Source organism: Bythopirellula goksoeyrii (assembly GCF_008065115.1).
Classification (GTDB): domain Bacteria; phylum Planctomycetota; class Planctomycetia; order Pirellulales; family Lacipirellulaceae; genus Bythopirellula; species Bythopirellula goksoeyrii.
In genome coordinates this window covers 5,188,677-5,650,049 of sequence record NZ_CP042913.1, presented here as the reverse complement: position 1 = coordinate 5,650,049, position 461,373 = coordinate 5,188,677, and the positions used below count along the sequence as shown (strand labels likewise).

362 protein-coding genes, 1 tRNA gene and 2 pseudogenes (1 of these 365 cut by a window edge) are annotated in these 461,373 nt (G+C 53.9%); 177 read left to right on the top strand and 188 right to left on the bottom strand.

Going from position 1 to position 461,373, the window contains the following annotated elements; genetic code table 11:
- Positions 1-114: 114 nt before the first annotated feature.
- Entirely contained in the window at positions 115-495 is a 381-nt protein-coding gene (locus Pr1d_RS22305) for a hypothetical protein (RefSeq protein ID WP_148075599.1), read from the bottom strand.
- Between the two features lie 55 nt (positions 496-550).
- On the bottom strand, positions 551-1,600 hold the full coding sequence (locus Pr1d_RS22300; RefSeq protein WP_148076490.1) for a DUF1559 domain-containing protein: 1,050 nt from the start codon (positions 1,598-1,600) through the stop codon (positions 551-553).
- 267 nt (positions 1,601-1,867) lie between these two features.
- Between Pr1d_RS22300 and Pr1d_RS22295 the strand changes: the two genes are divergently transcribed.
- Positions 1,868-2,158, top strand: a complete 291-nt coding sequence (locus Pr1d_RS22295; RefSeq protein WP_148075598.1) for a hypothetical protein — start codon at positions 1,868-1,870, stop codon at positions 2,156-2,158.
- Between the two features lie 12 nt (positions 2,159-2,170).
- Here the strand turns inward: Pr1d_RS22295 and Pr1d_RS22290 are convergent, their stop codons facing one another.
- The 5 genes from Pr1d_RS22290 to Pr1d_RS22270 all read right to left on the bottom strand — a co-directional run bounded on the left by Pr1d_RS22290 (position 2,171) and on the right by Pr1d_RS22270 (position 7,961).
- Positions 2,171-2,494 carry a hypothetical protein gene (locus tag Pr1d_RS22290; RefSeq protein ID WP_148075597.1) on the bottom strand — a complete coding sequence of 108 codons (324 nt, stop codon included), beginning with the start codon at positions 2,492-2,494 and terminating at the stop codon, positions 2,171-2,173.
- A 79-nt stretch (positions 2,495-2,573) separates the two neighbouring features.
- Entirely contained in the window at positions 2,574-2,789 is a 216-nt protein-coding gene (locus tag Pr1d_RS22285; protein ID WP_148075596.1) for a hypothetical protein, read from the bottom strand.
- Positions 2,790-2,986: 197 nt separating this feature from the next.
- A complete protein-coding gene (locus Pr1d_RS22280; protein WP_148075595.1) occupies positions 2,987-4,546 on the bottom strand; it encodes a hypothetical protein in 1,560 nt (519 codons plus the stop codon).
- A gap of 203 nt (positions 4,547-4,749) precedes the next feature.
- Positions 4,750-7,389 carry a serine/threonine protein kinase gene (locus Pr1d_RS22275; RefSeq protein WP_148075594.1) on the bottom strand — a complete coding sequence of 880 codons (2,640 nt, stop codon included), beginning with the start codon at positions 7,387-7,389 and terminating at the stop codon, positions 4,750-4,752.
- Positions 7,389-7,961, bottom strand: a complete 573-nt coding sequence (locus tag Pr1d_RS22270; RefSeq protein WP_148075593.1) for a sigma-70 family RNA polymerase sigma factor — start codon at positions 7,959-7,961, stop codon at positions 7,389-7,391. The genes Pr1d_RS22275 and Pr1d_RS22270 overlap by 1 nt, the downstream gene beginning before the upstream one ends.
- A 262-nt stretch (positions 7,962-8,223) precedes the next feature.
- Between Pr1d_RS22270 and Pr1d_RS22265 the strand changes: the two genes are divergently transcribed.
- Together Pr1d_RS22265 and Pr1d_RS22260 are read left to right on the top strand one after the other, a co-directional pair.
- Positions 8,224-8,982 carry a hypothetical protein gene (locus Pr1d_RS22265; protein WP_148075592.1) on the top strand — a complete coding sequence of 253 codons (759 nt, stop codon included), beginning with the start codon at positions 8,224-8,226 and terminating at the stop codon, positions 8,980-8,982.
- A 364-nt stretch (positions 8,983-9,346) separates the two neighbouring features.
- Positions 9,347-10,360 carry a formylglycine-generating enzyme family protein gene (locus Pr1d_RS22260; RefSeq protein ID WP_148075591.1) on the top strand — a complete coding sequence of 338 codons (1,014 nt, stop codon included), beginning with the start codon at positions 9,347-9,349 and terminating at the stop codon, positions 10,358-10,360.
- Here the strand turns inward: Pr1d_RS22260 and Pr1d_RS22255 are convergent.
- The 6 genes from Pr1d_RS22255 to Pr1d_RS22230 form a co-directional block, all read right to left on the bottom strand.
- Positions 10,357-13,905, bottom strand: a complete 3,549-nt coding sequence (locus tag Pr1d_RS22255; protein ID WP_148075590.1) for an efflux RND transporter permease subunit — start codon at positions 13,903-13,905, stop codon at positions 10,357-10,359. The two genes, Pr1d_RS22260 and Pr1d_RS22255, sit on opposite strands and share 4 nt — an antisense overlap.
- 164 nt (positions 13,906-14,069) lie before the next feature.
- Entirely contained in the window at positions 14,070-15,362 is a 1,293-nt protein-coding gene (locus tag Pr1d_RS22250; protein ID WP_148075589.1) for an efflux RND transporter periplasmic adaptor subunit, read from the bottom strand.
- Positions 15,359-15,814 (bottom strand): MarR family winged helix-turn-helix transcriptional regulator, encoded by a 456-nt coding sequence (locus tag Pr1d_RS22245; protein ID WP_148075588.1) that lies wholly within the window; start codon positions 15,812-15,814, stop codon positions 15,359-15,361. Before Pr1d_RS22245 ends, Pr1d_RS22250 begins: the two co-directional genes overlap by 4 nt.
- A gap of 169 nt (positions 15,815-15,983) precedes the next feature.
- Positions 15,984-16,919, bottom strand: coding sequence for a DNA integrity scanning protein DisA nucleotide-binding domain protein (locus Pr1d_RS22240; protein WP_148075587.1), 936 nt, complete (start codon positions 16,917-16,919; stop codon positions 15,984-15,986).
- Between the two features lie 278 nt (positions 16,920-17,197).
- On the bottom strand, positions 17,198-18,946 hold the full coding sequence (locus Pr1d_RS22235) for a hypothetical protein (protein WP_148075586.1): 1,749 nt from the start codon (positions 18,944-18,946) through the stop codon (positions 17,198-17,200).
- Between the two features lie 431 nt (positions 18,947-19,377).
- On the bottom strand, positions 19,378-20,073 hold the full coding sequence (locus tag Pr1d_RS22230; protein WP_148075585.1) for a HEAT repeat domain-containing protein: 696 nt from the start codon (positions 20,071-20,073) through the stop codon (positions 19,378-19,380).
- Positions 20,074-20,206: 133 nt separating this feature from the next.
- Between Pr1d_RS22230 and Pr1d_RS22225 the strand changes: the two genes are divergently transcribed.
- From Pr1d_RS22225 to Pr1d_RS22215, 3 genes are all read left to right on the top strand, one after another.
- Positions 20,207-21,877, top strand: coding sequence for an ABC transporter permease (locus Pr1d_RS22225; RefSeq protein WP_148075584.1), 1,671 nt, complete (start codon positions 20,207-20,209; stop codon positions 21,875-21,877).
- A gap of 251 nt (positions 21,878-22,128) precedes the next feature.
- Positions 22,129-24,552, top strand: coding sequence for a hypothetical protein (locus Pr1d_RS22220; protein WP_168205423.1), 2,424 nt, complete (start codon positions 22,129-22,131; stop codon positions 24,550-24,552).
- Positions 24,549-25,475, top strand: coding sequence for an ABC transporter ATP-binding protein (locus Pr1d_RS22215; protein WP_148075582.1), 927 nt, complete (start codon positions 24,549-24,551; stop codon positions 25,473-25,475). Before Pr1d_RS22220 ends, Pr1d_RS22215 begins: the two co-directional genes overlap by 4 nt.
- Positions 25,476-25,543: 68 nt before the next feature.
- Here the strand turns inward: Pr1d_RS22215 and Pr1d_RS22210 are convergent, their stop codons facing one another.
- From Pr1d_RS22210 to Pr1d_RS22195, 4 genes are all read right to left on the bottom strand, one after another.
- Positions 25,544-25,939, bottom strand: a complete 396-nt coding sequence (locus tag Pr1d_RS22210) for a helix-turn-helix domain-containing protein (RefSeq protein ID WP_148075581.1) — start codon at positions 25,937-25,939, stop codon at positions 25,544-25,546.
- Between the two features lie 5 nt (positions 25,940-25,944).
- Positions 25,945-26,250: a type II toxin-antitoxin system HigB family toxin gene (locus Pr1d_RS22205; RefSeq protein ID WP_148075580.1), complete on the bottom strand. Its 306-nt coding sequence runs from the start codon at positions 26,248-26,250 to the stop codon at positions 25,945-25,947.
- Positions 26,251-26,331: 81 nt separating this feature from the next.
- On the bottom strand, positions 26,332-27,990 hold the full coding sequence (locus Pr1d_RS22200) for a sulfatase family protein (RefSeq protein ID WP_148075579.1): 1,659 nt from the start codon (positions 27,988-27,990) through the stop codon (positions 26,332-26,334).
- 18 nt (positions 27,991-28,008) lie between these two features.
- The gene (locus tag Pr1d_RS22195; protein ID WP_148075578.1) at positions 28,009-29,694 is read right to left on the bottom strand and encodes a M14 family zinc carboxypeptidase; all 1,686 of its coding nucleotides are present in this window, start codon (positions 29,692-29,694) and stop codon (positions 28,009-28,011) included.
- Between the two features lie 417 nt (positions 29,695-30,111).
- Here Pr1d_RS22195 and Pr1d_RS22190 point away from each other — a divergent pair, with 417 nt between their 5' ends.
- Positions 30,112-31,155, top strand: a complete 1,044-nt coding sequence (locus tag Pr1d_RS22190) for a lipid-binding SYLF domain-containing protein (protein ID WP_148075577.1) — start codon at positions 30,112-30,114, stop codon at positions 31,153-31,155.
- Between the two features lie 102 nt (positions 31,156-31,257).
- Here the strand turns inward: Pr1d_RS22190 and Pr1d_RS22185 are convergent, their stop codons facing one another.
- Complete coding sequence (locus Pr1d_RS22185) at positions 31,258-32,031, bottom strand: 3-keto-disaccharide hydrolase (protein ID WP_148075576.1); 774 nt, start codon at positions 32,029-32,031, stop codon at positions 31,258-31,260.
- A gap of 338 nt (positions 32,032-32,369) precedes the next feature.
- On the opposite strand from Pr1d_RS22185, the gene Pr1d_RS22180 reads away from it, so the two are divergent.
- Positions 32,370-32,750 carry a BlaI/MecI/CopY family transcriptional regulator gene (locus tag Pr1d_RS22180; RefSeq protein ID WP_148075575.1) on the top strand — a complete coding sequence of 127 codons (381 nt, stop codon included), beginning with the start codon at positions 32,370-32,372 and terminating at the stop codon, positions 32,748-32,750.
- Positions 32,747-34,900 (top strand): M56 family metallopeptidase, encoded by a 2,154-nt coding sequence (locus Pr1d_RS22175; protein ID WP_148075574.1) that lies wholly within the window; start codon positions 32,747-32,749, stop codon positions 34,898-34,900. Before Pr1d_RS22180 ends, Pr1d_RS22175 begins: the two co-directional genes overlap by 4 nt.
- Positions 34,901-35,183: 283 nt before the next feature.
- Here the strand turns inward: Pr1d_RS22175 and Pr1d_RS22170 are convergent, their stop codons facing one another.
- Entirely contained in the window at positions 35,184-35,756 is a 573-nt protein-coding gene (locus Pr1d_RS22170) for a TetR/AcrR family transcriptional regulator (RefSeq protein ID WP_148075573.1), read from the bottom strand.
- 173 nt (positions 35,757-35,929) lie between these two features.
- On the opposite strand from Pr1d_RS22170, the gene mddA reads away from it, so the two are divergent.
- A complete protein-coding gene (gene mddA / locus Pr1d_RS22165) occupies positions 35,930-36,700 on the top strand; it encodes a methanethiol S-methyltransferase (protein ID WP_148075572.1) in 771 nt (256 codons plus the stop codon).
- A gap of 25 nt (positions 36,701-36,725) precedes the next feature.
- Complete coding sequence (locus Pr1d_RS22160; RefSeq protein ID WP_148075571.1) at positions 36,726-37,271, top strand: hypothetical protein; 546 nt, start codon at positions 36,726-36,728, stop codon at positions 37,269-37,271.
- Between the two features lie 425 nt (positions 37,272-37,696).
- Here Pr1d_RS22160 and Pr1d_RS22155 read toward each other — a convergent pair whose 3' ends face one another.
- The 7 genes from Pr1d_RS22155 to trpB form a co-directional block, all read right to left on the bottom strand.
- Positions 37,697-38,254: an REP-associated tyrosine transposase gene (locus Pr1d_RS22155; RefSeq protein ID WP_148075570.1), complete on the bottom strand. Its 558-nt coding sequence runs from the start codon at positions 38,252-38,254 to the stop codon at positions 37,697-37,699.
- A 518-nt stretch (positions 38,255-38,772) separates the two neighbouring features.
- Positions 38,773-38,940, bottom strand: coding sequence for a hypothetical protein (locus Pr1d_RS25905; RefSeq protein ID WP_168205422.1), 168 nt, complete (start codon positions 38,938-38,940; stop codon positions 38,773-38,775).
- Between the two features lie 613 nt (positions 38,941-39,553).
- Positions 39,554-39,967, bottom strand: coding sequence for a type II toxin-antitoxin system VapC family toxin (locus tag Pr1d_RS22150; RefSeq protein ID WP_168205421.1), 414 nt, complete (start codon positions 39,965-39,967; stop codon positions 39,554-39,556).
- The gene (locus Pr1d_RS22145; RefSeq protein WP_148075568.1) at positions 39,951-40,175 is read right to left on the bottom strand and encodes a CopG family transcriptional regulator; all 225 of its coding nucleotides are present in this window, start codon (positions 40,173-40,175) and stop codon (positions 39,951-39,953) included. The genes Pr1d_RS22150 and Pr1d_RS22145 overlap by 17 nt, the downstream gene beginning before the upstream one ends.
- Positions 40,176-40,255: 80 nt before the next feature.
- Complete coding sequence (locus Pr1d_RS22140; protein ID WP_148075567.1) at positions 40,256-40,798, bottom strand: hypothetical protein; 543 nt, start codon at positions 40,796-40,798, stop codon at positions 40,256-40,258.
- Between the two features lie 195 nt (positions 40,799-40,993).
- Complete coding sequence (trpA, locus tag Pr1d_RS22135; RefSeq protein ID WP_148075566.1) at positions 40,994-41,794, bottom strand: tryptophan synthase subunit alpha; 801 nt, start codon at positions 41,792-41,794, stop codon at positions 40,994-40,996.
- 33 nt (positions 41,795-41,827) lie between these two features.
- Complete coding sequence (gene trpB, locus Pr1d_RS22130; protein ID WP_148075565.1) at positions 41,828-43,048, bottom strand: tryptophan synthase subunit beta; 1,221 nt, start codon at positions 43,046-43,048, stop codon at positions 41,828-41,830.
- Between the two features lie 153 nt (positions 43,049-43,201).
- On the opposite strand from trpB, the gene mutM reads away from it, so the two are divergent.
- On the top strand, positions 43,202-44,035 hold the full coding sequence (mutM, locus tag Pr1d_RS22125) for a bifunctional DNA-formamidopyrimidine glycosylase/DNA-(apurinic or apyrimidinic site) lyase (RefSeq protein WP_148075564.1): 834 nt from the start codon (positions 43,202-43,204) through the stop codon (positions 44,033-44,035).
- Positions 44,036-44,055: 20 nt separating this feature from the next.
- Here the strand turns inward: mutM and Pr1d_RS22120 are convergent, their stop codons facing one another.
- The gene (locus Pr1d_RS22120; RefSeq protein WP_148075563.1) at positions 44,056-45,048 is read right to left on the bottom strand and encodes a serine/threonine protein kinase; all 993 of its coding nucleotides are present in this window, start codon (positions 45,046-45,048) and stop codon (positions 44,056-44,058) included.
- A 533-nt stretch (positions 45,049-45,581) separates the two neighbouring features.
- Complete coding sequence (locus Pr1d_RS22115; protein ID WP_168205420.1) at positions 45,582-46,577, bottom strand: HD-GYP domain-containing protein; 996 nt, start codon at positions 46,575-46,577, stop codon at positions 45,582-45,584.
- A gap of 367 nt (positions 46,578-46,944) precedes the next feature.
- Between Pr1d_RS22115 and Pr1d_RS22110 the strand changes: the two genes are divergently transcribed.
- Entirely contained in the window at positions 46,945-48,018 is a 1,074-nt protein-coding gene (locus Pr1d_RS22110) for a DUF3500 domain-containing protein (protein WP_148075561.1), read from the top strand.
- A gap of 487 nt (positions 48,019-48,505) precedes the next feature.
- On the opposite strand, the gene Pr1d_RS22105 is transcribed toward Pr1d_RS22110, so the two are convergent.
- On the bottom strand, positions 48,506-49,264 hold the full coding sequence (locus Pr1d_RS22105) for a hypothetical protein (protein ID WP_148075560.1): 759 nt from the start codon (positions 49,262-49,264) through the stop codon (positions 48,506-48,508).
- Between the two features lie 174 nt (positions 49,265-49,438).
- Positions 49,439-49,591, bottom strand: a complete 153-nt coding sequence (locus tag Pr1d_RS25900; protein ID WP_168205419.1) for a hypothetical protein — start codon at positions 49,589-49,591, stop codon at positions 49,439-49,441.
- Positions 49,592-49,743: 152 nt separating this feature from the next.
- On the opposite strand from Pr1d_RS25900, the gene Pr1d_RS22100 reads away from it, so the two are divergent.
- Complete coding sequence (locus tag Pr1d_RS22100; protein WP_148075559.1) at positions 49,744-50,154, top strand: contact-dependent growth inhibition system immunity protein; 411 nt, start codon at positions 49,744-49,746, stop codon at positions 50,152-50,154.
- A 45-nt stretch (positions 50,155-50,199) separates the two neighbouring features.
- Positions 50,200-51,153, top strand: a complete 954-nt coding sequence (locus Pr1d_RS26135; RefSeq protein ID WP_148075558.1) for an HNH endonuclease — start codon at positions 50,200-50,202, stop codon at positions 51,151-51,153.
- Positions 51,154-51,669: 516 nt separating this feature from the next.
- On the opposite strand, the gene Pr1d_RS22090 is transcribed toward Pr1d_RS26135, so the two are convergent.
- A complete protein-coding gene (locus tag Pr1d_RS22090) occupies positions 51,670-52,056 on the bottom strand; it encodes a hypothetical protein (RefSeq protein WP_148075557.1) in 387 nt (128 codons plus the stop codon).
- Positions 52,057-52,594: 538 nt separating this feature from the next.
- Between Pr1d_RS22090 and Pr1d_RS26530 the strand changes: the two genes are divergently transcribed.
- The gene (locus tag Pr1d_RS26530) at positions 52,595-52,726 is read left to right on the top strand and encodes a hypothetical protein (protein WP_261343801.1); all 132 of its coding nucleotides are present in this window, start codon (positions 52,595-52,597) and stop codon (positions 52,724-52,726) included.
- An 88-nt stretch (positions 52,727-52,814) separates the two neighbouring features.
- Positions 52,815-54,890, top strand: a complete 2,076-nt coding sequence (locus Pr1d_RS22085) for a hypothetical protein (RefSeq protein ID WP_168205418.1) — start codon at positions 52,815-52,817, stop codon at positions 54,888-54,890.
- 153 nt (positions 54,891-55,043) lie between these two features.
- Here the strand turns inward: Pr1d_RS22085 and Pr1d_RS22080 are convergent, their stop codons facing one another.
- The 5 genes from Pr1d_RS22080 to Pr1d_RS22060 form a co-directional block, all read right to left on the bottom strand.
- Positions 55,044-57,671, bottom strand: a complete 2,628-nt coding sequence (locus Pr1d_RS22080) for a [protein-PII] uridylyltransferase family protein (protein WP_148075555.1) — start codon at positions 57,669-57,671, stop codon at positions 55,044-55,046.
- A gap of 232 nt (positions 57,672-57,903) precedes the next feature.
- Positions 57,904-58,311 carry an IS200/IS605 family transposase gene (gene tnpA / locus Pr1d_RS22075; RefSeq protein ID WP_148075554.1) on the bottom strand — a complete coding sequence of 136 codons (408 nt, stop codon included), beginning with the start codon at positions 58,309-58,311 and terminating at the stop codon, positions 57,904-57,906.
- 225 nt (positions 58,312-58,536) lie between these two features.
- On the bottom strand, positions 58,537-58,875 hold the full coding sequence (locus Pr1d_RS22070; RefSeq protein ID WP_148075553.1) for a P-II family nitrogen regulator: 339 nt from the start codon (positions 58,873-58,875) through the stop codon (positions 58,537-58,539).
- A 91-nt stretch (positions 58,876-58,966) separates the two neighbouring features.
- On the bottom strand, positions 58,967-60,355 hold the full coding sequence (locus tag Pr1d_RS22065; protein ID WP_148075552.1) for an ammonium transporter: 1,389 nt from the start codon (positions 60,353-60,355) through the stop codon (positions 58,967-58,969).
- Between the two features lie 155 nt (positions 60,356-60,510).
- The gene (locus Pr1d_RS22060) at positions 60,511-61,056 is read right to left on the bottom strand and encodes a cob(I)yrinic acid a,c-diamide adenosyltransferase (protein ID WP_148075551.1); all 546 of its coding nucleotides are present in this window, start codon (positions 61,054-61,056) and stop codon (positions 60,511-60,513) included.
- 322 nt (positions 61,057-61,378) lie between these two features.
- Between Pr1d_RS22060 and Pr1d_RS22055 the strand changes: the two genes are divergently transcribed.
- The 5 genes from Pr1d_RS22055 to Pr1d_RS22035 all read left to right on the top strand — a co-directional run bounded on the left by Pr1d_RS22055 (position 61,379) and on the right by Pr1d_RS22035 (position 67,570).
- Positions 61,379-63,133, top strand: coding sequence for an efflux RND transporter periplasmic adaptor subunit (locus Pr1d_RS22055; RefSeq protein ID WP_148075550.1), 1,755 nt, complete (start codon positions 61,379-61,381; stop codon positions 63,131-63,133).
- Positions 63,134-63,201: 68 nt separating this feature from the next.
- Complete coding sequence (locus tag Pr1d_RS22050) at positions 63,202-64,545, top strand: prenyltransferase/squalene oxidase repeat-containing protein (protein WP_168205416.1); 1,344 nt, start codon at positions 63,202-63,204, stop codon at positions 64,543-64,545.
- Positions 64,546-64,948: 403 nt separating this feature from the next.
- On the top strand, positions 64,949-65,641 hold the full coding sequence (locus Pr1d_RS22045; protein ID WP_148075548.1) for a hypothetical protein: 693 nt from the start codon (positions 64,949-64,951) through the stop codon (positions 65,639-65,641).
- A 619-nt stretch (positions 65,642-66,260) separates the two neighbouring features.
- Positions 66,261-66,713, top strand: a complete 453-nt coding sequence (locus Pr1d_RS22040) for a hypothetical protein (RefSeq protein WP_148075547.1) — start codon at positions 66,261-66,263, stop codon at positions 66,711-66,713.
- An 80-nt stretch (positions 66,714-66,793) separates the two neighbouring features.
- Positions 66,794-67,570 (top strand): ion transporter, encoded by a 777-nt coding sequence (locus Pr1d_RS22035; RefSeq protein WP_238476566.1) that lies wholly within the window; start codon positions 66,794-66,796, stop codon positions 67,568-67,570.
- Between the two features lie 31 nt (positions 67,571-67,601).
- Here the strand turns inward: Pr1d_RS22035 and Pr1d_RS22030 are convergent, their stop codons facing one another.
- On the bottom strand, positions 67,602-67,808 hold the full coding sequence (locus tag Pr1d_RS22030; protein ID WP_148075546.1) for a hypothetical protein: 207 nt from the start codon (positions 67,806-67,808) through the stop codon (positions 67,602-67,604).
- Positions 67,809-68,212: 404 nt separating this feature from the next.
- Here Pr1d_RS22030 and Pr1d_RS22025 point away from each other — a divergent pair, with 404 nt between their 5' ends.
- On the top strand, positions 68,213-68,827 hold the full coding sequence (locus Pr1d_RS22025) for a hypothetical protein (RefSeq protein ID WP_168205415.1): 615 nt from the start codon (positions 68,213-68,215) through the stop codon (positions 68,825-68,827).
- On the opposite strand, the gene Pr1d_RS22020 is transcribed toward Pr1d_RS22025, so the two are convergent.
- Positions 68,805-69,629, bottom strand: coding sequence for a sensor histidine kinase (locus tag Pr1d_RS22020; protein WP_148075544.1), 825 nt, complete (start codon positions 69,627-69,629; stop codon positions 68,805-68,807). The two genes, Pr1d_RS22025 and Pr1d_RS22020, sit on opposite strands and share 23 nt — an antisense overlap.
- 277 nt (positions 69,630-69,906) lie before the next feature.
- On the opposite strand from Pr1d_RS22020, the gene Pr1d_RS22015 reads away from it, so the two are divergent.
- Entirely contained in the window at positions 69,907-70,173 is a 267-nt protein-coding gene (locus tag Pr1d_RS22015) for a hypothetical protein (protein ID WP_148075543.1), read from the top strand.
- Between the two features lie 31 nt (positions 70,174-70,204).
- On the opposite strand, the gene nadD is transcribed toward Pr1d_RS22015, so the two are convergent.
- Positions 70,205-70,816, bottom strand: a complete 612-nt coding sequence (gene nadD, locus Pr1d_RS22010; protein WP_148075542.1) for a nicotinate (nicotinamide) nucleotide adenylyltransferase — start codon at positions 70,814-70,816, stop codon at positions 70,205-70,207.
- 109 nt (positions 70,817-70,925) lie between these two features.
- Here nadD and priA point away from each other — a divergent pair, with 109 nt between their 5' ends.
- The 4 genes from priA (at position 70,926) to recG (ending at position 77,971) form a co-directional block, all read left to right on the top strand.
- Entirely contained in the window at positions 70,926-73,226 is a 2,301-nt protein-coding gene (gene priA / locus Pr1d_RS22005) for a replication restart helicase PriA (RefSeq protein WP_148075541.1), read from the top strand.
- 180 nt (positions 73,227-73,406) lie between these two features.
- On the top strand, positions 73,407-75,179 hold the full coding sequence (locus Pr1d_RS22000) for a sensor histidine kinase (RefSeq protein WP_148075540.1): 1,773 nt from the start codon (positions 73,407-73,409) through the stop codon (positions 75,177-75,179).
- 148 nt (positions 75,180-75,327) lie between these two features.
- Positions 75,328-75,789, top strand: a complete 462-nt coding sequence (gene rnhA / locus Pr1d_RS21995) for a ribonuclease HI (protein WP_148075539.1) — start codon at positions 75,328-75,330, stop codon at positions 75,787-75,789.
- A gap of 97 nt (positions 75,790-75,886) precedes the next feature.
- A complete protein-coding gene (gene recG / locus Pr1d_RS21990; RefSeq protein WP_148075538.1) occupies positions 75,887-77,971 on the top strand; it encodes an ATP-dependent DNA helicase RecG in 2,085 nt (694 codons plus the stop codon).
- Between the two features lie 91 nt (positions 77,972-78,062).
- On the opposite strand, the gene Pr1d_RS21985 is transcribed toward recG, so the two are convergent.
- The 3 genes from Pr1d_RS21985 to Pr1d_RS21975 all read right to left on the bottom strand — a co-directional run bounded on the left by Pr1d_RS21985 (position 78,063) and on the right by Pr1d_RS21975 (position 81,599).
- Complete coding sequence (locus Pr1d_RS21985; RefSeq protein ID WP_148075537.1) at positions 78,063-80,282, bottom strand: vWA domain-containing protein; 2,220 nt, start codon at positions 80,280-80,282, stop codon at positions 78,063-78,065.
- An 87-nt stretch (positions 80,283-80,369) separates the two neighbouring features.
- Positions 80,370-80,903, bottom strand: coding sequence for an RNA polymerase sigma factor (locus tag Pr1d_RS21980; protein WP_168205414.1), 534 nt, complete (start codon positions 80,901-80,903; stop codon positions 80,370-80,372).
- A gap of 129 nt (positions 80,904-81,032) precedes the next feature.
- Positions 81,033-81,599: a sigma-70 family RNA polymerase sigma factor gene (locus Pr1d_RS21975; RefSeq protein WP_168205413.1), complete on the bottom strand. Its 567-nt coding sequence runs from the start codon at positions 81,597-81,599 to the stop codon at positions 81,033-81,035.
- A 56-nt stretch (positions 81,600-81,655) separates the two neighbouring features.
- On the opposite strand from Pr1d_RS21975, the gene Pr1d_RS21970 reads away from it, so the two are divergent.
- The gene (locus Pr1d_RS21970) at positions 81,656-84,046 is read left to right on the top strand and encodes a serine/threonine-protein kinase (RefSeq protein ID WP_148075534.1); all 2,391 of its coding nucleotides are present in this window, start codon (positions 81,656-81,658) and stop codon (positions 84,044-84,046) included.
- A gap of 109 nt (positions 84,047-84,155) precedes the next feature.
- On the opposite strand, the gene Pr1d_RS21965 is transcribed toward Pr1d_RS21970, so the two are convergent.
- Positions 84,156-85,154: a TIGR03032 family protein gene (locus Pr1d_RS21965; protein WP_148075533.1), complete on the bottom strand. Its 999-nt coding sequence runs from the start codon at positions 85,152-85,154 to the stop codon at positions 84,156-84,158.
- Between the two features lie 188 nt (positions 85,155-85,342).
- Between Pr1d_RS21965 and galE the strand changes: the two genes are divergently transcribed.
- Positions 85,343-86,326 (top strand): UDP-glucose 4-epimerase GalE, encoded by a 984-nt coding sequence (gene galE, locus Pr1d_RS21960; protein WP_148075532.1) that lies wholly within the window; start codon positions 85,343-85,345, stop codon positions 86,324-86,326.
- A 171-nt stretch (positions 86,327-86,497) separates the two neighbouring features.
- The gene (locus tag Pr1d_RS21955) at positions 86,498-87,427 is read left to right on the top strand and encodes a GumC domain-containing protein (RefSeq protein ID WP_148075531.1); all 930 of its coding nucleotides are present in this window, start codon (positions 86,498-86,500) and stop codon (positions 87,425-87,427) included.
- Positions 87,428-87,459: 32 nt separating this feature from the next.
- Here the strand turns inward: Pr1d_RS21955 and Pr1d_RS21950 are convergent, their stop codons facing one another.
- The gene (locus tag Pr1d_RS21950) at positions 87,460-88,947 is read right to left on the bottom strand and encodes an MATE family efflux transporter (RefSeq protein WP_148075530.1); all 1,488 of its coding nucleotides are present in this window, start codon (positions 88,945-88,947) and stop codon (positions 87,460-87,462) included.
- 245 nt (positions 88,948-89,192) lie between these two features.
- Here Pr1d_RS21950 and Pr1d_RS21945 point away from each other — a divergent pair, with 245 nt between their 5' ends.
- From Pr1d_RS21945 to Pr1d_RS21930, 4 genes are all read left to right on the top strand, one after another.
- Positions 89,193-92,189, top strand: coding sequence for an FAD-binding and (Fe-S)-binding domain-containing protein (locus tag Pr1d_RS21945; protein ID WP_210417805.1), 2,997 nt, complete (start codon positions 89,193-89,195; stop codon positions 92,187-92,189).
- Between the two features lie 219 nt (positions 92,190-92,408).
- The gene (locus Pr1d_RS21940; protein ID WP_168205412.1) at positions 92,409-93,128 is read left to right on the top strand and encodes a PEP-CTERM sorting domain-containing protein; all 720 of its coding nucleotides are present in this window, start codon (positions 92,409-92,411) and stop codon (positions 93,126-93,128) included.
- 117 nt (positions 93,129-93,245) lie between these two features.
- Positions 93,246-94,148, top strand: a complete 903-nt coding sequence (locus tag Pr1d_RS21935; RefSeq protein ID WP_148075528.1) for a PEP-CTERM sorting domain-containing protein — start codon at positions 93,246-93,248, stop codon at positions 94,146-94,148.
- A gap of 21 nt (positions 94,149-94,169) precedes the next feature.
- Entirely contained in the window at positions 94,170-95,165 is a 996-nt protein-coding gene (locus Pr1d_RS21930) for an aldo/keto reductase (protein WP_148075527.1), read from the top strand.
- A 378-nt stretch (positions 95,166-95,543) separates the two neighbouring features.
- Here the strand turns inward: Pr1d_RS21930 and Pr1d_RS21925 are convergent, their stop codons facing one another.
- Positions 95,544-97,319 carry an OPT family oligopeptide transporter gene (locus Pr1d_RS21925; RefSeq protein WP_168205411.1) on the bottom strand — a complete coding sequence of 592 codons (1,776 nt, stop codon included), beginning with the start codon at positions 97,317-97,319 and terminating at the stop codon, positions 95,544-95,546.
- A 296-nt stretch (positions 97,320-97,615) separates the two neighbouring features.
- On the opposite strand from Pr1d_RS21925, the gene Pr1d_RS21920 reads away from it, so the two are divergent.
- The 4 genes from Pr1d_RS21920 to xdhC all read left to right on the top strand — a co-directional run bounded on the left by Pr1d_RS21920 (position 97,616) and on the right by xdhC (position 105,194).
- Positions 97,616-100,078, top strand: coding sequence for a glycosyltransferase (locus tag Pr1d_RS21920; protein ID WP_148075525.1), 2,463 nt, complete (start codon positions 97,616-97,618; stop codon positions 100,076-100,078).
- A gap of 205 nt (positions 100,079-100,283) precedes the next feature.
- Entirely contained in the window at positions 100,284-101,789 is a 1,506-nt protein-coding gene (locus Pr1d_RS21915) for a xanthine dehydrogenase small subunit (RefSeq protein WP_148075524.1), read from the top strand.
- Positions 101,790-101,913: 124 nt separating this feature from the next.
- Entirely contained in the window at positions 101,914-104,268 is a 2,355-nt protein-coding gene (xdhB, locus tag Pr1d_RS21910) for a xanthine dehydrogenase molybdopterin binding subunit (RefSeq protein WP_148075523.1), read from the top strand.
- A gap of 125 nt (positions 104,269-104,393) precedes the next feature.
- Entirely contained in the window at positions 104,394-105,194 is an 801-nt protein-coding gene (gene xdhC / locus Pr1d_RS21905; RefSeq protein WP_148075522.1) for a xanthine dehydrogenase accessory protein XdhC, read from the top strand.
- Between the two features lie 4 nt (positions 105,195-105,198).
- Here xdhC and Pr1d_RS21900 read toward each other — a convergent pair whose 3' ends face one another.
- From Pr1d_RS21900 to Pr1d_RS21890, 3 genes are all read right to left on the bottom strand, one after another.
- On the bottom strand, positions 105,199-105,591 hold the full coding sequence (locus Pr1d_RS21900; RefSeq protein WP_148075521.1) for a type II toxin-antitoxin system VapC family toxin: 393 nt from the start codon (positions 105,589-105,591) through the stop codon (positions 105,199-105,201).
- Complete coding sequence (locus Pr1d_RS21895; RefSeq protein ID WP_148075520.1) at positions 105,591-105,812, bottom strand: DUF2281 domain-containing protein; 222 nt, start codon at positions 105,810-105,812, stop codon at positions 105,591-105,593. The genes Pr1d_RS21900 and Pr1d_RS21895 overlap by 1 nt, the downstream gene beginning before the upstream one ends.
- Positions 105,813-105,895: 83 nt before the next feature.
- Positions 105,896-107,902: a 4Fe-4S dicluster domain-containing protein gene (locus tag Pr1d_RS21890; protein WP_148075519.1), complete on the bottom strand. Its 2,007-nt coding sequence runs from the start codon at positions 107,900-107,902 to the stop codon at positions 105,896-105,898.
- 150 nt (positions 107,903-108,052) lie between these two features.
- Here Pr1d_RS21890 and thrC (Pr1d_RS21885) point away from each other — a divergent pair, with 150 nt between their 5' ends.
- The 5 genes from thrC (Pr1d_RS21885) (at position 108,053) to Pr1d_RS21865 (ending at position 114,850) form a co-directional block, all read left to right on the top strand.
- Positions 108,053-109,303, top strand: a complete 1,251-nt coding sequence (gene thrC, locus Pr1d_RS21885) for a threonine synthase (RefSeq protein WP_148075518.1) — start codon at positions 108,053-108,055, stop codon at positions 109,301-109,303.
- Between the two features lie 155 nt (positions 109,304-109,458).
- Positions 109,459-110,910, top strand: a complete 1,452-nt coding sequence (locus Pr1d_RS21880; protein WP_148075517.1) for a pyridoxal-phosphate dependent enzyme — start codon at positions 109,459-109,461, stop codon at positions 110,908-110,910.
- Positions 110,910-112,217: an amidohydrolase family protein gene (locus Pr1d_RS21875; protein ID WP_148075516.1), complete on the top strand. Its 1,308-nt coding sequence runs from the start codon at positions 110,910-110,912 to the stop codon at positions 112,215-112,217. The genes Pr1d_RS21880 and Pr1d_RS21875 overlap by 1 nt, the downstream gene beginning before the upstream one ends.
- A gap of 373 nt (positions 112,218-112,590) precedes the next feature.
- Positions 112,591-113,160: a PEP-CTERM sorting domain-containing protein gene (locus Pr1d_RS21870; protein ID WP_148075515.1), complete on the top strand. Its 570-nt coding sequence runs from the start codon at positions 112,591-112,593 to the stop codon at positions 113,158-113,160.
- 1 nt (position 113,161) lies between these two features.
- Positions 113,162-114,850: a PEP-CTERM sorting domain-containing protein gene (locus Pr1d_RS21865; RefSeq protein ID WP_148075514.1), complete on the top strand. Its 1,689-nt coding sequence runs from the start codon at positions 113,162-113,164 to the stop codon at positions 114,848-114,850.
- 49 nt (positions 114,851-114,899) lie between these two features.
- On the opposite strand, the gene Pr1d_RS21860 is transcribed toward Pr1d_RS21865, so the two are convergent.
- The 4 genes from Pr1d_RS21860 to Pr1d_RS21845 all read right to left on the bottom strand — a co-directional run bounded on the left by Pr1d_RS21860 (position 114,900) and on the right by Pr1d_RS21845 (position 118,761).
- Positions 114,900-115,859: a carbamate kinase gene (locus tag Pr1d_RS21860; RefSeq protein ID WP_148075513.1), complete on the bottom strand. Its 960-nt coding sequence runs from the start codon at positions 115,857-115,859 to the stop codon at positions 114,900-114,902.
- Between the two features lie 97 nt (positions 115,860-115,956).
- On the bottom strand, positions 115,957-116,988 hold the full coding sequence (locus tag Pr1d_RS21855) for an ornithine carbamoyltransferase (RefSeq protein WP_148075512.1): 1,032 nt from the start codon (positions 116,986-116,988) through the stop codon (positions 115,957-115,959).
- Between the two features lie 80 nt (positions 116,989-117,068).
- Positions 117,069-117,455 carry a GxxExxY protein gene (locus tag Pr1d_RS21850; protein ID WP_238476565.1) on the bottom strand — a complete coding sequence of 129 codons (387 nt, stop codon included), beginning with the start codon at positions 117,453-117,455 and terminating at the stop codon, positions 117,069-117,071.
- Positions 117,456-117,495: 40 nt separating this feature from the next.
- Entirely contained in the window at positions 117,496-118,761 is a 1,266-nt protein-coding gene (locus Pr1d_RS21845) for a YgeY family selenium metabolism-linked hydrolase (RefSeq protein ID WP_148075511.1), read from the bottom strand.
- Between the two features lie 234 nt (positions 118,762-118,995).
- Between Pr1d_RS21845 and Pr1d_RS21840 the strand changes: the two genes are divergently transcribed.
- From Pr1d_RS21840 to Pr1d_RS21815, 6 genes are all read left to right on the top strand, one after another.
- A complete protein-coding gene (locus tag Pr1d_RS21840) occupies positions 118,996-121,734 on the top strand; it encodes a molybdopterin cofactor-binding domain-containing protein (RefSeq protein ID WP_148075510.1) in 2,739 nt (912 codons plus the stop codon).
- Positions 121,718-122,332, top strand: coding sequence for a nucleotidyltransferase family protein (locus Pr1d_RS21835; RefSeq protein WP_148075509.1), 615 nt, complete (start codon positions 121,718-121,720; stop codon positions 122,330-122,332). Before Pr1d_RS21840 ends, Pr1d_RS21835 begins: the two co-directional genes overlap by 17 nt.
- A gap of 170 nt (positions 122,333-122,502) precedes the next feature.
- On the top strand, positions 122,503-123,894 hold the full coding sequence (locus tag Pr1d_RS21830; RefSeq protein WP_148075508.1) for a hypothetical protein: 1,392 nt from the start codon (positions 122,503-122,505) through the stop codon (positions 123,892-123,894).
- Positions 123,895-123,911: 17 nt separating this feature from the next.
- Positions 123,912-124,745 (top strand): sterol desaturase family protein, encoded by an 834-nt coding sequence (locus tag Pr1d_RS21825; RefSeq protein ID WP_148075507.1) that lies wholly within the window; start codon positions 123,912-123,914, stop codon positions 124,743-124,745.
- Between the two features lies 1 nt (position 124,746).
- On the top strand, positions 124,747-125,502 hold the full coding sequence (locus tag Pr1d_RS21820; RefSeq protein ID WP_148075506.1) for a TVP38/TMEM64 family protein: 756 nt from the start codon (positions 124,747-124,749) through the stop codon (positions 125,500-125,502).
- Between the two features lie 147 nt (positions 125,503-125,649).
- Entirely contained in the window at positions 125,650-127,164 is a 1,515-nt protein-coding gene (locus Pr1d_RS21815) for a mercuric reductase (protein ID WP_148075505.1), read from the top strand.
- Positions 127,165-127,176: 12 nt separating this feature from the next.
- Here the strand turns inward: Pr1d_RS21815 and Pr1d_RS21810 are convergent, their stop codons facing one another.
- From Pr1d_RS21810 to Pr1d_RS21800, 3 genes are all read right to left on the bottom strand, one after another.
- Positions 127,177-131,385 (bottom strand): beta strand repeat-containing protein, encoded by a 4,209-nt coding sequence (locus Pr1d_RS21810; protein WP_148075504.1) that lies wholly within the window; start codon positions 131,383-131,385, stop codon positions 127,177-127,179.
- Between the two features lie 187 nt (positions 131,386-131,572).
- Positions 131,573-132,286 (bottom strand): TIGR04282 family arsenosugar biosynthesis glycosyltransferase, encoded by a 714-nt coding sequence (locus Pr1d_RS21805; RefSeq protein WP_148075503.1) that lies wholly within the window; start codon positions 132,284-132,286, stop codon positions 131,573-131,575.
- Complete coding sequence (locus Pr1d_RS21800; protein WP_148075502.1) at positions 132,283-133,059, bottom strand: glycosyl transferase family 2; 777 nt, start codon at positions 133,057-133,059, stop codon at positions 132,283-132,285. The genes Pr1d_RS21805 and Pr1d_RS21800 overlap by 4 nt, the downstream gene beginning before the upstream one ends.
- A gap of 132 nt (positions 133,060-133,191) precedes the next feature.
- On the opposite strand from Pr1d_RS21800, the gene arsS reads away from it, so the two are divergent.
- The gene (arsS, locus tag Pr1d_RS21795; RefSeq protein ID WP_238476564.1) at positions 133,192-134,256 is read left to right on the top strand and encodes an arsenosugar biosynthesis radical SAM (seleno)protein ArsS; all 1,065 of its coding nucleotides are present in this window, start codon (positions 133,192-133,194) and stop codon (positions 134,254-134,256) included.
- Between the two features lie 186 nt (positions 134,257-134,442).
- A complete protein-coding gene (locus tag Pr1d_RS21790; protein WP_148075501.1) occupies positions 134,443-136,155 on the top strand; it encodes a divalent metal cation transporter in 1,713 nt (570 codons plus the stop codon).
- A gap of 19 nt (positions 136,156-136,174) precedes the next feature.
- Here Pr1d_RS21790 and Pr1d_RS21785 read toward each other — a convergent pair whose 3' ends face one another.
- From Pr1d_RS21785 to Pr1d_RS21760, 6 genes are all read right to left on the bottom strand, one after another.
- Positions 136,175-139,051, bottom strand: a complete 2,877-nt coding sequence (locus tag Pr1d_RS21785) for a glycoside hydrolase family 2 TIM barrel-domain containing protein (RefSeq protein ID WP_168205410.1) — start codon at positions 139,049-139,051, stop codon at positions 136,175-136,177.
- 30 nt (positions 139,052-139,081) lie between these two features.
- Complete coding sequence (locus tag Pr1d_RS21780) at positions 139,082-141,076, bottom strand: glycoside hydrolase family 44 protein (protein ID WP_168205409.1); 1,995 nt, start codon at positions 141,074-141,076, stop codon at positions 139,082-139,084.
- Between the two features lie 24 nt (positions 141,077-141,100).
- Positions 141,101-142,462, bottom strand: a complete 1,362-nt coding sequence (locus Pr1d_RS21775; RefSeq protein ID WP_210417804.1) for a glycoside hydrolase family 5 protein — start codon at positions 142,460-142,462, stop codon at positions 141,101-141,103.
- A 324-nt stretch (positions 142,463-142,786) separates the two neighbouring features.
- Positions 142,787-143,878, bottom strand: coding sequence for a DUF1559 domain-containing protein (locus Pr1d_RS21770; protein WP_148076484.1), 1,092 nt, complete (start codon positions 143,876-143,878; stop codon positions 142,787-142,789).
- A gap of 53 nt (positions 143,879-143,931) precedes the next feature.
- The gene (locus Pr1d_RS21765; RefSeq protein ID WP_148075498.1) at positions 143,932-144,867 is read right to left on the bottom strand and encodes a PEP-CTERM sorting domain-containing protein; all 936 of its coding nucleotides are present in this window, start codon (positions 144,865-144,867) and stop codon (positions 143,932-143,934) included.
- A 97-nt stretch (positions 144,868-144,964) separates the two neighbouring features.
- Positions 144,965-145,681: a PEP-CTERM sorting domain-containing protein gene (locus Pr1d_RS21760; protein ID WP_148075497.1), complete on the bottom strand. Its 717-nt coding sequence runs from the start codon at positions 145,679-145,681 to the stop codon at positions 144,965-144,967.
- A gap of 389 nt (positions 145,682-146,070) precedes the next feature.
- Here Pr1d_RS21760 and Pr1d_RS21755 point away from each other — a divergent pair, with 389 nt between their 5' ends.
- The 4 genes from Pr1d_RS21755 (at position 146,071) to Pr1d_RS21740 (ending at position 151,705) form a co-directional block, all read left to right on the top strand.
- Entirely contained in the window at positions 146,071-146,568 is a 498-nt protein-coding gene (locus tag Pr1d_RS21755; RefSeq protein ID WP_210417803.1) for a sigma-70 family RNA polymerase sigma factor, read from the top strand.
- Complete coding sequence (locus Pr1d_RS21750) at positions 146,565-148,025, top strand: FecR domain-containing protein (protein WP_148075495.1); 1,461 nt, start codon at positions 146,565-146,567, stop codon at positions 148,023-148,025. Before Pr1d_RS21755 ends, Pr1d_RS21750 begins: the two co-directional genes overlap by 4 nt.
- Before the next feature lie 238 nt (positions 148,026-148,263).
- Entirely contained in the window at positions 148,264-149,892 is a 1,629-nt protein-coding gene (locus tag Pr1d_RS21745; protein WP_148075494.1) for a sulfatase family protein, read from the top strand.
- Between the two features lie 136 nt (positions 149,893-150,028).
- Entirely contained in the window at positions 150,029-151,705 is a 1,677-nt protein-coding gene (locus Pr1d_RS21740; protein WP_148075493.1) for an alkaline phosphatase, read from the top strand.
- A 93-nt stretch (positions 151,706-151,798) separates the two neighbouring features.
- Here Pr1d_RS21740 and nirB read toward each other — a convergent pair whose 3' ends face one another.
- The 3 genes from nirB to Pr1d_RS21725 all read right to left on the bottom strand — a co-directional run bounded on the left by nirB (position 151,799) and on the right by Pr1d_RS21725 (position 158,860).
- Positions 151,799-154,831 carry a nitrite reductase large subunit NirB gene (nirB, locus tag Pr1d_RS21735; RefSeq protein WP_148075492.1) on the bottom strand — a complete coding sequence of 1,011 codons (3,033 nt, stop codon included), beginning with the start codon at positions 154,829-154,831 and terminating at the stop codon, positions 151,799-151,801.
- 106 nt (positions 154,832-154,937) lie between these two features.
- Positions 154,938-157,160 carry a molybdopterin oxidoreductase family protein gene (locus tag Pr1d_RS21730; protein ID WP_148075491.1) on the bottom strand — a complete coding sequence of 741 codons (2,223 nt, stop codon included), beginning with the start codon at positions 157,158-157,160 and terminating at the stop codon, positions 154,938-154,940.
- On the bottom strand, positions 157,157-158,860 hold the full coding sequence (locus tag Pr1d_RS21725; protein ID WP_148075490.1) for a DmsC/YnfH family molybdoenzyme membrane anchor subunit: 1,704 nt from the start codon (positions 158,858-158,860) through the stop codon (positions 157,157-157,159). The genes Pr1d_RS21730 and Pr1d_RS21725 overlap by 4 nt, the downstream gene beginning before the upstream one ends.
- Positions 158,861-159,486: 626 nt before the next feature.
- On the opposite strand from Pr1d_RS21725, the gene Pr1d_RS21720 reads away from it, so the two are divergent.
- Positions 159,487-160,785: an MFS transporter gene (locus Pr1d_RS21720; protein ID WP_210417802.1), complete on the top strand. Its 1,299-nt coding sequence runs from the start codon at positions 159,487-159,489 to the stop codon at positions 160,783-160,785.
- Between the two features lie 138 nt (positions 160,786-160,923).
- Here Pr1d_RS21720 and Pr1d_RS21715 read toward each other — a convergent pair whose 3' ends face one another.
- A complete protein-coding gene (locus tag Pr1d_RS21715; RefSeq protein WP_148076483.1) occupies positions 160,924-161,982 on the bottom strand; it encodes a DUF1559 family PulG-like putative transporter in 1,059 nt (352 codons plus the stop codon).
- A 326-nt stretch (positions 161,983-162,308) separates the two neighbouring features.
- On the opposite strand from Pr1d_RS21715, the gene Pr1d_RS21710 reads away from it, so the two are divergent.
- Positions 162,309-163,139 (top strand): ABC transporter ATP-binding protein, encoded by an 831-nt coding sequence (locus Pr1d_RS21710; RefSeq protein ID WP_148075488.1) that lies wholly within the window; start codon positions 162,309-162,311, stop codon positions 163,137-163,139.
- 27 nt (positions 163,140-163,166) lie between these two features.
- Here Pr1d_RS21710 and Pr1d_RS21705 read toward each other — a convergent pair whose 3' ends face one another.
- The 5 genes and pseudogenes from Pr1d_RS21705 to Pr1d_RS21685 form a co-directional block, all read right to left on the bottom strand.
- Positions 163,167-163,886, bottom strand: coding sequence for a GNAT family N-acetyltransferase (locus Pr1d_RS21705; RefSeq protein ID WP_148075487.1), 720 nt, complete (start codon positions 163,884-163,886; stop codon positions 163,167-163,169).
- Positions 163,887-163,914: 28 nt separating this feature from the next.
- Complete coding sequence (locus Pr1d_RS21700; RefSeq protein WP_148075486.1) at positions 163,915-165,354, bottom strand: outer membrane protein assembly factor BamB family protein; 1,440 nt, start codon at positions 165,352-165,354, stop codon at positions 163,915-163,917.
- Positions 165,355-165,589: 235 nt separating this feature from the next.
- Positions 165,590-166,477 carry a hypothetical protein gene (locus tag Pr1d_RS21695; RefSeq protein WP_148075485.1) on the bottom strand — a complete coding sequence of 296 codons (888 nt, stop codon included), beginning with the start codon at positions 166,475-166,477 and terminating at the stop codon, positions 165,590-165,592.
- Between the two features lie 39 nt (positions 166,478-166,516).
- On the bottom strand, positions 166,517-170,032 hold the full coding sequence (locus Pr1d_RS21690; protein ID WP_148075484.1) for an efflux RND transporter permease subunit: 3,516 nt from the start codon (positions 170,030-170,032) through the stop codon (positions 166,517-166,519).
- 40 nt (positions 170,033-170,072) lie between these two features.
- A pseudogene (locus Pr1d_RS21685) lies at positions 170,073-171,677 on the bottom strand (efflux RND transporter periplasmic adaptor subunit); the annotation flags it as partial.
- Between the two features lie 749 nt (positions 171,678-172,426).
- Between Pr1d_RS21685 and Pr1d_RS21680 the strand changes: the two are divergent.
- Entirely contained in the window at positions 172,427-173,902 is a 1,476-nt protein-coding gene (locus Pr1d_RS21680) for a TolC family protein (protein WP_168205406.1), read from the top strand.
- Here Pr1d_RS21680 and Pr1d_RS21675 read toward each other — a convergent pair.
- Positions 173,879-174,205 carry a hypothetical protein gene (locus tag Pr1d_RS21675; RefSeq protein ID WP_148075481.1) on the bottom strand — a complete coding sequence of 109 codons (327 nt, stop codon included), beginning with the start codon at positions 174,203-174,205 and terminating at the stop codon, positions 173,879-173,881. The two genes, Pr1d_RS21680 and Pr1d_RS21675, sit on opposite strands and share 24 nt — an antisense overlap.
- Before the next feature lie 141 nt (positions 174,206-174,346).
- Here Pr1d_RS21675 and Pr1d_RS21670 point away from each other — a divergent pair, with 141 nt between their 5' ends.
- On the top strand, positions 174,347-175,099 hold the full coding sequence (locus Pr1d_RS21670) for a phosphatase PAP2 family protein (protein WP_148075480.1): 753 nt from the start codon (positions 174,347-174,349) through the stop codon (positions 175,097-175,099).
- A 40-nt stretch (positions 175,100-175,139) separates the two neighbouring features.
- Here Pr1d_RS21670 and Pr1d_RS21665 read toward each other — a convergent pair whose 3' ends face one another.
- The gene (locus tag Pr1d_RS21665; protein ID WP_148076482.1) at positions 175,140-176,081 is read right to left on the bottom strand and encodes a DUF1559 domain-containing protein; all 942 of its coding nucleotides are present in this window, start codon (positions 176,079-176,081) and stop codon (positions 175,140-175,142) included.
- Positions 176,082-176,212: 131 nt separating this feature from the next.
- Between Pr1d_RS21665 and Pr1d_RS21660 the strand changes: the two genes are divergently transcribed.
- The 5 genes from Pr1d_RS21660 to Pr1d_RS21640 all read left to right on the top strand — a co-directional run bounded on the left by Pr1d_RS21660 (position 176,213) and on the right by Pr1d_RS21640 (position 180,782).
- Positions 176,213-176,779 (top strand): RNA polymerase sigma factor, encoded by a 567-nt coding sequence (locus tag Pr1d_RS21660; RefSeq protein WP_168205405.1) that lies wholly within the window; start codon positions 176,213-176,215, stop codon positions 176,777-176,779.
- A gap of 30 nt (positions 176,780-176,809) precedes the next feature.
- Entirely contained in the window at positions 176,810-177,559 is a 750-nt protein-coding gene (locus tag Pr1d_RS21655; protein ID WP_148075478.1) for an anti-sigma factor family protein, read from the top strand.
- 152 nt (positions 177,560-177,711) lie between these two features.
- Positions 177,712-179,223 carry a PQQ-dependent sugar dehydrogenase gene (locus Pr1d_RS21650; protein WP_148076481.1) on the top strand — a complete coding sequence of 504 codons (1,512 nt, stop codon included), beginning with the start codon at positions 177,712-177,714 and terminating at the stop codon, positions 179,221-179,223.
- A gap of 38 nt (positions 179,224-179,261) precedes the next feature.
- The gene (locus Pr1d_RS21645; RefSeq protein WP_148075477.1) at positions 179,262-180,083 is read left to right on the top strand and encodes a hypothetical protein; all 822 of its coding nucleotides are present in this window, start codon (positions 179,262-179,264) and stop codon (positions 180,081-180,083) included.
- 114 nt (positions 180,084-180,197) lie between these two features.
- Entirely contained in the window at positions 180,198-180,782 is a 585-nt protein-coding gene (locus Pr1d_RS21640; protein WP_148075476.1) for a CHRD domain-containing protein, read from the top strand.
- A gap of 56 nt (positions 180,783-180,838) precedes the next feature.
- Here Pr1d_RS21640 and Pr1d_RS21635 read toward each other — a convergent pair whose 3' ends face one another.
- The 8 genes from Pr1d_RS21635 to Pr1d_RS21600 form a co-directional block, all read right to left on the bottom strand.
- The gene (locus Pr1d_RS21635; protein WP_148075475.1) at positions 180,839-182,263 is read right to left on the bottom strand and encodes a TolC family protein; all 1,425 of its coding nucleotides are present in this window, start codon (positions 182,261-182,263) and stop codon (positions 180,839-180,841) included.
- Between the two features lie 53 nt (positions 182,264-182,316).
- Positions 182,317-184,527, bottom strand: a complete 2,211-nt coding sequence (locus Pr1d_RS21630) for a heavy metal translocating P-type ATPase (RefSeq protein ID WP_168205404.1) — start codon at positions 184,525-184,527, stop codon at positions 182,317-182,319.
- Between the two features lie 146 nt (positions 184,528-184,673).
- Complete coding sequence (locus Pr1d_RS21625) at positions 184,674-185,816, bottom strand: ABC transporter permease (protein ID WP_148075474.1); 1,143 nt, start codon at positions 185,814-185,816, stop codon at positions 184,674-184,676.
- Between the two features lie 2 nt (positions 185,817-185,818).
- The gene (locus Pr1d_RS21620) at positions 185,819-186,529 is read right to left on the bottom strand and encodes an ABC transporter ATP-binding protein (protein WP_148075473.1); all 711 of its coding nucleotides are present in this window, start codon (positions 186,527-186,529) and stop codon (positions 185,819-185,821) included.
- Between the two features lie 72 nt (positions 186,530-186,601).
- On the bottom strand, positions 186,602-188,143 hold the full coding sequence (locus tag Pr1d_RS21615) for an efflux RND transporter periplasmic adaptor subunit (RefSeq protein ID WP_148075472.1): 1,542 nt from the start codon (positions 188,141-188,143) through the stop codon (positions 186,602-186,604).
- A 5-nt stretch (positions 188,144-188,148) separates the two neighbouring features.
- The gene (locus tag Pr1d_RS21610; protein WP_148075471.1) at positions 188,149-189,318 is read right to left on the bottom strand and encodes an ABC transporter permease; all 1,170 of its coding nucleotides are present in this window, start codon (positions 189,316-189,318) and stop codon (positions 188,149-188,151) included.
- 10 nt (positions 189,319-189,328) lie between these two features.
- Positions 189,329-189,856 (bottom strand): hypothetical protein, encoded by a 528-nt coding sequence (locus tag Pr1d_RS21605; protein ID WP_148075470.1) that lies wholly within the window; start codon positions 189,854-189,856, stop codon positions 189,329-189,331.
- 147 nt (positions 189,857-190,003) lie between these two features.
- Positions 190,004-190,462 (bottom strand): hypothetical protein, encoded by a 459-nt coding sequence (locus tag Pr1d_RS21600; protein WP_148075469.1) that lies wholly within the window; start codon positions 190,460-190,462, stop codon positions 190,004-190,006.
- A 256-nt stretch (positions 190,463-190,718) separates the two neighbouring features.
- Here Pr1d_RS21600 and Pr1d_RS21595 point away from each other — a divergent pair, with 256 nt between their 5' ends.
- Both Pr1d_RS21595 and Pr1d_RS21590 read left to right on the top strand, forming a co-directional pair.
- A complete protein-coding gene (locus tag Pr1d_RS21595) occupies positions 190,719-191,351 on the top strand; it encodes a DUF3124 domain-containing protein (protein ID WP_210417800.1) in 633 nt (210 codons plus the stop codon).
- 16 nt (positions 191,352-191,367) lie between these two features.
- Complete coding sequence (locus Pr1d_RS21590; RefSeq protein ID WP_148075468.1) at positions 191,368-192,672, top strand: NAD(P)/FAD-dependent oxidoreductase; 1,305 nt, start codon at positions 191,368-191,370, stop codon at positions 192,670-192,672.
- A gap of 339 nt (positions 192,673-193,011) precedes the next feature.
- Here the strand turns inward: Pr1d_RS21590 and Pr1d_RS21585 are convergent, their stop codons facing one another.
- The 11 genes from Pr1d_RS21585 to Pr1d_RS21535 all read right to left on the bottom strand — a co-directional run bounded on the left by Pr1d_RS21585 (position 193,012) and on the right by Pr1d_RS21535 (position 206,781).
- The gene (locus Pr1d_RS21585; RefSeq protein WP_148075467.1) at positions 193,012-194,703 is read right to left on the bottom strand and encodes an alpha-keto acid decarboxylase family protein; all 1,692 of its coding nucleotides are present in this window, start codon (positions 194,701-194,703) and stop codon (positions 193,012-193,014) included.
- A gap of 37 nt (positions 194,704-194,740) precedes the next feature.
- A complete protein-coding gene (locus Pr1d_RS21580) occupies positions 194,741-196,402 on the bottom strand; it encodes an NAD-dependent malic enzyme (protein WP_148075466.1) in 1,662 nt (553 codons plus the stop codon).
- 190 nt (positions 196,403-196,592) lie between these two features.
- The gene (locus tag Pr1d_RS21575) at positions 196,593-198,047 is read right to left on the bottom strand and encodes a cytochrome b N-terminal domain-containing protein (RefSeq protein ID WP_148075465.1); all 1,455 of its coding nucleotides are present in this window, start codon (positions 198,045-198,047) and stop codon (positions 196,593-196,595) included.
- 220 nt (positions 198,048-198,267) lie between these two features.
- Positions 198,268-198,807: a QcrA and Rieske domain-containing protein gene (locus Pr1d_RS21570; protein ID WP_148075464.1), complete on the bottom strand. Its 540-nt coding sequence runs from the start codon at positions 198,805-198,807 to the stop codon at positions 198,268-198,270.
- A complete protein-coding gene (locus tag Pr1d_RS21565; RefSeq protein ID WP_148075463.1) occupies positions 198,804-199,028 on the bottom strand; it encodes a hypothetical protein in 225 nt (74 codons plus the stop codon). The genes Pr1d_RS21570 and Pr1d_RS21565 overlap by 4 nt, the downstream gene beginning before the upstream one ends.
- Positions 199,025-199,843, bottom strand: coding sequence for a cytochrome c oxidase assembly protein (locus Pr1d_RS21560; protein WP_168205403.1), 819 nt, complete (start codon positions 199,841-199,843; stop codon positions 199,025-199,027). The genes Pr1d_RS21565 and Pr1d_RS21560 overlap by 4 nt, the downstream gene beginning before the upstream one ends.
- Positions 199,840-202,068 (bottom strand): cytochrome c oxidase subunit I, encoded by a 2,229-nt coding sequence (ctaD, locus tag Pr1d_RS21555; RefSeq protein ID WP_210417799.1) that lies wholly within the window; start codon positions 202,066-202,068, stop codon positions 199,840-199,842. The genes Pr1d_RS21560 and ctaD overlap by 4 nt, the downstream gene beginning before the upstream one ends.
- The gene (gene coxB / locus Pr1d_RS21550) at positions 202,065-203,012 is read right to left on the bottom strand and encodes a cytochrome c oxidase subunit II (protein ID WP_148075460.1); all 948 of its coding nucleotides are present in this window, start codon (positions 203,010-203,012) and stop codon (positions 202,065-202,067) included. The genes ctaD and coxB (Pr1d_RS21550) overlap by 4 nt, the downstream gene beginning before the upstream one ends.
- Before the next feature lie 63 nt (positions 203,013-203,075).
- Positions 203,076-203,303, bottom strand: a complete 228-nt coding sequence (locus tag Pr1d_RS21545) for a hypothetical protein (protein WP_148075459.1) — start codon at positions 203,301-203,303, stop codon at positions 203,076-203,078.
- A 126-nt stretch (positions 203,304-203,429) separates the two neighbouring features.
- Complete coding sequence (locus tag Pr1d_RS21540; protein ID WP_148075458.1) at positions 203,430-204,677, bottom strand: hypothetical protein; 1,248 nt, start codon at positions 204,675-204,677, stop codon at positions 203,430-203,432.
- A gap of 493 nt (positions 204,678-205,170) precedes the next feature.
- A complete protein-coding gene (locus tag Pr1d_RS21535; protein WP_148075457.1) occupies positions 205,171-206,781 on the bottom strand; it encodes an FMN-binding glutamate synthase family protein in 1,611 nt (536 codons plus the stop codon).
- A 1,188-nt stretch (positions 206,782-207,969) separates the two neighbouring features.
- Between Pr1d_RS21535 and Pr1d_RS21530 the strand changes: the two genes are divergently transcribed.
- From Pr1d_RS21530 to Pr1d_RS21520, 3 genes are all read left to right on the top strand, one after another.
- Positions 207,970-208,344 carry a GxxExxY protein gene (locus Pr1d_RS21530; protein ID WP_148075456.1) on the top strand — a complete coding sequence of 125 codons (375 nt, stop codon included), beginning with the start codon at positions 207,970-207,972 and terminating at the stop codon, positions 208,342-208,344.
- A gap of 95 nt (positions 208,345-208,439) precedes the next feature.
- The gene (locus tag Pr1d_RS21525; protein WP_148075455.1) at positions 208,440-209,993 is read left to right on the top strand and encodes a class I adenylate-forming enzyme family protein; all 1,554 of its coding nucleotides are present in this window, start codon (positions 208,440-208,442) and stop codon (positions 209,991-209,993) included.
- A 23-nt stretch (positions 209,994-210,016) separates the two neighbouring features.
- Positions 210,017-210,706, top strand: coding sequence for a TVP38/TMEM64 family protein (locus Pr1d_RS21520; protein WP_168205402.1), 690 nt, complete (start codon positions 210,017-210,019; stop codon positions 210,704-210,706).
- A gap of 26 nt (positions 210,707-210,732) precedes the next feature.
- Here Pr1d_RS21520 and Pr1d_RS21515 read toward each other — a convergent pair whose 3' ends face one another.
- From Pr1d_RS21515 to Pr1d_RS21475, 9 genes are all read right to left on the bottom strand, one after another.
- Positions 210,733-211,458 (bottom strand): hypothetical protein, encoded by a 726-nt coding sequence (locus Pr1d_RS21515; protein ID WP_148075453.1) that lies wholly within the window; start codon positions 211,456-211,458, stop codon positions 210,733-210,735.
- 178 nt (positions 211,459-211,636) lie between these two features.
- The gene (locus Pr1d_RS21510) at positions 211,637-214,471 is read right to left on the bottom strand and encodes a BatD family protein (RefSeq protein WP_148075452.1); all 2,835 of its coding nucleotides are present in this window, start codon (positions 214,469-214,471) and stop codon (positions 211,637-211,639) included.
- Between the two features lie 29 nt (positions 214,472-214,500).
- Positions 214,501-215,709, bottom strand: a complete 1,209-nt coding sequence (locus Pr1d_RS21505; protein WP_168205401.1) for a tetratricopeptide repeat protein — start codon at positions 215,707-215,709, stop codon at positions 214,501-214,503.
- A gap of 11 nt (positions 215,710-215,720) precedes the next feature.
- Entirely contained in the window at positions 215,721-216,827 is a 1,107-nt protein-coding gene (locus Pr1d_RS21500; protein WP_148075450.1) for a VWA domain-containing protein, read from the bottom strand.
- A gap of 23 nt (positions 216,828-216,850) precedes the next feature.
- Complete coding sequence (locus tag Pr1d_RS21495; RefSeq protein WP_148075449.1) at positions 216,851-217,942, bottom strand: VWA domain-containing protein; 1,092 nt, start codon at positions 217,940-217,942, stop codon at positions 216,851-216,853.
- Positions 217,942-218,934 (bottom strand): hypothetical protein, encoded by a 993-nt coding sequence (locus tag Pr1d_RS21490; RefSeq protein WP_148075448.1) that lies wholly within the window; start codon positions 218,932-218,934, stop codon positions 217,942-217,944. The genes Pr1d_RS21495 and Pr1d_RS21490 overlap by 1 nt, the downstream gene beginning before the upstream one ends.
- Complete coding sequence (locus Pr1d_RS21485; RefSeq protein ID WP_148075447.1) at positions 218,931-219,806, bottom strand: DUF58 domain-containing protein; 876 nt, start codon at positions 219,804-219,806, stop codon at positions 218,931-218,933. Before Pr1d_RS21485 ends, Pr1d_RS21490 begins: the two co-directional genes overlap by 4 nt.
- 55 nt (positions 219,807-219,861) lie before the next feature.
- Positions 219,862-220,866: an AAA family ATPase gene (locus Pr1d_RS21480; protein WP_390622044.1), complete on the bottom strand. Its 1,005-nt coding sequence runs from the start codon at positions 220,864-220,866 to the stop codon at positions 219,862-219,864.
- Between the two features lie 376 nt (positions 220,867-221,242).
- Positions 221,243-221,599: a DUF6717 family protein gene (locus Pr1d_RS21475; protein WP_148075445.1), complete on the bottom strand. Its 357-nt coding sequence runs from the start codon at positions 221,597-221,599 to the stop codon at positions 221,243-221,245.
- A gap of 573 nt (positions 221,600-222,172) precedes the next feature.
- Between Pr1d_RS21475 and Pr1d_RS21470 the strand changes: the two genes are divergently transcribed.
- Positions 222,173-222,898 carry a serine/threonine protein kinase gene (locus Pr1d_RS21470; RefSeq protein WP_238476563.1) on the top strand — a complete coding sequence of 242 codons (726 nt, stop codon included), beginning with the start codon at positions 222,173-222,175 and terminating at the stop codon, positions 222,896-222,898.
- A 942-nt stretch (positions 222,899-223,840) separates the two neighbouring features.
- Here Pr1d_RS21470 and Pr1d_RS21465 read toward each other — a convergent pair.
- Entirely contained in the window at positions 223,841-224,926 is a 1,086-nt protein-coding gene (locus Pr1d_RS21465) for an anhydro-N-acetylmuramic acid kinase (protein ID WP_148075443.1), read from the bottom strand.
- 255 nt (positions 224,927-225,181) lie between these two features.
- Between Pr1d_RS21465 and Pr1d_RS21460 the strand changes: the two genes are divergently transcribed.
- Positions 225,182-226,354: an AraC family transcriptional regulator gene (locus Pr1d_RS21460; RefSeq protein ID WP_148075442.1), complete on the top strand. Its 1,173-nt coding sequence runs from the start codon at positions 225,182-225,184 to the stop codon at positions 226,352-226,354.
- A gap of 26 nt (positions 226,355-226,380) precedes the next feature.
- Here Pr1d_RS21460 and Pr1d_RS26405 read toward each other — a convergent pair whose 3' ends face one another.
- Both Pr1d_RS26405 and Pr1d_RS21450 read right to left on the bottom strand, forming a co-directional pair.
- A complete protein-coding gene (locus Pr1d_RS26405) occupies positions 226,381-228,765 on the bottom strand; it encodes an exo-beta-N-acetylmuramidase NamZ domain-containing protein (RefSeq protein WP_168205400.1) in 2,385 nt (794 codons plus the stop codon).
- On the bottom strand, positions 228,762-230,258 hold the full coding sequence (locus tag Pr1d_RS21450; RefSeq protein WP_238476562.1) for a sodium:solute symporter: 1,497 nt from the start codon (positions 230,256-230,258) through the stop codon (positions 228,762-228,764). The genes Pr1d_RS26405 and Pr1d_RS21450 overlap by 4 nt, the downstream gene beginning before the upstream one ends.
- Before the next feature lie 206 nt (positions 230,259-230,464).
- On the opposite strand from Pr1d_RS21450, the gene murQ reads away from it, so the two are divergent.
- On the top strand, positions 230,465-231,364 hold the full coding sequence (gene murQ, locus Pr1d_RS21445; protein ID WP_148075441.1) for an N-acetylmuramic acid 6-phosphate etherase: 900 nt from the start codon (positions 230,465-230,467) through the stop codon (positions 231,362-231,364).
- Between the two features lie 24 nt (positions 231,365-231,388).
- Positions 231,389-232,345 carry an N-acetylglucosamine kinase gene (locus Pr1d_RS21440; protein ID WP_148075440.1) on the top strand — a complete coding sequence of 319 codons (957 nt, stop codon included), beginning with the start codon at positions 231,389-231,391 and terminating at the stop codon, positions 232,343-232,345.
- A 15-nt stretch (positions 232,346-232,360) separates the two neighbouring features.
- Here the strand turns inward: Pr1d_RS21440 and Pr1d_RS21435 are convergent, their stop codons facing one another.
- A complete protein-coding gene (locus Pr1d_RS21435; protein WP_148075439.1) occupies positions 232,361-233,434 on the bottom strand; it encodes an anhydro-N-acetylmuramic acid kinase in 1,074 nt (357 codons plus the stop codon).
- A gap of 735 nt (positions 233,435-234,169) precedes the next feature.
- Between Pr1d_RS21435 and Pr1d_RS21430 the strand changes: the two genes are divergently transcribed.
- The 4 genes from Pr1d_RS21430 (at position 234,170) to Pr1d_RS21415 (ending at position 237,257) form a co-directional block, all read left to right on the top strand.
- Positions 234,170-235,144 carry a phosphotransferase family protein gene (locus Pr1d_RS21430; RefSeq protein ID WP_168205399.1) on the top strand — a complete coding sequence of 325 codons (975 nt, stop codon included), beginning with the start codon at positions 234,170-234,172 and terminating at the stop codon, positions 235,142-235,144.
- A 593-nt stretch (positions 235,145-235,737) separates the two neighbouring features.
- Positions 235,738-236,070: a hypothetical protein gene (locus Pr1d_RS21425; protein WP_148075437.1), complete on the top strand. Its 333-nt coding sequence runs from the start codon at positions 235,738-235,740 to the stop codon at positions 236,068-236,070.
- A gap of 231 nt (positions 236,071-236,301) precedes the next feature.
- Positions 236,302-236,811 carry a hypothetical protein gene (locus Pr1d_RS21420; protein ID WP_148075436.1) on the top strand — a complete coding sequence of 170 codons (510 nt, stop codon included), beginning with the start codon at positions 236,302-236,304 and terminating at the stop codon, positions 236,809-236,811.
- Between the two features lie 194 nt (positions 236,812-237,005).
- Positions 237,006-237,257 (top strand): type II toxin-antitoxin system HigB family toxin, encoded by a 252-nt coding sequence (locus Pr1d_RS21415; RefSeq protein ID WP_168205398.1) that lies wholly within the window; start codon positions 237,006-237,008, stop codon positions 237,255-237,257.
- Between the two features lie 50 nt (positions 237,258-237,307).
- Here Pr1d_RS21415 and Pr1d_RS21410 read toward each other — a convergent pair whose 3' ends face one another.
- The 4 genes from Pr1d_RS21410 to Pr1d_RS21395 all read right to left on the bottom strand — a co-directional run bounded on the left by Pr1d_RS21410 (position 237,308) and on the right by Pr1d_RS21395 (position 241,232).
- Positions 237,308-237,511, bottom strand: coding sequence for a type II toxin-antitoxin system RelE family toxin (locus Pr1d_RS21410; RefSeq protein WP_210417797.1), 204 nt, complete (start codon positions 237,509-237,511; stop codon positions 237,308-237,310).
- Positions 237,508-237,717: a hypothetical protein gene (locus Pr1d_RS21405; protein WP_148075434.1), complete on the bottom strand. Its 210-nt coding sequence runs from the start codon at positions 237,715-237,717 to the stop codon at positions 237,508-237,510. Before Pr1d_RS21405 ends, Pr1d_RS21410 begins: the two co-directional genes overlap by 4 nt.
- Before the next feature lie 382 nt (positions 237,718-238,099).
- Positions 238,100-239,095: a glycoside hydrolase family 25 protein gene (locus Pr1d_RS21400; RefSeq protein WP_148075433.1), complete on the bottom strand. Its 996-nt coding sequence runs from the start codon at positions 239,093-239,095 to the stop codon at positions 238,100-238,102.
- A 256-nt stretch (positions 239,096-239,351) separates the two neighbouring features.
- The gene (locus Pr1d_RS21395; RefSeq protein WP_238476560.1) at positions 239,352-241,232 is read right to left on the bottom strand and encodes an arylsulfatase; all 1,881 of its coding nucleotides are present in this window, start codon (positions 241,230-241,232) and stop codon (positions 239,352-239,354) included.
- Between the two features lie 433 nt (positions 241,233-241,665).
- Between Pr1d_RS21395 and Pr1d_RS21390 the strand changes: the two genes are divergently transcribed.
- The 5 genes from Pr1d_RS21390 (at position 241,666) to Pr1d_RS21370 (ending at position 247,534) form a co-directional block, all read left to right on the top strand.
- The gene (locus Pr1d_RS21390) at positions 241,666-242,394 is read left to right on the top strand and encodes a class I SAM-dependent methyltransferase (RefSeq protein ID WP_148075432.1); all 729 of its coding nucleotides are present in this window, start codon (positions 241,666-241,668) and stop codon (positions 242,392-242,394) included.
- Entirely contained in the window at positions 242,391-243,698 is a 1,308-nt protein-coding gene (locus tag Pr1d_RS21385) for an APC family permease (RefSeq protein ID WP_148075431.1), read from the top strand. The genes Pr1d_RS21390 and Pr1d_RS21385 overlap by 4 nt, the downstream gene beginning before the upstream one ends.
- A 462-nt stretch (positions 243,699-244,160) precedes the next feature.
- Complete coding sequence (locus Pr1d_RS21380; protein ID WP_148075430.1) at positions 244,161-244,772, top strand: ECF-type sigma factor; 612 nt, start codon at positions 244,161-244,163, stop codon at positions 244,770-244,772.
- Positions 244,759-246,528, top strand: a complete 1,770-nt coding sequence (locus tag Pr1d_RS21375; protein ID WP_238476559.1) for a serine/threonine-protein kinase — start codon at positions 244,759-244,761, stop codon at positions 246,526-246,528. The genes Pr1d_RS21380 and Pr1d_RS21375 overlap by 14 nt, the downstream gene beginning before the upstream one ends.
- A gap of 286 nt (positions 246,529-246,814) precedes the next feature.
- Entirely contained in the window at positions 246,815-247,534 is a 720-nt protein-coding gene (locus tag Pr1d_RS21370) for a hypothetical protein (RefSeq protein WP_148075429.1), read from the top strand.
- A gap of 29 nt (positions 247,535-247,563) precedes the next feature.
- Here Pr1d_RS21370 and Pr1d_RS21365 read toward each other — a convergent pair.
- Positions 247,564-247,638, bottom strand: a tRNA-Pro gene (locus Pr1d_RS21365).
- Between the two features lie 190 nt (positions 247,639-247,828).
- On the opposite strand from Pr1d_RS21365, the gene Pr1d_RS21360 reads away from it, so the two are divergent.
- Genes Pr1d_RS21360 through Pr1d_RS21350 form a run of 3 tightly spaced genes read left to right on the top strand, consistent with a single transcriptional unit; the run spans position 247,829 to position 251,293 of the window.
- On the top strand, positions 247,829-249,673 hold the full coding sequence (locus Pr1d_RS21360) for a sigma 54-interacting transcriptional regulator (protein WP_148075428.1): 1,845 nt from the start codon (positions 247,829-247,831) through the stop codon (positions 249,671-249,673).
- A 25-nt stretch (positions 249,674-249,698) separates the two neighbouring features.
- A complete protein-coding gene (locus Pr1d_RS21355) occupies positions 249,699-250,976 on the top strand; it encodes a phenylacetate--CoA ligase family protein (RefSeq protein ID WP_148075427.1) in 1,278 nt (425 codons plus the stop codon).
- A complete protein-coding gene (locus Pr1d_RS21350) occupies positions 250,976-251,293 on the top strand; it encodes a DUF971 domain-containing protein (RefSeq protein ID WP_148075426.1) in 318 nt (105 codons plus the stop codon). Before Pr1d_RS21355 ends, Pr1d_RS21350 begins: the two co-directional genes overlap by 1 nt.
- Positions 251,294-251,297: 4 nt before the next feature.
- Here Pr1d_RS21350 and Pr1d_RS21345 read toward each other — a convergent pair whose 3' ends face one another.
- The 4 genes from Pr1d_RS21345 to Pr1d_RS21330 form a co-directional block, all read right to left on the bottom strand.
- Positions 251,298-253,088, bottom strand: a complete 1,791-nt coding sequence (locus tag Pr1d_RS21345; protein WP_148075425.1) for a DUF4340 domain-containing protein — start codon at positions 253,086-253,088, stop codon at positions 251,298-251,300.
- Between the two features lie 104 nt (positions 253,089-253,192).
- Entirely contained in the window at positions 253,193-255,976 is a 2,784-nt protein-coding gene (locus tag Pr1d_RS21340) for a Gldg family protein (RefSeq protein WP_148075424.1), read from the bottom strand.
- Positions 255,977-256,028: 52 nt separating this feature from the next.
- Positions 256,029-256,793 carry an ABC transporter ATP-binding protein gene (locus tag Pr1d_RS21335; RefSeq protein ID WP_238476558.1) on the bottom strand — a complete coding sequence of 255 codons (765 nt, stop codon included), beginning with the start codon at positions 256,791-256,793 and terminating at the stop codon, positions 256,029-256,031.
- Positions 256,794-257,108: 315 nt separating this feature from the next.
- Positions 257,109-258,356: a glycosyltransferase gene (locus Pr1d_RS21330; protein ID WP_148075423.1), complete on the bottom strand. Its 1,248-nt coding sequence runs from the start codon at positions 258,354-258,356 to the stop codon at positions 257,109-257,111.
- 362 nt (positions 258,357-258,718) lie between these two features.
- On the opposite strand from Pr1d_RS21330, the gene Pr1d_RS21325 reads away from it, so the two are divergent.
- From Pr1d_RS21325 to Pr1d_RS21305, 4 genes are all read left to right on the top strand, one after another.
- Positions 258,719-259,459, top strand: coding sequence for a hypothetical protein (locus Pr1d_RS21325; RefSeq protein ID WP_148075422.1), 741 nt, complete (start codon positions 258,719-258,721; stop codon positions 259,457-259,459).
- A gap of 129 nt (positions 259,460-259,588) precedes the next feature.
- Positions 259,589-259,774, top strand: a complete 186-nt coding sequence (locus Pr1d_RS21320; protein ID WP_148075421.1) for a hypothetical protein — start codon at positions 259,589-259,591, stop codon at positions 259,772-259,774.
- Positions 259,775-260,071: 297 nt separating this feature from the next.
- The gene (locus tag Pr1d_RS21310) at positions 260,072-260,482 is read left to right on the top strand and encodes a hypothetical protein (protein ID WP_148075419.1); all 411 of its coding nucleotides are present in this window, start codon (positions 260,072-260,074) and stop codon (positions 260,480-260,482) included.
- Between the two features lie 103 nt (positions 260,483-260,585).
- Entirely contained in the window at positions 260,586-261,839 is a 1,254-nt protein-coding gene (locus Pr1d_RS21305) for a serine hydrolase domain-containing protein (protein ID WP_148075418.1), read from the top strand.
- A 156-nt stretch (positions 261,840-261,995) separates the two neighbouring features.
- Here Pr1d_RS21305 and Pr1d_RS21300 read toward each other — a convergent pair whose 3' ends face one another.
- From Pr1d_RS21300 to Pr1d_RS21265, 8 genes are all read right to left on the bottom strand, one after another.
- A complete protein-coding gene (locus Pr1d_RS21300; RefSeq protein ID WP_168205397.1) occupies positions 261,996-263,762 on the bottom strand; it encodes a DUF885 domain-containing protein in 1,767 nt (588 codons plus the stop codon).
- A 166-nt stretch (positions 263,763-263,928) separates the two neighbouring features.
- Complete coding sequence (locus Pr1d_RS21295) at positions 263,929-264,360, bottom strand: TadE family protein (RefSeq protein ID WP_148075416.1); 432 nt, start codon at positions 264,358-264,360, stop codon at positions 263,929-263,931.
- 41 nt (positions 264,361-264,401) lie between these two features.
- Positions 264,402-265,556, bottom strand: a complete 1,155-nt coding sequence (locus Pr1d_RS21290) for a vWA domain-containing protein (protein WP_148075415.1) — start codon at positions 265,554-265,556, stop codon at positions 264,402-264,404.
- A 38-nt stretch (positions 265,557-265,594) separates the two neighbouring features.
- The gene (locus Pr1d_RS21285; RefSeq protein ID WP_148075414.1) at positions 265,595-266,017 is read right to left on the bottom strand and encodes a TadE/TadG family type IV pilus assembly protein; all 423 of its coding nucleotides are present in this window, start codon (positions 266,015-266,017) and stop codon (positions 265,595-265,597) included.
- Between the two features lie 478 nt (positions 266,018-266,495).
- Complete coding sequence (locus Pr1d_RS21280) at positions 266,496-266,804, bottom strand: helix-turn-helix domain-containing protein (protein WP_148075413.1); 309 nt, start codon at positions 266,802-266,804, stop codon at positions 266,496-266,498.
- Complete coding sequence (locus tag Pr1d_RS21275) at positions 266,792-267,007, bottom strand: hypothetical protein (RefSeq protein WP_148075412.1); 216 nt, start codon at positions 267,005-267,007, stop codon at positions 266,792-266,794. Before Pr1d_RS21275 ends, Pr1d_RS21280 begins: the two co-directional genes overlap by 13 nt.
- A 709-nt stretch (positions 267,008-267,716) precedes the next feature.
- A complete protein-coding gene (locus Pr1d_RS21270) occupies positions 267,717-268,721 on the bottom strand; it encodes a PEP-CTERM sorting domain-containing protein (protein ID WP_148075411.1) in 1,005 nt (334 codons plus the stop codon).
- Positions 268,722-269,251: 530 nt separating this feature from the next.
- Complete coding sequence (locus Pr1d_RS21265) at positions 269,252-269,893, bottom strand: hypothetical protein (protein WP_148075410.1); 642 nt, start codon at positions 269,891-269,893, stop codon at positions 269,252-269,254.
- Between the two features lie 28 nt (positions 269,894-269,921).
- On the opposite strand from Pr1d_RS21265, the gene Pr1d_RS21260 reads away from it, so the two are divergent.
- The 3 genes from Pr1d_RS21260 to Pr1d_RS21250 all read left to right on the top strand — a co-directional run bounded on the left by Pr1d_RS21260 (position 269,922) and on the right by Pr1d_RS21250 (position 271,617).
- Complete coding sequence (locus Pr1d_RS21260; protein WP_148075409.1) at positions 269,922-270,155, top strand: hypothetical protein; 234 nt, start codon at positions 269,922-269,924, stop codon at positions 270,153-270,155.
- 128 nt (positions 270,156-270,283) lie between these two features.
- The gene (locus tag Pr1d_RS21255) at positions 270,284-270,892 is read left to right on the top strand and encodes an FMN-binding negative transcriptional regulator (protein ID WP_148075408.1); all 609 of its coding nucleotides are present in this window, start codon (positions 270,284-270,286) and stop codon (positions 270,890-270,892) included.
- A gap of 272 nt (positions 270,893-271,164) precedes the next feature.
- Positions 271,165-271,617 (top strand): VOC family protein, encoded by a 453-nt coding sequence (locus tag Pr1d_RS21250; RefSeq protein ID WP_148075407.1) that lies wholly within the window; start codon positions 271,165-271,167, stop codon positions 271,615-271,617.
- Positions 271,618-271,813: 196 nt separating this feature from the next.
- On the opposite strand, the gene Pr1d_RS21245 is transcribed toward Pr1d_RS21250, so the two are convergent.
- Positions 271,814-272,326, bottom strand: a complete 513-nt coding sequence (locus Pr1d_RS21245; RefSeq protein WP_148075406.1) for a thioredoxin family protein — start codon at positions 272,324-272,326, stop codon at positions 271,814-271,816.
- Positions 272,327-272,698: 372 nt separating this feature from the next.
- Here Pr1d_RS21245 and Pr1d_RS21240 point away from each other — a divergent pair, with 372 nt between their 5' ends.
- The 5 genes from Pr1d_RS21240 (at position 272,699) to Pr1d_RS21220 (ending at position 276,650) form a co-directional block, all read left to right on the top strand.
- Positions 272,699-273,418, top strand: a complete 720-nt coding sequence (locus Pr1d_RS21240) for a leucine-rich repeat domain-containing protein (protein WP_148075405.1) — start codon at positions 272,699-272,701, stop codon at positions 273,416-273,418.
- Between the two features lie 97 nt (positions 273,419-273,515).
- The gene (locus Pr1d_RS21235; RefSeq protein ID WP_148075404.1) at positions 273,516-273,794 is read left to right on the top strand and encodes a hypothetical protein; all 279 of its coding nucleotides are present in this window, start codon (positions 273,516-273,518) and stop codon (positions 273,792-273,794) included.
- Positions 273,795-274,271: 477 nt separating this feature from the next.
- A complete protein-coding gene (locus tag Pr1d_RS21230; protein ID WP_168205396.1) occupies positions 274,272-275,714 on the top strand; it encodes a right-handed parallel beta-helix repeat-containing protein in 1,443 nt (480 codons plus the stop codon).
- 368 nt (positions 275,715-276,082) lie between these two features.
- Positions 276,083-276,343, top strand: coding sequence for a DUF1328 family protein (locus Pr1d_RS21225; protein ID WP_148075402.1), 261 nt, complete (start codon positions 276,083-276,085; stop codon positions 276,341-276,343).
- Positions 276,344-276,464: 121 nt separating this feature from the next.
- On the top strand, positions 276,465-276,650 hold the full coding sequence (locus tag Pr1d_RS21220; RefSeq protein ID WP_148075401.1) for a hypothetical protein: 186 nt from the start codon (positions 276,465-276,467) through the stop codon (positions 276,648-276,650).
- On the opposite strand, the gene Pr1d_RS21215 is transcribed toward Pr1d_RS21220, so the two are convergent.
- The 3 genes from Pr1d_RS21215 to metF form a co-directional block, all read right to left on the bottom strand.
- Positions 276,647-276,856 (bottom strand): transposase, encoded by a 210-nt coding sequence (locus Pr1d_RS21215; protein WP_148075400.1) that lies wholly within the window; start codon positions 276,854-276,856, stop codon positions 276,647-276,649. The two genes, Pr1d_RS21220 and Pr1d_RS21215, sit on opposite strands and share 4 nt — an antisense overlap.
- Before the next feature lie 1,232 nt (positions 276,857-278,088).
- Positions 278,089-279,591: a protein kinase domain-containing protein gene (locus Pr1d_RS21205; protein ID WP_148075398.1), complete on the bottom strand. Its 1,503-nt coding sequence runs from the start codon at positions 279,589-279,591 to the stop codon at positions 278,089-278,091.
- A gap of 4 nt (positions 279,592-279,595) precedes the next feature.
- Positions 279,596-280,471, bottom strand: coding sequence for a methylenetetrahydrofolate reductase [NAD(P)H] (gene metF, locus Pr1d_RS21200; RefSeq protein ID WP_238476557.1), 876 nt, complete (start codon positions 280,469-280,471; stop codon positions 279,596-279,598).
- Positions 280,472-280,770: 299 nt separating this feature from the next.
- Here metF and glgP point away from each other — a divergent pair, with 299 nt between their 5' ends.
- Positions 280,771-282,975: an alpha-glucan family phosphorylase gene (glgP, locus tag Pr1d_RS21195; RefSeq protein ID WP_148075396.1), complete on the top strand. Its 2,205-nt coding sequence runs from the start codon at positions 280,771-280,773 to the stop codon at positions 282,973-282,975.
- Positions 282,976-283,041: 66 nt separating this feature from the next.
- On the opposite strand, the gene Pr1d_RS21190 is transcribed toward glgP, so the two are convergent.
- Positions 283,042-284,058: a carboxypeptidase-like regulatory domain-containing protein gene (locus Pr1d_RS21190; protein ID WP_148075395.1), complete on the bottom strand. Its 1,017-nt coding sequence runs from the start codon at positions 284,056-284,058 to the stop codon at positions 283,042-283,044.
- A 182-nt stretch (positions 284,059-284,240) separates the two neighbouring features.
- On the opposite strand from Pr1d_RS21190, the gene Pr1d_RS21185 reads away from it, so the two are divergent.
- The 4 genes from Pr1d_RS21185 to Pr1d_RS21170 all read left to right on the top strand — a co-directional run bounded on the left by Pr1d_RS21185 (position 284,241) and on the right by Pr1d_RS21170 (position 290,404).
- Entirely contained in the window at positions 284,241-285,332 is a 1,092-nt protein-coding gene (locus Pr1d_RS21185) for an acyl-CoA dehydrogenase family protein (protein WP_148075394.1), read from the top strand.
- 36 nt (positions 285,333-285,368) lie between these two features.
- Positions 285,369-286,037 (top strand): adenylyl-sulfate kinase, encoded by a 669-nt coding sequence (gene cysC, locus Pr1d_RS21180; protein WP_148075393.1) that lies wholly within the window; start codon positions 285,369-285,371, stop codon positions 286,035-286,037.
- A gap of 268 nt (positions 286,038-286,305) precedes the next feature.
- Complete coding sequence (locus Pr1d_RS21175; protein ID WP_148075392.1) at positions 286,306-286,647, top strand: hypothetical protein; 342 nt, start codon at positions 286,306-286,308, stop codon at positions 286,645-286,647.
- 265 nt (positions 286,648-286,912) lie between these two features.
- Positions 286,913-290,404, top strand: coding sequence for a CotH kinase family protein (locus Pr1d_RS21170; RefSeq protein ID WP_168205395.1), 3,492 nt, complete (start codon positions 286,913-286,915; stop codon positions 290,402-290,404).
- Between the two features lie 90 nt (positions 290,405-290,494).
- On the opposite strand, the gene lpxK is transcribed toward Pr1d_RS21170, so the two are convergent.
- Positions 290,495-291,550, bottom strand: coding sequence for a tetraacyldisaccharide 4'-kinase (gene lpxK, locus Pr1d_RS21165; RefSeq protein ID WP_148075390.1), 1,056 nt, complete (start codon positions 291,548-291,550; stop codon positions 290,495-290,497).
- Positions 291,551-291,840: 290 nt separating this feature from the next.
- Between lpxK and Pr1d_RS21160 the strand changes: the two genes are divergently transcribed.
- Positions 291,841-293,391, top strand: coding sequence for a DUF7453 family protein (locus tag Pr1d_RS21160; protein ID WP_148075389.1), 1,551 nt, complete (start codon positions 291,841-291,843; stop codon positions 293,389-293,391).
- Positions 293,392-293,508: 117 nt separating this feature from the next.
- On the opposite strand, the gene Pr1d_RS21155 is transcribed toward Pr1d_RS21160, so the two are convergent.
- On the bottom strand, positions 293,509-293,991 hold the full coding sequence (locus tag Pr1d_RS21155; protein ID WP_148075388.1) for a transposase: 483 nt from the start codon (positions 293,989-293,991) through the stop codon (positions 293,509-293,511).
- A 285-nt stretch (positions 293,992-294,276) separates the two neighbouring features.
- On the opposite strand from Pr1d_RS21155, the gene Pr1d_RS21150 reads away from it, so the two are divergent.
- Complete coding sequence (locus tag Pr1d_RS21150; RefSeq protein WP_148075387.1) at positions 294,277-297,630, top strand: putative sodium/potassium/calcium exchanger; 3,354 nt, start codon at positions 294,277-294,279, stop codon at positions 297,628-297,630.
- 51 nt (positions 297,631-297,681) lie between these two features.
- Positions 297,682-299,298 carry an L-aspartate oxidase gene (gene nadB, locus Pr1d_RS21145; protein WP_148075386.1) on the top strand — a complete coding sequence of 539 codons (1,617 nt, stop codon included), beginning with the start codon at positions 297,682-297,684 and terminating at the stop codon, positions 299,296-299,298.
- A gap of 7 nt (positions 299,299-299,305) precedes the next feature.
- Here nadB and Pr1d_RS21140 read toward each other — a convergent pair whose 3' ends face one another.
- Positions 299,306-300,031: a tetratricopeptide repeat protein gene (locus tag Pr1d_RS21140; protein WP_148075385.1), complete on the bottom strand. Its 726-nt coding sequence runs from the start codon at positions 300,029-300,031 to the stop codon at positions 299,306-299,308.
- A 339-nt stretch (positions 300,032-300,370) separates the two neighbouring features.
- Here Pr1d_RS21140 and Pr1d_RS21135 point away from each other — a divergent pair, with 339 nt between their 5' ends.
- Entirely contained in the window at positions 300,371-300,853 is a 483-nt protein-coding gene (locus Pr1d_RS21135) for a hypothetical protein (RefSeq protein ID WP_238476556.1), read from the top strand.
- Positions 300,854-300,911: 58 nt separating this feature from the next.
- Here Pr1d_RS21135 and Pr1d_RS21130 read toward each other — a convergent pair whose 3' ends face one another.
- The 9 genes from Pr1d_RS21130 to Pr1d_RS21090 all read right to left on the bottom strand — a co-directional run bounded on the left by Pr1d_RS21130 (position 300,912) and on the right by Pr1d_RS21090 (position 311,925).
- Complete coding sequence (locus Pr1d_RS21130; RefSeq protein WP_148075384.1) at positions 300,912-301,163, bottom strand: hypothetical protein; 252 nt, start codon at positions 301,161-301,163, stop codon at positions 300,912-300,914.
- Between the two features lie 128 nt (positions 301,164-301,291).
- The gene (locus Pr1d_RS21125) at positions 301,292-302,137 is read right to left on the bottom strand and encodes an FHA domain-containing protein (protein WP_168205394.1); all 846 of its coding nucleotides are present in this window, start codon (positions 302,135-302,137) and stop codon (positions 301,292-301,294) included.
- Between the two features lie 283 nt (positions 302,138-302,420).
- Positions 302,421-303,209, bottom strand: coding sequence for a lipoate--protein ligase family protein (locus Pr1d_RS21120; RefSeq protein WP_148075382.1), 789 nt, complete (start codon positions 303,207-303,209; stop codon positions 302,421-302,423).
- Between the two features lie 8 nt (positions 303,210-303,217).
- A complete protein-coding gene (gcvPB, locus tag Pr1d_RS21115) occupies positions 303,218-304,765 on the bottom strand; it encodes an aminomethyl-transferring glycine dehydrogenase subunit GcvPB (protein ID WP_148075381.1) in 1,548 nt (515 codons plus the stop codon).
- Positions 304,766-304,775: 10 nt separating this feature from the next.
- The gene (gene gcvPA / locus Pr1d_RS21110; RefSeq protein WP_148075380.1) at positions 304,776-306,149 is read right to left on the bottom strand and encodes an aminomethyl-transferring glycine dehydrogenase subunit GcvPA; all 1,374 of its coding nucleotides are present in this window, start codon (positions 306,147-306,149) and stop codon (positions 304,776-304,778) included.
- A gap of 78 nt (positions 306,150-306,227) precedes the next feature.
- A complete protein-coding gene (gcvH, locus tag Pr1d_RS21105; protein ID WP_148075379.1) occupies positions 306,228-306,623 on the bottom strand; it encodes a glycine cleavage system protein GcvH in 396 nt (131 codons plus the stop codon).
- Positions 306,624-306,733: 110 nt separating this feature from the next.
- Positions 306,734-307,855 carry a glycine cleavage system aminomethyltransferase GcvT gene (gene gcvT, locus Pr1d_RS21100; protein ID WP_148075378.1) on the bottom strand — a complete coding sequence of 374 codons (1,122 nt, stop codon included), beginning with the start codon at positions 307,853-307,855 and terminating at the stop codon, positions 306,734-306,736.
- A gap of 90 nt (positions 307,856-307,945) precedes the next feature.
- Positions 307,946-310,207: a ribonuclease R gene (gene rnr, locus Pr1d_RS21095; protein WP_148075377.1), complete on the bottom strand. Its 2,262-nt coding sequence runs from the start codon at positions 310,205-310,207 to the stop codon at positions 307,946-307,948.
- Between the two features lie 737 nt (positions 310,208-310,944).
- On the bottom strand, positions 310,945-311,925 hold the full coding sequence (locus Pr1d_RS21090; protein ID WP_148075376.1) for a 3'-5' exoribonuclease YhaM family protein: 981 nt from the start codon (positions 311,923-311,925) through the stop codon (positions 310,945-310,947).
- Between the two features lie 242 nt (positions 311,926-312,167).
- Between Pr1d_RS21090 and proS the strand changes: the two genes are divergently transcribed.
- The 4 genes from proS to Pr1d_RS21070 all read left to right on the top strand — a co-directional run bounded on the left by proS (position 312,168) and on the right by Pr1d_RS21070 (position 317,226).
- Positions 312,168-313,673 carry a proline--tRNA ligase gene (proS, locus tag Pr1d_RS21085; protein WP_148075375.1) on the top strand — a complete coding sequence of 502 codons (1,506 nt, stop codon included), beginning with the start codon at positions 312,168-312,170 and terminating at the stop codon, positions 313,671-313,673.
- Between the two features lie 83 nt (positions 313,674-313,756).
- Positions 313,757-314,299: a DUF4416 family protein gene (locus Pr1d_RS21080; RefSeq protein ID WP_148075374.1), complete on the top strand. Its 543-nt coding sequence runs from the start codon at positions 313,757-313,759 to the stop codon at positions 314,297-314,299.
- A 68-nt stretch (positions 314,300-314,367) separates the two neighbouring features.
- The gene (locus Pr1d_RS21075) at positions 314,368-315,549 is read left to right on the top strand and encodes a DUF1573 domain-containing protein (RefSeq protein ID WP_148075373.1); all 1,182 of its coding nucleotides are present in this window, start codon (positions 314,368-314,370) and stop codon (positions 315,547-315,549) included.
- Between the two features lie 114 nt (positions 315,550-315,663).
- The gene (locus Pr1d_RS21070) at positions 315,664-317,226 is read left to right on the top strand and encodes a multiheme c-type cytochrome (protein WP_168205393.1); all 1,563 of its coding nucleotides are present in this window, start codon (positions 315,664-315,666) and stop codon (positions 317,224-317,226) included.
- A 40-nt stretch (positions 317,227-317,266) separates the two neighbouring features.
- Here Pr1d_RS21070 and Pr1d_RS21065 read toward each other — a convergent pair whose 3' ends face one another.
- From Pr1d_RS21065 to Pr1d_RS21020, 10 genes and pseudogenes are all read right to left on the bottom strand, one after another.
- A complete protein-coding gene (locus Pr1d_RS21065; protein ID WP_148075371.1) occupies positions 317,267-318,016 on the bottom strand; it encodes a YebC/PmpR family DNA-binding transcriptional regulator in 750 nt (249 codons plus the stop codon).
- 62 nt (positions 318,017-318,078) lie between these two features.
- Positions 318,079-318,990 carry a hypothetical protein gene (locus tag Pr1d_RS21060; protein WP_148075370.1) on the bottom strand — a complete coding sequence of 304 codons (912 nt, stop codon included), beginning with the start codon at positions 318,988-318,990 and terminating at the stop codon, positions 318,079-318,081.
- A gap of 58 nt (positions 318,991-319,048) precedes the next feature.
- On the bottom strand, positions 319,049-319,456 hold the full coding sequence (gene rbfA / locus Pr1d_RS21055) for a 30S ribosome-binding factor RbfA (protein WP_148075369.1): 408 nt from the start codon (positions 319,454-319,456) through the stop codon (positions 319,049-319,051).
- Positions 319,457-319,495: 39 nt separating this feature from the next.
- Complete coding sequence (gene infB, locus Pr1d_RS21050; protein ID WP_148075368.1) at positions 319,496-322,261, bottom strand: translation initiation factor IF-2; 2,766 nt, start codon at positions 322,259-322,261, stop codon at positions 319,496-319,498.
- Positions 322,262-322,434: 173 nt separating this feature from the next.
- The gene (gene nusA / locus Pr1d_RS21045; RefSeq protein WP_148075367.1) at positions 322,435-323,850 is read right to left on the bottom strand and encodes a transcription termination factor NusA; all 1,416 of its coding nucleotides are present in this window, start codon (positions 323,848-323,850) and stop codon (positions 322,435-322,437) included.
- Between the two features lie 320 nt (positions 323,851-324,170).
- Positions 324,171-325,484, bottom strand: coding sequence for a beta-ketoacyl-[acyl-carrier-protein] synthase family protein (locus tag Pr1d_RS21040; protein ID WP_148075366.1), 1,314 nt, complete (start codon positions 325,482-325,484; stop codon positions 324,171-324,173).
- A 193-nt stretch (positions 325,485-325,677) separates the two neighbouring features.
- Positions 325,678-326,244: a hypothetical protein gene (locus Pr1d_RS21035; protein WP_148075365.1), complete on the bottom strand. Its 567-nt coding sequence runs from the start codon at positions 326,242-326,244 to the stop codon at positions 325,678-325,680.
- Positions 326,245-326,641: 397 nt separating this feature from the next.
- Positions 326,642-326,875 (bottom strand): annotated as a pseudogene (locus Pr1d_RS21030) (type II secretion system protein); the annotation flags it as partial.
- A 359-nt stretch (positions 326,876-327,234) separates the two neighbouring features.
- A complete protein-coding gene (locus tag Pr1d_RS21025; protein ID WP_148075364.1) occupies positions 327,235-330,675 on the bottom strand; it encodes a CotH kinase family protein in 3,441 nt (1,146 codons plus the stop codon).
- Positions 330,676-331,006: 331 nt separating this feature from the next.
- Complete coding sequence (locus tag Pr1d_RS21020) at positions 331,007-332,254, bottom strand: hypothetical protein (RefSeq protein ID WP_148075363.1); 1,248 nt, start codon at positions 332,252-332,254, stop codon at positions 331,007-331,009.
- A gap of 244 nt (positions 332,255-332,498) precedes the next feature.
- Between Pr1d_RS21020 and Pr1d_RS21015 the strand changes: the two genes are divergently transcribed.
- The 5 genes from Pr1d_RS21015 (at position 332,499) to Pr1d_RS20995 (ending at position 342,867) form a co-directional block, all read left to right on the top strand.
- Positions 332,499-334,643, top strand: a complete 2,145-nt coding sequence (locus tag Pr1d_RS21015; protein WP_148075362.1) for a peptidase domain-containing ABC transporter — start codon at positions 332,499-332,501, stop codon at positions 334,641-334,643.
- Between the two features lie 42 nt (positions 334,644-334,685).
- Complete coding sequence (locus Pr1d_RS21010; RefSeq protein WP_148075361.1) at positions 334,686-336,152, top strand: HlyD family secretion protein; 1,467 nt, start codon at positions 334,686-334,688, stop codon at positions 336,150-336,152.
- A 132-nt stretch (positions 336,153-336,284) separates the two neighbouring features.
- Complete coding sequence (locus Pr1d_RS21005) at positions 336,285-338,006, top strand: TolC family protein (RefSeq protein ID WP_148075360.1); 1,722 nt, start codon at positions 336,285-336,287, stop codon at positions 338,004-338,006.
- 214 nt (positions 338,007-338,220) lie between these two features.
- A complete protein-coding gene (locus tag Pr1d_RS21000; protein WP_148075359.1) occupies positions 338,221-341,385 on the top strand; it encodes a DUF1553 domain-containing protein in 3,165 nt (1,054 codons plus the stop codon).
- 15 nt (positions 341,386-341,400) lie between these two features.
- The gene (locus Pr1d_RS20995) at positions 341,401-342,867 is read left to right on the top strand and encodes a DUF1501 domain-containing protein (protein ID WP_148075358.1); all 1,467 of its coding nucleotides are present in this window, start codon (positions 341,401-341,403) and stop codon (positions 342,865-342,867) included.
- Positions 342,868-342,926: 59 nt separating this feature from the next.
- On the opposite strand, the gene Pr1d_RS20990 is transcribed toward Pr1d_RS20995, so the two are convergent.
- Complete coding sequence (locus tag Pr1d_RS20990) at positions 342,927-344,024, bottom strand: sugar kinase (RefSeq protein ID WP_148075357.1); 1,098 nt, start codon at positions 344,022-344,024, stop codon at positions 342,927-342,929.
- 434 nt (positions 344,025-344,458) lie between these two features.
- The gene (locus Pr1d_RS20985) at positions 344,459-345,142 is read right to left on the bottom strand and encodes a hypothetical protein (RefSeq protein WP_148075356.1); all 684 of its coding nucleotides are present in this window, start codon (positions 345,140-345,142) and stop codon (positions 344,459-344,461) included.
- A gap of 579 nt (positions 345,143-345,721) precedes the next feature.
- Here Pr1d_RS20985 and Pr1d_RS20980 point away from each other — a divergent pair.
- The 10 genes from Pr1d_RS20980 to Pr1d_RS20940 all read left to right on the top strand — a co-directional run bounded on the left by Pr1d_RS20980 (position 345,722) and on the right by Pr1d_RS20940 (position 352,047).
- Complete coding sequence (locus Pr1d_RS20980) at positions 345,722-346,645, top strand: SUMF1/EgtB/PvdO family nonheme iron enzyme (RefSeq protein WP_148076473.1); 924 nt, start codon at positions 345,722-345,724, stop codon at positions 346,643-346,645.
- Positions 346,646-346,837: 192 nt separating this feature from the next.
- On the top strand, positions 346,838-347,140 hold the full coding sequence (locus tag Pr1d_RS20975) for a low molecular weight phosphatase family protein (RefSeq protein ID WP_168205392.1): 303 nt from the start codon (positions 346,838-346,840) through the stop codon (positions 347,138-347,140).
- Between the two features lie 80 nt (positions 347,141-347,220).
- The gene (locus Pr1d_RS20970) at positions 347,221-347,544 is read left to right on the top strand and encodes an ArsR/SmtB family transcription factor (protein ID WP_148075354.1); all 324 of its coding nucleotides are present in this window, start codon (positions 347,221-347,223) and stop codon (positions 347,542-347,544) included.
- Between the two features lie 74 nt (positions 347,545-347,618).
- Positions 347,619-349,019, top strand: coding sequence for a permease (locus tag Pr1d_RS20965; RefSeq protein WP_148075353.1), 1,401 nt, complete (start codon positions 347,619-347,621; stop codon positions 349,017-349,019).
- 12 nt (positions 349,020-349,031) lie between these two features.
- Positions 349,032-349,268 carry a thioredoxin family protein gene (locus Pr1d_RS20960; RefSeq protein WP_148075352.1) on the top strand — a complete coding sequence of 79 codons (237 nt, stop codon included), beginning with the start codon at positions 349,032-349,034 and terminating at the stop codon, positions 349,266-349,268.
- A gap of 56 nt (positions 349,269-349,324) precedes the next feature.
- Positions 349,325-349,789, top strand: coding sequence for a nitrophenyl compound nitroreductase subunit ArsF family protein (locus Pr1d_RS20955; protein ID WP_148075351.1), 465 nt, complete (start codon positions 349,325-349,327; stop codon positions 349,787-349,789).
- Positions 349,790-349,829: 40 nt separating this feature from the next.
- Positions 349,830-350,312 carry a nitrophenyl compound nitroreductase subunit ArsF family protein gene (locus Pr1d_RS20950; RefSeq protein ID WP_148075350.1) on the top strand — a complete coding sequence of 161 codons (483 nt, stop codon included), beginning with the start codon at positions 349,830-349,832 and terminating at the stop codon, positions 350,310-350,312.
- Entirely contained in the window at positions 350,309-350,986 is a 678-nt protein-coding gene (locus tag Pr1d_RS20945) for an aromatic aminobenezylarsenical efflux permease ArsG family transporter (protein WP_148075349.1), read from the top strand. Before Pr1d_RS20950 ends, Pr1d_RS20945 begins: the two co-directional genes overlap by 4 nt.
- 513 nt (positions 350,987-351,499) lie before the next feature.
- Positions 351,500-351,676, top strand: a complete 177-nt coding sequence (locus Pr1d_RS25880; protein ID WP_168205391.1) for a hypothetical protein — start codon at positions 351,500-351,502, stop codon at positions 351,674-351,676.
- A gap of 74 nt (positions 351,677-351,750) precedes the next feature.
- On the top strand, positions 351,751-352,047 hold the full coding sequence (locus Pr1d_RS20940; RefSeq protein WP_148075348.1) for a hypothetical protein: 297 nt from the start codon (positions 351,751-351,753) through the stop codon (positions 352,045-352,047).
- 501 nt (positions 352,048-352,548) lie between these two features.
- Here the strand turns inward: Pr1d_RS20940 and Pr1d_RS20935 are convergent.
- Positions 352,549-352,728, bottom strand: a complete 180-nt coding sequence (locus Pr1d_RS20935; RefSeq protein ID WP_148075347.1) for a DUF1328 family protein — start codon at positions 352,726-352,728, stop codon at positions 352,549-352,551.
- Between the two features lie 123 nt (positions 352,729-352,851).
- Positions 352,852-354,054: a hypothetical protein gene (locus Pr1d_RS20930; RefSeq protein ID WP_148075346.1), complete on the bottom strand. Its 1,203-nt coding sequence runs from the start codon at positions 354,052-354,054 to the stop codon at positions 352,852-352,854.
- 558 nt (positions 354,055-354,612) lie between these two features.
- Between Pr1d_RS20930 and Pr1d_RS20925 the strand changes: the two genes are divergently transcribed.
- Positions 354,613-355,857 (top strand): GNAT family protein, encoded by a 1,245-nt coding sequence (locus tag Pr1d_RS20925; RefSeq protein ID WP_148075345.1) that lies wholly within the window; start codon positions 354,613-354,615, stop codon positions 355,855-355,857.
- Positions 355,858-355,922: 65 nt separating this feature from the next.
- Here the strand turns inward: Pr1d_RS20925 and Pr1d_RS20920 are convergent, their stop codons facing one another.
- The 8 genes from Pr1d_RS20920 to rpmF form a co-directional block, all read right to left on the bottom strand.
- Positions 355,923-356,192, bottom strand: a complete 270-nt coding sequence (locus Pr1d_RS20920; RefSeq protein ID WP_148075344.1) for a DUF2442 domain-containing protein — start codon at positions 356,190-356,192, stop codon at positions 355,923-355,925.
- A complete protein-coding gene (locus tag Pr1d_RS26790; protein WP_148075343.1) occupies positions 356,173-356,412 on the bottom strand; it encodes a DUF4160 domain-containing protein in 240 nt (79 codons plus the stop codon). The genes Pr1d_RS20920 and Pr1d_RS26790 overlap by 20 nt, the downstream gene beginning before the upstream one ends.
- 57 nt (positions 356,413-356,469) lie before the next feature.
- Positions 356,470-356,913 carry a hypothetical protein gene (locus Pr1d_RS20910; protein ID WP_148075342.1) on the bottom strand — a complete coding sequence of 148 codons (444 nt, stop codon included), beginning with the start codon at positions 356,911-356,913 and terminating at the stop codon, positions 356,470-356,472.
- A 33-nt stretch (positions 356,914-356,946) separates the two neighbouring features.
- Positions 356,947-358,182 carry a beta-ketoacyl-ACP synthase II gene (gene fabF / locus Pr1d_RS20905; protein ID WP_148075341.1) on the bottom strand — a complete coding sequence of 412 codons (1,236 nt, stop codon included), beginning with the start codon at positions 358,180-358,182 and terminating at the stop codon, positions 356,947-356,949.
- Positions 358,183-358,334: 152 nt separating this feature from the next.
- Positions 358,335-358,568, bottom strand: coding sequence for an acyl carrier protein (locus tag Pr1d_RS20900; protein WP_148075340.1), 234 nt, complete (start codon positions 358,566-358,568; stop codon positions 358,335-358,337).
- 287 nt (positions 358,569-358,855) lie between these two features.
- Complete coding sequence (fabG, locus tag Pr1d_RS20895) at positions 358,856-359,647, bottom strand: 3-oxoacyl-[acyl-carrier-protein] reductase (protein ID WP_148075339.1); 792 nt, start codon at positions 359,645-359,647, stop codon at positions 358,856-358,858.
- A 176-nt stretch (positions 359,648-359,823) separates the two neighbouring features.
- Positions 359,824-360,735 (bottom strand): ACP S-malonyltransferase, encoded by a 912-nt coding sequence (gene fabD, locus Pr1d_RS20890; RefSeq protein WP_148075338.1) that lies wholly within the window; start codon positions 360,733-360,735, stop codon positions 359,824-359,826.
- Between the two features lie 66 nt (positions 360,736-360,801).
- Positions 360,802-360,981, bottom strand: coding sequence for a 50S ribosomal protein L32 (rpmF, locus tag Pr1d_RS20885; protein ID WP_148075337.1), 180 nt, complete (start codon positions 360,979-360,981; stop codon positions 360,802-360,804).
- A 333-nt stretch (positions 360,982-361,314) separates the two neighbouring features.
- Between rpmF and Pr1d_RS20880 the strand changes: the two genes are divergently transcribed.
- From Pr1d_RS20880 to Pr1d_RS20855, 6 genes are all read left to right on the top strand, one after another.
- Positions 361,315-361,563: a FitA-like ribbon-helix-helix domain-containing protein gene (locus Pr1d_RS20880; RefSeq protein WP_148075336.1), complete on the top strand. Its 249-nt coding sequence runs from the start codon at positions 361,315-361,317 to the stop codon at positions 361,561-361,563.
- Positions 361,560-361,988, top strand: coding sequence for a type II toxin-antitoxin system VapC family toxin (locus Pr1d_RS20875; RefSeq protein ID WP_148075335.1), 429 nt, complete (start codon positions 361,560-361,562; stop codon positions 361,986-361,988). The genes Pr1d_RS20880 and Pr1d_RS20875 overlap by 4 nt, the downstream gene beginning before the upstream one ends.
- 45 nt (positions 361,989-362,033) lie before the next feature.
- Positions 362,034-362,570 (top strand): GNAT family N-acetyltransferase, encoded by a 537-nt coding sequence (locus tag Pr1d_RS20870; RefSeq protein ID WP_148075334.1) that lies wholly within the window; start codon positions 362,034-362,036, stop codon positions 362,568-362,570.
- 163 nt (positions 362,571-362,733) lie between these two features.
- Entirely contained in the window at positions 362,734-363,618 is an 885-nt protein-coding gene (locus Pr1d_RS20865) for a restriction endonuclease (RefSeq protein WP_148075333.1), read from the top strand.
- Positions 363,619-363,657: 39 nt separating this feature from the next.
- A complete protein-coding gene (locus Pr1d_RS20860; protein WP_148075332.1) occupies positions 363,658-364,473 on the top strand; it encodes a sulfite exporter TauE/SafE family protein in 816 nt (271 codons plus the stop codon).
- A 532-nt stretch (positions 364,474-365,005) separates the two neighbouring features.
- Entirely contained in the window at positions 365,006-366,697 is a 1,692-nt protein-coding gene (locus Pr1d_RS20855; protein ID WP_148075331.1) for a peroxidase family protein, read from the top strand.
- A 170-nt stretch (positions 366,698-366,867) separates the two neighbouring features.
- Here Pr1d_RS20855 and ruvB read toward each other — a convergent pair whose 3' ends face one another.
- Positions 366,868-367,956, bottom strand: a complete 1,089-nt coding sequence (ruvB, locus tag Pr1d_RS20850) for a Holliday junction branch migration DNA helicase RuvB (protein WP_148075330.1) — start codon at positions 367,954-367,956, stop codon at positions 366,868-366,870.
- Positions 367,957-368,166: 210 nt separating this feature from the next.
- Here ruvB and Pr1d_RS20845 point away from each other — a divergent pair, with 210 nt between their 5' ends.
- Complete coding sequence (locus Pr1d_RS20845; RefSeq protein WP_168205388.1) at positions 368,167-369,270, top strand: PrsW family glutamic-type intramembrane protease; 1,104 nt, start codon at positions 368,167-368,169, stop codon at positions 369,268-369,270.
- Between the two features lie 125 nt (positions 369,271-369,395).
- Here the strand turns inward: Pr1d_RS20845 and Pr1d_RS20840 are convergent, their stop codons facing one another.
- Positions 369,396-370,274 (bottom strand): alpha/beta hydrolase, encoded by an 879-nt coding sequence (locus Pr1d_RS20840; RefSeq protein WP_148075328.1) that lies wholly within the window; start codon positions 370,272-370,274, stop codon positions 369,396-369,398.
- Between the two features lie 142 nt (positions 370,275-370,416).
- Entirely contained in the window at positions 370,417-371,190 is a 774-nt protein-coding gene (locus Pr1d_RS20835; RefSeq protein WP_168205386.1) for an alpha/beta hydrolase, read from the bottom strand.
- A 390-nt stretch (positions 371,191-371,580) separates the two neighbouring features.
- Between Pr1d_RS20835 and Pr1d_RS20830 the strand changes: the two genes are divergently transcribed.
- Complete coding sequence (locus Pr1d_RS20830) at positions 371,581-372,147, top strand: hypothetical protein (RefSeq protein WP_148075326.1); 567 nt, start codon at positions 371,581-371,583, stop codon at positions 372,145-372,147.
- 17 nt (positions 372,148-372,164) lie between these two features.
- On the opposite strand, the gene ruvA is transcribed toward Pr1d_RS20830, so the two are convergent.
- The 6 genes from ruvA to metK form a co-directional block, all read right to left on the bottom strand.
- The gene (ruvA, locus tag Pr1d_RS20825; RefSeq protein ID WP_148075325.1) at positions 372,165-372,788 is read right to left on the bottom strand and encodes a Holliday junction branch migration protein RuvA; all 624 of its coding nucleotides are present in this window, start codon (positions 372,786-372,788) and stop codon (positions 372,165-372,167) included.
- 58 nt (positions 372,789-372,846) lie between these two features.
- On the bottom strand, positions 372,847-373,353 hold the full coding sequence (gene ruvC / locus Pr1d_RS20820) for a crossover junction endodeoxyribonuclease RuvC (RefSeq protein ID WP_148075324.1): 507 nt from the start codon (positions 373,351-373,353) through the stop codon (positions 372,847-372,849).
- Positions 373,354-373,423: 70 nt separating this feature from the next.
- On the bottom strand, positions 373,424-375,190 hold the full coding sequence (gene cysS, locus Pr1d_RS20815) for a cysteine--tRNA ligase (RefSeq protein WP_168205385.1): 1,767 nt from the start codon (positions 375,188-375,190) through the stop codon (positions 373,424-373,426).
- 8 nt (positions 375,191-375,198) lie between these two features.
- Positions 375,199-375,702, bottom strand: a complete 504-nt coding sequence (gene ispF / locus Pr1d_RS20810) for a 2-C-methyl-D-erythritol 2,4-cyclodiphosphate synthase (RefSeq protein WP_148075323.1) — start codon at positions 375,700-375,702, stop codon at positions 375,199-375,201.
- Between the two features lie 220 nt (positions 375,703-375,922).
- Positions 375,923-376,762, bottom strand: coding sequence for a hypothetical protein (locus Pr1d_RS20805; protein WP_148075322.1), 840 nt, complete (start codon positions 376,760-376,762; stop codon positions 375,923-375,925).
- Positions 376,763-376,882: 120 nt separating this feature from the next.
- Positions 376,883-378,070 (bottom strand): methionine adenosyltransferase, encoded by a 1,188-nt coding sequence (gene metK, locus Pr1d_RS20800; RefSeq protein ID WP_148075321.1) that lies wholly within the window; start codon positions 378,068-378,070, stop codon positions 376,883-376,885.
- A 401-nt stretch (positions 378,071-378,471) separates the two neighbouring features.
- Between metK and Pr1d_RS20795 the strand changes: the two genes are divergently transcribed.
- The gene (locus Pr1d_RS20795) at positions 378,472-379,887 is read left to right on the top strand and encodes a UTP--glucose-1-phosphate uridylyltransferase (RefSeq protein WP_238476555.1); all 1,416 of its coding nucleotides are present in this window, start codon (positions 378,472-378,474) and stop codon (positions 379,885-379,887) included.
- A 1-nt stretch (position 379,888) separates the two neighbouring features.
- Positions 379,889-380,485, top strand: a complete 597-nt coding sequence (gene cyaB, locus Pr1d_RS20790) for a class IV adenylate cyclase (protein WP_168205384.1) — start codon at positions 379,889-379,891, stop codon at positions 380,483-380,485.
- Positions 380,486-380,524: 39 nt separating this feature from the next.
- On the opposite strand, the gene Pr1d_RS20785 is transcribed toward cyaB, so the two are convergent.
- Positions 380,525-381,082 (bottom strand): hypothetical protein, encoded by a 558-nt coding sequence (locus Pr1d_RS20785; protein WP_148075319.1) that lies wholly within the window; start codon positions 381,080-381,082, stop codon positions 380,525-380,527.
- Positions 381,083-381,463: 381 nt separating this feature from the next.
- Between Pr1d_RS20785 and lpxB the strand changes: the two genes are divergently transcribed.
- The 3 genes from lpxB to Pr1d_RS20765 all read left to right on the top strand — a co-directional run bounded on the left by lpxB (position 381,464) and on the right by Pr1d_RS20765 (position 385,040).
- Positions 381,464-382,687 (top strand): lipid-A-disaccharide synthase, encoded by a 1,224-nt coding sequence (gene lpxB, locus Pr1d_RS20780; protein ID WP_148075318.1) that lies wholly within the window; start codon positions 381,464-381,466, stop codon positions 382,685-382,687.
- Between the two features lie 54 nt (positions 382,688-382,741).
- Positions 382,742-383,518, top strand: coding sequence for a site-2 protease family protein (locus Pr1d_RS20775; protein ID WP_148075317.1), 777 nt, complete (start codon positions 382,742-382,744; stop codon positions 383,516-383,518).
- A gap of 1,267 nt (positions 383,519-384,785) precedes the next feature.
- Entirely contained in the window at positions 384,786-385,040 is a 255-nt protein-coding gene (locus Pr1d_RS20765) for a hypothetical protein (protein WP_148075315.1), read from the top strand.
- Positions 385,041-385,327: 287 nt separating this feature from the next.
- Here Pr1d_RS20765 and Pr1d_RS20760 read toward each other — a convergent pair whose 3' ends face one another.
- Complete coding sequence (locus Pr1d_RS20760) at positions 385,328-386,407, bottom strand: Mrp/NBP35 family ATP-binding protein (protein WP_148075314.1); 1,080 nt, start codon at positions 386,405-386,407, stop codon at positions 385,328-385,330.
- 555 nt (positions 386,408-386,962) lie between these two features.
- Here Pr1d_RS20760 and Pr1d_RS20755 point away from each other — a divergent pair.
- Entirely contained in the window at positions 386,963-388,180 is a 1,218-nt protein-coding gene (locus Pr1d_RS20755; RefSeq protein ID WP_148075313.1) for a M20 family metallopeptidase, read from the top strand.
- A gap of 144 nt (positions 388,181-388,324) precedes the next feature.
- Here Pr1d_RS20755 and Pr1d_RS26395 read toward each other — a convergent pair whose 3' ends face one another.
- The 6 genes from Pr1d_RS26395 to Pr1d_RS20725 all read right to left on the bottom strand — a co-directional run bounded on the left by Pr1d_RS26395 (position 388,325) and on the right by Pr1d_RS20725 (position 393,588).
- A complete protein-coding gene (locus Pr1d_RS26395; RefSeq protein ID WP_238476554.1) occupies positions 388,325-388,891 on the bottom strand; it encodes a hypothetical protein in 567 nt (188 codons plus the stop codon).
- Positions 388,852-389,634 carry an MBL fold metallo-hydrolase gene (locus Pr1d_RS20745; RefSeq protein ID WP_148075312.1) on the bottom strand — a complete coding sequence of 261 codons (783 nt, stop codon included), beginning with the start codon at positions 389,632-389,634 and terminating at the stop codon, positions 388,852-388,854. Before Pr1d_RS20745 ends, Pr1d_RS26395 begins: the two co-directional genes overlap by 40 nt.
- Before the next feature lie 206 nt (positions 389,635-389,840).
- Positions 389,841-390,716: an NAD-dependent epimerase/dehydratase family protein gene (locus Pr1d_RS20740; protein ID WP_148075311.1), complete on the bottom strand. Its 876-nt coding sequence runs from the start codon at positions 390,714-390,716 to the stop codon at positions 389,841-389,843.
- Positions 390,713-391,168 (bottom strand): Holliday junction resolvase RuvX, encoded by a 456-nt coding sequence (gene ruvX / locus Pr1d_RS20735; RefSeq protein WP_148075310.1) that lies wholly within the window; start codon positions 391,166-391,168, stop codon positions 390,713-390,715. Before ruvX ends, Pr1d_RS20740 begins: the two co-directional genes overlap by 4 nt.
- Positions 391,169-391,252: 84 nt before the next feature.
- A complete protein-coding gene (locus Pr1d_RS20730; RefSeq protein WP_148075309.1) occupies positions 391,253-392,335 on the bottom strand; it encodes a mannose-1-phosphate guanylyltransferase in 1,083 nt (360 codons plus the stop codon).
- A gap of 212 nt (positions 392,336-392,547) precedes the next feature.
- Positions 392,548-393,588, bottom strand: a complete 1,041-nt coding sequence (locus Pr1d_RS20725; protein ID WP_148075308.1) for a thiamine phosphate synthase — start codon at positions 393,586-393,588, stop codon at positions 392,548-392,550.
- A gap of 420 nt (positions 393,589-394,008) precedes the next feature.
- On the opposite strand from Pr1d_RS20725, the gene Pr1d_RS20720 reads away from it, so the two are divergent.
- The 7 genes from Pr1d_RS20720 (at position 394,009) to recA (ending at position 404,091) form a co-directional block, all read left to right on the top strand.
- Entirely contained in the window at positions 394,009-394,650 is a 642-nt protein-coding gene (locus Pr1d_RS20720; protein WP_210417796.1) for a hypothetical protein, read from the top strand.
- Between the two features lie 61 nt (positions 394,651-394,711).
- Complete coding sequence (locus Pr1d_RS20715; protein ID WP_148075306.1) at positions 394,712-397,267, top strand: ATP-dependent Clp protease ATP-binding subunit; 2,556 nt, start codon at positions 394,712-394,714, stop codon at positions 397,265-397,267.
- A 28-nt stretch (positions 397,268-397,295) separates the two neighbouring features.
- Positions 397,296-397,868, top strand: coding sequence for an RNA 2',3'-cyclic phosphodiesterase (gene thpR / locus Pr1d_RS20710; protein ID WP_148075305.1), 573 nt, complete (start codon positions 397,296-397,298; stop codon positions 397,866-397,868).
- A gap of 503 nt (positions 397,869-398,371) precedes the next feature.
- Positions 398,372-399,319, top strand: coding sequence for a hypothetical protein (locus tag Pr1d_RS20705; RefSeq protein WP_148075304.1), 948 nt, complete (start codon positions 398,372-398,374; stop codon positions 399,317-399,319).
- 22 nt (positions 399,320-399,341) lie between these two features.
- Positions 399,342-399,908 carry an ECF-type sigma factor gene (locus Pr1d_RS20700; protein ID WP_148075303.1) on the top strand — a complete coding sequence of 189 codons (567 nt, stop codon included), beginning with the start codon at positions 399,342-399,344 and terminating at the stop codon, positions 399,906-399,908.
- Positions 399,909-399,949: 41 nt separating this feature from the next.
- Positions 399,950-402,559, top strand: a complete 2,610-nt coding sequence (locus tag Pr1d_RS26390) for a serine/threonine-protein kinase (RefSeq protein WP_148075302.1) — start codon at positions 399,950-399,952, stop codon at positions 402,557-402,559.
- Positions 402,560-402,978: 419 nt separating this feature from the next.
- The gene (gene recA / locus Pr1d_RS20690) at positions 402,979-404,091 is read left to right on the top strand and encodes a recombinase RecA (RefSeq protein ID WP_148075301.1); all 1,113 of its coding nucleotides are present in this window, start codon (positions 402,979-402,981) and stop codon (positions 404,089-404,091) included.
- A 72-nt stretch (positions 404,092-404,163) separates the two neighbouring features.
- On the opposite strand, the gene Pr1d_RS20685 is transcribed toward recA, so the two are convergent.
- Entirely contained in the window at positions 404,164-404,871 is a 708-nt protein-coding gene (locus Pr1d_RS20685) for a metallophosphoesterase (protein WP_148075300.1), read from the bottom strand.
- 274 nt (positions 404,872-405,145) lie between these two features.
- Here Pr1d_RS20685 and thiC point away from each other — a divergent pair, with 274 nt between their 5' ends.
- Together thiC and Pr1d_RS20675 are read left to right on the top strand one after the other, a co-directional pair.
- The gene (gene thiC, locus Pr1d_RS20680) at positions 405,146-406,477 is read left to right on the top strand and encodes a phosphomethylpyrimidine synthase ThiC (protein ID WP_148076470.1); all 1,332 of its coding nucleotides are present in this window, start codon (positions 405,146-405,148) and stop codon (positions 406,475-406,477) included.
- A gap of 69 nt (positions 406,478-406,546) precedes the next feature.
- Positions 406,547-406,924, top strand: a complete 378-nt coding sequence (locus Pr1d_RS20675) for a heavy-metal-associated domain-containing protein (protein WP_148075299.1) — start codon at positions 406,547-406,549, stop codon at positions 406,922-406,924.
- 41 nt (positions 406,925-406,965) lie between these two features.
- Here Pr1d_RS20675 and Pr1d_RS20670 read toward each other — a convergent pair whose 3' ends face one another.
- Positions 406,966-408,348: an MFS transporter gene (locus tag Pr1d_RS20670; protein WP_148075298.1), complete on the bottom strand. Its 1,383-nt coding sequence runs from the start codon at positions 408,346-408,348 to the stop codon at positions 406,966-406,968.
- A 112-nt stretch (positions 408,349-408,460) separates the two neighbouring features.
- Here Pr1d_RS20670 and Pr1d_RS20665 point away from each other — a divergent pair, with 112 nt between their 5' ends.
- Positions 408,461-408,823, top strand: a complete 363-nt coding sequence (locus Pr1d_RS20665; RefSeq protein ID WP_148075297.1) for a SpoIIAA family protein — start codon at positions 408,461-408,463, stop codon at positions 408,821-408,823.
- A 48-nt stretch (positions 408,824-408,871) separates the two neighbouring features.
- Positions 408,872-409,780 (top strand): hypothetical protein, encoded by a 909-nt coding sequence (locus Pr1d_RS20660; protein ID WP_148075296.1) that lies wholly within the window; start codon positions 408,872-408,874, stop codon positions 409,778-409,780.
- 46 nt (positions 409,781-409,826) lie between these two features.
- Here the strand turns inward: Pr1d_RS20660 and Pr1d_RS20655 are convergent, their stop codons facing one another.
- From Pr1d_RS20655 to thrC (Pr1d_RS20645), 3 genes are all read right to left on the bottom strand, one after another.
- Positions 409,827-410,204, bottom strand: coding sequence for a hypothetical protein (locus Pr1d_RS20655; protein WP_148075295.1), 378 nt, complete (start codon positions 410,202-410,204; stop codon positions 409,827-409,829).
- A gap of 103 nt (positions 410,205-410,307) precedes the next feature.
- The gene (gene dapB, locus Pr1d_RS20650) at positions 410,308-411,096 is read right to left on the bottom strand and encodes a 4-hydroxy-tetrahydrodipicolinate reductase (RefSeq protein ID WP_238476552.1); all 789 of its coding nucleotides are present in this window, start codon (positions 411,094-411,096) and stop codon (positions 410,308-410,310) included.
- A 124-nt stretch (positions 411,097-411,220) separates the two neighbouring features.
- Complete coding sequence (thrC, locus tag Pr1d_RS20645; RefSeq protein ID WP_238476551.1) at positions 411,221-412,624, bottom strand: threonine synthase; 1,404 nt, start codon at positions 412,622-412,624, stop codon at positions 411,221-411,223.
- 420 nt (positions 412,625-413,044) lie between these two features.
- Here thrC (Pr1d_RS20645) and Pr1d_RS20640 point away from each other — a divergent pair, with 420 nt between their 5' ends.
- The 8 genes from Pr1d_RS20640 to Pr1d_RS20605 all read left to right on the top strand — a co-directional run bounded on the left by Pr1d_RS20640 (position 413,045) and on the right by Pr1d_RS20605 (position 424,944).
- The gene (locus Pr1d_RS20640) at positions 413,045-413,419 is read left to right on the top strand and encodes a TraR/DksA family transcriptional regulator (protein WP_148075292.1); all 375 of its coding nucleotides are present in this window, start codon (positions 413,045-413,047) and stop codon (positions 413,417-413,419) included.
- A 57-nt stretch (positions 413,420-413,476) separates the two neighbouring features.
- Complete coding sequence (locus Pr1d_RS20635) at positions 413,477-414,055, top strand: signal peptidase II (protein ID WP_148075291.1); 579 nt, start codon at positions 413,477-413,479, stop codon at positions 414,053-414,055.
- A 123-nt stretch (positions 414,056-414,178) separates the two neighbouring features.
- Positions 414,179-415,975 carry a translation elongation factor 4 gene (gene lepA / locus Pr1d_RS20630; protein ID WP_148075290.1) on the top strand — a complete coding sequence of 599 codons (1,797 nt, stop codon included), beginning with the start codon at positions 414,179-414,181 and terminating at the stop codon, positions 415,973-415,975.
- Between the two features lie 26 nt (positions 415,976-416,001).
- Positions 416,002-416,310, top strand: coding sequence for a hypothetical protein (locus tag Pr1d_RS20625; RefSeq protein ID WP_148075289.1), 309 nt, complete (start codon positions 416,002-416,004; stop codon positions 416,308-416,310).
- A gap of 126 nt (positions 416,311-416,436) precedes the next feature.
- The gene (locus Pr1d_RS20620; protein ID WP_148075288.1) at positions 416,437-416,994 is read left to right on the top strand and encodes a transposase; all 558 of its coding nucleotides are present in this window, start codon (positions 416,437-416,439) and stop codon (positions 416,992-416,994) included.
- 399 nt (positions 416,995-417,393) lie between these two features.
- Positions 417,394-418,191: a transglutaminase domain-containing protein gene (locus Pr1d_RS20615; protein WP_148075287.1), complete on the top strand. Its 798-nt coding sequence runs from the start codon at positions 417,394-417,396 to the stop codon at positions 418,189-418,191.
- Between the two features lie 281 nt (positions 418,192-418,472).
- Positions 418,473-422,294: a beta strand repeat-containing protein gene (locus tag Pr1d_RS20610; protein ID WP_148075286.1), complete on the top strand. Its 3,822-nt coding sequence runs from the start codon at positions 418,473-418,475 to the stop codon at positions 422,292-422,294.
- A gap of 100 nt (positions 422,295-422,394) precedes the next feature.
- Positions 422,395-424,944, top strand: a complete 2,550-nt coding sequence (locus Pr1d_RS20605; RefSeq protein WP_148075285.1) for a beta strand repeat-containing protein — start codon at positions 422,395-422,397, stop codon at positions 424,942-424,944.
- Positions 424,945-424,994: 50 nt separating this feature from the next.
- Here Pr1d_RS20605 and Pr1d_RS20600 read toward each other — a convergent pair whose 3' ends face one another.
- The 3 genes from Pr1d_RS20600 to Pr1d_RS20590 are packed head-to-tail and all read right to left on the bottom strand — an operon-like array spanning position 424,995 to position 429,549.
- On the bottom strand, positions 424,995-426,041 hold the full coding sequence (locus tag Pr1d_RS20600; RefSeq protein ID WP_148075284.1) for a coiled-coil domain-containing protein: 1,047 nt from the start codon (positions 426,039-426,041) through the stop codon (positions 424,995-424,997).
- The gene (locus Pr1d_RS20595) at positions 426,038-427,984 is read right to left on the bottom strand and encodes a hypothetical protein (RefSeq protein WP_148075283.1); all 1,947 of its coding nucleotides are present in this window, start codon (positions 427,982-427,984) and stop codon (positions 426,038-426,040) included. The genes Pr1d_RS20600 and Pr1d_RS20595 overlap by 4 nt, the downstream gene beginning before the upstream one ends.
- Positions 427,981-429,549, bottom strand: a complete 1,569-nt coding sequence (locus Pr1d_RS20590) for a MotA/TolQ/ExbB proton channel family protein (RefSeq protein ID WP_148075282.1) — start codon at positions 429,547-429,549, stop codon at positions 427,981-427,983. Before Pr1d_RS20590 ends, Pr1d_RS20595 begins: the two co-directional genes overlap by 4 nt.
- A gap of 623 nt (positions 429,550-430,172) precedes the next feature.
- Here Pr1d_RS20590 and Pr1d_RS20585 point away from each other — a divergent pair.
- Positions 430,173-432,230 (top strand): S46 family peptidase, encoded by a 2,058-nt coding sequence (locus tag Pr1d_RS20585; RefSeq protein ID WP_148075281.1) that lies wholly within the window; start codon positions 430,173-430,175, stop codon positions 432,228-432,230.
- 38 nt (positions 432,231-432,268) lie between these two features.
- Here Pr1d_RS20585 and Pr1d_RS20580 read toward each other — a convergent pair whose 3' ends face one another.
- Together Pr1d_RS20580 and Pr1d_RS20575 are read right to left on the bottom strand one after the other, a co-directional pair.
- Positions 432,269-433,366 carry a hypothetical protein gene (locus Pr1d_RS20580; protein WP_148075280.1) on the bottom strand — a complete coding sequence of 366 codons (1,098 nt, stop codon included), beginning with the start codon at positions 433,364-433,366 and terminating at the stop codon, positions 432,269-432,271.
- 206 nt (positions 433,367-433,572) lie between these two features.
- The gene (locus Pr1d_RS20575) at positions 433,573-437,031 is read right to left on the bottom strand and encodes an FtsX-like permease family protein (RefSeq protein ID WP_210417795.1); all 3,459 of its coding nucleotides are present in this window, start codon (positions 437,029-437,031) and stop codon (positions 433,573-433,575) included.
- A gap of 237 nt (positions 437,032-437,268) precedes the next feature.
- Here Pr1d_RS20575 and Pr1d_RS20570 point away from each other — a divergent pair, with 237 nt between their 5' ends.
- From Pr1d_RS20570 to Pr1d_RS20560, 3 genes are all read left to right on the top strand, one after another.
- Positions 437,269-438,186, top strand: a complete 918-nt coding sequence (locus tag Pr1d_RS20570) for a sulfotransferase domain-containing protein (RefSeq protein ID WP_148075278.1) — start codon at positions 437,269-437,271, stop codon at positions 438,184-438,186.
- 93 nt (positions 438,187-438,279) lie between these two features.
- Positions 438,280-441,360 (top strand): sulfatase-like hydrolase/transferase, encoded by a 3,081-nt coding sequence (locus Pr1d_RS20565; protein WP_148075277.1) that lies wholly within the window; start codon positions 438,280-438,282, stop codon positions 441,358-441,360.
- A gap of 817 nt (positions 441,361-442,177) precedes the next feature.
- Positions 442,178-442,405, top strand: coding sequence for a hypothetical protein (locus Pr1d_RS20560; RefSeq protein WP_148075276.1), 228 nt, complete (start codon positions 442,178-442,180; stop codon positions 442,403-442,405).
- Between the two features lie 17 nt (positions 442,406-442,422).
- Here Pr1d_RS20560 and purD read toward each other — a convergent pair whose 3' ends face one another.
- Entirely contained in the window at positions 442,423-443,712 is a 1,290-nt protein-coding gene (gene purD / locus Pr1d_RS20555; RefSeq protein WP_148075275.1) for a phosphoribosylamine--glycine ligase, read from the bottom strand.
- Between the two features lie 542 nt (positions 443,713-444,254).
- On the opposite strand from purD, the gene Pr1d_RS20550 reads away from it, so the two are divergent.
- From Pr1d_RS20550 to Pr1d_RS20490, 13 genes are all read left to right on the top strand, one after another.
- Positions 444,255-445,286 carry a QcrA and Rieske domain-containing protein gene (locus Pr1d_RS20550; protein ID WP_148075274.1) on the top strand — a complete coding sequence of 344 codons (1,032 nt, stop codon included), beginning with the start codon at positions 444,255-444,257 and terminating at the stop codon, positions 445,284-445,286.
- A gap of 114 nt (positions 445,287-445,400) precedes the next feature.
- Positions 445,401-446,177, top strand: a complete 777-nt coding sequence (locus Pr1d_RS20545) for a cytochrome b N-terminal domain-containing protein (protein WP_146452072.1) — start codon at positions 445,401-445,403, stop codon at positions 446,175-446,177.
- A 118-nt stretch (positions 446,178-446,295) separates the two neighbouring features.
- Positions 446,296-447,687 (top strand): cytochrome b family protein, encoded by a 1,392-nt coding sequence (locus tag Pr1d_RS20540; protein WP_238476550.1) that lies wholly within the window; start codon positions 446,296-446,298, stop codon positions 447,685-447,687.
- Between the two features lie 76 nt (positions 447,688-447,763).
- Positions 447,764-452,347, top strand: a complete 4,584-nt coding sequence (locus tag Pr1d_RS20535) for a PDZ domain-containing protein (protein WP_148075272.1) — start codon at positions 447,764-447,766, stop codon at positions 452,345-452,347.
- Between the two features lie 25 nt (positions 452,348-452,372).
- On the top strand, positions 452,373-453,158 hold the full coding sequence (locus Pr1d_RS20530; RefSeq protein ID WP_148075271.1) for a cupredoxin domain-containing protein: 786 nt from the start codon (positions 452,373-452,375) through the stop codon (positions 453,156-453,158).
- A 7-nt stretch (positions 453,159-453,165) separates the two neighbouring features.
- Positions 453,166-454,092: a cupredoxin domain-containing protein gene (locus Pr1d_RS20525; protein WP_148075270.1), complete on the top strand. Its 927-nt coding sequence runs from the start codon at positions 453,166-453,168 to the stop codon at positions 454,090-454,092.
- Positions 454,093-454,209: 117 nt separating this feature from the next.
- Positions 454,210-455,499 carry a c-type cytochrome gene (locus tag Pr1d_RS20520; RefSeq protein WP_148075269.1) on the top strand — a complete coding sequence of 430 codons (1,290 nt, stop codon included), beginning with the start codon at positions 454,210-454,212 and terminating at the stop codon, positions 455,497-455,499.
- Between the two features lie 40 nt (positions 455,500-455,539).
- A complete protein-coding gene (gene coxB, locus Pr1d_RS20515; protein ID WP_148075268.1) occupies positions 455,540-456,313 on the top strand; it encodes a cytochrome c oxidase subunit II in 774 nt (257 codons plus the stop codon).
- A 71-nt stretch (positions 456,314-456,384) separates the two neighbouring features.
- Positions 456,385-458,172, top strand: a complete 1,788-nt coding sequence (locus Pr1d_RS20510; protein WP_148075267.1) for a cytochrome c oxidase subunit I — start codon at positions 456,385-456,387, stop codon at positions 458,170-458,172.
- 117 nt (positions 458,173-458,289) lie between these two features.
- Positions 458,290-459,246, top strand: coding sequence for a COX15/CtaA family protein (locus tag Pr1d_RS20505; protein ID WP_168205382.1), 957 nt, complete (start codon positions 458,290-458,292; stop codon positions 459,244-459,246).
- Positions 459,243-460,148, top strand: coding sequence for a heme o synthase (gene cyoE, locus Pr1d_RS20500; RefSeq protein WP_148075265.1), 906 nt, complete (start codon positions 459,243-459,245; stop codon positions 460,146-460,148). Before Pr1d_RS20505 ends, cyoE begins: the two co-directional genes overlap by 4 nt.
- Before the next feature lie 39 nt (positions 460,149-460,187).
- Positions 460,188-461,183 (top strand): cytochrome c oxidase subunit 3, encoded by a 996-nt coding sequence (locus Pr1d_RS20495; RefSeq protein ID WP_148075264.1) that lies wholly within the window; start codon positions 460,188-460,190, stop codon positions 461,181-461,183.
- 51 nt (positions 461,184-461,234) lie between these two features.
- On the top strand, positions 461,235-461,373 hold the 5' portion of the coding sequence (locus Pr1d_RS20490) for a cytochrome C oxidase subunit IV family protein (protein ID WP_148075263.1). It continues 338 nt past the right edge of the window; 139 of the gene's 477 nt are visible here — the first part of the coding sequence; its start codon is at positions 461,235-461,237; its stop codon lies beyond the right edge, outside the window.

The following is a 461,373-nucleotide window of genomic DNA, read 5'->3' as shown; positions in this document are numbered from 1 at the left end:
GCCGAACCGAGTCAGTGCCCGTTCTGGCCTGAGCACCCTGGAGCTAAGCCACAAAATAGCAGGCGATTGTCGCAACTCGCTTCTACGAAAAGAGTTAAAGAGAATAGCGAGTTGTCAGCCTTGCCGATTCGCAAACACGAAGAGTGAGCCGCCGATGGTGAGGATAATTCCTAGCCATTTGACCGTACTGCCTGTCGAACCAGGACTATCGCGAGCATTCTCGAATTCCTCTTGCAGTAAGTCGAACTCTTTCTTGAGTTCGATGTGCGTCGACTTGAGTTCGGCAGGATTTGGTCCCGATTGCATATTGGGATTGTTTTCTGCTTGGACAATAGCAAATCGCAATCGCGTAATCTCGGAAGCCAATTCGCTTTTTCTCTCATTTTTCTCAGGGGTCCACACTCGAGAGGCGGGAAAGAGGCTGGACCAGGAGAAGCCAAGAACTACGAGCAGTAGGCCTACAATGACCGCGCTAGCGGGGAGAATTGTTTTCATGAAATCCTTTGCCGGATTCTTAGGGGTCTGAGTGTCGCGGTCATGCTTGGAAAGACTATTCCTGAAGAACCAATCCGTCATTAATACACACCAGACTGCCATAGATAACAGGGTCAATTTCGTCGACTACCCAGCGGACGCTCCCATCGATGTTCGCGCTATTGACCCCTCCGAAATGCAGGCTGCGCGAGGCAGCGATCGTTTCGCTGTTGCTAATACTCTTGCAAGGCATTCCTTCGAGAGCGGCTGCCGTTGACATAATGCTGTTGCATATATAAAGGTCATCGGCTTTAAGGCCTTGGGCGTTGGGCGTCATAACAAATTCCTCCCAGATCGGGTTCGGCACGTAATCAGGGGGATTCGACTGATTGCATATCCGCACATTGGAAGTGGTAGAATGCATGTCCGTGGCAAGCAGGCTGGATCCTGGCCAGGCGAGCGCCCACGCACCGCGCGAATCGAGCTGATCTTCACGGGTACGAACTTCGGAGAGCATCAAGGTATTGGAGGTGCCATCCCGTACGTTTGAGAGGGATTGTTCCTCGTTAATCAGGGCACCCTTGGCTAGAGCCATGCACTGGGAATGTTCGGGACTGACGAACGCAGCGTAATTGCCCTTGGCAAAAACCTTGTTGAATACTAGGACGTTCGACGTGAATGATCTTCCTTGCGCCTGATCCGTAGGGCATAGGAGCATCTGGATAAACTTTGTTTCAGGTGCCAAATTCGCATCTTGTTGGAAGGCGAGTTCATCCAAATCAAACTGATCGTACAGTCCTTGCTGTTCGATAAATGGCAAGATACGGACGATCCAACTGAGTCGCGAACCGGTGGCCTTCAGTTCGACTTTGTTATTGACCACGGGTAACTCAATCGAAGGTGGCAATGCCTTGTTTTGGCTTTCATAATTGAGCACAGCCAAGGCGAGGTTGTGCAAATTGTTCTGACATTGCATGCGTCGAGCCGCCTCACGGGCCGCCTGGATCGCAGGGAGTAACAGGGCTACCAAGACCCCGATAATTGCGATCACTACAAGAAGTTCCACAAGAGTGAAGCCCTTGCGTCGCTGGCGGAGACACTTGCGTGAGGTGAGTGTTAAAGACATCTCGGAATGATTCCTGTGGCTCTGGGGAAAACTGATCCAAACAAGATACCAATCATGTGCTTCCCGTTGCCTATTGTAAACGACCTGTTGCAATTGCAAAGCACAATCTCCGAAAAGCAAATTGAAACAATAGCAGATTGGTGCCCGATATCTAGAAGTCGCGCATGTGGATCGCACTAATGCGTAAGAGGTGTGACCTGGGTAGCTGGTCACAATGTTGTTTTCGTTTGCTGGGATACGGAATCTAATGCGACCGTCTAGGAAAACTTGCGTCCCTCTCTAAGGCTCACACACGACACGTCTTTAGAAGAACCGGTCGGCGAAAAACCGCAGTTCGCCGTCGAAGACGTGGTCGCCGGGCGTCAATGGGACGGCGTACGCGCCGGTGAACAGCGTCTTGCCGAACAGACTATGTCCACAAGGGTATTGGCGATTGAGAGCGCAGGAACGGCAATCGCCGATAGAACGTGGCTTGGATGCCAGTTACTGGAGATGACCGACGCAGAGCGACAAGGAATTCGAGATGCCCTTGATGGATTTAAAAACTTGGCTCTATGAACAATGAATGGTTCAGCAAGCAGCGGTAGGTAGCTGCAATTGGCTGAATCTAGAGCGGTAGCGAATCTTATCCCAAATACTTGCCGGGCGCAGTTTCGGATCACTCGCGTCGACAATATGGCTCTTGCCGCTCCGTGTCTTTAAGAGCAACTTCCCTTCCTTGAGAACCTCAGCAACGATCCAGCATTTTTCGACAACATAATAGTAGTCATCACCGTGGTGAGCAGCTTGAATATTTTGTGCCCGGCGGCTGGGCTGGGTGTTGCACTTCATGCGACGGAAGACTACACAGTCGCCTTTGTGAAATAGGGCTCGGTTTGACTTCTGGAGAATCATGGTTTCCTCTACCTTTCGTCTGACCATGGCACAGAGGAGCCTCAGCAGACTTGTATTATAGAGGACACGAATGCGCAAATCAATCTCTCATTAGATGATGGCGCTCAATCAGATACTGTTTGCCAGATTGCAAATCCATCAATCCACAAACATCGCGACCACCATTTTCGTACACTCGTTCCATTTTACGCCAACTTAATAAGAGACGGCGATACTCTTCTGGCTGTACATACGTCCGATCATAAGTATCGGATTGCTTGAGTCGCTGTTCAAAATGAGGTTCACGCAAAGTCATCGCAACGTCCTCACAAAACTTAAGTTTCACTGAGAATGAGAGCCGAGTGGTGTTGCGATTGTACCCGAGTCTGAGAAGCGATCCAAGTAGGCCTATTTTCGCAGATATTGTGCCAGCGCTCGACAATTCGAGTCTCAGCAACCGCTGAGAACATCCAGTTCCCGGCCAGAGCGAGTTAGCGAAGCGACGCTAGGGTTTTAGAAGAACCGGTTGGCAAAGAACCGCAGCTCGCCGTCGAATACCCGGTCGGCGGAAGTTAAAGGAACGGCATACCCGCCGGTGAAAAGGGTCTTGCCAATCAGCACGTGGCCACCGACTACCTCATTCACCAAATCGAGGTCTTGGCCAGGAGTACCGATCTGGAAGTTATCCACCACAATAGTGTCCGAGTCGTTGAGTGTTGTGGTGTAATGCGTTTCCATGGACCAGCCAATCCGCTTGAGCATGCTGCCGGGGGCATAGTTCTCGTAGCACCAGCTCCCGATGGCAAAGCTAAAAGTAAGCAGGTGCTGGTCTTGTAAGACACCTACTTTTTCCAGGCCAGTGCCATTCACATTGGCCAGGACGTCGTTGCCTGTACTGTCGAAATCCAGAGTCAGATAACTGAGCACGAAGGTGTTGCTCCGCTCTGGCGTGTACAAGGCAGCAATGTAAGGCAATAGATGAGTGGAGTCGTTTTCAACCTCGATGAGTTCCGTGCCGTTGGATAGGTTGACCTCCATGTCGTCTGCTGTGGGGACTGCCAAGCCCAAACCAGCGGCGAGGGCACATGTATCTGTGGATGTAAGCAGAAACTTGGAGATGAGTGCGAGGTTGCCGAACTCTGTGTTGGAGATATCAGTTACGCCGTCGGCCAGCATCGTGCTATCAAGTGTCTGCGCCATCGGAACCCGAACGTCGATCGAGGCCATCTTGTTGAGGAAGGTTTTCTCGAACCCAGGGGCGAAACGATTGACATCGACTCCCGTGGCATTGAGCGGAACATTGTGGAAATAGTTGTAGTCGAAGTAGACGCGATCTTTGGGCAACGGGCTGTTGTTGTCCTGGATGCGGACCCGACCCACAAAATCGGCAGCAGCCGGGTTGGGAAGCACGATCTCGTGCTCTTGAATGATGTTGTAGACCAGAGCATCAGAAATATCGGGTGTGACATCGAGCTCGTCATTGTAAACGTCTACGAAATCATCAAAGGTACTTTCCGCACGAAATATTCCAGGGATGTTGCTGCTCAACCCTTCGACCAGATCGGGAGCCGGCGGAGTGGGCCCAGGCACAAAAAAGGACCCTGGCGAGCTTCCTCCCGGTCCACCCACGTAGAGGACTTTCGGTCCGGTCTCATCAATGAGGTGAAAATCGTTCACTGAGGTAATGTGATGAACCGAACGACCAACAAAGAAGTCCATCTCGGCCATGTCATAGGATTGACCGACAAGATCGCCCATCATGTTCGGAGCACGGGCCAGACGAATCGCAAATGATTGCGGAGTACGCTGGCCACTGCCGCTGAGCGATGCTTGTCTGGCAGAGGTCCTTCCGGAACCAGTTGCCCGGGCACCTGATTGGAACTGGACAGGCATCGCCTGATTCAGATCGCTGCCGGTGGAGAAAAACGAGGCGTCGTAGACATCGGAGTAGTTTTGCTGTCTCTGTGGAGCAAAACTGCGTGCCGGCAATTGGCCAAGAGACGGTGTGGCTGTGAAACCACCTATCAAGAGTGCCAACAGCGAAAGCTGGACGTCAAACGATCGAACTAACATTAAGATTCCCCCCCGAGAACATAAGTGTGCGTCTTGAGTGGGTATCGGTTAGGGAAAGATTGAGGATTTAGAAAAACTTGCCGTCTGATGGGATTATGAAGGCTGCTAGCACAAGGGTTCGAAGCAATCCTAGCCGGAGGCACATCTGCCTCCGGGTTTTCCCCGGACCAAGGTGTTGGTCTGGCTAGGGAGAATCTGCTCGCCTACGTCGTTGACTCCAACCCTTGAAGCTCTTCGATCTTACGGTCGAGACGCTCGATGGTGTTCTCGATGATACTTCGGTCACCTCCTAGGATTTGTAGATCCACGAGCAAGTTTCTGGCGTGATTGAGTGCCTCGACAGCTTCTGGAACAAGCTCTGCTTGAGCGAGGGAATCTGCGATTGCAGTCGTATATTCGTAGAGCAGGTCTGCTGCTTTTTCATTCTCGGGATCGATTGCCAGCCCGTCGACCAACGAGTGGTGGAATTCGACCGTATAGTCGTAGCCTTCATTGTCTTGCAGCGCAAACAGGAGTTGCGACAACATGAACTGGGCTCTTGCCACTCCCTCGCGGTATTTGAAAACACTCGGATTGGTCATCAAGAGTTGCTGCATCACGTGCATGTTGCTCTTGTAAGCGGCTACCGCTTCATTGAACTCTCCCAACTGCACGTGGCTTTCGCCACAGAGCTGATAGCTTGTGGCCAACATCATCTGAGTCTCGGCGGATACCGATTCGACTGGAAGCGAGGCTATTGTTTCGGCTGCTTGGGAGCGGAGTTCCAGAGATTTGCGGAGTAGTGATTCGTAGGCTTCTGGATCTGAATTCGCCAGAGCCTCTGCTTCGGCATCGCGCAGGCGGGCCAACGCCGCCAACCCACGGGCAAGATCCTTTTGTACGAGTGGATCATTCTCCGCTTGCTCGTTTAGCTCGCGGAAGGTTTCGTTAGCTTCTTGCAGAAGTCGCTCGGCCTCGGCGAAGTCGGTGCCCTGCGGATTCTCGCGACCCTGGGCGACATGGCTCAAACCCAGATTCATCTTGGCGTTGGCCTCGAGTCTCTTCAGGTCGCGTCGGTTGGGGGACTCTGCCAGCGCCTGAGTACGGCAATCGAGACAATTCTGGGAATGCTCGCGCCATGAGTGCAGGCCAGCTTGGGCAACTTCATTCGCTTCGTCGAGCCGAACATTCCAGGCCTTTTCTCCTAGTTTGGCCAACTCATTATAAGTTGCGGCAAGTGCCATCCGGGAATCGATTGTGCTTGCTGGTTTATGCGCCAGGCCGGTTTGCGAAGAGATCGCTTTCTTGAAAGACTGTTCGGCTTCTTCGTCCATGCCGAGTGAGGACTGGACTCTGCCCAGCAGGTATGCCGCATTGGCTACATAGGCTGGTGAAATCTGGTCGGTGCTACTGAGCTCATCGTAATACTTCTCTGCGATGGTGAGCAGTCTGCGACGGACCTGTTGGGTGCCAGGTTCGTCAGAGAGATCGTTTTCACTGACTGAGATAAAAGCGTCGTCTAAAGCTCTTTCCAGCTGCCCGCGATTATATTCCGCCCTGCGGAGTGCTGACTTGGTTTGGATGGCAAAACTGATCGAGACGATCGTGGCGACAAGCATCGTGCCCATCACAGCGCCTATCAACGCAGCGACGAGCGTGTTTCGTTGACACCAACGATAGAATCGCATCCAAGGTCCGACAGCCCTGGCAGCGATGGGGAATCCTGAAAGATAACGCTCGAGATCATCCGCCATGGCACCTGCTGATTCGTAGCGATCCTCAGGCCGCTTGGCGAGGCTCTTCTCGCAGATCGTCCACAGGTCGAGTGGCACCGGAGAGCCGTGGAAGCTGAGTGGCTCGGGTGCGGCACTTTCTACTTTGCGAAGCGTCTCCATCAAGTTCTTGCCCACGAATGGTGGTGCACCGGAGAGCAGGGCATACAATGTCGCCCCCAAGGAGTAGACATCAGTGCGGTTCGAGATCTGGTCGACTTGCCCCTTCGCCTGCTCTGGGGCCATGTAGTTGGGTGTCCCCATCACTTGGCCCGTCATGGTGAGGCCTTCCTCTTCCTGCAGGACCTTGGCCAGTCCGAAATCCGTCAAGCGAGGCTGCCCTTCCTTGTCGACCATGATGTTGGCTGGTTTCAGGTCGCGATGAATCACGGCACGATCGTGGGCGTATTGCACTGCGCGACAAACTTTCTCAATCATCTGGGTGACACGCCGGGGATCGAGTCGCGGATTGTTGGCACCAACATACTTTGCCAGACTATCCCCCTCGACACATTCCATCGAGTAGTAGTGGGTTCCCTCGTGCTCTCCTACGTCGTAGACGGGTACGATGCCCGGATGGTTGAGTCGAGCGGCGGCCTCGGCTTCGATGTGGAAGCGGGCAATGTCCTCGGGAGCACACAGGCTTCCCGAACCGATCACTTTCAAGGCAACCGTGCGGCGGAGTTTTTTCTGATAAGCCTTATATACGACCCCCATTCCGCCGCGACCGAGTTGTTCGATGAGACTATAGTCGCCAAGTTCACCAATGTAGGAAGACTCCTCGATAGGTGCTGCTGTGGACATCGTGTTCATCGAGAGAGCATCTTCGCCCTCTCCGTTCTTATCCAGTGTAGGGAGGTTAGCCAGGCTGATGGTCTCTTCCAAGTCGGCTGAATTCTTGTGCTTGAGGCTCTTAAGAAAACTCCCTTTGTCGGCTGCTTCATGCGAGGTCAACAGGGCAACCACTTCTTGATGCAAGTGGGAGGATCTCTGGGCTAGTTCTTCAAGAAACACTTTGCGATCCTGTGGAGCAAGCGATACCACCTCGTTGAAAAGCTGTTTGACTTCATCCCAGCGCGTGTCTGGCATCATCAACCTCGTGTCAATTCGCGATAGAGCCAAGCCTTCGCCGAGGCAAAGTCTTGTTTCACTGTGCTGCTAGAGACTCCCAGCAGATCTGCAGTCTCTTCGACCGAATAACCTCCAAAATACCGCATTTCAACAATCTCTGCTTGCCGAGGATCGAGCAGGGCCAGCTTCTTGAGTGCTTCATGCAATGCAAGAACGTCGGTGTTGTCCCCCGAATCTGCGACGTGGTCGACTTCTACGGCAGAACGTTTCCAATCGTGACCACCCCGCTTGAGGGCTCGTCTGCTGCGTGCCCGATCGATCAACATTCGCCGCATCACCTTGGCGGCCACGATGTAGAAATGCTTACGGTCGTTTAGGTTATTCGCTTCGCCCGCCCGGACCAACTGGAGATAAGCATCGTGGACCAGAACGGTTGCCTGTAGGGTAATGCCCTCTTGCTCTTGGGCCAATTTCTTCTCGGCCATCTGATGCAGCTTTTGGTAGACAGCCTCCAATAGTTGCGGACCGGCGTCCGGATCCCCCTCCTGGGCGCGGCGGATCAGAACAGTTACTTCCGAAGGGGTATCGGACATTCGCCTAGGCTTCCAAAGGTCGCAATTTTGCCGGGTGCTGGTCCTGCCAGATGCTGAAGCGTCCGACTCGCCACTGGCACATGATAAATCGAAAAGATGAGCGAAAGAAGAGTTTGTTGCAATTTCCCTCGAGTTTTAAGCACTATTGCCGCGAGTGGAGAAAATTCTGAAAAAAGTTTGTCTCTCTCGAACGCCTTCTACGCTTAATAGGGTGAGACGCCAAGTATTGCTCCGTTCAACGCCAAAAAACAGGAGAACCGTCATGCGAAACACACTTTCCCTACTAGCCGCCACACTTACGTCTATTCTACTCACCAACTCCGGCGAGGCCCAAGAGAGTACTGAACACCTCTCGCCGAGTACCAATGCCTCGTTTCCCTACGCACCTCCCGAGGCATTTCACCGGCATTCCTCGACGTATGCCGAGGGAGTGCTACGGGGGAGTGCCGTCTTGGTTCAGGCTTTAGGTAACTATGAACTTGAGAGTGCCCAAGCCGCATCCATAGGCGAAGATGCCTATTCCAAGTATCTCGACAACAAAGTGAAGCATGTGAGAACGGCTTTTGCTGTCAAAGATACTCGTCGAGATCACTACCATTCTGACCGAATCGCACGCAAACTCCATACGCTTGAGTTGCGCCAGGTGAATAGAATGTTGGAACTGCAAGAAGCGCTTGAATACCAGTTGACCGACTTCGACCTGGATTGGGAAACGGGAACCGTCTACTGGCCTACTATGGCTGCCAGCCCCCGATTCGCCCGGCATCGCCAGGAAGTGGAACGCGTGATGGCTCGCATCGCTGCCTATGGTAGCTATGTACCTGAGATAGAACGAACCAAACTCTCTCAGGCGTGCGACCAGTTCCGCGATACTCTCTACAAAGAAATGCTCGCCCGCGGCGGAGACAAGGTCCCCACAGTTCGAGCCGAGTACGATGCCGTATCGCGGCTCTTAAAAGGTTTAGAGTATTCGCCAGTGCTACTGTCCCAGGCATCCGGCTCAGCGTTAAGTATGAACTAACAATACTCTCCGACATAAAGCCGCGACTGCCGATCGCGGTTTTTTTTAGAACCGATATTTAAGATAACCAGATTTCTCTGCTGCTTCAGCACGCGTGTGGATTGCTAAACAGAGTTCAATCGACTTGTTTTCGGTTGAGAGAGAGTTTATCATGTAGCTTGTCTCGGTTCGCTTCTGGGGGGAACGCTAATGTGTTTATCAACAATTCGAGCCACTTGAAGAGCCACTGATGGTCTGCGCGAAAAGTGCAGAGTAACAGTGGCTTTTTTCGATTGTGGGCTGAGGAATTGCCCGCTTGGTAAAGTAAATAGTTGTTGAGAAATCTCCTGCGTTGATTGACAACTCTCTTCGAAAGGTATGGCTGATGAGCATTACAGGACCCGTGCACTGGCTGGCTACTTACTGCTTACTGGTGATGACCGCATCTTCGCAAGCTGCGACCATTGATACGGCATTGGTTGGCAATGTGAATAATCCACCTGATGCGAATGGCCGCGGATCAGTTGCCAAGTATTTCCGCATTGCCACCAAGGAAGTTACCAATACCCAATATGTAGAATTTCTCAATGCCGTCGCTGCATCGGATCCCTACGGCCTTTACAGGACAGAGATGTCGACAGAATTGAAGGGAGGAATCTTACGCAGCGGCTCCTCCGGCAGTTATTCCTATTCCGTCAAGTCGCCCGGCCAATCTGGCGCGTATGATTATGCCAAGAAACCCGTCATGTATGTGTCGTGGTACGACTCCATTCGCTTCACGAACTGGCTACACAATGGTCAAGGTAGTGGTAACACAGAAACGGGTGCCTATACGCTACTAGGGGGCACACCAATTCCGTCCAACGGGGCCAGCATCACACGCAACGCTGGTGCCCGATGGTTTCTTCCCAGTGAGGACGAGTGGTACAAGTCAGCCTACCACAAGAATGATGGCGTGACCGGCAACTACTGGGACTACCCCACGCAGAGCGATACCCCGCCAAACAATCTGTTGCCGACTTCGGATATCGGCAATTCAGCCAATCACGTCAACAACAGTGGAGGATACACCCGTGGACCAACCTATCCGATGACTGATGTGGGAGAGTATCCGATTACGGTAGGCCCTTATGGTACAAAAGACCAGGCAGGCAATGTGTTTGAATGGACCGAGATGCTTTTTAACGTCTCAGATCGCGTCGCCCGCGGCGGATCGTGGAATCATTTTAATAGCGACATGCGGTTTTCCAGTTTCCGCGTTTTCGCTGCATCGCTCGAAAGCAGCACCGTCGGCTTTCGTGTCGCTACCATACCGGAACCCGGCACATTGCTGTTGGGAATGCTTGGCGGGTTGGTCTATTTGAGCCGATTGGGACACAACGGAAATGCAAGTTATTAATTTGCTCCAGCCCCGACTTCCAACTCGTCCTCCACTGCTGCGGACTGAGGCGGAAGCTCTTCGACCTCATCCGCCAAATCCTCGCCTTTCTCGCCGCGGGTGACCAACTGTTTTGCCGATAAGGTAACCGTAAAGAGTGTCGGCACGAGAATCAGTGTAAACAAGGTAGAAGAAATCAGTCCCCCCAGCACGACGCTACCCAGGCCACGATAGAGTTCGCTACCTGCCCCGGGGAAAACGACCAGGGGCAACAAGCCAAGTGTCGTGGTGGTTGTCGTCATGAAGATTGGGCGAATTCGCGTGCGGACACTTTCGAGCACAGCATCTCGCGGAGTCATGCCATCCAACCGGATATGGTTGAGCGCTTGGTGCACGATCAGGATTGGGTTGTTCACCACAGTGCCGATAAGGACCACAAAGCCAAGCATCGTCAGCACGTCAAGCGGTTGAAGCACGAAGTAGTTGAGAACATGCAGGGCAAGAATCCCGCCGACTGCCCCCAGGGGCACGCTCAGGATAATCACAAACGGATAGAGCCACGATTCAAACAGGGCCGCCATCAACAGGTAAGTAATCAGCAGGGCGATGATGATATTCTCGCGAAGTGCCAGCCACGTTTCTCGGAGCTTGTCGGCGGTTCCCTCCAGGGCGATGCGATAGCCCCCGTCGAGTTGATTCCCTTCACGCATCGGCTGCACGATCTGTGTCTGGATGATCGTCATCGCCTCTTCTAAAGGCATTTCTGGAGGGGGTGACGCAGAGATTGTGATCGCGCGCACCCGTTCGCGATGATTGAGTTGTTCGGGGCCACTGGCTAGCGTTACATCGGCTAGCGCATTGAGTGGAATCAATTGCCCCAACGGAGTTGCAATGGGGACCGCGCCGACCAACTGCGTGCGGTCGGCATACTTGTCCTCCCCCTTGAGAGTGAGGTCGATTTTCTTGCCTTCGAGGAAGTAGTCACTCACATACGCACCATCCACCAGCGCATCCACAGTGAAGCCGAGTTCGGAAGAGCTTACCTGCATCTCGGCGGCTTGCAATAAACGTGGTTTGATATGTACTTCGGGGCTAGAAAGATCGAGGCTGGGCTTCGGCTGGGCTTGTACGTTGGGGATCATTCCCATGACTTGGCCAAAGATTTGTCCACCGAGTTGCACAAGCTTTTCAACTTCTGGTCCCGTGATCTCGATATCGATCGTGCGCCCCGCGGCAAGACCTTGTTCAAAGAGACTCGATTGTTTGGCAACGGCGATCGCGCCGGGAAGCTTCTTGCCAACCTGAAAAATCAGCGGCACAAACTCGCCAGCTCGTAGCGGGTCTTTGGCGCGCAATCCCAGGAAAACGGAGCGACCACGTACGACGAAGAAGAAATCGGCAATTGTGGGAACTTCCGAATTGCTGTCATCGAAATCCTCGTCGACGTCCCAATACGGTTGCAACTCGGACTCTACGATCTCGCCAAGCGACATTAATTGATCGATGTTGTAACCAGGAGGAGGAAGGATAATGCCGAAGACAAGATTCCGGTTGCCGCTGGGGAGGTATTCAACTCGCGGCCAAAGCTGCCAACTGAGACCGAGGGCGAAGGAAATCAACAGAACGATTGTCACGATCTGGCGAAGGAGACTCCCCTGAATCCAACGGTTTAATCCGACGATGAATCCGTTGAACTTGGCACCAAGCGCATTAATCAAGCGTACAACGGCCACCTGTTTCTTAGGCGATATTGGCGTGTTATCAAGCGCGCCATTGTTTATTGGATCGCGCGGCGACTCCTCACGCCTTTTTTGAAACAAGCGCGAAGCAGCCGTTGGTATCACCGTCACGGACACCAACAGCGAGAGTGCCACTGCCGCACTGATTGCCAACGCAATGTCACGGAAAAGTTGCCCCGCTTCTTCCTGGATGAAAACCACGGGAAGAAAAACGGCGATCGTCGTGAGCGTCGAAGAAACGACGGCCCCCCAGACTTCCTCGGTTCCGTTCGCGGCAGCTTCCACAGGAGACTCGCCGAGCGAATAGCGGCGGTAGATGTTCTCGAGCACCACGATAGCATTATCGACCAACATTCCGACGGCGAACGCCAGGCCGGCGAGACTAATCACGTTGAGCGAGCGGCCCAACATGCCCAATACCAAGAACGTGCCGATGATACTGATGGGAATAGCCAAACCCACTACGAGCGCCCCTCGGGCAAACCAGAAGCCGCTGCCGATGATCAGTGCCAAGCACAACGCAAACCACCAGGGTGAGAGATACACAGCCGCCAACGAAGTCGCCAAAATGGCCGGGATCACGAGAAGGGTGCGATAGCCCAGGTGCAAAAACGACATCAGCACGATCATCGTCAACGCACCACCTAGGAAGATGTTTTCTTGCACCAAGTTAACCGACGAATTGATGTACTCGGTTTCGTCGTACACCTGGCCAAGCATCAAGCCCTTCGGGTTGAGAATGTCGCGATTCAATTCTTGAGTCACAACACGAAGGTCAGCCATGATGTCGAGAACATTGGCACCCGTTTCACGTATACAGTTCACGGCGATGCTCGAACCACCGTAACGTCGCACTACGCCGTCAGGCTTCTTGTATCCCAAATGGACAGTCGCCACGTCGCGGACGAAGACAGGAGCCCCATCGCGAACCGCGAGCAACTGGTTTTCAACCTGCTCTGGCGTGCGAAACTCGCCCAGCGAGCGCACTACCCAGCGGCGTTTCCCTTCGTAGAAATCGCCTGCCGAGGTGTCTTTATTTTGGCTCCGCAGTACATCTCGCATCTGGGTGAGCGTGATCTGTCGGGCTGCCAGTTTTTCTGGATCGACGACAATCTGCATCTCGTCTTCCAGCCCGCCAATCACGTTCGACTGGGAAACACCCGCCACGCGCTCGAAACGTGCTTCAATTTCATCCTCGGCAAAGCGCCTTAGCTTGGTAGGATCCAAATCTGGTGGCGGTAGCAACTCGCTTACCTCAGGATGCTCCAAAGCCAGCGAGCGTAGTCGGTGGAGTAGCAGTCCTGGATTGCTAGTCTGTGCACAACGCTCAAGTTCCTGTTTGATTGCCGGATGATCGGCGGCAAAAGCCCTTATTTCCTCTGCTGAAGGGGGTTTCAAGCCAAGAATGAACCACGCAATCGGCGAGTTCGATGAATTCGCGGTCGTGATGATTGGCTGGTCGGCATCCTCGGGATACTCACGGACTTGGTTCAGCCGGCTATTCACCTTCAACAGGGCCTGATCCATGTCGGTGCCCACGTTGAACTCCAGCGTTATCACTCCCTGCGAGTCGGAGCTTTCCGAGGAGAGTTTGCTGGAACCCTCGACCCCTTTGAGCTGTTCTTCCTGCTCGACAATGATTTCCTGTTCGACCTCTTTCGGGCTAGCCCCTGGCCAGCGGGTCGTGATCGTAATCGTCGGCGTATCGACCTCCGGAGTCAGTTGCAAGGGAAGCCGAGTGAGCGCAATCGTCCCAAAGAGGGCCGTCAACAGCACTCCCACGGAGATTTTTACAGGATTGCGAACAAAGGATTCAACCAGTTGCATGAATGGTCTCGTGCGATTCGACTTTTACGAACACAAGTGCTTGGAAAGAAATGGGACGCCGATGAACGCTGATTAAACGGATATACGCAGATTTGAAATTCGAAGCCTTAGTCATTAATACCAACAATCCACGTCAATCAGCCAAATCCGCGTTCATCCGCGGCCTATTTCTCCTCCCCCGCGATACCTCCAATTACCACCTTCTGTCCCGGGCGGAGTCGTTCGTTTCCTTGGACAACGACCATCTGGCCCGGTTTTACGTTTCCCGTCACTTGAATCAAGTTTCCTTGCGACGTTCCAAGTTGCACTGGCACCGTAACCGGTGTCCCCGTTTCACCCTTGGACGTTGCTCCTTCGATGACAGCGATGATAGGTTGGGGCCCACCTAATACGACGGCATCTTTGGGGACCAGAATGGCCTGGAGTGTCTTAGCGACGGGTAGGGCGGCGCGGGCATACATTCCAGCAAGGATCAACGGGCCGTCCTCGCTGATTTCATTCAGCACGCGAATTTTCACAGCGAAGGTGCGGGCACGGACATCGCCTTGAGGAATCGTGGCCACGACTTTGCCGAAAAATTCATGATCGGGGATCGCCGGGATCTCCACGCGCACTTCCTGTCCTGGACGAACGAAGGAAATATCGCCTTCGACTACCTGCACCACGACATCGACCTCATCGATGCCAACGACTTCGGCAACCGGATCTCCCTGATTGACCCACTGACCCGCTTCGGAGAGTTTCTGAGTCACATACCCGGGAAACCGAGATATGATCGTATGCTTTTGGAGCTGGTCGCTAAGTTTTTCAACGAGGGCTTCTTGGATCGCAACCTGGGCACGTGCCTGAGCGATGACTTCTTCACGAGGCCCTGCCACGGCCAGATCGTATGCCGCCAGCATCTCGGCATAAATCTGTTGGCCTTCGAGTGACTGGCTTTTGGCTTCTTCGACTTCTTCCTCTGTCACTGCACCACGGGTGTTGCGCAAGCTCTGCATCCGGGCGTAGCGGCCGTCAAGAAAATCTTGCCGAGCCGCCGCGGCAGCCATCCGCGCCTCGGCTTGGGCGATTTCTTCGGGGCGACTCCCATTCTCCAATTCCGCCAGCTGTTCTTTTCGTAAACGCAATTCGGCTTCGGCTCCCGCGACTTCAAGCGTGATCGTGTCAGTCAGCAGTTGAGCCAAAGGTTGTTTGGCTTCGATTCGGTCTCCCTCCTCGAAGGGGACTTCAACTACACGGCCGCTCACCGCACTACCAATCGTGGCAATGCGCCTCGGTGTTACCGTTCCTACAAACGTTTGCTCCGCTGCCACAGATTGCTCCACGACCGGCGCGGCAACAATGATTGACGGGGGTGGTTCTCCGCCAGGGGGCTGAGCAGTAGCAGGCTGACCAAGACCAACTAGGCAGAGTGCCAGGGCAATGCTCGACAACCAGGGATCAAAGTGTTGATTCATCTTGCACATTTCACTGGGGACTGGGTAGAAACATTCGCACGAACTTTGCCCAAGAGACGCTTGAGTATGGCAAGTTCGCGATCTGACAAACCGGCTGAAGCCTGCGCACGAATGCGTCTGCCGCTCGCTACAATTTGCTCCCATAGTTCGTCTGCCGCAGGGAGGGGGTGGACTAGTTTTTTCCGACCATCGTTCGGACAGGCTTGTCGTTCGATAAGCCCGCTCTCCTCCATCCGATCAAGAGTCCCCACCAGGCTGGGAGGTTCGATCAACATGCGACTGGCCAGGTCGGCTTGTGCCAGCGGGCCTTCCAGTGCAAGCCATGCGAGTACTTGGGCCTGTCGATACGTGATCCCCTGCGGCGCAAGTTCTTCGTTGAAAGCCCGCATATAGGCCTGATGGGCCATCACGAGCCAGTAACCGAGGCTCTCTTCAAAGTCGTATTCCAGCACGGGAAGGCCAATCGAGGGGGAAGGGGAAAATTCGTTAGCGCATTAACGATTATTGGCAGCAAGAGAGAAAAAAGCTAGAGGGAAGACGGAAACAGGGGTTTTTCTCGCGAAATCTCGGTTTGTTAGCCGCGACGCGCCTGCCGAGTCCTGCTCAACAGCGCCGTGCCGCTCAGTCCCCCGCGCTCGGCGGGTCGTATTCAAAATCTTTCCACTTCATCGCGCGGCGGAAGGGTTCGATGCGGAGCATCACTTCGCCGTTTTGGAAGAGGCGCACCGTGCCGTTGGATTCGCTCACGGCAATGGCCACTGCTCCGGTTGCGCGGCTGATGGCGGCGGCGGCCCAGTGACGGGAGCCCAGGCCCTTGCTCAGCGTAATCTCGGCAGCGGGGGCGGAGATGTATTGGCAGGCTGAGATGATCGTCCCATCCGAGGAGACCACAAATGCCCCATCGAGCTGTGCGATCTCCTTAATCGACTCGCGAACTTTCGTGTCTTCCATACGGCGATCGTCGATGTTGTAGCCCCGCACCGGGTCGAAGCCCAGCGGGTGACAGTGCTTGAGCACCTTGCGATGGTCGCCCACGACGAACAACGTACCGACCGGTTTCCCTTCGCGACCTTCACGGCCAATGTCCACGGCCAAGTCCACTGTGGTCTTGAGGGTGTCCAGCGGTACTCGCGTTTCCAGTTGCCGTAGGTCATGAACGGTCAGACGGCCCAGATGCTCGTCCAGACTTACCACACTCATCGAATCGATCACCCCGACTTCAAAGCCACTGTAGAGAGCGATGACCGTTGCCCCGGGGGTCAACAGATCGTCGGCAACGCTTTCGAGCAAGGCCTGTGTGAGCCGCTCGTAGACCGGGCTGTCGGGGATGTTGAGCTCGACCGTGTCGAAGTCAAAGTCTTCGGCTTTGGAGAGGTGCTGTTTGCGGTCGCTGGCCAGAATGACATGGTGTTTGCCTGTAGCGTCTCGGAGTTTCTGCCAGTCAATTGTCCCCTCGATCAAAAACAGGAGGGCATCGGCTTCTTCGTGTTTGGCCATCCGGCTGGCGATTTCGCAAAACACCTGGAGTTGCTCGGTGAATTTGATCGAAGGTGCCATCCACTCTCTCCGCGGCCACTTGGGGGTAGACCGCACCCTAATTTGGTCAAAACATGCGGTAGCGGAAGAGGCTCCACTACAAGAGTCTGCAATTTAGTGCAGTCTGGCCCGTCATTCAATGGAGAATTTTGCGAAGTTAGCATTGGAGTGAAGGATTCATCCCCAATCGAGTCATCCCCGCGCAGGCGGAGCACCAAAACTTCATTGCAACCGTTTTAAACTAGATTCCCGCCTGTGCGGGAATGACGAAGTGACCCAGTACCGGCTCCATTACCAGTCTACTTCGTCAGAGCCTCTCGGATTGCTACGGGTGCATTGCCTGGCTCATCGTACTTGGAGAACATGAGTCGGTCGTAAACCACTAGGGCATGGAGGGCATGGCCGAGCGGGCCAGCTTCCCAGTCCCGATAGCGATTGCTGTACATCAGGTTGGAGAGGAAGTAGACAGCTCTGGAGGTCCGCGAACTCTTCAATTCTCGGTCCGTCGCCGAATAAAGCAGCCATTCCAGGATATGGCCCGTCGTCTTCAGCTTGCGATCGGGGTCATCCTGGTCTTCTCGACCCTGAAACCAATTGGTGCTGAAGCTGCCATCGCGGTTTTGCATACGATACGCATAAAGCTGATGTTGGGTCACGAACCGTTTCGCCTGATAGTATTCCCCATCCACCTTTTCGCCACGTTGCTCGCGAGCTTTGTAGGCCAGTGTCAGTCCCGACAATCGGTGGGTGCCTCCGCAGGCAGCACCTCGAATGGGCTGCTTGAGCTCCTCCGCGACCAGTTTTCGCATATCCCACTGCATCCCCTGGTCGTTGACCCATTGGGTGTTAGAGTCAAGATAGTGCATCAATCCGATCAGCTTAAAAGTGAGTTCCGTGCGAGGATAGCAGGTTCTCATTTCCTCCTTGATCAGGTCTTTGACTTTCAATTCATGGCCATCCACTAGCATGGGATACTCGCTGCTCACCTTGCACTGGGCGAGGATCGCTAGCAACTGACCCCGATGGCCCTGGAGGGCCGGACCCACGCGGACGTGCAGGTCCCCTTCGTCATTGATATACATGAGACGCATTTTTCGGCACGACTGGTTAAAGCAGAGCCAACCCACTGCCGAAACAGGCTTGCCATCGGGCCCCCCTTGGAGCACGCGACTGTGAATTTCATAGGTGAGAGCTGCGTGGATCAGTTCCCAGGGGCTGCGATCACGCGTGTTCATTGGGTGGTCGTAGTAATATTTGAGTACGCGTCGGACATGGGAGCGGAGGGCCTTTTGACTACTGGTGAGAGGAGGAAGCTGTACTTCAACAACTTCCTCTTCTTCCGCTTCTGGTTCCTGGATCGGAGTTGGATATTCGCTTAGTGCTGTGGCGTCCTCTTCGACTTCTTCAACTTCATCGCTCTTGCTCGGCAGTGGCTCAACGGAATTAGGCTGGTCAATGTCGAACATCTCCCTCAGCCGTCGGCCTCCTCCACGTGAAGCGGGATTCGAGCGGCGGGCAATTTCAGGTTCGCTCGTGCGAGGTGTGATGAAGACTGGCCCGTCGGCCGTGCGGTCTGGCGTCGCTACGTCCTCCGTTTGATCAGAAGATTCGGAAGCTAGATCTGGAGTTGATTCATCGACTGATTGAGTTGATTCTTGGGGGGGAGCCGCTTTCGTTCTTGTCGGAGTTGTAGAGCGAGGAGAGATCCACTTATGAAACGGCGAGGGAGATGCTGGTGCTGCCGATGGTTTTTCTGGCTGCACCGCAGGTCTTGATAGATTGGTATTTACGGAAGTTCGCACGCGCTGGGCTTCAGCTGGCTTACTTCGAAATGCCGGGTCGGCCAGGTAGCCCTTGACCGTGGATTGCCAGAGGAGGTTCTGCTGCGGAACGCTCGAACCCATCGTCGGCGAATCTTCAAAGGGGTCAATAAGCGAAGAGCCGCTGTTTGCTTGGGCCGCCCCAGGATGGGCGACTACCAACAGACACAACAGAACCACTTTCTGGCACCATGAAATCTGTACGTACTCTGGCAACGGGCGTTGCATCGAGTCTCTCCCCCCTAATCTACAATTCGTGCTGCCTAGTCCTGTTCAACTTCCAGAAGGATGCGAAGTGTGTTTGCCCGCAGTGCTGCACGTGACGGTAGTTTGCCAGCAGTCCCAATCAAACTGGCTCGTGAAGCATTGGGATATCAAAAACACACAATCCCGTAGGAACTGATATCGGGTCTGGCGGGCTGGGAATTCACCCGGAAAAAAAGAGTCAAGCTGAGAGAATCTCAGCACGTGAGAAGGTAGGAGGTTTGAGAGAAACCTAAGGCTTCACGAGCCATCGGAAGAAAAGTGCTAGCATCGAATGTCTGCCCGCGATTGCACCTATGGTACTAGTCCGTAGTCAAGTTGGAACCAGTATTTCAACGCTGCCGGAGGATAGCGTCGATCCGCTCAATCTCAAAACAAAAAAACTTGACAGACCACTAGAATGGCGACATCTGCATTACGCTCTCAGCAACTGAGATTTCCGATTTCACGGTGATCTGACCCGCATCGGCGAACTTTTGCCAGGCGGCAACATCGTTGCCGAAATCCTGGTCGCTGAGTTGCTTCAAAGCTTCCACTCCAGCGTATTGCAGGGCGGGATCTCGGTCTTTGAGCGCGATAGATAGAGTCTTCACGCTCTCGGTTGAGCGGATATTCCCCAAGGCATCCGTGGCGGCCAATTTTACATCCAAGACTTCGCCACCTTCGAGTAGCTTGCGAAGGATTGGCACGTTTTCAGGTTCGCCCCGATCTCCCAACTTTCGACAGCAGATGAGTTTCACATCGAGGTCGTCATCATTGAGCCCGGCGATGAGCACATCGCGGGCCAGAGGAACTTGGATATCTCCCAGGGATTCTTGAATGGCAGCACGGACCAGCGGATCACTTTCAGTGCGGATCTGCATGGCCAATTCTTCCACAAGTCGCTGCTGTTCCGTGGAATCGCCGTTGGATGCTCGCGAGGCCGACTCCTGGATCGCTGAGATTCGCATCGCAGGGGTGATAATCGACGTGTATTCCTTGCGGTCCCACGGCATCGTTGTGCTGCAGCCCGGCAACAGGATCGTTGAAAGCCCAATGGCGCAGAGCCAGAATGCAGAAAATCGGCGGAGTTTTCTTGGTGCCCAGTTCATGCGCGAGACATTAGCAAACCACGCTGGGGGCTACCATGCCAACCTGAGGAATTGGTAGAGTAGCTTGCCGCTCCGCTGCAGAATTGCTAGCAGTGACGCGGTACTTGATGTGTTCCTGTTCTATGGAGAGACCATGCTGGCTGATTCTCAAGCGTCGCCAAGACCTTTGCGACTCGTCTTGCTAGCAGGCATGTGTGCGTGCGTGAGTCTTGGTTTCGCCAGCGCCCGGCTGCGCGGACTGCTGCTTAATTCTCTGTGGCTGTCGGTGGGTGCAGTAGCAATTGCCGTCCCCTTGGGAACTTTGCTGGCTTTGGCGATAACGAAGACAACGCTCCCAGGGCGCAAATCTCTACAGTGGATGTTGTTGGCGTGGTTGTTCGTCCCTCTTTTCGTCCAAGCTGCTGCCTGGCAAGCTGCGTTGGGGCAGGGGGGCTGGCTCATTCCACCTGGAAACCTTTACGACCAAGGAGTTCTACTTTCAGGTTGGACAGCGGCAGTGTGGGTGCATGGCTTGGCGGGTGTCCCCTGGGTAGCGCTGTTGGTTGCCGCTGCGTTGCTCACAATTCCCCGTGAGGCAGAGGAAGACGCTTTGCTTGATGCGCCCCCGTGGAAAGTTTTGTTAGCCGTGAGCGTGCCGCGCGCAAAAGCGGGTATTTTGACAGGTGCCTTGTGGGTTGCAGTGGTGTGCCTGGGAGAAATCACTGTGACCGATCTCTTTCAGGTGCGCACTTTTGCTGAGGAAGTGTATACCTCGGCGAGTGTTGGTTCGTTGAGTGGGCCCATCGTGCCGCTGGTTGACGATGCAGGACAAGTAGACTTTGCGACCAGCGACCTTGTGTGGGGAACAGTGATTGCTGTTTGTCTGGTGTTGATCTTGCTGGCGGCCATTGTGAATTGGTTGCCGAGTGCACACTTCTTCTCGCTCGACGAGAGTTGGCGGTGGCAACTAGACCGGGCAACTATTCCACTAGCCGTTGTCACTTGGCTCGCAATGACGAATCTGATAGGTGTTCCCTTGGTGAGTCTCGTCGGCAAAGCAGGCACTCAAGCCACACGAACGGAAGCTGGCGTCGTGCGCGAATGGTCGCCGACCAAAGCCGCGACACTCATCGCACGCAGTCCGTGGGAACATCGCCGCGAGATGAGTTGGTCGCTAGCGATCGGAGCGATAGCGGCGACACTCGCGACTGTTTTTGGAGTGTTGATCGCCTGGGCTCTGAGAACAGGTTGGTTGCCGCTCTCATTCACTGCCATCCTGTTAGCAACGATGTTTGCGCTCCCTGGGCCGTTAATTGGAGTGTGGTTGATTCGACTGCTAAATCACTCGGCGGACTCCCCCTGGGCGTGGCTCAACAGTTGGTACGACGATACGATTCTTGCCCCCATATTGGCCCAATGGATGCGCACTCTGCCGCTGGCGACCCTTTTGATTTGGTCACAGTTCGCCAGCATTTCACAGCAAGTGCTCGACAGTGCCACCAGCGAAGGGGCCAACTGGTGGCGACAACTTGTCCAGATCGCGATTCCTCTGCGAGCCAGCGTTATCCTAGCGGCATTTGGTTTGTCGTTGATCGTTGCCGTTGGCGAACTGGCGGCAACGATTTTGGTCCTCCCACCAGGAGTATCAACCCTTTCGGTACGCATATTCGGCCTCGTGCACTACGGTGCCGACGATCAAGTTTCCGCAATCTGTCTTGCTTTGGCTCTGATCACAGGAATCGGCACAATCGCAGTCGCCTGGCTCCTCGGCAGGCTGAATCCCGCAGGCCAGCCGTATGCCTCGCAGCACGATCGGTTAGAATAGGGACCGGAATTATATTTGGACTAGAGAGGCCCTGATCCTTGTTTATAACACGATACTGGCATTTTCGACTTCCTGGCGTCTTGCCAATTGACAGTGGAGAGGCCTCTCGCAGAGCCACCGAGACAGCAGAGAAAAGCTTAGGGTTTTCCCTGCGTCTTTGTGTCTCTGCGAGAGACTGTTTTATTACCGGTCGGAAGCTACGCTACCGTGTCACTTGTTGCCTGATGTTCTTCTTCGTCTTTCCGGCATTCATGACTCATGCTCAGACTGCCGATGAGAACCAGCTTCTTGATGGCCTTGTGGCAGACACGGAGCAAGCTGTCGAGCCGGAAACCAAGAAACCGGCAATCGATAAACAGAAAAAGCCACCTCTAGAAATTGGCCCCTTAGCTCCACGCCTGGGACAAGAAGTTGGCGAGTTAGCTGAGGAAGGGCCTGTGCTCATGATCAAGCCTGGGCACTGGGGGTCGACTTCTCAATCGATGAAGGCCAACTATACCGACTTCGTCGGCAATCTCTCTTTTGAGACGGTCGACGCTTCCCAACGCCCCGTTGCACTGGAACATACCCATTTCGGTTTGCAAACGACTCGAACCCTTGTGCTAGCCAAAGGGAGAGCCAAGCAGATTCAGGCAGATCTCTTCATTCCACAGCAAACAACGGGTGAGTTTCTCTCGGCTAAATTATTCGACGAAAGCTCAGCCGCCGAAGTGTACCGCGCTCAGCTTAAGCTCGTTCGCCTGCCTGCCTACCAATACACTATCGTGGTCCTTGCCAAGGATCCCGATCAATATGCCTATTTGAAAGTCACCAACACGGTGCGGGCACCCTGGGAAGAAGAGTACGAAGAGAATTCTGCTCCTCACTATCAGGTCGCCCTAGTGAATGCGACCAAGGAGATTCCGCTTTCGGATAACCCTCTCACTTGGACAAACATCGCCTATCTCTTCTGGGACGAAGTCGATCCCACTCGGCTTACATCCGAACAGCAGAAAGCATTGGTAGATTGGCTCCATTGGGGCGGCAGATTGATCATCAATGGTCCTGATTCGCTGGCTACTTTGCGAGGAAGCTTTCTCGAGGAGTATCTGCCAGCCGATGACGCAGGTCCTCGCCAGATCACCAACTCACATTTGATTCCCTGGTCTGCGTACTGGGGAGAGCGGGCTAAGGGAAAAGCCATTCCACCGCTCGCTCCAATCAAGCCGCTGGCGGCGATTGAACTCAAACCTCACGAAAAGTCCGCGGAGCTTGTCGGTGGCGCAGAGTTGTTTTATGAGCGAGTTGTCGGCAACGGCTCCGTTGTGGTTTCAGCGGTGCAACTGTCAGATCGGGATTTTATCAATTGGCCCGGCTTCGATGGTTTTTTGAACAGCGGGCTATTGCAACGACCGGGACGTCTTTTCTCCGAAGGCCCCTACGGTGGACCGAGAGTCAATTGGACTGAATATCCTGAAAGGCGGCTTGATGCCCACTTCACGACTCCACTACGTTTGTTCGCTCGCGATGCGCTAGCTGCGGCAAACACCAAGCTTGATACCACCACCTCCTCAGATCAATTCGGACAATTTCAACAGAACTCGCAACTGAAAGTCGATCGCTCCGGGGGTCTCGGAGCGTGGGACGAATTCTCGCCTGTGGCACAGATCGCGCGGGAGTTGCTCCTCTTGGCAGCGGGTGTACAAGTGCCAGGGGCCGGATTCGTTTTGACATGTCTAGGAGTTTATCTGCTGATACTTGTGCCGTTGAATTGGCTTGTGTTCCGCGTCATCGAGCGAGTGGAATGGGCTTGGTTTGCTGTCCCTCTCATTGCGCTGCTTGGTACTTGGGTTGTGGTCAAGCAGGCCCAGTTGGACATCGGATTTGTGAGGGCGCAGACCGAAGTTGCTCTCTTGGAACTGCACGGCAACTATCCACGTGGAATTCTCACTCGCTTCACCGCGTTCTATTCGTCGCTCTCGACCACCTACGACATTACCTTCCCCGAGGATTCCACCGCATTGGCACTCCCTTTTCCGGCCAACGACACGGACCAAACTGATTGGCAACACTCGGTCCGCTTTGAAAGGAATTCCGAAACTCAGCTCAGCGGTCTAGCCGTGTCCTCCGCTTCGACGAATCTGGTGCATAGCGAACAGATGCTCAAACTCGATGGACCTCTGCGGTTCGGTGAATCTTCTCGCGGCCAACGCCAAGTCGAGAATCGCACGCAATTCGAGTTGCGGGATGCCGTACTTGTGCGCCGCTTTTACGACAAGCAGAACCGAGTGCGCTATGATGGCGCGTGGCTAGGGGATTTGCGTGCCGGGGATTCGGCGTTGCTCACATTGCTTCCTATGGACCTCTCGAACGATCGGCTTCCTTTTGAATCAGATCGCGCGACGTCGGCGAAACTGCGAGGTGAACTACCATTGAGCGTTGACTCACTGGTCCAGCTTGCATTTCGCTTCCCAGCGGGGGATGATCCAGGGGCGACCCACCGCGAGGAGTATCGATTGGTAGGAATCGTCGACGGTGTACTACCAAGTATGGAGGTGGAGCCGGCGGCCTCGCAATTGCAAGGGGCCACGGTCGTTGTTGCCCACCTGGCCTACGGCGATTTTTCCCCACCGCTACCGGATGCCAACAGCATCACCGACGTTATCACCCAGCAAACCAGTGACGAAAAGTTATGATCGAAATCCGCAACTTTCGCAAAGAGTACGGCGACTTTGTCGCAGTGGCCAATCTGAGCTTGAAGATCCCGGCCGGTGAGATGTTTGGCTTCATTGGTCCCAACGGTGCAGGTAAGAGCACCACGATTCGCTTCCTGGCAACACTTCTCAAAGCAACCCACGGCGAGGCAACGGTCAATGGCCATAGCGTCACCAACGATCCCATCGCGGTCCGGCGCAGCATCGGCTACATGCCTGACACTTTTGGCGTATACGACGGCATGAAGGTCTGGGAATTTTTAGATTTTTTCGCCGTCGCCTACCAAGTCCCCATGGCTCGCCGCAAGCAAGTCTTGTCCGACGTTCTAGAACTGTTGGATCTCACACATAAACGCGACGACTATGTGAACAGCCTCTCGCGTGGCATGAAGCAGCGGCTCTGCCTAGCTAAAACTTTGGTTCACGATCCCCCCGTTTTGATCCTCGACGAACCCGCCAGTGGCCTCGATCCTCGTGCCCGACTTGAAGTAAAAGCCCTCCTAAAGGAACTTCGCAATATGGGCAAGACGATTCTAATCTCTAGTCACATTCTCACCGAGTTGGCCGATTGCTGCACCTCGATCGGCATCATCGAACGCGGGCAGCTCTTGCTACATGGCCCCATCGATAAGGTCTACCGCAAGATTACCAGCAACCGCCATATCGTCGTCCGGTTCACGGGCAATCCCGAGGAGGGCGTAAGCCTCATTCGTAGCGATCCCCATGTGCAAAACATCGAAGTCAACACTCGCAGTTGCGCAGTAGAAATGAACGGCTCCGACGCCGACGTCCAACGCCTCATCCGCCAACTCGTCGCCGCCAACTGCGGCTTGATCTCCTTCGCCGAAAAAGAACCAACGCTCGAAGACGTGTTTATGCTAGTCACCAAGGGGTTGGTAACCTAAGTCTAGCCGCAAGCCGCAGGGAAGCGCATTCTGTACTGCAATATAGTACGTGAAGTTTTTGCCATTTGTTATCTCTCCAAGAACAACATCGGCTGCACATGAAAATATTCTGCGAGGCGATAGGCATTTTCGACGCTAAGTTTTCGCTTGCCTCTGTTCACTTCGCTGATCGTTGATCTCGAAATCCCCGTCTCTCGGGCTACTTCTGCCTGTGACACTCCTCGGGCGTCAATCAAATGACTCAACATACGAGCTGGCGAGACCTTGGGCGTGGGATAGATATGTTCTTCATAGTCGTTGACAAGCTTCGCCAGCAAATCCAGTAACTTTTCCTCGGCCGTGCTAAGCCTCGGACGATTCATCAAGGCGTCAATAGTGGATAGCGCACGGCGATGTGACCTCTCGTCGTCAATAATCTGCGGCTTTGCTTTGGATAATAATTCGGAGTAACTAGCGGTACTCATGACAACTAACCCTTCTTCCAATTGCCTCGAACATAGTCGGAATGCGTCAGAAATTCTTTCACAAACAATGTCCCGCCACGATAGGGTGTCTCTCGGGAATAGCGGATCCCTACGATCAAACGCTTGGCCTCGGGAGCATCAAAAATCAAAAACTTGTTTACCTGATCAGCGGATGGATAGGTTCTTCTAACATCTTCTAAACTGGTCCACTGAGCAGATCTTGCATTCCTCCACCATTCTTCAAGCCACTTGCGACAACGCGGATGGCGACGCTGAGCCTCGAGAATCGCCGGCCTACTGATGATATTCATCTCAGTAATTATAGCATGTTCGCAATATGCGAACAACACAATCAGGGCTTACAGTTACGAAAAGGAACATTCAAGTCAGGACTACTCAGCTCCCCCACCCAGCTTCCGCTTCACCCGTACCGGTTTCCAACCAATCCGATGAGCAGTGACGTCCAGTCGCTTCGCATCCGTTTCGAATGGCCCCGTGTAAATCGTCCACGGACCCGAGTCCGACTCCCGATAGCCAATGCTGGCACCTTCTGTCGAACACTCGATCGTCACTTCCCACGTATCATTATCAGTTGGAGTGACGACAACTTCTGGTGTCGACGTAACAGGTTGTTCCCCTTTCGGTGGCCAGACCTGTGTTTCGAGCACCTCGCTTTCAGGAGTCGCCAAGGGATCACCGGTTTCTTGCACCCACTGCTCAAGCGCTTCGCGCATCTTCGCCATGTGCGCGAGATGGCGTGGGTCACTTGCTAGATTGTGAACCTCATCGGGATCCGATTCGGTGTCGTACAATTCCTCCAACGGCTTGGCTGGTACTGCCCATTGCCATTGGTCAGCATTCAGTTTGCCTTCTTTCTTGAGTCGATAAATTTCGTCCATGGTCGCCGCCCGATCGCGGTAGGAAATCAGCTGCAAGTAGGGCCGATCGGGTCGATAGTTGCGGACGTATTGAAATCGCTTGTCTCGCACAGCCCGGATCGTATCGTGGCTCGTATCATCCATGCGATCACGATGCATGAAAACATATTCCGGCGGCGGCGAGGCGTTCGATCCCGTAAAGCATACACCCGGCATGTAATCTGGCTTCTCTACTCCTGCGAGTGTGAGTGCCGTAGGGGCCAGATCAATAAAACTCATCATTCGGTCGTCAACAGTGCCAGCTTCGAATCCATCGGGAAATCGCACAATCATCGGGACATGGGTCCCGGAGTCGTAAACCCACCGCTTGTGTCTGGGCAGCCCGTCGCCATGATCGGAAAAGAAAAAGACAATCGTCGAATCTGCGAGACCCGCTGCTTCAAGTTCAGCCAGTTTCTCGCCGACCCAAGCATCGAGTTCAATGATGTTGTCGTAATAGCGGGCGATATCTTCTCTGACCACGGGCGTATCCGGAAGAAACTTTGGTACTGTGACACTGGCTGGATCGGTCTTGGCGGGAGAACGTCGTGCGCCATGGATGCCCGACTCATGGGTCACCGTATTATTGAACACCGCAAAAAATGGCTGCCCTTCGGCGCGGTTGCGGAAGTGAGCCTTATTCGATGATTCATCCCAGGCGGTGACTGGCGCAACGAATTGATAATCTTCCTTGCTATTGTTCGTACAGTAATAGCCCACCCCGCGAAGATATTCCGTAAAGCATCTCACTCCTGCCGGAGGAGTCGCTTCATACAGCCGCCGATTCATCGCTTCTTCTCGAAGTTCAGGATCCTCGATCTCATCCATAGCCGAACTTTTTGAAGTAGTTCGCATGTATTGCGCGCCACTTTGCATGGGATAGAGACCTGTGATTATCGTATGACGACAAGGTGCGCAGACGCCGGTGGCGGTAAAGGCGTTCGTATAGCGAATTCCCTCGCGAGCCAAGCGATCGATATTCGGCGTGGGAACGGTATTGTCCCCATAGCAGCCCATTCGGGAAGAGAGATCTTCGCAAGAGAGCCAGAGAATATTTGGTTGGGTTTGTTCTGCAGCTCTAACTTCGCCACTTTGAAATATCAGTACAATCAAACAAAATAGGATGCGAAGCATGGGGACCTATTCCTTTATTCATGAACGGGCAGAACCAGAAAACAGGAGCATTCCAGTTGCAGTGAGAAGTAGTATAGCCATCGAGCTCGGCTCCGGGACGACTTTGCCAGTCGAGAACGGATTCTGCCCTCCCGTGAATTGTCGTTGCCAGATAACGAAGTCTGCACTATCGGTGTCCCCATCGCCATCGGCGTCCCCGAGTAAGTGCGTGGCAGCGACGGACCCGTATCCGGCTTGCCAAGCGGCCAGATCGCCGGCATCCACGTCACCATCCTCGTCAAAGTCAGCGGCAAGTGGATTAGCGACTTGCACCCAAGATTCATACATGGCCAATCCAAAATTCTTGCCCAAATCGTGATAGTAGGAGATCGGCCGAGAGATCGCGAACTGATTTTCAAACGTAACGGACATGTCGGCGTTCAAACCATAATCATCATTGAGGGCATAGCCTGTCGAAGTCCGGCTAGTTGGCCCGGTTCCAGAGGTTACCTGAAGTAGGTTTGGCTGCAACGCGCGGAGAGCTTGCCACCAATCGTTGCCTTCAGACCCGCTAGTGATGTAGGCCCAGTCATCGCGGTATTGCCCTGACAATCCAGGCAGCGGGCTTTCCGAGCCTAGGCCATTGGGACCTACGATTTCATAGTCCGGCACCGACGAATGGAAGTCGACGAACAAGTCGAGCGAGTTGCCAGGGGTTGCTGCGGCATCGTCGTGCATCGCTTCGCCATTGATCTTTTGCTCGGTCCGCTCAGGACTGTCCCAGTCATTCCCACTCAACGGTCCAGGCCTCCAGTAGCTGTTCGAATCAGTGTCAGGATGCTGCAGCATGGACCGGGAGAGTCCGGCAGCCCGCCCCGACGCATTCAAAGTTGGATAGCCGAATACTTCGACTTGATCGCGGAGTGCTGCCGCGCGCGGGTCGTCCGAGATGAGCCAATCGATGAGTCCTTCGTATGTATAGATTCCTAGAGTTTCCGAAGCATGCTGGCCCGTGACGAACATCGCCTTTCTCTTGGGAGTCGCAGAGTCGGTCGCAGGATTCGTGATTCGATAGGCGTACAAGTCGCGCTCCGGTTGATTGATCCCGATATCATTGACTCCTTCCGGAGCCTGCCCGATTACCCCACTTAAATTGCCGGAAACCGTCGGCTGAGCCCATGGCGAGGCGAGCACCTGCTGGGTGTGTAGCACACTTCGGTTGTAGGTGTAAGGCAAAGCGTAGGCGACATAAACCTCGTCTTGGGTGAAAGGCGTCCCCAGACTGAAAGTGTAGAGATCGTTCGCCGGATTAGCGTTAGCGGTGCTCAGAGTATTATTCGCATGGGGAAAGTACTGCCAGTTCTCTCCATCATATGAGTAAACCATCTCGTGGTCGTAGAGTTCATGATCGGTTTCGATGCTCGTGTCATCGCAGCAAGAGCCGTCCCCACCAAACTCTCCATGCACCGCGAACGTTGGATTCTGATTCAGTACGCCGCTGGCTTTGAAGTGAAGCCAACGCCAATGGCCGTCGCCCAACCTGAATGCTCCCCCCGCGTAAGAGTCACGACCCGTGATATTAACGGTATTACCATTAATGGTATAACTCTCGAGCGAGCCGGAATCGAAATTCCCATCCAGCGTGATCACTGCCTGAGCAGGGAGATTGGAAATGAGTACGCCACAAACAATGGCAAACAGCCAATTGGGGAGAGAGCACAACATAAATGCAAGTGAACCTAAAGCAGCGAGGAAAGTTGAAAAATCATTGAGGCAAGATCCATAGTATTCGATTGTAGCTACAATTATTATTCAGAAGCAATTTGCATTGATTGGAGTAGTCCGCAAATCTCTAGTTTGGGCAAGACTACCGGAGCAGGCACCTTCCCGGTGTGTTGTTTGAGTTACAGATTAAGCTGCCAAAGGAAACTCGAGATAGTCGTATATTAGCTTGATTTCCCCGGATTCCGTCAGCTTCCCAGGCTGCAGAACTGGCTCATCTTGACCCCGACTCTCCAGATTCCTATTCTCCGCACTTGCCCCGATGGCGATCTCTGCTGAGATTTTCGTTGCGTCATTATAGCACGACTCTCCGAGTCGTAATTCGGAGATTCGTACAACTCTAATCAGGAAGAAAATCCCATGTCGCCGATCATTCGATTGTCCGCGTTGACAGCTGTCCTGCTCTCGCTCGTTCCTGCTATGTCACAAGCAGCCATGCAGGAGGACGAGATACTACGACAAGCCAGCACGGTATTTCAACAAGTGATGACGGCCCCCGGCAATGGGATTCCCCGACAACTTCTTACCGATGCTCAAGGGGTTGCGATCATTCCCCAAGTCAAAGGGGGAGCTTTCGTCGTAGGAATTCGCATGGGCAAAGGTGTTTTCATCGGTCGCGATGCCACCGGCCAGTGGCAGATGCCGCGATTTATCGATCTTACCGGCGGGAGTGTTGGTTGGCAGGCGGGCATCCAATCAACGGATGTGATTCTCGTTCTCCGCTCGCGCCAAAGTGTGGAAAATCTCATGCAGGGCAAACTTACCGTAGGTGCCGATGCGTCAGTGGCTGCTGGACCTGTGGGACGCCAGGTTTCCGCTGGCACCGACTTGCCAATGAATGCTGAGATCTATAGCTACTCGCGTAGTCGCGGTGCCTTCTTGGGTGTTTCGCTCGATGGCTCGGTTCTCAAACAAGACTTGCAAGCAGACGCCCAGTATTATCAACAAGCTGCTGCTACCGGACAGCAGCCAGTTCTTGCCAGCCAGTTGGTTTCCCAAATAACACAGTACGCCGGTGGCGGATCAGTACCAATGCAAGAGGGCATGCAGCCCCAACCGAATGCAGCTCCTTATGCGAATCAATTTGCCTCAGCGACACCCATGGGCGAATCATGGCAACGGTTGCAAGCGGTGCTGACTCCCGAGTGGCAACAGTACCTTGCCATTCCAAACGCCAGCCAATTCAACAATGCCGAGTCCTATCGTGAAGCATTGATCAACGCACAGTCGAGATACGAGGTCATTGCATCAAACCCTCAATATGCCCAGTTGGCAGCCCGGCCCGAGTATCAGGCGGTCTTCGGCCTCTTGCGTCATGCAGTGAATGCCCAGTTGACACCCCCTGCAGGACAACTAAGCCTCCCCGCTCCCCCCATCCAAGCGGACCCAAGCGAAATCCGCTAGAGTAACACGGCTCTCCGAGTCGTAATGACATTGTCATTCCCGCGCAGGCGGGAATCGAGAATTGCTTCTGAGTGAACCAATGGTTCCGACCTATCTGCAATTCTAATCCTCGCTAAACCGCTCAATCTGCGTCAGTGCAATCTCGCGAAACTCCACCTCGGATCCTTCGGCTTGAATTGCTATCTGCCCTTTGTTGGCCGTGCAGTCGGTGCCGTAGTTGACCAGGTCGCCGTTGACCCACACTTTGATCGCATCGCCCAGCGTTTCGATAACCAGGGTATTCCACTCACCCGGTGGGTTTTCTGAGCCATCAGTGAGGTTCTTGATGCGACGCGCCTTGTCGCCGTCAACTCCCCACGTATCTCGAGGGCCGCGCCGCGCGACCATGTCGGGCACGCTAATATCCTCCTGGATGCACCAGAAATCACCCGCCTCACCAGATTGCATTTGGACCTCAAGTGATTGAGGAAACATTTTGTAGAGTGCGCGTGGGAGCGATGCATGAACCAGCACGCCACAGTTGCCCGGCTTGGCTGCGAACCGGTATTGAACTTCGAGTCGGTAGTTCTGATAAATCGTGTTCGTGATGAGATGCCCTGGAGGGGTACCCAAACTGACCAACATACGATCGCGGACTATGAACGGGGACTTGGCATCTGGGTTCGCATCGAGTGCGGGAACGTCTACATGCCAACCATTGAGATTCTTGCCATTGAACAATGGCCGGGAAGTAGTTGACTCCTCTGCCGCCAAGAGAGACGCAGAGCAAATCGCCAAAAAGCAAGCGAGTGTAGTTACCAAACATGTCACCAAACAGCAGAGATTCCGAGATGCCGATCGTTTGCCGAGTAGTTGTTTCCAGTCGAGCCTTTTCATAGTGAGAGTCTTTCTGGCAAGAAGTGGTCAGGGTTGTTCGAAAGTATGTAATCTAACCAAAGTATCTCCTCCCATACCAGTGTCGGAGCAACCGGGTTGCCATGCCCACGGTCAACGTGGGCACGTGAATCGCCGTGCCTCTCTTTTCCCTCGTACCTACGCTCCGCGCAGGGACGAGCCGCGATTCGTGGCGCATGCATCTTGCCTGCGAAGATTTGGAGGAAGCAAGGGAAGATATAACCTGTACGAAAACGTGATCCCTATTTCCCTTCACAATCGATCTTGACTCCGTTTACAGATGTAATCTATTATCCGGCAGACCAAATGGAGAACTACTCATGGCTGAATCCGCTACGATTTCCGATGCCGAATGGCAAGTAATGAATACCGTGTGGCAGCACCAGCCAGTTGAATCGCAACAGGTGATTGATTTGCTAGCAGAACCGAACGAGTGGACTGCTGCGACGATCAAAACGATGCTCCATCGCCTGGTCAAGAAAAAAGCGTTGACCTTTGATCGCGATGGGAAACGGTATTTGTATCGCGCATTGATGCGTCGGGGCGATTGCGTCCGACGGGCCAGCCGCTCGTTTCTCGACCGCGTTTTCGGTGGTTCGGCGGCACCGGCACTTATGCACCTGGTCAAGAACTCCAAGCTCACCGACGACGAACTCGCTGAGCTACGTCGTCTACTCGACGAAAAGGAAAAAAAGTCATGAGCGAAACCTTCGATTCAGTATGCGAATTCATTGTGATCGGTCTGGAGCCCACATTCATGGCAGCGATAGCGGCCATACCTGTGGCAATGTTAGTATTGGCAACTGACCGAATTGTCGGGAGACGATTCTCGCCACGCATTCTTTGCTGGTTGTGGGTAGTCGTGGCGGTGCGACTGCTGATGCCAATCGCTCCCATCAGTCCCGTTAGTGTTCAGCGAGTCTGGCACTTGCTGAGTTGGGAGAGCAAACCAGCAACAGTCTCAAGTTGGGAAGAACTTTGGCAAGCACCGGCCAAGCCTCAAACTATCCGAGAATGGATGGCCAATCCCAGACCCGATCCTTTGCCAGAACCCATTGCGCCAACTCCAGGGGTGACAGACATTTCATGGGACTGGGAGTCAGTTTGTGTATGCACCCTGTGTCTGCTGTGGTTCGCTGGCGTCATCCTGGTAATGCTAAGGGCAATAGTTTCATCGTGGCGGTTCTCGCAACGAATAGGATTACTCTCATGCGTCGAGGACCAACCAACAATCGATTGCATTCAACAGGTTTGCGCTTCGCTCAACATATCGCGAACTCCTCAGATGAAGTACGTGCCTGACCTATCCGCACCGGCAATTTTCGGCGTTTTCCGACCAACGCTGTGCCTGCCTGAAGAAACACGCAATTTACTCAGCAGTTCCGAGTTGCGAATGATTGCCCTCCACGAATTGATGCACCTGCGTCGCCGCGATGGTTATCTTTCTTGGATGCTGATGCTAGTCCGTGCCTTTCACTGGTTCAATCCGATCGCTTGGATCACGATTCGCCATATCGAACATTACCGTGAACTGGCTTGCGACCATGCAGTGCGGAAATTCACCGAACCGCAAGAGCGAACCAGCTACGCCAACCTCTTGATGCGTTTTGCGGCTCAGCGTCCAGCTACTTGTTTGGGACTGCTGGGGCTCGGCTTTGCCAGTCCGGCGAAGAATTTGGCAGCACGAATCGAGGCGTTCACTTCCGCTGACAATCGCTACAAACTGCCAAAGCTTGTTTCTGTCACTCTGCTATTCACGTTAGCACTTATCGGGTTCACTGACGCGGCTACCGACCGGCCCACCTCCAAGATGAAAGATCTCGACACTTTCTCCATCAATGAATCTGACGCCTGGAAGTTGGTAAACAAATCATCTATCCCGTCTCCTTCCCTTCCCCCAAAAGGGGAACTGGAGACACGGCAATACGATCTGAGTGCGGCTCTGAAGAAAATCCGCGAGACGCGTCCCGAGGAATCGGATGGTTTTGGTTGGCTTTCCAAGTATCTCTTAGTTCCCGGCAGAGAAGAAGTTGTCGTGGAGACGCAACAAACGGGTGCCGATCAAATCATGCTAACGGCGCCAGAAACAGTTCATCAGTATTTCAATCAGCTGCTTAATGAAGTGGAGCGTTTCGGCAATACATGGCAAGTGGTTGTCTGTACTCGTGTGCTCGTAGTTGAGGATCCAGAAGAACTCCAAGGAATCGACTGGAAGGATGCCGTTCGCTACGCCGCTCCCCACCCGGCACGGGCAGAGAGCTGGTCTGAGAGCAACACGAACTTTGGTCCGGAGAGATTGTCGTTATCCATGGAATCGATATCCGTCGACTATGCACCTTACGTAGCGACTATTCTTTCTGCTGCTGAAATGGATCTAGTGGTAAAGAAGTCGAAGTTAGATCACTGGACCTCGGCTCCGAAGATTACCATTTTCAGCGGGCAAGTGGCGAAGATCAGTGACCTCTCACAACTTCCCTTTGTTGTAGGTGTTACGCATCTCAAAGGAGAATTTGCTACCGCCGCTCAACCTTGTATCGAAGTGTTGTCCCAAGGGATGGAGTTGGGGGTGAAGACGAGCATGACTGACCGCAATACGATTGAACTACAGTGTCAGCTAGAGCTGAACTTCATCGATGGAGTGAGCGAAGCCAAAATGCCTGGACAAGACTTGGTCATTCAAATTCCGAAAGCAACCCATCGCACAATTTCAGCCCGCTGTAACATGAAGCAGGGCGAAACCCTCCTCATTGCACCCACCATTACCGTGGCCAGAAAGAGCGAACCAGCCAAGTATTGCTACTACGCAATTACCACCGAATGGTTTCCTGATCCAATCGAGGGTGCTGACTGAATAGCCCAAGGCAGGTGGCGCTGCTAAGGAAGCATTGGTAGGAGAGTTTCCAGCAGTCACGGTGTTCAAAGCCAGTTCCTCGCCAACAACTTTGTCCTGCTCGCAGCTTCTAAGAGATTACCTCAGAAGCGTACTAAGGTTTGCATCGGACATACATGGAGATAAGGATGCCCCGCAGCATCATCTGCGTGAGGCTTCGTGGTCTTGTGGCCCCCCCCTGTTCAAACTCGCTGCTCCAACAAGATGAACCCTACATTGCCAAGAAATTTACAAAGCGGTCGGGTTACGATTCGGGAAAGTGCGACGCGATCAGTAGGCTCGCTATCCGCCGTGCAATGTCAATGGTTTGCTTGTTTCCTGTAACTTGCCTCGTGACATACGTTCCTTCCATGATCAGACACAACTCTTGAGCCAGCGCTCGAGGATCACCAGCTCCGGCTTCCGTAGCAAGCGCATGAAGAATGTCTTCGATCGCCTGCTTGTTTTCGGAAGCGGCGATGTGCGCTGGTTCGTGAGGCAGGGGAAATTCCATGGCCGCATTGACGAAGATACAGCCCTGAAAATCGTCTGACGCGATGATGTGATCGACGACGTCGAGAGTTGCCCGCAGTTGACCGATCGCCGTGGGGCCACCTCGCTCACGAATCATTGAGCGGAAGGTGTCCTGGAGCCAGCAGTTCTGCATTTCCAGCGCCGCCAGCATTAGGTCGTCTTTGCACTCAAAGTGCTTGTAGAACGCCGTCTTGCTGATCCCAACGTCCGCGAGCACTTGGTCAATGCCGACGCTGCGAAATCCATCGCGGTAAAAGCGACGGACCGCCGCTTCGACAAGGCGCTGACGGGTGGGTGTCTTCATAGGATTAGATGGAACATTGGATGAAGTGTACTCGGAGTCAACCTGAAAGTGTACCTGCAGTAAACTTTCGCGAGACTCGAAACAAGCGATACTTTACCAAGAGCACGCAAGGTCAGTCGAGCCGCACATCATTTCGTCATTCTAGAATGCCACTTTTTCGGGAGTATCCAGTCATGAAACGATTCCTTTACTTTGTCTACGGCGTAGCATGCCATTTGCTGTTTCTCGGAACTTTCATCTACATGGCCGGTTTTGTGGGAAATCTGCTGGTACCGAAGACGATCGACTCGGCTCCGGCAGGTCCGATCGGTGTGGCGGTCGTGGTGAATCTGTTACTGCTGGCACTGTTCGCTGCCCAGCACTCGATCATGGCCCGACCAACTTTCAAACAAGTCTGGACTCGGATCATCCCGGAACCGATCGAACGTAGCACGTATGTACTCGCCACGTGCCTGGTAACGATCGTGTTGTTCTGGCAGTGGCGTACGATCGACGTGATTGTGTGGGATGTGCAGACCCAGGCTCTACGAGTTGCGGCGTGGGCATTGTTCGCGATAGGTTGGTTGGTCGTGCCTGCCGTGACCCTGCTGCTCGACCATTTCGATCTCTTTGGAACGCGCCAAGTATGGCTTCACTTGACCAGGAAAGACTATACACCACTGCCATTTCGTGCTCCCCTGGTTTACAAGCATGTCCGGCACCCATTGTACATCGGCTGGGCAATCTTTTTCTGGGCTGCACCGACGATGACTTTGGGGCACTTGTTATTCGCAGTTGTGCTGACCGGATACATGGTGCTGGCGGTTTTCGCCGAAGAGCGCGATTTAGTGGATAACTTGGGACACGAATACGTTGAGTACCGTCGTCGAGTTCCGAAGTTTATTCCGCGATTCACGGGTGCCGCATTGGCTTCCCGAGCGGGGTGTGCATCTCAAATATCGTAACTGACCATCGAATCGGAGATATGTCATGTATAAAGCCCATCTGAACCAGCAAGTACTCACCGACATGAGTTGGTGGCATTGGTTGCTCACAATACCCCTCTTGGGGATCAATTTGGCAGGATATCGCTGGGGCATGGCCGGTGCGATGGGACTTTGCTCCGTGGCAGGTGGCTACTTCTGGTATCGACTGCGAGACATTAAGCCGTATCCAGTGCAAGTTAGGATCGCCTACGTCACTTGGTCAGCGGTCGGACTCTTGCCTGGGATGCAGTGGATGCTTTGGATTCAACTGTGCGGTACGACCGCAATGGTCACGGTCGGTTATTGCCCGTTGATTCGACTGCTCAGCCTGCTGCCGCTCAATCGTACTGAGCCGCTTACAACTTCGCTCGTGTGGCGCGCATTTGTACAAGAACCGTGCGCCGGCGGCTTGGTAGAGTGGACTACTGATGATTCGAGCCATGAAGGGAATTGTTGCTCCCTGCCAACCAACCAGATTTCCCTGGCATGTTCGTTGCCTGTATATTCCCAATCGATATCACAGGAGTTCCATCCTGCCGAAACTTATTGAATCCCCCAAGGTGGTGGCCGCGAGAGAAAAGCACTTAGCCAGAAATCGGTCGTGAGAGCCTACGGGCTGATCGTCGCTCGGGTGCCACTACTGTCTTGCCCCAGCAGTGTCTTAGGCAGCATCGGTACTGGCTAGAAACCCTCAGTGTGGCGTCACATCAGCAGTTCCTACGAAGAATTCACTCGGTAAAGAGGTGAAAAATTTAAGGGGTCGGGTTTTTTTTTGAAACAAAGACTCGTCAGAAGGCGACGCCTACCCATCCGTCATGCCGGAACTCGTGTTACTCGTTCCGGCCTACCCCAAGGTTCGGCCCGCAATCTCCCGTAGGCCGTGAACAAGCCGTGCGCAGTTCCGGCATGAAGAAAGAATACGCGTCGCCTTCCCATCCGCCATGCCGGAACTCGTGTTACTCGTTCCGGCCTACTTCAGGGTTCGCCCCAATCGTCTTTCCCAACGATTGTAATGGGTTTTGCGCCTCCCCAGTTCAGATCATATTGACCCAATTCGACAAAGCGGTGGAATGAGGACCAAGGATAATCTCGGACTCGTGAGACCAAATTGTGTTTACGCGGGTTCCAATGAATGTAGTCCACGCAACATTCCAGTTCGTCTTCGTCTTCGATCGTGTGCTCCCAGAATCGTGGCTGCCAGATCCCGCGCTCCCCTCTCTCAAGTTGCGCTGCTGTGACAGATGCTTCTGGCAATCCTGCCTCCAACCACTTGTGCGTGAATTCCTCTTTGATCCGCTTGATTCGAGTGGAATAGTCCGCATCGTCCGGTGGCAATTGCAATACCAAATGCCAATGGTCAGGCAACAAGACCGTTGCGAAAAGCTCGAATGGCTTGTCCTGTTTAATCTTTTGCACTGAAGTACGTAAAAATTCCCGACCCTCTTCAGTCGTCAGAATCGGTCGTCGACCGTACGTGACGACGGTGAAGAAGTACATTCCACCAGGCACAAAGTAGCGATGATAGTCAGACATGCAATCATAATATCACGCAGAAAAGGCGGAACAATCGCCCGTAGGCCGTGCGCAGTTCCCGCAATCTCCCGTAGGCCGCTAACAAGCCGTGCGCAGTTCCGGCAAGAACCATCAGAACGCGACGCCTACCCATCCGCTATGCCGGAACTCGTGTTACTCGTTCCGGCCTACACCAAGGTTCGGCTCGCAATCTCCCGTAGGCCGTGAACAAGCCGTGCGCAGTTCCGGCAAGAAGCACGGACTCGCGATGCCATACCAACCCAGCCGCTATGCCGCCAGGGTTGATTAAAAGAGTGCGCTACCGCTCGTTCCGGCCTACAATAGGGTTACACTCGCGGTCTCCCGTAGGCCGGAACAAGCGGTAGCGCAGTTCCGGCAGATCGAAGTTCAGAAAACGTTTGAACCGCGGAGGTCGCAGTGAGCGCGGAGGAATTTTAGTAATTCTTCTCTGCGCTCTCTACGACCTCTGCGGTAAAAAAAAACGAGATTCGATCAGTAGCCCGTTCTGCTAGTAGATATCAACATTGCGATTCACACTTGTAGACGGCGGGTGGCACCCTAGCAGTGCCACCCGCCGCACCATCGTTGTTCTCGGCCAGGTTGCCATCAGTATCCGCATCATAGAATCGCACGGCGATCGCATCCACATATTCCGGTTGACACAGAAGCTTCCATAGATGGCCCAAAAATCGTTGTAGATTTCCTCTCCGGCATCTAGATAATGGTACGTGCGATAAGTAATGGGGACGCACCAGCGCTCGCAAAGTGTTACGGGTTTGCTTGCGCTAGGTCTGCACGCTGATTGCGTTGGACGCTATCGACGAGCAAGTAGCGACCAGATTAGTGGAATTGTTTTTCAAAAACTCCATAAAACCCAGAAGGAGGCGTTTTCGCAAGTCGCTACTCCCCAACGATTTGTGGAAATTCGTGGCTGGCGAAATGAATTAATTCTTTTTTGGATTTTCGATTTCCAAGAAACGGAGCAAGACAACACTACCCCGACGGTGCGCAGGAATGAAAAAGATTCATCCAATTTCGAATGCCCAATGACCAATAGGTCAGAAGTCACGACTGGCCTCTAGCCTCTATTACCCGTTCTTTGAAAACCTAATACTAATTTTGTTGACGTCCGCGTACGCATGCGCCAGCGGACTTGACGCAACCTCCGCGCGGCCAACAACAGCCGGCACGCGCGGAGGGTATTGCGTTACAAAACTTTTGGGGGATCTCGCTGAAACCGCCAGAAAACAAGGTTTTGTCACCGAGTTTTGTTTTGAGATAAAGATTGGTTACAGATTTCTACGTGTCATGAATCACAAGCGATATACCGGTGAGCCCCAGATGGAAATCGGTGGACCAGCACGTTTTGATACGTTGAGTCCGCATTACATGGAGACCAGTCGCATCGGCAAGAGTTAGGTCTTGATCTGAGAACTTGCGTAGTAGAATCATTGCCCCTGCCTGTTCCTTAGGACCGATGGGAAGCACGGAGAGGGGACGCATCTCTTCTATCATCGCCAAGAATTGCAATCCGCGCTGTCGATCGTATCGCCTGAGAAACCAAGCATGTCCTTCTGCAATAACTAAAGGGGTCGTTATCAGCGCAGGAGGTCGAGAAAAAAGCTGACTGAAAAGAGGGTGGTAGGAATCCGAGCGATCTGTAAATGCGATCAATGCCGACGTATCGACATAGGCTCTAGGGTTTGTTCCCATAGATGATCTCGTCGATGCGCTGGCTGGAATTTGCATCCCCGGATTCGATCATGCCGGCATAACGCATCCAGGGGGCGGTTTCATCCACTGGAAGCAACGTCCGCAATGAACGACGGAGTAACTCGGCCAATGAGATGCCCAGCCGCTGGGCTTCCAATTTGGCAGCTGCGTATTCTTCCGACGAGAGACTTATTTGAGTGCGAATCATGTTATCATCATACGAAAAAATGTTATCAATTGCAATTCGATGGAATTTCGCTTTGCAAGAAGCTGTCCGATTGTTCCCTGTTACCCCAACAGAATCGGCGCGTCGTCGTCCCCTTCGCGCTCGGCCCATTGCTTACGCACTTCGCCTAGACCATAGACGCAGAGTTCAAACCGATCGCTGAGGCGCTCCAAAACGTCGTCAGGCGTAGAACTGTTGTCGGCAGGGAGTTGACTGGCCAGGAAATAATTCCGCTTGCCTTGGTCCTGATAGCTGATGAGGCTGTCCTTGGTTTGCTTACGACGGTTCTCGGCAGTTTCGGGGTAGACACCTAGCCAGAACAACGTGAAGTCGCCAATGTGGCGATGCACGCGGCGTCGTGCTGGACCCTGGCGAGCCTGGGCTTCGGCGAGCATGTCGGTTACTTCCAGCAACCGTTCGCCGGTTGGCGTGCGGAGTCCGTAGATGGCATCGGTCCGCACAAAGTGTGTCAGGAGCCCCGAGAGATAATCGATCAGCGGAGGATCAGCCACACCGAGTCTTGAGGTGAATGTATACTCGGTGATGCCGGCAAAGAACCGGTGCAATACTTCGCTTCGATTGGAATGTGGAGAACCAGCGGTCATGGGCGACCTCCATCAAGTGTTATGGAGTCGGTTCTATCGCACGCGATTGAACGTTCAGTGTCTCGCCTACGAGAACCCTTTTAATTATACCTTGCCCAATGAGGCAAGGTCAATTTTTTGGTACCAAGTTTGCCGCATTAACTTTCTTCGGTAGAAAGCGAGAGTCCGCCATAGAAAAAAGTACCTAACTGCGAATTAATTCAACGCTGCCAGCAGAGATGAGACATAGTCACCTACGGACTTGAGAGTTGCTTGTCGGCCATTCTCAGTAGTTTCGGCGATGCGACGCACCACGGCTGAGCCAACAATCAGACCGTCGGCCACCTGGGACAGCATTCGTACGTGCTCCGGTTGGCTGATGCCAAACCCGATACAGACTGGAAGAGGCGTTTGCTCGCGTAGCCAAGTTACTCGCTCAACTAACTCGGGAGGGAGTTGGGTGCGCTCGCCGGTGATCCCCGCCACCGACACGTAGTAGATGAACCCACTGGAAGTGGCAGCAATCCGCAAGGCCCGATCTTGCGGAGTCGTCGGGGTGATTAACTGCACGAGACTCAAATCGCGTTTCGCGCAGATCTCTGCCAACTGGGGAGATTCTTCGACGGGTAGGTCGGGCACGATCATTCCCGCGAGGCCCCGTTCGTTGAGTTCGTCGGCGTAGGCTTCCACGCCATGGCGATAGATAATCGCATAGCTCACCATGGTCACCAAAGGTGCAGAGACTTGCGGGGCCACTGCTCCGAGCATATTGAGAATCCCAGCGAGCTTGACTTTCTTGTCGAGCGCCCGCGTGTAGGATGCTTGAATGACCGGCCCGTCGGCGATTGGATCGCTATAGGGAATGCCGACTTCGCACATTGCCGCCCCACGAGCGACAAGTTCCTGAATCACCTCTGCCGTGAATTCCAAATCGGGGTCACCCGCTGTAACAAACGGCATCAGTGCCTTGCGGTTTTCGGCCCGGAGTTTCGTAAAAAGATCGTCAATAGCAGACATGTAGTTTTTTTTTCTCTCACGGGTAATTTCGTATCACCCAAACTTGACACCCTTCAGGCGAGCAAGTTCCGATGCATCTTTGTCGCCACGGCCGGAAAGGCACACCACAATCCGCTCACTCTTCTTCATCGTGCTTGCCAACCGCATTGCCTCGGCAAGCGCGTGGGCTGACTCTAACGCTGGTAAGATGCCTTCGTTCTCTGCCAGGGCATCGAACGCCTGCATGGCAGCACCATCCGTACAACTTGTGTACTGCACTCGACCGGAGTCCTTCCAGAAACTGTGCTCCGGGCCGACTCCTGGATAGTCCAGCCCCGCCGACATCGAATGCACATCGCAAGTCTGACCATCTTCATCTTGCATCACGTAGCTGAAACTGCCGTGGAGCACACCAGGGCTGCCGTAGGTCAACGGTGAAGCGTGATCGCCAGGTTTCATACTGCGACCACCCGCTTCCACGCCAACAAGTTTTACATCAGAGTGTTCGATAAACGGATAGAACATGCCTGCCGCATTGCTGCCCCCTCCGACACAAGCAACGACCAAGTCAGGCAAGTCGTCAAAGCGATTGCGGGATTGTTCGATGGTTTCACGACCAATCACCGCTTGAAAATCGCGGACGATTTGCGGGAAGGGATGCGGACCCACGACCGAGCCAAGAATATAGTGCGTCGTATCGACACTCGACATCCAGTCGCGCATCGCTTCGTTGATTGCATCGCGAAGGGTGCGCGAACCGCTACTCACGGGTCGCACTTCGGCCCCCAGCAGTTTCATGCTGAACACATTGGGAGCCTGGCGGCGAATGTCTTCCTCACCCATGTAGACCACGCAGTCCAGGCCAAAGTGGGCACAGGCGGTCGCAGTCGCTACGCCGTGCTGGCCCGCACCGGTCTCGGCAATCACTCGCTTCTTGCCCATCCGCAGGGTGAGCAGCGCTTGGCCGAGTGTGTTGTTTATTTTATGGGCACCGGTGTGATTGAGGTCTTCGCGTTTTAGCCAGATTTCCGCGCCGCCGCATTTTTCAGTGAGTCGCCGTGCGAGATACAGCGGCGAGGGACGGCCTACATAGTTGTGCAGTAAATCGTCCAAGTCCGCCTGAAACTGCTGGTCCGCTTTCGCGGCGGCGTACTCTTCGACGAGCTTATCAAGCGCATATACCAGTGTCTCTGGCACATAGCGCCCCCCGAACGCACCGAAACGTCCGGCGGCATCGGGAATCTGAGTAGCAGTTTGCTTCGTGTCTGGTAACATGCGGATCTCTGGGGAAAACTTGTGCTCCTGAGGAAACCTTCGATTGTCGATTGCCGCCTGCTTGAGGTCAAGAACCGGGTACTATGTTTGGAGTGAAATGTTAGATTGAGAGAACCTCTGAGTTTTTACCTATCACATAGATCTGTCCCATCAATGCCGGAACTTCCTGAAGTTGAAACGATGCGTCGTGGGATTCTCCCGGCGGTTGGTAGTCGAATCACTACGGTTTCTAGGCCTCGTTGTCAGAAACGACCGATTGCCTTTCAACCTTCGTTTGCCACCTTTCGCCGTCGGGTGGAGGGAACGCGTATCTCGAAACTCAGTCGCGCTGGTAAGCGGGTTGTCATCTGGCTCGACAGTGGTGAAGCCTTGGTCATCGAGCCACGTATGACTGGGCTGGTGTTGGTCAAGGACGCTCCTACTCGCGAACATTTGCGGCTTCGCCTGGAGCTAACCGACGGGCCGATATCGGAGATCTACTACTGGGACCGCCGCGGGCTGGGAAGTGTTCGCCTCTTTTCTCCGGATTCTTTTGTGGATCACTTTGGCGCCGAGAGCTTGGGTCCCGATGCGCTTACGATCACGGCTGAGCAGTATCAAACACGACTTGGCCAGTCTCAACGAGCAATCAAAGTCGCCCTCCTGGACCAACGGGCGGTTGCGGGAATTGGGAATCTCTACGCAGCTGAGATTCTGCACGTTGCGCGGATTCACCCTCAACGTCGTTCCGACGATCTCAATAGAAAGCATTGGCAGTCTCTGGCCGAGGCAACACGGGCGGTGCTCACTGTGGCGATCCAGTATGAGGGTTCCACGCTGAGTGACGGCACCTACCGCAATGCTCTCAACAAACAAGGAGGCTATCAAAATCAACATCGTGTTTACGCCCGTGCTGGACTACCATGCCCACGTTGCCGTGGTAGCCAGGTCGAACGGATCGTACAGTGCCAACGCGCGACATTTTTCTGTGCAAAGTGCCAGAAGTAGTCGATGTTACGCAACACGTGTTAGTCCTCCGTATGGGACTGAAACACGCGGCTGCGAAAGTCGCGCAGGGCGTAAATCAATTCTGCCATCGTTTGATAGCGATTTGCCGGGTCTTTCTCCAGAGCCTTCATGGTGATCGCCGAGAGCTGTTTGGGGACTTGGCGTTTCGGTGTACGCGTCTCAGGGGGGATCGTGTCTTCTTTGAGTATCATCTCGAAGGTTTCGTTGATGTTCTCACCCCGATGAGGTTCTTTCAAGGTGAGCATCTCATAGAGTACGACGCCAATTCCATAGATGTCGGTGCGTTCGTCGATTTCTTCGCCTCCTCCGCGAATCTGCTCGGGAGACATGTAGAGTGGCGTGCCGGGTCGTTGACCCACGTCCGTTAGTATCTCGTGTTCAATCTCCGGTAGATCGGGGTCATTGCTGGACCATACCTTAGCGACTCCCCAATCGAGTAGCATCACCTCGCCGAAAGAACCAATCTGAATGTTCTCCGGTTTCACATCGCGGTGTACGACTCCGTGGGCATGGGCGTAGGAGAGGGCATTACAGACTTGGATTAGTAGTCCCAACATGCGGTCGAGGTTGTAGGTGGCGATCGCTTGTTCGTCACCGGAGCATTGCCGTTCGAGAATCTCGCGGAGAGTCTCCCCTTCGACCTTCTTCATCGTAAAGTACAACCGACCCTCGATGTCGTGACCAATCTCGTAGACGGGCACGGTTGCAGGATGTTGCAGCTGTGCTGTAACGCGAGCTTCCCGCAGAAAACGTGCCCGCATGTACTCGTTCTGAGCCAAGTGCGGGTGCAGCGTCTTCATCACAATCGTTCGGCCAAGGTTGCCATCCAAGCAAGACCGCAAGAGGGCAGACCCCCCCTTGCCTAGTGGTTTGAAGTCGGAGTACCGCGAGAAGCTATTTGAGTAGTATTGCGACAGCTTGCGGTCGGTGTTCTTGGCGTCGAGCTGCGGATAGTTGTCGCTGGCGGGAGCTTCGAGTTGGTCTTCACTCATGTCAGGGCAGTCTTATCTAATAAGGGTCTTGATTCATCTGGAAAACTACTGATAAGTGTAGCGCCTGCACCTCGAAAAAGCGAGTGCTGGAAATCTGGTAATTGCCCTTCGCAGGAGACCTGAAAAACTATGGGTTTGCCGGTCTTCTACCGGACATTAGGTAGTGTCCGACTTTGGCATTTCAGTTGACAGCTGGAAAGTGCTCCCGCATTCGAAACAAGACTCTCCGCGTCGCCGGCATCGAGTGATAGCAAGCTGAAGAGTTTTGTTTCCTGGTAACCACAAGGTTACGAGTGTCTTCGGCAAGATGTTGATAGGAGAGTAGAAACCAACTCCCATCCGAGACAGGTCTTTGGCAAAGCAGGCATGAAGCTCGTCACCAATTTTCGCAATGGCAATCTTGTGCAAGGGTCTTCTGGCAAGAAATCGCTTCGAGTCGGGCCTGGTTTGCTTGATAGACGGATCTCTTAGTGTCTCCTCGATCGGGCGAGGAAGCACGGTTCGTGAAAGAAGCGACTGCCACACTTCTTCGCTCAGTTTTGTCTCATGGCTGATGTCCAGCATTGGACCATCTCCGGATCGAAGTGTGAGCCTGATTGAGATTCAAGGTAACTGAGGCCTTGGGACACTGTCATGGGCTTGCGATAGGGGCGGGCACTAGTGATCGCGTCGAATACATCGACGATCGCCAGAAGCCTGGCCCAGGGGTGAATCTCCTCCCTCACGAGCCCAACAGGATATCCCTCGCCGTCGCAGCGCTCGTGATGAGAATAGACCATGAGCAGTTGCTCCGTAGTCAAATCGGAACGATGGCAGAGGTCCTCGTAGCCGCGTTGAGGATGAGCTTTAATTAACTGCCATTCGTCTTCGGTAAGGGCCTCTGCCTTGCAAAGTATTTTCGCAGGTATGAAGCGCTTTCCAATGTCGTGAAGTAGTGCCCCTTTAGTGATCTGATCTCTTGTTTGTGGATCACCGATTCCCAGTAGATCGGCAAATAAGGTTGCGAAACCTGCGACATTGATCATGTGGGTGTAAGTATAGTAGTCATGTCGCACGACGGAGAAAAGCTGCTGCGGTATGAGGTTCTCACCATCAAGCAAATGGGTGATTTGATCCGCGATTCGCTGGGATAGCGTAACATAGCGATCGCACTTGATCATGTGAAAGGCCAGGTCCATCTCCATGGCCGCAGCAGTTTGTAAGATGGCAAACCGCTCCGCAGGCGCAATGGAAGAATCAGCGAGTATATCGTGCAACGATTCGTTCAGACTGCGATCGAGTTGAGCGTAGTCAGAACTTAATACATAGAGAGCACGGTGGCCTTTATCGCGGAGCTCTTCGATGTCTCTCAAAGTGATTGGAATTGCCGCACTTCGGTATAGCACCGGGGAAGCGATGCCCTCGAACTTACAGTAGAGATCGACATGGGCGAGGTGGTCCAATTGAAATACAGAGATGGGGATGGAGAGATACTCTTGCTGCGCGAGATTCGCAGTACCGAGTGCCTTTGGGTCCTGAATTGTAGCCATCCGCAGAGTTCCGATAGATATGGTTAGAGAACCCCAAACCATGTGTCTTTAGGAAAGAGTAGGATTATTAAATGTTTCAGATTCGTATATTTAGTTATTTAACATCATTGAGTTGAAGGGTGTTGTAAGGGTTATGCCAGCAATAGCGGTCGAGTTGCTCAAAAGCCCTATAAACTGAAAAAGGAAGAAACGAAAAAGTTTTGTTTACGAAGGCTGTTTGCAGAGAAGTTTGGACTCGCTTTCTTTAGAGGGAGTTGAGATCTACAGGAAGATCCATCCTGATTGCCAATTCGTGTGGCATGCGGTCTAATGCAGTCTAGTAGTGTGAATTTTCCCATCTACTTTCTCTTGGAAGAGGCAACTAGCTATGAATTCCTGGCTTTCGTGCTGTGACGATTACGATTCCCAATCTATTAATCGCAGGAGGTTTCTTCAGCGGACGGGCAAACTAGCTTTTTTGGGTGGTGCAGCGATTGCAGGCTCGCCGCTGATTCTGCCTTCGGGGATTTCCCGGGGCTCTGAGCCGATTGCTTCTTCCTCTGCTCCCACTTCGGAGTCGCTGGTCAAGCTGCTCTACGAAGCACTCTCGCCGGGACAGCGCGAGAAAGTTTGTTTCGCCTGGGATCATCAGGACTCTAAGCGTGGCCTTTTGCGGACACGAATCGCCAACAATTGGGATATCACCGATCAATACATTAACGACGACTTCTATTCGGACGATCAACGAGCACTGATTCGTGCCGTGTTCGAGAGTCTCTATCAACCAGAATGGCATGCGAAGATCGACCAGCAACTCGACGACGATGCGGGCGGCTTTGGCGAGCAGAACAGTATTGCGATATTTGGTGAACCAGGGAGTGAGCATTTCGAGTTTGTTCTCACAGGTCGCCACATGACGGTTCGCTGTGATGGCAATTCGACCGAGCACATGGCATTTGGCGGGCCGATTTTTTATGGCCACGCTGCCGACGGTTTCGACGAAGGTCCCACGCACCCGGGCAATGTGTTTTGGCCACAAGCTGTTGAAGCGAATAAGCTGTATCAGGCTCTTGACGGCAAGCAGCAACAATTGGCTTTGGTTAAACAAGGTCTGCCGCGCGAGCAGCGTGTTGGATTCCAAGGTGCCGAAGGGAAGTTTCAGGGGATTCCTCTTACTGAGTTTTCCAGCGACCAGAAGGAGCGGGTGCAGGAAGTGCTTCGCAAACTCGTCGAGCCCTATCGACAGAACGACCGCGATGAAGTGATTGCCTGTTTGAATCAGCAGGGGGGCCTCGATGCATGCCATCTGGCTTTCTTTCAAGAAGGTGACATTGGTAAGGATGGTGTGTGGGACAACTGGCGACTGGAAGGTCCGTCGTTCGTCTGGCATTTCCGTGGTTCGCCGCATGTGCATGTGTGGGTGAACGTGGCGAATGATGCGGGGGTGAAGTTGAACGCTTAGGGCCGATCCCCGATCCGATTCGACAAGTATCCCCTCCCTGGCCTCTCAGGGCCAGGGAGGGTATTGGGATAGGCACTTAACTCAATGTGAAAAGCAAGACTACGGTAACCACGGATAGCACGGATTTCTCGGATAGAGCACGTCCCACTAAAACGGGACGAAACTCATTCGATTGTTCAAAATCACACCCACCATCTGCTCAAACCTACTCGATGAATAAATGTACGGTTTCGTCTCAACTTATCCGTGAAATTCGTGCAATCCGTGGTTCTCCTTTTCAGTTTGAGTACTTAAGTTCGCTGTAGGACTCTTTTGCCGAAAAGTGCGCGAACAGAGTACTAAGTTCCCGCTCGGCAAGCAGGACCTAACTTACTGTGGGCGGGTCTTCTGAGCCCGCACATTCCTCGCCGAGCGCCTTCCGCATCCCGAAGCAACTCCAACTAGGGTTTTTGGAATATTGTCACAATTCGTTCTGACAAAACAAAACTCACTTTTTCATTGCCGGTCCGTCAGGCTCTAACTCACTAGTGGACCAAGACTTACGCAGATTCTGGTTCAGTTCGTCCAGCGGAGTTTTGTAAACACAATTCTTCTCCTGCACGGCCTGCTGCGCTTCGCGGCGACTATCGAAGGCCTCGATTCCATTGATGGCCGCCTCAACATCCTTGGCGTTGTTCTCTCTGATGCAATTGGTGAAATAACCATCGATTTCGCGTTGCAACTTGTCGTAGTAGCGCTGCTCTGCCGGCTTCGGTTCCGGATCGCCTTGCTGTGCTGAGCGGTATTGGCCGAAACGTGTTTTCTGCAACTCATCGAGCCGACCGCACATCCGCTGGAGCTGGTCGTCGTCGGTGCATTCGTCGGCCATGATCGTGGCGACTTCCGAGAGCATCGCGTGGACTTCGTTCGGTTGCAACGACTCCAGATTACGTCGCGCGAACCGCTCGGGGCAGGTCCGTTCGAGCAACCAGGCCGCGGCACGCCAGTCCGTATTGGCGGCCGATCGTAAAGCGCGCAGCGGCGACAATCCGGCGGCCGTTTCCGCAGCGGTCAATTGCTCGGCAAACCCGCCATCACGGCCCGCCTCACGGCGAATGGTCGCTACAGTGCAACCAACGTGCCGCGCCGCTTCGTCGTACCCCGCCCCGACTCCAATCAATGAACAGACTTGACTTCGCTTCACCGGATCAGTGAGCACCCGAGGGCGTCCGGGTGGGTTCGCCGGCGACTTTTCTCGTGATTTCATGGCAATAACTCCTGGGGTATTGTGGATATATGTACAAACGTACACTATAGCAGGTCGGGTGGCCAAAAACGAGATGAAATCTTTGGGGACTGGGATCTGGGGACGGGGGTTCCCCCACTCTCAGTCGACAACACTCCATTAATCGCATTCCGGAACCGTACCTAATTCCTGCCATCACGCGATGTACGCCAACCCCACGTCGGCTTGTTCGGGCCGGTACGAGTAGTGTTTGGCGCGCGGGACATCGCGGACTTGATCCAAGAGTTTGCGTGGTGGGCGCGATCCCATTGTTGCCCCGTGCGGTACGGGCGGGTAAACTTGGGGCATCGCATAAGTCTCCTTGGTTTCCGCCTGGGAAAGTGAAAATATGCATACACTCTAGGATCAGGCTGTTAAGGGACTTATTTGCACTTTTTGTGGATAAGCAGTCCCTGCAGCGTCTTATCCACATTTTTTGTGTCGAATAACAAGTTAGGCCTATGGGCATTCGTAATCTCGAAAGCAAGAGGCGTGGTCAGTCGCTCGACGAACTCGAAGCTGACGATTGGGGACCACCTCCATTTGATTCCTATCTCGTCACAACTTGCCATCGATTGCGGAAGAAGCCCATTGGTGAATTCAAGATCGAAGACCTGCGCATCATGATTGGACAGGAGATTGGTTTGTTGTTTCTCGTCCCACTCGCGCTGGAACGAATCGAAGCGGACCCCTTGGCCGAAGGAGACTATTATCCGGGCGATCTTCTCGTCAACGTGTTGCGAGTGTCACCGGAGTTCTGGAATGGACATGCGGGCTGGCATAGACGGCTCCGAGACTTACTCCGTCGCATGGAACTCATTCCCGGGGAGATTGCCGAGGAAGTCGAGCGTTTCCAGAATTCAGAGGCCTAACCACCGGCTGCAGTTGACCGTCGACGCCCGCGATGGAGAATAGTGTTGTCAGTTGGACGCCTGCTCCCGCGGGCGACCGGCAACCGAGCCTTTTACGTTAGGTGCGAATGGAACGTGTTTCTTCTTGACGACGCCAACACGCTTGTCGACTCCGAGTTCAGCTTGGGCGTCTTAGACGAATCGCCGTGTGTAATTGTCGAAAGTAGCGGTGGAGCGAATCCCGCCAGGGGAGTAACTCGACGCAACCCTGACTACAACAAGCTGCTTGGTCTACTTCTGCAACGGCTCGCAAATGCCGACGCTCGACTTACAGCTGTCTTGCTTGATTCAAATCGAGTCGCTGATATCTCAATCTCGGATCGCACAGCCAAGTTGGATCATCCGTACCCGATTGATCTTTCGGTTGAAGACATTGACGAAATCCGTCGAATGATGGGCCGTGCCGTAGCGATGATGCACCGCGCCCCCCATGCGAAAACCGGTGGCAATGCTCAAAAACGCATCCGTCTCTGCCTTGACCGCACAGTCTCGCCGCCACAATTACTGACGGCACGAGCAGGCACCGAGCTCTCTAACGAAATTACCGACGATCATGCACCAGGCCACACCGAAACTGAGCAGGCGTACATACGCAAGGCCCGAATTGGACAAGGTCAATTCCGCAGTCTACTGCTTGAGTCTTATAACACAACATGTCCGATTCTCGGTATATCTAATCCAGAGTTACTCGTTGCATCGCACATCAAGCCTTGGTCTGCGTGTACAAATCAGGAACGACTCGACCCAAAAAATGGCATCTTGCTCTCTTCTCTATTTGACAAGCTTTTTGACCGTGGGCTAATTACCTTCAACAATGACGGCACCATGATTATTTCGCCGTCTCTGTCGTCGGAAGATCGAGCAAAATGCAACCTTCACCAAGTTCCGCAACTCAGCCTCTCGAATGCGAGCGAACCGTATATGGAGTATCACAGGGTCTGCGTGTATAAACACACCTAACAAAAAAATGCACGGGAGTTGCCGGCCGGGGGAGTGGGGACAGCCATCTTTCGCTTGCTATTCTACCCGGTCAGGGTGAGTGTCCCTAATCCGGTTACCTCTTGATCTCTCTGGTTACGGTCCTGCTGAATAATCGATTTTCTCCTGCTCCTAGTGCCTTGCGTGAAGACGATCAGCCGTGGTTTGCATTTCACGTGCCATCCCTCGGGGATGCGATGCAGAGGGTCCACTGGAAACCCGGGTGGCAGCATGGTTCGTGGAACTCACCTAACTGCGACCCGGAGCTAATCGCTGCAATCCTTCCAGGATAGGGGGAAATACCAGAGGCACATTCTGTTTGGGGAATCCCCCACCAAATTCAATGAAGAAGCTTAGAGCCTATCTCGGAACAGAATCGACTTGTAGTCCCTCCCCGACCGCTACCGCGTCCGACCCTCCCGAAGGAGGGTAATATCAAAAACCCTCCTTCGGGAGGGTCGGCCTTTCAGGGCCGGGGAGGGGTACTGGGAAAGGCTCTTAATTCTCTTTCGAATTTGATTCTTGAATGATCCACTTCGGAAGGGGAATCGAGGGCATCCGCGCGACTAGCACGAGTATGCCTGTGATAATCACCAAGATGGGGACTTCAATATCGAAATGAAGACGACCTGTTTGGCGGAGTATGGATAAACAGCTTGCAAGTATTAAGAAGGGACCGATCACCACCGTGACTTTGTCGATCCCTCCCACCACGAATGTCAGTAAGCCGACGACCGCGAGCCCTAGTGTCCATACCCAATCAATACCTGGTGCGACCCCTAGCGTGGTGAGCAACCAACCGGTCCCAACAGTGATGAGGAGAATCGGAAAAAGCAGGGTCTTCTTGTCGGTCATCGTATTACCCAGAGAAAGAGTTTTAGCCACGGATTGCCCCAGATTGGACTCGGATAAGAGCATATACTTGTATCGAATCCGTGTCTATCAGTGTCAATCTGTGGTTGAGGTATTCATTGTCATCGCCGCGTGGCAGCTTAGATAAGTCGATGGAAAGAATTGAGCTAGAGAGTAGAGCGAACGTGAAGCATTATTTCAGTTGAAACAATGGTGCGACCTTTATTTCAGTTGCGGCCTATGAAAAAAAGCAGCGCAAACAACAATGCCAAGCCGAGTATAGTGCCAACAAAAATCCGGATAACCGATTCAGCGAGGTTCCCTAGTGTTTCGGGAGTAGGGTTATTTGATCCGCAGTGAGGGCAAACCTCCTTGCCTTCTACCAACCCAGGCTTTCCACAATAACTACATCGCATGGACGGCTGCCCTTAATGGTACGAAGTTCTTGATATCAGTTCGGTGCCTGACAACTCAATTCTCGTCGCCCTGAATAATGACGCGCTCTGCTGCGCCGGCGCTCCGCAATCGCGGCTTACGAGGGGAGTTGAGTTACTTCTCCTTGATCGCTTGCATGAGTTCTTGTTTTTGGGTGGGTGAGCGTTTCGTTGTTGGTGACATGAAAGACGTCGACCACTTGATCGATGAAGGTGCCGGTCTTGGTGTGGCGGATTACCTGTCTGAGGTCGAGGAATCTATAGGATAAGGTTAATATCGACTTGGATTAGTTGCTCCGTCTGCTTGCCATCATTACAATGGACTTTGCTACTGCTGTTCTCAATCGGAATGTTGACATGAAATGTCGAAGTTACGTGTTCTCTGCAATCGCTCCAAAAATGGGTGCAAACATTGGTCTATCACTTGTCTTCGCGATTTGCTGCTGCCTGACTCTTGTGTCAGAGTCGGTATTCGCTGACCTCACGATCGACCCGAACGGCACCGGTGCTACGGATGTTGTGCAGTATCAGAACGCCGTTCAAATACTCTTAACAAATCCGCTAGCGGATCCGCTGGATTTGGGTTCGGACTATATTGCTGTCGGAAACACTGCCAGTGGTGCGTTGGCGATTGAAAACGGTGGAAGTGTCGGCAGTGTAAGTTCCTTTATCGGCTATCAGGCTGGTTCTTCGGGAGTTGTGACGATAGATGGGGCAGGTTCCAGTTGGAGTAATACAACCGGAACCAACAACAGCAATTTCTCTGTTGGCCACTTGGGTAGTGGTTCCTTGACTATCACCAATGGCGGAACAATCAGTAATTATCACAACGGATTTATAGGTTCTGAAACCGGCTCCCTAGGAGAAGTCACAGTCAATGGAGCAGGATCGTCTTGGACTAGTAGTGGTGGCATGAACGTAGGTTTTTATGGTAGCGGCAACTTGGATATCTCTGGGGGCGGAGCCGTCAGTAACAACGGCCAAAGCGCCATTGGTCTCCTTGCCGGCGCAACGGGCATGGCTACTGTAGCAGGTACGGGTTCGACCTGGACCACAAATTCTGGCCTTGTAGTAGGTTCTTCCGGTAGTGGAATGCTAGAAATTACTGACAGTGGTCAAGTGACTGTAGGATTTACGACTCAGGTGGCGCGGAATTCCGGTTCAGATGGCACGATCTCTTTTGACAATGGAGTTTTGACAACCCGCAACCTTATCGCAGCAGCCGAAGATCTAACTGGTACAGGTACCATCAACTCTCAAGGTCTGTTGACTGACGTTGATCTTGTTTTTGACACTACTCACGGTTTGATCCAGACAGTTGATTTGACCAGCAATCCAAGTCAGAGCATCACCATCAACTTGAATGTTGACGGCACAGGTACTCTAGGTGCTGGCCATAGTAGTATTGGCTCTATGAGTGTTTCTGATACAGTCGTAGTATCCTCTGCCAATGGTTACATCGGATATCGATCAGGCTCATCCGGCGAAGTTATCGTCCAGGGGGGAGGTTCCACCTGGAATTCAGGATTTCTGGATGTTGGGAATGAAGGGAGCGGAACGCTGACTATTTCGGAAGGCGGCATGGTCAATTCTTCGTTGACCTATATTGCCCGCAGACCTGGTTCCAATGGAGTGGTCAAAATTGATGGGGCTGGATCAACTTGGATCGCAAACAGTCCATATATCGGAGAATCGGGCAATGGCAAGCTTCTCATCACCGCCGGCGGCAATATGAGCAATAGCGGCAATTCCAGGATAGGTCATCTGACGGGCTCAGCAGGTGAGGCCAGTGTGGATGGACTGGGTTCTGAATGGAACCTTGGTGGCGACCTATTCGTTGGAGGTAAAGGGAGTGGGGTACTGAATATTACGGGAGGTGGTCTTGTTCGAGTTGATGACACACTGTGGATCGCCTCCGGTAATGGCGGCAATGGATTCGTCAATGTGGCTACAGGAGGCCAGTTGGCACTATACGGCGAGGGTGATGATTCGTTAAGCCATTTCTTGAGTCTGACTATTGGCTCCGACGCGGCACGTTATTGGGACCATTCTCTATTGGATTGGGCACCTATCACTGCTGCGACCTATGGCGATGATTTCTCGCTCGCCTACCACGATACTGGCGACCTCGCTGGATATACCGTGCTAACGGTTGGCTTGGCCGGCGACTTCGATGGCAACAACAAGGTAAATGGACTTGATTTTCTCAAATGGCAACGTGGAGAGACACCCCAGCCCCTCAGTGCAGCGGAACTAGCTGACTGGGAAGCGAATTATGGGACCAACATCCCAATCTCTTCTACGGCGGTAGTACCTGAATCGAGTTCATTCATGCTTGCTGTTCTGGCATTAATCGTCTCGCTACATTGGCGTCACTCCAGTGGCGATTATGGAATCGGGTTGCCTTGTTGGGGCCGCTTCCCAACGCACTGAGGGTAAGTGTGCCCAAAGACTTTTAATTTTTGGGGACTCAGCGTTCTGAGGCCTGTGCTGACTTATGAAATGGGGTTGCTGACGCGCTCTGCTTTGCCGAGCAGGACTCGGCGGCGCATCGCGGCTAACAAAGTTGGGAATGGCGTGGGCCGGCTACTCCTCTTCGATGACCTGCATTAACTCGTGTTTGAGAATTGTCAGCGTTCCCTCGTCGGTGACTTTGGTCCCGTCGCGATTGGTCACGTAGAACACGTCGACCACTTGATCGATGAAGGTGCCGATCTTGGCGTGGCGGATTACCATGCCGAGGTCGTGGAGTTTGCGGGCCAAAGCGTACAACAGGCCAGGACGGTCGAAGGTGAAGATTTCGACGATCGTAAAATCTGCGGAGAGCGAAGTATCGATCCGTACTTCGCTGGTCATGTCGGTAAGTTTTCTTGAAGCCTCTTCCTGTTCTTGGCCCCAGACTCGACGGAATTGAGGGGCCTGGTCGCTTTCCAGCGAAGCGATCATTTGTTTGGCGAGGCTGTTCAAGCGGTCCGAAGTCGGGGGATTGGTCGGTTGGGCTTCGGCTGCTGTGTAGCGAACGATCAGCAGATCGTCGGCCAACACGTCGACATCGGCGGCTAGGATCTCCAAGCCTGAACTGCTGAGTGTGCCCGCCATGCTGGAAAAGACGCCGCGACCTAAGCCGCGGTTGACCCCGGCAAAGCACTCGACGACTTTAGTCTCTGGATTGAAATGGCACCAGGCATCGGCTGCACCTTCGGCGAGCGGCTTGAGGCGTGTGAGGGTTTGCACGATCGTCTGAGGATCTTGACTGACCAATTGGCTCGCTGGGAGTGATTCCAATTGTCGCACGTACCATGCATCGCCGCGTTGCTCGTGAGTCAGGGCTGTCAGCACCGCAGCCGTTTGGGCGGTGAGGATCGCACGGAAGTCGGTGGAATCTTCGTTTTGGAGAAACTTGAGAGTACGCGAATAGACATCCGTCAGCACATCACGTTTCCAGTCGGTCAGCACATCGGGGCCGACAGCGGCCAGATCGGCGCATGTCAACACGAACAGCATCCGCATGCGCTCCTCAGTTCCTATTTGCCGAGCAAAGCCTTCCAGTACTCGGATGTCGGAGGTGTCACGACGGAACGTCAGGTGCGACAACACTAGATGTTTGTGAACGAGAAACGCAATGTCTTCTGCTGATTTTTCGTCCAGCTGATACAACCTGGCAGTTTCTTCTGCGATGCGCCGGCCGACCTCGCTGTGATCTTCCTCAAAACCTTTGCCAAGGTCGTGCAGAAGCAACGCCATGTGCAAAACGTGCTTGTCTTGAATGTCTTGATAAACGTGGCCCAGTGTATCGTCCGAATCGTCGAATGCGGCGGCCTCGCGTACGGCGCGGAGTGAGTGCTCGTCCACCGTGTATTTGTGATATTGATTGAACTGGAGTAAGTGCCGCGCGTGCTGCATGGCGGGAACTAACTTTTCGAGGTAGCCCAATTCATGCAGCACCGCGAGCAGCCTGCCAACGGTGTGTGGGTCCCCCAGCATGTCATAGAATTCTTTGCGTACTTCCACTGAAACGTCGTCAGGAAAATCGGGTGCAGCCAACAGCAGTGCGGAGTAGGTTGGTTGGTCGAGCGGTTTTCCTTCGCGTGCGGAGAGTTGCACCAACCGCAACACTTCGCGGAGGTCGGATTTCACGCGCGCTAAGCCCACCGGAGTTGCGCTGACATGTTTCATCCCGACACGAAAGTCACCATCTACCGTTTTGGCGAACAGAGGATCGAGTACTCGTGAGGTTGTCGAAACAGAGAGCAAGCTTGCTTCGCGTCGACGAACCATTTGCCAAATATGATTCGTGTGGCGAAAGTAGTCTCGCATGAACTGCTCAACCGGCAGGAGTCCGCTGCGATGCTGGAAGCCCAGCCAATCGGCAATTCGCAGCTGTTCGGCTCGGTCTAGCATGTCGCTTGAAGCGCCCGCGTGAAAATGCATCTCGTTGCGAAGTCGTAGCAGGTATTCACTGGAGGAAAGTAAACGGTGATGATCAAATTTTGACATTGCCCCCAAGAGATGGAGCCGATCGGGGTCTGACTGTCCGAACTCAGCAAACCCCAACCAACGGAGCAGGTTCAAGTCGCGAATCCCTCCCCGCGATCGTTTGACATGCGGCTGGAGAAGATAGACACTTTCGCCATATTGATTGCGTTCGTCAGCTCGCGCTTCGAGGAAAGATTTGCACAGGGACTTGCTATTGCGCCGGGCCATTTTTTCGAAACTGGTGCGAAACTCTTCGAACAGGCTTCGATTGCCTTTGAGCAATCGGGCGTCGATAAGCGATGTGCAGATCACGGTATCGTCGCGGGCCAATTGCACGGCTTCGGCTGGCTTGCGGATGCTCGATCCCAAGTGCAAACCGATATCAAACACTCCCTGAGTCATGGGACGCAGAATTCCAGCAACTTCGGATCTCGACATTCCTTGATATAGGAACATCAAGTCGACATCAGAGAATGGAGAGCATTGCCGCCGACCGTGGCTGCCCAGACAGATTACCGCCATGTTGGAAGCAAAGGAAGCTGCTCGTGGCCCCGTCGCCTCAGTCAGGGTGGCATCCAGTAGTCGCATAAGGACTGTGTCGAGAAGTGATGCAAGCTTGGCCGAGACTTGAGTACCACTGAGTCCGCGCTGATGCACCTCGCGGATTTCATCGCGACGATCCACGAGATCCTGGCGAAGCTCGGTAAGCAAGTTGCCAAAGGGGGAACTTTCAAGCATAAATTGAGTGAGAAATAAAGGAATGGGGGAATGAAATCAAACGTGAACAGGTCAAGCATTCTTGACGGCATGTTCTATCATCCGGAGTTTTGGCCGAAGGCCTAATTCACCGTAGCCTAGGGCAACGCCCTAGGTGAAGGATTATTTCTTGTGGTTTGGCCAAGGGCCATATTCACCCCAATGTTGTTCAATCCCACACAAATTTCTCATCGTAAGCAATATCGTATAATTCCTAGAACGACCGGAATTCCTCTTGGAAGGTCTTCTTGTGGTGATGTTTCTCTTGGTTTCGCACGTATTCTTCGGCTTCACCGCGGTGCGCTGGTCCAACTGAGAACATGCCGTAGCCACGTTGCCAGTAAAAACTCTTATACTTTGGATCAAGTGTTTTTACAAATTTCGAAGATTCTCGCTTCACGTGCTCGACGAACTCTAACGGTGCGTGAAGCTTACCCATGTCGAAGAGAATATGAACATGATCGGCAACACCACCCACGACGACCCAGGGGGAATCGATATTGCGCACGACCGTCGCCAAGTATCCGTGAACTCGTGGCCGAATGGACTCGTCGATATAGGGTTGGCGATTCTTGGTACTAAAAATCAAATGGGCATAGAGCTTTGTCAGAGATTGGGGCATTTTCTAATCCCAATGCCTTACATCAGGGAAGAGGTGAATAAGGCCTTCGGCCAAACGGCTATAGTGTGTATCTAATCCTAGGGCGATGCCCTAGGCTACGGTGAAGGAAGGCCTACGGCCAAAAAAAATAGTGAAACTCCCTGTGTAACATTCAGGTATGTCATAACAATTGGGCGAAAGCCGTAGACGGATCACTCTTTCTCCCATTACCTATCCCCTCATTCCCTACAACGCTCCGTTGCCGGTCTCGCCGGTGCGGATGCGGATCGTCTCGGTAAGGTCGGAGACGAAGATTTTACCGTCGCCGATCTGACCAGTCTGTGCGGTACGGATGATCGTGTCGATCACTGTTTGGGCACGGTCCTCTGCTACGGCGATTTCCAGCTTGACCTTGGGAACAAAGTCGACCGCATACTCAGTGCCGCGATATGTTTCGGTATGGCCTTTTTGGCGACCGAAGCCTCGGACTTCTGTTATGGTCATCCCCGCGACACCGATTTCGCTTAAGGCATTCTTGACATCTTCGAGCTTAAAATGCCGAAGGACCGCTTCGATTTTTTTCATCGTGGGAACTCCCTTGATTCTGTGAACTGCCTAAATAGTCGCCTTTCGCTCTCAGCGAAAAGCGACCAGAGAGATTGTATACCTATCTATACTACACGAAGATGTAGCCTTCTTCGCCGTGCTCGGTAAGGTCCAGTCCGCGCACTTCACTATTCTCATCAACTCGCAGCCCGATGGCAACATCGACGATTTTGAGAATAATAAGCGTGGCGACGATACTAAATACCCACGTCACGACAATTGCGGTAAGTTGCCCGGGCATTACGTTCCCTCCTTCGAGCATGCCAAGAGGCTCTCCCTCGGCGATATTCCAGCAGGCACGGGTGGCAAATACACCCGTAAGTATCGCTCCAAGCGTTCCTCCGACGCCGTGGACACCAAATGCGTCGAGGGAATCGTCATAGCCAAAGGAATTCTTGAGCTTGCCGCAGGCCAGGGCACATACGACCCCAGCTGCCGCTCCCATGAGAATCGCAGGCATGGGATTCACAAAACCAGCAGCGGGGGTAATGCAGACCAGGCCGGCCACCGCCCCCGAAGCAGCACCCAACACGCTAGGTTTGCCATTGGTAATCCATTCGTAGAACGCCCAGCCCAATACGCCCGCCGCAGCAGAAAAATGGGTGACGGCGAAGGCACTTGAAGTGAGGCCGTCGGAGGCCAATTCACTACCGGCGTTGAAACCAAACCAACCTACCCAGAGCATCGCGGCTCCCAAGATCGTGTAAGTGAGATTATGAGGTCGCAGATCGGAGGTGCCGAAGCCTTTGCGTTTTCCCAGGAGCAATGCGCATATTAGTGCTGAGACCCCAGAACTGATATGCACCACAGTCCCGCCCGCGAAATCGAGTGCGCCTCCCTGGAGGCCATGGTCGGAGCCGAACGCTAGAATCCCTCCCCCCCATACCCAATGGCAGAGAGGGCAGTAGACCAACGTTCCCCAAAGAATACTGAAGACCACCATTGCACTGAATTTCATCCGTTCTGCGAAGGCTCCACAGATCAGTGCGGGCGTAATGATGAAGAACATTCCCTGGAAGAGCATGTGGGTATAGCGCGGAATCGCTCCTGCCATGGGTTCAATCGGAGCCTTGGTTGCTTCGTCCCAGGTGCGTTCGACATTTTTCATGAAGAGGTAGTCGGAGTTGCCGATGTAAGGGCCGTCGCCACCAAAGGAGAGACTATACCCATACAAGGCCCAGAGTATGGTCATCAGTCCCATCAGGAACAGGCACTGCATCATGATGCTCAGGACATTCTTACTGCGCACCAAGCCTCCATAAAACATGGCCAAACCGGGAGCCGTCATAAACAGTACCAGGGCACAGGAAGTAAGCATCCAAGCATTGTGGCCTGCGAGGGCTGCTTCATCAGCTTTCGCAGCAACTTCGGCCAACTCCTGGGCCTGAACAGGCACGCTCGCTGAAACAATTCCAGAAATTAGAAACGCACCAATAGCAACTTGATACCACTTGAACATGACTACCTCCGCCTGAGATCGATGATGAGCTGCTTGGTAATAAGTGAACGGCAAGTGCTTCACCGGCCAAGCCCAGCAGAGTAGTAGAATAAAAGCCTGAACGATTCCAGTAAAGTAGCGGAGGGGAGTATTTTTGTACTCAAAGCAGCTTTTTCTTAGCGAGATTTCTGCCAAGCTACATCAGGAACACCTACCTCGGCGTTGGCAGTTCGAGCGAGTACAAAGAGTAGGTCACCCAATCGGTTGATATAGAGTAAAATAGTATTGCGAAGTGAGGACCGCTGGTTGAGAGCAACCATCTCTCTTTCTGCCCGCCGACAAACCGAGCGAGCCAAATGGATTCCCGCTGCTGCTTTGCTCCCCCCCGGAAGAATAAATGTCTTTAGTTCTGGGAGCGCTGGATCGAATTGATCGATCCACGCTTCCAGTTGGGCGACGTCGGAATCTTGCAAGTAGTCAGTTCCTCTGCTTGAAGCATCGGGGGTTGCGAGTTCAGCACCCAGATCAAAGAGTTGATTCTGAATATGCCCGAGCACCTTATCGACGGAGGCCGATACGCCGCTGGCACGCACGACTCCCAATAGTGCATTTAGCTCGTCAACTGTGCCGCAGGCCTTGATTCGTTCATCACATTTGGAAACACGTCCTCCACCATAGAGCCCCGTCGTGCCATCATCGCCAGTCTTGGTGTAAATCTTCATGGCATTCGGTTGGGAGTATAGGTTCTGTTCGTGTAATAGCAGATAGTTTGATTGTGCGGATAATTCTCTGATTGTTCTAGTGAGCAGAATGATTCTAAACACCGGAAAGTATGAGGCTCCCGGCGGTGTGCGCCGAAGGGCTCTCCTTTGTCTCCCTCTCGAATCAAAAATCGCCTCTATTTATGGGGCGAATCTAGTTGTCCACCAGTCCAAGAGCTAGAATCTAGGGGCCGCAAAGTTTTCCTATCTTGCCGGCTCGCCGATTTTAGGCCATTTTGAACTGCTGTGGAATCTCACCAAGAGCCTTTGCGAGGAGCCCTCGATGTCTCGAATAAACCTATGCCCAACGAAGTTATTGGCAGTATTGGGCACTATTTCATTAGTCCTCATGGCAAGTCTTGTAGTTGCCGCGGAAAGCACCTCATCAAGTGCTGCTGAGGAGGCTGCCGCCGAAGATTCGACGGATTCTACCGCGGCGGATGAAAAGCAGGAAGAAAAGCCGGACAAGGCTGCCGAAGCGAAGGAAAAGGAAGAAACAGCCACCGAATCAAAGGAGGCAGCTGCGAAAGAAGTTAAGAGTGAGCCTGCTGCTGAAGAAAAAGATACCAAGGACAAAGGCTCAGATGAAAAAGAGTCTACTGACAAAGCAGAGAAAAAGAAGGAAGAAGAGAAAAATCCCAAACCTCATGTCGTCAAGAGTAAGCCTCTCAAGATCGAAGAGGAGTTGAGCGGAATCTTCGTTGCTTCGGACATGCAGGAAATTGCCGTACGACCAGATGCGTGGTCGCGTTTCGTCGTACTGGAAGCTGTGGCGCACGGTACAGAAGTGAAGAAAGGGGAGTTGTTGGTTCGTTTTGATGATGAGAGTATCGATGACCGATTGGCAGACGAATCAATTGAACTACGTTTGAACGAGCTATCGCTAATGCTCGCGGAGGAGGAGACCCCTCGAGAAGAAAAGATGCTTGATTTGGCCTTCAGAGAGGCCGAGCGGAACTACGAGCAATTGGTCGAGGATCATAAGTACTATCAGAACACGGACCGTCCATTTGCAGTGCGTATTGCAAAATATCGTTTTGATTCGGCCAAGGAAGACCTTGAATCGCAGAAAGAAGAACTCGCTCAGCTGAAGAAAATGTACGAAGCGGACGAATTGACCGAGGAGACAGAGGCCATTGTGCTGCGTCGTCAGGAGTTCGAGGTGAATACTGCCGAGCTGATGATGGAACTGCAAACGGCCAGCCGCGACTACACGATGGATGTGACTCTACCTCGAAATGATCTGACTTATATAACCGCCTTGGAAGCAGCGAGGATCTCCTTGGAGAAAGCTAGAACAGCACGTGAGCTGGGGATTTCTCGCGGAAAATACGAGCTTGAGCAAAAACGAGAAGCGCGCGCGAGAAGCGTTCGCAAGAATGCTGATCTTCTGAGCGATCGGGCTCTAATGGAACTTCGCTCACCGGTGGATGGCACCGTTTATTATGGTCGGTGTGTTGATGGGAAATGGGGAGAAATTAATACTCTCTCTTCCAAGTTGGTTCCTTACGGCACTATTCCTCCCAATACCGTGATCATGACCATTGTCGAACAACGGCCCTTGTATGTCATCAGTGAACTGAGCGAGAAGGATTTTTCAGAATTCAAAGTAGGCCTCGACACGGTGATTACTCCCACCGCTGATGAAGACATCGAGATCACTGGAACGGTAAAGAGCCTCTCAGGTATCCCAAGTGCTAGCAGAAAGTTCGAAATGCAATTCGAGCTGGATAAGAGCGAATTTCCTGAGTGGTTGGTGGCTGGAATGTCCTGTAAGGCAAAGGTGACCACCTACGAGAAAAAAGATGCCTTGCAAATCCCCAAAGACTTGGTGCAGACTGACAAAGAGGATGAGAAAACCAAGTACGTCATGGTGCTCGTTGAAGATGAAGAGGATCCTCAGCGACGCGAGATCAAGGTCGGACATACCAAGGGAGATATGGTCGAAATTCTTGAGGGATTGGTAGAAGGGGATAAAATTAGCAAGGAAAAGTTGAAGGAAGATGAAGATAAAGAAGACGAGGACGCTGAGCAGTGAAGTCTGATTCGTTGGCCGTGCCGCAATGCGGCACATGGCATAGCGAATTCACTATGGCAAGCCAGGGCATGAGAATGGTTATTTACCAACGAACAATCGCATACGGGATGGCAATCCTCGTGTGGAGTTTGCTGGCTTGCTCGGAATTCGTGCTGGCTGAATCAGCATCGACTGCCAAGGCAAGTTCTGCAGAAAAGACACCGTATCCCCTGTCGGTCGAAGGCCCCAAGCCAGCATCCATTACTCCACCCTCTGCTGCTGAGATAACGAAGGCTATCGAACGAGGCGTCGAATTTCTACTCGGCTCGCAGCTGAAGCAGGGTGCCTGGGGGCGTTCGCAAAACGGCAAATATTATCGCATCTGGTCTCCAGTTCCCGAGGCTCACAATGCGTACCGCACGGCGACCACTTCGTTGGCAATCATGGCTCTGGTGGAGTCGCGAGATCTGTTTGATGGTGAACTTCGAGAAAGAATTGAAGACTCGCTTGATCGGAGTCAGGCCTGGCTCTTGGAGAATGGCAGTAAACTCAAACGGAGTGCCCCGGATCAATACGACGACTACATGGGTTACGCACTCTACAATGTGTGGGGACATGCCTATGCCATTCATGCTGCGGTTAGCTTGCACCAGCGAGCAGAAGGGGATAGTGAACTTCAAGAGAAACTCAAGCAGTTGGTCGACCTACAGATCGAACGCCTCTCGGCAGGGGAGTTTCTCAATGGAGGTTGGGGGTATTACGACGATCCCTATTCGGACAAGTACGGCAATCCCGCGCATCCGAGGCGTGCAAAACTGGCGACACCCACTGGGAGTTCGATCAGCTTTACCACAGCTACAGTTCTAATCGCCCTCAAAGAGGCAGAGAAGGAATTTGGCATCGAAGTTCCCACTGAGGTGACCAAGCCGGCGATCGCCTCGATCGAACGCCAACGCTATCCCGACTTTGCGTATGCCTATGGTGAGTATCTCAAATATGTACCGCGGATGGACATCAATCGGCCAGGGGGAAGCCTGGGCCGCTCGCAGGTCTGCAATCTGGCTTTGCGACTCTATGGTGACAAGCTGGTTACGGATGAGGTGGTTGAGAACTGGCTCAATCGGCTTTTTGCTCGCAACGGCTGGCTCAGCATGAGTCGAAAACGGAATTATCCGGGACAATCGCCCCACTACGCTGATTTTAGTGTGGCGGGTTATTTCTATTATTACGGTCATTTCTACGCTTCGATGTGTATTGACCAGCTGCCAGAAGATGAGCGACCCTTCTTTCGAGGGCAGCTTGCGCACGTTTTGCTTCCTTTGCAGGAGAGCGACGGAAGCTGGTGGGACTATATCCTCTACGATTATCACCAGCAATACGGCACGGCGATGGCGATCTCGTCGTTGGTGCGTTGTCTGCCTTCTGACCGCTAAGCCGACAAGCGGCTGTTGCCTGAATGCACCTTCTGTAACTTGAGTGCGTTTCTGATTCTCAACGTGCTGGTACGGTTAGCGCGAAGATTTCGCAAGACACTATTGCGACTTTCTGTTTGGCCGAAAAAGTAGCTAGGCTTATGGCTTTTTTCTCGGGTTTGAAAAGGTGCTGAGCTACGTTTTGCTAAGCGCAGGACGAATGCCAACATGCAAGCGTCCAGCGATGGTTGGGACACAGGTTTTGTCGTTTTTTCCGGAACCGACCAGCCAGAGATAACCTAGATTTGAGTAGAAGTCGGACGAACCCGTTGAAAGAGAAGTCCACTCTGCCAATGACCCAGGCAACTCCCCAGTTTGCAAGATTATTTACACCAGTTTGCTCAACCCAGATACGAGTTCGCCGATGGGCTTCCTGAAAAAATTCTTCCGCAACGTGTTCCACGAGGAACTTGGTACCCAAAGCACCAGCAGCTTCGAGATGCTCAACGAGGCAGAACTCGAAGCCCATTTGGGTGTGAGTCGCTACGGCAGCTTTCAGTTGACCGATGCGGTGCGTCCTTCCTATGGACTCGACGTGGTCCCCTCGGCAGGTTTTCGTCATGACACTTATCACGATGAAAACGCCAAGCAAGACGTGCCGGTCGTTATGGCGGCGGTTTCGCGGGAGCGGGTATTCGAGACGTTCATGGAATTGTTGGATCCGTTAGGTCCGGTGGTTGATGTGGTGCTGGAAAGCAGCCATCAGTATCCCAAGAACGGCATGCAGGATCTGTATCGCGAACATATCGACATGCCGATCCTGCAGAGTATCCTCTGGGAGTTTGAAGACTTGCTGGTAAACGACGGCTGCACGGGCATTGCGGTGTTGAATCCTACGACTCCACAGGAAGTGCAATTCGACGAACACAAACTGCTGATCGTCTACGGCAAACAACTGACTCCCTACGAAGGTGCACTGATCGACGCGGGTCTTAACTGCCGCGAAGAGATGCGATTCATCACCGAAGCGGAACACGTGCATTCGACGAATGAAGAATACATTGAGCAATTTGAAACGCTCAAGATGCGACTAGGCATCGACGGTTCGGAGTACTAAAAAGAAAGCGACCAGCCGTCAGCCATCAGCTTTTAGCCCCAATACACTTGGCTGCGGCATTGCAACCCGCCAGGCCGGCAACTCGCAAGAGTTGCCGGCCTGTTTTTATGGGGAACGTCTAAAGTTGGCGATTCGGGAAAGTAAGTGAGCCATGGTCGTCAGAGGAGTTGCTCGAGAGCGTGTTTGGATAGGGAGCGGTAAGTAGTGGGTGGATAGAAATGAATTCACGCTGAGTTTTGCCGAGGGGACTCGCAACCCGTTCGAGCTTTTCCAGCTAGCTTGCTACATTATTAAGCACCGCTGCCAAAGGTTCGCTCTTTGGTTGTTGCAGGAGATAGCATTCTTTTGTGGCGAACTCCCTGAGATAATCGCTTTTCTAATTGCGGCATGCGATTTGCCTACTCGGAATAACACAAGATCTGAAAGTTGTTGCCGTATGTCGGCAGACAATTTGAAAGCATCTTCCCACCTGCGTGACTTGGGTTAGAAGTTTAGCTTCGCAAGTCGTGCTCGATTACCCACCTAAACCAACCTACCGTTCCAGAATCTTGTGCAGACGCTGCGCTTGGCTGATAGTTGCACGCTGTTACGGAATCGCATTTTAGGAGAGGAGATAGAAATGAAAACTCTATCCAATTTTAAGTATGGAAACGCTGTCCGACTCGGCGCCATCTATGGTTCGGCAATTGCCGCGCTGCTCTTTGGGACCGCTTTCGCCACAGACAGGCTGCTCCACAGTCATTACCCAGAGATTTTCTCTGGAAATGCCGATTATTTTGGCGTTCGCATGTTTTTGGGTTTGCTACTGGGCGTCTTTGCTAGCTACCTGCTCGCCGCGAGTAAGAGATTCGCTTTGACGGGTAGTCTGCTCGCGATCTGTGCCGTAGGAGGGTTGTTCGCCTGGTTCAATACGAATCTCGAAACATTTCCTAGTCCGTTTTTGGCCGTGTTGGCCATTCCGGCAGTTCTGCATATGGTGGCAGTTCGTTCAGAGCATCAGGCTATCGAAAAGGAAGTCGTTCCTCTGTCGAGCGAGGTCGTGCATGTTGCAGGCGTACCCGAGGCAGCTTGAAGCGAAACGAGTCCTGAGCTTTTGAGTGGGGTTGGAGTGACGCGCTCTGCTGTGCTGGGGATCAGTACGCGCGGCTAACCATGGCGCGTTGCGGATGGGCCGGGGGCGATGCTAAACTTCACGGCATGCAGCGACTCAAGGGGATTATTGAAAAGACCGATACCAAGGCCGGGATGGCGTTTGCTATTGTCGTTCAATGCCTCATATTGATCTCGGTGGTCACATTCTCCATTGAGACCCTTCCCCATCTGAGCCCGACTGCGGAGCAATGGCTCAACGGTATTGACTTCGCCATCTTTGTGTTCTTCACGATCGAGTATTTGTCTCGGATTGCTGTCGCAGACCATCCCTGGCATTACATACGTAGCTTCTATGGGATCGTGGACTTGGTGGCCATTCTTCCCTTCTTCTTGGGCAACGTCATCGATCTCCGTGCAGTGCGGGCATTTCGGTTCCTGAGGCTCTTTCGCCTTTTGAAGGTCGTGCGCTACAACAAGGCCATCCGCCGGTTGTTTCGGGCACTGAACATCGCCAGAGAAGAGATTGTCTTATTTACGTTGGTAACGGGGATCTTGATGTATTTGGCCGCGGTGGGGATTTATTATTGCGAGCACGACGCCCAGCCAGAGAAGTTTGCTTCGGTATTTCACGCGCTGTGGTGGGCCGTGGCTACTCTGACCACCGTGGGATATGGCGACGTCTATCCGATTACGGTGGGGGGGCGGTGTTTTACGTTCTTTATTCTGCTGATTGGTCTGGCTGTAGTTTCCGTGCCGGCGGGTCTGGTAGCTACGGCGCTGCACAAGGCGCGGGAGATGGAAGAAGAGGAAGCTGGGCACATTAGGAATAGAGAGTGAGAGGCTAGAGCGTGAGTGGGGTGGCAACTCTTTATACGCGGCTGATGGTGCTGATGATGCCGCCGGTGAAGATGGGGGTGATCACGAAGGTGGGGTAGCCCTGGGCTTCCTGATTCTTGCCGCTTACATTCTCTTTCTCTATGCAAGCAGTGACGTCGCCGGCCGGTGGTAGGCCTTCTTTGCGACGATGTGGTATGCGGCTTGGACTATCTGGCAAGCTGTGATCTTGAGAATTCATGGGACGGATCCTTGTGCTGGTGAGCCGTGGTGTTGGCTAGCACGTGGGTTTCTTGGTTCTGTCTGTTTAAGCGTGAGGTTGGGGGAAGTGTTACAGGAGGGGGTGGAGCGGAGTCGACGCGCTCTGCTACGCTGTCGCTCCGCAATCGCGGCTAACAATCGCGGCGTGTGGTATTTAACGAGGGTAGACACGTGCTAGCAGGGAGGGGTTCGGCCTTGCGGGAGGGGCATTGTTTGGGGAAGATTCGCGGCCGCAAATTAGGTGCTAGGAATACGTCGTTGGTAAATCAAGTTCAAAGCTGCTGGCGCAAACGCCCTGGGATTGCCATCCCTGGGCTTTGCTGCGCGCTAGGGTTTTTGTTGATTGGAGGGTGCCATCATTTTGATCCGGCGCCAGTGACACCGATGGCTCCAGTGTCGGCGACCGCCCAGCCGACGTTTGTTGCGCCGGGTGGGAACTCCTTGTTCCAGTCTCCTCAGGTGGTTCAGCAGCCGGGAGGTCCGCCTGTCACGCAGGGAGTGCTGGTGCCAGTCACCAATGAAGATTATGCCTGGGAGCAGATCGTTGACGTCGTGGATGATTACTTTCGCGTGGATCAAGAGAACCGCGTCCAGTTGGTGGGCAATGTGCTCACCGAGGGGCGAATCGATACGTTTCCGCAGGTCGGTTCGACGATCTTAGAACCGCAGCGATTTGATTCGGTGGGGCGATACAACTTATTCGAGAGCACGTTTCAGAGTATTCGCCGACGAGCAGAGATCCGCGTGATCCCTCAGCAAGGAGGGTGGTTCGTCGAAGCGATCGTGCAGAAAGAGATCGAAGATTTGCCTCGGCCAGAGAACTCGACAGCCGGTGCGGCGTCGTTTCGCACGGACATTCCTCTTCAAAGCAACCTCAGAGAGCAGACGAGTCGCACGCGGCTGAGTAACTACTGGATTCCGTTGGGGCGGGATTGTGAGGTAGAGTTGCAGATGCTCGAAGAGATTCAGGAAAGACTCACGAATCCGCCGACGCACTGAATTGCGTTGCGCCTGGGACGCCAAGTTTAGGGATGGGGAGCGAAGTGGCGGTCTGCTGCTTGAACACCGGAAGGCGGATGACGAAGGCGGTGCCGCGGCCCACGGTGCTTTGCACACGGATGCGGCCTTGGTGGGCGTCGATGATGTCTTTGCAGGTGGCCAGTCCCACGCCAGTGCCTCCTTTGCCGGTTTCGTCGGGTCCGGACTTGGTGGAGTAGTACCGATCGAATATTTTCGGGAGATGCTCGCGGGGGATACCGCTGCCAGAGTCACGGATAGTTAGATCGACCGAGTTGGCCGCTGGGTCGTGGGCGATTTGAATTACGAGTTCGCCGCCGGTGGGCATTGCTTGGCGGGCGTTAGTCATCAAGTTCAAGAGCACTTGTTGGATTTGGTTGCCGATGGCGCGTACGCAAGGGACTTCGGCAAATTCGCAGCGGACGTTGACGCGGTATTTGGTCATTTCGCGTTCGAGCAGGATAAGCGACTCTTGAATGAGCTGCGCCAACTGCGTGGGAGCGAATTCATCCTGGCGATTGCGCGCAAGGCCCAGGACGCTATTGGTAATTTTCTCGGCACGCTGGGCGGCGGCGAGGATCTTGCTCAGCGCTTTGTCACGGGTCGGTTCGTCTTTGTGGCGCAGGCCTAGCTTTGCGTAGTTGAGGATGGTCATCAACACGTTGTTGAATTCGTGCGTGGTGGTGCCAGCCAATTCGCCGAGCGCCGCCATCCGCTGGGTCTCGGCGAGTTGTTGCTTGAGAAGTTTGATTTCTTGATCGGGGGTAAGATGTCCGCCTGACATTCGTGCTCCATCCAGCTTAGCCGGAGGGCCACGCCCTCCGGATTGTTTCCGGAGGCAGGTGTGCCTCCGGCTAGGGTGTTTTCAGTTTTGAGCTATTAGTTAAACGCGACTCAGTTTGCCAAGCTTGACTCACTGGAATGCTTTAACTCTTTTCGTGGTTGAGACTTATGCTCATTACTTCCTATCGACGGATTCGCCTGGGCGACTCAAACAGAAGACGATACAATCCTGGCCCAGAAAAGGGGAAAACTCGAAAGTTGGAAAGGGGAAATTGACAATGCATATTGCGAAACTGCTATCAATTGCGATTGAGACGGCACGAAGTGCGGGTTACGAAGTTCGCGAAGAGGTGCTCGATGGTGCGGGTGGGGGACACTGTACGATTCGTGGTAGGAAGTGTCTGCTGCTGGATATGACACAATCGCACCGTGAACAGTTGAGCGATACGCTTGATGCGCTGCGCGAATTGCCGGAGTTGAATCTGGGTGATTTGCACCCGATATTGCTAGCGAGCTTGCAAGAGCCAGCTGCTGAGGCGGCTTAAAACCGGGGTCGGGGACTACCCGGCTCGCTGGCTATGCGTTGAGATAAAGCTTGTGTTCGACGATGTATTGGGCGACTGCGTCGGGAACTTGCGATTGCCATTCTTTGCCTTGGGCGATTGCTTCGCGGATGGTTGAACTGCTGATTGCCAGGGGAGGCATCTTGACTTCCAGGGACTCGATCTCGGCAAGTCGCTCGGGGGAGACGATTTCACTCAAGTGCCCAAAGTTGGGCGCGGGTTCGCCGGCACGATTCACCACCAGCGGCGTGGCGAGGCGGCAGATGTCTGCCGGGCGGCGCCAAAAGGGAAAATCAGCGAGTGAGTCGGCTCCCATCAGCAGGTACCAATCGGTGTCGGGATTCGACTCCGTGAGATGCGTGAGCGTGTCGATGGTGTAGCTCATGCCGCCGCGATCGATTTCATGGGTGCAGATCTCGGAATCGGCCTGGTCGGCTAACGCCAACTTGAGCATCGCCAGACGATCGGCGTTTGTCGCGAAAGGACCGCCCGGTTTGAACGGTTGATGTGCCGTGGGGAGAAACCAGACGCGATCGAGCTTCGCCTGCTCGCGGCAAGCCTCGGCGAATGCGAGATGTGCCCGATGGATGGGGTCGAAGCTGCCGCCGAGGAGACCGATTTTCATGGGGCTGGGAGTTGGGGGCTAGAGGAATAGGACGCGGTGTGAATCTTTCTCGACACACTGTAACATAAAGTGTTCTTTCTCCAGACCCCAGCCCCCAAATCCCAGCTCCATGTCAAAGCAGCAGAGTTTGTTTGATGACGCCCCGGCGGAGTGGGAGTTGGACGCCCAATCGCAGCGGTTGGTGGCGACGGTTGTATTAGGTGAAGGGGCCACGGGGGAGTACGACTATCTGGTGCCTGAAGCACTGAGCGATCGAGAGCGGGGCGAGTATTTTCTGGAAGTCGGACGGCGGGTGCGGGTGCCGTTTGGGCGATCCAATCGCAAGGTAGTCGGCTACTGCGTAGCTTTGGAGACGAAGCTGGTCGATGCGGCGCGGCTTAAGTCGGTGGCGGAAGTGATCGATGCGCACGCGCTGTTGTCGCCGGCCATGCTACGGCTCACTCGGTGGATGGCTGACTATTATCTCTGCAAGTGGGGCGAGGTGCTCGAAGCGGTGGTGCCGGCGGGGGTGCGGCTGCTAGCGGGGACACGCAAGGTTACGCTGCTGGCTGTGCCGGAAGATGTGCGGGAAACGATGGGGCAGTTGAAACTTGGCTCGCCACAGCAGCGCAAAGCACTGGACTATCTGGCCGGCTGCGGAAGAACTTTGACAACAGCGCAATTGGCCGATGCGGTGGGATGCACAGCTGGCCCGATCAAGCAACTCTTGAAAAAGGGTTTGATTGAATCTCACGAGAAACGCGTGCGGTCGGGTGAGTTTGACGAGATCACCGCCGAGCGCGAGTCACCATTGGTTCTCAACGAAGATCAACAGCGGGCGTTTGACGCCATCAATGCGGCACTCGAATCGGGCGAAGCACGGGGGATGGTACTTTTTGGTGTGACGGGGAGCGGCAAGACCGAAGTCTATTTGCAGGCAATTGAGCGGGTGGTGGGTTACGGTCGGCAGGCGATTGTATTGGTGCCAGAGATTAGCTTGACGCCGCAAACGGTGCGGCGATTTCGTGCGCGGTTTGATGGGGTGGCCGTGCTGCATAGCCATCAGTCACACGTAGAACGTCATCGCGAATGGCAGCGGATCGCGCGTGGCGAGGTGCAGGTGGTTGTCGGGGCGCGCAGCGCGGTATTTGCTCCGACGCCGAACTTGGGTTTGATCGTTGTTGATGAGGAACATGAATCGTCGTTCAAGCAGGATAGCTCGCCCCGGTATCATGCGCGCGATGTGGCCTGGCAGCGGGCACAGGCCGAGGAGATCCCGTTGGTGCTCGGCAGCGCGACACCGTCGCTGGAGTCGTGGTACAAGACCGAGCAGAGCGAGTTCGCGCGGCTTGATCTGCCAAGCAGAGTGTCGAATCGACCCTTGCCGGATGTTGTGACGGTCGATCTGCGGGATTCGGCGCACACGAAATTCAGCCGTGGTGCAATCAGCCGACCTTTGCACCAAGCGATGGTTGCGGCACTGCGGGACCAAGGGCAGGTGATCCTGCTGCTGAATCGCCGTGGTTTTTCAACCCATGTGCAATGCCCAGCGTGTGGGTATGTGGCGGAGTGTCCGGCTTGTGAGATGTCACTCACTTTTCATCGTCAGGAGTCGATCCTGCGGTGCCACTATTGCGACTACCATGAGCCGCCACCGGTGAATTGTCCCGACTGCAAGTCGCCGGCGATTCGCTATGGTGGGATGGGGACGCAAAAGCTCGAAGCCGAAGTGCTTGCTCGGTTTCCAGAACACACCTGCGAGCGGATGGATACCGATAGCATGCGTAAGGCAGGTAGCCACCAGCAGGTGCTCGACAGATTCAGCAAGGGCGAGATTGACATTCTGCTGGGGACGCAGATGATCGCCAAGGGTTTGGACTTCCCGAACGTGACCTTGGTTGGCGTAATCAATGCCGACACGGCGTTGCACTTGCCAGACTTCCGTGCGGGGGAGCGTACCTTTCAATTGGTGGCTCAGGTGGCAGGTCGCACGGGGCGGGGTGAAAAGGGGGGACGTGTCTTAGTGCAAACTTTGAGCCCCGAGCACATGGCAATCCGCGCGGCAGTGCGGCATGATTTTGAAATGTTCGCCGAGGAAGATCTCACCACGCGGCGGCAGCTTGGCTATCCGCCATTCGGGTCGATGATTCGCATACTTGTGCGCGGGCCAGCGGAAGAAACTGCGCGGGCGGTTGCCGAGGGACTCGCCGAGCGATTGAAGCGAGAAGTGACCGGTGAAGAAGGGATAAGAATCATGGGCCCCGCGGCCGCAGCGATACCCAAACTGCGGGATCACTATCGTTTCCAAATTCAACTGCAAGCACCAACGCTCGATCCTCTGCGGAGTGCTGTCCAGAGAGCGACGACGCGATGGAAGGTGCCCGACGGGGTTTTTCTGGCAGTGGATGTAGATCCCTGGGATATGATGTGAGAATAGTGGTTGGAGGCTGGAGGTAAGAGGCTAGAGAGGACGTAATGCGTTGCACTTGGACGCGGTTCTGTTGATACCCTAGAATAAGTGCACTTATTTAAGTAGCTTGCCAGCCAATCGGGGTCGAGGACGACCCGGCTCACCCTAACCTCTAGCCTCCAGCCTCTAACCTCCTATTTCATGAGTTACCGCGGGTTCAAACGTGCGATTGGCGAAAGCAGCTTAGAGCGTAAGTGCCGGCTGTTGTTCGGCACGTGCTTATTGCCGCTGATCGCGGGAAGCTTTTGGTGGTATGGCAATCGGATGAATCAGATTGTCGAGGAACGTACTCGCTTTACGGGCGACGCTCTGGCGAAGGCAGTTCTGGTTGAGGCGCATTTCAAAAAACAAGAGGAAGATCCCGTCATTCAACGTGTCGACGAACGTATTACCGATATGCTGCGAAGTCCGAATGTTGCCTGGCAAATCTTGTTGCCTAAGAACGAACAAGGCCTGGGAAGTCCAGAAGAACAATTCGAGTATGATCTCTTGGCTCGTTGGGAGAAAATCGGGAAGAGTTTAGAAACCGATGCAGATATTGCTGCACTTGAGCCGCAATGGTATCAGCAGCTCGTAAAAGCCAAGGAATATGGTGCGGTCGTCGTTGAGCAAGAAGGAACGCAACCGGATATAGTCAATCAAGAGCGGTGGATCTATCAATATTACGAACCCGTCTTTGCGCAAAAAGGTTGTATCGATTGCCACAGTAAGCCGATCATGGATGTTTTCTGGCCACACTTAGAAGTTGGCGACTTGATGGCTGTTGTTAGAATTGAAACCGACGCGGCAGAGATCAAACGAGCGCAGCAAAACAATATCGCCTGGTTGATTGTGGCGGCGATCACCACGGTCTTCTTGTCCATGATGGCCCTCTACGCCATTGTGCGATACATCATCGTCAAGCCGCTGCGGCATCTGCGTGATGTGAGTGATGCGGTGCGCGGGGGAGATATCGAACAACGCGCCGTGATTCATACGGGGGATGAGTTTGAGGATCTGGGGGCTGCGTTCAATCGGATGTTGCGGCAACTGCTGCGGCAGCAGGACGAACTGCGTGAAGTCAATACCGAGCTCGACGAGAAGATCGATGAAATGGCCGAGGCCAACATGCGGCTCTTTGAGATGAATCAGGTGAAGAGCGATTTTCTCGCCACCGTGAGTCACGAACTCCGCACGCCGCTCAACAGCATTATCGGATTTAGCGATTTGCTCGTGTCGCTGGAGAAGCTTGAAGAGAAGGAAAAGCGCTATGCCGGCAACATTCAGCGATCGGGTCGGCAACTGCTGGATATGATCAATGACATTCTCGATCTGGCAAAGATCGAGAGCGGCAAGATGGAGCTGCGCCCCAGCGAGTTCAACATTGGTTCGGTCGTGGCCAACCAGTGCGACATGGCGCGGCCGTTGAGCGAGAAGAAGCATATCGAGTTGGACTGCCAAGTCGAAGCCTCCTTGCCACCGATGCAGCAGGATTGCAGCAAGGTGGAGCAAATCATCAACAACCTCTTGTCGAACGCGATCAAGTTTACTCCCGATGGGGGGCGGATCACGGTGAATGTGAAACGCGACCGACGGGGGGAACTTCGCCTGAGCGTGGCCGACACGGGGGTCGGGATCAGCGACTCGGAGCAGACCGTGATCTTTGAGAAGTTTCGCCAAGGTTCGAATGTGCTCGCCGGTGGCACAGCGATGACGCGCGAGTACTCCGGCACAGGTTTGGGATTGTCGATTGTCCGCGAATTGTGCCGTCTGCTAGGGGGTGAGATCACGGTGGAAAGCGAACTGGGCAAAGGGAGCGAGTTCACGGTCGTATTGCCGTGGAGAGTCGACGAGGAGCCGCCAAGCATTTCCTCGATTAGCGAAGAGTTGAAAGAATTAGAAAGACCGCGACTTGAGAAAGCGGTGAATAAGTAAGAAATCAGCCGCGGATGAACGCGGATTGAGCGGATATTCGCGGATCAGAATATTGTCATCGTAACAATCCGCGCGAATCAGCAAGATCAGTGTAAATCCGCGTCCCATTTCTTTTTCTCACATTGAATCCATTCTTAGCAAAACAACCATGATGCAACTTCCTCAAGTTCATTTGTATACCGATGGCGGCTGTAGCGGGAATCCGGGGCCCGGTGGGTGGGCGTTTATTCTGCGCCATCCTTCGACGGGCAAAGAGATGGAGCGCTCCGGCGGCGAGCGCGAGACGACCAACAACCGCATGGAGCTCACCGGCGTGATCGAGGGTTTGTCGGCACTGAAGAAACCTACACACGTGGAGTTGTTCACCGACAGTGTGTACGTCGGCAAAGGGATGAGCGAGTGGATGCCCAAGTGGAAGGCGAACGGCTGGCGCCGCAAAGAGGGGAAACGGTTTGTGCCGGTCAAGAACGAAGATCTGTGGAAACTGCTCGACGCTCAGTTGGCCCGGCATGAGGTGAAGTACACCCGCGTGGCGGGGCACAGCGGTCACGCCGAGAACGATCGCGTGGATGAGCTGGCGGTGGCAGCGTATCAGAAGTTTCTGAAATAGCGTTGAGATCCAGCAATAGCCGCGACGCAACGCGTCGCAGGTATTCCGATCCCTCCGGCGACTCGTCGAGTCGCGGTTATTCTTTTACAATAGGGGCATGAACGATGCCATAAAGCAAACCCTGCTTTCTCCCGTCGAATCGCTTCGCCATGTTGGGCGGGAGCGGGCTCGGCTGTTGGAGCGGATGGGAATTCGCACGGCAAGCGATCTGCTCTTTGATTTTCCCCGCGACTATCAAGACCTCTCAGACGAGCGGCCGATCGGAGAGCTTGAAGAAGACGAGTTGCAGAGTGTGCGCGGGACCGTGACCGAGATCGCCATAGCGAACAAGGGGTTTGGCAAGAGTCGTGTCTCGATCCTGGTGCAGGATGAGAGTGGCTCGCTGCGGGCAACTTGGTTCAATCAGCCGTTCATGTTTGGCAAGTTTCACGAAGGACAACAACTTCTACTCACCGCCAAGCCGAAGATGCGGGGGATGATGTGGGAGATGTCTCACCCACAGATCACCTGGTTGGCCGACGAAGAAGACCCACTTGCCGGTCGGAAGTTGTTGCCTGTCTATGCGCTGACCGAGGGATTGTCGCAGTACTACATGCGTCGAATGGCGTGGTCGGCGGTGGAAGAACTTGCCGAGGTGCCGGAAGAAGTGTTTCCGGAGGAGTTGCTGCGACGCTATGGAATTGCACCACTTGCCGAGGCAATTCGTGGGATCCACCAACCGGCGGATCAGGAAACCCTGGAACGCGCGCGGCGACGATTTATCTTTCAGGAACTGTTTGTGTTGCAGCTGGCCGTTTCGACGCGGCGGGCTTTGCAACGTTCGCTGCCAGCGCCACCTCTACCGGCGACCACCAAGGTTGATGCGCGTATTCGGCGGCTTCTGCCGTTTGAACTGACCGAGAGTCAGAACCGCGCGATTGCCGAGGTGAGTGCCGACATGGCTCTCGATCGCCCCATGAATCGCTTGCTGCAAGGGGATGTGGGTAGTGGCAAGACACTTGTGGCGTTGTACGCGATGCTGGTGGCGGTGGCTCATGGTAAACAGGCGGTGTTGATGGCCCCGACGGAAATTCTCGCTCGGCAACATGCCGACACGCTGGCCGGGATGTTGGAGGCAAGCCGTGTGCGATTCGCGGTGCTTGCCGGTGGGACTGCCAAGGGCGAGCGGGAGCAGATACTCGCCGAGATCGCCTCGGGAGAGATCAACGTGGTACTTGGCACGCACGCTGTGATCCAAGACTCGGTAAAATTTAAAGACCTGGGGCTGGTTGTGATCGACGAACAGCACAAGTTCGGTGTGAAGCAGCGGGCCGCCCTTCGGCAAGGTGACATGTCACCGCACTACCTGGTGATGACCGCCACGCCAATTCCGCGCACCGTGACGATGACTCTGTTTGGCGATCTGGATATTTCCACGTTGACGGAACTCCCCGGCGGGCGGCAACCGATCAATACTTATCTCGTCGAACCGGATCACCAGGCGCGGTGGTGGCAATTTGTGCGCGATCGACTACGAGAAGGGCGGCAGGCGTATGTCGTGGCACCGTTGGTGGATGAGTCAGAAACCATCTCGGCCCCCAGTGTCGCAGAGGCGTTTGAGCAGCTTACCAATGGCGAACTCGAAGCATTTCGCATGGCGTTGTTACACGGGAGAATGACGGCCGCCGACAAGCAGGAGACGATGGACCTGTTTCGCGACGGCGAGACCCAGGTGTTGGTGAGCACGTCGGTGATTGAGGTGGGGGTCGATGTGCCGAATGCTTCGGTGATGACCGTGGCTGGCGCGGAACGGTTTGGCTTAGCGCAACTGCATCAACTCCGAGGCCGCGTGGGACGTGGCAACCATGCGGGATTCTGCGGGGTGTTGGTCAGCGAAGAATTGAGCGAACAAGGCCGCGAGCGGTTGACGGCTTTTTCTAAGTCCACGGATGGTTTTGCACTGGCGGAGTTAGACTTCTCGATGCGCGGCCCCGGCGACCTGTTTGGGACGCAGCAGCACGGTTTGCCCCCATTGCGGTTGGCCGACTTGCAGCGGGATCGCGAAATACTCGAAGAAGCCCGTCGCGAAGCGCAGCTCTTGGTGAGTGAAGACCCTGGGCTGAAACATGCGGAGCATGAACGATTGCGCGAGCAGATGCTCAAGCGGTATGGCGAGGCGCTGGATATTAGTGATGTGGGGTAGGGAGCTTGAGAGTTGAGCGTTAAGAGTCGAGAGCCGAAATAGCCTCGACGCAACGCGTCGCAGGGAAGTCCGGCGACTCGTAGAGTCGCGGCTATCGTTGTAATTGCTTGGCAATGCGCACCAGATCCATGAACTCAGCGCGGTAGCCGTGGGGGTCGCGACTGCTGGCGGTGGAGGCGGTTTCTAGAACGGTGTCGTAGGTGGCGTTGCCGCTGTACTGGGAACTTCGGAGCAACATCCCGAAGCTGGCCACTGTGGAGGCGAACTTAAAGTCGTCACTCGCGTCGGCGAAGGATTCGCCCTTGTCGGTGATGGGGAACTCGATCTTCGTGCTCGTATCGGCGTCGGGGAGTTTGTAACGGAGTTTCAAAGTCAGCAATTCACCACTCGAATCTGAATCACTCGCTTGCGTCTTCGCGGTCTCCGCTAAGTCGGCGAGCGGCGGTTGGTACTTGAGCTCGTCAACGGCCGGCGTATCGACACGCTTCCCCGCGGGGATGATTTCGTAGAGCGCGGTCACTGTGTGCCCCGCACCGATTTCACCAGCGTCTTTCTTGTCGTCGTTGAAATCCTCGGTGCGCAACATGCGGTTCTCGTAACCAATCAGACGGTATCCGGCGACTTGGGCCGGGTTAAACTCAACTTGAATCTTCACGTCTTTCGCGATCGTCACCAGTGTGCCGACCATCTCTTCCACGAGAACCTTGCGGGCCTCGGTGAGATTGTCGACGTAGTGATAGTTGCCGTTCCCTTTGCCGCTGATCGCTTCCATCATCGCGTCGTTGAGATTGCCGCGACCGAAGCCAAGGACTGTGAGGAACACGCCGGACTCCTTCGCCTTCTGTTCGGCCATCCGCTCAAGGTCGGCGGTGTTAGTGACCCCCACGTTGAAATCGCCATCGGTGCAAAGGATCACGCGGTTGACGCCCCCTTTGATGAAATTGTCCTGGGCGGTTTTATAAGCAAGTTCGATGCCCGCCCCGCCAGCAGTGGAACCACCTGATCGCAATTGATCGAGCGCCGCGAGGATCGTCTGCTGTTGATCACCGCGGGTGCTCTCCAGCGCTAGTCTTTCGCTGGAGGCGTAGACCACGATGGCGACCTTGTCGTTCTCGCCCAACTCGCGAGTGAGGAGTTTCATGCCTTCAATCAAGAGCGGCAGCTTATTCGGATCATTCATCGACCCGGAGACATCGATCAGAAATACAAGGTTCGATTGAGGTCGTGCCTGGCGATCGATCTCACGGCCCTTGATGCCAATCCGCGCCAGTCGATGCTCGGCGTTCCAGGGACAGGCGGCGATTTCCATGTGGGCAGCAAAAGGACTGTCTTCGGTAGGCCCGGCGTAGTCGTAGTCAAAATAGTTGACCAGTTCCTCGATCCGCACGGCATCAGGCGGCGGCAGGCGACGGGATTGCTCAAGGAATTGCCGCACATTGGCATAGCTGGCCGTATCAACGTCGATCGAAAACGTGCTGACCGCGTCGCCACCCACGGCTTTGATAAAGGGGTTTTCGTTGATGCGGGTGTACTGGTCGCCCGAGGTGTCGGGGCCGGTGCCTTGCTGGGGAGGCAATCCCCACTCATTTAATTGTCGACCGAAGCTAGGTTTGAAACCAGCATCGCTGCTGAATCGTTGGCCGGCGCTTCGAATGCTTTCTCTCGCTGGGACTTTATTACCACTACCAGAGGCGTAGTACTGTACGTCGTCAGACAAGTAATAAGGACTGGGCATGGTCGGAGAGGAGGGGGATTCATTAGAACGAGAAGACCTGCCTAACCGCCTAATGCGTAGTTCTTGATTGATGCTTTTGTCACTTTCGCTTCCAGAACTTTCCTGCTTGGTTTGAGGTTTGGCCCGAGCGAATCCCAAATTAAAAGCGAATTCTTCTCCTTCCTGCGATGATGGTTCAGCATTTGCCTGCCCAGTAACATCCAACTTCCCCTGAGGTAGATGTAGTGAATCTCCAACTTCTGTATTCGGATGCTGGATAGGATTTCGTTGCTCGACTTGCTGCATCTCGCTACGTCGTGCCGTTTCGCGAGCCTCTTTGACCTCCGGCAAGAGTAAACCTACGACGACGCCACCAAGCGATACAGCGACGGCGAGGGTGATCCAAACTTTGGTGGTTGAGTTTGCTGTATTCATCGTCTCGGTTCCTTCTGCAAGAGTTACCTTCTCTGCCTGGTTTGAGTCAGCCGCGGCGAGGATACGATCGGTCAGATCGGGGGGCGTTTCGCCGCCGACCAGTTCGGCCAGGCCGCGGTCGATGAGAGTGTCGTGCCAGTCGTGTTGGTTCTTGTCGTTCATGGTGGTGCCCTGCGATGCGTTGCATCGCGGCTAGGGGTTTCTTTGTCGAGTGAAAATAGTAGCCGCGATGCAACGCATCGCTGGTCTTCAACTTTCAGTTCGCTTCTCGATACAGTTGCGTAGGACTTCTCGCGTGCGCCTTAGCAGCGTCTTCACGCCGTCGGGTTTCATACGCATCTCGTGTGCGAGTTCCTCGCGGCTGCGCCGGTCTCGGTAAAAACCATCAATCACCGCAAGGGCGCGGCCTTCGAGTTTTTCCAGGCAGTCAGCCAAGGCTGCGAACAAGCCGGCGGTTCCGGTATCGGGGACCAGGGTGCTCCAGACTTGTTCTGCGGTGGCAAGTTCGACGGTGTTGATTTGGTGTTTTTCCCGGCGGCGGGCCATCAGTAGTTGGTTGCGAGCCGCGGTTCGCAGGTACGCTGCCGTCTGGGGTGGGCTTTGTTCGATGAAGTTTGCTCGGGCGACGGCCAAAAAGGTTTCTTGCGTGAGATCGTCGGCGTCGCTGGGCGTGGCACCGAGGTAGCGAAGGTAACGCCAAATGTCGGCTTGGTGCTCGCGGACCAGTTGGGCTAGCTCGGTCGGGGCCAATTTGGCGTCTTTGCTGATCGGGGATTGGCTCATGACGGCTGACATGCCCCTATAGTGCAGGCTGGCGATGAAAAGGGTTCAGAGAAATGCGGAATTCGGATTGCGGAGTGCAGAATAGGCGGGAATTCTTATTCATTCCGCAATCCGAATTCCGCATTCGAATCATTCTGCCAGCATTTCATGCAACCGACTCAACGCCCGGGAGATCATCACTCGGGTCGCCCCGTCGGTTTTGCCAATCTTCTTGGCGATTTCTTTAGACGAGAGACCGACCAGATAGCGCAGTCGCAATGCCTCGCGCTGGTCTTCGGGGAGGGTATCCAGGGCGGCGAGCATGGCAATTTGTTTCTGGTCGCGGGAGAAAGCGGCGCTGGGGGTGGTCATGCTAGCGGCCAAGAGATCGCCCAAGCCGGCCGCCTCGCTACCGTCGGGGATGGCAGCTTCGCGACTGGCATCGCGTTTTTGGCTGGCAAAGAACTTGCGGTGGGCATCGATAACTTTCCGCTCGCAGATCTGAAAAAGCCAATGCAGCGGGTCCCAAGTCGAGAGGTCGGTGGTCGGCAGGATGCGAATCGCCTCGATGCTGGCTTCTTGGAGGATGTCCTCGGGCTCGATTTTTTTCTGCAGCTGCGAACCAATGCGACTGCGAATAAACGCCAAGAGCGAAGCCTCGTTCGTTTTTAGGAACTCTACGAGCGCATTTTCATCGCCGGTTCGCAGAGAGGCCAAAATTTGGGTATCATGATCGTTCATGTGAGGGAGTGAGTAAGTGAGTAGGTGAGTAGGTGTTCCATCTGTACCTACTCACTTACTCACCCACTCACCAGTGCGAGTATTGTTACTTCAAGAATGTTGAGGCGGAAACTGCTTTCTATTCCATCGCTATGACCACGCACCATTCTAGCCTATCGAAGCCAGCCGCCCAGAGCGATGAGGATCGTTGGGATCGGGTTGCTCGTGCTATTGATGCGTTGTCGGAGGCATGGGAGGCCCATTTCTCGCAGGGGGCGGCTGAACCGCGGCTGGCGGAGTTTTTGCCTAGCGAGGATGAGCAGTTCGTGAAATTGGTGCTCCCCGAGTTGGTGAAGCTCGATCTCGAATATCGCTGGCAATATGGTCGATCGCCCCTGAGGGTGGAGGAGTATGCTGCCGAGTTTCCTGTTTTGGGCACATCGGTAGAACTGCCAGTGGACTTGATCCACGAAGAATTGCAGGTGCGGATGCAAGCTGGGGATCGGGTGACTGAGGAGGAGATCCGCGAACGATTTCCCGAGCAGGCAACTTCACTCTGTGCACTCGTGGGGGGGATGGCGGTCTCGGGTTCGCCAACGTGTACCTATTACGGCTCAACTGTCAGGAGCGATGCCCTGAAAGGAAAAGGTGAGGGACCGTCGCAGCTTGAAGAGATTCCGCTTCGTTTTGAGGCGGGACAAACCGTCGATGATTTTCAACTTCTCACTGAACTGGGAAGCGGGGCATTCGCCCAAGTGTTTCTTGCCAGGCAGATGTCCATGGAGCGACTGGTCGCATTAAAGATTTCTAAACACACCGGCAGCGAACCGCAGACGCTTGCGCAGCTAGACCATCAGTACGTCGTGCGCGTGTTTGACCAACGGGCAAGTACTTCGCCGCCGGCGCGGCTGTTGTACATGGAAGTCATCCCCGGCGGCACGGTGTTCGACGTGGTGAAGCGGGTGCGTAGCACACCCCAGAAACAACGCACGGGGCAATTGCTACTGGATGTGGTGGACGAACATCTTGGGTCGAGTGGTACGGCCCGGCCTGATGGGTCTTCGCATCGGCACTGGCTGGAGGAAACCAGCTGGCCGCTGGTGGTCGCTCGCTTGGGAGCCCAGTTGGCCGAAGGGTTGGGATACGCGCACTCGCGCGGCGTACTGCATCGCGATATCAAGCCTGCCAATGTACTGTTGTCTCCCGAGGGATTGCCGAAGCTGGCGGATTTTAATGTGAGTTACAACGGCGGACGGGCCGACGAGGATCCGGCCGAGGCGTTTGGTGGATCGTTGGCCTACATGTCGCCGGAGCAATTGCAGGCGTGTCACCCAGTGTTGGGTGGTTCCCCTCAATTGGTGCGCGGGCAGAGTGATGTCTATTCGCTGGGAGTGATGCTGTGGGAACTATTGGTCGGTACGCGTCCCTTTGATGATGGGCCTTCCGACGGTGGGTCGCTAGCACATATTCAGCGGATGATTGATCGGCGGCACTACGCGGATTTCAATGCGATGCGTCAGGCGCTGCCGAGCGATTGCCCCGAGTCGCTGCGCAAAGTACTGATGAAATGCCTCGCCTCGCGGAAGGAAGAACGCTATCAGACGGCCGACGAAGTCGCTCGGGAGTTGCGGCTTTGTTTGGAACCGCGTTGCTGGAAGTTGTTGCAAGAACCGCGGAGCGCGATCGTCAAACTAATGCTGGCGCTGCCGATTCCGACGGTCGTGATCGCGGGGTTGTTGCCCAATGCCTTGGCTGGCCGTTTCAACCTGCTCTACAATCGCAGTCGGATTACTCCGGATTTGTCGGAGTGGTTCGAGACAGTGCAACTTTGGATCAACGGGATCGTCTTCCCACTCGGAGTGTTGGTGGGAGTGTGGGTGGTGCGGAAGATTGCCCGCCAACTGGATCGCACGAAACCTCAATTGTCCGCAGAGGGGGGGAAACAAGTACTATTCTTCGGCTGGTTTGTTTCACTGCTGACGCTGGGGATGTGGAGTGTCTCCGGTTTGGTCTTTCCGCTCGTGATGAACATGGGCGGAGAGATCGAGGGGGTCGTCGGCTTCTATTCGCATTTCTTTATGTCGTTGGCGCTTTGTGGAATCTCGGCGGCGGTGTTCCCTTATTTTATTCTGACGGCGTTGGCAGTGAGAGTTTACTTTCCCGCTATCGTGCGCAACGGCCTTGTGGCTGGGCCACGATGGCGTGATCTGCAGAAGCTCAAGAAACTTAATTTGATCCATTTGGCGCTGTCAGCACTTGTGCCCATGCTGGGAATTTTACTCGTGACCGCGTCGGGTGGTGATGACTCCCGGCGGTGGGCGCTGATGGTGGTGAGCGGTGTGGGAATCATCGGCTTCGCGGCGATGTTTATTCTCGAGCGATACATCGATTCGAATATCGCGGCGCTGGAGAAGATCGCGATCGAGACCCCGCGAGGAGTTTAGGGAACGAGGAAAGCGGAGTTCGGATTGAATTATGAGCGAGCCGGCCCGTCCCCGGGCCCGGCTTTCCTTGAGCCCGAGGCTTAGCCGGGCCCGAGGACGGGCCGGCTCGCTAGGTTTCTTTTTCATGTTGCAGGCGAGGCTCTTTGACGTCGCGTAAGAAAGCAACTTCAAACACTTCGTTGCCCCCCTCAACGAATTCCAGCAGCCCCTCTTGTTTGCCGGTGGATAGATTCACGAGTGCAACGCCAGCCGTTAGCTCCCCGTGGCGCGCGCGGACCGGGGGGGCGTCGAGGATGTGCTTGGGGCGGATTTTGGAGAGGCCCACGAGCGCGTATTTGCCAGTGAAGCATAACCCCCGCGTGAACCCTGGCAGTGCGCAGACTTCCTGACATTCGCTGCTGCTGGGATCGAATCGCGAGAGCGAGCCATGGCCCGAGTTGCACAACCACCATGCTCGTCGATAACGACGGGGCGAGTGGGGCATGCAGAGATTGCGCGCGACGATCTCGTTGCGAGCCACATCGATGAGTACGCCAGAAGTGAAACGGTCTTCTTTGCGCCAATCATTTTTTTCATCGGTCTCGCAGAAAGCGGTGGCCATGGCTGGTGAGCCTGCCTGCATTCCAAGGCCGTTCAAGTGGCAACGGTCTTGGGCGAACATCGTGGAAATAAATGGAGGTAGCCAACACTGGACAAACTGTTTGCGGTCGGAGACGCGAGCCAAGCAATTGAATCGGGTATTGGCGAAGTAAATGCCGCGACGACCGAAGGCAAGGTCGTGGGCATTCACTTTGCCTGTGTCGTAGGTTCGCTCGGGGATGAACTTGCCATCATCTTGCAGACGGAAGGTAAGGATCTGCTCGCGGACCGCAATGGCGAGTCGGCTGCCATTGCGGGCCATGCCCATCGGGCGGGCGAATTTATGGGCGTTGATAGCAAGCTTGCTGTCGGTGCTGCCAACCAGAACCAGCTTGCCAGAGGTGTAAGTGGTGATTGCCAGACTCCCGCCCGAGCGGTGCAGCCATGCAGCGAAGTTGCCCTGCAAGCGGCACTTGAGCGGTCGCTGGGGTATTTTTTCGTCAGCAGAATCTTCGCTTTGCTCTGTCATATACAACTTGTCTCTTCGCGAGTGTTCCTTGGAGTAACTGTTATAGGTTTTTTCTAGCCTCGACCGGAAGGTCAGAGGTTGGTTGCGAAACGACAGGGGAAGTCTTAATCTGATATTTCTCAAGATTGATCACGCGAAGCCGCCCGCCACGGCGGATCTGAGACAAGAGGCAGGAATAGGGAAAGAAAATGAAAGTATTACTGTGTGGTGGAGCGGGTTACGTCGGTTCGCATGCTGCCAAAGTGCTGATGCACGAAGGGCATGAGGTGTGGGTCTACGACAATCTTTCCGAGGGACATCGAGCGGCAGTGCCCGAGGGGAGGTTGATCGAGGGAGACTTGCACGACCGGCTGGCTTTAGAGAGAGCCCTGCGCGAAAAGCAAATCGAGGCGGTGATGCACTTTGCTGCTTCTTGCTACGTGGGGGTATCGGTCACCAACCCAGCGGAGTATTACCACAATAACGTCGTGGGGACACTCTCACTGTTGGAAGCGATGCGCTATGTGGGGGTAAAGCGAATTGTGTTTTCCAGTACCTGCGCGACCTATGGTGTCCCAGACGTTGTGCCAATCACCGAGGCCGAAAAGCAATCGCCGATCAATCCCTATGGATTTACCAAGCTGGTGATCGAGCACGCGTTGGCCGATTATAGCCATGCGTACGGGTGGGGCTATGCGGCGCTGCGGTACTTCAATGCCTCGGGGGCTGCAGCGGATGGTACGATCGGCGAGGATCACGATCCCGAGACGCATCTCATCCCGCTGGTTTTGGAAGTGGCGTTGGGAAAACGCAAGAACGTGAAAATCTTTGGGGACGATTATCCAACTCCTGACGGCACTTGCGTTCGCGATTATATCCACGTCGACGATCTGGCGGCGGCGCACTTGGCTGCGCTGGAGCAGCTTGAGGATGGAACTCAGCTTAAATTGAATCTCGGCACCGGCAGTGGGGCGAGTGTGTTGGAGGTGATCGAGGCTTGCCGCCACGTGACGGGTCATGCCATCCCGGCTGTGGTGGCCCCGCGCCGTGAAGGGGATCCGCCGGCGCTGGTAGCCGATGCCCGCGAGGCGAACCGGGTGCTCAACTGGCAACCGCAGCATAAAGAGATCGGGTCGATTGTGGAAAGTGCCTGGGGTTGGCACCAGAAACACCCGGAAGGGTATGGGGATTGATCGTACCAAGTTCTCACTTGCATCAATCTTAATGATTGAATTACCCTCTCTTGGGGCACATTACTTATTTCTGTTTCCAAAGCCCCTGGTAGCTTTGCAGATTCAGACGAACTGCTATAGTAGCCCATGGTTCATCTCTCGTGATCGATTCTTATCGCAAGGGTTCTCGCCATGGTTTCCGATCGTTTCTTTCTGTTTCGTCCACCAGTATTTCTATTCTTGAGTCTTGTGCTGGCGATCCTTGTCAGTGCCTTTTTATTTTGGTGGTTACCTCAGCCCTTCTCTGTAACCGCCTATATGCAAGTCGATAGCAACACCTCAAGCATGAAGTTTCTTAATCCGGAGCAACGGTTTTCGGAGAAAGAATTTGAGATTTTTAAGGAAACCCAACTAACTTTGCTGAAAAGTCAGTTTGTCTTGATGGCTGCACTCAATCGAGGCGATATTCGCGAGCTCAATGTTGTGGTGAAGAATCGTCCGGATGAGCTTACGTGGCTCCAGGATGAACTGCAGGCGTCCTTCCCAGGTGAGAGTAAGATACTCATGATCAGCTATGAGGGTAATGAAGACCCCGACGAAATGAAAAAAATCATCGATGCAGTCGTTGAGGCATACATGAATGAAATAGTAGCTGCAGACAGGATCGAAGAGTTTGAAGAGATGGCGGGACTTGACACGGTATTGAGGCAATTGGAGGTCGAACTTCGCAGCAAGCTAGAAAAGTATTACATGCTTGAACAGGAGCTTGAGAGCAACGCGACTGCAAACGAGGGAAAGCAGGATGATGTGAATGAAATTAGCTCTCGTTCTTCTAAGCCGAAGGGATTACGCAATGGTGAACTGAGGATGCTTGAGCAAGAAATCGATGAGCTCGAAGAACTTCGACGCGAACTATCGCTTTACCTACGAAGACTGAAGATCATGGACATGGACAATTCGAGCGTGGAAAGAATTAAAGTCATGCAAAACGCATTCAACACGGAGGAAATCGATCCCGACATGAGATATGGCATTATAGCGCTGGGCGGAGTTGGCACATTCGTTTTGGTATGCGTAATCTTGGCCTTGATGGGGAAGTGTTTTGGTACGCGGAGTGTGTGAGGAATAATTCTGGGGCGCTGCCAGCTAACTCCTCACACTGGTGCTGCTTGGTCGATTGATTGCACCGCTTCGGGACACGCTTCGGGGACGGCCAGCTCGCAGTCTGCGGGTTGCGGATGATGGATCTGTTCGATCACGCGCATCGTGCGCCATTTGCCGCTGATGAAACGGAGCAGGTAGGTAACCGCCAGGATCGTAAGCCAAAAGACAATGATTATCCAGCAGGCATAGACGTCCAGATGCAGCATCTCGACGGCGAGGTAGGTCAGTGCTGCCAAGGCGGTGGCCATGACGAGGCTCACGAACATTATGAAGCGGGTGTCGCCGGAACCCTTCAGCGCCGAAACGAAGATAATCTGGGTGGTGTCGAATGCATTGTAAGCCGCGACAAAGTAGAGCAGGGAGAGCGCCATCTGGTAGAGGTCGCTTTGGGTTTCGGTGCCTATAAACGACGACAAGAAGAGATCCGGCAGTGCGACGTAAAGCACCGTTAGAAGTGCCATGTAGGCCATGCCGATTTGGTAGGTGGTCCAAGTGGCGCGGTTGGCGAGGTCGTCGCGGTTTTCGCCCAGTCGTTGGCCGACGAGGATGCCAGCGCTCATGCCAAGGCCCCAAACGGGCATGAACGAGACCGTATTGATGCTGAAGGCCATGCTTGAGGCCATCGCCGGCATGTCGCCAAGTCTGCCCACCAGGATGATGAAGATGGTGAATCCGCTGATGTCGAGCAGCATCTGCATTCCGCCTGGTCCGCCGTAATAAACCAGCCGGCGGAGGAGTGGAAGTTCGATGCGCCAATTATCGGTGTGATAGGTTGCCCGATTGGACCTCTGCCATATCAGTGCAAAGAAAATAAAGGGTTTTACCCAGATGCCAACAACGGTTGCCCATGCGGCGCCAGCGATGCCCATCTCTGGACAACCGGCGTAGCCAAAGATCAACAAGTAGTCGAGAACCAAGTTGACAGCGGTGCCGAACAGATCAATGAGCATGTTGACCCACGTCATTCCTCGGCCGCTGTAGAAACAGGAGAACGACGTGGCCAGCACCATCCCTGGACCGCCGAAGCAGAGGATTTTGAAGTACCGAATCTCTTGCTCGGTCACATCGGGGCGATGCTTGGCGAGGGAGAATATCCAGGGCGCGAGTGGAATGGCTGCCAGCGCCAACGGCACGGATAACATGGCCAACCAATTGCCTTGCCAAACGACGGGGCCGATACGCTCGGGTTGTTCATCGCCGTGGTACTGCGAGACGAACGTACTTACATAGCCGCAGATACCTAAGAAGACGCAGAAGAGCGCAAACCAGAGGATACCGGCAGAAAACGCTGCCGTCATGGCAATGGGGGAGTAGTGGGCAAGCATTGCCCGATCGACGTAGGTCATTACGGTCCACGACATCGTGGAGACGACCAAAGGCAAGGCGACCTGAAGAACCTGGCGACCGCCGCATTCCCGGAGCCACCAGCGTTTGGGCCATGAGAGCGAATCGAGTTGTGTGGGTGTCGGGGGTATCACTACCGTAGGTGCCTGATTCTGTTTGCTGGAATAGGGAACCGTGATTCTAGTCGAATCGGGAGGGAAAGATATGGTGGGAGATTAGTAACCGTCGGCGCCAGGCCGATAGTTTCTCCTGCGGAACCAACCATCGGCTCCCGCCGATGGCTATAAAAGAGGGAATGCTTGGGGCAGGGGTTCGCGCGAAATCGAAGAGCCAGTTGAGGACCCCTGTTTTGCAGATTATGATAGTGCCGAACTGATTCATGAACCTTTTCCACGAGAAACGTGCCAACATGTCTGTCGCCACTGCCGAGCCGAAGCCTGCACTGAAACCCCTTCCTGAAAAAGTGCAAGAGTATTTGGCGGAACTTGGCAAGCGCACCGGGGGCGATATTCGCTCTGATAGCTTTAGTCGAGTGCTGTACAGCACCGATGCCAGCATCTATCAGGTCATGCCGTTGGCGGTCGTGTTTCCTCGGGATGTTGAGGAACTGCAGGCCGGTGTTGAGTTAGCAGCCAAACATGGAGTGCCGATCTTGCCGCGCGCCGGTGGCAGCAGCCTCGCGGGCCAAGCCGTCAACGAAGCCGTCGTGTTCGATCTGACTCGGCACATGAATCGCATCTTGGAAGTGAACACCGATGAAAAATGGGTTCGTGTGGAACCGGGCAGAGTCCTCGACCCGCTGAATATCGAGCTCCGTACGCACGGCTTGCAGTTTGGTCCCGACCCAGCAAGCAGCAACCGCGCGGCAATGGGTGGCATCGTCGGGAATAACTGCACGGGGAGCCACTCGATCGTCTACGGCATGGCGGCAGATCATGTACTTGAGACGGGTGTGTTCTTGAGCGATGGAAGCCGTGCACATTTCGGCCCGCTGGAGAATGGATCGCTCACGGCCAAGACGCAGCTAAGTGGATTAGAAGGAAGAATCTATCGCGAACTGGCAGCATTGGTCGAATCGCCCAAGAATCGAGAGGTGATTCGCGAGAACACGCCCAACCACTGGCGTCGGTGCGGTGGATACAATCTCGATCGTCTCGTGCCGGGGGCGGCCAGCTACCGACGCCCACAGGATCCAAGATTCAATGTCGCCAAGTTGCTTTGCGGTAGTGAAGGATCGCTTGGTGTGATGCACGAGATCAAAGTGAATCTTGTGGACGTGCCGAAGATGGCCACAATTGCGGTGATCCATTTTGACGAACTCTATGCGGCACTCTCCGCTGTGCCCACGATTTTGGAAACCGATCCGACGGCGGTTGAGTTACTCGATCAGATGGCGATCAAGATGTGTCGGCAGGTTCGCGAATTTGCAGGTCCTCTTTGCAACTTTGTCGAGGGGACTCCGAATTGTGTGCTGATGACAGAGTTCACGGGCACGAGTGAAGCGGAACTGACTGACAAAGTTGCCCGGCTCCGCCAGCATTTGAAATCGCAGGGTGTTCCCGCTACGGCAGTCACCGAGGCGAAGACGCTTGCATTACAGGCCGACGTATGGACGGTGCGCAAGGCGGGCTTGGGCTTGTTGATGAGTATGAAGGGAGACTACAAGCCGTTGCCATTCATTGAAGATTCTGCCGTTCCGGTGGAACATCTCGCAGATTATGTGACGAAGATCGAGGAATTCTGCCAGGGGTTGGGGAGCCAGGTGGCTTACTATGCCCACGCCAGCGCGGGTTGTCTACACATTCGACCTTTGCTGAATGTGAAACAAGCAGCCGAGGTGGCGAAGTTGCCCACGATCAGCGATTTTTCGGTGAAATTGCTGAAGGGCTACGGCGGGGCACTATCGAGCGAGCATGGAGATGGACGCTCACGGAGTTGGCAGGCTGAGAAATTTTATGGCCCGGAGTTGTACGGACTCTACCGCCGTGTGAAGGAAATCTTCGATCCGAATAACTTGCTCAACCCAGGAAACATTGTCGAAGCACCACCCATGACCGAGCACCTGCGATATGGTGCGGACTATCACGTTCACGAAGAGCCAGAGCATGTGGATTTCTCCGAGGATCAAGGGTTCCATCGGGCGATCGAGATGTGCAACGGCGCCGGAATCTGCCGCAAAACAACTGGCGGAACGATGTGCCCCAGTTTTATGGTCACGCAGGACGAAGAGCACAGCACGCGCGGTCGGGCGAATTTGCTGCGGGCCGGGTTGTCGGGACTGCTACCGGCGGAGTCACTCACCAGTGAGCGAATGTACGAAGCGTTGGACCTTTGCATCGAGTGCAAGGCATGCAAGAGCGAATGTCCTTCGTCGGTTGATATGGCGAAGATCAAGTTCGAATTTCTCGCGCGCTACTACGAAAAGAATGGCGTACCGTTTCGGGCTCGGATGATGGCGGGAGTTCCGCGGGCGAGCCGACTTAGCGCGGGGCTGATGGCTCCGCTGGTCAATGGTTTGATTAGCAACGGGCTGGTGCGGAAACTCATGGATAAACTGTTTGGGATTAGCCAGCACAGAGTCCTGCCTCACTTTGCCAGCGTGCCGTTTACCACCTGGTTTCGAGAGCGTCCTTCCAAAAAGGCCACTGGAAAGAAGGTCGTCCTGTTTAATGACACCTGGAACACTTACAACCACCCTGAGGTGAGCATCGCTGCAACTGAAGTCCTGGAAGCTGCTGGATACGATGTTTTGCTTCCCGGGCATTTCTGTTGTGGAAGACCGATGATTTCCAAGGGAATGGTGAATCAGGCGCGAAGTGCCGCGCGGGATTGCGTGGAGAAACTTGCTCCGTTTGCCGAACAAGGGATACCGATTGTCGGCTTGGAGCCAAGCTGCTTACTCACGCTTCGTGATGAAGTGTTTGAGCTGCTGCCAGACGATCCTCGTACGGAGAAGATCGCCGAGCACTCGGTGTTATTCGAGGAGTTCATCGCCAAGCTTGTCAGTGAGGAGTCACTCGATCTCAATATCCAACAGTCCCTGGGCAAGGTGCTTCTCCATGGCCATTGCCATCAGAAAGCACTCGTGGGGACGGGGCCTTCGAAACAGACGCTTGCTTTTGCTGGCGGTGAAGTGGAGGAAGTCGATTCAGGTTGTTGTGGTATGGCCGGATCGTTTGGCTACGAAGCAGAACATTACGACGTTTCCCAGGCAATGGGTGAACGACGCTTGTTGCCGGCAGTTCGCGCGGCAGAAGACAGCACGACCATCGTGGCTGCGGGGATGAGTTGTCGCCATCAGATTATGCATGGCACGGGTCGGCGGGTATTACACCCAGCCGAGGCCGTGCATCGGGCTTTGTTTCCGGACCGCTAAGAAGTGCAGCGTAAAAAAACGGAAGTTTCCTAGTTTTTGCAGAAAACGCTTGCATTAAGGACACCGTCCTGCTTAGAATTAGAGCATCACTGAAAACGCTTGCAGTTTCATTCAGGCGTGTGTGATAAACTCCTCGTTAGGCTGTATTCCAGCATGTGCCTTGGCGTACTGGGCAATGCAACTACAGATGTTACTTCTTATGAAAGGTTGGTGTGTATAATGAAAAGACAAATGATCTCAGCCATCGTGTTGGGGATGGCATTCTCGACCGCCGCATCTGCGGCAACCCTGTTCTACGATTTCGGCGATAGCAGCCGCACGACGGCAGGCAACTACAACAACATAGTAATGAACGCTCCATCAGTGCTTAGCATTGCGGATTCGGTTGACTCTACTGGTGCGAACACGGGCATTTCGCTGGATGCCAGCGGCTTCTTTGCGGGTTCAAATCAATCAGGCCCAGGAGTTGCGAGTGGCGATGCTGCAGCGATTTTTGAAACTGATGCAACCGTCGACAACGCATTCGGACACGCTGGGGCCTTTGGCACAAACCCGTTAACTCCATTAGCCACAGTAACGATGGGAGGATTAGACGGGTCGGGAGCTACCAGTTACGACTTTACCTTCTTCGGCTCGCGAACCGGGGCAACTGACAACCGCGAGACTCAGTTTGCCTTAGCAGGTGCCAATAGCGGCGTTGGGTATTTGGATGTTACCGCTAATGTTAGTGAGGTGGTTAACGTAAGTGGAATTATTCCGACGGCAGGGGGCACGATTACTCTTGAAGTGTCGCCAGGACCGAATAACAACAATGGCAGTCTCTTTTACTACCTAGGCGCGATGCGAGTGGTCAGTAATACCATACCTGAACCAGCCACAATCGGTCTGTTGGCCTTCGCGGGTCTGGCATTTACCCTACAACGCCGCGGCAGATCTTAGTGTAAGCGGATATTTCTTCTGCCTAATCTTCGACACGCCCTACTCAAACGGGTAGGGCGTGTCAATCTTATGCTAGGCCTCGATTAAACTTGCCTCGGTTTGTGGAGATTGAACCTTATGTTACGAAATATAAATTGCAAGACGGTCATGACATTGGCATTGTTTGCAGCTGCTCAGTTTGGTGTGCGTGCGTCAGCGGAGGATCCCAAAGATATCCTTTGGTACGGCAATAGCTTCACGCTCGCCACATGCTGTGGCAGCAGTGTATCAGTTCCAAACACTTTCCGAGTAATTGCCGCGTCCGCTGGTCATCCTCTGCCTCGCATGTACGACGCTTCTATGAATGGGCAGTCCTTGCAGTGGCATCTCACGACTCCCGCGCAATTAGCAAACATCACAACAAGAATTACTGCAGGTGAGACATGGGATAACGTGGTTTTGCAAGATTTTTCGACGATGCCTACACATATCGGAAACTTGGCACAGCATATTTCCAGTACTCTGGGGATGTATCAGGCTGTCGCAGCGCACAGCCCTGATGTGGTGCCAGTGTTATATGAAACTTGGGCACGCGGATACGGAAATGCGTTTTACACGGGAGTCTCTCCGTCGTTTCCTGGTGGTCCAACTCAAATGCAACAGGAACTTCGAGACGGTTACCACCTTTCAACTAACAATATCAATTCAACGGTAGGCAATGAACTTGCCAAACTAGCACCGGCGGGAGATGCCTGGGAATTAGCGAACTTCCCAGCGAACTTTTATGGCGATGGTAGTTATCATGCTTCCAATCGGGGAACTCTGCTCAACGCGTTGGTGCTCTACGGCACGATTTACGACGATCCAACGACGAGCGACATCGATTTGACTACTGTGCTAAACGGTTTGCAACTCAGCGCCAGCGACGGCCAATACTTGACTTCTTTAGCAGATGCAGTGCTAGCGGTTCCGGAACCTTCGGCAGTAATACTGCTAAGCTTCGGACTGGTTGCTTTTGCGGGGCGGCGTCGTCGAGTTTGAGCAAGCTGTAACAGGTTCAGTATGCAGTATCGCACTCTAGGAAAGACCGATCTCCGGGTGTCGGAGATCGGCCTCGGTTGCTGGCAATTGGGTGGCGATTTCGGCACGATGGAAGATGAGCGGGCCGTCGCAATTCTCGACGAAGCCGCTAAGCAGGGGATCACTTTCTGGGATACTGCCGACGTCTATGGGGCGGGGCTTAGCGAATCTCGCATTGGACGCTGGTGTGAAGAAAACTGTGACCAAGCGGGACAACCTCGACCTACTATCGTCACCAAGGTCGGTCGAAGTGGCGAACTCTACCCAGACAAGTACACCAAGGAGCGGGTGCGGGCGAATTTGACGGCATCGCTGGAACGAATTGGAGGTGATTCGCTTGATTTGGTTCAGTTGCATTGCGTGCCAATCGATCTCATCAAGCAGGGAGACATTCTCGCCTGGCTGGAGGACTTCAAGAGCGAAGGCCTGATTCGCCATTATGGGGCGAGCGTCGAAACGATTGAAGAAGCACTCTATTGTGTCGCCCAGCCGGGGATCGCAACGCTGCAGATCATTTTCAGCTTGTTTCGGCAGGATGCCGTCGAAAAGTTGTTCGCCGCCGCTCAGCGGGCCAATGTTGGCATCATCGTGCGGTTGCCGCTAGCGAGCGGGCTCTTGGGTGGCAAGATGGCTGCTAGCCAGCAATTTGCTGCCGAAGATCACCGCCATTTCAATCGCGATGGGCAATGTTTTAACGTGGGAGAAACCTTCGCAGGATTGCCCTTCGAGAAGGGGGTAAGCCTGGTCGAAGAGCTCAAACAGCTAGCTCCGAACGACTTGCCTTTAGGACGGTTTGCCTTGCGCTGGATATTGGATCACCCGGCTGTGAGCACGATCATTGCGGGATCAAGCCGACCAGAACAGGTAGCCGAAAACGCCCAGGCCAGCGACATGGCACCCTTGGACGGCGCATTACACGAGGAACTCGCGGCATTCTATCTAGCCCGGGTCAGGCCTTTAGTGCGCGGTGCGGTTTGACGGGTTGAGATCGACCTTCAGCTGTATTAAAAATCTTTGAAAAGTCATCTTGCATCGGCTGGCAGGAGATCAGTACAATCCGCGCGAAGTCGTGACAATAGAGTGTCGGGATTTGTTTTTCTGGCAGTCACGCTCGGCCCCCGTTTCTTCAAAGGAGAAACTCAGATGGGTGATAAGAAAGTACAGAAGGGTAGCGCGAAAGCTACCGCCAAACCAGCCGCCTCCGCCAAGCCAGCTGCTAAGCTCGGCAAAAAGGGAAAGTAGTTGGCTGGTTGCAGAGCGATGCTCTGTGATTGTTTGAACGACAACGGCCTCGCCTGTGGTATAAACCCGGCGAGGCCGCTAGCATTTCTGGGGAGATCGCTATGCCTCAAGCGGCTATGTTAATGGTTTTACACCCAATATCGTGAGGGCGGCGTTGACGATGCCCATCAGGCCCTCGCCGGCAATGAGTCCTGCTGCGACGGCATAGCTTAGCTTCTCGAGGGCAGCAGGATTGATCCAACGCCAGATGTACCAGGCGACCAGTCCATAGAACATCACCAGCGAATAGTAGGGCGGGATGATAAAGGCGATTCCCAATGCCAAGCCGTTTGGGATATAAGGGCGAAGTGCAGCGGAACGTCTCAGCAGTGGCAGAATTGCCCCGACACAGGCGGCGATCAATAGTGCTTGAGGCGCCATCGGTGGAAGTGCACCCAAGCCATCAGCCAATAGCTCGGCCATGGCCTTCCAAGCTTGCGCAGCGGGCGCGGGAATGTCAGAGCCGCCAAGCTCATAGCCGCTGGTGATCAGCCAATAGGCTGGTACAGCAAAGAGAACTCCGGCACAGTTGCCAATAAGTTGGGCGACCAGTTGCTTTCGAGGCGAAGCACCCAATAGATGCCCTGTCTTAAGGTCTTGCATCATGTCTGCGGCTTGGCTGGCTCCACCGCCTGTGATTGCCGCCGCCATAAGGTTAATGTCCATCTGTCCGGGAGCAATTCCGCCAAATACCAACTGAGTCACTTTGCCAACCCCACCGACGGGATTAATATCCGTCTCGCCAAGTGATCGAACTGCCACCGAGGCAAGGACGGCGGAGAGCGGGATGGCCACGATCGTGAGATACCAAGGGATGTTGAATGTGTAGTCTGCCAAGATGATGGTGACGATGGATCCCGCCATCAGTCCTCCGATCCACCAACTATTCGGAATGGCTTCCGGGTCGGCTGCGGCCTCGCCAAGTGATGTCTTGGTGGTAAAGGTCCTCACAAAAGTTCGCCACGAAAGGGCCAAAGCCATGAGTGATTCGCAAACCATGATCGCGACCCCCGGCCAGAGAATCCAGCCTTTTGCGCCATCGGCATAACTCATATTCTCTCCCGGGGCCCAACCCTGAGATTGTGCTATCGGTCCAAGTATTGCCCACCCCAGCACTGCCCCAGCTAAAAGCGACCACACCACGCGAGGGCCAATCAGCAGGCCTGCTCCAAAGAGAGAAGGTCCTATGTAGAGTTTGAATCCCCAAGCGGCAGCTGTTGCAAGCATTCCCCAGCCCAACCATTCTTCAAGGGGAGGTTCCTCGAGTTGCGGAAAAAACTTGTACGCCAAGGTAAAAAGCCCGGCCCCCAGGGCCGACCACAAGAGTACACGCGCCTTGAGCACCGCGTCTCCCGCTTCGCTATACATAGCCAGAATGGTTTCAGCGGCAGCGGTGCCCGTGGGAAATCGAAGCTTCTCGACTTCCACGTATTGGCGTCTTAAGGGAACAGCGAAAAAGACACCGAGAAACGCGACTGCCACTGCCCACATGAACAACGAAGGGAACGAGACCTCGTATCCAAGCATGATCATCGCTGGAATGGGGGCTACTAATCCTGCTGCAGTGGACATGTAGCCTGCTGCCGAGCCGGCTGTTTGGGCAATGTTGGTTTCCATAACGGAGAGCTTGTTATTGAACCACGAAAAAATCGAGTAGCTCAAGACCGCGGTGATGATAGACGCGCCGAATGACCAACCAATCTTGAGGGCTATGTAGATATTGGTGCAGGAGACGACGCTTCCGACCAGACAACCCGCGATAAGAGCTCGAGCGGTGAGTTGGCGTTCGCCCGGTTGAGGGGTGTATTTGATGTCGGAGTCTACTGTAGGGACGGTTTCGTTTTCAGGCATGGTGCGGATTTTCATGTTGGGTAGGAATGTTTAGCCTCGACCCCGTAGGGGGAGCGCGCGTACGCCTGCGGCTGACGGCTAAACTTGCTTGCTAGCACAATTTAACCTGCCTGGAGAATGCATGCGAGACGAATCTGGAGGGATGCTGCACTTGACCCCCCTAGGGGCAGAGGTTATTTCTCTCACGCGACATGCGGTGCAAGCAGTTCGCTCATTGGATAACAAAGTACTGAGTCAACATGACGACTCTCACGATCCGTCTCCTCTTTAAGAAAATTTAGCAAGGCAGGTCAGGCATGAATGCCACTGCGACGGATCAAGATCCGACTACGGAGACGCTAGAACTGCGCGATCAATATCCGAGCATTTCGCTTGTGCTGCCGGCGTACAACGAAGCAGCCACGATTCAGCAAGCGGTTGATGAAGCAGTCGCGGCTCTGTCGGAGTTGACCCATGATTTTGAAGTGCTTGTGGTCGACGACGGCAGTACCGACGCCACAGCGGAGTTGGTAAATCAGGCTGCTGGCAAACTGCCGCAAGTCCGTCTGCTACGACAACCGCAGAATCTCGGTTATGGCGCGGCTCTGCGACGTGGGTTTAGTGAAGCTACGAAACAGCTTGTCGGTTTCACTGACGCCGACTGCCAATTCGATCTAACGGAACTCGATCGATTGGTGATGCTTGCACGAGATTACGATATCGTGACTGGCTATCGCATCGACCGTCAAGATCCTTGGCTACGGCGGATGTACTCGGCAGGGTACAACGTGCTCGTGCGAAACTTGTTGGGAACGCGGGTTCGGGACTGCGACTGTGCTTTGAAACTATTTCATCGCGAGGTGCTCGCCCAATTACCGATCACGACAGACGGGTTCCTAATAAATGCCGAGATGCTCTCCCAAGCGCGACAGCTTGATCTCTCGATTGTAGAAGTTGGCGTATCGCACCGGCCACGTGCTGGCGGAGTGAGCAAGGTTTCTGTGCTGGAGATTCCCGTGGTCTTTGCCACACTGGCGCGTTACTGGTGGAACAAGATGATGTTTCCTGCGACGTTTGCTGACGATCGCGCGGATCAGACGACATGGCCAACACGTAAGTTTGCCTTGATGACTCTTCTCTTGACAGTGATCGCGTCGACACTGTTGTTCACGAATCTAATGTATGCACTTATCGAACCCGATGAAACGCGTTATGCGCAAATTGCACTGGAAATGGTGCATTCAGGTGACTGGCTCGTTCCACGACTCCATGGCAAAGCCTATCTGGACAAGCCTCCCCTCTTGTATTGGCTCACAGCTAGTAGCTATTCGCTTTTTGGCGAAAACCAGATGAGTGCGCGTCTTCCGTGCGCCGTAGCCTCACTCTTGACGGTGTTAGCAACTTTCCTGCTGGGATGGAGACTTGTGGGAATGAGGTCGGCTTGGATAGGGGCCTTGATGCTAAGTCTGACTGGCGGGTTTGTCCTTGCTGGACGGTTCTTGTTGATGGATAGTCTGCTTTCTCTCTTCTCCACGGTGGGCTTGCTCTGCGCATTGCGAGCAATCTACGAACCTCGCCGTGCTCTCTTCTGGTGGTTGGTGACTGGGGTTGCTTGCGGGTTGGGAGTGATGACCAAAGGTCCCGTTGCCCCGGTGCTCTGTTTTCCCCCGATCGTGGCCTTGGCGTGGCTCACAAGAAACTACTCGATGTTTCGGTTGCGGAATCTACTCGCAGTGACGGTTCCCACGATGTTGATCTCCGCGCCATGGTTTTGGCAAGTCGCCGCGAGCCAGTCGGAGTTTATCGGCTACTTTTTCTGGAAACACAACATACATCGCTTCGTAACCGGACTGAATCATGCTCAGCCCTGGTGGTTTTATCTGCCGGTGTTAGCACTGGGGATGCTGCCGAGTACATTTTTTGTACCAGCCATGGTGGTCTTTCTCGGACGTAAGAATGCAGAGGCTTGTCAGGCCCGCACTCAAGAGTTGGGTGCACTGCTGCTCTCCAGCGCATGGATCGTGGGATTCTTTTCGCTTTCGAGATGCAAGCTCCCCACGTACATTCTCCCAGCGATGCCCTTGTTGTCGTTGTCTCTCGGGAAAATGTTGGGAGATTGTAGATGGTCTTCTATCCCTTCGCAGGCCAATGTCCTCATTGAAGAGTATTCGTCGCGTGCTGCCAGGCAGTTGGTACTCGGATGCACCGTGTTGGCTTTGGTGTTGTTGATCGCGCATGTGGTGGTTACGCCTAACGCAATATGGCTGGCACTTGTGATTGGCCTTGTGCCATTGGTTGGCTGTGTGCTGTTGTGGAAGAACCAACTCACGTCCGACCGGCGCTTGGTCGCTGCTACGGTGGGGATGAGTCTGCTGGTCACTATTATTGGCTACTGCCGAGTGGTACCCGAGTGTGCCAACCTCAGGTCTGTTCCGCAGTCGGCTGTTAGATTGCAAGCAGAGTTAAATGGATCGACGCCCATCGTGCTATTCGGCCAACCACCTGAAGTGACCTCTTTTTCGATCCAAACGGCAACCGTTGAATTCTCCCGTGACCAAAGCGCTCAATTCAAGAAGTTTATGGCAGAACACCTTGAGGCAGTGGTGGTGGCCGATCGAGCAGAGTTAAAAGAACTTGGCGAAATCTGCTCCGACGGAATCCAATTGTCGGCCCCCAAATCGAACGACCGAGTTTACGTGGCTACTTGGCGTGCTGGGTCGATAGTAGCGCGTCCCAGGCGAAGTGCCCAGCGAGATCCAATAGTTCCAATTTATAAGTAGCAGGAAGCTACTTCGTGCACGCAGTCATACTTTCTCGACCTTGGTAATGTGCAACGAAGAATCGCAAAATCTTTGTAGGTAGTTTGCGCATTTTTCATGGGTCAAAGCCTCATTCTGAGGGGGAAAGGGCTGGCCAGCTTCGTAGTGCAGAACTAAGTTGAATAGTAGGTAAAAGGTACCTTCGCTCAAGGCAATCGAACCAACTATGCGCGACTTCTTATTGCTCTACATCAATGGTGTCCGTCACCAAATTCACGCGCACCAGGCGCGGATGTCGCTCTCGGATTTTCTCCGTCGAGAGCTGGGCCAGATTGGTACAAAGATTGTATGCAGTGAGGGGGATTGCGGAGCGTGTTCGGTGTTAGTAGGTCGCGTCCATGAAGATGGGCTCCGCTATGAAGCAATCGATTCTTGTATCGCGTTTTTGTTTCAACTCGATTCGACGCACATTGTTACTGTGGAAGGACTTGCCAAGGCAGGCTCCATGAACGACGTGCAACAGGCACTGGTCGATTGCCACGGTTCGCAGTGTGGCTTCTGCACACCAGGATTTGCCATGGCGATGACGGCCATGCAAGAAAATGATTGTTCGAAAGATGCGGACTCGATGCGGACAGGTCTCACCGGGAACTTGTGCCGCTGCACAGGATATGTGTCGATTCTCGAAGCGGGGCTCACGGCGGAACTTGCCGAAGGCGATCGGATGGATGTGCTCTATCCCTCGGAGCCGATGCTGCAGGATTTCTATGCCCACTCGGCTGAAGATATCGCATTGATTGAAGACTCCACACCTCCGCTACTCAAGAAGCTCTCATCGCCGGCGAGCATTTCCACGAATGGCCAAGGAAAGGGGTTTGCCGCGTCACGGGTTCTTTGTCCAGTGACGTTGGCCAGCGCACTTGAGGTACTTCGCGAATGGCCGCAGTCTATGATCGTGGCGGGGGCCACGGACATTGGGGTGCGCGTGAACAAAGGGCAGGCGTTGCCGGAGACGATTCTGGATTTAAATCGCGTGAAGGAATTGGAGCAGCTGGGAGTTGTTGATGGAAAGCTTGTGATGGGAGCGCGGGCGTCCTGGACGGAAGTGGAATCGCTATGCCGCCAGCAGTTGGAGGAGTTTTATCAGATTGTGAAGGTGTTTGGGGCGCCGCAGATTCGCAACATGGGCACCGTGGGGGGCAACGTGATCAATGCTTCACCGATTGCCGACTCGTTGCCGTTTTACTTTGTGATGGATGCCGAGTTGGAGTTGCGTTCCGCTGAAGGCAGCCGCACGGTGAATATCAACGATTTTTACCAAGGCTACAAGAAGTTTGATCTACAGCCCGGCGAACTGCTTACACGGGTGACGGTGCCATTGCCAGACGAAGGAGAATTACTGCGTTTGTTCAAGGTGTCGCGTCGGCTAGATTTGGATATCTCGTCGTTCACGGCAGCGATTCGAATTCGACTCGATGGAAGCAGAATTGCTGAGGCAGCGTTGGCATTTGGAGCGGTCGGCCCGACGGTGCTGCGGGCTCGCAATACGGAAGATTTTCTCGTCGGCCGTGAATTCAGTGAAGCAACGATGCGAGAGGCGGGTGAACTGGCAGTGGCGGAGGTGACGCCAATTAGCGATGTGCGGGGGAGCGAAGACTATCGCTTGCAGCTAACCAGGAATGTATTCGTGAAGTTTTACTTGGAGCATCAACCGGATGCGGTGTTGTTATGAGAGTTCAGAGTCAAGAACCGTGCGACGCGTTGCGTCGCGGCTAGGTTGAATTTAGAAAATAGAAATAGCCGCGACGAGGGCGCGTCGCAGGGATTAGACTCCCGACTAATGAGGACCTTTCATCATGACCTCCATCGGAAAACCATTGCCACATGATTCGGCGCGCGGGCATGTTACCGGTAGCGCCTTGTTTATTGATGATATGCCGGCGCAGGTGGGAGAGTTGCATGTTGGATTTGTGGGCAGCCCGGTTGCTTGTGGTGAGATTGTGCGGATCGACGTGCAAGCCGCTCTGGAAACACCTGGCGTCGTGGCTTGCTACACGGCTGAGGACGTGGCGGGGCATAATGTCTTTGGCCTCATCGTCGCCGATGATCCTTTTCTGGCTCGTGAGGAGGTGATGTATGTCGGGCAACCGGTAGTGGTAGTAGCGGCGGAGACGCCTGCGGCCCTGGAACTTGGTCGGCGCGCCGTGGAGATTGAATGCCGAGAGAAAACACCGGTGCTGACCATTGAGCAGGCGATTCAAGAGAATCGCTTTCTGGGACCTGTGCGAAAAATCGCCCGCGGGCGTGTCGACGAGAACCTTACTTCCGCTCCACACCGTTTGCAGGGGACCTTCAAAAGTGGCGGGCAGGAGCAGTTTTACCTTGAATCGCAGGCCGCGCTTGCCTATCCGGGCGAGCAGGGGCAGATTGTCGTCCACTCGTCTACGCAGAATCCAACCGAGATTCAGGCGGTCATCGCTGAGGTGTTGGGACTCGGTCAACACGAAGTCGTCTGCATCTGCAAGCGAATGGGGGGAGCGTTCGGTGGCAAGGAGACCCAGGCGGCGATTCCCGCCATCATGGCGGCGCTGGTTGCCTCGAAGACTGGCCGTGCGGCTCGGGTGATATACAACAAAGACGACGACATGTGCGTCACCGGCAAGCGACACGAATATTTTACGCGTTGGGAGTGTGGATTCGACGATGCGGGGCATTTGTTGGCATTGCGGTGTGAGTACTTTTCAAACGGCGGGGCCACGACCGACCTTTCCCCCTCGGTGATGGAACGCACTCTACTCCACGGCGACAATGCTTATTACCTGCCGCATGTGGAGTTCACGGGCAAGGTGTGCTTTACAAACCTCCCACCCAATACGGCGTTTCGAGGTTTCGGTGGACCACAGGGGATGATTGTCATCGAGAATGTGCTGGAGTCGATAGCTGAGAAGTTGGGCCTTGATGCGCTGGAGATTCGCCGGGCGAATGTCTATGGCGTTGGCAGTCGCAATGTGACCCCCTATGGCCAAGTGGTCGACAAGAATCACTTGCCGGAGATTTTTGAAACCCTTGCCGAAGATTCGGATTACCAGCGACGTCGTATAGAGATTGCCGACTTCAATGCCAAGTCGCGCCTGCAGGTGCGCGGTCTAGCGCTCACGGGGATGAAGTTTGGCATCTCGTTCACGACCAAGTTTCTCAACCAAGGCAATTCGCTCGTAAATATTTACACCGACGGTACGATTCAGGTCTCGACCGGGGCCACGGAAATGGGGCAGGGGGTGAACGTAAAGATTAGGCAACTGGTGGCCGACGAATTTGCCATTGATCCGCGCCGGGTGTTGATGATGGCAACCAGCACAGAGAAGAACAACAATACTTCGCCTACGGCGGCGTCGGCTGGCACCGACCTGAATGGGGCCGCTGCAGTCGTGGCTTGCCAGGAAATCAAGTCCCGCCTGCGTACCTTCGCCGCCGAGCATCTGGCTGACAGTGAGTCGGGGCTGGTCGCCTCGCCGGAGCATATTTGCTTTGCCGAGGGGAGCGTGCATGACGACCGGCGACCTCAGGTGCGGATTCCGTTTGAACAGTTGTGCGAGGATGCCCGGCGGGACCGGGTTGATTTGGGTGCCCGCGGGTTCTTTGCTACACCGGGGATTGACTTCAATCGCGAGACGGGTCGCGGTACGCCCTTTTTCTATTTCACCCAGGGGGCGGCTGTAGCTGAGGTGGTCATCGATCGCTTTAATGGCGAGATGCGCGTCTTGCGGGCGGATCTCTTGATTGACATTGGCCGGTCGATCAACCCGGGGGTGGATCGGGGTCAGATCATCGGCGGATTTGTGCAGGGAATGGGCTGGGTCACGAACGAGTGTCTCACCTACAATGAGAAGGGTGAACTCCTGTCCCATTCGCCAACGACGTACAAGATCCCCGCTGTGACCGACATCCCCCCGGAGTTCAACGTCCGCATGTTCCCCAATCACGACAACACGCATAACATTGGCAGCAGCAAGGCCGTCGGCGAACCGCCGCTCATGTTGGCGCTCTCGGTGTGGGCTGCAGTGCGAAATGCGCTTTCCTACGTCAAGCCGGGCGCGGAGATTGATCTGAAGTCACCGGCCACGGGGGAGGAGATTTTGCGTGTGATGACAGCGCTGGAGAAAGATACAACGACAAATACTTTGGAAGTTCCCGCACGACTAGAATCGTGATCCATTCTTTCCTTGAGAGCCGTTGGCGGAAGCCAATGGTTGTCGCCTCGTAGAACCATGTGGCTTCCGCCAACGGCTATTTCATTTTATTCCGCAATCCGCACTCCCAATTCCGCATTCCATCTATGGCTCCACACGGCTTTGTTGAACGACTTGCGGAACTAGCTCGGGTTGGCGAACCGTTTGTCAGCGTGACCATGGTCGAAGCGGTCGGCAGCACTCCGCAGGACACCGGCAGCAAGATGCTGGTTACGACCGAGGGCTTATCGTCAGGCACCGTCGGCGGTGGCAAGGTAGAGCACAAGGCGATTCAACACGCCCAGGCGATGCTTGCCGATACTTCAGGACAGGCACCCGTGCATCAACTGGTCGAGTGGAACCTGCAGCGCGACGTGGGGATGACCTGCGGTGGTGTAGTTAAACTGTTCTTCGAGACCTACAACCACAGCGATTGGCAGGTCGTCATCTTCGGAGCCGGCCACGTTGCGTCGGCAGTGACAAGTTGCCTGGGGCAGATTAACTGTCACACCCGCTGCATCGATTCTCGCAGTGAGTGGCTAGACAAGATCGCCGACCGCGACCGGCTCACCAAGATCCGCACCGACGACCTCCCCGCCCAGGTCGCCGCTTTACCGAGCGATGCGTTTGTATTATGCATCACCATGGGCCACGGCACCGACCGCCCCGTGCTCGCGGAGATTTTCCGCCAAGGCCGCACTTTCCCTTACCTTGGTGTCATTGGCAGCCGCGCGAAGCGAGGCGTGCTGGTGCGGGAACTTGTCGCCGACGGCATCCCGCGCGAACAGGCCGAGGCATTTCACTGTCCGATCGGTTTGCCCCTGGGAACGAACGAACCGGGCGAGATTGCCATCAGCGTAGTGGCGGAGTTGATTCAGGAGCGGGATCGGTGGCGGGGAAAAAAGTGACAGATTACCACACTCGCCGTACTCCGTATTGATCGAACTCCGAGTCGATTGAGACTAATGTTAAATCGTACCGTAGACATTGCGCTGCGATAAGGCGGTCGAAGGGATCTTTGTGATCACCTTGCGACAGTAAAGCAACGTCAACAGCCTCAAGGGCCTGAACTTGAAGCAATTCGACCTCATTGTCTTTGATGATGCTCAAAAATTCATCGAGAGTGCCATGTTTCAAATCAAGCTTGCCAATCGCGATCTTGATCGCCATCTCCCAGATGCTCGCAACACTGAATAACCGTTGAGTAGTTCTATTGTCCGCCAGCGCCAACCCACGCTCCGAGAGGTTAGGATTGTCCTCAACGATCCAGATCATCGCCTGTGTGTCAATTAGCACCGAACTCATCAGCGGTACTCATCAAAACAGTCAAGCGGAGCATTGAAATCGTCCCCCATCCCAAACATGCCTTTGGCGATTCCACGTAACGAGCGACGTGGCTGGTCCGACTCCGCAGGGGCACGTTCGATAGTCACCCGGAGTTTCTCACCTGGGGCGAGTTTCAAGGGCTCGTCTGGCACGATCACGGTGCCATCGAAATGGGCATTTACAGTGGGTAGCGTGGCCATAGTAGATCTCTATCGGAACAGGTGAAAAGGAGCGTCCCTACTTTAATTATACCTCCATGAAGACTCAATGGCTATCGGCGGATTCACCTTCTCTCCGCCACCAGCGGCGTGTTCACCGCGTGGATTTTATTATCGGAGGTGATACCATTGAGCAAGGTCGCCAAGGCGTGGAAACGGCCCATGTTGATGGTGTGGGGTTTGGTTGGTGGGTTTGTGTCAGCGGCGAGGGTGAATTCTCCCCGCGAAGACGCCAGCGTGATGGTGGCATCGTTGTAGAGGTAGCAGTCATTGGTTTGTGTAAGCCTGTATTTGTCACCGTTGATGCGTGCCTGGAGAGATAGCTTTCCATTTTCATGTTCCAAGTAAAATCCATCATGCGGCGCACCAGCTTCAAACGCTTCTCGACTGCCGAAGAAACTGGGTTTCATCAGATAGGGGCCATCGTATTCGGGGCAGAAGGTGTCGCAGTTGCCGCAGTGGTTGCAGTAGTCGGCGAAGTTGGCAATTTGCTCTGCCTTTTCGACGCGGAACGGTTTTTCGTCGCCGATTTCGACCAGCGTACTGTCAGGGTGCACTTGTAGGTCACGGTAGGTGATGTCGACCGCCTCAACGGCATAAGTGAAATTCGCATCGTTGGGGCACACCGGGATGCACTTGTCGCAGGTGATGCAATCGAACGTCGTCAAGTGCGAGTCGATTTTCTTGGGGATGGTGCGATTTTGCTCGGCGTAGTAGCGAGGGTCGGCCTGCGTCTCAGCGACGATTGCTTCCATGTTTAGGAAACCGGCAAGTACTGGATCGCCTCCGGCGGCATCGCGGTTGCCTCTGCAGTCGAGCAGGTAGTCGTCGAGCGTCTTGGCGTTGCACTTGTCCATCTCCTTGCGAAGGTCCTGGAAATAAGCTGGCAAGCGGCCGTAGCCTCCAACCTTTAAGAGATCGGTGCAGGTGGTGATGGGGATGAATCCACAGGCGATTGCCTGGTGGGCATTCTTGCGATCGATGCCCGCCGAGAAAGAGATCGGCATCGCATGCCCTACGGTCTTGCGGAACTCATGGGCAAGGGTGAGTGTGATTACATGCAGTGGCAGGCCGGAGAGGTACATCACCTCTTCCTTCTCGGGAAAGAAATCGCGATGGTTGGTGACTTCCAACGTGTTAGAAAATTTTGCCCCGAGGCCGAGGTCGCGCTCTGCTGCAATCTTCGCCAAACGACTGCACATAGCGATGGACTCGTCATACAGCAAACCACTCGAGTAGGCATGTGGATGGACGGTGATTTCTGTGTAGCCCATCACGTCGTAGAGCAAATGTTCGAGCCGTTCTTTGCCCAGCATGGGGGGGTTCATCTTCACGATCACATCGGTGCCGATTTCAGTGAGAAGAAACTCGCAGATCTTTTCAATCTCATCGGCGGGGCAACCGTGGAATGTGGAGAGTGTGATACTGCGGCTTAAATTGGTGGGGTAGTCGAGGTCTCGCAGGGCGCGCAAACGATGGGGCAATTGATCGCGGAGGCGATTGACACTCTCGGTGGCATCCATCATGCCGCGAATGAAATTCACCACCTTTTCGGTTTGAATGCCAGCCAAATCGTAGCCGACGGACATGTCGAAAACGGTCTCACCAATCGCGCCCGCCATGTCGGTCGCCCCACACGGATTGCCAAACTCCTCAGGTGCATGGCGGAGCATGTGGATGAGCATCGCGCCTTGGACATATTGATCGAGCGACTCATGGACCTTGAGTTCCTGGGACCATTCGATGTTGTAGCCAACGTTGGTGGCATCGATGCAAGGCCTGGCAATCTCTAGTGCGTCATTGACCTGCACGGTCTTAAGTTCCATGATCCGCGAACCGGCGAGCCAGGAGAGAACCAGATTCTGGGCCATTTGGGTCTGTGGCCCCGATGCTGGGCCGAGGGGGTTACCAGCCAGCTGGCCATGGAAGCGCACCGAAAGATCCGTATCGTCATCGGCGGCAGGGACAAACCACTTTCGCCGTGGCAGGTCGAATATCGACGCGCGGTTTGCATACTCCAGTCGCATGCGGTCGACGAGTTCGACAAACGGTGTGCAATAGAGATCGACCATGGGGCTTAGCTGTAAACAGTAAGTAGAATCCGCAGGAGTACTCCCCTCGATTCTAACTCAGAGATTCACGTGGTACTAGCTTCTCGATTGGTGGTGAGTTAGAGTGCAAACTTGAAAGTTTGCGTGTGAGTCGGTGTGGGAAGGACTGCGATGATTGAAAAGTTGGTTTGCGTAAATTGCGGTGCTGAGTACTTTCCGCAGTCTGCGGATGCGCCAAATGTCTGGATGACATGCCCCACGTGTGGACCGGCAGAAGGAATCCTGGATTTTCGCTACGATCTAGAAGCGGTGCGCGACTCTTGGCTCGATAAGCCACTCTCGAAGCGTGAGCACAACCATTGGCGCTATGCGGAGTTGTTGCCGCTGAAAGAAACTTCATTGCGGACGGATTGGCAAGTTGGATGGACGCCGATTGTTGATGCCGAGCGACTGGCCACAGAACTTGATTTGGAACGTGTGCTCTTGAAGGACGAAGGGCGCAATCCGTCGGCATCGTTCAAGGATCGGGCAAGTTCGGTAGGCGTGGCCCATGCAATGGAAGTTGGTGCGAATGCGATCGCCTGTGCGTCAACAGGCAACGCCGCCACGAGCCTGGCTTGTCATGCGGCATTGGCCGGGATCGAGGCGAACATCTTTGTCCCTCATACAGCTCCCGAGCCGAAGCTCGCGCAGCTCTTGGTCTTCGGGGCGAGAGTGTTCTCTGTCGAGGGGTCCTACGATCAGGCGTACCAGCTTTGCTCCTCAGCTTGCGAGCAATTTGGTTGGTACAATCGCAACTGCGCGATTAACCCTGTGTTGGTGGAAGGGAAAAAGACAGCCGGGCTTGAGATCGCCGAGCAAGTGGCCGCGTATGGTGGCGTGCCGGATTGGGTGGCGGTGAGCATAGGTGATGGCTGCACGATTGCTGGCATTTGGAAAGGACTCTCCGAAATGCATGCACTGGGAATGATCGACCGTTTGCCTCGCTTGTTAGGTGTGCAAGCCAAAGAGGTTGCCCCGATTCCTTATGCTTTGGAGCATGGTGTTCTTCCCGAGCCTGGTGAAGGGACGACCATGGCTGACAGCATCGATGTGCAAGTGCCGCGGAACTGGCGTAAAGCGGTCAATGCACTCGACTCTGCGCACGGGCGCGTAGTTTGCGTAAGCGACGAACAGATTTTGGCGGCTATTCGGCTTGCAGGTCGGCACGGAGTGTTTGCCGAACCGGCGGCCGCGGCGGCATTGGCAGGAGTGGTCGAGGCGGTCGATGCTAAAATCATTGAACCCCATGAGTCAGTGCTAGTGATGATTACTGGGAGCGGACTGAAAGACATCCGCAGTTCGATTCGGGCTGGAGGAGAACCTCTGAGTATCAAACCCGACCTGACCTCGGTCGAAGCGGCGGTGGAAAATGCAATGTAGAAAGAAGTGATCTCTCGCAGAGACACAGAGACGCAGAGAGAATCAGGTATCCCTCTGTGAATCTGCGACTCTGCAAGAAGCCAACTTGATTTTTATAAGAGGACGCGCTACCACTATCAGCTCGTCCTAGGTGTTACTGGATCCAAGGTTATGAGATGCAAGTCAATAAAAAAGTATTAGAGCGGACGATCGAACGGTTTCGGGAGCGGCGGATTTTGTTGCCGACGTTTGCCCAGATGCGTGATCCGACGAAGATTCCTGAGAAGATCACCAGCCGACTCCGCGAAGTGGGTCTGTGGGACGTCGATCCTGCGAACTTGTTTCGAATTACTTGGAAGAACGAACCGGTCGACAAGGGAGGACTCTTCAATGAAGGGAACTGGGTCGAGTTTCCTTCGGCTTTGACTGGCGTCGACACGCGGATCATTGGGTTGGTGGGGAAGTATTTTCCTACCGGAGCGCACAAAGTGGGGGCGGCCTATGGGTGCTTAATTCCCCGCGTTGTCAGCGGAGAGTTTGATCCGACAAAGCAAAAGGCGGTCTGGCCCAGCACGGGGAATTATTGTCGCGGCGGGGCATTTGATTCGGCGTTGTTGGGCTGCACGGCCGTGGCGATTCTGCCCGAGGGGATGAGCCGCGAACGGTTTGAGTGGCTCAAGGAGATTGGGGCCGAGGTGATCGCCACGCCGGGTTGTGAATCGAACGTGAAGGAAATCTATGACAAGTGCTGGGAGATTCGCCGCACACGGCCCGACTGCGTGATCTTCAATCAGTTCGAGGAATTTGGCAACGCCTGTTGGCATTATCATGTGACAGCTGCGGCGATTCAGGAAGTGTTTGAGCGGGTTGCCAATGGGGGGCGTCTGGCGGGCTATGTGTCTGCCACAGGGAGCGCGGGTACAATTGCCGCCGGGGATATGCTTCGTACGCTTCATCCGGAGATGCGGGTGGTGGCGACCGAGGCCCAGCAATGTCCGACGCTCTACCAGTTTGGGTTCGGAGGACATCGCATCGAGGGAATCGGCGACAAGCACGTGCCGTGGATTCACAATGTTCGCAACACCGACATGATCGCCGCGATTGACGATCAGCAGTGCATGTCGCTCATGCGGTTGTTCAATGAAGATGCGGGCCAACAGGTCTTACAAAAAGACCTATCAGGGGACTTCATCGAGAAATTACCACAAGTCGGCATTTCGGGGATTTGTAATCTGGTGGCTGCGATCAAGACTGCCAAGCACTTTGACATGACAGGCAAAGACGTCATCTTTACGTGCTTGACTGACTCGGCAGGGCTGTACTCAAGTCGACTTGAGGAACTCACCGAAGAGTGTGGTGCCTACACGGCAGAGCGGGCTGCTTTGGATCGTGAGCGGTATCTTGAAGGGATAGCGACCGACTATGTTCGTGAATTGACTTATCAGGATCGCAAGGCATTGCACAACTTTAAGTATTTCACTTGGGTCGAGCAGCAGGGGCGTAGTGCCGAGGAACTCCGTGAGTTGTGGGATCCCGAGTTTTGGCAGAAGACTTTCGAGCAGGCGACGGAGTGGGATCGTCAGATCGAAGATTTCAATCGGCAAACGGGTGTGCTGGAGTTGCTCTAATGTCGACGCTTTTTCGCGACGCGATGCTGGTCGAGCTCGATCCACCGATGGTTCGACAGGGGGATCTGCGCGTATCCGATGGCCGGATTGCGTCCGTGGGGCGGAATCTCACATTGCAACAGGACGATGAGATTGTCGATTGCGGAGGTGCCGTGTTGATGCCGGGGCTTGTGAATGGGCACACACATCTCTATTCATCTCTTGCTGCTGGCATGCCAGCGCCCCCACGGCAGCCGACCAACTTTCTGGAGATACTAGAACTCATCTGGTGGCGGCTTGATCGGGCACATAACTTCAAGAGCGTCACCGCTAGCGGCACCGTGGGAGCACTGGCCGCTCTACGTTGCGGCACGACGACGCTCGTCGATCACCATGCTTCCCCCAACTGCATCGCGGGGAGTCTCTCCGCACTGGAGGCGGGAATTGCTTCAGTGGGTTGTCGGGGTGTGTTGTGCTATGAAGTGACCGACCGCAACCGAGACACCGAAGCCCGTGAAGGATTGGATGAGACGTCTCGGTATGCAAGGGAATTGAGCAGTAGGAAAAATCATCGATTCTCTGTTCTGGTGGGGGCACATGCCAGTTTTACTTTAGAAGAGGAATCATTCGTCGGTTGTGTTCGGCTGGCTCGCGAGTTGGATACCGGGGTGCATATCCACATCGCTGAAGATCCCTGTGATGAACGGATTACCCAGGAGAAATTTGGTTGCGGATTGATGGAGCGGTTCGAGCGGGTGGGGCTCCTTGAGATTCCTGGTACTATCTTTGGGCACGGTACGCATTTGTCGGCGGAGGAATTTACGAGATTGGGGGAGCATAAAGACTATTTGCATTTAGCTCACAATCCTAGTTCGAATATGAACAATGGAGTCGGATATACGCCAGTCGTTTCAGCGACAATGCCGGTAGTGTTGGGGACCGATGGCATCGGGGCGGATATGTGGCGAGAAGCACGCGTGGCGGAATTTAAGAGTCACGATGCTCAGTTGTCTTTGCCATTCGGTAAGTCGCTAGGCTTTCTGGCGGAATCGGCACGGTTGGCCTCTCGGGCCTTGGGAATCACCCTGGGAAGTTTAGGTGTGGGCGCCGCGGCCGATCTGGTACTCACTGGTTATCGCCCAGCTACTCCGCTGACGACCGACAATCTGGCAGGACATTTTCTCTATGCACTGGGGCCAGAATTCGTCCGCGATGTCATGATCGATGGGCGCTGGTGTTTGCGAGGGGGGGAGGTCGTTTCGTGCGACGAACGAGCTCTTCGTGCTGATGCAGCCGCTCAGGCAGGCGAATTATGGTCGCGAATGTGAAGTTTAGCGGATGATTGCAAAGCCACAAGTGTTTGACATGTCCTAGATCTCTCAGTATCATCGGTGAAGCGGAAATATTCTATATTTTGAGTTAGATATGCTGTGAAAAGGGTAAGAAGTCCCATTACCACTTCAGTATTATCTTGCTTGTTTTCACGTTTCCATTTTTTGTTGAATTCTGGTGCAAGTTCTTATGCCGTTTTGTGAGTCTGATTTTCATGCAGACTCCTCTTATTGTTTCTAGCTAGCGGCATTCCATCAGAATTGGTTTCTGCAATTGTGGTGATGCACTTTGATCGTGCCCCACACTATTGATGCACCTGAGATCTTCCCACCTATTGAATTGACTATGTCACGACCTACGGAGTATTAGATGTTTCGAAGTTTTTTAGTTCCATTGATTGCCTTTGCCACTCTAAACGTCTGTTTGAAATGCTATGGACAAACGATTTGGACCGGTCCCAATATCACGTTTTCCAAAGCATCAGGAGCGGACCCCATGTCGGCAGCCAATCAAGATCGCATTACAGACAATGTCTGGCTCACACGAGACAGCAGCCGGGGAATCTATAATATTGCGGCGGAAGATTTTTACACAAACAGTTTGAGTCCCGCTGATACAGAATGGGCATTCCCATTCAACAATCCACTTGCTCAACCCACTGATTTGACGGCAACTAACTGGGCGGCACTAGTTTTTGAGGATTGGGAAACAGCAAACGGTGGTGCTCCGAGCGGCCCGCCGGACACAGTAGACCAACCGGCAGTTCTGCATTTGATCAGCGACAATATCTACCTCAATATCATGTTTACTGAATGGGGTGGCGCGGGCGGCGGCCCATTTACTTACGAAAGATCGACAGCCATTCCTGAGCCCGCAAGTCTGGGCTTGATTGGAGTGGCAATTGTGGCAGTGCTAGGAATGAGAGCGAAGAGGACCTGAAGTGCTTAAGCGATTACTGGCATTGTGTGGGATGCTATGGGGATTACTCTGCGGATCAGCAGGCAGTTTGGCTCAACACCAAACGGCAGTTTTCTCTCCTGTGTTCGTGAATTCTGCTCTTCCCTATCGCTTGGAGCTACAGGAAACGACCTTTGGCACAGCAGCCATGCCGACTTTACATTCCTTTTCTGCCGCCATACATGATGGCAAGTGGTTTCTCATCGCCGGTCGCACGAATGGGCTGCACGATTTTACTAATTCACCATCAACGAATTTCCCCGAGCAGTATCAGAATCGTGATATATGGGTGATTGACCCGCTCACGCAGCAGTCGTGGAGCCGCTCGTTGGAGGATGTTTCTTCAGGTTTGGACGCCAACGAAATCGCTTCACTCACGCCCACCAACCAGCAGTTCACGCATATTGGCGACCGGCTCTACATCACCGGAGGCTATGGAGTACCCGGATCTGGAAATGGTTTCACTACCTTTGACACACTTTCGGCGATCGATCTGGATGGCATGATCGATTGGGTTGTCACTGGTACGGGGCAAGCGGCCGATCATATTCGTCAACTCAGCGATCCGATATTCAAGATCACGGGTGGGGCGATGTATGAGATTGATGGGCGCACCCATCTGGTCTTCGGTCAGGATTTTACGGGAGGCTACATCCCTGGAAAGACTGGTGCCTATTCGGAGCAGGTTCGATCGTTCGATATCGTAGATAATGGCACGACCCTGTCGGTGACCAATGCAACCACAACTCCACAAGTTGCCGCCTATCACCGAAGAGATCTGAATGTCTATCCCGTTGTAAAACCTGGGATTGGTGGAAGCGTAGAAGAGGGCCTCACTGTGTTATCAGGCGTTTTTACACCAGATACGGGAGTGTGGACCGTACCTGTGGAGATCGACCAGAGCGGTCTGCCGACGATGGCAGATCCATTGGCGGTGGGAACTTTCAAACAGGCGATGAATCAATATCACTCGGCAAAAGTGGGACTCTACTCGGCCGCGCAAGGAGCCATGCATGAGTTGCTCTTGGGCGGGATCACACTGAAGACCTATGACGAGGGATCGGGCACTTTCGTTCAAGACGACGATATGCCATTCACTAGCCAGGCGACATCCGTCGTGGTTGATAGTAGCGGGAACTATTCTCAACACCTCATTGGAGCATACCCTGAGTTGTTCGATACCGAGAGCAACCTGCTTAGGTTTGGGGCAAACGGAGAGTTTTTCTTGGCGCCGGGCATAGCCACATACGACAACGGTGTGATCGATCTCGACCTATTGCATGGTGAAACGGTTGTCGGCTACGTGTTTGGCGGGATCGTGTCGAATGCACCCCATGTGCGTGACGTGGAAGGAGCCATGTCGTCTGCCTCGAACCGTATCTTCGAGGTGGTAATCTCATTGCTCGACGGCGATTACGATCGCAATGGAATGGTTGATGGATTGGATTTGGCCCTCTGGCAGTCGAGCTATGGTACTTCCGTTGCACCGGGATCGTATGCCGACGGAAATGCCAATGGACTCATTGACGGTGAAGATTTTTTGATCTGGCAGCGGAATGTGGCTGCGACTTTTGCTAGTAATTTAGCTGTCCCAGAACCGGCGACGTGGTTGCTGCTGGTTGGATGTGCACTAATTTGCAGTTGTAGACGTCGCCGGCAGGCAAAGGTTTAGTACGGTGCAGACCTTTGCTTGCGCCAACGGCTACTAAGGACGTAACAGCCTAACGGGTAACGCGCGTGCCACTGGTTCCTGCCAGGAGTTCTGTGAACTTGTCGAGATGGCCAATGAAGGTAACGGGGTTGGGATGAGCGGAATTGGTGACGAAATCTATCGCGGCTTCGATTTTGGGGCCCATCGAACCCGAGCCAAAATGTCCTGCAGCAAGATAGGCTTGTGCCTCGGCGGTGGATACTTCTCTGAGTGGCATTTCATTTGGCTTACCGAAGTTGAGGCACACGTGTTCCACACCAGTGAGAATCACCAGGGTGCCTACGCCAAGTTCGCGGGCCAGTAGCGACGAAGTAAGATCTTTGTCGATTACCGCAGCAGCACCACTCAATTGACCTGTGGCGTTGCGACAGACGGGAATGCCTCCTCCACCACAGCAGATCACCAGTTCCTCGGCGTCGACCAATTGGCGAATAATAGGAAATTCTAGAATATCTCTAGGGCGGGGCGAGGAGACGATGCGACGAAAGCCACCATCTTCGAGTTCGCGCACTTTCCAGCCGTCATTGTCACGATGTGCTTCAGCGACAACGCGATCCATCCGTGGGCCGATAGGCTTGGTTGGATTGTCGAATGCAGGATCATTCTCATCGACTACTACTGAGGTCACGAGAGTGGTTACCTGGCGAGGTTGCCCACGTACGGCCAATTCATTCATCAGACATTGAGCGATCATGTAGCCCATGCCGGCTTGCGTGTCCGCGACACAGAGTTCTAAAGGAATTGTGTAGAGTTCATGTCGGGCAAGTTCCACACGTCGGAGGATGTTGCCGACTTGCGGACCGTTGCCGTGAGTGAGGATCGGGCGAAAGCCGGCAGCAATTGCGTCGGCGAGAATGCTTGCTGTCTGGCGAGTGTGGGCGAACTGTTCGTCGATATTGCCCTGTTCGCCGGGGACACTAATTGCGTTGCCCCCAAGTGCGATCACCAGTTGTTGTGGTGGGATGGACATCAAGAATCGAATTCCTTTGGCGAGCCAGAAGCGTGAGCGCCTGGAGATCTAGCGGCGCGAACAGATCCAGGCATTCACGCTTCTGGCTCACCGTGTATTAAAACGGCCGCTCGCGCATTGAGCAGGACATGATCGCCTTGGCGGTGTGGAGACGGTTTTCGGCTTCGGGGAAGACAATCGACTGGGGGCCGTCGATGACGGCATCGGTTACTTCCGAGCCACGATCAGCAGGAAGGCAGTGCATGTAGACGGCCGACTTCTTGGCGAGCTTCATGCGGCGTTCATCGCAAATCCAGTCTTTGTACTTCGCGTTCATAGCAAGGCATTCTTGTTGGTTCTCAGCAATTTCTTCTTTGGTATTTGCGTTCTGGCGGGCAAGCATGAGATCGTAGACGCCCCAACTCTTGGGGTAGACAATGTCAGCGTCCTCAAACGCGGCGTCCATGTCGTCAACGATCTCAAATGAGCCTCCCGACCCGGACGCGTTCGCTTTGGCAGCCTCCAATGTCCGACCCACAAGGTTGTATCCTGGCGGATGAGCGAGCGTTACGTTCATGCCATAACGGGTCATCAATGTGATTAGGCCTTGGGGAACACTCAAAGGTTTGGCATAGGATGGGGCGAACGCCCAACTTACGGCTATCTTTTTGCCGGCCAAATCGGTGCCAAAATGTTCGCGGAGAGTTTGCAGATCGGCCAGTGTTTGTGTGGGGTGATCGACGTCGCACTGCATATTAATGATCGGCACATCGGAGGCTTCCGCCATCTCACGCATATAGCGGTTGCCTTGGTTGAGAACCAGGTCGTGGCGGATGCAGATACCGTGTCCCATGGAGGAGAGGATCTTGCCGGTGTCGGCAGGAGTCTCGCCGTGGCTGATCTGGGTGACGTCGGCATCAAGAAAATGGGCATGCCCGCCAAGTTGCGTCATGCCGGCTTCAAAGGCATTACGGGTGCGGGTCGATTTGTCGAAGAACAGCAAGAATGCCGTTTGATGGGGGAGTAGCTGCGTTGGTTCACCCCGGTGGAATTTTTCTTTGAGTTCGGTCGTCGTATCCAACAGCAAGTCGAGCTCATCGCGGGTGAGGTCGTTGGTCTCGATATAGTCGCGGCCTTTAAGGTTTGCCATGAATCTCACTTTCTATTCTTATGCATTGTAGGAGTTGTTGATTAGAACCACTGAGGCCTCAGAGGTACTCAGAGGAAGAATCATTTTCTATCATGTACCATGCGAGTTATGCCATCACGAAGATGTTCAGTGTGAAAATTAAGAAGTAGTCCAACTCTTTGATTACTCAATTTAAGGTAAGAAAGTAACTGTGCCTTATGTATAGGCAAGATTCGTTCCACGGTCTTTAGTTCGACTATCACCTGTTCTTCAACTAGGAGATCAAGCCGATATCCCGCGTCCAAAGTCACTTCACCATAAGTGATCGGCAACTCAACTTGAGATCTTACGGTCATCCCCTGCTGAGACAATTCGAAAGCTAAGCACTTCTCATAGGCACTCTCTAGCAAGCCCGGGCCAAGTGCGGTATGCACCTTCATAGCTGCTCCGATGATTCGCTCAGTAATCTGATTGTTTTCAAGTGTCACAGCTAGTCTCTGTGAACCTCCGTGCCCTCTGTGGTTCTACTTATGATTTCTTCCGTTTGAATGTCATGTTGGTATCGTTGGGCCGACCCGCGGCGAGGTCGCAGTAGCTTTGGCCAAAGGCGGCATAGAATGCGGCGCAGTCGACCATGTGTTGAATCGGCACAGAATCGTTCACGGTGTGGGCGACATTCTCGGGGGCAGGACCAAATCCGACGCAAGGAATATCGTACATGCCGGCAATCGAGACGGCATTGGTGCTGAAGGTCCAACGATGCACAAGCGGCGCTTTCCCCAACACATCGCGATGAGTCTTGATCGCGGCTTGAACTTGGGGCGATTCTTCGTCAAAGCACCAAGTGGGAAAGTATTTTTCGGTTTCGTAGACGAGACCGGTGTAACTGGGTTGGGCGTAACGGAGCACTTCAACCTTCCCCTTAACTCCGGCCCGCTTGATCGCGTCTTTCACTTCGGCGACGGCGGACTTCTTGGTATCGCCAACCGTGAGGCGCCGATCGAGATGGATGTATGCCTGACCGGGGACCGCGCAGAGGCTAGGGGTCTTGCAGTCGATGTAGCTGACCGTGATTGTCCCTTTGCCGAGGAATTCATCGCGGTGCAATCGCTCGTTGAGGGCCTCGATCTCGCGGACCACCTTGGTGATTTTGTAGACGGCATTGTCACCTTTCTCAGGCATCGAACCATGGCACGACTTGCCGTCGCAGGTGACGCCGATTTCCATACGCCCACGCTGGCCACGCAAGATGGTGCAATTCGTGGAGTCGGTGATCACTACCACGTCGGGCCGGATTTTTTCTTCCTGGACGATATACTGCCAGCAGAGCCCGTCGCAATCTTCTTCCATCACCGTGCAGGTGAGCAGCAGATAATATTCGGAGAGATCGACTTTGAGGTCGCGCATGATCTTGGCGGCATAGACCATGGCGGGGATCGCCCCTTCCTGGTCGCCCGCGCCGCGGCCCCATACTTTGCCATCGGCGACCTTGCCCTTGTAGGGATCGTGTTGCCACTCGTCGCGGTTTCCCACACCGACCGTGTCGACATGGGCATCAATCGCGATGAGCTTCTTGCCTTTTCCCGGTTTGCCAACTTGGCCCAAGAGATTCCCGAGTTTGTCGGTCCAAATCTTATCAAAAGCCCCGGTGGCTTCCATTTCTTGCCGAATGCGTGCGATGACCTGACCCTCTTCGGCCGATTCGCTGGGGATGGCAATGAGGTCTCGCAGGAAGCGGACCATCTGTTTTTCGTACTTTTTAGCAGCGTCAAGGTAGGATTTTTTATTTTTCATAATCGGAGCAATCTACCAAAAAGCCTAGGTGTGTCTATGCGGAACAACCACATTCTGCTTGTCTAGCGACGGGTTCTATGGCAAACTAGAGCTAGTGGAAGGATAGTCCGGCAGCTGGCCGGGCAAGAGTTGGCCACTGCGATCCCAAACTTGGTTGGCTGAAGGCGGAAACTGCCAAGCGGTTTTCCACATTCACACGACCATCGTATTCACTCATTAGGGAGGCCAACACTCGTGGCTACTGTCACCGAAAACTCTCTCACGCTCGCTTGTCAGGTCAATGGGGCCGACGTCGAAGTTCAGCTTCCTGCGGATGATGAGCTGACCCTGTTGGATGTGCTGCGCGACTATCTGGGGATCACCTCTCCCAAGAATGGCTGCCAACCCCAGGCACAATGTGGTTGCTGCACGATTCTGATGGACGACAAGCCGGTGCTATCATGCGCCATCAAACCCGTTAAGGCTGCTGGCAAATCGATCACCACGCTCGAAGGACTCGACGAGCAACACCGCCAGCAGATAGCCGATTCCTTTGTGCAATGCGGCGGTGTGCAGTGTGGATTCTGTATTCCCGGTATGGCCATGCGGGGTGTGGGTTTATGCGACAAGAATCCCGAACCATCGCGAGAAGAAATCGCCACGGCTCTTAAGCCACACCTCTGTCGCTGTACGGGCTATACCCAGATCGTCGATAGCATCGAGCAATATGCCAAGCTTCGCCGTGGTGAAAAACTACCCGAGCCGACGGCGGCGGATTTATCGGGCAAGGTGGGGACCAACCTGCCGCGCTTTACGGGTCACGACGCCGTGTTAGGGGATCGCAAGTTTATCGACGACATGACTGTGCCAGACATGCTCTACGGAGCGGTGCGGCTGACCGATCATCCCCGTGCCAAGATCCTGTCCATTGATGCCAGTCGCGCGCTTGACCTTGCTGGCGTCCATCGCGTGGTAACTGCTGCCGATGTGCCGGGCGATCCCTTGGTAGGTCTCATTGCCAAAGATTGGCCCGTCTTTGTCGGCATAGGTGATGTGACTCGGTGCACGGGAGATGTGATTGCAGGAGTGGTTGCGGAGAATCAACGATTAGCGCGCCGTGCTGCGGAATTGATTGACATCGAATACGAAGTTCTCGAGCCGGTAACAAGTCCCCGCGCGGCACTTGAGCCAGATGCTCCACGAGTGCATCCTCATTTAGAGTCGAACTTGCTGAGTAAATCGTCGCTCAAGCGGGGAGATATCGAGGAGGGGTTCCGAAACTCGGCGTTTATTATTGAGGACTCTTACGTCACCCAGCGAATTGAACATTTATTCCTCGAGCCGGAAGCGTGTTTGGTGATCCCCACCGATGAGCGAGCCGGGCGGTCCCCCGCCCCGACTGGCTCCCCGAATGGCGCCCCGACCGGGGTCGAGGACGACCCGGCTCGCTCACTGTTTGTTTACACTCAGGGCCAAGGAGTGTTTGACGATCAGCGTCAGATTTCTTCTGTGCTGGGGATTGATCCGTCACGCGTACAAGTTGAACTCGTGAGCAACGGTGGCGCGTTTGGGGGCAAGGAAGACATGTCGATTCAAGCCCAGACGGCATTGATGGCATGGTTGGTAGGTCGCCCCGTGAAGTTGACACTTACGCGTCCTGAAAGTTTTCGGATTCATCCCAAGCGGCATCCGATTGAATTGGATTACAAGGTCGGTTGCGATTCCGAGGGGCACATCACTGCCGTGCAGGCGCGGATTATCGGCGACAAGGGGGCCTATGCGTCGGTCGGTGCCAAGGTTCTCGAACGGGCCGGTGGCCATTGTACCGGTCCCTACCGTGTGCCGGCAGTCGACATGGAGTCACTGGCCGTCTACACGAACAACCCTCCCTGTGGCGCGATGCGAGGGTTTGGTGCAAATCAGGCGGCGTTTGCGATCGAAGGATTGCTCGACCGGCTCGCCGAGAAGGTTGGCATCGATGCCTACGATATGCGAGATCGCAATATTCTCGAACCTGGTGAAGCATTTGCGACGGGCCAGATTCTCGACAAGCCATTTGGCCTGCGAAAAACGCTCGAAGCAGTGCGCGAGATCTACAAGAGTGCCCCCTACGCGGGGATCGCTTGCGGTATCAAGAATGTCGGCATCGGCAACGGCATGCCGGATATTGGTCGCGCGGCACTAACGGTCGAGGATGAAGGAACGATCCATATCCGCACGGGTTTCACTGAAATGGGGCAGGGGTTATTTACTCTGTGCATCCAATTCGCGGTGGAAGCAACGGGGCTCCCACCAGAGTATTTTACGGTTTCCACCGATACAACCTTGCAACTTGATTGCGGACAAACAACAGCCAGTCGCGCCACCGTGCTGGCTGGCAATTCAATTGCCGCGGCAGGTGAGATGCTCAAGAACGCGCTCGACGGCGGCAAGACGCTTTCGCAACTTGTTGGCCAGGTGTATCAGGGAGAGTGGGTTTGCGATTACACCAGCAAGCTCGGTTACCACGTCGACAAACCGGGCGGTCCGAAGACCCATCTTACCTATGGGTTTGCTACGCAAGTTGCGATTCTCGATGAGAACGGACGCTTGGCAAAAATGGTTGCTGCTCACGATGTGGGGCGGGTGCTGAACCCCGTGCAACTCGAAGGGCAGATGTACGGCTCGCTGCACATGGGAATCGGCTATGCGTTGACGGAGGATTTCCAGAGCGATGGGGGTGTTATCCAAGCCAAGAAAATGAACGACTGTGGTGTGCTGCGGAGCCACCAGATGCCAGAGATGGAGTTGATTTTCGTCGAAGAGCCCGATCCGGAGTGCCCGTTTGGTGCTCGCGGCGTGGGAGAGATTGGCCTCGTGCCGACAGCTCCGGCCATCGCGGGGGCGCTTTATAAATATGACGGCGTCGTACGGCGCAGCCTGCCGATGAGTGATTCCCCAGCGGCGCTGGCCATCACCAAGCCACAAGCGATGCGCAATGGTCGAGCAAAGTGACGTGGTGAGCAATCAACCGATTGGTGTGTTGCTCGCAGCGGGCCGCGGCAGGCGGATGGGCGGTCGCAAGCAATTGCATCTCGTAACCACTGCGTCAGGCGAAAAACCCCTCGTGGCGGCGGCGTTTGATTCAGTCGCTGCTGTATGTCGGAAGATGATCATTGTGGTGGGTCATCGGGCCGAGGAAGTAACCGCCGTGTTGGGTGACCGCGAGTTTCAACCCGTGCTTGCGGATGCCGACGCGCCCATGTTTCACTCACTCCAAGTGGGTCTACATGCAGCACAGAACATTGATGGAAAGGCCAGCGTACTTCTACAGCTGGGTGATCACCCCCATGTTTCACCAGCGACTCTCATGTTATTGCTGGCCATCGCGACCGAGCAACCCACCAAAGCTGTGATGCCAGAGTATCAAGGGCAGGGGGGGCATCCGGTATTGCTGCCCGCCCCGCTGATTCGCGAGTTGCTTGCCGCTGAATGTCCCGACGGATTGCGAGGATTCTGGAATCAATACCCCGAACGATGTCTCCGCGTGACCGTTGAGGATGCAGCGGTGGTACAAGATATCGATACGGTCAATCAGGCTATCGTGGAATGACAACCAGATAGCAGGCATTTCGTCTGCTTCATCTTTAACATTTACTTGATTTGTTGTAGGTTGCAGGTTGCCTGGATGCCACCTGAGAAGATTCGGAGAACTTCTTTCTCTGCATAGGTCGAGCGCTAAGATTCAGCCAGGCACTGAATGAGATATCGGAGCGCACTATTATGTTTACATTCAAGCGATTGTTTTTGGCCCTCGCGATTCTGGTAGTAGTGGTGATGATTGCGATCGTAGTTCGTACCTACTATCGCTACCAAGTGGCGGAGGTAATGGACGTGCCCGTCACGGAGTTTACCAATGCTGAGTATCCCGAGGATCCGGCTGGGCGTAGCGAATGGCTCACCGAGTATCAGGGAAGGCGCCTCAAACTGGTTCGCAAGGATGACACGCATTTCGACTTCGTCTTTGAGCCGCTACACGACCAGGTAGCGAAAGTCATCGTCAAAGACGTCGACGTAAGTCTAATGACTCCCAGCTTGCCTGAGTGGACCAAAGAGGACCCAGGTCTGGAGCGGATTGCGCTGACCGATCGAGAATGGAATCGCCAGCAGGTTTATTTCGGCGGGCCTGAAGACGGGCATGTGGAAGTGAGCGGCGGCAATGGCTGGGAAGTTGAGAATCTCTATTCGGTCGCATTGGCAAAGAACTGTCTTAATGCAGGGCTCTGGGAGTTGATTCTAACCGTCGAGCAAGATGGCCAGAAGAAAATGTATTATCAGGGATGGTTCACTTTTCCCCTGGGACTCTACAAAGAGATCTTCGAACACAACACGGGACTTGCGTATTCGAAGCACTGGTACTATCTGGAGCATTGGTTTGATCCTGCCGGGATGGCAATGCACTTGGATACACTCCGCGAGGTGGAGCAAGAATGGGTGCCATTGGCCAAGTTCGATCCTGATGAACCGCTAATGATTGCAGGAGAGCAGGTACGCAAACGTCGGACAACCGTGGCTGAGAACATTCGCACCTGGGGTGATTTCTACAAACCTCAAGAGGTTCGGTATGCCAGCTTCATTCCGCCGGGGCGTTACTCGGTCGACCATCCTTGGGAAAATGAATACCAAAGATTGGAAAAGTTCGAGAGAGCTGTGTTGCGCAAAGTCCGCACTCCGGCCTCGGATGAACTGCGCGACGAATTGGAACTAATGTTCTCCAGTAGTAAGCATCCTGGCAAGGTGCGTTTTCTGGTCGGTGGGATCGATATCGAGTCGATACCTCAGCTATCGACGGATGACTACCCCAAGGGTCTGTATATGCCAATGGGTATCGGCGTGCCGCCTTTCTATCAGGACTATACGGCTCTCACGGAAGATCCTCCCAGTAAGACGGGATATTTCAGCCTGCTGCTGGACGAACAGGATCGCTGGATCGACCACCATAGCTTTGCGATTGATGGGCCGGTGATTCATCGCGACGAGACCGATCCCAATCTGATACACTTGTACTTGCTCTCCTACGAACGACATTCGCTCATCGGGCACTGGGTCATCGATGTTTCTGGGCCTTCCGAAGCGGACGCGACGGAGAACGCAATATCTTCTGTCTCGAAGTAAATCTAGTTGCAACCAATATGACAACCCAGATTGAATCTGCGGCCGCCATTCGCTTGGGTTCATTTGTTGCCGTGTTTGCTGTGATGACACTATGGGAGCTATTGGCTCCGCGTCGCTCCTTAAGCACGTCGAAGACTCCCCGTTGGGGAAGCAATCTGGGGCTGGTAGTTCTCAATACTCTCTCGCTGAGATTTCTTGTACCGATGGGATTAGTCGGTGTCACCTATCTGGCTCAATCCAAGGATTGGGGGCTCTTTCATTGGCTTGAGACGCCCTACTGGCTTGCAGTGCTTGTCTCCGTCATCCTGCTAGATTTGGTCATCTATTGGCAACATGTCTTGTTTCACTTGGTGCCATTCTTGTGGAGGTTTCATTTAGTCCATCACGCCGATCTAGACATAGACGTTACCACCGGTCTGCGTTTTCACACGATAGAGATCTTTCTCTCCTTGGGAATCAAGGCTGTAGCGATTGTCCTGCTGGGTGCGCCGCCGGTAGCTGTTGTTGCATTCGAAGTACTCTTGAATGCGACCTCGATGTTCAATCATAGTAATGTTCAACTTGCGTTGGGTATCGATGCCGTGTTGCGCTGGCTAGTCGTTACCCCCGATATGCATCGAGTACATCATTCCTGGCGCGAGCGGGAGACGAATAGCAACTATGGTTTTAATCTTCCGTGGTGGGACCGGCTCTTTCGCACTTATCGTGCTCAACCGCAAGACGGACACTTGGGTATGACCATAGGCTTGAAGCAGATTCGCGATGAGCAACAGGCTGAAAGGTTGCACTGGATGTTGGCGTTGCCGTTTACTACGGATCCCTCCCCAACTTCTGAAGAACCACAAGAATAGCATGCCGGATACTAACGGACCGAAGTCACGACTCAAACTCGTTCTCTTCCTCACATTGGCAGGGGCGATCGGCGTTGGCTATTTTCTTTTGCGGGATGTGTTGACACTGGAGGCGATGGCCGAGCAGGAAGCCCGGCTCCGAGACTTTCAAGAACACAATCCTATTTTTTCGTATTTCGTTGCATTCGCCGTCTACGCGGGAGTTACCGGCTTGTCCTTGCCAGGAGCGACCGTGTTGACGCTCTTTGTTGGGTGGTTCTTCGGGTTTTGGCGAGGCGTAGTACTCGTGAGTTTTGCGTCGACCACGGGAGCGACGATCGCGTTCCTGTTGAGTCGATATCTATTTCGCGATGCGGTTCAAAGTCGTTTTGGTGAGCGACTTGAGAAGTTCAATAAGATGCTTGAGCGCGACGGGGCTTTTTATCTGTTTACCCTACGGTTAATCCCGGCAGTTCCATTTTTCGTCATCAATGCGGTGATGGGTCTGACGCCCCTCAAGACTTGGACCTATTGGTGGGTGAGCCAACTGGGGATGTTAGCGGGGACATGCGTCTATGTTTATGCCGGGTCGAGTGTCCCCTCCCTGCAAAAGCTCGCGGAAGAAGGTGTCGGTGCTGCTTTTTCAGGAACACAATTAACACGTTTGGGTACCGCGTTTGTACTCTTGGGTGTCTTTCCGTTGGTCGTACGGTGGATCCTGCGGTATTTTGGCAAAGTCCCATCGGTCGATACTGAGGGGAAAGAAATGAAACGCTGATGAACACGGATCAAGCGGATTTACGCGGAGGGGAATGTAGGGTTTCCTTCTAATCCGCGTCGATACGTTAGATCCGCGTTTCTCCGCGGCCTATTCCTTGCCTTTTTGATGGAATGCATCACAGAACCTTAACGCATAGAACTCCACATGACCTACGAATCCATTCTAAAACCTGATGGCCCTTTCAATGATGAATTGGAGTCGAACGTCCATCCTTCTCAGTGGCAGAATCCGACTCCAGCGGGTCGCTACAATCTCGTCGTGATCGGAGCGGGTACGGCGGGGCTTGTCACAGCGGCAGGGGCGGCGGGTTTGGGAGCCAAGGTTGCATTGATCGAGCGCGGCCTGATGGGAGGAGATTGCCTCAACGTGGGGTGTGTTCCCTCCAAGGCTATCATCGCTGCTGCGAGGGCAGCGGCAGCCGTATGTTCTGCCGGCGAGTTCGGAATAAGTGCCACGACGGACAAGATCGATTTTGCCGCCGTTATGGAGAGGATGCGGCGATTGCGAGCAAAAATAAGTCCAAACGATTCCGCGAGACGGTTTCAAGAACTTGGCGTGGATGTGTATTTTGGACAAGGTCGGTTCGTCGATTCCAGCACATTAGAAGTTGATGGCCAGAAACTTTTATTCAAACGGGCTGTCATTGCCACGGGTGCCCGGGCGGCGGCACCGCCGATTGCCGGGCTCGATTCGGTTGACTATCTCACAAACGAATCGCTGTTCTCACTCACCGAGTTGCCCAGGCGATTGGGCATTATCGGTGCCGGGCCGATCGGGTGTGAAATGGCTCAAGCCTTTGCCCGGCTTGGGTCGCAAGTGTTTCTCGTTGAAGCCGAGCATGGAATTCTTCCCCAGGAAGATCGCGATGCGGCAGAGATCGTCCAGCAGGCACTGGTCAATGACAAGGTGACACTCCTCTGCTGTGGTAAGAAGTTGGAGATAAAGGCTGAGCAGGGTAAGCCGCGCCTCACGGTTGATTCGCATGCTAAATCATACGACGAACGACTCGACCAACTGCTCGTGGCAGTGGGTCGCAAGCCGAATGTGGAAGATCTCAACCTGGATGCAGTAGGCGTGGACTACAACGAGAAAGGGGTCCAGGTCAACGACTATCTACAAACTTCCAATCCGCGGATTTATGCGGCAGGAGACATTTGCTCGAAATACAAGTTCACTCATGCGGCGGATTTCATGGCCCGGATCGTAATCCAGAATGCACTTTTTATGGGGCGAGCGAAACAATCGAAGCTCACGATTCCCTGGTGTACCTATACTTCGCCGGAAGTTGCCCATGTCGGCATGTCTGAAAAGGATGCGCGAGCCAAGGGCATCGAAGTGGATACGTTCGTGCAACCCTTGCAAGATGTGGATCGCGCAATTCTGGAAAGTGAGGAAGCGGGTTTTGCGAAAGTGCACGTCAAACGGGGCACAGATAAGATCGTTGGCGCGACGATTGTCGCTCAACATGCTGGCGAACTAATCGCAGAGATCACGCTAGCGATGACTGCCGACGTGGGGCTGAAGAAAATCGGCAGCACGATTCATCCGTATCCGACCCAAACCGAAGCGATTCGCAGGTTGGGAGATCAGTACAACAAAACGCGACTGACACCACTGGTGAAGTGGCTCATGGAAACATGGCTGGGATGGACGCGGTGAGCGCAGAACTACCTAGCCGGACCGCCACGCGGTCCGGGAGGAATCCCGGAGGCAGGCTTGCCTCCGGCTAGTTTGCTTGTTGAGTGACGGACACACGATCTTGCGGCGCAACTGCAGTGTCGAGGTGCCCATCAAAAGAACGATCCAAGTTGAGGGTTCAGGCACCGCAGTTGATGCCACAACTAGTGACGTGCCATAGCTTGCGTGCCACGCGGCGAGGTCACTTGGGCTGAGTGGATTCGGTGAATCGCCGCGCTGCCAGATGATAAAATCATAGCCATCGATGTCGCCATCAAAGTCGAAATCGCCGGGGAGTGCGGAGACTAACTCGACCACGACTTGATCTGCCAAATATTGCACATCATAGAAAAGGCCTCCGCCCGGATTGCCGTTGACCGAGTCGAAGGTGCCTGTCCGGGTGCCAGCTGTGAGAATCGTAAACGTGTTCCCGGCGGCAGGAGTGAATCCGAGGAGAGCAAGATTCAAAGTTCCTGACAGGGAGGCCATACCGGTCACGATGAGTTGGTCATGCTCGGATCCTGCAGCAAGACCATTCAACTCAATCGAAAGCGAACCGGTCGCATCAAAAGGGGCATCCCCTGTAATGGTTAGAGTACCAGCCGAATCTCCCGGAGCGATGTCTCCGCTGTTGAGAAATGTCGTCGCTACGACGTTCAACTCGCCATTGCCTTGAATCACACCGCCGGGTTCATTGGTGAACGAGTCGCCCACTATCATCGCCGTTGCCGACAAGTTGAATTCACCCGAATTAAGATGCGTCTGACCGGTGGCGCCGATTCTCGCATCGACGTCAACTTCAATCTCTCCACGGTTGTCGAGTCCGCCACGAAGCTCGCGGATTCCAGTACCTGTGCCCCCGAAGGTAAGTGTCCCGCCCGATTGATTCGTCAGAACACCTCCTGAGAGAGTGAGCAGCGAACTACCGCCACCAGTGGTCTCAATGGTGAGGGTGCTGTTGTTAGTGAAACCCGTAGCGGCCGTGACAGCCGTGCTGCTAGCGGTTCCTTGAATGGTGAGCAGCTGTCCCGGTTGTAGGTCACCACTAAAGTTGCTGGTGTTGCGAAGTAGAAAAGACCCACTGCCAGCGGTAGGTGCGATGTTCAGCGTTGAGTTGGTGAGCACCATCGAGTTCCCTGTGACGTCGCCACCATTGAAGTTGAAGGTGGCAGAACTGGGATTGAAGGTGCCCTGGATATCCAGCGTGCCAGCATCCTGATTGAATGTTTGATTTCCAATCTGCATCGAGAGCGTTGCGCCAGCGGCAACGTTGAAGGCGTTCATATTGGTAAAGGTATCCCCATTGCGATTGAAATCCGTATCGCCATTCACATTGACGGTCCCCAGGTTATCGAGATCGCCTTGGAACCGACGAACACTTGCAGAGCCATCGAAGTTGATGATGCCGGCAGCCTGATTGGTCAGAGTTCCGCTGGTGATCGCTAGCTGTGTTACCCCGCCACCGGTGGTTTCAATGGTGAGGGTGCTGTTGTTAGTGAAACCCGTAGCGGCCGTGACAGCCGTGCTGCTAGCGGTTCCTTGAATGGTGAGCAGCTGTCCCGGTTGTAGGTCACCACTAAAGTTGCTGGTGTTGCGAAGTAGAAAAGACCCACTGCCAGCGGTAGGTGCGATGTTCAGCGTTGAGTTGGTGAGCACCATCGAGTTCCCTGTGACGTCGCCACCATTGAAGTTGAAGGTGACAGAACTGGGATTGAAGGTGCCCTGGATATTCAGTGTGCCGGCATCCTGATTGAATGTTTGATTTCCAATCTGCATCGAGAGCGTTGCGTAGATGGCAACGTTGAAGGCGTTCATATTGGTAAAGGTGTCGCCATTACGATTGAAATCCGTATCGCCATTCACATTGACGGTCCCCAGGTTGTCGAGATCGCCCTGGAACCTGAGTATACTTGCAGAGCCATCAAAGTTGATGATGCCAGCAGCCTGATTGGTTAGAGTTCCACTGGTGATCGCCAACTGTGTCGACCCGCCACCGGTGGTCTCGATGGTGAGGGTACTATTGTTAGTGAAACCCGTGGCGGCCGTGACAGCCGTGCTGCTAGCAGTGCCTTGAATGGTGAGCAGCTGTCCCGGTTGTAGGTCACCACTGAAGTTGCTGGTGTTGCGAAGTACAAACGAACCACTGCCAGCGGTAGGTGCGATGTTCAGCGTTGAGTTGGTGAGCACCATCGAGTTCCCTGTGACGTCGCCACCATTGAAGTTGAAGGTGGCAGAGCTGGGATTGAATGTCCCTTGCACGTCGAGTGTACCTGCGTCTTGGTTAAAGATTTGGTTGCCGGTTGCCACGGTGAGCGTGGCGCCAGCGGCAACATTGAAAGCGTTCATGTTGGTGAAGGTGTCGCCATTGCGATTGAAATCCGTATCGCCATTCACATTGACGGTCCCACGGTTATCGAGATCGCCTTGGAACCTGCGTATACTTGCAGGGCCTTCGAAGTTGATGATGCCGGCTGTCTGATTGGTCAGAGTTCCGCTGGTAATCGCCAACTGTGTCGCCCCGCCACCGGTAGTCTCGATGGTGAGGGTACTATTGTTAGTGAACCCCGTGGCGGCCGTGACAGATGTGCTGCTAGCGGTTCCTTGAACACTCACTGTTTGCCCTGGTTGCAGATTCCCACTGAAGTTGCTGGTATTGCGAAGTACAAAAGACCCACTGCCGGCAGTAGGTGCGATGTTCAGCGTTGAATTGGTGAGCACCATCGAGTTCCCTGTGACGTCGCCACCATTGAAGTTGAAGGTGGCAGAACTGGGATTGAAGGTGCCCTGGATATCCAGCGTGCCGGCATCCTGATTGAATGTTTGATTTCCAATCTGCATCAGGAGCGTTGCGTCGGTGGCAACGTTGAAAGCGTTCATGTTGGTGAAGGTGTCGCCATTGCGATTGAAGTCTGTATCGCCATTCACATTGACGGTCCCCAGGTTATCGAGATCGCCTTGGAACCTGCGCATACTTGTAGAGCCATCGAAATTGATGATGCCGGCAGCCTGATTGGTTAGAGTTCCGCTGGTGATCGCTAGCTGTGTTACCCCGCCACCGGTGGTCTCAATGGTGAGGGTACTGTTGTTGGTGAAGCCCGTGGCGGCCGTCACAGACGTGCTGGCGGTGGTGCCTTGGATGGTAAGGAATTGGACTGCCTTCAAGTTTCCACTGTAGCTGCTGGTGTTATGAAGTATGAACTTTCCTGAGCCAGCACTGGGGCCAATCTTGAGTGAAGAATTAGTCAGAGTAATCGGGTTGGTATTGGCATTGTCAGCCACATTGCCGCCGTTGAAATTGAATGTAGCGGAACTGGGATTAAACGTGCCCTGGACCACAAGCTCTCCGGCATCTTGATTGAAGATCTGATTCCCAGCCGTCATCGTGAGCGTGGTATCGGGAGCCACAAAGAACGAGCCCGTGTTGGTGACGGTCGAACCATTTGTGCCGAAGACCGTGTCGGCCAGCACTTGGACGAATTGAGAGTTGTCCAGGCTGCCGTTGAACTGTCGCTGCCCAGTGCCAGCGCCACTGAATCGCAGTTCACCGCTCATGCCTCCAACAATGTCGTTGACCAAGGTTCCATTTGGAATACTCAGCGTAGAGCTGCTAGTGGAAACGGTGGAGATATCGATCAAGCCACGATTTGATAGCCCATGGGTAACGGTGAGCGCCGTGTTGGAATCGTCAGCCAGAACGTTAACTGTCCCCCGCAGATCGATATTAGCAGTGTCGATCAGCACTGTGCGAGTGACATTCATTGTCGCTGGCTTGCTTTGAGTCAGTGTTCCCGCGCCACTGTCCAATACCTGACTGTTGTCCCAATTGGCGATGCCTTTGTTGAAATTGCTCATGCCATCGACGCGAAACACCCTGCTCACGGCATCGAACGTGGCATCCTCGGAATCAAGTGCAAAAGTTCCAATGTGCGTGTCGAGGTCAAGCGTTACCACATAGTCAGGTACACCCGAGAGACCAATGATGGCAGAGTCGTTGGCCGTGCTAGGGATGAAAGTGCCATGGTCCCAATTCCCGACAGAAGACCAGTTGCCGTCGTAGAAAGGATTCGGATTGGGAGGCACGAAGAGGGCTTGCCAGTTGTAGTCGATCGCCGAGGCACACGGAAGCGAGGCGAGGGTAAAGCACCAGAGCATCGCGCTCGTCATGGATTGGAATAGAAAGTTGGTAGTGTGACGGGTAGTCATAATGGTTGCCTCTCTCGATTGGGAGAAGGAGTAGAGAGCAGCACGATTCGTTATGCTGACAACACGTTCAAAGCAGGTCCCTCAAGTTGTTTCGAGAAGTGGATGAAGAGAATAAGAGGATTAATTGCTCAGCCCACTTGTGATTATGAACATTCGCTGAGCCAGAATCAATCATTTCGGCAGGTAATTATTGCACGTCAGAATTGCCTTGCAGATCGCCAATTGTCTGCTCTAGCCACTCAAGCAGGCAAATCTGCTCAGGAACTTGTGCGGAGACCGTGAGCAATTCATTTCTCAGGATTGCCAAATCCTCCACCACGTCGACGTCGGTAAGTCGAGCAAGTTCTCTAATGTTACCCGAAGGGAGAAGGTTCGCAGCTAGAGATTCGGCAGTGTTTACCGTGCTGTAGGGAATCGTAGACCAGGCCTCCTGTTGAATCTGGGCATTTGAGCCAAATAGATAAAAACCCCCATCATGGGTGCGACCCAAAACATAATTGAAGTGGTCATGTGGATCGATCAGAAATTGAATCGCATGTTTCAGAATGGTCGGAGTCAGTTGCGGAGAATCGGCCCCAATGAGAACGACTGCGGTGTGCTGTAGAATCAACTCGTCAAAAACTTTGTGCAGCCGATCTCCCAAGTCCCCCTCGCCTTGAGAGACACAGGGGAATTGCTGCCAAAGTGGATCGTCGAGTCCTGCTTCCTCTGCCACTGCCCAGTAGGGAGTGGCGCCCGTAGACTTGGCGACCGCAGCGACAGTTGCCGCGATGCATGTCACTGACAAGTGGTAAAACTCTGCACTTCGTTCCAACCCGATGTCAGCGGCCAGTCGCGTCTTGATGGGTGAAAGCCTTGGAGTTTTGACAAACACAGCAACGGCGGCAGATTGTCTACTCATCGCATTCGACTCCGCAACAGAGCGATGAATTCGGGAAATGCCTGCGCCCAAGTTCGCCAAAGATGAATCGAAGTAGTCTTGAGCCAACCCTGCGATCGATACTTGCGGGCACTGGTCGAAAGAGTTGCGCTTACTGCCCGCAGGGTGATTCGATGCCGGTGGGCCTGCCAAACGAGCAGGTGGTCTTCTCCGTAGGACGCGTCTTCGGGGAATCGACCCAGTTGATCAAACGTATCACGGCTCATACACAGTCCCTGGTCTCCGAAGGGAAGTTTCAAGATGTGAGACCGCAGCCAGACTCCCCAGGCATTGAGGCGTGCCATCGAGGGTCCGTCGTGCTGAAATTGCAGATCGAAAAAGTGGACCGCCTCGGGAGATGTCGTAAGCGAAGTATTCAAGGCAGTCAGTACGACGTTGTCGAACTGGCTATCGGCATGGAGAAACCAGAGGAAATCCTTCTTGGATAGTTGCGCGCCGGTATTCATCTGATGGGCGCGACCCACCGAGGTACAGAACCATTCGATATTGCAACTGAAGCCGAGTTCACTAGTCAAAGAAGTAAAATCGGAGGGTTCGGCTTTGGTGCCAACGAGCCACACTTCCGCTTCACTAGGTAGTTGGGATAAGTAGCCTAGTAGAGTTCGCCAAGAGCTGTCTCCTGGTCCTACGGGAATAACTACCGATACGCGTCCAAGTTCGCTCAGTTTATCATGGGGAGCTTTCGCCGTTTGCGAGAGTGTGTCAGAATCAGATTCTGATAGGCTTCGATGCATAGTTGATGGCAAAAACTAACCAACTGGAAGTCGCTTCAAGAGTTGGAGCTAAGAATTGCATCTTACACTATCTCACGCGTCCGGAGCGGAGGAAAGATCCAGCAATCGCCAACCACTGGCAACAGGCAAGATTTGAGGAGTCCTACCATTATTCAACTTTCACTCTTACGACAACACAGCCCGCTGGCGGAGGCTTCGGAGCAGATCGCGATTTTGGAGTCGCAGGACGAACATGCATTGCCAACATTTGCTGCTACTCTGGCTGAGAATGAACTTGAGCCTCTCGAGGCGAATGGTATTGACGTACTGCAAGTCAACGTTGGCAAGCTCTGCAACCAGACCTGTCGACATTGTCATGTCGATGCGGGGCCCGATCGCCGCGAGAGCATGTCTCGGAAGACTGCCGAAGCCGTGATTCGAGTGTTGAGAGAAAGCGACATCGGTACGCTCGACATCACAGGTGGTGCGCCTGAGATGAACTCCAATTTCAATTGGATAGTCGAACAAGCTCGGCAGTTGGGTCGGCATGTGATTGATCGCTGCAATCTCACGATCCTGGTTGCTCCGGGCTATGAAAGTCTGCCGGAGTTCTTGGCGCACCATCAAGTTGAGGTCGTCGCCTCATTGCCATGCTATACCGAGGAGAATTGCGACAGCCAGCGTGGGGATGGTGTCTTTCAAAAATCGATTCAAGCCCTGCGGCGGCTGAACGAACTGGGCTATGGTCAGCCCAACAGCCCATTGTCCTTGATATTGGTTTACAATCCCGTCGGACCTTCACTGCCGCCGTCTCAGGCTCAACTTGAAGCAGACTATCGCCGTGAACTACGTAAGCAGTACGGCATAGAGTTCACCAAGCTCTACACAATAACCAATCTCCCCATCAGCCGGTTTCTTGACGATCTGTTGCAGTCGGGACAATACCAGAGCTACATGCAGAAGCTGGTCGAGTCGTTCAATCCCCGGGCGGTAGAGGGAGTGATGTGCCGCTCGATGCTGTCGGTTGATTGGCAGGGAAGACTGTACGACTGTGATTTCAACCAGATGCTGGAACTGCCGTTGGTCGCTAAAGCTGCGCAAAGCATTTTTGATCTCGATATTGCTGAACTTGCAAAACGGCAAATCGTTACGGGGAGGCACTGCTTCGGTTGCACGGCGGGTGCCGGCTCTGGGTGCCAGGGAAGCTTAGTACCGTAAGCTTGGAGCCGCGCTCCGCGGTGCCAACGTCCGCAGCACCCTCAACGGGTGAAAATCGGTAGTTCTATTTCTATTTTCGGAACTTACCTCGAATCGCCAAAATCGTTACCATAAATACCCAAGTTTATGGAATTTGCACCTTTTCTTGAGTGATCACTTGTCTCAACTAAGAAACCGGATTTTTATATGTCGGAAGACCTGCAGTTAGAAGCTGATCGGCAAGTAATTCTCGATGGGCAAGCCAAGGGGGGATTGGCGAAGTTTCTGGCCTACACCAAACTCTCGGGGCCAGGGTGGATGCAGAGTGCTATGACCCTTGGCGGCGGCTCCATGGGTAGCAGCTTATATCTGGGGATCTTGGCCGGTGTGAGCATGATTTGGGTGCAGCCCTTCGCCATGATCCTGGGCGTAATCATGCTGAGTGCGATTGGCTACGTTACCCTTTCGACTGGCGAACGACCCTTCCGTGCCATCAACTCGCATATCAACCCCGTGCTGGGTTGGTCGTGGCTGTTGGCCTCATTGATGGCCAATTTGGTTTGGTCGATGCCGCAATACTCTTTGTGCTTCGCCGTTTGTGAGCAGAATCTATTTCCTGGTATTTTCCTCGGAGACGGCATCTTGTCTGCCGGCACCGAATCCACCGAAGCAGGCAAGTGGTTGGTCTCCATCGCGATACTTGTGCTGTGTACTCTCGTTACCTGGAGTTACGGGAGCGGTAGCGTGGGTGTGAAGATCTATGAGACAGTGCTCAAGAGTGTGGTAGCTGGGATCGTGTTGTGCTTCTTTGGGGTGGTCATCAGGATGTCGATGGTAGGCGATGGGGTCGATTGGGGGGCAGTCTTTTCGGGGTTTATCCCAAAATTCAACCACCTCTTCCATCCTTCCAGTACCTTTGATTCACTGCTCAATGCAATTTCTGATCCTGCGGCGCGGGCTTACTGGAGCGATTCGATCGTAAGCCAGCAGCGCGATGTGATGCTAAGTGCAGGTGCGGCTGCGGTCGGGATCAATATGACGTTTCTGCTACCCTACACGTTGCTCGGACGTGGGTGGGATAAGGACTTCCGAGGACTCACAATCTTTGATTTGTCCACCGGCATGTTTATTCCTTTCGTACTGGTCACAGGCTGCGTCGTGATTGCGGCAGCAACTCAGTTTCACGCCAAGCTGCCAGCCGGATGTATTGTGAGCAACGGCGAAGTGCAGGTTCCGCCTCGTTTGCAAAAAGACTACCAGACGATTTTGGGAGAAAGGGAGGCTGCTGGGAAAGCGGGGCAATATGATTTTTCCGGCGAGCCATCACTCGCGGAGACCGAGTTAGCTGCCGTGCTAGTGAAACGCGATACGTACGATCTGGCCAATTCTCTCCAGCAACTGTTTGCCAATGACAAAGGAGAAGGAGGTCGATTCTTCTCGAATATCGTATTCGGCATCGGCGTGGTCGGAATGACGCTATCGTCAATTTCGTTGATGATGTTAATATCTGGTTTCGTCGTGTGCGAAGTGTTCAACATACCGCCGCGCGGCTGGATCTTCCGGCTCGGGTGTTTGCTATCTGCCAACGGTGCGTTCTGGCCTCTTATTTGGCAGGGAAACGCCAAGGCTTGGTTGACTGTGGTGGCTGGTGTCTTCGGAGCGATGCTGCTGCCTATTGCTTATGTCACGTTCTATCTAATGATGAATCAAGAAACACTATTGGGCAAAGAACGTCCCACTGGTGTGCGACGAGTAGTGTGGAATGTGTTGATGAGCATTGCCGCCTTGGCGGCGACCGGCGCGGGACTCTCGGCCATCATGAAGAAGGGGGGATACACGGGGCTGGGCTTCGCGGCTGCGTATATCGGCCTGGTACTTGTTGTCCAATTGATGCGGAGTAGCCGGAAAGCGGTTGCTTAAACACAGAGAGCGGTAAGCGTCATTCGTTCGACGAAATAGATATGCTCGTTGCTTCGAGATCATCTGCGTCGGCAGTTACAGTGATTTGTCCTGGATGCCCCTCGTTGGCTCGGACGATGAGCATCGCTTTGCCGTAGAATAGCCGCCGTGAATTGGTTTGGAACAGTTCTTGCGACATGGGATTGCCATTGCCGACTGCTGCGATATCTGCTGGTCCTTCGACTTGGAAGCGGATTTGATTTTCGGCCAAGGGGCAAAGCACTCCGTCTTTATCCAGTGCTTCTACCAGCACATAGCATAAATCGTCACCTGTCGCATCAAGTCTTGTGCGGTCGGGAGTGAGGCGGATCTTCGCCGGCTCGCCGGCAGTTTTAATTCGGGCCGTGCCGAGTTGCTTGCCGTCTTTGTATGCGACTACTTTAAGTTCGCCCGGTTCGTAAGTCACATCATTCCAGCGCAGACGATAATCATAAGTTGAATCGTAGTACATGGATTGCGCGGTGTCGGGATAGACCGCAAATTCGCTGATGCTCGCGTGATTGCCATCGCTCAAGCTATCAAACTCTATTCGAGCATAGCGAGCTTGGATGTCTGTCTTGTGGATTGAGGCTGTCGATCCGCCCCATTGAGGGAAATCGCTGACAGGTTTTCTCGCTACGGTTTCCCAGTGAATCATGTCGGGAGAAACCTGCAACTCATAGCCATACCACTTGGCTTCCTTTTCAAATTCAATCACGATACACTTAATAGACTCGCTCTTGCCAAGATCCACTTGGAGCCACTGTACTGGCGAGTCGTTCTCAGCGGACCACTTACTATCCATGTCGTCGTCGCCTGCCAGGTCGGCTTCGAAACTTGGTCGTGTGGAACTGGCCGAAAACTGCTTTCCGACTGCCAGATTGGCTTGACGGTCGGAACGTACCCCTTTTTCCTGTCGACCGAGCGATTGGCCATTAAGAAATAGTTCTGCCGAATCCCCATTAGTGTAGACAAATACCGGTACTTTTGCGCCGACGTGGTCAGGCCAATTCCAGTGAGGAGTGATATGAACCGTCAATTCCTCAGGGTTCCAATAACTGCGATACAACCAATAACGGTCTTTGGGGATGCCACACAAGTCTACTATTCCGAAGTACGAGCTCTTGGCTTCATGGCTATAAGGGGTCGGTTCACCGAGATAGTCAAAACCTGTCCAGACAAACTCACCTGCCACGAAGGGGTCCTTTTTCATTAGATCAAATTCGACCTCGGGAATGTCGGACCACGCCGCTGCATTCAGGTCATAGGAGCTAACTTGCAGTCCAGGGTTGTAGTCGGTCTTCGTGTAGGCCAATGGCAGAGCGTAGAATCCTCGGGAGCTCAGGGTCGAAGCAGACTCGCTATAGAGAATTGGTTTTTCGGTCAATAACTTGCGATGATTCGCATAGCGCCGAAGATAGTTCCAGCCTACCACGTCGAGACTATCGTAGACCCCTTGAGCCACTTGATGCGGGAAGCATGTGCCAATCGTCGTTGGTCGTGAGGTGTCGTATTTGCGCACGATCTCTGCCATCAGCTTGACTCGCTCTGGTGTTACCCCTTCTTCATTATCGGGGATTTCATTACCGATGGACCAAACAATGATTGACGGATGGTTGCGATCGCGCAAAACCATACTCCGCAAGTGGCGCTCGCCGTGTTCCTGAAGTGATGGCTTGCCGTGAATGCGGTCGGCAGTTCGATCCCATTTGTCAAAACATTCGTCCCAGACGAGGATGCCCATCGAATCGCATAGATCCAGCACCTCGGGCGCGGGTGGATTGTGGCTAGTGCGGAGCGCATTGACGCCCATGCTTTTCATGATTTGTAGCTGCCGCTCCGCAGCTCTGGTAGAGAAAGCGGCCCCGAGTGGCCCCAGGTCGTGGTGAAGGTTGACACCCTGCAATTGAACTCGCCGTCCGTTAAGATGAAAACCGTCGTCGGCCGTAAACTCGATTGTGCGAATACCCAAGGAAGTCGCTTGCGAGTCAGCTAGTTTGCCGTCAACGATCAATTCGCTTGTAAGTCTGTACAAGTGGGGATGGTCGACGTCCCACCGCTGGGGGTCGGCAATCGTGAGAGTCTGTTTGAACTCAGAGTCCCCCGGAGCGATTGTCCCATCCATGCTGGCAGAGGCGACGTCATTTCCTGATGCATCAATGAGTGTGAAAGTTACTTTGCTGGAAACTTCTGCTGGTTTATGGTTTTCAACCTGCACAGCGATATCGATCGTGGCAGAATCGTCGGTCACCTTCGGAGTGGTGATGCAGACACCCCACGGGGCAATGTGAATGGGCTCTCGTATTTCCAGCATCACCTTGCGGTAGATGCCCGCACCGGGATACCAGCGCGTGCCGTGATTGGTTGTGTCAGCACGCACAGCTATAACGTTCTTGCCCGAGAGATTCACATAGTCGGTGGCATCCACTCGGAAGGAGGTGTAGCCGTAGTCCCACTTCCCGGCGAGTTGACCGTTAATGTAAACCTGGGGGAAGGCCATCACGCCGTCGAAATCAAGATAGATGCGCGAGCCTGCAGGCCAGTCGAGGGTAAACTCCTTTCGATACCAACCGACCCCCTTCCAGGGTAATTTGCCGGCATAGCCGTCTTCGTCTGGGTTAAAGGGACCGGCGATCGCCCAGTCATGCGGCAGCCGAACTGTGTTCCACTTGGAGTCGTCGAAGTCAACCGTTTCGGCTGCGGCAGGGTCGCCTTTGGTGAATCGCCAATCTTTGGTGAAACGGATCGACTGTGTGCCTTCGTCAGCATTCGCCAAAAGGGTGCCAAGACACATCATCGCAACGGTCAATGCGAGCGTCATATTTCTGTCGCGCGCACAGCAGATTTGCCAGGAATGTTTTGCAAAAGCCGTAATCATGCCTTGTTTTCTACCCATTCGAATCATTTACTAACTTTCCCGATGCCGTCTAAAACTATGAATCAAAGTAAATCGCATTTGTTCGTTCGTTCGACCCATTCCAAACAATATCAGAAGCCCGGCAACCAACCCAGCAGTAGTTGGCTCGGGGACACTTACTGTGGCCGAAATCTGAGAGATGTCGCCGTATCCATTTTGCCAGTCGACTAGGTCGCCAACGCTGGGGTTTCTTTGCCAAGCTAAAAAATCGTGGCCATCAACATCACCGTCGTCATCGAAATCACCTTGGAGGTTAGTTGCGTGTAAGACAAGTGTGGTGACGCTGTAGGCTGGCATCGTGTATTGGAAGGCGTTGAGCAAGTCGATATCGATGTCGGCCACCCTTTGCGGGTTTGGGCTCGAGCCGGTGAGTTGGTACACTTCGGCGAGATCGAAAATCTGATCGTGGGCCACCGAGATACCTGTCGTTATCTCTTCACCCGTGCGGTTAATTGCGACAACGAGCAACCGGTTCGGATCGCTCTCATCAATGCTTGCATACACGGCCGACTCGGCGATGCTCGAAGTTTCGGCTTCGATCGAGGTACTACCGAAAGTGCCACCTGCTCCATCGTAATTAAGGTACATATCGAACGCGCCGTTGATGTAGGTCCCACCTCCCCAGACATTGGCCGCGAAGACGCCTTCGCGTCCAAAAATTCCCAGCGCGTCGGCTTGGGCGATCGCGCCGGAGATATGGTTGTTGCCGCCATAGTTGTATTCGGTGATGGCAATCTTGGTGCCGGGATTGAAATCGTCGATGTCACGCTGGACGCGCGGGAGCAGCTTAATTGGTCCATTATTTCCCGGATTGCCCTCCCAGGTGCCCCACTGACTGATCCAACTGTCTTCGACGTAAGTCGGGTCCCACAACGAGCGAGTCGCCTGGACACGAGCAGCCACGGCGGCTCGTGTCGTGACATCCCCCGTAATGCGCTGTCCGTCTGCATAAACTTCTGTGTACCAATGCAGATCCAGAACGTCCATTAGCTTTCGGCCTTGGGCGACTTCCGCATCGTGCACTTGCTGCAGCAGCCACTCGTGGTAGTGCATCTCGCCCGTCTCATCACCTGCGGGGTGCGAAGGATTAGTGACAGCATCCGGGGCGTCTGATAAGTTCGTGAAATCGGTCCAACCGTAGCCGACGCCACCGAACACGATCGCGTTGGGATTCACGTCCTTGATTGCGCCGGCGTGAGCGATCGTTTTGTCACGCAATTCAGCAAATGAAGGATTAAACGGATGAATCGTCGGATGGGTTCGACCACCAGAGGTGGGTGGGACCGCTGGCACCGGTGGGTTTTCCCAAGGTCTTGGCTCGGCGCCCGATTGCCATCCGGGAGGCAGCGTCTCTCCCCACAGGCCTATTTCATTGTCGAGACTGTAAAAGACGGGTTGATTGGGGGCTTTATAATCCTCGACCCAATTAGCCAGCTCATCGGTAAATACGTAGCCGTCAGACTTATTCGGGCTAGTTGAGAGCGAAGAGCCAGGGTAGATCGTCGACTTTTGTGGAACCACTTCCTTCCAACGCGGCGAAGGAGCGATCTCCGTTTCGTCGACGGTACCATTGCCGTCAGCTGCCACGTAGCCGGCCATGGGGACCGTGACGAGCACGGCCTCTCCATCTGTAGCGTTTTGGATCGCGCTGCGGAAGGCGTATCCCGGAGGATCATTGGGTCCAGTTGCCATGCCGAAGTCACTGTGATGATACCAGTCCCCCCCGGCGTTCGACGCATTGTTTTCCCAGTTATAACCGGTCAACCGATTTCCACCTATGCGGTTGGACATTGCGTTCGGGACCGTGCCGAAATTCGTTCCGTAGATCCAGGGCGAGATAGCCTTTACATTTTGTGAGGCGTTGATAGTGAACTGCACCTGGGCCGGGCCGGGATCATCGGGGATGATCGCCAGCGCCATCGAGGCGCCAACTAGCGAGCTCAGAATTGCGGCGATCGCCGAACCAAAACAACATAAATTCCACATTGCCATCTTTCTGGTCAAATGATGTTAATTTGCGGGCTCTCTCCGCGTCGAAGCTGACCGTTGGGCCGATGCGAGACTACCCACCAACATGGCGAGTGCAATCATCTCCCAAATCGACGGTTCGGGCACAGCCGTACTCGCCGCAAGGGAACTATCTCCATAAATCGCTTGCCAATCGGCTAGGTCGCCAACGCTGGGGTTTCTTTGCCAAGCTAAAAAATCGTGGCCATCGACATCGCCATCGGCGTCAAAGTCGCCGGGTTGGTTGGCGCCACCGGTCACTGCGGTCACTGTGTCCTGGTCGAAGACCGTAGTGGAATTGCGGTCGAAAATCCCAGACCCGTTGGCGCCAGTCCAACCATTGTCCCAGTAGAAGGGTGCGATTCCCAAGCTGTTGGCCGTATCGACAAACAGCTGATGATAATACTCTCTTGAGGCAAGATGCAGATCCAGGTTGTCGCCGGTCAGCTCTGGATTTCCCGTGCGATTCATGGCACCGAACTCACCCAGGATCACAGGTATTCCCTGGCTGACGAACTTGGTGTTCATTTTTTGTAGTTGTGCTGCCAGATGGGCTTCCCCACTGTGGGTCGCGTTGCGTGAAGGCAGCGTAGAAGATTCGTAATCGTCTCCCCAAAAGTAGAACATGTCGCCCCAATTTGCATCTTCCCCCAGTCCGGCAAACTGCCAGGGGTCGTAATAGTGAACTTCCACGGCCAAGCGGTCTTCGGTCGGGTCGTTCGGCAACGTGTTCATCAGCGAGTAGGTCAGGTTGATATCCGTGTTCGGTCCCTGGACCACCAACCAGCGAGACGTGTTGTTGCCGCCCGTGCCGCGAACCGCATTGACAAAGGTCTGGTAGTAAGCCGTCAACGTGGACATCTCAGCGGCAGTGTCGACATTCGGTTCATTCGCGGCAGCAAACAACAACCGATCATCGTAGCTGTCAAAGGTGTTGGCGATCTGAGTCCAGTAGGAATTCATCTTCGCGTTGATCGTTGGATTTACAGAGTTTCCAATGTTATTTTCCAGCCAACCACCATCCCAGTGAGTATTGACCACCACGGTCAGATCCGCGGCAAGAGACCAGTCCACCACCTGTTTGACTCGATTCAACCAGGAGGCGTTGATCGTGTATGGCGCCGATTGGTTGGCATGACTGTCCCACGCCACGGGAATGCGGATGGTGTTGAACCCGGCGTCGGCGACCGCGTTGATCATCGCCTGGGTTGCCGCTGGGGCCCAGCAACCTTCGCCGCAAGGCGGCTCCAATGTATTACCCAAATTCCACCCATACGTCGGCGAAGGTAGTTGCGCGAACGCGCCCGCAGGCAGCATCAGCAGGCAAGCGATGGCAATCACCAGAGCATTCAATTTCTTGGTCATCTCTGAACCTCTTCAAGTCTGTCGTCGACGAGTGAATGACTGATCGCGTTGTAGTGCGGCAAGGTGTGCTGCCCGAGCCCCATGGCCGACATGATCGAGCGCTCGTGTGCCGCATCGACGTTCACGATCGCCGAGATGTATGCGTACGAGGGAGTCAACGATCAAAATCGAGCAGGTAAAGACTAAAACTCTTCTGCGGACAGAAGTCGGCATGGCGTAGAGGCTTTCTGATCACAAAGGTAAGTACGACAATGCCGCAGTGCGAGTATTTGGATTCAAGTAGATTTGATTCAGCCGCCCGAAAATCAACGGAAGGACTTTTGGTCAGTTGAGCCCGGTGAGGTCGAGTACTTCGTATTGTCCCGCTTCACCACCTTTAGTACCCAAGCTGTTCAGCACATCGATGGGCACGTCATAGCTAATCGAGTGAACCGACCCGTCGGCAAACACGCAATTGAAGCCTGCCGGATGGGCTGAGCCAAACATGTACGTCTGGTTGAAGTAATCACTTTGGTCTGAAGGATTATCTGGTGCACAAAGCTTCCGCCATACCGCATCGCTTAGTGGCTGGGCCATCGTGCATCGCATCGTGTCCGGGTCCCAGCCGTCGAGCCATCCTCGATCATCGGACGGATCATTACCATGCCCGTCATAGTCTTTCTGGTAGACGTATTTCTCGCCGATCATCAGCGTATTAGAAGTGCCATCCGTTATCTGAGCAATTCTTGTGGGATTAGGTACACCATTTAGGAATGCCCCTGGGGCTGGGTTGGGTCCACAGGTGGCAGGGTCGACTCCATCACGTTTCCAGGGAGAGCGAACAATCACGCCGTCAAACACACCGAAATCTCTGCCCCAGGAGTACCCACCTCCGTTGGGGCTCCAAAAAGCTCTTTCCACCCGTCTGCAATTCTCGAAGTCCCGGGTGGCGATGTACATGGCTGGTGCGGTGCTCTGCCCGAGTGTTGCCGGTTGAGCACCAGCGTAATCCATCAAATAACTCGGTCCCCAAAAGCTATCGTGCAGTGTAGGTCCGCGACGTGATGGGCAATTATAGAGCGACACAGGAGTACTTTGAACGAGATCGGTATCGCCAATGTCGTGCAATGCCCCTTGCTCCAAATAAGGGAGAATCTGGTAAGCCCAACTTAAGCCTTGTTTCTTGCCCACCCAGGCCTTTCCATTCACAGCGTAGCATTCGATGCGATCTCCATAACTCGCGCCACCCGTAGGAAACTCTCGGTGAGAAGATTCGTAGTTCAGCATCGACAATCCGATGTTCTTTAGATTGTTTTTGCATTGAGAGCGGCGCGCTGCCTCACGCGCCGCCTGGATGGCGGGGAGCAATAGTGCGACCAATACTCCAATAATGGCAATCACCACCAAGAGCTCTACTAGGGTAAACGCTTTTCGCACTCTCTTTTCTCCATAGGTTTGTGATTGTGCAGGGCAACCATTGACGCAGATTACTAGGATCGCCTGCGGCGGAATCCTGCGAACAGCGCTGCGGAGAGAGCAAGCAAGAGACTCGCTGGCTCAGGTACAGACGCTATATTCACAGTCGACGCGGGAGCATTGTAGTTGTCTTGCCAGTCGCTCAGGCTACCGACGTTCTGATCACGCTGCCAGACCAGGAAGTCGTTACCGTCTACGTCGCCATCTTCGTCGAAGTCACCGGCAACGATGGTCGGAGGAATGAATTCCAGCTGGATGTTGTCGAAGTTGATAATATTCCCACTGTCGATGTCAAACCCGCCATTATTGAAGAAGAGTTGGAATGAAATGTTTGTTTCATCATCAAAGTACGGTGTAGGAACAGCAGCATCAGAAGTGGGAGGCGTCCCGCTATCGAGTTGCCAAACCACATGGTTCCAAATTCCGTTGGTGAGAGGAGTCACTGTGAATTCCGAACTCCAAGTATTGGCCCCATCATCTCCTTCGGGATCTTCATCATCGTTTAAATCTGGATCGTAGGTTGATACCGAGCCACCGACAGGTGTATCCGTAGTGTTTCCCTGGACCATGATGTCAAAAGAGAATTCGTAGTTGGCAGGATTACCAGCACCCGCTTGTCCTGCGGCAAAACCGAAGCCAGGACCATAGAAGCCAAAAAATCCGCCAAAACCTCCGTACCATCCCCAAGTGCCAGCATGTGGCGTTCCATCAATGTCAAGCTGGAAGCTTTGGATACCTGCGGCAGCAACCTGATCACTGATCTGAGTTTGCATGATTGGCATCGGAGTTGGATCTGCACCACCGCCGGAGAAACTCCACCCACCAGGATACTCCTGAGGTCCGGGCAAGGGTCCTTCAAAATCTTGCAAGACGACTTGAGCCTGCGCGGTTTGGCACTGCAACAGCGCTGCCAATGTGATCAAACTGAAGATAGTACCTGAGCACCTCATGAGAGACTCCTTAGAGAAGTATTTCCCGCTGTCGACGAGTACAAAAACGTTCAGCGACAGCGTATTGTTGGGATAAAATTTTGTTTCGTAAGTAGTGTTAGCAACGCTTCCGGCGCGAGCCGATCAGCAAAAGACTGCATGAACCGAGTAGGAGCAATGAAGTAGGTTCGGGAACTACACCAGTCCACTCGACGTTGTCGATGTAGTAGCGGGCATCGTAAGGAACCGCATTCGGGTTCGCAGAGTCCCACTCATAGGCATAGCCGGGATACAAGTTGATTGAGAGGTTCCAGTAAGTGGCGGTAGGATCAAAAGGCTGCATGCTTGCAAGAGGAATTGACACGTGCTGAATTGTGTCCTTTAGCGAAGTATCGATTGTGGGATTGGCATACTGATTCACTTCGCCGGCAGAACCGCCTCCGACTTGAAATTCTACTTCAACGTTTGTTGAAGCACTGGGAATCCACGAACTATTGACAATCACATCGAACTCAAGATTGGTATGCGAGTTCCAATCGGATACTGTAATATCGGGAGTCGCCCAACTCTGGCTTGTCATCTTCCCGTAGTACTGCTGAGGTTGAACCTCCATCCATAAAGTCGTACCACCGGTTGGAGTCGTAGTTGTAGGAGGATTGGGGCCTAAGGAACCACCGTAATTGAACCAACCCTCGGTACCACCAAAATAAGTCCCTCCCGGATCAAAGTCCGACTGAACTTCTGCCCGAAGATTTGACCCGCTTAGGAGTACAAAACTCAAAGCCATCAGGACTCCCCAGGAAACTCGTGTAATTTCAGTCAATTTCATCTTCATTAGAAGCAACTCCAGAAAAGTGTGAAAAAACCGATACGTGCCACCTCAAATGCAGCGGCACCACTCCAATTGATCAATTATTACCAGAGACTGCGGGACAGCTACGTTCTGATTTCCGCAAAACTGTCACGATTTGTGCTCTTCTGTAGATTGTCGGAATCGTTCCTCGCACTTCCATCTCCGTGAAGATTCAGCGGATGAAAGTAAAATATCGCAAACTTTTTCTTAATTTTTGCGATATTCTGTGATCATTGGCTGAATCCTAGTGCTGATGTGTACCATATCGTGGCAGATGTCGGTTGCTTCCTGGTCGAGATCCCATTTACCATGAGAAAACCGTGAATTCAGACGACACTCCCCCCTTAAGCCCTGAAAGAGCGTCCCGCTTTGTGGATCTGCTCACATCGCATCAGCGCAAGCTCCATGCATACATTTGTACGCTAATGCTTGGGGACGCAGCCGCAGCGGATGTCTTGCAGGACACGAATATTGACCTTTGGGCTAAGATTGGCGAATACGATTTTGGTCGCCCCTTTCTACCGTGGGCATTTTCTTTTGCACGCCAGCGAGTGATGGCGTTTCGCAAGAGTCAGTCGCGATCCAGGTTGCTTTTCAGCGAAGCTGCCATGGCACGCATCGAAGAAGAATGTTCACGGCTGGCTGAAGAGGCGGACACGCGAATGGCTGCTTTGCAGAATTGTTTGAAGAAGCTCAACGAGCGGCAGCGGTATCTGATTGACGAGCGCTATGACGCTAGAACCTCGGTCAAAATGCTTGCAGCCAGGCTGGGCGAGTCAGCCCACAACGTGGCCTCCCAGTTGCACCGAATTCGCGCAAGTCTCGCACGTTGCATCGATGTCACCCTGGCAGCGGAGGAAAGAGCATGACCGCGCCGGAAAAACGTATTCACGAATTGATTGATTTTGTTTTGGATGGTTCGTGTACCGACAAGCAGCGACAGGAATTTGCCGCGATCCTCGACGAGCATCCTGAATTAATTAAGGGGCTAGCTAGCGAGGTCTTCGTCCACAGCCTGCTGCTCTGGCAACGAGAAGACATCACTCGCGATTTATCATCCTTGGACAAGGCTCAGACTGTAGAGAAAGGAAGTTCGGCATTGACCGCCGAGAGCCGTTCCGAATCTGTGGATGGGTTGCGCCGTTTTACGACGTGGGCCATTGCGGCAGTACTCTTGATTGGAGGGGGATTCGTTTTCTGGCAGACGCGTCCGCAATCGAATTGGCAAGAACGTGCCGTTGCAGAGATTGTTGATAGTGATAGTGTTTCTTGGAAGGACGGATCAACGGCCCTCAAGCAGGGCGATCTCGTAGTACCGGGTCGATTGCGAACCGAAGGTGGAGATTTCACCATGCAGTTTCGCTCGGGGCCAATCGTACATGTGATCGGTGCCGTCTCAATGATGGTTGAGTCGGACATGTTGGTGCATCTTGATAGCGGCCAGGCAACGGCTCGTGTTCCCCATGAGTTGAAGGGCTTCACGATCAAGACCCCCGTGATCGACGTAATTGATCAGGGCACCGAGTTCGGTGTAGCAATTCGTGAGGATGGCTTTACGGACGTGGTCGTGTTCGACGGTAAGGTGGACTTAGCTGACCATATCAGCAACAAAATAGACCCTACTCGCTTAGTGCAAGGACAAGCTGCTCGCGTCAGTCGACAAGGCACAATGCAACGCATCATGCAAGTTGGCCGAGATCAAAAAGGAGGTTGGTGGACTTCTGACTACCCCAGCTCAGGCGTCAATGTCATTCAAGAGGTTCGGGACAATATCCCTCCAGCGGACGGATTAGATTATTTTTGTTACCAGATTTCCTATCACGGCCTGGACGAAGATGTTTTTGCTTATGTCGACGATCCCCACCAATGGAATGGTATCGACGAACGAGGACTGCCAAGTTTTCTGCGAGGAGCAGATTTCGTCAAGACGTTTAACGACTATCGTTATATGGAATATTTTCAGATGACTGTATCGCTTTCACAGCCTGCAAATCTATATGTTTTTTTTGATGATCGTGTACCTCCACCCAAGTGGCTCACTGACCAGTTTGAAGACACAGGAGAGAACATTGGCCTGGATGAAGGTCCCTGGCCTGCGCGTGATAAAGCCTTGCGGCCCGATCTGCCGGTGTATCAAAACGCCGTGGGTGCTGGTAATAGCATCGACAACATATTCTCGGTTTGGCAGCGACGGTGTGACGACACAACTCCAGTTGTGCTGGGTATCATGGGGGAAGAAAGGCAAGCACGTGCCATGTATGGAATCGCTGCAACGCCATTGGATGTCACGTCTGTTTCAGCGAAGGATCATTCGATTCTAAACTAGTGGGATTGAACGAGTCTTGAAAACGACGTCGGTGCAGTATTTTGGTGATTTCGTCATTTTCTCCGAAGTGTCTGGGAAAACGACTTTTGTCTGCGGAGGTGCTGACGGTCTCTCGCAGAGAAATATCATTATTTTCCTTTGCACTGGGAAGGTGTTGCGTTAGGATCTCGATGTTGAGTGATATTGGTATTAGTAGAAAATTCACTCGTATCAACTCGAATCCATCTCTAAGCAACCGATGTCCGCGCTGCTAAAGTCAACTTGGTTAAGTCTTGCATTGTTTCTGCCTCAAAGCTTGCTGGCAGCCAATCGCCCGAACGTTCTATTCCTCTTTGCCGATGATTGGGGGAGGCAAGCGAGTTTCTACGCGGAGTTGGAGAAGGAAAAGGGGATAAGCGATGCGGTGAGTACGCCCAATTTCGACCGCATTGCACGTGAGGGCGTACTGTTTCTCCAGGCTTTTGTGAATGCACCCTCTTGCACTCCGTGCCGAAGTTCTTTGCTATCGGGCCAACATTTTTGGCGGACCGGACGCGGTGCGATTCTGCGGGGAGCTGTGTGGGACCCAGAAATTCCCAGTTGGCCCCTGTTGCTAAGAGATAGCGGATACCACCTTGGAAAGAGTTGGAAGGTCTGGAGCCCCGGGACTCCTCGTGATGCCCCCTTCGGAGAACAAATGTATGCCTATGAGGAGACAGGTGGACGCATCAATCAGTTTTCTCAGAATGTTACCGAGCTTTCGGCCTCCGGAAAGTCGGTAGACGAAGCGAAACAAGCACTTCTGGATGAGGTCCGAGAAAACTTCCGGAGTTTTCTTGCTGATAACAAGGACGACCAGCCGTTCTGTTATTGGTTTGGTCCCACGAATGTCCATCGTAAGTGGGAGCGAGGCTCGGGAAAAGTGTTATGGGGGATCGACCCCGATTCTCTCAAAGGAAAACTACCTCCGTTTCTCCCCGACGTGCCTGAAGTCAGAGAGGATATAGCGGATTATCTGGGAGAGGTCCAAGCATTTGATGCCGAGATGGGAGTACTGTTAGACGAATTAAAACAGTCTGGCAAATATGAAAACACGCTCATCATTGCCAGCGGCGATCATGGGCCTCCTGGTTTCCCACATGGAAAATGCAATCTCTACGACTTTGGGACCCAAGTCGCACTAGCGATCGCCGGACCAAGGGTTCATGGCGGTCGGGTTGTAGACGACTTTGTTTGTCTGCCTGATCTGGCGCCGACGATTCTTGAAGCGGCGGAGGTGTCGGTTCCTGAAGTGATGACAGCTCGCAGCCTTTGGCCGGTACTCGCTTCTGAACGATCGGGCCAAGTGGACCCGGCCCGCGATGCGGTGTTTATGGGTCGTGAGCGACACGTCGCAAGTGCCCGCGCGGGCTATCTGCCATATCCGCAGCGCGCCATACGCACAGCCGACTACTTGTTCATTATCAATTTTCATCCGGAGCGGTATCCTCTCGGCGATCCTACCGGTCTGGAGGGAAGCAATCCTGCTACAGAGGAAGCAATTCGTGAGAATACGCATATCACGCTGGCCGATGAGGATGCGGGTCCAACCAAGGCCTGGCTCGTGGAGCATCGCAGCGATTCCCAATGGAAGCGATACTTCGATAATGCTTATGGAAAACGGCCACGAGAAGAGTTGTTCGACCTCAAGAAGGATCCAGACCAGATGCACAATGTAGCGGCCGACCCAGACTACGCATTAGTAGTGGATAATCTCCGGGAACGGCTATTGACCGAATTACGTGAGACAGGCGATCCACGCCTGATCGACGATGGCAAATATTTTGAAACACCGCCGCTAGCGGGGCCGCTGCCTGAGGAGAAGATCGAAGTCAAGAAGCGAGAATGAGCAGCGGTCTACGGAGTGAGATTGATTGAACAGATAAGTATGGGGGAGTACAATACATTGAGAACGATTCGGCAGGCGTACAGAACGTAGTAGAAATATGTAAGAGTTTCGTAGGATTGCTGGGAAAATTTGCAGAATGAAAAGTTGTGTACGCTGGTCTGTCCTTGTGGGCGTCTTGTTTGCTGGTTGTGACCATTGCAGTGCTGTGGAGTTTGAAGAGAGTGAGAAACCCAAGGATGTTATCCATGACCTGCAGTCAGGCGCGATTCTCTCGAAGCGATCTGTCGTTGCCCACTGGGGTGTTGATACAGAAAATTACAAGGGTTGGGCCACACATTCGAATCGCTTGATTCCCATCTACACCTTTGGAACTGCTGGTGCGGGACCCGGAATCGATCTCAATAGCTACCTGGGCAAGAATAGTGTTTATCGCGATTCGACTCGACTCAAGAAACTCTATGACGGTGAACCCATCGAGACGCTCAATCCCGCTGCCGAGTACTGCGATCAGACGGACATCGCTAGGTTGCAGCAAGCGGCTCTCGCTGCGGGGCGGAAGTATCTTTTTCTGATCATCTTTGATGGCATGGATTGGGAAACTACCCGTGCTGCCGCGATCTACAAGTCCTGCCGCATTGGCTATGATTCCGGCCGCGGGCGGGGGCTTCATTTTCAAGACGTCTCTGCCGACGGGACTAGCCAATTCGGCTACATGGTAACGAGTCCCCATAACACAGGCACGGAGGTCGACGTCGATCTACAAACAGTCAAGAACCCGAATGGCACATTGGGAGGAGGATACAATGTCGAACGCGGTGGTCCGAACCCTTGGACTCCAGGGAGTGATAGCAGCTATGCGATCACCGAAAACGACGAGGATATTGTCCGCCATGCCTACACCGATTCCGCAAGTTCCGCGACGAGTATGTGTACCGGTATCAAAACCTTCAATGGCTCGATCAACATCGACCCGACAGGGCACAAGCTGCCTACGGTCGCCTTTCAGGCGCAGCTTGATGGTTATTCTGTGGGTGCCGTCAGCAGTGTCCCGATCAGCCATGCTACTCCGGCTGCTGCTTATGCTCACAATGTTTCAAGGAATGACTATCAAGATCTAACACGGGACCTTCTCGGCCTTCCCTCGGTAGCGCATCCCGATCAGCCATTGCCGGGATTGGATGTCTTGATCGGCGGTGGCTACGGAGTGACTGCTAAGACAAATCGTCCACAAGGCTCTAATTTCGAGCCTGGCAGTATCTATCTGACCGACGCCGACCTGGAGGCGATTGATAGCCAGAATGAAGGAAAATATCTAATATCCGAGCGGACCGCAGGGGTCAATGGTAGCGACGCTCTCCAGGCGGCTGCTGAGCAGGCCGCTACCACAAACAAACGGCTGCTTGGATTCTACGGCGCCCACAAAGGGCATCTTCCCTTTGCCACTGCAAACGGCGACTATCAGTGTGCCCCTGGTATAGCCGAGGCCGAATGCTATTCGCCCGCCGACCTGGACGAGAATCCCACTCTTGCTGAAATGACGCAAGCGGCAATTACCGTGCTTTCAACAAACCCGAAGGGTTTCTGGTTGATGGTCGAAGCAGGCGACGTTGATTGGGCCAATCACGATGACAACCTCGACAATTCTATTGGGGCCGTCTTCAGTGGCGACGAGGCTGTGAGAACCGTCACCCATTGGGTCGAGCAAAACAGCAATTGGCAGGAGTCTGTCGTCATCGTCACGGCAGACCATGGGCACTATCTCTTTCTGGACCAGCCAGAGAGCTTGATTCCAACGGCAAGCGAGACGAAGTAGCCGAGCGGCGGGCGACGCTGTGGCGGACTAGCGGAATGGCGGACTGGCGGTGGAGCTGAAACTCGTTTCCCTTCGGGGTACGGCTAAACGGGGTCACACGCTTTGGGTGATTTCTTCCTCTTTGTGGCCAGTACATGCCGAGCAAGCATCCAGTTCTTCGCCGATGATGTGGAGGCGGGTCGCCAGCAGGGCATCGAGTTGCTGTTTGGGTGGCAATTCGACCAGGACCTTCCCTGCTTCGACTTTGATAGGGAACACCTTTACCGAGAAATCTTCGCCGGAGAGGCTCTCTCCGCTCTTGAGGGAGAATGGTTTCTTGTGCAAGGGGCAAGCGACTTTGGGTTCTTCACCCACACTACCGAGGATGCCTCTGGAAAGTACGAAGGCATTCTTGTGGGGGCACATGTTTTGGCAGGCGTACCACTCGCCGCGGCTGCTGAAGTTGAACACGGCGATTTGCACGTCGCCATATTTGATGGCGGCGCCGCCGTCGCGGGGAAAGTCGGCGACGTTGCCCACTTCGATCCACTCCGGCTTGGGTGCGGGAGGTCGCTTGGATGTGCCGTTGGCTTCGTGCTTTACTGGAGACGATTGAATCTGCACGAGATCGCCATCCTTGGGCCAATAGACGGGGCGTTGCTGACCTCGCTCGTCGACGAACTCGATGTCTCGCTCATGTTCCTCGGTATTGATGAACTGGCGATAGAGTTTGCGTTTTTCGGGGTCATCGACGACAGCTTTCCATTCACATTGATACGTATCAACCAGATGTTGCATCCGCTCTTCTAGTTCGTCACAAAGGCCAAGCTTGTCGTGAATCACGACATCCTTGACGTGGTCGAGACCGCCGTCGAGTTGCTCGACCCATGTAGCAGTACGCATAAGTTTGTCGGCAGTGTAGATGTAGTACATCAGAAAGCGGTCGATATATTTGAGGGCGGTCTGTTCATCAATGTCGGTGGCAAATAGATCAGCGTGACGTGGTTTTGCACCGCCGTTGCCGCAGACATAGAGGTTGTAGCCATTCTCAGTGGCAATGAGGCCGACGTCTTTGCACTGGGCCTCAGCACACTCGCGGACGCAGCCGGAAACGGCGAACTTGATTTTGTGAGGTGCTCGAATTCCGCGGTAGCGCTTTTCCACCTCAATCGCAAAGCGGACGCTGTCTTGAACTCCGTAGCGGCACCAGGAGGTACCAACGCAACTCTTGACGGTTCGCACGGCCTTACCGTAGGCGTGGCCGCTCTCGAACCCTGCATCGATCAGCTCTTCCCAGATGTCGGGGAGTTGGTGGAGCTGTGCACCGAAGAGATCTATGCGTTGTCCACCAGTGATTTTTGTGTAGAGGCCATACTTCTTAGCGACGTTGCCGATAACAATCAACTTGTCAGGCGTGATCTCGCCGCCGGGAACTCGAGGTACGACCGAATACAGCCCCCCGCGCTGCATGTTAGCCAGGAAGCGGTCGTTCGTGTCTTGGAGGGTTTGGTGATCGGCATTGATGATCGTGTCGTTCCAAAGGGAAGCAAGAATCGACCCAACGGCCGGTTTGCAAATCTCACAGCCGTTGCCGCTGCCGTAGGACGTGATTAGTTCTGCGAAGGTCTTGATTTCTTTGACTTTGACGATGCCAAAGAGTTCCTGTCGTGAATAAGCAAAGTGTTCACAGAGGTTGTTGTTTACCTCGACTCCGGACTTTTCTAGTTGCGCTTTGAAGACATCGGCAACCAGTGGCATACATCCTCCGCAACCGGTGCCGGCTTTGGTACAGGATTTCAGGTCTGTGAGTGAAGTGAGACCTCCTTCGGTGATGGCTGCGCAAATGGCACCTTTGGTAACATTATTGCAGGAGCAGATTTGGGCATCGTCGGACATGGCATCCGCTCCACCGAGCGCTGCCGCTGCACCACCGCCAGAACCTCCTAGCAGATCACCCGGCTGACAGGGGAGTGGATCACCACTCTTGGCGAGGATCGACAGAGTGCCATAATCGGAGGCATCGCCCACCAGGATGCCACCCAGCAGATTCTTACCTGCCGGATCAAACAGTAACTTCTTGTAGACACCGCCGATGGGGTCTTCGTACACCAAAGGGGTCGCCTGATCCGCGGGGAGTTCGTTTTGGCCGAAGCTGGCGACATCGACGCCCATGAGTTTTAGCTTGGTCGAGAGATCAGCACCTGTGAACCGAGCTTCACTCCCGGTGAGATTCATCGCCAGGATTTCGGCCATTTCGTAGCCAGGTGCGACCAAGCCATAGACCATGCCACTGTGTTGGGCGACTTCTCCAACGGCATAGATATCGGGATCGGAAGTCTGCAAAGCATCGTTCACCAGAACCCCTCCGCGTTCCCCCAATTCCAGTCCGCTTTCGCGAGCCAGGTCATCGCGAGGACGGACTCCGCAGGAGACGATAATCATGTCGACATCCAACTCCTCGTCGTTGTTGAATACCATTTTCTCAACTTGGCCGTTGCCGAGGACCACTTTGGTGCCCTTGTTCAGGTGGACACGGACTCCCATTTCTTCGATGCGTTTGACGAGAATCTGTGAGCCATGATCGTCGATCTGCCGTGGCATGAGTCGCGGGGCAAACTCGATTACGTGGGTTTCTAGTCCCAAGTCATAAGCGGCTTTGGCTGCTTCCAAGCCCAGTAGTCCGCCGCCGATGACGGCGCAACGCTTGGACTTCTTGCCGAATTCGATAATCCGCTCCAGATCTTCAATCGTGCGATACACGAACACGCCACGGAGTTTGAAGCCTTCAACAGGAGGCACGAAGGGATACGAGCCCGTCGCCATTACGATGTGGTCGTAGGTAATTTCTACGCCAGCCTCAGATCGCACGAGCTTTTTATCGCGATCGATTGTGCAGGCCCGATCGCCAATGTGCAATTCGACACCATTTTCTCGATACCAATCCAGTCGGGCGAGCATGAGTTGCTCGGCATCGCGGTGGGCAAAGAACGAAGTCAGACCGACGCGGTCGTAGGCAGCGCGTGGCTCTTCGCAGAATGTGACGATCTTGTATTGTTCGAGAGTATCAAACTCGACCAGTTTCTCGACAAACCGGTGACCGACCATACCATTGCCAATGACGACGACTGTTTGTGGGGAAGTGTTCATGGTTTTTGAGTGAGAGTTTTCTGTTAAGAGTGTCGTTTGTTTGTCATTTCGAGATACTCCGAGAAATCTGGCCAGATCCCTCGGAGTACCTCGGGATGACAGATAACTAGCCGATCACGGGTACATGAGCCGGGGATATTCTTACGGCGCAGTTCTTATAAGAAGGTTGCCGGGAATAGGGGTCAAAATGGGCGTGGGTAAGTTGGTTGGTTGTTTCGTAGTGCATGGGAATAAAGACCTGACCAGCTTGAATTGTGGGAGTTACGAAGGCTTTGGCTTGGATGCTTCCACGCTGCGAAGTGATTGTAACCAGGGAATCAGGGCGTATCTCTTCGTTGCGGGCATCTTGGGGATTGATCTCGACGTAGGGTGAAAGTGGATAGAGCCCTCGCAGAACACTGGACTTGGAAGTGCGTGTCTGAGTATGCCATTGCGATGCGCTTCCTCGGCCCGTTAGCAGCAGATAGGGATAGCGGGGATTGGGTGGTTCTGGCATTTCGCTGGGGTCTTCGAAGAGCATTTTGGCACGACCATCGGGATGGTAGAACTGGCCGTCAGCGAACAAGCGCCGCTCGCTTTGCTCGTCTTGACAGCCCTCGGGATAAGGCCATTGAATGCCACCACGGTCATCGAGCATGCGGTAATCTTCGATGCCGGTGATATCGCACGGTTGATCCCGAGAAAGCTCCTTCATGGTCTGGAAGACATCTTCGGGCTGCTGCCAGCGTGAGAACATTTCTTCGCAGCCCCAGTAGTGTGAGACGAGTCGAAAGATGGAAAAATCGGAGAGCGCCTGCCCTGGCGCTTTCGCTACCTTCTTGATAACTCCGATTCGACGTTCTGAGTTGATGAACGTCCCTTCCTTTTCACCCCAGCCAGCCGCTGGGATATACAGATCGGCTTCAAGAGCCGTTTCAGTCGAGTGATACATGTCCTGCACGACGAGATAATCGAGTCGTTCGAGAATCTCCCGACAGGTGTTCTGGTTGATCCATGAATGAACAGGGTTAGTGCAAATAACCCATAGACCCTTGATCTCATCACGCAGTATTCCTTCGATGATCCGGTCGTAGGCCCAACTGTTCTCCGTGGGTATGTGACTCTCGTCGATGTCGAGTACGCCAGCCACTTTCTGGCGATGGGCTGCATTCTGGTAGTCATGGCCTCCGAGCAAGTTGGTCGTATTGCTGAACAGCCGCGAACCCATGGCATTGCATTGGCCGGTGATCGAGTTGGCACCTGTGCCGGGGCGACCGATGTTGCCGGTGATTAGCGCCAGATTGATGATTGCCTGGGCTGTGCGGACCCCCTGGTAACTTTGGTTGACACCCATGGTCCACCAGAAGCTCACTCGCTTGCCTCTGTGAATTGTGCGGGCAGCGTAATGGAGGCGTTCCTTTGAGATGCCGCTGACTTGTTCGACATATTCAGGAGTGAAACTTTCTACATGACGGCGGAAATCGACATAGCCCTCGGTGTGCTGGCTAATGAATTTGTCATTTATCCAACCTTCAGCAATGAGAATGTGAGCCAGGCCATACAGTAGGGCAAGATCGGACTTCGGTTTGAGTGCCAGGTGCTGCGTGGCAGCAGCGGCGGTTTCAGTGGTACGAGGATCGAGGACAATGATCTCAGGCTCGTGCGGATTGCGGCAGACGCGCTGCCACATGATCGGATGGGCGATGCAGAGGTTCGACCCCACCAGGACGATAACATCTGACTCTTCGAAATCCTGATAGGTGTAAGGCGGTGCGTCGAATCCGAAGGCTTGCTTATAGGCGACAACCGAGGTGGCCATACACTGGCGCGTGTTTCCATCGCCATGGAGCATGCCCATGCCGAACTTGGCGAGGCTACCCAGGTAGGCCATTTCTTCAGTGGGTATCTGCCCCGTGCTGAGAAATGCGACGGAGTGTTTACCGTGGCGTTCTTGGATCTTCTTAAAAGAATCGCAAAATGCGCGCACCGCTATATCCCATTTCACCGGCACACGGCGACCTTGGTCGTCTCGCAGGAGTGGCATCGTGCCGCGGTCTGGGCAGTCGAGCACAGAGAGTGCCTCCCAACCCTTGGGGCAGGCCATCCCTGCATTGACGCTGTAGTCGACCGTTGGTGTGAGATTAACTGCCTCGCCATTTTTGAGATGGATGTTCAGGCCACAGCCCGTGGAACAATACCCACAAACCATCGTCGTGGTCGCATCGGGCTGCTTGGAGGAAGGGACCTGACCGAGGCCGAAGTTTCCTGGTGCGCGTAGTAGCTCTTCGGTCAAAGGGCCTTGCCACTGACGTAGTAAGGAGTTGCCAGCCGTGGGTGATGTGGTGATCATGGTGCCCCCGGCATTTTTGGTGCGACCGAAGCGGCGAAAAACAGGTAGCGTTCGAGCAGTTCGCCGATCAAAAGTAACCCTGCAATCAGGATAACTATGAACCCCATGAAGAGAGGTTGATAGGCACCCTCTCCCACGGTGGTCGCCTTGTGGGAGAGCAAGACCAGCGGCAGAAGCAACCCCCCCATGATGCCAAAGAAATACCGCAGCATATTGGTCATGCTCAGTTCACCCGTGAGCAGGAGGGCCGTGCGTTTGAGGGGAGTGAACTGGCGTTGTTTTAATCGAGCTAAGACTGCTGTCTCGAAAAGGAGCTTCATGGCAACCACTATCATGAGCGCCTTGCACAGGGACTGGCCATAGTTTTGCATGATCGAGTGGGCGGTAAGCTGCTGGTTCCAGACACAAGCGACCAACGAGACTAATAACGCGATTGGCAGCCCCAATACGAGGCAGGTCAGCAGGAATTTGCTGCCGGTACGCGAGCCAGTCCAGAATGGCCGCTGCGTTTTGACATAGATCATTACCGAGCACAGGACCCCAACCGCTCCGGTGATGGCGGTTGCCAGTCCTAAGCGATCGGCCCAGGGAACCAGACCGGGGTGATCTCCCGCAAACCAAACCGCGGCGGCGTATGCGAGCGCAGCAGCGGCGAACACACCGAAGGCAAGAATTTCGCGGCTTAGCCAAGAAGTACGTAAACCTAGCAAAGCGCGAAATGCATACAAGGGGCGGCCCAAGTGAAACACCGCGGCATTCATGCCTAGGAGACCGACGACTAGTCCCGCAATCGCATAAGCCGGGCGAATCGCCGTCAGCATGAGTTGATCTGCCCACGGGCCGGAAACGAGCACTTGTCCAACGATAAAGGCGCCCACCGAGAGTTGTGTCAGAACCAACATGAATACCAGCGCCAAATGACTATGTTGCCGATTGGCAGAATAGTAGTCGGCAGGAAGTAGGTTGCGGGGCAACGGTTTACTTGATTTGTAGGACGTTGTGGGGAGGGTAATCCCAGGTTCGGGCGCCGTTGGCAAGAATTGATTGGATTCGCTCTCAGCAATTACGGACTCGGTAGAAACTGTGCGAATCCGAATGGCTCCGTTGGGACACGACTGTACGCAGGCGGGCGCTTCGCCGACAGCCAGGCGGTCGTGACACATGTCACACTTGCGGACGATGCCTCGCCCGGGGTTGTAGTGCGGCACATCGTAGGGACACATGAAGATGCAATACTGGCAGCCAATGCATTGATCGTCCAAGTGGCGGACGATTCCCGTTTCCGGATCCTTGTCGTAGGCCATGACGGGGCAGCCGGAAAGACAGGCGGGATCGACACAATGGTGGCAAGCCGTGGTGATGTGCTGCAAAACGGGGAGTTGCTCGCTGCCGCCGTGCAACAATCCTACTTTGCGCCATTGTTCGGATTCGTCCAAGCCATTGAGGTTATGACAGGCAACCACACAGGCTTTGCAGCCTGAGCAGGCATCGAGGTCAACCTCGAAGGCGTATTGTTCCCCAGGTTTCGGCTTCGACAGGGGAATAAGATCTTGATAGTGCCCAGCAAGGAGCGGCTCGGTAGCGGTAGAGTGACGCTGAGAGAAACGCTCGACAACCGTCGTACGTTGCTGTTCGTCCAACAGAGCGTTGACCAAAAATCCATTGGTACGCGAGGTGGGAGATTCTGCGACAGCCGCCATTCAAAGTGCTTTTCATATTTAAGTTCAACTAAGTGCAAAATGGGGGCGCACCGCCCACTGATCTAGCTGTGAGCAAGTTGCGCGCCATTTGCACACTGCGTTGCGTTTCAGTCAGTATTTTCGCCGGGAGAATCGACTCTATGTGAAGCAAGTTACATTGGAAATGCCCGCCATCTGGGCAAAGTGTGCGCACTAATGTTGCTACTGTGAATTGACCTTTCGCAGAGGCGCAAAAGAGTAGAGCAGTAGTTGGATTTCTCCGTGCCTCTGCGCCTCTGCGAGAAATACCTTCTCATCTCGTGTTGAGATAGATTGTTCGGTCGACCAATGGGGGTCTCGGCATGGCATTTGCTTTTTAACGATTCATAGGCGGAATCCGATTTTTCAAACCCTCTAAGAGAGTTGTGTAACTAGCTACCAACGATACCCACCGAACCGCCGTCACAGACCTTGCTTAGCTAGGTCTGCCATCTTTGATCGTTCGTCAATCCTGAGCGCAATAGCGTTTGTGGTGAACCTGCGCGCGTCGAGAACAATTGAGTACCTGAATGGATATCAAGAACAAAACCACCTCATTGTGGAGCAATTTCTTTAATCTCAACATGCCGCAAATCAGGGCGTTTCATATGTCCTGGTTTGCGTTCTTCCTCTGCTTCTTCGCCTGGTTTGGGATCGCACCTCTCATGGCCGTGGTGCGTGAAGAGTTATCGCTCACCAAGGAGCAGGTGGGTTGGTCGATCATCGCTTCGGTGACGATTACGATCTTTGCACGGCTGGCCATCGGCTGGTTGTGTGATCGAATCGGACCACGTTTGGCTTACACGTGGCTTCTAGTTTTGGGTTCGTTACCAGTCATGGGGATTGGTCTGGCCCATGATTTTCAAACATTTCTGATTTTTCGGCTCTTGATTGGAGTCATCGGTGCGTCGTTCGTCATCACGCAATATCATACCTCGGTCATGTTTGCCCCGAATATCGTTGGCACGGCAAACGCAACGTCGGCCGGTTGGGGCAATCTGGGAGGAGGAGTTACCCAGTTCGTCATGCCGCTTCTGTTTGGGCTGTTTGTCACTACGATGGGTTTCAGCAGCGCCATGGGTTGGCGATTGTCGATGGTCGTGGCAGGAGTTGTCTGTTGCCTCACGGGAATTGCCTACTACTGCTTTACCCAGGACACTCCCGAAGGGAGCTTCAAAGAGTTACGAGCAGCTGGCAAACTTCCTTCGACGAAGAAAGCCAACGGCGAATTTTGGGCTGCTTGCCGTGACCACCGGGTCTGGGCCCTATTCGTAATCTACGGTGCCTGTTTTGGCATTGAGTTGACGCTCAACAACATCGCTGCTCTCTACTTTATCGATTACTTTGATCTCGGACTGGCAACAGCCGGCATGATGGCAGCTTCGTTTGGTCTGATGAATCTCTTTGCGCGGACCTTGGGTGGTGCGTCGGGCGATCTGTTCGGATCGAAATGGGGATTGCGAGGTCGTGTGACTTGGCTGTTCTTCGCGCTCTTTTGCGAAGGGATTGCCCTGATGTTTTTCTCTCAGATGACCGCACTTGCAGTTGCCTTGCCGGCACTGGTCGTGTTTAGCCTGTTTGTGCAGATGAGTGAAGGGGCCACCTTCTCGGTGGTTCCTTTCGTCAATAAGAAAGCACTTGGGGCAGTCGCAGGCATCGTCGGTGCCGGCGGCAACGCAGGTGCTGTCGCCGCAGGATTCCTGTTCAAGGGCTCGCTAGAATGGCCGACCGCACTGTTGATCTTGGGGGGATTAGTTACGACAGTCGCGTTCTTGGCATTCGCGGTACAATTTGATGAAGTCGCAGAGTCAGCCGCCAGAGAAGAATACAATGACGCTGTGAAGTGTCTTCCTCGCACCACCCGCCCCGAACCGGTTGGAGAGTTGGAACCGGTATTCAATGCCTGAGTCAAGAACGCCTAAGCGACTGATTTCTTGATTTGATAATTGCTCTGCGATGCGATTGCAGCGACGCCAATTTGGAAAACTTGATTCTCACGTTGACTGGCAAACTGCTGACAGTCGCTACGGAGAGGGCGTTGCACCTCAATACACTTGGCCATCCAACCGGTTGGCTTGAAAGCGATGCACGTCGCGGTCGATGTCGTAACTCACCGTGCGGACCGAGCCATCGCAGTAACTCATGTTGAGAGATTTTGGGTGGGCGCTGCCGAAGGCGAAAATGTTCGAGAAGTTGCTTCCCGTTCCATCTTGACTAGGCTGATAGCTCTTTTCTGGCCAAGCCGTGTTCGGGTTCCAAGCGACGCGATGGTTGTCCCACTCGTAGCCTGCCCAGGCCGATTGGTTGTCCCCCATGTGGTCGACACCGTTGGTAATGTTCACATCTACGTAGAGATTTGGCGCCAGGTATTTTTCACCGTAGAGATAGGTGCGGCTTAATCCATCCTCCACCTGGGCTAGGTAGACTTCGCTACGGTAGTAAGAAATGCCCGTCTGCCATAAGGGTGAGTTCGGGTCTTCGGTGTTGGACCACTGGGGTTCGCTGCCATTCAAAGCGGCGTAGCTGGAAGGGATCCACATCTCGGGTTCGTGAGAGAAAGATACCCCAGCGTGATACCTGGCATCGCCGCTGTTTGCCGCGTAGTCGATTTTGGTTACCCCTGGCAGTTGCAGGACACCCTGGGCCACATTCAAGCTCCACTCTCCGTTACCTGTGCGCTTTATGGGATAGGCTTGAGCCGATCGGCGACTGGGGCAGTAAAAAATGGACGGTGCGCTCTGATAGAGTCGCACCAGGCCTGGACCCAAAGGAGTATCCTCGAGTCGGTCCGTCGTCGAGCGGAGATTCACCTCTTCCATAAACTCCAGTAGACTAAACGGCCAGCCGCCGGGCTGCGACTTTCCATAGCCGCGGTGCGGGTCGGCAATATAACCTGCCGACCATCCCCCACTGGGGAAAAACTTGTGCGTATCCAGATGCAACTGAGTAGCAATCGCCAATTGACGAAGTTGATTGGCACACTGGTGTCGTCTCGCCGCTTCTCGCGAGGCTTGGACAGCTGGCATTAAGAGTTGCAGCAAGAGGGCAATAATTGCAATCACGACCAAGAGTTCAACGAGTGTAAAAGCGGTTGGACGGCGCATGACATACTCCTTATTGCAGGTCGATACGAGTGGAGTGAGGTCCAGCAGGGGAACTCGTTCCGGCCTTCAGGATTACCTTTCGGAATCACTCTCTGGCATACCCTGATTGTCCTCTTCTTTCGCAAGCAAACGCAAGTCCCTTTCTGGATCATCGGCGGGGGTGAGTTTCCTTTGAGGCTGGCAGCGCACCGGGAGTTGAGGGCCGTGCTTTGTTTCCGGCCTCCCTTGGGCTGCGATCCAGGACGAAGCCCCTCTTGCCAGCATGCTATCGTCGATAGAATGCATTCATCGAGGATTGTCCAGGCGACTAAGCAATTGAGAGACCTATGAGTCAAGATAAGGCGATCGAATTCAAGGACGTGTCGTTCCGCACGACGAAAGTAGAAATACTGCGCGATGTGAACTGGAGCATTAATCGCGGAGCGATGGCAGTGATTCTCGGGCCCAATGGCTGTGGAAAGACGACGCTGCTCAGGCTCATTACCGGATACCTGTGGCCCTCTGAAGGAAGTGTGGCCACGCTCGGCTGTGAACTCGGAAGCGTCGACGTTCATTCGCTAAGAAGACGGCTGGGAATTGTCGATCCGAGTGCCGTGGCGCTCTTAGATGCTAACATGACTGCCTTGGATGTTGTGCTGACAGGGTTTTTTGGAACCTTGACGATTTACTTTGATAGGCCTACTAGGACGCAAGTTGAGATCGCACGAAAAGCGATGCATGAGGTGGGGTTGTTTGAGAAAGACAACCAAAACTTCCAAACCCTCTCGACGGGCGAACAGCGACGAATCTTGCTCGCCCGGGCGATGGTTGGCCGCCCAGAGATGTTGATCCTGGACGAAGCGTGTGCTGGGTTGGATCTACTCTCGCGAGAAACCTTGCTCGCCACCGTGTGGAAAATGCACTCGGCGAGACCCGACATGACCTTGCTAGTGGTCACTCACCATATCGAGGAAGTGCTTCCTACTGCAACCGATGTGCTACTGATGCGCGAAGGCAAGATTGTCGGGAGTGGAAGTCCCAACGAGCTGCTCACCAATGAACCTGTGAGCAAGGCGTTTGGTTGTGCGGTCGAAGTTTCTCGAATTGGAGAGCGTTGGACCTGGTCGGTTACGCCGGAGATATGGGAAGGGCTACTATCGGGTGGAAAAGCTACGTGACAAAACGTAGGTCAGTTGCTGAAGTATTTAAACTCTCCGATCAAAGTCGCTGCGAAAGAGTAGAGGACGTGTCAACTGTGAGAGACTCATTCGTTGACGGCCAGCACTGTCGAAATTTGCAGGATCGAGCCATTCTTCAAATGCACACTTCAGCGCTGGCCAATCCCGATCCGTAGCAGCATACCAAGCGGTGTCGCGATTCCTTCCTTTGTAGACCGCTGCTTGGCGGAATACGCCTTCAAAAGATAACCCAAGGCGCTCGGCAGCAGCGCGAGAACCTAAGTTGAGCGCATCGCATTTCCATTCGTATCGCCGATAGCCGAGTTCGAATGCCTTCATCATCATCAAAACCATTGCCTCGGTGCCGGCAATTGTTTTCATTAATGAGTTCGAGTAATGAATGTGACCGACTTCGATCGATCCACTGCTGGGAAAGATTCGCAGATAGCTCGCCACTCCTGCAGCTTGTCCGGAAGCATGATGAACGATCGAGTAAAACTGAGGATCCGTTGACAGGCAACAGTCTGCGAGCCACGTTCGATAATCGGCCAATGAAGTAAAAGGACCATACGGCAAATAGGTCCAACTGTGCCCCTCCACATCGAGCGCATTAGCCGTGTGAAGTTCCTCGGCATGGCGATCAATATTGAGCGGTTCCAGTCGACAGAATCTGCCTTCGAGCACTTCATGTGACGGATGCGGAGGGGGCGTCCAATCAGCGATTGAGAATCCGACAGGTTGATCCATTTGGCTACCGATTCGCGGGAAGAAGCTTTTACTCGTCTTCCGCAAATGCATACAAGTGCTCCGCAGTTCGAATGTAGAGTGTGTCATCCGCGATCGCGGGGGTGGCCGAGACCTTCTCACCGAGGGCAGGATTTTCGACGACCACCTCTGGACTCTCAGTGCCAGCTTTCAGGACAGTTACGATCCCTTCGTCGAGAGAAGTAATATAGATGTTCCCATTAGCGGCAACCGGCGAAGCATAATAAGTCCCCGATGCGGCAGCACGTTTCATGTAAAGCTGGTCGCCAGACTCAGCATCATAGGCGGTGACGATTCCGCCATCTTTGATCATGACATACTGCTCACGGTAGACGATGGCCGATGGAATGTAAGGCAGGCCTTTGTTGGCTTCCCAAATCATTTCAGATTTCGTCACATCTCCAGTTCCCCCAGGCTTGAGTGCGAAGGCGATGTTCTTTCCCTCGGCCATGAACTTGAGCATCGCGTCCCACTCGTCTCGAGTGATCTTGTTGTCATTGTTTTCATCCTGCACGTCGAAGAAACTTGCCATCTCCGTGTTCTCAACCTCTTCTCGCGAAAGGGATCCGTTCTCGTCCTTATCCATATGCGCTAACAAGCCATCGAAGGGAGGCATCTGGAATTCCTTGTCGTCCGGTCCACCCGGCGACCAACCGGCAAAGAACAACTTTCCTTCGGCCGTCACCGGCGAAGGGCAGCATCCCGAGGGGAGGCCGACCACGAACCATTTTTCGGTGCCGGACTTCATGTCGTAGCCGACCATCCGCCCATGGCCAGCTGCCGCGACCTGTTTTCCCTGGGGAGTGTCCCAGACGACAGGCGAGCAGTACGAGGCAGCTGATTTCCTTGGTTTCTCCCAGAGGAGGTCTCCTGATTCGGCGTCGAGTGCGATGATCTTTGCATCGCTCATTTCATCACGAACGAGGATCACTTTGCCGTCAGAGAGAATGGGCGACACGCCGCTGCCAAAATTTCCAGCGACCGTCGCCGCCGGCATTTCATATCTCCAGAGTTCTTTACCCGCCAGATTATAGCAAAACAACCCACAGGAACCGAAGTAGGAGACGATCCGCTCGCCGTCGGTCGCGCAGGTGGAAGCGGCCGGGCTGCCTGCTTCCTTGTAATACGGTTCAATTTCTTTCGCTGGCGCTTCGGCACGCCAAGCTTCGCTGCCGTCCGCGCGACTGAAGGCGATTGTGTAGAGCTTGTCATCTTCAAAGGCAGTCAAAATGAGCTTGTCACCCGCGACTATGGGAGACGAAAGCCCGCTTGGCACGTCGACCTTCCACTTCACATTTTTCTCGGGCCCGATATCGATGGGCGGTTTTTGCTCGTCGGCGATGCCCGAACCATTCGGCCCACGAAATTGAGGCCATACAAGTGCTTGCTCGGCTGCCAAGCCGACATTCGTGAACAACAGAACAGCTGCCAGCGAGATTGAACCCTTCATGTCATAGTCCTTCTTCGTTGATGTTGTCGATAAACGGAACACTCCCAGGTAATTGAATTGGTCTCGTACGTTGAGCGAGACTTCATTGCACTTCCGAATATCACAGGAATTCGATCCACTGTAAAGCACATGCGGCATTCTTCGGATGAGGGAAAGCAGCTGTGATGCCGATCAGAAAGTCTATAGGCTGTCACATTGCCGAATCCTAGTGACAGGCTGCATACCTGCCTCACGATTAACGAGCGAGCGGGGGAATGACCCCTTGGTCTGCTAGCTTGCCAAGGTAGAGCGCGGCGTTGGCATGTAACTTCTTGGCACAACCGGGACAACAGAGATATACCACCCGTCCTTCGACCACGGTCTTATAGGGTACTCCCATTCCGCCAAGTGGCTCGTCCATAACGGGACAGAGCTCTTGGTCAGCAATTGCAGTTGTATCCTCATCGGTTATGGGAGAGATAGCAAAGGGTGGTTTGGGTGTCAGGTATTTTTCAGGATTCTCTTTCACTGCGTCAACACAGCCCACGCAGCAAACATAAACCGTTTGGTCGCCAATTGTGACCGCTATTGGACTACCCATCGAACCAAGCTGGCCTCCGCTCACGGGGCATACCCCTTGAGCCTCGATAGCTGCTGCAATCTGCCGTGCTTCGGTCATGGGAACGAGTACGTCAGATTTGAATGTCAGCGGACGACGCGATTGTTCCTGCAGGCCGTCTAATTGAATGGAAAGTTCAACTTGTTGGCCAGTATATTGAGTAAGATCTGCTGTTGCGGTTAGAGATGTTGCAGACTTGTCCTTAAGTATATCGGGAAACAAATCGTAGCGATACTTTTTTGAGCTGCCCTGTTTTTGCAATGTCGCAAGTCCTCTTGCCGTGGTTAGATCAATTGGTTTGCCTTGCTGGTCGTAGACAAATACCCTCAACTCACCTGCTTCGATAACTGTTTCTATTTGTCGTGTATCAACCTTTTGCAGCATGCCCCCGTGTGAGCCCTTTGTGGACGTAGCCGTTTGAGTAGACTTGTGCACCGCCTGAGCACCTTGATCGCTTTGAGCGATTGCTTTGGGCAGTGTGATCACCAAGACGGCTACTATCATAGCTAAATTTCGAAATATCATTTCAAACATCCTTTCTTAAAAAAGCAAAAAGCTCTCAAATCAAGTGGCTGGTAATAGATCTGAAGATGTTCCCGCGGATTCGATTCCTTCCCAGTGTCGGTCGGCTAGACCCATTCGCATTTTGAATTCTTTGTAGCCACAAAAGACAACAGGAACTACGAATAGCGTGATGAGCTCTGTCACCATCCCACCAAATACCGGAATGGCCATTGCGCGTGCTACGTCCGCTCCGCGGCCTGCTGACATGAGTATTGGTAATAGTGCCAGCACTGTCGTGGCTGTGGTCATCAGGCAAGGTCGAATCCGTCGCTTACCGGCTTCGATGGTGGCGTAGCGAATGTCCTCTACGCTTTTTAACTTCAATCGAGTGAAGACTTGATCCAAATACGTGGCGATCACCACCCCATCGTCGACCGCAATGCCAAATAGGGCGATGAAGCCGACCCAAACAGCGGTGTTCATCTCCGTGCCATAGATGGCAAGCAATATCATCCCACCGGCGAACGATACAGGAATTCCTGTGAACACCGCCAGAGTGATCGGCCAGTGGCGGAACTGCAAATAAATAATCAGCAGATTGATCAGTACCACTAGCGGTACGAGCCACAAGAGTCGACGATTCGCTTCGATTTGATTGGTAAAACTCCCCACAGCTTCGAGTGAGTAGCCAGCAGGAAGATCCAATTGCTGGGGATCATCTGCAGGCAATGCTTGTGACTCGCGGAGTGATTTCTCAATTGCTGAGACAGATTCCAGATCGCCAGTCACACCGCTAGAGGCGAAAGCCACATGGGCCACTAGTCGAGCGTTTTCGCTGTTGATTGCGCCAGGGCCCCATGTAGTCTCTAAGTTAGTCAGTTCTTCAAGCGGCACAACGGCTCCGCTGTGCGTTACGATGGGGAGTCGAGCTAGTTGATCGATCCGCTCTCGCAAGTCGCGCCTATAGCGAAGACGAACTGGATAGCGCTCGCGACCTTCGACCGTCTTAATCAGATTCATACCGCCGAGTGCAGTTTCGACCACCTCATTTACCATTTGCACAGTCATGCCATAGCGAGCGGCCGCTTCGCGGTTTACGGTGAACTCAACGTATGGTTTGCCCAGCACAATGTCAGGATTCACGGTCGCTGCATTGACATAGGGTGATTCCTTAAGATGTGCAGCGACCGAAAGAGCTGCATCGGCCAGTTCACTCAGTTTGTCGCCGTAAATACGTATTGCCATCGGGGCCTTGATGCCACTTTGCAGCATGACGACGCGACCTTCGATTGGTTGGAGGGGACTGGCGGGGGTTACTCCCGGTAGGGTGGCAACGGCATTGATTTCGTCCCACACATCGCGTTGGGTAACCCCTTCGCGCCACTCGTCGCGCGGCTTGAGCATCACATAGGTTTCGACCATTGCCGCTGGTGCGGGGTCGAGTGCCGATTCGACGCGGCCAATTTTACCAAGCACATCCTGCACCTCAGGTATCTGATGAATCAAAACATCCTGCGCCTGCAAGACCTGCATGGCTTGGCTAAAACTGGCTGCTGGATAGAGTGTTGGCATGTAGAACCAGCTTCCTTCGTCCAGTGCAATCCAGTCGTCCGTTTCTAGTCCCGTGAATGTGTGTTTCACGTGGACATAGCCGGGTAAGTCATTCGGTTTCATGCCAAGCATTTCGACAAATCGCTCGGCAGGTTTCAATACGGTTGACAACCCGAACCATCCACCGAGTCCAACGATGACAATGGAAAATGGCAACAACAGGAAAGCGACCTTGTGGCGCAAGAAGAGACTCAATGTGGGGACATAGGCTCGCACAATTGAGCGACTTATGAAGCTATCTTCGATAGGACGCACTCTCTCGCGGGAGAAAAGCCAACCAGCGACCGCGCCGAGTAATACTGATGTGAGAGTAGAAAGCAATGGAGATACACGGTAGATGGACTGAATCGAATCCGCCCAGAGAAAGAACGTGAGTATTCCGGCAAATACTCCACCGAGAATAGTAGAAAGCGCGCTCAACTTGCCAGGCCAATTCGCACTACGAAGCATCAAGCGACAAAGGGCGGGTACGAGCGTGATTGCTACGACCAGTGCAGAAGTGATAGCGAATGTCTTCGTCCACGCCAGTGGGCTGAAAAGTTTGAAATCTCGACCTGTGAGAAAGAACACTGGCAAGAAGCTGACGATGGTAGTCGAAACGGCTGTGACCACAGCGGGGGCAACTTCTGCAGCAGCTTCTGCAATTAGTGTGCTTCTCCGCTCATTGCCCCCTGGTGCTCCCTCTTTTTCCCAATCAGCCAAATGCTGATAAATGTTCTCAGAAACAATGATCCCCATATCTACCATTGTGCCAATCGCGATGGCGATCCCAGCGAGCGACATGATATTGGCGTCGACATCGAACGTCTTCATGGCAACAAACGATAAGAGTACTGCCATGGGGAGCGTGGCCGCCACGATAAAACTGCTACGGATATGCAGGAGAAATAGTAAGATCACGACCGCAGTGATGACGATTTCTTCTCTGAGTGCTGCCGTAAGTGTGCCGACGGTCTCATCGATCAGACCCGTACGGTCGTAAACCGCTTTGATTGTCACACCGTCGAGCGAGGGAGTGATTTCCTGGATGCGTTCTTTGATGCGGTCGATAACAGCGCGCGGGTTTTCTCCATACCGCATCACAACAACGCCGCCGACTGCCTCGGCACCATTGTAGTCAATGGCACCACGGCGGAAATCGGGGCCGAGTTGAACCCGGGCTATGTCTTTGATCCGCAGGGGTACGCCTTCGCTTTCGCTGATGACCGTCTCTTCGATGTCGCGAATTGCCTTGGTTGTGTCTCCACCGCTTCCCAGAAAACCCTTGCCGCGGACAATGAATTCCATGCCGGTGGATTCAATTGTCTTCGCTCCGACATCTACATTAGAACCCTTGACTGCCTTCATTACCTGGTCGAGTGGTAGGTTGTGGAACCGCAGTTTATCGGGGTCCACTTCAATCTGATATTGCCGAACGTAGCCGCCAATCGAGGCAACTTCGCTGACCCCCTCGACGGCTTGCAATTCATACTTAACGACGAAGTCTTGAATGGAACGCAATTCGGCCAAATTCTTGCCCTCATCCGGAGGGACTAGGACGTAGTAAAAAATCTGACCGAGTCCTGTAGCATCCGGGCCGAGTTGCGGTGTCACTCCCTCCGGCAACTGCTCTGACGCCGAGCCAAGTTGCTCAGAAACTCTGCTCCGAGCCCAATAGAAATCGACGTTATCCTTGAACGTGACCTGCACGAATGAGTAGCCAAACATGCTCTTACCACGTACGCTTTCAGCACCGGGAACGGCGAGTAGCGACACACTCAGTGGATAAGTGACCTGGTCCTCGATATCCTTAGGCGACCGACCTGGCCAGGGAGTTAAGACGATGACTTGGTTTTCGCCGATGTTGGGAATGGCGTCTATCGGTACGCTTTGAAAGCAATACCAACCGTAGATGCCAAGCCCTATCGCCAGCAGCACAACCAAAGCGGCTTCTTTCACACAAAACTGCACCAACTTAGTGAGCATGCTTTGACTCCGGCTTTGGCGACGAGGCATCCTTCTTGTTGCTTCTTCCCGGATCGAATAGCGATGGCTTGCCTCCTAATTGCATCTGCGAGTCGATGAGGAAGTTGCCATCGGTAGCCACAGTTTCGCCATTTTTGATTCCATCCAGAATTACGGCTTGTGTATCGGTTAGTGCACCGAGTGTCACCTCTCGAATTTCAAACACTCCTGGTTCGGTTTCAACGTAAACGACCGAATTGTCTCCTGCCATAAGAACAGCATTTCTGGGTACGCTGATAACTTCTTGATCGGGTAGAGGTTGGTCGACGTATCCCAATTCGCTGGTCGGGACCAGAGCCATATCACAAATAGGACATTGACCAGGCTCGCTACGGATAATCTGCGGATGCATCGGGCTGATCCATTTTCCTGCCAGAGCCGGGTCATAGACTTTATCGCGGGTAATGGCCGGCACACGGATTGTCGCAGTAGCGTAGTCTCCGGGTTTCAGGCGACCGTCGAAGTTCGTCATTTCGACACGCACGTTGACTGTGCGAGTTGTTGAGTCGACCATCGGGTCGATGAATGCGATGCGACCGGTGTATACTTCACCGGGAAGTGACTGGACCTCGGCTTCTACCTGCTGACCGAAGCGAAGTGCTGCGGCATCGTTGGGATAAAGTTCGAGCATCAACCAGACGGTCGTGAGGTCGGCTACCCGATAGATGGGTTCACCTGTCTTAACGTAGTCACCCTCAATCTTATGCTTCTCGATTACCGTCCCACCAATAGGCGAGGCTATCGGCAGTCGTTTCTGCGCTTTTCCAGTAGAGCGGAGCGCCTCAATCTGTGTCTGAGACATCCCGAATTCGGAGAGATTGTCTTCCGCCACTTCACTCAGTCGATCAGTATCACCCGTGAGTGAATTCAGAGCGGGCGTTTGGCGGCTGGTCAGATATTCCACTTGAGCAGAATAAAGCTGTGGACTGTAAAGCACGGCAAGATTGTCTCCCTTGGCGACCTGCACCCCAACGTACTCGGCAAACATTTCTTCGAGTCGGCCATCGACATAGGCAGCAATGGTGGCGACCCGCTCTTCGTCGTAAGCAATTTCACCGATGGTGCGGATCGTGCGAAAAACTTCACCCGAATGAGCCGTGGCCGTGCGGATACCAAGAATGCGACGTGCATAGGAGTCGATCGCCACCGACCTCTCGCCGCCACCTCCTCCAGTATTGGCTTTCACTAGCTCCATCGCACACACAGGGCATTTACCCGGCTGGCTATGGGGCGGTGTACACATCATGGGGCAGATGTACTGTGCATCGTCTGCATTCGTATCGGAGAGGGCTTCTGAATGACTTCGCTCAGCAGTTGATGAGGATGCCGTCACTAGCACAAGGGTCATTCCACAAATTGGGCATTTACCGGGTGAGTCCTGGCGGATCTCTGGATGCATCGGGCAAGTATACTCAGTCGCCGTAGCAGTAGACCCTCCGGGAGCGACTGAATCACTAGTGGCAGCTCCTATCCAGCCGACTCGCTGGGCAATGCCGATCAGCACGATGCCGACCAGCAGCGTTGCCAGCAATGCCAGCGATTGCAGCCCGACTCGCAAGAGCCACAGGCGATTAATAGCCGACGTTGTTTTGACGGGTTTTTCCATACAAGAGATTCGAACGAGTGTTAGACAGAAAGTGCGGAGCACAACGCAAGAGGCAGACCAGCCGCGCACTTTCACAAACTGCTAGCAGAAGTCAGGAGTGCGCGCACCGGGGGCGCAGGACATCAGATGCGCCAGACGCAGAGCAGCCGCTGAGAGTCCCGCGGCAGTAGAGACGTGGGAACACAATGCCGTTCCATCGTACAAGCATGCATAGCATCTGCTGCTGACGCAGAGAGGCTAGTTGACGCGAAGTGCCGCAGCTGGATGATTTGCTCGAAGATCGATCGAAATTGGGATGCAGGAAACGCAGGCTGTTTATCAGCCTTGCATAAACAGACGCCCTGACTGGAACCTGAGTCGGTTTTCTTGGCGGCCAATGAACGAGATGAACTCTGGCAGCCACTCTCTTGGTGGGATGTGTCCTTTTTCTTGCAGCAGCACCCGCACCGTTGGCCTGGAGAGCTCACCGAGCAATGGCCACAGCCTTTGCACTTAGCTTCACTGCTAGCATTCAATTCACATGGAGAAGTGAGCGAATTGCCAAAACTGTTGCCGGGTAGCAAGAGCGCAACGGTCACGCAGAGATTGACGGCGATTCGGATTGATCGGGATTTGATCACGAGGAAAGGTCGATGGGAAAAAGGAGATACCACCTAGGGGTATTATCGTTGGCACAGCCAACCATTACAAGATGGGTCTATTCCCAGCTCAGTACCCGGCACTGGGCGGTGAGGGGGATCGTGCGTCCAGTGAGATCAATTATTCAGGCAAAAGCGGCGAGCAAACTTCTCTTGGTGGTTGGACTGCTGGTCGGCTTTCTCGGTTGCCAGCTGGTGCCGGCCAAGTCGGACCCTGTCGCCAATGCTTCCCCTTCCAGCGAGAGCGCAATAACGCTCGCTCAGTATGAATCGACAAATTTAAGTGATGACGAATTAAAACCACTTCCAGTTCCTGAATCCATCGCTATTCCGATCCCAGATGAGCTCAATTCCGGTGAAGGTCAATCCGTCGAGTATTTTATAGGAATCGCTGTCTCCTCCCATCCGCGAGTTCGGGCTGCCCGGGCAAGAGTTGTTGCTGCCTCGAATCGCGTGCCGCAAGCCCAGTCGCTTGAAGATCCATTGCTCTCGAATAACTTCTATCCAATATCTGACCAGGCCTTGCAAACTGCCGCCGGCCGCGCCGGCAATACACTTTCTCTCGCCCAGAAATACCCTTGGCCCGAAAAGCGATGGACGAAAGGTGCCATTGCAGAGCGCGAAATGCGAATCGCTGCCGCTAAACTTGCGCAAACGGAGTTAGAAGTCGAAGAAATGGTGCGGCTCGCGTACTACGAGTTGTGGTTTTCCGACCGTGCCATCGAGATAACTAAAGACAATCTTCAAATCGCTGCGGAGTTGGTGAAGCTTGCCGAAGCTCGAAATGCTGCTGGTGGCAGTCAGCAAGATATTCTCCGTGCTCAATTACAAGTCGACAACCTGGACAATCGTATTATCGAGCTTCACCGTCAAAAGGCACTTGCTCAGGCCGATCTTGCGGCACTGGTGCAGCAGCCTGAAATGATGGGCATCGAGCCGACCGCAGAGATTGATATCACTCAAGTCCCCGAACGACTCGATGCGCTTTTTGCCGCAGCCCAGCAGTGTAGTCCACGACTACGAGAGCTTCGGTGGGCCGTCTCACGGAATCGGCAGAAGCAAGAACTGGCTTGTCTGGGAAAATATCCTGACTTGGTATTGGGCGCTGGTTGGCAGACGATGACCGAAACTGCTGCCCTCTCGCCGGTCGCCAATGGTCACGACAATGTTAACTTCGTGGTGGGAATCACGCTGCCAATCTGGCGAGATCGAATTGACGCCGCTATTCGCGAGGCCTCGGCTGAGGTGGCAGCTTCGAGTCGCGATTTTAATGACGCACGGGACGATGCCTTTCGCCAGATTCGCCGTTTGAGTGAGCAGGCCTTTGCGGCCGACGAACAAGTACGGCTTTATAATCAGAGAATTTTACCGCGTGCCAAGCGCGCCTTACAACTCGCCTCGGCTGAATATCGCGGTCGCCAGGTTGACTTTGGAGAAGTTGCCAGTGGATTCACTGAAGTATTGATGTTCGAGCTGCAAGTGGTGCGTGTCCAGGCAACTCTCGCTGGTACAATGGCTCAATTGCACCGTGCTGTGGGTTGCGAAGTGATCGTTGATGATTCTTCACGGACCCAGCCAAAACCATAATCCTATCGTGATCGATGCCAGCAGTGTGCCCAGGCCGAAAGCGGGCCAGAAACCGAGGTTCAATTTCTCGGCAAAGGCGAGCGGGATGAAGAACGGCAATCCTAGCGGGACCAGGATGAGTGTTTCTTTGGCCAGGCGCGAGACTGTCGGGAGGTCTTGATACTTGGTCCACGCCATCACGAAGGCGAGGATGCTGACCAAAGGGAGCGTCAGCAGCAGGGCACCTGCGCGGGGAAACTTGCGCGATAGCTCGGTGACGCCGATGACCACGACGCCTGCGATCACTCCTCGGATTAGGGTCATCCACATTGTTTTGTGCTCGCTAGATTTTGGCTAAGCCGCAAGCGGCTATATTAAAAGAGGCACGAACTTGGAGCAAGGGGAAGCAGTTGACTGTCTCCCGGGTAGAGCGCACCTTGAGATCATTCATTGTTGATGAGGGTTATGGTGATCATTAATTTTCGAAAGCCACTGCGGCATCTGGTGGGATGGATAGGGGGGCGTGAACCGGTCGTGCTTCTCCTGTTGCTTGCCCTCGCTGCTGGAACTTGGGCTTTTATCGAGATCGCTGGAGAAGTGCTCGAGGGAGACACGCAAGCATTCGACACTTGGATGGTGCGCGCCATGCGGAAAACTGACGATCCTGCTACGCAGATTGGTCCCCCCTGGGTGCAGGAGATGGGCCGTGATGCGACCGCGCTAGGTGGCGTGGGGGCTTTGACGATTTTTATTCTTATCGTGGCGGGATACCTTTGGCTGGACCGCAAGTTCCTCATGCTGGCATTTCTGCTGGCAGCTACCGGCAGTGGCGTGCTGATGAGTCTTGTTTTGAAGCATGTCATCAGTCGGCCACGCCCAGATATCGTGCCGCATCTCTCGCATGTCGCTACGAGCAGCTTTCCGAGTGGGCATTCCATGTTGTCTGCCGTGGTCTATTTGACACTTGGCTCACTATTGGCTGCGAGCGTACCACGCAATAGCCTAAAGATTTATGTGCTTGCGATAGCAGTGCTACTCTCGCTAATAGTAGGAATCAGTCTGGTTTATTTGGGTGTGCATTACCCTTCAGACGTGTTGGCGGGTTGGATTGCCGGTTTGGTCTGGGCACTTTTGTGCTGGCTGGTTGCCCGCTGGTTGCAACGGCGTCATCAGGTGGAAAGCGATCAGCAGACGAGCGAAGACATTGCCGGAAAATAGAGGGTGCTTCCAAGTAGCGGATGGGCCTGGATCGCTCCGATCACCTCTCTACAAGTTCACCGCCTGAAATCGTAGAGAGTGATCGATAAATCTCTTTTTCGATAGTCTCAGAAACAAACTCGACATGGCCGTCGCCGAACGTGAATAAGGCACCCTCAGGATGTTGGCTGCCAAAAGCCCCGTTTTGGCGATCGTAGACGTAGCCGTCTCCCGGCGTTGTGTTGAGTCGATTCGAAGTGGTTCTCAGGCAATCGGCATTAGAAAGTGCATAGGTCCAGGTGTTGGAAGATTCCCAGGTGTCGGCCAGAATGACTTCTCCAATAAAGATGGTTTGGGAAAGCCCATCGGTCACTTGGCTTGGCTTGCGCGCGGTGACATAGAGAAAGGGGCCATCGTTGTCGTACTTAACTTGTTCAGGTGGTTTTCCCGGTCCTAACGTGCCTTGGACGAAGGCATAGCTTCCCGTGGCGGCCAGTACTGGAGCGTAGACATCACTGAGTAGGGCAGAAGTGTCACTTGGGCAATGGTGAAAAGTAGGTTGTTCTTTGATGGCAAGACACTTCGATTGGTCGGCGTACCAATGGAGATCATCCACATTGCGGTTCCAAAGACCACCAACTTCGATGGCTAGCCGATCGTAGAGGGCCTGCATTTCGAGTTGAGGTAGCAGAACGACAAAACCACTGGCTGCCGTCTTTTGTTCCGCTGACAAGCCGGGTGGGCAGCCAGTTATGGCGATCTGGTCTCCCGTATCATCGCAGCCCACCCGACCAGGGGGAAATTTGCGGTGGTTCGATTCGTAGGTTTGGATTGCGAGGCCAAGCTGCTTGAGATTGTTGGTGCAACCTTCGCGGCGGGCTGCTTCACGTGCCGACTGGATAGCGGGTAGCAAGAGACCTACCAAGACCCCAATGATCGAGATCGCAACCAGCAACTCCACCAGAGTAAATCCGCGAGACAAGCTTGCACGGTTGTTAGACATTGCCAGTCCTAAGGGAATTGGTGCCTTGTCGCACCGATGTCTGGATCTAAGTATCGGTTCTGCAAGGAAAACGCGGTGTCATGACAATTCTATTATAATGGGCGGCAATGAAGAGTCCGCAAGATTCAAACATGAAATTTCCCGGGAATCTTTCTGCGCATCAGAAAGGGCCGATGCTTGCTGCGCTTTATCAGAGCACGTTTCCTCAGTTCACCGCTGTTGCAGCTGGAGTTTTAGGACGCCAAGACGGAGCAGAAGACGTTGTCCAGCTTGCCGCTAGTATCGCATTATCAAAGAATACCCAATTCGAATCAGAAGCAAGTTTTCTGGCATGGATGTACAGCGCAGTGCGTAAATGTGCACTCAACGAGCGGCGCAAGTTCACTCGCCGACGCACCTATGCAACGGACCCGGTCAATCTCCAATTGGTCGACAATGAACCAGATGTAAGCGGTGCAAAGTCGGTCGATCCGGGGTCAGGGGAACTCTCGGCAGACCAGACGTGTTTCGAGGACCACCTTCTCGCAGCCCTTCAAGAACTTTCGGGGGAAGCACGCTGTTGTTTGCTATTGCGCACAGTGCATGAACTGAGTTATGCGGAGATCGCAGAAATCATAGAGATTCCCCAGGGGACAGCGATGAGTCACGTCCATCGGAGTCGACAATTACTGCGAAAGCAACTAACAAGTAAGGACTAGGTTGATTAGATTTCAAGCTCTATTTCTAGAATGAATAACGAAAACAATCCAATTCGAGACGATCAGTTCGAGGCTTTCCTTGACGGTACGCTGCCGGAAGCAGAGCGTGAGGAGATTCTCGAACACCTCAACGACGATCGCCGTGCGGAAGTTGAGACACAGAGGAAAATCGACGCTGCACTTCGCAAGGTGTTTCCGGTAGTGACTGCGCCCGACGACTTGTCCCTGGTGTTTGAGAGCGATGAATCTGTTGCGGAAAGTCACGGTTCTCTTCCAAGACGCCCGCTTCTTGCTGGTGGATTAGCGGCAGCGGCGGTGCTGATCGGTATTGCACTGACCTTCTGGGCATTCAATGCGGGCAAACCCGCACCTTTTTTCAAGCCGATACCGCTTGCCCAGATCTATCGCGAGACGCTTCAGAATGGTTTTCACCCTTATTACGAGTGCCACGACGACCAGCGTTTTGCCGACATCTTTGCTGCCCGGCAGGGAATGGACATGCATCTCGAGCCGATGCCCGAGGGAACAAGAATGTTAGGCCTCTCCTATCCTGGTGGTTTGAGCCGGGATACCACGGCAATGCTTTGTATGGTCGATGAGTCGCCGGTAATGGTATTTGTGGATCGAGCCGCATCGGACAGCGAAATCGCAGCCAAGGTTGCCAGAGATTCTGAGATACAAGTATTCCGCTCAGAGCGCGAGGGACTGGTATTCTACGAAGTATCTGAGTTGGATGAACCGCGTGCGATGCAATACATGGCAATCGGTCCGCCACGATAACGTATGCCATTTTTTTTGGCTCTCTGCAATAGATGCGCTGTGCTTGCGACACTTTGTAAATAGTCCCGCCGTATTCGCTTCGATTGGCCCAAGTGGGTATCGGGCGATTCACAAGAAGCAGCTCTTCGACACGAAAGGGGATTATCGTGAATATGCGCTTGTTGCCAAATTGCCTCGGAAAGACTTTTCCGATACTTGTCGTCTTATCACTAAATGTGCCGTCTGTTGCGGATCATATCTTGCCACCCATTACTATGGGAGATATCGCTATTCGACTGCAGCCGATTGCAACCGGATTGGCTGCACCACTCTATGGCACCAGCCCTCCAGGAGATACGAGCCGATTGTTTGTGCTGGAGCAGAACGGGCTGGTCCGCATCGTCGAGAATGGCAGTTTGCTGCCAGGAGCAGCGCTTGACCTGCAAAGTACGGTCTCGCCACCGTTCAACCCGGCAAGTGCGAACGATGAACGAGGACTTCTCGGCATGGCGTTTCATCCTGACTACTCGGATTCTGCAAGCCCGGGTTTCGGCAAGCTCTATACCTATACCAGTCAGCCCATACCGGATGGAACAACACCGACCTATGTGACTCCCAATGCAGACCCGCTCAACCCTGCCGCTCAGAACTTCAAAATGGTGGTTTCAGAGTGGACTGTCACCCCAGGCGATGCCAACGTAATTGATCCCAGTTCAGAGAGAGAAGTTATTTCTCTCGGCCAAAACGCGGGTAACCACAACGGGGGGACCCTGGCCTTTGGGCCAGACGGCTATCTCTACCTCTCAACTGGCGACGGAGGAAACCGCGACGATGTTGGTGCTGGACATCTTGAGCCTGGAGGCAACGCACAAAGTCTGACTACGCCGCTGGGAAAGGTGTTGCGTTTTGACCCGCTAATACCCTCTTCGACTGCTGGCAGCGGTGATCCTGTCAGCACCAACGGTCAGTACCGTATTCCAACAACAAATCCCTTTAAAGGTCCGGGCGAAGTCCCAGAAATCTATGCCTATGGACTTCGCAACCCCTATCGATTTTCTTTCGATCGTACCGACTTGGGAGGTACTGGTGATCTCATCCTGGCGGACGTTGGCCAGAATAACATCGAAGAGATCAATCGCATTGTTCTGGGTGGTAACTATGGTTGGGCGATGAAGGAAGGTACTTTCATCTTCGATCGCACCAATGGTACGGTCGTAGGAGCCAATAGTCCCGGTATTCCAGCGGGACTCATTGATCCGATTTCAGGTCCACTGGGCACACTGCAATACGACCACGGCGACGGCATCTCGATCACCGGTGGCTTTGTTTACCGCGGTACGGCGATACCAGAGCTGGTTGGCAAATACATTTTCGGCGACCTGGCACTACGCAATGCACCACCTCGGGTCGATGGTCGACTATTCTACGCCGATCTGCAGATGGGCGAAATCAAAGAATTCATGCTTCCGCAGTTTGCCGCTGGAATATTGCCGGATGGGCTGACGGTTCATGGATTTGGTGAAGACGCAGATGGTGAAATCTATGCGATGGTCACCAACACCCCGGCCAATGGGACCGGTGGAATCGTTTACAAGTTTGTTGCCATTCCCGAGCCGGCATCGCTTGTCTTGGTAGGAATGGTGATCGGTATCATGCCGCTGCGTAGATTTCTCCGCTCAGTTTAGAATTGCCCCGTTTTTTCAGCAGATTTCAGGACCTAGCCGTGCAACGATTCTCTTTCGTGTGGGTAATCAGTTGGTTCTGTAGCGTTCCAACTCTGGGCCATGCTGCCACGCTCCATACCGATGATTTTCAGCTAGACCTGTCTGGATGGACTACCGGAGGAGCTTCCGTTTCCTACGAGACTACAGGAGGACCAGCAGGTGTAGATGATGCGTTTCTTCGTCTTGAATCGGGATTTCAGAATTATGCCACCTTCAATTCTAATCCGGCCTGGACAGGAGACTTCACTGCCGTCGACGCAGCTATGGTGACAGCGGACATGATGGCTGCGGTCGGCTCTGCAGCGCTTTCAATGCGGCTGGTGTTGTTTGGGCCTGGAGTGAGTCCCAGCACTTCGTCACGGTGGACCTCAACAGTAGCAGTCGACGTACCAGCTGATGGAATTTGGAGAAACTATTCGTTTCCGCTCATGGAGAGTGATCTCACGCGGGTGCTAGGAACGGATACCTACCAGAACCTTATGAGTGACGTATTGCGAGTCATGCTGCGACATGACTCCGGTACTCCCAGTGCAGGTGGAGAGCCAGTGGACGGAGATCTCGGCATCGACAACATCACATTGAGCAACTCCTCACTTGCAGGCGATTTCAACAATGATGGTCTGGTCGACGGGGCTGATTTTCTCGTCTGGCAGAGAGGAGATTCACGTGATTCGCTCGGTTCGGAGGACTTGGTCGACTGGCAAATAAACTACGGATTGCCTTTGGGGGGTGGGCCGGTCATTGCGGTGCCGGAACCGGCAACGATTTATTTCTTGGTTGCTGTGCCACTATTTTTCCGGCGACGGTTGGGACGGAGGTAGTTGCGATATTTTTCAAGTATTGATGCAATGAAAGCAATTCGATGTGACATAGTAGTAAGGCTAGAGTGACCCCGAGAGACTATTTTCCCGACTTTTCAACAAGGAGAAGACCTGATGAAGCCAGCAACACTGTCTTTAGTTTTGGCCCTGACATGCCTAGCTTGCACTTCAACTGCGCACGAGCAGATTTATACATTCGATCTCAGCGGGCCCGCCGAGTCGCCCCCCAATGCCTCCCCTGGTACTGGTTCTGCATTGGTAACCTTTGATCTAGATTTGGTGACAATGCGAGTCCAAGCCGATTTCACGGGATTGACCGGGATGACTACTGCAGCCCACATTCATTGTTGTACTGCAGATCCTGGCTTATTAAATGCTGGTGTTGCCACGATTACTCCTACCTTTACCGGCTTTCCCTCAGGGGTGACCGCAGGAGTGTATGATCACACCTATGATATGGCCGTGGCGGGTAGCTACAATGCGGCATTCATCACGGCCAATGGGGGTACGGTTTCGAGTGCCCTCAACACGCTCTTAGCCGGTTTGGATGCAGGCAAAGCCTACTTCAATATTCACACCTCAACATTTGGAGGCGGTGAAATACGCGGATTTGGTGTGGTAATTCCCGAGCCTGGGTCAATGTTGCTCACAGTCGTAGGTCTGGGTACATCGCTGCTCGGTTGCCGTCGGTGGATATAGGTTCCACGATCCTTGTCTACCCGACTTAGTTGCGATCGCCTGGAGGGGAGCAGGGATTATTCTGGGGTTTGCACAAGGCTTCCTTCAAGAAGCAACCCATCGATTTTCATGTAGCTTTGCCAGAGCGATCCGAGGGCGTCGAGGTAGGCGAGATTCGTCTGCATGAGAGTCTTCTGCGCAGTGAGCGAATCGAGGTAGCCGACTTCTCCTAGGGAGTAACCACGTTGTACGAGATCAAACGTCTGCTTAGCTCGCGGTAGTATCTCGTTGGCATAGGTTTCCGCTTGGGCTCTGGCGTTGGCGTATTCACGAAAAGTTGTTGCGAGGCGGTTTTTTAGGTCCAGTGCTACGCGGTCGATGTTTTGCGAGGCGACACTGATTTCCGCCTGGGCTTGTCGAATGCCACCTTGGTTCTTGTTCCAGATAGGCAAAGGAATTGTGGTTTGAATGCCGGCGATGGTGTAGTCGGTGCTATTGTCGTACTGGACCGTGAATTGCGTGTTGATATCAGGAACCGGTTCGACATAGGCACGCGTGAGCGCCCGTCGAGATCGTGAGAGTTCGGCGAAAGCGGCTGCCATTTCGGGGCTCAAAGTCGTGATGCGCGAGAGGGTTTCATCCCACTCAATTTCACTCGGCAAGACCTTGGGATCACCGGCGAGTTTTTGGGGGGGCAGATCCAGATCGCCAACGACGGCAGAAAGTTGTTGCCAGGCGGCAGTGAGTTCGTTCTCGGCAATGCGGTGTACGATCTGGGCATTTTGCTGCTCGACTTCCGTTTGCAGGAGCCCTGCAAGTGGGATCTCCTCAGCGTCTAAGAGGTTCTGCGATGCCTTGACAGCTTCGCCGGTAGCATGGAGCAGTGTATCAGCGGTCTCTATGCGTTGTTGGGCTACCAGTGCCCGGTAGTAACTACGCCGGACATCGGTAAGGACTCGACGTCGAGTAGCGCGCAATACAGACTCTGCTTTATCAATTTCTGCGGCCACGATGGCGCGGTTCTTGTCGAGCTTCCCGGCAGTAATGAACTCCTGACCTGCATAACCACCTTGTTGGCCGGCACGGCCATCTTGGCCGATTTCACTGGCTGAATACCCAACAGTGGGATTAGGAGGAAGCCCCGCCTGCACATACTTGCCTCGCAAGGCACGGACCTTGGCCGACGCTAGGCCGACCGCAGGATTGTTGGCGAGTGCTAGCTGTTCGATTGCTTCAACTGACAAGCCGTCTTGATTGAACTCTTCCCCAAGAGGAGTGGCTAGTAATTCGGGGGTCGTCTCTGACAGCAGCGCGGTGGGTTGCTGAACCTCGGGTTGGTCCTCGGTATAGTCAACCTGCTTGATAGGGCTCCCTTCAACAGCCAGCGTGGCTTCCGTCGGGAGCGTAGAAACAGCGGGTAGCACAATCGGTTCGCTGGGCGCAGACGCGCAGCCAGCCAGCAGTGCCAGCAACCATATCGAACTTCTGTTGATTCGAGCCATCCTTGACTCCCCCTCTTTCTAATCTTCGGCTGAGGTAGGGTGCTTTCTATGCATTAATCGTGATCTCTCAGCAAACGGAGTCCATTGGCTATCACCAAAAGTGAGGCACCCATGTCCGCAGCAATGGCGGCCCACAGGGAAGCGAATCCAACAAACGTGAGGATCATGAAGATCGCTTTGACCGCGAGTGAGCAACCGATGTTTTGGTGAATAATTCCAAGTGTCTTTTTTGAGTGCTTGATCAGCCACGGGAGTTTGGTGAGGTTGTCGGCCAAGAGGGCGATGTCGGCCGTCTCAATGGCGGCGTCGCTGCCGGCAGCGCCCATGGCGATGCCAAGCGACGCGCGGGCCAATGCCGGGGCGTCGTTCACGCCGTCACCAACCATCGCGACGTGGCCATATTTGTCGACTAACTTGCCGACGAGGTCTACTTTGTCCTCGGGCAAAAGCTCAGCATGGACTTCATCGATGCCGGCTTCCGAGGCAATTGCTTCGGCTGTGCCGTGGTTGTCGCCAGTGAGCATTACAACGTGCTCAATGCCGGTGGAGTGCAAGTCTTTTAGGGTTTGCTTTACTGAAGGTCGCAGTGTGTCTGCCAAAGTGATGAATCCGCAAACATGGTTGTCGTTGCCGATGACGACGACCGATCGCCCCGCTTGCTGCATTGCTTCGAGTTGTTCGTGAACTTCAGGCGTCTCTTGATCGCGTTCTTCCAAGTAGCGATGCGAACCAATCCAGTACTGCCTATGGTTCAAAATTCCTTGGGCACCTTTGCCCTGGATGATCTGAAAATCAGCAACAGGCATCAGTTGCACATTTCGTTCGTTAGCGGCCTCGACGATTGCCCTTGCCAGCGGGTGGTCACTCTGTGTTTCCAAGGAAGCCGCTCGAATGAGGAGTTCTTCCTCGTCGTGTTCGCCCAGTGGCACGATATCCACGACCGTGGGTTTTCCTTCGGTCAAGGTTCCCGTCTTGTCCATAGCGATGGCCTTGAGGTGCGCGGGGGCCTCCATGAAGACACCCCCTTTGACCAATACACCGTTGCGTGCAGCGGAGGTCAAAGCAGATACGATACTCACCGGCGTTGAGATGACCAACGCACAAGGGCAGGCAATGACCAAGAGGACTAGGGAGCGATAAAACCAATCGCTCCACTCACCGCCAAAAAATAGTGGCGGCACAATCATGACGAGCGCCGCCATTAGCATGACGATTGGCGTGTAGTAACGGGCGAATTTCTCAACCCATTGCTCGGAAGGGGCACGATTCGATTGAGCTTCCTCGACCAACTGAATGATGTGGGCCAGAGTGGTGTCGTTGGCTGGTTTGGTGCAGGCAACTTCCAGAGAGCCATCACCGTTGATCGTGCCGGCAAAGACTTGATCGTCTGGCCCTTTGGTCAGCGGTGCACTTTCGCCGGTGATCGGTGCCTGGTTGACCGCAGAAAAGCCGGCTTGGATAGTGCCGTCCAACGGGATCTTTTCGCCGGGACGTACATAGAACAGTTGTCCAATGGCGACTTCGTTGGGGGTGACTTCAATGTCGTTTCCTTGTTCATTACGTACGCGGGCCTGGACCGGAGCGAGATCCATCAAGGCGGCAATCGCTCGCCGTGCTCTGCCAACGCTCCATGATTCCAAGAGCAGCGAGAGCGAAAAGAGGAACGAGACGGTTACCGCTTCGAACCACTCCCCAATCAAGGCGGCCCCGCAGACGGCGATGAACATCAGCAGATTCATGTCCGGCATCATCCGCTTGGCCGAATGCAGGGCGCGCGGGGCGACATACCAAACCCCCGCTATGATTCCAGCCACGTAAAGTGCAATAGCTGGCAGCGGAACACTCGTGTTAAGTCCCATCCCTTCAGAGCCGAGGGCGTTGGTAAACCCACCCTCCAGCCAGGCGTGTGTTAACAGACCGCCTAAGCCGAATACTCCCGAAAAAACCGTAAGAATAGTGCGCGACCGGCTGGCGTGATCGTGGCCATCACCAGCTCCCGTCGGTTCATCATTCCACGTCTCGGCGTTCATGCCAGTCTTGGTGACAGCCGCGATCATTGCATCTGGCGAAACCGTGGGGGTTCCTTGACGAATCGTCAGCTTGCGATTGAAGATGTCGAACTGGAGTCGATCCGTGTCACCAACCAAAGGCCCCAACTCGCGTTTAAGAAGCGTTACCTCTTCGGCGCAATCCATGCCGGTGATCCGCAGACGAATGTCTGCGGAGGAGTCGGTAGTTGGTGTGTTGTTTGATGAATTAAGCATTGAAAAATGAAAGAACCGGAGTGAAGCAAGGGTCCGCGGAAGAATGCGGATTTAGCCGATCACCGCAGATTTAATAGATCCGCGTAATTCAGTTAAATCGGCGTTCATCTGCGTTCTATTCTTAAATTGATTCGGTGCGATTGTGATTAAGCGTGCCTCAGAGCTGGTACAATTTCTGTTCTTGAAGCTTGCCAGCCAGGGGTGATGCCTGCGAGGATACCGACCACAACGGCTACTACGATACCTTGAATGGCGAGGGCAAGCGATGGTTCAAATGCGATCGTTACCCCTTCAGCAGCGACTGACATGCCGGAAGACGACAATAGCAAGGCACTACCGGCAACTCCAAGGATGCCTCCTATCGTACTCAAGAGTAGACTCTCGGTGAGGATCAAGCTGAACACGCGCAGCGGACGCAAGCCCAATGTCTGGAGGACCGCGTGTTCCTTGATGCGGTCTTGGACGGCCATCACTGTGGTGGTGGCCACGAGCGACAGAACCAGTCCCACACAGGCGTAGCCGAGCCAGTGGACAAAGCCGATCAGTTCTGCCAGATCGGCGAGCGTGTCAGCTTGAAACATCCCCTTTGTACGAGTGGTGGTCGCCACGGGGCCGGATTTGAATTCTTGATCGATTTGTTTAGCAAGTGTCTCAGGATCGGCCGAGTCGTTGAGATGTACTTCCAGTTGGGTGACCGTGCCGACTTCGTTGGCACCCCGGGCACGCTGGAGAAATTCGAGTTGCGTGAAGATGAGATTGTTCTCAGCGGCTACGGGTGATTGATACACGCCACGGATGACGACCGACACATCGCCGATCGTGAACTTGTCTCCTACGTTCAGGTCGCGCCGGGTGGCCACGTCTGCTCCGACCAGAGCCGCATCATCTTGAGCTGCGAACGAGGAAAAGTCACCGGACTGCAAGTCGAAGTCGCGCCACGCCTTAATCTTCTCGGGCTGAATTCCCTGAAAGACGATCGAGTCGAGGCTCGCACGGCAGTTGTTGGTGAATACCTTGATCGGCACCACGTCTTGGACGCCCGCCATTTTTGAGATCGTACGTTCATAGTCTTGGGGCAGTCGGCTACTCTGCGGACAGAATCGGTTTTCCTGGAACACGATGAGCGTGCGACCTGCGTCTTCTCCAGCAGTGAGTGCGAGCAAACCTTGCTGCACCGCTCCGATGAAGCAGAACACCAGCAGAGCGACTGCCGTGCCGCTCACGGTGAGCAGCGTGCGTGCGCGATGTCGCCAGAGGCTTTTCAGGACATAGGGGATAAATTTGAACACAGTTATGCCGTCCTTAGATGAGTGGCCTTGGTTTCCTTACCGTTTTCCAGCAGACGGCCATGTTCGAGTCGGATCCGTCGTTTGGCACGTGCTCCTACATCGGCTTCGTGAGTAACAAGGAGCAGCGTCATCCCGAGTTCGTTATTGACCCGCTCCAAGAGTTGCAATATCTGTTCGGTAGTTTCATCGTCGAGACTACCGGTCGGTTCGTCAGCGACGACGACGGTAGGATTGGCAACGATTGCCCGTGCGATGCCAACTCGCTGTTCTTGTCCACCTGACATTTGGCGGGGATAGTGGGTCGCTCGGGAGGTGAGGTCGACCGCTTCGAGAGCAATTTCAACTCGCTTGCGGCGTTCTGCGCCCGACATAGGGAGCAGCAACAGCGGTAGTTCCACGTTTTCATAGGCCGTAAGAACGGGAATCAGGTTGTGCGTCTGAAAGATGTAGCCGATATGACGGGCGCGCCAGTCGGCTAGTTTGCCGCGGGAGAGTTTGGTGATGTCGGTGCCCGCCACGACGATTTCGCCAGAGGTGACTTGGTCGATTCCTGCGATGAGATTCAAGAGAGTACTCTTGCCCGACCCGCTGGCCCCCATCAACGAGACGAAGTCGCCTTCGTCGACCGACAGGCTTACCCCGTCGAGGGGACGGATCGTTTCCTCGCCGTTGGCGTATTCTTTGGTGACGTTGGTGACGTTGACTAGTGACATGATGGGTTTCCTGTTGGACGAACTTTCTCGCTGCCCTTGTCGAGCAGGACTCGACAGCGGGTCGCTACTAAACTATTTGATGCGGATGCGTGCTCCTTCGGTGACCGACTCGCGGCCGGCGACGATTAATTTGTCGGTCGGTTGCAGGCCGTCGAGGATTTCGACCAAGCCCCCTTCGGTTGTGCCGTGGCCGAGTGTCACAGTTTTTTGTCGAGCTGTTTTTCCTGTAAGGTCCGCTATCCAGACACTCGCTGCTCCTTCGCTCTCCGTGATCAGATCCTGCGGAACAAACAGTCTCAGCGGTGATTCTCCCGTCGTTTCCTCAGAAATGGGCGAGGGTGGAGCGAGGAACGTTACTTTGCCGAGCATTTCTGGTTTAATGACTGCCGGAGGATCGTTCACGGCGACTTTGACTTGCAAAGTGTTTTTCTGGATGTCGGCCAACGTGGTGACCGAAATGACTTGGCCGTCGATGGGGGACGGAAGCACTGCCGTTTCGATTAACGCAGGCTGTCCTATGATTACTTGTGGCACATCCTCGAGTCGCACATCGACGCGGACTTGCAAGTTTTTCGGATCGTAGAGGCCGACAACGGCGCTTGAGCCCTGGCTTTTCGAAGAGCCGACTCCCGAGAGCCATTGTCCAGGTCTTGCTTCGAGACTCAGTACGCAACCGGCGATCGGCGAGCGGACAATCATACGATCTAATTGTAGCTTGGCCGTCTCGACCCGCAGGCGGGTTTGCTCGGCTCGCGCCGAGGCAACGGCCAGATTCGCTTCCGCTTCTGCCAGGGCACGAGTTTCTTCCGTCAAGAGTTCAAGATTCTCGGCAAGAGCGTCGCGTTTCTGAGTCAACGATTTCAGTTGCGCGCGAAGCAGCGGCTCCCGGGCCACGAGTTCGCTGACAGCGTTTTTGGCAGTCGCCAATTCGGCTTTTGCTTCGCGCAGAATGCGCCCCGGAATCGCCTCTCCTGCGTTTTCCTTACGACGAACATTGACGGTAGCGAGTTCTTGGCGGGTTTGGGCTGCCTCCAGTGCGTAGGGGAGATTGCTCAGTTCGAGCTCGGTTTTGGACAGCAACGTCTCAGCATCGGCAAGCGCGGCCTGCAAACTCAGCGGTTTGGCAAAATTAGTTTTTGCGGCAGCGAGGGCTGCCTCTGCCCGCCTGACTTCCGCTTGTTGCAACGTGTGTTGGGCTTCGGCTTGGCCAAGTGTCAGTTTGGCATCGGTATCAATTAACGTGGCGACTGGTTCGCCCTTCTTGACGTGTTGCCCCTCGATGACCAGCATCTCTTGGATCACTCCCGCGGCGAGAGACGAAGCCACGACCGGCGTTGGTCGAGGTTCGATCCATCCGGCTGCTTGAAACAACGGTGTTCCTTCTTGTTTAATCTCCGCACGGCTGACCACCACCGGAGTGACTGTGATCGACTGAGCCGGCAGAAAGCTGTCGCGCGTCGCCCAGGCGAACAGGCAGACAAAGCCAAGCAGGATTCCCCCAGGCAGCACGTAACGCGTCAACCATGATCGCTTGATTCGTAGCGACGAGCCCGTGGGCTTGTCGCGGTTGACTGCCAGTTGGCTCAGATCAAGTTGAGAGGTATTGTTTGGCATGATACTTAGATTGATTTGATTGCCTCTACCACAGGCAGTCGCATTGCCTTGACAGCGGGAGGGAGCGCACCGACGACACCCAGCAAGGCCGCCACGCCACAGGCGACGGCAATTCCCACGCTGTCGACCTTGAGCATGAAGGCGCCCATGGTGAAGCGGACTGCAGCGCCGTCAACCAGTGAAAGCCCCACGATGCAGGCGATGAGCGCTCCCGCACAGGCGAGCAGTGTTGCCTCCTGGACTAGCGTCAGGAGAATTGCGCGGCGTCGAAAACCCAATGCTTGAAGCGTGGCCAGTTCTCGGATGCGACCCACGACAGCGCCGTACATGGTGTTGAGCCCCGCAAAAATCCCTGAGCCGGCAATCAATGCGACCACTACCCAGCCTAACATCCGCACGGGTTTGTAATGCTTTTGCAGGCTCGCGTAGTAGACACTCTCTGAAACCGCTTTGAGTTCCAAGTCGATCCGCTCGCGGCAGAATATATCGACATCAGCCACATTGTCAGGCGAATCCATTCGGACCGCTACCAAGCTGAGGTCTTGTCGCTTGAGTGTCGTTTGCAATTCGGCCAGTGGTGCCCACACTTCTGATTCGAAGGCAGAACCCGCAGCGGTGAAGTGGCCGCTGATCGTCCAAGTGCGCCCGTCGAACGTCACCTGCTGGCCAATCGCGAGGTCTTTCTTGTTGGCACCCAGTTTGGAGTGAACCAGTCGTCCGACCATCACTTCGCCTGCATGTGGCCAGGCGCCTTCAACTAATTGGACTTGGTCGCGTACCAGCGGTGCAGCGGTTGTCACCCCACGAACCAGACCCATTCCCGGTTCAGACATGTTGGCCGTGCTGATGCGTGTTCCGAGATACAACTCGGGTGATACATATTCAACTCCTTGTTGGCGGCTGACCCCGTCGACGCTTGCCGCGAGCAGGGCAGGGGTCCGCCCGGGGATCGACGAGTTTTCGATATCGGCTGCGGACGACAGCGAGTAAACCAGCACCACGTTGGGATTGCCCGTAGCCGAAAGAGATTTTTCCAGCCCACGAATGAATCCCACGACGACCAGCACCAACAAGACAACGATCGTGAGCCCACCAAGTGTGAGCGCACTTCGCGTCGGTCGGCGGAACAAGTTCCGCACACCGTAGTCCCAGGGGAGTAGTCGTTGTCCAAGCATGGAGAGTCCTCTAGCGACGAATGTAAACACCGTTGGCGAGCATGACGAAGTTGCCGCTGTCGTCTTTTTTGGCATTGCCAGCGACGACGACCATGTCGGACTCTTTCAAGCCCAACAATTCGCGAGAATCGACTGTCACCAACTGTCCGTTTGCATCCAACACTTTGACCAGCGTCGTGCAGTTGGCTCGATCTGTCGCACAACAATCGCCGGTACAGATTTCGCCTTCTTCACACTCTTCGCCTTCGTCAATTACCGAGATCGAAGCATCGAGCAACATGAACGCCGCACGACCTTCAATCCACGGATTGGTTGAACCACCAATGCGACCCACCAGGACTAGCGGCTCGCCATCTTCGGCCTCTTCCCGAGCTTCGATGACTCCTATGGCATCGTCAGGTTCCTCAGCTAAGAGGAACTTGCTGCCGTCAAAGCTCACGGCTTTCGCGTGGCCCGCAGTGGCAGGGGATTCGCCTGCCGAACCACAGCCGACCGCGAGGGGGAGAGTTAGTAAGGCTAACAAAAAAAACGATTTCATATCGAGATTCCTTAATGAGAACGATCATTTCCTAGCCGGAGTCACACTTGACTCCGGGACTTCCTGGACCAAGGTGTTGGTCCGGCTAGGGCGCAATCCTGAAGCGCAAAGATACCCTGCGTGTCATGCAGTACGAAAAACGCCGTCTCAGATCAGAAAGCGGCAAAGATGAGCGCAACGCTCAGCTGAGGTTTCAACGGCATCCTCAATGGCACCGGCTGCAGATTGCGATGACAGAAAATCGCAGTTCGCCATGACGATCGTTGAAGCAGGATTGCAGACAAAACCCTGGAGCAACAACTCAGTTGGCTCCGGCGCCGTGCGCGGAAGTTCCAATGGCTGCGGTGCTTGATGGCACCAACATTCCGGAGGGCAGGGGCAATCGTGACTCGGATCACTCTCCGCCGGGGTAGCCACCTTGCTTGCGTGGCAGTCGTGTGAGTGACAGCAAGCATGCGTCTCTGCGGCAGTATGAGTCTCAAGTGCGGCGATCTCACAGCCACCAAGTGCACAGACCCAATGGACGCTCTGGAAACCGGACGACAATGCCAGCACCACCCCCAACAGGGCAATGACTCGCTTCGAGATGTCGCAACGATTAAACATCACTGTTAAAATCCAGAGTGATAAGAATAAAGTGGCTAATTTACCTAATCGACACGATCCAAACTCCCAGTTTAGTTGATTTGGCGAACTCCTGCAAAGCCAGTGCTTCGCTCAACAGACTAGATCGCGTTTTTCACTTCTATTCAGGATATTTCCGGGTTCGTGTCGACTCTTGATTGCAGGATGCAGGCAACTCAGTTATGGTCTGCTATCATCTCAGTGAGGTCAGTTTCCGACACGCAGCACGAGGATTGCCATGGCGAAGATTGAAGACTCGGATGTCGACGCGTTCATGCGTCGATTTTGGTTGATACTCTTGGTCTGTTTTCTGGTGCTTGTCGTGCCGATTTTCTTGGCCGCATGGTACATGGAACGCCGACTCGATACGGTGGCCGATGCCCTGCGATTTCAAGCTCCACAGGCTATGGATGAGTCGCTCCTAGATGAGAAACTAGAACTACTGACAGCGCATCCGGTGCAGGGGCAAACAGTTTACGTCCCCGCTTATTCGCATGTCTATCACGAAGATGGCAAGCCGCATCTGCTGACAATTACGTTGAGCGTTCGAAATACGAGTCTCGACCGGCCGATCATTGTGAGCTCGGTGCGATACTATAATACCAAGGGTAACGAAGTAAAATCCTATCTCGACAAACCACTGCCGTTAGGTCCACTCGCGACGACAGAATTTCTCATCGAGCGCGATGACACCTCCGGGGGAAGTGGCGCGAATTTTCTGGTGGAGTGGGTTTCCAACGAGCCGGTCACCGAACCAATCATCGAGGCTGTGATGATCGACACCAGATCGCAACAGGGAATTTCCTTTGCGCGAAGCGGAAAGGTGATCAAGGAGAAGTCGCCAGAAAACGAAAACCCAATGACCAATTAACAAAGTCCAATGACCAATGACTAACGACCAACGATCTACAACTGACGACTCTTCAACTCCCCATGTCGTGATCTTGGGTGCTGGATTTGGTGGCGTAGGCGCCGTGCTAGAGTTGCGGGATGCGCCGGTGCGGATTACCATTCTCGACAAGCACGACTATCACACCTTTCAGCCGCTTTTGTATCAAGTGGCTACCCAGGAGCTCGACCCGACTGAAGTCGGATACCCAGTTCGTGATTTGCTGCATCGCCACAACAATGTGGTATTTCACAAGTGCGAAGTAAACAGCGTCGATCTGGCCAAGAAGCAAGTCGTAGTGGACGGTATGTCACCTCTGGATTACGACTATCTGGTGCTGGCCCTCGGGGCAATTGTCAATTATCACGGCACGCCAGGCGCCGCCGAACACGCGCTGCCGCTCTATACGATGAACGATGCGATTCGATTGCATGACCACATTCTCAAGACGCTAGAGGCCGTCGACAAAGAACCGAAATTGATCGATGACGGGGCGCTCAGTTTCTGTATCATCGGCGGTGGCCCCACCGGAACTGAGCTGGCAGGGGCAATGGCCGACCTGTTGCACACGGAACTCAAAGCAGATTACCCCAATCTGCCGATCGATGAGGCGCGGGTGATTGTCTACGAACATTCGCCCCATCTCCTTGCTCCCTTCAAACCGAAACTGCGCGACTATGCCCGTAAGGCTTTGGAGGAGCGCGGCGTAGAGGTGCAGACAGAATCTGGTGTGGCAGAAGTCGGAGCGAAGGAAATCACACTAGCCAGTGGTGAGAAAGTGAAGACACACACTCTTGTCTGGGCAGCGGGCTTGCAGGCGAATCCTATTGCTGCGTCACTGGGAATTGAACTCGCCCCGGGTGGGCATGTGCCTGTTGGCCCCGATTTACAGATCAAGGATCACCCCGGCGCCTTTGCCATTGGTGACATCGCGTCGACTACTGAAGCTGAGTCAGGCAAACCACTGCCGGGACTCGCCGCAGTCGCATTGCAAGCGGGGCACTATGTCGGCAAGGCGATCACACACATAATTGCAGGGAAAGAAGTAAAGCCATTCAAGTACCATGACAAGGGAACCATGGCCCAAGTCGGTCGCGGAGCGGCAGTTGTCGAATTGCCGAAGGGGGGGACATTGACTGGCCGTGTCGCCTGGCTCGCCTGGTTGGGCATCCACCTGCATCTCCTGAGCAGCGCCGAAGAAAAAACGAGCGTGTTTGTTGACTGGGGCTGGAACCTGCTAACCCACAAACGCGGCAAACGAATCATTCTCAGCGATGAAGACCATGAAGAGAGTAACAGTTGAAGCGAGGCACTGAAAAGACTAAACGCAGAGCACACAGAGGCGCAGAGATTCGCAAGCTCTTCTCTCCCTTCCTCTGCGCCTCAGCGTACTCTGCGTTTAAAAATCTTCTTAACCCATAGAGCGGACTTTGAAGCAATAAAATCACAAGGAAATCAAGATGAGCCAAAATGTTTGTGAAAATCTACTCGATATTCTCGCCGGGGTCGGAGCCTGACATATGCTTGGTGTTCCGCTGGTTCGGAGTGCGGCACGAAGACAACACCGCGCATGCAGCTTATGCTAAAGCGGAATAGACCGGAGGTATCGGTGCCTGTACCGGCACGGTGGGACCGGGCGACACTACAGATGCCGAGGCGGCCGACCGTTGTTTTTGGCTACGTGGCCGCCCCATTCCAGCAAGTTTTCGCTGCAATCGTCGCGGTCAACATGGACTTCGATCAGCGAGAGGCCGTCGTGGGTGAGTGCTTTGCTGAGGGCCGCGGCGAGTTCTGCCTCGGTCTTAACTTGGCAGCCCCAGCCTTTTCCTCCCTCGCCATTGAAGACGTCGATAAGTTGGGAGTATTTCCAATTGTTGATGTTGTTGTACGGTCCATCGTGGATTTCGACCTCGATGGTGTAGCCGCCGTTGTTGATCAAGAAAATGATCGGCTTCGCGTTGTAGCGGAGCATTGTTGAGACTTCCTGAGCGGTGAGCTGGAAGGAACCGTCACCGATGCAGGCGATCACATTTCGTTCGGGACAACCGAGGCAATAGCCGAGTGTGGCCCCTACGGACCAGCCAATTGATCCATACTGCATTTGAATCTCGAAGCGGCTCCCCTGCGGCAAGGCGAGATTGATACCGTTGAACCACGAGTCACCTGTTTCGGCGATAAACGAAGATTCGGGGAGCAACATTTGCTGAATGTGGGTGAAAAGTTGCCGCGTGCTCAATGGCTCTTCGGAGGAACCGCTCTTATTTGGTGGACGGTCTTCTTTGATTCGCTGAAAAGCTTTGAGTGATGTGTTGTTGCGATGGAGCTTGCTCGTGAGCCCTTGAAGAAAATCGCTCATCGCCAAGTCGCTGTAGGTCTGGTCGGCAATCTGCACGCAGTCGGTGTGGACCTGGATCGAGTTACCCAGATTGATCTGCGTCGTGTGCCCTGTTGTGGTGTAGTCGGTGAAGACAGTGCCAACCAACAGGCAACAGTCTGCCGTCTCGACGATGGAACAGCAGCCAGGTGTACTGACGGGCCCCCAATAAACACCCATATAGCCAGGGTGCTGTTCGCTGAAGAAACTCTTGGCGTTGGGCTGGATAGCAACGGCATATTCCGTGGCGTCGGCGAGCGCACTGAACTCTGCTTCTGCCTTGCCGGCTCGCAGTTTGGCACCTGCCAAGAGGACAGGCTTTTTCGACGCATTGAGTAGCGTCGCGGCGTGTTCAATTGCACTATCGAGAGACCGCTGGTCGCTGGGGAGCCGAGTGGTAAAGTCTCGCGGGTTGGGTGCTGATACGGAAGCCGCGGCAATGTTGCTAGCGACTTCAAGATAGACTGGCTTGCGAGTTCGCAATGCCGATTCGAGAGCCCGATCGATTTGCGCAGGTGCTTCTGCCGGATGTTGAATCGTGACTGCATCAGCAGTTACACGAGAGAATATCTCACGAACATAATCGTACTCGACTTCTCCCAGAGTGTGGTGCAACACTTCATACTCAGAGGTAGAGTTTGTATTGGGTGCTCCGGAAATGGCGATGAGCGGTAGGTCTTCGGCATAGGCGCCGGCAACGGCATTGAGCAAGCTGAGTCCTCCCACGCTGTAAGTGACTATTGCAACAGCCAATCCGCCAGTTGCGCGAGCATAACCGTCTGCAGCGTAGCCGGCGTTGAGTTCATTGCAGCAGGAGACCATCTTTAGTTGGTCAATCTTGAGAAACTCATCCAGGAGGATTAGGTTGTAGTCACCGGGAACGGTAAAGTAATGGAGGACATCCAATTCAGCGAGTCGAGCGGCGAGGTATTTGCCTACGGTCCAGTTATTTTCTGACATGTCAGCCTCTTATCTTGTGGGAACGGTGGGGAATCAATCAGTATTGTGGCGTCCACATCGTTTGATCGATTCGCTTCTCCAACTCTTCGGCGACGGTTGTTTGCGCAACGCCGTCTTGTTGAGCTTGCCGGGCCACTGCAATACCGATGTGCCGGGCGCAATCGCGAATCTTACTTAGCGGCGGCAAGAGTGGAGCAGTAGGATCGGCAAGGGCCGGGGAGCATTCTTTGAGTGCTTCGGCGGCGGCCGTGAACATGCCGTCGGTGACACGGTTGGCTTTCGCCGCCAGGATACCGAGTCCCATGGCGGGGAAGATGTAGCTGTTGTTGCACTGCGAGATGACGTGCGTCTTGCCGTTGTACTCAACTGGGTCGAACGGGCTGCCGGTGGCGATTCGCGCCTTGCCATCAGTCCATTTCAAAAGATCTGCCGGGATGGCTTCGGCATGGGAGGTGGGATTCGAGAGGGGGAAAATGACGGGCCTCTCCGTGTGACTCGCCATCTCGCGGATGATGGCTTCAGTGAAAGCCCCTTGCTGGCCGGTGGCACCGACGAGGACCGTCGGCTTGGCATTACGCACCACATCGGCAAAACTGATCGAGCCTTTGGTGTCGCAGTCCCAACCTGCCAGGTTGGCTTGCTTTTGTGCAAGCGGCATTAGCACCTCATCGAGATCTGTGCGGCCATCGTGCAACAAGCCGTTGCGGTCGATGACGTAGAACATATCTCGCGCTTCCGCTTCGCTCTTGCCGCTGGCAACAATCGAACCGACTAATTGGCCCGTGATACCGACCCCTGCCGAGCCAGCACCGAGCATGACGAAACGTTGGTCGGCGAGCTTCCCACCAGCCGACTGAATGGCAGCCAGGATCGTGCCGGAGGTGACGGCGGCGGTGCCTTGAATGTCATCGTTGAACGTGCAGAGGCGGTCGCGATATTTCTTGAGTATTCGCTCGGCGTCGACCGAGGCAAAGTCTTCCCATTGCAGCAGCACATTGGGGAACCGCTTCATGACGGCTTCGACAAATTGCTCGATGAAGTTGTCGTATTCTGCGCCCTTGATCCGTTCGTGCCGCCAGCCAATGTAACGGGGATCGTCAATGCGCTCGGCGTTGTTTGTGCCTAGATCGAGCAGCATCGGCAAAGTCCGTGCGGGATGGATTCCTCCGCAGAGAGAATAGAGCGAAAGTTTTCCAATAGGTATCCCCATCCCCCCAGCACCCTGGTCGCCGAGCCCGAGAATCCGTTCGCCATCGGTGACGACAATCACATCTATTTCTCGATCGACGTGCGAGAGGATGTCATCCATCAGTTCGCGATCGGGATACGAGACGAACACACCCCGTGCGCGACGGTAGATGTGGCTGAACTCCTCGCAGGCCTTGCCGACGATGGGGGTGTAGACGATCGGCATCATTTCTGCGACGTGTTCGAGCAGAAGTCGGTAAAATAGGGTTTCGTTCTCATCCTGCAATTCACGCAGAAAAATATGCTTGTCAAGATCCGTTTCTTCAGCACTGAAGGCATCGTAGGCCCGCACGACCTGTTCTTCCAAAGAGTCAATATGCGGCGGCAACAGCCCGAGCAGCCGATACTTCTGTCGTTCTTCGGGAGTGAACGCCGTGCCCTTGTTAAGCAACGGGTCCTCAATACGGTCGATGCCAGTCTTTTCGGGATCGCTGAGTACAGGGGAAGTCATTGTTTTGGTCTCATTTAGATGGAGTATTTTTCAAGATCTCTTGAGGATTGGAGGAATTTGCCCGCGAATCAAAATGGTAGTCGGATACGCAACAATTCGAAGATCTCCTTATCATTTTTTCGTCTGAATTCTTGCGAATCCAGCTACAGTTGGGGTTTCTCGCCATTCGGCTCTATTGTTACCACTCTTCTTATCCGCGATCATCCGCGTGATCCTTTGCATTGTCTGAGGTACTCGATTCAGTCCTGTCTTCGACTCTCGTCATCAAGAAGTCGACAATCTTGGTGAGTTCCTGGGAATTCAAGCTGCTGGCGAACGACGGCATGTTGTAGCCGCCGTTGTTGATGCGGATGATGAGATCGTCGCGGGTGAGTTGCTCTCCAATGTTCGAAAGGTCGGGTCCACGATGACCGCCGTAGCCGTTGATGTCGTGGCAATACATACAGCCTTTGGAATGGACAAGTTTTCCTCCTTCGAAGACGGGGCCTTGTTCGGCACCTATCACACTCGTCGGTAATTCCTCCACTCCGAAATCTGGCGACCAGGGTTCACGGTATCCATAAACCGTAAGCACGACGAAGCTGGCAAAAGCTGCAATCACGATGCCAACTGCCCAGGGCCGCTTGCTCGGGGCGCGGTGGCCCTTGTTGGAAAAAAGAGGCAGGAAGAAGAGCACCAGGAAACCAAGGACCGGCACACCAAGGATGAACCAGAGTTCATAGGAAGGGGGTAGCAGCGACAACACAGCGAAGTACCACCAGAAGTACCAGTCAGGCATCGGGTCAGCATGGATGTTTGCCGGGTCAGGGGATGCATCCAGGGCAGGGGGACCAAGAATGGCCGCGCATGCGACGATGACTCCTACGACCAAGGTCGAGAAGACCACGTCGCGCCACATGGCATTGGGCCAGAACGGAACTCCCGTTTTCTTGAGTCTCGCTTCGTATTCTTCTTTGTAGGTCGCCGGATCGACGGGCTGATCGACGTTGGGCATCTCCGACACGCCGTGGCGAAACAACAGGAACAAGTGCAAACCGACCCCGGCGAAGATCATCCCCGGCATGATGAATACGTGGTAGGCGAAGAACCTCGTGAGCGTGGACCCCCCCACGGTCTCGCCACCTAGCAAGAAGTGGGAGATCATCGGACCAATGTAGGGTGTGCGGGACGCCATTTCAGTCGCGACGAAAACCGACCACACGCCGTTGGCGTCCCAGCGCAATAGCTGCCCCGTAAAGGCCATCCCCAATACGACAAAGAACAGCACGACGCCCGTCATCCAGTTCAGCTCGCGCGGATACTTGTAGGTCGCGTGCAAATAGACTTGCACCAAATGAATCACCACCAGGGTGACCATCGCCGAGGCACCATAGGCGTGCATGCCGCGGACCAAGGAGCCGAATTGGGCCTCGTCGGTGATGTATTTCAGACTCTCATAGGCCTCATCCCCCCCTGGCACATACGCCATCGCCAGACAAATGCCGGTGGCAACTTGAACGATAAAAGCCGTTAATGTGGCGCTGCCGAAAACATACCACCAGCGCGCGTCGCGGGGGACCGTATGCGCAATGTAAGGCATCATGCATTCGGTAAAACCGATGCGGTTGTCGATCCAGTCCCATGTGGCTTGTAGTTGTTGTTTCATGGATGAATTGGTTCAGTGACTTGGCAACTATTTCGAAAAATCAGATAATCTAGGGAAGAAATAGACCGCGGATGAACACGGATTCAGCGGATTGATGCAGATTTGATTTTTTCTGATCGGCGAAAATCAGCCCAATCAGCGTTCATCTGTGTTCTATTTCTTCCTTTTCTTGTTCTTGTGGTAACAGGTTTTATTTTTCAGGTTAGGGCAAATGCTTGAGTCAAGACTTATCAAATGTCAATGTAGTAGTCAGGGGGACTGCAGCCGTGTGGATTTCTACATTGCCATCGCGGACGCGGACCTGGTAGCGGTCGAGGGGTTCTGGTGGTGGCCCACCCGCGACCGTGCCATCTTTGTAGTAAACACCACCATGGCAGGGACACATAAACAATTCTGGTCCTTCCTCCCAGCGGACGGGGCAGCCCAAATGGCGGCAGTTGATCGAGAACGCAATGAACTTGGCATCGTCCACCCGTCGCAGCCAGGCGGCAGTCTTCGCGGTAACACCCGCCCATTTCTCGGGCGATGGGTCTTCAAAGTTAACCAGCACCGTGGCCCCTTCTTTGAAAGCATCCACTTTGCCTAGGGTGCGCCACTTTTGTTCAGTCTTCTTGAAAATTGGGGCCAGCACAAAGCCGATTCCCGGCAGAACGATCAAGGCGCCAATGACTCCCGACAGGATCATCGAGAGCCGAGCATAGAACGAGCGGCGGTCGTCCAGATCTTGGCAGCAGGTTTGGTCGTTTGACTCTTTATTCATCGGTTTGCTTCCCATTGCTGGACGATTTCTCCAATCCAACTCTTGATGGCCCAAGTCGAAAGCCCTGCTCCAGCAATCGACATGTACCACATGGCGTGGATGTTGAGGCTTGGTGCCATGAGTCCCCAGACAGTCATCGCGGTACCCATCGCCATGGCGATAGGTGCGTAGGTGGGACGCGGAACCTGATCGGTTTTGATGGTTGATTCCGATTCATTCATAGCGTTACCCCACTTGGTTTGGCTCGGCCGGGTACAAATGGTGATTCTGGCTCGACGTCTGAATACCAACGGCTAAGCAGGCTGATGATCGCTCCCACATAAAGTACACAAGGTGGCACCCACATCATCAACCCTCCGATGTGTTGATCGATCCCCGGCGTGATGCCTGCATCGTAAAGGGAGTTCAGAATCCCAATACGATCGACGGGGCTGGCGAAAACCGGGCAGACCGAGAGTGGAGCGAAGGTGATATAAATGCCTAGCAGCGTGCAGCCGAGGCAGGCGGAGAACAAATAGGCGATGCCGCGCAAGGGGTCGAGTCGGTAGCGAGCGCAAGGTGCATAGATCGGCCACCAGAACGCCAGACCTGCCAGGACGAGCGAAAGGTCACGCAGGAGTCCGACCGCTGGCCGCTGGGCGGCGGTGCTGCACAGGGTGGGGACATGCCAGAACCACATTGCGCCCACACCACAAATCCAGCCGATCGATGCAATCGCCAGCAGTCTGCCGAAGCGGTCGAACTTTGGGCGGTTGAACCATTGTGACATTTGCTGCTTGGGTAAACTCAGCAAAATGCACAGCGGAACCACCAAGAGCAGCACGAGATGCTGCACCATGTGGGCACTGAAGAGATAACCGTCGGACAACACGCCCACAGGTGATACGAATGCCAAGGTTAAGGCAATGAGCCCCAGCAGAAAGATTGCCAGTTGAGTACGGCTACGACCGCGCGCAAGAATTAAATAGCCAACTAGCAGCATGACTACCACGAGCCACACCGGCGAAGTCCAGTACCATAATTTTTCGCTCATCATGACTGGAATACTCCTAGATAAATGATCGAGAAAACCACGATCCATACGACGTCGACGAAATGCCAATAGACGCCAATCGCCTCATAGGGTTTGGCGTGTTCTTGGGTGAGATGGTTCTGTCGGCCCAGGGTGTACATGATCGCCAGAGCAATGACGCCGGCGGTAACGTGTAGCCCATGAAAACCCGTGACGGTGAAAAACGTCGAGGCAAACAGATTGCGGTCGATCGTGATGTCGTTAGCAATAAGACCGTAGTATTCCCAGCCCTGGCCAATGAGAAAGGTGATGCCTAGCAGGATAGTTGTCCCCAGCCAGAACAAGAATGGCCCGCGACGTCCGACTCGCAAGCACCGTTCCGAGATCCAGAACGTCAGGCTGCTGGCGATCAAGATCAAGCTGAAAACACCCGTGCGATTCACATCGAGCGAGTTCTCTGCCGTGGGCCCATCACCGGTGGCTTGTGAGTTAAACACGACATAGGTCACCAACAACAGCACAAAGAACACCGCTTCGGAAATCACGAAAGCCCAGGCGCAGACTTTCGCCCGATCGGGGCGACGGCCACGGTCTTCGGGGGTCTTGGCAAACTTCCAGTCGGCAAGATCGGGATGCTGCTGGTCCCAAACGGGGCGACGGCTTTTTATTTCGGGGAGTGTGTCAAAGTTGGTTTCTGGCGGAGGGGAAGTCGTCGCCCATTCCAGAGTGAAGGCGTCCCAAGGATTGTTGCCTGCCCTTTCGCCATGGAGCAGGCTCTTGGCAATATTCCAGATGAGCACAAGCGTCCCCGCCACCATGAAGATCACCGAAAACGAAGAAATGCCGTTGAGCAGGGCCCAGCCAGGATTGTCGGCATAGGTGTAGACGCGACGAGGCATTCCCATGGCACCCAAGAAATGTTGGACCATGAACGTGCCATTAAAGCCGACCAGCCAGAGCCAGAACTGCCATTTGCCCAGCCGCTCGTCGAGCATGCGGCCGGTCATCTTGGGGAACCAATAGTAAGTTGCCGCGAAGATGGCAAACACCACCCCGCCGATCAGTACATAGTGGAAGTGCGCAACAACGAAATAGGTGTCGGTCATTTGCCAATCGATCGGCACGGCAGCAAACATGACGCCCGTCAGGCCACCGATCACGAACTGGATCAGGAACGCGATGGCGAACAGCATCGACGTGGTGAGCCGAATCGAGCCGCCCCACATGGTGGCGGTCCAGTTGAAGATCTTCACGCCGGTCGGTAGGGCAATGAGCATCGTCATCGCGGAGAAGAAGATATTAGCACTCGTTCCCAGCCCCACAGCAAACATGTGGTGGGCCCACACACTGTAGCTCAGCAGGAGAATGACCGTCGAAGACCCCGCCACGAAGGCATAGCCGTAAATGGGTTTACGGGAAAAGACGGGAATCACTTCTGAGACCATGGCAAACGCCGGCAAAGCGAAGACGTAGACCTCCGGGTGTCCAAAAATCCAGAAGAAATGTTGCCACAACAGGGCCGAACCACCTCGCACCGGCTCGAAGAATGCCGCTTCCAACCAGCGATCGACGCACAGCAGTGCCATCGCGGAGTTGAGCGGCGGAATGGTCACCACGATCAACATCGCTTGCATCAGCATGATCCACACAAACAACGGCACGCGTTGCAAACTCATTCCGGGGGCGCGCATGCACAATACGGTTGCCACGATGTTAATCGCGCCCGCGATCGATCCCACACCCATCACAATGAGGCCGACAAGCCAGTAGTCGATTCCCGGTCCCAAGCTGTAAGGCTTGGTGGAGAGAGGTGCATAGGAAAACCAGCCCGCATTCGGTGCTGCGCCCGTGAGGAAGCTGAAGTACAAGAGGAACGCCCCAAAGGGCAACATCCAGAAACTCATCGCATTGAGTCGGGGGAAGGCAACGTCCTTAGCACCGATCATCAGGGGAACCAGATAGTTGGAAAATCCGGTGAAAAACGGCATGCCCACCAGGAACACCATGGTCGTGCCATGCATGGTGAACAGTTGGTTGAACACCTCGGGCGACAGGAACGTGTTGTTGGGTATCGCCAACTGGGTACGAATTAAGACCGCTTCGATGCCACCCACCAATAGAAAGAAGACGGCCAGCAGAATGTAGAGGATGCCCACCCGTTTGTGGTCCACCGTGGAGACCCAGGAGAGCAATCCCGTGGTGGAGTCCACTTCAACGGGTTCGTAGGGTGTGGCGACGTCGGTGCTCAATCTAAAGACTCCAGATATGCGGCGATTTGGCTCGCCTCGTCTTCGGTGAGTTTGAAGTCTGGCATTTTGCATCCCGGTTTGATTGCCTGGGGATTCTTCAACCACAGAGTGAGGTTCTCAGTCGAGTTCTTGAGCACGCCAGCGCCGATCTCCTTGCGGGATGCGATTCGTGTGAGATTGGGGCCAATAGTCGCTTGGGCGACGGTCCCCTCGACGGTATGACAATTCGAGCAGGTGTGGGCGAAGAAAAGTTTTTCACCCTTCACCGCATCCGACTCGGTTGATGTGCCGGGGGCAACCTTTTCACCCGCTTCCCACTTGGTGAATTCTTCAGGTTCGAGGGCATAGACCTTGAAACCCATCCAGGCGTGTTGATTGCCACAATATTCGGCGCAGCGACCTTGGTAGGTGCCTGGTTTTGTAGCTTCGAGCCAAATATAGTTTTCGCGCCCCGGGATGACGTCCATCTTGCGGGCAAGTTGCGGAACCCAGAAGCAATGGATCACGTCAGCCGACTGCAGTTTGACCCGTAGCTTCTTCCCCGTGGGAATATAGATCTCGTTGGCTTCGATGATGCCGCTGTCGTTGTGTTCGACCTCCCACCACCATTGGTGACCCGTAACGGTCAAGTCAGCCTCGACCTCAGAGGAGTCAAGTCCCTGAGGGTGAAACTTGGGGAAAGCGTTCACCGTGAGAATGAGCTTGGCACTGATGGCTGTGATCCAGAACACGACCAGGATGGGCCCAACCATCCAGTAGATTTCCCTTTTCTCGCTCCCAAAATCTTGTTTGGGCATTGTTGCTCGGGAGCGGCCCCGCCAAATCGCGACGGCGATCAACCCCGCCACAATGATGAAGATGACGGCGCTAATGGCGAGCACTAACAGAAAGAGATCGTATATCGCTTGCGCTTCCGGAGATTCTGGCTGAAATACAGGAAACATAGCGTCTGTCTTTCAGTTCTAAACCCTTGCAAGTACGACCAGTGAAATAAACACCCTATTCGGTTACGTATTCGATTGCAAGAGCCGCATAACAAATGAGAGCCCCAACGTAAGGAGCAAACTCCCGATGATCGAGATGTGGAGATGAAAAAAGAAATTCAGCCCAATGAGCACCAGGACAAACACAGCGAGTTGAGTGAAAAGGCTTTTGTTCATGATATCGATCTCTCGGCTTGCAAAAACAATAAGCCACGGATTGACACGGATGAAACACGGATGTGGTTCAGACATTCTTCTTCTCCGTGTTTCATCCGTGTCAATCCGTGGCTAAAAAATGATGATGATCGTGCTCCAAGGATTCCTGCTCAAATCTTTTCCGTTCTCTCTGTTTTCTCCTGCTCCAAAACTCATCCGCCACTAATCAAACACATGGCCGTGCGTGTAACGTTCATCTTTGCCAGCGGCTTCTGTAAGCGAAGCCACGTTTTGTTTTGTGAAAAAGCCTTTGAATTTGTGGCACCGCTCGACGTATTCGGTGATAAGAATCGAATACTTGGAATGCTTCGAGAAGATCTGCTTCAAATCAGGCGAGTCTTTGCATTCACCAACAACGTGGGCCAGAAACGGGACGCCGAGTGTTCCCAGTTTTCCCACGACGTAGTCAACGTTCTTAACGCCGCTCGGATGATCTCCGTCCACGACCTCGTAGGCAATGTGGTGCATCCGGCGACCGAAGTTTCTCACAAAGTCCTCAGTCGGCATGGGGAGATTCTCAAACGAATTGATAAACGAAGGGGTGTTGTTGGCGGTGAACACCTTGGCCGGCGATTCTTTGTCGTCCTCGACGTGGGAATTGCGATTCACATTGGTCGAAGAATTCATCTCGTGGATGTTGTAGGCGCCCCAGAAATAGTAGTTCGACATCGTGAGAAACTCGAGGATGGCATCTTCGCGCTCACCCGCCAGAATCCGCGTCGCCATATGGTCGATCCCTCGGAGCAACTCATGAATGCCAGCTTCTTTGCCCAATTCGGCTTGTTTCTCAAGTTCCGCCAGTTGATCTTGCGTCAACTCGAAGCGAGTGCCCAAATTGAGTTCGTCGTAGTCTTCCAGGTCCGCTTCGGTGTAGCCGACTCGGTTGAAAGTGAAGTCCGATGGCTCGGTGAATGCGAACGGCTTGTTCGTATAGAGGCGGTTCTCTTCGTCCCCATCATAGACAAATCGCACATTGTGCGACTCGAGCACTTTGCAGGTCTCGCGTACGCTCGTCGTGTGGAAGATTTCACCTATGTAGCGTGCGTTCGGCTTGGCCCTCGCCAGCGGGTAAATCATGTTGAGCCGCTTGACGTCGTCTTCGAAGTTCTTGTCCAGAGGCTCGATGACAAAGATCCGCGGAAACCGCGTTTCGGACACCATCACATAGATATTATGCGTGTCGCTGCGGTAAGCAGCCGCCAACCGATAGGGCGACATCAAATAGAGTTCTTCCAGATAGGAGATCGCATCGCCGGTCTCTACTTGAATCACGACGCCGCGCATTTTTCCCAGCAGTTGATCGAGCCCGCTCTGTAGGCGTCGTTCATAAATCTTGACGCGGTACTCTTCAAAGAAATCTGAGTTTTTCTTGTCGCCTACATGTTGGTAAGTGAGAAGATCGAAACTCATCGAAATATCCTATTTATCAAGAGTAGTCGAATGTGGGCAAACGCCTGCTGATGCTTTCTGAGGATAAACCGGAGGTCCTCTGAGGTCAACTAGACAAATTGAGATCGAACTATTAGCACGGACGAAACCCAGCGCGGCCACTAGCCACAACCAATAATTGGAACAGGAGGAAACCAAGAAAACAGAGAAGAAGGGACATTGTTGAGTGGAGTGCGATTTTCACGCCCTCCGTTTCCGCTGCGTTCTTCTGTTCAAAACAAACCATTGAAACGCAGAGGACGCCAAGACGCAGAGATTCGCAGAGAATTCCCATTGTTTTCTTCCTCTGCGCCTCCGCGTACTCTGCGTTTTCAAAATATTTGTTTGCAAGCTGCGAAAACGTCAATCGTTAGTAGCACAGACAGGACAGTATCAAGAATTTCATCCGTGCTTATCAGTGCGCATCCGTGGTGAGAATAATGGATTCGAGTGGCAGCCAGAAGCAGCCCATAGATTAGCTCATCAGATCCACCTGCGCGGCAAAGGTATCCGCTGAAGCTGCCTCCCACCAGAGTTTGTAGTGCGGATGGTCGGTTCCTTGGAGAAGTTCGTCTTTCTCCAGAAAATCGTAGGCATGCTCAAAGGTGCGGAGCTTCGTTGGCCCCATTCGTTTGCAGAAGTGAGCCGGCTTGAATTCTTGGGGATGGTCGAGTCCGGCGGCCGCTACGATGTCGGACAAGGATTCCATCATGTTGTGATGAAAATGGAATGCCCGTTGACTCTTGTCGCCGACATCCAGCGCTCGCTGGAGTTTGGCGTCTTGGGTGGCGACGCCCACAGGGCAGCGATTGGTGTCACACGACTGAGCCTGGATGCAGCCGACGGCCATCATGAACCCGCGGGCGATGTTGCACCAGTCGGCTCCCAATCCCATATTGCGGGCAACGTGAAACGCTGAGGCGACCTTGCCGGAACTCGCGATATGAATTTTGTCGCGCAGGCCACTGCCAACGAGACAGTTTTGTACCAAAATCAATCCTTCGCGCAAGGGAGTCCCCAGGCTGTCAGAAAACTCGGGTGGTGCAGCGCCCGTTCCTCCCTCGGCCCCATCGACCGTAATGAAGTCGGCCAGGATCCCCGTCGAACGCATCGCCTTGCAGATGGCCATGAATTCATGGGGTCGGCCGATACAGAGCTTAAACCCTACGGGCTTGCCACCGGAGAGCTCGCGCAGCTGTTGAATGTAGTGACACATTTCAACGGGAGTGTGAAAGGCACTGTGGCCGGGTGGCGAGATGCAATCCTGTCCCATGGGGACTCGGCGGACGTTCGAGATTTCTTGCGTAACTTTCGCGGCAGGAAGCACACCACCATGCCCCGGCTTGGCCCCTTGTGAGACTTTGATCTCGATCATTTTCACGGAGTCAATCACAGCCTGCTCGGCGAACATGTCGGAGTTGAAGGTGCCGTCGTCGTTGCGGCAGCCAAAGTAACCCGTGCCAATTTGCCAGACGAGATCACCGCCGTTCTCTTTGTGATAAGAGCTCAAGCCCCCTTCGCCGGTCGTGTGATAGAAGCCCCCCAGCTTGGCCCCTTTATTGAGTGCCCGAATCGCATTGGGGCTGATCGCACCGTAGCTCATCGCCGAGATGTTGATCAGCGAACAGGAATAAGGCTTCTTGCAGTCAGGGCCGCCGACGTTCGTGCGAAAGTGTTCCTCGCTTTTCTCATGAGGAGCAATCGAATGGGTAAGCCATTCGTATTCGTCACCGTAAACATCGAGTTCCGTACCGAACGGCTGCAAACCATCGATGTTCTTGGCACGCTTATAAATAAGCGTCCGCTGGACCCGACTATAGGGGCGACCATCGGTATCGCTCTCAATGAAATACTGATGCCATTCGGGGCGAATCGCCTCTTGCAGAAATCGCAAACGACCCAACAGCGGATAGTTGCGACAAATGCTGTGCTTCTTCTGCACCATATCCCAAACCGCCAGCAAGGAGAGAGGGGCAAACACCACCAACCCCCAATAAAAATACGGCGAGACCCACACTCCCAACGCAACACACAAGAGCGCCAAGAGAAAAACAATAAAACAAACGACACGAGCCGCAGCATACATGATAAGGGGACCGCTTTCTTGCTGAGCTTACGTTGGCCTGAGTACGTAGTTGAAAAACAGTTCGAGTGTATCCAGGAGTTCCAATGCATCAAATACAGAAGCGATACAAACTGTCATCCCGAGGTACTCCGAGGGATCTGGCCAGATTTCTCATTAGCACCGAGAATTGACAGCAAGCGAATACCCAGTCACTCGCAACAATTGAGACGAGGCCCTAGTATAGTCAAAATACTCGATGGCGGCTATCGTGTTACAAGCGATTCAAACTCAGTCAGCGTGCTCAATTATAGTAGCCACAGAGTTTGACAGAAAGAACACGGAAAAAATGAGAGTTGCACCATGCCAAAATCATCATCGGTGCTCCCAATTATCTAAACGCAGAGGACGCCGAGTCGCGGAGGTACGCAGAGAATTCTTATGATTCCTCCTCTGCGCCTCGGCGATCTCTGCGTTTAACTGATATTCGGTCGCCGCCACCGATCGCGCTGGGTGTTTCCATGACAATCCGTGGCTCAAAAATCCTTACTGAATCTGGCCACCTACTCTGGTAAACTGGGCGAGCGTGTAGCTATCCTGCAACTAATCCAGGAGTCCTCCATTGAATCCACTGATCCACACCAGCGTACAGGCTGATCCACACAACAGGAATTCCCCCAAAGTTGGTACAGAATTCCAGGCAGTTCTCTGCGTCTCTGTGCCTCCACGAGAGAATTCTTTAGTGGTGGTCTCAAGCAGTATCAGCTCGGCCGGGCGGCAAAGCGGAGAGTTTTGTTCTACAAAACTCCGCCAGCGAGACCATGTCGGCTGCGTCGCAACTCAAGTCCCGCCAACAAGTTGAAGCGATTCAGCCCGGCGACGAAAGAGGGAATTATTTAATAAAAAAACGCGTTTGCAAAAACTAGCAGAATCAGCATCTTCTTCCCACGCTCAACCTGCGCCCAAACAAACCGCTTCACTCACCACTAAGCGGCGGCCGGGAAATAACCTCCCGGTTTGGTGACCACGGATAACACAGATAGCACGGATATCACAGATAAGACCCTACGAGTGGTTGCTGGAAGCGTCGACAGTAAAATGGGTAGACTGTCAGCGTAAGCTCCAGGGAATCGCTCAAGTAGATTCTCGGCCCGCGCTATCTTATCCGTGCCCATCCGTGTCATCCGTGGTAAACAAGAGGAGAACTTCTCTATGAAGACAGAACTGATCCACCGAGAGCTGAGCGAATCGATCCTCGGTGCTTCGATGAAAGTGCTCAACACGTTGAAACCAGGGCTCGACGAGAAGCTCTACGAACGGGCCATGGCGATCGAGCTGAAGAAAAGGGGGCATCGCGTCGAGCAGCAAAAGGAATTTCCCGTACACTACGATGAGGAGCTCATCGGCACGCTCATACCGGATTTGATTGTCGATGATTTGGTCATCGTGGATCCGAAAGTGGTATCGGCGTTCCATGATACCCACATGGCCCAGATGCTCGGCTACCTGGCAATTACGAACCTACGACTGGCGATCCTGCTGAATTTCAAACATGCAGAGTTGAAGTGGAAGCGAGTAGTCGTCTGATACTCGCGCGCTGACCTGGCAACTAACGAATCGAATATAGGGAAGTAGTTTTTCGGCCTTCCCTCACCACTCACCACCCCCAAGGATTCCAATCGATGCCAATGACCGGGCCGACGCTTGAGAAACCTGTTTCCCTATCCCAGCTCTTGCAAAAAGGATTACAAGCCCATCCCGACGAGGTGGCACTGGCCTCCGCTGAATTCGGCTGGACGTGGCGCGAACTCGATTTAGTCAGTACTCGTGTCGCCGTGAATCTACGTGGATTGGGTTTGCAACCAGGAGACCGGGTCGCCACGCTCATGCCCAATCGCACGGCACTCGTGATTTTCTATCTGGCATGTATCAAGGCAGGTTTGGTTGCCACGCCGCTCAACTACCGCTACCAAGCTCCCGAGATCGATCACGCCCTGGAAGTAAGTCAAGCTGCGATTCTGCTCGCACACGTCGAACGTGACAGCGATCTCGAAAAAAGCGATCTGGCCGGCAAACTTCCGCTGGGACGCATTGCCTATGGAGCAGACGACAATCGGAGCCCCAGTTTCGACGACTTGATGCAAAAGGTACCCGTGTCACTCGACTTGCCTACACCGGCACTCGACGCACCCCTGTTCATCTTTTTTACCTCCGGCAGCACCGGCAAACCCAAGGGGGTCACACACACGCATGAAACTTTTGGTTGGATGCTGGCGAGTACGATCGCCAGCTTCGAACTTCAACCCGACGACACTTTCCTTCCCGGGTCGTCAATTTCGCATATTGGTGGCACACTGTTTTCCTTGGCAGGATTGGCTGCTGGAATTCGGATCGATGTGGCCCGCAGGTTCGACGGTGATGAACTCTTGCCGCTCCTAGAGCAAACGCGGCCAACGATGTTGTGCATGCTGCCATCGGCTTTGTTCAATGTGGTTCGTGATCATAACGCCACTCGCGAACATTTTCGCTCGCTGCGAGCGTGTTATTGTGGAGGAGATAAAGTCTCGGCTGAGTTGGAACGCGAGTTTGTGGACTTGGTTGGCCTTGAGATCGATGAATCTTATGGCATGTCGGAAATCGGTCTGACCACGGTCAATCCTCCGTCAGGGTTGAATAAGCTAGGCTCCATAGGCCGACTGGCAGCTGGCTATCAAGCTTCGATTTGCGATGACAAGGGGCAAGAAGTGGCAATCGGCTCGGAGGGGCGGATGTGGATTAAGTCACCCGCCAATATGGTCGGCTATTGGAACAGGCCCGATGCGACGGCCGAGACGATGGTCGACGGCTGGCTCGACACGGGCGACCTCGTCCGTTCCGACGGAGATGGCTATCTCTGGTTTGCAGGCCGCAAGAAACAGATAATCGTGCACGATGGTTCGAATATCTGCCCTCAGGAGGTCGAAGAGTCGCTCGGAGAGCATCCGGCCGTTGACGAAGTGGGTGTTGTCGGGATCCACGATCTGGTTCATGGTGAAAACGTGCGTGCTTACATCACACTAAAACCAGCAGCAGACCGTCCGAGTGTTGCGGAACTGATCAAATTCTCTCGCGAGCGAGTGGGGTACAAGGCTCCAGAAGAAATTGTGATCCTCGATGAAATGCCGCTCAACGCAACGGGAAAAATCGACCGTGTGACGCTCAAGCAAATGGCCGAATCGTATTGCCCTGATCAATGAATGTGTGCGCCGAAGAGAACAGTATGATTTGGAGAAATCTCTCTGCTGGCATTCTGCTTCTCGTGGTGATAATTGCGCTGGGCGTCTACGACAGCGCCCAATTGCATAGCTACCTCGTCGGGATTGAGAATTGGATCGCGGGATTGGGATTCTGGGGGCCCGTGGCGTTTCTGGGGCTGTTCATCATTTTGACCTTCGTCTTCTTCCCAGATTCCGTACTCGGTGCGACTGCCGGGGCATTGTTTGGACTGTGGCTTGGATTCGCTGTTGTGCTATTCGGGGCAATCGTAGTGCAGTGTCTGGTCTTTGGTATCTCGCGCCATTATTTTCAGCAGAGAGTACAGCAAGCGATTGACAAGCGTCCGAAACTGGTTGCCATCCAACGGGCGGCAAATCGGAAGGGATTCCGGCTCCAGTTCTTGTTGCGACTTATGCCGCTGAATCCAGTCATGGTTAGCCACGTTCTTGCCACCACAGGAACCCGCTTCGGTGTTTTCTTGGTGGCTTGTCTCGGTTTGATCCCGGGGTTGTTTGTCCAGGTTTACACGGGTTACGCTGCTAAGCACATGATCAAAGCAGCCGGGGCACCTGGGGAGCATGCAACCATTCACACCATGCTAGTGGCAGGGGGACTAGTCGTGTGCCTGCTGCTGATGGTGGTGGTGACGCGCGTGGCGCAAGCAGCGATCGTTGAAGCGGAAACGGAACCCTGACTAACCCCGTCACACTTTTCATTCCATCAGTTTCTTGAATCTCGGGCAGCCTGCGCTCGCTTGCCGCGTGCCGACACATGCCCCGCCACGCGCGAGGTCAGCCCGCTCCGCGAAATTCGCGCCTTCTTTGCTGCCGTGGTGGCTTTGCGGCTCTTCTTCTTATTGACAGTAAGTCCCGGATTGCTTGTCGGATTACTTGCGGGGGAAATCTTCTTCGTCGATTTCTTGGAGACCTTTTTCTTCGAGGAAGCCGATTTCTTCTTAGCGGTTTTTTCGAGCTCCTTCGTAGTAGACTCCTTGGCCGCCTTCTTCTTAGCTTTCTTCTTCACAGAAGCTTTGGAGGATTCTTTTTCCGAATCCACCTCGGCACGGAGCTTAGCACGGACTTCGGCGCGTGCAGCGCGATGGCCTGCGCTGCGTGCTTTCTTAGTCTTCGCTTTCTTTTTCGGAGTGGACTGAGGATCAATTTTTGCCAGCTCGGCCTCAAAGCTCTTGAGGGCATCACCAAAGATTTCCACCTTGAGCTTCGTGTTGGCTTGGGAGTCACCAAACCCAGTCTTCTTGCTTTTGGCCCGCGATTGCTCTCGGCTTAGGGCCAGCCATTTTTCGTAGAGCTTGCGTGCCCGCGCAGCATGCTGCTTCACTTGAGACGGGGTCAACTTGCCAAGCTCCGGTCTGCGGCTGGAGCGGACCAGTTTAGCTTCCTGGGTCGAACAAACTTCTTTGACTTTGGCAGCGGGGACGGGCATCATGCAAGCTCCTGACGGGTCGGTATGAAATGAGAAGAATCAGTATAACGGGTTACTGTGCTTCGTCGATGGGCCGAAAGCCCTTGTCAACATGCCATGCTACTCCGCTGGTTGGGTTTGATAGTAGACGCAGGTTGGCTGAGATTCGCGCAATCGAAAGATCAGATCTTCAAATTGCCGACTAGATCACTTCGGCATTTTCAGCGGGCACCCATCCAATTTGCCCCGACTCGGAACGAACTTTGAGCCAAGCGCCTCGATGTTTCACCAGTTCCACCTCTTGCCCTTCGCGTAATGGTTGGTCGGTGGCGGGAAAGTTTTGGCCATCGCCCTCTCGCAGCGTGACTGAGGGCGAAGTGATGATGGCGAATGTTTGGCCAGATGTCGCATGGTTATTCGCGTAGAGAACTGCTGAAACGATGGCCACGATGGCTGCCAGTACTGCCGCTGACTTCCATGGGAAGCTGAAGCCGGATACTTTCAGGCCGATGACCAGCCAAAGAACCAACCAGGCGGCGAGTGCCGTCACACCCAAGAAATACGAACCGAGCGATCGAGCCAACCATCCGCTACCAGCCGACACCAAGGCGGTGAAATCACTGTCGACTTCACCCGCCCTGTTGTCAGCCTGGGAGATGACTTCTGTTGCGCGTTCCAGATTGGTGCGGGCCATGCTGTTTGCTGGATCGATCGCCAGGGCACGCTTGTAGTTCGCAATCGCTTGGCCTTGTTGGCCGCTTTGCAGATAGGCGTTTGCCAAGTTTACATACAAGCGACTGTTGGCAATGCCTGAATCGACAAGCATTTGATACTTCTCTGCAGCATTGGCAAACGCTTGCTTTGCGTCGGCCGAGTCTTCGCTGGACCTATCCATCGCGCTTTCGTACAAGTGGCTGGCCTCTGCCAAGACCGCTTGTTGCTGTTCGACCGTCAGTGTCGATGCTGCGTTGACGGATTGGGAGTGATACTCCTCCAAACCCGTTGAATTGGGCGTGGTCTGCAAGGTGGCGGCAGTTGCCGCTTGACTGGTAAACGCAATCGTGGCAGTGAGGACCAGCAGGCTTGCAATTTGGGAGCCTTTGCCCAGCGTGCGCTTGAAATCTTCTGGCGAGTGTTTCCATCGCGTTGGCTTAGCGTGTTTTTGTTCGTGTTGTGTTCGCAGTTCCGAAATCAGTTCGAGAGCTTCGTGTTTCATTTCTTCCAGTGATAGGGGACGACCAACTCCGCTGACTTGCGACTGATGGGCTGCAAGGAATACTCTCTCACAGCGGACTGCCAACTTGTGGTGTCCGGCGGCGCGCAAGGAACCGAGCGTGGCTGCCGTATCATGGGGATCGGTCTTAAGTCCCAACCGGTGGACCAAGTAGGCTTGCAGGGCGCGACTCACACTATCAGCAGAATCCGCTTCGAGGATTTGAGTCTGCGCGCGGCTGCTTCCCCAACCGAGGCGGCTGAGAAGCAGTGAAAGACTATTGCGGTTGCGTGCGATTCCAATTCCGCACACGACCAACGGGGGTAGTGCAAACAAGAACAGGAGTGCAGCCGGGCTGAGATGTCGCGGCGCCTCGCTGTTCAAGAGGCTGGAGTCCGTGTCGTTTTGAAACGACGAAGACAACCCGCTCGATGCTGCGTCGTCTTGATTTGTGCGATGGCCGACCGCGGCGCGGCTGCCGACGATGGCGTCGAGTGCCAAGGTGTCGGCTGGGTCGACGTGGATTGAGATCGGTTTGCTATGTACAGTGACGAACTTCTCCTGCTGCGGATCGAAGAAGGTGAAGGGAATGGCAGGGATCTCGGTGATGCCCTCCTTGCGGGGGCGGATTGTAGTGGAGAAAACTTTGCGATCGTCCTGCACGAAACCGGCCAGCGGTTCGCTGGGGACTTTGAAGTCGGCCGTCAGTTTCGGGAGTTCTGCCAGCGGTGGGGCTTGCACTAGTTCCATGGGGCCGGTCCCCACGATGCCGATGAGTAGTTCGATCGGATCGCCAGCTTTCACGGAAAGAGTTTGAGCTTCGGTGACGATGTGGTAGTCGCCTACAGCTCCGCGATAGTCGGCCGGTCGGTCGGCGGTGAGAATCGAGCGCACATCGATCGACTCGACTGTGGCATCAGCCACGATGGGCCGCACGGATTGGACCGTAAGCTGCCGTCCGAAAGGGGAGGGGAATTCGTCCATGCCAAACCCACTGGGGAATGGCATGTCGCCGAACATGGAGGCAAACGGATCGCGCGCCCTGCCGAGGGCGGTCGGATATTCGACGATCAGGCGTAGGTCGTCGGCGTCGATCTTACCGGAGTGTTTGGGGTAAATCGTGGCATCGATTTCATAAAGATAGTAGCTGTGCTCGGCACCTTCGCGGTCTTTTCGAAGCACTTCTTGCGCCTTGGGTCGTTGGCGATTTGCAGCCATTTGCTCGATCCGATCGGCAAACACGCCCCAGTTCGACCTTGGTGAGATCATCTGCCACATGTTGCCGTCCGAAAGAACAATGTTGTTCTCAACATCGCGGAAGGGACGGAGCCAGATCTTGAGGGTCAGGTCGAGTGCCTGGCCGACATAGATCTCCTGCTGCTTGCCGGCCACTTCCACGAACATCAAGTCGCCGGTTTCGCTCTCGGATGCGACCAATTCAAATGGAGGGGTCTGCTGCTCTTTGCCGTCCACCTCGATCGAGATGGGTGGGATGCGAAAGCTGCCCGTGCGTTGGGGAACGACGTCGTAGAGATAGGTTAGCGACATATTCCTAGTGGTTCTGCCGTTGACGGTCATTATCTGCGTACTTTGCGAGGGCGTACCGCGAGATTGGATTTCTAGTCCCTCCACTTTAGGAAGCACGGGCGGCTCGACGCTCGTTGCGTTGTTGACCTGAACCTGCAAAACGACCGGCAGGCCGACGTAGGTTTCTTTGGACGAGATTCCTATTCGCACGTCCCCAGCCGAAGCTTGGATCGCTGAGCCCACAAGGGCTGCTATCAGCAAGAGGGCTCGCCATAAGTTTTGGATGAAGTGTTGCATGGTTGTTGGTTGGGTATGGTGCTGTGCGGTTACCAATCGCGGTCGACGGGAATGTGTTGATTGCGTTCTGCGGCCTGACGGCGGAGGCGACGGATCATGTCGCGATCACGAATCGCTTGCAACATTTTCTCGGCTTCCTGTTCGGTCATCTCGCCTTCTTCCAGGGCTTTCACGGGAGTTGCCTGACGATCGGCCGCGTCTTTCTGGTCGGTTGACTCGGCCGCCGAGAGTTCGCCCTTGGGGGGCTGTTTGCCTTGCTCGCCCTGAGCATTGTCCGCCTCTGGCAAAGGAGACTCTGTCTGGGTATCCGCGGCGGACTGCTGCTGGCTTTGATTCTGTTTAGATTGAGGCTGCGTCGCCGACTCCTGCTGCTGTTCGCCTTGAGAATCCTGCTGCTGTGGCTCAGACTCGGAGTTTTCCTGGGCCGACTGCTCGCTATCAGATTGCTCCTCTTGAGATTGTTGGTCCTGCGCTTGTTCGCCTTGTTGTTGTGATTCTGTGGATTGCTCAGAGTTCTCTTGCTCTTGGCCCTCTTTGTTAGAATCAGACTGATCCTGTTGCTGCTGCGACTGCTCGTCTTGCTGTTGCTCTTGGTCCTGTTGCCCCGATTGCTGTTGGTCCTGCTTCTCGCCAGATTCCTGCTGTTGGTCTTGCTGGTCCTGTTGTTGCTGTTCTTGATCCTGCTGAGACTGATTCTCTTGGTTCTGTTGCTGATCTTGTTGTTGCTGTTGCTGTTGTTCTTGCTCCTCTTCTTCACGTAGCTTGTCGATCATTTGAGCTGCCAATTCGATATTGGCACGCGCTTCCGCGTCGTCAGCATCGACGGCCAGGGAGCTACGATAGTTCTTGATTGCCGATTCCAACCTTTCGATGGCTGCTGGGCGATCCTTTTCTGCTTGTTGCAGGGCGGCAACGTAGTCGCAGTTGCCCAGATTGAAGCGCGCCTTGGCGGCGATGGCATCGTCGTCCGAAGCTGCGACCGATTCGAAATGTTGTGCGGCGGCAGCAACATCGCCCTTGCGGTACTGCGCCACTGCACGATTGTAGGTGAGGTCGGCCGACGGAGGGCCCAGTTGCTCCGCCTCCTGATAAGCGGCAAGTGCCCCGTCCAAGTCGCCCTCACGGAGCAGGCCATTCGCCGTGTTGATCTGTACGGCCAAATCGCGGTCCGCTTCCGCGGCGCAGAGCGGGCCAGCGCTGGCGAGGCTCAGCAACACGAGACTGGAACATATTGTCATCTGCAAGTTCGTCATGCTGCAGTCGAATGTTCAGGGGTGAGGGTGGATGGTTTAGGTTGGGGTACGTGACTCTGCTTCTCTAATGTCGTTGCCGACCGAACACGGGCGACTCGCCGCTCGGGCCAAGTTGAGACCGCTATCTCGCACAAGAGGAGTAGCAGCGCTGGCGCCAAAAACCACTGGAAGCGGGCTTCGTATTGGTTGATCTTCGCGGTTTCGAATTCCATCTGTTCGACGTCGGCGATGTAGCCATGATAGACGTCTGCCATGTTGACCTGCTTGGTGCCGGCAGGAATATAGGCCCCGTCGGTCTCTACTGCCACTTGGCGGAGAATTTCACCATGCAATTTCGACCAGACTTGCTCGCCGTCGTGCTGCAGGTATTCATTGCTTCTATCTGAAGCCAACGGAATGCGCGCTCCTTTGTCCATGTCACCAAGGCCGACCGTAAAGATGCGTACGCCGCTGTCCTGGTGTACTTGTTTGGCGATTTCAACGGGATCGCTTTCCTGGTCTTCACCGTCGGTAAAAACGACGATCGCTTTGTGAGCATTCAACTTTGTCAAGAAAGATGTGGAAGCCACTTCCAGCGCATCTCCAAGACGTGATCCACCTCTTCGTACGTTATGAGGGCCAACTTCATCGAGCGCTTGTTTGAAATCGTCGTAGTGCGTCGTCAGAGGAATCTGCTGCCGGGCATCGCCAGCGAACACGACCAGACCAATACGATCGCCTGCCATCTCGTCGACCACGTCTTTGATTTGCTGCTTCGCTCGTTCGAGTCGATTTGGTGACGCGTCTTCGGCCAGCATGGATCGCGACACATCCAGGACAAACATCACTTCGATTCCCTTCTGGGGAACCTCTCGAGATACTTTGCCCCAACGCACGTCGACTAGCGCCAGCACCATCAACGACATCGCCGCGATCACCAGGGTCGCACACAGTGCGGTGCGGAACTTGCCCGACGTGGGCAACACGCGGTGGATCAGGTTAGCCGTAGCAAACCGCATTCTCGCCTGACGACGCGCACCGGCGGCAAACACCACCGCCGCAAGCGCCAGCCCAGCGAGCCAGAGCCAGTTTAACTGAGTCACATTGCCAAATTGAATATCCATAGTGAATTCGTGGTGTTAACTTTCTAGGCAAGTTCACGAAGCAGAGTGTTTCCCAGGACTACTCGGGCACACAACAGTCCTAGTGCCACGAGCACGAGTGGCGGAAAACTCACGGTGCCCAAGGGTATCGATTGAATCGCCAGTTCGCGATAGTCGACAAAATGTTGTTCTTCGATCTTGGTCTTTTCGAGTTGGTCAATTTCGCGGTAGATGGCGGTAAGAGATTCGGTGTCGGTTGCGCGGAAATACTTTCCTCCGGTCGTGGCGGCGATCTCTCGCAGTGTATCCTCGTCGATGTTTACTTCGGCCCACTCGATTTCCTCGCGACCAGTAAAGGGATTCATAACCGGCACGGGTGCCCGCCCACGAGTCCCCACGCCTATGGTGTAGATTTTGATATCCATCTGCTTTGCCAGTTCGGCAGCCTGCTGCGGATCGACTTCGCCGGCGTTGTTCTCACCGTCGGTGAGCAATACGAGTACTTTGCTCTTTACCTTTTTCTCTTGTCGGTCATCGAGCGAATTGAGCTTCTCCACCGCCAGGCTGATGGCATCGCCAATGGCCGTGCCGTCCTCGGATCGCTTGACCACGATGTCTTGGTGATTGAGTTGCGCCATTAAGAACGCATGATCCAGTGTCGGGGGTGTCACTGCGTCGGCATATCCGGCAAACGTAACCAGCCCCACCAGATCGCTCACGCGGCCCTGCAGGCCGTCTTGTTCTTTCGCAGATTCGTCATCACCTTCGATAAATCGGTCGGCGACATTCTTGATGGCAGTCAACCGATCGACGTGTTTCCCATCGATCTGGAAATCGAGTGCCCGCATACTTCCCGAGCGATCGACGACCATTTCGATGGCGATCCCGTCGGCATCGATCACGGTTTGCTCGCGACCCTCGCGAGGTCTAGCGAGTGCGACAATAGCTACTGCGACGGCAGCCAGGGTGAGTGCGGCGGGCAGCCAGCTCAATCGCTGCCGCCAAGTGGGACGCAGTTCAGCGATCGGCTCGACGGAACTAAACGGGACCGCAGTCTTGTGAGCCCCCGTCCACAATCGCCAGGCGATCACGGGAAGCAGCAACAGCAGCAAGAGTACCCAGGGACTATGGAACATCACGCACTCTCCCTTTCCAAGGCTTCACGGTGTTGTTCACATTCGAGCACGAAGTCCCTGGCGTCATCAAACGCTTGCTCCATCTGCTGCTTGTCGACTCCGTAACAGGCGAACTTGATCTCGTCGGCCACTGACATGAGCGAAGAAAGCCGCTGGCGAGGAGCCTCGCCCAGCCGTACTCGCTCTGCCGCCTCGGCGAGTACTTCAGGGCTCGTTCGCGTAAGTGTCGGCACGTTGCATTGGAGTTCAAAGAATTCGCGCACCACATCTACCAACTCGTTGTAGGTCAACTCGACATCGGCAGAATCGTCGGACAGCAGTTGTCGCAAATCGTTGATCTCGTCAAGCGCCCAGGCAGCGGGCGTCGGGCCCCGTTTGCGGCTGGCCAATAACACGGTTGCCAACGCAATGACCGCTGCTGCGCCTGTCCCGCCTAAGGTCCACGCGACCCAGGCTCTGGAACTTTCCTCGGGCACGGCAACGTCGACCGCGTCTTTGATGTCGCGGAACTTAGTCGGATCAGCCCGATCTTCTAGTACACTAGTGATTTGAATCTGGAGAGGCTCACTACGAACGGTCTCGAACGTTGTTGAATTCTCGTCTACCGCAAAGTGCACATCGAGCGAGGGAATATCGAGGCTACCCGTCTTGATCGTTTCCAGAGTGGCTCTCAATATCCACTGGCGCTGATCAGGATTCTCGGCCGACGGAATATCTCGGAGCATCTCGGTATCACTGATATCGAAATCGCCCAGTTTTTCAGGAAGCTTGGGCAACTCGACACGCGTTTTCCGAGGGGCCAACACTTCGAGGACGTACTGCACGGGATCGGCCACTTGTGCCACCTGTTTGTTGACGCTTGCACGAAGAGTTACCGGACCTTCCTTGACCACCGAAGAGTCCAAGCCTGGATCGGTGCTCGCTACAAGTGTCGTTGCCGACACCAACACGGCCATCAAGGCGAATGGCGCAATGAGTCTTTTGGTGATCATCGGTGCTTCTCCCGTCGGTGGAAGAATTTCTGGAGAGATTCGACGAAGTCCTCCCCTGTGTAGACGTGAATCGGATCGAGGCTCAATCTGCGGAACAGGGCGTCGCGTTGCTCCATCTTTTGCCGGGCATGTTCTTCGTAGGCTCGACGATTGGCGCGGCTGAAGGTGTCGAAGGTAACCATCCGACCCGTTTCGGCATCGCGCAGTCGCACCAAACCCACGTTGGGCATTTTCACTTCTCGCTCGTCGGCGACTACGACAGGAATGATGTCGTGCTTGCGACGAGCAACTTTCAGCGCTTTTTCATAGCCGGAGTCTTGAAAATCACTAATCAAGAACACAATCGATCGCCGCCGCGCTGTACGGTTCAAATGATCCAGTGCCTTGGTCAGGTTCGTGCCCCGTCCCACAGGTTCGCAGTAGAGCAATTCACGGATGATGCGCAGCACGTGGCGCGTCCCTTTGCGGGGCGGGACAAACTTCTCGATGCCGTCGGTGAAGAGCGTTAGCCCCACGCGATCGTTGCCTTTGATGGCAGAGAACGCCAGCGTGGCGCCGAGTTCGGTAACCTGCTCACGCTTGGTCTGCCAGTGGGAACCCATACCCTGCGAAGCGCTTTGATCCACCAGCAGCATCACCGCCACTTCGCGTTCTTCTTTGAACAGTTTAATGTAGGGCCGACCAGAACGTGCTGTCACATTCCAGTCGATCGCGCGGACGTCGTCGCCGTACTGATAAGGACGTACCTCTTCGAACTCGATGCCGCTCCCGCGAAACGCCGAGTCCCATTGGCCAGCCAACAGCTCATCGACAATTCGCGTCGTATGAATCTGGATCCGGCGGATCTTCTTAATGATTTCGCGAGGAAGCATGGTATCTGAGTCAAAAGTATGGGAGGGGAATGAAACGTCGGTCAATTCGCGTAGCCTACGGTATTGGAACCGCATCCATGATCGTGCGAACGATATCGTCGGATGTTTTCTCCTCCGCTTCGGCTTCGTAAGTGAGAATCACGCGATGCCGGAGAACATCGAGAGCGATTTCCTTGACGTCGGTCGGAAGCACGTGGCCGCGGCCTTGCAAGAAGGCGTTCGCCCTGGCAGCCAAAGTCAGATTGATGGTTGCACGCGGCGAGGCACCATAGTGAATAAACTCATCGATCGCCAATCCATAGGCCTTGGGATTACGAGTAGCAATCACCAGATCGACAATATACTCCTGGACCTTTCGGTCGACATAGATTCGGTCGACGAGCGAGCGGGCTGCTAAGATTTCATCGGGACTGGTAACGGCCTCGGTTGCAATCTGAGGTTTGGTCGAGGACATCCGCTGGAGGATCTCCAGCTCTTGATCGCGATTCGGATAATCGACCACCACTTTGAGCATAAACCGATCCATCTGTGCTTCTGGCAGGGGATAGGTCCCTTCCTGCTCCACCGGATTCTGGGTAGCCATCACAAGGAACGGTTCGTCGAGCGGGTACGTGTGGCTGCCTATCGTGACCTGTCGTTCTTGCATCGCTTCTAAAAGTGCGCTTTGTACCTTCGCAGGAGCCCGGTTGATTTCATCGGCAAGAATGATATTCGAGAAAATCGGCCCCTTCTGAACGACAAACTCTTGGTCTTGCGGACGGTAGATCAACGTGCCGATCAAGTCGGCAGGCAGCAAGTCGGGAGTAAACTGCAGTCGCTGGAAACCAGTCTGGATACCTTTCGCCAGACAAGAAACTGCCGTCGTCTTCGCCAGGCCGGGAACACCTTCAATCAGCAAATGGCCGTTGGCAAGCAGGCCAACGAGCATACGATGAATCAGTTCTTCCTGGCCAACGATCGTATTGCCGACCTCGGCAATCAGTTGGCGGAATGGTTTGCTAGAGTCCTTGATTTCCTCAGAAAGGGCTTCAATCTGTTCGTGCGTCATGGAGGTTGTCATAGTCATGTTTCTGATATTCCTCGGTAAGGCGAATCCCTAAATTCGGGAGAATCGGAAGTTTGGTGTTTCGTCGGTTGCATGCCCAGCAGGAAGGACAATTTGGAGCTGGTGCAGAATGGCTTTATTTTACAGGCTACATCTTGGTTCAATATCACTTCTTGAACCCTCTAATTGCTTACGAGACAGAGCCCGCAAGGGTTCTGTAATCCGCCCAAACTTTTTTCTAAGGCGTCGCAATACCAGAGATTCTGTGTGACGTAAGTAGCAGACCACAACAGGGGAGAATGCCCCCTTTTTTCCGCTGTTAGCCGCGCTGCGGAGCCCCAGCGCAGCAAAGCGCGCAACTTCCAAAACAGCCAACTGCTACTCCGCAACTCTAACCAGCGTTCTTTAGCTGCACATAGAGTTCCGCAGGCGGGCTCTCAAAATACTTGAGCAGAGCAGGGCATAGCCAACCTTCCATCCCTTCGTCGGCCCACTTGTAGACATTGCCACTTGCTTCCTCCCGAACCCATTCCAGTCGCAAGTCCGCACTCGGAAAAGCAGAAGCAGAGAATAGCAGCAGGAATCCCTGCTCCGCATTGGCAATCTCTTTACGCTCCACAGCAACATCGATCAGCGTATCGGCACCCGCCACGAAAGGTTCCTTCACCAGATCGACACGTTCGTCATCGAAGACCCATTGGCCTTCCCACTTGTAGGGTTTGATAATCGTAATCGAATTTTGCGCCATGCCAATGCTCCCTGCGAAGAATGACTTGTTAGAACTAATTGAAGGTGTCCGGGAATTCACTTTGCTGTCATTTCGAGGTACTCCGAGAAATCTGACCAGATCCCTAGGAGTACCTCGGGATGACAGATCGCTGGTTTTCACGAGTTCTATTCCCGGACACTCCGGATCTAATTTCTTTCCGTTATCATCCTATCCCGAAGGGATTACAGCCAATAGCCCCGGGTAAGAAAAGCTGAGCGACAGCGAGAGTTCTCGCCACCCGGGGTCACGATACCAAATCGAACGTCGTCCGAGGAGTTGACTTCGTGTACCGCGATAATATTGCCGAGGACGAAATGAACTCGTCTCCCACGCCCTTGGAATGGTCCTCACCCCGCAGCTGAATTCGCAAGAAGTCAGCCGCTGGGATCTGCTGAAACACGAGGACATTCTACTTGAATTGAAAAACCAGAATGTCTCTCTTTTCTCTTCCAGCGCCGGATGTCTAGCCATCCCTTGTAGCCGCGGTTACCCGATAGCCGAGCGGCTATTTTACTAGGATTCGGAACGAGAGTACAATCCGAATAGTCTTGCTTGTCTAATCAACCAGATGGCTCTGAGATGGACGAACGTTGTAAAACTGCACACGCGAAATTGCATGCTGGCACTTGTCCTTGGTGTGGTTGCTTCATCATAGAAGGCAAAGTAGAGCGGCTGCCAGCTGACGATGATCTCAGTGCACACCCCATTGATTCTGGCGATAGACAACTTGCGCATACTCTCGAAGATCATGTACGAACTGACGGTGTACTTTCAATTGAAGAAGCCGTCGGACTGTTGGAGGCGATTGCTCATGAACTTGCGAGGCTACACAAGACAACTACGATGTATGGCTGGCTATCTCCTAGTAACATTGGACTTCAGGACGGAAAAATAATACTTCGCGGTCCATCCATTGCTTCTGAATCTGACGACCTCCCAGAAACTACCTCAGGTGTGACTGGAATTGCTGACTATCTGGCACCAGAACAAGCATTGAGTGCGTCACGTACTGACCATCGAGCAGATGTTTACAGTTTAGGATGCGTGCTTTACTTCATGCTTGACGGCAGGGCACCATTCGCAACTGGCTCTATATCTGAGAGGCTGCTTAAGCACCAGATCGAAGAACCGACACCTTTAGGATCTATTCGGGAAGGGGTTCCAGCTGGTCTGGCGGCCATCTGCGATAGGATGTTAGCAAAGAAAGCGGAGAATCGGTATCAATCCGCTGAAGACGTGATTTTGGCAATAAAGTCTTGGAAGGCGGAAGGTCCGTAGTAAACTAAGGGGACATTCTACCTTAATCGAGTATCCAGAAAGTCCCCCTTTTCTATCCGTCTCTGTCCGGTCACTCATGTTCGCGGCTGTTCTTCGATTGGCCCAAAAAAAGTTGTGGAACTTCACCCCAGCATCTTGATAATGGAGCATGCGGTATGTCATAGGAACACACCACCGCCCGTAAGGTCTTACGGGTTTGCTCGCGCTAGGTTTGCGCGCTGAAAGAGTTTGACGGTTTAGACAAGCAAGTAGCCGCCAGTTTGGTGGAGTTCTGTTTTCAAAACCCCACCGCGCGGCAAGCAACGAGATTCTTGTAAGTCCTGATCGGCCAACGAGTTGAAGCCCAACAGAATGACGCAATGAGAGGGGATTTTGTTTTGTAGAGAGAGTTTTCGCCAAAAATGTGCCGGGACAAAACTCCCGCTTGGTGCGTAGGAGTGAAAAAGATTCGTGAACTTTACACCATCCACACAACAAAGGAATGACCAATTTCCAATGCCCAATGACCAATCACTAACCTCTAACTTCTAACCTCTGACCTCTGACCTCTACTTACGTTCTTTGACAACTCAACCATTGATTGGAACTTCCTCCCCGCATGGCGCGTCGGGGGACGTAAGTCCCCTGCATGCGCTCAGGTTGGAGCACGGTAGCCACAAAGGAAGAAATTAGACGCGGATGATCGCTGATCGGACGGATCGACGCAGATTACAAAAGAATTCATCTCACGAATGATCCGCGGTAATCCGCTAAATCCGCGTTTGTCCGCGTCTAATTTCCCCTCTTTGATTCCTGCTGAGAAGATGTGAATCGTAAGAATCACGGAGCAGTGAAGCGATCTGTCATCCCGAGGTATTCCGAGGGATCTGGACAGATTTCTTTCCAGTACCTCGAAATGACAGCAAAGAGAATTCCCAGACATCCTCAGTTGTCCAATTACCATTACTGGGGCGAAGTCATGAAACCGGCGCAATCCGCACTGGGGCAACCTGTAGTTTCTGGGGTGGTAATGGACAGCCCTTTGATGTGGCGGACTGCTAACCAAGCGAAACACTCGGCAGCCATGGTGAGTGGATTGAGCCCACGTTCGCTTACGTTTTTCACGGACTTGAAATGTTTGGCGAGCATTTGATTGATTACGGGGTGTTCGCTCCCACGGCCAGTGACCCAGAGTTCTTCGGGCAGTTCAGGAAGTTGTTTGACCGCTCGTACAAAGGACTCGACTGTGATCTGACAAAGAGTGGCTGCCCCATCAGGGACACTCAGCCCGGCTACATCGATGTGGTCGAATTCATAGCGAGAGGCGGACTTCGGCAATTTGCGTGAGAAAAACGGTGACTTTAAAGCTTCTTGAACGAGTTTCGTATCGACAGTCCCTTCGCTTGCTATCCGACCTTCACGATCGTAGGGCAACTCGGCCATTTCTTGCACCCACTCATTCAGCAAGGCCACACCGGGGCCGGTGTCACCTGCAATGACTTCATCATCTTTGCTCAGCCATGTCACCGTTGCTACTGATCCTAAGCTAAGCATCATGGCTGGACGTGGCTCGCGAGCCATTAGAGCCCAGTGAAACATGGCCCCCAACGGACCACCTTGGCCACCAATTGCCATGTCGTGCCGGCGGAAGTCACTCACCACGGGGAGTCCGGTCCCTTCAGCAAGTTGCCAGGCGTTGCCGATCTGCAGGCTCAGACCTTCACTTGGAATATGTCGAAGCGTATGACCTTGATATCCCAAAATGGTTGCCTGAGCCACTTCTTTCGGGTAGGTGTCTTTTAATAACTCGAAGGCGCTGAGATGGTGCTGAGTTAGTTTCTTCTCGAGACGTAAGATCTCTGTCGTCGGCAAATCGTTTTGGGTCGCCTCCAGGATTCGCCAGCGAAGTTGGCTATCGTAGGGCAAAGAAATTCCACCGAGCGGCTGGATTTCGTCCCGCCCGTCGGTCTCAATAATGGCAGCTTCCACCCCGTCGCCCGAAGACGAGCTCGTCAAACCGACGGACCGTGTAAATGAGGAGCGAGGCACTTACCACCTTTGGTGGGGAGAATCGACAGAACCCTAATCTGTAAGTCTACCATTAGTGGCTATGCGATGCCCGATAAACAGCGCATAAATTTCGACATTTTGCGCATGTTGTGGTATAATAGCGTAGATTTAAGTTCCCGGGGATTCTGATCCCTAGGAGATGTTACTGGAAAGTGTCGTGCCAATAGAACAGCGACTGTACTTAATAGTTGTCTCCAACGATAGTTGCGACATCACCAAACCGAAATACTACCCATGCCCAAATCAACCAAGATACGCGTGCTCGAAGTCGCCGTCCTCGTCGAAACGGATTACAGCTGGGGACGAAGCGTAGTCCAAGGCATCGCCGACTATAGCAGCAAATTCGGTCCTTGGAATTTGCTCACCGACCCACGTGATTACAGTCGACGTTGGTCGTTACCGGACCGCTGGCGTGGCGACGGTATCATCGCTCGCATCAGTACGCCACTGCAACTTGAGGAGATCTCTGAAACGGGCCTGCCGACAGTCAATGTTGATGATGTTTACCCAGAACTTCCGGGGATGGGTCAAATTCGCACCAATGAAGCGGAAAGGGCCAAGATGGCGCTAAGCCACTTTCAAGGACGCGGCCTGAAACACTTTGCCTATTACGCACCACCGAGCAATGAGTATTCCAAGGAATGTGAGAAAGCATTTGTCGCGGAATTGAATGAGCAGAATCTCACCTGCCATGTGTACAAGCCCGGCTATCGAGTGACTCGCCGCATCGGGCGCGATGAACAGCATACTCGCGTGCATCGGTGGCTCAGTCACCTCCCGCGCCCGGTGGCGATTTTTACTGTCGATGCCCGTCGTGGCCGAGAGCTCACGGAGATATGCAGCATGGAAGGGATCTCTGTTCCTGATGAGGTCGCAATCTTAGCCGCCGAGACGGATGAGCTTATTTGCGGGCTCAGTACTCCGCCGCTGTCGAGCGTCTTGGTAGCAAGCCAGCGAATTGGCTACGAAGCTGCCGCTATGCTAGACGCCATGCTGAAAGGCGAATCCCCACCTGCCCAGCCGCGACTGATCTCCCCCACCTGTGTGATCGGCAAACAATCAACCGATGCCTTAGCGATTGACGATGTGATGATCACCAAGGCGATGCGTTTTATTCAGGCCCATGCCTACAAGGGAATCGTCGTCGAGGATGTCCTGCGCGAGGTGCCCGTCTCGAGGCGTTTTCTGGAATTGCAGTTCAAGAAGTATTTCGGTCGTTTGCCAGCCGAGGAAATTCGCCGTCTGCGGCTCGAACGAGGCAAAGAGTTGCTTTCGCAATCGGATCTCTCGGTCGAGGCGATTGCGGACGCTTGTGGCTATGCAGGGACGACCCAGTTCGGCGTCGCCTTTCGCAAGCGTTTCGGTCAAACGCCACTTGCGTTTCGCAAGCAAATGCATGGGCGATAGAAAGACAAGACGCAGCGGAAACCGTGCTAGCGATAGATCAAGAACTCTCGTCGGCGCGATTTGAAATCCTCCAGGGCGGGGGCAATGAGTTCATTGAGTTGCTCAATCGTCGTACCCTCGGAAATCGCCGAGTAGACCTGATCATTTGCCAAAAGTCGATTGTAGCGGGCCATATCCCAGTCTTGTGGGAAGAGTTCTCTCAATGCCAACGCAATGACCAACCCAGTACGTACCGGCTCAAACGCTTGGCGATCTACGACGATGACATTGATCCCCTCGCAAGCTTCCTTCGCGAACTTGCTTTCACGAGGAGTAAAGCGAATCGGCACAAAGGTTACGCCTGGCATGTTTTGCTGATTGAGAAACTGAGCTAGCTTCGTTGCGTCGATCCACGGCGCACCGATGACTTCGAACGGCGTATCGGTTCCTCGCCCCACAGAGAGATTGGTGGTTTCCAGCAGTCCGATTCCAGGATACAGCAGAGCCTGAGTAAGACTTCGCATATTCGGAGACGGATTCGTCCAAACCAAACCTGTCTGATCCCAATGCTGATCGCGAGACCAATGTTCCATGTTCACAACTTGGAGATCGACATCGAGTTTGTCTTCCGCTTGGAACATTTGCGCCAGTTCACCCATGGTCATGCCATGACGCACTGAAATTTCGTGAAAGCCAACGAACGATTTATTGTCCAAGTCGAGAACAGGGCCTTCGACGAGCACACCGCCGAGTGGATTGGGACGATCCAACACCACAAACTTTAAGTCATGTTCCCCTGCGGCTTCGAGGGCTAAGCCCATCGTTGAAATATAGGTGTAGAAGCGGGTTCCAATATCCTGGATGTCGAACACGAGGGTATCAATACCTTCTAATTGCTTGGCATCTGGTTTCCGAGATTCTCCATAGAGGCTGTGAACAGGAAGCCCCGTCGCTTCGTCGCGGGTATCAGATATATTGGGCTCGTCGAGCTTTCCCTGCAATCCATGCTCGGGACTGAAAATGGAGATCAATTCTACATTCGGTGCTGCATGCAACAAATCAATCGTGCGTTCTCCTGCGCTGTTGAGTCCCGTATGGTTGGTGATCAGACCCACTCTGCGACCTTTGAGCAGAGCGAACTGATCTCTCTCCAATACATCGATTCCCAGCAGCGTATTCTTGGTGTCGTCCGCCGGGGAGGATGAAGAGGAAACAACAGTGTCATTCGCTTCCGACTCCTTTGCATCAATTGAAGCGGCGGCAATCGTGCCGATTCGTCCTGCAAGCGGATTAACACTTCCTTCGCCATCGGGATGTAATCGGCTGGACAAGAAAACCACGAAGAGATCAAGCTCGGGATCGATCCAGAGGGCAGTCCCAGTGAAGCCGCCGTGTCCAATGGCTTTGTCGCTGAACAATTCTCCCCGATTGCTGGAGTATTTGCTCAAACTATCCCAACCCAGGGCACGCTCGTTTCCGTCAACATTTCTCCGCCGACCCATCTCGGCAATCGTCAGCGGGCTGAACAATTGCGAACCGTTGACCTTGCCGGCGTCCAAGATCATTTGTGCATACTTGGCAATGTCGCCAGCCGTGGAGAACAGGCCTGCATGCCCTGCGACTCCTCCGAGTAGTGCGGCGCGAGGATCATGCACTTCGCCGCGCAGCCACTCGTCATCTCGTTTTTCGGTGGTGGCTGCGCGAGCTCGCAGTTCCTCCTCCGGTAGATACCCTGTCTCGGACATGCCAAGCGGCTCAAAGATATTCTCACGCGCAAAGGTAGCAACGTCCTTGCCTGTCACGCGCTCGATCACTTGACCAAGAACCAGGAATCCTACGTCAGTGTAGGCAAACTTCGTCCCGACGGGATTCCTGGGAGCCAACTCCCAGATGTTTTTCCATGCTTCTTCGGACCCATGTTCATAATCCGCCAACGGGTTATCGGGAATGAGCCCTCCTTGATGGGTAAGGAGGTGTTCGATGGTGATCGAGTTCTTACCGTTTTGGGCGAACTCAGGGATGTAAGTCGCCACGGGTTCCCGCAGTCTCACCTGTCCACGTTCCACTAGTTTCATGATACTTGTTGCCGTGGCCAGGGGCTTGGTAAGCGAAGCAAGGTCAAACACCGTGTCGAGCGTCATCTCTTCGCTCGTAGGCTCGAGTTGGCGATGGCCGTAGGCCCGCGCAAATCCGATCCCTCCGCGGCGTCCTATCATCACGACACAACCGGGTAAGTTTCCCTTCTCGATTTCAGCTGCCACCAGTTCATCGATCCGGTCGAGCTGATCGGCCTGGAGACCGAGTTCCGCAGGTGACTTTCTCGGTAACTCAGCGGTTTCGGCGAAGGCAAGGCTTCTTGGCAAGGCATCGGTAAGGAGTGCACAGCTTGCCAGCAGACTAAAGGTAAGGAATCGAAAGCATACGATGTTCATTGTGAATTCTCCGAATAGGCATCACTGAGAGGTGTCTCGGCGATGCAGAAGCTTGCAAGATATCCAGACGATAGAGTAATCAAGGCACCTACACCTGCGTACCATGCCCAGTAGAGGTTTGTGGTAAATGCGATGGCTGAAATCGAGATCACGCCGACACAAAACCCAGTCAGAGCGGCACGTTGGTGGACGCGATTCGTAAACACAGCCAACAAATACAACCCGAGGAGCGGTCCCAGGGCAAAACTAGCAATGCTGAGAACGCTGCTGACGGTACTCTCAGTGGCACCGATTTGATAGGAAGCAATAGCGATGCCGATCTGGAGAATCCCGAATCCCGCGGTTGCTATTCGACTGATCCACAACTGCTGTGTCGGTGCAAGTTCCGTCTTGGTGAGCGGCAGAAAGATATCTTGAACCAGCACAGTCGCCGACGAGTTGAGGGAGCTAGAAAGTGTGGACATCGCCGCGGCAAACACGGCTGAGAGGGTGAGTCCAACCAGGCCGGTCCCCAAGTAGTTCACGATAAAATGGGCAAATACTTTATCTCCGTCACCAGCCCCGAACTGCACTTCTGGAGGGTGCTCTCGATAAAAACACGCGAGAGCGACACCGATAAAGAGAAACAAGGCAAACTGAAGACAAACAATGAAACCGCTCAGACCCAAAGCCCAACTTGCCGACCGCTGACTACGAGAGCTCAAATAGCGTTGCACCATGAGTTGGTCCGTGCCATGAGTCGCTGCCGTGAGGAAGATACCACCGATCAGTCCCGACCAAAACGTCATCGTAGGTTTGGTCAGGCTCAAATCAAAATCGAAGATGCGAAGTCTGTCAGTGGCCTCGCCAAATTGAGTGAGTTGCTCCCATCCGCCGGGCAGGCGTGTGATCATCAGCCAGAGAGCGACCAGCGCGCCGACAATATAAATGAAAAACTGGAGGCAGTCGTTCCATACGACCGATTTGACTCCACCCAAGAAGGTGTAGACGATCGTCACGACTCCCAGCAAGACAATACAGTGAGTTAGCTCAAGTCCCACGACTTGTTGCAACGCCAAGGCCGTCAAATACAACCGCAATGCATCGCTCAAGTTGCGCGTGACCAGGAAGAGTGCTGACGTCACGCGGCGGGAAACGATCCCGAATCTTTGCTGGAGGACCTCGTAAGCCGTGAAGATCTGACCTTCAAAATATCGAGGAAGCAGTATCCAGATAACGAGAAATCTTCCAACAATATAGCCGAAGGTGATCTGCAAAAAGCGCATGTCTCCATCTTGGGCAAATGTAAAGCCGGGGATGCTGAGAAAAGTGACCGTGCTAGTTTCCGTGGCGACTATCGATAGCAAGACTGTCCAAGTTGGAAGGGACCGATTGCCCAGGAAGTAATCTAAGGTGCTTTTCTGGCCCCGGCCCACCCATAGTCCTAGCATGATGGAGAAGGCGAGATAGCCTACGACGATCGCCGCATCGAGAGGAGGAATCAGGAGTTGCACAGGGGTATTTCGGCGATTGTAGGAGTTAGTGAAGTCTGGGTAGAACTACCACCCCAGTTCGCTGGCTGCTGCCGCTGATAAGTCTATAGTACCAAGGTGGATTATGAAACAAAGCGTGATGCTACCAACATCACAATGCGCAACTCTTTCTCGTTTTAGCGCACGATAGCTACTTATCTTTACAGTCGTAGATTACAATGAGAATTATGTTGGAACATCTTACTACCGAGCTAAGCAATCCTGCTTCCGAAGCCCTAGATAGCCTGAGCCCTCGCGAGATCGTTGCGCTCATTAATTCTGAGGACGCAGGGATCGCCGATGCCGTCGCTCAGCAGTCAGAGCAGATTGCTAAAGCTATCGAGGTCATCGCGCATCGCCTCCGTCACGGTGGAAGACTCATCTACATTGGTGCGGGTACTTCGGGTCGGCTGGGTATTTTGGATGCTGCAGAGTGTCCTCCCACTTTCAATTCTGACCCTTCTCAAGTCGTCGGGATTATCGCGGGCGGCCCAACTGCGGTCCTGCGAGCTGTCGAAGGGGCTGAAGACTCACCAGAACTTGCCAAACAAGACTTGAAAAACATTGAACTCTGTAGCAACGACGTTGTTGTTGGGATCGCTACGAGTGGCCGTACTCCCTACGTCGCTGGTGCGTTGGAGTATGCACGCAGTCAGGGTGCGTACGCAATTGGGCTCAGTTGCAATCATAATGCGACGATCAACACCCGATCCGATCTTACGATTTCTCCAGTCGTGGGACCTGAGATCCTGAGCGGTTCGACAAGGATGAAAGCAGGCACGGCTACCAAGATGGTGCTCAACATGCTTTCTACCGGTGCCATGGTGAGGCTCGGAAAAACCTATGGGAATCTCATGGTTGACTTGCAGGCCACGAATACCAAACTCACCGAACGAAGTAGACGCATTCTTGCTAAACTGGCAATGATCTCTCCAGAAGATGCGGCGATCCAGCTTCATCAGTGTGGTGGAGAACTCAAAGTCGCGATCGTTTCTCAACGATTGAACCTCTCGCCGGACGAGGCCCGCCAGCGGTTGCAAGCCAATGGAGGCCACTTGCGCCAAGCCTTGGAAAACGATCCCGATTGAGATAACAATTGGGAGCAAGGGGTCATGTCTGAAAATCACAATCTAATCCTTGGAATAGATGGTGGGGGGACCAAGACCGTTGCCTGCCTGGCGCAAGTCGTTCCTGATGGTTCTTTTCATGTCGTCGGGCGAGGACAGTCGGGTAGTTCCAATCTAAAAGCCGTTGGGCCTGAAAAGGCCCTGGAGAATCTTGCTGAGGCTCTCGATCAAGCGTGGTCCGATGCCCAGGTGGCACCGGAATCTGTGTCGCTCGCCGTCTTGGGGCTCTCCGGTGCTGGCCGACCAGAAGCGCAATCCCTTCTACAACAATGGAACACTGAGAACCGCATCGCACACAAGCTCTCGATTGTGCATGACGCTCTGCCGGTACTGGCAGCGGGCACTCCTGATGGAAGCGGCGTGGCGTTGATCGCAGGGACGGGGTCTGTAGCGTTTGCCGCGGATTCCAATCGCAAGACGGCTGTTGTGGGTGGCTGGGGGTATTGGTTCGGCGATGAAGGGAGCGCTTTCTGGCTGGGGCAAGCTGCCTTGAGAGCTGCATCACTGGCGAGTGATGGTCGCTCGCCTGCGACTCAGCTATTGGAGGCAATCCTCGATCGGCTATCGATATCCGATCCGCGAGAGATGCTGACCTCACTTGCACGATGTGGCGACGTACGGTCGGCAATTGCGGGACTGGCCGACCTGGTAAGCATCGCTGCAGACCAACAAGATACCGCTGCGCTTGAGATCGTCTCCCAGGCTGCAGGTCATCTAGCCGCGCTCGTCGTCGCTGCAGCGAAACAGCTCGAGCTCGGAATGCGATTTCCTCTGGCGCTCGCCGGGGGGGTGCTGAGTGGGAGCCAATTGATTCGAGAAGCGTTGCTCGGTGAGTTGGCTGCACGCGGGGTGTCTCCTGATTCAGTGCAATTGGTTACTGATCCTGTCAATGGTTGCCTCAAAGTAGCGATGTGCGAAATCACTAGTCAGTCGAGCGCCTGACCGAGTAGTTGAACTTCACTTGGCATGCACGGTCACACCGCCGACGAGCGGTCTCGCGCAGCCCGTTGTTTCGGGAATCGTCAGCGGTAGCTTTTTCATGTGCCGGACGGCTAGCCAGGCAAAGCATTGCGCTTCGAGCGAGTCGGGATCGACTCCTCGTTCGCTTACACTTCGGACTTCTCCGAATCGCTCTTGCAGAAACCGCATGATCAGCGGGTGATGGACTCCTCCGCCTGTGACCAAAAGCTGCTTGGGCATGCTCGGTAGTTTCTGCGCTGCACGATAAACAGCTTCAGCGGTAATCGCACAGAGGGTTGCCGCACCATTTGCTACGCTCAATCCCGAGACATCGACGTGATCAAAGTCATAGCGGTCGGCTGATTTGGGGAGCGAGCGAGAAAAGAAGTCCGCAGCAAGTGCAGCCTCGAGTACTTCGTTGTTCACCGTACCAGACAAGGCGAGTTTGCCATCGCGGTCAAAGGGAAGTTGGACCATCTTCTGAACCCAGGCATCAATGAGCCCGCAACCAGGACCCGTGTCACCAGCAATAATTTGTCCACAATCACCCAGCCAGGTGACGTTCGCTACGCCACCTAGATTCAACACCATCGTCGGCAATTCTTCGTTGGCAAACAGTGCTTGATGATAGAGGGGAACCAAGGGAGCTCCCTCTCCACCCGCCGCCAAGTCACAACGCCGAAAATCGGCAACCACAGCAATGCCAAGCTCCTCGGCCAATATCCATGGATTACCGATCTGCAAGGTAAGCGCTTCTTCAGGAATATGTCGCACGGTATGTCCGTGAAATCCCAGAATCTCAACCTCGGAGCGTAGCGAAGGATCGGCATCCGCGAGAAGTTGGAAGGCTCGAACATGATGCAACGAAATATCCCGCTCCAAGCGGAGCAGGTCTGCCAAGGGTATTTCTTGCTGTGAAGCTTGCAACAGTCGAGCGCGAAGTGCCGCGTCGTAGGGGTGGGTCAACCCAGCGCGCACTGCGACCTTGTTCATGCCGTCCGTATCAAGCACGGCAACATCCACGCCATCGCAGGAAGTTCCACTCATAAATCCGGCTGCAATCGTGCTCATCCTGTTTCCTAGGCTCCTATTTCCTCGGCGCAATGGCGACCTTGGGGTAGTTCAGATGACACCCGCGGAACGCTGCTTTTTGTGAAAAACCAATTCTACAAAAAAAAATTAACCCTCATTTCGGCACCCGGCCACGCTCCAACACGTTGGCAAGCAAAGGCTTAGGAGGATTTGTCTGCCTCGGCATTTTTGGAGTTTTTACAAAAAAACTCCCCGTCTGAGTAGCCTCATCGTACTCTGTGCTGAGCCCTCTCGGCGAGCAGATTGCTCTTCGCTTGCGTGCGTTGGCAACCAGTTGTGGGCGCATTGCTAATGTCATATGAGGGGATCTGGGTACTCGATACTTGTCATTTCGAGGTACCCCGAGAAATCTGGTCAGATCCCTCGGAGTACCTCGGGATGACAGTTCACTTTGCCGCTGAATGCAGTAAGTGAAAATTCCGGATACCCTCAATATCACGGCAATGACTCCTGTTAGTGGTGGTTGGCGATCAGTCATCAGCAAGCGGTACTCCAGTAATGGAGGCCGAAAGCCGCTTTTTGACTGCCTGCGAATAGTATGTGTACGCAGGTTCAGTATAGCAGATCGGGTGGCCAAAAACGAGGAGAAACTCTAACTCGTGCCTTATGCCGCGACCCGCCGAAGCAGGTTAAACTAGAGCCATTCAATAAAAACGACACATTTCGATTGGTCTCCGATCGAACCCTTGATAGAAAGATCCAATGGGCCGGACTGTGGAAATACATCAAATAGCACGGGATGGGGCAGCCTTTCAACAGCCTGTCAATCAGCAGGAACTCTTGTTGCAGCTCAACGATGTGCTAGCGCACGAAAAGATTACTAAGGTGACGGAACTGAACGCTGGCCTGTTCAATAATACTTACCGCGTTGACACATCACAAAATGCCTACATCTTAAAGGTGGCACCTACAGGGAGTGCCGATGTCTTTTATTGTGAACGTTCTTTGATGCAGCGGGAGCAATCGATCTGCCTGCAATTGCAATCGCTCAGTCCGTTGATTCCTGAGTATCTGTCGTTTTTCAAAATAGACGGCCGGGATGCCTTTTTGCAGCGTTGGATTCAGGGCAGGCTCTGGCATGAGGTGATCTCCTCACTCTCTGAAGCAGAGAACGCCGAGCTGTGGAAGCAACTGGGGGCGTTTGCCAGAGTATTGCACAATTGCTGCGGAGAGCAGTTTGGTTATCCTGCCCCTTTGCAAGGTTTTAGTCGCTGGTCTCAGTTTATTGCTGACAATGTGGAAGGCATGATCGAAGATTGCCGGCGAGTCGGTGTCTTCTGTGAAGAGGTCGAGGTTTATCGCAGCTACTTGCCGTATTTTTTTCAGACATTGGACCAGGTCAAAACGGCAAAACTGCTCCACGGCGATCTCTGGCCAAGAAATGTCATTATTGACGGAGCAGGTGCGGATATTCACATCAAGGCAGTCTTCGATGCGGAGCGGGCTTTTTGGGGCGACCCGGCTAGTGATTGGGTCTTGATTCTTTACGGTGTGCCAGAGACTTTTTGGCAAGGCTACGGCGAGAACTTAGTGAAAACTAGTGACCCTGCTCGCATCGCAATTTATAAAGGCATGTATTTCATTCTGAATATTCTGGAGGCCGTTCGTTTTCAAGAATCCGCTGAAGCACCCAGAAAAAGATTATCAGTGATCAATGAAGAACTGGGAAAACTTTTGCGATCACAGTAGCAGAGAAAAGAGTGCGAGAGTGTTGTTAAAAAAGACTCCCGATCCCTTTGAATTCCCTGAGGAAAAGAAGCTGGGGGAGAGGCTGACGGATTATTTGCCATCAAGCACAAAAGAATAGCTGAGTCTATTAGAAGAACTTTGCAAAATGATTTGCTTCTTGAATTCCGTGGGGAAGTACGATTCGATACTTTTTTCTCGAATCATCTATCCTGACCAACAAGACGGCCTCCCCAGGTGGTACAGGCTCATCAAGATTTCTCACAAGAAGCCCGCTATTACCGATTTGGGCAACAGGAATTCGGCGAGTCCCCACCTTTATGGCGATTCCTACTTTCGCAGAATGTCCTCGGGTTTGTATTGCCATGTTAAGTAATGAAGATGAAATATTTAGGAATGCTGAAATCTACGCTAAGCTTAGACACCGAACGATTTTACGTCAAGATAGTCCAGGGCATGGAATGGAGGGTCACGTTTGGAAAACCTCAGGTCACTCGGTAATTAAAGCCTTTTATCGGCAAGAAAACTTTGACACTGAACTCAAATGCTATCAGAGACTAAAGGATCATGGAGTAAACCGTATACATGGGCTAGAAGTGCCTGTTCTTGAGGGCCACGATGTTTATCTGCGTGTAATCGAAATGACGTTTGTCAGGCCGCCATATTTACTCGACTTTGGAAAAGCCACCCTAGATCATCCTCCAAGCTATCTCTGTGACGAGCAAGACAAGCGCCGCTTTGAATCGCTAGGACGCTCAGAATTTGGCGATCAGTGGCCACAAGTGAACGCTGTCTTATTCACGCTTAAGAGTTCCTACGGAATCTATTACCTTGACCCACGCCCTCAGAATATCTGCCTCGGTTTACCGGACTCAGAAAATGACGATTGGATGAAAGAACCTCCAATAGACTATACGGAATACGAATAAAATACTTGTATTCAAAGTGAACCACTACCGATAGGGTAAAAACTTGACAGCCCGCTCAAATTGGAGATACTTAACTGTAGTTGCTGTGAGGTTCTGTGAAGGACCAAGCGGCTTTTGATATTCGTCCAGCACTTTGTTGTGCTGCAAGTCGGCTTGGGTGACCATGTCGGTTTGACGTATCTGAAAATGTAATTGCCTTTGTGGCAGACCGTAAGGTCAGAAGGAGATACCATGGCCAAAAAGAGGCTGGAAAGTAAAGATGCGCCCATATCTAGGAAGGTGGAGTTGCTAGAGCGGCTCAACGCGAAAGCACAATCCTATTCTACCAAAGCGACTTTGCTCTCAAATGCTTTAGTCGAAGCAGAAGAGTTCTTACAGCATTTGTCCGGCAAAATCGAAGTTTCGGTCCCTATGGATAGTGAAAACACTAGTTTGAGCTTTGGCCGGTTTGGTAGTAATTGGTGCTTACTCATGGATTGGCAGGATGATGAAGGGAATGAAAGATCGGATCCAATCACGCAACTAAGCCTAGACATGAAAGCGCTGGCAGCAGAGCATCTTGGCAAATTATATGCTGAATTGCAGAAACATTTTGATGAACTGGAGACTCGCCTAGATGATAGCTTGGCAAGCCTACGTGAATTACCTTTCCTAGACCTTGATGAGCTTGCCGAGAACTGCGATCAAGACATTGATTTTGATGAGGAAGGCGGGCAAGCTCACGATGAGATCACTTTCTAGATCAAAAAATGCTCGGCATGTTGAATCAATCAAATGGGTCGGGAGTCATTGTTTGAAAAAGACACCCGACCCTTTTGAATTTCCCTTTTGAATTTCCCGACCGCTATGAACCTCGGCTACACAAGCGGAGACCGAAGCATTACGGCTATCTAAGGAAACCAAGGATAAAGAAAAAGGGTCGGGTTTCTTTGATTTTGAATGACTCCCGCCCCTCCATTGAAAATGCCAAGCAACGTTACCCAAAAGCGGCTAGCTGGCTCGAGGACTGGTGGGCAGCCGCACGCAAGGCCCGTTGGTCTCGATTAGTGGACGTGCGGGTACTGTATCCGGACGCCGACGAAGTGGGGCAATGCCTTGTGTTTAATGCCTGTGGCAACGATTACCGCCATGTGAGCAATGGGGACACCCAACCATGCACATGCTCTATTCAGGGAAAGAAACGGTAGATTTCGCGTCGGTGAAGACAACGCACAAACACTGCCATCTCGCCTTCCAATTAAAGACCAATCCGGTAGTCGCCAATACGAATGCGATAGTAGTCCCCACTGCCGCCGCTGAGCTTCTTCATACTCGTGATTTCTCCCAACTCAACTGCTCCCTCTACTTCTTCGATTGCCTCGCGGACACGAGCAAGCATCTGACGATTTCTCTGCAGCTTCTTCAGGTCGCGCTCAAAGCTTCTGCGGAATGCCGTTTTCACGACCCACCGTCCAGCAGGTCAAAGACCTGATCGCGATTAATCATGTCTGTTTCCCGGCCTTCTTCAATCGCTGCAACCAGGGAGATCTCTTCGAGGACATCGGCGAACACTTCGCGCAGAAGATCACGTTGCTCGCTGAACGTCTCGACGAGTGCTTCTTTCATCGCCTGCTTGAGCATTTCGGGTGGTATGCTTGCCTGAGCCATAATTCTGCTCTTTCAAATAAAGAACTTCGCAGTTTGATACTTCGACATTGCCAAACGCCGGCGGAAGTAGATGCCTACCGGATAGCTCAATTATCCGCCATGGTCATCGCCGGTCAACTGTCAGCGGCAAAAGGAGATGCCATTTTATGTTCGGAGCCAAGCACCAAGTGAGAATTGAACCTGCTATCTTGTAATCATTTGCGACGAGAACAGGTCGGAGATTGACGCAGTCTCGAATCGTGCCTGTTCATTTCTCGGGTCTTAGGCATTTATGGGTCGATGTATAGTCATTCCGCTTTCGTGAGAGCATAGGGATCGGGTTTCTTTGATTGAAAATGAATCCCGCCGCTTTGGAATTTCCAAGCTGTGAGTACTCCCGCACCTACGCTCGATTTCGTTTATAGCCATAAAGCACCCAGGCAATTGATACCAACAAGATCGATGGTGCTTCGGGTACGCTCTTAGTGGCAATCAGCGGTGAAGAGCCTCCATACTGTTCTTGCCATAAAGCCAACTCCCCCGCGCTTCCACTTTCGGTTGTTTCACCTCGTTGCCATTCAAGAAAGTCGTGGCCGTCCACGTCCCCGTCTCCGTCGAAATCAGCCGAAGCAGGAACGGCCAGAAACTGCATCAAATCTGCCATAGATCCCTCAAAGACGTCGCCGTCCACAGGCCCGGCGATTCCCGGCACACTCCAACTGTCCGTCCATTGCCAAAAGTCCCAGTCGTTCCAAACGCCCGATAAAGAGGAAGGTGGAGTCGACGGCGGGGTGTAATTCCAATTCGCCAACCAGAAATCATATTGGGCAATGTCCGACTCAAAATAATTGATCGCGTAATTGCTGTTTGAATAAATCATCGCCGTGAACCCTAGGCGAGTCTCAACCACCGCATTAAAATTGCGTATCCACTGGGAGAGGAATGACTTTTGCGTCGTTCCAATCGGAATCTGATGGGCATCAGGCAGCCGCTCAACATCCAGCACGGGGCGTAAGAAAAGCCCGGGGCTTTGATAGTATGCTTGGATCGCATCCACAAAGTCATTCGCCTCGTTGGCAGCATCAAGCGGATCGTTCTCAAAACTATCTGGGCGGGCAAAATGGTAGGGACCGATCATGACGCCTGCCGCACTAGCTCCGGCCATGTTTTGAGAATATCGAACGTCAATGAAGTCCACGCCTTCGGTGGCCTTGGTAAATGCAAACTCAACTCCAGCATTCTTTACCGACGCCCAATTGATATTCCCCTGCCAATGGGAGACATCGATCCCTTGGATGAACTGCGCTGCTAGAGGTGTCTGCGTGACAAGAGCCACTCCCAGCATGAAAATCATGCGACGATGAAACAGCGCTGCAAGTTTGGAATAGAAATGGCTCATGAATTGAAACTTCAGCAAGTTTAGCGCCGCCCAAAAAACCGCTAGTCACACCCTGATTTTAGCATAACGTAGAGCTCTTGAAAGTGAGCAGAGAAAACAGTGTAAGAAAGGTCAAAATGGCAGAGAAAGCAGGTCGTGTGTCTTTGATTTAGAATGACCACCGACCCCCTGGTAGGTCCCTTTTAGCTTCCTTCAGCTGTGCACCGGTCCCGAGAAGAGACTGCTGGCAAGCCAGCAATGGTACCCGGCGCCGTGCCTAATGCCGCGAGAGCATAAGCAGGCGAAACTCCATGACCTGTGAGCCGGGTATGTCGAGAGCTCGGAGCATCAACGTGCCTTTGCCTTTCTTCACGTGCAGCGTGCCGAGCTTCATAGGGCGGAATTCCTTGTAGTACGATTCGTCCCGTTGGCAGCGGTCTTGTTCTGCACCGAGAGCTGGCGGATCATGCGCTTCGGTGATTTTTCCGGTCAGTCGGGAGTCTCCGCAGCTGAGTTCGATCGTCGAGCCGACATCAGCTTCTGGGCACGTGTAGTAGATTTCGACGTCAAAGACTCCATCGTCAGGCGCCTCGACCTCCCAGGAGATCGCGTCGGTCGTGCTTGTCCAGTTGGTGAAGTACGAGCAGTTGGGATGCTTGGAGGATCGTTTGATCTTTCCATGGGCAACGCCGTCACGAGCGGGAATCTGCGTGAAGCGATAGTCCGGGTGCCCCATGATGAGTGGGCGTTGATCGTCTCGCAGGCCAGTCAATAATTCCTTCCGCCATGATCGAACGGCTTTCCTCAGGCGACGAGTGATGTCGGGATGCTGTTCGGAGACGTCGTGGCGTTGTCCAGGATCCTTGTCGAGCTCGTGCAGCAGTCCTTCATTGTCGAGCAGGAATCTCTCGGTTCGCGCGGCGACCTTGTCTTGCCAGTGAGAGAAGATCATGCGGTCTTCCCACATGTAATCGTCGCTAGTCAGTAGGGACTTCAGACTGACTCCGTCGAGCGGCTGTTTGCTGACGACTTCTACGCCGGCCAGATCAGCAAGTGTGGGCAAGAGATCAATCGCCGCGCCGTTCTCCGCGATTTGTCTCCCGGCAGGAATCCTGCCAGGCCAGCGGATCAGCAGAGGCGATCGGACTCCACCTTCGTCGGTCGAACTCTTGCGCCCCTTCATGTCGCCATTCCAGCGATGGCCATTAGGGCCGTTGTCGCTAAAGTAGACGACGATTGTGTTTTCAGCGACCTTCAGGTCATCGAGCTTCTTGAGTAGTCGTCCGACATTCCAGTCGATATTCTCGCACATCGCCAGAGCCGCTCGCGTGTGCTGCAGGTTTTCCATTTCGGTATCGCGAGCGCGCAGCTCCAGATCTGCGCCGTCGAACTTTTTCCAGAAGCGATCGGGAACCTGCATCGGAGAATGGGGCGTGTTGTACGGCAGGTAGGCAAAGAATGGCTTGTTCTGCTTGACGCTCTCTTCGATAAATGCCAGCGCTTGATTGGTGAAGTCGTCAATGCAGAAGCCGTTTCCGCGGACCAGCTTTCCGTTTCGCTCCAGCATCGGTGCGAAGTAGTGACCCCAGTGGCCGGAGCAGAATCCGTAGAACTCATCAAAGCCGCGTCCGTTCGGATGATAGGGGTACTGCATTCCGTTGTGCCATTTGCCGAACGCTCCGGTCGCATAGCCGCCTGCGCGAAACGTGTCGGCGATGGTGTTCTCGTCGAGATTGAGTCGTTCGGCGCCCATCGATACGCCATGAACGCCACCCCGGGGGTGGTAGCGACCGGTCAAGAACTCGGCTCGAGTTGGCGAACAGACGGGGCAGACATAAAAGCGGTCGAAGCTGGCGCCGTCATGAGCCAGGGAGTCAACATTCGATGTGCTGAGATTGACGTTGCCGTTGAGGCTGAGATCTCCCCAGCCCTGATCGTCTGACAGAATCACAACGACGTTGGGCCTTTGATCAGCAGCCCAGGTAACCGTCGCGACAAGTAGAAAGCAAAGTGCAAATAAGATGCGAGCGCTGCACGCTTGTGTGATAACAAGACTTGCCAAGCGGGAGCCAGCCAGAGAGCTCTCTCTCCTGAGCTTTTTGAAATTGGTTCGAGTCATTTCGACGAGATGATTCTGCGACGGGACAATGTTGAGCATGCCGTTACTCTGGACGAGGTAGCAAATGAGAACAAGCACCAATATACATAGAATATCACGATTTCGAGACGCTGATTCAAAGTGCTCGGGAGCCATTGGTGTAACTGGTCTTTCGGCCACTTGACCCTTTGTCTGCTCCCAATCCAAAGTCGAACTGGACATCAGCTATCGTGCGGAGAAGTGCATAACCGCGGCAGAGAAACGGGGTCGGGTTTCTTTGGTTTTGAATGACCCCCGACCCCCTGGTATGCCCCTATTGGTTTCCTTCAGCCGAGCAACCATGCCGAGAAGAGACAGCTGAGCAAGGCAGCAGTGGCACTCGGCGACATCATTCTATCCCAATTGCGAGCCGATTGAGAGTTGTTGCCAGACAGATCCAAGGGTATTCTTCAGTGGTTCGAACATCGGATCACGATTAAGGAGATTGACAGCGATGATTGCCCACCGATTGGCTCTGCGATTCGCTTTTGCGTTGACTTTGCTCACCATTTGTGCAAGCAAAGGCTCGTGCCAAGCGGTCGCACCACCCGCGGAGTCTTCCAGCGTAAAACCCGGAATTAACGACGCTTTCTTGGATCCAGAATTGGACGTCGACGAGTGGGTAGCTCGCTTTGAAGTGGAGAGTCGCGAAATCTTCCGGGCTCGCGATAAAATCGTCACCCTGCTGAATCTGACTGCTGGCGATCGTATCGCAGACATCGGCGCTGGCACGGGCCTGTTCGTCGAACCTTTTGCCAAGGCAGTGGGCCCGACGGGGCAAGTTCTAGCCATTGATATCGCCCCGGCGTTTATTGAGCGAATCAATCAGATTGCCGAGGCGAACGGACTGTTGAATGTTACGCCAGTGTTGGGCGGGCAGGACAACGTGCGGTTGCCTCCCGAGAGCATCGATAAGGCCCTCATTTGTGACACGTATCATCACTTCGAACATCCGCGCGACTCGTTGGCATCGATCCAGCGCGCGCTCAAGCACGGAGGGGAGTTGGTGGTGATTGATTTCGAACGCATTCCGGGAGTTTCACGCGAGTGGACTCTCGATCACGTGAGGGACGGGAAGGGTGTCTTTCGCCGAGAGATCGAGCAAGCTGGCTTTGAGTTTGTCGAGGAAATACCGATCGAGCAGTTTGAAGAGAACTACTTCCTGCGCTTTCGCAAACCATGAGTCGCGAAGAAGTAAAGAGGCCCCTGGGCATTCTGTCGCTGACTGCCCTGGTGGTGGCCAGTATGATTGGGGCTGGGGTTTTTACGACCAGTGGATTCTCGGTCGCGACTCTCCGCTCGCCGTGGCTAGTCATGGTGGCCTGGGCAGTGGGAGGCGCGATCGCCCTGTGTGGTGCGCTAAGCTATGGCAAACTCGCCCACCGTTTGGCCGAGAGTGGCGGGGAATATGTATTTCTCTCTCGCTTTCTTCATCCAGCTGCCGGATTCCTGGGGGGCTGGGTTTCCCTTCTGGCAGGTTTTACCGGAGCTGCTGCGTTCGCAGCCGTTACCTTCGATCTTTATGCCTGGCCTGCTGACAGTCGTCCGGCGTGGCTTCCTGCAAAGTCCCTGGCAATGCTACTTGTACTGGTGGTTACAGTATTCCACGCCTTCCACACCAAATCAGGAGCAATTGGTCAGAACTTATTGGTGGGATTCAAGTTGGTGCTTTTGGTCGCCTTCCTGTTGGTTGCATACTCCCTGTTTGGAAATTGGCAGGGAGGAGCAGCGCTCAGCCGACCGTTGGATTCACCGCCTCCCAATGTCCTCTTAGACTTCGCTAGCTCGGTAATGTGGATCTCATTGAGCTATAGCGGTTTCAATGCTGCCGTGTATGTTACAGAGGAAGCGCGGGGTGGTTCTGCAACGATTGCTCGAGCAATGATTTACGGGACTGTCGTAGTCACGTTTTTTTACTTGCTGCTGAATGCGGCGTTTCTGTTTGCGCCGGGAGTGCAGGCCATCGCAGGTAAAAGCGATGTTGCTGCCATCACTGCGCAGGCGTTGGCCGGGGAATGGTTCGCTTGGCTCACGCGGGCAATGATCTGCCTGGGATTAGCCAGCAGCGTGTCATCGGCATTGGTAGCAGGCCCGCGGGTCTATGCCAAAATGGCCGCCGATCGCTTGCTTCCCAGCCAGTTGGCGACCAAAGATTCGCCCCCGACGAATGCGGTACTTCTGCAAGGGACTGGAGTTTTGCTCGTGATTTACTTTTCTGGGCTCCAATCCCTGCTTTCCTATTTAGGGCTCACCCTCTCGCTGTTTGCGGCTCTTACCGTTTCGACATTATTCATTCTATCGAACGAATCCCATGGCGATGTGCCAAAAACTGAAGGTCTTCTTGCGCCAGGTATCTTTGTAAGTTCAACCTTGATACTGGCTGCGTTGGCTGCCTATCATCGTCCGTATGAAGCAATCGCGACTGCAGTCACTTTGCTGTCGGGGATAGTGGTGTACCTAGCGGTCAAACGTTTCTCTTCGAACTGAGCATGACTTCTATCAAGTGCAGTTAAAGTCGGCGGTGGTTCTAAACCTTACGTCGATAGCCGAGAGTGTCCGGGAATTGCACCCGCTATATTCAAGGACAAAGCGAATTGTCATCCCGAGGTACTCCGAGGGATCTAGCCAGGTTTCTCACCAGTACCTCGAAATGACAGAAAACAAATTCCCGGACACCCTCAGATAGCCAATTACCGATCATGCAGGAGGTTTCTCCACTGACGCAATTCTGTGGAGGCGTTCTATCACCCGACGGAGGCAACCTCATCCACCAATATCGTTCCCGATTGGAGGGCAGGAGACCTCGAATCAAAGGTAGTTCTTGGGCGGATCGTTTAGCAACTCCATCTGGCAAGGCGACATTCGCGTTCGATGTCGACGAACGATGTGGTACTATTGAAGGTTCGTACCGCTATTCCCCGTCCATTCTGCCTCTGTCGATCTTTGCGTATGTCCAAAAGCACGAATGTCAGCCACTGGATTGAACTCGTGAAGGCCGGTGATTCGGCCGCCGCGAATCGCATCTGGCAGCACTACTTTGATCGTCTTGTGCGCAGCGTACGAGCCCGGTTGCAAGGGCAGAATCTCGCCATCTCGGATGAGGACGATATCGTGGTGAGCGTGTTCGACAGCTTTTACAACGCGGCTGAAAACGGGCGTTTTCCCAACTTGACCGATCGAGACGATCTGTGGCGGCTGTTACTTCGAATGGCAGCCAGGAAAGTAGTCGACAAACGAAGACATGATCGGCGGCAGAGACGTGGCGGTAACGTACAGCTCCATTCTTTGGACCACGCTGGTGAGGATAAGCAAGTCATCGAAGCCATCGGCGACGAGCCGTCTCCGGAAATGGTGCTCATGATGCAGGAATCTGTGGAACAACTTTTTTCTCATTTAGGTGTCGGGCAGATTCGGGATTTAGCGGTTGCTAAGTTAGAGGGGTATACCAACGCGGAAATCGCACAGCGTTTGGGATGCTCTGAACGGACGATAGAACGTCGTCTGAACCTGATTCGAGAAAAATGTCAGCAGGAATTGGTCGACCCTCATGAGCATCCGTAAGAAAAAACTACCGATTGCAGCCCTGGAACGCATTGATGATCTCTGCGCGGATTTTGAACGAAAGTTGCAGTCCAACGAGCAACCGACGATCGAATCCATGCTTGTTGAGGATATCTCACCCGTCGAGCAAGAGGTCTTGCTGGCTGAACTCATCGTTCTGGACATCGACTACCGGCGACGTCGTGGTGAAACTCCGACAAAGCAGGAATACCTTGAACGTTTTCCGGAAAGTTCGAAAGTCGTCCGTGACGTTCTCAACGAAGGTGATCGACGGATAGGTGAGTTTGAACCGCCGTCTGTACCCCGTCTAGCCGAGCTTTTCCCGTCGCTGGAAATCATTGAGCTGATTGGTGCGGGAGGCATGGGCGCCGTTTACAAGGCTCGCCAATCAGGGCTCGACCGTATTGTCGCATTGAAGATTCTGCCGGAGGAATTTGGTCACGATGTTAAGTTTGCCCTGCGATTCACGCGGGAAGCTCGGACGCTGGCAAAGCTGAGTCATCCCAACATCGTCTCCGTTTATGAATTTGGAAGTGTGGAAGACACCTACTACTTTCTTATGGAATTCGTGGATGGTTCAACGCTCCGAGATATTGTTAAAGCGGGGCAACTCGCACCCGAGCACGCGCTCGCCATCGTGCCGCACCTCTGCGACGCACTGCAGTACGCACACGACAAGGGAATCGTCCACCGCGACATCAAGCCCGAGAACATCCTGATTGCCGTTGACGGCGTCGTGAAGATCGCCGATTTCGGTCTCTCGCGGATACTCGGCAATGAGAGCCAACAGGAGATGCTCACAGGAACGCACCAAGTCATGGGCACACCTCGTTACATGGCGCCCGAACAGTTGGAAGGCTCTCACAACGTCGATCACCGCGCGGACATCTATTCGCTGGGTGTGGTCTTTTACGAAATGCTGACCGGCGAACTCCCGATTGGACGTTTTGCAGCACCGTCGAAGAAAGTCGAAATCGACGTCCGGCTTGATGAAGTCGTACTCCGTACGCTTGAGAAAGAGCCGCAGCGCCGCTATCAGCATGCCAGCCAGATTAAATCTGACGTGCAATCGATTACTTCGACAAGCAATTCAGCGCTTGCTCCTACCGTCGTCTACGAGGCAAAACCTCAGGACGACCAAGCAACCCCAACTGCAAGTTTGGCACAGCAGGAACTCGCCGGGCGGATGTTGTTGACACGTCGCCAGCTTATGGAACGTGTCGAAAACTCACTGCGTCCACTCTTCCGCGGACAAATGCTCCAGGTGCTGATTGGCATTGCCCTGGTGGTGCTTGGAGCGCAGTGCTGGGCTCGCAATACACAGATTTCGCATCGCGTTATCAGCGGAGTGATATTGCATGTGTACGGCGTGATCGTGATAGCTCAAGGGCTGCTCATCTGCACGAGAATCCGAAAAATCGACTACTCGAAATCTGTTCTCGAAATCCGCAGCAAACTCGACAGCCTGCAATCTGGTTACCTGCGTGCCGGCGTCATCATCGGGTTTGTGTGGTGGCTGATGTGGATTCCCGTGGCCGTTGCCCTGGGCTTCGACGCCGTGGTGCTCTACCGAAATGCGCTTGTTTCGTCGTTAGTAATCGGAATCGTGGGATTCGTAGCCTCGGTTTGGTTGTACTGGCGCGCACTGAGAGCAGATAACCCGTCTGCTGAGTCTTGGAGAAGGAAACTCTCTGGAGAGAGCATCGCGGCCGCGTATCTCGCGCTCGACGAAATAGAAAAAGCTCAAATCCGCTGACGCAACGGCGTCGGGGCCAGACGTTGCTTAAGGTAGCAGTCCCCCCCCCGTCGCACTGATCAATTCGACTAGCTTAGCAGCTATTGGTTTGTTGGCTTTTGCGATATCGAGGCACGACAATCGTGGCCCCTCTGTAGGGCCGGCAGTGCTGGGCCAGTCCGCATAATCGTTGTAGGTGTGCCGGCAAGTGTGAGTCGAGAGTCGATGAAGGTCAAGTTCGCCTTGAGCAGGCACCGACGTACTTATAGGGGGCACTTCACGCTGACAACGATCATCGGAGTTCTCTATGAAGCGAATGCTCTCCCATTCTTGCGTTTCTCTCCTGGCACTGTTGACATTTTTTCTTGCTGCCGCGAATGTTGCTGAGGCTCAATTGGTTCAAGTTGGGCCCGGTTATGTGAAGGCGCCGTTTGTGCGTGTCTATCGGACTCCCTATGGCACGAGTGTGCGGGCTCCGTTTACGAGAGTTGATGGCGGCACACCGACTTTCGGCCGTCAATACTATCAACCCCCTTCTGCAGAAACACATGCGAATGTGCAGAGCAGAAGCGGCAACCATGTTGAGGACGTTGCCGAACTTTCGCTGTTGGAGCGTCAACGTCGCCTCGTTGCCAAGTCTGCCTGGCGACTCGATCGCGATCTGGCCGGGTTCCGCTCGGGAAGTCATTGGCAATCGGTATTGCAATTGCCGTCTGAATTTAGGCAGGGAAATCTCCCTGCCGAAAGTGGTGAACAGGTTCAGCCCGATCCGGAGGCGGTACAATCGGCGCTCGACAATTTCGATCAGGTTGCCAGCGAAAGACAATCGCGGAAGATCGCGCAACTGAACTCATTCCGCTCAACACACCGCTTATTGCGGGAGTATGTCTCGCTGCTGAGTTTGCCAACCGAAGCTCCTGATCCTCTTGAACCCGAGGCGATGGATCAGCCGCCAGTCGAGATTCCAGCTCCAGGCGAACAGCCCGCTGAAGAACTACCTCTGCCGCTGCTAAAATTTCCCCAGTAGTGATTCTGCACGCCGAGGTTTACGTAAAGTCGGGCTGACAAGATTTGAACTTGCGACCTCTGCGTCCCGAACGCAGCGCTCTAGCCAAGCTGAGCTACAGCCCGAGGGCGGTTGTGGATGCCGCCAGGGAAGCTAGTAAGTGTACCAGAGCGATGTTTTGGTCACAAGAAGTGCGTTGCAGCGAAGTGGTTTCTTGCCTGGAAGTGCAGGGGGGTGCTCTTCCAGATTGCGGATGGTTCGTTAGGATGAAGCATTGTAGTTTCCATACTTAGCACCACTCGTCGGTTCGAATCTTTGTACGCATACCTCACTATCCAAACGGGCAAGCAGGCGGGTACCAATTATACTTTGGACCCCAGCATCAAAATGCTCTTGGGGCGAGGGAGTGATTGCCATATCAGTGTTCCAGATCCGATGTGTTCGCGGGTCCACGCGGTCATTAACTTTGAGGATGACTGTTGGGTTGTACGAGATCATGGCAGTCGCAATGGGACACTCGTCAATGGACAAAAGGTGGAAGAAGCCACCCTGGGAGATGGGCACAAATTGCAAATTGGCTCCTATGCCTTTGAGTTTCATCTCTCAGACCAACCTGCCACGGCCGATACGAATGATCTGAGCCAAACTCAGACAATTGTTCAGGACAAACCGATTGCTGTGCAGCAGACGAATCAGGAGGTGCTGTCTGCCCTGCCGACTCCAGAGCAAGTGCAAGAGTTGATGTTGCTCTACCAACTGAGCATTCATTTGCTGGGTTGCGAAGAACCGGATGAAGTGATCCGCATCTCTTTGGAGTTATTGCGAGAGAGGACGAAGGCGGCCGTGGTCGGCTTCTTGTGGGTGGATGATGAGGACCAGCTCAAGCCAAAGGTCGTCATTCCCAAAGAACGGGCGGAATGTGTTCGACTGAGCCAGTCGCTTACGGAATTGGTGATGCGCCAGGGGCACGCGGTGTGGGTAGCGAATCAGTCTGCCGGTGAGACTCCCAAGAGCAGCGTCACTTTTGCCGATGCTGTATGCGCACCGTTGGTCCAGAAAAAGGCCAATGGCGATCGGCGAACCTTGGGCGCAATTCACGTTTATCTACGCGACGGGAGGTTTCGGCAATCAGACTTTGATTTTGTTATTGCGGTTGCAAATCTAGCTGCTATTTCGTTGGTGCGAGCGCGGTCGCAGGCGAGCATGCGGACCGATTTTCAGCATTTGGTCAATGCTTCGCCCGGCTACGACGAGCTTGTCGGTGAAAGCCGGGCCATGCAGGAACTGCAGACGAAGATCCAACGTGTCGGAGCGGCACCTGGGTGTGTGCTGATCCGTGGAGAAAGTGGCTCGGGCAAAGAACTAGTTGCCCGGGCGATTCACCGCGCGAGCCACCGATCTGATCGACCGATGATGTCGGTCAACTGTGCGGCGATTCCTGAGGAATTAATGGAGAGTCAACTCTTCGGACATCAGGCCGGTGCCTTTACGGGAGCTGACCGCGATCATATCGGATTCTTCGAGCAATGTGACTTGGGGACTTTGTTTCTCGATGAAATCGGCGAAATGCCGCTGGAGGGCCAGGCCAAGTTGCTGCGGATTCTCGAAGGGCATCCTTTTTTGCCTGTCGGTTCGACCCAGGAAGTGCAGGTCGATGTGCGCGTGATTGCTGCCACGAATCAGGATCTGAAGAGTTATGTCCGCGAGAAGAGATTTCGCGAGGATCTCTATTACCGCTTGAGTGTTTTTGAATTGCACTTGCCGCCGTTGCGAGACCGGGACGGCGACGTGAGCCTCTTGATCGATTTCTTCCTCGACCACTATCGCAAGCAACGAGGCCGACCGCAGCTAGAGATGAGCGATGAAGCTCGTGCGAAGTTACTAGAGTATCGTTGGCCCGGCAATGTGCGGCAACTTCGTAACGTGATCGATAGTGCGGTCGTGCTGGCGGATGACGAAGGGATCCGTCCGCGTGATCTGGGCCTGCACGACGTGGGAGACCAGGAGCTCGACACGTTGGAGATTGATCGTTGGGAGCGAAAGCTGATCATCGAAGCACTCAAGCGAACTGACAACAATGTCCCCGAGGCAGCCAAACTGCTAAACATCGGTCGGGCGACGTTGTATCGAAAGATCGAGCTTTACAATATTGACCGCTAGCAGCACGTTGCAATCGAAAGTACTCATGTCACATCTTTCCATCGAGCAGCGTCGCCAGTTTGAGAGCTTGGACCGTGAACTCCTTGAAGAGCATCAGTTGGCGCGGGTCAACAACTTGCTTTCAACGATACGTCCGCAAAACAAGTTCTATGCCACCAAGTTAGTCGATTGCCCGCAGCAATTGGAGTCACTAGAGCAGCTCACCGAGTTGCCGATGACAACCAAGGAGGAACTGGTTGGAGAAAATGGCAACCCGACGAATGTCACTTGGCCACTGGATCGCTACGTGCGCTACCACCAAACCTCCGGAACGCGCGGTCGACCTCTGACTGTGCTCGACACGAGCGAAGATTGGCAGTGGTGGGTCGATTGTTGGCAGTATGTGCTTGATGCCGCGCAGGTGACCGAGAGCGATCGAGCGATGTTGGCGTTTTCATTTGGCCCGTTCATTGGATTCTGGAGTGCCCATGATGCGCTCGTCGATCGCGGGACGCTGGCAATTCCTGGGGGAGGGATGAGCACCCTGGGGCGACTGGAGATGATGCAGCGCACTGGTGCGACAGTGCTATTCTGTACGCCGACGTATGCTTTGCATCTGGGTGAAGTAGCCAAACAAAACGGATTCGACCTCGCGGCCGATTTGCAAATTCGCAAGATTGTCGTCGCGGGTGAGCCAGGGGGATCGATCCCTGCAACTTGTGCTAGGATTGAGGCGGCTTGGGGGGCTCAAGTTACGGATCATAGTGGTGCAAGTGAAGTTGGCCCTTGGGGTTTCGGCGACACTCGTGGCACGGGCTTGCATGTGCTGGAAAGCGAATTCGTGGCCGAGTTTATTTCGGTTGAAACTGGTAAGAGCGCAGCCGAAGGGGAGTTAGCACAATTGGTTTTGACCCCGCTGGGTCGATCCGGCATGCCGGTGATCCGCTATCAAACAGGAGACCTCGTGCGACCTTATTGGCCGACTGAGGGGGAGAATCGATTCGTGCTGCTTTCCGGTGGAGTGCTGGGGCGCACCGATGATATGTTTGTTGTGCGGGGTGTGAATATCTTTCCAAGCTCTATCGAAGAAATTCTGCATAGTTTTCCCGAGGTAGCCGAATATCGGTTTACCATTGGAAAACGGGGTGAGCTGGATGAAATGCTACTTGAAGTGGAAGACCTACTTCAGCAGCCAAGTCGAATTGCGGAAGCATTGAATTTACGTTTAGGTCTTCGAGTTGAAGTCCAACAGGCAGAACCCCAGTCTTTGCCTCGATACGAAGGCAAAGGACGTCGATTTATTGACGAGCGAAAGAGTGATTGATGATTCCGCAACCGATTGAGTTGACGCTGTTAGACCCCGATACGTTGCAGATTTCCTGGAGCGATGAGATCGTTATTCGCTATACGATTCGGGAACTCAGGGAGAATTGTCCCTGTGCGACTTGCATTGAAAAACGTAGCAAGCCTGCACCGACCGAGCTGATGCCCATTCTCAAGCCTGAGGAGACGCAGCCGCTGGCGATCACCAGAATGGAGCCGCAAGGCCGCTACGCTTATGCCATCGATTTCAGCGATGGTCACAACACGGGGCTTTTTACATTGGACTTGCTGCGTGAGTTGGGTGAGGTGCAGGCCTAGCGAATCACTGGGGTGCTGGAGCTCCGCCGAGTGGGAGATTCGGTAGGCCTGGGACTCCTTCATCGGCTGCTGAAGCAGCCTCGCCGGTCTCGCCCTCGGCTTCTTTTTTCTTGACGAGTTTATCGAGACCGAGGTGAATCTTCTGGTAGACGTCGTTCGAGATCACGTAGTACCAATCACCGAAACGCTCATTCAGCTCGGCAACGCGCTCCTTGCCTTCTTTGATTTTCGCTTGGTATTCATCGAGCCGACGCTGGTTTTCTTCCTCAATGGATTTACGCTTTTCGATGATATCAGCGAGTTCTTCGTCTTTGGATGTTTCTTCGGAATCAGTCTCGTCGGATTCAGCATCGGCATTCTCGTCAGCATCTTCAGAATCTTCGGCGTTGGATTCGTCTTCAGGGGTGGCCTCGTCCGTAGGCGGAGTCTCTGTGTCAGTAGATGCTTCGTCAGACTCTTCTGCTTCGGAATCGTCGGATGCTGATTCGTCGGAGGCGGGCTCCTCGGCTGCTGAAGCATCCTCGCCGGATTCGGTATCGGCATCTTCCTTGGAGTCTTCTGGGAGGGCGGGGAGTTCTTCGAGCTCTGGTTTCTCGATCATGTTTTCATTGAACCGTGCCATGACAAAGAGATACCGGTGGATATTGTCACCCGAGGGTGCTGCACCCTCCTCGGTCTCCACCGGTTTGGTCTCTCCGGTCTCGGTATCCATTTGCAAGTTGCCGAAACGGAGGACATACTCCACGCCATCCTGCAAAGAAGCGGTCACTTCTCCCTCGCTGGAGAGAATGTCCGATTGCTTGTTCGGGCCAATGGCGACAGGCGCGAAGCCTCGGGCCATCAAGCTGGTGGCGGCGGCGTTATCTTTCATGAAATCGTCGCCCGCTTTCAAGTCGGCACTCAGTCCGGCGGGTTTGCGTTCAACGTCGACAAGCAGCAGATCGTCCAGTCCATCGGCGAGATCCTTCAGTGCTTCTTGATTCAACTCTTCGTCGTCGGCAATTGTAAAGTCGATATATTTTTTACCGTCTTTGTCGAACTCTTGAAGAGACTCAGCCTGCCACTCCGAGGTGTCGGCGTCATAGGTGAGTGTCATCTCCGCTCGGCGGTCCCAATCCATTTGGATACCTGCCAAGGTAATCATCATCTCGGCCGAATAATCCTTGATCGCGACCTTGCGGATATCGAACGAGTTGATCTTCAACAGATCATCCTCGATCCAATCCTGAAAGTTGGTCGAGAGTTTCTCTGGATCGAGTGTTACGACGTAGACCACGTCTTGATTGGTGCGACGGACATAGTATTGCCCCTCGGCATCTTTGACCGGTTTGCCGACGATCATGTCTGTGAGGTTGTCGTTGTTGTTGTCCGACATGGTCACCCGAATACCGACTCCCTCATCTTGAGAATCAAGGTTTGAAGAAGTGGGATCGACCACTCCAAGGTCGGCATGTTGGCTTGCACTTGAAGCGGCAACACGGAGTACCTCGCGATCAATTAAGCACGTGGCGGCTTCGGCCATCTGCTTCGCCGCATCCGCCGGATAGCCTTGCTTGGAAGGAATGGTCCAGAGACCATTCTCTTCGGCGACCTCAAATTCATTCGTCGACGCTGTTTCGGGATTAAACTTGACGATCTTGAGGCGTTTGGGCGCATCGATATCGAATTCATTAAGCCGTTGGCCGACAAGTGATTCGACGTCGAATGTATTCTCGCGAGGAGCTACCACAAAAGCAGCCATCAATGCCAGCGCGGCAGCGGCAACAAATGCCAGCGTCTTTGCCATTTCACTCATGGTTTTTCTGTCCGTCTAATTTCTTTGGTAGCCGCTAGCGGGAGCCTGCGACTGTGATTTTCAGAACCATGGGCCTGGCGCCCATGGCTATAAGGAATTGTGTTTTAGCGTAATCTTGTTTTGGCAATGCCTTCTTGTTCAGCACCGCGGCGGCGGAAGAAAACATAGAGTGCCACCAAGAGCGGGGGAATCGGCGGGATGAGGATCGCATAGAGTTTATAGCGATCCTGCACACCGCGTACTTCCTGTTCGGTGGCGTAGCTGATCTGCTTCAGCTTACGGCTCCGCCGAGTCTCAATGGACTTCATCTGGTTCTCAAGGCGTTCTTGTTCGCGTATGCGGACGGCTTCCTTGCGTTGATCGCGAGCGGTGGGACTCAGGCCCTCGATCTTGTCTACCGCGGCAAGATTTTCCTCAAAACGCTTCTGAGCCTCTTCGATTTCTTTTTGAATCTCGTTGACGAAATCTTCTTGCTGCTTGAGCGATTCGTCGCGATATTTTTGAGTTGATTCATCGACCTTTGCCAAAGTGCGATGCTCGCGGGTTTTCTTGCGAATCTCAATAAACCGGTCGTCGCCAGCCAGGGCATCGATGATGTTCAAGATGAAAGTCACATTTTGCGTCGCCGGAAGAATCTCGCCGTCGCCGCTCTGGCGGATGAAGAAGAAGTCAGGGATCATCCAATCGATGTCAGCAACGACCACGGCATTGATTTCTCGTTCTTTCACTTCCGTGGTATCGATGTCGTCGTCGGTGTATTCTTCATCCTTGGATTTGTCATCTTCTTCGCCGGACGCTGAAGCGACCCCGCCGTCGTCAAGCTTGGGAGCTGTGACGCCGGCTAGTTCCAGATCGTCGTCAGTGAGCTTGCCGTAGACGTGGGCGGCCATGATGTATGAGTTTTTGGTGAGTTGACGGCTGAAGACTTGGGAGTTCTGGGCCTGTCGTCGGACTGCCAGGGCGTCCACAGTGCCGGCATTCCCACTGCCTGTGACGGCGAGTTGCTCGAAGTTGAGTTTCGATCCTTCTGCCTTGGTGATCGAACCAGGATAGATCAACAGCAATTGATTGAGGCCAGAGGAAATAATACTTTCCAGATTGAAGGGCTCCTGGGCCCCGTTGCCCGAATCGATGAAGATCCATTGGGGGTCAGCATAGGCTCTCACGGTTTGGTCCGGAGCGTAGTCTTGCCAGACAACTTCCATCGGTTCGACGTTGACGCCCAGAACGCGCCAGAGTTGTTCGATATCCCCCTTAGGCATCGGCTGACCGCCTCCAAACATCCCCATGCCAGGGGATTGTTTCGGCTCGGCTGTGCCGGCGATATCCTGGGGAAAGAAATGCGGATGCGGGTCTTCGAGAATCGCGGCGGGGGTTCCGCTACGCACGGCGTCGACCAGGTGGTCCATCTCTTCGGGGCCGAGCATCGAAGGTTGAATCACCAGCAGCACATCGTAATTGCCTTTGAGAGGTTGCGCGAGATCGACGGCTCGGTCGTCCACGTCGTATTGCTTACGGAGTTCGGTAATCAGCGGCCATTCTCGGGCGCGATCCGCACCAGGATTCAGAAACGGAATCCCCGTGTCGACAATTCCCACTTTGAGCATTTCTTCCTGGGTCACGGTGGCGATGGATCGCACGAGTTCATATTCCACCGGGATGCCCTTGTCCATGAAGGGGATCACCACTTTGCCGAGGCCGGAGGTCACCGCTGCACCGAGGAAGAAAGATTCTTGCGTCCGTTCGCGGCCTTTGGTAATGACAACCTCGCGGGGAGTGATGCCATAAGTTTGCTCGGCCAAGACGGCTTCGGGGCCGTAGTTTTCGATCTCGTGAATTTTGACCTGCACCTTGTCGCCGCTGAGAGCTTCGAGTTCTGATAAAGTGGTAAGAAGGTTGAGCTTCGTCGACGTGTATTCCGCCGGAACTTGAGGGCTCACATAGGCATCGATTTGGATCGTATTTGCCTCAGGATCGTCTTTGATCTCCTTTATGTGTTCAACCGTGTCTGGGGAGAGCGAACTAAGCTGGGCACTACTCACATCCGCACGCAGGAAATTACGGTTGTTGGCCAATTGGGTCAGCCCAATCGCGACTGCCAGCAGTGCCAGCGCCCGTATCGCATAGTGTCCGACCAGTGAGTTCCCATCTTCCTGAGAACTCCAGTGACGTCGACCGATCAGCACCATGCAAATGTAGAGCATGACCACAGCGAGCATGATGAAGTAGGTGGCTCCACCCAGGCTAATCACGCCCCGTTCGAAGTCTTTAAATCTTTCCAAGGCACCCCACTGGCGAACCGTTTGTGCAATCGCGGGATTCTTGATGAACCAGTCCGACACGCCAAAGAGTGCCAGCGGCATATTGAACAGGGTACCGAGGATGAAACCCACGGTGAGATTTTGGGTCAAGAACGAGGCAACCATACCGATCGCGATCATAGCCAAGCCAATGAACCAGTAACCGATGTAGGTGCTGACAAAGAGTCCCCCGTCGGGGTCTCCGAGGCCCCATTTGAAGACCAGAAAAATTGAAAATGCGGAGAACAATAGCGATACGGTAAAGATTGCCACACCGGCAAGGTACTTGCCAAGCACGACGTCGAAATCGCTCGCTGGGGAGGTTAGCAACAATTCATCGGTCCCTTGGCGGCGTTCTTCGGCCCAGATGCTCATGGTGATCGCCGGGATGAAGACCAACATAATGAATGGCAGCCAGCGACTGAGTTGGTCGAGATTTGCCAGATTGCTCGAGAAAAACTCGGGGGGCCAGAAGGTAGCCAAAGAACTCAACACCACGAAAACGCAAATAAATGCGTAGCCCGTGGGGTTGGAAAAGTAGCTCACAAAATCGCGTTTGAAAATCGACTTCAGAACGTTCCAATTCATATCGGTATAGATCCTGTCGGTCTCTGAGTAACTCTATAATCCAAGTGGTAAGCTAGCTTGCAACGGTTAATGCGTGGAAGCGGTCATCGAGGTTGTTATGTTCAAAAGCCAGTTCTTGCGGTGTGCCGTCAAACACGAGTCGGCCTTCATTGATAAACACAACTCGATTACACATCGCTTCCACTTCTTGCAGGATGTGTGTTGAGAGCAGGATTGTCTTCGTTTCGCCTAGCTCACGAATCATCTTGCGTACTTCGCGAATCTGATTGGGATCGAGTCCTGCCGTGGGTTCGTCGAGAATCAGTACGTCGGGATTGTGCAGCAGGGCTTGGGCCATGCCGACGCGCTGACGATAGCCTTTGGAGAGCTTGCCGATCGGCTTGCCGATCACGGATGCGAGATTACATGTCTTCACAACGGCTTCGATTCGCTTGTCGAGTTCTGTTGGGCCCATGCCGCGCAAGTTCCCAAAGAAAGTCAATAGACTACGGGGTGTCATATCGGGATAGAGCGGGCCATTTTCGGGAAGATACCCCAAGCGATCGGCACCTTTGAGCCGGTCGGTAGCCATGTTGTAGCCGGCCACTTTGGCGTAGCCTTCCGAGGGGGCCAAGTAACCAGTCAAGAGTTTCATCGTGGTACTCTTGCCAGCACCATTAGGACCCAGGAATGCGGCGACTTCTCCTTTGTTGATGGCGAAGGATACATCTCGCGCCGCCGCAAAGCTGCCATAGAACTTCGAGAGGCCGATAGCCTCGATCATCGGTTCACCGGCGGTTGAAATCGTGGTGGCTTGGTTTGGCTCTGTTTGGCTCATCAAGTTCTCACAGTCGGAGAGAGGATCAAAATATATGTAAAAACTCGAACTACAACGTGACGGGGACCCCATCCGCCGAGCAGGAATTCAGGCGTAGGAGGTAGCTGAGGCGGGATTCAACCACGCTTGGCAGGAGGTGCCCGCCAACGAGACCACTCCCGGCAGGCAATCCGACCGCAAGTGATGGGCTAGAGATTAACCCCATTCCAGGGGATTTGTCTAGTCCGCTACCCACCTAAGCAGCGCTACGCCGTAAGGTTCCTGGAAGTTCGCCGGTGGCCAGAAAAAATCCGAAAAAACCGGAGTTCGTGGTTTCTAAGCTGCCGAGAGACTCTCCAGGGCTTCACAGGTAGCAGACATAGTCGCGGGGACATCAATCTCTTGGACCCAATGGCTGCACCGGCTCTGGACGTCTGGATCATGGAGCAATCGGCTCAATGCACTTCCCAGATTTTCCCCCGTAAACCGTTTGGGACGCAGAATGTCGGCCACTCCCAGGTTTTTCAGCCTCATGGCATTATCGAGTTGATCGTAGGCCATGGGCATGACGATATGTGGTAACCCTGCCGCCAGGCCTTGAGCACAAGTGCCAATCCCGCCGTGATGCACCAGGGCTGCGCACTGCGGCAGAAGACTGCTCATCGGCACAAAGTGGCAATGTTTGATTGTCGGGGGGAGCTCCGTGGGGAGTTGTTCAGGGTACTTGGTCAGAAGGATTCCTCGGCGATCCAGTCGTTGGCAGGCCTCGATGGCTGCGGCAAAGAACTTTTCACCAGCCGTCATCGCCGACCCGGGGGCAAATACAATCGGCGGACTGCCACTCTGCAAAAAGTCTTGTACCTCTGGCTGAAGTTCTTCTTGTCCTGACTGGTCCCATAAGGGGAACCCCGTGAGTTGTGTTTGCGGAGGCCAGTCGGGTTGCGGCGGGGCAAACCATTTTGGGAACAATCCCAGTACCAATTTTGGAGAAAAATACCACTCGTGCATGACCCTTCGCACCGGAGGAAGTCCCAATTCTCCTCGGAGGCCATTCAACTCACTGCCGACGAGGTAGTCGACCATTTTGTCTGCCAGCCAAAACTGAAACCTCCGCAACGATCGAGGGACCCAATTCTGCATAAGCATGCCAAACATCTGCGGGGACTGGTGAAAGCTGCGCAGTGCAATCGGCGCGAAATGCACACTTGCCAGTGGCGTGCCAAACTTGTCGTGATGAATTCGGCTCGCCAAGTCCAAACAGTGAGCAACCAGAATAGTTTCGCCCGCTTTGGTGTTTGCCGCGATGATGTCATAGAGTTCTCGCAGGGACTTCGAGAAGCTCTTGCCCACGACCAAGATGGGGCCCTTCATGGGATGCCAGAGATCCGGATGGCGGGTCAACTCGTCATACTCTTCGGTCGTACCCACGGGCAGAAACTCAAGGCCGACCGACTCCACGATTGCCTGGAAATGGGGATTGGTGACGAGCGTCACCTGATGGCCGCGGCTACGGAGCGCCGAGCCAAGTCCGACCATTGGAAAAACATCGCCGTAGCTGCCCAGGGCGGAAATCAAGAATCGCATCTACGGCCTGTTAGAGAGTGAATCGAAGAAATTCCCATTTCGAGTACAAGCATCGTTGCAGTGCGAAACCCATGTGGCAAGGGGAGCGGAGTTGCGATGATAGCCTCGACAAATCACAATGAAGACTGTGATACACTCCCAATTGTAGACTTCGGCCGCAACCAACGAATTGAAGAAATGGACCGCGGATGAACGCTGATTTAGCGGATACTCGCAGATGGATTGGAGAACAATCAAGGATCCGCGCATATCCGCCCAATCCGCGAATATCCGCGGCTAATTTCTTCCTTTACTATCTCATGCAATGCAACGTGTACTGAACTTCGACGTCAGAATCTAGACAAGCCTGGAACAGATCTCTTATGGCCGACCCAACGCTACCCGACGACAGCGACGACGAATTCGAACTCGAAGCGGTCGATCCTGAAATACTCGAGCATAGCCGCCGCCGAACCGAGCGGCAGATTCGCGATACCGAAACTCGTGCCGCGCGGTTGGAAATCTATGAACAGCCAGAACAGAGCGATCCCTTCACGCTGGATGATTTCAAAGCAATTCGCTTCTCGACGCGGCATCTGTTGATCGCCACGGCACTGTTGGCGATTGCGATGGCGTTTTATGTGCGAATGGGTGGTGGCGTGATCTTGATCGTGTGGCTGGCAGCTCTCGGCGCTGGTTGGTGGTGGGTAACACGCAAAGAACGCGCAGTAGAAGAAGCGAGGCGTCGCCGTCTGCAAGAGGCTGCAGATCGACTGGCCGCCCAGAAGAACGACGATGGCGAACTCATTGCCGCTAAGGTAGAGCCCACGTTTGTTGAGCCAGATGAAGTGCTCCCGAGAAAGCCGGCACTAAGTTTTTCGTTTTCAATCAAACAAATCCTCGGCACGATGGCAGTTGCCGCGGTGCTGCTGACTCTGGCTAACTACTTCGGTGCCGAAGGGGCCGCCCTCTTGTTGGGCGCGATCGCGGTCGTTGGCCTCGTGATTCAGATCCTAGGAGTCGAGTTGCCCGGAATCGTGGTCTTCGGCTGGTGGATCCTATTGGTGCTCTACTTGGTGATGAGCGTCTGGGCGATTTTCTTTGCGGGGGGGAGTGGGGGGTAGGGTGGCCGATCAATATATCGCGAATGCAACCACGCGGTCTCAGATCGAACGGATCTGCCGCAATTCGGGCTACGAGCCAACCATTATCTGTACGCCTGCCGAACTCATGGAACCGGAATGATGAAAACGATGACAAATGATCCAATTGTTGCCGAAGTCCGGGCGGTGAGAGAAAAACATGCAGCCCAGTTCAGTTATGACCTCAAAGAGATATTCAAAAACATCCAGCATCACCAGAAATCATCCGGTCGCAACTACGTTCGCTATCCTGCTCGACCTGCTGTTGCAATGGATTCCACAAAGTCGACCGAATAGCATCATTGCAAGATGACGGAGGAATCTTAATCATGAAGTGCTCGGAAAGTGAAGATAGTGGAGTGGTCTAGGCAAGATGCTTGCTACGTTGGCAGTCCACCGGGTTTGCTATTTGGAGAATGCCATGGAACTGATGAGCGAGAGGTATTTGAGCATCTCGGTCAGATCGTGGATGAGACGATTGAGTTGTATCGACAAGATGGTAAACCTCTCCCGTTGCCAACCTCAGGACGCAACTAGGCGAACAAGATGCAAGGGGTAGCCTGACGGCTCTTTCAAACTCAAGTAGGCTTAAGTATGAAAATGAACAAAGACCTTCGTACCCCTCTCACTGATACTTTAAGATTTGATCTACTCACCGTATTCAGTGTCCTCACAATGTGGGGGATACTTCTTACTGCGATGAGGCTTATTGGTATCCCACCATTCGGCTTTGCCTTCGTCTCGCTATTATTAGTTTCAGTAGGTGCTGCGAGGTTTGTTTTCCTCGGACTCAACCATCCTCGGCTCATATCGATGGGGACAGGACTTTTCATCACACTGATTGTCGAGATGACGCTTCGAAGGGTGCAAGGGTTACCTGGCGGGTTGGGCGTCGCACTCATTCCCTTGGGAATTGCTTACGGTGCGTCTGCGGATTTATTCATTTCTAGCACACTCCGGCTCGCTCAATGGATGCGGTCGAGCTTCACGAATCGAAGCAGTTAACCGTCCGGAAAGGCATTCGATTTAGCATTTCATTTTCATTGAGGCTATTCAACGTGCAAATCTGCCAACTAGTTCCGAAGGGGTAGCGTTGAGAAAAATCACTATGTGCATACAATCAATCGCCGCTTTCGTACTGTCGGCAGCGCTGCTGGCAACAACAGCGCTTGGTCAAGTCACCACCCTTGAGCAACCAGCACCGGCAGCAGCTCTTATCTCTTATCCTCATGCCACCGAACCGATCGGCTCGGTACGGGAGATTTACGATGGCGTGCTCTCGCCGGAAATGGCCGTCAATACTTTTCGGAACATCGATCGGCTGTTTCACACGCGGACGGTTCCACGATCAGTCGAGCCAATGCCGTTGCCACCGGCGGAGATTCCGCTCGTGAATGTCAGCTTCCATGACGGGGACAAACGCTACGACCTTATTGATTACCTCTACGTGAACAAGATCTCCGCGCTATTGGTGCTGAAGGAGGGGCGGGTGAAGCTGGAATTGTATCGCTTCGGCAATTCGCCACAGACCCGCTGGATGTCGATGTCGGTAGCGAAGTCGATTACCTCCACACTCATCGGTGCTGCTCTCAAAGAGGGTTTTATCGAGAGTCTCTCCGACGATGTGACCGAGTACGTGCCGGCACTTGCCGGGAGCGCGTACGACGGGGTCAGCATCCGAGACGTGTTGATGATGGCGTCGGGAGTCGGCTGGAGCGAGGAGTATACGGACTCTGCGTCCGATCGCCGGCGGCTGCTCGAGGCGCAGATCTCGCAAGAGCCTGGCGGGGCCCTGGCCGTGATGAAGAGCCTCTCCAGGGTGGCAGAGCCTGGCACGCTGAACAACTACAACACGGGCGAAACGCAAGTGGTGGGTGAAGTTTTGCGCGGAGCAATTGATCGACCACTGGCGACGTATCTTTCGGAGCGAATCTGGAGCAAGTTCGGGATGGAGTCCGACGCGAACTGGTGGCTTGAATCTGAGGACGGGATCGAGATTGGAGGGAGCGGATTCAGTGCAACCTTGCGCGACTATGGTCGCTTTGGCCTGTTCCTCCTCAACGGAGGAATTGCCGATGGCGAAACCATTCTGCCCGCAGGCTGGATACACGAGGCAACCACACCGAAGGTCCTCAAGGGGGGAACCCCCTTGGAGTACGGATACCTGTGGTGGACGGGCACGACCCCGTCTTCACGCGAGGACGGTGCCTACATGGCCATGGGTATCCACGGGCAAACGCTTTATGTGAACCCCGTCGCGAAGGTGGTGGTCGTGGCCTGGGGTGCGCGGCCTGAGCCAATGGCAGAGGACATCATTGACGACTGGTTGTTCTGTGATGCTGTGGCGGAATCGCTAGAGTAACTCCTCGGTTGGGATCGCAGAAGTTTTATGGCTTCAGAGTTTGTACGTATCGATCGCACAATCCTTAGCCGGAGGCACACATGCCTCCGGGATTTCCGGACCGCGTGGCGGGTCCGGCTAGGAAATGTACTCAAAGCGTATCGAGTCGACGAAATGCTACTTGGCGGTGCTTTGAGTCTCCAGCCACCCCTTCACGTTCGCTTCGAGAACATCCAGCGGTACGCCTCCCGCGCTCAGTACCACGTTGTGGAACTCTCGAACATCAAAGTTCTCTCCCAATTGCTCTTCGGCCAGGGCACGAAGCTCGCGGATTTTTAGTTCGCCGACTTTGTACGCCAGTGCCTGCCCCGGCCAACTGATGTAGCGATCGACTTCGGCTTGGATGTCGTGTTTGGCCAGGGCGGAGTTCTCGGTGAGAAACTCAATCGCCTGAGCGCGGGTCCAGCCGAAGTAGTGCATCCCGGTGTCAACAACTAGCCGGCAGGCGCGCCACATTTCCATCGTGAGCCGACCGAAGTTACTGTAGGGGTCTTGATAGAATCCAGCCTCCAATCCCAGCCGTTCGGAGTAGAGTCCCCAGCCTTCGACGAAGGCCGTGAAATCAGTGAACCGTCGAAACGTAGGCATGCCCTCCATCTCCTGTTGCAACGCCAACTGCAAATGATGCCCTGGAACGGCTTCGTGCAATGAGAGAGCTTCGATGTTGAACAAGGGCCGACTCTTCAGGTCGTAGGTATTCACATAATAGAATCCTGCCTTGGTGCCGTCACCGGTAGGAGTTTGGTAGTAAGCAGCCGTCGTGCGGGGAGCAATGTATTCGGGAACGGGGCGAATTCCATAGGGCGTCCGCGGCAATTTTGCAAACAACTGGGGCAGCTTGCCGTCCATAGTTTTTAGAACCAAGGCCACCTCTTTCATCAATTGCTCTTCGCTCGTCGCATAGAACTGGGGATCGGAGCGCAGGAACTCGACAAACTCGGCGAAGTCTCCATCAAATTCAAGCTGATCAATGATGGCTTGCATCTCACCGCGGATTCGCTCTACTTCGGCAAGCCCCAATTGGTGGACTTCGTCGGGGGTCATGTCGGTTGTAGTGAAGCTCCGTACGCGATGGCGATAGAACTCACGGCCGTCGGGCAATGCCGAGGCGGCGATTGTGTCGCGCGCTCGGGGCACGTATTCCTCGGCCATGAACGATCTTAGTTTTTCATAGCTAGGAACAACGGCGGTGGAAATCGCATCGCGGGCAGAAGCTCGTAAACGGTCGTGTTCAGATTCTGCAACGGTAGTGGGAAACTTCTTGAACGGTTCGAAGAGTGTGCTGTGTTCTGGATCGGCAACGATCTGGGCATCGATGGCGGTTTCCCAGCCTTCCAGCACGACGGCGGGAAGGACCTTTCCTGAGGCGACCCCGGCGCGCATCAATTCGAGATGCCCGTCCGTGTATTGGGGAAAGGCCCGCAGCCTGGCAAGGTAGTTTTCGTAATCGACGAGCGATTCCAAAGGAACGTCGCGGTAGAGTTGGGGAAACGAAATGTGGAATCCGTTGCGCTGCGTGATCGGCATCAGATGGGTGCCAAACCGGTATTCGGCCAGGTCGTCGTTGAGCAAGCGAACCAGAATGGCATGGTTGATCTGATCGTCAGTTGAAAGCTTCTGAGCATCGACTGCCTTCAGTTGGTTCAGAAACTCCTGCTCCGCCTTGTTGCGTCGCTCGGCGTCGGCCAGCGAAACTTCCCCCAATTGATCATTGAATCGTCGGTCGCCGGTGGCCGTGGCGAAGAGTGGTGATTCACGTAGGCGGTACTGCCAGTAGTCTTCGACTAGAATATCGAAGGTCACCTGATCAGTTTGCTCAGCACGTGAGAAAGGTAAGACGGCCAACCAGCCGAGACAAACGAGGGGAATTAGGGTGCGATTCATGGAGAGAATCATAGCCCATCTTGGTCCATGAGACCATGCTTGAGCAGCTACCTTGGCAATTCACTGCTACACCTACTCACTAGCCGGACCACCACGTGGTCCGGGAATAGTGAGAGAGCGTTCAAGCCGGTCCCGGAGGACATAGTCCTCCGGCTTGGGTTGACCGTTAGTCGATGTTGCTACTGAGCCCGCGTTCGCGTCGCATGGTCAGGTTGCTGGCGATTTGCGTGTCGGTAAAGAAGAACGGCGCCACCCAGGAATTTGCATTGGTAGGAACCATGACCGCGACACTAACGTTCGTAGTGTCTTCGGTGATTACGCTCGGAGTTACGGTAACCTGGGCACCTGAAATCAATGTTGCATCGAGCACGAATCGCGCGGCGGCTTCAACGTTTGCCGCTGTGGCACCGGGAACGATGCCTCGCCGACAACCTTCGTACACCGAGTTTTCCACAGTTTGCCGAATCATGTTCACCCGCGAGAATTCTAGCGCGGCGAAGGTAAACAAGAAAAGCACGGGACAGCAGATCGCAAACTCTACTACTGTAGCGCCAAGGCGGCTACTGCCTCTTTCAAATTGTCTACTGCTTATACGCATGGTTTCCCCTGGAGTATTCTTTAGATCGCACGGAGCTTTGCTCAATCGGTAAACATCACAGGCAGAGTCAACGCGATCTCTTCAAAGATATCCTGTAAGGCCGCGGCGTTGGGGGCGATGTAGTGGTTGCCACCCGTGGCATCGGCAATTGCCTGCATTTCAGTCGGATTGGCTTCGCCGAATGAAATGGTATGGATGACGATATCCTCGGCAGCCGCCTGGGGTGCTACCGTACTAGGCTGCACACCTTGTGTGTAAGCCCCGTCACTCATTAGCACCATCGTCTTCGCGGCATAGGGTCTTGCCTGGGCCGAAGTCAATACCTCGATTCCCCTGAGAATGCCGGCCGAAATATCAGTCATGCCGTTGAACTTGGTGTTCGAAAGAGTTTGCATTGCGTTTGTTGCATCTGTGTAGTTTTCGCTTAGCACCTGGTTGGTTGTTGCGGCATAGTTGGTGTGACCACAAGCGGAGTAGTTGCTTCCATAAGACACTAGTGCCAGATGCTCAGTTTGTGGTGTTGTGAGTAAGGCATCCTTGAAACGGGTCACCGCCACGGACAAAGCGCCCCACCGGCTCAACGACATGTTCGGTGTCTGGCAGAATCGCGAATCGCCCGTTGACATTACAGGTGCCGTATCGGTGAGGTAGAGTTTCATCGAACTTGAGCGGTCCACGACAAGGCAAATATCTCGGTCCAAGCGGACCACGGTGGCAAGCTGTGTTGGCTCGAAGTCAAACACACTAAAGACCCTACCGAACAACGTAGGAATGCTACCTGAGGGGGCCGTTTGCGTGCGTCGGCCGTTGACTCGGACCGCATTGATTGGTTCCTCACCCGCCACAAAGTCCCAGGCGCCACCTGCCTGCTGTTCGGAATTGCCAAAGACAATGTCGCTGTCATCTAACACCAACGGAGTGCCCGCAACCAGGTTGGCTTGGGCAAGCGTTTTGGCTGCTTCACGCGAAGCGTCCAGATCTTGCTGTCGAGAGAGCGATTCACCAGCTGCTCGCGCAGCGGCATCCGTTGCCGAGCGAAGTCTCGTGCGGCACAACTGCATGTAGGCTACGTCGACCGAAAGGACGACACTTGCCAAGAAAACGATAATCAAGAAACTTGCCAGGACAGAGATGGTTCCCTTCCGACAGTTCTCGGATTTGATCAAGCGATGAGTTGTTTGGTAGTTGGATAACATGGCAGGAACCTCAAGGTTAGAAAAGCAGAGAGTAAAGGTTATTCTTTGACCATCGTTGTCGTGACCGATAACGTTTTTCCTCCGAAAAACCAAGGCGGCAATAGAGCGTTCTGGTCGCAAGGAGCAGTGGCAGTTAATGAGATTTGTGTTCCACGAGGCGTCGTGGCGACATTCGCTGGCGAAATCGCCAGAGCAGCACCTGCGACGTCCCGCGCATCGATAAGCGTATCAAACCTATCTATCACGTCACTATTGGTTGAGTCGAAATTTATTGCTACACGAACTGCTTCATAGCTGGCGATCGAAAGACTGTGATTCAGAAAAACCATTGTGCACGCCTCGATCGAGGCCAGTACCAGCATGACAAACAGGGGCAGAACAAGTGCCAACTCCGTGGCGGCGACACCGCGGTGCGATTGTTGGCATCCTGCCTGGCTTGCTCGTCGACGATGTATCAACATGCCTGAACTTTCAGCAGAGAATTAATAGGGTTGGTTGGAACAAGTTATCGCTCGACAGTGTGTGACTGCTGGCAATAAGTAGGTTGGATGAAAACGTTGATAGAGTGAAAAAGTAGGAGTGAGGAGAAGGCTCCACTGTAAACCTATGTCAAACGATAGCCTCGGGAGGAAAAGCAAAGAAAAATTTGGCTAGCGGGGCCTCCAGACGCGCTGCCATATTCCGTCTGTGACGAATACAACGAGAAGCTGGCCTGTTGGGAAGAGTCGAAGCGAGAAGAAATAGATCGCGGAAGAACACGGATTCAGCGGATCGTCGCGGATGAAGAAAGTAACTATTCTGATTTGATCTGCGCAAATCCGCGCAATCCGCGACCATCCGTGTTCTATTTCTTACTTTGACAACTGATTTGAGACCTTTCCACGAGAGGCGGTCGAGACTTGCTCTTCTGATTTCGATGCAATGCCGGTTGTCAATCGGCTAGGCGACTCGCGACTTGGGGGACCCCAGTGGTTGTTCTTCTCTTCTCAGCCGATACTGGCGAGCCCGGCACAATAAGCAGGGCATGTAGACCATGGCCCCGCAGCCTCGGCAGCGGTGGGCGACTACCTCAGGTGCGTCCCTGGAATAACTCACACACGATTCGCGCCCATGCAGACCACGGCGACCGTTGGCGATGGAATTCACGACGCCCCGACTGACTCCCAGCTTCAGCGCAATCCTGCGCTGCGAGAGTTGCCCCGCATCCAACAGGCGGCGGATTTCCAGGACCTGCTCTAATGCCAACATGACTGGGGCTCCCTTCGGCGTTGCTGGGAAGGTGCCAGTTCGACCTCGTCTCCGTCGTCATCGGTCCAAAAATCCCCAACCTCCGGGAGCGGATCTCGCTGGTCTTCGTCGGGAACAAACACCTCCCAGGGGTCATCATTCCAGGGCGGTTCGCCGTTCTCAAAAGGAGGCGGATCGGTGCGAGATGAGAATAGCCTTTCCACAGAACGGGCCCTCCAGAATGCGGTTTCTGCTCTAAAACGGGCTCCCGAGGGAGCGTTGCCTGACAAGCAAAAACCTAGCAGAACAGGTGGCCAAAAACTATACGTATGTACAGTATTTTTCTGTAGGGTTTCTGTGGGCGGTTTTTCCGAGAAATAGGCCAAGCGCAGGTCTCAATATGCTCCCTAGACAAAGCGCGGCTAGTTATAGCCGCAACCCGCAGGGGAGCGATTGAGTCGAGCAACGAGGAAAGCCATCTTTTATTTCGATGTATCAAGAGTCATCGTAAGGGCTTGCGCCAACTGTATCTGATGAATGAATAGGTGTCCCATTCCAGAGGCTGCGATCGAGTACCCACATTTCAGCCTAGTGCGACGAAGACTCTGCAAAGAGTCCGTGGATTGACATTGGTCGAGTGCCCAATGGTATGCAAGTGACGGCGAGGAAATAGTTTCCGGGATACCTAAGCTCACAGCGCTGCCGAGTGAGTTTTTCGTGGGAGATGCTGATGTAACATCGCACTGAGGATTGTCCAACCGCCCTTGATTCGAGGAAACCAAAACTGGACCAGATTGTGCTCACCGCTGCAACGATAGGGGAGTTTGACAATCAGCAGTTTGTCATCCCGTCCGTGAATTCCACTGCGCTATCGGAAATCCATTTCGACTCTCTGACAGCGCGTTTCGGCATGGTGCCGAAAGCAAGAACTGCTCACACTCTTCGTCGGCCCAACAGCGCCAGCCCGCTGAGGGCTAGGAGCGAGAGCGAGGTCGGTTCAGGGATGGGAGTTGTGTCGACCTGGATGTCGGCGATGGAGTAGAGCGAACTGCCGTTGACGGAGACGGACGTGCGAGCGGTGCCATCGAGGTTTGCCTTGTAAAGGGTGCCGCCGACGCTGAAGTACATGAGACCATCGGTCGTATCGATGCCGATGGCGCGCGGGCTGCCGAGGCCGGAGGCGAGGGTGGTGATGCTCCCGCCGCCAAGTGTGGAGGAGCGGACTTCTTGGGTATCGCTGCCGACGGTGTAGTAGACAGTGCTCGTGTCGAAGTCGATGTCCATCTTATTAATGGCGTCGGCGCGGCCGCTGGCGGTGAATTGGCGGGTGACGCCTCCTCCGGCAAGTGTGGAGGAGTTCAGGGCGATCCTACCCGCGTTGGCGCCGTTGTCGCTGGTCCAGTAGAGGCGCCCGGCGTCGGTGTCGAGGGAGATATTAGCGACGTCGTTGATCGTGTAGGTCAGTCCGCCGCCGTTGTTGGGGGCGAGACTAGTGTTCGTGTGGACCGTGGCCAAGCCCGTGCCGTCGGTCTGGACGCGGCTGATGGAGCGATCGGCATTGGTGCCTGAGTCGACGGAGAAGTAGAGCGTGTCGGTCGTAGTGTCGAGCTCGATGTCGCCCGAACCGCCCAAGAGGCCGGAAATGACAGTTTCCTGAGAGGAGCCATCGAGGTTGGCCCGACCGATACTGGTGCCAAAGGTGTAGTAGATCTTACCCGCGTCGACGTCGAGCGCGACGGCCCGCGGGTCGAGTCCAGGAAGGCTCACGATGTCCTCATTTGTGCTGGCGGCGAGGGTAGTGGGGATGAGTTGGCGTTCGATGGCATCGCCGAAGCCGACTTCGGCGTAGTAAACCGTGTTGGCGTGGGCCGAGGCGGCGAGGAACGAGAGGCCGACGGCGGCGACGATGGCGGAGGATGTGGAATTCAAGAGGTTCATAAGACAGTTCTCTCTGTGTGAGTAAAAATTGAGAAAAGAGTAGGAGTTGGGTGCGTATTAAGTCTCACTTCAGGTGTCGCCGCAGTCCCACCACTAGGCCACCAAACGCCAGCAGCACTAATGACGCGGGATCGGAGGTGATAAGCACAAAAAAAACCACTGACGGTTTGCGCAACTTTGTACGCAGACCGTCAGTGGGCTTCTGAGTGGGTGAGGTTGTAGGCTCGCATTAGCATGACCTGTAGGGGTAAAAGTCCCTGGGCCCCCCACGATAACAGCGATGCGCCGTCGGATCAAGCAATTTGTGGCAATATCTGATTATTTAGTTTTGATGCCTTTGGACCCAATACACCAGCAGATCAAACAGAGGCATTACTCTCAGCTGCCGCTGGTCGCTCCTGTTCAAGAATTTCTAAGGCCAAGAAATAGAACGCGGACGATCGCGGATTGAATTGATCTGCGCGGAGTTGGATTGTGCGTTGCTCCAGAAATTGCCGATCTGGAGAGAATACTGGCGTGAAGAATCCGTGCTAATTGTCCTCAAGGGCAAGCTCAATGTCTTTGCGATGTCCTTGCCGATGTTTACGTTTCCCATCTTTGTCATGCATAAATCTTGAGCTGGTGTTGGAGCCGAATATCTTCACCGAGTCGGCCATTCCGCGTGGCACAACCAATGCAAAGCAGTAATAGGCCATGTCCAACGTGGCAATTCCAGGGCGTTCTTTTCCAATGCGAATGACGAGCGTGCGGTTGAGGAGTACTGGTGTCTGAAGCCAGACTTTGATTGATCCGGAACCCTCTGTGTCTCGAACAAGCAGCAAGGATTCTGTACTAAAGTCGAGATCGAACTTATTTATTGCCTCGATGAACTCTGGCTTTTTGTTCCAATGAGGCTCCTCGGCTACAGACTCAAGAAATGTTTGCAACTCCGCCGCAGAATTGATTAAGCATGTGTCGAAATGCTGATAACCATGTTCTCGGGCAGGGATATCAATCTGCTGAAGCTCAACAGTATTGCTCGATCCAGTTGCTTCGGGTTCGTCCACCTCTGGCGGTGGTTTCACCTTTGCACCAAAATTCACATCCTCTTGAGCTTCACAACCGAGATTAGAAAGCAAGCACAGGAAAACAAGAATGGGAACGCGGCAAGAGATTTGTGAATGAAGCTGCATTCTTCCAATATCGCAAGATTCCTAGATTTTGCCAGACTCGCTGATCGTGACCTGCCGCAACCGTCAGATAGTCAGTACTAGTGCCGCTGCCCGAGCCGGCAACCTTGTGCCTGTGTGGCATGGACTTATTGGCGGCAAGTGGCACCCTCGCGGAATTATCGACCCCCCGCTGCTTACGGCAGCCGCGGCTAAGTTCCTGGGTTTGGCAGGCCGCCGCGTCCTGGCAACGCCAGTTTCACCGCCATCTTGCACGGCGAACTAGGATCGGAATGCTACACTAAAAAGTTGTTACCTGCGTAGGTGGGAGTGAACCTTGGGCACTGAATTATCATCCTAATTGATTCGATAAGATACTGACTCCCAAAGAACATCCCAACCTAAGATTAGCAAATGTACACACCCTCAAGTTTTCGAGTGACCGATCCCTCTCTGACCAATGCTTTCATCCGAGAGCAGAGTTTTGGCCTTTTGTTAACTACGGAAGGAGGCAGGATACATGACACTCATACACCTTTTCTTCTGACGGATGATGAACGCTATCTTTGCGGCCATATCGCCAAGGCAAACCCTCAGTGGAAAAGTTGGGACCTACATACAACAGCGACGGTTATTTTCACAGGCCCTCACTCTTATATCTCCCCATCTTATTATGCTTCAGACTTTAATGTTCCAACCTGGAACTACACTGCCGTTACTGTGAGAGGCCCACTTTCCATCCTCAGCGAAGAAGAGCTAGTAGTGAATTTTATTGACTCTTTGGTATCTCACTATGAAGATGAGAAGAGCGCCCCCTGGTCACTTAACCATTCTGACGAAAGATATATGCAACTGCTTTCAAGTATCGTTGCGTTCCAAGTTGAAGTTGCAGAGGTGGAGACAAGCTTCAAGCTCAATCAGAATAAAAGCTTAGAAGACCAGAAGAGTGTGATGCATCAATTGAGGCAATCCAGTTCTCCAATGGACCGTCAGGTCGCTTCTTTGATGGAGAAAAATATCTAAATTCAAGAGCTTGTCACAAGTTCCGAGGTTTGGCTCACCGCCGCTGGATATGGCTAGCTCTGCAACCTGCCTCGGAGTTTCACGCCGAAGCTCGATATGAAGACTAGCCTTGAAGCAAATCTATGGCCCAGATTCGGTGGATAAATGGAATGAACTAACCCCCAGCTGTGTCGAACCCACAGGTATTGCCCTTGTATTCTGGCTCGTGAAAACAGAAGCTTGTGGTGGAAAAAAGACAAGTTCAATCGATTCATGATAAAAGTGAGATTGCCATGACAACCCGAGAATTCGTGCCCTATCTGAGCGTCACCGACGCCAATGAAGCGGTTGCGTTTTACTCACGTGTATTCGAGTCAGAGCCCTCGCTGCTGTTGAAAATGCCCGATGGTAAAGTCATGCATTGCGAATTTTGTTTTGATGGAGCGAGATTCTTCTTGAGCGAAGAACTACCCGAACACGGTGGTACGCCGAGCCCCGCGTCATTAGGTGCAACAACGGTGGCCATTCATCTCTACGTGGATGATTGCGACGCAATGGTGGCCCAAATGAAGAAACACGGTGCGGAGGTTGTCATGGAGCCAACAGATGTGTTTTGGGGAGAACGATTCGCACGAGTGCGAGACCCCTTTGGACACGAATGGGGTGTAACTATGCGTTTACACGACATGACCCAGGCGGAAATCATGGCCGCAGCTGAGAATCTCTTCGAGAGTGCGGCTGACTAGTAGAGGCACTTCCACTTCACCGTTCGACGCTAGTTCCTAACTGCACTCGGCGTTTCACGCCGGTGCAGCGATCGACCAGCGTAACCGAGCGGCGGCGATATACGTCGATTCTAGATGTCGCCGGATTTCGCCGCTCCAGCTCACGCAATTGTTCGTCGATGTTTTCGTGGTGGGATGGCGACCTTGCCGTTTGGAATCACAAGTCCTTTGTGGCCGATGGATTCGGCGCGTTTAGCAATTCGAGGAATTCAGATTTACCGATTCCCCCTGCTCGCCAACGCAAAGCATTTCCCTGTGGATCGGTAATGATCGTGACTGGCGCGCCGCCGACGTTGTAACGGGATAACACCGCAGCAGTGTCTGGGTTATCCACGTCAATTGCCACTGGGATGAATTGTGCATTGACCGATGTCTTCACCTCTTCATCAGCCCACACTTGACGTTTCATTACTCGGCAGGGAACACACCACTCTCCCGTAAAGTAGAGGATAATCGGTTTGCCAGAGTCGGCGGCATGTTGCTGAGCCGAAGTGTAATTGTCAGCCCAAGCGATGTTATTGGTGGGGACGTAGAAGCAGTACCAGGCGTAAGCAAGTGAGACAACGAGGAATGTAAGCCAGAAGCATCGCCAGAAATGGAAGATTCTCTTTCGGGCCGGCGGCGGTTCGGAGTTGCCGGACGATGGCAATTGGGATGACGATTTATTCATTGATGCGTGGGTGCTCATACCCCTTGGCGAGGAACAAGAATTCTACGGCGCAGCGCCGTATATCTCTCGAACAGACGGGATTATACAGCGCCTCGCCTTGTACCGCCTAGCTTCCAGCGGGCGGGGCGGAAACAATGAGCCTGTAGCAGGAGAACGCCCAAAAACTGCACCGGATTCATCGTCTTCCGCTGTCAAACATAGCCACGGCTAAGTTCCGGGGTTTGGCACGCTGCCGCTAGGTATAGGTTTATCTACTATACAGACTTTGACAGCTTGGACCAGAATCGCTACATTTATTCTGCTGTTTCTAAAATACTTTACTCGGCTAATCGAGCAATTCACTTATTGCTTTCGGGTATCTAAAAAAATGTCATGTTGAATTCAAGCGTAGACCGTGTGAAATGGCATCCGAGAATAAGATTCAGTCTTCGTGCACTGCTATTGCTGGTCACGTTTTCTAGTGTCTGGCTTGCAGTGCAAGTGCATCAGGCCAAACGTCAAGTAGCATTGGTAAACACAATTCAAGAACTAGGTGGTGAAATACGATACGATTATCAACCACATGTTATGGAAGATGCTTGGCTCACGTATCAAGCAGAAACTTCTTGGCTACCGCCTCCAAAGTATGAGCCTAGTGGACCCGTATGGTTGCGTCGCTTGATAGGTAATGAGTACTTTCAAACAGTGGTCGGGATTCGATTCAAAAAACGCGGGGAAATAAGCGAATCTGCCATTGAGCAGATTGCTTCCCAAGCCAATTTGGAAGAGTTGTACTTGATGCGTACCGGTATTTCTGATTCGGACCTACAAGTTATTGGTCAGCTCAAGAAGCTCGAACTGTTAGTGATTCGAGACAATCAAGTAACTGACGAGGGACTCGCATATTTGCATTCCCTGGAAAGTCTCAAGCAGTTAAATGTAATCAACACTTCAGTTACGGCAGTTGGAGTTGCTAAGCTGAAACAATACTTGCCGGATTGCATTGTGCATCTTGAGGAACCGACATTAGCCGAAGATTCGAAAGAACTGAGTAAGAAGTTCCAACTTAAAAATTCGCGTTCACTGAAGCTGCCGCAACTGCCCGGATTCTAGGAGAGAACTTGTAGTGATATGTGGGCTTATCCTGAGGCGATTCGCGAGGGCATCTGCTATGGCAACGAATACTTTCGTGTAAAGTGAGTAGCTGAAAATGAATGTCATTCAGAAAATTATTGGTGTCACAACGCTGGTCTGTGTTGCCGCGTTTATGCATTTCTTCTTCTGCGATTGGGTGAGCAGTCCTGAAGCACTGGATTCAACAGTGAATGGCGGGGGTGCACTCACTATCGTGCCTTTTGGCTCAAACTCCGGCATTCTTGGGCGTTCAGTGGAATCTGTTTCACTCGATGCAATCTGTGGCATTGCGGTTCCACTATTATTAGTTGGAAGTGCATTGTATTTGGCGGCTGGTACTCGCCAAGGGGATTAACTAGCGGGCTCGCATAACCTGCACAGGATTCATCGTCTTGGGAAGTTTCGCTCCGCCCACCCAAGTACAGAGGCTTTATCGACCGCCGCTACTAACGGCTAAGTTCCGGGGTTTGGCACGCCGCCACGGTCTGGCATTTGCCGTATCTAGCGGCGGCCATTTTCACCGACGCAGATTCGGGGAAATCGCTTCTGGGAGAGGTCAGATACACAGCCAGCAGTTAGCACTACGCCAAATTCAAGTGCTCGAGATCCCCGATGCCGGTAATCTTCCTGGCATTGTTCGTAGTCTTAGTTGATAATGGGGAGTGCTTGCATATTCAACATTCCGTCTCGATACTCCTTAAGACACACTCGCACGAATAGGCCTCCTATGTTCAGAAGCTGGTTCTCCGCCCACCGATCCACTACTCGGTCATCTTCATTACGACCTCGCAATCCTTGGCGTCCTACCTTTGAACGGCTGGAAGAACGCACGATGTTGACCACGCTCACAGTCGACATTGCAGACCCCGCGGCAAACGACCCGGGTGACAATCTATATGCCCAAATCCAAGAAGCCGTCGATGCCGCCTCAGAAGGCGATTTAATCAAAGTCCACGCGGGCATCTACAACCCCATCGTGATCAACACCAACAACTTGACCATCCGCGAGGCACGCCGCAGTTCAAATCCAGTCATTGATGGTGACCTCAACCCTGGCCATGAAAACGGTGTCGAGGTAAATGCCAATGGTGTGACTGTCCAAGGCCTGACGGTACAAGATACTAGTGTCGGGTTTACGTCCAGAACCGGCAACGGTTTCTTCGTTACAGGTGACAACAATACATTTATCGACAACACGTCCAGTGATAGTGCAGTCTTCGGGTTTTACCTCTTAGGTACAGAGAATAACACGCTTGTCGCCAATACTGCCATTGGCAACTCCGTAGGTTTCTCTCTCTCTAACAGCAGTAATAACACGCTTAAGGGCAATACTGCCGGCGATAATTCGAGCGAGGGGTTCCGCCTTGTCGATAGTCACAGCAACACACTCAAGGGCAACACAGCCAGTGACAACTACAGCGGGTTCAGTCTGATTAGAAGCGTCAACAACTCCCTGAATGGCAATGTCGCCAATAAAAATGCCTTCGACGGGTTCCTTCTCGGTCTTGGAAGCGATGGCGGGGCACTCACTAGAAATACGGCTCAGGGCAACGGAAGTGCCGGATTCCATCTCGATCAGAGCAGCAACCATACACTCAAGGGCAACTCTGCCTACGACAGTGGAGGTGACGGGTTTCTCTTCGGACTCAGCGATGCCAATTTGCTAAAGAGTAATACGGCCAGCAACAACCGACGCGGATTCGGATTCGGTACTAGCGATAGCAACACACTTGTCAGTAATTCTGCCATCAACAATTCGGCCACCGGATTCTCCTTTAATGGTGGCCACGGCAATACGCTCAAGCGTAATACGGCCAGCAACAACCGCTACGGATTCATCATCGCTAATAGTGAAGGCAATACGCTCGTCGGAAATTCTTCCAGCAACAATATACTCAACGGATTCAGGTTCAGTGGGTCCGATGACAATACGATTAATCGCAATGCGGCCAGTGGCAACGGCTCTAGTGGATTCCAGTTTACTCTGAGCGACGGCAACATGATCAGGGGAAATTGGGCTATCAGCAATGGTGAGGATGGATTTCAATTTAATGATAGTGGTGACAACACTCTGCTTCGCAACTGGGCACTATTCAACCAGGGCAATGGATTTTCCCTTGACGATGGCAGCGATCACAACGCACTGCTTAAGAACACGGCTATTCTTAATGCTGGTTATGCCGTTCTAGTCGACGCCGTTATGGATAACCTATTCGACGACAATTTTTGCCTCTTCAACGGTCTGGGCGGATCGAATCAACCGGATGTTTGCTAAAGGAGCAACCGGTGGCCAAGTCAGTCTAGTTATGTAACTCGGTTCTTATGGCGGTGTGCACCTGCGACCGCAGAAACTTCACCCTCGCATTCGCAGCGGTTGCACAAATTTCAGCAGATTTGGGCGTCAGCTAACTGACGGAGGTGGTCAAGACCTCAGGCGATAACTGCATCGAGCTATGTTCCTCGGCTTTATCGACCGCCGCTAGATACTGTTTATACTTTTTCCATGAAAAAGGCTGCTGTTTGGCTCCGCTTTCTGGAAGGCTTTTGTGGCATTAAAGAGAATTTAGCCTACATAACCACCGGCGACGCGAATAGTATAGAAGATAGTCTATTGCACCAACTTCAATGAAGGAGATGTATCCGATGAACTTGGCTTACGAAATAAACAGCAATGGCCCGAAAGCTGAAAACGCTTTGGTCCGCACACTCGCCTGGACTGCTGCTTTAACGATTGCCCTTGCGGTTGTATTTCTACTGATCGCACTGGCGTGTGCCTTGCTTGGATTCTCTGGCCCCGTCTCTGGTTCAATGTCAGCGGTTTATATACTCACGCCGGTAGCTTTGGTGTCGCTTACAGCCTACTGGATTACTCGAATAATCCTACGGATTTGTGGCCCGTCGTAGCTAGGCAAGTACCGGGATTGAAATCTCTGACCATGTGTCGGGTTCATTGTCCTACGCTGTTTCGCTCCACCCGATCAGTACCGCGGCTTTATCGACCCACCGCCACTTCGGAATTCAGACGATGCATACCGGAAATTGCCGGAACTGCGCACGGCTTGTTGCGGCCTACGGCTATGACAGCAAGAGCCTCGAAGTGGGCGGAGCTAAGTCAGCCCAGGGCAAACGCAAGCGAGCCACAGCGAGTTTGCGTGCCGCCCTGGGTAGCAATGAAACAAACAACCAGAAAGCCCCAACGGGGCGACACTAATCCCATACATAGCATTCGTCTATTTCGATGCCATGGCGTTTGCACAACAGTCGAAACTCGGCTTGAAACGACATCTGCGAATGATGTTGCTCCTGAGAGGCAATGTATTCTCTGACTTGGGGGGCGTTTGACTCGCTCGCGGAAAAGATGCCACAACCTGCTTGCCAATGAAAATCCGCAAAGGCTGGTCCTTGTTTTTTAGCCACTTGGAAGTTTCTGTTTTGGCCTCTTGGATTACTCAAACTGAAGAGCAAGACTAGGTAACCACGGATAGCACGGATTTCTCGGATAGAGCAAGTCCGACGAAAACGAGACGAAACTCATTCGATGGTTCAAAATCACACCCACCATCTGCTCAAACCTACTCGATGAATAAATGTACGGTTTCGTCTCAACGTATCCGTGCTACTAACGATTCAAATCTTCGCAGCTTTCACAAATTATTCTTAAAACGCAGAGTTCGCCGAGACGCAGAGGAAAGCTACTCATTTTCTTTCTCTGCGAATCTCAGCGTCTCGGCGACCTCTGCGTTTAATCATTAACCTGGAATTCTCTTGATTCGGCCATTCTTTAGGTGTCGGCGGCTGAATTCAGCCTTGTTTGGTTGCGGCACAAGGCCGCGCTCGGAAATTCGTGCAATCCGTTGTTCTCCTTTTCAGTTTGAGTTGGATCACATCTTTGATCGCGAACTTCCGCGAGAGCAAGCACAGGGCGTGGATGCGGTCGTCCACGCCACCAATCAGGATTGCCGGCCTTTTTCCCAGGGCGATGCCCTGGGCTGAATTTGGGCTGCACCGTTGGTGCGGAGGATTGGAACGCGGATTTTGCCTCATGGCGGATGAGTTGGCATCGCGTTCTGAATAGTCCTGCCGGAACTGCGCACGGCTTGTTCCGGCCTACGGGAAATGTATGCGTGGGAAATGGTCCAACAGGCGAAGCAGTTTGTCTCCGCTGACAATTCCCCAAACTTTGCGCAAGATTTTGGCCACCTGTTTCGTTAGAATCGGCATTGCATACGTTTATGCTCCGCCGGTCTTTGATAATTGAAATAAAGCTGAGAGCAAGTGTCGAGTGGCAGAATCTTGGCGATCTGAGAGTGCAGTTGCTGCGCCGGCGCTAGGGGTCCGTCGACATTCTTCAGGTCCGTCGATTGCTCGAAGCAGTTCATAGTTTTGCACGCCCGCAGGTGAGTTTTGTTCTAAAAACTACCCGGAAATTGTTGGAAAACATCGAGAAAACAAGGGTCAGCCCGCAGGGTTTTGTTTTGTGTTTCTTCGATTCGAGAAAATGGCCACGCCAAAACTCCCCGCCACCGTGCGCAGGTTCGAGTAAAGACCGTGGGCTTTGCGCAGCTGTCCGGTGGATATGTCGTTTGAAAGTTTAGCGCACCGCTCGCGGCTTGCGAATCGCGACGACCGTTGCGGATAAAACAAGTTTTCTATTCCCCGAGTCGGCTCAGAGAACCTTGCATCGATTCGTAGAGTTGGTTCTCAAAGCGATTGAGTTGGTCCTTCATCGCGGGGGTGAGCTGGGAATAGACTTCACGCGCTTCGCGCTCTCGGCCGAGTTGCTCTAGGCTTACGAATTGAGCGGCCAGGGCGAAGGCGCGGAGCGACTCGTCGGTTTGTCCTTCATCGGCAAGCTTCTGTGCCCACGCGAGAGACTGGACGTACTGAGGTGAGTCGAACAAGAAGTGTCGCACGAGACCCTGCTGAGCGAGTTGCTCGAAGTAGGGATCCGCTTCGGGGAAATACTTCCAAACGGCTTGCCAAGCGGATTCGCTTTCGGTCATCTTGGCGTGGAACAATTGGGCCGCAGGGGAATCGCGTTTGGGGATGGCGGCTGGGGGAGTTCCTTCGAGGACAAACCGTGGTCGGATGGCCCAGGCAATCACTGCCCCGGCTACCAGGGCAATTGCCAACATTCCTAATATCCCCTGCCAATTCCAGCGATTCGATTCTAATCGCGCCTGCTCGCGCATGAGTTGTCCTAGCTGTGTGCTGGCAGCGGAGCGATTGCCGTCGGCGGAGATCCATTCCAAGAGGGACCATTCATTGGAATCCGCCGCCCAACCCTCCTTGGCAGCCGACGAGGCGAGAGTCTTGAGGTCATTCAATAGCTCACTGGGACTTTGGCAGCGATCCGCAGGTTGCTTGGCCATCATGCGATGCACGATGGCGACAAAATCTTCGGGCAAACCAACTTGCATTGTGCCGAGTGGAGTCGGTTCTCGATTGATATGGCCGACGGCAATCGCGAGGGCGGTCTCTCCGGAGTGAGGTGGCTCACCCGAGAGGAGGTGATAGCAGGTGACTCCCAGGGAATAGATGTCGCTGCGGGCATCCACCGGTCGCCCCTCGATTTGCTCGGGGCTCATGTAGAGGGGAGTTCCCAGTGCGACGCCCACCTCGGTGAGCGTCTTAGTATCGACACTCAGTATGCGTGCCAGTCCGAAGTCGGCGACTTTGACAACGCCGGTTGGGGTGAGCAGGATATTGGCGGGCTTGATGTCGCGATGCACGATCCCCGCCTCAGCGGCTTGGCACAAGGCGGACACCACCTGGCGGAGGATGTCTAGCACCGTGCCGGGGGGCAAGGCCCCTTGTCGCTTGAGGATTTGGTCAAGGTTCTTACCGGCGACAAATTCTTGTGCGATGAAATGATGCCCGTCGGCCTCGCCGACTTCGTAAATCTGCACGATGTTGGGATGCACGAGCGAAGCCGCGGCACGGGCCTCGTTGTGGAATCGCTCGACGTAGCTAGGGTTGTCGGCCAGCTGGGAGTGAAGCACCTTGAGGGCAACCTGGCGCTCGAGCGATTGCTGAAGCGCCAGATAGACGTCGGCCATGCCCCCGGAGCCGATCTTCCGAAGTACGGCATAGCCACCGAGCGTTCGACCACTTAGGTCAGAACTGGGAGGCAGCGGTGACGGATCGTTCATCGCATCACCTGGGGAGTTGGACGTCGCGGAGTACGCGCTCGGTGGCCTCAGACTTGTTCAATACATAGAAGTGAATCCCCGGCACACCGGCGGCAACCAACTCGGCGGCTTGCTTGGTGGCGAATTCGACACCTACCTCGAACTGACCCTCTGATCCGTCCTCGTGTTCGCTGAGCGCGGCGAGAAAATCGGGAGGAAGTTTCGCCCCGCAGAGGGACGAGATCCGCTGGATCTGTGCTCCGTTGGTTACGGGCAACAGACCTGGTACGAGTGGCACGTCGAGCCCTGCTGCCTGATACTTGTCGCGGAAAGCGAAAAAGTCGGCGTTATCGTAGAACAATTGCGTGATGACAATGTCTGCCCCGGCGTCGACCTTGCGTTTAAGGTTGGTGAGGTCGGCCTCGGCGCTGACGGCCTCCTGATGGGTCTCGGGGTAGCCAGCGACGGCAATGCCCATGTGATGGAATTCGTCGCGGATGAATTTGACTAACTCATTAGCGTGAGAAAATCCCCCCTCGACGCTACGGAAGGATGTTTCTCCTTTGGGAGGATCGCCACGGAGAGCGACTACGTTGTCAATTTCCAAGTCAAGGGCGCGATGGAGGTAGGCCCGCAACTGATCGGCGGTGTTTCCGACGCAAGTAAGATGGGTAGCGACGGGTAATTCGAATTTGCTACGCACGTGGGCTACCACTTCCAGGGTGCGATCTTGTGTGGAACCTCCCGCCCCGTAGGTGCAGGTGATGTAGCTGGGCTTGTATTGCACCAACCGATCAACATGGAACCACAGATTCTCGACGCCAGCGTCGGTCTTTGGAGGAAAAAGCTCGAAGGAGAGGCCGAATCGATCGCGGCCATAGGCCTGGGCAAGGGTCGTCAACAGAGGGGTTCTCCAAAGGAAGGTTTCGAGTTGGGGGTATCTGCTACCAACTCGCGATAATATAGGCTAAATGGAACGGAAATGCGACGAAGGTGCAGTTGCGTATCATTTTAGCCATGCGGTGAACCACAAGCCAAGAGCGAAGCCACTTTCATTTAATTATGGAGAATTGCTCAGACATAATATTAAACATGTTTTGGCCGCGAGCATTTTCTTTATCCACTTGGGAGATCAATTCGCTATAATCTGCGTTCGGTAGGCGATGGTGCCCAGTTTTCCACGATCCCGTGAGCTTAGTTATGAGTCAGACTGAAATACCCCGTAGTACATCGAAACCTGCCCGTGACATTTGGACCGAGGTAACTCCCCAAGCAATGTATGACAAGTTGGTTGCCGTTTCCAGGAATTTATGGTGGAGTTGGCATCCCGAAGTTGTCAGCTTGTTCCGTGATTTGGACCCCGTGCGTTGGCGACAGTTGGACCACAATCCGGTGGCCCTGCTGGCGGAAATGACTCCCGATCAAGTCGCCCAGCGCGCCTCGGAGATGGTGCTGTTTACTCGCATCAATCAGGCCCACCGTCGGCTGCGAGACTATCTAAAGAATACCCAGAGTACCTGGGGAGCCCGTGAGGGAGGGGTATTGGGCTCGATGCCCGTCGCCTATTTTTCCGCGGAATTTGGCATCCACGAATCAGTGCCGATCTATTCGGGCGGTTTGGGAGTGCTTTCTGGTGACCATATCAAGAGTGCCAGTGGATTGGGAGTGCCGTTGGTGGCCATTGGTCTGTTTTATGACCAGGGCTATTTCAAGCAGCAGCTCGACCGCGAAGGTTGGCAGAACGAAGAGTATCAGGATACGAAGGTCGAAAACCTGGCGATGGAGCCGGCCAACGACAAAAACGGCAAACCGATCATGGTGACCATCGATACTCTCGATGGCAAACTCATGGCCAAAGTGTGGTTGATGCGTGTCGGGCGCGTGCCGCTCTATCTGCTGGACTGCGACGTGGAAGGAAATCGTCCCGAGGATCGCGAGCTGACCAGCCGACTTTATGGCGGTGATTTGCGAACTCGCATTCGCCAAGAGTTAGTTCTTGGAGTCGGCGGTGTGAAGGCCCTTCGGGCTCTTGGAATTCATCCGGGTGTTTATCACCTCAATGAAGGGCATAGTGGTTTTGCACCTTTGGAAGTGATTCGCGAACGCATGAGCGACGATGGGTTATCGTTTGATGATGCCCTGCGCGATGTGGCTCAGCACACGGTCTTCACGACACATACGCCCGTTCCCGCCGGGCACGATCGGTTTGAAGGAAAGCTCATCGAGGAACATCTGGGGCCCCTGCGGCAACACCTTGGTATCTCCTATGATCAACTCATGGGCCTCGGCCGAGTTGAACCGCAGAACGAACAAGAAACCTTTTGCATGACGGTAATCGGCCTGAAGCTCTCCCGCAGGGCCAATGCTGTTAGCTCCCTGCATGGTCAGGTCTCCCGGCGGATGTGGTCAAACCTGTGGCCGTGGCGGGTCGAGGAAGAGATTCCTATCGGACATATCACTAATGGCGTCCACGTGCCAAGTTGGCTGGCCCACCCGATGCAATTGCTCTACGATCGCTACCTTGGCCCAGATTGGCTGGGCAATGTAGGTGACTCAGAGACATGGCAAAAGGTTTATGAAATAGATCCGGGCGAATTGTGGGAAACACACAATGCCCTCAAGAGCCGGTTGCTGGAGTTTGTGCGACGCCGTGTGAGTCGGCAATGTCGCCGGCGCAACGAAGATGAAGCTGCCGTCGAGACCGCTCGCACGGTGCTTGACCCAAGTGCCCTGACGATTGGCTTCGCTAGGCGATTTGCCACCTATAAACGGGCCGACCTGTTCATGAAGAACCTCGATCAATTCGCGGAACTGATCGACGATGTGAATCATCCCGTGCAATTCATTTTTTCTGGGAAGGCGCATCCAGCAGACGAGCCCGGCAAGAAGCTCATCCAAGCGATAGCCAACCTGCGTCACGATCCCCGGCTGGCGAACAAGATCGTGTTTGTCGAGGACTACGACATCAACGTAGGTCGACACTTGACGCAGGGTGTTGATGTTTGGCTCAACAATCCCCGCCGCCCTCTGGAAGCCTCCGGCACGAGCGGCCAGAAGGTGGTCCTCAACGGCGGACTGAATTGCTCAGTGCTAGACGGTTGGTGGGCAGAAGCCTACAACGGCAAGAACGGTTTTGCCATCGGTTTGGGCAAGCAACATGTGGACACAGCCCTTGGAGATCAACGCGATGCAGACGAGCTGATGCGTGTGCTGCGTGATGAAGTGATCCCCCTGTTTTACGACCGCGACGCCGACGGCCTGCCAAAGCAATGGATCGGCCACATGAGCAATTCGATTGCATCGTTGGCAGCCCGCTTCAGTGCCCACCGCATGGTGATGGATTACGTGAAAAGCGCCTATCTGGTTGCCGCGGGAGGCCTGAGTTCGGATATGAACATGCGATAATTGCGTTGAGTAGCTATTAATCCTAGCCGGACCGCCACGCGGTCCGGGAAGCAGTTCGACGCGTAATTACCTTCTGCCGTTTAGCCATCGATACCACTCCACCGCCAGGATATCACCCACAAGAGCAGATCTACCTTCAGGAAGCTCAATCTTTTTGGAGAGTTGGCTCATGAGTTCCTTCATGCGCTTATCGTACGCTTCTGACGTGGCATTGCTTAGTTTAGGGATATCGAGCAATTGACGTGGGGAGAGCGCATGCCCATCCAGGAATTCCCCAAGCTCAACCAGATTGGGTGGCGGAGTCTTGCGACCATCTGACCACCCGGCAACAAAAGGTTCGGGTGGGACACGCACCAGTCCAGTCTTAGCAGTCGGAACCTCGACTGTCGCATACCCAGGAATGTTGTCAGGTGCGAAGAAGAACGCGTACACAGGTTGATCGGGAGCACCGACTACGATCGTCTTGCCCAGCGGCATGCGGTTGACGCCGATGAGCCTCTGGAGAAACGCTGGTCCCATCGCCTGGAGGCCCAAGATAGGATCGAACTCAGGGGGAGAGGTACTGAGAAACATGAATGTTTCGTTGTTACCAACGTCTTGATCGAATTGAATGATGCCGCTCCCAGGAGGCCTTAATACTATCTGTGCCTGATAGTTATCGGCGGGACGGGGCACGACGACATTTTCCGCAACCCCCAGCAACTGAATGATGGTGCCATGCACCTTGAATAAGCCTTTGTATGGCCCCGTCCACTTTTGGGCGATCAGCCGATAAGTTCCTAAGGGAACTTCTTCGAATCGGAATTTGCCTTTATCGTCAGATAGAATAATCGCCATCTCGGTCGTCGTCGAATCCACATCGAACTTGGCCCAATCAATCGGCTCGTAGTTTTTCTTCGACAGCGGCATACCCGTCGCTGCATCACACAAACAGATGGTCACATTCGGTGTACCCGAGCTAAGTTCCATCACAATTCCTGAGATCGTGTGGGTTGTGTCTCCCGCAGATTCAGCACTGTGGAGGGACTCAGTGATAAGGCAACAGGTAATCAGCCAAAGAAAGTAGAATTTGAGTTGAGTCATGGTAGATCCATTATAAGATGAATTGTGTCCCCAGCCGATCCGTTCTTCGGAGCGGGAGCGATATTTGTTGGTTCCCGGAGGCAGGTGTGCCTCCGACTGGGGGCGTTGGCGACATGGATGCTTTGGGGGTACAATGGCAGCGATTAGACTGCTGTCCTTTGTGACTCAAGGCTCGATTGTCCATGCCTACAACCATCACCACCCCTGACGACCCCGCGCTGGAATCGCTGTGCGAACAGCTTCACCAGCTTGCTCGGGAAACCGATATCACGGGCCAGTGGCCGGCGGAGCAGTTGCGGTTGTGTGGAGAGTATGGTGTGTTCGAGTGGTTTATCGAACCGGAGTGGGGCGGGCAGTCCTGGGATCAAGAAGCGATAGTGCGGGGATACTTGGCCCTGAGCAAGGCGTGTCTCACCACAACGTTCATCATCACTCAGCGATCGGGGTCTTGCCGGCGGATTGCCAGTGGGGAGAATGACGAACTCAAATCACTGCTGCTTCCCGGTCTGGCTAGTGGGGATCGATTTGCCACGGTAGGGATCTCACATCTCACCACAAGTCGTCGGCATCTGGCGACGCCCGTGATGCGCGCCGAGCGCATCGACGGCGGATTTCTACTCGATGGGTTTAGCCCCTGGGTGACAGGGGCAGCTCATGCGGAGCATGTCGTTACCGGTGCAACGCTCATGAAAAATGGCAAGGCAACGGATGAGCAGCTACTTGTGGCGCTGCCTATGGATTTGCCTGGCGTCGCGGCTGGCGAACCGGCCCAGTTGGTTGGTCTGTCGGCAAGTCATACGGGTCAGGTGCTCTGCGAAAACGTATTTGTCGAAGAGCGGTGGTTGCTTGCTGGTCCCGTAGAAAACGTGATGTCGCTTGGCGCTGGTGCCGGCACAGGCGGTGCTCAGACATCGACGTTGGCCGTCGGACTGGCGCGGGCTGCAATCGATTTCATTGAGGCGGAAGCCGCCAAACGCGCGGAACTTGGTGTGCCGCTTGATGCCCTCCTTCGCGATTACGACGAAGTCTATGAAGCATTGTTTGCCGTGGTGCGGGGAGAGCCGACGTGTTCGACTGAGTTGTTGCGGCAGCGGGCCAACAGTTTAGTCTTGCGGGCGACTCAAGCGGCGTTGGTCACCGCCAAAGGGGCTGGCTATGTGCTGGGACATCCAGTGGGACGTTGGTGCCGCGAAGCGTTGTTCTTTCTTGTGTGGAGTTGTCCACAGCCAGTGGTGAACGCTAATCTGTGTGAACTGGCTGGCATCGCGGAATAACTTACTCACTTACTCACTTACTCACTTACTCACACCATGGCCGATTCTGAAAAACCGATAGTTGTTTGGCACGAACATAGTGTCTCGCGCGCCGATCGTGAGACGCTCAATAATCATCGCGGCTGTGTGGTGTGGTTCACCGGTCTGAGTGGTTGCGGCAAGAGTACGATAGCCAATGTCGTGGACCAAATGCTTTACGAGCGTGGCGTCCACAGTTACTTGCTCGACGGCGACAACGTGCGTCATGGACTCAACGCCACGCCGGAGATCCTCGGAGCCCGCTTTGGCGAGGAATTTGGCAAGCGATTTGGCCTCGGTTTTTCGCAACAGGACCGCGAGGAGAACATCCGTCGCGTAGGAGCCGTGGCGGGACTAATGAGTGATGCCGGTTTGGTGACGCTCACGGCCTTCGTAAGCCCATACCGAGCCGATCGTGATGCCGTGCGCGCCGGGCTGCCGGAGGGCGATTTCGTTGAAGTGTTTGTCGATGCTTCCCTAGAGACCTGCGAGTCGCGAGATCCGAAGGGATTGTATAAGAAAGCTCGCGCGGGCGAGATCGGAAATTTCACGGGGATCAGCTCCCCGTATGAAGCTCCTGAGAATGCAGAACTCGTACTCGACTCAAACCGCCTCACCCCCGCAGAACTTGCTGAGCAAGTGATCGAATTTCTTGAAAAAGCTGGAAAACTCAAAGAAATGAAATAGCACGACTGAATGGCAATGAGTGTCAAGAATCGTGGAATCTTGGTTTCTTTTTTGTGGATAGTTCCCGTTTGAGCACATATTACAAGTAGATCTGAATTCAATTCTTGGCTCCTCTTGCTGTTTCAGGTGGCTTCGCAAGAGAATTGTGCAAACTGATAGCGGATATCTTCGATATATGCAATCAACATTGACCGCAGGCCGTTGAGAGGACTAGATTGCATAGAAGTGTGGAGTCTCGGCTTTTCATCCACCACACGGAGGATCAACCATGGGTACCATTTTCCAGCAATCTCCCACGAGCGAAGAGAATCAGACCTCGCGAGAATACGAAGCAAGCTTTGTATCAGGGGTCGCAACCATGGAGAATCCTCAGGGACAACTCCGCACGGGTTTAGTAGGGGAGGAAGTCGCCCACTTGGTCCGAGAGCAATTGGAGTCCCAGCTTCCTGGGCGTATCCGCCAACTCAAGGTGAGCTCAGCTGAAAATTCTATTGTCCTTACCGGGGCGTGCAGTTCGTATTACACCAAGCAATTGGCACAGCATGTGGCGATGGAAGTCCTCAGTTGCGAACGGCTGGTCAATGAGTTGGCGGTTCTCAAGGCGAAATAATTGGCTTCTTCGAGCTGAAACTTCACTTCTGCATACGCCTCTAAGGGCGAACTCTGATTGATTCCGCGATTTCGACCAAGATCGCTGATTTCCTATTTGCTTGTATGCCAGTTTGTTTCTACCCGTTCCTTCTTAGTTTTTCTGTACCGGAAAGTTCAATTCAGTGCCATTCTTGGTACAATGGGGCGATTGGCGTAATGGGGAGAACTCTTCCGGGTCTCGCTGCCTGTTTCACATATCTTTGATGCAGCAACTAGAGAATTTAATGTCAACCAGTAACACCCTTCGCAAGACAACTTACCAAAGACGATCCCTTGGATTTGAGACTTTGGAATCACGGATCGCGCTCGATGCGTCGATGCTGCAAATTACCGAGTTCATGGCCTCGAATGATGACACCCTCGACGACTACGATGGCGACTCCTCCGACTGGGTGGAAATCTACAATGCGGGAACGGACGAAGTTGATCTCTCGGGAATATATCTAACGGACAAAGGCGACAATCTCACAAAGTGGGCATTTCCCTCTGGGTCCACTATCGCGGGAGGAGAATACAAAGTTGTATTTGCTTCGAACAAGGATACGGTAAAGCCCAATGGTGAAGTGCATACTAGTTTTGCCTTGGGTGCAGGCGGCGAGTATCTCGGCCTGATTGACGTGGATGGGTCTACCATCATCGACCAGTTTTCTCCAGAGTACCCGGTGCAGTTCACGGATGTCTCCTATGGCGTTGCCGAAATTGCCACGACGGCAACTATGCTTATTGATAGTTCGACGGAGGTACAAACCTTTGTACCGACCGATGATTCGTTAGGCACCTCCTGGACGGAGATCGGCTTTGTGCCTGACGGAAGCTGGACCAGTGGTTCGACCATGGGAGTAGGGTATGACAATAATCCTACCTATCTCTCATTGATCGACACAGACGTCGGCGCTCAGATGTTCTCCGAGAATAGCTCCGTCTATATTCGAGTCCCTTTCAATCACACGTCAGCAAACTCTGAGAATCTGACTCTACGGATCAAGTACGACGATGGCTTTGCTGCCTATCTGAACGGCCAGCCGATCTTAAGTCGCAATGCTCCTGCGAATCCAACCTGGAATTCTTCTGCCCCGTTAGATCGAATCGATTCGACTGCGATCGAGGATGAAGTGATTGACCTCTCGGCTTACGCCGAATTACTGGTGGATGGTTCCAATGTGTTGGCAATTCATGGCTTGAATGTCGTCAGCACCAGTAGCGATTTTTTGATCGATGCCAGTCTCGAAGTATCTCAAACCACCCTTGGCAGTGATCGCTACTTTGTTGATCCGAGCCCTGGGGCATCAAATTTCGCAGCTTCGCTCAACACGGCCCCATTTCTTTCCGAGCTATCTCACGGGGGCGGGATGGTGGCAAACAACCAGGATATCGTGGTCACGACCATGGCTGTTCCTCAGGGAGCCGCGATCAATGAGGTGAGGTTGCACTATCGTATCATGTTCGGCTCCGAAGCCTCCACTGTCATGTTCGACGACGGGCTGCATGGGGACGAGGATGCAGGCGATGGAATATATGGAGCGAGCATTTCGCACACCTTATCCGATCCTGGCGAAATGGTCCGCTACTATGTCACTGCCATGGATGCGAACGGGGGGAGTTCTCGATTTCCTTTTTTTCAGAATACCGAAGCCACCGAATATGCTGGGACGGTCATTGCGGATCCAGGAGTCAGTTCACAATTGCCCATCTATCATTGGTTTGTTGAGGACCCTACTTGGTTCCAGAATGGTAACGGCACCAATAATTACGATGAGCAGTCCGCGTCAGTATTTCTGAACGGTGAGCTGTATGACAACGTGATCGTGAATACCAAAGGACGCACGAGTGGGCAAGACGTTACACCCAAGATTGAATTCACCGCTGCCTCCGACAAGGAATTCGTCTATGCGGATGAGCAGGAATCCGTCAAGAAATTTGATCTGGGATCAATTTATCAGGATCCTTCTGCGTCGCGCGTAACACTGGGATTCGAATTCTTTCGGGAAGCCGGCTCTAATGCGCCGCTAGCATTTCCAGTTCATACACGTGTCAACGGTCAATTCTATCGGCTTTCCATCTTTGTGGAACGAATCAACAAGCCCTTCTTGGAGCGCACGGGGTTGGATCGGGAGGGGGCTGTCTACAAGGCCGACGGAGTCTATGCCGCCAACAATACCTCACTGTTGCCGGGGGCTGATATCGGGACCACAGCGGGGATGGAGAAAACCAACCGCGATGATCTCGATCCTTCCTTCAGTGATTTGGAAGACCTGATCACGGGCGTGTCGCCGGCGAATCCTAATCGACAACAGTATTTGTTGGATAATGTCGATCTGCCGGAATTCTTCAATACGTTGGCGATGTACACCATCACGAAGCACTATGATAGCGCCACGCACAACTATTACGTCTATCGGGATAGCGATGGAGATGGTTTGTGGAGGTTGATACCGTGGGATGTGGACCTTATTTGGGATCGATTGTACGAACCAGTATTTGGACTCTACTTTAGTGGGCACCCATTCATTGGGAGTTCCAGTGTGCCAAGTTGGAGCAGCAATCACTGGAACAAGCTGATCGACGCGGTGGTCGATTCCCCGCTGACGCGGGAACTCTATCTGCGCCGCCTGCGAACCTTGATGGATCAGATCCTGCAGGCTCCGGGAACGCCCCTGGCCAACCGTGTGCTAGAGAATCGGGTCGACGAACTGGTTTCCACACTCGCTGCCGAAGCCAACGCAACGATCGCGGCCTGGGGGACGCGGACCGACGCCTTTAGCTGGGGGAACCTCACCTCCCTGACTCAGGGAGTTAGTCACCTGAAGAACCGGTTTGACGATCGTCGTGACTATCTCTATTCACTAGGAATCATACCATCTGCGCAAGCCGTGGTGACCAACCTAACTATCGGTGACTTCGACGCGGACCCTGTTTCGGGAAATCAGGGCGAGGAATACATCGAAATTGTGAACCCCAACAACTTCGCAGTTGATATCTCGGGTTGGTCACTTGCCAATGCAGTCGAACATACTTTCGTCCCAGGCAGCGTAATTCCTGCCCAGGGTAGTTTGTATGTGGTTCGCGATTTGATTGATTTCCGCGCACGGACAACCGGCCCCAGCACAGGGCAGGGGCTGGTAATTCAAGGCAACTACAAAGGGGGACTTTCCACGACCGGCGAAACGCTTGAGCTTCGCAACGAGTCCCATGTGATCGTCGATACCGAAGATATTCCCGCTTATTCGGGAGACTACGACGGGGATGGAGACGTCGATGGACGCGATTTCCTGGTTTGGCAGCGATCATACGGTACATCGATCACTCCAATCGGGAGTGGGGCCGACGGAGATCACAGTGGTATGGTGGACGGGGAGGATTTGCAACTGTGGAGCGACACCTACGGAACCGAAACGAGTCTGCCGGTTGGCGAACCCTTGGGTACCTTCTTGGCGTCGAGTGAGCAGGAGTCTGACACAAGTTTGTTCTCTTCTGGAAACTTGTGGCTTGCTCCTGACTTGCTGGCCCTCAATGCGGAGTCGGACGTCGAGGGTTGGGAACTCCAGGAAACAGTGTTCGATTCTTGGGAGGCTGCCCCAAAATTGGCTGAGACCAATCCGCCGACTGAGAGCTTCCGCGCGAGCAGTCAGTCAGGAACTTCGCATCGAGAAGATGAGAAGCAGGGTGAGGAATTCTCGCTCGAATTTGACGCAGTTTTTTCCGAATTCGGCGTGTAGCAGTCACGTTAGCCGCAATGCGCAGCGCCAGCGCAGCAGAGCGCGGTCCGGGCAAGACGCGCTCTGCTGCCCTGGCGCTCCGCATCGCGGCTAACATGCGCTCCGCATCGCGGCTAACAAGAGTTGTTCCTCCAATGCCGCTTGGCCGGTGAGAAAATCGATCTCGATTTCTACGGCCCAGAGCGGGATGCCACCGAGGGTAGGCACGCTTACTTTGACCAGGTCTTTTCGGGTGGTGAGCAGTATGTCGGAGCCTTGGCACCATGCACTGAGTTCCGCGATGTCCTCGCGGGAGTAGTTGTGGTGATCGGGGAACTCGCGCAGGCGGATGTTCTTGCAGTCAAGCGCGTCGAGTGTATGTCGAAAGCCTGCCGGGTTGCCAATGCCGCAGAAGGCGGCAGCTCGTTTTCCCGAGAGAATGTTCGAGTCGACTTGATGGCCATCGCTGTTAGTGAGCCGAGAGAGGTGGTGGCGCACTTCGCACCAGATTGCCTGTGGTGCCAATTGGGTGACCCGCGCGCGGATTGTTTGACGCATCGTATCGCTCAGTAGATCGGCTCGACTGAGAATCACTACGTCTGCACGAGCAAGTCCTCTCACCGGTTCACGCAGAGTACCACGAGGAAACACGTGATCGAAACCAAAGGGCTCGGTGGCATCCAGCAGTACGATATCGAGATCGCGCTTCAAGCGTCGATGTTGGAAACCGTCGTCGAGTAGGACAACTTGTGCGGCATGCTCGGCGATGGCGGTTTTGGCCGCCGCCAATCGGTCGGGGTTCTGAATATGCGGCACGTTAGGTATCGCCAATGCCAGTTCCAAGGCTTCATCGTTTGGTTTGCCTTCTTCACTTCCGTAGCCTCGGCTCACAATGGCGACTCGTTTTTCTGACTCAGCCAACTTGAGGGCCAACCATTCGACCAAAGGAGTTTTGCCCGTCCCACCGAGGGTCAGATTCCCGACACTTATCACAGGCACGCTGACTGCATGGGACTCCGCAGTGCCGGAGTCGTAGCGATGGTTGCGGTAGCGCATGGCCAACGTGTAAGGAGTCTCTGCAAGACGCAATACTCCCCGCAGTATGGCGGCGCGTGGGCCAGTCTGTTGGCCGCTAACCAATGCACGAAATTCAGAGGGGAATAGCATATGGGTATAATCTTAGCCGGAGGACCACGTCCTCCGGGGTCAATGTACGAGCGACAGTAATTCCCGGACCGCGTGGCGGTCCGGCTAGGAGAGTAGGCCTATTTAGGCTTCTCGGAGTGGATCACCTGTGAGCGATTCTCTGGGAAAAATGGGTTCACCACTACCCCAGGTTCTAACTTAGATTTTCTGGACAAGTCGTCGCGAAATGGTCATAATTGCTGTCGGGAACGAGAGAAGAGAATTTCTAAGGCGAATTCTCTCGCTGGCTGTTCGGAACTGGAGGTGAGATTATGAATCGATCTTCGTGGAACTTAGTCCATCTGTTGACCTCCTCAGCGATGCTGATTGGACTAGTCATTTCGCCCGCACTTGCAGGTGTCAAGGTAATCGTCGTCACTGGAGACCCGGCCCCCGATGGGAATGGTGTTTTTAGTGTTGGCCGTGCTGGTGGTTTTTCTTCTGTTGTCCTTAACAATGCCGAGCAGGTGGCTTTCACTGCACTTCTTGCCGGTACCAGTGGCGGGGGGGCAGACGATACTGGTATTTATTACGGCAATGGCACAACGCTGACAAAAATTGTACGTGAAGGCCAAACCGTTCCCGGGGGGAGTAACACGTTGTCATCCTTCGCCAACCCCTTGTTCAGTGCGTTTTCTTTCAACGACGCCGGGCAAGTGGCTTTCAATAGTTCAGTAGCAGTGCATACTCCGGATCCAGGAACCCATCGTGCCGTCTTCATGGGGGATGGTACCGCGCTGACCCAGATCGTTCGGACCGGTCAGACGACACCTGATGGCAACAACGTCTACCAGAATTTAGGAGATCCTGCACTTAACGATTCGGGGCAGGTAGCATTTCTTTCCGATCTCGATGGTCTAGGCAGCGGAATCTATGGCCATATGGGCTCGATGCTGAGCCAGGTCGTGCGCGACGGCGAGATGGTACCCGACGGCAACGGAACTTTTTCCCGTATCGCCGGCAATGCTTCGCCCAGTGACACAACTCTCAACAACGCGGGTCAGTCAGCTTTTGTCGGATTGCTCACAGGCACGAGCGGTGGTGACAGTGACGATAGTGGTATCTTTCGAAGTGATAGCCAGTCACTCACAGAAATTGCGCGCAAGGGGCAGAACGCCCCCGATGGCAATGGAACTTTTTTGTTGTTCAGTTCCAGTATCGCACCTCCCGCAATCAATGACGCCGGGCAAGTGGCTTTTCTCAGTTTCCTCGATAGCACCAGTGGAGGGACAATAGACGACCGCGGAATTTTTTTGGGCGATGGATCGACGATTGTCCAGATGGTTCGTGAGGGAGAATCGGCTCCCAACGGAAACGGTATCTTTTCCGATTTCCAGTTCCCCTCTCTCAACAACATGGGGCAGGTGGCATTTCATTCCGATCTCAACGACACCACAGGAGGTCTCTCCGACGATAGTGGCATCTTCCGCAGCGATGGTGCTTCGCTGGTTCAAATAGCACGCGAAGGGCAGCCCGTACCAAAGGGTACGGGCAACTTCTTGTCGTTCACCGATCCTGCCATCAATGAAGCGGGGCAAATGGTTTTTTATGCCTCTTACAGTTCTTTCGGTAGAGGCATCTTTTTTTATGACGATTCGCTGGGCCTCATTCCCCTTGCCCAGGTGGATGATGAATTTCTTGGAAGTACTATCAGGCAAGTCGGCTTTGCACAAAAGGGATTTAACAATCACGGCCAAGTTGCTTACACCTTTAATCTTGCCGACGGCCGTAGTGGCATCGCGTTGTGGTCGATCCCCGAACCGAGTTCGGTAGTGTTGCTGTTGCTCGGTGGGACCTTGCTGTTGCATTGCCGGAGGCCCTAGCCGAGATGTCTCGCACTCCTGGGTTGGTCCCGGACCGCGTGGCGGTCCGGCTAGGGAAGAGATTAGAAACCATAGCCGGAGGGCCACTGCCCACCGGGAATTAGCAGCAAGCGTTGCTCAACGATAAAATCCTCTTTCGCGATCCCACTTCCACCCTCGATGCATCGGCAAGTAAATCACTTTGAGGTGATCGAAATGCCCTCGATGCTTTACTTGCTTACAACTCCCTTTTTCGGCAAGCCAGGTGCGACGTTCCGACTTCTTGTTGAGATAGCGAGACAGGGAACCTTTCACTAGACCGCGTAACTTTGTCCCCTTTCGTTGGTCACACCAACTCAACAAGGCGTGAACATGAGTTCTATCGGTCGCAACCGCGTAGAGCTCGAATTTCTGTTTCGGTGCGGACTCGAGCAGGCTTTCAATCAAAGCGATTTGCATATTGCTGTCGAACAACACAAAGGTTTCTACTATGGACTCGGTATAGAGTCGATTCATGTGTAGATCAGTTGGCAAGATGCCCTTGCCCCGTTTGACATAACCTTGCTCGCGATCGGGCATCCAAGAGCCATGTGCGTGGCAAGTGAAAAGGAAGCACGGCATGGCTTTGGGTTTCCTGAGGTAAATGGGGAGAGATACTCAATAAGCCAGTACTGTACCCATGTGCATATTGTAGTGCAAGTGTTTTTTGGCGAAATGCCGTTTTTCCCGGACCGCGTGGCGGGTCCGGCTAGGGGGGAAGCGATGCTCCCCCAAGCCGGAGGACCACGTCCTCCGGGCTTCGTATCTTCAAAATCTCAGGACAGCGGCCTTATTTCTGGAGCGGGGACCCTATAATGAAATAAGTCCCCGCTTGCTTTCCAAGGAACTTGAGAATCACCAACTGCCATGGCCAGTGTTACCGAATCTACGCCGTCCTCTGCGAGTCGGGCTGAAGAACGGTTAGTAGATGAGCAGATTCGACGTACTCTCCGCTCGCTCAAACTGCTCGACCTGATGGCGGGTATTATCACGCTGGTCATCGGCGTGTTGGCCTTTTTGTTGACCGCCGCGGTGCTCGATCAGTGGGTGATCCCCGGGGGGTGGAGTGGCACCGCACGCCTAGTGTTGCTCGGCCTGCTTTTGGTGGGCGTGGGGTGGTACAGTTGGCGAGCTTTTTGGCCGCTGATGTCGCGGTCGATCAACCCTGCTTATGCGGCGCAGCTCATCGAGAGAAATACTCCCTCGCTGAAAAACAGTTTGCTCAATTTCCTGTTGCTCCGCACGCACCGGCGACAACTCTCACAAAAAGTCTATCAAGCCATTGAACACCAGGCGGCTCAGCGATTGTCGGAGGTGTCGATGGATACAGTTGTCGACCGTTCGGTCCTGTTGCGACTTGGTTACGTGCTGGTAGCGGTGGTGGCACTGTGTGCTTTGTATCGTGTGCTTTCGCCGAAGAATCTGACGACCTCAATATCGCGAGTACTGATGCCATGGTCGGAAATCGCGGTGCCCAGCCGTGTGGAGATTTTGGACGTTACTCCTGGAGAGACTTCGCTCGCTCGGGGGGAACCGTTGCCGATCTCTGCAGAGGTGCTGGGACTCAACGAAGACGAACCGGTCGAAGTGCATTACTCGACTCTCGATGGTCAGGCGGAGGACCGGGTGATTGCGATGTCTCCAGCCGCCGGTGGTTTGCGCTACGAAGGGAAAATACCAGACCGTTTCTCCAGCGGCGATGGTGGGGGAGTGCAGCAAGATTTGGATTACTGGATCACGGCAGGTGATGCGCGGTCGTCCAAGTATCGGGCGACGGTTTTTGCACGTCCAACGATTGTGGTTGAACGGATTCGTTATGAGTTTCCTGCCTACACGGGACTTGCGTCGCGCGAAGTTGAGGGAACAGGTGACATCCACGCACTGGAAGGAACGAAGGTCATTCTTCATGCCCAGGCAAATCAGGAGATCGCCAGTGCCCACGTCGATTTCGCAGCTGATGGGCGACATGACCTGACGATGAAGTCCCAAGGCGAGAAAGCCAGTGCCGATTTCACTTTGGAACTCAAGGAAGATCGCCGGACGCCAAAATACGAGAGCTATGTGCTCCGCTACAAGACCGAGAGTGGCCGCACGAACAACCTGCCGCCGAAGTACGAAATCGACGTCACACCTGACTACGCTCCCGAGATTCAAATCCTTGCACCGCGTGACGAGGAGGGCCAATTAGTCGAACAGCTCGACGTGCCAGTGAATCAGCAGTTCACTGTCGAGATCGAGGCACGTGATCCAGATTTCCTTCTAAGCAAGGTGTCACTCCTGGGCCAATTAGAGGGAAAAAAGATGCTCGATCATGGGTTGCTCCAAGCAGACCATGAAGGACGCTTTGTCGGCAGCTTCACGGCAACACCTGAAGAGTTGGAACTCAAGCCGGGCGACATTATGGAATACTGGGCTACAGCATCGGACAATCGTCGCCCGCAGGCGAATGTTGCCGAGACAGAGCGGCTAAAAATCCGGGTCGTCGGTCCACCGCAGTTCGATCAACAGAACCAAAACGGTGAGGGCCAAGAACAAGGTCAAGGAGGTGGAGAGGGTGAACAGGGCGAAGGAGGTGAGAGTGGCGACGAACAGGGTGAGGCAAGCGGTGCTGGAGGTGAATCTGGTGAAGAAGGCGAGCAAGGTGAGGGTGGAGAAGGCGCAGAGGGTGAAGGAGGCGAAGGCCAAGGTGAACAGCAATTAGGTGGTGAAGGAGGAGGCGGAGAAAATCAAGAGTCAGAAGGGGGGTCTGGAGATCAGCAGGAAAACCAGGAGGGTGGCGGCGGCGAGAATTCAGAGCAGAGCGAACAGCAACAGCCGGGAGATGTCTCTGCCGAGGGAGATGACGACGGCGAGGCCTTTGATAGGATTTCTGATCACTTTGCCGAGGAGGACGCGAACTCTCAGGATCAACAAGGGGGACAGCCGCAGGAAGGTGAGTCCCAGGAGGGGCAGGAAGGAGAGGCCGAAACTCAGCCTGGCGGAGAAGGTAGCGAAGGGACGCCTGACTCTGATCAAACTGGTGATGCTTCGGACTCCGCGGATGCGGAGGAATCTGATTCCCAGCAAGGGGAGTCTGGATCTGAGGGCGCGGAGCAAGATCGCGAGTCGCAGGGCGCAGGGGCGGACGGGGATCCCGCTGGCGAGGAACAAAGCGAGCAGCCAATGGAGACCCAGCAGTCCGACAAAGAACAAGAGGCTCCGACCGGAGAAATGTCTGGCGAGCAAGGCGATCCTGGGGCGGGTGAAAACCCCGGCGAGGAACAAGGTTCCCCAGATGCAATTGAAAAGAAACCAAACGACAAACCTGGCGAAGACTCTCAGGATCCGCAAGAAAACGATCAAGAAGCCCCCGGCCAAGGACGTGGCAACAAAGAATCCGATTCCCAAGGAGGGCAGGGGGGAGATCGCTCAGGTGGCGGTCAAGAAGGCGCTGGTCAGCAGGCAGACTCTGAAGGAACCGGCGCGGCAGGCGAGAATACGGCTGCCGACGATGGTGCTGGACAGGCAGCTGAGCCAGGTGCTGGCGAGGATTCCGCCCGACCCGGAACCGACGGTGCTTCCGACAAACCCACCGGCGAGTCTGCTGAAGACCAATCGGGTGAGGGCAGCAAAGAGTCAGCCGAGGCTAGCGGCAGCGAGCCGGGTGGCGAAGAGGGACAAACTGCCGCCGGTGAAGAGTCTCAAGATCCCGGCAACGAGGCTTCGGGCAGCGAAGGCAAACCGGAAATGTCAGACCAAGCCAACCCGTCGAATACGGCAGGCCAACAGCCACCCGGTGGGGGAACGGGGGGATCGAGTTCGCCTCCACCTGCTGGTGAACTTCAACCCGGGGACGAAGCAAATTTGGAGTTCGCTCGCCAGCAAAGTGACTTGGTACTCGACCGATTGGAAGATCAACTCGGCAAAGACAATGTCGATCAGGAATTGCTAGACAAACTTGGCTGGAGTAAAGAGGACTTGAAGAAATTTGTCGATCGGTGGAAGGGACTCATAAATGCCGCTGAACAGGAAGGCCCCGAAGGGGATGAGGCCCAGCAGAAGCTTAACGATGCCCTCCTCAGCCTCGGCTTACGCCCCGGACATCGAGGATACCAGTCGCAAGCCATTCAGGACAAGCTTCGTGAGTTGAAGGATTCCTATCGTGGGCAAACGCCAATTGAATATGCCGACCAAGTACGGGCATACATCAAAGGAACGGCGACATCTGGGGAGAAGGATTGAGTGTTGTAGCGGTGGCTGGTAATTGTTCCCGATTTGCCCCACAATGCTTGCATGAACTCGTCCATCCCCCGTTACCTCGTCTCATTCGATCCCAAACGGATTCCGCATCACTTTGTTGATGTACTCGTCATTGGCGGGGGGATCGCTGGCCTGCGGGCGACGATGGCGATCGATCCTCGGTTGTCGGCGTTGGTGGTAACAAAGGATCGTTGGAATGAATCCAACTCGGCGTATGCCCAGGGTGGAATAGCTGGGGTGCTCGCTCCGGAGGATCGGTTTGAAGACCACATAACCGATACACTGATTGCGGGTGCCGACCTCTGTAATCGAGAGGTTGTGGAGATGGTTATCCGTGAGGCTCCTGCACACATTCGACAGTTAATCGAGTGGGGTACCGTGTTCGATCAAGAATCGGATGGCGAGCTTTTGCTTGGCCGTGAGGGAGGGCACAGCCATCATCGCATCGTACATGCCTTGGGGGATGCGACAGGCAAAGAAATCATGCGGGCCATGATTCAGCGGGCCCGCGAAGAGCTTGGTGCCCAGATGTGGCAGGACACGTTTACGATCGACTTGTTGACCCATGAGGGACAGTGTCGCGGGGCATTGGTGTGGCATCAAAACCATGGCCGCACTTTTGTGTGGGCGAAACAAACGATTCTCTGCACAGGAGGCGTCGGTCAAATCTATCGTGAGACGACCAACCCGCCCGTAGCCACAGGGGATGGCCATGCGATTGCCTTTCGTGCCGGGGCGGAGCTCCGCGATATGGAGTTTATGCAATTTCATCCCACGGTGCTCTACATTGCAGGGAGCAGTCGCACGCTAATCACTGAAGCAGTGCGAGGCGAGGGCGCCATACTGGTCGATGCCAATGGCGAGCGGTTTATGCCGAGCTACGATGAGAGAGGAGAATTGGCCCCGCGCGATGTGGTAAGTCAAGCCATCGTGGACCGCATGCATAAGACGCACCATCCGTGTGCTTATCTCGATCTCACAGTACTTGATTCTGCACATGTGCGGAGTCGGTTTCCAGGGATCACCAGAAGTTGCGCCGAATTTGGGATCGATGTCACTCAGGACCGTATTCCCGTGCGGCCCGGAGCTCACTACATGATTGGTGGCTTGTCGGTCGATCAGCAAGGGGCAACTACTTTGCCAGGACTGTGGGCTGCTGGGGAAGTCACTAGCAGTGGCCTGCATGGTGCCAACCGTTTGGCTTCGAATAGCTTACTCGAAGGTTTGGTCTACGGAGCCCACGCCGGCGAGTCTGCTTCTGCAGCCGCGCTGGAGGTCCCCGACAACTTCCAAGCGATTCCGCTGGGCAACCCCGAGAGTGAGCCAAGTGGCGAACCACTGGACCTCGCTGATATCCGCAACTCGCTTAAGAGCCTGATGTGGCGATCCGCAGGAGTCCTTCGCGATGGAGGAGATCTGCAAAACGCCGGGAAGACCATCGACGGCTGGTGCCAGTATGCTTTAAGCCGTCAGTTCTCCGACCCGACAGGTTGGGAACTACAGAACATGCTCTTGGTCTCTCGGGTTATGATTCAGTTGGCACTCGAACGTGAAGAATCCCGAGGGGTACATCTGCGGAGCGATTTCCCCGAGAATGGGGGCGAGACTTGGCAGCGGCATTTAAGTGTAACGCGGCCCGTTCGCACTTAGTAATCGGCTAGTACCGTGTGTTCGGCGGTGGCTGCTGTACGGTACGTGTGCCATTGGGAGGCGTTACGACCGGTGCTCCCCCAGCCTGAGTAGCTTGCAACGAAGCGACACGGGCTTCGATGGCAGGTTGATAATGGTTGAGAGACAATGAGCGTTGGTAGTTTGCCAAAGCCTGTTGAGTGTCTCCCGAGGATTCACGTAAGCGCCCCAAGGCAGTGAGTGCCCGGCTATTGTAGGGATCGACGGTGATTGCTTCTTCCAGCTTCGCTGATGCTTGCGGTAGGTTGTTGTTTTCTTCGTACATGCGAGCCAGTTCAATGCGAGGGTCAGCCAGGTGCGGATTCCGCTCCGCCCAGCCTTCCAGGAGTCGATAAGACGCGTCTTGCCGACCCGTTTCCGCGAGCAGCACGGCTAGCCCACGATAACACTCCGTATAGTTCGGATCGTAGTCGAGGCATTGATTGTACAATTGCTCAGCTTGTTTTAAGTCTTGAGGATTGTTCTGGAGTTTCCCTGTCTTATGCAGCGCTGATGCGAGGTTGTAGTACCCACTGGCCGACTGCGGATTGGTAGCGATCGCTCGCTGAAACTGGCTGGCGGCTTGTTGGTAGTTGCCATTCTGGTAGAGGCGCACTCCCTCGGAATTGAGCGCTTGCGAATTCATGTTGTTACAGCCGGCCAACAGCGTGAGCGGAACGATGAGCAAGCAGCAGGTAGGGAGTGTTTGGTGCATGATAGGTGCCGCACTGTCGCGCGTTCCTCTCGAGCATGAGATGGACTGTCTGGTCAGGAGACTCTTTCAACGGGGCGGAAAAATAGCAGTCTCTGCAGGTCTACGCAACCCAAAAGACAAATCCTGACAGTTGTGACGGAAAGATTCCCACATGGTGCTGTCATGGCCGGAAGGTTTCCCCAAGCCGGAATATCCGTACTAAGCGTCATCTTTACGGAAATCGGTTATTTTCCGTGGTTGTTCTATTTTGCCCAGTCGGCATTCCGATGATTGCTAGCGTCCCCTTCCCCTTAGTGACCTGCCCTGCCACAGGGCTACCTAACAAGGAGCACCTCCCCCATGCCGACAAAAACAAGCCAAACCTCGAAGAAGTCATCGAGTTCCAAGCAAGCGAAGACCTCCCCCAAGAGCCGCACTGCTAAGTCCAAGTCACCCAAGGCAATCGATGCCGAGAGAGAAGCCGGTGATCAGGAAGTAACGATCGATCGTCGCAAGGCAGATAACTGCGAAGATGCTAGCACGGCACCACAGCTGGAGCGTCGGACCAAAGTACAACGACGTCGCCAGATCGACCCGACCACATGCGAGCGAGACTACTCAGATGAAGAAGTCACCTTCATGAGTGCCTTAGACGAATACAAGCGCAAGAATGGCCGGATGTTTCCGACTTGCAGCGAAGTACTCGAAGTAATTCGAAGCCTGGGCTATGTGAAGCTTTCTCCAGCCGAGTTGGCCGTAGTGCGTCCTGAGACTGAGGAAGATGCTGAAGTCTCCGCCGATGAAGCTGCTGCTGAAGAAGAATTCGAGATGGAGACAGTCTGATTCAAAACGTGGATTCGCTCGTCACCAGTCTGCGCTGGTGGCGAGCGAGCCGCAATTTCTATTTGTGGATCTCGCTGACAATATCGCGCAATTCGTGGACCGAAATGTCCGCCATTTCTTTTCCTTGGCGAGTCAAATGCTCGTTAATCTTGATGGCCGTTTCTTGCATCCGGCCATGCGTGTCTTGTGAACCCCCTGCCAGAAAGAAGTTGGGTCCACGGGTGATTCGCTTCTGATCATCTTCGGCATCGAAGGCCAGGCCAAGGAGCGAAGCTTTTGACTTAGGAGCTTGGGGGAGGCGAGATTTCATAGCAGGTGGAAAATTGAAGGGATTTTGGAAGGCACGGTATCTTTTAAATATCCGTCGGCGGAAGCCCACGGTTCTTGGATTTCAACCATTGGGTTCCGCCAAAGGCTAGGATGGAAAGACGAAACCACTTAGCGACGACGGCTCCAGGAGCGGAGGGCATCGGCCGCCGCCTCAACGCTATTCTTGGAACCAGCTTTCTTATCGATTGGGGGAAGCTTGCCGGGTTTTTGTTTCTTTTTTGAGCCTTTGTCGTCACCTTTGGATGATTCTGAGGCGGGGTCTTCTGGCTCTGGAGCAGGATCAATCACATCACCAGATTCCGCACGCATCTCTTTGATAGCATCTCGCAATTCGCTCGCCTTCGTGTCGTCGAGTCGAATTGTTTGAGTTTCGGTTGCCTCTTCGCTGAGGACTCCATCATTGGCATCGGAGGACTCTAACAGCCACTTCGAAATATCGTCGTCCCCGATATCACTTCCACTTGCCTTGGTAGCAGTTCGTTGGGCCGCTTCTGCAACAGATTTTACTTGAGGTTTCTTTTCGTTGTTAATGCCAGAGGTAAGCGTTACCAAGAATTCAAGATTGCCAATGTTAAGTGTATCACCGGAGGACAGTTCTACTTCTTCAGTGATTTTTGTACCGTTGACTAGCGTCCCATTGCGGCTGCCCATGTCTTTGATTGTAACTTTGGTACCACTGCGCCGGATCGCGCAGTGTTTGCGGCTAATCGAAGTGCTCCCCGAGCAGAGATTGCACTCGGGGCTACGACCGATCAAGAATTCATCCTTCTTGACGGCAATCTTAGCGCCGGCCTTAGCGCCTTTCATAACTTTGAGAATAACGTCCATTGCCCCACCTGTCCGTGGCCACCTAAAGTGGCAAAGCCCGAAGTAAAAAGTCTGTCGCTCAAGTGAAGAGAAAGCCGTGGCAATCTCTACCTCAGAGCAAACCATCGAGGGCTGGAACGAAGACACCTTGATCCTCCGCATTTCGCATACCAAAGCAGCAAAACGCGCGAATAAGGTAACTCCCCCCCAGGACCCCTTAATAAACGCAGGATATCACGAGCAAGTCATGAGACCAATATGAAATATTCTATGAATAATGATCTGATGACTCAGGGAATTTTAATCCATGCCAACTCTTGGATAACCCCTCGCAAGAGGGGTGAGGCTACTTAAGCTTCTCATTGGAAAAGAAGTATGCTTCTTACCAAGAGTCGACAAAAACATCATCGGCATAGTGGGCAACGCGCGCTTAACGTCTTGTCGTCCACTGTGCCCTTCCGTATTTCTCATTATACCATCGCTCCGCCAAGGTGTGTACTTTTCGGTTAATTTCGACGTGCAAACAACTTAGAGCCAAGGCTGGAGGCAATATATCCCGCAATTCTTCCGTAAGCCCGATTGCCGAGAGAGTGGATCCGCAGAGATCGTTGACGCCAGGAAGCTCGGGACTGTGCGGCGAATTATCGAGCAAGATGCTGCCATGCTGCAGGACAGCTCCCCGGTTGCGGCGCTGCGCAGAGCCGACGATTTTGTGCGTTGCCACCTGTTGGGAAGTCGCTAGTGAAGTGTCGAGAACGATATCTCCCAATGCGCGGCGTTGGAAACAAAGAAAGGGCTCGTCCTCGCCGAGAGTTATTGCCTTCTCCCATAGGCGAATTTGACTCGCGTTTGATAGATGCCTCTTCAAAATGGATACCAATATCGTATGAACGGAGTCGTACAGAGATTGAGCGTTCTTGGCGAAGGGATGCGTCGCAGGAAGTGAAATGCTGTAGGTCAATTCCTGGTCATGCAGAATTGCTCCCCCGCCACTTTGCCTGCGCACCACGGTTGCTGAGAGACTTGCAGGATGCTGGTGGCGGTCGGAGAACTGTTGAAAGTAACCCAGCGAGAGCGTTGGTTCTTGCCACTGGTAGAATCGTAAAGTGGCAATTCCCTCCTCAGCGGCGAGGTGCAGTAGCGCCTCATCCACGGCCATGTTCCAGGCACCGTCGCCGGGGGGGTCCAAGATCAACTGACCAGGATGTGCATCACTCACAAGATGACTCAGTTGGCCTCAACCAGTGCCGCCCAGGTCAGCACCGGTTGGCGGGCTGCACGGACCTCATCGGGTCGACTCACAGAAGTGGTGTGCGGTGCGTCATGCAGCAAATCAGCATCTTCCTCCGTGATCCGGAACAGTACCTCGGCGAAAGCATCGAGGGATTCTTTGCTTTCTGACTCAGTTGGTTCGCACATCATCGCCTCGGGAACAGTTAACGGAAAGTACACTGTCGGAGCATGGAAGCCGTAGTCCAAGAGTCGTTTGGCGATGTCCATCGCCGTGATCCCTTTTTCTTTTTTCAGCGTGTTGGCAGAAGCGACAAATTCGTGCATGCAGCGATTCCCCTGGGGAACCGGCAAGATGTGTTTTACACGACTGAGTAAATAATTGGCGTTGAGGACCGCATTCTCAGAAACTGCGCGCAAGCCATCCGGACCATGTGTGCGAATATAGGCGTAGGCCCGCACCAAGACTCCGACATTGCCAAAGAAGGAGCGTACGCGACCAATAGTTTTTGGCATGTCGAAATCGAGAGAGTAGTGCGAGTTGAGTGTTGAGTGTTGAGCGTTGAGTGAAGGATTGAGTTTACCGGTTCCCTTCCGGTTCTCAACACTCGACCCTCCACTCCCACCTTTCCTGACTATCGGCGTCGGCAAGTACGGCGCAAGCTTGTCAGTGACGCAGATCGGGCCGGCGCCGGGGCCGCCGCCACCGTGGGGGCCACTGAATGTTTTGTGGGGGTTGTAGTGCTGCATGTCGGCACCCCAATCTCCTGGGCGCGTGATTCCCAGGATGGCGTTCATGTTGGCACCGTCGAGATAGATCAGGCCTCCGCGTGCGTGGACCTGATCGGCGATCTCGCGCATGTGGGGCTCGAACAGCCCAAGTGTACTGGGGTTGGTGATCATCATGACGGCTACTTCATCGTCTAGCTTAGCAGCCAGATCGGCCATATCGACGAAACCGTCCGAGGTGGTTTTTACTGTGATCGATTTGTATCCCGCCATCGCGGCGCTTGCGGGGTTGGTCCCATGGGCATTGTCGGGGACGAGCACTTTGGTGCGTTTTTCGCCGTTGTCTCGAAAATAAGCTGCAGCCACCAAGAGGGCAGTCAATTCACCATGGGCACCGGCCGCAGGTTGTAAACTACAAGCATCGAGCCCCGAAATCTCTTTGAAGTATTCTTGCATCTCATAGAGCAAGGCGAGCATTCCTTGGATGGACTGCTCCGGTTGGCAGGGATGCAAGTCGGCAAACCCCGGCATCGCCGCCGCTCGTTCATTTCGCTTGGGATTGTACTTCATCGTGCAACTTCCCAGCGGATAGAAATGCGTATCGACCGACATATTCATCGTCGAGAGGTTCACAAAATGCCGCACGATTTGCGGCTCGGTAACCTCCGGCAGGGCAGGGGGCTTCGGTGCAATTGATTCAGCGGGCAGCAAATCAGCGATCTCGCGCTCCGGCACATCACAGGCAGGCAGTCTCGCGGCCCGGCGACCTGGTTTGGAGAGTTCGCACAAGAGTTGAGTATCGCGGTTATTTCGCATGTGTCTTTTTCTATGCGGTGGCTGGTATCGAAGTGAGCGTAGATGCATTTGCGAGCGTTGTAACTAATCCATCGATTTCCGCCTTCGTTCGTTTCTCTGTTACCGCGACGAGGAAGCAGTCCGCAAGTTCTGGGTACCATCTTCCCAGCGGCAGGCCAGCCAAGTATCCCTTGTCGAGTCCAAAATTCAATAACTCTTCCACACGATTCTCCGTATCGCGAATAACGAATTCTTTGAAAGTCGGTTCGTCAAACGCCAAAGAAAATCGTTCGAGCAGACAAAGTTGCTCTGCAGCATAGCGGGACTTCTGCAAGCAGAGGCTTGCTGTTTCGCGCAGGCCTTGCGGTCCTAGCTGGGCAAGATAGACAGTTGCCCGCAGAGCGAACAGCCCCTGATTCGTGCAAACGTTGCTCGTGGCTTTCTCGCGGCGGATGTGCTGCTCGCGTGTCTGCATGGTGAGTACATAGCAAGTGTTGCCGCGGCGGTCGACCGTTTGTCCGGCAATGCGACCCGGCATGCGACGAACCAGGCTTTTTTCACAGGCCATGATCCCCAAGTAAGGACCGCCGTATGCCATCGGCGAGCCAAGCGTGTGGCCCTCTGCAACGGCGATGTTTGCGCCATAGTCCCCCGGACGTTTGAGGACGCCGAGACTCAACGGATCGAAAGCAGCGATTAGGAGTGCCCCCGCACCCTTGGCAATCTTGCTCACGGCATCCGGATCTTCGACACAGCCAAAGAAGTTGGGTTGTTGGAGGACGACTGCAGCGGTGGCTTCATCGATGGCCTCGGCCAGAGTTTCCGGATCGACGACGCCTCCTGGAGTGGGAATCGTGACCAGGTCGGTTTCGAGATTTTCTAAGTAGGTTGCAATGGTGGCGCGGTATTCGGGGTGCAGAGACTCAGGCACGATAACTTTGCCATGCCGACCGGTCGCGCTGATGGCCATCAGCACTGCTTCAGCCGCGGCGCTCGCACCGTCGTAGAGGCTGGCATTGGAGACGTCGAGACCAGTCAATTCGGAAATGAGCGATTGATATTCGAACATCACCTGCAAGTTGCCCTGGCTCGCTTCGGCCTGATAGGGGGTGTAGGAAGTGTAGAACTCGCTTCGTGAGCCGATCGTGTCAACCACTGCAGGGATAAAATGGTCGTAGCTCCCCGCACCAAGGAAGCAGACCGCTTCGCCAGCCGGTGTGTTGTGCGAAGCCAATTCACGCATGTGCTGATCAAGTTCCATCTCCGACAAAGCAGGAGGCAGATCCAGAGGGCGGTCGAGCTTTAGCTCGGAGGGAATCGCATCAAACAGTACGTCCACGGACTCGGCACCAATTGCCGCGAGCATGGCCTGCTTGTCTTCAGGAGTGTTGTAGTGGTAGGGCATAATTGGGGGAAGAACCAATTTGCAATGACCAATGACCAAGGAATTCCCATTGAGCATTGGTCATTGAACATTGTTCACTTAATTCTCCTCTTCGCATTGTTTCTGATACGCGGCGTAGTCGAGTAGGTTAGCCAAGCCTGCATCGTTAGTAATTTTGATCTTGGCGATCCAACCTGCGCCATAGGGATCGCTGCTTAGCGTTTCTAGCGCATCGGGCAGGGCTGTGTTCACTGCGACCACTTCGCCATCGACGGGGGCATAGATATCGCTAACGGCCTTGACGGATTCCACCTCACAAAAGGGTTGTTCGGCTTCTACCTGTTTGCCGACGGCAGGCAGTTCGATGAACACCAAGTCGGTGAGTGCTTCGACGGCAAACGCTGAGATTCCGACCGTGGCGATTTGAGCGCCCCCTTCTTCGGCAACGGCAACCCATTCGTGGGTCTTCGCGTAGTGCAATTCTTCTTGCTTCACAATACTGTCTCCCCAGACGCTAATAAATACTGATGTTGTAGTTGGTTCGCAGACGCACTGAAGTGCGTGCCGCCGTCATCTTTTTTTTACTCTCAACTCTCAATCTTCACCTACTTCCCTCGCTCATAGAAGGGTAGGGGAACAACCTGTGCGGGATGCTCTTGACCACGTATATCGACAGCCAACGGCGTTCCTGGTGCGGCTGCCGAGGTGCATACATACGCCATCGCGATGGGATGATTAAAGGTTGGAGAGAACGTCCCGCTGGTGACATTCCCTGCTTGTTGGTCCCCGAGCAGTACAGTCGCCCCCTCGCGGGCGACTCGCTTGCCCTCCATTTGGATTCCAACGCGAACCGATTGTTTGTGGTCACGCTGGAATCCAACAATCGCTTCGCGGCCAATGAATTCTCGGTCGCGTAGGTTAACCGCAAAATCGAGTCCCGCCTGAATCGGGTTGGTTGACTCGTCGAGCTCATGTCCATAAAGGGGCATCCCCGCTTCGAGACGCAACGTGTCGCGCGCCCCCAATCCGACAGCACGGCCCCCCACGGCAGAGGCTGAGGTGATCAGTTGTTCCCACACCGCCGGAAGCTGCTCCGAAGGGCAAACGATCTCGCAACCGTCTTCACCCGTGTAGCCCGTGCGGCTCACAAAACATTCGACGCCGCAGACTTGGGCCACTTGCCCTGTGTAATAACGCATGGAGGTCAGTTCACAGGAAGTGTGTGGATCAAAAATCTCGATCGCCCGCGGACCTTGCATGGCAAACATGCCGTAGGCTGTAGTAATGTCTTCGAGTTTGACATCGAAGTCGGCTTGTTGGTTTTCCATCCAGGCGAGTATTTTCTGGCGGTTGCCTGCATTCACGACAAGGCCATAGCCCGAATGCTCGCCATTCTCTAGCGTCACCCGATAGCAAAGCACATCATCGAGAATTCCTCCCGCTTCATTGCAAACGAGCGAGTAGCGAATCTGGTGGGGCTTCATATCCACGACCGACCGCGTTAACAAGTGGTCGAGATATTTCGCGGCATCAGGCCCATTGACCAGCACGCGGCCCATATGCGAAATGTCGAATAGGCCGACGGCAGTACGGGTTGCCTGGTGTTCCTCCACGATGCTGGTGTATTGCACGGGCATTGACCAGCCCGAGAACTCGACCATGCGCCCACCATGCGCACTGTGCCAATCAAAGAGGGGAGTGTGAGCCAGTTGATTGTTCGTAGACATGACAAAATCCGTTCAAGAGTCCGGTGGGAAGCCGTATTCTACCGGTTTATCACGGACCTGCCAGGGGGCGAGGCAGGGAAGTACTCGTGGCTACTTTCGCTTTCGCTTTGCTTTCCCCTTGCCCTTGCGGGGCTTTTGCTGGCGAGTTTTCTTATCGGGCTTGTGCTTCGCGGCGCTGCCAGCGGCGCTGCCCCCCGTTTTCTCCAAGAGTCGCATGTCGAGTTCTCGCCGCTCGACGTCTACCGCTGCGACTGCCACCTTCACTGGGTCGCCAAGTCGATAGGTGTTGCCTGAGCGGAATCCGCGGAGGACGTGTCCGGCGCGATCGAATTTGTAATAGTCATCGGCTAGGGACGTGATATGGACGAAGCCTTCGGCGGGGAGATGCGTTCCCATAATGAAAAGCCCAAAGTTTTCCACTCCGGTGACAATTCCGTCCATCTTCATTCCCACTTTATCTTGCAGATAGAGCAGAAGTTTTACCTTTTTAAGCTCACGTTCGGCCTCGGTTGCCCGTTGTTCACGGTCGCTACAATGATCACCAAGTGTGAGTAACTCGCCAAGATGTTGTTCAGGACTCTTCCCGCGGCTCACGGCTTCGACGAGACGATGGATCGTCAAGTCAGGGTAGCGACGGATCGGTGAGGTGAAGTGGCAATAGCATTTGCTTGCCAAGGCAAAATGGCCCTCTTCGTCGGGACTGTACACTGCCCGCTGCATCGACCGCAGGACGGCATAGTTGACGGCATGCTCGCGGGAATCTCCCTTCACAGCGTTGAGCAAATCTTGCAGCGCAAACCGACTTTCTAGACTTTCCGTCTTGAGGCCTAGTTCACCCACGAAATCGGTGAGCGACTTAAGTTTGCGTGGCTCCGGGGCTCCGTGCACACGGCGAAGGAAATGTAAACCCTTGTCGGCCAACATCTCTGCTACCGCTTCATTGGCCGCCAGCATGAACTCTTCGATAATCTGGTGGCTCTCCGTATTTTCTGCTACATGAGCACCCGCCACGGTACCATCTTTGTCGAGATCGATTTCCAATTCAGGCATGTTCAGTTCGAGAGAACCTCGCTTCATCCGTCTCTCTCTCTGCATCATGGCCAACTCGTGCATGCGGCTGAGGAGGCCATGAACTTCCGGAGTGAGCTTAGTTTTCCATAGGGTACGATCCGCAAGGAAGCTGTCGACCTCTTCATAAGTAAATCGTCGACAGCTCTTGATCGCACTCTTGAACACTTCGGTGCCAACACGCACTCCTTCGGGACTGAACTCGATTCGTGCCGTAAGTGCAAACCGGACCTTGTCGGGCTGCAAGCTGGCGAGGTTATTCGAGATGATCTCTGGTAGCATGGGGATCACCTGGTCCGGCAGATAGACGCTGGTGGCTCGTTCCCGCGCCTCCTGATCCAGGGGCGATTTCGGCCGTACAAAATGCGACACGTCGGCAATGTGAACCCCTAAAAGCCAGTGCCCGTTGTCCAATCGCGTGAGCGAAATTGCGTCATCGAAATCGCGAGCCGTAGCAGGATCAATGGTGATGACCGTCTCGGCAGTAATGTCCTGGCGGTGCTTGTGATTGTTTTCGTCAAACAACTCCGCTTGTTCCCTGGCATCTTCCAAGGCAGCTTCAGAGAACTCCCCGGGCAGGTTGTACTCACGAACAATCGAAAGCGTATCGACCCCGGGTTGACCTCTCTGACCAAGGATTTCGATTATCACCCCTTCGCCATCCCGAACATGCGAGGGGAAGCGGACCATTTCCACTACGACTTTGTCCTCGGGTTGGGCACCCTTCGCACCGGGGTCGCCTACGAAGACGGGTTTTGAAAACACTTTCCCGTCGATCTGCACCAGACCCATGCCTCCTTCGACGAGATAGGTCCCTACGAATCGATTGGTCGCCCGTTCGACAACATCGATCACTCGGCCTTCGCTTTTGCCTTGGCGACCTACTTTGCCGCTTAGCCGCAATCGGACGATGTCGCCGTTGGCAGCGTCGCCCGCTCCATTGGCGGGGACAAAGATGTCGGCATCACGACCGGTGCCGGCGGGGGTACCTTCGGGCCGGACAAAGCCAAATCCCCCTTCAGCTCGCCGAAACGTACCGACGAGGTTTTTCTCGGATTTCTTATTCTTGTCCGGCAGTTGCAGATCTCCATTCTCGGCGGCGAAGACCAAGTGGCTCGGGCCATAAGCAAGCTTGCCCTGCTTTACGAGTTGCTTAACGATTTTTTTGGTACGCGCAACATCATCTCCTTCCAGACCCAGTCGCTTGGCAATGGTCGCCGGCTTGATGGGACGATACTTGGGGTCGGTCACATAACGGAGTATGGCGTCTTGGATGTCAGGCATAAAGGGGAGGGGGGTGAGTATCTGGTGGAAGGTCAAGTTAGAATACGAGTTAGCCGCGACTCAACGAGTCGCTGGAAGGTCATCTGCTTAATTTGCCATTTTGATCAGGCTTCCTTATTAAATACATAGATAAAATAACCCAGATTAAATGAATCACAGCGATGGCCATCGTTCCTAGCCAAGGCATGAAGTAGTTCAAACTGATACCCAATGCAATTGCCACTATAGAGCAAATAAGGACAATTAGGATCAGTGAAGGTCCGTCGGAAAATGATTTGCCTTTTCTAAGATTGTCGAGTTTGCAGAACAGCCACAGACCCGTCCAAAAAAGGAAGACGAACAATAATAATATTCTGTTCGGCATCTATTGATTACTTCACATCATGTGGATCGATAACGTGTAGTTTCGGAAATCGCTCAGGAAGTGCTCGTACTCCATGGGCAGTCAATAACCCGAATCACCCTCAGCATTTTTGCCTCACACAATTCGTTTCCGTAAACAGCTCTTCTAAGACACTCCAAGGCGGCCAAACGTTCCGTCGGAGTCTTGGTGGCCCAGAAGGCGCGGTCGTCTCCCTCTTCTTCCAGAGGTACTAGTCGAATAGCAGTCTTGTCGAGACGATGTTTGTCCATGAGTTCAAGAAACTATGATTGAAAGTATGATCTAACGCCTCTCTATTTTACCTCATATTCAAGCTAGGTCTATTCTGACTTATCTAGCTACGAGCATTCTGCCCTCAATCCTCCTTTTCCGGCTTGAACAGCTTCCGGCCGATCTGTGAGAAGTATTGCGTCCAGTTACTTTCGCTGTTGGGGCAGTCGGCCATCAGTTGACTGAAACTTGCCACCTTCGCATCGAGGTTGTCCAAGAGGTGAAGCACGATCGCCTCAAGGGTCATAGGTAGTTTTGGACTGCCGTATTCGTATTCCCCATGGTGGCTGATAATTAGGTGCTTGAGTTCGATGAGCAGTCGCTCGGGAAATGGCTGGCCGTCCTGCTGAACGATTTGCCGCACTTTTTCGTCGAGCATCGAAACGCCGATCACCATGTGGCCTAGCAGTTGTCCGGCATCGGTGTAGCCAATATCGCGATCGTAGAAAAGCTCGTCCGTCTTGGCGGCGTCATGGAGAAACGCGCCCATTAGAAGTTTGTCTTGCGAGAGCTGGGGATACTTGGGTGCGACCGCCAGTACCAGTTCCATCAAACTCAACACATGTTCTAACAGACCACCTTGGTAAGCATGGTGGTTTTTCATGCCGGCTGGCGCGCGGCAGAACTTGTCCATAAAGGCATCGTCTTTGAGAAAACCCTTGGCGAGCCTCGTTAGTGGCGTCGATTGAATCTGTTCCAGGATCTCGGTGAGACGCGTGCGCATCTTCTCTATATCGGCCGATTGAAGGGTGATGAAATCTCCTTCATCGAGTTCATCTGGCCGGGCCTTGCGGATGCGCGTGGCGATGAGCTGCATGTTGCCCTGAAACAACTGCGTTGCACCCTCCACGTGAACGTAATCGCCATTGTCGAATGCCTTGTAGTCGTTGTCTGTGGCATTCCACATGCGGGTGTTGACTGAACCGCTACGGTCGGAGAGATCCACTTGTAGATAGAGGTTGCCATTGCGGTTAGGTCGAAGTTGCTTGTCGGAAGCCAGAAATACCTGACTGACTGGCTCGTTGTGAGCAAGCTGGCTGACAAAGCGTCGAGAATCTGAGGACATAGGTGAGTGGTTGCTTGTGGCAAGTGGTTCGTGAATAGCCGATGATGCAACGCATCGCCTGGCCAAACGCAACATCTTAGCACATTTTCGCCCGACTCGCTGGTGCCATCAGATCCGCAATATTTCTGCTGCGATTCTCTCCCAGTGGGGATTCGACTAGAATGTGACCCTGATTTGTTGATGTTTTCCCTGCGACTCGTTGAGTCGCGGCTATTTCTTAGACACAAGTTCTACTTAACACTATGCCCAAAGCACCGAAAACTGCGATTACACCCACCCGCGCTGAGAATTACCCCGAGTGGTATCAGCAAGTCGTCAAGGCGGCCGATCTTGCCGAGAACTCCGACGTTCGTGGCTGCATGGTCATCAAGCCTTGGGGTTATGCCATATGGGAAAACATCCAACGGCAGCTCGATGCGATGTTCAAGGCCACCGGCCATGAGAATGCCTATTTCCCCTTGTTTATCCCGATGAGTTTTTTGGAGAAAGAAGCTGAGCACGTCGAGGGCTTTGCCAAAGAATGCGCGGTCGTGACGCACCACCGTCTGGAGCCCGACGGCCAGGGTGGGCTTCAACCGGCACCAAGCGCCAAGCTAGAAGAGCCGTTGATCGTCCGGCCAACAAGTGAGACGATCATCGGTGCCACTTTTGCCCGTTGGGTGCAGTCGTATCGCGACTTGCCGATTCTTATCAATCAATGGGCCAATGTCGTCCGCTGGGAATTGCGCACTCGGATGTTCCTCCGCACCACCGAGTTTCTCTGGCAGGAGGGGCATACGGTGCATGCAAGCGAGGATGAGGCTCTCGCCGAAACTCGGCAGATGCTTGAGGTGTACGCGGAATTTGCCGAAGGGGTGATGGCGATGCCGGTGATTAAAGGTGAGAAAACTGCCGGTGAACGGTTCCCCGGTGCGGTGGCCACCTACAGCATTGAGGCCCTGATGCAAGACCGAAAAGCCCTGCAGGCGGGGACGTCGCATTTCTTAGGACAGAATTTTGCGAAGGCTCAGGAGATCAAATTTCAGAACGTGGACGGCGAGTTGCAGTTCGCTTGGACAACTTCATGGGGTGTGTCGACCCGGCTTGTGGGTGGGTTGATTATGACCCACTCCGACGATGATGGGTTAGTGTTGCCGCCAAAACTGGCCCCCGCCCAGGTAGTGATTCTGCCAGTGTATCGTAACGACGAGGAGCGTGCCAATGTCATGCCGTATTGCGAGACTCTGAAAGAGGAGTTGGCTTCCCAGCAATATGCTTTTGAGACGGTTCGAGTGCGGATTGACGATCGTGACCTGCGTGGTGGTGACAAGCGGTGGCAGTGGATTAAACGGGGTGTACCACTGATTATGGAGATTGGCCCCCGAGATATTGCTGACGATAAGGTATTCGTCAAACGCCGCGATATCGAAGGCAAGGGTGAGGCTATCCCGCGTGACGAGGTTGTGGGCACCGTGGCCAACCGTCTTGCCGAAATCCAGCAGGCACTCTTCGATCGTGCAGTAGCTTTGAGGAATGAGGCGACCGTTGAGATTGATTCACTCGAAGAATTTGAGGAGTACTTCGCTGAGAGAGCTCCAGGTGGATTGGCGCATTGCCATTTTGTCGATAGCCCCACGATGGAAGCGAAACTGAAAGAACTCAAATGCACGGTACGGTGCGTGCCACTTGATGCGCAAACGGAATCGGGGAAGTGTATCTTCACTGGAGAGGCGAGTGAGCGTCGGGGGGTATTTGCTAGAGCATATTGAATTTCGGAGGGCAGTGGCCCTCCGGCTGAGGCTTATTCCTATCCCCTTAGCCGAACCGTTACGCGATTCGAGAAAATTATTACATGGGCAACATCTCCTCCCCCAAGCCGGTTCTGTTACTCATAGCGATCAGCAGTCGCTACGATGCGGCCCTTGAATGGGCTCGCGAGAAAATCACGACCGCGTTCGGTCCTGCCGGTGCGACGAGCCCTGCATTCGATTTCACAGAGACGGATTACTATACTTCCACGATGGGGACCGAACTGAAAAAGCAGTTTATCGTATCCGCCGCGCCCATCGATCCTGGCGATTTGTCGGCGATCAAGAGACTCACGAACGAATGGGAAGCTGAATATACCGCATCGGCTGGACATCCTGAGCCGAGGCCTCTCAATCTCGATCCTGGTTATCTCACCCTCGCCAAACTGGTGCTTGCCTCGACCAAAGACCACGCCCATCGCATCTATCTTGCCGATGGGATCTATGCTGAAGTGACACTGAGTTTTCGTGCGAAGTCCTGGCATGCATTCGACTGGACCTACCCCGACTATCAACGCGATGACTTTCAGGAGTTCTTTACAGAGAGTCGCAATTTGTTGCGAGAGAATCCGTTGACTGGAAATTGACGACGTCCTTTGTTCCGCCCTACAATGGAGTCAAGTTGAATAGGGATGCCAAATTGTAGGGGCCGAATATGAAAAGCGTTTTTGGCGTAGTCTTGTTTGCCGTTGTAAGCGGAATCGGGTTAGGAGCTGCGCTTGGATATCTCGAGGGTCGGCTTCCTGAGGGTCCTTCCAAGAACCCGTCCACTGTTGGTGCCGAGCAACCTGAGTCGCCATCCTCTTTGAAGGGGCCAGTCGCCGAAGTTCCCGAAACTACTTTTAATTTCAATCGCATGGAACGTGCCTCTTCGATGAGTCATGCGTTCAAGATTAAGAATACTGGGGACAAGCCACTTCATGTGGAGGTTGCCAGCACGACCTGCAAGTGTACCGTCGGCGATCTGTCTGAGAACGACATACCACCGGGAGAGGAAACCGATATCGTCCTGGAGTGGACCGCTAAAACGCCCCCGGGACCATTTCGCCATGGTGCGACACTTGAAACGAATGATCCACGTCACTCTCGAATAGAACTTGTTGTCGAAGGAGAAGTTGTTGAGTCGACCGCACTTCAGCCTCCTGAATTGCTGTTCGGTACAATCCAGGCAGGCGAATCGAAGGAGGTATTCTGCTACTTGGTATCCAGCATTGAGGAGGATGCCCAGGTGCTTCAGCACGAGTTGAGCAATCCTGAGATAGCCAAACACGTTAGCATTAGCGTCTCCCCCGTTGACGAAGCAGAATTGAAGGCGCTCTCGGCGCTGAGTGCTGTGGAAATAACTGCTGCTTTCCGAGCGGGAAAGACTCAAGGGCCATTTTTTGATTGGCTCACATTGGAGACAAATCTTCCGCGAGCGGAGAAACTTACTGTCCCCCTCACAGGCAACGTCGTGGGCGATATCTCGGTTTTCGGACCTGGTTGGATCGCTACTCAGAACCTCCTGCAGTTCGGCTCGGTTGATGGCAAGACAGGAAAGAAGATCCGACTGCTCGTGGCAGTTCGTGGTGACCATGCTCGTGATACGCAGCTTTCTGTTGCTAGCGTCGATCCCGAGGAGCTAAAGGTGACGCTTGGTGATGCTAAGCAAATGGGTGAGAAACTGGTCCATTTTCCGCTGTTCGTCGAAATCCCACGTGGCACGCGTCCCATGGTACGGATGAGTAAAGTCGGCGAAGACGAGGAGTCGGGCCACGGCGATGGGCTCATCGTGCTCGATTCCACCCACCCCGCCACCTCCGAAGTACGACTAAAAGTACGGTTTTCGGTCGAGTAATTCGTTCGTGGCGCGTAACTGTTCTGGCCTTTGGAGTGTTTAGAGGCTACGATTTTCTACGACCTTTGGTTTTTGGACAATTTACCGAGCAGGCAGTGAGTGATCATGGAGTTCATGGCGGAACATTTTCGGAAGAGGCACCCATTTCTCGGTCTCTCTGTTCTCGTTTTAGCGGTGGTAATAGGGATTGCTTTTTCCAGCGGAATCCGGTCTGCAGAACACGGGAAATTCCCAGATCGGGCGGCAGAGATTGCCGATGCCATTAAAAAGAACGATCGGATATTTGTCGATTGGCCTAAGCCAGAATTCACGCTGGTATTCTCGGGTGATACGGACGGTTATCTGGAACCCTGTGGTTGTGCAGGACTCGACAATCAGAAAGGTGGCATGAAGCGCAGGCACACGTTTCTCAAGCAGCTTGCCGCCGATGGTTGGAATCCGGTGGCCCTGGACATGGGGGGGGAAGTTCGCCGCACGGGCTCCCAAGCGGAGATGAAGTACCGCTATGCACTTCGCTCGCTGATTGATATGGGCTATGCCGTTGTAACATTCGGCCTCAAAGACTTGCAGCTGTCGAGCGAAGCGATACTCTTTGTGCTCGCCAATTTGGATCCAGATAACAATCCACTGGTCTCGGCCAACGTCGATTTATTCGGGATGGCGCAGCCATTCAAGATAGTGGATGCAGGAGGGAAAAAAATTGGAGTAACAGCCGTCTTGGGAGCCAAAGCCCGAACACTTCTCGAGGGGAATGAAGAAATTGCCATACTTGACCCCGTTGAATCGCTTCGGGATGTGATCCCCCAACTGGAAGCTCAAAACTGTGATTTGAATGTTCTCTTGGTGCATGGCGAACCAGACGAGGCGACTGAATTGGCCCGCCAGTTTCCGGTGTTCGATCTGGTCGGCACCACTGGGGGAGCTGAAACTCCTCCTCCCCGTTCACGTCCGATAGAAGGAGCGAATTCTTACTTGATTGAAACTGGCCAGAAAGGGCAATATGTGATCGCTCTGGGAGTCTACGACGATCCTGAGTACCCGCTACGATACCAGCGCGTACCCCTCGATCACCGCTTTGAAGACTCGCCCGCCATGCAAGAATTACTCGTGGAGTATCAAAAAGAATTGGAAACGACCACGCTTGCTGGTTTGGGGCTCACCGGCATCCGCCACCCGGAAGATTCTTTTGCTGGGAGTGCGGCCTGTGCAGATTGTCATACGGAAGCGACGGAGGTGTTTCTCAATACACCTCATGCTCATGCGACCGAGACACTGGTGAATCTGGATCCTCCCCGGCAATTTGATCCGGAGTGTCTGAGTTGTCACGTTACTGGCTGGAATCCGCAGGAGTATTTCCCTTACGAATCGGGTTTTGTGGGACTCAAACAAACGCCGTTGATGACAGGCAATGGCTGTGAGAACTGCCACGGCCCCGCTGCAGCACATGTAGCGGCGGAGTCGGGCGAGGAGACACTCAGTGACGAAGAGATTGAAAGCTTACGAGCCGCACTGAGGATGAAGATTGTCGAAAATGAAGGGAATATCAGCGGTCAGACACCACCGCAAGTTGTTGGTGCGGTTGTCAATAAGTGCCTCGAATGTCATGACCTGGACAATAGCCCTGACTTTGACTTCCAAGAATACTGGCCTCAGGTCGAGCACTACGGAAAAGAATGAACTCCCCCGATGGACTAGTCGTTTCAGCGACCAGTGGGACCTACTCCTCCAACTGCGCCATCGCTTCGTCAGGGATGTTAAAATTCGCGGAAACGTTTTGCACGTCATCGTGATCGTCGAGCGCTTCCATCATTTTCAATACCGAGCGGGCTGTCTCCACATCTAGATCGACTGTGTCTTGAGGGATGCGTGTAATCTCGCGGGATTGCGTGGCAATGTCTGCCGTGTCGATGGCTTCGCACACCGCACCGAAAGCATCGGGATCGGAGATCACTTCGTAGCTGTCGTCAAAGATTTTCACATCTTCGGCTCCTGCCTCGATGGCAAGCTCCAGGAGTGATTCTTCGTCGGTTTGATCTCTTTCAATTACCAGCAGTCCTTTACGATCGAACATCCAGGCCACGCAACCGGTTGCACCCAACTTGCCACCGGCTACCTCAAAAATCTTTCGTACTTCGGGGGCGGTGCGATTGCGGTTGTCGGTGAGGATCTCGCAAAGGACAGCTACCCCGCCGGGACCGTAACCCTCGTACAACACCGAGTCGAGGCTGCCCCCTTCCAGCTCGCCGGTGCCTTTCTTGATGGCCCGTTCGATATTGTCCTTGGGCATGCTAATGGCTTTGGCATCATTGATCGCATAACGCAAACGCAGATTCATCCCTGGGTCTCCGCCCCCGTCACGGGCTGCGACAATGATTGCCTTGGAGAGCTTGCTCCAAACTTTGCCACGCTTGGCGTCGATGACCGATTTTTTGTGGGCGATATTCGCCCAATGAGAATGGCCAGCCATAGTCAGTCAGGTTTCGAGGTGGGACTTGCAGCCGTGATGCAACGCATCAGACGGAATATCTTCTACCGAGGTTTCTTCTTCGTGAGCTTTTTGTTCGAGGTTTTCTTGGCAACCCTGCCCGCGGTCTTCTTTTTCTTCTTTGGAGCAGCCTTCTTGGCAATGCTCGCTTTCTTGCTAGACTTCTTTTTCTTAACTGGTTCGGCAGCCGGTTCTTTGGAGGAAGACTTCTTTTTTCTCTCATCCTTTGAATTGCCAGCGGACTTTTTCTCGTTCGCTGCTTCAGCCTTTTTCGTCTGGCGTTTGGGAAGTCGGTCTTTGCAACTCGGGTCGATTTCTAAGAGAATCTTGCGAATCGTGGGGCCATAAGGACTGCGGTGGAGTTCCACCCCCAACTGATGTAGCAGCGTCCCGACCTCCGTTCCCTTTGTCTTGGGGATCGCTCGTTCCAAACCGGGAACGGATCTCTTGGCTGCTTCCGCATCGGAAATGACTTCCACGACATGCATGGCTTCAAGCAAACCTTGATTGATGGGAATCGAATGACCCCCCAGCCCGTTTTGTGTCACATAGGAGACTGTGAAGGGAGTCGTCCCATGGAAGTTCTCTAATTGCTTGATGGATTGCCCGATGTTTTGCTTTTTAAGAGGTTCCAAGTCATAGGAATAGAGCGTTTCGAATACACTCTGCAAGACCCGCTTCAGGCGAGTAGCAGCTTCTTCGGCATCGTTGAGTGGTTTGACGAGTTCGCTCAATTCTCGCACGGAAGAAACACGCACCTCGTTCCAGTCGAAGTAATCGTTCTTGAGCGCTGCAAATACTTTTTCTGCGTCTTCGTGCAGCGAGTTTTCCAAGCAGCACGCGAATACGAGATGCTCCAATACCGTTCGATCAGCGACGGGCTCGACGGGTTTATAGGTCTTCTTGACGACCTTCAAGACTTTATTGATTTGTGCTGCGCGATTATTGCTTGCCATTGATTGCGTTTCTTAGCCAAAAAAGGAAAGGATGTTAGTTAGAATTGCCAAAAAATGTTTAAATGTCTTCGTGAAGTGAATCGTCATCTTGACCAGCTGTGTCATCTGATTCAGGAGCATCATCCTTGGGGAGCACATCGCCAAGCATCTTGGCAAGGGCAATCGATTTCTTTACTCCCATATCTAGCTCAAAGCGAATGACAGGTGTGTACCGAGTATCGATTCTTTTCGATACTTTCTGCTGCAAATATCCTGCTGAACTTTGCAGACCTTTGAGGCAGAGATTCTGGGCCGCTTCATCACCCATCACCGATACATGGACCTTGGCAACCCGCATATCTGGAGATACCTCGACAAACGTCACCGTCACACCTTGGATCCGAGGATCGTGCAGATCGGTCAGGATCGCCATACTGACCACCTCTCGGACAGCCTCCGCCGCTTTCAATACTCGTCTGGAAGTCATGCAAGTTTCTTTCGTATCAGTTTCTTTCGCACTCGCTGACTACGATTCTAACGACTCCTCGAAGGTACGGCCCACTTCTTCGACCTTATAGACTTCGAAGAGATCGCCTTCCTTGACGTCGTTGAAACCTGACAACTTAATGCCACATTCCAAGCCCTCACGCACTTCTTTCGCATCGGACTTCTCACGTTTGAGCGTATCGATGGGGTAGTCGCCGATGATGGTATTGTCGCGGATGATTCGCGCTCGCCCATTGCGGGCAATTGAGCCTGACAAAACACGGCAACCTGCAATCGTGCCGACGCGGCTGATCTTGTAGGTCTGCTGAACTAAAGCCCGGCCCAGGTCAACTTCCCGTTCTTCCGGTTTGAGAAGACCCTCAAGGGCTGCCTTGATATCTTCGGTGATTTTATAAATGATTTCGTACCGTCGAACCTGAACACCACGTTGTTCGGCCAAAGCCCGAGCGTTTTCGTCCGCGATCACATTGAAACCGATAATAATCGCATCGGAGGCATCGGCCAGAGTGACGTCGGCTTCAGTGACCCCTCCCACGGAGGCTTGAAGCAATTTGATTTTTACTTCCGGATGATCCAGTTTGCCGAGTTCTTTCTGAATCGCTTCGATCGACCCGCGGACGTCTGCCCGCAGTATGATATTGAGCGTTTGGACTTCGTTAGCTCCTTCGAGGCGATCAAACAGGGTTTCGAGGGTGACGTGTTGAACCCCTCCGCTCAAGGCGGTCTTACGATGCGAATCGGAACGTGATTCGGCGATGGTACGCGCATCGGCAATATCGTCGAGAACATAAAAATGCTCGCCGGCACCAGGAGCCGTGTCGAATCCAGTGACGTTCACCGGCGTGCTGGGCCCCGCCTCTTCATAGCGTTGATTGGGTAGCAAGGTATCGTACATGGCTTTGACGCGACCGTAGGATTGCCCACAGACGATGACATCGCCCACCCTAAGAGTGCCATTCTGAACAATAATTTTTGCGACGACACCCCGACCAGGTTCCTGTTGGGCTTCAAGGCATGTGCCCATCGCTTGGCGATTTGGATTGGCTTTGTATTCGTGCAGTTCGGCAACCGTGAGTACCGTGTCTAGGAGTTCGTCGAGTCCATCTCCAGTAATCGCGCTAGTCTTAACTACTTCCACATCTCCGCCCCATTCACTGGGGAGCAAGCCATTCGTAGAAAGGCCCTGCATGGCGCGGTTGAGGTCCACCCCAGGAAGATCCGTCTTGTTTAGGGCGACGACAATCGGCACCTCAGCTGCTTGGGCGTGGCTGATAGCCTCCTCTGTCTGAGGCATCACACCATCGTCCGCTGCAACGACTAATACGGCGATATCGGTCACATTGGCTCCACGAGCACGCATTTCCGTAAATGCTTCATGGCCTGGAGTATCGACGAACGAAATTCGTCGGCCGTCTTTTTCGATTGTGTAGGCCCGAATGTGTTGCGTGATGCCACCACTTTCTCCGCTGACCACATCAATATCGATAATGCGGTCCAGCAGTGAGGTCTTGCCGTGGTCGACGTGGCCCAGGAAGGTAATGACCGGTGGGCGCGAAACCAGATCGGCTTCGTCGTCTTGTCGGTCGCGAATACTGGCCAGCAATTCGTCTTCGACGCTGACCGCTTCTTTCAATTCGAGATTGACTCCGAGTTCGGCGGCGATCAACTCCGTCAAATCGTCGTCGATCAAGGCGTTCATCGTAGCCATGACTCCTTCTTCCATGAGGATTCGCAAAACTTGACTGGCGGGAACACCGGCTGCTTCTGAGAATTCACGCACGGTGCAAGGTAGTTGCAAGGAGACTTTGTCCTTACGAGGGGCCGCGGTACTCACGCCGGTGCGGCGTGGCCGGCGCAAAGAGCGGCGGGGTCGATACTCGTCGCTTCCTTCGCGATCCCTCAAAGTATGACGTTGCCGACTGAGTTGACGTTGCTCACGTCCTCCGAGCATGGGAGCATCATCTTTGTCTGCACCACCCTTGGCCTTGCCTCGACGACCCTTGCCGGAAGCAGGTATTTCTTCACCAGGAATGAGCATTTCCTTGTCTTTGCCGCGTTTCTTGGCATCCAAGGTATCTTCATGCCGCTTCAAGTGAGCCGATAGGGGCTTTCCACTTGTTTTTCCAGGCCGCAGGGCTTCGGCCGGCAGCCGAAGGTCTGGCTTCTGAATCGCCTCATCCTTCTTGGTCGCACTACTGGGAGGCTTCTCAGTGATTGGTATTGGAGCAAGTTTGATGGCAGGTCGGCCGCGTTGGGGAGTGGATCCCGTTTGCTTCGAATCACGGCTCCGTTCTTTGTCTTTTCCGCCAGGAGCAATCGTGGGAAGCTTCCCTCCGACATTCCCGGGACCAATGTAGTCGTCTCGCCGCATCACGTTGGCCAGTGGCCCATGGCCTTCTTCGGACATCTCCATCGGCGCTGCGGCAGGTTCAGCGTGAGGTTCGTTGGAGGTGGCGGAGGGCTCTTCCACCGAGGCCGCTGCCTCTTCACGTTTTTTGCGCAAGCCCGCCAAAGGGGATGCTGGTCGGGGAGTATTGAGAACAGGCATTTTGCCTTCACGCACCGGTTCCTTGGGCCGTTCAGGTGCGGGTGCTGTTGGAGTCCCTTGCGGTGCAGACGGGGTGCCAGAGCCTTGGAAGTGCTCCTTAAGTTTGGAGACTTCCTCGTCTGACAGGCTAGCCAGCGCGGAGCCTTTTCCTCGGATGCCTAGTCGTGCGCAAACATCGACGAGCTCCTTGCTGTCTAATTTCAATTCCTTCGCTAATGAATAAATGCGGACCGCCAAAATCAATTTCTCCGTGCGAGCTCAGTGGGTTGCAGTTTCTGTGATTGCATTTTTTCAACGCTCGCGGTTAATGTAAAAAAACTTAGGAAACCATGAGTATTTTCCTCCTCATACCGTGACTTCCATCAGGCCGCTGACTATGGGTAGTCATTCAGACCATCAGGGAAATAAAACTACTCCGGACCTTTTGCGGGTTCGGGAGATTCGTCGTTTGAGGCATTCTCGACGGGAGCTGCCTCCTCAATGTCGGCGTCACTTTCTTCCCCGGCAGGTTCTATCGAGCCAGACTCTACCGAGACGGGCTCCGACTCCTCCGTGGCCTCAGTTTCAGCCTTGGCTTCCTCTTCTTTGCGAGCTGCTTCGGCTTCTTCTTCCATAGCGGTTGCTGCTGCGATGCGGTCTTCTTCACGTTTTTGCCGTCTCGCTGCCGCTGCCGCTGCTTCGGCTTCTTCAGCCCGTGCTTCGGCTTGTTCGACAATCACGTCGACTTGTTCTTCGGTCATTCCCCCCATTTCCATCAAGGCATCGGGTTCGATGATCGAAAGGTCGTCGTAGCTCAAGAAGCCCTCTTCCACCAAACGTTCGGCCAACTCTTGTGTGACCCCCTCGATGGAACTGTATCCCTGGACGGCACGGTCAATGGACTCAGCCAGCTCATCTTGAGTCATGATTTCAATGTCCCAGCCCGAGAGCTTGCTTGCCAAGCGTACATTCTGACCTCGGCGACCAATCGCCAGCGACAATTGGTCTTCACGGACCAAGACAATCGCCCGGCCTAACATGCGGCAGAGAATCACCTGCTCGACTTCCGCTGGCTGAAGGGCGTTGGGGATCAGCACTTCGAGGTTGTCGTCCCAGCGGACGATGTCGATGCGTTCTCCACCCAGTTCATCGACAATGTTCTTGATGCGGTTGCCTCGCACGCCGACACAGGCTCCGACGCAATCGACCCGCTGGTCGCTGCTCGACACGGCAACTTTTGAACGATAGCCCGGTTCACGTGAGATCGCACGAATCTCAATCACACTGTCGATAATCTCGGGAATTTCTTGTTCGAACAACCGTTGCACCAAATGGGGCCGAGCGCGACTGAGAATCACTTTGATGCGGCTGCCACTCTTGCGAACCTCAAAGACGGTGGCCCGCACACGTTCGTTCACATGGTGGGTTTCGCCGGGAATCTGTTCGCTACGGGGGAGGATCGCCTCGACGTTCGTGAGCGTGACGGTTGCGGCACCCCCTTCATAACGCTGCACAACTCCGCTGACCATCTCGCCAATCAGATCGCTGTACTCATCGAAGAGGGCATCCCGTTCGGCTTCGCGGATCTTCTGGATCATCACCTGCTTGGCAGTTTGGGCCCCAATTCGGCCAACAGTTTCCTCAGAATCGAGGGGTTCGCCATCGCAAGTCGCAGAGATCGCACCGCTTTCGCGGTCGATTTGCACTATGACATCCGCTTCTTCTCCGTAATATTTTTTCGCTGCCGATACGAGTGCGGCCTCGATCCCCTCGAAGACAATATTTTTCTCAATGTTTTTGTCTCGATGGATCGCATCGACAATTCTCAGTACTTCGCCAGCATTCATGTTTGTTCATTCTCCGCGGCGTATTTCGCCCACCGCCAGGCAACCAGGTTGTTCGGATTGTTTTCGATTTATTGGGCAAGTCTAGCTTGGGAATAACCCAGCCCAGACTGGCCGCACTTCAAGCGGCGCCGCCTGTCGGTGAGCAGTCGGCTTGACCAAAACCCTTTTACCAAAGGGACTTAGCGCAGTTTGTAATCCCGTAATGATAACCTACCCAAATGCAGTGTCAACCGGCTGAAACGGGTCAACTGGGAACCGCAGGAGTCTTTTACCGCGACGAGTATTACCTGCGGCAGCCATTCTAGCTGTCTCTTCAGGAACTACACCCGCGCTATTAGCACTGCCGCGGCTTGTGCCTGCGGGGTAACGCTGAGCTTTAAGAAACTGCTCCCCGCGGGGCGATCACCGTCTGCCGATAAATTTAGCGGGCAGGCCGGATCGGGGTTGGTATAGTTGAGTGTGGCAAACAGTCTGCCGCTCGTGAGGGCAAGTGTGCTGGCGATCAGTTCCACCATGCCACTGCCAGCCCCCAGATTGCCGAAGTAGCTCTTGGCTGCTACGACAGGGACAGATTCTGCTGCCTTGCCGAAAACCTCGCCGATGGCGGTAGCTTCTTCGGCATCAGCTGCGGTGGTCGCTAAGCCATGGGCGTTGATGTGCCCACATTGGTCGGCCGTGAGATTGGCCGATTCGAACGCCGAGCGCATGGCGTTGGCGAGAGCTTGGGAGCGGTTGCCTTTCAAGTGGGTGTCCGTCACGATACTGCTGCCCGTCCCGAGGACCTCGCCGTAAATCGTGGCACCACGCTGTCGAGCGGACTCGAGTTCTTCCAACACAATCGACCCAGCACCTTCGCCGACCACCATCCCGCTCCGCTTCGCATCGAAGGGGCGAGAGGCCTCGGCTGGTGGACACTCGCTGTTTGCCAGTTGCTCAGTCTGGATGGCGTGGATCGTTTTGAAAGAGTGAACTCGTGTACCCGTTGCCCCAGCAAGCATGAGATCGGCGTGGCCGCGCTGGATCGTATGCACCGCTTCGCGCACGGCCATCAGGCTCGAAGTCTCGCGCATCGTGAGGGAGTTGTTTGGCCCACGCAGATCATTGATGATTGCAATGTGGCTTCCCGGCATATTCGGCAGAAACTTAAGCATCCAGAGCGGGCTCATTTGCTCCAACCCCATGCTGCCCCAATCGGAATAGCGGAATTCTCCTTCTCGGGCACCGCACTTGACCATGCCATCGACAAAATCATCCGGCGGGCTCAGCATGTAGTCGCTACCAAACAAGACGCCGCTCCGCTCAGGTTCGACATCAGAAACCTTTGCATCGGCCAGCGCCTGCTGTGCCGAGGCGATGGCCATCATCGTTTCACGGCACATGACTTTGAGGGCCTTGCGGATCGCTTTCTTGACATCCTTTTCCAGCGGACCAAAGTTGTCGATGTCCCCAGTAAATTCGCGGCATTCGCCCGCAAATGTGACAAGGTCCTCGATGGGGGGCAAGAGCGTGAGTGGTTCGACGCCACTGCGACCGCTTGCAAGGGATCCCTGCATCTGGTCGACGGTATTTCCCAGTGGCGAGATCAGTCCCAGACCGGTGATAACAACGCGACGTGGTGAGTCAGAGGAATTCATTCAAGCGAAAGAAAGCGGGTGAGAAAGCAGAAACAACGATCCTCCAGGATAGCCGTCTCACGTCGTCAGGGCTACCCGGCCCCGGCACGCGTTCTGCGGGATAGTATGGGTGTCGCGGCGTCTTGTTCCCTCCCGGACCGCGTGGCGGGTCCGGCTAGGGAGGGTGTGGTAGGCAGCGTCGGGCAAAGCGATTCTAGAAAAATCGGCCGCCGCCCTGTTTGGGGTCGATACCGCGTTCTTTCATCCGATTCTGGTACATTTGCATCGTCGTTTGGAACTTGGCTCGTTGTTCGGGAGTCGTCTTATCGAGCATTCCCTTGCGGAATTGGTCAATTTGTTGAGGCGTGGGTGGACTATTACCATCGCCTACACCTGGAGGACCACTGCGACCTTGGCCTCCTCCGCTCTTCTGGCGAGCCAGCATCTCATCGATTCTCTTGTCCAGTTCGGCTTTTTGCTCTTCCGGAGTCTTTGCCAGGAATTGGTCGAGTCGCGCTTCCATCATCTTCATGAAGATCGGGGCGCTGCTCTCGAAAAAGGAGCGACGTTGTTCTTCTGACAGACCTTTCATCTTTTCGCCAAACACCTGGCGGTTGGCTTCCTGTTGTTCCTCTGTGAGTTCGCGCCGCATAGCAAACTGTTCATCCCGGAGTTGTTCTAACTCAACAAGAGCAGGATCTTTGGCACTATAGAATCCCCATCCAATCGCAGCTAACACCAAGAATATCGCTGCACCAATCAACGCGTGTTTCTTGTTCATCGCAATGCTCCCTGTCATTTCTTGAGGACAACTATTCTTCGGGCACGACAACCGCGTCTACATGACCATCCAAATAGGCATAGTTCCGTGCGCCGTCCTCGCCTGGCGAACCATGAAACGCACCAAAATCATAAACGACCCAAACCGTGCTACTTCCCCCATAAGCTAGCTTGCTATCGAGCACTTCAGGACGTGTCTTGCCGGCTAAGCCAAAGGAAGGATATTCGTAGCTCAAACCTTCGCGGTCGAAGTAGGTATTATACTGCGAGAGCAGGGCGTCGTCGTCGGTGTCGGAAGATTCGGGATCGTGCTGGAAATAATCGCTGGGGCAGTGGAAAATCTCTCGGTTCTGCTCGCAAAAATCGGCCAACACGTCGTAGAGTGAGGGGAGACCAGTTGGGTTCAGCGTACGAGGCAACTTGGCCACCTCAGGAAACTTGCCCCGTTCCCCTTTGCGGTCCAAGTATTGGGTGAGTGCCAAGCCAATCTGGCGGAGGTTGTTTTTGCAATGCGTATTGCGCGCCGCGCCCCGCGCTGCTTGCACTGCCGGAAGAAGCAAACCTACCAACACACTGATGATGGCTATCACCACCAAAAGTTCAACGAGCGTAAAGCCGAATCTGTGTTTCATACCTTGCAAAGTCTCTCCGTCCAATGACCCTCTACGACATCTATTACGCGATCGGGGGCTCTGGCATTACAACCCGGCATGCGGGGAAAAGTTTTGCCCCGCCAGCACGGAAATTTTGCGTATGCTTGCATTTTATTCAACAGGGTGACCTGGGTGCAACGGTAGATGCGTTATTCGGCCAAAGTGTCCAATAATCGAGCATTTACTTCTGCTGGCATAGACACTGCAGGATCAGGGCGAGTGGCAACGACTCTCGACTAAGAACAATAATAGGGTTCCCGGCAGTGGGACAGCTTTTGCCTCCGCCAATATTCCGCTAGGAATGTTTCACATGTAGTTGAATATTGAGAAGCGTGGGACTAGCCAAATAGATCATCCCAGGCGGATTCCACCAATTCTGCGGAGAGAGAGGAATCTTCACTGCTATTAGAAGATTGTGCTTCGTGGGTAGGTGCGGATGTGCTACTCGTTGACAGAAAAAGTTGATTTGCAGGAATTGGTTCTCGCCTGATTGCTAGTGATTCCAACGCTACCTCGATGGCAATGGGATCTGTCATGTTATTGTCCATCTGAGATACATTCCAGGCGGCTAGGGAAGCAAGTTCGCTAGCCGAAAGATCAACGCTTTCAGAAATGCCGCTATAAGTTTGGACCGTGGCTAAGAGAGGCGTTGTGCCGTAGTTCGTTGCCCAGAGATCTAAGTCGAGGTTGTCGACTTTGCCGTCTTCGTCGGCATCGCCGTCCGCTGGTGTGGCTCCGCTTTGGATTCCATAGCCGCGTTGCCAAGCGAGGAAGTCACGTCCATCAATGTCGCCGTCTCCATCAAAGTCACCGTTGTTGGTCGTGCCAATGTAGCTGGCTGAGTCGATTTGAGCCCCCGCCGAATTAGCAAGTACCAAAGCACCGCCACCGTTGGCCAATCTTCCCGTGTAATTGCCCTGGGTAAAGAGCTGTTGACCACCCCTTGGTCCCGTACTGCGGGCCTGGAAGCCTTGCACGTCTGCCACTAGATACAAAGATTCGCCGGCAGGAATCACCGTGCCAGGTTTGAAAGTATGTTCGATCGCACCTGTGATCGTCCAGTCAGAAAGGTCTGTGGCATAGGTTTGGTTGTTGTTGGTAAGGACGATGTACTCTTCGTCCTGGTTCCCTGAACCGGGGGCATACTCGATCGCTCCAATCGAAATGTCCTGCACGTTACTTTGCGACCCGACAGAACTATTGATAAGATTTCGGCGAGAAACGATAAAGTCGTTCTGGATTTGATCGACGGCTTGGGCTGGTGTGTGGGTGTAGTTTGGATGGATGCCCCACTCGTTCATGTCATTGATCGCTTCATCGGCAGTGAGAGTGTCCCAATGTTCAAGCTGTTGGTAGGCCCAACTCGACGCAGCCGAAGTGCCTGTCGATCCTAATAACTGATCAGAGACACTGAGAACCCGACGCAAATACATCTCGGTGAGTCGAGGATCGAGATCGTTGTTGACAAAGTTCCGGACAATGTTGGCTTGCTCGGAAAAATTGAAATCCAGTGCTATATTGGTGAATAGGGTGTTATTGAAATATGGTGGATTGGCATTTCCCCATCGGTGTCCAAAGCTGAGATCGACGTCCCAAGGTAAGATTTGCCAGAGCTCTGTATTGTTCGAATCTCGATACCAATACATGTTCTTGTGGCCATAATCGCTGTTCGCCATCACATTTTGGACAGCAAGATAGTTGACGATGTCGGCAATATCTAAATTGTCATAGTACCATGTTCGAGCTTGCGTACCGGAAAGTGAGTTGGCGTCTAATACGTCCTGAAAGTCGCTGCGGTTTTCATAGTTGCGAGTAATCTTGTCGACTTCATTCAAGGCACTTGTAAGCCCGTTATTCACTTTGTAGAGTGCTCCGTGGGGATCGAGACCTAATCTCTCTAGGTATTCGGAGTCACCTTCTTCAACGAGGTCGTACAAGGCGTAAAACTGCCCATTGCGATGAACTGATACTGGTTGGGCTAGATGGGTGGCTCCACCAGCTTCAGCAAAGGAAGCATAAGCCAGTGTGTTACGAAGCTTCGACTGGTCGGCATAGTTGGTGAGCAAGTTGAAATCACTATGCCTTCCGGTGTCATCACCAATGTCGAATTTCTCGCCTGAGTTGGCGTCGAAATCAAAAGAGTGCTTCAGGAACTCGGGAGCAGCTGTCGACTGCCCATGCAAGTCAACTTGTATATTGTCGTAGAACTCTCCACCAAAGAACAAGGACGCGCGAGTCCCGGCACGTGTTTCCGCTGCTGCTTCGTCTTCTAAAAACCAGTACAGTACCGGTATGTCTGTCGAGGCCGTAGGATCGAGGATCACGGTTCCAAAAAATTCGGCCGAATCGAGGGGGTCATTAAAGCGAGGTGCGCGGGTTTCTGTTCCATGGGTATCACTGGCGGTGATATACCAGCGGACCATGTCGCCTTCGGAAAATGATGAAGCAGGAATCTGACTTGTATAAACCCCGTCACCCGCCTGCAAGTCACTTCCTTGGCCATCGTCCGTGAACGCTGCCTGCACTTCGGTGCCAAACCCAATCCGGTAATAGAACTTGGGGGAAGCGAGATTTACCGGATGGACCGACTGGGATATGGAAGCAGTGACGATGATATTGTCGTTTCCTGTGCCACTTGTGGGAGTGAATTCAACATCATCGATAATTGGTCCCAAATCGATCGTTTGAGAATTCGATGAGCCCGGTGTAGGAGTCAGGTAGCCTATGGAGCCCTCTGCGACACTACTTTCCTTAGCCGTGAGTTCGGCGGTGATAAGCATGTCGCTGCTGTTGGAATTGTTCAACGCGTGAATAGCAAGCACGTTCGTGCCATTTTGCAACAGGTCGAGGTAATTGTTCAGTGAAAAAGCGACTGGTTCAATAACTTCGCTGTCGGCTCGACTTCCTACTGCAATCGAATCATAGGCTAACGGAGTCGCCGGTTCATTCTCTCCGAACAAGTAGGTGCCGTTCAGGTAGACCGCAAAACCATCGTCATAACGAAGTGAAAGTACCAATTCTTCGATATCGGTTGCCGAATTAACGTTGAATTCATTGCGGATATATACGGTCGTGGGTTTAGGGTCTGAATCGGAATTGATCAGATGTGTGTTGAGGTAAGGATCGTAATCATTGCTCGCGGCGAGTTCATAGCCAACGCCATTGATTCCATTGGAAAACCCGTTCGAAGTTGCATTGAATCCGACCATCGTCCAACTGGTGCCTAGAGTATTACTCGTGGGAACCAAATAGGTCAGACCATAGTTTCCTGCGAGCAACGATTGGGAAACCGGCCCTGCCAATCCATAGGAGATATCGGTTACTTGAGGAGGGTATTCTCCACCTGAAAGACTTATTCCGAGGTCGCTGATGATGGTGCCGTTGGGGTCGGCCAGCCCAAGGTATTCTCCTCCCGCACTGAGCTTGAAGTTGGTGTGCCAATAACCTGCAGGATCGACCGTATCCAGGTCGGATGCAAACACAACGAGATACTCCCTCGAGCCAAGAATAGTTTCAGCAGTGAATTCCCACTTGGTAGAGTTGTCTGCATTATCTGTGAGGTAATAACCCTGGAGATCGACGGCTGCATCGCCAGCGTTGTAGATCTCGATCCAATCATTGTCTTGGCCGTATCCATCGTTCAGCGACGAATCATTACTTGCCAGAAACTCGGACAAGATCGGTTGGGCTGCGAGCATGTTACGCGATTCAAGAGTCTCAAAGCGCGCGGATCGACTCTTCAGACGTGAGGTCAGCTTACGACGCGATCTATTTGCCATCTACTCTGTCTCGGGAAAATGCTTGTGGGTACCGCTACACCCTATCCCCGCGAAATGCCGAAACGGTAAAAGGATGAACAAGGAAAAATGCGATCAGAATGCCTCTATCTAAACAGGCTATCACGCGATGTTCGCAAGATCAATGAATTTGAGACGAGTTGAGAAGTTAAATTCTTGAGACTGCGAAGAAACCCTAGTATCGAGTTGGTTCGAGTGCGTGAGAACGTCCGGCATGAAAATTTGTTTTAGCTCGACGCATCAACAGACCAACTGTTAAGCGAGCTGCGCCAGGTAGCCGCAGACGGACGCATCGTGCGTCGAAGCTCCTGCCTTAGTATCGCCCATGAAAAGTCGAGCTTGCTCGACTGGCCGTCTGAGGGGGGGGAGTCGATCCGTCGGTTGGCACCGAAGTATTCGGGCCGCGGCTTTCCACGACAAGCAGCGCGTCGGCTCGCGGGGCTGATTTTAAGATGGGGATGTTGTCGGTGATGAAATTTGGTTTCGAAGGACCGGGCTTGGCGACCACACCGATGCTCAAGACCAGCACCTGATCGGTTGGCCAGCGGAATCGCTCATGCAATTGCACCATGGTCAACTGGGGCACCTGGCACTCAGTGCGTTGGTTTTGAGCTACCTGAGTAGGGACATCGAGCGGAACTGGCAACATCTTCTCTACCTGGGTGAGTTTCAGTTTGATTACCGCATCCACGGTGCGGGTATCCAGGGCCAACAGTGGGCTAAATTCCAAACTGAACCCCTCGTCAAACTGCCCCATCTCGGGTTGATAGCCAGGCCAGGTTTGATCTGTACGAATAATTCCTTTGGTGTAGTTCACGGGGCGCATCGTAGAGATCACCAACGATGATCCGTTCTGCACCATCTGATGGGGGGCTGTGTGTTCGTGATAGTCGCTACGACGTTTCAGATCTGAAAGAAGCAAAGCGGCGTCTTCTTTCGCCAGGATCCAACCCTGTACCCCTGGCGATTGGACTGGAATCGATTTCATCAGCGGCAATGCTCTCGCCCGCCAGTTAGGACTATCGATCGTGAGGATGCGTAAGCCAAACCCATGCTGTTCCGCGATGCTATTGACGAATCGATCAACGATGTCTGCGACAATCGCTTGCATTTGAGGCGTATGGTAGACACGTAGGGTCTTCTGGTCGGCGCTCAGCAGGCCAACGGGTTTGGAATGCCACGCTTCATAGCCCGTTTCGCGCAGGATCCAATCGACAATTGCCTGTTCGGGAGCGGTCGTGTTTTGAACTCGCAACGTGTAGGGGCTGATATCGTACTCTCGCCAAACTTGACCATCATCATTAGGCAACGTCCCGCTCCCCTTGGAAACCTGGGCATGGCTAACTTGAGCCGCACCACCGAGAGGAACACTACTGCCTGGTGTGACGGGACTTTCCTCGACGCCGGCGGGCATGACCGAATTGAGCGGCGTCGCTTGCGCTTCAGAGTTGGAAGCTTGCCAGCCTGTTGCGCCGAGTCGCTCGGAATCATAGGTTTGTGCGGTTCCCAGTTGAGAACCATGGATAGCGATGAGTGCGACAAACGCGATGCGAATGAGCATCGGTGACCTCCTAAGCAAAACGGGCGACTAGAAGCGGGCGGGGAGTATAGAAACGTGCGCCAGCGGTCACAAGTCCACGTCCCTGCCAAGGCCGCTAGCAAACCAAGTAAAGGTGCCAGTTTCCAGTTCCCACCCTCCCACCGTATTGCAGTGACAGCAAGATGCCGCGATTGTCACTCTTGTTGGATTATTCTAGACTTGAGGCAAATGCTAGCGCGATATTCCGTTCAGATAGGTAAGTTCAATGGCAACCTCGATTGGACTTGAATCCCCCCGAGAACCAGGGGCGGACTCCGTTCAAGTTCAGAAATTTGAATCGGTGCTCTCCGCTGCGCTGACTCGCATGGCCCTGGCTGCAGGGCAGACGGTCGATGAACTGCTCGTGCGGCAGTGGATTCGGGAGGCGCGTGCTAGCTTTCCTGGCGATGTTGAATCCCAGTGGTGGCATTGGTTGAGGATCGCTGCTGCAAGCACGGGATTGAACGTTCGCGTCGTGGAGTTGCCCCGGCAACAGGTCTTCGGTCTGGTGGACAATGGAATAGGACTCGTCACCGTTGTGAAGCAAAAGGGAGAATTGGCGGCAGTTCAACTTGTTAACAAGAAAAAGAAGCTGACAGCAAGCTACTCCACAATTACTGGCAACAAGCTCCTCGACGAAGCGGCAGTTGATGGCCTGTTGCGTGAAGCAGAGCAAGACGGCAAAAATCGCTGGCTAGTCTCCAATGCCGTTGACTATCGAACCAATCTGTTGCCCAAGGGAAAACCTTGGAAGCGCTTGCTGGCCGTATTCAGCGCCGAAGCCAGCGACATTTGGATCGTCATCTTATTTGCCTTCTTGGTAGGCTTATTGAGCCTTGCCACACCAATCGCGGTCGAGTCCTTGGTCAACACGGTCTCCTTTGGCCGACTCTTGCAGCCTGTGATCGTGCTTTCCCTCTTGCTCTTTGGTTTCTTGACCTTCAGAGGAGCGATGCAAGGTCTGCAGACCTATGCCGTGGAAATCATTCAAAGGCGGATGTTCGCGCGGATGACTTCGGCTCTCAGCTATCGCCTGCCGAGAGTCGATCACGAGGCACTCGACTCCACGGATGGTCCCGAGCTGGTCAATCGATTTCTGGATATTGTCACCGTCCAAAAAGTCATGGCTAATCTGTTGCTTGATGGAGTCGCGATAGTGATGGGAACCCTCATCGGCATGGCGGTGCTCGCGTTTTACCATCCATTGTTGATGGTATTTAGCATCATGCTGCTGTTTATGGTCATCTCGGGTATCATCCTTCTCGGCCGCGGAGTAGTCCGCTCGGCAGTTGAAGAATCGAAATACAAATACCATGTTGTCTCTTGGTTCGAGGACATCATTCATTCCCAGTTGGCACTCAAACTCGGTGGCGCTTCCGATTTTGCCTCAGAACGATCCAACCACTGGACCAATGCCTATTTAGGGGCTCGCCAGAAGCATTTTCGAATTCTCCTGCGTCAGATTTTGTTCGTGCTTTTTCTGCAGGCAATCGCTGCGACTGTTCTGTTGGGACTTGGTGGGTGGCTGGTAATTCAAGGTCAGTTGTCTCTGGGTCAGCTCGTCGCTGCGGAGATTATCGTCTCGGCGATTCTTAGCTCGCTGACAAAACTGGGTAAACATCTAGAGGGGTTCTACGATGCCCTCGCGGCCGTGGACAAGCTGGGATACCTTTTTGATTTACCACTCGAATCAAACTCTGGCCTGATTCAAACCTGGGCGCCGGGTGCGATGCCAGTCGATGTGTCGGACATGAACTACGAGATGCGAGAGAAGAGAGTATTCTCAGCGCCGGTCAACTTCAAATTTCGTCCTGGCGGGATCACGGCCATCACCGGTGTCTCTGGTAGCGGCAAGAGTATCTTGCTTGATTTGCTTTACGGTCTTCGTAAACCGTCTGCAGGACACATCGACCTGGCCGGTTTCGAGCCTCGGGAAGTTCGCCCCGAAACGTTGCGCGAAAAAGTCGCTCTCGTACGATCTGACAATTTCTTGACTGGTTCTGTCGCAGAGAATGTCCATCTGCATCGGCCCGAAGTTGGTACAAGCCAAGTACGTGAGGCGCTGTCGGATGTTGGGATGGTAGAAGAAATGAGACTCCTTCCCGAGGGGTACAACACGCACATTACCCAGCAAGGAGTCCCGCTCACGACATCTCAGCAACAGCAGATCTTGCTCGCCAGGGCCCTGGCTGGAGAACCTAGCTTACTTCTCATCGATGGCTCCCTAGATCTCTTGCCAGCAGAAAAGGTTGTCCAGATCATGGGTATGTTGAAAGATAAAGACATGACCGTGCTTGTGGCCACAAACCGACCGGATGTGATCACGCTTTGTGAAGACAGGTTGAAGTTGCAGCCGGCGCTCAGTTTTTGAGTCGCCGAGTCGTCCCGACATCCCCCCCGAAGAGACAGGTTAATGAGTACTGTTCCCAGAAACTTGATCGGAACCAATGTAGACGACGAACCCTTCGACATTGCCGAGGACATGTTCCCCACGTTGCAACTGGTGCGGCTCTCTAGGGGTGTCCGAGTATTGTCCAAGGTGTTATTTCTTCTCCTTTGCCTGGGAATAGCTGCGATGTTTTTCGCTCCCTGGCAACAAACGGTCACCGGTAGTGGAGATGTAACGGCATACAATCCGATGGATCGTAGGCAAACTGTGGAAGCCCCGGTCAAAGGAAGAGTCATCCGCATCGGTGAGGGAATTCAAGAAAATACCTTTGTCAAAGAAGGAGAGATGATTCTCGAACTGCAGGACATTGATCCCAATCTCACGGCTCGACTGGAGTCCCAATTGCAGCAAAGCGAACGGAATGTCCAGGCAGCAGAGGATCATATCAATGCCTCCAAGAGACAATTGGAAGCTACTGGCACGATTGTGGAATCCTATGAATCAAAAGTGAAAGCATTTGAGTCGGTCAGGACCGAAACAGTAGGTGCTGCTGAGGAGTATATTAGCATGGCCGAAAGCAAGGTTGCTGCGGAACGCAACAACCTGACTGCTGCCGAAGCTGCCTATAGGCAAGCTGAGGCCGATTTTTTGAGACAAAAGGAACTCCACGAAGAAGGCTTGGCCTCCCAGCTCAAAATGCAATTGGCAGAGCGCAAATACCGTGAAGCCGAAGCGAAAGTGGAACAAGCAAGGTCCTACGTCGAGGCGGCGATGAGCGACGTCTCCGCTAAGCGCCGTGAGCGCGATGCAAAAGAACGTGAGGCCCAAGCGAAGATCGATTCGGCGAATGCCGAACTGCGAAAAGCTCGTGGAGATATAGCAAAGGGAGAGAGCGATGTAGCCAAGGCCAATTCAGAATTATCAAAGGCACAAAAGGAACTCTCCGAGGCCCAGATCAAACTTTCGCGTCAACGCAGCCAGATTGTGCGTGCTCCCCGCGACGGCTACATAGTCCGTTTGGTCGCCAATGAAGGGAGCGGTGTGATCAAGGAAGGACAAGCTCTCTTCGAAATCGTTCCCAGAGCCGAAAAGCTGGCAGCACAAATTTGGGTTGATGGCAATGATGTTCCCCTTTTGTCCGAAGGCCGACTCGTCCGCCTGCAGTTTGAAGGTTGGCCTGCGGTGCAGTTTTCTGGTTGGCCGTCAGTTGCCGTGGGTACATTCGGAGGGAAGATAGCCTTGATCGACTCGACGGATACGATGGACGGAAAATTTCGGGTCGTAGTACTACCTGACGAAAATGAACCTCCCTGGCCCGAGTATCCCTATCTCCGACAAGGCGTTCGTACCAATGCCTGGATTTTGCTCGATCAAGTCAGATTAGGGTACGAAATCTGGCGGCGAATGAACGGATTTCCTCCTTCGCTTAAAAGCAAGCAGAGCCAGCAGGAGGGGAAGAGTGATAGCAAGGCACCGAAAATCAAGATTTGATGCCAGCGGTAAACTCTTTGTAGTGCAGTCGTCTCTTTCGGCTTGCCGATCTAGTCTGATGTGAAGCGGTATCGACTTGCAATAGTGCGATTTGCCGCACTTTTCTTGCAGCCTCTCTTTTGGGATTCGGACTTGTCATTGCGTCTCTTACTATTGATGTCGCTGACAGCACTCTTGCTGTCTGCTCCTGGATGCGCTACCTCCCGCTCCAAGGACAAGGATGGGGCTGCGCTCCAAGAGACATTTCCCAATGCCTCAATCGATCCCACTGAATCTGAGAGCCTTGCACAAAATGCTGACCTGCGTGTCCTCGGATCAGAAGAGATTGTTCCTCCCGAACCTCCTTCGCAAGAGCAATCTGCGCCAGAGGTTTCCACAATCACGCTTACCTCCGCCGTCGAGGACTTACCTCCACTACCCGAGTTCGATGAGGAAATCGAGTTATCTGACGAGGTATTGAAGCAAGTCGATTTGGAAATGGTAATTCAAGCGGTCTATCTGCATTTTCCGCTGATCCGCGCCGCTCAAGCGGCAAGGGGAATTGCTGCAGGAGAAACTCAAGCTGCGAGAGGCGCCTTCGACCACAAACTAGACAGCGGCTCAGAGAACCAGGCCTTGGGATTCTACGAGAACTATCGCCAGGAACTCTACGTCAAGCGGCAGACTTATTGGGGGGGAGAAGTTTTCGGCGGCTACCGAATCGGCCGAGGAGATTTCGAGCCTTGGTACTTAGAGCGCCAAACCAATGCAGGGGGAGAGTTCAAGTCCGGAGTGGTTGTGCCTCTGGCACAGAACCGCTGGATCGATGAGAATCGGGCTCAACTTTGGCGCGCTCAGCTGGAACGCCGACGTGTGGAGCCAGCCATTCAAGCAGAAATAATCGCGAGTATTCTCGACGCCAAAGTTGCCTACTGGCATTGGATTGCAGCAGCAGAGAATCGTACCGTTGTACAGAACCTGCTAGACTTCGCGCTCACGAGAAACTCGGCCCTTAAACGTCAGGTCCAGGCAGGTGACCGCGCCGAGATCGAACTTGTGGACAATCAGCGACTGATTGTCTCGCGAGAATCCAAACTCATAGAAGCCGACCGAAAGCTGCAACAAGCGGGTATTAAACTTTCGCTCTTCTTGCGTTCTGCTGATGGTGCGCCATTGATTCCTGATGATTCCTGGATGCCTGGCGGGTTTCCTGACTCGATCAATAAGATTGAACAGCCGATTGTTGAAGATATCGCGGTGGCTCAGCAGAACAGACCGGAAACTCGTGAGCTCGATATTATCCGCAGGCAGCTTATCGTCGATCTCGACCAAGCCGAAAACCTTTATCTTCCTGAGGTTAACGGTGCAGTGATAGCCTCTCAGGATGTTGGTGCTCCGACCAGCTTCAAACGAGATAAGTCCCCTTTCGAACTCACCGCGGCAATGTTTGTGGATGTTCCCTTGCAGCGCAACAAGGCGCTTGGCAAGATTCGTGCTACGCGTTCCAAAATCGCCCAAGTGACTGCCAAACGTCAGTTCACTTCTGATAAAATTTCTAACGAGATTCGGTACACCCGTGCTGCCCTGCAAGCGGCTTATGAGCGCGTCGGCAAGATTCAGGAAAGCGCTGATTTGGCGGTTCGCATGGAGCTAGCCGAGCAAAAAGCGTTCGAGCTTGGGTCAAGTACGTTGTTGAATGTCAATCTCCGCGAACAACAAGCAGCCGACGCCGCAGCAGAATTGGTGACCGCCAAACTAGACTACTTTGTCGCTTTGGCTGAATATCAGGCCTCTCTCGGTTTTTCTGATACTTTGGCGTCTGAAACCATGGAAGCCGAGGAAATCGCGTTGCCGGCCCAGCCAATTGAAGAGTAATGTCTCTCTCTATTTCCAGACTAATAATCGTCTGAATTTGAGTATTCAGCAGGGCTAGAGGGCGTTTTCGAACTCCGCATAGGGAAGCTCTCATTGGACGAAACGGCCTTTGCTTGCTATCCTCAGGGAAGAGAGTTCGCTGCTCCTGCCTGCAACTTCTTCGCTTATAGGCTCTCTTTCTACAGTTAATGTTTTGCTAGTAGCCATGACCAGCATGCTCATTTCACAAAGAAACAGATTTTGTGCCGGTTGCTGCATTGCACTCTTGGTGGCCTTTTCACGGAGCCATGCCAATGAGCCTCTGCAATACAACCGCGACATCCGCCCAATTCTTTTCGACAGTTGTATTTCTTGCCACGGTCCCGATAGTGCGTCTCGTGAAGCTGATTTGCGACTTGATGTCCGTGATGCAGCGATCGATGCAGGCGCAATAGTGCCCGGTGATCCCGAGTCGAGCGAGCTTATTCGCAGGATTCATGCTGAGGATGACGAGCGGATGCCTCCGGTGGAGACGAAGAAGACGCTTACCGAGGAGCAGTTGGATACGCTCTCTCGTTGGATAAATGAGGGGGCAGAATACGAGCCTCACTGGTCCTTCATCCCACCAGCAAATCCTCCGCTACCCGAGGTCAAGAATTCCTGGTGGGTGCGAAATGAGATTGATCGATTTGTCGCCGGCAAACTAGAAGACGCGGATCTCGCGCCGGCTCCTGAGGCAGATCGCCGGACGCTTGCCCGCCGGTTGAGTCTTGATCTGACTGGACTACCGCCCGCGACTGAGGTAGTCCAAGACTTCGTCGACGATACTTCTGCCAACGCCTACGAGAAACTAGTAGATCGGTTGCTGGAGTCACCGCATTGGGGAGAGCACCGTGGTCGCTACTGGCTTGATGTCGCCCGTTATGCAGACACGCATGGGATCCATTTCGACAACTTCCGCGAAATCTGGTCTTACCGCGAATGGGTGATCGATGCATTCAACCAGAACATGCCCTTCGACGAATTTACAATCGAGAATCTCGCTGGGGATTTGCTCCCCAATGCCACACTCGAACAGAAGATCGGCTCGGGTTTCAATCGGTGCAACATAACGACCAACGAAGGAGGAGCAATTGCTGAAGAATACAATGTGCTCTATGCCCGCGATCGTACTGAGACGACGTCCGTTACCTGGCTGGGACTGACTGCCGGTTGTGCCGTCTGTCACGATCACAAATTTGACCCTCTGACACAAAAGGAGTTCTACGAACTCTCGGCATTTTTTAATAACACGACACAAGCTGCCATGGATGGCAATATCAAAGACACGCCCCCTGTGGTCGTTGTGCCGCAGGACGAAGATCTCGATCGCTGGGATGTGGTACACGAGTCACTCGCCGATATTCGCAAGAAATTAGAATCTCGTCGTCAGGCAGCACGACCAGAATTTGACGCTTGGGTTGCCTCGGGGCAGAAGATTGAGGCAGAGGGCGAAATGCCTCGAAAAGGGCTCCAGTTTCACGCCCCTCTTGACGAGGGGAGTGAGAAGTTCGACTATTTCGTGAACGGAACGAAGCGCGAGGCTGTGACCCCCCCCAACCTCATTTGGCGCGAAGGCCCCGCGGGTAATCAGGCTGCCTACCTCGAAGGAGGGCAAATCCTGGAGGTCGACGACGTCGGAAGATTCAATAACGAGCAGCCTTTTAGTGTCTCGGTTTGGGTCAAACTTCCCGCTAATGATAGTTCTGCGGCATTGCTCGCCCGCATGAAGGACACGGATAAACATCAGGGCTGGGATTTATGGGTCCAAGGGCGTCGCTTGGGATCGCATTTCATCCAGAAATGGCCGCAAAATGCCATCAAGGTTTTGACCAAGGAACAACTCCCTGCCGACGTCTGGACCCATGTTGCTCTAACTTATGATGGCAGCATGAAAGCAGCTGGTTTCAAGATCTACCTCAATGGACTTGCTCAGGAAATGCGAGTTGAGGCCGATACACTCGTTGACGATGAGAAGGCCAAGACGGGCGTATCTTTCAAGATTGGCCAACGAGAGAATGGCTCACCGATTTCTGGAGTAACCCTCACAGACGTGCGTGTCTATGAACAAGAGTTGTCCTCTCAGGATGTGACGAGCTTAGCCAGTCGCGTAATTTTCGCGGTGTTGGATAAGCCCGCGAGTGAACGGACAGCTGCGGAACTCGATGCCCTCTATGCTTGGTGGTTGGGGAATCGCGACAAACAGTACCCACAACTTGCAGAACAGAATGATGCACTCCAGCATGAGGAGCAGGAGATCGTTGCCCGTGGCACGGTCGCCCATGTTATGCACGAGCGCGACGAGCCGGCTACAGCCTATATTCTCAACCGAGGCGAATACGACCAGCGCGGCGAAGAGGTTCAACCTGGCACACCAGCCATGCTCCCTCCATTCGACGAGGATTTACCGCGCAATCGTTTGGGATTGGCCAAGTGGTTGCTTGAGCCAGAGAATCCTCTTACTGCAAGGGTCACCGTCAATCGATTCTGGCAAGAGGTTTTTGGAACGGGACTGGTCGAAACCTCTGGAGACTTTGGCGTTTCGGGCGCGCTTCCGTCGCATCCGGAATTGCTCGATTGGCTAGCGGTAGATTTCCGAGATTCCGGTTGGGATGTGAAACGATTCTTCAAACAATTGGTGATGAGCGCCACCTATCGACAGAGCGCAGCTAATACACCTGAAAAGCTCGAACGTGATCCCGACAATCGCCTACTATCCCGCGGGCCACGGTTCCGCATGGATGGCGAGATGGTCCGAGATTATGCCTTGGAAGTGAGTGGTTTGTTGGTTGATACAATTGGCGGGCCGAGCGTGCGACCTTATCAGCCTCAAGGCGTCTGGGAGGCCGTGGCAATGATAGGCAGCAATACGCGGGATTACGAGCAAGATGAGGGAGACTCACTCTATCGGCGGAGTATGTACACATTTTGGAAGCGTTCCGCTCCCCCGGCTTCGATGGATATATTCAATGCTCCCTCGCGCGAGCAATGCACCACATTGCGCGAGCGGACGAACACGCCGCTGCAAGCGTTGGTGACTTTGAACGACCCGCAATTTGTTGAAGCGGCGCGCAACTTGGCCAGCAACGCCCTTGAGCAGGCTGGTCAAGAGTTTACCGATCGAGTGCAGTGGATCGGTGAGCAACTTGTCAGTCGTACTTTCCGTGAGGATGAATTAGCTGTCATCCGTGAATCCTACGACCAATTGTCAGCACACTATCAGTCTCACGCCGATGAGGCCGAGGAATTGTTAGCCGTCGGTGAGTCTCCAGTCGATGAATCATTGCCCACTGAGGAATTAGCCGCGTGGACAATGACGGTCAACCAGTTGATGAACCTTGATGAAGTGCTCAACAAATAAGAGTATCAGACTGCTATGGAAACCTTCGAAGAATATCGAACGCAGGTCACCCGTCGCCATTTCTTGTCGCAGGGGGCAAACCTCTTGGGTACCGCTGCTATGGCATCCCTGGGCGGAAGCCTCCTGGGCGGCAGCGCTTCTGCAGCCAGTACGTCGGCGAGTTCCCTGGCTGGTAAGCTTCATTTGCCACCTCGCGCTAAACAGGTGATCTATCTACACATGGTTGGCGGCCCTCCGCAGATGGACATGTTCGACTACAAGCCCGTAATGAACGGCTGGTACGACAAGGATCTACCTGAATCGGTCCGCATGGGACAGCGGCTAACGACAATGACCTCCGGCCAGGCGCGGTTTCCTATTGCACCTTCCAAATACCAGTTCGAGCGAGTCGGACAAGCTGGCATGTGGATGGGGGAATTGCTCCCCTGGCTTAAGCAGTCGGTCGACGACATGACATTCGTCCGCAGCATGCATACCGAGGCGATCAACCACGAACCCGCCATCACGCTCATGCAGACGGGCAATCAGGTCACCGGCCGCCCTTGCTTGGGGGCCTGGAGTTCCTACGGACTGGGTTCACTCAATGAGAACCTACCAACTTTCGTGGTAATGGTTGCACGGCCCACCAACACCGAACAGGTGCAAGCCATCTCGGCTCGCTTGTGGTCCTCCGGTTTCTTGCCGGGACAGCATGCTGGGGTGAGCCTGCGTTCGGCGGGGGACCCGATACTCTACATTAATAATCCACCCGGGGTCTCGCGCGAGGTACGGCGGACAACGCTTGACGGGATCGAAGCCCTCAACGAGATGAATTATCAGCAGCTTGGCGATCCGCAAACCGAGACACGGATCCAGCAATACGAAATGGCTTTTCGCATGCAGGCGAGTGTGCCGGAGCTGACCGATATCGCTACTGAATCGGAGTCCACCTTCGATCTCTACGGCGAGGCTGCTCGTGAGCCAGGCACGTTTGCCTACACGGCGTTGATGGCCCGGCGCATGGTTGAGCGCGGTGTGCGATTCGTGCAAATCTATCACAACAATTGGGATACGCATGGGAACGTCGCTGGTCGGCTACCCGACCAATGCCGCGACGTCGATCAACCGTGCCACGCCTTGATTCAGGATCTAAAACAGCGCGGCATGCTGGAGGACACGATCGTGATTTGGGGGGGCGAATTCGGTCGCACGATCTATTCCCAAGGGGGCCTCACTCACGACAACTACGGCCGCGACCACCATCCTCGTTGTTTCACGATGTGGATGGCTGGCGGGGGTTTCAAGCCCGGCACGGTTTACGGCGAAACGTGTGACTTTTCGTACAACATTGTCAAAGATCCGGTTCACATCCGCGACTTCCATGCCACAGTGCTGCATCAACTCGGGTTCGACAACGAGCGTTTCACGTTCAAGAGCCAAGGTCTCGACCAAAAACTAACCGGCGTCCTCCCAGCGAGAGTCGTGCGAGAGTTGCTCGCGTAGCGTTTTTTTGTGTAAGCCGCGATGCGGAGCCCCAGCGCAGCAGAGCGCGACCTCTCCATTCACCGCACCACCCGCGCTCCACCGCCGCCCATCAACTTCTCGACTTCTTTCACCGTCGCCATTGAGGTATCCCCCGGCGTGGTCATCGCCAGCGCCCCATGCGCGGCCCCATAGTCCACGGCCTTCTGGCCATCTCCCGTAGTAAGCAGGCCATAGATCAATCCACTGGCAAAACTGTCTCCGCCGCCAACTCGATCCATGATTTCTAGTTTCGGGTAGGACCGTGATTCATAGAACTTGCCGTCGTACCAGACGATGGCACTCCAATCGTTGACGGTCGCGGTGTGAACCTCCCGTAAGGTGGTCGCTGTGGCCACAAAGTTGGGGAACTCGGCTACGGCTTTCTCGATCATCCGTTTGAAGTTCTCCACATCGATGTTGCCTAGGTTCTCATCGACCCCTTCAACTTCCAGCCCAAGACATGCAGTGAAATCTTCTTCGTTGCCGATCATCACATCAACCGACTTGGCGATGGCTCGATTTACTTCCTGTGCCTTGTTCTTCCCGCCGATGCCTTCCCACAGAGAAGGGCGATAGTTGAGATCGTAACTCACAATCGTGCCGTGCTTTTTGGCACACTCCACCGCCGCAACAACTGTCTCTGGTGTCGTCGCGCTGAGCGAGGCAAAGATCCCTCCCGTGTGCAACCATCGCACTCCGAGTTTGCCGAACAGATGCTCCCAGTCAATGTCCTCTGGCTTGAGTTGGCTAGCTGCCGTCAGGCCCCGGTCGCTGCAACCAACCGCGCCACGAAGTCCGAATCCACGTTCGGTGAAGTTGAGACCGTTACGGACCGTGCGACCGATGCCATCGTACTTCACCCAGCGGATGAGTGAGGTATCAACGCCCCCTTGGAGGATGAAGTCCTCGACCAACCGCCCGACGTCGTTGTCGGCAAATGCCGTGACCACCCCGGTTCGCATCCCAAAGCATTTGCGCAGCCCCCGCGCGACGTTGTACTCGCCGCCCCCTTCCCAGGCGCGAAACTGCCGTGTGGTGCGAATACGGCCTTCCCCCGGATCGAGTCGAAGCATCACTTCGCCGAGCGAGACGAGATCGTAGTGGCAATCCTCAGCTGGTCTAACTTTAAGTTGCATGCTTTTTCTCCGTGGTTGTTCGGGGCAAGTCTTCTTGTAGGCCGAAACGAGCGGTAGTGCTGTTCTGGCATGGTGTCGCGAACCAACGCACCCATGCCGGAACTGCGCACGGCTTGTTTCGGCTGACGTGGCTGTATTGACCTGCTGAACGATTGTTCGCTCGGCAATGGGCCCTAAATTGTAGCGGTCTTATTGGGTGGTCTCAATTGCTCCCAGAAGGAGACCGTTCTTATTCGGGGTAGGCCGGAACCAGCGGTAGCACTGTTCCGACATGGTGTCGCGAACTAACGCACCCATACCGGAACTGCGCACGGTTTGTTCGCGGCCTACGTGGCTCGATTCTCTTTGAAAACACAGAAACAAAATACAAAACTAAATCCTTTTCGACTGGTCTAAATTGTTTCAACTCGTTAACGAGCCTAGACTTACGGGGATCACGCCGCTTCGGGCGGAGAGGGGTTTTGTAAAGCAATATTCTCCCGCCTGGCCTCGGCCGCGCGGCGATCGTAGGCTTCCATCCCGGCGATGGCCGTCCGGACATCCTTGGCGCTGACGTCCATATCAACTGCACCTAAGGCCTCTTCGATTTCGCGCTGCAGCTTGTCGTAATAGCGCTCGTCGGCCGACTTCGGTGCGGGGTCTCCTTGGAGTGTTGCGCGGTACTGGCCAAAGCGTGCTTTCTGCAAATCGTCGAGCCGAGAGCACATCCGCTCAAGTTGGGCGTCGTCGGTACATTCGTCGGCCATGATATTGGCAACCTCGTCAAGTAGTGTGCGGACGTCGCTCGGTGAGAGAGATTCGGGTTTGCGGAGGGCGAAGCGCTGAGGGCAGGTCCGTTCGAGCAGCCAGGCAGCAGCCCGCCAGTTGTTATTGACGGCCGAGCGCAGGGCTCGCAGCGGGGACAATCCCGAGGCCGTTTCTGCGGAGGCCAACTGCTCGGCAAACGCCGGATCGCGGTCCGCCTCCCGACGCAGGGTGGCTACGGAGCAACCGACGTGCCGCGCCGCTTCGTCGTAGCCTGCGCCGATTCCAATCAACGAGCAGACTTCGCGTCGTTTGTACGGATCGGCAAGGGAGCGCGGGCGACCTACTGATCGCGGTGGGTTTGGTGAGTTCATGGCAATAACTCCTGGGGTTGTTTGGGGGACAATCCAAATACCCTCCCCGGCTCTAAGAGGCCGACCCTCCCGCAAGCGGGAGGGTATCTCAATTACATCCTCCCTTGGGAGGGTCGCGAGCTATCGAGCGGGGAGGGCTTTGAGTGGGAATTGAAAATATATACACATGTTCACCATAGCAGAATGGGTGGCCAAAAACGAGAAGAAAAGTCGAGAAGATCTGGAGACACCCACTTGCAGAGGTTCACCTTGTTTGATGCAAGTTACTACGCTGGCTTGAGTTACCTCGCTTCAATAGATGGTGTCTCTTTCGCTCGGAATTGGCGTGGCTGTTTCTGCAGGTGGGAGCTTGTTTGGGGGGAGTTGAGTCTGTAGCTTCAATGCAGTGGATTCCTGACCACGAGTGGTTGGGATCGATAATTTAGGGTTTAACCGCACGCGTCAGGCTCGTGAGGGTGATCCTGTGATCTTTTGTTTTGAAGGTACAATCTTAAAAGTTTGGGGTATTCTGTTACAATCGGTAGGTAGTTTCTACCTTGGCTCTCATCCGGAGATTATTCCCCTCGAAAGAACCGCCTAATGAAGACCACCGGAACCTTGATCCTCTTCACTTTGGGACTCCTCTCTACCGCCGGCGCTCAGGCCGACATCTTCGGCAGCGGTGCGAACCAGTTTGCGATCGAGTTCGTTACGATCGGCGATCCTGATAACCCAGGCGACACGTCGGGCGAGCCCTACCGGGCAGGAAAGGTTGAATACGCCTATCGTATAGGCACCTACGAAGTCTCCGAGGACATGATTAACAAGGCCAACGCCTTGGCTGGCCTGGATATCTCGCATGACGGCCGAGGCGCGAACAAGCCGGCCACTTCCATCAGCTGGTTTGAAGCAGCCAGATTTGTCAACTGGCTTAATACTAGTACAGGCAACGTTACTGCATACAAGTTCGATCTGAATGGCGATTTTCAACTTTGGGATCCCGGCGACGACGGCTATGACGCAGCGAATCGTTATCGCAATAGCTTGGCAAGGTACGTTCTACCCAGTTCGGACGAATGGTTTAAGGCAGCTTACTACGATCCGAATGAGAACCTCTACTTCGATTTTCCTACAGGCAGCGATAGCCCTCCTGTGCCAGTTGCAAGTGGTACCTCCAGTGGCACTGCCGTTTATGGCGGACAGATGGAGCCGGCAGACGTAACTCTTGCGGGGGGACTGAGCGTCTATGGAACCATGGGACAGGGGGGCAACGTTTGGGAGTGGGAAGAAACCAACTGCTATCTAATTAACGATGAAAATGCTGGCGCGCCTTGCCGCGGTTTGCGGGGGGCAAATTGGGATGTCACCGTTGCTCAACCGATGAATTCGCTAAGTCGTAGTTATATTGCACCAGATTTCGAGCATGGTGCTAATGGTTTCCGCGTCGCAAGTATCCCTGAGCCCAACACGCTGCTGCTGGGAGCTTTGGCTACCGTAGGGCTGTTGGTTCGGAGAAGACGGTAAGCGAACCCTTAATTCTTTTTCCCTTTTCGGCAAGTAGGATGGGGACATGCATCTCTGCCGGTTTGGTAACTCTTGGAATTGCAACGACTTGAGTTCATCGAATCGGAATAGGAAGATGGGTGGGGCGTCGTTGAAAGAGTCCTCCGTAATGGGCTCAAACCCGACCGCGTCCATCCGATGGTACCGGTCGTCATGGATGAGATTGACATCGATATCTCGGACCAGTATTCAAAGAATGTGAGCGAGTACCTGGGGCGATTGTCGGCCCACTACCTAATCGTTGTCTGCGAAAACGCCGAAGAGAACTGCCCGCGGTTGTTTCCTGGTATGGGGCAGCGGCTCTTCTGGCCCTTCGACGACCCGGCCGCGGTTGAAGCCAGCGAAGAGGAACAGTTGTCCGCCTTCCGCCGAATTCGTGACGAACTCGACGAAAGGTTGGCGGCCTGGCTGACCTCGTTTGCCCGGCCTCAGTCAAACGCTAGCACAATGCCTTGAGCAAGGCATCTTGACCGTGGGTGTTCCGCATCGTATATTTGTATAAACTTGCAAATAAGCAACAGTCGATAGGATAAGCAATGAATCGAGCCGAGAAAGCCAAGTACGAAACTCGCACCAATGTGCTCAAAGCACTGGCCCATCCGGCTCGGCTGAAACTGGTGGATGTGCTCTCTGAGCACACCGAGGTGTGCGTTTGTGACCTGACCGAGGAGATCGGGATGGATATGTCGACCGTTTCTCGACACCTGACGCAGCTCAAGAACGCCGGCATCGTCGAAAGCGACAAACGTGGCCAGATGGTGTTTTACAGCCTGCGGGTGAAGTGCCTGAAGAACTTGTTCGGCTGCATCGAATCAGTGGTCAAGTGTAACGTGGACCAACAATTGAAGGTGCTTTCGTAGCTGCAGCCTGATGCAGCTTTTTATTTGGCCTGATATTTGCACATTATACCAAATACGCAAGAAAGTGTGGCAAGATGAACCGAGAATGGAAAATATTTGCAGCGTTTCTAGGCGTGTTCTTGTTCGCCTACTTCGTGCCGCTAGCGACACCGCAGTACGATGCGCATGCTGACCCTCTCGCAGCAAAGACTACCAGGGCCATCGTCGAGGCGTTCCTACTCCTTCAGTGGTACGCCCGCAACCACACGCTTGCCTGCGTTGTTCCCGCTCTCTTCATTGCCGGAGCCATCACGACCTTCCTGTCCAAAGAGTCAGTACTCAAACATTTAGGGCCAAAGGCCAACAAGGTTGAAGCCTATTCGGTGGCTTCGATCTCGGGCACCGTGCTGGCGGTTTGTTCCTGTAGCGTGCTGCCGATGTTCGCAGGCATCTACCGCATCGGGGCGGGGTTGGGGCCAGCCTCTTGCTTTCTCTACGCCGGTCCGGCAATTAACGTGCTTGCGATCTTTCTCACGGCACGTGTCCTGGGATTCGAGTTAGGTGTCGCCCGCGTGGTTGGCGCCATGGTTTTTGGCGTGATCATTGGCCTCATCATGGCAATGCTGTTCAGTCGCAGCGAAGACGAGCGGAGCGAAGTCACGATGGCTCAGCCCGACCCACCTGCTGCCAGCCGACCGCTTTGGCAAAACGCTTCGATGCTGGCCGCCATGCTGGCATTTCTGGTGTTCAGCGACTGGTTCAATCCTGGCGACAAGATAGTGCAAATGGCTGATGGCCGGCAGTTTGAAGCAACACTGCAATATGAAACCGAAAACAGTTACGACCTGCGACTCAAACAGGCATTGCTTGGGCATGAAGCGACTGAGGTTGTACGGCTGGCCAAAACCGATATTACGAGCATCGAGGACGTCGATACCTGGGTGACCCGTATCCATCACTACCGCTGGTACTTGGCGGGAGTGATGGCCGTGCTGGTCGCCGTGATGAGCCTGGCGTGGCTCAATCGTCAAGACTTCGGCGAGTGGATGGGCAATACCTGGGAGTTTTCCAAGCTGCTCGTGCCGCTCCTCTTTGGTGGTGTCTTCGTCGTCGGATTCCTAGGAGCCCTTATTCCAGAGAAGCAGGTGGCGGCGTTCGTGGGTGACAACAGCATCCTGTCAAACCTGATTGCCTCTTTGGTTGGCTGCCTGTTCTACTTCGCCACACTCACCGAGGTCCCGATTCTGGAGGCGCTGATGCGCAACGGCATGCACAACGGACCGGCGCTAGCGCTGCTCTTGGCGGGACCCGCCCTGTCGCTGCCCAGCATCCTGGTGATTCGCAGTGTCGTCGGCAACACAAAGACTGCGGCTTTTGTCGCTCTTGTGGTTGTCATGGCGACCATCGCTGGGATCGGATTCGGCGAATTTTACCCATCCGCAACCAATTCACCTAATCAACCCGCGACCGCTGCCGTCGCAGCAATCAATCCATAGGAGATTCGCAAGATGACCACCATTCAAGTTCTCGGCACCGGCTGCAAGAAGTGTGTCTCGCTGAAAGAGAATGTCGAAGCAGCCCTGAAAGATTTGGGCGTCGAAGCCGACGTCCAGAAGATCGAAGATATCAATGAAATCGTTCAATTCGGCGTCATGTCTACGCCAGCCTTGGTTGTCGATGGCGAAGTAAAAATCGTCGGTAAAGTCGCGACGCCAGAAGAGATTAGAGCAGTCCTATCAAAGTAACAAGCGACAGGACTAACGGGAAGTTCTAGCCCCTGATAAAGGAAGGAAGTACACGGATGAATGCCAAAAACCTAATCGCCGCCGCCTTGCTACTGTTTGTCGCGGCTTCCGTGGCGATCCTCCTCGGACGCGAGATGCGGGAGTCAACGACGGTCAACTCAGACTCTGCTGAAGAGCAACTCCCGGAAAACGCCCTGGTCGTCTACTACTTCCACGGCGACACGCGGTGCCCGACCTGTCGGAGCATCGAGAGCTACTCACACGAGGCTGTTAAGTCGGCATTCGCTGCAGAATTGGCCGACGAACGGGTTCAGTGGAAGGTCGTTAACTACGAACAGCCCGAGCACATCCACTACGCTACCGAGTACGAGATCGTCTCGCCCACTGTCGTGTTGGTCAGTATGGCGAATGGAGAAGTGGCCGACTGGCGTAATTTGATGCGAGTCTGGGAGTTGATTGGCGACCGTGACGCGTTCACCGCGTACATCCAAAAAGAGATTCTTTCCATGCTCGGATCATGATCAGGCGGTAACAAGTACATCTCAACAAGGAGAATAGACGATGGCGACATCAATGATATTCGCAGCCGTGCTGGCCGTTTGCAGCGTTGTGACACCTGATACAACTACCAGTGACAAAGAACAAGGGAAGTCCCCGGAACATCAAGTGGTTGCGATCTACTTCCATCGAACCCAGCGCTGCCCGACCTGCAAGCGAATCGGCGCAATGGCCGAGGAAGCAGTGACGAAAGGCTTTGAAAAGGAAGTCGAGAATCGCACCGTCGAGTTTCATTACATCGACTTTCAGGACGAGAAGAATGCAGAACTTGCCAAAAAGTACGGCATTGAAACGCCCACCCTCGTGATGATCAATGTCTTCGAAGGTGAAACCGTGTGCTTGACGAGCATGCCGAAAGTCTGGCAGTTGGTCGGCAAGCCGGACGACTTTCGGGCCTATGTTCAGGACGGCGTCGCCCGCTACTTGAGACAATCCAAGGAAGACGCCGAGCAGGAACGCGACGAATCGAAGGAGTCCAAGGAATGACTGAGTTTCTGCTGGCCGCCGGTTCGGCCTTGTGGCTAGGGTTGTTGACTTCGATCAGCCCCTGTCCCTTGGCGACCAATATCGCCGCAATCAGTTACATCGGCCGCCGAGTCGATAACACGCGGTACGTCCTGCTGGCTGGGCTGCTGTACACGGTGGGCCGAGTCGTAGCATACGTTGGGTTGGCGTTCTTGCTGGTCAGCACGGCCCTCTCGGTCCCCGGCGTATCGCAGTTTTTGCAGAAGTACATGCACCTGCTGCTTGGGCCGACGCTCATCGTGGTGGGCATGTTCTTGGTCGGCCTGATCGAAATCAACATCGGGGGCGGTGGCGTTTCCGAGTCGGTCAAAAAGAGGGTCGACCGCTTGGGTATTTGGGGTGCACTGGCTCTGGGAGTCCTATTCGCACTGGCGTTCTGCCCTACGTCGGCAGCGTTGTTCTTCGGCAATGTGATGGCGTCGCTTTCCGCCGGTTCGACGATTCTGCTCCCACTGCTCTATGGCATCGGAACCGCCTTGCCCGTTATCGGCTTCGCAGTGCTGATCGCCCTTGGCTCCAAAAAACTCGGGGAAGCGTTCAATGCCGTTAGCAAAACGGAGCGGTGGGCTCGCCTCGGAACTGGCGGCGTGGTTTTAGTGGTTGGGTGCTTCTTGACAATCCAGTCTCTGCTATGACCAAGGACACTGAGGAGAGGCGTTGTAACTGCGAACAACTTGAACTCAACGCGTTTGGGCGGTAACCAGGCCTACGCTGCTGCAGCGGTCGCCTTTACCGGCCGCATCTATTAACAATAATCGCAGTCAAGCTGAGGATGCCCAGCGGCCTATGAAGGTTTGCGTTCGTAATCAATGTCTAACTGTCCTGAGGCGTCGATGGGGGAAAAGGACGTGCCTTCATCATTCCGAGCAAAATACCAAGCGAGCTTAGAACCTGTATTCTCGTAAGCATTTACGACAAGAATCAGTGGAGCTTGATGGATAGTTCGAAATGTGCGTGTCCTTTTCCCGCCCCTTTTTCTGGGCCTACGGTTGGGGCGGTTTGGAAGGGAGTTATCAGTTCTCGGCCATACTTTCAATATCTCTTCATGCGTTGGCTACTGCAAAAACGGGGAGTACTTAGGTAGATTGAAGATAGAAGGATGAATTCCTTGGCACGGTCCGTTCTAATCTCGCATAGCAAAGAACCTCATGGCTGACTTACCCGAACTTGGTCCGATCAGAAGCTATATTCCCGTTCCAGAGGTCTTTCATTCTTTTATGGATAAGAAACCTTTTTCCAAGTGTCTGGTTTGCACAAAACTCTTCTTGGACGATGGCACGGAGTTTCGAGCATCACCAGACATGCCTCCCGTGGTGTTCCTATAAGAATGAACAATCTCAGGTAACGGGAGTCATTGGTTGAGAAAGACTTCCGATCCAGTTGAATCATGGAACTACGTATGCGACTTGAAATTGGCAAAAGTTATCTCTGGCTGTTTCTTACATTCATGGGAGTATTCGTTGTTTTGGCATTCGCACCGTTTGGGCAACCACTTTCTGCCTCAGTCTGCTTGCTTCCCCTATTCATGGGCTTCCTACTCTATTCACAAGTACGCTCGAAAGTCGCGTTAGACAGTTGGTGGCACGCAACGCATCCTGCAGGGTCACGCATTTACACCGCTCTAATTGTCTGGAACACCTTGGGAGTTGTAGGCATGTCGGGTATGGCACTCTTTTTCGTCATGAACGGGTTTTGACCTCATCGACAAGCACCAGCAGATGTGCAAACAAGAGAAGCGGGGATCATTGTTTGAAGCCTTGACTATGGCCTTCAGCCAAAAAAAGTTGTGACTGAAACCACGACCTATGGCGTTTCAATAAGTTACGGTGAGTGTAGACCCTCAGCCAAGAATTGTGGCGAGACTATACACAGTCGAAATCGTGTTCGGTGGCGGAAGTTTGTTCGAGGTAATTCTCTCCGCTGCGACGAAGATAATTCAAACTGAAAAGGAGAACCACGGATTGCACGAATTTCACGGATAAGTTGAGACGGAACCGTACATTTATTCATCGAGTAGGTTTGAGCAGATGGTGGGTGTGATTTTGAACAATCGAATGAATTTCGTCCCGTTTTCGTGGGACTTGCTCTATCCGAGAAATCCGTGCTATCCGTGGTTTCCGTAGTCTTGCATTTCACTTTGAGAAGATAAGTTCTCGGGGTCAGTTTAGATCAAAGTCTCTCGACCACATTGAGTTTACTAGGCTGCGGCACCGATTCCTAACGCAACCAGTACGAAAAGCACAATCGCGATCAGAAGGAATAAGCCAAAGAGGACTCTTGCGATCGTAGCTGCGCCCGCTGCGATCCCTGTGAATCCCAAGGCTCCTGCGATGAATGCAACGATTGCGGCGATTATTGCCCACCAAAGTAAGTTCATGATATTTGCTCCGAAAAAAGTTCTGTCAAGTTACTAAAGAGAAGGACTTTCCCCACGGGAGCTCTTTATTGTCACTCGCGCGGAGAAAGTCACTTCGTGATTGTCAGATAGGTCAGGTTACGACTACGAACTGGACTTCGATTTCTTGTTCATTGCAACCCGATCAATCTTCGTCTGCTCTCCGTCCTTTGTGACGGATTTGGCGAGAATGAGAGAGCGATCCTTCACCTTGACAGGAATACCGCTGACTTGGATCTGATCACCTTCGGCAATCTCGGTGTCAAGCTCATCCTTCGGCCCCAGGTCTACCAATGCCTTTTTGCCGGAATCCGTTTTCAGGATTGCCAACTGGCATTCATGACCCCGTATCTTTGTCGTCTTGACTTTGGAGACTTCTCCTTTGAGCTTTAAGGACGAACGGTCAATTTCATTCTCGTTCTGATTACCGATCTTAGCGGTTTGAGCGACCAGCACATGCTTGTCTCCGACCTTCATCATCGGACCGCTGGATGAGATCTGATCTCCTTCTTTCACTTGCAGCTTCGTTTCGCCAGAATCCTGGCTCTGCTGGTCGTTACTCTGGCCCTGTTGGTGAAACTGGTCAGCTCGACCTAGATCGACAACATAGGTCTTTCCCTGGTCTGCAGAAACTTGGGCAATCAATCGTTCGGGACCCTTGCGAACTTGCAATTTCTTGGTCTTTTGGACCTGACCTTTAATCTGATGCTTCTTCATATCTGAATCGCTTTTTTGATTGCGAGCTTGCTTATTTGAGCGATCATCGGATTGGGAATCCCTAGCGTTCGAGTAATTCTTTGCGTTCTGACTGTTCGAATCTGAACCCGCGGGAGTTACGGTGAATAAATACAGTACATAACCGTCCGACAGACCCTGCTCTCTGTTAGAGTATTGAGACGATGTAGCATCGTAGTAACCATCTTTGTCATAGTCGTAGTATTGATTGGAGTGACTATAGCGACCACTTTCGTCAGCCGTGCCGTAATCGGCATGGGAATTGTCGTCGGAATAGTCATAAAACCAGTCGTCGGAACTATTGGCGTTGTCGTATCCATATTGGTCGTTGTTTGCATCGCTATCGCTCGTGTCCCAGTTGTAGGTCTCATCATCCCACTCTCCTATGGTCTCATCGGTGGGATTATAGTCGTTCCCGTCAAGCCATTCGCTGACGTCATACCAGGCGTCGTCCTCGTAATAAGGGGTTTGTTGTTCCCACTCCTCTGCGACCGTAGCGGGTTGCAGGAAGCAAAGTGCAGCCACTGGGGCTACTGCTAAGAGGGAATTCAAGAAAGGGATGTGTTTTAACATGATTAGATCCTAATTGCTGGTTGTGAAACTTCCGAGTCACAATTTCCAAGCCATCGACTTCTGTACGCTCTCCAAAAGCGCCAGTAGATGGCAAAAAATGAACAAGTAGCAGGCATGTCATCTGGATTGACTGCTATAAAATGGCCACAGAAATGTGTGGCACTGAAGAGCGGCAGTACACTACCGAAAACCAACTCCACAAGAGCGTCCGGAAGATACGCGTCACTCCAACAGGCAAGTTTTGCAAACGGCATGCCGGTTGGCTCAATGCTTCAACGCGCATCCGCTAAAAGAGACCTGTAACGTATCGCACGCGCTTGAAGCAATCATTGAAGCTTCAACTTTATTATTGAGCAGGTCAGTAATCAGCCAGCTTGGGTAGATTTTAACCGCATCCCATTTTTGTCTTCCAAAGCGTCAAAGTGTCGTACTATCACCAGACGTACGGGCTTTAACCTCAGGTAAGGAAAGCTTGAAAGGAATCTGTAACACTCCAGCGATTTCTCCGCTTCATCGGGTAGAAACTTACTAACACGCCCCATTTCAGGAGAAATCCCGATGAATCTTTCTGCCGTACTCAGTTCGCCGTTTTTGCCAACTACTAGCCCGCGTTTCACCTGGTCGCAGTTGACCGTTGCTCCTTCGGCGGCGAGTATTCATGCCGTCACCACGCGGCGCGATGTGGCCGAGTTTATCGATCTTCCGAAGCGGATTTACCAAGACGATGCCAACTGGGTTGCGCCACTCGACATGCAGGTCCGTGAGTTTCTTGACCCGCGTCGCCATCCTTTTTTTCGCCACGGCCGAGCACAAGCTTTCCTCGCCCAACGCGAGGGAAAAACAGTAGGTCGCATCGTTGTGAGCGACGATCCTGCCTACAATCGGGCACATGGTACGAACGTCGGTTGCTTCGGTATGTTTGAGTCGATCGACGACTTCCGCACCAGTCGGGCACTATTGGACAGGGCCAGTGCCTGGCTGCGATCGCGGGGACGAAATCAACTGATGGGTCCGATCGATTTTTCCACCAACTATCCCTGTGGGCTGCTTGTCGACGGCTTCGACACTCCACCCGCCGTGATGATGAACCATCAGCCGCACTACTACGAACGACTGTTCGCTCGGTATGGACTCGCAAAGGCCAAGGACCTGTACGCCTGGTGGTTCGATCGCCAGAACAATATGGATGCCCGTTGGAATGGTCGGGTACGGCGACTATCAGAACGCTATGGCGTGGCCGTGCGTCCAATGAACTTTGCAGATTTCGACGCCGAGATTGCTCGTTGCAAGACGATCTATCACGAATCGCTCGAACAGAACTGGGGTTTTGTACGAATGAGTGACGCGGAGTTTGATCACCTGGCACGCGACCTGAAGCGGCTGGCAGTCCCCGAGTTGGTGCAACTCGCCGAAGTTGATGGTCGGCCTGTCGGGGTGTCAATCATGCTGCCGAACCTCAACGAAGCGATTCAGCCGTTGGGTGGTCGTCTCACCACCGCAGGTGTGCCGATTGGCCTCATGCGATTGGCCAGACGACTACGCAAGATTCGCACAGGTCGGCTCGCAGTCCTGGGCGTGATTCCCGGCTATCGCAAACGGGGTGTCGCCGAATCGCTGATTCAGCAGACTTTCCTCAGCAGCTTCAAGAAGCTCGACTACCACGGGGCGGAGCTAAGCTGGACTTTGGAAGACAACACGTTGGTGAACCGCATGATTGAGCGCGTCGGCGGTCGGCGGTATAAGACGTACCGGATTTTTCAGAAGGATTTGTTTTCGGAGGGGAGGGTGGGGATGCGGCGGTAGAGGAATTTCATCTTGGCAGTCAGGATCGGAGTCCATCCCTGCAATCGAAGATACGCCAGATGCCATTAGGAGGCTTGCTTTTTCGGAGGAACTGCAGGCATGCCATGAAGCATTCCATGCACACTGATATCCTCATCGACGTCAGGCCAGTGAGCCCCTACGCCATTACCGATGAGCTCAAAGTTGTTGCGTTGCTGAGGGGTTGCCTCTGAGAGTCGCCATGACCAAGCGAGTGGCACGCTAATAATACGTCCATCCTCAAGCTCAGCGACGATTAGATCTTCCGTGACTTTGACCGTCATCATTCGCGATTCGCTATTCACCACAGTGCTCATTCCAAGCCTCCACAATCCTATCCAAGTTATCGAAAATCAAGTTTCGAATGCGGTTGAGTTCGTTTGCTTTGAATCCCTTATTGTAGCCGAGAGTAACTGGTTCAATCCAGAATTTGCAAGTCATCGACTCACGACGGACATGGACATGTTTTGGCTCATTGCAATCGAAACTGTAAAAGAACAATCGATGAGGTCCAGGGATATCCGGGATAGTCGGCATTCTAAAGCAATCCAAATAGGTAAAGCGTCGGATACGAACTACCTGATAGATTCTACACTACGAAAGGTTTTCCGACCAATCATTTCGATTGGTTGTGGGACGAATCTCCTTGCTGCGAGCGAGAATCCAACCATTCATTCCGCAGGAAGAAGACAGGATGTAGCCGCAAACCGAGTTCTTTGCGAAATAGTCTGCTGCGTCCTGGCTTGATTTGGCCCACTCACCAGGCCAACCGTATCGAATACCGGCTTGGAATTGATCCACCTGTTGCTCGTAGATATCAGAAGCTGGAACGTCGGTAATCTCGAAGATGATAGTGCCGATTTCTGAGTCGTACCTAAAGTCGTAGGCGACTACACCGGTAAACATAATGTCGGTGAATTCGTATGGCTCGCCTCGGTCTCGGAATTCGGTGTGCAAGCGAATCTCGCGTCGATTACAGAGTACCTCGTAAGATACGAGAGTGTTGTCGTGAATCGAGATTTCTTTACTTGCATTCACTTGCGTTGGAGTACAACCTTATATTGTTCTCTCCTACAGCTTCCCCACCAAAATCGAAGCATTATGCCCACCAAACCCGAAGCTGTTGTTCATCGCGCGGCGGATGGGGCGTTCTTGGGGGGTGTTGGGGGTGTAGTTGAGATCGCAGGCTGGGTCGGGCGTGTCGAGATTGATTGTTGGCGGGGCGATCTGGTCGCGCAGCGCCAACAGGCATGCCACCATCTCCACGCCGCCGCTGGCTCCGAGGGTGTGGCCCAATTGGCTCTTGGTGCTGGAGACGTTTAGTTTGTAAGCGTGATCCTCGAAGACCCGCTTGATGGCGATTGTTTCGGCCTTGTCGCCCAACGGCGTGCTGGTGCCGTGGGCACTGATGTAGTCGACTTCCGTGGGGTCGATGCCTGCAAACTCCAGGGCATTGCTCATGGCCCGGGCGGCGCCAGTTCCTTCAGCATCAGGCTGGGTGATGTGTCCCGCATCGGCGCTGGCACCGAAACCGAGGACCTCGCCATAGATATTGGCTCCGCGCGCCTTGGCAAATTCCAGCTCTTCGAAGACCAGGATTCCGGCTCCCTCGGCGAGGACAAAGCCATCGCGGTCGGCGTCGAAAGGGCGGCTGGCTGCTTGGGGGTCGTCGTTCCGCATGGAGAGGGCCTTCATGTTGGAAAACCCGGCGAGCCCCATTGGTGAGACCGCAGCTTCGGCACCGCCGGTGACCATCACCTCGGCTTCGCCGTAGCGGATCGCTTTGAACGCATCTCCCATGGCATTGGTGGCGCTGGCACAAGCCGTAGCAACGGCATGGTTTGGGCCGCGCAGTCCAAAGCGGATCGAGATATGCCCGCTGGCGGCGTTGAGCATGAGTTTGGGGATCGTGAAAACGGAGACCTTGTCCGGCCCCTTCTTGATCAGGCGGGCTTCCTGTTCTTCGATTTCGTTGAGTCCACCGATTCCTGAACCGACGATTGCCCCTAAACGGAACGGGTCGTACTTAGCGAAGTCGATGCCTGCGTCTTTCACCGCATCGACGGCAGCCACCATGGCGAACTGGGTAAATCGGTCGAGCCGTTTTTCCTCTTTGGAATCGATGTAGCCGTCGACCGACCAATCCGAGATATCACCACCAAACTTGACCTTGTAGTCGGTCACATCGAAGTGAGTAAGAGCGTGGATGCCACTCTGGCTATCGAGAATCTTGCTCCAGAAATCGTCAACCTTGCAAGAGAGCGACGTAACGACGCCCATCCCTGTTACGACTACACGTCGATTCATGTCTCTTGTCCGGCCGCTGAGATGTCGAGAAAAATGGATTCAAAGAAGACCAATCGAACTGCCACCACTGAAAAACTCAGCGCAGGAAAAAACGAGTTGCTATTTCCATCCGAGCAATTCCGCTAAAAGAAGCCGCCCAAAAGGCTCCCTATCTATTTATTCTGCTCAATAAACTCAACCGCCTGTCCGACGGTTTGAATCTTTTCGGCAGCGTCGTCAGGAATGTTGACGTCGAACTCTTCTTCCAACTCCATGACCAATTCAACCGTGTCGAGCGAATCGGCACCTAAGTCGTTCACAAAAGAGGTTTCGGGAGTGATCTTGTCTTTATCAACTCCGAGTTGCTCCGCCACGATGTCTGTCACACGTTCCAGTACTGAGGCCACTTGAATGGTCCTCCATTGTCTCTGTAAAAAATATGCCCATGTGTCGCAAGAACCGTGGTGAAGCATTTGCTCACGTTCTGTTCATGCGACAACAACTATGTAGTTTTGCCTAGAGTAGCACAAATCTCCGAGTCGCCATTCAAGAAACATACGACTCGGAGAGTCGTGCTACTATCGTCGCAGGTTCACAATAGACCGTCCCTGCGAAGTTGGTCAAGATATACCGTTTCTCCAGGTGGTTGTCTAGGTCGCTCTGGACGATTCCAGCGGCGGCAACCTCTGACAGGCTAAGCAGTTAGGCCTCCATCGACCACCAGGGTCTGGCCCGTTATGTAGGCGGCTGACGAACTAGCAAGGAAGAGCACCGCGTCGGCAACTTCCTCGGCTTCCCCCTGTCGCTGCAGAGGTACAGCCGCCTTGATTCGCTCCATGACCGCCTCTTCTCCCGCAGCTTCCATCAGGGCAGCTGTCATATCGGTAGCGATAAAGCCGGGGCAAATCGCATTCACGGTGATTTTCCGACGCTTGCTGGCAAGTTCGCGGGCCACGGTCTGCGTGAAGCCGATCACGCCCGCTTTCGACGCGGAGTAGTTGCTTTGTGCAGGGTTGCCCATAATACCTGAGGTGCTGGAGATATTGATGATCCGGCCAGACTTGGATCGCATCATTGCGCCTGCTGCCCCACGTGTGAACAGGAATACGCTCCGCAGATTCGTGGCAATCACGTCGTCCCATTCCTCGTCGCTCATCCGCGGGATCAAGGTGTCGCGGGTGATACCGGCGTTGTTGACCATAATGTCGAGCTGGCCCCACTCGGCGACGACTGCGTCGACCACTTTCTGTACAGCTGCCGAGTCGGCCACATCGCAGGCATAGACGGCGGCAGTTCCCCCCGCGTCGGTAATCGCTTTAGCCGTCTCGGCAAGTTTGTCTTCACTGCGAGCTACGCAAGCAACCTTCGCACCGGCGGCACCCAGCGTGATGGCAATCGCTTTGCCAATACCGCGTGAGGCACCTGTGACGATGGCCGACTGGCCAGAGAGATCGACTTGAATTCTACGATCGTTTGATTCACTCATAATTTGTTACTCGTTTCTTTCTTGTCATCCCGAAGGAGTCGCGTATCTGTCATTCCGAATGAGCCTAGGCGACTGAGGAATCTAGTTCGCCCCTTCGCTCACCTACCATACGTGTTAGTGCTGTATGCCAGATCCCTCTGGTCGCGGAGTTCCCATCGGGATGACATGACTTCTTCTTACGCTTCAATATTCTCACACGGCAACTTGCGTGAGATTCGTTTTAGCAATCCTCGCAACACGCGCCCGGGGCCGATTTCGTAGCAGCTCTCGATGCCGAACTCGCCGATGAGCCATTGCATGGTATCTTCCCACAGCACAGGTTCAACCACCTGTCTCTCGAGCAAGCTGCGGATTTCTGCCGGGTCGTCGTGAGGGCGGGCATCAACATTGGAAACCACAGGGATTCGGGGAGCGACGATCTCCACATCCGCCAGAGCCGCCTTCAATCGTTCCACCGCTGGCTGCATAAGTGGAGTGTGAAACGCACCAGCTACCGTGAGAGGTATCACTTTCATTGCCCCAGCGGTCTCGGCGAGGGGTGCTATCCGCTCACAGGCCGCCTTGCCGCCAGAAACGACAATGTTGCCCGGGCAGAGGAAGTTTGCCAACTGCAAGACGTCTTCCTCTCTCGCTTGTATCACTAGTTCTTCGACTTTTCCGCGCTCGAGCCCCAGCACACTGACCATACCGCTCTGGACAGCATCCGCGGCATCTTGCATCGCCTGACCTCGCACTTGCACAACGCGCAAGGCCGCATCAAACTTCATCGCCCCCGCAAAGACCAATGCTGTGTATTCACCCAAGCTCAAGCCAGCCGTTGCCGCACAACTTTCGACGACATCTGGCGAGTCTTGTTTCAATTTTTCCAAAGCTGCCAGGCTGCAGACGAACAGTGCAGGCTGACTATGAACCGTGGAATTGAGTTTCTCAGCAGGACCCGAGGTGCAAAGGTCCAAGAGGTCGTAGCCCAGGATATCCGCAGCGCGATCGAAGAGTTCCCGAGCCTTGGACAGTGAATCGGCCAGCGCTGCACCCATGCCAACCGACTGGGCGCCTTGGCCAGGAAATAGAAACGCAGATTTTGTCACGACGGCACTCTCTGAGTGTTTTCGCGCAACAGGGAGAGTCGCACGAGTCGAAGGGAAACGCGAGGGCTATTCCTCGGTTTCGACCATCACCCGGCCCATGTACTGCCCACAGTTGGCACAGACGGTGTGCGTGGGACCTGGCGTGCCGCACTTGGGACAGGACTGCAACTGCCGGGCTGTCAGCCGATCGTGTGAACGACGCTTGCCACTTCGAGAATTGGAATGTTTACGCTTGGGAACGGCCATGACTCACGGCTCCAACGAACCTGTTATTACTGACGGGGATCACTATTTGGGAAGCCCCCCAGAATACAGGCTTGCGGGGCGTTATGCAATGGTCGGCTGGGGGCAGTCGGGAGAACGGCAATGTCGAGATACACGGAATAACAAATGCCCAATTTCCAAGGACCAATGACCAAAGCAGTTGAGATCCCTGCCAAAAATTGGTCATTAGTCCATCAATGCCGACGTACTTTGCAGTTCTCTTGAGGGGGGAAGTTTAGCTCCCCAGTTGGCCCAGAAAGTCTGCTAGACTTTAAAGGCTAATGGTGATATCATGATATCGAAAGTGAGGTTATTGTGGCACAATTTATCGTTCGCAATTTGGAAGATGATGTCCGAGACAAACTGCGAGAATTGGCTCGTAGCCATGGTCAAAGCATGGAAGAAACGGTCCGCGAGATTCTGCGGAGGGCTGTCATGAAACAACATGCTTCTCAGCCCCATCTCGGATCGCGGATTGCCAAGCGTTTTGAGGGGGTTGGGCTGGAACAGGACATTGAAGAACTGCGTGGTCAGCCAATCCAGCCAGAGAACTTTGATCGATGATTGTTCTGGATACCAATGTAATCTCGGCATTGATGCGATCCACACCGGATGAGCGAGTTGTCAACTGGCTCAATGCACAACCTTCCGAATCCATATGGACTTCAAGCATTTGTGTATTCGAGATCATGTTTGGCCTCCAAACTATGGCAAAGGGCAAGCGGCGTCGAGCATTGGAGGATGCATTTGAGAAGGTATTGGAGCAGGACCTGGAGGGTCGTGTCTTAGACTTCGATGCGACTGCGGCTTTTGAGGCGGCAATTATTTCGGCCAAGCTGCGTTCTATTGGACGCTCTGTTGAAATACGAGATGTTCAGATCGCGGGGATAGTTGAAGCGAGACATGGCACTCTCTCCACACGTAACACCCAGCATTTCGTCGATACAGGCATTCCACTAGTCAATCCATGGGACGACTTGCCCGCGTGAGTCGTCTTCCTGACACTCGTCAATTAACTCACTAGTGAATCTTCTATGAGCAAAGTCGTTTCCCTACGCCACTATCAGCCCTCCGACATCGATGCGATTTGGGAGGCCGTCGAGGAATCAAAAAGAGAACTTGCTCGCTGGTTGGCATGGTGTCACGACGAGTACTCTTGCGAAGATGTTAGGGCATGGGTGGAAGGGCGCCCAGCTGCTTGGGACAACAATGAAGAGTGGGGCTTTGTGGTCGAAGACGAAAACGAGCGCTTGTTGGGGGTCTGTGGGATCCACCGCATTGCAATGAAACATCGAGTCGGCGAACTTGGGTACTGGGTTCGGACTTCCGCCACGGGCCAAGGAACTGCCACGCAGGCTGCGAGACAAATCTGCGAATGGGCATTTCGTGAGCAATCACTCCATCGTATCGAGATTTTCGTCGACGTCGAAAACCTACCCAGCCAACGCGTGGCCACAAGAATTGGCGGCGTCTGCGAGGGCACCTTACGAGAACGTTTGTTTGTTCAAGACCAGCCGCATGACTGCAAGTTGTTCGCGGTTTTGCGAGATACGCATGTCGAGTCGGATTGATCGCCAGACCGTGGGGCAGCCATTTTGGCTGTCATGATTTATTAGCCACGAAGAACACAAAAAGTCGCGAAAAAGATAAGTAACAAGCACTTTTCGGTATCCAACGCTTCTTGTGCATTATTGTGCTTTTTGTGGCGACCACCTTCCCGTCAGATCGATTTTCATGAACATCCTCGCTCAAATCGAAGCTTTGAAACAAGAAGTGGTTCAGCTTTCGTCGCAGCTCGCTGAGGCTGAACAGCATTCTCGCGTCGCGCGGAAATTGCTGCGAAAGGCGAAGCTGCGGGCTCTCTATCTCCGTTTCGCTCAAGCCCTGCGTGCTCCTGCGAAGGAGTACTCGCTCTGGTTTCCAGGGGTTCTAATCGTAGGGTCGTTCCTCGGTGCCGCCATTGCGTTTGTCTTGTTGTTTCTCTTAGGCCTCTCCGCGACCAGTCTTGCGATTGGCACAAGCCTCGCCGCCGTTGCCATGCTCGGCTTCTTGACCAGAGCAATTATCTCTCCAGCTACGTCTACTCTAGCGAAGCTCATCGCCGAGCAGCAAACAATTAAGGCACAACTACGACAAGACCTTATTCAGTGGGAAGGCGAGTCTGAGGATCGTCGGCGGCGAATCGAAACCACCAAAAGCACAATCAACGAACTGGCCGACTCAAACCGCATCGAACGAGAGCAACTTCTCAAAGAAAACTGGAAGACGATGCAGGGTACCGAATGGCAAGAATTCCTCGTAAAGGTATTTGAAGCCCTTGGGGCAAGTGCCCAAATGGCACGTACCACAGGTGACGAAGGAGTCGATCTCCTCGTTCGCTTCGGCGAAATGATGATCGCCGTTCAAGCAAAAGGGTTTGTCGGCAGCGTCGATAAAGAAGCCATTCAACAAGTCGTTGCCGGCAAAGCACACTATGGTTGCGATCGTGCCGCGGTAATAACGAATAGCCGCTTCTCTGCGCCTGCCCGATCGATCGCATTGGGCCATTCGTGTTTTCTCATCGGCGAGCAAGAATTCCCTGCATTCGTGATGGGGAGTAACCTAGAGATGTTTCAGTGAAGTAGGCAAGCGTAACTCAATGTAGTCAGTGAGGCTGTCGTGACAGAACAAATGATTGTGCACCTCCTAGTCTTGGTAGTAGCCGGGTTGGTGGCAGGGTTTGCTGGGGGACTTTTTGGGATCGGCGGGGGAGCCATCCTCGTTCCTACCTTTCTTTCACTGTTTCCACTTATGGGTGTGGGGCAAGAAGTGGTGATGCACTCGGCAGTGGGGACTTGCCTGGCGCTCGTCGTCCCTGCGGCGATCATGGCCACGAAGACGCAACATAAACTTGGCAATCTCGAAGCTCACATGCTTAAGACCTGGATCCCTTGGATTCTGCTCGGAACAGTGGCCGGGACGCTTACGATTCAACTGCTTCGCACGCACGATCTCAAGGTCCTCTTCACACTCTACTTGTTCACGAGTGCCATCTATGTGGCTCTCAAAGGTGCCTCCGAAACGGGTGACGAGGGAGAGCCGCCAACTGTTGCCAAGGCTGGTGGTGGCTTCGTGATCGGCATGTTGTCCGTTTGGCTCGGCCTTGGGGGGGGCACGTTTGCGGTTCCCTACCTTCGGGCATTTCACTACCCAATCAAGAAATCCATCGCCATCGCCTCCGCAACAGGGCTCGTCATTGGTTTGGGCGGCGCAATTGGAGCAGCAGTTCACGGATGGGGCGAACCCGGGCTGGCGAAATTTTCACTCGGCTACATCAACCTGTTAGCGTTCGTCATGATTGCTCCGCTTGTGATGACCTTCGCCCCGCTCGGTTCAAGAGTGGCGTCCAAAGCACCGGATCGCGTACTCAAATGGATCTACGTTGCACTGCTCGTCGTGATTAGCAGTTACATGGCATATCGCACGTTTTTCTAGGCTTCTCAACGAAACTCGCAAGAATTCCGATAAATAGTTTGCGAATGTTTTGCAAAGTCTTTACAATCCAATCGAGATCATCTGACCTCATGGTTGGTGGTCCATGAGGTGCTTGCCGTGCACTCCTATTTGCGGCTGAGTCAATATTCACTCTAGTTGGTTTCTTGCAATACCACAGGCTTGAGTGGTTTGTGGCCCAGAGTTGCGACTAATGATCAATTCACCCGTTCTCTTTGGTGCATGTCGCAGATGAGACTTTCTGCTGCTTGAGTTGCGCAGTAGTTGGCCACAAAAACAAAGTTTTCAGTTTGGCTCTAATTTCCCAGCTGGACTAGTAATTTGTCGCCAGTCAGATCTTTATTTATTACGTTCATTTATTCCGTTCATCTCTTTTTTGATCTGGCAGTGAATAGTCCACGCGTGTGCCAACGCAAGGAATCGTAGCCGTAGGCTGTTGGCGATAGTCTCGCCAGTTCTAACGGCTGCAAATCGTAATCAATTTTTTCTATCATTCCTGTTCGGAGATTTTATCATGGGCCTATTTTATCGCTATGTATTAGTTATTATCCTCATTCCCAGCTGTTTGGGATTTAACGTCGCTTCTTGGGCGACTACGCTCCGCTCTTTCGACGGAACAAACAACAACTTGGCTCACCCCGAATGGGGATCAGTCGGATCAAATTTCGTGAGAGTTGCTCCGGTTGCTTATGTGGACCAAACTTCGGTTCCTGATATCGCTGGTCGACCGAATCCCCGCAGTGTGAGTGTGGCCCTTTTTCAGCAGACAGAGCCCCATCCAAACGCGCGGCGGCTCTCAGGCTATGTTTATGCCTTTGGTCAATTTCTGAGCCACGACATGCAATTGACGCAGACTGGGCAAGACGAATTCATTTCGTTTCGTATTCCCTCCAATGACGACATATTTTTCCCCAATCAGACGGTAGCTTTGACCAGATCAGTCTTCGATCCCTTAACGGGCACCGGACCAGACAATCCTCAGCAGCAGGTGAATTTCTCAACTTCGTTCATTGATGCTTCCGTAGTTTATGGAGCCGACGAGGCAAGTGCGTCGGTTCTTCGAGGCGGACCAGTGAATCCCGGGGCCAGACTGAGGACCAGTAATGACATCAACGGAGATGGCCAGAATCTCTTGCCCCGCGATGCCTTCGGCCCGCGGCCCGACGCAGATTTCGTAGCAGGTGATAGTCGTGTTAATGACAACGTCGTGCTCTCCAGTCTACACACACTATTCATGCGTGAGCACAATCGATTAGTGGACGGCTTGGCCATTGAGCATCCCGACTGGTCCGAGGAGGATTTGTATCAGCGTGCTCGGAGGATGGTGGGTGCCCAGCTACAGGCAATCACTTACAACGAATTCCTACCCGCTTTACTTGGGCCTCTTGCGCCAAGCCCTCACGGGATCTACGACCCTAATATTGACCCTTCGATTATTAACGAATTCCCTGCCGTTTTTCTCCGCATTGGCCATTCAATGCTTACGGATTCATTTTTGCGGATTGAGAATGACGGGCAACCCGCCTCCGAGGGGCCAATTCCACTAGAAGATGCCTTCTTCAATCCCTCTGCTTTGGCTACTTCTCGTGAACTGGAGTTGTTTCTCAAAGGATTAACTTTCGAGATCCAGGAAGAAACTGATCTGGAGATGGTGTTTGGGATTCGGGCAGCACTATTAGGAGCAATCGATATCCAGCGGGCACGTGACCACGGCCTGCCGGACTACAACACATTTCGCGAGGCTTATCAACTTCCGCGTGTTACGTCGTTTACAGACATAACTCCCGATGTGGCTATTCAGCAAACATTAGAAGCCATCTATGGTAACGTCGATTCGATCGACCCGATCGTCGGGGCTCTTGCAGAAGCTCACCTATCAGATGCGAGTGTGGGACCACTCGTGGCAGCCGTCTATGCGGAACAATTTAGACGTCTAAGAGACGGAGACCGATTCTGGTATCAGAACGATCCGGATTTCACGCCCGAAGAATTGGACGTCTTGCAGCGGACCACATTGGCCGACATCATTCGCCGTAACACGGGCGTGCTGGAAATTCCCGACAACGTATTCTTCTCAGTAATCCCGGAGCCGACAACATTCCTCATATTGGCGGGAGTAGCTAGTGTCTTGCTATTCAAGGCTCGCACCGGCTTCACTGTCAGAAATCACCAACAGGTCAAGCAGGCTTTTTCAAAGACCGACTAGAATAGTTGATGGACTCCGCAAGGATTGGCTATAGGGGTGTCAAATCGTCAAACCGATGTGCTGCGGCCCCGTTTTAGTGCTTAGTAAGTTTTTCGAGGTACTTAATCAATTGGACGCTGATGCTTCGTCCATTTTACGCTAAGCGGAAAGCCGCAATACCTGGGCAGCAATCACTCGAACAATCGATCTTGCTCCGCATCGAGCGGCTCGGCATAGCTGCTGCGGAAGTCGGCTGGCGGGGTGACGCCCAGATGATGATAGCCGGCGGTGGTTAGTTTGCGGCCGCGGGGGGAACGGACTACCAATTCAGCTCGCAGGAGAAACGGCTCGACCTCGTCGGTGAGGGTGTCGGTGGCCGTGTTGAGGGTGTGGGCAACGGCTTCCACTCCGACCGGTCCACCGTGGAATACCCGCAAGATTGTTTCCAGATATTTGCGGTCTTGCACATCGAGACCCATCTGGTCGATGCCGAGCATCTTCAGGGCGGTCTTGGCAACGTCGAGGGTGATCTTGCCGTCGGCCCGGCTCGTGGCATAGTCGCGGACCCAGCGGAGTCGATTGTTGGCCACCCGGGGAGTGCCTCGACTGCATGAAGCAATCTTTTCAGCGGCCGCATCGTCGATCTCGATGCGAAGCTTGGCGGCGTTGCGACGGACGATCTCGGTCAATTCCTCGTCGCTGTAAAACTCTAAATGCTCCCGGACTTGGAAACGATCCCGCAAAGGTGCCGAGAGCAGGCCGCTACGTGTGGTTGCGCCGATGATCGTGAACGGCCGTAGTGACATATTCACCGTGCGTGCCGAGACTCCTTCCCCCAGCGTGATATCGACACGGAAATCTTCCATGGCTGGATACATGAATTCCTCAACCGATTTGGGGAGGCGATGAATCTCGTCGATGAACAGGATCGAACCTTCCTCGGCATTGGTCAGATAGGGCAACAAATCCTTTGGTGCCATCAGCGTGGCCCCACTAGCGATTTGTAGCGGAACATTCAGCGCCCGGGGAATGCAGGTGGCGAAGGTCGTTTTGCCCAATCCGGGCGGACCATCCAAGAGAACGTGGCCTAGTGGTTCACCGCGAATCAGCGCCGCGTCGACGGCAATCTTGAGACGCTCGTAGACTTCGCGCTGCCCGACCATGTCCTCCATCCGCTTCGGCCGTAGGGCGACATCCTCCTCGCGTTGCTCAGGATCAATGACAGGAGCGACAGTCGGGGGAGCAGTATCTTCGGCGGAGAGAATCGGTTCGCGGGCCATAGGATCTCAATCTGGAGTGTGAACACATGTATGCTATTAGTGCGCCAATATAACAAATCGTGTGATATCGATGAAACCGCGAATTCCAGCGAGCCGAGTCGTCCCCGACCCCCGACTATCGGTGGAGCAGCACTGGTTCAAAGGCAGAAGTACCGGGGTCGGGGACGACCCGGCTCGCCGTTTGGCTCGCGAAATGCGATAATCTCACCCATGACATGGCAGCATTATTTGCGTGTAAAATCTCGTGATCCCGCTTATCTCTGGCGGATGGTGATTGGAATCATCGCGGCCGGCGTGGTGCTTGGCTGGCTAGCTCATCAGTTGACTGGTGGGCTAGGGTTTAGCGGACCTGCACTTCGTGCCGGCCGCGACCGGCTCGAAGAACTGGCCAGTGGCGGCCAATGGTGGCAAGTTTGGTGGGAGATCCCGCAACGGATGTTTGTCGATTTCAGTCCCGGCGTGATCGCATTGGCCTTGTTGGCAGGTTGCTGCTGGCTCGTGTTTCTGTTGCAGGCGTTACGTTCGGACACTCTGCGCGATTGGCGGGTTTGGGGAGCTTTGGTTGCAATCGCTCTGGGGGGCTTGAGCGTTTGGCCGACGCGATTCTTTTCATTGTGGCAGGAATATCGCTGGCATCTCGAATTCAGCCCCGAAATGTTGCCGGGTCTGCGCTTCTTTGTGTTGGGTGTGGGACTCCGCGAGGAATTGGCCAAGCTACTCTGTCTACTTCCGCTGCTGGCACTGATAGTGCGGAAACGAGATGAGGCGGCAGCGCTCATCCTGTCGGGATGCGTCGGATTGGGATTCGCCATAAACGAGAACATGGGATACCTCACTTCGAGCCAGGGAAGTGATACGCTGGGCCGTTTCTTGACAGCCAATCCATTTCACATTGCTCTGACGGGATTAATTGGCTTGGCAGTTTATCGTGCCTGTCTGGATTTCCGCAATCAAGGTCCACAGGCCTTGGCCGTGTTTGGCGTGTTGGTGTTTGCCCATGGACTCTATGACGCGGTTATCGTGTTGCCTGATCTGGCCGAGTATGCCATGGGAGGACTGATTATTTTTGCTCTGGTGATGTACCAGTTCTTCCACGAGCTACGCAGCCTGCGACCTCAGGGTGGCGACACGATTAGCCTGACAGCGACATTTCTCGCAGGTGTCTCCCTACTGACTGCCGGGACCTTTATCTACATCAGCGCACTAGCAGGGACTGCCACTGCCGCCGACAACTTGATGACCGACGTCATAGGTCTGGGAGTGATGGTTTACCTTTTCCTGAGAGAAATGCCCGAGACGATGGTCAACGTGTGAGGTTTCAAAGGGAATTTTAAACGCAGAGATCGCTGAGGCGCAGAGAATTGCCTATTAGTGTTGTTTAGGGACCTCTGCGTCTCGGCGAGCTTTGCGTTTAACTTTCTTGCGCACCTTTGCCGGGACTATTTGGACGTTTCAGATGGCTCAATCCCAATAAGAAATTCGTTCACGACTTCGCAGAAATTGGCAGCCAAGGGGTCGTTATGTCGGCCGCCAGGGATCTCGACGAACTTCTTATGTTTGTTTGTCACCGCTTCGTAGAGTGGTCGGGCATATTCGATCGGGATTAACTCATCCGCTGTTCCGTGGAATTGAAGTACAGGTCCAGTAAAATGCTTCATCCGCTGCAGTGAACGAAAGGGATTCCTCATCAACCATCGCACGGGGATGAACGGATATTGGCTCGCTGCGATATCGTCCATGTTGGCAAAGGTGCTGTGCAAAATGAGCGCTTTGGCTCCGAGTTGCTCCGCGGCAGCCACGGCCACGCCGCCACCCAAGGAACGTCCGAACAAGATTACTTTGCTCGGATCGAGATGGGTCTGTTTGGCGAGCCATTTTTGAGCGGCTACGGAATCGCCGATGATTCCGTCTTCATCGGGCGTGCCTTCGCTGTGACCGTAGCCCCGATAGTCGAATACAAGAATCGAGGCATCTAAACAGTCACGTAAATAAGCACCTAAATCAACGTTTTGATCTGCATCTTCACCATTGCCATGAAAATAGACAATCGCTCGCTTCGAACCGCTCTTGGGAAAGTACCAACCGTGGAGATTGGTTTGATCCTCAGCTTGGAACCTTGCTTCTTCACCCCCTAATCGCTCGGCCTCCACATAAGCGTCCCGAGCGGGAGGCGGGATGTAAATGAGCCGGCTCTCCATCACCATGAGGAGGAGGCAAATACCGAGGTAGATGAGCAGCACAAGACGGAGAACTCGACCTCCCGTTCTTGCTATAGGATTTGGCTTCGGTGTACTCGTTTGTGAATTCGATGGATCCATTGTTCGCAATAGTGTTAGCCAAATGGTAGCCGGATTCGCAAGAATTCGAAAAGTTCCCAGCTTGTCATTCTTTCGCCTGAATTCTTGCAGCTACAGTTGGAGTCTTTCTCCATTCGGCTAAATTGTTCCCATTTTTCTAATGCTACCGGTACGCATTCCCCACCGGTTCGAGCGAGTCGATAAATTCTACCAGTGCTTCGTAGCAATAATCGGGAAGTGGACCGCTATGGTCCCCGTCGGGGACTTCGATAAAGCGTTTGTTCTTGCCGGGGGCTGCATCAAATAATTGCTTCCCCATCTCAAACGGCACGATGTGGTCGGCTGTGCCGTGGGTCTGCAGTAGTGGTCCATGATAATGTTGAATCCGCTCAAGAGAAGAAAAACGATTCTTCATAAGCCAGCGCACTGGCAACCAGGGATAGTTGTGTGCCGCCGCGTCGACCAGGGATGCAAATGTTCGATCGAGTGCCAAGCCTCGCACTTGGTATTCGGCTGCCAGCTCTACCGCGACGGCGCCTCCAAGCGATCGACCAATCAGCACAATATCAGAGGGTTTGAGTCCTGTTCTTTCAGCAAGCCACATGTGAGCCACACGGGCGTCCGCAACAACATTCGTTTCATGAGGTTGGCCCTCGCTGTGGCCATACCCACGATAGTCCCAGGCGAACACGGTGACTCCAATCCGTTCGCGCAGAACACGCAGCCGATTTGCGAGTTGGGCGACATATTCGCCGTTGCCGTGGCAATATAATACGACTGCCTTCGGCTCAGGGTGGGGCACGAACCACCCATGCAGTCGAGTGCCATCTTGTGCGTGGAAGTAGATGTCCTCAAACGGGAGATCGGGGACATCCCAGTCATCTTCATTCACCGGCGGGGCAGGAAACACGAGCAACCGTTCGAGAATGCTTAACATGGACCTGCAATTTAAATCGGGAACCGAGTGCTTTGTCAAATTAACTTTTTTGGGATCGCCATCTCTTTTACGCGTGCACATTGGCTTTGAGAACGAGATGGCGATCCCAAAATCCAACGTTGCCAAAGCACTAGGAAGAAATCGGTTGCATGTAGGCTATTGTAATCACGTTGGCAAAGGGACGTCGACAGCATCGTCCTGGGGCCAAATTCTAGCGATCTGGTAAGCTGTTACGTTGAAAACCACTGCAATGTTTCACAAGATACTTGAGAATTGCCCTCTGAAAAGCTTGGCGCAGGGCACTAACAATAGTTATTATAGGGGAAGCTGCCGTGAGCTCATCGAGGCCATAGTCTTCTCACCGGCGGAATCTCTTCATGCGGAGGGCGGATGATGCGAGTTCTTATAAGCGGATTGATTGGCGCCGCAGCCAGTGCGGCTGCTTGGTTTTACCTGGAACATGCCACGGGGCATGAGATGGGTTGGCTAGCGATCGCCGTTGGACTCATCACCGGTCTTTGCGTCAATGCGGCCGCTGGTCCATCAGCGCGCGAAAGTACAGGCCGAGCGGCCTTGGCAGCCATTCTGGCCTTGGCAGCCATCGTGGGTGGCCGTGTGGTTTACGCGAAAGTGATGCAAAACATCAGCCAAGTGAAGAACGTGGGAAACGTTGTAGCTCAAGTGGATGAGGTAGAAGCCGAAGACGATGCGGGCGACGAAGTTGCCGCCGTAGAAGTGGATGAAGAGCCATTGGAACTTCCTGCCGCAGGTACGGGCAAAGCGATTCGCCTTGAGAAACCCACTGTTGATACGGTTTCGGAAGTAGACTTCCTTTATATGGGCATCGCCGCCTTAGCAGCTTATATTACTGGAAAAGGTCGAAATCCGGTTGGTCCCGTGGATGCAGAAGCAACTGAGCCGCCTGTTGAACCGGATGGCGAACCATCATCCGTGTAATTTAAATTCGAGCATGCTTAGCTCTGACGTTGCTCGTAGACTGCGTGGAGCAGTTCTTCCACGTCTTTGTACTTCTTCTTGCGAGCAAGTGCATCGTCGAGCAGGGTCCGAGCATGCGATTCGCTGTGGCCCAACGCTCTGAGAACGTCGAAGGCTTCGCTTACGACGTCGCGAGGCACGTCGGCATCTGCAGGAACGTCTCGCCCAACCAATAGGGCAAACTTCGGCACCTTGCGACGCAGTTTCGCTATGATCCGCTCTGCTGTCGCAGGGCCCACTCCAGGCAACGTGCTGAGTCCCTTGGCGTCCTGATCTTCGATCAGTTGTGCTACGTCTTGCACCGGACGCACCATCGCGCGCAATGCCTTGCGCACTCCCACTCCATCGACTTGGCAGAACAGCTCAAAAAATTCGCGTTCGATGCCGCTCAAGAATCCAATCAAACGCGGCGTCATGCGGCCTTGCATGGGATTACCTTCCAGGTACTCAATCGTATGGAGGCTCGTTTCCTTGCCGATTCTTTCTTGCAGGTGTCGCCGAGCGAATTCCGGGACGAGTACCTCATATTCAAAGGCCCCCACTGCAAGAGTGAGCGTTTCGCCGGAGACGGTCAGTGGCTTACCGGTAATTTTTGTGATCATGGGGGCAACTAGTTTCCAGTTATGAGTTTCAAGTTGCGAGAATCGTGTAGCTGCGATCCTACGGATCGGCAGACTGATTGGCAACGCGTTGTCCGCGCCACACGCAATAGTGGCAGAATGCAATTGCCAGGGCATCGGCTACGTCGGCGGGTTCCGGGAGATTGGCCAGATTTAACTCATGCTGGATCGCAAGTTGCATCTGCGTCTTGGGTGCTCGACCATTGCCAGTGAGGGTTTTCTTAACCTGCGTGGCGGCATAGTCCTCGACTTCGATTCCGTGCTCCGCAGCGGCAAGACAAATCACCCCGCGGGCATGCCCCATCAGAATCGCCGTCGTGGGGCGATCGTAGTGTGCGTAAAGTTTCTCAAGGGCCAGGACTTCGGGCTTGAGCGAATCAATCGCTTCGGTAACACCGTCGTAGATTTCCTGAATTCTCTCCGAGAGCGTGCCAGAGGGTTTACTGCGAATGATGCCTGCTTCCACCAGGCGCAGTTTGCGGTCATTGATTTCCAGCACACCGTATCCAGTGGTGTTCAGTCCAGGGTCAATTCCAAGGATTCGCATAGTTGGTAAGTCTCAAGAGACCGGGCCGCTAAAGCGGCACGGCCGTCAAATATTTTCGACCCGGAATGAGTTACGCCTTCACCCACTCGGTCCCGCCCGCGCGGTCTTCCAGGGTAACCCCCAGAGCGGCAAGTCGATCGCGAATCGCATCAGAAGTCGCAAAGTCTTTGGATGCGCGTGCTGTTTGGCGTAGCTTGATTAGCAATTGCATCACTCCATCCAAGGTATCCGCACCTCCCCCTGACCACTCCGTGCCCCCGGCACGGTCCTCCAGCACAATGCCCAAGGGACCAACACAATCGCGAATCACATCAGCCGTGGCAAAATTTTTCTTCTCCCGAGACTCCGCCCGCAGGTCAATCACCAATTGCATCACATCACCCAACAAAGAGTCGCCACCAGCCGCTTGCGGCTTAGCGTCTGCATTGACAAACAGACCCAAGACATTCGTCAATTCCTTGAAAGTCGTGAGCGATTTTTCAAGCGTTGCAATTGCCTCGGCATCCTGCTGGCCGGAGTCTTCCAGTTTGGAATCGTCGCAGTGCTTGTTGATGACTTTGGCTAGTTCAAACAGCTCACCAATTGCTCCACCTGTGTTGAAATCATCGTCCATGGCCGCGATAAACTTTTTCCGACAGTTGGCAGCGGCTTCGAGGACGGAATTCCCGGCTGAAGTGTGCTCTTCATCGCGGATGGCAGGAGCGTGCAGATCGTAAAAGCTCTTGCCGGTGATTCGCTCATAGCGTTTGAACAAGCGATAAAAGCCATCGAGCCCGCTGCCCGCCTCTTCGATGGCGGGTTCGTTGAAGAGTACCGTGCTGCGGTAATGGGTACGCAGGAGGAAAAAGCGGATTCGCTCGCCTCCTTGTCGTTGGATGAGCTCGGCGAGACCACCGGCGCCTTTGGAACGGCTCATCTTACCTGAGACGGATTCATCGCCCGCTGAAGCGGGCTCGCCAGCGCGATCGCTTTTGCCACCTACTTTGCCTGCGGCACTGGAGGCACGCAACAGTCCGTTGTGGGCCCAATACGTGACCATCGGTTTGCTGTGGCAACATTCGCTCTGGGCGATTTCATTTTCGTGGTGAGGGAATACCAGGTCCAACCCACCGCCATGGATGTCGAAGGTCTCGCCGAGTAACTTGCGACTCATGGCAGAGCATTCGATATGCCAACCGGGCCGCCCCTGGCCCCACGGGCTCTCCCAGGAAGGTTCGCCTGGCTTGGCCGTCTTCCATAGGGCAAAGTCTGCTGGCCCCCGTTTGCGAACCGCCGTTCCGCCTCCTTCACCCTGCATCTGCTCTACATTGCGGTTGCTGAGCTTGCCGTAGCCTTGATCCTTGGAAACCTCGAAGTAAACATCTCCTTCAGACTCATAGGCAAACCCTTGCTCGACCAACGATTCGATGAGGGCAATAATTTCGTCCATGCAATCGGTTGCCCGAGGGAAGTGATCGATCGTATCGACACCTAAGGCGCTCAAATTAAAGTTGTAGTCGGCAATGTTCTCCTCTGCCACTTCGAGCATCGTGATCCCGCGCTCGTTGGCCTTCTTGATTAGTTTGTCATCGACATCAGTGATGTTTACGACCCAAGTCACCTCGTAGCCACAATATTGGAGATAACGCTTGATGCAGTCAAAGATGACAGGGCCGACCATGTGACCGATGTGAGCCTTGTCGTACACCGTGGGTCCACACAGGTAGATACTCACCTTGCCCGCTTCGACCGTGCGGAAAGGCTCTTTCTTCTTTGAGAGCGTGTTGTAAACATGCAGCGTGGGATGGGGCGCAGAAAGCTCGGGGGTCTGTAATTTCGATTCGGTCATGGTGCTCATAGATTTTCTTACCGGTTTGCTTCTAGCAACGCTACACAGCGCGCCTGAATAATTTCTTGGTTTCCGACAGGGCCTACTCCCTCGCCGGTCTTGGCCTTCAAATTAATCTGTTCGAGGTTGAGATCGAGGATCTCAGCCATGCGTTGCCGAATTGCCTGTTTATGCGGGGCTAGCTTCGGCTGTTGGGCTCCTACGACACAGTCGAGGTTGACCACATGGTAGCCCGATTGCTGGACATCCTCGTAGGCCAGTTTCAGGATTTGAGCAGAATCTCGGCCACGGTTTTCCTCCGCATGGTCGGGGAACATTTCGCCAATGTCGGCCAATCCTGCCGCCCCCAGCAAGGCATCGGTCACCGCATGCAGTAGGACATCGGCATCACTGTGTCCCACGGCATGCATATCGTGAGGGATTTCGATCCCCCCCAGTCGCAACGGCCCCCCAGATTCCAGCCGATGACTGTCCTCACCCAGCCCAATGCGCAAGTTCGAGGATGTGGCTGCTGCTGGCATCTTCCTAGCCGTCCCCAAAAGGGGAGGGTTTTGCTGGTGCGTACCATCCCCTTCCGGGGACGGCTATTAGTGGGGTGACTCCGCGCGGATTATACTGTGGCTCCAAGCTGCGAACAACGTGGATTGAACTTGTTGTCATCCCGAGGTACTCCGAGGGATCTGGCCAGATTTCTCGGAGTACCTCGAAATGACAGAAAATGGAAATCCTTGGCACCTTCAATTAAGCGTTTGATGCATCTGGATTGCGGGCTGCCAGATCGACAAAAACTTGCGTGGGGCCTTCAGCCACCCTAGCCAGTTTTAGGTCGATCCGCGCTCCATGTGACAAGGCTTGCACGATCTTTACTTCTGCTTGAGGTCCTTCATAGGGATCGGCCTCGATTGTGGGGCGATAACCTAGGGGAGGACAAAATCCGACATGTGCCGTCGCGTGTCGCTGTCCGGTTTCGAAATCAACCCGCAAGGTGGCATAAATCGCTTCCTGTCCATCAGACTCACGGACCCGGAAGAGCTGCTGAGTGCAGTTGCCAGGAACAGACTGAGTATCCGTAGGTACGGTTTCCCAACCCATCGCGTCCTGAAGTGCTATGGCCTGCGGAACCCTTCCGATCTGGTACTCAGGGTACCCCCCGTCAAAAAAATTCTGTCTCCATAACTGATCGCAGACCAAGAGTGGTATCCAGATCAACATCTCGCTGAGGCGATCACCAAGAAAGGAGCACCCCACCATCATAAGGAGTGGCACTAAAGAGGATCCCCACCCAACAAACTGGTCACTCCAAGAAAAGGAGTCAACATTTTCCAAATCAAGCGGATAAAGTTGCCGCCAAACAATCCGGCTAGACGCCGCAATTGCCACGGAAATTATTGCCGTCAAGAAAAGTGTGCTCCGCGGTAAGTCGGCTGAGAAAGCCCCTCCTAATCTTCGCACGGTCAACAAGAGTCCGATCGAGAGCATCAAACTGACCACAGCAATCACTGCGAGCGCTCGAGGGTCCCGATGAGACAATTCGTCGTTGTGCTGGCGCGTTGGCCAGACTTCGCTGGTAAGCGCAGACATGGTTGTAGATCAAGGTTGAGAGGAATTGGATGATTCCAAACCTAACCTGTTGTCTCCTCAGAGTCCAACACGAATTGATGGCTTCCTAGGAAGTTTGTCTTTGAAGATCAAATTGTCAGCTTACTTGGCGGCAACCGCGGTTTGCTTGGCAGCGGCCGACAGCTTGCTAGCCATGTCGGTTTTCTCCCAAGTGAACTCGGGTTCGCTCCGCCCAAAATGGCCCCCTGCAGCCGTCTTGCGGTAGATGGGACGCCGCAGATCGAGGTGCTTGATGATCCCTGAGGGATTGAGGGGGAACAATTCAACGACCAATTCACAGATCCGATCGTCGTCGATGACGCCCGTTCCTTCGGTATCCACATAAACACTCACGGGATCGGAAACCCCGATGGCATAGGCCAACTGCACCTCGCAGCGATCAGCCAAGCCAGCGGCCACGATGTTCTTGGCTACGTAGCGGGCCATGTAGGCTGCGCTGCGGTCCACCTTGGTGGGGTCCTTACCACTGAAGGCACCACCGCCGTGCCGTCCCCAGCCGCCGTAGGTATCGACAATAATCTTGCGACCTGTCAGACCACAATCACCATGGGGACCACCGACTACGAATCTGCCCGTGGGATTGATGTGGTAGATGATGTCATCGTCGACCAATTCCTGAGGAAGCTCAGGCTTGATGGTTTTATCGATGATGAACTTGCGAATCTCTTCGTTCTCCACGTCGGGGCCATGCTGAGTGGAGACCACGACCGTGTCGATCCGTAAGGGTGTATTACCCTCGTATTCGACCGTGACTTGGCTCTTGCTATCAGGGCGAAGCCAGTCGACCTCTTTGTTTTGGCGGGCCTTAGTTAAACGATTGAGAATCCGGTGCGACAATGCGATGGGCAGCGGCATCAACTCTGGCGTGTCGTTACAGGCGTAGCCAAACATAAGGCCCTGATCTCCCGCACCAACGTCTTTGCCCTTGGCAGAGTCGTCGTCCACACCCATGGCGATGTCGGGAGACTGCTCATGCAAGGCGACCATGACGGCACAGTGGTCGGCACTGATGCCCATGTCGGCTTCCGTGTAGCCAACTTCGCGGACCACTTGGCGAACAACCTCCTGCATATCGACGGTGGCCTTGGTCGTGACTTCACCAGCGATCACACAGAGACCCGTGGTGACCATCGTCTCGCAAGCGACCCGGCTCTGCGGGTCTTCAGCAAAGAGTGCGTCCAACACGCCATCGGAGATTTGGTCTGCCAGCTTGTCCGGATGACCCATGCTGACTGCTTCGCTAGTAAATAAATATTTGCCTGATGCCACGAGTGAACTCCTGAATTGTAATGCTACCCTTAGCCGCACTTGAATGCCGAATTATCGGTCGCGGACCCGAATCTGCTAGTATATTCACAGACTATGCTGGAGGGCAACTGCTGGCTTGTAGGGAAATGACCAATTCACAATGAGCAATGACCAATCGCTCATGTTCCCCGACTAGTTTGGTCATTGCTCATTGTGAAATTGGACTTTGAACAGGCCCTAGCCAACATCCCTCCAGGCCCGGATAATATCGGTTTTTTGGCGATGAACCCCTAAGTGAATGTCAGATGGCACGCTGGCCCCGGCACGTTTGGACCTCTCTGGTGACCTACGCAATCATCTTTCTGTTGTTTCCAGCTTTGTGCCTGCTGGCTTACGCCTGGGTGCAGCAGTGGATTTTTTAAATGACCAACCAAATGAGAGAAAAACAGGACCTTGAAGAGCGGCTCAAGCCTTTTGGCCAGGAGCACTTGCTGCAGTTCTGGGACGAACTCTCCCCACCACAGCGACAGGCATTGGCCTCTCAGATCGAAGCGGTGGATCTAGGGCAGATCAACTCTCTCTTTCGAGGAGAAGTCGATCAGCCCGATTGGGCTCAACTTTCACGCCGAGCGGAGCCTCCCCCCGCAGTTCGTTTGAGTGAACAATCGGGAGATCGCAATCAGGCTGCGATTGAGCATGGGATCGAGGCGCTGCGTGCTGGTCAAGTGGGAGTGATGATTACGGCGGGAGGGCAGGGGACCCGTCTCGGTTTTGAGCTCCCCAAGAGTCTGTACCCTATCGGACCGATTTCCCAAGCGAGCCTCTTGCAGATTCACATCGAAAAGGTGCGCGCCACTGCCCAGCGTTATGGTGTGTCGATCCCACTCTACTTAATGACAAGCCCCGCGACTCACGAAGATACGGTTCGCTTTCTGAATGAAAACGATCGATTTGGCTTGGCTGCTGACGATCTACTCGTGTTTTGCCAAGGGACCATGCCGGCGGTAGATATCGAGACGGGGCAACTGCTGTTGGCTGAGCAGGATCGCCTGTTCCTCAGCCCCGACGGCCACGGCGGCACCGTGGCCGCCCTTGGCAAGAGCGGTGTGTTGGAGCGCATGCAGAAGCGGGGCATTGATCAACTCTTCTATTTGCAGGTCGATAATCCCCTCGTGCCGATTTGCGATCCACTTTTGATCGGCCACCATCTGCTTGCCAACTCGGAAATGACTTCGCTCACCGTGCAAAAGAAACATGCCATGGAGAAGTGGGGTAATTTTGCCATGATCGATGGCCACATGCATGTGATCGAGTACAGTGATCTCCCGGATGAAGTTGCCAACCAGTGCGATGACCTGGGCAATCTAAAACTTTGGGCGGGCAGTCTGGCCATTCACGTATTCGAGCGAACTCTGTTTGAGCGGGCTCTGGAGAAGACCGATATCTTGCCCTTTCACATTGCCCGCAAGAAGGTCCCCTTCGTCAACCCGGACGGCAAGCAGGTAACGCCCACCGAGCCGAACGCTTTCAAATTTGAGCGATTCATTTTCGATCTACTCCCAGCCGCAGAACGACCGCTGGTCGTCGAATACCGCGAAGAGGAGTGCTTTGCCCCACTGAAAAACGCCCCTGGCGCCGAAATCGACACCCCCGAGTACGTCCAGCAGATGATGCTCGCTCAGCACAAGCGTTGGCTCACCGCCGCGGGGGCAGAGGTGGCCCCCGGCGTCGATGTGGAGATCAGCCCTCTGTTTGCCCTCGATGCTGAGCAGGTTGTCGAGCGAATTAAACCGGGACAGCGTTTTGAGAAGTCGCAGTACCTTGCCGAAGGAACTTGAAATGCCGATTGAAGTCGAACAAAAATATCGTGTAGCAACCCATGCTCCCACAGTTACGGCGTTAGGCGCCTGGGATGTGACGCTCGGTGATGCGGTTGAGCAAGTCGACACCTATTACCGGCACCCCCAGCGCGATTTTGCCCAGACGGACGAGGCCTTTCGCCTTCGCTCGGTCGGCAAACAGAACTTCATGACCTACAAAGGCCCGAAGCTCGACGCCGAGACCAAAACGCGCCACGAAGAGGAAGTCCGCCTCGCCGACGGCCCCGAGGCCCGGCAAACATTCGAGGCAATTCTCCGGCACCTGGCTTTCGATCCCGTCGCCACCGTCACCAAGCACCGGATCATCTGCAATTTGGAAAGGGACGGTTTCCATGTAGAAATCGCCCTCGACCAGATCGAGGAACTCGGCCCCTTCGTAGAAATCGAAATCACTATCCCCGCCACCCGCGATGCGGAGCGCAGCGCAGCAGAGCGAGTCGACCCCGAGCGCGTCACAGCCGCCAAACAGGTCCTCGCCGCCCTGGCCAACGAACTGGGCATCAGCGAAGTGGAGCGTCGCAGCTATCTGGAACTGCTGCTTGAGGAACGAAAATAAAGCCGCGACCGCTGGTCGCGAAACTTGGATATGAGTTTTTCAACGCAGAGTTCGCAGAGGCGCAGAGAAGAGCAGGCTGCCGGTCAATATCAAGAATATGGGTGACGGTTTAGGGACGACTTTGCGGTACAGCCAGTAAGGGCCGAAGTTTGCTGCACCAGGATCAACCTCCAGAACTAGGAATTCTTCATCAATAACGGTAAAAGGTTCGGAAGTGAATACACCACCGCTCGTTCGCGAAAAGATTGGACAATTTACAGACCCCGGCACGCAAGCAGGCAGATTCATCACGATAAAAGCAGTATCGTAAGAGAGCAAATCATCATTTCCAAGACTCTTGACAATCTGGCCATAGGAAAGCTCAATATCCACAATGATATGTGACAAATCATAAATCTTACCGATAAGTTTAACAAGTTCTTCAGCTTCCGTTCCATAGTTGGTAGGAAAGCTCCACGGCTCAATCCAGTCCACTTCTGCCGAAGCTGCCAGGTTTGAAACATCTTCCAACGTCGCGAAAGAGAAATCTTCCCACTTCTGACCAGGAACCATGTTCGCCTTGATTTCGGCAAGCTCTAACCCCAGCGTTTCGGTCAAGTCTAGCCTCTCTCTCTGGTTCACATCGTCGAATGTCAGAAGTCCATCCTCGGGTGTGAGAAAGTCCCGCTCGATTACTGCACTGTACAGAGAGGGTGTAATAATCAAGCAGCAAGCGATTGAGAGAAAGATGCAAGTTGTTTTTATGTAGCTGCTTACCACTGGTGTCCTCGTTGATCAGAGCAATCTTGCATGATGCTCCCAGAAATGCCCCCTATGGTCAAGCAAAATCTCCTCTGCGCCTCCGCGAACTCTGCGTTTTAAACAGTTTTCTTATCCGCGCGACCGGCGGTCGCGGCTTTATACCGAGAGAATTGAACTTCCCCTCACCTACCCAATCTGCCATACTTCGCCCCCGTTTTTTCCAACAGGGTTAGTGGTATGCAAATCTTCTTTTCCGTGGGTGAGCCGAGTGGCGATCTGCATGGGGCTAATCTCATTCGTGAGCTCCGCGCGGAGCATCCCGATTGGCAATTCGTAGGCTACGGCGGACCGAAGATGGCCGAGGCGGGTTGTCATTTGCATTCCGATCTGACCCAGCTGGCCGTGATGTGGGTTGCCCAGGTGATTGCCAACTACGGCAAGTTTCTCGGCCTCCTTGCGGCGGCGGATCGGTACTTTCGCGACCACCGGCCCGACGCAGTTGTGCTCATTGACTACCCTGGATTCAACTGGCACATCGCTCGCAAGGCGAAGGCACATGGCATCCCAGTCATCTATTACGGCACACCCCAGTTGTGGGCCTGGGCTTCGTGGCGGGTGAGTAAGATGCGTCGATTCGTTGACCACGTGCTTTGTAAACTCCCCTTTGAAGAAAAGTGGTTTCGCCAGCGGGGGTGTGCGGCAACCTTTGTTGGCCATCCCTACTTTGACGAACTCGAAGCGCAACGTCCCGATGAGTCTTTGCTCAGGTCGCTCGAAGCCGGAGATGCGCCACTGGTAACTATCTTGCCTGGCTCGCGCACTCAGGAAGTGAAGAGCAATTTGCCCGAGTTTCTCAAAACGGTACGACTGATTCGCCAGCGTGTGCCCCACGTTCGGTTCGCGGTCGCCGCCTTCAAAGAAAAGCAACGCGAGTTGGCCCAGAAGATCATCGATGAAAGTGATACCGAGGTCGAACTCTTTGTCGGCCGGACTCCGGAGTTGATTCAGGCGGCTCGGTGTTGCCTGGCGTGTTCTGGGTCGGTGTCCTTGGAACTCTTGTTTCATACCAAACCAACGGCGATTCTGTATCAAATTTCGCGTCTTGGCTATGTTGTCCAGAGAGTTTTCCGCAAGGTGCGCTACATCACGTTGGTCAATCTACTCACTGCGAAAGCCCCTTTTGCTGAGCACAGGGCAGGGCACTACGACAAGAATGAGCCCTGCGACCGTCATGTGCTCATGCCTGAGTACCTTACCTGTGGAGACCGTACTGCCGAGTTGGCAGACCATGTCGTCGAGTGGCTAACCTCGGAGGAAGAGTTTGATAAGAACAGACAAGGCCTGGCGGATCTCAAGGCCCACATCGGCCATGGTGGGGCTTCCTCAAGAGCAGCAGAGTACATCTCGCAATTGCTTGACGAATCAGAGGAGAACCCAGGCGAAATAGTCTCGGCGGCATGATAAGATGCTTCAAAAGAACCGTCCACAAGTTTCTCCCTGCAATTATCTTTATCAATGTTCTTAGCCGAACCCCCAGCAAGCCAAGGCGACTTACATTTTCGTGTGGGGGGAATTCCTGTCCGGATTCATCCTTTTTTTTGGCTGGTCACCCTGTTCATGGGGATGCAAGGTGATCCTGCACCTGCGGCGGTACTGAGTTGGATTGTTGCTGTGGTTGTGTCGATCTTGGTGCATGAATTAGGTCATGCCGTTTTGCAGAGATACTATGGAGGTCGACCACGAATTGTCCTCTATGGTTTGGGGGGCTTGGCAATCTGCGAGGACTGTGACCGCTCGACACGCTCCCAAATTCTGATTTCCTTGGCGGGACCCGGTGCTGGATTCCTCTTCGCGCTAGTGATTGCCATGCTCGTTCGCCTAGCGGGCCATGGTGTGGGGATGTTGGTTGGTAATGGGGCCAAGATTAGCAGCGGATCGATTGTCGATCCGGCGGGGCTCAGTGTGTTGGGTTTGACCTTGTTCTGGGAACGATTTACCTCGCCCCAAGTCAACGAAATGTTGCTTAATTTGCTGTGGATTAACCTCCTGTGGGGTGCGGTGAACTTACTGCCTATCTATCCGTTGGATGGTGGGAGAATTGCTCGCGAAGTATGTCAATCGGGTTCGCCACGGCAAGGGATCATCCTTTCGCTACGCATCTCCATGGCAGCCGCAATCATGATGATCTTGGTAGGGTTTTCATGGCAATCATGGTTCACGGCCATCTTTTTTGGTTATCTGGCTTATTCAAATTACCAAACTTTGACGGCGTATCGTGAAAGTCTATGGTGATTCAGTACTTCTCTTGATGAAACGACAAGTAAAGATTCCTATACAACATCTAGCACGTTAATGCCTTGAATTTGGAATTGAATCAACATATATGGTCTCAGTTTGAGACCTTTCCGACGAATGATCGCGTGATCTTCTTAGGTGCGAGTAACCTTTCGCGATCATTTCCAACTGCCGTTTCCATCGCGCGCGCTACCTTGCGCGCTCCGTTGTCGATTCATGTCGCAATGGGTCCCGGTCGCTCTTATGGCAACGAATCGGGGTTTCTTAGAAAAAAATTCCCAAAAATTTTTTCTTGTGGAGTTTGGCAATCTTTGCGACAAGAAAACGTCGATCGAACGGTCGCGTTTGTTACCGATGTGGGCAATGATTTGGGATATGAAGTGCCTGTTGAGACCATTCTTGATTGGGTAACGACATGCGTTGATCAGCTTCAGATCTATCACGCGAAAGTGGTGATCACGGCGTTGCCGATCGCTGTTTTGGAGCGACTTAGCCAAGTCAAATTTCGAGTTCTGAGGGGGCTCCTTTTTCCTACATGTCGACTCACACAGACCGACTTGCTAGATCGAGCCCACCAGCTGAATTCGGGCTTGGAGGAGCTGACGAAAAGTAAGAATACCTCTATTTTTACAGTGCCAATTGCCTGGTACGGATTTGACCCTATCCATCCTCATATGCGTCATATGACTCAGTTTTGGCGAGAACTTTTCACACTCGTTGGTTGTTCAGGCATCGTGTCAATCCGATCAAGAAACTCATTGATCCTCAATAGTTATTTGCGTTGTTTGACACCGCCAAATAGTCGCTGTGCCTCATCGAATGAAGAGCACCCTATCAAGCGAATTCAACTTTTTGACGGAACTCGCATCTCTCTCTATTAAGATCCGGCAATCTGCGTGATGGCCGTTCGATTCGAACCACTTGAACACATCAATTCGATGTCTTTGCTTCCTTAAAAACCTTCGAAGTTGGAATTTTTTTCCAAAAATGTGTTGCACTATTTTGACGAATTCGTACAAATACGATCAATGGAGCAAGGAGGTCTCATAACTTTTTTATAAATTCACAGTGCCCGAGTCATCTTTGCAAACGAATTTTGATCATCCAATTGGGTACCAGACAACGAAGTCAATTACTAAGTGTGTAAGTCGTGACACCCTGGAAGGGTGACATGTTTTTCTTTCGGGGTGACAATTGTTCTGTGTTCAATTGAGAATTGAATAGAACAAGTTACCACTGACCTTTGTGTTATGGAGGATTTGTTGTGGCGAAAAAGAAGAAGAAGAAAGCTGCCCCTAAAAAGAAGGCAGCCAAGAAGAAGGTAGCCAAGAAGAAGAAGGCCGCCAAGAAGAAGGTAGCCAAGAAAAAGAAGACTGCCAAGAAGAAGGTAGCCAAGAAGAAGAAGACTGCCAAGAAAAAGGTAGCCAAGAAGAAGAAGGCCGCCAAGAAGAAGGTAGCCAAGAAAAAGAAGACCGCCAAAAAGAAAACGGCGAAGCGAAAGACTGCGAAGCGAAAGTAAACAGGAGTACTTCGTCTCGTGAGTACCGGCAGCACATCGGCTGCCGGAGCATGTCGAATGGGACCGCTCTCCACGTTAGGAGAGCGGTCTTTTTTCTGCGCTGCCCCGATTAGTCCTTGCCTGAGGCACACTTGCCTCCGGGAAACCCGGACCGCGTGGCGGGCCGGCTGGGAGCAGATTCATCCTCTTGCTCTCTAAGGAGTTGTGACTTGGGCAATCTCCCAATAAGAGCAACTTGTCGACAAGTTATCCCCATCCAACAGTTTGTTAAGTGTGAGCCTAACAGTTCAGAGAACCGAGAGACTAGGCAGCGGTGGATTGGAAGCTTTTTGCATCGCGAGATTTTTTGTCAGGCTGTAGCAAATGCGCTCGAAATGCGGAGCAGCATCTTGATCGGCGAAGTTGCCAAAGCTATCGCCTGCGTCGCCCCTTTCTCGAATCGCAATCTGAATCGGAACTTCCCCCAGAAAGGGAACGCCCAACTCTTCTGCTTTGCGTCGCGCACCTCCCGAACCAAAGATGTCGTAACGTTTGCCATTGTCAGGGCAGAGAAAATAACTCATGTTCTCGACAACACCGAGGATGGGGATATTCACCTTGTTGAACATGGCAATGGCCTTTACGGCGTCCAACAACGCCACGTCTTGTGGAGTGCAAACCACGACGGCCCCGGTGAGTGGGATGAGTTGCGACAACGTAAGGGAGATGTCGCCAGTACCAGGCGGCATGTCGATAATCAGATAGTCGAGGTCGCCCCAATTCGTGTCACGCAAGAATTGTGTGATTGCCCCGTGCAACATCGGACCGCGCCACACGACTGCTTCTCCAGGGGGTACCAGAAGCCCCATACTCATCATCTTAAGGCCCTGCACATCAATTGGCTGAAGCTTCTTTTCAGTCGCTGTGGGCCGCTCTGTGACTCCCAACAAGTGCGGCACACTAGGGCCATAGACGTCGGCATCCAATAAACCGACCTTACATCCAGCCTTTTGGAGTCCACAGGCGAGTGAGACAGCGACAGTACTCTTGCCGACTCCACCTTTACCCGACCCGACAGCAATGACACTCTTGGCAGTGAGTCCGATTCCGCCGATGGGCTCAGCAGGTCGATCCAGGGGAACAATGTCTACCTTAACCTTACGATTGCCTGGGAGTGAGCTTTGCAAATGCTCGGTAACGTGCTGACGCGTATCTTCCCAAAGGGGGGCCGAGTAACTGGTCAGTGCGATGGAAACATCGACATCGTTGCCCTCAACTGAGACATCGCGAATCTGGTCAAGTTGAGACAGCGGTCTGCCCGTTTCAGGATCTGCAATTGTTTTCAGGGCATTTTCAACTTGATCACGATTGATACTCTCAGCAGACATAGGAATTTGGTCTCGATGGAAAGGGGTTGTTCTCGGGCAGAAACGGAGCAATGGGGCAGGAATTTGGTCTAGCAGATTAGGCTTGCTGTGAGGTCTCAGCAACAAGTCCACTATCTAAACCATATCGCTGAGAGATAGGTTGCCAAGGCGTGAAGTACCAATAGAAAGGATTCGACCCGATTGACCCTGCTTAGGTACATGCCTTGCATGGATACAGAGATCCGTTGCCAGTACAGTTGTATGGCCTCGACTAGTAGCCTGATTTGGGTGAAAAGCTATAGAATTGCTAAAACCGAGGTATTCAGAGCCTGAGAACCCAAAGTCAAAAAGCAAGAAAGCCTTAAAAATGCGCATAAAAAATCCCCCTGTGGGTGGGGCAGCAACCCACAGAGGGCGAACAACGTAGGAAGCCTACGCATAGCCCGATTCTAGCGTTGCCGAGCGAGATAATCAAATACATTTTGGAGATTTTCTTCTTGAAATCGTGAAATATCGAAATAATCACGTTTCGAAGTTGTATTCCCCCCAGACCACCCGTTTAGGCAAAAAGTTTGTATGTCCCTATCTGCTAAAGACTTACTGCAAAAATTGTTGCAGATCCCGAGTATTAACCCCTCTTTTGGCGAGGATTCGGGTTCTGGGACCGGGGAGGCACGAATTACCGATTTTCTCCAGGATCTGGCTGATCGATCTGGCTGGAAATGGCTCCGACAGGTGGTTCACCCCGGGCGGGAGAATTTAGTAGTCCTGATACCCGCGTCGCAGGGGCGTCCTGGAGAGCCAGTAACACTCTGGGAAGTCCATCAAGATACCGTCGGAGTGGAGGGGATGAAGATCGATCCCTTTGCGGCGGAACTGCGGGAGGGACGAATCTACGGACGTGGAGCTTGCGATGTGAAAGGGAGCATGGCGGCGATGATTGCTGCGATTTCCCTGGCAGCTGAGCAACAGACTTGTCAGGGGACGACATTACTCGCTTTTACGATCAACGAGGAATGTGGCTTTACCGGAGCCAAGGCTTTGTGCCGCCTGTGGGACAAAGAGCAGTCCTCAGGGGAAGATACGCACGGCACATTGTCGCTTGAAGAATTGCAGCAACTCCGACCCCAGCGGGCCATCGTGGCCGAGCCTACCGACCTCGCGGCAGTCGTTGCCCATAAAGGAATTGTACGTTGGAGGTGTCATACCCGTGGACGCGCTGCACATTCCTCGCAGCCCCAGTATGGCAAGAACGCCATCTACGCCATGAGTGAAGTCATCACTGCAATCCGCCGGTTCGACGAGGAAGTGCTTCTCGACCGTGGTCGCGATTGCATTTGCGGCAGGCCTACCGTGTCGGTCAACACGATTGAGGGTGGCACAGGAGCCAACGTGGTTCCCGATCACGCCGTGATTGACATCGATCGGAGGTTGATGCCAGGAGAGGACCCGATCGAAGCCCATCAGGAGATGATTGATTACATCGCTTCGGAAGTTTCAGGGGAGTTGGAAATTGAACACGATCCGCCATGGAATCAGAGTAGTGGTTTGCAGGCAGGCGAGAATCAGGCTTGGGCGGAAGAGGTCGCGGTAATTGCTCGCAGCACGGGCATCGCAAGCGACATCGTAGGCGTCCCCTACGGCACGGACGCCTGGGTGATCGCAGCCCACGGGATTCCGACCATCGTCTTTGGCCCAGGGAGCATCACCCAAGCCCACACCGACGATGAATGGATTTCAGTCGAGCAGCTAGAGAAGGGCGTGGAAGTCTATCGGAGAATTGCAGAAGCTTAGAAACTCTCACCTACGGCAATCTTGCTATGCGCTTCACAAAACACTCAAGAGAGCAAACCGCTGGTGCGATTGCTCTCTTGAGTGTTGAAGCGCGTGTAGGAGATGATTCGTAGGTGGCAGCAAGTGAGTCGCTACTACCTCTGATCAAAACACATCGAGTTGGAAATGATGGCCGCTATGGTATAGGCGGCGATTGGGATAGTAGTTGTGCCAACGCTGGTTGTAGACCGGAATCCGCATCTCGGGCGGATAGCGATAGTACAGGCTGTCAGCACTCCGATAGTACTCGTTCCCATAGAAGTTCTGTGGGTAGTACACGTACGGATAGTGGTAAAAGCGTTCCCAATCCTGAGTTGTGTAAGTTTGGCCCCAGGAACGCCCATAGGCCTGTTGGGCCGAAGCGGTCTGGGATTGGGCCAGGCAGCAGGCGAGAGCCCCTGCGCAGCAAAAAGCGAATGTAAGCCGGCGAACCATCGAATTCCCCCCTCGATCGTCGTGCGGGTAAGCGGGAAGCCACGGCGCAGTTGCCGCGAGCTTGTTTGTCTCTACGAGTAAGAATCGGCTCTGGGGAAACTCAAGATTGAGGGAATATCCGGCAGAACCGTCAGAATTGGCACAATCGGTCCCCACATGGAGCTGTTTGCTCAGTGCCAGACTGGGGACAATGGCCGCTAGCTTGGCTGCTTCCCCGCCACCAATTCTTTTTCCCACTCGTCCATTAGTGGCCAGTCGAGGGCACAGGTGCCGAAGTCGGCCATGTGCAGGTAGCCTTCCAAGCGGGCGATGGTCTTGTCGATCATCGCATTCTCTTTGCGGAAAGCTGGTCCGTGACTGGGGAGCAACCATTCGACATCGCTCTCACGAATTCGGGTCAGCGACGCGATGAAATCGGTAATACTACTGCCGTGATGGGCATCGATCGCCCCCACACAACCATCGCGAAACAAATTGTCGCCAGACAGCAGGAGATTATCGAGTCTCAAGGAGAGTTGGCCGTCGGTATGTCCCGGGGTGTGCCAAACTTCTAGTTCCAAGTTTCCTAGCTTGATCTTATCTCCATCGTTCACTTGGTGTTCCACTTCCACAGCGGGCATGGCCATGTGGATATCCTGAGCCGCGATTTCGGCAAAGGTCGCCAGTTTGTCCCCCGATTCCAAATGCTTGGCAGAAAGGGGGTGAGCTGTCACGGTTGTTTTGAGGATTTGCTTCGCCTTGGAGAGGCCCTGAATATGGTCCACATCCGCGTGCGAGGCGACCAACGTCTGACACTTGCTGAAAGGGAAGTCGAGCTGACGGATCAGCTCTATGCATTCGTCGACTGCATCCTCGTAGCCAATGTCCAGCAAGAGCCAGTCGCTCTCGTCGTAAACCAAGTACACACAACAACTAATGCGTCGATGAGCCTGATGATTGAGTTCAATCACGTGCGGGAATAAGGGAGTCCGTTCAATCATGGTGGCTGCAGGGGAGACTGTGGAGGATAGGGGACACGAACACGGATTCTAAAGGGCGCGGCTATCGGTACGCAACCTGTTGCATCGTCATTGTGTCGAATTGGCATTCAATCCCCAGCCGGAGGCACCCCTGTCTCCGAGGATTACCGATTCGGGAGGTAGGTAATTCGTCCTGTTTATGAATCGATAATGAATCTCAACAGGTTTCACTCTCCGAGAATTGCGGCCAGCCCTTCTCGATAGGAAGGATACTTTGGCGTGTAGCCAAGTATCTCGTTCAGCTTGCGATTGTTGATTCGCTTGTCCGAACGAGCCCTGTGGGCGGCTGGGGTATCGGTATCGGGGCTGACAAACTCAGGCTCGGCAGCGCCGATGAGCCGCGCGACTTCACGGTAGTAGTCACCTCGCACAACAGGGCAGCCGTCACTTACGCAGAATATTTCTGGCCTCTCCGCCGGAGAATTTTTGCTCGCCCACCGGTCAGCCGCCAACACAACAGCCGCTGCATCGTCGACATGGATCAGATTTAGCCAACCTTCGCTCGGCACGGCCAACGGCTCGCCTGCGCTGAGCTTGTCGAGAGAGGGGACCCGTCCGGGTCCATAGATGCCTGCCAATCGCAATATTACGGACCGCAAGCCAAGCGGGTGGGATGCGAGCACCTGTTCGGCTGCGAGCGAAGCATGGCCCCCTGCTCGCTGTGGGTTGGGTGGCGTGTGTTCGTCTACCCAATCTCCTTCTGAAGGACCGTAGACTCCGGTGGTACTGATATAGATCACGCGACCAGTCTCGGCAGGTAAGACGTCCAGCACCTTGGCCAAGCCAGGTGCATAGACCTCGGTAATCGGCAAGCAGGAATTGCGATCGTATCCGACAGCAGATAGTACCGTGTCGAATAGTGGTAGTTTGGGGAGGGAATCTTGTGTCAGAATATCGCCCACCACCGGTTGAAATCCGTGTTCAGCAAATCTCCGCGCGCGTTCTGCAGAACGTGTGACGACATGCACTTCGGTACCTGCTGCTTGCCATAGTTCAGCAACGCGTTCGCCCAGATACCCACAGCCGACGACAAGAGCTTTCATTCCAACCCCTGAGGATTGCTTTGGTTCTTTGCACCTGACTCAAGATAAGCCGTTAGCATGATCTGTGCAGCAAGTTGGTCGAGCCGCGCCTTGCGACGCTTCTTCGTAAAATTCGCTTGGCCCAGAATTACTTCCGCCTCAGACGAAGTAAACCGCTCGTCGAAATAGTCGACCGGCACTGTGGTTAGCTCACCGAGCCACTTGCCAAACTGCCGGGCCTCGTGCGATTTCTGGCTCTCCTGCCCATCGAGATGCACCGGTAGACCGACAACGAAACGCAACAGCCGCTCGGCGACAGCTAGCTCAGAAAAATACTTCGCGTCGAGTTCCGCATTGCGGCGCGTGTAGGTCTCATAAGGCGAGGCGATACCAATTTCCAGGTCCGCCATCGCGATGCCAATCCGCACGGTGCCGTAGTCAATTCCCGCGATGCGGCCTGTGGGCTTGTTCATGATTGATGCTCGGAAGACCCTGCGATCCGTTGGATCGCGGCTACTAGTTCTTCATTCCGAATTCCGCAATTAGAATTCCGCATTCTAGAGATACTCCGTCATCCCGCGCTGCTCGAGCAGTTTTACGATATTCCGAATCGATTCCTCATCATTCTTATTGGCAACCAAAGTTGCATCCGGCGTATGAACCACCAGGCAATCTTTGAGCCCCAGAGTGACCACCAAGTGATCGTCGGTCGAGCGGATGATCGTTCCCTTGGTGTTCATGCCTAGATGCTTGCCGACGATCGTGTTCTCGTCACGATCGGTTCCCAAGAGGCGGGCCAGCGACAACCAGCTACCCAAGTCATCCCAGTCATAGGGGGCCACGATCACCGCCACATTCTTCGCGTGTTCCATCACCGCGTAGTCGATCGAAATTCCTTCAATTGCGGTAAACTCTTTCTCAAGCACTTCGTCTTGCTTGTCGGTTCCCCAGGCATCAACGATTTTCTTGAGATGCTCCAGCATCTCCGGCTGTTGCGCAGCGAGCGCGTCCAGGATGGTCTTCGCTTTCCAGATAAAGATCCCGGAGTTCCAGAAATAATCTCCCGAGGAAACATATTCCGCGGCAGTCGACGCATTCGGTTTTTCGCGAAAGTGCTTGACCACGTAAGAAGGTGCCGAGTCGCCGCGGGTATCGATGGCCGCCCCGCGATGGATGTAGCCAAAAATCTCCGCCGGATAAGTCGGCTTAATTCCAAAAGTCACAATCTCCGCCTGGGATTTTCCAACCATCTCCACTGCCTGCTTCACAGCCGACTGAAAATGGTTGCGGGAACGAATCACATGATCGGCCGGCATCACGAGCATCGTGGCGTCCGGGTCCTTGCGACTTACCAACAAGGCTGCCAAACCGATGCAGGGAGCCGTGTCGCGTTTGCAGGGTTCCCCCACAAGCTGCGACACCGGTAGTTCAGGGATTTGTTCTGCAATGGGTTCGACAAGTTGCTGATTAGTCACAATCAGCGTTTGCTCAGGAGGCACCAGCCCTTCTAGTCGTTCGTAGGTCTGGCGAATCATGGTCGACTTACCCACCAACGGCAAGAGTTGCTTGGGCGAGGCGGCACGACTAGCGGGCCAAAAGCGAGTGCCGGTACCACCGGCCATTATTACAGCGTGAAGCATGGGAAACTAAATTCGGAATGGGGAATGCGGTTTGCGGAATGGAAACATAGACGCGACCGGAAGCGTAAGCGCCCGGAGATGTCCCATCATACCGCATCGCGTTCACGGCGCGCAGGGTAGGGGGATGAATAAAACGCAGAGTTCGCCGAGGCGCAGAGAAAGAAAGCAGAGTTTCTCTGTCTTTCAAATTCCCGTGACCAGCGGTCGCGACATTATGGCAGCATCTCATTGAATGCCCGCACGGCCGCCCCCGGATCGTCCGCACTAACTACCGCAGTGCTCACCGCTACGCATTGAATTCCCGTTGTAAGTACCTTAGGCAGATTCTTCAACGTGATCCCCCCAATTGCAAACGACGGAAGCGAAATCTCCGCTGCTACCTCTGCGAGCAAATCTGTTCCGGGGAATTCATCGAACGATTTCGTCTTCGATGGGAACGTTGGTCCCACGCCGATATAGTCTGCCCCGTCGAGCACTGCTGCGCGAGCCTGTTCGATGTTGTGCGTCGAAACACCGATCAGCTTGCGCGGACCGAGAATCGCGCGTGCCTCTTTGACTTTCAAATCGTCCTGGCCAAGGTGAACGCCGTCGGCATTCGTGGCGGCGGCGATGTCGGTCCGGTCATTGATGATTATCAGGGGAGGGGAAGGCAGCGAATCCTTCAGTTTGCAAAGAAGGGATGCGCGTTCGACCAATTCTCGGTCACTTGAACTCTTGTCGCGGAGCTGGATCATGTCCGCGCCGGCATCCAATATTTTCTGAACTAACTTTGTGAATGCCTCGATGGAGTCACGGGCATCGATCAGTACGCAGAGGTTGACGCCGCTAAGCCGTGAGCGGCTGGTGTGGGTTGTGGTTAAGGATTTTTCAAGCGTGTACCAGCGGTAGCGGAGGGTCTCGAAACGTGTGCCGATTTCTGGTGAGACGGTTTTGCTGAATTCTTCGAGGCTGCGGAGCGATTGTTTCACTCGCTCGGAACTGGCAACGCAGACATCCCAGGCATCGATGCGCGTGGACTCCGCGGGAGTCGAAATTTCCACGCCGACGTCTTGCTGTGTTTCACGAAGCGCATGGCGATCGTCGTGGGACAGCGTGGCGATGGCTGCTGCGAAGTCGTGCCGCAACTCTTTCGCATGCTTCATAAGCCGGGCATCGTCGAGCACGAAGCGGCAATAATCTTCCACCACGCGCATCCCTTCGGTGGCTCGATTGGCGGCGGCGTCGAGAACTCGGTAGATAGTATTGTTGCTCATTTGATGGGCATTCCGATGCTAGCAATGGTCAATTCCCTATTATGGCCCCTTCGCAGGTCTCGCCCAGATGTCCAGTCTGCCCCCACATACCGTAAACCGCCCTCGTCGCCTGTCGCTATTATCGTTATCTTCCCACCAGCGAAATGTCCCGTTACGTGGTTGCGGCTCGCTACTCTTATATTCCGTTCCACCAAAACACCTGAAGTTGTCCTAAATTGTGACCACTCTTGAGGTTGCCTTGCTTTGAAACTGCTGCGGGCTACACTTTTGAGACTGCTCTAGTGCCCACTGGGCGTAGCAAGGGGAGTCCGCGCGGTATTGGAAATGTTCATGGTACCAACGCGAAAACTAGCGAGGATAGCGTGTTTTTGCCCGGGACTCCCCCAGCTGTGGAATCGGGGGTCTTGGGTAGGACTGGCTGTGGCGGTAGGATTTACCGCACTGGCCAACACACTGTTGCTGGCAACTTGCGTTTATCGTGAGTGGATACCCCCGCGGCAGTTATTGGGTGGCGCTATCATTTTGGCGTTTGTCTGGTTGCTCTCGTGGTGGCGAAGCCGCGTCGAACTGCGACGTAGTGGGAATCAGCAACTTGCCAGCGATGCGTCTGAGGAAGAGTCAACTGCCGGAGTGGCGGTTGCCTTAAGTAGGGAGAAGAGTGAACAATTGATTCGAGATGCCCAGCAAGTGTATCTCGCAGGTGATTGGGTGGCCACGGAGCAACTGCTTTTGAAGCTGCTCAAAGAGGATGCCCGCGACGTGCAGGGGCGCTTGATGCTAGCCACCCTGTGGCGGCGACAAGGAAGACACGGCGAAGCACTTCGCCAACTAGACAAACTTGCTCGGCTGGAAGCTGCTGACGAGTGGCAATACGAGATCGCAGCAGAACGACTAGAAATCGCGGAGCGACAAGAATTCATCGAGCAACAGGAAACTGCCGCCGCAACGACAATACCAATAGATCAGAAACCTAACGAAGAAACTAATAACGAACACTCAGCTGACGTCCCAGCAGATCAGCAAGTAACGAACAACGAAACCAACCGACGCCTGGCAGCGTAAAGCACTACTAGCGTAAATGTGCCAGTGACAGCTTGGAAAATAGTCCCCCGGGAGAAGACCCATGTACGAACGTTTCACCGACCGCGCCCGCAAAGTGATGCAGTTGGCCAACCAAGAGGCCCAACGCTTCAATCACGAATACATTGGCACTGAGCATATCCTCCTGGGTTTGATCAAAGAGGGAAGTGGCGTCGCAGCTAACGTGCTGAAAAATCTGGACGTTGACCTGCGCAAGATCCGCCTCGAAGTAGAGAAGCTTGTGCAGAGTGGTCCTGATATGGTCACGATGGGCAAATTGCCACAGACCCCGCGTGCCAAGAAGGTCATCGAATACTCGATGGAAGAGGCCCGCCATCTGAACCATAACTACGTCGGTACCGAGCACATCCTGCTGGGCCTCTTGCGTGAGCAAGAAGGAGTTGCCGCCCAAGTGCTCATGAATTTGGGTCTCAAGCTCGAAGACGTTCGCGAGGAAGTTTTGAACCTCCTTGGTCATGGCCTCGAAGGGGAAGACTCTCCCCGTGGCGGTCGTGTTGGCGAAGGTGGCGAAGAAGAACGCGAAAGCCGCAAGAGCAGCAAGAGCAAGACACCTGCCTTGGACAGCTTTGGCCGCGATCTGACTGAACTTGCCCGACAAGGCAAACTCGATCCCGTGATCGGCCGCGAGAAGGAAATCGAACGAGCCATTCAGGTGCTTTGCCGCCGTACAAAGAACAACCCCGTGTTGTTGGGTGAGGCTGGTGTGGGAAAAACCGCCATCGTCGAAGGTTTCGCGCAGCGCGTGGTTGATGGCAATGTGCCCGAAATCCTGCTCGACCGCCGGATCGTCGTGCTGGACCTGGCAATGATGGTCGCAGGCACGAAGTACCGCGGTCAATTCGAAGAACGCATCAAAGCGGTAATGAACGAAGTCCGTCGTGCCAAGAACACGATTCTATTCATCGACGAGCTGCATACCCTCGTCGGTGCCGGCGGTGCTGAAGGTGCCATCGATGCCTCGAACGTGCTCAAGCCTGCCCTTGCTCGTGGCGAGATCCAATGCATTGGTGCCACCACGCTAGATGAATACCGGAAATACATTGAAAAGGATTCGGCGCTGGCTCGTCGGTTCCAGGAAGTACTCGTCGACCCAAGTAGCCCCGAAGACACAGTCAAAATCCTCGAAGGCTTGCGAGATCGCTATGAAGAGCATCATCGTGTGCAGATCACCGACGACGCCATCAAGGCTGCCGTGGAATACTCCGATCGCTACATCACGGGTCGCTGCCTACCTGATAAGGCGATCGATGTGATCGACGAGGCGGGCGCCCGTGTCCGGCTTAAGACCATGAGCAAGCCGCCCAATTTGAAAGAGATCGACGACGACGTTGAGCAACTCAATCGCGAGAAAGAGGAAGCGGTTGCCAATCAAGATTTTGAGAAGGCTGCTGCCCTCCGCGATCAGGCGGACAAGCTCAAGAAGAAGAAGCAGCAGATCACCAAAGACTGGCGTGAAAAGTCTCGCGAGAATGGTGGCGTAGTCGACGAAGAAGTCATTGCCGAAGTAGTATCAAAGATGACGGGCATCCCGCTCACTCGGATGACGACCGAAGACACACTTCGCCTCATGAAGATGGAAGATGAACTCCACAAGAGTGTCATCAGCCAAGACGAAGCGATCAAAGCAATCGCCAAGGCCGTGCGACGTAGTCGCAGTGGGCTGCAGGATCCCAAACGACCGACCGGTTGCTTTGTGTTTGCCGGACCAACAGGTGTTGGTAAAACCTTACTCGCTAAAGCCTTGGCCGAGTTCATGTTTGGCGATCAGGATGCCCTCATCCAGATCGACATGAGTGAATACATGGAGAAGCACAACATCAGTCGCCTGATCGGTGCCCCTCCAGGTTACGTCGGATATGAAGAAGGTGGCCAGCTCACTGAGCAGATTCGCCGCCGTCCTTACGCTGTGGTTCTCTTGGATGAAATCGAGAAGGCTCATCCGGAAGTTTTCAACATGCTCTTGCAGCTGATGGAAGAAGGTCGCCTGACCGACAGCTTTGGTCGCAATGTCGATTTCCGCAACGTGATCTTGATCATGACCACCAACGCGGGTGCCGACGCAATCAAGAACGAATCCGCCTTCGGATTCCAGAAGCCCGACGAAGATGCGTCCTACGACAGCATGAAGAAACGCGTCGTGGAGGAAATCGAAAAGGTTTTCCGTCCGGAATTCATCAATCGCGTGAACGATATCATCGTCTTCCGTCATCTGACGCAGAAGGATCTCAAGGAAGTGGTAGATTTGGAACTCAGTAAGATTCGCGGCCGACTCAAGGAACGTGGACTTGCCCTCGAACTCTCCGACGAAGCAAAAGAATTCTTGGTCAAGAAGGGTTCGAACACCGACTACGGTGCTCGTCCTTTGCGTCGTGCGATCGAGTCGTTTGTCGAAGATCCGCTGGCTGAAGAGCTATTGAAGGGCGAGTTCAATGGCAAAGACGTCATCCGCGTGAGCGTGAAGAAGGTTGCCGACAAAAAGCAATTGGCCTTTGAAGGCAGACTCGAAAGCGAAGCGGAGCCAGAGCCCGTGGGTGCCATCGCCGACAGTGGCGACGACGACGAGAGCGGCGAAGGCTAAACGAGCCGGAGCGCCCCCGCCCCTGACCATGGCAAAAACGCGCACATTCATCGCCGTGGAGGCCGCCGACGGCATTCATGCCCATGCCCAGCAGGCCATCGGTCGGCTTAGGCCGCTGGCGCAGAATGTGAAGTGGGTCGAGCCGGAAAATTTGCATTGGACTTTGCAGTTCCTGGGAGATCTCACCGACGAGGAGATCGCCGAAGTCTGCCGCCGAGTCAAGAAGGTTGTGAGCCGCTTAGAACCTTTTTCTATCTCGGCAAGTGGCGTGGGTGCCTTTCCGAAGGTGGACCGTCCACGCACGCTCTGGCTGGGAATCGGTGAAGGTGCCGACGAATTCTGCGAGTTGCAATCGACCATTCAACAGAGCCTAGAAGACCTCGGCTTTCGCGGCGAACTCCGCAAATATGTCCCGCATCTCACTTTGGGCAGAGTCAGTTCATCAGGACCTCCCCAGTCGTCTCTGACTGAGGAACTAGACCACCTATCCGACCTCCCCCGTGGACAAATGGCCGTCGACGAAGTAACCGTCTACGCCAGCCGGCTGGCACGCTCCGGCGCGACTTACGTTCCCCTCTCCCATACGCGCCTAGGCGGCTAATCCCTGCCACGCGGTACTCATTCTCTCACCCCCCTAGCCCCCGGGCAACGCCCGGCAGGACTTCCTCTTGAAGCGATAGACTACATACTGCTCTCATAGAGACAGCATAAAGGAAGAGAAGGAAAAGACTTCAAGTTTTCGATCGGAGCAAAGCACCATGCGAGCCTTGAACCTGTTATTTCGTCTACACTTGCGACAGGAATGAGTGGACCTTGGCGGAGCACTAAATCGTGTGTGTCCTTCTTGTTGCCTCTTTTTCTGCTCTAGTTCTCAGAGAAAGGGAAGCGAAATACGAAAAAAACTAGATTCCCTGGCAGTGAAATCAACCAATTGGCGCATTGTTTTCCAGAAGCTTAAAAGGGAGAATATGCCATAGGCGCAGGGCTCTTGCAGCTCAGCTGCAACCTGATGATTTCACCGTGCTTCTGAGACTGATCCCAGCCTATTTGTCATGGCGTGTTGATTCTCCCGCTAAAGGTCACTTTGCAGAAGGAGAAGTTCTCATGATGTGCCGATTCGTTTTCGTTCTTTTCGCCTCTTCGCTCCTAGCCAGCGAAACTCTGGGGGCGGTTTCCAAGATTGTATTTTCGGAGAGTTTCAGCGACTACGCTTCACTCTCGACGCAATGGGATCTGGTGGCAGATTCGCCGGATACGAATCTGGATGTCGTGGACTATCGTTTTGTTATTGCACCAACGGCCTTTGGCATTCCTGAAGCCCCGAGCAGTGACCTCCTCTCAGGGCCTGCTCAGACCGGTGCCTATTTTCAAGCCAACCTTCGATCTGGAATGGCCTCGGCAGTCGGGCTTTTGAGTAAAGATGCCTTCGATCTTGTGAGTTTCGAATTGCAGTTTGACGTTTTTCTCTCCACAGGGGGCGAGGCCCTAGCGCAAAATAATGCAACGGAAACTGTGGTGTGGGGAGTGGGAAGGTCTACTACGGAGGCTTTGAGCTATGCCAAACGTAACACGCTCGGTGATGGCGTGTGGGGATGGCTGGCAACCGACAATGGGTTTCTTCAAGAAGATGTTGCCTTGTACCAAGACTCTACTGTTCTTTCTGACCTCGGAGAAACCTTTGATCCTGAGGCTCCTGAGCTGTTTAACACAGCCTTCACTCCTGATCCCGGGATCCCCAACAGTGCTCCCTTGAACGACTGGATCACGGTGAAACTTGTCTACGACGGCACGAAGATGGATGTGTTGTTCAACGATGTGCTTTTTTTCTCCGAACCCATCGTGGGAGAAATTACCGGTCCACTCTATGTAGGCTACGCGGATCCTTTCAGTTCCGTGAGTGGTTCGCGTTCATTCCAATGGGGCGTGATTGATAATGTGATTTTGCGCGACACTTCGATCATTCCTGAACCAACGACGCTAAGTCTGGCTTTGCTGGGCTTGTTCGCCTTTGGGAGACGATCCCTAGGAGAACGGCCTAGAATTGCCTGCTGATTATGACAACAAGTCTGGGCCTATGACGGATGCTTCTCGAATTTTGGCGGATGCCTGCTCAGGCACCTCGGGTGCCGCGGAGAAGCTCTTGCCGCTGGTGTATGAAGAGCTAAGAAAGCTGGCCGCCGCGAAACTGGCTCACGAAAAACCCGGCCAGACTCTCGAAGCGACCGCCTTAGTGCATGAGGCTTACTTGCGGCTGATTGGCTCCAATCCCGATGAACCTCAAGAATGGGATGGTCGGGGTCATTTCTTTTCTGCGGCGGCAGAATCAATGCGGCGCATTCTTGTAGAAAAGGCTCGCCGCAAGGGGCGGTTTCGTCATGGGGGAGACCGTAAGAAGGTCGAATTAGATGATTCTCACGGCGGAAATATTGCCTTAATATCCAACGATGATGTGCTTGCCATTCACGAAGCACTTGGCGATCTAGAACTCGTCGATGGTCAGGCAGCCGAAGTCGTTAAGCTGCGCTACTTTCTGGGGCTGTCGTTCGCAGAGACAGCAGAAATGATGGACATCTCGGAAAGAACCGCCTATCGCAATTGGGCCTATGCACGGGCATGGTTGTTCGACCATCTCGACCCTTAAGCCACAAGGCCGATCGGAATTTTAGATCAAAGTGAATCGGTATGAGCAATGCAAAGTCGGTGTTCCTGCAGGCAATAGAGATCGACGATCCGACCGATCGTGAGGCATACGTTGATGAAGAATGCCAGGGAGACTCTTCGCTGAGAGAAGAGGTGGTTCGCTTGCTGAATGCAGCTCGTGGGGCGGGCGACTTCATGGCCGAACCCGCGCTCAACTTGGGAGAAACAGCAACCTTGAGCCCGATCGCAGAGCGGCCTGGAGCACAAGTTGGCCCCTACAAGCTCATGGAACAAATTGGCGAAGGGGGATTCGGGTTGGTGTTTCTCGCGATACAGGAACAACCGGTCCGGCGCAAGGTAGCTCTGAAGATTATCAAGCCGGGCATGGACTCGCGGGAAGTGATTGCCCGATTTGAAGCGGAACGCCAGGCATTGGCACTGATGGACCATCCCAACATCGCCAAAGTCTTCGATGCAGGAGCGACCGCCGCGACTCGTCCGTACTTCGTCATGGAGTTGGTTCGAGGAGTTCCCATTACAACCTACTGCGACCAGCACTTGCTCTCCTCGCGCGAGCGGTTGGATTTGTTCCTCTCGGTATGCATGGCCATTCAACATGCCCACCAGAAAGGCATCATTCATCGAGATGTGAAACCCTCGAACATCTTGGTCACCTTGCACGATGGTCAGCCACTGGTAAAAGTCATCGACTTTGGAGTGGCTAAAGCACTCAGTCAGAAGCTCACGGATCAAACTCTCTATACACGGTTCGCTCAGATGCTTGGCACACCACTCTACATGAGCCCAGAACAGGCAGACATGAGTGGCCAGGACATTGACACTCGCAGCGACATCTACTCCTTAGGTGTCTTGCTTTACGAGCTTCTCACCGGCACAACTCCGTTCAACAAGAAGCGGCTCCAGGGGATCGCAGCGACCGAGTTGCGGCGCATACTGTGTGAAGAAGAACCCCCAAAACCCAGTACACGACTCAGCCAGTCCGGAGATCAACTTCCGTCGATTGCTGCTTTGCGCAATACGGAACCCGCAAAACTGTCGAAGCTGGTAAGAGGTGACTTGGATTGGATTGTGATGAAATGCCTGGATAAGGATCGCAAACGGCGGTATGAAACGGCAAACGCCTTAGCGCGCGATGTGCAGCGATTCATGCACGACGAGCCAGTACACGCCTGTCCTCCCTCGGCAAGTTATCGTTTTCGTAAATTTGCCCGCCGTTATCGGAAGCCTCTCTTGGCGGCATCGCTGGTTGCTATGGCGCTTGTTTGCGGGACTGCCGTAAGTATTTGGCAGGCGGTGCGGGCAGTCCGGGCAGAACGCTCGGCCATCGCGGAACGTGATGCGGGCGAATTGGCCCGCCAAGAAGCGATTCGAGGCCAAGAAGAAGCTGAGCAAGCCCGCGCTGAAGAAGCACGTTCTCGCCGCCAAGCGGAGAAAGTGACAGATTTCTTAGTCAGCACCTTCCAAAGTCCCCATCCTCTTCGGGAAGGTTCTGAAATAACGGTGGCCGAGGTTCTTGATCATGGTGAAGAACAACTGGAAGAGGACCTGGCAGATGAGCCTCTCACACAGGCCGCCCTTTTGGACGCCATAGGCAGGTCTCGAACGAGCCTGGGACTCTCGACTAGCTCGATCAAATCGCTTGCGCGCGCCTACGACATACGACGCCAAGAACTGGGCTCCAACCATGCCGATACATTGGCAACTTTAGACGGGTTGGCCTCCGCATACCGTGCCTCGGGTTTGCAACAAAAAGCCATCAAACTCTATGAAGATGCCCTCGCGACAAGGCGAGCACATCTGGGCAGTGATCACCCTGACACGCTCGCTTCATTGCGTAATCTGGCCAACATCTATCACGCAGTCGGCCGAAGGGAAGAAGCATTGAGTCTCTATCAAGAATCCTTGGAGCTTGCCGGCTCCAAGCAACTGAGTTCATCTGAAGACATGGGAGATTCACTAGCTTTTAAGCTTGATGCAATTGAAGCTCAGCAATCAAGAGAAGCTGCCCGCCTCAGAGATCAAATGCTCCAGCATGGTTTTTTCGCTGCGAGCGCGGGTCTTGCCAGTCGCGTCTCAGCAGAAGCCGTGAACGAAGTCATGGATGTCGCGATGAATTTTCATGGTGAGCTTACTCCAGGGGCATTGGACGCGGTTGTTCTAGGTGAGCTTCGACAAACTGCAGGTCAGATGGAAGCTGCGGAGGACGCTTTTCGAACCGCACTCGGCATGGGCGAAATGAGGCCTTTTGTCTACAAGAGCCTGGGCTGGTGTCTGCTTGCTCAGGGAAAGGAAAACGAGGCGAAAGAGAACTTTGAAAAGGCTCTCGCAACATATCGCCAGAGCGACGGGAAATATGATCTTTCACAAGCAGATCCCGATGAGATGACCGCCGCGTATTTTCTCGACTTGGTCACCGAGAAAGAGTACACGGATCACACCGCCGACGATGAACGACTCGCCTGTTTCCCGTGGTTCTACGTAGCACAACGCCGAGAAATCGAAGGCAACCAAGAAGCGGCGATTGCAGCCTATCGTCGGAGTGTGGAATTGGGAGAAAACGAAACGGCTCATCCGGTGTTGGGTCAGGCTCGCTGGCGATTGGAAAAACTTCTTGAGAATGTCGACAAGTGAGTAGTCAGTAGGACAGAAATCACACGCTTTATCGCGACGTGGCTTGAAAGCAAGAAAAGATAGGAAAAAGATCTCAATATTCGTTCGGCGAAATGTATTGTTCGAGCCTTATTATTGCTAACTTGCAAGCACTTGCGACAAAATTGGGCGGACCTTGGCGATTCTCCGAATCATGCCTGTCCATCCAACTCTACAGGCAGGCCAAAATAGCCATTTTGAAGCAGGTCATTTCCCCGCACAAATCCCCTCTTGAACCAACTAGTGAACACCGATATACTATTCGTGCGTACAGTATTTATCGTGCCGCCTGACGGCTTGCATTTCCGCCTTTTCTGATGGATAAAGGGACCCCAGTCATGGTGACAGCAGTAGCTAGCAAGAATTCCACTTCGAATAACAACGCATCTCCGAGAAACTCGATGGCTAAGAAAGCAAAGTCAAAATCCGGCAAGAAAGACGCTCCTTCTCCCGCGAAAAAGCTCTTTTCCGGCAGTATTGAACTCCAAAATACCGTTGCAGCCATCGAAAAGCAGTTTGGCGAAGGCTCGATCATGCCTTTGGGGGCCGAGCAGACTCGCCGCATCGAAGGAATTTCGACCGGCAGCCTGTCAGCCGACATTGCCCTGGGAGGCCAAGGAATCCCGCGTGGGCGGATAATCGAAGTCTATGGCCCAGAATCAAGCGGCAAAACGACCCTGGCTTTGCATGTCATAGCTGAGGCCCAGAAGGCAGATGGAATCGCGGCGTTTATCGATGCCGAACATGCGCTCGACCCCAGTTGGGCCAAGAAACTAGGAGTCGATTTGGAAACGCTGCTTGTCAGCCAGCCGGGCCATGGTGAAGAGGCGATGCATATCACCGAGATGCTCATCAAAAGCAATGCCGTCGATGTGATCGTGGTTGATTCAGTGGCGGCCCTGGTGCCGAAGAAGGAACTCGATGGCGAGATCGGCGATTCGCACGTGGGCCTGCAGGCCCGGCTCATGAGCCAATCGATGCGTAAGTTGACGGGTGCGATTGCCAAGAGCAAGACCTCGGTGATCTTCATCAACCAAATCCGCGAAAAAATTGGCGTGATGTTCGGCAGTCCCGAGACCACGCCGGGCGGTCGGGCACTTAAATTCTACTCTTCTTGCCGAATTGACGTACGCCGCATCGGCCAACTCAAAGATGGCGAAGAAGTGGTGGGACAACGAGTACGGTTCAAAGTGGTCAAAAACAAAGTGGCTCCTCCATTCCGTGTCGCGGAGTTCGACATGATGCACCAGGATGGCATCAGTTATGAGGGAGATATTCTCGACCTGGGCGTCGAGAAAAAGGTACTAACCCGCTCGGGGGCTTGGTTCCGCTATGGCGAAATGCAACTCGGTCAGGGAAAAGAAAAATCACGCATCTTCCTGAAAGAGAATCCGGAGATTACCGAAGAGATCAAACAGTTAGTTCTCGCTGAAGGTGGTTTCGATGACCTACTCACCAGCAAGCCAAGTAGCGAAGTCGAAACTGATGAAGTTCCTGAAGAGGATTTCGAATAGCAAGCGTAAACACTGAAACCTTCGACAAATCAGCGAACGCTCCGGCATTGCAATACCGGGGCGTTTTCACAGCTACATGGTCTTCTGAGGAGGCGGTAGCTGCCCCTCGCGACTCGCGCCGCGTTCGTTGGTTTGCCATACTTTCCCCGTCTCCGGTTCCAATGCCGTTAGCCAACCACCGCCATGGCAGTAGGTGTCGATACAAACCATGTAGCCAAGGTTGAGTATCTCGCCCCGCTTATTCGAAGTGTGTCCGAGAATGGCCGTTCTGCCCGACAGATGGCAAGAGGGCAACAAATCTCGCAGTGATTCCCAGCGGAGCCAGTCCCACGGTTGATCGGAGAGTTTTACATCTGCCAGATAATTTCCATGGGCAAAAAAGAACCCCGAGGTTTCATGGTAGTTGGGCCAGCTGCGCAGAAACTCAATGTGTTCTTCAGGAAGAATGGAAAGTGCTGCACCAGGGCCATAGGCATCTAGAGTTTCCGCTCCCCCATGGGAGAGCCAATCCTGAAGAGCCATCTTCCCGTCTACAGCATCGAGCAACATCTGTTCGTGATTGCCGAGAATTGGAAGTAGTTGGCACGCATCACGTAGTTGCAAGAGTCGCTCGATCACCGCGCGGCTTTGTGGCCCACGGTCAATCACATCGCCCAACACAATGAGTCGATCGTCTTTCCGCAGGTCAATCGTTGAGAGCAGCTTGTCCAGGGCAGCGTAGCACCCATGAATATCGCCGAGGGCTATTGTGCGAGGAGTGGAACTGACTGATTGCGACATGGACGCTTCTAAACGGAGGTGAATGATTTCGACAAGATATCTACGAATGTCCTGTTGGGTGTTGGCACGCTAACCTATACGATTTTGGTTGAATCTAACAACGGCAGCACGGCTGAAACGACAGATCGGCTAGATTGACATTCATCCGTCGAGTAGTACGATAAACCATGCCAATGAGCCCGGCATATTCAGGGGTTCCCACGCATGGTTGCCGGCTTGCACTGAGACGGACCGAAAATTCTTTAGGAGGTATTTCTCCCCGATGTCAGAACCGATCACCCAATTGGAACATGCCCGAGCCGGGACAATTACGCCTGAAATGGAGTTCGTCGCCAAGCGCGAGCATCTAGAGCCCTCAGTAATCCGTGAAGAGGTGGGAGCGGGCCGGATGGTAATCCCAGCCAACCGGGTTCATCTGGAGGGCCGACTCGAACCGATGTGTATCGGCATCGCCGCCAGTTGCAAGGTGAACGCCAATATTGGCAATTCAGCGGTCACCAGCGACGAAGAAGGCGAACTGGAAAAACTTCACACGTCGGTTCACTATGGTGCCGACACAGTGATGGATTTATCGACAGGCAAGAATATCGACGCGATTCGGCTTGCAATCATCGGCGCCTCGCCGGTGCCCATCGGCACGGTGCCGATCTACCAAATGCTCGAAGAACTCGGTGGCGAGATCGAAGAAATGCGTCCTCACCATTTTCTCGACATGGTCGAGCACCAGGCGAAGCAGGGGGTCGACTACATGACGATCCACTGTGGCGTGATGCTTGAGCACTTGCATCTGACCATGAATCGCGTGACGGGAATTGTCAGCCGTGGCGGTTCGCTGATCGCCAAGTGGATGATGGCCCACCGCAAACAGAATCCCTTATACGAATCCTTCGACGATCTGTGCGATATCATGCGGCAGTATGATGTCACCTGGAGTCTCGGCGATGGCCTGCGGCCTGGCTCACTCGCCGATGCCAGTGACGACGCTCAGTTTGCCGAACTTGATGTCTTGGGTGAATTGACCAAGCGTGGCTGGGAGCGTGGCACTCAAGTGATGGTCGAGGGACCTGGCCATATTCCCATGGATCAAATCAAGATGAACGTCGATCGCCAGATTGAAGTTTGTGACGGGGCACCATTCTATGTACTTGGACCGCTGGTAACCGATTTCGCGCCAGGCTACGATCACATCACCAGTTGCATTGGGGCGTCCCTGGCTGGTTGGGCTGGCGCAGCGATGCTCTGTTATGTCACGCCAAAAGAGCATCTGGGACTCCCCGAGCGCGAAGATGTGAAGCAGGGCCTGATCGCTTACAGGATCGCTGCTCATGCCGCCGACATTGCCCGTCACAGACCAGGAGCGCGCGACCGCGACGATGCTTTGTCACGGGCTCGGTTCGCCTTCGACTGGGATGAGCAATTCCGCCTTTCACTCGACCCCGAAACCGCACAAGCCTACCACGACCAAACCTTGCCACAGGACACCTTTAAGAGCGCCCACTTCTGCAGCATGTGCGGACCGAAGTATTGCTCAATGAAGATCACCGAGGACATCCGCGAAATGGCTAAGAAAGGCGAGCTTGAGCTGCCTGTAGTGGCCAAGTCTTAAGAATCACCACGCAATTTTAGAGGTACGACTCACAAGTAATGTTGGGTCAACTCGATTGGGAGAGAAGCCATGAGATTTTCACTATGTTTTGCGCTGATGTTAGTCGCAGTCGCTGGTTGCCAGAAAGCGGCAGATACTGCAACAGACAGCACGGTCACAGCGAGTCCTGCCGCATTCAACGTTGCGGGCGCCCCCACGGTCGAATTCAAAGTGCCTGACATGATGTGCGAGGAGTCGTGTGCAAAGGCGGTGCATGATACGCTGGCCGCTCAGCCTGGCGCGGAGGATGTTATGGTCGATTTCCCGAATCGCTTGGCGACCGTTGCTGTCGATCAGGAGACATTCGATAGCCAGGCAGCGCTGGCCGCACTCTTGGACAAACAATTCACCAAAACTGAATTGGTGGGAGCTGAGGGCAACAAATCGGACGACGAAAACAACCTCTAACAGGCGTCGGCGTAAGCCGATGGTTTTCCTAGTGCTGAATATCACCTCGCATCTAGCACCTCACTCTTGGGGTGATAGAAAAGCACAATGGGCAGCATCAGCACAGCAATAAACAAGAACATGGTGCTACGTGGCCATTCCTGACGCGAGATGAGTTCCGAAAACGCCCAATACAGGAACGCCGACATCAGAACGCCGATCCAATTCGCCTGATTCATCACGGCAATCATGCGACCTTTCTTATCATCCGGAGGTCGCGACTGCAGGAACACTTGCAGCGGCACGGCAAAGAATCCCGTGAATACGCCGAGCAACAGGAGCGTCGGTAAGCTCCCCCAAAAGCCGAGCCATTGGCCTCCTTCACCTAGTCCAGGTAGATGAACAAGCTTGCCGTCGGCGTCTTTGAGCAGTTGTAAATCGCCATGCGCGGGGACGGCCATCAACAGCAGGGTGATCAGCATCCCGATGCTGCCGATTCGTATCAGAGTGAAATTCACCTTCCCTCGTGAAATAAGCCCGCCGATTGCACATCCCAAGGCAATACCAAGCCCAATGATGCCGGCCAGGATACTCGTATATTCATCGCCGAGGGCCAGTTCGACTTTCCCCAGGATATTCACAGCCGAAGGGACCATGCCGGCCAAGAGCCAGAAGGCGCTAGAGACTGCAAGCGCCATCAGCAGCGGATGATCCTTCCGTAGTAGCTCGCGCATATCCGGTGGCACGGTGAACGACGATGCTTCGCACTTTAGGTTGGGATTCGCCGGGGGGACTTTGCGAACGAATAGTGATGTAATCGTACCCGCGACAGCAATCGAGATGCACACGGCCGAACCGACCCACAAGCGGTCACGGAATTGTTGCAACAGAAAGCCGGCGACGACCGTGCCAAAAATGATCGCGAGGAACGTCGTCATCAGGATGAACCCATTCGCCCTCGGCAAGTCACTTTCACGAAGCATTTCCGGCAGAATTCCATATTTGGCCGGCCCAAAGAATGCGCTTTGTGCAGCCATCAGAAACAAGACCACATAGAGGAAGGTCAAACTATCACTCTTCGAGTAGACTGCAAACGCCACGCCTCCCAATGCCATCGCAACGATTTCGGCCACCTTGCAAAGAATCACGATGCCCCGCTTGCCATACTTGTCCGACAAGTACCCCGCGATTCCCGTCAGCATCAAGAATGGCACGACGAACACAAACATCGCCAGCCACTGATTATCTTCCGCCGCGCCATCAGCGTTCGCCGCAGTGGTAATCGACAGCAGCAGGATCAGTTGCTTGAACAGATTGTCATTGAATGCTCCGAAGAACTGGGTAATTGTCATCCCCCAAAAGCTACGGTCCGCGTAAAGCGAAGGCAGGGCTGAGGTATCGAGATGGTCGGTGATGCTTTCGGAAGTAACTTCTGCGCTAGACATGAGACAGATTATGGGTCGACCCGTGCCATGCGGCAAGATGAGTTGCTATGATAGGAAACGGTCCGAATCCGGCCCTCCAGCAACTTTTGCCAACGAACAGGAGCTAAGATTCATGGTTAATGCAGAACTCTTAGAGCAAGACGGGATCCTCGTCATCAAACCAGAAGCCCCCCTAGCCGAGGAAGATTTCAAATCAATTGGATCCCTTGTCGATCCCTATATCGAGAAGCACGGCAAACTGAATGGCATTCTCATCCAAGCCGAGAACTTCCCCGGCTGGCAGAATTTTGCCTCGTTCGTCTCCCACATCAAATTCATTCACGACCACCACAAAACCGTAGCTAAGATCGCTGCGGTCTCCGATAGCAAGTTTTTGGAGATTGCGCCCAACATCGCCAGTCATTTCGTGAAAGCCGAAGTGAAGCACTTTCCGGCGGGCGAGTATGAGGCGGCGATGGAGTGGTTGAAAGCATGAACACAAGGCTTGGGACCCGAGGGCTCAAGCAGTAAGGGAGCAATACTCATGGTGGCACCAGTCGCAGCCAAAAGTAGTCAATCTGAGATTGATGACGTTGAATTATCAACTTGGACGAAGATTCTTCGCATTCAATGGGTTTGTATAATTGTCGCTCTGTTTCCATATAGTTCATCTGTAATCGGTCAAACGGCGGAACCGAGATCACTAGTTTTTGAACTTGATCCTGAAGGAGACGAAGACGGCAATTTAATGCGAAGCGTGATCATTACTCTTAATGAACGTCTTAATTCCTCTAGTCAAGCTACCGCCTTGAACAATCAAATTCTCAGGATAGATGTCCCAGCAGATGCGAAAATCGATTGGGATTCAATTACTAGACTTGTAACTACAATTGGTACGATTGAATTCAGACTTCTTGCCAACGCCGTTGGAGATAAAGAGATCGTAGATCAGGCTTTACTGCTTTCATCCGATCAGCGAATTGTAAAAATAAAAGGCCGTGAGGTTGCTGAATGGATGCCATACAGTAATGGCGAATGCGCTCCGGTTGATCTGTCCGACAATCGTGCCGTAATAAGACTGGTAGGCAAGGTGCCTCAGGTCTTGTTGCTGATAAGCGACAAGCCGATTGGCGGAGAGTACTTGGTTGCAGCTAATAGTCGTCCCAGTAAAGAAGGATGCAGTCAGCTTGGCTTTACTCTGAATAATGAAGGAAATAAATTACTTGCTCAGCTCATAGGCAGTCATCAATCGGGCCCATCTCCGCGATTCCTAGGCATGCTCTTGGAGAATCGGCTGCTTAGCATCGTTAAGAGCGAAATGATTTCAAAAGAAAAAGGAGGGATGAGCTTCGAAATTCCCAATGATGAAGCTGAACTCGCAATTGCCATTGTACTCTCTGGCATATTGCCGTGTCGAATTGTGGAAGTTTTTGAGCCAGCTGATGCCGACTAAGCAATGGGTGGAACATGCACTCGTCCATGGCTGGGGACAACCACTATCAGCCAATCCCCGGCGAACCCGACTTGATCTTCTCGATCACTTCCGGCAGCGGATACTCGATGATTGGCAATTCTTTGCCAGCCACTTCTTTGAGCCGGTGCCAACCTCGGGTGAAGAGGGTTTCTTGTTGGCGGACGAATTCGGGGTCGAGGTTGCGTTTATCGAATGGGCCTTCGCGGAAGACGGGCTCGAAGTCGTCGGCGATGATGTATTGCGCTAGTTCTGGGTTGCAGCGGATGTGGCGTTCGGGGGTGGTGTGCAGCACCTCGGGGTCGAGCATGCCGACGATGTAGCGCAGGTACATATCACTCTCGGTCAGATTGGCCACGTCTTTGCCGCAGACTTCACAGAGATATCCTTCGTCGCATTTGGCCATTTTGAAGCTCTTAGCGGTTAGCTATTAGCAATTAGCCAGAAGGGTGCGGGTCGGTTAACTCTCTCTGGCTAAAAGCTAACGGCTAACTGCTAAACGCTAACAGCTACAACCCCAACACGTCGTTCATACTATACAGGCCAGGTGGTTTGTCGATGATCCAATCGGCAGCGATCAGGGCGCCTTGGGCGTAGCAGTCGCGGTTGGAGGCGGCGACTTTGAGTTCGATCGTCTCGCCAAGCATGCCGAAGATGATGGTATGTTCGCCCGGGTTATCGCCGGAGCGGAGTGCGTGGTAGCCGATCTCGTTGCGAGGGCGCTCACCTGGCCTACCGTGGCGGCCATGGATGTGCGACTCTTGGCCCATCGCCTCGGCGACGATCTTGCCGAACCGCAGGGCCGTGCCACTGGGGGCGTCTTCCTTGAAGCGATGGTGCCGCTCGATGATCTCAACGTCCACTCCTGTCGGCAGATCGCGCAAGGACTTTGCGGCAGTCTCTGTGAGCTTCATCAGCAAGTTCACCGCAGGACTCATGCTTGGTGCCCAAACAATGGGAATCTTTCGGGCCGATTCGCGGATGTAGTCGTCCTGCGGAACATCAAAGCCGGTCGTGGCGATCACCAGGGGTTTATTGAATTCCAGGCAGTGCGTTAGCACGGCGATGGCTGCATCGGGGACCGAGAAATCGATCACCACGTCGGCGTCGGATTCCCCTACCACCGCTAGCGGGATGCCAAGTTTACCCACGCCGGCTAGTAACCCAGCGTCTTGCCCTTGTGCCGGGTGCGTTGCCGATTCCAACGCGGCAACAATCTGATAACGACTATCGGCACTCGCCAAGGCGACTACTCGTTGCCCCATGCGTCCTGCTGCGCCGTGTACTGCGATTTTCATGGCCATCCTCAGTCAATCCTTGGAAACCATTGCCTTCCGGCGATGGCTATTAGGGAAGCTAACTTTACTCATCTAATCCTACATACCGAAAGCTTACGCACCCGGCTCGCCTGTTGAAGAGCATTTAACTATTCAATTGTATCGCCTGAACAATCTCTTGGAGATCATTGGCAACAGCTACTGCACGATTGGCGAATTCGGCTCGTTGGACTCCTCGGCTTCCTAGCACACGGTTGAATTCGTCTTGATCGGTTGTGTGGTAGGCGACCGTCGCGGTGGGATCCTTAAGTTGATGCCCCGTGAGAATACAGACCACCCGATCGGACGGGGCGATGACCCCTTCGGCTGAGAGCATTTTGGCACCGGCGACACTTGCCGCACTTGCTGGCTCGCAGCCCAGGCCGTGGGCTCCAACTTGTGCCTTGGCGTCGAGGATCTGCTGGTCGGTCACTTCGCGGACGACCCCGTCGCAAATGTCGAGAGCCCGCAGGCACTTTTGGTAGTTCACAGGGCGATTGATCTCGATAGCGCTGGCAATGGTCGAAGCGCGACGGTGGCTCTTGTCTAATTCCTCGTAGTAATTGGCTGCAGCACCGCGGTCGATATCACCATCATTCCAGCGCTGGCCATTCACTTCGAACAATTGGTAGAGCGTGTTCGCCCCCGCGGCGTTGATGATCCCCAGGCGCGGCACCCGATCGATGAGCCCCAGCTCCTTGAGTTCCATGAAAGCCTTACCAAAGGCAGAACTATTGCCCAGATTCCCCCCCGGCACGACGATCCAGTCGGGGACTTCCCAATCGAGGCCTTCAAGCACCCGATACATGATCGTTTTTTGCCCTTCGAGCCGAAAGGGATTTACGCTGTTAACCAGATAGATGCCAAGCTGCTCGCTCACTTGGCGGACCCTCAGCATGGCGTCGTCGAAGTCACCGGCGATCTGCAAGGTGAGAGCCCCGTAGTCGAGTGCCTGGGAAAGTTTGCCATAAGAAATCTTCCCCGAGCCGATGAAGATCACGGCTTGCATCAGCTTGCTCACGCCGCAATAGAGTGCCAGCGAAGCACTCGTGTTGCCAGTCGATGCGCAAGCGGCTCGCTTGGCTCCGATGGTATGGGCATGGGTGAATGCAGCTGTCATGCCGTTGTCCTTGAAGCTGCCTGAAGGGTTCATCCCTTCGTACTGCAAGAACAACTGCCCAGGGTTGAGGCCAATATACTTGGCGACACCATCCGAGGGTGCCAGGATCGTTTGCCCTTCGCCGATGGTGACGATTTTCTCTGGCGGTGCGAATGGCAACAAGTCGTGAAAGCGCCAAACGCCGCTCCGGCAAAGAGGCTCATTGCGACGGGACCATTTCTTTTCGAATTCTCGGAGAGTCTTAGGAACGGGTAACTGGTCCCAATCGTAGGCGATATCCAATAAACCGCCGCAGGATTTACATGCAGTGAGGACTTCGCCAATGTCGTACGTCGCACCACAATCAGGAGCCAGGCATCGCTGAAACGCCTGGTCGGTGTTAGTTTTCACCGAATTAGCCACATGAACTCCGAGATTACTTTGCGCACAGCATTTGTGTTGGGCCGGAACAAGCCGTGCGCAGTTCCGGCAGAAAAACCCAGTCTAGTGCGGGCTACATTCTCCTGCAACTCAAGACAAATGGGACCTGTAGGCCGTGAGCAAGCCGCGCGCATTTCCGGCAGCGAAAACGCGAAACGCCCTTCCCATGTCGGAACTGCGCACTGCTAGTTCCGGCCTACGAAAACAAGCTGCCAATTCCTTCATAAATTTCGCGAAGGAGTGGCTGCAAGGCATTATACCGCAACAGGTTAGGTCCTGGAGGGAGCCGTGGAAAACGTTTGACGCGGTCAAACTGGCTCGTTAAAATAACGGGTCTGGTCTCCATCGCACGTAGTACGCTGGGGGTGGTCATTATTTCGGAGAACATTGATGAATTCAGCTGATATGAAGGTTTACAAGGAGCGACTAACCCTGCTCCGTTCCCGGTTGCGAAACGATGTGACGTCGATGACTGACGAGGCATTAGGAAGTGAGAATCACGAGCCCTCGAGCATGCCAATACACATGGCGGAACTTGGAAGCGACAACTTTGAGCAAGAGTTTACTCTGAGCCTGCTGGCGACTGAAGAAGATACCCTTGGTTCCATTGAAAAAGCCCTAACTCGGATCGAAAACAAGACCTACGGCACGTGCGAAGAATGCGGCGGAGTGATTCCAAAGACGCGTCTCAACGCATTGCCACACACCCCCCTCTGTGTCAAATGTGCTTCCTCGCGTGAGTCAAAAGGGCTGGCAGCAGGATAACTCCCTGGAATTCTGCTTGGAGCAGACGCCACCCACATTCGAGGCAAAGTGAGGAGTATGGAACATTCCTTGAGTCTCTGGCCCCGACGGGTGCTATGGTTTTGCCTGCTCGCTGCGGCGGGTTGCATTGCTGATCTGTGGACCAAGCAAGTTGTCTTCGCTAGCTCTGAGCTGTTCCACGGCAGCGAGTGGTGGCTGATCGAGGGGCACGTCGGCATCCAAAAAAGCCTCAACGAGGGGGCCTTGTTCGGCATGGGGCAAGGCAAGGTCTGGCTCTTCGCGGTCTTCTCGATCCTGGCGGCCATCGCGATTCCCGTCTGGCTGTTCTACTATCGCGCGGCTGAGGATTTCTGGCTCACCACCGCCTTAGGTTGCATCATGGGAGGCGTGCTGGGCAATTTTTACGATCGGGCGGGATTTTCGGGACTGACCTGGGATAGGTTTGATCCCACACGCCAAGGCGATACCATCTACGCTGTGCGCGACTGGATTCTCTTCCAGGCGAGCGACCAATGGGTCTGGCCGAATTTCAATATTGCGGATGCGCTGCTGGTGTGCGGAGCGATCGGCTTGGTGCTGCGCTCGTTTTATCTGGCGCCGGATGAGGACGATCCCAAGAAGGACAAGGTTTCTTGAACTCATGTCCCCAGAGGTGCCCGTCCGCTTCACAACTGCCGCGCAGTGAATTTGGGGGCATTGCTGAATAACTCTCGCAGTCGCCACCTGATCTTCGGCGACGTTTCCTGCTAAAACTACGGTATGGAACACATACGTAATTTCTGCATTATCGCCCATATCGACCATGGAAAGTCGACTCTGGCGGATCGGCTTATCCAAACTTGTGGGGGCATTTCTCTGCGAGACCTGCATGAGCAGATGCTCGATTCGATGGACATCGAACGCGAACGGGGCATCACCATCAAGAGCAACACGATCACGCTCAACTATTCCGCAGCGGATGGCAAAGACTACCTGCTCAATCTCATTGACACGCCTGGTCATGTCGATTTTTCCCATGAAGTCCGCCGATCCTTGATGGCGTGCGAAGGCGCCTTGATCATTGTCGATGCCTCGCAGGGAGTCGAGGCACAAACGGTCGCAAATCTGTATATGGCGTTGGAACACGATTTGGAACTGCTGCCGATCATCAACAAGATCGATTTGCCGTCGGCAGATATTGAGCGAGCCCAAGAAGCGATCGATGCGGAGTTGGGGCTCGATCCGTTCGCTGCGATTCCGATTTCCGCGAAGAATGGCGTCAATATTGAGAAAGTGTTGCAGGGCATTGTCGAGAAATTGCCCCCTCCTCAGGGCGATCCCAAAGCACCGCTAAAGGCGCTCGTGTTTGATGCGCACTTCGACAAGTTTCGTGGCGTGATACTGCAATGTCGTGTAATGGAAGGGACGCTCAAGCCGCGGGATGTGATTCATTTTATGCATGCGGACCGGGACTTTAAGGTGGATGAATTGGGCTACAACCAGTTCCAACTCAACCCCCGTAAGCAACTCAGCGCAGGAGAGGTGGGCTACATTGTAGCTGGGGTTAAAAGTGTGCAGGATATCGAAATCGGCGATACGATCACACTCGCCGACAGTCCAGCGAGCGAGCCAATCCCCGGCTATCAGCCAGCCCGGCAAGTTGTGTTCTCTTCGATCTATCCCATGGATACGGGTGAGTACGAGGATTTGACAAAGGCTTTGGAAAAACTCGCGATCAATGACGCGGCTTTGACCTTTGAGAAAGACAGTTCGGCGGCCCTTGGTTTCGGATTTCGTTGCGGCTTTCTTGGCCTGCTGCACCTGGATGTCATTCAAGAACGCTTGCAGCGTGAGTTCGATATCGGGCTGGTCATCTCCGCCCCCTCGGTGAAGTACAAGCTGACCATGAGGGATGGTTCAGAGATGGAGGTGGATAACCCGAGCTACTGGCCCGATCCGATGTCGATCGAGTCTGCCAGTGAGCCGTACATCAAGGCTTCGATTATCACTCCCGAAGAATATGTCGGCCCTGTCATGGAACTGTGCCGCGAACATCGTTCGGAGAGTCAGACGATGAACTACCTGTCGGCCAAACGTCTGGAAGTGACCAGCGTTATGCCACTTGGCGAGGTGCTGTTTGACTTCTATGGCAAGCTGAAAATGCTTACCCGCGGCTACGGTTCTCTCGACTATGAGCCGATCGAGTATCGCACGACGGATGTAGTGAAAGTCGATATTTTAGTCAACAAAGAGCCTGTCGATACGCTTTCGTATCTCGTGCACCGTGACAAAGCTCGTAGCCGTGCACTGCACTATTGCGAAAAGTTAGCCAAGGAGATTCCTCGCCATCAATTCAAGATTCCTATCCAGGGCGCGATTGGTGGCGAGATCATTGCGCGAACCACGGTCGCCCCCTTCCGCAAGGATGTTACCGAGAAACTCTACGGAGGCGATGTGACACGCAAGAAAAAACTGCTGGAGAAGCAGAAAAAAGGCAAGGCCAAGATGAAACAATTTGGCAGCGTGAACATCCCGCAGAAGGCGTTTGTCTCGGTGCTGCGCGCGGATGATGATTAAGGGGAGCAGTGATTTAGAGTATCAACATGCAATCGAATCGAAACAATCCAAATTCACTAGGCATCACCGGCGACTCCAAGCCCAACGTTCCCGTCTTTGTTTGCCTAGTTTATGTTCACAAGAATGAAGACGCAACGGTGACCGGAAGAGTGGCGAATTTGGCTGGGATCGAAGCGAGCGGCAGTTCGGAGCGTGATGTGTTGGGCAAAGTGATGCGGGAATTCAAGTCACGTGTTGTAAAAATGTTTGAAGCGGGACAGGAGATTCCTTGGATTGATCCACCCGAACCGCCCCAGCAAAACGAGCAAATTCGCTCGATTCCCATGCACTTATAGTTTGGCTACCCGGCGAGCCGTAAGCGTTAGCGCCCGGAGAAAATGCGAATTGCTCCGGGCGCTAACGCTTACGGCTCGCCAGAGAAATAGTTGACAGGCGTACACTTATCCGATAGAATTAAGGCCATGCGTCACTGGCTCCTCACAAATACGACCTATGGCACTTGGCTTCCCGGCAATGAGCGTGGTTCGGTAACTTCAGTACGAGATCGACGCCCAGGTGATCCGGATGTCGTCTCACGTATAGAGCACGATCGGCCAAGCGAGCCGTGGGAGGAACATTTACCAGGAATTCAACGAAGTTCGACGGCTTTGCTGAAATGTCCGCCGATTCTTCTATCCCAGGCAAAAGCGGAGCTGCTTCTGCCTCAATTTCAAGAGACGGCCGCGCATCGCAACTGGGAACTTCATGCTGTAGCGATCATGAGTAGCCACTTTCATATGGTAGTCACAGTATCCGGTGATCCCGACCCCAAGCGAGTATTGACTGACTTCAAGGCGTATGGAAGTCGAATCTTGAACCGGACCTATGAAAAGCCCCTTTCAAAAACATGGTGGACCATGCGAGGCTCGACCCGCAAGCTTGCAACACTCACCGCACGTAGCGCAGCGATTCACTACGTGCTCTACAAACAGCCAAACCCCCTGATCGTCTGGTCAGCAGAACACGGAAGACTCATCTAGGCGAGCCGTAGGCGTTAGCGCCCGGAGAAAATGCAAATTGCTCCGGGCGCTAACGCTTACGGCTCGCCAGAAGAGATGAGATACCGGAAACCCTTGTCTCAGGAGAACTGCAAAGTACGTCGGTATTGGTAGGGAAATAATCAATGAACAATTTCCAATGACCAAGTTCGGCAGGAATCTTGACTGTTTTGGTCATTAGTACTCGGAAATTGGGCATTTGCAATTCGGTGTATTTTGACTTTGCAGTTCTCATGACCCGTGTCAGAGATAAGTTGCATCAGCCAGCAATGCTGCTAGACTAACTAGGTTCGGAAATGCCCACCCACAGGTTGTTAGGCGGTGACTTTGAGTGGCAGAGAATCGTGCCAAAGTGTTTTCTCCTAACGGAATCAACTTTCCATGTGGATGCATGCAACCTGCTTTCTTGACTTTAATATTCCGGTTGCAACTCCCTTCTTGTTCATGCTGCGACCGCGCAGCGGGTGGCAGCAATGGGTCGGACGTGAACAGTATGTTTTGACCCCAAGCGTCCCTGCGGTCGAGTTCACCGATCCGTTTGGTAACCTTTGCCAGCGGTTGGTGGCGCCACCCGGGCAATTCTCCGTCCACACGTCGGTTGATATCGAATCCGCCGATTTCTCCGATACCGCTCCTGGGGCTCCGTTTGTGGAGGTGCAGCTCTTGCCCGACGAAACGTTGCCGTTCCTTCTGCCAAGTCGGTATTGCGAATCAGATCGTTTCAGCCAGATGGCGTCTTCAATCGTCGCGGGTTGGGCGCCTGGGTACGATCAATGCGCCGCAATCGTCGATTACATTCGCCGGACAACACAGTACACGCCCGGGGCGGGCCAGGAAATTATCAGTGCGTGCGAGGTCAATCAGAGATCGCAGGCCGTCTGCCGAGATATGGCACATTTAGGCATCGCTTGTTGCCGCGCGCTTTCGATTCCGGCGCGCATGGTTGTGGGATATCTCGAGAAGCTGCAGCCGATGGATCTGCATGCCTGGTTCGAGGCCTATGTCGGAGGGAGATGGTACACATTCGATCCAACACAAGACGACCTCCAAGGTGGACGAGTGGCAATCGCCTATGGTCGAGATGCGGCCGACGTCGCCATCTACACACAGTTCGGCGACCCGGTGGAATTACTTGGCATGGAAGTCACGGTCGAGCGAATGGCAGCGCCTTCTTACTGAGTTGCCTTCGCGGTTAAGGTTTCTGAGCCGCCGCTTTGGTGCCGTGCGGCGAGGCGCCGATGTTGGCGCCGGGGATCACCTTCCAGCCACAGGTTGCTTGACCTATTTGGAGTCAAATGTTCTTTCTTCTCCCTTGAGAATGAAGTTCTCACCTGCAGAAAACGTCGAAGCGAGAAGTAATAATTCCGCTGTTTTAGGGTATTTACTTGTGTTTAGGATGTCGAACATCTATATTCGCTGCATAGAGTTCCCCTTTCCCAACACTTCAATTGGGAGTTCCTATGTCTAGTATGTTACGGAAGCTTTATGTGGGTCTGTTTCGCGGACTCCTAATCTGTTCGACATCTCTTCTCCCGACCGCACCGGGAATGGCGATCACTACCGAGTGGACGGGCTCAGATGGAAACGGTGGAAGTGGAACCTTCCAAAACAGTTCACATTGGGATGCTGGAGTCCCTGATGTGGGAGATCGAGCCCAGTTTTTTGAGAACGCCATCCCTGTGGTGGTCTTCACAGGCGATGCGGTTTCTGATGAACTGACGGTCACAGACGGCACAGTTTTTTTTGAGAGTGATTCCTCAACGCTCCGCACGTACACACTCGCCACAGGACCAGCCGACGCTAACATTAGTGGCGGCACGCTGCAAATCGGCACAGCTCTCAAACCTGTCTTTCTGAATCTGCCTAATGTTAGCTCTGATGGCGGATTGAATGTGAGTGTGATGAACATTGGCAGTCAAGCGGATGGCACTGTCTCGGTGGTAGGGGTTGATTCGCGGCTCGATGTGTTGGGGGCTACTAACCATAGCCTGGGCTTTAGCGGCAACCACGGCGTACTGATCGTATCTGACAACGCGTTGGCAAACTTTGGTACCGTCGGCAGCGGTGGCACACTCAACCTTGCCGACTCGGGCAATGGTGGAAGCCAAGCGACAGTGCTAGTCGATACCGGTGGCATTCTCAACGTCGGAAATTTAGACATTGCCACTCTCACGTCCAACGCCACCGGCACATTGATTATCGACGGCAGTCTATCGTCAGTGAATCAAACCCTTAGCGGCGCGAATCTCACGGTCGGAAGCGCTTCGGGCGGAATGGGCACTATTAGAATCGAGAATGGCGCATCATTCACAACCGGCACAGGAACAACGACGATCAATGCGACTGGGACAGTGAATGTTGGTATCGTCGGCGATGGAGCATTTGATGTTAGGGGACCGGTGAATATCAACGCTGGATCGCTCAACGTTGGCGATTTCGATGATTTTCAATTTGCCAACGGCCAGACACTTATTGCGTCAAATAACGCGCAGCTCAATTTTGGCCGTTATCTTCTTGGATATGGATCGACTTTTGAGATCAACTCGGGTTCCGATTTCATGGTTGCAGGGGACCTCGGCATGGGGTTACTTGGTGAGGGAACGCTTACCGCTCGTGAATCAGGTAGCAATGTCTCTGTGACGGGAGCATTGCAGTTGGGATTAGGAAGTAATACGGCCACCGCGACGTTTGGTGATGACTCGAATGGTACTTTCGAGGAGATCGCATTGGCCGACACATCCACTTCCGGAGCGGTTGGCACTCTTTCGGTTGAGAGTGGCGCTCACATCGATACAGGATTGATCGCGATTGCCACGAAGGGGGGTGACGCTCTCGGCACACTCAATGTAGAAAATGCAACTGTGATCCAAGACTCCGGATCGCTCACAATCGGCAGTGCGACGGGCTCAGGAACGGGCACATTGAACATCAGAACTGGTGCCCAGTTTGAAACGCAGGTTGGCGTTACGACGATTAACTCCACCGGATTACTGAATCAAACCGGGGGTGAGTTCATTGCCTTCGGTGGCGTTGATGTGAATGGTGGTAGCATCGAAGTCAGCGGAGGGTTGTTTGACGTGGGTGTTGGCACTAATCTCACTGCAACAAACAACGCTCAATTGAACTTTGCCGAAGGTCCCCTGATTCGCAGAGGAAGTACTTTCGAAATAAGTACAGGTTCGGATCTTTCCGTGACCGGTGCCTTCACGATGGGGTTTGGTGACAGCGCGACAGATACGTTAATCGTGGATGGTAGCGGCTCAACATTCGCAGCCGGCAGTGGCACCCATTGGGGAGATCAAGCAGGGAGCGCACTGGTCACACTCCGCAATAATGCTTTCGGCATCTTCTCGGGAACACTAGAAATTGGCTCAAACGATCTTTCGACAGCAGGACAGCTAGATATCGAAATGGGAGCAGTTGTAACGGCAGAAGCACTTACGATCCGCGAGACGGGCACAGTCAACGTAGGACTAACCGGCGATGGCACGCTCAATACCAATGGACCAGTGCTTGTGGACGGTGGCATACTGAACGTCAGTAGTATCTTCTATTTCGATTTAGCCGATGGGCAAACACTCACCGCCTCGAACAGTGCCCAATTAGATTTTGGTTCCTACCAAATTGACGATGGAACGAGGTTTGAGATCAACAGTGGTAGCGACTGGTTGTTGGATACGCTTCAGATTGGCATTGGTGAAAATGGAATGCTGATCGTCGAAGGTCCAGGCTCAACTGTCACTACAACCTCCGCTAGCTTTGCCAGATGGGGCTTTCTGGGGAATGCCAACATTACTTTCCGCAACGAAGCAAGCGGTGATTTCGGAGACATCCGGTTAGCAGATTCGAGTGATTCAGTTAGTAGTCTCTCGATCGAATCGAACGCCGACCTAGTATTGAACGATCTCGACATCGCCACAAGTAACGGCGGTAAGGGCACTCTCACCATCATCGGGAGCGGCTCGACGCTCACTCAAACTGGCGATTCGACGCTTAATCTCGGCAACGAGAGTGAGACTGGCTCGGCTACGATCAATATCGTTAATGGCGGCGTGTACACCACAGGTACCGGTACGACTACGATTAACGGCACCGGCACGTTGAATATTGGCAACGCCGGTGTTGGCTCGTTCAACGCGAATGAAGACGTGGTGGTTGTGGGGGGCCGGATTAACAAATTCACTAGTGGCAATTTAAACCTTGCCGCTGGTAAATCAGTGACGGCTTCCGAGGATGCGGTGCTGAATTTCTTAGGCCAATATATTGTGAATTCAGGAAACCGGTTTGAAATTACCTCGGGTGCTGATTTTCGAATGGCTGGGCTTTTCGTTATCGGAACAGTCACCGACGGTGAACTGATCATCGATGGCCCCGGATCCGAATTAATAGTCGCTAATCATGCATATTGGGGACTCAATGGCGGTAGCGCAATCGTCACGTTGCGCAACAATGCAACCGCCCAGGTGGACGGCAGTCTCGTTCTTGGCAGTAGCGATGTCGGCTTGAGCTCGGGGATATTCAGAATTCAGTCGGGTGGACAGTATAACAACACCTCTGGCGACACGGTGATCGATGCTACGGGGCAGCTCTCAATTGCCGGTGGCACCCTCAATGCGAAGACAATTGACCACACCAACGGTGGTTTATTCATTTTCGTGGGGGGCACGCTTAGCGTTGGAACATTCCATGGTGATCTCACCAACATTGGGGGCATTTTAGCCCCGGGATCCTCAGCCGGCGGCACCACAATCGTGGGCGACTACACACAACAAACTGGCGCTGCACTCGAAATTGAAATCGGTGGTACGCTTCAGGTAGCGGAGTTCGACTTCGTAAACGTGACAGGAACGACACTCTTGGATGGGGATTTACAGCTTGCCCTGCTTAATGGTTTTGTCCCCGACCCCTCCGATTCGTTTACCATCCTCTCAACAAGCGTCTTGGCCGGTTTTTTCGACAACGTCGCTTCTGGTGGGCGGCTCAGCACGATCGACGGTCTCGGCTCGTTTGAGGTAACGCTCGACTTTAGTGCCGATCAAATTGTGCTAAGTGATTTCGAATCTTCACTCTCTGCCGACGTTGACTTAGATGGTGATGTCGACGGTGCGGATTTCCTTATGATTCAACGTACCAATCCTGCATTAATTTCTCAGTGGCAGACTCAACATGGTATGAGTCAGTCGACAACGGTTACCGCTGCTGTTCCTGAACCATCAACGCTACTTGTATTGACTCTTGTTTTCCTCGCAAATTGTTGTCGACGCAACTATTCACTTGCATGACCAACGGTGGAGATTGTAGGCCGTCAAAATGATTGCGTCGTCAACTCCATTTGCGGGTAGCTACTCCAGAGGAAGCCTTTTGCGAAGAATCAATATTCTAATGCATCGCCTTTTCGTTGCGTGTGGCACTCGCGCTCTTTCCGGGTGCTTTGTCTTACTGCCATGGTTGTTTTATTCATGTGCTCTCTACGCCGACGACATGGAATGGAGGAACGCGATCAGTGGAAATTTTAATGAATCGAGCAACTGGAATGTCACGAGCGGGCCAGGCACTCCCCCTCCGGGACCCGGCGACGAAATCGAACTAAATGAGGCTGGTCAATACACAATCACGCTCAAACAGAACGAAGCGGCTGATCGAATCTTTCAATCGGCGGGGGTTGTAACGCTACTGAGCGATAGCGCTGTCGCCCGGACTTTAGATCTCACGACAGGTCGGGCGGATGTGATTGTACGTAATAGCAGCAAGCTTAACATTGGTTCGGCAACAAATCCTGTACGCCTCTTTGTTGGCGACCAGATGCCGATTGGCACGGGCACGGGCGATGGAATCGTCGAAGTAAGGGGAGAGAACTCCTTTTTGAACGTGCAAGGCATGGGGAGTCAATCAATCGGTTCGTCGGGATTCGTAGGCAGCTTGCGGATTACAGAGCAGGCGCGGTCGTCTTACGGACTAAACGGCACACTTCAACTTGGCGTTTCCGGAATTGCTACCTCAAAGGGTACCGTCGAGGTCGATGGTGGCAGTGAAATGACTACCGGTAATATCAACATCGCAACCGTCGATTCCGGCGCCACGGGCACGATGACCGTTTCTGGTGCGCAGTCTATGATTTCCCAGATGTTGCCCGGCACTACATTGACCATTGGTAGTGCCAACAGTGGTGTGGGCGAGCTCAATATTTTTTCGGGTGGCCGCTTTACTTCTGGCACAGGCATTTCGACCGTTATGCCTACAGGCATACTCAACCTTGATGATGGCGTGCTGAGTCTGAAAGGTGACCTGTTGATCAATGGGGGAACGTTCAATAAGGGCAATTCGAGCTTCTTGGGTTTTAGTGCTAATAGCTCTGTGACCGCTTCCAACGGAGCCCAACTAAATTTCGCGGGAGCCTCTTTTCTCGACGATGGTGTCAGCATCGAAATCAACTCTGGTGCAGATGTCATCGCTACGGATCACTTTGTACTCGGAGGATTCCTGGGTGGTGAGTTGATCGTTGGCGGCTTAGGCTCCACTTTTGGCGCTCCTGCGGTGACCATCGGAGTGCCGATCGAAAACCAAGGTGGTGGTACGAATCGCTTTACGCTCCGAGACTCCGCGACTGCCACGATCTCCGGAGAACTGAATATCGGGACCTCTTTAATTGACGAATCGATGGACTTTTTGGATGTCAAAAATGACGCGAGTATGATCGCAGGGAACATCAATGTAAGCACCGGGCCCCTGGGCAGTGGGACGATCACCGTTTCAGGCGGCGCTAGCATAACTCAAACGGGGGCCTCGACACTGGCTGTTGGTAGTACGACAGGCACTGGATCGTCTGCAATTAATTTGATTGGCGGGCAATTCACCACTGGAATTGGCCTCACCACTGTGAACACGACGGGTTCGCTCAACCTCGATGGGGGAATATTCTACGCGAACGGAGACATGCTTATCGATGGTGGAACATTGACAACAATTAGCGGTGATTACTTGGAATTAGCCGCTGCCAAATCGCTCACAGCTACCAACGAAGCACAGCTTGATTTCTCTTTTGCGTCTTTCTCCCTAGAAGACGATACTGCTTTGGAACTCAATCTGGGTGCCGACTTATCGATTGATACTCTCAATATTGGCAACGATGGTACTAGTGGTGAAGTGGTCGTCGATGGCATGGGGACGCAGCTCAGGGTAAGTTTGCTGTCGATTGGTCGCTTTGAATCGATGGGTACATTGACTCTACGCAATGACGCTGCAATCGAAGTGGTGCAAATGGACATTTCAGATAGTGGTCAATTCAGTTTTCTCGATGGACGAGTCACAGTCGAAGGTGTGCATGGCAATCTAACGAACCAAAGCGGTGCTTTGGTGCCTGGACCCGACATCATGCTCACCACCGTCACGGGCAGCTACACGCAACTGGCAGGGGGTGAACTCTCATTAGAGATCGGCGGCACGACACGCGGGAGCGAATACGATGCCCTCGACGTTACAAATATCGTCAACCTTGATGGCACGCTCGATGTCGCGCTGATCGAAGGTTTCAGCCCCAATATCGGGGATAGTTTCGATATCCTTACCGCCTCGAGCGTACTCGGCACATTCGCCAGCGAAGATCTGCCAAACATCGGCGACCTGCTATGGAATGTTGAATACACCGCAACGAGTGTGGTGCTGGAAGTGGTTTCTCCATTTTCAGCCGACTTCGACGGTGACGGCGATGTAGATGCCGAGGATTTGATAAAATGGCAAGGTGACTTCGGTGGACTAGGTTCTGACACCGATGGAGATGGTGACACAGACGGCGCCGACTTCCTTGCCTGGCAACGTCAATTCGGCGGTAGTATCCCGTTCAATGCAGCCGTGCAAGCTGTTCCGGAGCAAAATGCGTCGAGCATTCTAATCCTTGGAATGATGATCGGTTGCTTGCATCGTCAACGTCTTTGAACCTGTCAGGGATTATTGCCGATTCAAAATGATGGGAAGAAGGGCGTTGCTTACTGCGCCGCCGCTTTGGTGCCGTGTGGTGAGGCGCCGATGTTGGCGCCGGGGATCATGGGGCGGGTTGCCATCGAAAAACCCATTTCCCAGAGCGTGCGTTTGAGCAGGCGGAAATCGTCAAAGCTGTCCGTGTAGAGCCAAACGACCACCGAAGGCGATACGCGGCGGTGATCTTGTAAGTATTTATAGAGCGAACCGCCTGGCATGAGGGCTTGTTCGACGTCTTGGCCGATCCCCTCGGAGGTCGGCAAAACCTCAGCATACTGATCGTACTCGATTCGCATGATCTGTCCGGCGCGGTGGCCTATCGACATGGGGTCGGCCACGCGACTAACCGTCATGCGAATGCGGTAACCGTCGATGGGGCCAAAGGTGTCAACCACGTGGTCGCTGGACTGGAGTCGGCGGCGAATATCTTCCACATGATTCTGCACTTCATCGAGCAGTTCGTCGAACGGGACGATCGAGACCAGACCCTTTTTGAGTCTCAGATGAATTGCGTTGCCATCGATTTCTCTGGCCAAGGGAGTAGGGACGCTCTCGAGTTCTTCGACGGTCTCAGGGCCAGTGAGCAGGCCCAACTGTTCCTTGGTGAGCGCGTCGAGCGTGAGTTGGTATTCTGCGATTTGTTTTTGGACATCGTATTGCTGCTGGTGTTCAGAATCGAGCAATTCGCGGCGGCGGGCCATATCTTCTTCGACCACGCTGCGATGCATCGCCAGGTTGACTCGTTCCGCGTCGAAATCGTCTGCTTCACGTTTGATTTGGATGAGCCGAGTAGCGAGTTGCTCCACTTCCCGTCGTGCTTCAAACAATCCTGAGCGGGCGGCTCTGAGTTGAGCCTCAAGTTCCTTTTCATCCGGGCCATTGTCAACGACGACCTTTTCTTCCGGAACAGCTACTTCCTTACCACTGAAGGCATCGTGAGTCGCTTTGGCGCCGACCAGCATAACCAGGATGATGATCACGCCGACGAGGTTGGCGACAATGTCGAGGAATGAATCCTGGGCCGAATCTTCTTCTTCGATGGGGCGTCTACTCATCGCATCACCCCACCGGTTGGATTTGTTGTGACGGGGTTTTCAGCAGTTTCGGGGAGCTGAATATCGACGCCGCTATCTTTGAGCAGGTGGACAACTCGTGCTGCCGTCAATTGGGCGTCGGAGGCGACATTGAGCTCAAGCACGGGCCGCCAATACATGCCGCTGCCGGCGAGGCCCCATTCATCGATCCGCTCGCGGAGGGCATCCACGAATTCGTGCGAAATATCCTCGACGGGCTGATCGAGTGAAATGGTTTGTCCGGTGGCCTCCGTGCCCCGCAAGGCATTCCTCGTGGGAAGGATCGCCATTTGATTCTCACGCACCACCACACGGATCGAACGGCGAATGGGAACCGAGTGTTGACTGCCGCGCTCGACGGCCCAGTTGGCACCTTGGGAAGCGGCGATAGACTGAGGGGGCTTGTTCGTCATGCTCATCGTGGGAGTGCCACCAGCAGTGGACGGTTGAGACGAAGCGTTAGAGCCACCGGCACTTGCTTGCTGAGAAGAGTCGGCTTGTTGGGAAGCGCCGCCATCCGCTGAAGCCGATGCGCCGTCAGGGTTTCCATTGCCGGGTGAGCCACCTTGGGCGTAGCGAGAGCCGGTTAGATTCCTATCGGTCAGTTGTTCTGAGGTCCCGCCTGGGGATGTACCTGAGTCTGATGGTCCATTAGGAGAATCTCCCTCGGCTGCAGTCGATGCGCCGCCGGAAGTTCCGGCCAATTCGCCGTTCTTGCCTTGTAGTTCCCCAGGGCCACCTTCGGCGACACTCTCGTCACCTTGTCCGGGTGAAGTGCCTGAATCTGTTCCTGTTCCTTTAGAATTAAATTCACCTGTGGAATAGTCTCCTCCACCGCCTGCGGAAGCAGACTCGCCGGTGGCGTAGCGATCAGGTTCGGTGCTGCCGTAGCCGTAACCACCAGCAACCTGTCCGTCGCCTGAGGCCGAGGACGCGCTGCCGCCCAACTTCATGCCTCGAAAACGACTCGGGGCGGCTTGGGCCAATTGAAGCAAGCGGTCCCGCGCGATAATCACGGCATGTTGCTGAGCATGGGCTAGTTGCGGATCGGCTGCCTCGGGAAAAGTGAGTTTCATGTCCTCGTCGATGAATTCATAGCCGTAGTCCGAGTCCCAAGAAGTGATCGCCGCACGGGCAAGTGCGTATTGTTTGATCCCATCGGGACGAATGATGATCAGTGGATAAGGATCCGGCGGCGTATAGTCGCCACCCTTGGCGGCCTTGTTGTTAAGATATTCCCGCGAAGCACGCAGGGCTGCCGCCAGTGGGTTCCCCGGCCAGTTGGGGGCGATGAAATCTTGGGCCGTGAGCTTAATACCTTCGGGGTGCAGGGTGATACCCTCACTATTACATTCGATGTAGATCGGTCGGCGATAGGTGCCGTTGGGGCCCTTGTAGGGGACGATTGCGAAGGAATGCTTCCCGCCACTCTGAGCGCGGAGATCTTCGATCTGCTGCTTGGTGTCAGCAACTAGTTTTTCCAAGCGGGCTACTTCGCGTTCGGCTTGTTCTTGATCGACTGACTGGTTTTCCTCAGTTTGCTTGAGTTGTGCCGCAGCGATGGAAAGTCTGGCTAGCTCTTCTTCGAGCCGTCTAGCGTGCTCTTCAGAGTGGCTCAAGCGAAGTTGTTCGTCCTGCAGACGTTTGTTTGCTTCCAGCCGAAGCTTCTCAAGTTTCTCTTGATACGCAGCAATGTCCGCCAACTCTTGCTGGAGTTGCTCGGCCTTTTCGCGATTCTGTGGTGTTGACTCAGTAGCGGAAGTCAGCGCAAGTTCGGTGATTTGGGCCACCAGGCCCTCCCGAGTTGCGCGCTGGACCAATACGACCAACAACACTAGCAAGGCCCCCATCGTGCACAGCAGCACGGCAAGAAAGGGGAACAGGCTAATTGAATCGGAGTTCTCGCTTGCGTTGCGATTGCTCATGCTGCCTTATTCTGCGTGCGAAGAGGAGTCATCTCAAGATGATCACCCGAGACGAGCGATTGGCCTAAGTGGGCACCCAGCAGTTGCAGGATGGCCGATAGGCTCGAGATGGTTTTCTCAAAGTTGTGCGATTCGGCCAGAGCTCTCAGATTGCCGTTGAGCGAGTCTTCGAGTTGCTTGATCTGGCTCGTGCCTTCAACAAGCTTCAGGAGTACCTCACCTTGGCGGTAAAGCTGTTCCTGCTGGGCAACCGTCGCGCTGGCCGAATCAACTAATGCAGCCTGCATCTCTTGGAGGATCTGTTCGCTCTTGGCGATCAGTTTTTCCTGGCGACTAGAGGCCACGAGCATTGCTTCACCGACGGCCGCTTCCACCTCAGCCAAGTGGCGACGATTTTCCTCGGCAACAACCGCCTCTGCCTGGGCGAGTGAAGTCGTGTGATGATCGAGCCCTTCGTTGAGCAGCACTGCATGCCTGACGAGCGTCTCTTCGAGGCTCTTGGCGTGTTGCTCGACGCCCTGATTGAGCGCCTTGGCATGACGTGAAAGCCCTTCGACGACTGCCCCCGAGAGGGCTTCGTCCAGGGTGGTGGCGGCAGCGGCAAACGATTCTTCTAAGCTGGCTGCCGCACCGACCATGACCCGGTTGAGGTTGTTCGCGGTGCCATCGAGCATTTCGGTCCAGCGACTTCCTGTCTGTTCCATGGTTGCCTGGAGCAATTCGCTTTGTTTCTCAGCACTAGTTTGTACTACGGACAGCAATTGCTCAGACATCCGGCGGATCGATGCCAGATGGGGATCGCTTTCGGTGCCCAAACGTTGGAAGCGGCCGACTAGCTGTTTGGCCGCCGACGTATCTACGGAACTCAGCAGCCTATTCTCGACTTTCTCCACGCAGAATTTTACGAAGAGCAGCAACGTCGAGAGCACCAGCGACAGGGCCGTGGTATCGAACGCCACGCTCAAGCCGGCCACCACGGCGGGTAGCGACGTGTCCATCGCGTCTGCCGAGAGATCCAGCTTGGCAATGGCCATGGTGATACCGATAACCGTTCCCAAGAACCCCAAGATAGGAATAGTGGAAAAAATGATTCGCACCATCGAGTAGCTCTGATGCGAACGAGTCGCGTCGGCATCTTCTAAATGGTGGAGATGCGATTCGATGGTGTCGGCCGTGCCTTTACGTTCTACGTATTCCAGTGCATTGCGGAGTCGCTCGGCGAGGTAGCAATTCTGCAGGGCAGGGGAGAGCTTTCCAAGTCCTTCGAGCAAGGCTGGCGTCTCATCGACCGACTGCCCTTTAGCTCCCGACGCGGGTAGTTTGATGTTGTCCAGGGTGGCGAATTGCACCATCAGGCCGAGCATCTTGATCACCAGCGCCGCCAATCCCACGAAGAAGATCGTGGTCGTTGCGTAGTTGATCCAATGGCCAGCGAAGTAGCGCTGGACGGTCGACCCAGGTTCACTTCCGCCTACGACCAGCGCATAAAAAGCTAAACAGGACAGGCCGCCCCAGATGAATGATTGGCGTAACAGCCATTCGGAGATTGATGAAACTCGTGACACGGCGAACTCCCTTTTTGCACGACGCCGGCGGACCAACGGGTCAATCGTCGGCGCACGCCGACCCCGTTATTCCTCAAAATCGGCGCAATCGTCAAAGTTTGTGAGTCGAAATCGGCAAAAAGTCAGGTGTTCATGCTGTCACGGTCGAATGCTAGCGATGTCGCTTCCTGGGAAAGTGCGACGCGTAGGCGGGGAATCTAAGGGAGATTGTCTCCCGCCTACGAATTGGGCTGCCGCGAATCGGCAAATTCTAGTTATCCATCAAACTTTACCAAAGCCGCAATCTCACGAGGCCGATAAGTTCATAGTCAAAATGAGAGTGTTTCTGAGGTCAGCCCCCCACGACAAGCAACCACTCGAGATACGATCTGACAGCAGTGCTGTGGCCTTCAACGGCAACGCATCTGCCACGAAACACCCAGGGGGGCTAGCAGGCGCGGCCGAAGATTTCGTCCGCGCCTGCATTTTTTGGCCTGCTTAAAGCATTCTGCAGCCGCACCTTCTTGGTTTGGGGAAATCAGGTGGTTTGTGTTACCATTCTGCCTGATAGTCGCCATAGATCTTTAGACCGTGTGTCGCGTTACGACACGGCTTAAATTGCTATTCACCGACGAGGAATCCCCATGACCCGATCCTTTCTAAACCTTAGTTACGTTTCCGTGCTCGCCTGTCTCCATTCTGCGCCTCACGTGCAAGCGGGAGAGGGGATGTGGCTTTTCAACGACCTGCCCCACGAGATTCTTAAGCAAGAATACGATTTCGATCCCACGCAAGAGTGGGCCGACCATATTATGCTTTCCAGCGTACGGTTTAGCTCAGGAGGATCGGCGTCGTTCGTTTCTAGCAACGGCCTCGTAATCACCAACCACCATGTTGCAGCTGATACGTTGCACAAACTTTCCACACCGGAATCGAACTATTACGAAAACGGATTCCTTGCCGCGGGGCCTGAAAACGAGCTGAAGGCTCCCGACCTGGAACTCAACCAGTTGGTGTCGATCCAAGACGTCACAGATCGGGTGAACGATGCCGTGGCCGACGATCTCGATGCGGAAGAATCCCACAAGGCTCGCCGAGCAGCGATGTCCGTCATCGAGCAAGAGTCGCTCGACGAAACGGGACTCCGCAGCGATGTGATTACACTCTTTGGCGGGGCGAAGTATCATCTCTATCGCTATAAGAAGTACACCGATGTGCGGCTGGTGTGGGCACCGGAAAGCTCAGCCGCCTTCTTCGGTGGCGACATGGACAACTTCGAATTTCCGCGCTACAACATGGACGTCACCATGTTTCGCGTCTACGAGGACGGCAAGCCGGCCAAGATCGATCATTATCTCAAGTGGTCGGAGCATGGAGCGGGGGATGGAGAGGTGGTTTTCGTCTCCGGCAATCCAGCCCGCACCGATCGCGGCCTGACTACAGCGGCTCTCAAGACGTTGCGGGACAACTCGCTTCCCTCTTATCTCGATTACCTGTGTAGGATGGAAGTCGCCATCCAGCAGTTTTGCTACCAAAGTCCCGAGCATCAACGGCGTGGGCAGGATGAGTTGTTTGGCATTCAAAACAGTCGCAAGGCGATAACAGGGATGCTTGTTGGGTTACAAAACCCGAAATTCCTTGCCGAGAAAACCACTCGTGAAGAAGAACTTCTGGCTAAGGTGAGAGCCAACCCCGAGTTGGAGCACTATGCCGAGGCTTGGCAGGAAGTAGCCGATGTTCAACCAGAAAAACGCGCACTGCTCAATGGTGGGGTTGATTTCCGCGAGCGGTACTACGAAATTGCCAAAGAGTTGGTCCTGATGGCTCAGGAGGATCAGAAGCCGAGCGAAGATCGTCTGCGCGAGTTTAGCGACTCGGGTCGCGAATCGCTGGAGCATGAACTCTTTTCCCCGGCGACGATTTACGACGATCTGGAAGTTGCCAAATTGTCGTCTCAGTTGTCCATGTTTGTTGAACAGCGGGGGGGTGACGATCCACTCGTAGTGACGGCGCTCGACGGCAAGAATCCATTTGAGCGGGCCGCTCAGTTAATCGGTGAGTCACAACTTAATCGAGTCGAATATCGCCGGGAGCTAGCCGAGGGAGGGGTGGAAGCGATCAAGAGTTCCCAGGATCCGATGATTCAGTTCTTCCGCAGCTTGGAAAAAGAATATCGCGCCAGACGCAAGAAAAAGGAATCACTCGAAGAGATCGAACGGCAGGCCTATTCGCAAATCGAGGAAGCTCGCGTTGCCGTGGAAGGGACCTCAGGATACCCCGATGCCACTTTCACGCTGCGATTGTCTTTTGGGGTGGTGAAAGGTTATGAGGAAGATGGCCGTGATGTGCCGCCTTGGACAACCTTCGCCGGGGCTTTCGCCCATCAGGCGGCTCACGAGGCCAAGAAACCTTGGATCTTGCCCCCCTCCTGGAATGAAGCCAAGAGCCGTATCGACTTGAAGACGCCTCTCAACTTTGTCTCAACGGCGGACATCATTGGCGGCAACTCGGGTAGTCCTGTGGTGAATCGTGCTGGCGAGTTTGTCGGTATTATTTTCGACGGCAACATCCAAAGCCTTACTGCTGACTATATGTACGACGATGCAGTCTCACGAGCCGTCTCAGTCCACTCGAGCGGCATCCGCGAAGCCCTGCGGAGTATTTACAACGCAGAGGAACTAGCGGATCAATTGGGGAAATAACCCAATCGGCAACACCGGGGGATTGCAATCCCCCGCTTTTACTCCGGTGGTGAGTCCAGCACAGGTTCAATTGGAACCGGTTCAGGCTCAGGCTCGGGGATCGTTTTCTTCGGTGGCGGCGCACCCCGCGGGGCAAATACCAACACGATTGCTGCTCCGGCGATTACCAGCAGTAGCCCTGCGACGAACAGGGCGTTGATCTCGCTCCAAAGTCCATTCATCGTGGTGGTGAACAGGGTATTCACCACAGGGGCCCCACCGAACACCAGTGGCATGACATAAACCGGCCGACCACCAAAGTTGAAGGCCATGATGATGCCCAGTGCACCGATCGCACCGGCTGCACCGCCTGCCAGACTCCAAAGTGTTCCAAGAAAGTTGTATTCGCTTGCTTCACCTGTTGCAGCCAACCAGAGATTTCCCACTATCACTGCGATGGCAAAGTACGCCAGTCCCACACAGATCAGCGGCCTCAGGCGGCTGTGGTGCATTGCCGCCTGACCGATGTGTAGTACCGGCCCGTAGGAACCCCAGCAACAGATTACCAAGCCAATGGCGGCGATCCGCAGAACCCAATCGCGAAAGGTGTGGGCTTCGGCAACCACTGCTCCTTCGACCTCTGCTACCGTACTCTCAGCGGCTGGAGCAGTTTTTTCTGGAGTCGGGGGACTAGGTTTTGCCACCAGCACGGTGGTAGCGCCCAGCAGGACCATGATCATGCCGGCGATGAATATCGATCCGATCTCTTTCATCTTGCCCGCCAGATAGATCGTGAGAAACGCGTTCACGACCGGAGCCCCACCAAAAACCAGCGGCATTACGTAAACCGGTTTGCCGCCAAGTTTGAATGCCAAGACGATTCCCAGGGCGCCAATTGCACCGAGTGCTCCCCCCGCCAGGCTGAAGAGAATTCCCTTGACCGTCCAATCGCCCGCCTCTCCGCGCATCTTCAACAGCACCGCTGGCACGGCGACTCCGATGCCAAAATAGGCTAGTCCCACACAGACAAAGGGACGCAGTGATGCCATCCCTCCCGTGGTCGACATGGCGTGCTGTCCCCAATGGAGCACCGGCCCATACATTCCCCAGGCCAAGATGGTGACGGCGAACGAAGCGATCACAAACAAAAGATTCATGACAATAGGCGGGGGAAATAGGAAGGGGGCGGGTGAAATCTACCTCTAACTGTAAACCAAGCACCCGCTAGCCGCTAGAGTATATGTCATTCCGGAGGAGTTTCACGACTGAGGAATCTGCGAAGCCACTCTTCTTATTCTCCAACCGTGCTGGTCTTGCAACCTAGATCCTTCAGGTCGCACGGTTCCCTTTAGGATGACATTTTCTATTCACCTCGCAGCGCCGACAACAACGGCATACGCAGTGCTGCTCGCACCGCCAGCCAACCAGCGACGATGCCGGCAATCGCGACCGCGCCCAACATAAACGCGAGTGTCACCCAAGGGATGCCGGCTTGGCGCAGGGCCCAGTGGGGCAGGGTGGCGACCAATGCTGCCAGACAACCGAATCCCAAACCGGCGATCAAGAGCACAGTATTTTCTCCCAGCAGCATCTCGCTAAGTCGTCGTCGTCGGAAACCGGCGGAGCGCATCAGGGCAAGTTCTCCTCGACGTTCGAAAGCACTGCGCAGTTGAGCGACGGCCAGACCGATAGTTCCCAGCAGCAAACCCAATGCACCAAGTGACTGGAAAGTTGACAGATAGGTATTCTGCACCGCCAGAAAATCGGCAAGCCGATCGTGGGCATTCACTGCGTCGAAACCAAAATCCACCAACCTCGATTCCAGCAACGCGGAGATCTTATCCACGTTGGATGGAGAATCGGCGAGAATCAAGAACAGCGATCGTCCTGCTTCGTCTGGATAGAGTCGCAGGAAATTCGTTTCACTCATCAGCACATTCCCTTGCAGAATGCTCCCGGACAGCAAGCCTACTACCTCGGCGGTAACCGGTTGGTCCGCGGCATCGCGTAGCGTGATCTGTGCGCCAATTCCCCCTAAGTGCAAACTGTAGGTTGCGGTGTTCTGATCGAGGATGATAGGAATGGTTTGCAGGTCTTTCTCGTACGCCGTGTCAAGCAATGACCAGCCCGTGGTCTGGTTCCCTTCCTTCCGCGCAGCCCATCCGAACTGATTGTCAGCATAAAAACTCTCTGGCACGCCTACCACCTGGGGTTGGGTCGTTTGATACAAGTTAAGGCAACTGGCGTCTTCCCCCCCGTGGACGCGAAAAGAGTAAATCGTAGACTCTGACAGCAGTTTTTCATCCTCTTCAGTGAAGCCGAGTTCTTTTCTGCCGTTGGCAGTATTGAGATCAAAATAGATAGGCAGATCGGAGGTCGCTATGAGGTCAAATCCTCCTGTGCCACTCTCCGTTGGTGCCAATCGAAAAGCACTCAACGCGACGATCAAAAAACTGGCGACCGCTGCCAGGGCTACAGCCAGAATTGTTCTTCCTGGATTGCGGCGGGCATTACGGACCGAAAGGCCAGCAAGTGAGAGTGCGTTAGGTGCCGATACGCTTGCTTGTCTCAAACGGCCTCGCAGCCAGATCAGCAGTCCGGCCAGCACCAGCGCACCACTACCAAAAAAGGCTCCCGCTTGAGCTACATCTCGAAGTCCACCGGCAAGTGCTCCTGCTGCAATTCCAACAGCCAGGATGAAGAGAAGGACTGAGAGCCATTGCCTACGTGGTTTCGATTGTAGTGAGCGGATGTCGCTCGGGTCGCTCGCGTCACCGGCCAGTAGTTGCCGCGGAGGAATGCGCAGGAGTTTTCTCAGTGACCAAACAATGGTCACCAACGATACAATCACGCCAATGGCGAACCCGGTGAGCAAACTTTGCGGCGTGATGTGCAACTTCAAGAACGGTGTCACGGTGGCCGCCACCCACCACGTGGTGAGGCCGTGAATCATCAACGCGGCATAGGCGATGCCACCCAACACGCCGACTACGGCCCCTACCAGGGCCACAATCGCCGCTTCGCCGAGCCAGACTTGCCGCAAACGCTTTGCCCCCCAGCCTGTTGCGGCAAGAATGCCCACCTCGGCGGCACGGCTCTCGGCACCGAGGCGAAACAACAAGGCAATCAACATTACCGCTGACGCCAACAGGAAAAAACTGAAGCCCAGAAATAGCCCCTCGAATGAGGTGGTGCCTCGTGCGGCAGCAAGTCCCTGCTGTTTGACTGGCAGCAGTTTCATCCCCAAATCGCTCGGCTTGATCGCTGCCGTCAGAAACTCAGTGAGTTGAGAAACTGTAGGTGCGCCGAGTTCAATCGGCAGCCGCAATGCACTAACAGATCCCCAGCGAGTCGACCACAGTTTTTCTGCGAGCGAATACGAGACAAACGCCTTCGGCGTGGTACGGTACTCATCCCAATAGGCCTCGTCCTCCGGCTCGATTTTCTCCACAAGTTTGAATGGCAAGTCCCAATCGCTGATCGAGCGTTCGTCGGTCACGCCGGGTAGCTCTGGCGTAAACTGTGGATCAGCTACGGCGGTTGGTTGGCCGTCGTCGGTTTGAAGAGGGGCAATCACGCGCAGGGTGAGTGGCGAGGTGCTCTTTTCGATCAGCCGACCGTGGGTGGTCTCTGGTTCATAGTAGGTGAGCGTGATCTTATCGCCAACCTGAGCGCTAAGCCGGCGAGCGGACCAATCGTTGAGCGCGATTTCATCTTCGGCCAGGAGAATCGGTTGACCTTTTTCATCGCGGAGTGGTCCCAGTTCGGCATTGGAATTGATGCCCGTGACAGTCGAGTAGGGAATCTTCTTATCGCCAAGTTGGATCGTGTTGGCCAAATAGGTAATCACGGGCCGTATTGAAGGTCCCCCTCCATCGTACTCCAGGGAGCCACTAGGATAGGGTTCATCATATTTGAAACGTTTGCGAACTGTCTCAACTAGCTTCGGAGAAAGCACCAGTCGCTCCGCCGATAATTGTAAGAAATTGCTGATCCCGGAGTGACTTCGCGGGTTATTTAACTCGATCTCTTTTACATTCAACCCAAAGTCTGCCAACTCTGGCCGCAGGCCCTTTTTCAATGCGGCTTGCTCGGCGGACGTGCTTGGTTGGTCGCCATCCACACTGCCGATGGCAATCACATTCGCTCGATCAGGAAGTTCCAGGAGTCGCTGCATGGTCGTTAGCGACACGAACACATTGCGCGGTTGAAGCTGGCTCGGTTGCAGACTAAATCGTGAAATTCCTTCGTTGAGAATCGCAACGATCTGCAACCGCCGTGATGTGGTCGCATCTTCCTTTTCGCCCAGCGTACTGTCGGCAGGGATATTGCTGGGCAGCGAAACTCGCAGCAGCACCTCATCACCCACGGCAGCACCAAGTTCGTCTGCAATTGCTTGCGAAATGGCAACGTCGTCGCCGCTTGTCGGCTTAGCGGGCCCAACCTCACCCAATTGCCAAAATTCATCCGTCACAGCAAGAATCGAAAGATGCGTCGCCTGTTTCGTTTGCTCCCCCTCGGTCGCCGACAGACTCCCCGGCACCAACAACAGCGGAGCGAATCCTTTGAACTCACTTTCCTTCCCCACAGCCTTCGCGAATTCTTCAGCGAGCACCTCACGAAACGGTTGTTCACCCACGAGCACCGTATCGACCCCGCCGAGCCGCTCCAGTGTGAGACCGCGCAAACTGCCGCGTACCGAGTCACCTACCAGCAGCGCCCCTGTAATGACTGCTGTGGCAACCGCCACCCCCAATGCCACTGCAAAATGCGTGAGTCGATATTGCCAGAGGCTTGCGAAGATGTAGCGGAGGGGGGACATGCATGCATTATGGCAAAATGAGGTGCGGATGTCTTGTGGCATCTTGGCAAGTTCTGATTTGCCGGTGATTAACTGTTACTTCACATGACGTTAATCAATACTTCGCTATCTGTTCATCATTTGTTGGCGACCTCTTCATGATACTTAGCGATACTGGAGTCTGTTCGTCGTGCGACTCACGGCGACTTATTACGCCTCACGTTCAGTAATCAAGCTCTTACAACCGAGGAACCGCTCATGGCCTTTCCGAATGTTCTGCTGATAGGCGCGATGAAGTCTGGTACGACCGGGCTCTACATCGACTTGGCGACTCATCCCAATGTTTACCTGGCACAAGACAAGGAACCTGGGCGCCTCTGTACCGATCGCATGCTTACGAAAGAGGGGCGGCAAGAATATGCGGAACTTTACGCCGGTGCCCATAAGAGCCAGTTGGTTCTCGACGCCTCGACCAACTATGCCAAACGGCCTGACTACGACGGAGTAGTCAGTCGAGCCTTGAATGTGCTCCCCGAGGGATTCAAGGTGATTTACGTGGTGCGCCACCCGATTGATCGCATCTTGAGCCAACACCACCACGAGTACAGCGCTGGGCTAGTGAGCGGCGCGGTCGACACCGATATCCGACGTCACTCCCGCTACATAGACTACAGCAGCTATGCCTACCAATTGCAGCCGTGGCTCGAAGCGATTGGCAGGGATCGCGTCAAGGTCGTGGGGTTCGAAGACTACAAATCCCGGCGCCAGGAAATCGTGGCAGATGTCGGCGAGTTTCTGGGACTTGCGCCCCAGGGTTTCAAAATCAAATTCGAAAAAGTTTACAACAAATCTGACGGCAAGCCAGTGAAAACCTCTTTTTGGAAAGGGGTCGCCGGGAATTCCCTTTACAAGAACTTCGTTCGTCGCATGTTGCCTCCGAAGTTGCGGCTAGCTATGTATCAATGGCTACTCCCTCCGGCCCCCGAGAAACCTCCCGGCCCATCGCAGGCGACGCTCGAATGGCTGCGAGAATCGCTTGCCGACGACGTGCATCAACTAAGCAACATACTGGGGCTTAGCGAACCATTGTGGTCAGATTTTCCGAAGGCTGTAGACCCTGAACTCTCTAGGGCTCCCTACGCTAATCAAAAAGCAGTGCATGCTTCTGGCACATAGAGATCTCCAGTTTTCCACTACTGATTTTTCTAGCATTGAACTTTGTGTTCACGTCTAAAGTACTTTGATTACTTGACTGCCTCGAGTCGATACATGTACAGATATCTCTTTTCAACCGATGCGTTTAAGATTCTATGGATAATCTGTCTTGTTCTCGTGTCGTCCGTCCAAGCGAGTGATTCCCCTCCAAATATCATCGTTATACTTGTAGACGATCAAGGTTGGAATGGAACATCGGTGCAGATGGATCCAACTGTTCCAGGTTCGAAAAGCGATTTTTATCAGACACCTCGTTTGGAACAATTGGCCTCTGCGGGGATGAGATTCTCGCAGGGCTATTCTTCTTCTCCCGTGTGTGCCACGACCAGGGCTTCGATTCAGTCTGGCCGCAACCATAACGCCCTGCAGATGGGAGATATGCCTCATGCTCTGCCAGAAGGTTCAATTCGTTGGGAGGGTGGCTATACGGATTTACCCTTAACCCCTCCTACGCCAGAAGTGTTCGATCCTACGGGACTAACACTTCCTCGCATCATCAAGCAGGCCAATCCGAGTTATGTTACGGCCCATTTGGGTAAATGGCATTTGGACATCCCAAGAACTACCACACCACAAGCTGTAGGTTATGATTTTGGAGAAGACTTAAATCCACTGCCCCCTGATGAAGTAGATCCCTGGGGTGTCTACAAGTTGGCAGGCATGGCCAACTCATTTATTGAGGATCGCGTGTCTAACGATCAACCGTTCTTCCTACAGGTCTCAGAGAAGGCTGTACATCCTCCTATTCGCTCGCGACAGGAAATCAGAGATAAGTACGATGTACTCCCCCCAGGCGCAGTACATGATAATTCTGACTATGCCGCGATGACCGAAGATTTAGATACATCCTTTGGTCTGATTTTGGATAAAATCAGCCAACTCGGAATCTCGGACAATACGTATATATTTTACACTTCCGACAACGGTGCCCCACTTGCTTTCAGCAAGAATACACCACTACGAGAAGGCAAGGCTTCAGTCAGGGAAGGAGGTCTTCGCGTACCTTTTATCGTGAGTGGTCCCAATATTCAAGCAGGAAGTGTGAGCGACGTACCCATCACAACGACCGATCTCTATGCGACGATCGCAGAATTGGCTGGCTACGCTTCTCCATTACCTGCTAATGTTGAGTCAGGTAGTTTTGCACCTGTTTTGAATAACGCTGGAAATCTGCCTTCAGGCATGGACTTCTTGCCCAGAAACTTTCATACGAGTGGAGAGGTTTATTTTCATTGGCCCATGAATTTTGCGATTGGACCAAACTTTCGTACGAAACCATCGTCGGCCGTACGCGACGGAGATTATAAGCTCTATGTGGAATGGGCAGAGAATGGGGGTACCGATCAATACTTTCTCTACAATCTGAAGGATGATCTGAGTGAGTCGGTGAATCTTTTCAATTCAATGCCATTAAAGTCTGCCGAATTGAAAGCGAAACTGGAGAACTACTTGGAGGCTATTGATGCTCCATTCGCTTACGATGTGAAAAAAGACGTTGCCATCGATTGGTATGCTAACCAGCCTGGAAGCGAAGCTACGAACTGGCGCTCGACTACCGACCTTCGGTACAAAGGGCGCGAAACCTGGAATTTTGGCGGAGGCTCAGAACAGCCAACCATCTCAAGTACATCCCCCTTTCAGCCTGGCCTCTCCCGCCAGGCGTTTTATTTTGATGGGGGAGATGTTATGCGCCAAAACTTTCTGCAAGTAGCTGACGATGGTCCTCGGAAAACGACCCCTAATGCCGGAACGCCGGATTGGAACCGCTCGGCTACTATGGAGTTCTGGGTCCGGCTGGATAGCTTGACTGAGAATGGAATTCTCATGGAATCCGGAGATGCAACTGGTGGAATCTCAGTTACTCTCGGAGACGCTGACAGCGACGGCTTGAAGAATGATTTGCGATTTCGAGTTTTGGGGTTGTCAGGAGCAGATACGGGAATAGGAACTCTCAAAGGGTTTAGTGCTACGGCAAGAATCGATCGGTTTGCTGATCCAACTCAGGGTTTCGTGCATCTTGTTGCTGTGTTCAATGATGATCCTAACGATCGCTATCAAGAGATCTATGTAAACGGTGCACTTGTTACCCGTGTCAATGGCTTGCTGGGGGCCAGTGAGAGTCCTCAATGGGACACGTACGACATGGCGGGTTTGGGCAATGTCGGTGGCAACGGTCTAGGAGGAAATGGAGGGAGTGGAGATCTACCATTTTCGGGGGGTCTAAGAGGCGAAATCGCTGAATTGCGTTTTTACAACTATGCCGTTACTTCAAGCAATGTCCAAGACAGATATAACTCTGTACTGAGTCCTACGGACTACCAAGTGGCGTCATATTCTGGAAGAGTTACTTCGCCTATGCGCCCCACAAGTATCTCATTAGGGGCATCCGAATCATCTCAATTGCAATTGATCCACGAACGTAGCGACGTACTTGAAGGTTCACTATCAGTCGACGCGATTATCAATGGCGGGGTGACGTTGACAAATGTGGGCCAAGCGACGGTGGGCCAAATTCCAATGGGCACGAAGTTCAATAGCTATGTCTTGAGCTTTGATCCTTTCGCACAAGACAGTTCGATGACTGAAGATGCCACCGGTTCAATCACGTTTGGCGGAGAGATTCTGGGTATCCTGTTCAATCAGTCTTCTTTGGTTTCCACAGATGCCTTGCTAGGTTCGATAGGAGACTACGGTACTGATGCCGACCGAGGGTTAACTTTAGGTCCTGAAGGAATGCTGATCATTTCTCCTGATCGCCACCAATTGAACTTCGATTTATCTGTATTGGGTAATGAACTGTTGCAGTTCAGAGTGCTTACTACTGCTCTTGCCCCAGCAGACTTCAATGGCGATGGTTTCGTGAATGATGGCGACTTATCCATCTGGCAACAATCCTACGGCACCGGTGCCGACGGAGATGCCGACGGAGATGCCGACGGAGATGCCGACGGAGATGCCGACACCGATGGAAGAGATTTTCTCTTTTGGCAGCGACAACTCACGGGCACAAATCCTCCGTCTTCGACGACCCAGGTGCCTGAACCTTCCTCCTTACTAATTGCAATAGCAAGCCTAATTGGGATCGGAACTGGTCGGCGGTGTAATTTTACTCAACTACTTGAACAGGTCTGTTAACGGGAAGCTTACAGAGTCAGTACATGCCAACTGGCCTTACGCCAATGAAAATGAGGTGCAGGCTTCCAGCATGTAGTGACGTGTATTGACAGCCAAGATGGATGCCCCACGGAGCCCAACAAAAAACCCTCGGCTACCACATGGGCAGCCGAGGGGTGTCACTTCGGTTTCAATTGACCTGCAATGCGATCAGTCGCGTTTGCAGTCGCCGCCGCATTCGCAGTTTTCACAAGTGCAATTCTCGCACTCGCAATTGGTGCAAGTGCCGTCTGCGCAGTCGCAGTTTTCGCAGGTGCACGAATCACCATAACAGCAGGCAGCTGTGGTACCGCTCCCGGCGAATGCGTTGAAACCAAAAATGGATGCGCCGGATACTAAAGCGCCGGCAAGCAATTTTCCTGTAAAGGACATTTGAAATCTCCTGCGAGAAGTAGTCTCGCTTTAAGAGGAATTAACAAGAACGGAATATCAAAAATCAATTTCCGCTTCCACGTTAATTCAGCCACACACATTTCAACTCGTGGAGACGTAAGGCAGAATAGCCGGGCGGACTGCCCCTCTCGTTGGCGAAATAGCACAGTGGTTCATCGACCGGTGCGTTGAGAGCAGGGATCGCCCCGGCAAAGGTCACAGTAAGATCGTGATCAATTGAGATATTGTTCGGCTGTGGCGAAGGAGCTATAGGTGAAGTCGGCTTGCTGCAACAAGGGCAGTAGGTACAGGCCTTTGCCCCAGAGCAGGCAAACTCAATGCCAGAGTCCGCCTTATCTGCACAGCAGGATTTTCGAGTGCTGCAGCACGCCCGAGTGGGTTCTGATTGTCGTGCACAACCGCCGTTACGCTGAGCACAGCGACATGGCGAGACGGCATTCGACGGCAAGACCATACCGAATCCCGTAAGCAGGATGACGACTGTTCGAATGGTGGTGGCGGTGAGGTGCATGTAGTTGCTGGCGGACTAGGAAGTGGTTTGGGATCGACCGCTTTCTCTCCGGTATTATACGGATCCCCAGGGGATACAGTTCAAGAGAAGCTGGGTAACTAGCCTGTAAGTGCAAGCAGCTAGGGCGCTAAGGCCTTGTCAGATATGTCTTTACGACACCATGCCCCGTTCCAGCGAATGCATTTAACGGCAGTATAAGCCTGCAGTTTTGCAGAAGAGATGCTGCTACCCAGGGCAGTCACACCCAAGACTCGGCCACCGTTTGTCACCACTTGGCCATCCACCATTTTCGTTCCCGCGTGAAATACCTTGGCATCGGGGACCGCCGCGGCTTCGGTGAGTCCACGAATCGCGTGCCCCCTGGTGTAGTCGCCCGGATAACCTTCGCTGGCCATTACCACACAGACTGCTGGGCGTGGATCCCAAATCATGTCGGGGGCTTCATCGAGGCGTCCATCAGCAGCGGCTTCCAACACATCGACCAGGTCACTCTGGAGACGCATCATCAGAGGCTGGCACTCAGGGTCGCCAAAGCGCACGTTGTACTCCAATACTTTGAGGCCTTGCTTGGTGATCATCAGACCTGCGTACAGGATGCCCTTGAAGGGTTTGCGCATCCGCTTGAGTTGATGCACCGTGGGGACGAGAACTTTTTCTTCGACGCTACGCATCAGTTCGTCGGTTACCAAGGGGGTCGGGCTATAGGCACCCATGCCCCCAGTGTTGGGACCCCGGTCTCCGTCGTAAGCCGGTTTGTGATCTTGCGCGGCGGGCATGGTGAGGATCGTGTGACCATCGGTGATTGCCAGCACGCTTGCTTCTTGACCCACCAGGCGATCTTCGATAACGAGTTGCTGGCCCGCAGCACCAAACTCTTCGGTAAGAATAATTCGCTCAACCGCTTCGATGGCTTCTGCCCGGTTTGAGCAGACGATGACCCCTTTGCCGGCAGCCAGGCCATCCGCCTTGACGACCATGGGAGTATCTTCGCGCTCGTCGAGAAACAAGCGGGCACTCTCCAGGTCGCGAAACGTACGAAAGTCGGCCGTCGGAACATCGGCATGGCGAAGCAGGTTCTTGCAGAAAACTTTGCTCGCTTCGAGTTCGGTCGCCTGCTTGTTGGGTCCAAAGATGCGCAGGCCCTCGGCGGTAAAGGCATCCACAATCCCCGCTGCCAGCGAAGCTTCGGGGCCGACCACGGTCAGATCGATTGGGTTCTTTTTGGCAAAGGCCAGCAATTGAGGAATGTTGGTATCACCGATTTCGACATTCTCGATTGCAGCCGAGTCTTCCTCGGCAGTCCCCGCATTGCCGGGGGCGACGAACACCTGATCGACACGCTTGCTCTGGCCAAGCTTCCAGGCGAGGGCATGTTCGCGACCACCTCCGCCGACTACCAGTACCTTCATTACAGATGCCCCGCTATCTCGATTAGCCACCAATGATTAACTTGCCAAATTTGCTGCCGCGATTTTACCTAATAATTACCTTTCACGTAACTCACCGATACTTACTGTTGAGACGCAATCGAATGTGACAAAGAACCAGGCTGATAAGAAAAAGGTAGTCCCCCCTTCAGCGAAACGGAGTTGGCAACCGGTGATTCAAAACGAACGGCTAACGCCGATCCGCTCACTACATCACCGAGATATTGATCGACGAGTGAATTGGTGACTAGGTAGAGAGTTAAGGTTCTGGTAAAAAGGGCGGTTGACAATTGAGAGGGGGCATCGTAGCCTAGCAAATTAGTTTGTGAAAAATGTCACAATCTATGGCGAGTGCCTTCAGAAAGTCCTAAGTTCCTATCAACAAAGGGCTTGTAGCTGTTGGATTCAGGTGTAAAACTCTCTCTAGTGATGTGCGCACTCTCTCGAAGGGCTTGAGTTGAGTGCCTGTATTAGGTGGGAAGCTGTGCGGCGGTTCGCAGAAGTTGCTGTGGGTGGATTGAGCGATGGCTGACAAGAAAAAAATGTCTGTGGCTGAAATGCTAGCCGCAGCCCGCAAGGCTGACGGTGGAAGCGATGCGCCTGCAGATGAGCCAGCGGAGGCTCCCGAGGCCGCAGCCCCCGAAGCAGCAGAGCCCCAAGCATCGGAGTCGAAGCCTGCCAAGCCTGCTCCCGCGAAGTCTGCCAGCGGAGGCCGTCTCAGTGTGGCCGAGATGTTGGCCGCTGCCCGGAGCGGTGATAGTGGTGCCGCCGAGAAGCCTGCGGAGAAAAAGCCCGCTCCGAAGCCCGCTGCTGCAAAGAAGGAAGCTCCCGCGAAGAAGCCCGCTGCTGCCGCGCCGAGCGAGCCTCGCGACACGGCGAGTATTCTAGCTGCAGCGAAGAAATCATCCAAAGCAGGTCCGACTTCCAAGGCAGAGGCTGCCGCCAAGGAAAAGGCGAGTCCCACCGCTAAGGCAAAGCCGCAGATCGTGGTTCCTCCCATGCCGGAGAAGCCGGATTACGCTAAAGCCAAACCTGCAGGTGCGGGAAAAAAATCGGCTGAATCTGTGGACGAAACACGTCGTGGCTTTCTGCATACGGGTTTCTGGGGACTCGCGGCGGTTGGCGCCTTGTGGACGCTGGCGACTGTGAAATTCATGTTCCCCAATGTGCGACGGGAACCACCGAGCAAATTCAAAGTCGGCTTCCCTGATGCGTTTCCCGCCGGACAGGTGCAGACGAAGTTTAAGGCGCAGTTCGGCGTCTGGGTGGTGAACACAGAATTCAATGGGCAGCAAGAGATATTTGCGCTCAAGTCGGTCTGTACCCACCTGGGGTGCACGCCGAACTGGCTCGAAGCCGAGCAAAAATTCAAATGCCCCTGTCATGGTAGCGGTTTCTACAAGGATGGCATCAACTTCGAGGGGCCTGCCCCGCGACCATTGGAGCGATATGCCATCCGCGTCGCCGACGATGGGCAGATTGAAATCGACAAAAGCCGCACATACCAGGAGGAAATGGGGCAGTGGGAAGAGCCAACTTCCTTCATCCCAGTTTAAGGAATGCGGAATTCGTATTACGGATGCTGAATTGAGAAGAGTCGAGAGCAAACCGGGGTCGGGGTCGACCCGGCTCTCCAATAACTGACCACTGACCACAGACAACTAACTACTATGCCCGATTTAGGCGAAACGATTCGCGAATCGCAGATTTGGAAGAGTATTTTTCGTCACCCGATGCCGGTTGATCGCCGTAATCGGATTGTGGTGATGTTGACCAACTTCTTCTTGCACTTGCATCCGGTCTCGATCAAGAAGCAAGGCATCGCTCTTTCCTATACTTGGTGTATGGGTGGTGTGACCTTCTTCTTGTTTCTCGTCGAAACGGTCACCGGTGTATTGTTGATGTTTTATTATCGCCCCACGGTCGAGTGGGCGTATACGGATATTCAAATGCTCCGCGACGTGCATTCCCTGGGAATCCTGCGTGAGATCCATCGCTGGGGCGCCCATGCGATGGTCATTACGGTCTGGCTACACATGTATCGCGTGTTTCTCACGGGCAGCTACAAGCCACCGCGCGAGTTTAACTGGGTCGTCGGGGTGTTTCTGCTGTTATTAACCCTATTGTTGTCCTTTACCGGTTATCTGCTCCCTTGGGATCAATTAGCGGTCTGGGCTATTACGGTCGGTTCGAATATGGCTCGGGCGACTCCGTTTCTGGGGCATGAAGGCCCGGGGCAGCAGTTGTTGACCCTCGGCGGGGTCGACATGATTACCAACGCCTCTGACGCGCGCTTTGCGCTATTGGGTGCGCGCGAAGTAGGTGAAGAAACGCTCAATCGATTTTATATTTTGCACTGTATCGCGATCCCGCTTGGCGTGGCCTTGCTGTTGGCAATCCACTTCTGGCGAGTAAGAAAAGACGGCGGGATCAGCGGACCGCTGTAAGAGCGTGGTTTGTGGTGAGTGGCTGGTCTCTAGTTGCTAGACACTCTTCACCGGCCACCAACCACTAACCACCAATCACTAAAATATGCACGGACTGTCGGAAATTCAGTTTCAGGAAATGGTAGCTTCTTTCTTGCTGCCGTTTTACATTGCGCTTGCGCTGATGAACGGCCTGGCCGCTTTGTATCTTTGGCGGTCCGATCAGACGAAAGACTGGATCGGGCTCCCGATGCGAATCGGGGGTAAGAGTGTTGCAATAACCAACGTGGTGGTATGGCTACTGGTGGCCATGGTCTTCGCAATTCTGGCAGCGATTGCTGGCAGCGGCAACTTGAGCTTGGTATCCCTACCAGAATGGCTGCGCGAGGCGATCAACAAGAGTACGGGCCCCGTAGTCTACAGCGTGGGTTCTACTCTTGCCCTTGTCGTGCTGTATTTGTTCCGTGGCTTCTTCGTCCGACCGGCAATTGCCTGGGCCATTTGGAATCTGATGTGGTTATTCCTCGGGTTGTCGATGACGGACCCCGACTTCTACGATATCGTGGCGAAGCCTGATAATGTGCCGATCGTCATGCTCGTGTTCTTGCTGGCCTTTTTCACTTGGCTGGCAACCTATCGGGCAGTCATTAACGACGAGCGCATCGCCAACGGAGAACCACCACTGGAGAAACTCGACGACGAAAAGATCCTCGTGTGGCCCGATTTGGTCTATACCGAATTGATCTGCATGATCGCTCTGACAGCGTTTTTGATTTTTTGGGCGATCGCCTTGCCTGCTCCCTTGGAAGAGGCGGCCAGCAGCGTCAAGACTCCTAATCCTTCGAAGGCACCTTGGTACTTCCTGGGCTTGCAGGAAATGCTTGTCTACTACGATCCCTGGATGGCTGGTGTGGTTCTGCCTAGCATGATTGTGGCTGGCCTGATGGCGATTCCTTATCTTGATTTCAATAAGAAGGGCAACGGTTACTACACCATCAAAGAACGCCCCTTTAGCTATACCGTATTCCAGTTTGGCTTCCTGGAAATGTGGATCACCTTGATTGTGCTGGGGACCCTCCTGCGAGGTCCGAACTGGAACTTCTTCGGTCCCTACGAGCATTGGGATGCGCATAAGGTGGAAGCACTCAATAATGTGAATCTTTCGGAATATGTTTGGCAGCGGGGGCTGAATATGAGCCTTCCTGGCGCGCTTTCCTTTGCCGATATGCCATGGTTTCCGCTTCCTGAATGGCTAACGGCATTCTTGAATCCGTTTTTGGAGTTTTTCTCGCTGCTGTTTGGCCGCGAGCTTCCTGGCACGTTGTTGGTGCTTGGCTATTTTATTGCTCTGCCGCCGATCATGGCCCTGACAATCTTCCGCAGCTTTTACCAGCGGATGGGTTTCGTGCGATTCATGATTATGGCAAATCTGTTGCTGTTTATGGCATCGCTGCCCATCAAGATGGTGCTGCGGTGGGTTTTTCAATTGAAATATTTGATTGCGATTCCGGAGTTTTTCTTTAATTTTTAGCTGTTAGCGTTTAGCTTTTAGCGATTAGCTAACTGCATCCACTAATTGCTAACAGCTAATAGCTAACTACCTACTTATGCCTGCAAGCGAACAAACCTGGTACGACCAAAAAATCATGCACATCATCTTCGGTGCTACGGCACTGGTGATGACGATTGCTACGTTGTGGCTCCTGGCCAAGGACCACAATCGCCAGTGGAAAAGCATGCAGCTGGAGAATCGCAAGAAGAGTGCCTGGATTATTCAGGCGCGACACGATTCGCTGGCAGATCAGTTCTCTTCCAAGCTAGAGAATTTCGACAAAGAATTGCGCGAAGCCGAGAGTGAGCCGGTAGATCCTGCCGACGTGGAAGAATTTGAGTCTTCAGTGAAGGCAGAAAACGAACGACTTTCTTTACCAGAGTCCGATTTCTCTGCTCTCGAAAACCAGCTGCAGAAGGTCAACGAGGCTGCCACCAAGGCGGCAGAAGTCCGTGACCGTATAGAGGGGACAGACGAGGGGGCCGCCGAAAACACGGATGCCAAAGCTCAGGTAGATCCCCAAGATCAACGTGAGCTACTTTCCAGCTATGCTTCTACTGCAGTAGCCCGCGAGAAGTTACTTAGTTTAATGACTGACTACATCGACGAAGCTCGGCGTCGCGAAAAAACGCTTGCTGGAACACGCAAGTTTGTGGCAGCAAACCGCACGGCAGCCGTCAGTGCTTTGGGCCTCATGGTCAGTGAAGGCGTCGATGAGAAGCGCAGAGCGGAAAAACAAAAGCAGATTGACGAGTATTCAAAGAGCATCGCTGAGCTTACAGTCGATCTCGCGGCTGCCAACAACTATCGCAGGAGTCTCGAAGAGGTCGTGGCCTCGATCAACGACCGCAAAGCGGTGCTGCTCAAAGAACGGAGCACGATGGAAACCGAACTTAGTCGGCTCTCTGAGCAAGCTCAGAAAACGCAACCGACCGGTTTCAGCCGACTTGGTGAGTGGATCACCCGCTGGCCGATTCTCAACGCCCTCTACAGTGGCAATGTGCAGATCGATCAGATTTGGCTTCCTGATCTCACGATTAATTACAACTTTTCACAGGCCGCCCGCTTTGACCGTTGCAAGACCTGTCACCAGGACATTTCAACGACGGCGGCCGGCAGAGCTACGGAACCTGCGTTCCCCACGTTGCCTGAATCCAAACGAGATTTGACGATCAAAATACCGACCCCTGAAGAAGCCCCTGCAGACGGCTCGGGGCTGAACGAAGTTTACGGGCTGGAGCTCACCAATGACGTCATCGTGGGTGCTGGCGAGCATGCCATCGTACATTACGCGCTGCCTGGTTCTTTGGCCGCGCAGGCAGGATTGGAGTCGGGCGACATCATCGAAGCGGCTGGCGGTATTCCGGTAGATAACAAAGAGTCGGTTGCCAATTATCTTCTGACGCTAGTTTCCTGGGGCGAGCCTGCTGAATTGAAAGTTCGCCGTGGTTTGGATCATCCCTTTACGTCACATCCACGACTAGACCTTTATCTCACCGATTCGAGTCCGCACCCTGAGAAGGTGATGGGCTGCACGGTTTGCCATGATGGGCAGGGAAGTGGTACTGAATTCAAGTGGACTTCTCACACTCCGAATGACTTCGATCAACAAGACGAATGGCTTCACAAGTATGGTTGGTTCGACAACCATCACTGGATTTTTCCCATGAAGCCGCAGCGCTTTGTCGAGAGCAACTGTCTGAAGTGTCACTACGACAAGGGATCGCTAGAACCGAGCGAGCGGTTCCCCGAGCCTCCTGCCCCCAAGTTGGTTGAAGGTTGGACGTTGGTTGAGCAATACGGCTGCTACGGCTGTCACGAGATCAATGGATTCGACGGGCCCGATAAGCGAGTTGGACCAGACATCCGATTGGAACCGAATTACAGCGAGGTGGCGGCGCAACTTCTCCGTGATGACACGCTGAACGATCAAGAGAAGGGCTGGGCTACGACACTACGAAGCCATCCTGATGACAGTAGTGTGCGTCATTCCCTGTTCGATGCACTCAAGTCGGATGCCAAATTGGCTTCCAGTTCTCAGACGAGCGACGAGGCACGATTAAGTGCTGAAACACACAAGCTTGCTGATGGATTGAAAGATGTCGAAGTCCCCGGTACCTATCGCAAAGTTGGCCCCAGCTTGCGATATTTGAAATCCAAGGTCGAATACGACTGGCTCTACAGCTGGATCAAGTTGCCATCGAATTTCCGGCCCTCGACTCGCATGCCGCAGTTCTTTGGTCTGTGGGAACATTTGGGCGAAGACCCTGAGGAACTCGACAAGACCAAGCGGTACGAAGCCGTCGAGATTCACGCTTTGAGCGAGTATCTGCTGGCTAATAGTTCTGAATTCAAATATCTGACTCCTCCCAAGGAAGTCACCGAGACTGCTTCAGCTGAACGTGGCAAGTGGCTCTTTGAATCGCGCGGGTGCCTGGCATGTCACTCGCACGAAGCCTTCCCTGGTATTGCTGCCAATCAAGGGCCTGATTTGTCTCGAGTTGGTGCCAAGTTGAACAACGACATTGGCAAGAAGTGGTTGTACAGTTGGATCAAGCAACCTCATGATTATAATCCGCGTACGAAGATGCCTGAGCTATATCTCACTCCCATCGAGGAGAAAGATGCGCAGAATCAGTCGACGGGCAAGGTCACAGACCCAGCAGCCGACATCAGGGCTTTCCTCTTGGGAACACCTTCCGACTGGAAGCCAACGGATGTGCCTGCTAGAGATTGGTCCGGCGATGATCTCACGGCCCTCGCCGACTTGGCTCAGGAGTGGCTCTCCAGTGATGCGATTCCTGCAGCCCGTGCTGAGGAATTCGTCAAGACTGGCATCCCGGATTCGCTGGAACCGAAGCTCAAGGCAGATGAAAAGCTGCTCCTGAAAAAGAACTTCGCTAATCGTACGCAACAACTGCAGGACTTTGTTGCCCGGCGCACTATCAGCAAGTATGGTTGTTTCGGTTGCCACGATATCCCCGGATTCGAGGATGCGAAGCCGATCGGAACCGGACTGGCCGACTGGGGCCGTAAGGATAGCTCGAAGCTGGCGTTTGAGAACATCCATGCCTTTCTTTCAGGATCTGGCGATCCTCACGCTGACAAACATTCGGGTGATGCGCACGGGGCCGAGGCACACGATGGCGGTGGTCATGGCCATCTGAATCCAGGCGACTATGTGCAAGATGGCATCAGCTATTTCCTTCAGTCGCTGGTAAGCCACTCCCGTGACGGATTCCTTTGGCAAAAGCTTCGCATGCCACGTAGCTTCGACTACAAGACAACCAAGAACAAAGGCTACAACGAGCGACTTCGGATGCCGAAGTTCCCCTTCACCGAGGATGAGCGTGAAGCGGTGATGACGTTTGTCTTGGGATTGGTGAGCGAACCGCCGGCCGATAAGTTCGTCTATCATCCGGATGCCCGCCGGGCCGCGGAAGTCGCGGGACGTCATGTGCTCGACCAATTCAACTGTGCTGGCTGCCACACGCTCAAGATGGAAGAGTGGAAGGTTGCCTTTACCGAAGGAGAATTCGAGTCTCCAATCCAGGTGCAAGACTTTCCTTTCCTAGAGAAGCATTTTTCCCAGCAGGAGATCGCTGAATCTCTCGTGATTGATTCGGGCGGACGGATGCACACGACGCTCAATGGCTTGCCTGTGATGAGCGAGGAAACGGGTGAACCTCTGCAATTTGACATCGATGGCTTAGAGCTGGAACCCGACGATGACGAGTCGGACCCCTATTATCGCTTCACATTATGGCGAGATACGCTAATCGCAGGGGAAGCATGGAATGTGGGGATTCAAGATCCGATGGTTCCTGCTAGCCGCACCGATTATGGACCAGCCGAAGGGAAAGCCTTTCCTGCCTGGGGTGGTGATTTGGCGCGTTATCTCTATCCGAAGGTAATCGAGCATGCCAAGCTGGCGAATCCGCAAGTCAAAGGTTCCGAGGCTTGGGGCTGGTTGCCACCGCCGCTGATGCAGGAAGGCGAGAAAGTGCAGCCCGATTGGTTGCATGGCTTCCTGATGGACCCAACCGAAATTCGTCCCGCGGTTGTGATGCGGATGCCGAACTTCCACATGTCGAGCGAGGAAGCATCCAAACTGGTGAACTACTTTGCCGCCTCCTCGGGAGCTGAATATCCGTACGAATACAACCGTAGTCAACGTGGCAGCTATATCGCTGAGAAGGAAGCCGAGCATCCTGAACGGCTCAGCGATGCGATGAATATCGTGGTCAACGGCAACTACTGCGTGAAGTGCCATGCCGTGGAAGACTTCTACCCACAGGGAGACCCGACCACGTTTGGCCCAAATCTCGCAGATGTCCACTCGCGTTTGCGGCCTGAATTCATCCGCAATTGGGTCGCCAATCCGAAGCGAATTCTGCCTTACACAGGTATGCCTGTGAATATTCCTTTCAATGCAGACGCACCACATTTGGGTGGCGTCGCTCAGAACTTGTTCCCCGGGACAAGCCTTGAACAATTGACCGGTCTCGTAGACCTTTTATTGAATTTTGATACGTATGCCAAACGGCAAACGGAGGTTACTCCCATGGTGAAAGCTGCGGCCGACGCCAATGCACCTCCAACCTCCGATGCCGATGGCGACACGGCATCCTTAGAGTGATTTACTAACAGAGGAGCAAACAACAATGCGAAGCAATATTGCGATTCTTACATCTGCTGTCATCACACTAACCTTGGCTAGCCAGGTTGGTGCTGCCGACTGGGGATCCCTCAAGGGTAAGTTTGTTGTTGACGGGTCGGTCGGTGATCCGGCTGCCATCAATGTCAACAAAGACACTGAGTATTGTGGCAAGCACGACCTGGTCGACGAGACGATCGTGGTTGGAGAAGGTGGCGAACTTGCCAATGTAGTCGTGTATATCTACACCAAACGCGGCCAATCGCTCGATGTGCATCCCGACTACGAAGCCACCGCTAGTGAACCCGTTGTGCTTGACAACAAGGGTTGCCGCTTCGAACCGCATGTAATTGCCATCCGGACAAATCAGCCGTTCGAGATTCGAAACGATGATGCAGGAATCGGTCACAACACGAATGCCTCATTTGTCGCCAACCCAGGCTTCAACGAGATGGTTACCAACGACAAGCCAATCACCAAGACCCTGCAAAAAGCGGAACCAGTCCCTGCACCTGTGGCTTGCAACGTGCACCCTTGGATGAAGGCCCATGCCGTTGTCCGCGAAGATCCCTATGTAGCAATCAGCGATGAGAACGGTGAGTTTGAGATCGTGAATATCCCTGCCGGCGAACATGAATTCATTTTTTGGCATGAGGCCAAAGGTAACATGCGCGATATGAAGCTGTCCGACGGCAAGACGGACCGCAAAGGCCGAGCCAAGTTGAAGATTGCCTCTGGCGAAACGCTTGACTTGGGCGAAATCAAAGTTCCCGCCAAGACACTGGGTAAGTAAGCACTCGATGATGGTTGAACAAGTGACACACGTGCAAACCAAGTTGTACTTTCGCTACGCCGGCGCTGCGATGCTCATGGGGCTGATGCTCATGGGCTGTCGTCGTGTTACCGATTTGGGTCCTGTGGCGAATGCTGCTGCTGCTGCGAAGGCGCGCGAAGCACTTTTGGGAGATAGTACTGGTGGAGAGGGAGGTGCCACGGTGGTAACCGGCACCGGTTGGGCGACTCTCAAGGGCAAGTTTGTCTTCGATGGCAATCCACCTACGATGCCGCCTTACAACGTGAATAAGGACATGGCCGCCTGCACGATCAATGGCAAGGCTCCTTTGCAGCAGACTCTCTTGGTGGATTCCGCCACCAAGGGAATTGCCAACGTTGCCATTTTTGTCCGCAAGGCCTCGCGTGTGCACGAGTCGGCACAACCCAAAGGTGAGCAAGTCCTTTTTGATCAAAAAGAATGTGTCTTTCTTACCCATGTGTTCCCCTTCGTATTGGGCAATACGATGGACATTAAGAATAGCGATCCCGTAGGGCATAACACAAATATCGAAGGTAAGAACAGCTTCAATCAAACGATTCCCGTTGGAGAGACTATCGCATTCAAACCGCAAAAAGAAGAAGCGGTTCCTGTGAGCGTGCGTTGCAGTATTCACCCGTGGATGTTGGCCTACTTCTTGCCTCGTGAGAATGGCTATGTTGCCGTCACCACTGAGGAAGGAAGTTTTGAGATTGCCAACCTACCGGCCGGAGAGGACTTGGAATTTCAGGTCTGGCACGAAAGTGCGGCTGGGCCAGGTAGTTCGTTGGTTTTGGCGACTCCCGAAGCAAAAGAGTTAAAGTGGTCTAAGAAAGGCCGGTTTAATGTGAAGCTTGGCGAGGATGAAGTGAAGGAGCTAAACCTCACAGTCCCCAGTGCTGCGTTTGGTTTGTAGGTGGAGTGAGTAGGTGAGTAGGTGAGTGCGGCTTTTTTACTTACTCAACTAGACTATTCACGAAATGGTCATAATGTTTAGAGATTTCAAAGTAACACTAAGTTTGGTAGACGTTTGATGAACCGTTGTTTGCGTTCAATCTGTTGGTTAGGTTGCTTGGCCCTGTTGGTTGCGGGCTGCGATTTTCAAACGCCGCAGTTCCACCTCAACATGGTGCAGATGCTCTCTGATGCCACACCAACTCCAGAGCCGTACCAGGAGCAGATTGCTGATGTGCTGGGAGGTATGTTTGGCACACCCGATGAACCGTTTGTCTTGCCTGAAACGGGTCTCGACATGCGTCGGTTAAAGATGGCAGCCGGCCCTGCCTGGACGGATGATAAAGGGGCCGCTTTTGGACTCTATCGACTGCATTGTTCCCATTGCCACGGCATCGATGGGGATGGGCAGGGACCGACGGCACTTTTCTTGAATCCCTATCCTCGCGACTACCGTCAGGGAGTTTACAAGTTCAAGTCGACCTACAATCCCGCCAAGCCGACTGACGAAGATCTTCACCGAGTTCTGGTAAATGGAATTCCTGGTTCTGCGATGCCCTCGTTCTCACTACTTGCCTCAGCAGAGATCGAGGCGCTCGTCGAGTACGTGAAGTACCTGAGTATGCGTGGTCAGATGGAAACTGCGCTGACCAATTACGTCTACAATGATTTAGGCGAAGAGGAAGTGACGGATGAGAATGGCGATCCCGTACTCGACGAAGAGGGGGAACCGAAAATGAAACTCATTCCTCTTGATCCCGAGAATGACGAAGAACAACGCGCGGCAATTACCGAAATACTCGCCGAGATTGTCGAAGGCTGGAATGAAGTCAATGAGCAGATTATTGTGCCCGAAGAAGGAGCAATCCCCACGGACATTCATGACAAGGAAGCGTTTGCCGCTTCAGCGGCAAAAGGCCGCGAGTTGTTCTACGGCGCGCGCGCTAACTGTATGAAGTGCCATGGCCCCACCGGTCTGGGTGATGGTCAACAGGACGACTACGACATCTGGAATAAGGCCCATTTGCAATTCCTGGACTCGGTTGCTGATGACTCTGGCGATCCCCAATTTGCCAGAGAGCGCGAAGAAGTTGCCGCGTCGTTGTTTCCAGTTCGCAATGCCATTCCTCGAAATCTCAGACTAGGGGTCTTCCGTGGAGGGAATCGTCGGATTGATCTGTTCTGGCGAATCTATGCAGGTATCGCCGGGACACCGATGCCTGGCAGCGGCCCGGCCAGTCCCGGAGCTCAAGGCACGCTTACCGAGGAAGAGATGTGGAACATTGTCGATTATGTGTTGTCGTTGCCCTATGAAGCTGCCAGTCAGCCACAGAAAGCCTTGCCGATTAATACTGAACTTGTGAACTGATGTTGTTGTTTCGTCAGTCTCACTTGCGTGGAGAGCGATCGTGAAACATTTTTGGAGTTTTTTGTTTTTCCTGGTTCCACTTTTCGGAGTGGCAACCTTTGTGTTTGCGCCGCATTTCAATATCTGGCTCCCTCGTGATGTCTCAGAACAAGGTCGAACGATCGACAACTTGTTCATGTTCATTCTGTATCTGACGGGTATCGTCTTTATCGTCACCGAGAGCGTCCTCTTTTATTTTCTTTGGAAATACGACGGCAAGTCAAACAAAGAGTCCGTCAAGTTTTCCCATGGAAGTCACGCCTTGGAGCTGGTCTGGACGATTATTCCAGCAGTGACACTTTTGTTTATTGCCATCTATCAGATGCAGGCGTGGGCAGCTGACAAGATCGACGCCCCGGCGATCCCCTTTACTGCGGAAGTCACAGGTCGGCAATTCAATTGGGACTTCCGCTATCCGGGCCCCGACGGAGAGTTGTACACCCAGGACGACATCGTTCGCACCGATGGCAAGCTCTATCTGCCTGTGAATGAACAGATCATGTTGAAAATCACCAGTGGTGATGTGCTGCATAGCTTTTTCTTGCCGAACCTGCGCGTGAAGCAGGACGTGGTGCCCGGCATGGCGCAGAAGATGTGGTTCAAGGGCAAGAAGACTGGTGGATTCGATATCGTTTGCGCCGAATTGTGCGGCTGGGGTCATTACAAAATGAAGGGCCGGGTGTTTTTCCTCCCCCGCGATGAGTACGACGCCAAGCTGGTCGAACTCAGTGCCGAACAAGACAAGATGACAGTACAAGTTCCTGAAGAGGAGTGATGAATGATTAACAATCTGATGCATCACCCACCACTGACCACTGACAACTGACAACTCAACCGAGTTATCCTATGAGTACCGTTACTGCTGATACCCATGCTGCCCATGGCGAACACGCCCCTACGAGCAGCTTCCTGAAGACCTACGTCTTCTCTCTCGATCACAAGATCATCGGGCTGCAATTCTTGTTTAGCACGCTGATCTGGTTTTCGGTGGGAGGCCTATTAGCGATGGGCATTCGTTGGCAGTTGGCCTATCCTTGGCGACCCATGCCGCTGCTGGGCAACTTGTTGGCAGGACCCGAGGGAGGCCAGATTGCTCCTGAGAATTACACCATGCTCGTCACCATGCACGCGACTGTAATGATCTTTTTTGTGATCATCCCGATCCTGGCAGGTGCGTTTGGCAATTTTTTGATCCCGCTGATGATCGGTGCCGACGACATGGCTGTGCCGGTGCTCAACATGCTGAGCTACTGGTTCATGTGGCCAGCGTTCTTTTTCATCGGAAGTAGTTTCTTCGTGGAAGGAGGTGCCGCCCAAGGGGGTTGGACCTCGTATCCTCCGTTGTCAGTGATACAGCAAGCGGCGCCCGGTAGTTTAGAAGGCCAGACTCTCTGGCTCTTGGGTGTTACGTTCGTCGGAATCTCATCCATGATGGGTTCGATCAATTACATGACGACTATCATCCAAATGCGCGCTCCTGGCATGACGATGTTTCGCCTGCCAATGACTATCTGGGGTATGTTTATTACCGCAGTGCTGCAGGCTTTCGCACTCCCCGTTCTCACCGCGGCAGGCTTCATGCAGTTGTCCGACCGTATGATCGGTACGGGTTTCTTTCTGCCTGAAGGGGCGATGGCCAATAACTCACCGATGGAAACGGGTGGCGGACAGCCACTGCTTTGGCAGCATTTGTTCTGGTTCTATAGCCACCCGGCAGTCTATATCATGATCCTCCCCGCGATGGGCATGGTCTCCGATATCCTTAGTACCTTTGCCCGCAAGCCCCTGTTTGGTTACAAGCCGATGGTCTATTCCATCTCCGGTATCGCGGGCCTGGGATTCATCGTTTGGGGTCATCACATGTTTGTCTCCGGAATGAATCCCATGCTTGGCATGACCTTCATGGTGTCGACGATGATGATCGCACTCCCTAGTGCGATCAAAACCTTCAACTGGCTTGGCACACTCTGGGGCGGTAAGATTCAATTCACCACGCCAATGCTCTTTGCCATTTCGTTTGTCTCGATGTTTATCATCGGGGGACTCAGCGGCATCTTCATGGCAGCCACGCCGGTTGATATTTTCATTCACGATACCTACTATATCGTCGCCCATTTCCATTACGTACTCTTCTGCGGCACGGCAATGGCCGTCTTTGGGGGGATCTATTATTGGTTCCCCAAGATGTTTGGTCGCATGATGAACGATTCCTGGGGTAAGGTTCACTTTTCACTCACTTTCATCCTGATGAACTGTGTGTTCTACCCGATGCACATTCTGGGCATGCAGGGCTTTCCACGTCGGTTGGCCGATCCCTATCACTACGAAACCTTCCGCAATCTACTTGAGGTAAACCAGTTCATCAGTTGGTGCGCATTTTTGCTGATGGCTTCGCAATCTATTTTTGTGGTTAATTTTTTCTACAGCATGTTCTTCGGCCCCCGCGCGGGACGCAACCCTTGGAAAGCAAACGGCCTCGAATGGCAAGCACCCAGCCCACCTGGCCATGGTAATTTCGATTTCCAGCCAATCATCTACCGCGGACCGTACGAGTACGGCTCGCCAGAAGTGGATGAGGACTACTACCCTCAGACGCAACCGCCGAAAGAAAAAGCAATTCCCAATGACCAATGACCAATCAACTTTTGGTCATTGTGCATTGGACCTTGGACATTTATTCGTCTACCCCCCTATCACATGAACTCCTTGCAATCAATTCGAAGCCCCCTAGTCCACCGCTGGGCGTGGTTTTTGGCGTGCGCGACCTTTCCCCTGATCTGGTGGGGCGGGCTCGTTACTACCACGGGCGCAGGAATGGCATTCCGCGATTGGCTCACCTCGGACGGCTACTTCATGCCGTTTTATCCGTGGCTCAGTTCCACCGGGGACAAGTTCATTGAGCATGGGCATCGGCTGCTGGGAATGACCGTCGGCCTGCTGGCAATTGGACTAGTAGCAATCACATGGAAAAAGGAACCACGTCACTGGGTTCGCATGTTTAGTCTCGCGATACTTGTTGGGGTCATCCTGCAGGGTGCCCTGGGCGGCATGCGAGTGGTATTCGACGAGCGTACCCTGGCTTTGGTGCACGGTTGCACGGGCCCGCTGTTTTTCGCTATGTGCGCAGCGATGGTTGTTTTCACATCACGATGGTGGCAGGACTCCCAGCCGCCTGCCGGCGTAGCAAGTAATCCACAGTCAGCGAAATTCTTCCGCTTGGCCGTCCTCACCACAATTCTTGCCTTTTTGCAACTTGTTGCCGGTGCAGTCGTACGGCACAGCCCGCATCTTGTTGGCAAATCCGCAGCGGCCATTTTTCAAGCAGCCGTTTATTTTCACGTACTCTTGGCTCTCGCGATTGTGGTACACGGAGTCCTGCTGGTTTGGCAGGCTAACCGCTGTGGCTTACCGTCTGGCCGCTGTTGGCTCTTGGCATCGCTCATTGGATTTCAAATCGCACTCGGCGGATCGACTTGGATTGTAAAATATGGTTTGCCTCGCTGGGCTTCACGCATTTTCGGTGAACTCACTTTTGCCAATACCGCCGACAATGCCTACCAGGCCGTCATCGTAACAAGTCATGTCGCTGTGGGTTCGCTGATCCTGGTGACCTCGCTAGCCATTGCTTTGCGTGCCGCTCGACAGTTGAGGATCGGAATTCCCAAAACGATAGGGTCTGCATCGTCACGATTGGGGGTCGCCCTATGAGCACCTCGATTCTTACTGTCGAAAGTTCCACGAAAGCCCTCGCTGCTCGCCTTGCCGACTATCTTGAACTCACGAAGCCACGCATCGTCCTCTTGGAATTGATCGTGGCCAGCGCAGCAGCCTGTCTGGCAGCACCGCACACGCTCGATATGCGTGTTCTGCTGTTCGCATTGGCTGGCACTGGGTTGGTGGCTGCTAGTGCCAGTATCGCTAACCAATGGTGGGAACGCGCGAACGATGCTCGTATGCCTCGGACTGCCGATCGTCCTCTTCCGGCAGGCCGAATTGCTTCTGGCGAAGCAGTTATGTTGTCTGTCCTGACACTTTTGGCTGGTATGGCTCTCTTGATTTGGCAAGTCAATATGCTGACTGCCGTGCTAGGTCTGGTGAGTTGGATTCTCTATGTCTTGGTCTACACTCCGCTCAAGACGCGCAGTCCTTTGAATACAACAGTCGGCGCAGTCGCGGGAGCGATTCCGATTCTCATGGGTTGGACCGCGACGGGAACTCCCCTCGGGCTCACCGCCTGGACCTTGGCAGGCGTCTTGTTCCTCTGGCAGTTTCCGCATTTCATGGCTATCGCTTGGATTTATCGAGAAGACTACGCTGCCGCGGGTCACCGCATGTTGACTGTTGTCGATCCGACCGGCATGCGTGCCGGTGCCCAAGCGGTGTTGGGGGCTGCCGCACTAATTCCTGTGAGCTTGATCCCAGCCGTGGTTCCCACAAGTGGCAGCCCTTTATTATACCTGACATGGACTCTTGCACTGGGAGCGATCCTGCTCGGCCTCTCTATCCGTTTCGCAATTTTCCGCGATAATCAATCCGCAAGATTTTTGCTGAGGGCCTCGTTAATTTACCTCCCCTCATGGCTCGCCATGCTGCTAGTAGTAACCCTGTAAGCAACTGACATCTGACCACTAACCACTGACCACGAACCAATGTCCGACGACCATCACGCACCGCAATTCGACTATCAGCCGGCGTTGCCCATTCCCAATGGCAAGGCCTTCATGTGGTTGTTTCTGTCGACCGAAATTATGTTTTTCGCCGGGTTGATTGGCACTTATATCGTGTTGCGATTTGGTGCGATTGCCTGGCCATCGACCCACGATGTTCACCTCGCGGAAATCTGGGGTGCCACGAATACTTTCGTGCTGATCTGCTCCAGTGTGACGGTCGTGTTGGCCTTGGAAGCCGCCAAGAAGAATAATGCTTCTAGTGCCAAGGGTTGGATGTTGTTGACATTTCTCTTGGGGCTCATTTTCCTTGGGATCAAGATGTATGAGTATAGCGCCAAGTTTTCCCATGGCATCTATCCCCAGTTGCCTCATAGTCAGATCTACGAAAAGCCCGATGTGTACTATGCCCAGGGGGTACGCACTCGGCTCATGACGCTCAAAACCGATTTAGAGAACAAGACGGACAAGACCGAAGAAGACACCGACCGCTTGAGTCTCGTCGATGATCTGCTCCGCAAGGTCGATGCCGCTGAAGTAACGCTTCGTAGCGAACCCGATTCGCCGGCCGGGAGGGTCAAGTTGTTCGAGCTTGCTGACGAGATTTACCCTCGAGCGAGCATCCACGAACATCGCCCCACGGCTTCCCACGCTACCACGAGCAATTCGCAGTTTCATTTGGTAGCGACTGAACAAGAATCTCCCGAGAGTGGCGGTCACCTGGAAGGTCTCAACGACAGGTATCCCTGGCTGAAACTGCCGATCATGATTCCCGGCGGCAATATGTGGGCGAGTACCTACTTCTTGCTCACGGGATTTCATGCCTTGCACGTGGTAGTGGGGTTGATCGCCTTCGCCATTTTACTTTCGATGACGCTCGACCGCGCTGCGTTTGGTACCATCGAAAACGTGGGCCTCTATTGGCACTTCGTCGACCTGGTGTGGATCTTTCTGTTCCCATTGCTCTACCTGTTTTAAGAATCAGTCATTACTTCATAGCCGCGATTCAACGAATCGCCGGGGCCTCACATGACAACTTCCGATCATTCACACGAAGAACATGCTTTCAACGCCGACAGCCACGAAGGGGAGCATCAACATGATATCCGCCTCTTCATCGGGATATTCATTGCATTGTGTGTGCTGACCACGATGTCGTTCCTAACCT

Bases quoted from the DNA above. Each gene is read 5' to 3' on its own strand.
- Pr1d_RS22305 (WP_148075599.1), bottom strand. From the start codon at position 495: ATGAAAACAATTCTCCCCGCTAGCGCGGTCATTGTAGGCCTACTGCTC.
- Pr1d_RS22300 (WP_148076490.1), bottom strand. From the start codon at position 1,600: ATGTCTTTAACACTCACCTCACGCAAGTGTCTCCGCCAGCGACGCAAG.
- Pr1d_RS22290 (WP_148075597.1), bottom strand. From the start codon at position 2,494: ATGATTCTCCAGAAGTCAAACCGAGCCCTATTTCACAAAGGCGACTGT.
- Pr1d_RS22285 (WP_148075596.1), bottom strand. From the start codon at position 2,789: ATGACTTTGCGTGAACCTCATTTTGAACAGCGACTCAAGCAATCCGAT.
- Pr1d_RS22280 (WP_148075595.1), bottom strand. From the start codon at position 4,546: ATGTTAGTTCGATCGTTTGACGTCCAGCTTTCGCTGTTGGCACTCTTG.
- Pr1d_RS22275 (WP_148075594.1), bottom strand. From the start codon at position 7,389: ATGATGCCAGACACGCGCTGGGATGAAGTCAAACAGCTTTTCAACGAG.
- Pr1d_RS22270 (WP_148075593.1), bottom strand. From the start codon at position 7,961: ATGTCCGATACCCCTTCGGAAGTAACTGTTCTGATCCGCCGCGCCCAG.
- Pr1d_RS22265 (WP_148075592.1), top strand. From the start codon at position 8,224: ATGCGAAACACACTTTCCCTACTAGCCGCCACACTTACGTCTATTCTA.
- Pr1d_RS22260 (WP_148075591.1), top strand. From the start codon at position 9,347: ATGAGCATTACAGGACCCGTGCACTGGCTGGCTACTTACTGCTTACTG.
- Pr1d_RS22255 (WP_148075590.1), bottom strand. From the start codon at position 13,905: ATGCAACTGGTTGAATCCTTTGTTCGCAATCCTGTAAAAATCTCCGTG.
- Pr1d_RS22250 (WP_148075589.1), bottom strand. From the start codon at position 15,362: ATGAATCAACACTTTGATCCCTGGTTGTCGAGCATTGCCCTGGCACTC.
- Pr1d_RS22240 (WP_148075587.1), bottom strand. From the start codon at position 16,919: ATGGCACCTTCGATCAAATTCACCGAGCAACTCCAGGTGTTTTGCGAA.
- Pr1d_RS22235 (WP_148075586.1), bottom strand. From the start codon at position 18,946: ATGCAACGCCCGTTGCCAGAGTACGTACAGATTTCATGGTGCCAGAAA.
- Pr1d_RS22230 (WP_148075585.1), bottom strand. From the start codon at position 20,073: ATGAACTGGGCACCAAGAAAACTCCGCCGATTTTCTGCATTCTGGCTC.
- Pr1d_RS22225 (WP_148075584.1), top strand. From the start codon at position 20,207: ATGCTGGCTGATTCTCAAGCGTCGCCAAGACCTTTGCGACTCGTCTTG.
- Pr1d_RS22220 (WP_168205423.1), top strand. From the start codon at position 22,129: ATGACTCATGCTCAGACTGCCGATGAGAACCAGCTTCTTGATGGCCTT.
- Pr1d_RS22215 (WP_148075582.1), top strand. From the start codon at position 24,549: ATGATCGAAATCCGCAACTTTCGCAAAGAGTACGGCGACTTTGTCGCA.
- Pr1d_RS22210 (WP_148075581.1), bottom strand. From the start codon at position 25,939: ATGAGTACCGCTAGTTACTCCGAATTATTATCCAAAGCAAAGCCGCAG.
- Pr1d_RS22205 (WP_148075580.1), bottom strand. From the start codon at position 26,250: ATGAATATCATCAGTAGGCCGGCGATTCTCGAGGCTCAGCGTCGCCAT.
- Pr1d_RS22200 (WP_148075579.1), bottom strand. From the start codon at position 27,990: ATGCTTCGCATCCTATTTTGTTTGATTGTACTGATATTTCAAAGTGGC.
- Pr1d_RS22195 (WP_148075578.1), bottom strand. From the start codon at position 29,694: ATGTTGTGCTCTCTCCCCAATTGGCTGTTTGCCATTGTTTGTGGCGTA.
- Pr1d_RS22190 (WP_148075577.1), top strand. From the start codon at position 30,112: ATGTCGCCGATCATTCGATTGTCCGCGTTGACAGCTGTCCTGCTCTCG.
- Pr1d_RS22185 (WP_148075576.1), bottom strand. From the start codon at position 32,031: ATGAAAAGGCTCGACTGGAAACAACTACTCGGCAAACGATCGGCATCT.
- Pr1d_RS22180 (WP_148075575.1), top strand. From the start codon at position 32,370: ATGGCTGAATCCGCTACGATTTCCGATGCCGAATGGCAAGTAATGAAT.
- Pr1d_RS22175 (WP_148075574.1), top strand. From the start codon at position 32,747: ATGAGCGAAACCTTCGATTCAGTATGCGAATTCATTGTGATCGGTCTG.
- Pr1d_RS22170 (WP_148075573.1), bottom strand. From the start codon at position 35,756: ATGAAGACACCCACCCGTCAGCGCCTTGTCGAAGCGGCGGTCCGTCGC.
- mddA (WP_148075572.1), top strand. From the start codon at position 35,930: ATGAAACGATTCCTTTACTTTGTCTACGGCGTAGCATGCCATTTGCTG.
- Pr1d_RS22160 (WP_148075571.1), top strand. From the start codon at position 36,726: ATGTATAAAGCCCATCTGAACCAGCAAGTACTCACCGACATGAGTTGG.
- Pr1d_RS22155 (WP_148075570.1), bottom strand. From the start codon at position 38,254: ATGTCTGACTATCATCGCTACTTTGTGCCTGGTGGAATGTACTTCTTC.
- Pr1d_RS22150 (WP_168205421.1), bottom strand. From the start codon at position 39,967: ATGGGAACAAACCCTAGAGCCTATGTCGATACGTCGGCATTGATCGCA.
- Pr1d_RS22145 (WP_148075568.1), bottom strand. From the start codon at position 40,175: ATGATTCGCACTCAAATAAGTCTCTCGTCGGAAGAATACGCAGCTGCC.
- Pr1d_RS22140 (WP_148075567.1), bottom strand. From the start codon at position 40,798: ATGACCGCTGGTTCTCCACATTCCAATCGAAGCGAAGTATTGCACCGG.
- trpA (WP_148075566.1), bottom strand. From the start codon at position 41,794: ATGTCTGCTATTGACGATCTTTTTACGAAACTCCGGGCCGAAAACCGC.
- trpB (WP_148075565.1), bottom strand. From the start codon at position 43,048: ATGTTACCAGACACGAAGCAAACTGCTACTCAGATTCCCGATGCCGCC.
- mutM (WP_148075564.1), top strand. From the start codon at position 43,202: ATGCCGGAACTTCCTGAAGTTGAAACGATGCGTCGTGGGATTCTCCCG.
- Pr1d_RS22120 (WP_148075563.1), bottom strand. From the start codon at position 45,048: ATGAGTGAAGACCAACTCGAAGCTCCCGCCAGCGACAACTATCCGCAG.
- Pr1d_RS22115 (WP_168205420.1), bottom strand. From the start codon at position 46,577: ATGGCTACAATTCAGGACCCAAAGGCACTCGGTACTGCGAATCTCGCG.
- Pr1d_RS22110 (WP_148075561.1), top strand. From the start codon at position 46,945: ATGAATTCCTGGCTTTCGTGCTGTGACGATTACGATTCCCAATCTATT.
- Pr1d_RS22105 (WP_148075560.1), bottom strand. From the start codon at position 49,264: ATGAAATCACGAGAAAAGTCGCCGGCGAACCCACCCGGACGCCCTCGG.
- Pr1d_RS25900 (WP_168205419.1), bottom strand. From the start codon at position 49,591: ATGCCCCAAGTTTACCCGCCCGTACCGCACGGGGCAACAATGGGATCG.
- Pr1d_RS22100 (WP_148075559.1), top strand. From the start codon at position 49,744: ATGGGCATTCGTAATCTCGAAAGCAAGAGGCGTGGTCAGTCGCTCGAC.
- Pr1d_RS26530 (WP_261343801.1), top strand. From the start codon at position 52,595: ATGAGTTCTTGTTTTTGGGTGGGTGAGCGTTTCGTTGTTGGTGACATG.
- Pr1d_RS22085 (WP_168205418.1), top strand. From the start codon at position 52,815: ATGAAATGTCGAAGTTACGTGTTCTCTGCAATCGCTCCAAAAATGGGT.
- Pr1d_RS22080 (WP_148075555.1), bottom strand. From the start codon at position 57,671: ATGCTTGAAAGTTCCCCCTTTGGCAACTTGCTTACCGAGCTTCGCCAG.
- tnpA (WP_148075554.1), bottom strand. From the start codon at position 58,311: ATGCCCCAATCTCTGACAAAGCTCTATGCCCATTTGATTTTTAGTACC.
- Pr1d_RS22070 (WP_148075553.1), bottom strand. From the start codon at position 58,875: ATGAAAAAAATCGAAGCGGTCCTTCGGCATTTTAAGCTCGAAGATGTC.
- Pr1d_RS22065 (WP_148075552.1), bottom strand. From the start codon at position 60,355: ATGTTCAAGTGGTATCAAGTTGCTATTGGTGCGTTTCTAATTTCTGGA.
- Pr1d_RS22060 (WP_148075551.1), bottom strand. From the start codon at position 61,056: ATGAAGATTTACACCAAGACTGGCGATGATGGCACGACGGGGCTCTAT.
- Pr1d_RS22055 (WP_148075550.1), top strand. From the start codon at position 61,379: ATGTCTCGAATAAACCTATGCCCAACGAAGTTATTGGCAGTATTGGGC.
- Pr1d_RS22050 (WP_168205416.1), top strand. From the start codon at position 63,202: ATGAGAATGGTTATTTACCAACGAACAATCGCATACGGGATGGCAATC.
- Pr1d_RS22045 (WP_148075548.1), top strand. From the start codon at position 64,949: ATGGGCTTCCTGAAAAAATTCTTCCGCAACGTGTTCCACGAGGAACTT.
- Pr1d_RS22040 (WP_148075547.1), top strand. From the start codon at position 66,261: ATGAAAACTCTATCCAATTTTAAGTATGGAAACGCTGTCCGACTCGGC.
- Pr1d_RS22035 (WP_238476566.1), top strand. From the start codon at position 66,794: ATGGCGCGTTGCGGATGGGCCGGGGGCGATGCTAAACTTCACGGCATG.
- Pr1d_RS22030 (WP_148075546.1), bottom strand. From the start codon at position 67,808: ATGAATTCTCAAGATCACAGCTTGCCAGATAGTCCAAGCCGCATACCA.
- Pr1d_RS22025 (WP_168205415.1), top strand. From the start codon at position 68,213: ATGGCTCCAGTGTCGGCGACCGCCCAGCCGACGTTTGTTGCGCCGGGT.
- Pr1d_RS22020 (WP_148075544.1), bottom strand. From the start codon at position 69,629: ATGTCAGGCGGACATCTTACCCCCGATCAAGAAATCAAACTTCTCAAG.
- Pr1d_RS22015 (WP_148075543.1), top strand. From the start codon at position 69,907: ATGCATATTGCGAAACTGCTATCAATTGCGATTGAGACGGCACGAAGT.
- nadD (WP_148075542.1), bottom strand. From the start codon at position 70,816: ATGAAAATCGGTCTCCTCGGCGGCAGCTTCGACCCCATCCATCGGGCA.
- priA (WP_148075541.1), top strand. From the start codon at position 70,926: ATGTCAAAGCAGCAGAGTTTGTTTGATGACGCCCCGGCGGAGTGGGAG.
- Pr1d_RS22000 (WP_148075540.1), top strand. From the start codon at position 73,407: ATGAGTTACCGCGGGTTCAAACGTGCGATTGGCGAAAGCAGCTTAGAG.
- rnhA (WP_148075539.1), top strand. From the start codon at position 75,328: ATGATGCAACTTCCTCAAGTTCATTTGTATACCGATGGCGGCTGTAGC.
- recG (WP_148075538.1), top strand. From the start codon at position 75,887: ATGAACGATGCCATAAAGCAAACCCTGCTTTCTCCCGTCGAATCGCTT.
- Pr1d_RS21985 (WP_148075537.1), bottom strand. From the start codon at position 80,282: ATGAACGACAAGAACCAACACGACTGGCACGACACTCTCATCGACCGC.
- Pr1d_RS21980 (WP_168205414.1), bottom strand. From the start codon at position 80,903: ATGAGCCAATCCCCGATCAGCAAAGACGCCAAATTGGCCCCGACCGAG.
- Pr1d_RS21965 (WP_148075533.1), bottom strand. From the start codon at position 85,154: ATGACAGAGCAAAGCGAAGATTCTGCTGACGAAAAAATACCCCAGCGA.
- galE (WP_148075532.1), top strand. From the start codon at position 85,343: ATGAAAGTATTACTGTGTGGTGGAGCGGGTTACGTCGGTTCGCATGCT.
- Pr1d_RS21955 (WP_148075531.1), top strand. From the start codon at position 86,498: ATGGTTTCCGATCGTTTCTTTCTGTTTCGTCCACCAGTATTTCTATTC.
- Pr1d_RS21945 (WP_210417805.1), top strand. From the start codon at position 89,193: ATGAACCTTTTCCACGAGAAACGTGCCAACATGTCTGTCGCCACTGCC.
- Pr1d_RS21940 (WP_168205412.1), top strand. From the start codon at position 92,409: ATGAAAAGACAAATGATCTCAGCCATCGTGTTGGGGATGGCATTCTCG.
- Pr1d_RS21935 (WP_148075528.1), top strand. From the start codon at position 93,246: ATGTTACGAAATATAAATTGCAAGACGGTCATGACATTGGCATTGTTT.
- Pr1d_RS21930 (WP_148075527.1), top strand. From the start codon at position 94,170: ATGCAGTATCGCACTCTAGGAAAGACCGATCTCCGGGTGTCGGAGATC.
- Pr1d_RS21925 (WP_168205411.1), bottom strand. From the start codon at position 97,319: ATGCCTGAAAACGAAACCGTCCCTACAGTAGACTCCGACATCAAATAC.
- Pr1d_RS21920 (WP_148075525.1), top strand. From the start codon at position 97,616: ATGAATGCCACTGCGACGGATCAAGATCCGACTACGGAGACGCTAGAA.
- Pr1d_RS21915 (WP_148075524.1), top strand. From the start codon at position 100,284: ATGCGCGACTTCTTATTGCTCTACATCAATGGTGTCCGTCACCAAATT.
- xdhB (WP_148075523.1), top strand. From the start codon at position 101,914: ATGACCTCCATCGGAAAACCATTGCCACATGATTCGGCGCGCGGGCAT.
- xdhC (WP_148075522.1), top strand. From the start codon at position 104,394: ATGGCTCCACACGGCTTTGTTGAACGACTTGCGGAACTAGCTCGGGTT.
- Pr1d_RS21900 (WP_148075521.1), bottom strand. From the start codon at position 105,591: ATGAGTTCGGTGCTAATTGACACACAGGCGATGATCTGGATCGTTGAG.
- Pr1d_RS21895 (WP_148075520.1), bottom strand. From the start codon at position 105,812: ATGGCCACGCTACCCACTGTAAATGCCCATTTCGATGGCACCGTGATC.
- Pr1d_RS21890 (WP_148075519.1), bottom strand. From the start codon at position 107,902: ATGGTCGATCTCTATTGCACACCGTTTGTCGAACTCGTCGACCGCATG.
- thrC (WP_148075518.1), top strand. From the start codon at position 108,053: ATGATTGAAAAGTTGGTTTGCGTAAATTGCGGTGCTGAGTACTTTCCG.
- Pr1d_RS21880 (WP_148075517.1), top strand. From the start codon at position 109,459: ATGCAAGTCAATAAAAAAGTATTAGAGCGGACGATCGAACGGTTTCGG.
- Pr1d_RS21875 (WP_148075516.1), top strand. From the start codon at position 110,910: ATGTCGACGCTTTTTCGCGACGCGATGCTGGTCGAGCTCGATCCACCG.
- Pr1d_RS21870 (WP_148075515.1), top strand. From the start codon at position 112,591: ATGTTTCGAAGTTTTTTAGTTCCATTGATTGCCTTTGCCACTCTAAAC.
- Pr1d_RS21860 (WP_148075513.1), bottom strand. From the start codon at position 115,859: ATGTCCATCCCACCACAACAACTGGTGATCGCACTTGGGGGCAACGCA.
- Pr1d_RS21855 (WP_148075512.1), bottom strand. From the start codon at position 116,988: ATGGCAAACCTTAAAGGCCGCGACTATATCGAGACCAACGACCTCACC.
- Pr1d_RS21845 (WP_148075511.1), bottom strand. From the start codon at position 118,761: ATGAAAAATAAAAAATCCTACCTTGACGCTGCTAAAAAGTACGAAAAA.
- Pr1d_RS21835 (WP_148075509.1), top strand. From the start codon at position 121,718: ATGGTCGAGCAAAGTGACGTGGTGAGCAATCAACCGATTGGTGTGTTG.
- Pr1d_RS21830 (WP_148075508.1), top strand. From the start codon at position 122,503: ATGTTTACATTCAAGCGATTGTTTTTGGCCCTCGCGATTCTGGTAGTA.
- Pr1d_RS21825 (WP_148075507.1), top strand. From the start codon at position 123,912: ATGACAACCCAGATTGAATCTGCGGCCGCCATTCGCTTGGGTTCATTT.
- Pr1d_RS21820 (WP_148075506.1), top strand. From the start codon at position 124,747: ATGCCGGATACTAACGGACCGAAGTCACGACTCAAACTCGTTCTCTTC.
- Pr1d_RS21815 (WP_148075505.1), top strand. From the start codon at position 125,650: ATGACCTACGAATCCATTCTAAAACCTGATGGCCCTTTCAATGATGAA.
- Pr1d_RS21810 (WP_148075504.1), bottom strand. From the start codon at position 131,385: ATGACTACCCGTCACACTACCAACTTTCTATTCCAATCCATGACGAGC.
- Pr1d_RS21805 (WP_148075503.1), bottom strand. From the start codon at position 132,286: ATGAGTAGACAATCTGCCGCCGTTGCTGTGTTTGTCAAAACTCCAAGG.
- Pr1d_RS21800 (WP_148075502.1), bottom strand. From the start codon at position 133,059: ATGCATCGAAGCCTATCAGAATCTGATTCTGACACACTCTCGCAAACG.
- Pr1d_RS21790 (WP_148075501.1), top strand. From the start codon at position 134,443: ATGTCGGAAGACCTGCAGTTAGAAGCTGATCGGCAAGTAATTCTCGAT.
- Pr1d_RS21785 (WP_168205410.1), bottom strand. From the start codon at position 139,051: ATGATTACGGCTTTTGCAAAACATTCCTGGCAAATCTGCTGTGCGCGC.
- Pr1d_RS21780 (WP_168205409.1), bottom strand. From the start codon at position 141,076: ATGTGGAATTTATGTTGTTTTGGTTCGGCGATCGCCGCAATTCTGAGC.
- Pr1d_RS21775 (WP_210417804.1), bottom strand. From the start codon at position 142,462: ATGACCAAGAAATTGAATGCTCTGGTGATTGCCATCGCTTGCCTGCTG.
- Pr1d_RS21765 (WP_148075498.1), bottom strand. From the start codon at position 144,867: ATGAGGTGCTCAGGTACTATCTTCAGTTTGATCACATTGGCAGCGCTG.
- Pr1d_RS21760 (WP_148075497.1), bottom strand. From the start codon at position 145,681: ATGAAGATGAAATTGACTGAAATTACACGAGTTTCCTGGGGAGTCCTG.
- Pr1d_RS21750 (WP_148075495.1), top strand. From the start codon at position 146,565: ATGACCGCGCCGGAAAAACGTATTCACGAATTGATTGATTTTGTTTTG.
- Pr1d_RS21745 (WP_148075494.1), top strand. From the start codon at position 148,264: ATGTCCGCGCTGCTAAAGTCAACTTGGTTAAGTCTTGCATTGTTTCTG.
- Pr1d_RS21740 (WP_148075493.1), top strand. From the start codon at position 150,029: ATGAAAAGTTGTGTACGCTGGTCTGTCCTTGTGGGCGTCTTGTTTGCT.
- nirB (WP_148075492.1), bottom strand. From the start codon at position 154,831: ATGAACACTTCCCCACAAACAGTCGTCGTCATTGGCAATGGTATGGTC.
- Pr1d_RS21730 (WP_148075491.1), bottom strand. From the start codon at position 157,160: ATGATCACCACATCACCCACGGCTGGCAACTCCTTACTACGTCAGTGG.
- Pr1d_RS21725 (WP_148075490.1), bottom strand. From the start codon at position 158,860: ATGGCGGCTGTCGCAGAATCTCCCACCTCGCGTACCAATGGATTTTTG.
- Pr1d_RS21720 (WP_210417802.1), top strand. From the start codon at position 159,487: ATGTCCTGGTTTGCGTTCTTCCTCTGCTTCTTCGCCTGGTTTGGGATC.
- Pr1d_RS21715 (WP_148076483.1), bottom strand. From the start codon at position 161,982: ATGCGCCGTCCAACCGCTTTTACACTCGTTGAACTCTTGGTCGTGATT.
- Pr1d_RS21710 (WP_148075488.1), top strand. From the start codon at position 162,309: ATGAGTCAAGATAAGGCGATCGAATTCAAGGACGTGTCGTTCCGCACG.
- Pr1d_RS21705 (WP_148075487.1), bottom strand. From the start codon at position 163,886: ATGGATCAACCTGTCGGATTCTCAATCGCTGATTGGACGCCCCCTCCG.
- Pr1d_RS21700 (WP_148075486.1), bottom strand. From the start codon at position 165,354: ATGAAGGGTTCAATCTCGCTGGCAGCTGTTCTGTTGTTCACGAATGTC.
- Pr1d_RS21695 (WP_148075485.1), bottom strand. From the start codon at position 166,477: ATGATATTTCGAAATTTAGCTATGATAGTAGCCGTCTTGGTGATCACA.
- Pr1d_RS21690 (WP_148075484.1), bottom strand. From the start codon at position 170,032: ATGCTCACTAAGTTGGTGCAGTTTTGTGTGAAAGAAGCCGCTTTGGTT.
- Pr1d_RS21675 (WP_148075481.1), bottom strand. From the start codon at position 174,205: ATGACCCTAATCCGAGGAGTGATCGCAGGCGTCGTGGTCATCGGCGTC.
- Pr1d_RS21670 (WP_148075480.1), top strand. From the start codon at position 174,347: ATGGTGATCATTAATTTTCGAAAGCCACTGCGGCATCTGGTGGGATGG.
- Pr1d_RS21665 (WP_148076482.1), bottom strand. From the start codon at position 176,081: ATGTCTAACAACCGTGCAAGCTTGTCTCGCGGATTTACTCTGGTGGAG.
- Pr1d_RS21660 (WP_168205405.1), top strand. From the start codon at position 176,213: ATGAAATTTCCCGGGAATCTTTCTGCGCATCAGAAAGGGCCGATGCTT.
- Pr1d_RS21655 (WP_148075478.1), top strand. From the start codon at position 176,810: ATGAATAACGAAAACAATCCAATTCGAGACGATCAGTTCGAGGCTTTC.
- Pr1d_RS21650 (WP_148076481.1), top strand. From the start codon at position 177,712: ATGCGCTTGTTGCCAAATTGCCTCGGAAAGACTTTTCCGATACTTGTC.
- Pr1d_RS21640 (WP_148075476.1), top strand. From the start codon at position 180,198: ATGAAGCCAGCAACACTGTCTTTAGTTTTGGCCCTGACATGCCTAGCT.
- Pr1d_RS21635 (WP_148075475.1), bottom strand. From the start codon at position 182,263: ATGGCTCGAATCAACAGAAGTTCGATATGGTTGCTGGCACTGCTGGCT.
- Pr1d_RS21630 (WP_168205404.1), bottom strand. From the start codon at position 184,527: ATGCTTAATTCATCAAACAACACACCAACTACCGACTCCTCCGCAGAC.
- Pr1d_RS21620 (WP_148075473.1), bottom strand. From the start codon at position 186,529: ATGTCACTAGTCAACGTCACCAACGTCACCAAAGAATACGCCAACGGC.
- Pr1d_RS21615 (WP_148075472.1), bottom strand. From the start codon at position 188,143: ATGCCAAACAATACCTCTCAACTTGATCTGAGCCAACTGGCAGTCAAC.
- Pr1d_RS21610 (WP_148075471.1), bottom strand. From the start codon at position 189,318: ATGCTTGGACAACGACTACTCCCCTGGGACTACGGTGTGCGGAACTTG.
- Pr1d_RS21605 (WP_148075470.1), bottom strand. From the start codon at position 189,856: ATGAAATCGTTTTTTTTGTTAGCCTTACTAACTCTCCCCCTCGCGGTC.
- Pr1d_RS21600 (WP_148075469.1), bottom strand. From the start codon at position 190,462: ATGTTTAATCGTTGCGACATCTCGAAGCGAGTCATTGCCCTGTTGGGG.
- Pr1d_RS21595 (WP_210417800.1), top strand. From the start codon at position 190,719: ATGGCGAAGATTGAAGACTCGGATGTCGACGCGTTCATGCGTCGATTT.
- Pr1d_RS21590 (WP_148075468.1), top strand. From the start codon at position 191,368: ATGACTAACGACCAACGATCTACAACTGACGACTCTTCAACTCCCCAT.
- Pr1d_RS21585 (WP_148075467.1), bottom strand. From the start codon at position 194,703: ATGTCAGAAAATAACTGGACCGTAGGCAAATACCTCGCCGCTCGACTC.
- Pr1d_RS21580 (WP_148075466.1), bottom strand. From the start codon at position 196,402: ATGACTTCCCCTGTACTCAGCGATCCCGAAAAGACTGGCATCGACCGT.
- Pr1d_RS21575 (WP_148075465.1), bottom strand. From the start codon at position 198,047: ATGAAACAACAACTACAAGCCACATGGGACTGGATCGACAACCGCATC.
- Pr1d_RS21570 (WP_148075464.1), bottom strand. From the start codon at position 198,807: ATGAATAAAGAGTCAAACGACCAAACCTGCTGCCAAGATCTGGACGAC.
- Pr1d_RS21565 (WP_148075463.1), bottom strand. From the start codon at position 199,028: ATGAATGAATCGGAATCAACCATCAAAACCGATCAGGTTCCGCGTCCC.
- Pr1d_RS21560 (WP_168205403.1), bottom strand. From the start codon at position 199,843: ATGATGAGCGAAAAATTATGGTACTGGACTTCGCCGGTGTGGCTCGTG.
- coxB (WP_148075460.1), bottom strand. From the start codon at position 203,012: ATGTTTCCTGTATTTCAGCCAGAATCTCCGGAAGCGCAAGCGATATAC.
- Pr1d_RS21545 (WP_148075459.1), bottom strand. From the start codon at position 203,303: ATGTCTGAACCACATCCGTGTTTCATCCGTGTCAATCCGTGGCTTATT.
- Pr1d_RS21540 (WP_148075458.1), bottom strand. From the start codon at position 204,677: ATGAGTTTCGATCTTCTCACTTACCAACATGTAGGCGACAAGAAAAAC.
- Pr1d_RS21535 (WP_148075457.1), bottom strand. From the start codon at position 206,781: ATGTATGCTGCGGCTCGTGTCGTTTGTTTTATTGTTTTTCTCTTGGCG.
- Pr1d_RS21530 (WP_148075456.1), top strand. From the start codon at position 207,970: ATGAAGACAGAACTGATCCACCGAGAGCTGAGCGAATCGATCCTCGGT.
- Pr1d_RS21525 (WP_148075455.1), top strand. From the start codon at position 208,440: ATGCCAATGACCGGGCCGACGCTTGAGAAACCTGTTTCCCTATCCCAG.
- Pr1d_RS21520 (WP_168205402.1), top strand. From the start codon at position 210,017: ATGATTTGGAGAAATCTCTCTGCTGGCATTCTGCTTCTCGTGGTGATA.
- Pr1d_RS21515 (WP_148075453.1), bottom strand. From the start codon at position 211,458: ATGATGCCCGTCCCCGCTGCCAAAGTCAAAGAAGTTTGTTCGACCCAG.
- Pr1d_RS21510 (WP_148075452.1), bottom strand. From the start codon at position 214,471: ATGCAACACTTCATCCAAAACTTATGGCGAGCCCTCTTGCTGATAGCA.
- Pr1d_RS21505 (WP_168205401.1), bottom strand. From the start codon at position 215,709: ATGACAATATGTTCCAGTCTCGTGTTGCTGAGCCTCGCCAGCGCTGGC.
- Pr1d_RS21500 (WP_148075450.1), bottom strand. From the start codon at position 216,827: ATGGATATTCAATTTGGCAATGTGACTCAGTTAAACTGGCTCTGGCTC.
- Pr1d_RS21495 (WP_148075449.1), bottom strand. From the start codon at position 217,942: ATGTTCCATAGTCCCTGGGTACTCTTGCTGCTGTTGCTGCTTCCCGTG.
- Pr1d_RS21490 (WP_148075448.1), bottom strand. From the start codon at position 218,934: ATGATCACCAAAAGACTCATTGCGCCATTCGCCTTGATGGCCGTGTTG.
- Pr1d_RS21485 (WP_148075447.1), bottom strand. From the start codon at position 219,806: ATGCTTCCTCGCGAAATCATTAAGAAGATCCGCCGGATCCAGATTCAT.
- Pr1d_RS21480 (WP_390622044.1), bottom strand. From the start codon at position 220,866: ATGACAACCTCCATGACGCACGAACAGATTGAAGCCCTTTCTGAGGAA.
- Pr1d_RS21475 (WP_148075445.1), bottom strand. From the start codon at position 221,599: ATGGCGCAAAATTCGATTACGATTATCAAACCCTACAAGTGGGAAGGC.
- Pr1d_RS21460 (WP_148075442.1), top strand. From the start codon at position 225,182: ATGCCCAAATCAACCAAGATACGCGTGCTCGAAGTCGCCGTCCTCGTC.
- Pr1d_RS26405 (WP_168205400.1), bottom strand. From the start codon at position 228,765: ATGAACATCGTATGCTTTCGATTCCTTACCTTTAGTCTGCTGGCAAGC.
- murQ (WP_148075441.1), top strand. From the start codon at position 230,465: ATGTTGGAACATCTTACTACCGAGCTAAGCAATCCTGCTTCCGAAGCC.
- Pr1d_RS21440 (WP_148075440.1), top strand. From the start codon at position 231,389: ATGTCTGAAAATCACAATCTAATCCTTGGAATAGATGGTGGGGGGACC.
- Pr1d_RS21435 (WP_148075439.1), bottom strand. From the start codon at position 233,434: ATGAGCACGATTGCAGCCGGATTTATGAGTGGAACTTCCTGCGATGGC.
- Pr1d_RS21420 (WP_148075436.1), top strand. From the start codon at position 236,302: ATGGCCAAAAAGAGGCTGGAAAGTAAAGATGCGCCCATATCTAGGAAG.
- Pr1d_RS21405 (WP_148075434.1), bottom strand. From the start codon at position 237,717: ATGGCTCAGGCAAGCATACCACCCGAAATGCTCAAGCAGGCGATGAAA.
- Pr1d_RS21400 (WP_148075433.1), bottom strand. From the start codon at position 239,095: ATGAGCCATTTCTATTCCAAACTTGCAGCGCTGTTTCATCGTCGCATG.
- Pr1d_RS21395 (WP_238476560.1), bottom strand. From the start codon at position 241,232: ATGCTCAACATTGTCCCGTCGCAGAATCATCTCGTCGAAATGACTCGA.
- Pr1d_RS21390 (WP_148075432.1), top strand. From the start codon at position 241,666: ATGATTGCCCACCGATTGGCTCTGCGATTCGCTTTTGCGTTGACTTTG.
- Pr1d_RS21385 (WP_148075431.1), top strand. From the start codon at position 242,391: ATGAGTCGCGAAGAAGTAAAGAGGCCCCTGGGCATTCTGTCGCTGACT.
- Pr1d_RS21380 (WP_148075430.1), top strand. From the start codon at position 244,161: ATGTCCAAAAGCACGAATGTCAGCCACTGGATTGAACTCGTGAAGGCC.
- Pr1d_RS21375 (WP_238476559.1), top strand. From the start codon at position 244,759: ATGAGCATCCGTAAGAAAAAACTACCGATTGCAGCCCTGGAACGCATT.
- Pr1d_RS21370 (WP_148075429.1), top strand. From the start codon at position 246,815: ATGAAGCGAATGCTCTCCCATTCTTGCGTTTCTCTCCTGGCACTGTTG.
- Pr1d_RS21355 (WP_148075427.1), top strand. From the start codon at position 249,699: ATGTCACATCTTTCCATCGAGCAGCGTCGCCAGTTTGAGAGCTTGGAC.
- Pr1d_RS21350 (WP_148075426.1), top strand. From the start codon at position 250,976: ATGATTCCGCAACCGATTGAGTTGACGCTGTTAGACCCCGATACGTTG.
- Pr1d_RS21345 (WP_148075425.1), bottom strand. From the start codon at position 253,088: ATGAGTGAAATGGCAAAGACGCTGGCATTTGTTGCCGCTGCCGCGCTG.
- Pr1d_RS21340 (WP_148075424.1), bottom strand. From the start codon at position 255,976: ATGAATTGGAACGTTCTGAAGTCGATTTTCAAACGCGATTTTGTGAGC.
- Pr1d_RS21335 (WP_238476558.1), bottom strand. From the start codon at position 256,793: ATGAGCCAAACAGAGCCAAACCAAGCCACCACGATTTCAACCGCCGGT.
- Pr1d_RS21330 (WP_148075423.1), bottom strand. From the start codon at position 258,356: ATGCGATTCTTGATTTCCGCCCTGGGCAGCTACGGCGATGTTTTTCCA.
- Pr1d_RS21325 (WP_148075422.1), top strand. From the start codon at position 258,719: ATGGCCGACCCAACGCTACCCGACGACAGCGACGACGAATTCGAACTC.
- Pr1d_RS21320 (WP_148075421.1), top strand. From the start codon at position 259,589: ATGACAAATGATCCAATTGTTGCCGAAGTCCGGGCGGTGAGAGAAAAA.
- Pr1d_RS21310 (WP_148075419.1), top strand. From the start codon at position 260,072: ATGAAAATGAACAAAGACCTTCGTACCCCTCTCACTGATACTTTAAGA.
- Pr1d_RS21305 (WP_148075418.1), top strand. From the start codon at position 260,586: ATGTGCATACAATCAATCGCCGCTTTCGTACTGTCGGCAGCGCTGCTG.
- Pr1d_RS21300 (WP_168205397.1), bottom strand. From the start codon at position 263,762: ATGAATCGCACCCTAATTCCCCTCGTTTGTCTCGGCTGGTTGGCCGTC.
- Pr1d_RS21295 (WP_148075416.1), bottom strand. From the start codon at position 264,360: ATGCGTATAAGCAGTAGACAATTTGAAAGAGGCAGTAGCCGCCTTGGC.
- Pr1d_RS21290 (WP_148075415.1), bottom strand. From the start codon at position 265,556: ATGTTATCCAACTACCAAACAACTCATCGCTTGATCAAATCCGAGAAC.
- Pr1d_RS21285 (WP_148075414.1), bottom strand. From the start codon at position 266,017: ATGTTGATACATCGTCGACGAGCAAGCCAGGCAGGATGCCAACAATCG.
- Pr1d_RS21280 (WP_148075413.1), bottom strand. From the start codon at position 266,804: ATGTTGGCATTAGAGCAGGTCCTGGAAATCCGCCGCCTGTTGGATGCG.
- Pr1d_RS21270 (WP_148075411.1), bottom strand. From the start codon at position 268,721: ATGAACCTCTTGAATTCCACATCCTCCGCCATCGTCGCCGCCGTCGGC.
- Pr1d_RS21265 (WP_148075410.1), bottom strand. From the start codon at position 269,893: ATGCAGCTTCATTCACAAATCTCTTGCCGCGTTCCCATTCTTGTTTTC.
- Pr1d_RS21255 (WP_148075408.1), top strand. From the start codon at position 270,284: ATGTACACACCCTCAAGTTTTCGAGTGACCGATCCCTCTCTGACCAAT.
- Pr1d_RS21250 (WP_148075407.1), top strand. From the start codon at position 271,165: ATGACAACCCGAGAATTCGTGCCCTATCTGAGCGTCACCGACGCCAAT.
- Pr1d_RS21245 (WP_148075406.1), bottom strand. From the start codon at position 272,326: ATGAATAAATCGTCATCCCAATTGCCATCGTCCGGCAACTCCGAACCG.
- Pr1d_RS21240 (WP_148075405.1), top strand. From the start codon at position 272,699: ATGTTGAATTCAAGCGTAGACCGTGTGAAATGGCATCCGAGAATAAGA.
- Pr1d_RS21235 (WP_148075404.1), top strand. From the start codon at position 273,516: ATGAATGTCATTCAGAAAATTATTGGTGTCACAACGCTGGTCTGTGTT.
- Pr1d_RS21230 (WP_168205396.1), top strand. From the start codon at position 274,272: ATGTTGACCACGCTCACAGTCGACATTGCAGACCCCGCGGCAAACGAC.
- Pr1d_RS21225 (WP_148075402.1), top strand. From the start codon at position 276,083: ATGAACTTGGCTTACGAAATAAACAGCAATGGCCCGAAAGCTGAAAAC.
- Pr1d_RS21220 (WP_148075401.1), top strand. From the start codon at position 276,465: ATGCATACCGGAAATTGCCGGAACTGCGCACGGCTTGTTGCGGCCTAC.
- Pr1d_RS21205 (WP_148075398.1), bottom strand. From the start codon at position 279,591: ATGAACGATCCGTCACCGCTGCCTCCCAGTTCTGACCTAAGTGGTCGA.
- glgP (WP_148075396.1), top strand. From the start codon at position 280,771: ATGAGTCAGACTGAAATACCCCGTAGTACATCGAAACCTGCCCGTGAC.
- Pr1d_RS21190 (WP_148075395.1), bottom strand. From the start codon at position 284,058: ATGACTCAACTCAAATTCTACTTTCTTTGGCTGATTACCTGTTGCCTT.
- Pr1d_RS21185 (WP_148075394.1), top strand. From the start codon at position 284,241: ATGCCTACAACCATCACCACCCCTGACGACCCCGCGCTGGAATCGCTG.
- cysC (WP_148075393.1), top strand. From the start codon at position 285,369: ATGGCCGATTCTGAAAAACCGATAGTTGTTTGGCACGAACATAGTGTC.
- Pr1d_RS21175 (WP_148075392.1), top strand. From the start codon at position 286,306: ATGGGTACCATTTTCCAGCAATCTCCCACGAGCGAAGAGAATCAGACC.
- Pr1d_RS21170 (WP_168205395.1), top strand. From the start codon at position 286,913: ATGTCAACCAGTAACACCCTTCGCAAGACAACTTACCAAAGACGATCC.
- lpxK (WP_148075390.1), bottom strand. From the start codon at position 291,550: ATGCTATTCCCCTCTGAATTTCGTGCATTGGTTAGCGGCCAACAGACT.
- Pr1d_RS21160 (WP_148075389.1), top strand. From the start codon at position 291,841: ATGAATCGATCTTCGTGGAACTTAGTCCATCTGTTGACCTCCTCAGCG.
- Pr1d_RS21155 (WP_148075388.1), bottom strand. From the start codon at position 293,991: ATGCCGTGCTTCCTTTTCACTTGCCACGCACATGGCTCTTGGATGCCC.
- Pr1d_RS21150 (WP_148075387.1), top strand. From the start codon at position 294,277: ATGGCCAGTGTTACCGAATCTACGCCGTCCTCTGCGAGTCGGGCTGAA.
- nadB (WP_148075386.1), top strand. From the start codon at position 297,682: ATGAACTCGTCCATCCCCCGTTACCTCGTCTCATTCGATCCCAAACGG.
- Pr1d_RS21140 (WP_148075385.1), bottom strand. From the start codon at position 300,031: ATGCACCAAACACTCCCTACCTGCTGCTTGCTCATCGTTCCGCTCACG.
- Pr1d_RS21135 (WP_238476556.1), top strand. From the start codon at position 300,371: ATGCCGACAAAAACAAGCCAAACCTCGAAGAAGTCATCGAGTTCCAAG.
- Pr1d_RS21130 (WP_148075384.1), bottom strand. From the start codon at position 301,163: ATGAAATCTCGCCTCCCCCAAGCTCCTAAGTCAAAAGCTTCGCTCCTT.
- gcvPB (WP_148075381.1), bottom strand. From the start codon at position 304,765: ATGCGAAATAACCGCGATACTCAACTCTTGTGCGAACTCTCCAAACCA.
- gcvPA (WP_148075380.1), bottom strand. From the start codon at position 306,149: ATGCCCTACCACTACAACACTCCTGAAGACAAGCAGGCCATGCTCGCG.
- gcvT (WP_148075378.1), bottom strand. From the start codon at position 307,855: ATGTCTACGAACAATCAACTGGCTCACACTCCCCTCTTTGATTGGCAC.
- rnr (WP_148075377.1), bottom strand. From the start codon at position 310,207: ATGCCTGACATCCAAGACGCCATACTCCGTTATGTGACCGACCCCAAG.
- Pr1d_RS21090 (WP_148075376.1), bottom strand. From the start codon at position 311,925: ATGTCCTCAGATTCTCGACGCTTTGTCAGCCAGCTTGCTCACAACGAG.
- proS (WP_148075375.1), top strand. From the start codon at position 312,168: ATGCCCAAAGCACCGAAAACTGCGATTACACCCACCCGCGCTGAGAAT.
- Pr1d_RS21080 (WP_148075374.1), top strand. From the start codon at position 313,757: ATGGGCAACATCTCCTCCCCCAAGCCGGTTCTGTTACTCATAGCGATC.
- Pr1d_RS21075 (WP_148075373.1), top strand. From the start codon at position 314,368: ATGAAAAGCGTTTTTGGCGTAGTCTTGTTTGCCGTTGTAAGCGGAATC.
- Pr1d_RS21070 (WP_168205393.1), top strand. From the start codon at position 315,664: ATGGCGGAACATTTTCGGAAGAGGCACCCATTTCTCGGTCTCTCTGTT.
- Pr1d_RS21065 (WP_148075371.1), bottom strand. From the start codon at position 318,016: ATGGCTGGCCATTCTCATTGGGCGAATATCGCCCACAAAAAATCGGTC.
- Pr1d_RS21060 (WP_148075370.1), bottom strand. From the start codon at position 318,990: ATGGCAAGCAATAATCGCGCAGCACAAATCAATAAAGTCTTGAAGGTC.
- rbfA (WP_148075369.1), bottom strand. From the start codon at position 319,456: ATGACTTCCAGACGAGTATTGAAAGCGGCGGAGGCTGTCCGAGAGGTG.
- nusA (WP_148075367.1), bottom strand. From the start codon at position 323,850: ATGAATGCTGGCGAAGTACTGAGAATTGTCGATGCGATCCATCGAGAC.
- Pr1d_RS21040 (WP_148075366.1), bottom strand. From the start codon at position 325,484: ATGAATTCCTCTGACTCACCACGTCGCGTTGTTATCACCGGTCTGGGA.
- Pr1d_RS21035 (WP_148075365.1), bottom strand. From the start codon at position 326,244: ATGAACAAGAAACACGCGTTGATTGGTGCAGCGATATTCTTGGTGTTA.
- Pr1d_RS21025 (WP_148075364.1), bottom strand. From the start codon at position 330,675: ATGGCAAATAGATCGCGTCGTAAGCTGACCTCACGTCTGAAGAGTCGA.
- Pr1d_RS21020 (WP_148075363.1), bottom strand. From the start codon at position 332,254: ATGCTCATTCGCATCGCGTTTGTCGCACTCATCGCTATCCATGGTTCT.
- Pr1d_RS21015 (WP_148075362.1), top strand. From the start codon at position 332,499: ATGGCAACCTCGATTGGACTTGAATCCCCCCGAGAACCAGGGGCGGAC.
- Pr1d_RS21010 (WP_148075361.1), top strand. From the start codon at position 334,686: ATGAGTACTGTTCCCAGAAACTTGATCGGAACCAATGTAGACGACGAA.
- Pr1d_RS21000 (WP_148075359.1), top strand. From the start codon at position 338,221: ATGCTCATTTCACAAAGAAACAGATTTTGTGCCGGTTGCTGCATTGCA.
- Pr1d_RS20995 (WP_148075358.1), top strand. From the start codon at position 341,401: ATGGAAACCTTCGAAGAATATCGAACGCAGGTCACCCGTCGCCATTTC.
- Pr1d_RS20990 (WP_148075357.1), bottom strand. From the start codon at position 344,024: ATGCAACTTAAAGTTAGACCAGCTGAGGATTGCCACTACGATCTCGTC.
- Pr1d_RS20985 (WP_148075356.1), bottom strand. From the start codon at position 345,142: ATGAACTCACCAAACCCACCGCGATCAGTAGGTCGCCCGCGCTCCCTT.
- Pr1d_RS20980 (WP_148076473.1), top strand. From the start codon at position 345,722: ATGAAGACCACCGGAACCTTGATCCTCTTCACTTTGGGACTCCTCTCT.
- Pr1d_RS20975 (WP_168205392.1), top strand. From the start codon at position 346,838: ATGGATGAGATTGACATCGATATCTCGGACCAGTATTCAAAGAATGTG.
- Pr1d_RS20970 (WP_148075354.1), top strand. From the start codon at position 347,221: ATGAATCGAGCCGAGAAAGCCAAGTACGAAACTCGCACCAATGTGCTC.
- Pr1d_RS20965 (WP_148075353.1), top strand. From the start codon at position 347,619: ATGAACCGAGAATGGAAAATATTTGCAGCGTTTCTAGGCGTGTTCTTG.
- Pr1d_RS20960 (WP_148075352.1), top strand. From the start codon at position 349,032: ATGACCACCATTCAAGTTCTCGGCACCGGCTGCAAGAAGTGTGTCTCG.
- Pr1d_RS20955 (WP_148075351.1), top strand. From the start codon at position 349,325: ATGAATGCCAAAAACCTAATCGCCGCCGCCTTGCTACTGTTTGTCGCG.
- Pr1d_RS20950 (WP_148075350.1), top strand. From the start codon at position 349,830: ATGGCGACATCAATGATATTCGCAGCCGTGCTGGCCGTTTGCAGCGTT.
- Pr1d_RS20945 (WP_148075349.1), top strand. From the start codon at position 350,309: ATGACTGAGTTTCTGCTGGCCGCCGGTTCGGCCTTGTGGCTAGGGTTG.
- Pr1d_RS25880 (WP_168205391.1), top strand. From the start codon at position 351,500: ATGGCTGACTTACCCGAACTTGGTCCGATCAGAAGCTATATTCCCGTT.
- Pr1d_RS20940 (WP_148075348.1), top strand. From the start codon at position 351,751: ATGCGACTTGAAATTGGCAAAAGTTATCTCTGGCTGTTTCTTACATTC.
- Pr1d_RS20935 (WP_148075347.1), bottom strand. From the start codon at position 352,728: ATGAACTTACTTTGGTGGGCAATAATCGCCGCAATCGTTGCATTCATC.
- Pr1d_RS20930 (WP_148075346.1), bottom strand. From the start codon at position 354,054: ATGTTAAAACACATCCCTTTCTTGAATTCCCTCTTAGCAGTAGCCCCA.
- Pr1d_RS20925 (WP_148075345.1), top strand. From the start codon at position 354,613: ATGAATCTTTCTGCCGTACTCAGTTCGCCGTTTTTGCCAACTACTAGC.
- Pr1d_RS20920 (WP_148075344.1), bottom strand. From the start codon at position 356,192: ATGAGCACTGTGGTGAATAGCGAATCGCGAATGATGACGGTCAAAGTC.
- Pr1d_RS26790 (WP_148075343.1), bottom strand. From the start codon at position 356,412: ATGCCGACTATCCCGGATATCCCTGGACCTCATCGATTGTTCTTTTAC.
- fabF (WP_148075341.1), bottom strand. From the start codon at position 358,182: ATGAATCGACGTGTAGTCGTAACAGGGATGGGCGTCGTTACGTCGCTC.
- fabG (WP_148075339.1), bottom strand. From the start codon at position 359,647: ATGAGTGAATCAAACGATCGTAGAATTCAAGTCGATCTCTCTGGCCAG.
- rpmF (WP_148075337.1), bottom strand. From the start codon at position 360,981: ATGGCCGTTCCCAAGCGTAAACATTCCAATTCTCGAAGTGGCAAGCGT.
- Pr1d_RS20875 (WP_148075335.1), top strand. From the start codon at position 361,560: ATGATTGTTCTGGATACCAATGTAATCTCGGCATTGATGCGATCCACA.
- Pr1d_RS20870 (WP_148075334.1), top strand. From the start codon at position 362,034: ATGAGCAAAGTCGTTTCCCTACGCCACTATCAGCCCTCCGACATCGAT.
- Pr1d_RS20865 (WP_148075333.1), top strand. From the start codon at position 362,734: ATGAACATCCTCGCTCAAATCGAAGCTTTGAAACAAGAAGTGGTTCAG.
- Pr1d_RS20855 (WP_148075331.1), top strand. From the start codon at position 365,006: ATGGGCCTATTTTATCGCTATGTATTAGTTATTATCCTCATTCCCAGC.
- ruvB (WP_148075330.1), bottom strand. From the start codon at position 367,956: ATGGCCCGCGAACCGATTCTCTCCGCCGAAGATACTGCTCCCCCGACT.
- Pr1d_RS20845 (WP_168205388.1), top strand. From the start codon at position 368,167: ATGACATGGCAGCATTATTTGCGTGTAAAATCTCGTGATCCCGCTTAT.
- Pr1d_RS20840 (WP_148075328.1), bottom strand. From the start codon at position 370,274: ATGGATCCATCGAATTCACAAACGAGTACACCGAAGCCAAATCCTATA.
- Pr1d_RS20835 (WP_168205386.1), bottom strand. From the start codon at position 371,190: ATGTTAAGCATTCTCGAACGGTTGCTCGTGTTTCCTGCCCCGCCGGTG.
- Pr1d_RS20830 (WP_148075326.1), top strand. From the start codon at position 371,581: ATGATGCGAGTTCTTATAAGCGGATTGATTGGCGCCGCAGCCAGTGCG.
- ruvA (WP_148075325.1), bottom strand. From the start codon at position 372,788: ATGATCACAAAAATTACCGGTAAGCCACTGACCGTCTCCGGCGAAACG.
- ruvC (WP_148075324.1), bottom strand. From the start codon at position 373,353: ATGCGAATCCTTGGAATTGACCCTGGACTGAACACCACTGGATACGGT.
- cysS (WP_168205385.1), bottom strand. From the start codon at position 375,190: ATGAGCACCATGACCGAATCGAAATTACAGACCCCCGAGCTTTCTGCG.
- ispF (WP_148075323.1), bottom strand. From the start codon at position 375,702: ATGCCAGCAGCAGCCACATCCTCGAACTTGCGCATTGGGCTGGGTGAG.
- Pr1d_RS20805 (WP_148075322.1), bottom strand. From the start codon at position 376,762: ATGTCTGCGCTTACCAGCGAAGTCTGGCCAACGCGCCAGCACAACGAC.
- Pr1d_RS20795 (WP_238476555.1), top strand. From the start codon at position 378,472: ATGACCAACCAAATGAGAGAAAAACAGGACCTTGAAGAGCGGCTCAAG.
- cyaB (WP_168205384.1), top strand. From the start codon at position 379,889: ATGCCGATTGAAGTCGAACAAAAATATCGTGTAGCAACCCATGCTCCC.
- lpxB (WP_148075318.1), top strand. From the start codon at position 381,464: ATGCAAATCTTCTTTTCCGTGGGTGAGCCGAGTGGCGATCTGCATGGG.
- Pr1d_RS20775 (WP_148075317.1), top strand. From the start codon at position 382,742: ATGTTCTTAGCCGAACCCCCAGCAAGCCAAGGCGACTTACATTTTCGT.
- Pr1d_RS20760 (WP_148075314.1), bottom strand. From the start codon at position 386,407: ATGTCTGCTGAGAGTATCAATCGTGATCAAGTTGAAAATGCCCTGAAA.
- Pr1d_RS20755 (WP_148075313.1), top strand. From the start codon at position 386,963: ATGTCCCTATCTGCTAAAGACTTACTGCAAAAATTGTTGCAGATCCCG.
- Pr1d_RS20745 (WP_148075312.1), bottom strand. From the start codon at position 389,634: ATGATTGAACGGACTCCCTTATTCCCGCACGTGATTGAACTCAATCAT.
- Pr1d_RS20740 (WP_148075311.1), bottom strand. From the start codon at position 390,716: ATGAAAGCTCTTGTCGTCGGCTGTGGGTATCTGGGCGAACGCGTTGCT.
- ruvX (WP_148075310.1), bottom strand. From the start codon at position 391,168: ATGAACAAGCCCACAGGCCGCATCGCGGGAATTGACTACGGCACCGTG.
- Pr1d_RS20730 (WP_148075309.1), bottom strand. From the start codon at position 392,335: ATGCTTCACGCTGTAATAATGGCCGGTGGTACCGGCACTCGCTTTTGG.
- Pr1d_RS20725 (WP_148075308.1), bottom strand. From the start codon at position 393,588: ATGAGCAACAATACTATCTACCGAGTTCTCGACGCCGCCGCCAATCGA.
- Pr1d_RS20715 (WP_148075306.1), top strand. From the start codon at position 394,712: ATGTACGAACGTTTCACCGACCGCGCCCGCAAAGTGATGCAGTTGGCC.
- thpR (WP_148075305.1), top strand. From the start codon at position 397,296: ATGGCAAAAACGCGCACATTCATCGCCGTGGAGGCCGCCGACGGCATT.
- Pr1d_RS20705 (WP_148075304.1), top strand. From the start codon at position 398,372: ATGATGTGCCGATTCGTTTTCGTTCTTTTCGCCTCTTCGCTCCTAGCC.
- Pr1d_RS20700 (WP_148075303.1), top strand. From the start codon at position 399,342: ATGACGGATGCTTCTCGAATTTTGGCGGATGCCTGCTCAGGCACCTCG.
- Pr1d_RS26390 (WP_148075302.1), top strand. From the start codon at position 399,950: ATGAGCAATGCAAAGTCGGTGTTCCTGCAGGCAATAGAGATCGACGAT.
- recA (WP_148075301.1), top strand. From the start codon at position 402,979: ATGGCTAAGAAAGCAAAGTCAAAATCCGGCAAGAAAGACGCTCCTTCT.
- Pr1d_RS20685 (WP_148075300.1), bottom strand. From the start codon at position 404,871: ATGTCGCAATCAGTCAGTTCCACTCCTCGCACAATAGCCCTCGGCGAT.
- Pr1d_RS20675 (WP_148075299.1), top strand. From the start codon at position 406,547: ATGAGATTTTCACTATGTTTTGCGCTGATGTTAGTCGCAGTCGCTGGT.
- Pr1d_RS20670 (WP_148075298.1), bottom strand. From the start codon at position 408,348: ATGTCTAGCGCAGAAGTTACTTCCGAAAGCATCACCGACCATCTCGAT.
- Pr1d_RS20665 (WP_148075297.1), top strand. From the start codon at position 408,461: ATGGTTAATGCAGAACTCTTAGAGCAAGACGGGATCCTCGTCATCAAA.
- Pr1d_RS20660 (WP_148075296.1), top strand. From the start codon at position 408,872: ATGGTGGCACCAGTCGCAGCCAAAAGTAGTCAATCTGAGATTGATGAC.
- Pr1d_RS20655 (WP_148075295.1), bottom strand. From the start codon at position 410,204: ATGGCCAAATGCGACGAAGGATATCTCTGTGAAGTCTGCGGCAAAGAC.
- dapB (WP_238476552.1), bottom strand. From the start codon at position 411,096: ATGAAAATCGCAGTACACGGCGCAGCAGGACGCATGGGGCAACGAGTA.
- Pr1d_RS20640 (WP_148075292.1), top strand. From the start codon at position 413,045: ATGAATTCAGCTGATATGAAGGTTTACAAGGAGCGACTAACCCTGCTC.
- Pr1d_RS20635 (WP_148075291.1), top strand. From the start codon at position 413,477: ATGGAACATTCCTTGAGTCTCTGGCCCCGACGGGTGCTATGGTTTTGC.
- lepA (WP_148075290.1), top strand. From the start codon at position 414,179: ATGGAACACATACGTAATTTCTGCATTATCGCCCATATCGACCATGGA.
- Pr1d_RS20625 (WP_148075289.1), top strand. From the start codon at position 416,002: ATGCAATCGAATCGAAACAATCCAAATTCACTAGGCATCACCGGCGAC.
- Pr1d_RS20620 (WP_148075288.1), top strand. From the start codon at position 416,437: ATGCGTCACTGGCTCCTCACAAATACGACCTATGGCACTTGGCTTCCC.
- Pr1d_RS20615 (WP_148075287.1), top strand. From the start codon at position 417,394: ATGTGGATGCATGCAACCTGCTTTCTTGACTTTAATATTCCGGTTGCA.
- Pr1d_RS20610 (WP_148075286.1), top strand. From the start codon at position 418,473: ATGTCTAGTATGTTACGGAAGCTTTATGTGGGTCTGTTTCGCGGACTC.
- Pr1d_RS20605 (WP_148075285.1), top strand. From the start codon at position 422,395: ATGCATCGCCTTTTCGTTGCGTGTGGCACTCGCGCTCTTTCCGGGTGC.
- Pr1d_RS20600 (WP_148075284.1), bottom strand. From the start codon at position 426,041: ATGAGTAGACGCCCCATCGAAGAAGAAGATTCGGCCCAGGATTCATTC.
- Pr1d_RS20595 (WP_148075283.1), bottom strand. From the start codon at position 427,984: ATGAGCAATCGCAACGCAAGCGAGAACTCCGATTCAATTAGCCTGTTC.
- Pr1d_RS20585 (WP_148075281.1), top strand. From the start codon at position 430,173: ATGACCCGATCCTTTCTAAACCTTAGTTACGTTTCCGTGCTCGCCTGT.
- Pr1d_RS20580 (WP_148075280.1), bottom strand. From the start codon at position 433,366: ATGAATCTTTTGTTTGTGATCGCTTCGTTCGCCGTCACCATCTTGGCC.
- Pr1d_RS20575 (WP_210417795.1), bottom strand. From the start codon at position 437,031: ATGTCCCCCCTCCGCTACATCTTCGCAAGCCTCTGGCAATATCGACTC.
- Pr1d_RS20570 (WP_148075278.1), top strand. From the start codon at position 437,269: ATGGCCTTTCCGAATGTTCTGCTGATAGGCGCGATGAAGTCTGGTACG.
- Pr1d_RS20565 (WP_148075277.1), top strand. From the start codon at position 438,280: ATGTACAGATATCTCTTTTCAACCGATGCGTTTAAGATTCTATGGATA.
- purD (WP_148075275.1), bottom strand. From the start codon at position 443,712: ATGAAGGTACTGGTAGTCGGCGGAGGTGGTCGCGAACATGCCCTCGCC.
- Pr1d_RS20550 (WP_148075274.1), top strand. From the start codon at position 444,255: ATGGCTGACAAGAAAAAAATGTCTGTGGCTGAAATGCTAGCCGCAGCC.
- Pr1d_RS20545 (WP_146452072.1), top strand. From the start codon at position 445,401: ATGCCCGATTTAGGCGAAACGATTCGCGAATCGCAGATTTGGAAGAGT.
- Pr1d_RS20540 (WP_238476550.1), top strand. From the start codon at position 446,296: ATGGTAGCTTCTTTCTTGCTGCCGTTTTACATTGCGCTTGCGCTGATG.
- Pr1d_RS20535 (WP_148075272.1), top strand. From the start codon at position 447,764: ATGCCTGCAAGCGAACAAACCTGGTACGACCAAAAAATCATGCACATC.
- Pr1d_RS20530 (WP_148075271.1), top strand. From the start codon at position 452,373: ATGCGAAGCAATATTGCGATTCTTACATCTGCTGTCATCACACTAACC.
- Pr1d_RS20525 (WP_148075270.1), top strand. From the start codon at position 453,166: ATGATGGTTGAACAAGTGACACACGTGCAAACCAAGTTGTACTTTCGC.
- Pr1d_RS20520 (WP_148075269.1), top strand. From the start codon at position 454,210: ATGAACCGTTGTTTGCGTTCAATCTGTTGGTTAGGTTGCTTGGCCCTG.
- Pr1d_RS20510 (WP_148075267.1), top strand. From the start codon at position 456,385: ATGAGTACCGTTACTGCTGATACCCATGCTGCCCATGGCGAACACGCC.
- cyoE (WP_148075265.1), top strand. From the start codon at position 459,243: ATGAGCACCTCGATTCTTACTGTCGAAAGTTCCACGAAAGCCCTCGCT.
- Pr1d_RS20495 (WP_148075264.1), top strand. From the start codon at position 460,188: ATGTCCGACGACCATCACGCACCGCAATTCGACTATCAGCCGGCGTTG.